General features: G+C 62.7%; 417 protein-coding genes, 11 tRNA genes and 7 pseudogenes (2 of these 435 only partly in view). 289 read left to right on the forward strand and 146 right to left on the reverse strand.

The window, feature by feature from the left end:
* From RW095_RS24995 to RW095_RS25020, 6 genes are all read left to right on the forward strand, one after another.
* Positions 1-352 carry the 3' end of a hypothetical protein gene (locus tag RW095_RS24995; RefSeq protein WP_317021584.1) on the forward strand. It extends 407 nt beyond the left edge of the window, so 352 of the gene's 759 nt are visible here — the last part of the coding sequence; the start codon falls outside the window, past its left edge; it ends in the stop codon at positions 350-352.
* 295 nt (positions 353-647) lie between these two features.
* Positions 648-2,159 (forward strand): sugar ABC transporter ATP-binding protein, encoded by a 1,512-nt coding sequence (locus tag RW095_RS25000; RefSeq protein WP_128595435.1) that lies wholly within the window; start codon positions 648-650, stop codon positions 2,157-2,159.
* Between the two features lie 16 nt (positions 2,160-2,175).
* The gene (locus tag RW095_RS25005; RefSeq protein ID WP_317021585.1) at positions 2,176-3,201 is read left to right on the forward strand and encodes an ABC transporter permease; all 1,026 of its coding nucleotides are present in this window, start codon (positions 2,176-2,178) and stop codon (positions 3,199-3,201) included.
* An 89-nt stretch (positions 3,202-3,290) separates the two neighbouring features.
* The gene (locus tag RW095_RS25010; RefSeq protein ID WP_201701394.1) at positions 3,291-4,232 is read left to right on the forward strand and encodes an ABC transporter substrate-binding protein; all 942 of its coding nucleotides are present in this window, start codon (positions 3,291-3,293) and stop codon (positions 4,230-4,232) included.
* Positions 4,233-4,274: 42 nt separating this feature from the next.
* Positions 4,275-5,573, forward strand: coding sequence for an L-fuconate dehydratase (locus RW095_RS25015; RefSeq protein WP_317021586.1), 1,299 nt, complete (start codon positions 4,275-4,277; stop codon positions 5,571-5,573).
* Positions 5,574-5,652: 79 nt separating this feature from the next.
* On the forward strand, positions 5,653-6,156 hold the full coding sequence (locus tag RW095_RS25020; RefSeq protein WP_317021587.1) for a M48 metallopeptidase family protein: 504 nt from the start codon (positions 5,653-5,655) through the stop codon (positions 6,154-6,156).
* A gap of 50 nt (positions 6,157-6,206) precedes the next feature.
* Here RW095_RS25020 and RW095_RS25025 read toward each other — a convergent pair whose 3' ends face one another.
* Positions 6,207-8,555 (reverse strand): FdhF/YdeP family oxidoreductase, encoded by a 2,349-nt coding sequence (locus tag RW095_RS25025; RefSeq protein WP_317021588.1) that lies wholly within the window; start codon positions 8,553-8,555, stop codon positions 6,207-6,209.
* Positions 8,556-8,721: 166 nt separating this feature from the next.
* Here RW095_RS25025 and RW095_RS25030 point away from each other — a divergent pair, with 166 nt between their 5' ends.
* From RW095_RS25030 to RW095_RS25045, 4 genes are all read left to right on the forward strand, one after another.
* Complete coding sequence (locus tag RW095_RS25030; protein ID WP_317021589.1) at positions 8,722-10,155, forward strand: aminotransferase-like domain-containing protein; 1,434 nt, start codon at positions 8,722-8,724, stop codon at positions 10,153-10,155.
* Positions 10,156-10,216: 61 nt separating this feature from the next.
* On the forward strand, positions 10,217-10,570 hold the full coding sequence (locus RW095_RS25035) for an ArsR family transcriptional regulator (protein ID WP_317021590.1): 354 nt from the start codon (positions 10,217-10,219) through the stop codon (positions 10,568-10,570).
* A gap of 159 nt (positions 10,571-10,729) precedes the next feature.
* Entirely contained in the window at positions 10,730-11,872 is a 1,143-nt protein-coding gene (locus RW095_RS25040; RefSeq protein ID WP_317021591.1) for a BMP family ABC transporter substrate-binding protein, read from the forward strand.
* 87 nt (positions 11,873-11,959) lie between these two features.
* On the forward strand, positions 11,960-12,502 hold the full coding sequence (locus tag RW095_RS25045) for a nucleoside deaminase (protein ID WP_317022670.1): 543 nt from the start codon (positions 11,960-11,962) through the stop codon (positions 12,500-12,502).
* On the opposite strand, the gene RW095_RS25050 is transcribed toward RW095_RS25045, so the two are convergent.
* Positions 12,499-13,080, reverse strand: coding sequence for a lysozyme inhibitor LprI family protein (locus RW095_RS25050; protein ID WP_317021592.1), 582 nt, complete (start codon positions 13,078-13,080; stop codon positions 12,499-12,501). The two genes, RW095_RS25045 and RW095_RS25050, sit on opposite strands and share 4 nt — an antisense overlap.
* A gap of 252 nt (positions 13,081-13,332) precedes the next feature.
* On the opposite strand from RW095_RS25050, the gene RW095_RS25055 reads away from it, so the two are divergent.
* The 4 genes from RW095_RS25055 (at position 13,333) to RW095_RS25070 (ending at position 18,556) form a co-directional block, all read left to right on the forward strand.
* The gene (locus tag RW095_RS25055; RefSeq protein WP_317021593.1) at positions 13,333-15,630 is read left to right on the forward strand and encodes an EAL domain-containing protein; all 2,298 of its coding nucleotides are present in this window, start codon (positions 13,333-13,335) and stop codon (positions 15,628-15,630) included.
* 126 nt (positions 15,631-15,756) lie between these two features.
* Complete coding sequence (locus RW095_RS25060) at positions 15,757-17,157, forward strand: FAD-containing oxidoreductase (RefSeq protein WP_317021594.1); 1,401 nt, start codon at positions 15,757-15,759, stop codon at positions 17,155-17,157.
* 151 nt (positions 17,158-17,308) lie between these two features.
* Positions 17,309-17,884 (forward strand): TMEM175 family protein, encoded by a 576-nt coding sequence (locus RW095_RS25065; protein WP_317021595.1) that lies wholly within the window; start codon positions 17,309-17,311, stop codon positions 17,882-17,884.
* Between the two features lie 177 nt (positions 17,885-18,061).
* Positions 18,062-18,556 carry a metallophosphoesterase family protein gene (locus tag RW095_RS25070; RefSeq protein WP_317021596.1) on the forward strand — a complete coding sequence of 165 codons (495 nt, stop codon included), beginning with the start codon at positions 18,062-18,064 and terminating at the stop codon, positions 18,554-18,556.
* Between the two features lie 178 nt (positions 18,557-18,734).
* On the opposite strand, the gene proP is transcribed toward RW095_RS25070, so the two are convergent.
* The 3 genes from proP to argA form a co-directional block, all read right to left on the reverse strand.
* A complete protein-coding gene (gene proP, locus RW095_RS25075; RefSeq protein WP_317021597.1) occupies positions 18,735-20,204 on the reverse strand; it encodes a glycine betaine/L-proline transporter ProP in 1,470 nt (489 codons plus the stop codon).
* A gap of 741 nt (positions 20,205-20,945) precedes the next feature.
* Positions 20,946-21,221 carry an oxidative damage protection protein gene (locus tag RW095_RS25080; RefSeq protein ID WP_027799933.1) on the reverse strand — a complete coding sequence of 92 codons (276 nt, stop codon included), beginning with the start codon at positions 21,219-21,221 and terminating at the stop codon, positions 20,946-20,948.
* A 113-nt stretch (positions 21,222-21,334) separates the two neighbouring features.
* Positions 21,335-22,723: an amino-acid N-acetyltransferase gene (argA, locus tag RW095_RS25085; RefSeq protein WP_317021598.1), complete on the reverse strand. Its 1,389-nt coding sequence runs from the start codon at positions 22,721-22,723 to the stop codon at positions 21,335-21,337.
* Positions 22,724-22,746: 23 nt separating this feature from the next.
* Between argA and hrpA the strand changes: the two genes are divergently transcribed.
* A complete protein-coding gene (hrpA, locus tag RW095_RS25090; RefSeq protein WP_317021599.1) occupies positions 22,747-27,135 on the forward strand; it encodes an ATP-dependent RNA helicase HrpA in 4,389 nt (1,462 codons plus the stop codon).
* 324 nt (positions 27,136-27,459) lie between these two features.
* Here hrpA and RW095_RS25095 read toward each other — a convergent pair whose 3' ends face one another.
* Both RW095_RS25095 and RW095_RS25100 read right to left on the reverse strand, forming a co-directional pair.
* Complete coding sequence (locus RW095_RS25095; protein WP_317021600.1) at positions 27,460-31,212, reverse strand: YadA-like family protein; 3,753 nt, start codon at positions 31,210-31,212, stop codon at positions 27,460-27,462.
* 352 nt (positions 31,213-31,564) lie between these two features.
* On the reverse strand, positions 31,565-31,732 hold the full coding sequence (locus RW095_RS25100; RefSeq protein WP_317021601.1) for a hypothetical protein: 168 nt from the start codon (positions 31,730-31,732) through the stop codon (positions 31,565-31,567).
* A 55-nt stretch (positions 31,733-31,787) separates the two neighbouring features.
* On the opposite strand from RW095_RS25100, the gene RW095_RS25105 reads away from it, so the two are divergent.
* The 4 genes from RW095_RS25105 (at position 31,788) to RW095_RS25120 (ending at position 35,711) form a co-directional block, all read left to right on the forward strand.
* The gene (locus tag RW095_RS25105; protein WP_317021602.1) at positions 31,788-32,807 is read left to right on the forward strand and encodes a YVTN family beta-propeller repeat protein; all 1,020 of its coding nucleotides are present in this window, start codon (positions 31,788-31,790) and stop codon (positions 32,805-32,807) included.
* A 63-nt stretch (positions 32,808-32,870) separates the two neighbouring features.
* Positions 32,871-33,866, forward strand: coding sequence for a sterol desaturase family protein (locus RW095_RS25110; RefSeq protein ID WP_317021603.1), 996 nt, complete (start codon positions 32,871-32,873; stop codon positions 33,864-33,866).
* 150 nt (positions 33,867-34,016) lie between these two features.
* Positions 34,017-34,850 (forward strand): EI24 domain-containing protein, encoded by an 834-nt coding sequence (locus RW095_RS25115; protein ID WP_128595419.1) that lies wholly within the window; start codon positions 34,017-34,019, stop codon positions 34,848-34,850.
* A gap of 30 nt (positions 34,851-34,880) precedes the next feature.
* Positions 34,881-35,711: a competence/damage-inducible protein A gene (locus RW095_RS25120; protein WP_317021604.1), complete on the forward strand. Its 831-nt coding sequence runs from the start codon at positions 34,881-34,883 to the stop codon at positions 35,709-35,711.
* A 75-nt stretch (positions 35,712-35,786) separates the two neighbouring features.
* On the opposite strand, the gene RW095_RS25125 is transcribed toward RW095_RS25120, so the two are convergent.
* Positions 35,787-36,251: a rhodanese-like domain-containing protein gene (locus RW095_RS25125; RefSeq protein WP_020065476.1), complete on the reverse strand. Its 465-nt coding sequence runs from the start codon at positions 36,249-36,251 to the stop codon at positions 35,787-35,789.
* 438 nt (positions 36,252-36,689) lie between these two features.
* On the opposite strand from RW095_RS25125, the gene glnA reads away from it, so the two are divergent.
* The 4 genes and pseudogenes from glnA (at position 36,690) to RW095_RS25145 (ending at position 43,301) form a co-directional block, all read left to right on the forward strand.
* Positions 36,690-38,105, forward strand: coding sequence for a type I glutamate--ammonia ligase (glnA, locus tag RW095_RS25130; protein WP_027775450.1), 1,416 nt, complete (start codon positions 36,690-36,692; stop codon positions 38,103-38,105).
* A gap of 143 nt (positions 38,106-38,248) precedes the next feature.
* Entirely contained in the window at positions 38,249-39,391 is a 1,143-nt protein-coding gene (gene glnL / locus RW095_RS25135; RefSeq protein ID WP_128595417.1) for a nitrogen regulation protein NR(II), read from the forward strand.
* Positions 39,392-39,439: 48 nt separating this feature from the next.
* Entirely contained in the window at positions 39,440-40,957 is a 1,518-nt protein-coding gene (gene ntrC, locus RW095_RS25140) for a nitrogen regulation protein NR(I) (protein ID WP_317021605.1), read from the forward strand.
* 182 nt (positions 40,958-41,139) lie between these two features.
* A pseudogene (locus RW095_RS25145) lies at positions 41,140-43,301 on the forward strand (prolyl oligopeptidase family serine peptidase).
* Positions 43,302-43,370: 69 nt separating this feature from the next.
* Here RW095_RS25145 and xth read toward each other — a convergent pair.
* Positions 43,371-44,147 carry an exodeoxyribonuclease III gene (xth, locus tag RW095_RS25150; RefSeq protein ID WP_317021606.1) on the reverse strand — a complete coding sequence of 259 codons (777 nt, stop codon included), beginning with the start codon at positions 44,145-44,147 and terminating at the stop codon, positions 43,371-43,373.
* Between the two features lie 190 nt (positions 44,148-44,337).
* Here xth and RW095_RS25155 point away from each other — a divergent pair, with 190 nt between their 5' ends.
* Entirely contained in the window at positions 44,338-44,625 is a 288-nt protein-coding gene (locus RW095_RS25155) for a hypothetical protein (protein ID WP_020065482.1), read from the forward strand.
* Between the two features lie 114 nt (positions 44,626-44,739).
* Positions 44,740-44,816: transfer RNA gene (locus RW095_RS25160), tRNA-Met, on the forward strand.
* Positions 44,817-44,921: 105 nt separating this feature from the next.
* Here the strand turns inward: RW095_RS25160 and RW095_RS25165 are convergent.
* The gene (locus RW095_RS25165; protein WP_317021607.1) at positions 44,922-45,620 is read right to left on the reverse strand and encodes an aspartate/glutamate racemase family protein; all 699 of its coding nucleotides are present in this window, start codon (positions 45,618-45,620) and stop codon (positions 44,922-44,924) included.
* 212 nt (positions 45,621-45,832) lie between these two features.
* Between RW095_RS25165 and RW095_RS25170 the strand changes: the two genes are divergently transcribed.
* Positions 45,833-47,125: an amidohydrolase family protein gene (locus tag RW095_RS25170; protein WP_317021608.1), complete on the forward strand. Its 1,293-nt coding sequence runs from the start codon at positions 45,833-45,835 to the stop codon at positions 47,123-47,125.
* A gap of 150 nt (positions 47,126-47,275) precedes the next feature.
* Here RW095_RS25170 and RW095_RS25175 read toward each other — a convergent pair whose 3' ends face one another.
* A complete protein-coding gene (locus RW095_RS25175; RefSeq protein WP_317021609.1) occupies positions 47,276-49,384 on the reverse strand; it encodes a M3 family metallopeptidase in 2,109 nt (702 codons plus the stop codon).
* A 267-nt stretch (positions 49,385-49,651) separates the two neighbouring features.
* Here RW095_RS25175 and RW095_RS25180 point away from each other — a divergent pair, with 267 nt between their 5' ends.
* The gene (locus tag RW095_RS25180; RefSeq protein WP_317021610.1) at positions 49,652-50,794 is read left to right on the forward strand and encodes an acyltransferase family protein; all 1,143 of its coding nucleotides are present in this window, start codon (positions 49,652-49,654) and stop codon (positions 50,792-50,794) included.
* A gap of 310 nt (positions 50,795-51,104) precedes the next feature.
* On the opposite strand, the gene folD is transcribed toward RW095_RS25180, so the two are convergent.
* The 3 genes from folD to fixL form a co-directional block, all read right to left on the reverse strand.
* The gene (gene folD / locus RW095_RS25185; protein ID WP_201701405.1) at positions 51,105-51,965 is read right to left on the reverse strand and encodes a bifunctional methylenetetrahydrofolate dehydrogenase/methenyltetrahydrofolate cyclohydrolase FolD; all 861 of its coding nucleotides are present in this window, start codon (positions 51,963-51,965) and stop codon (positions 51,105-51,107) included.
* Between the two features lie 338 nt (positions 51,966-52,303).
* Positions 52,304-52,951 (reverse strand): oxygen response regulator transcription factor FixJ, encoded by a 648-nt coding sequence (fixJ, locus tag RW095_RS25190; RefSeq protein ID WP_128590393.1) that lies wholly within the window; start codon positions 52,949-52,951, stop codon positions 52,304-52,306.
* Positions 52,948-55,464: an oxygen sensor histidine kinase FixL gene (gene fixL, locus RW095_RS25195; protein WP_317021611.1), complete on the reverse strand. Its 2,517-nt coding sequence runs from the start codon at positions 55,462-55,464 to the stop codon at positions 52,948-52,950. The genes fixJ and fixL overlap by 4 nt, the downstream gene beginning before the upstream one ends.
* Positions 55,465-55,739: 275 nt before the next feature.
* On the opposite strand from fixL, the gene aceE reads away from it, so the two are divergent.
* The 4 genes from aceE (at position 55,740) to RW095_RS25215 (ending at position 62,458) form a co-directional block, all read left to right on the forward strand.
* Positions 55,740-58,448, forward strand: coding sequence for a pyruvate dehydrogenase (acetyl-transferring), homodimeric type (gene aceE / locus RW095_RS25200; RefSeq protein WP_317021612.1), 2,709 nt, complete (start codon positions 55,740-55,742; stop codon positions 58,446-58,448).
* A gap of 85 nt (positions 58,449-58,533) precedes the next feature.
* Positions 58,534-60,180: a dihydrolipoyllysine-residue acetyltransferase gene (gene aceF / locus RW095_RS25205; protein ID WP_317021613.1), complete on the forward strand. Its 1,647-nt coding sequence runs from the start codon at positions 58,534-58,536 to the stop codon at positions 60,178-60,180.
* A gap of 261 nt (positions 60,181-60,441) precedes the next feature.
* Positions 60,442-62,235, forward strand: coding sequence for a dihydrolipoyl dehydrogenase (gene lpdA, locus RW095_RS25210; protein ID WP_317021614.1), 1,794 nt, complete (start codon positions 60,442-60,444; stop codon positions 62,233-62,235).
* 28 nt (positions 62,236-62,263) lie between these two features.
* A complete protein-coding gene (locus tag RW095_RS25215) occupies positions 62,264-62,458 on the forward strand; it encodes a hypothetical protein (RefSeq protein WP_317021615.1) in 195 nt (64 codons plus the stop codon).
* A gap of 118 nt (positions 62,459-62,576) precedes the next feature.
* On the opposite strand, the gene RW095_RS25220 is transcribed toward RW095_RS25215, so the two are convergent.
* Complete coding sequence (locus tag RW095_RS25220; protein ID WP_006051259.1) at positions 62,577-63,149, reverse strand: phasin family protein; 573 nt, start codon at positions 63,147-63,149, stop codon at positions 62,577-62,579.
* Between the two features lie 773 nt (positions 63,150-63,922).
* On the opposite strand from RW095_RS25220, the gene pbpG reads away from it, so the two are divergent.
* A complete protein-coding gene (gene pbpG, locus RW095_RS25225) occupies positions 63,923-65,092 on the forward strand; it encodes a D-alanyl-D-alanine endopeptidase (RefSeq protein WP_317021616.1) in 1,170 nt (389 codons plus the stop codon).
* Positions 65,093-65,188: 96 nt separating this feature from the next.
* Here pbpG and RW095_RS25230 read toward each other — a convergent pair whose 3' ends face one another.
* Positions 65,189-66,001 carry an IclR family transcriptional regulator gene (locus tag RW095_RS25230; RefSeq protein ID WP_128589481.1) on the reverse strand — a complete coding sequence of 271 codons (813 nt, stop codon included), beginning with the start codon at positions 65,999-66,001 and terminating at the stop codon, positions 65,189-65,191.
* 179 nt (positions 66,002-66,180) lie between these two features.
* Between RW095_RS25230 and RW095_RS25235 the strand changes: the two genes are divergently transcribed.
* Both RW095_RS25235 and RW095_RS25240 read left to right on the forward strand, forming a co-directional pair.
* The gene (locus tag RW095_RS25235; protein WP_317021617.1) at positions 66,181-66,903 is read left to right on the forward strand and encodes a (Fe-S)-binding protein; all 723 of its coding nucleotides are present in this window, start codon (positions 66,181-66,183) and stop codon (positions 66,901-66,903) included.
* A gap of 10 nt (positions 66,904-66,913) precedes the next feature.
* The gene (locus RW095_RS25240) at positions 66,914-68,329 is read left to right on the forward strand and encodes a LutB/LldF family L-lactate oxidation iron-sulfur protein (protein ID WP_317021618.1); all 1,416 of its coding nucleotides are present in this window, start codon (positions 66,914-66,916) and stop codon (positions 68,327-68,329) included.
* 210 nt (positions 68,330-68,539) lie between these two features.
* Here the strand turns inward: RW095_RS25240 and RW095_RS25245 are convergent, their stop codons facing one another.
* Positions 68,540-69,055 (reverse strand): hypothetical protein, encoded by a 516-nt coding sequence (locus tag RW095_RS25245; protein ID WP_317021619.1) that lies wholly within the window; start codon positions 69,053-69,055, stop codon positions 68,540-68,542.
* A 267-nt stretch (positions 69,056-69,322) separates the two neighbouring features.
* Here RW095_RS25245 and RW095_RS25250 point away from each other — a divergent pair, with 267 nt between their 5' ends.
* From RW095_RS25250 to iscX, 10 genes are all read left to right on the forward strand, one after another.
* Entirely contained in the window at positions 69,323-69,562 is a 240-nt protein-coding gene (locus RW095_RS25250) for a hypothetical protein (protein WP_317021620.1), read from the forward strand.
* 192 nt (positions 69,563-69,754) lie between these two features.
* Positions 69,755-70,252 carry a low molecular weight protein-tyrosine-phosphatase gene (locus tag RW095_RS25255; RefSeq protein ID WP_317022672.1) on the forward strand — a complete coding sequence of 166 codons (498 nt, stop codon included), beginning with the start codon at positions 69,755-69,757 and terminating at the stop codon, positions 70,250-70,252.
* Positions 70,253-70,385: 133 nt separating this feature from the next.
* Entirely contained in the window at positions 70,386-70,916 is a 531-nt protein-coding gene (iscR, locus tag RW095_RS25260) for a Fe-S cluster assembly transcriptional regulator IscR (protein ID WP_006051269.1), read from the forward strand.
* Positions 70,917-70,988: 72 nt separating this feature from the next.
* The gene (locus RW095_RS25265; RefSeq protein WP_128591887.1) at positions 70,989-72,212 is read left to right on the forward strand and encodes an IscS subfamily cysteine desulfurase; all 1,224 of its coding nucleotides are present in this window, start codon (positions 70,989-70,991) and stop codon (positions 72,210-72,212) included.
* 71 nt (positions 72,213-72,283) lie between these two features.
* Entirely contained in the window at positions 72,284-72,697 is a 414-nt protein-coding gene (iscU, locus tag RW095_RS25270; RefSeq protein ID WP_020065505.1) for a Fe-S cluster assembly scaffold IscU, read from the forward strand.
* Between the two features lie 130 nt (positions 72,698-72,827).
* A complete protein-coding gene (gene iscA / locus RW095_RS25275) occupies positions 72,828-73,151 on the forward strand; it encodes an iron-sulfur cluster assembly protein IscA (protein ID WP_102630760.1) in 324 nt (107 codons plus the stop codon).
* 150 nt (positions 73,152-73,301) lie between these two features.
* Positions 73,302-73,829: a Fe-S protein assembly co-chaperone HscB gene (hscB, locus tag RW095_RS25280; protein ID WP_317021621.1), complete on the forward strand. Its 528-nt coding sequence runs from the start codon at positions 73,302-73,304 to the stop codon at positions 73,827-73,829.
* Positions 73,830-73,933: 104 nt separating this feature from the next.
* Entirely contained in the window at positions 73,934-75,805 is a 1,872-nt protein-coding gene (gene hscA / locus RW095_RS25285) for a Fe-S protein assembly chaperone HscA (RefSeq protein WP_317021622.1), read from the forward strand.
* A gap of 159 nt (positions 75,806-75,964) precedes the next feature.
* Positions 75,965-76,306 carry an ISC system 2Fe-2S type ferredoxin gene (gene fdx / locus RW095_RS25290; RefSeq protein WP_128592140.1) on the forward strand — a complete coding sequence of 114 codons (342 nt, stop codon included), beginning with the start codon at positions 75,965-75,967 and terminating at the stop codon, positions 76,304-76,306.
* A 15-nt stretch (positions 76,307-76,321) separates the two neighbouring features.
* A complete protein-coding gene (gene iscX / locus RW095_RS25295; RefSeq protein WP_013588918.1) occupies positions 76,322-76,519 on the forward strand; it encodes a Fe-S cluster assembly protein IscX in 198 nt (65 codons plus the stop codon).
* A 97-nt stretch (positions 76,520-76,616) separates the two neighbouring features.
* On the opposite strand, the gene RW095_RS25300 is transcribed toward iscX, so the two are convergent.
* From RW095_RS25300 to RW095_RS25320, 5 genes are all read right to left on the reverse strand, one after another.
* Positions 76,617-77,381 carry a glycine zipper 2TM domain-containing protein gene (locus RW095_RS25300; RefSeq protein WP_317021623.1) on the reverse strand — a complete coding sequence of 255 codons (765 nt, stop codon included), beginning with the start codon at positions 77,379-77,381 and terminating at the stop codon, positions 76,617-76,619.
* A 245-nt stretch (positions 77,382-77,626) separates the two neighbouring features.
* Complete coding sequence (gene lysS / locus RW095_RS25305) at positions 77,627-79,183, reverse strand: lysine--tRNA ligase (RefSeq protein WP_317021624.1); 1,557 nt, start codon at positions 79,181-79,183, stop codon at positions 77,627-77,629.
* Between the two features lie 139 nt (positions 79,184-79,322).
* Positions 79,323-80,427 (reverse strand): peptide chain release factor 2 gene (gene prfB / locus RW095_RS25310; protein ID WP_317021625.1). Its coding sequence is split into 2 segments (ribosomal slippage): positions 79,323-80,345 and positions 80,347-80,427, totalling 1,104 coding nucleotides; the frame shifts between segments, so codons are not numbered across the junction.
* Between the two features lie 163 nt (positions 80,428-80,590).
* On the reverse strand, positions 80,591-82,297 hold the full coding sequence (gene recJ, locus RW095_RS25315) for a single-stranded-DNA-specific exonuclease RecJ (RefSeq protein WP_317021626.1): 1,707 nt from the start codon (positions 82,295-82,297) through the stop codon (positions 80,591-80,593).
* A gap of 37 nt (positions 82,298-82,334) precedes the next feature.
* Positions 82,335-83,582 (reverse strand): regulator, encoded by a 1,248-nt coding sequence (locus tag RW095_RS25320; RefSeq protein WP_317021627.1) that lies wholly within the window; start codon positions 83,580-83,582, stop codon positions 82,335-82,337.
* Between the two features lie 423 nt (positions 83,583-84,005).
* Between RW095_RS25320 and RW095_RS25325 the strand changes: the two genes are divergently transcribed.
* From RW095_RS25325 to ftsB, 9 genes are all read left to right on the forward strand, one after another.
* Positions 84,006-85,259, forward strand: coding sequence for a lipoprotein-releasing ABC transporter permease subunit (locus RW095_RS25325; protein ID WP_317021628.1), 1,254 nt, complete (start codon positions 84,006-84,008; stop codon positions 85,257-85,259).
* Complete coding sequence (gene lolD / locus RW095_RS25330; protein WP_317021629.1) at positions 85,252-85,995, forward strand: lipoprotein-releasing ABC transporter ATP-binding protein LolD; 744 nt, start codon at positions 85,252-85,254, stop codon at positions 85,993-85,995. The genes RW095_RS25325 and lolD overlap by 8 nt, the downstream gene beginning before the upstream one ends.
* A gap of 127 nt (positions 85,996-86,122) precedes the next feature.
* Positions 86,123-86,911 carry a TatD family hydrolase gene (locus RW095_RS25335; RefSeq protein WP_128595403.1) on the forward strand — a complete coding sequence of 263 codons (789 nt, stop codon included), beginning with the start codon at positions 86,123-86,125 and terminating at the stop codon, positions 86,909-86,911.
* A 124-nt stretch (positions 86,912-87,035) separates the two neighbouring features.
* On the forward strand, positions 87,036-89,798 hold the full coding sequence (locus RW095_RS25340; RefSeq protein WP_317021630.1) for a DNA internalization-related competence protein ComEC/Rec2: 2,763 nt from the start codon (positions 87,036-87,038) through the stop codon (positions 89,796-89,798).
* A gap of 252 nt (positions 89,799-90,050) precedes the next feature.
* Positions 90,051-90,854 carry an alpha/beta fold hydrolase gene (locus RW095_RS25345; RefSeq protein ID WP_317021631.1) on the forward strand — a complete coding sequence of 268 codons (804 nt, stop codon included), beginning with the start codon at positions 90,051-90,053 and terminating at the stop codon, positions 90,852-90,854.
* Between the two features lie 121 nt (positions 90,855-90,975).
* Positions 90,976-92,649, forward strand: coding sequence for a CTP synthase (locus RW095_RS25350; RefSeq protein WP_128595401.1), 1,674 nt, complete (start codon positions 90,976-90,978; stop codon positions 92,647-92,649).
* A complete protein-coding gene (gene kdsA / locus RW095_RS25355) occupies positions 92,646-93,500 on the forward strand; it encodes a 3-deoxy-8-phosphooctulonate synthase (protein ID WP_317021632.1) in 855 nt (284 codons plus the stop codon). The genes RW095_RS25350 and kdsA overlap by 4 nt, the downstream gene beginning before the upstream one ends.
* A 197-nt stretch (positions 93,501-93,697) precedes the next feature.
* Positions 93,698-94,981, forward strand: a complete 1,284-nt coding sequence (eno, locus tag RW095_RS25360; protein ID WP_020065521.1) for a phosphopyruvate hydratase — start codon at positions 93,698-93,700, stop codon at positions 94,979-94,981.
* Positions 94,982-95,098: 117 nt separating this feature from the next.
* Complete coding sequence (ftsB, locus tag RW095_RS25365) at positions 95,099-95,530, forward strand: cell division protein FtsB (RefSeq protein ID WP_128595400.1); 432 nt, start codon at positions 95,099-95,101, stop codon at positions 95,528-95,530.
* 151 nt (positions 95,531-95,681) lie between these two features.
* Here the strand turns inward: ftsB and RW095_RS25370 are convergent, their stop codons facing one another.
* From RW095_RS25370 to RW095_RS25380, 3 genes are all read right to left on the reverse strand, one after another.
* On the reverse strand, positions 95,682-96,065 hold the full coding sequence (locus RW095_RS25370) for a hypothetical protein (protein ID WP_317021633.1): 384 nt from the start codon (positions 96,063-96,065) through the stop codon (positions 95,682-95,684).
* 225 nt (positions 96,066-96,290) lie between these two features.
* On the reverse strand, positions 96,291-97,238 hold the full coding sequence (gene hslO, locus RW095_RS25375; RefSeq protein ID WP_317021634.1) for an Hsp33 family molecular chaperone HslO: 948 nt from the start codon (positions 97,236-97,238) through the stop codon (positions 96,291-96,293).
* Between the two features lie 74 nt (positions 97,239-97,312).
* Entirely contained in the window at positions 97,313-97,837 is a 525-nt protein-coding gene (locus RW095_RS25380; protein ID WP_317021635.1) for a gamma carbonic anhydrase family protein, read from the reverse strand.
* Positions 97,838-98,049: 212 nt separating this feature from the next.
* Here RW095_RS25380 and RW095_RS25385 point away from each other — a divergent pair, with 212 nt between their 5' ends.
* The 10 genes from RW095_RS25385 (at position 98,050) to RW095_RS25430 (ending at position 107,278) form a co-directional block, all read left to right on the forward strand.
* Entirely contained in the window at positions 98,050-98,949 is a 900-nt protein-coding gene (locus tag RW095_RS25385) for a ferritin-like domain-containing protein (RefSeq protein ID WP_317022674.1), read from the forward strand.
* 104 nt (positions 98,950-99,053) lie between these two features.
* A complete protein-coding gene (locus tag RW095_RS25390) occupies positions 99,054-99,938 on the forward strand; it encodes an alpha/beta fold hydrolase (protein ID WP_317021636.1) in 885 nt (294 codons plus the stop codon).
* Positions 99,939-100,086: 148 nt separating this feature from the next.
* Entirely contained in the window at positions 100,087-100,917 is an 831-nt protein-coding gene (locus RW095_RS25395; protein WP_317022676.1) for a 3',5'-nucleoside bisphosphate phosphatase, read from the forward strand.
* A gap of 178 nt (positions 100,918-101,095) precedes the next feature.
* On the forward strand, positions 101,096-101,731 hold the full coding sequence (locus RW095_RS25400; RefSeq protein WP_317021637.1) for an L-threonylcarbamoyladenylate synthase: 636 nt from the start codon (positions 101,096-101,098) through the stop codon (positions 101,729-101,731).
* Between the two features lie 47 nt (positions 101,732-101,778).
* On the forward strand, positions 101,779-102,441 hold the full coding sequence (locus tag RW095_RS25405) for a site-2 protease family protein (RefSeq protein ID WP_128585994.1): 663 nt from the start codon (positions 101,779-101,781) through the stop codon (positions 102,439-102,441).
* A gap of 6 nt (positions 102,442-102,447) precedes the next feature.
* Complete coding sequence (locus RW095_RS25410; protein ID WP_128595395.1) at positions 102,448-103,650, forward strand: tryptophan--tRNA ligase; 1,203 nt, start codon at positions 102,448-102,450, stop codon at positions 103,648-103,650.
* A 17-nt stretch (positions 103,651-103,667) separates the two neighbouring features.
* Positions 103,668-104,264 (forward strand): class I SAM-dependent methyltransferase, encoded by a 597-nt coding sequence (locus tag RW095_RS25415; protein WP_317021638.1) that lies wholly within the window; start codon positions 103,668-103,670, stop codon positions 104,262-104,264.
* A 43-nt stretch (positions 104,265-104,307) separates the two neighbouring features.
* Positions 104,308-105,234, forward strand: coding sequence for a 4-hydroxy-tetrahydrodipicolinate synthase (gene dapA, locus RW095_RS25420; RefSeq protein ID WP_020065533.1), 927 nt, complete (start codon positions 104,308-104,310; stop codon positions 105,232-105,234).
* Between the two features lie 124 nt (positions 105,235-105,358).
* Entirely contained in the window at positions 105,359-106,498 is a 1,140-nt protein-coding gene (gene bamC, locus RW095_RS25425) for an outer membrane protein assembly factor BamC (protein ID WP_128595393.1), read from the forward strand.
* Between the two features lie 6 nt (positions 106,499-106,504).
* Positions 106,505-107,278: an MBL fold metallo-hydrolase gene (locus RW095_RS25430; protein ID WP_317021639.1), complete on the forward strand. Its 774-nt coding sequence runs from the start codon at positions 106,505-106,507 to the stop codon at positions 107,276-107,278.
* Positions 107,279-107,394: 116 nt separating this feature from the next.
* Here the strand turns inward: RW095_RS25430 and RW095_RS25435 are convergent, their stop codons facing one another.
* Complete coding sequence (locus RW095_RS25435; RefSeq protein WP_020065536.1) at positions 107,395-108,093, reverse strand: Bax inhibitor-1/YccA family protein; 699 nt, start codon at positions 108,091-108,093, stop codon at positions 107,395-107,397.
* Positions 108,094-108,412: 319 nt separating this feature from the next.
* On the opposite strand from RW095_RS25435, the gene ndk reads away from it, so the two are divergent.
* From ndk to RW095_RS25520, 17 genes are all read left to right on the forward strand, one after another.
* Positions 108,413-108,838, forward strand: coding sequence for a nucleoside-diphosphate kinase (gene ndk / locus RW095_RS25440; RefSeq protein ID WP_006051306.1), 426 nt, complete (start codon positions 108,413-108,415; stop codon positions 108,836-108,838).
* 160 nt (positions 108,839-108,998) lie between these two features.
* Positions 108,999-110,150 carry a 23S rRNA (adenine(2503)-C(2))-methyltransferase RlmN gene (gene rlmN, locus RW095_RS25445; RefSeq protein WP_317021640.1) on the forward strand — a complete coding sequence of 384 codons (1,152 nt, stop codon included), beginning with the start codon at positions 108,999-109,001 and terminating at the stop codon, positions 110,148-110,150.
* 217 nt (positions 110,151-110,367) lie between these two features.
* Positions 110,368-111,456 carry a helix-turn-helix domain-containing protein gene (locus tag RW095_RS25450; protein WP_317021641.1) on the forward strand — a complete coding sequence of 363 codons (1,089 nt, stop codon included), beginning with the start codon at positions 110,368-110,370 and terminating at the stop codon, positions 111,454-111,456.
* 86 nt (positions 111,457-111,542) lie between these two features.
* The gene (gene ispG / locus RW095_RS25455; RefSeq protein WP_317021642.1) at positions 111,543-112,859 is read left to right on the forward strand and encodes a flavodoxin-dependent (E)-4-hydroxy-3-methylbut-2-enyl-diphosphate synthase; all 1,317 of its coding nucleotides are present in this window, start codon (positions 111,543-111,545) and stop codon (positions 112,857-112,859) included.
* A gap of 20 nt (positions 112,860-112,879) precedes the next feature.
* Positions 112,880-114,220: a histidine--tRNA ligase gene (hisS, locus tag RW095_RS25460; RefSeq protein ID WP_317021643.1), complete on the forward strand. Its 1,341-nt coding sequence runs from the start codon at positions 112,880-112,882 to the stop codon at positions 114,218-114,220.
* A gap of 78 nt (positions 114,221-114,298) precedes the next feature.
* Entirely contained in the window at positions 114,299-114,928 is a 630-nt protein-coding gene (locus RW095_RS25465) for a YfgM family protein (RefSeq protein ID WP_317021644.1), read from the forward strand.
* A 76-nt stretch (positions 114,929-115,004) separates the two neighbouring features.
* On the forward strand, positions 115,005-116,150 hold the full coding sequence (gene bamB / locus RW095_RS25470; RefSeq protein ID WP_128589054.1) for an outer membrane protein assembly factor BamB: 1,146 nt from the start codon (positions 115,005-115,007) through the stop codon (positions 116,148-116,150).
* A gap of 619 nt (positions 116,151-116,769) precedes the next feature.
* Entirely contained in the window at positions 116,770-118,107 is a 1,338-nt protein-coding gene (gene der / locus RW095_RS25475) for a ribosome biogenesis GTPase Der (protein WP_128589052.1), read from the forward strand.
* A 143-nt stretch (positions 118,108-118,250) separates the two neighbouring features.
* Entirely contained in the window at positions 118,251-118,487 is a 237-nt protein-coding gene (gene hfq / locus RW095_RS25480; RefSeq protein ID WP_006051315.1) for an RNA chaperone Hfq, read from the forward strand.
* Positions 118,488-118,560: 73 nt separating this feature from the next.
* Positions 118,561-119,733 carry a GTPase HflX gene (gene hflX, locus RW095_RS25485; protein WP_317021645.1) on the forward strand — a complete coding sequence of 391 codons (1,173 nt, stop codon included), beginning with the start codon at positions 118,561-118,563 and terminating at the stop codon, positions 119,731-119,733.
* Between the two features lie 47 nt (positions 119,734-119,780).
* The gene (gene hflK / locus RW095_RS25490) at positions 119,781-121,175 is read left to right on the forward strand and encodes an FtsH protease activity modulator HflK (protein WP_317021646.1); all 1,395 of its coding nucleotides are present in this window, start codon (positions 119,781-119,783) and stop codon (positions 121,173-121,175) included.
* 12 nt (positions 121,176-121,187) lie between these two features.
* Positions 121,188-122,093 carry a protease modulator HflC gene (hflC, locus tag RW095_RS25495; protein ID WP_128589217.1) on the forward strand — a complete coding sequence of 302 codons (906 nt, stop codon included), beginning with the start codon at positions 121,188-121,190 and terminating at the stop codon, positions 122,091-122,093.
* 42 nt (positions 122,094-122,135) lie between these two features.
* Positions 122,136-122,327, forward strand: a complete 192-nt coding sequence (locus tag RW095_RS25500) for a DUF2065 domain-containing protein (protein WP_020065549.1) — start codon at positions 122,136-122,138, stop codon at positions 122,325-122,327.
* 228 nt (positions 122,328-122,555) lie between these two features.
* A complete protein-coding gene (locus RW095_RS25505; protein WP_317021647.1) occupies positions 122,556-123,707 on the forward strand; it encodes an ATP phosphoribosyltransferase regulatory subunit in 1,152 nt (383 codons plus the stop codon).
* Positions 123,708-123,946: 239 nt separating this feature from the next.
* The gene (locus RW095_RS25510; protein WP_317021648.1) at positions 123,947-125,293 is read left to right on the forward strand and encodes an adenylosuccinate synthase; all 1,347 of its coding nucleotides are present in this window, start codon (positions 123,947-123,949) and stop codon (positions 125,291-125,293) included.
* A 3-nt stretch (positions 125,294-125,296) separates the two neighbouring features.
* Complete coding sequence (locus tag RW095_RS25515; RefSeq protein ID WP_020065552.1) at positions 125,297-125,887, forward strand: phosphoribosyltransferase; 591 nt, start codon at positions 125,297-125,299, stop codon at positions 125,885-125,887.
* A gap of 318 nt (positions 125,888-126,205) precedes the next feature.
* Positions 126,206-128,092, forward strand: a complete 1,887-nt coding sequence (locus RW095_RS25520) for a potassium transporter Kup (RefSeq protein WP_317021649.1) — start codon at positions 126,206-126,208, stop codon at positions 128,090-128,092.
* Between the two features lie 154 nt (positions 128,093-128,246).
* On the opposite strand, the gene RW095_RS25525 is transcribed toward RW095_RS25520, so the two are convergent.
* Positions 128,247-130,595, reverse strand: a complete 2,349-nt coding sequence (locus RW095_RS25525) for a Tex family protein (RefSeq protein ID WP_317021650.1) — start codon at positions 130,593-130,595, stop codon at positions 128,247-128,249.
* A gap of 162 nt (positions 130,596-130,757) precedes the next feature.
* On the opposite strand from RW095_RS25525, the gene RW095_RS25530 reads away from it, so the two are divergent.
* The 3 genes from RW095_RS25530 (at position 130,758) to RW095_RS25540 (ending at position 134,601) form a co-directional block, all read left to right on the forward strand.
* Entirely contained in the window at positions 130,758-131,882 is a 1,125-nt protein-coding gene (locus tag RW095_RS25530) for a hypothetical protein (protein ID WP_317021651.1), read from the forward strand.
* A 171-nt stretch (positions 131,883-132,053) separates the two neighbouring features.
* Positions 132,054-132,272: a DUF465 domain-containing protein gene (locus RW095_RS25535; RefSeq protein ID WP_020065556.1), complete on the forward strand. Its 219-nt coding sequence runs from the start codon at positions 132,054-132,056 to the stop codon at positions 132,270-132,272.
* Positions 132,273-132,336: 64 nt separating this feature from the next.
* Entirely contained in the window at positions 132,337-134,601 is a 2,265-nt protein-coding gene (locus RW095_RS25540; RefSeq protein WP_317021652.1) for an ATP-dependent DNA helicase, read from the forward strand.
* Positions 134,602-134,786: 185 nt separating this feature from the next.
* Here the strand turns inward: RW095_RS25540 and RW095_RS25545 are convergent, their stop codons facing one another.
* Positions 134,787-135,050, reverse strand: a complete 264-nt coding sequence (locus tag RW095_RS25545) for a hypothetical protein (RefSeq protein ID WP_084166713.1) — start codon at positions 135,048-135,050, stop codon at positions 134,787-134,789.
* A gap of 233 nt (positions 135,051-135,283) precedes the next feature.
* A complete protein-coding gene (locus RW095_RS25550) occupies positions 135,284-136,390 on the reverse strand; it encodes a cupin domain-containing protein (protein WP_317022677.1) in 1,107 nt (368 codons plus the stop codon).
* Here RW095_RS25550 and RW095_RS25555 point away from each other — a divergent pair.
* Both RW095_RS25555 and RW095_RS25560 read left to right on the forward strand, forming a co-directional pair.
* A complete protein-coding gene (locus RW095_RS25555) occupies positions 136,320-136,541 on the forward strand; it encodes a hypothetical protein (RefSeq protein WP_317022864.1) in 222 nt (73 codons plus the stop codon). The genes RW095_RS25550 and RW095_RS25555 overlap by 71 nt on opposite strands.
* Before the next feature lie 25 nt (positions 136,542-136,566).
* On the forward strand, positions 136,567-137,112 hold the full coding sequence (locus tag RW095_RS25560; RefSeq protein ID WP_317021653.1) for an FKBP-type peptidyl-prolyl cis-trans isomerase: 546 nt from the start codon (positions 136,567-136,569) through the stop codon (positions 137,110-137,112).
* Here RW095_RS25560 and RW095_RS25565 read toward each other — a convergent pair.
* From RW095_RS25565 to RW095_RS25580, 4 genes are all read right to left on the reverse strand, one after another.
* Entirely contained in the window at positions 137,092-138,516 is a 1,425-nt protein-coding gene (locus RW095_RS25565) for a hypothetical protein (protein ID WP_317022679.1), read from the reverse strand. The genes RW095_RS25560 and RW095_RS25565 overlap by 21 nt on opposite strands.
* The gene (gene mutS, locus RW095_RS25570) at positions 138,503-141,190 is read right to left on the reverse strand and encodes a DNA mismatch repair protein MutS (protein WP_317021654.1); all 2,688 of its coding nucleotides are present in this window, start codon (positions 141,188-141,190) and stop codon (positions 138,503-138,505) included. The genes RW095_RS25565 and mutS overlap by 14 nt, the downstream gene beginning before the upstream one ends.
* Before the next feature lie 224 nt (positions 141,191-141,414).
* Positions 141,415-142,713: a lysophospholipid transporter LplT gene (gene lplT, locus RW095_RS25575; protein WP_317021655.1), complete on the reverse strand. Its 1,299-nt coding sequence runs from the start codon at positions 142,711-142,713 to the stop codon at positions 141,415-141,417.
* Positions 142,714-142,940: 227 nt separating this feature from the next.
* Positions 142,941-143,744 (reverse strand): inositol monophosphatase family protein, encoded by an 804-nt coding sequence (locus tag RW095_RS25580; protein WP_128587174.1) that lies wholly within the window; start codon positions 143,742-143,744, stop codon positions 142,941-142,943.
* 417 nt (positions 143,745-144,161) lie between these two features.
* Between RW095_RS25580 and RW095_RS25585 the strand changes: the two genes are divergently transcribed.
* Both RW095_RS25585 and cysE read left to right on the forward strand, forming a co-directional pair.
* Positions 144,162-145,001, forward strand: coding sequence for an RNA methyltransferase (locus tag RW095_RS25585; RefSeq protein WP_317021656.1), 840 nt, complete (start codon positions 144,162-144,164; stop codon positions 144,999-145,001).
* A gap of 212 nt (positions 145,002-145,213) precedes the next feature.
* Positions 145,214-146,191, forward strand: a complete 978-nt coding sequence (cysE, locus tag RW095_RS25590; protein ID WP_317021657.1) for a serine O-acetyltransferase — start codon at positions 145,214-145,216, stop codon at positions 146,189-146,191.
* 75 nt (positions 146,192-146,266) lie between these two features.
* Here cysE and RW095_RS25595 read toward each other — a convergent pair whose 3' ends face one another.
* From RW095_RS25595 to RW095_RS25610, 4 genes are all read right to left on the reverse strand, one after another.
* Positions 146,267-147,064, reverse strand: a complete 798-nt coding sequence (locus RW095_RS25595; protein ID WP_317021658.1) for a UDP-2,3-diacylglucosamine diphosphatase — start codon at positions 147,062-147,064, stop codon at positions 146,267-146,269.
* A 52-nt stretch (positions 147,065-147,116) separates the two neighbouring features.
* Positions 147,117-147,611, reverse strand: a complete 495-nt coding sequence (locus tag RW095_RS25600) for a peptidylprolyl isomerase (protein WP_128589675.1) — start codon at positions 147,609-147,611, stop codon at positions 147,117-147,119.
* Positions 147,612-147,775: 164 nt separating this feature from the next.
* Positions 147,776-148,360, reverse strand: coding sequence for a peptidylprolyl isomerase (locus tag RW095_RS25605; protein WP_317021659.1), 585 nt, complete (start codon positions 148,358-148,360; stop codon positions 147,776-147,778).
* A 48-nt stretch (positions 148,361-148,408) separates the two neighbouring features.
* The gene (locus tag RW095_RS25610; RefSeq protein ID WP_317021660.1) at positions 148,409-149,221 is read right to left on the reverse strand and encodes a tetratricopeptide repeat protein; all 813 of its coding nucleotides are present in this window, start codon (positions 149,219-149,221) and stop codon (positions 148,409-148,411) included.
* Positions 149,222-149,552: 331 nt separating this feature from the next.
* Here RW095_RS25610 and cysS point away from each other — a divergent pair, with 331 nt between their 5' ends.
* The 7 genes from cysS (at position 149,553) to RW095_RS25645 (ending at position 157,641) form a co-directional block, all read left to right on the forward strand.
* Entirely contained in the window at positions 149,553-150,950 is a 1,398-nt protein-coding gene (gene cysS / locus RW095_RS25615) for a cysteine--tRNA ligase (RefSeq protein WP_317021661.1), read from the forward strand.
* Positions 150,951-150,997: 47 nt separating this feature from the next.
* Complete coding sequence (locus RW095_RS25620) at positions 150,998-152,077, forward strand: endonuclease III domain-containing protein (RefSeq protein WP_317021662.1); 1,080 nt, start codon at positions 150,998-151,000, stop codon at positions 152,075-152,077.
* A gap of 125 nt (positions 152,078-152,202) precedes the next feature.
* Positions 152,203-153,174 carry an acetyl-CoA carboxylase carboxyltransferase subunit alpha gene (locus tag RW095_RS25625; protein WP_317021663.1) on the forward strand — a complete coding sequence of 324 codons (972 nt, stop codon included), beginning with the start codon at positions 152,203-152,205 and terminating at the stop codon, positions 153,172-153,174.
* 59 nt (positions 153,175-153,233) lie between these two features.
* Positions 153,234-154,682, forward strand: coding sequence for a tRNA lysidine(34) synthetase TilS (gene tilS, locus RW095_RS25630; protein ID WP_317021664.1), 1,449 nt, complete (start codon positions 153,234-153,236; stop codon positions 154,680-154,682).
* A 410-nt stretch (positions 154,683-155,092) separates the two neighbouring features.
* Complete coding sequence (locus RW095_RS25635; RefSeq protein WP_317021665.1) at positions 155,093-156,343, forward strand: aspartate kinase; 1,251 nt, start codon at positions 155,093-155,095, stop codon at positions 156,341-156,343.
* Between the two features lie 189 nt (positions 156,344-156,532).
* Positions 156,533-156,626: transfer RNA gene (locus tag RW095_RS25640), tRNA-Ser, on the forward strand.
* A gap of 385 nt (positions 156,627-157,011) precedes the next feature.
* Positions 157,012-157,641 (forward strand): class I SAM-dependent methyltransferase, encoded by a 630-nt coding sequence (locus tag RW095_RS25645; protein ID WP_317021666.1) that lies wholly within the window; start codon positions 157,012-157,014, stop codon positions 157,639-157,641.
* Between the two features lie 253 nt (positions 157,642-157,894).
* Here the strand turns inward: RW095_RS25645 and RW095_RS25650 are convergent, their stop codons facing one another.
* The 6 genes and pseudogenes from RW095_RS25650 to RW095_RS25675 all read right to left on the reverse strand — a co-directional run bounded on the left by RW095_RS25650 (position 157,895) and on the right by RW095_RS25675 (position 162,765).
* A complete protein-coding gene (locus tag RW095_RS25650) occupies positions 157,895-158,437 on the reverse strand; it encodes a hypothetical protein (protein ID WP_317021667.1) in 543 nt (180 codons plus the stop codon).
* A 145-nt stretch (positions 158,438-158,582) separates the two neighbouring features.
* Positions 158,583-158,903 carry a gamma-butyrobetaine hydroxylase-like domain-containing protein gene (locus RW095_RS25655; RefSeq protein ID WP_317021668.1) on the reverse strand — a complete coding sequence of 107 codons (321 nt, stop codon included), beginning with the start codon at positions 158,901-158,903 and terminating at the stop codon, positions 158,583-158,585.
* Positions 158,900-159,922: pseudogene (locus RW095_RS25660) on the reverse strand (HEAT repeat domain-containing protein). The gene RW095_RS25655 and the pseudogene RW095_RS25660 overlap by 4 nt, the downstream one beginning before the upstream one ends.
* Positions 159,923-159,961: 39 nt before the next feature.
* The gene (locus RW095_RS25665) at positions 159,962-160,207 is read right to left on the reverse strand and encodes a 4Fe-4S dicluster domain-containing protein (protein WP_020065580.1); all 246 of its coding nucleotides are present in this window, start codon (positions 160,205-160,207) and stop codon (positions 159,962-159,964) included.
* 12 nt (positions 160,208-160,219) lie between these two features.
* Positions 160,220-161,959, reverse strand: coding sequence for a fumarate reductase/succinate dehydrogenase flavoprotein subunit (locus RW095_RS25670; protein ID WP_317021669.1), 1,740 nt, complete (start codon positions 161,957-161,959; stop codon positions 160,220-160,222).
* Positions 161,956-162,765 (reverse strand): GntR family transcriptional regulator, encoded by an 810-nt coding sequence (locus tag RW095_RS25675; RefSeq protein WP_317021670.1) that lies wholly within the window; start codon positions 162,763-162,765, stop codon positions 161,956-161,958. The genes RW095_RS25670 and RW095_RS25675 overlap by 4 nt, the downstream gene beginning before the upstream one ends.
* A 271-nt stretch (positions 162,766-163,036) precedes the next feature.
* Here RW095_RS25675 and RW095_RS25680 point away from each other — a divergent pair, with 271 nt between their 5' ends.
* The 6 genes from RW095_RS25680 to RW095_RS25705 all read left to right on the forward strand — a co-directional run bounded on the left by RW095_RS25680 (position 163,037) and on the right by RW095_RS25705 (position 170,315).
* Entirely contained in the window at positions 163,037-163,384 is a 348-nt protein-coding gene (locus RW095_RS25680; RefSeq protein WP_317021671.1) for a hypothetical protein, read from the forward strand.
* Positions 163,385-163,761: 377 nt separating this feature from the next.
* Positions 163,762-165,633, forward strand: coding sequence for an extracellular solute-binding protein (locus RW095_RS25685; protein ID WP_394365190.1), 1,872 nt, complete (start codon positions 163,762-163,764; stop codon positions 165,631-165,633).
* 75 nt (positions 165,634-165,708) lie between these two features.
* Positions 165,709-166,746: a microcin C ABC transporter permease YejB gene (locus RW095_RS25690; RefSeq protein ID WP_020065585.1), complete on the forward strand. Its 1,038-nt coding sequence runs from the start codon at positions 165,709-165,711 to the stop codon at positions 166,744-166,746.
* Positions 166,746-167,852, forward strand: coding sequence for an ABC transporter permease (locus RW095_RS25695; RefSeq protein WP_317021673.1), 1,107 nt, complete (start codon positions 166,746-166,748; stop codon positions 167,850-167,852). Before RW095_RS25690 ends, RW095_RS25695 begins: the two co-directional genes overlap by 1 nt.
* A 77-nt stretch (positions 167,853-167,929) precedes the next feature.
* Positions 167,930-169,513: an ABC transporter ATP-binding protein gene (locus RW095_RS25700; RefSeq protein ID WP_317022680.1), complete on the forward strand. Its 1,584-nt coding sequence runs from the start codon at positions 167,930-167,932 to the stop codon at positions 169,511-169,513.
* A 136-nt stretch (positions 169,514-169,649) separates the two neighbouring features.
* Positions 169,650-170,315 (forward strand): C40 family peptidase, encoded by a 666-nt coding sequence (locus RW095_RS25705; RefSeq protein WP_317021674.1) that lies wholly within the window; start codon positions 169,650-169,652, stop codon positions 170,313-170,315.
* A gap of 107 nt (positions 170,316-170,422) precedes the next feature.
* Here RW095_RS25705 and RW095_RS25710 read toward each other — a convergent pair whose 3' ends face one another.
* Positions 170,423-171,382: a patatin-like phospholipase family protein gene (locus RW095_RS25710; RefSeq protein ID WP_317022682.1), complete on the reverse strand. Its 960-nt coding sequence runs from the start codon at positions 171,380-171,382 to the stop codon at positions 170,423-170,425.
* Between the two features lie 391 nt (positions 171,383-171,773).
* Here RW095_RS25710 and gltX point away from each other — a divergent pair, with 391 nt between their 5' ends.
* The 7 genes from gltX to RW095_RS25745 all read left to right on the forward strand — a co-directional run bounded on the left by gltX (position 171,774) and on the right by RW095_RS25745 (position 174,746).
* On the forward strand, positions 171,774-173,183 hold the full coding sequence (gene gltX, locus RW095_RS25715) for a glutamate--tRNA ligase (protein ID WP_317021675.1): 1,410 nt from the start codon (positions 171,774-171,776) through the stop codon (positions 173,181-173,183).
* A 150-nt stretch (positions 173,184-173,333) separates the two neighbouring features.
* Positions 173,334-173,409, forward strand: a tRNA-Ala gene (locus RW095_RS25720).
* A gap of 178 nt (positions 173,410-173,587) precedes the next feature.
* Positions 173,588-173,663 (forward strand) — tRNA-Glu (locus RW095_RS25725).
* A gap of 103 nt (positions 173,664-173,766) precedes the next feature.
* Positions 173,767-173,843, forward strand: a tRNA-Asp gene (locus RW095_RS25730).
* A 61-nt stretch (positions 173,844-173,904) separates the two neighbouring features.
* Positions 173,905-173,980, forward strand: a tRNA-Glu gene (locus tag RW095_RS25735).
* A gap of 80 nt (positions 173,981-174,060) precedes the next feature.
* Positions 174,061-174,137, forward strand: a tRNA-Asp gene (locus RW095_RS25740).
* Positions 174,138-174,281: 144 nt separating this feature from the next.
* Positions 174,282-174,746 carry a GNAT family N-acetyltransferase gene (locus RW095_RS25745; protein WP_128592648.1) on the forward strand — a complete coding sequence of 155 codons (465 nt, stop codon included), beginning with the start codon at positions 174,282-174,284 and terminating at the stop codon, positions 174,744-174,746.
* Positions 174,747-174,762: 16 nt separating this feature from the next.
* On the opposite strand, the gene RW095_RS25750 is transcribed toward RW095_RS25745, so the two are convergent.
* On the reverse strand, positions 174,763-175,677 hold the full coding sequence (locus RW095_RS25750) for an AraC family transcriptional regulator (RefSeq protein ID WP_317021676.1): 915 nt from the start codon (positions 175,675-175,677) through the stop codon (positions 174,763-174,765).
* A gap of 140 nt (positions 175,678-175,817) precedes the next feature.
* Here RW095_RS25750 and RW095_RS25755 point away from each other — a divergent pair, with 140 nt between their 5' ends.
* Positions 175,818-176,219, forward strand: coding sequence for a gamma-glutamylcyclotransferase family protein (locus RW095_RS25755; RefSeq protein ID WP_088174719.1), 402 nt, complete (start codon positions 175,818-175,820; stop codon positions 176,217-176,219).
* A gap of 142 nt (positions 176,220-176,361) precedes the next feature.
* Here the strand turns inward: RW095_RS25755 and aceB are convergent, their stop codons facing one another.
* Positions 176,362-177,963, reverse strand: coding sequence for a malate synthase A (gene aceB, locus RW095_RS25760; protein ID WP_317021677.1), 1,602 nt, complete (start codon positions 177,961-177,963; stop codon positions 176,362-176,364).
* 91 nt (positions 177,964-178,054) lie between these two features.
* Entirely contained in the window at positions 178,055-178,924 is an 870-nt protein-coding gene (locus tag RW095_RS25765) for a (S)-2-haloacid dehalogenase (protein WP_317021678.1), read from the reverse strand.
* 147 nt (positions 178,925-179,071) lie between these two features.
* On the opposite strand from RW095_RS25765, the gene RW095_RS25770 reads away from it, so the two are divergent.
* The gene (locus RW095_RS25770; RefSeq protein ID WP_317021679.1) at positions 179,072-179,974 is read left to right on the forward strand and encodes a LysR family transcriptional regulator; all 903 of its coding nucleotides are present in this window, start codon (positions 179,072-179,074) and stop codon (positions 179,972-179,974) included.
* A 203-nt stretch (positions 179,975-180,177) separates the two neighbouring features.
* Entirely contained in the window at positions 180,178-180,612 is a 435-nt protein-coding gene (locus tag RW095_RS25775; protein ID WP_020065598.1) for a universal stress protein, read from the forward strand.
* Between the two features lie 272 nt (positions 180,613-180,884).
* On the opposite strand, the gene aceA is transcribed toward RW095_RS25775, so the two are convergent.
* The 3 genes from aceA to RW095_RS25790 all read right to left on the reverse strand — a co-directional run bounded on the left by aceA (position 180,885) and on the right by RW095_RS25790 (position 184,981).
* Complete coding sequence (gene aceA / locus RW095_RS25780; RefSeq protein ID WP_027775357.1) at positions 180,885-182,192, reverse strand: isocitrate lyase; 1,308 nt, start codon at positions 182,190-182,192, stop codon at positions 180,885-180,887.
* A 469-nt stretch (positions 182,193-182,661) separates the two neighbouring features.
* Positions 182,662-184,284 (reverse strand): DEAD/DEAH box helicase, encoded by a 1,623-nt coding sequence (locus tag RW095_RS25785; RefSeq protein WP_317021680.1) that lies wholly within the window; start codon positions 184,282-184,284, stop codon positions 182,662-182,664.
* A 427-nt stretch (positions 184,285-184,711) separates the two neighbouring features.
* Complete coding sequence (locus RW095_RS25790; protein WP_317022683.1) at positions 184,712-184,981, reverse strand: acyl-CoA-binding protein; 270 nt, start codon at positions 184,979-184,981, stop codon at positions 184,712-184,714.
* A 222-nt stretch (positions 184,982-185,203) separates the two neighbouring features.
* Between RW095_RS25790 and tsaB the strand changes: the two genes are divergently transcribed.
* From tsaB to RW095_RS25810, 4 genes are all read left to right on the forward strand, one after another.
* Positions 185,204-186,010, forward strand: a complete 807-nt coding sequence (tsaB, locus tag RW095_RS25795) for a tRNA (adenosine(37)-N6)-threonylcarbamoyltransferase complex dimerization subunit type 1 TsaB (protein WP_317021681.1) — start codon at positions 185,204-185,206, stop codon at positions 186,008-186,010.
* Positions 186,007-186,501 (forward strand): ribosomal protein S18-alanine N-acetyltransferase, encoded by a 495-nt coding sequence (rimI, locus tag RW095_RS25800; RefSeq protein WP_317021682.1) that lies wholly within the window; start codon positions 186,007-186,009, stop codon positions 186,499-186,501. The genes tsaB and rimI overlap by 4 nt, the downstream gene beginning before the upstream one ends.
* Positions 186,488-187,696: a uracil-DNA glycosylase family protein gene (locus RW095_RS25805; protein ID WP_317021683.1), complete on the forward strand. Its 1,209-nt coding sequence runs from the start codon at positions 186,488-186,490 to the stop codon at positions 187,694-187,696. Before rimI ends, RW095_RS25805 begins: the two co-directional genes overlap by 14 nt.
* An 80-nt stretch (positions 187,697-187,776) precedes the next feature.
* Complete coding sequence (locus RW095_RS25810) at positions 187,777-188,850, forward strand: DUF1853 family protein (protein ID WP_394365191.1); 1,074 nt, start codon at positions 187,777-187,779, stop codon at positions 188,848-188,850.
* 10 nt (positions 188,851-188,860) lie between these two features.
* Here RW095_RS25810 and thiD read toward each other — a convergent pair whose 3' ends face one another.
* Both thiD and lplT (RW095_RS25820) read right to left on the reverse strand, forming a co-directional pair.
* On the reverse strand, positions 188,861-189,670 hold the full coding sequence (thiD, locus tag RW095_RS25815; protein WP_317021684.1) for a bifunctional hydroxymethylpyrimidine kinase/phosphomethylpyrimidine kinase: 810 nt from the start codon (positions 189,668-189,670) through the stop codon (positions 188,861-188,863).
* Positions 189,671-189,731: 61 nt separating this feature from the next.
* Positions 189,732-191,039: a lysophospholipid transporter LplT gene (lplT, locus tag RW095_RS25820; protein ID WP_317021685.1), complete on the reverse strand. Its 1,308-nt coding sequence runs from the start codon at positions 191,037-191,039 to the stop codon at positions 189,732-189,734.
* 218 nt (positions 191,040-191,257) lie between these two features.
* Here lplT (RW095_RS25820) and alr point away from each other — a divergent pair, with 218 nt between their 5' ends.
* From alr to RW095_RS25835, 3 genes are all read left to right on the forward strand, one after another.
* Entirely contained in the window at positions 191,258-192,328 is a 1,071-nt protein-coding gene (gene alr / locus RW095_RS25825; protein ID WP_317021686.1) for an alanine racemase, read from the forward strand.
* Between the two features lie 105 nt (positions 192,329-192,433).
* Positions 192,434-193,810, forward strand: a complete 1,377-nt coding sequence (gene radA, locus RW095_RS25830) for a DNA repair protein RadA (RefSeq protein WP_088174711.1) — start codon at positions 192,434-192,436, stop codon at positions 193,808-193,810.
* A 145-nt stretch (positions 193,811-193,955) separates the two neighbouring features.
* The gene (locus tag RW095_RS25835; protein ID WP_317021687.1) at positions 193,956-194,234 is read left to right on the forward strand and encodes a DUF2866 domain-containing protein; all 279 of its coding nucleotides are present in this window, start codon (positions 193,956-193,958) and stop codon (positions 194,232-194,234) included.
* Between the two features lie 120 nt (positions 194,235-194,354).
* Here the strand turns inward: RW095_RS25835 and RW095_RS25840 are convergent, their stop codons facing one another.
* The gene (locus tag RW095_RS25840) at positions 194,355-195,485 is read right to left on the reverse strand and encodes a CaiB/BaiF CoA transferase family protein (protein ID WP_394365192.1); all 1,131 of its coding nucleotides are present in this window, start codon (positions 195,483-195,485) and stop codon (positions 194,355-194,357) included.
* A gap of 142 nt (positions 195,486-195,627) precedes the next feature.
* Positions 195,628-197,580 carry an ATP-binding cassette domain-containing protein gene (locus RW095_RS25845; protein WP_317021689.1) on the reverse strand — a complete coding sequence of 651 codons (1,953 nt, stop codon included), beginning with the start codon at positions 197,578-197,580 and terminating at the stop codon, positions 195,628-195,630.
* A 135-nt stretch (positions 197,581-197,715) separates the two neighbouring features.
* Between RW095_RS25845 and RW095_RS25850 the strand changes: the two genes are divergently transcribed.
* The gene (locus RW095_RS25850) at positions 197,716-198,195 is read left to right on the forward strand and encodes a glutathione peroxidase (protein ID WP_317021690.1); all 480 of its coding nucleotides are present in this window, start codon (positions 197,716-197,718) and stop codon (positions 198,193-198,195) included.
* A 24-nt stretch (positions 198,196-198,219) separates the two neighbouring features.
* Here the strand turns inward: RW095_RS25850 and cls are convergent, their stop codons facing one another.
* From cls to dapC, 6 genes and pseudogenes are all read right to left on the reverse strand, one after another.
* Positions 198,220-199,707, reverse strand: a complete 1,488-nt coding sequence (gene cls / locus RW095_RS25855; RefSeq protein WP_317021691.1) for a cardiolipin synthase — start codon at positions 199,705-199,707, stop codon at positions 198,220-198,222.
* Positions 199,708-200,042: 335 nt separating this feature from the next.
* Positions 200,043-200,927: a 50S ribosomal protein L3 N(5)-glutamine methyltransferase gene (gene prmB, locus RW095_RS25860; RefSeq protein ID WP_317021692.1), complete on the reverse strand. Its 885-nt coding sequence runs from the start codon at positions 200,925-200,927 to the stop codon at positions 200,043-200,045.
* Between the two features lie 26 nt (positions 200,928-200,953).
* The gene (dapE, locus tag RW095_RS25865; RefSeq protein WP_317021693.1) at positions 200,954-202,093 is read right to left on the reverse strand and encodes a succinyl-diaminopimelate desuccinylase; all 1,140 of its coding nucleotides are present in this window, start codon (positions 202,091-202,093) and stop codon (positions 200,954-200,956) included.
* A 201-nt stretch (positions 202,094-202,294) separates the two neighbouring features.
* Positions 202,295-202,654, reverse strand: a pseudogene (locus RW095_RS25870) (ArsC family reductase); the annotation flags it as partial.
* Positions 202,654-203,481 carry a 2,3,4,5-tetrahydropyridine-2,6-dicarboxylate N-succinyltransferase gene (gene dapD, locus RW095_RS25875; protein ID WP_317021694.1) on the reverse strand — a complete coding sequence of 276 codons (828 nt, stop codon included), beginning with the start codon at positions 203,479-203,481 and terminating at the stop codon, positions 202,654-202,656. The pseudogene RW095_RS25870 and the gene dapD, both read right to left, overlap by 1 nt.
* Before the next feature lie 163 nt (positions 203,482-203,644).
* Positions 203,645-204,862, reverse strand: coding sequence for a succinyldiaminopimelate transaminase (gene dapC, locus RW095_RS25880; protein ID WP_317021695.1), 1,218 nt, complete (start codon positions 204,860-204,862; stop codon positions 203,645-203,647).
* 506 nt (positions 204,863-205,368) lie between these two features.
* On the opposite strand from dapC, the gene RW095_RS25885 reads away from it, so the two are divergent.
* The 5 genes from RW095_RS25885 (at position 205,369) to def (ending at position 214,301) form a co-directional block, all read left to right on the forward strand.
* Complete coding sequence (locus RW095_RS25885; protein ID WP_317021696.1) at positions 205,369-206,385, forward strand: DMT family transporter; 1,017 nt, start codon at positions 205,369-205,371, stop codon at positions 206,383-206,385.
* Positions 206,386-206,544: 159 nt separating this feature from the next.
* The gene (smc, locus tag RW095_RS25890; protein ID WP_317021697.1) at positions 206,545-210,063 is read left to right on the forward strand and encodes a chromosome segregation protein SMC; all 3,519 of its coding nucleotides are present in this window, start codon (positions 206,545-206,547) and stop codon (positions 210,061-210,063) included.
* Positions 210,064-210,180: 117 nt separating this feature from the next.
* Positions 210,181-211,512 (forward strand): cell division protein ZipA C-terminal FtsZ-binding domain-containing protein, encoded by a 1,332-nt coding sequence (locus tag RW095_RS25895; RefSeq protein WP_317021698.1) that lies wholly within the window; start codon positions 210,181-210,183, stop codon positions 211,510-211,512.
* 192 nt (positions 211,513-211,704) lie between these two features.
* Complete coding sequence (ligA, locus tag RW095_RS25900; protein ID WP_317021699.1) at positions 211,705-213,771, forward strand: NAD-dependent DNA ligase LigA; 2,067 nt, start codon at positions 211,705-211,707, stop codon at positions 213,769-213,771.
* Positions 213,768-214,301 (forward strand): peptide deformylase, encoded by a 534-nt coding sequence (def, locus tag RW095_RS25905; protein ID WP_128590576.1) that lies wholly within the window; start codon positions 213,768-213,770, stop codon positions 214,299-214,301. The genes ligA and def overlap by 4 nt, the downstream gene beginning before the upstream one ends.
* A 144-nt stretch (positions 214,302-214,445) precedes the next feature.
* On the opposite strand, the gene RW095_RS25910 is transcribed toward def, so the two are convergent.
* From RW095_RS25910 to map, 3 genes are all read right to left on the reverse strand, one after another.
* Positions 214,446-216,710, reverse strand: a complete 2,265-nt coding sequence (locus RW095_RS25910; protein ID WP_317021700.1) for a pseudouridine synthase — start codon at positions 216,708-216,710, stop codon at positions 214,446-214,448.
* A 123-nt stretch (positions 216,711-216,833) separates the two neighbouring features.
* A complete protein-coding gene (locus tag RW095_RS25915; protein WP_317021701.1) occupies positions 216,834-219,413 on the reverse strand; it encodes a [protein-PII] uridylyltransferase in 2,580 nt (859 codons plus the stop codon).
* Positions 219,414-219,443: 30 nt separating this feature from the next.
* Entirely contained in the window at positions 219,444-220,253 is an 810-nt protein-coding gene (map, locus tag RW095_RS25920; protein WP_317021702.1) for a type I methionyl aminopeptidase, read from the reverse strand.
* Positions 220,254-220,725: 472 nt separating this feature from the next.
* Here map and rpsB point away from each other — a divergent pair, with 472 nt between their 5' ends.
* The 16 genes from rpsB to RW095_RS26000 all read left to right on the forward strand — a co-directional run bounded on the left by rpsB (position 220,726) and on the right by RW095_RS26000 (position 237,303).
* Positions 220,726-221,478, forward strand: a complete 753-nt coding sequence (gene rpsB / locus RW095_RS25925; protein WP_006048672.1) for a 30S ribosomal protein S2 — start codon at positions 220,726-220,728, stop codon at positions 221,476-221,478.
* A gap of 213 nt (positions 221,479-221,691) precedes the next feature.
* Positions 221,692-222,573, forward strand: a complete 882-nt coding sequence (gene tsf, locus RW095_RS25930) for a translation elongation factor Ts (RefSeq protein ID WP_317021703.1) — start codon at positions 221,692-221,694, stop codon at positions 222,571-222,573.
* A gap of 224 nt (positions 222,574-222,797) precedes the next feature.
* Entirely contained in the window at positions 222,798-223,511 is a 714-nt protein-coding gene (pyrH, locus tag RW095_RS25935; protein WP_006048674.1) for a UMP kinase, read from the forward strand.
* Between the two features lie 100 nt (positions 223,512-223,611).
* Positions 223,612-224,172 (forward strand): ribosome recycling factor, encoded by a 561-nt coding sequence (gene frr, locus RW095_RS25940; protein ID WP_027775328.1) that lies wholly within the window; start codon positions 223,612-223,614, stop codon positions 224,170-224,172.
* Between the two features lie 154 nt (positions 224,173-224,326).
* Positions 224,327-225,109: a polyprenyl diphosphate synthase gene (gene uppS, locus RW095_RS25945; protein WP_128586267.1), complete on the forward strand. Its 783-nt coding sequence runs from the start codon at positions 224,327-224,329 to the stop codon at positions 225,107-225,109.
* On the forward strand, positions 225,103-225,924 hold the full coding sequence (locus RW095_RS25950; protein WP_317021704.1) for a phosphatidate cytidylyltransferase: 822 nt from the start codon (positions 225,103-225,105) through the stop codon (positions 225,922-225,924). Before uppS ends, RW095_RS25950 begins: the two co-directional genes overlap by 7 nt.
* A gap of 10 nt (positions 225,925-225,934) precedes the next feature.
* A complete protein-coding gene (locus tag RW095_RS25955; protein ID WP_317021705.1) occupies positions 225,935-227,140 on the forward strand; it encodes a 1-deoxy-D-xylulose-5-phosphate reductoisomerase in 1,206 nt (401 codons plus the stop codon).
* Positions 227,141-227,147: 7 nt separating this feature from the next.
* Positions 227,148-228,563 (forward strand): RIP metalloprotease RseP, encoded by a 1,416-nt coding sequence (gene rseP, locus RW095_RS25960; protein WP_317021706.1) that lies wholly within the window; start codon positions 227,148-227,150, stop codon positions 228,561-228,563.
* 67 nt (positions 228,564-228,630) lie between these two features.
* Complete coding sequence (bamA, locus tag RW095_RS25965; RefSeq protein WP_128586270.1) at positions 228,631-230,943, forward strand: outer membrane protein assembly factor BamA; 2,313 nt, start codon at positions 228,631-228,633, stop codon at positions 230,941-230,943.
* A gap of 47 nt (positions 230,944-230,990) precedes the next feature.
* Entirely contained in the window at positions 230,991-231,512 is a 522-nt protein-coding gene (locus RW095_RS25970; RefSeq protein WP_317021707.1) for an OmpH family outer membrane protein, read from the forward strand.
* A 224-nt stretch (positions 231,513-231,736) separates the two neighbouring features.
* The gene (gene lpxD, locus RW095_RS25975; RefSeq protein WP_128586272.1) at positions 231,737-232,873 is read left to right on the forward strand and encodes a UDP-3-O-(3-hydroxymyristoyl)glucosamine N-acyltransferase; all 1,137 of its coding nucleotides are present in this window, start codon (positions 231,737-231,739) and stop codon (positions 232,871-232,873) included.
* Positions 232,874-233,055: 182 nt separating this feature from the next.
* Positions 233,056-233,520, forward strand: coding sequence for a 3-hydroxyacyl-ACP dehydratase FabZ (gene fabZ, locus RW095_RS25980; RefSeq protein WP_020065638.1), 465 nt, complete (start codon positions 233,056-233,058; stop codon positions 233,518-233,520).
* Positions 233,521-233,589: 69 nt separating this feature from the next.
* Positions 233,590-234,378 (forward strand): acyl-ACP--UDP-N-acetylglucosamine O-acyltransferase, encoded by a 789-nt coding sequence (gene lpxA, locus RW095_RS25985; protein WP_317021708.1) that lies wholly within the window; start codon positions 233,590-233,592, stop codon positions 234,376-234,378.
* Between the two features lie 3 nt (positions 234,379-234,381).
* Positions 234,382-235,551 carry a lipid-A-disaccharide synthase gene (lpxB, locus tag RW095_RS25990; RefSeq protein ID WP_317021709.1) on the forward strand — a complete coding sequence of 390 codons (1,170 nt, stop codon included), beginning with the start codon at positions 234,382-234,384 and terminating at the stop codon, positions 235,549-235,551.
* Complete coding sequence (gene rnhB, locus RW095_RS25995) at positions 235,548-236,345, forward strand: ribonuclease HII (RefSeq protein WP_317021710.1); 798 nt, start codon at positions 235,548-235,550, stop codon at positions 236,343-236,345. The genes lpxB and rnhB overlap by 4 nt, the downstream gene beginning before the upstream one ends.
* A 139-nt stretch (positions 236,346-236,484) precedes the next feature.
* The gene (locus tag RW095_RS26000) at positions 236,485-237,303 is read left to right on the forward strand and encodes a TrmH family RNA methyltransferase (RefSeq protein ID WP_317021711.1); all 819 of its coding nucleotides are present in this window, start codon (positions 236,485-236,487) and stop codon (positions 237,301-237,303) included.
* Here RW095_RS26000 and ppsR read toward each other — a convergent pair.
* The gene (gene ppsR, locus RW095_RS26005) at positions 237,297-238,112 is read right to left on the reverse strand and encodes a posphoenolpyruvate synthetase regulatory kinase/phosphorylase PpsR (protein ID WP_013338896.1); all 816 of its coding nucleotides are present in this window, start codon (positions 238,110-238,112) and stop codon (positions 237,297-237,299) included. The two genes, RW095_RS26000 and ppsR, sit on opposite strands and share 7 nt — an antisense overlap.
* A 552-nt stretch (positions 238,113-238,664) precedes the next feature.
* Between ppsR and ppsA the strand changes: the two genes are divergently transcribed.
* The 3 genes from ppsA to RW095_RS26020 all read left to right on the forward strand — a co-directional run bounded on the left by ppsA (position 238,665) and on the right by RW095_RS26020 (position 242,685).
* On the forward strand, positions 238,665-241,070 hold the full coding sequence (gene ppsA / locus RW095_RS26010; RefSeq protein WP_317021712.1) for a phosphoenolpyruvate synthase: 2,406 nt from the start codon (positions 238,665-238,667) through the stop codon (positions 241,068-241,070).
* A 166-nt stretch (positions 241,071-241,236) separates the two neighbouring features.
* Positions 241,237-241,692 (forward strand): NfeD family protein, encoded by a 456-nt coding sequence (locus RW095_RS26015; protein ID WP_317021713.1) that lies wholly within the window; start codon positions 241,237-241,239, stop codon positions 241,690-241,692.
* Positions 241,693-241,752: 60 nt separating this feature from the next.
* Positions 241,753-242,685: an SPFH domain-containing protein gene (locus RW095_RS26020; RefSeq protein WP_317021714.1), complete on the forward strand. Its 933-nt coding sequence runs from the start codon at positions 241,753-241,755 to the stop codon at positions 242,683-242,685.
* 240 nt (positions 242,686-242,925) lie between these two features.
* On the opposite strand, the gene smpB is transcribed toward RW095_RS26020, so the two are convergent.
* Positions 242,926-243,372 carry an SsrA-binding protein SmpB gene (smpB, locus tag RW095_RS26025; protein WP_020065648.1) on the reverse strand — a complete coding sequence of 149 codons (447 nt, stop codon included), beginning with the start codon at positions 243,370-243,372 and terminating at the stop codon, positions 242,926-242,928.
* 112 nt (positions 243,373-243,484) lie between these two features.
* Between smpB and RW095_RS26030 the strand changes: the two genes are divergently transcribed.
* Entirely contained in the window at positions 243,485-243,922 is a 438-nt protein-coding gene (locus RW095_RS26030; protein WP_317021715.1) for a type II toxin-antitoxin system RatA family toxin, read from the forward strand.
* Complete coding sequence (locus RW095_RS26035; protein WP_317021716.1) at positions 243,919-244,251, forward strand: RnfH family protein; 333 nt, start codon at positions 243,919-243,921, stop codon at positions 244,249-244,251. Before RW095_RS26030 ends, RW095_RS26035 begins: the two co-directional genes overlap by 4 nt.
* A gap of 30 nt (positions 244,252-244,281) precedes the next feature.
* Here RW095_RS26035 and RW095_RS26040 read toward each other — a convergent pair whose 3' ends face one another.
* Positions 244,282-245,259, reverse strand: coding sequence for a DMT family transporter (locus tag RW095_RS26040; protein ID WP_317021717.1), 978 nt, complete (start codon positions 245,257-245,259; stop codon positions 244,282-244,284).
* Between the two features lie 245 nt (positions 245,260-245,504).
* On the opposite strand from RW095_RS26040, the gene guaB reads away from it, so the two are divergent.
* The 4 genes and pseudogenes from guaB to RW095_RS26060 form a co-directional block, all read left to right on the forward strand.
* Positions 245,505-246,965: an IMP dehydrogenase gene (gene guaB, locus RW095_RS26045; RefSeq protein ID WP_317021718.1), complete on the forward strand. Its 1,461-nt coding sequence runs from the start codon at positions 245,505-245,507 to the stop codon at positions 246,963-246,965.
* 6 nt (positions 246,966-246,971) lie between these two features.
* Positions 246,972-247,775, forward strand: coding sequence for a hypothetical protein (locus tag RW095_RS26050; RefSeq protein ID WP_317021719.1), 804 nt, complete (start codon positions 246,972-246,974; stop codon positions 247,773-247,775).
* Between the two features lie 221 nt (positions 247,776-247,996).
* Positions 247,997-249,580, forward strand: coding sequence for a glutamine-hydrolyzing GMP synthase (guaA, locus tag RW095_RS26055; protein ID WP_027775308.1), 1,584 nt, complete (start codon positions 247,997-247,999; stop codon positions 249,578-249,580).
* A gap of 222 nt (positions 249,581-249,802) precedes the next feature.
* Positions 249,803-250,285 (forward strand): annotated as a pseudogene (locus RW095_RS26060) (Arm DNA-binding domain-containing protein); the annotation flags it as partial.
* Between the two features lie 61 nt (positions 250,286-250,346).
* Here the strand turns inward: RW095_RS26060 and bamA (RW095_RS26065) are convergent.
* A pseudogene (bamA, locus tag RW095_RS26065) lies at positions 250,347-251,307 on the reverse strand (outer membrane protein assembly factor BamA); the annotation flags it as partial.
* A gap of 562 nt (positions 251,308-251,869) precedes the next feature.
* On the opposite strand from bamA (RW095_RS26065), the gene RW095_RS26070 reads away from it, so the two are divergent.
* Positions 251,870-252,334 carry a sensor histidine kinase gene (locus RW095_RS26070; protein ID WP_317021720.1) on the forward strand — a complete coding sequence of 155 codons (465 nt, stop codon included), beginning with the start codon at positions 251,870-251,872 and terminating at the stop codon, positions 252,332-252,334.
* Between the two features lie 833 nt (positions 252,335-253,167).
* Positions 253,168-254,223, forward strand: a complete 1,056-nt coding sequence (locus RW095_RS26075; RefSeq protein ID WP_317021721.1) for an AI-2E family transporter — start codon at positions 253,168-253,170, stop codon at positions 254,221-254,223.
* Positions 254,224-254,441: 218 nt separating this feature from the next.
* Here the strand turns inward: RW095_RS26075 and RW095_RS26080 are convergent, their stop codons facing one another.
* The 5 genes from RW095_RS26080 to RW095_RS26100 form a co-directional block, all read right to left on the reverse strand.
* Positions 254,442-254,744: a hypothetical protein gene (locus tag RW095_RS26080; protein ID WP_317021722.1), complete on the reverse strand. Its 303-nt coding sequence runs from the start codon at positions 254,742-254,744 to the stop codon at positions 254,442-254,444.
* Between the two features lie 175 nt (positions 254,745-254,919).
* Positions 254,920-256,656, reverse strand: coding sequence for a methyl-accepting chemotaxis protein (locus tag RW095_RS26085; RefSeq protein ID WP_317021723.1), 1,737 nt, complete (start codon positions 256,654-256,656; stop codon positions 254,920-254,922).
* A 138-nt stretch (positions 256,657-256,794) separates the two neighbouring features.
* Entirely contained in the window at positions 256,795-258,330 is a 1,536-nt protein-coding gene (locus RW095_RS26090) for a methyl-accepting chemotaxis protein (protein WP_317021724.1), read from the reverse strand.
* Positions 258,267-260,750 (reverse strand): DUF3772 domain-containing protein, encoded by a 2,484-nt coding sequence (locus RW095_RS26095; RefSeq protein ID WP_317021725.1) that lies wholly within the window; start codon positions 260,748-260,750, stop codon positions 258,267-258,269. The genes RW095_RS26090 and RW095_RS26095 overlap by 64 nt, the downstream gene beginning before the upstream one ends.
* A 122-nt stretch (positions 260,751-260,872) precedes the next feature.
* Complete coding sequence (locus tag RW095_RS26100; RefSeq protein WP_317021726.1) at positions 260,873-261,628, reverse strand: TetR/AcrR family transcriptional regulator; 756 nt, start codon at positions 261,626-261,628, stop codon at positions 260,873-260,875.
* A 444-nt stretch (positions 261,629-262,072) separates the two neighbouring features.
* On the opposite strand from RW095_RS26100, the gene RW095_RS26105 reads away from it, so the two are divergent.
* The 6 genes from RW095_RS26105 to RW095_RS26130 all read left to right on the forward strand — a co-directional run bounded on the left by RW095_RS26105 (position 262,073) and on the right by RW095_RS26130 (position 271,814).
* Positions 262,073-263,251 (forward strand): efflux RND transporter periplasmic adaptor subunit, encoded by a 1,179-nt coding sequence (locus RW095_RS26105; protein ID WP_394365193.1) that lies wholly within the window; start codon positions 262,073-262,075, stop codon positions 263,249-263,251.
* Positions 263,248-266,421 carry an efflux RND transporter permease subunit gene (locus tag RW095_RS26110; protein WP_317021727.1) on the forward strand — a complete coding sequence of 1,058 codons (3,174 nt, stop codon included), beginning with the start codon at positions 263,248-263,250 and terminating at the stop codon, positions 266,419-266,421. The genes RW095_RS26105 and RW095_RS26110 overlap by 4 nt, the downstream gene beginning before the upstream one ends.
* 2 nt (positions 266,422-266,423) lie before the next feature.
* Positions 266,424-267,887 carry an efflux transporter outer membrane subunit gene (locus RW095_RS26115; RefSeq protein WP_317021728.1) on the forward strand — a complete coding sequence of 488 codons (1,464 nt, stop codon included), beginning with the start codon at positions 266,424-266,426 and terminating at the stop codon, positions 267,885-267,887.
* Between the two features lie 193 nt (positions 267,888-268,080).
* Complete coding sequence (locus RW095_RS26120; RefSeq protein WP_317021729.1) at positions 268,081-269,469, forward strand: paraquat-inducible protein A; 1,389 nt, start codon at positions 268,081-268,083, stop codon at positions 269,467-269,469.
* A 15-nt stretch (positions 269,470-269,484) separates the two neighbouring features.
* On the forward strand, positions 269,485-271,080 hold the full coding sequence (locus tag RW095_RS26125) for a PqiB family protein (RefSeq protein ID WP_317021730.1): 1,596 nt from the start codon (positions 269,485-269,487) through the stop codon (positions 271,078-271,080).
* Positions 271,077-271,814, forward strand: a complete 738-nt coding sequence (locus RW095_RS26130) for a PqiC family protein (RefSeq protein WP_317021731.1) — start codon at positions 271,077-271,079, stop codon at positions 271,812-271,814. Before RW095_RS26125 ends, RW095_RS26130 begins: the two co-directional genes overlap by 4 nt.
* Positions 271,815-271,940: 126 nt before the next feature.
* Here the strand turns inward: RW095_RS26130 and RW095_RS26135 are convergent, their stop codons facing one another.
* Positions 271,941-272,696 (reverse strand): TetR/AcrR family transcriptional regulator, encoded by a 756-nt coding sequence (locus tag RW095_RS26135; RefSeq protein WP_317021732.1) that lies wholly within the window; start codon positions 272,694-272,696, stop codon positions 271,941-271,943.
* Positions 272,697-273,134: 438 nt separating this feature from the next.
* Here RW095_RS26135 and RW095_RS26140 point away from each other — a divergent pair, with 438 nt between their 5' ends.
* The 9 genes from RW095_RS26140 to RW095_RS26180 all read left to right on the forward strand — a co-directional run bounded on the left by RW095_RS26140 (position 273,135) and on the right by RW095_RS26180 (position 285,883).
* Positions 273,135-274,205 (forward strand): VOC family protein, encoded by a 1,071-nt coding sequence (locus RW095_RS26140; RefSeq protein WP_317021733.1) that lies wholly within the window; start codon positions 273,135-273,137, stop codon positions 274,203-274,205.
* Between the two features lie 36 nt (positions 274,206-274,241).
* Complete coding sequence (locus RW095_RS26145; protein WP_317021734.1) at positions 274,242-275,198, forward strand: fumarylacetoacetate hydrolase family protein; 957 nt, start codon at positions 274,242-274,244, stop codon at positions 275,196-275,198.
* Entirely contained in the window at positions 275,195-277,162 is a 1,968-nt protein-coding gene (locus RW095_RS26150) for an acyl-CoA synthetase (protein WP_317021735.1), read from the forward strand. The genes RW095_RS26145 and RW095_RS26150 overlap by 4 nt, the downstream gene beginning before the upstream one ends.
* 193 nt (positions 277,163-277,355) lie before the next feature.
* Positions 277,356-278,093 carry an OmpW/AlkL family protein gene (locus RW095_RS26155; RefSeq protein ID WP_317021736.1) on the forward strand — a complete coding sequence of 246 codons (738 nt, stop codon included), beginning with the start codon at positions 277,356-277,358 and terminating at the stop codon, positions 278,091-278,093.
* Between the two features lie 51 nt (positions 278,094-278,144).
* On the forward strand, positions 278,145-281,123 hold the full coding sequence (locus tag RW095_RS26160; RefSeq protein ID WP_317021737.1) for a molybdopterin-dependent oxidoreductase: 2,979 nt from the start codon (positions 278,145-278,147) through the stop codon (positions 281,121-281,123).
* 10 nt (positions 281,124-281,133) lie between these two features.
* Positions 281,134-281,997 carry a 4Fe-4S dicluster domain-containing protein gene (locus RW095_RS26165; protein WP_317021738.1) on the forward strand — a complete coding sequence of 288 codons (864 nt, stop codon included), beginning with the start codon at positions 281,134-281,136 and terminating at the stop codon, positions 281,995-281,997.
* A gap of 206 nt (positions 281,998-282,203) precedes the next feature.
* Positions 282,204-282,350 carry a TetR/AcrR family transcriptional regulator gene (locus RW095_RS26170; protein WP_317022690.1) on the forward strand — a complete coding sequence of 49 codons (147 nt, stop codon included), beginning with the start codon at positions 282,204-282,206 and terminating at the stop codon, positions 282,348-282,350.
* 230 nt (positions 282,351-282,580) lie between these two features.
* Entirely contained in the window at positions 282,581-283,351 is a 771-nt protein-coding gene (locus tag RW095_RS26175; RefSeq protein WP_317021739.1) for a DUF72 domain-containing protein, read from the forward strand.
* Positions 283,352-284,014: 663 nt separating this feature from the next.
* Complete coding sequence (locus RW095_RS26180) at positions 284,015-285,883, forward strand: serine hydrolase domain-containing protein (RefSeq protein WP_317021740.1); 1,869 nt, start codon at positions 284,015-284,017, stop codon at positions 285,881-285,883.
* A gap of 145 nt (positions 285,884-286,028) precedes the next feature.
* Here the strand turns inward: RW095_RS26180 and RW095_RS26185 are convergent, their stop codons facing one another.
* The gene (locus tag RW095_RS26185) at positions 286,029-287,054 is read right to left on the reverse strand and encodes an AraC family transcriptional regulator (protein ID WP_317021741.1); all 1,026 of its coding nucleotides are present in this window, start codon (positions 287,052-287,054) and stop codon (positions 286,029-286,031) included.
* 209 nt (positions 287,055-287,263) lie between these two features.
* Between RW095_RS26185 and RW095_RS26190 the strand changes: the two genes are divergently transcribed.
* The 4 genes and pseudogenes from RW095_RS26190 (at position 287,264) to RW095_RS26205 (ending at position 291,288) form a co-directional block, all read left to right on the forward strand.
* Positions 287,264-288,202, forward strand: a complete 939-nt coding sequence (locus RW095_RS26190) for a BKACE family enzyme (RefSeq protein ID WP_317021742.1) — start codon at positions 287,264-287,266, stop codon at positions 288,200-288,202.
* Between the two features lie 98 nt (positions 288,203-288,300).
* Positions 288,301-289,646, forward strand: a pseudogene (locus RW095_RS26195) (MFS transporter).
* A gap of 42 nt (positions 289,647-289,688) precedes the next feature.
* The gene (gene fabG, locus RW095_RS26200; protein ID WP_317021743.1) at positions 289,689-290,429 is read left to right on the forward strand and encodes a 3-oxoacyl-ACP reductase FabG; all 741 of its coding nucleotides are present in this window, start codon (positions 289,689-289,691) and stop codon (positions 290,427-290,429) included.
* Between the two features lie 67 nt (positions 290,430-290,496).
* Complete coding sequence (locus RW095_RS26205; RefSeq protein ID WP_317021744.1) at positions 290,497-291,288, forward strand: SDR family oxidoreductase; 792 nt, start codon at positions 290,497-290,499, stop codon at positions 291,286-291,288.
* Positions 291,289-291,425: 137 nt separating this feature from the next.
* On the opposite strand, the gene RW095_RS26210 is transcribed toward RW095_RS26205, so the two are convergent.
* Together RW095_RS26210 and RW095_RS26215 are read right to left on the reverse strand one after the other, a co-directional pair.
* On the reverse strand, positions 291,426-291,833 hold the full coding sequence (locus RW095_RS26210; protein ID WP_317021745.1) for a DUF2000 domain-containing protein: 408 nt from the start codon (positions 291,831-291,833) through the stop codon (positions 291,426-291,428).
* 44 nt (positions 291,834-291,877) lie between these two features.
* Positions 291,878-292,735 carry an AraC family transcriptional regulator gene (locus RW095_RS26215; protein WP_317021746.1) on the reverse strand — a complete coding sequence of 286 codons (858 nt, stop codon included), beginning with the start codon at positions 292,733-292,735 and terminating at the stop codon, positions 291,878-291,880.
* A 271-nt stretch (positions 292,736-293,006) separates the two neighbouring features.
* Between RW095_RS26215 and RW095_RS26220 the strand changes: the two genes are divergently transcribed.
* The 5 genes from RW095_RS26220 to RW095_RS26240 all read left to right on the forward strand — a co-directional run bounded on the left by RW095_RS26220 (position 293,007) and on the right by RW095_RS26240 (position 297,609).
* Positions 293,007-293,987, forward strand: a complete 981-nt coding sequence (locus RW095_RS26220; protein WP_317021747.1) for a 2-keto-3-deoxygluconate permease — start codon at positions 293,007-293,009, stop codon at positions 293,985-293,987.
* Positions 293,984-295,309: a four-carbon acid sugar kinase family protein gene (locus tag RW095_RS26225; RefSeq protein WP_317021748.1), complete on the forward strand. Its 1,326-nt coding sequence runs from the start codon at positions 293,984-293,986 to the stop codon at positions 295,307-295,309. The genes RW095_RS26220 and RW095_RS26225 overlap by 4 nt, the downstream gene beginning before the upstream one ends.
* 62 nt (positions 295,310-295,371) lie before the next feature.
* Positions 295,372-296,373: a 4-hydroxythreonine-4-phosphate dehydrogenase PdxA gene (gene pdxA / locus RW095_RS26230; protein WP_317021749.1), complete on the forward strand. Its 1,002-nt coding sequence runs from the start codon at positions 295,372-295,374 to the stop codon at positions 296,371-296,373.
* A gap of 65 nt (positions 296,374-296,438) precedes the next feature.
* The gene (locus RW095_RS26235) at positions 296,439-297,275 is read left to right on the forward strand and encodes a DeoR/GlpR family DNA-binding transcription regulator (protein ID WP_317021750.1); all 837 of its coding nucleotides are present in this window, start codon (positions 296,439-296,441) and stop codon (positions 297,273-297,275) included.
* Positions 297,276-297,477: 202 nt separating this feature from the next.
* The gene (locus RW095_RS26240) at positions 297,478-297,609 is read left to right on the forward strand and encodes a hypothetical protein (protein WP_394365194.1); all 132 of its coding nucleotides are present in this window, start codon (positions 297,478-297,480) and stop codon (positions 297,607-297,609) included.
* 119 nt (positions 297,610-297,728) lie between these two features.
* On the opposite strand, the pseudogene RW095_RS26245 reads toward RW095_RS26240, so the two are convergent.
* The 3 genes and pseudogenes from RW095_RS26245 to RW095_RS26255 all read right to left on the reverse strand — a co-directional run bounded on the left by RW095_RS26245 (position 297,729) and on the right by RW095_RS26255 (position 299,722).
* A pseudogene (locus RW095_RS26245) lies at positions 297,729-298,351 on the reverse strand (dihydrofolate reductase family protein).
* Between the two features lie 92 nt (positions 298,352-298,443).
* Positions 298,444-298,851, reverse strand: a complete 408-nt coding sequence (locus RW095_RS26250) for a hypothetical protein (RefSeq protein WP_317021751.1) — start codon at positions 298,849-298,851, stop codon at positions 298,444-298,446.
* A 103-nt stretch (positions 298,852-298,954) separates the two neighbouring features.
* Complete coding sequence (locus RW095_RS26255) at positions 298,955-299,722, reverse strand: glycosyltransferase family 2 protein (RefSeq protein WP_317021752.1); 768 nt, start codon at positions 299,720-299,722, stop codon at positions 298,955-298,957.
* Positions 299,723-300,639: 917 nt separating this feature from the next.
* Between RW095_RS26255 and RW095_RS26260 the strand changes: the two genes are divergently transcribed.
* The 8 genes from RW095_RS26260 to RW095_RS26295 all read left to right on the forward strand — a co-directional run bounded on the left by RW095_RS26260 (position 300,640) and on the right by RW095_RS26295 (position 309,221).
* Positions 300,640-301,401, forward strand: a complete 762-nt coding sequence (locus RW095_RS26260) for an enoyl-CoA hydratase/isomerase family protein (protein ID WP_317021753.1) — start codon at positions 300,640-300,642, stop codon at positions 301,399-301,401.
* A gap of 97 nt (positions 301,402-301,498) precedes the next feature.
* The gene (locus tag RW095_RS26265; RefSeq protein WP_317021754.1) at positions 301,499-302,560 is read left to right on the forward strand and encodes an ABC transporter substrate-binding protein; all 1,062 of its coding nucleotides are present in this window, start codon (positions 301,499-301,501) and stop codon (positions 302,558-302,560) included.
* Positions 302,561-302,570: 10 nt separating this feature from the next.
* Entirely contained in the window at positions 302,571-303,632 is a 1,062-nt protein-coding gene (locus RW095_RS26270; RefSeq protein WP_317021755.1) for an ABC transporter ATP-binding protein, read from the forward strand.
* 10 nt (positions 303,633-303,642) lie between these two features.
* Positions 303,643-305,424, forward strand: coding sequence for an ABC transporter permease subunit (locus RW095_RS26275; protein ID WP_317021756.1), 1,782 nt, complete (start codon positions 303,643-303,645; stop codon positions 305,422-305,424).
* 26 nt (positions 305,425-305,450) lie between these two features.
* The gene (locus RW095_RS26280) at positions 305,451-306,992 is read left to right on the forward strand and encodes an AMP-binding protein (protein WP_317021757.1); all 1,542 of its coding nucleotides are present in this window, start codon (positions 305,451-305,453) and stop codon (positions 306,990-306,992) included.
* Positions 306,993-307,062: 70 nt separating this feature from the next.
* Positions 307,063-307,905: an IclR family transcriptional regulator gene (locus RW095_RS26285; RefSeq protein WP_317021758.1), complete on the forward strand. Its 843-nt coding sequence runs from the start codon at positions 307,063-307,065 to the stop codon at positions 307,903-307,905.
* Positions 307,906-308,023: 118 nt separating this feature from the next.
* Entirely contained in the window at positions 308,024-308,290 is a 267-nt protein-coding gene (locus RW095_RS26290) for a hypothetical protein (RefSeq protein WP_317021759.1), read from the forward strand.
* Between the two features lie 457 nt (positions 308,291-308,747).
* Positions 308,748-309,221, forward strand: coding sequence for a VOC family protein (locus RW095_RS26295; RefSeq protein ID WP_317021760.1), 474 nt, complete (start codon positions 308,748-308,750; stop codon positions 309,219-309,221).
* Positions 309,222-309,313: 92 nt separating this feature from the next.
* Here the strand turns inward: RW095_RS26295 and RW095_RS26300 are convergent, their stop codons facing one another.
* Positions 309,314-310,321, reverse strand: a complete 1,008-nt coding sequence (locus tag RW095_RS26300) for a sulfonate ABC transporter substrate-binding protein (RefSeq protein WP_317021761.1) — start codon at positions 310,319-310,321, stop codon at positions 309,314-309,316.
* A 295-nt stretch (positions 310,322-310,616) separates the two neighbouring features.
* A complete protein-coding gene (locus RW095_RS26305) occupies positions 310,617-311,528 on the reverse strand; it encodes an AraC family transcriptional regulator (protein ID WP_394365195.1) in 912 nt (303 codons plus the stop codon).
* 163 nt (positions 311,529-311,691) lie between these two features.
* Here RW095_RS26305 and RW095_RS26310 point away from each other — a divergent pair, with 163 nt between their 5' ends.
* A complete protein-coding gene (locus RW095_RS26310) occupies positions 311,692-312,525 on the forward strand; it encodes an oxidoreductase (protein WP_317021763.1) in 834 nt (277 codons plus the stop codon).
* 84 nt (positions 312,526-312,609) lie between these two features.
* On the opposite strand, the gene RW095_RS26315 is transcribed toward RW095_RS26310, so the two are convergent.
* The 4 genes from RW095_RS26315 to RW095_RS26330 form a co-directional block, all read right to left on the reverse strand.
* The gene (locus RW095_RS26315) at positions 312,610-314,157 is read right to left on the reverse strand and encodes a UxaA family hydrolase (RefSeq protein ID WP_317021764.1); all 1,548 of its coding nucleotides are present in this window, start codon (positions 314,155-314,157) and stop codon (positions 312,610-312,612) included.
* Positions 314,158-314,162: 5 nt separating this feature from the next.
* The gene (locus RW095_RS26320; protein ID WP_317021765.1) at positions 314,163-315,449 is read right to left on the reverse strand and encodes an MFS transporter; all 1,287 of its coding nucleotides are present in this window, start codon (positions 315,447-315,449) and stop codon (positions 314,163-314,165) included.
* Positions 315,450-315,539: 90 nt separating this feature from the next.
* On the reverse strand, positions 315,540-316,673 hold the full coding sequence (locus RW095_RS26325) for a mannitol dehydrogenase family protein (RefSeq protein WP_317021766.1): 1,134 nt from the start codon (positions 316,671-316,673) through the stop codon (positions 315,540-315,542).
* 16 nt (positions 316,674-316,689) lie between these two features.
* Entirely contained in the window at positions 316,690-317,700 is a 1,011-nt protein-coding gene (locus tag RW095_RS26330) for a zinc-binding alcohol dehydrogenase family protein (RefSeq protein WP_317021767.1), read from the reverse strand.
* A 320-nt stretch (positions 317,701-318,020) separates the two neighbouring features.
* On the opposite strand from RW095_RS26330, the gene RW095_RS26335 reads away from it, so the two are divergent.
* From RW095_RS26335 to RW095_RS26350, 4 genes are all read left to right on the forward strand, one after another.
* On the forward strand, positions 318,021-318,722 hold the full coding sequence (locus RW095_RS26335; protein ID WP_317021768.1) for a FadR/GntR family transcriptional regulator: 702 nt from the start codon (positions 318,021-318,023) through the stop codon (positions 318,720-318,722).
* A gap of 527 nt (positions 318,723-319,249) precedes the next feature.
* Positions 319,250-319,447 (forward strand): hypothetical protein, encoded by a 198-nt coding sequence (locus RW095_RS26340; RefSeq protein WP_027775273.1) that lies wholly within the window; start codon positions 319,250-319,252, stop codon positions 319,445-319,447.
* A gap of 49 nt (positions 319,448-319,496) precedes the next feature.
* The gene (locus tag RW095_RS26345) at positions 319,497-319,661 is read left to right on the forward strand and encodes a hypothetical protein (protein WP_317021769.1); all 165 of its coding nucleotides are present in this window, start codon (positions 319,497-319,499) and stop codon (positions 319,659-319,661) included.
* Between the two features lie 130 nt (positions 319,662-319,791).
* Entirely contained in the window at positions 319,792-320,706 is a 915-nt protein-coding gene (locus RW095_RS26350; RefSeq protein WP_317021770.1) for a LysR family transcriptional regulator, read from the forward strand.
* A 182-nt stretch (positions 320,707-320,888) separates the two neighbouring features.
* Here the strand turns inward: RW095_RS26350 and madM are convergent, their stop codons facing one another.
* From madM to RW095_RS26365, 3 genes are all read right to left on the reverse strand, one after another.
* Positions 320,889-321,656, reverse strand: coding sequence for a malonate transporter subunit MadM (gene madM, locus RW095_RS26355; RefSeq protein ID WP_317021771.1), 768 nt, complete (start codon positions 321,654-321,656; stop codon positions 320,889-320,891).
* Between the two features lie 14 nt (positions 321,657-321,670).
* Complete coding sequence (madL, locus tag RW095_RS26360) at positions 321,671-322,066, reverse strand: malonate transporter subunit MadL (RefSeq protein ID WP_317021772.1); 396 nt, start codon at positions 322,064-322,066, stop codon at positions 321,671-321,673.
* A 472-nt stretch (positions 322,067-322,538) separates the two neighbouring features.
* A complete protein-coding gene (locus RW095_RS26365) occupies positions 322,539-323,462 on the reverse strand; it encodes a LysR family transcriptional regulator (protein WP_317021773.1) in 924 nt (307 codons plus the stop codon).
* A gap of 106 nt (positions 323,463-323,568) precedes the next feature.
* On the opposite strand from RW095_RS26365, the gene RW095_RS26370 reads away from it, so the two are divergent.
* The 3 genes from RW095_RS26370 (at position 323,569) to RW095_RS26380 (ending at position 325,758) form a co-directional block, all read left to right on the forward strand.
* A complete protein-coding gene (locus RW095_RS26370) occupies positions 323,569-324,312 on the forward strand; it encodes an SDR family oxidoreductase (RefSeq protein WP_317021774.1) in 744 nt (247 codons plus the stop codon).
* Positions 324,313-324,644: 332 nt separating this feature from the next.
* Positions 324,645-325,007: a cupin domain-containing protein gene (locus RW095_RS26375; protein ID WP_317021775.1), complete on the forward strand. Its 363-nt coding sequence runs from the start codon at positions 324,645-324,647 to the stop codon at positions 325,005-325,007.
* Positions 325,008-325,011: 4 nt separating this feature from the next.
* Positions 325,012-325,758, forward strand: a complete 747-nt coding sequence (locus RW095_RS26380; RefSeq protein ID WP_317021776.1) for an SDR family NAD(P)-dependent oxidoreductase — start codon at positions 325,012-325,014, stop codon at positions 325,756-325,758.
* Positions 325,759-325,870: 112 nt separating this feature from the next.
* Here RW095_RS26380 and RW095_RS26385 read toward each other — a convergent pair.
* Positions 325,871-325,957: transfer RNA gene (locus RW095_RS26385), tRNA-Leu, on the reverse strand.
* A gap of 209 nt (positions 325,958-326,166) precedes the next feature.
* Positions 326,167-326,253, reverse strand: a tRNA-Leu gene (locus RW095_RS26390).
* A 304-nt stretch (positions 326,254-326,557) separates the two neighbouring features.
* Here RW095_RS26390 and rnr point away from each other — a divergent pair.
* The 3 genes from rnr (at position 326,558) to rpiA (ending at position 330,754) form a co-directional block, all read left to right on the forward strand.
* Positions 326,558-329,056 (forward strand): ribonuclease R, encoded by a 2,499-nt coding sequence (gene rnr, locus RW095_RS26395; RefSeq protein ID WP_317021777.1) that lies wholly within the window; start codon positions 326,558-326,560, stop codon positions 329,054-329,056.
* A 194-nt stretch (positions 329,057-329,250) separates the two neighbouring features.
* Entirely contained in the window at positions 329,251-329,994 is a 744-nt protein-coding gene (gene rlmB, locus RW095_RS26400; RefSeq protein WP_020065733.1) for a 23S rRNA (guanosine(2251)-2'-O)-methyltransferase RlmB, read from the forward strand.
* 64 nt (positions 329,995-330,058) lie between these two features.
* Complete coding sequence (rpiA, locus tag RW095_RS26405; RefSeq protein WP_317021778.1) at positions 330,059-330,754, forward strand: ribose-5-phosphate isomerase RpiA; 696 nt, start codon at positions 330,059-330,061, stop codon at positions 330,752-330,754.
* A 63-nt stretch (positions 330,755-330,817) separates the two neighbouring features.
* On the opposite strand, the gene RW095_RS26410 is transcribed toward rpiA, so the two are convergent.
* Complete coding sequence (locus tag RW095_RS26410) at positions 330,818-332,146, reverse strand: glycosyltransferase (protein WP_317021779.1); 1,329 nt, start codon at positions 332,144-332,146, stop codon at positions 330,818-330,820.
* Positions 332,147-332,313: 167 nt separating this feature from the next.
* Here RW095_RS26410 and RW095_RS26415 point away from each other — a divergent pair, with 167 nt between their 5' ends.
* Positions 332,314-333,531 carry a glycosyltransferase family 4 protein gene (locus RW095_RS26415; RefSeq protein ID WP_317021780.1) on the forward strand — a complete coding sequence of 406 codons (1,218 nt, stop codon included), beginning with the start codon at positions 332,314-332,316 and terminating at the stop codon, positions 333,529-333,531.
* A gap of 269 nt (positions 333,532-333,800) precedes the next feature.
* Positions 333,801-334,223 (forward strand): helix-turn-helix domain-containing protein, encoded by a 423-nt coding sequence (locus tag RW095_RS26420; protein WP_128589937.1) that lies wholly within the window; start codon positions 333,801-333,803, stop codon positions 334,221-334,223.
* Between the two features lie 242 nt (positions 334,224-334,465).
* Here the strand turns inward: RW095_RS26420 and RW095_RS26425 are convergent, their stop codons facing one another.
* The 10 genes from RW095_RS26425 to RW095_RS26470 form a co-directional block, all read right to left on the reverse strand.
* Positions 334,466-336,877: a polysaccharide biosynthesis tyrosine autokinase gene (locus RW095_RS26425; protein ID WP_317021781.1), complete on the reverse strand. Its 2,412-nt coding sequence runs from the start codon at positions 336,875-336,877 to the stop codon at positions 334,466-334,468.
* A 23-nt stretch (positions 336,878-336,900) separates the two neighbouring features.
* Positions 336,901-338,094 carry a polysaccharide biosynthesis/export family protein gene (locus RW095_RS26430; RefSeq protein WP_317021782.1) on the reverse strand — a complete coding sequence of 398 codons (1,194 nt, stop codon included), beginning with the start codon at positions 338,092-338,094 and terminating at the stop codon, positions 336,901-336,903.
* Between the two features lie 37 nt (positions 338,095-338,131).
* The gene (locus RW095_RS26435) at positions 338,132-339,085 is read right to left on the reverse strand and encodes a glycosyltransferase family 2 protein (RefSeq protein ID WP_317021783.1); all 954 of its coding nucleotides are present in this window, start codon (positions 339,083-339,085) and stop codon (positions 338,132-338,134) included.
* Between the two features lie 2 nt (positions 339,086-339,087).
* A complete protein-coding gene (locus RW095_RS26440) occupies positions 339,088-340,497 on the reverse strand; it encodes an undecaprenyl-phosphate glucose phosphotransferase (protein WP_317021784.1) in 1,410 nt (469 codons plus the stop codon).
* A 36-nt stretch (positions 340,498-340,533) separates the two neighbouring features.
* Positions 340,534-341,268, reverse strand: coding sequence for a Crp/Fnr family transcriptional regulator (locus RW095_RS26445; RefSeq protein ID WP_317021785.1), 735 nt, complete (start codon positions 341,266-341,268; stop codon positions 340,534-340,536).
* Positions 341,269-341,894: 626 nt separating this feature from the next.
* On the reverse strand, positions 341,895-344,552 hold the full coding sequence (locus tag RW095_RS26450) for a glycosyl hydrolase 2 galactose-binding domain-containing protein (RefSeq protein WP_317021786.1): 2,658 nt from the start codon (positions 344,550-344,552) through the stop codon (positions 341,895-341,897).
* Between the two features lie 41 nt (positions 344,553-344,593).
* Entirely contained in the window at positions 344,594-345,679 is a 1,086-nt protein-coding gene (locus tag RW095_RS26455; RefSeq protein ID WP_317021787.1) for a DUF1839 family protein, read from the reverse strand.
* The gene (locus RW095_RS26460) at positions 345,676-346,740 is read right to left on the reverse strand and encodes an amino acid--[acyl-carrier-protein] ligase (RefSeq protein WP_317021788.1); all 1,065 of its coding nucleotides are present in this window, start codon (positions 346,738-346,740) and stop codon (positions 345,676-345,678) included. The genes RW095_RS26455 and RW095_RS26460 overlap by 4 nt, the downstream gene beginning before the upstream one ends.
* Complete coding sequence (locus RW095_RS26465) at positions 346,737-347,996, reverse strand: acyl-CoA dehydrogenase family protein (protein WP_317021789.1); 1,260 nt, start codon at positions 347,994-347,996, stop codon at positions 346,737-346,739. Before RW095_RS26465 ends, RW095_RS26460 begins: the two co-directional genes overlap by 4 nt.
* On the reverse strand, positions 347,993-348,241 hold the full coding sequence (locus RW095_RS26470; RefSeq protein WP_128594893.1) for an acyl carrier protein: 249 nt from the start codon (positions 348,239-348,241) through the stop codon (positions 347,993-347,995). The genes RW095_RS26465 and RW095_RS26470 overlap by 4 nt, the downstream gene beginning before the upstream one ends.
* A gap of 273 nt (positions 348,242-348,514) precedes the next feature.
* Between RW095_RS26470 and RW095_RS26475 the strand changes: the two genes are divergently transcribed.
* Genes RW095_RS26475 through RW095_RS26500 form a run of 6 tightly spaced genes read left to right on the forward strand, consistent with a single transcriptional unit; the run spans position 348,515 to position 356,600 of the window.
* Complete coding sequence (locus RW095_RS26475; RefSeq protein ID WP_317021790.1) at positions 348,515-349,048, forward strand: GNAT family N-acetyltransferase; 534 nt, start codon at positions 348,515-348,517, stop codon at positions 349,046-349,048.
* Entirely contained in the window at positions 349,048-350,586 is a 1,539-nt protein-coding gene (locus RW095_RS26480; protein ID WP_317021791.1) for an O-antigen ligase family protein, read from the forward strand. The genes RW095_RS26475 and RW095_RS26480 overlap by 1 nt, the downstream gene beginning before the upstream one ends.
* A 24-nt stretch (positions 350,587-350,610) precedes the next feature.
* Entirely contained in the window at positions 350,611-351,789 is a 1,179-nt protein-coding gene (locus tag RW095_RS26485; RefSeq protein WP_317021792.1) for a glycosyltransferase family 4 protein, read from the forward strand.
* Entirely contained in the window at positions 351,786-352,943 is a 1,158-nt protein-coding gene (locus RW095_RS26490; RefSeq protein WP_317021793.1) for a glycosyltransferase family 4 protein, read from the forward strand. Before RW095_RS26485 ends, RW095_RS26490 begins: the two co-directional genes overlap by 4 nt.
* 13 nt (positions 352,944-352,956) lie before the next feature.
* A complete protein-coding gene (locus tag RW095_RS26495; protein WP_317021794.1) occupies positions 352,957-355,449 on the forward strand; it encodes an NHL repeat-containing protein in 2,493 nt (830 codons plus the stop codon).
* Entirely contained in the window at positions 355,446-356,600 is a 1,155-nt protein-coding gene (locus RW095_RS26500; protein WP_317021795.1) for a glycosyltransferase family 4 protein, read from the forward strand. Before RW095_RS26495 ends, RW095_RS26500 begins: the two co-directional genes overlap by 4 nt.
* A 116-nt stretch (positions 356,601-356,716) precedes the next feature.
* Here the strand turns inward: RW095_RS26500 and RW095_RS26505 are convergent, their stop codons facing one another.
* On the reverse strand, positions 356,717-358,174 hold the full coding sequence (locus tag RW095_RS26505) for an oligosaccharide flippase family protein (RefSeq protein WP_317021796.1): 1,458 nt from the start codon (positions 358,172-358,174) through the stop codon (positions 356,717-356,719).
* A 232-nt stretch (positions 358,175-358,406) separates the two neighbouring features.
* Between RW095_RS26505 and RW095_RS26510 the strand changes: the two genes are divergently transcribed.
* From RW095_RS26510 to RW095_RS26535, 6 genes are all read left to right on the forward strand, one after another.
* Positions 358,407-359,372 (forward strand): glycosyltransferase family 2 protein, encoded by a 966-nt coding sequence (locus RW095_RS26510; protein WP_317021797.1) that lies wholly within the window; start codon positions 358,407-358,409, stop codon positions 359,370-359,372.
* Positions 359,373-359,537: 165 nt separating this feature from the next.
* Positions 359,538-361,487: an alpha/beta fold hydrolase gene (locus RW095_RS26515; RefSeq protein ID WP_317021798.1), complete on the forward strand. Its 1,950-nt coding sequence runs from the start codon at positions 359,538-359,540 to the stop codon at positions 361,485-361,487.
* 134 nt (positions 361,488-361,621) lie between these two features.
* The gene (locus RW095_RS26520; protein WP_317021799.1) at positions 361,622-362,491 is read left to right on the forward strand and encodes a class I SAM-dependent methyltransferase; all 870 of its coding nucleotides are present in this window, start codon (positions 361,622-361,624) and stop codon (positions 362,489-362,491) included.
* On the forward strand, positions 362,466-363,077 hold the full coding sequence (locus RW095_RS26525; RefSeq protein WP_317021800.1) for a flavin reductase family protein: 612 nt from the start codon (positions 362,466-362,468) through the stop codon (positions 363,075-363,077). Before RW095_RS26520 ends, RW095_RS26525 begins: the two co-directional genes overlap by 26 nt.
* 296 nt (positions 363,078-363,373) lie before the next feature.
* On the forward strand, positions 363,374-364,114 hold the full coding sequence (locus RW095_RS26530; RefSeq protein ID WP_317021801.1) for a FadR/GntR family transcriptional regulator: 741 nt from the start codon (positions 363,374-363,376) through the stop codon (positions 364,112-364,114).
* A gap of 249 nt (positions 364,115-364,363) precedes the next feature.
* Positions 364,364-365,341 carry a Gfo/Idh/MocA family protein gene (locus tag RW095_RS26535; RefSeq protein WP_317022692.1) on the forward strand — a complete coding sequence of 326 codons (978 nt, stop codon included), beginning with the start codon at positions 364,364-364,366 and terminating at the stop codon, positions 365,339-365,341.
* A 188-nt stretch (positions 365,342-365,529) separates the two neighbouring features.
* On the opposite strand, the gene RW095_RS26540 is transcribed toward RW095_RS26535, so the two are convergent.
* The 7 genes from RW095_RS26540 to RW095_RS26570 form a co-directional block, all read right to left on the reverse strand.
* Positions 365,530-366,189, reverse strand: coding sequence for an amino acid ABC transporter permease (locus RW095_RS26540; RefSeq protein WP_317021802.1), 660 nt, complete (start codon positions 366,187-366,189; stop codon positions 365,530-365,532).
* A gap of 113 nt (positions 366,190-366,302) precedes the next feature.
* Positions 366,303-367,097: a cystine ABC transporter substrate-binding protein gene (locus RW095_RS26545; RefSeq protein WP_317021803.1), complete on the reverse strand. Its 795-nt coding sequence runs from the start codon at positions 367,095-367,097 to the stop codon at positions 366,303-366,305.
* Between the two features lie 163 nt (positions 367,098-367,260).
* Positions 367,261-368,283 (reverse strand): quinone-dependent dihydroorotate dehydrogenase, encoded by a 1,023-nt coding sequence (locus RW095_RS26550; protein WP_317021804.1) that lies wholly within the window; start codon positions 368,281-368,283, stop codon positions 367,261-367,263.
* A 95-nt stretch (positions 368,284-368,378) separates the two neighbouring features.
* Entirely contained in the window at positions 368,379-369,200 is an 822-nt protein-coding gene (locus RW095_RS26555; protein ID WP_317021805.1) for an arginyltransferase, read from the reverse strand.
* A 139-nt stretch (positions 369,201-369,339) separates the two neighbouring features.
* Entirely contained in the window at positions 369,340-370,077 is a 738-nt protein-coding gene (gene aat / locus RW095_RS26560) for a leucyl/phenylalanyl-tRNA--protein transferase (RefSeq protein ID WP_317021806.1), read from the reverse strand.
* Positions 370,078-370,086: 9 nt separating this feature from the next.
* Entirely contained in the window at positions 370,087-370,632 is a 546-nt protein-coding gene (locus RW095_RS26565; RefSeq protein WP_128594904.1) for an NUDIX hydrolase, read from the reverse strand.
* Between the two features lie 273 nt (positions 370,633-370,905).
* A tRNA-Met gene (locus RW095_RS26570) sits at positions 370,906-370,982 on the reverse strand.
* Between the two features lie 320 nt (positions 370,983-371,302).
* Between RW095_RS26570 and RW095_RS26575 the strand changes: the two genes are divergently transcribed.
* Positions 371,303-371,800: a heme-degrading domain-containing protein gene (locus RW095_RS26575; RefSeq protein WP_128588426.1), complete on the forward strand. Its 498-nt coding sequence runs from the start codon at positions 371,303-371,305 to the stop codon at positions 371,798-371,800.
* A gap of 10 nt (positions 371,801-371,810) precedes the next feature.
* Positions 371,811-372,143, forward strand: coding sequence for a DMT family transporter (locus RW095_RS26580; protein ID WP_394365218.1), 333 nt, complete (start codon positions 371,811-371,813; stop codon positions 372,141-372,143).
* 88 nt (positions 372,144-372,231) lie between these two features.
* Here the strand turns inward: RW095_RS26580 and RW095_RS26585 are convergent, their stop codons facing one another.
* Positions 372,232-372,612 carry a hypothetical protein gene (locus tag RW095_RS26585; RefSeq protein ID WP_128588424.1) on the reverse strand — a complete coding sequence of 127 codons (381 nt, stop codon included), beginning with the start codon at positions 372,610-372,612 and terminating at the stop codon, positions 372,232-372,234.
* A 44-nt stretch (positions 372,613-372,656) separates the two neighbouring features.
* Positions 372,657-372,848: a hypothetical protein gene (locus RW095_RS26590; protein ID WP_317021808.1), complete on the reverse strand. Its 192-nt coding sequence runs from the start codon at positions 372,846-372,848 to the stop codon at positions 372,657-372,659.
* 162 nt (positions 372,849-373,010) lie between these two features.
* On the opposite strand from RW095_RS26590, the gene RW095_RS26595 reads away from it, so the two are divergent.
* Together RW095_RS26595 and RW095_RS26600 are read left to right on the forward strand one after the other, a co-directional pair.
* On the forward strand, positions 373,011-373,295 hold the full coding sequence (locus RW095_RS26595; protein ID WP_317021809.1) for a hypothetical protein: 285 nt from the start codon (positions 373,011-373,013) through the stop codon (positions 373,293-373,295).
* A gap of 205 nt (positions 373,296-373,500) precedes the next feature.
* Positions 373,501-373,785, forward strand: a complete 285-nt coding sequence (locus tag RW095_RS26600; protein WP_128594908.1) for a DUF1488 family protein — start codon at positions 373,501-373,503, stop codon at positions 373,783-373,785.
* On the opposite strand, the gene RW095_RS26605 is transcribed toward RW095_RS26600, so the two are convergent.
* Complete coding sequence (locus RW095_RS26605; protein ID WP_317021810.1) at positions 373,745-374,743, reverse strand: NAD-dependent epimerase/dehydratase family protein; 999 nt, start codon at positions 374,741-374,743, stop codon at positions 373,745-373,747. The genes RW095_RS26600 and RW095_RS26605 overlap by 41 nt on opposite strands.
* A 136-nt stretch (positions 374,744-374,879) precedes the next feature.
* Here RW095_RS26605 and RW095_RS26610 point away from each other — a divergent pair, with 136 nt between their 5' ends.
* Both RW095_RS26610 and RW095_RS26615 read left to right on the forward strand, forming a co-directional pair.
* On the forward strand, positions 374,880-375,818 hold the full coding sequence (locus RW095_RS26610) for a TetR/AcrR family transcriptional regulator (RefSeq protein WP_317021811.1): 939 nt from the start codon (positions 374,880-374,882) through the stop codon (positions 375,816-375,818).
* A 160-nt stretch (positions 375,819-375,978) separates the two neighbouring features.
* Positions 375,979-377,109 (forward strand): enoyl-CoA hydratase/isomerase family protein, encoded by a 1,131-nt coding sequence (locus tag RW095_RS26615; RefSeq protein ID WP_317021812.1) that lies wholly within the window; start codon positions 375,979-375,981, stop codon positions 377,107-377,109.
* Between the two features lie 86 nt (positions 377,110-377,195).
* Here the strand turns inward: RW095_RS26615 and RW095_RS26620 are convergent, their stop codons facing one another.
* Positions 377,196-377,621 carry a hypothetical protein gene (locus RW095_RS26620; protein WP_128588413.1) on the reverse strand — a complete coding sequence of 142 codons (426 nt, stop codon included), beginning with the start codon at positions 377,619-377,621 and terminating at the stop codon, positions 377,196-377,198.
* Between the two features lie 416 nt (positions 377,622-378,037).
* On the opposite strand from RW095_RS26620, the gene ssuD reads away from it, so the two are divergent.
* From ssuD to RW095_RS26640, 4 genes are read left to right on the forward strand one after another with little or no spacing between them, the layout of a single operon-like run.
* A complete protein-coding gene (ssuD, locus tag RW095_RS26625; protein ID WP_317021813.1) occupies positions 378,038-379,198 on the forward strand; it encodes an FMNH2-dependent alkanesulfonate monooxygenase in 1,161 nt (386 codons plus the stop codon).
* 51 nt (positions 379,199-379,249) lie between these two features.
* Complete coding sequence (ssuC, locus tag RW095_RS26630) at positions 379,250-380,116, forward strand: aliphatic sulfonate ABC transporter permease SsuC (protein WP_317021814.1); 867 nt, start codon at positions 379,250-379,252, stop codon at positions 380,114-380,116.
* Positions 380,113-381,117 carry an ATP-binding cassette domain-containing protein gene (locus RW095_RS26635; protein WP_317021815.1) on the forward strand — a complete coding sequence of 335 codons (1,005 nt, stop codon included), beginning with the start codon at positions 380,113-380,115 and terminating at the stop codon, positions 381,115-381,117. Before ssuC ends, RW095_RS26635 begins: the two co-directional genes overlap by 4 nt.
* 47 nt (positions 381,118-381,164) lie before the next feature.
* Complete coding sequence (locus RW095_RS26640; RefSeq protein ID WP_128588406.1) at positions 381,165-381,380, forward strand: TOBE domain-containing protein; 216 nt, start codon at positions 381,165-381,167, stop codon at positions 381,378-381,380.
* Between the two features lie 8 nt (positions 381,381-381,388).
* Here RW095_RS26640 and RW095_RS26645 read toward each other — a convergent pair whose 3' ends face one another.
* On the reverse strand, positions 381,389-381,730 hold the full coding sequence (locus tag RW095_RS26645) for a hypothetical protein (protein WP_317021816.1): 342 nt from the start codon (positions 381,728-381,730) through the stop codon (positions 381,389-381,391).
* A gap of 176 nt (positions 381,731-381,906) precedes the next feature.
* Here RW095_RS26645 and RW095_RS26650 point away from each other — a divergent pair, with 176 nt between their 5' ends.
* The gene (locus RW095_RS26650; RefSeq protein WP_128588666.1) at positions 381,907-382,104 is read left to right on the forward strand and encodes a hypothetical protein; all 198 of its coding nucleotides are present in this window, start codon (positions 381,907-381,909) and stop codon (positions 382,102-382,104) included.
* A gap of 151 nt (positions 382,105-382,255) precedes the next feature.
* Positions 382,256-382,498: a DUF6566 family protein gene (locus RW095_RS26655; protein WP_317021817.1), complete on the forward strand. Its 243-nt coding sequence runs from the start codon at positions 382,256-382,258 to the stop codon at positions 382,496-382,498.
* Positions 382,499-382,601: 103 nt separating this feature from the next.
* On the opposite strand, the gene RW095_RS26660 is transcribed toward RW095_RS26655, so the two are convergent.
* A complete protein-coding gene (locus tag RW095_RS26660) occupies positions 382,602-382,874 on the reverse strand; it encodes a hypothetical protein (RefSeq protein WP_317021818.1) in 273 nt (90 codons plus the stop codon).
* A gap of 324 nt (positions 382,875-383,198) precedes the next feature.
* Here RW095_RS26660 and dusA point away from each other — a divergent pair, with 324 nt between their 5' ends.
* Together dusA and RW095_RS26670 are read left to right on the forward strand one after the other, a co-directional pair.
* Positions 383,199-384,200 (forward strand): tRNA dihydrouridine(20/20a) synthase DusA, encoded by a 1,002-nt coding sequence (gene dusA / locus RW095_RS26665; RefSeq protein ID WP_317021819.1) that lies wholly within the window; start codon positions 383,199-383,201, stop codon positions 384,198-384,200.
* Between the two features lie 88 nt (positions 384,201-384,288).
* A tRNA-His gene (locus RW095_RS26670) sits at positions 384,289-384,364 on the forward strand.
* 155 nt (positions 384,365-384,519) lie between these two features.
* Here the strand turns inward: RW095_RS26670 and RW095_RS26675 are convergent.
* The 4 genes from RW095_RS26675 to RW095_RS26690 are packed head-to-tail and all read right to left on the reverse strand — an operon-like array spanning position 384,520 to position 386,397.
* Positions 384,520-385,542: a tyrosine-type recombinase/integrase gene (locus RW095_RS26675; protein WP_317021820.1), complete on the reverse strand. Its 1,023-nt coding sequence runs from the start codon at positions 385,540-385,542 to the stop codon at positions 384,520-384,522.
* Positions 385,539-385,745, reverse strand: a complete 207-nt coding sequence (locus tag RW095_RS26680) for a DUF4224 domain-containing protein (RefSeq protein ID WP_317021821.1) — start codon at positions 385,743-385,745, stop codon at positions 385,539-385,541. The genes RW095_RS26675 and RW095_RS26680 overlap by 4 nt, the downstream gene beginning before the upstream one ends.
* On the reverse strand, positions 385,729-386,109 hold the full coding sequence (locus tag RW095_RS26685) for a hypothetical protein (RefSeq protein WP_317021822.1): 381 nt from the start codon (positions 386,107-386,109) through the stop codon (positions 385,729-385,731). Before RW095_RS26685 ends, RW095_RS26680 begins: the two co-directional genes overlap by 17 nt.
* A 27-nt stretch (positions 386,110-386,136) precedes the next feature.
* The gene (locus RW095_RS26690) at positions 386,137-386,397 is read right to left on the reverse strand and encodes a hypothetical protein (RefSeq protein ID WP_317021823.1); all 261 of its coding nucleotides are present in this window, start codon (positions 386,395-386,397) and stop codon (positions 386,137-386,139) included.
* Between the two features lie 641 nt (positions 386,398-387,038).
* Between RW095_RS26690 and RW095_RS26695 the strand changes: the two genes are divergently transcribed.
* Entirely contained in the window at positions 387,039-387,347 is a 309-nt protein-coding gene (locus RW095_RS26695; protein ID WP_317021824.1) for a hypothetical protein, read from the forward strand.
* 55 nt (positions 387,348-387,402) lie between these two features.
* On the opposite strand, the gene RW095_RS26700 is transcribed toward RW095_RS26695, so the two are convergent.
* Entirely contained in the window at positions 387,403-387,657 is a 255-nt protein-coding gene (locus tag RW095_RS26700; RefSeq protein WP_317021825.1) for a hypothetical protein, read from the reverse strand.
* A gap of 154 nt (positions 387,658-387,811) precedes the next feature.
* Here RW095_RS26700 and RW095_RS26705 point away from each other — a divergent pair, with 154 nt between their 5' ends.
* The gene (locus RW095_RS26705; RefSeq protein WP_317021826.1) at positions 387,812-388,090 is read left to right on the forward strand and encodes a hypothetical protein; all 279 of its coding nucleotides are present in this window, start codon (positions 387,812-387,814) and stop codon (positions 388,088-388,090) included.
* A 32-nt stretch (positions 388,091-388,122) separates the two neighbouring features.
* On the opposite strand, the gene RW095_RS26710 is transcribed toward RW095_RS26705, so the two are convergent.
* Together RW095_RS26710 and RW095_RS26715 are read right to left on the reverse strand one after the other, a co-directional pair.
* On the reverse strand, positions 388,123-388,296 hold the full coding sequence (locus RW095_RS26710; RefSeq protein WP_317021827.1) for a hypothetical protein: 174 nt from the start codon (positions 388,294-388,296) through the stop codon (positions 388,123-388,125).
* A complete protein-coding gene (locus RW095_RS26715; RefSeq protein ID WP_317021828.1) occupies positions 388,297-389,013 on the reverse strand; it encodes a hypothetical protein in 717 nt (238 codons plus the stop codon).
* Between RW095_RS26715 and RW095_RS26720 the strand changes: the two genes are divergently transcribed.
* A complete protein-coding gene (locus RW095_RS26720; RefSeq protein WP_317021829.1) occupies positions 389,012-389,467 on the forward strand; it encodes a hypothetical protein in 456 nt (151 codons plus the stop codon). The two genes, RW095_RS26715 and RW095_RS26720, sit on opposite strands and share 2 nt — an antisense overlap.
* A 20-nt stretch (positions 389,468-389,487) precedes the next feature.
* On the opposite strand, the gene RW095_RS26725 is transcribed toward RW095_RS26720, so the two are convergent.
* From RW095_RS26725 to RW095_RS26765, 8 genes are all read right to left on the reverse strand, one after another.
* On the reverse strand, positions 389,488-390,549 hold the full coding sequence (locus RW095_RS26725; RefSeq protein WP_317021830.1) for a phage Gp37/Gp68 family protein: 1,062 nt from the start codon (positions 390,547-390,549) through the stop codon (positions 389,488-389,490).
* Between the two features lie 134 nt (positions 390,550-390,683).
* Positions 390,684-391,526: a YfdQ family protein gene (locus RW095_RS26730; RefSeq protein WP_317021831.1), complete on the reverse strand. Its 843-nt coding sequence runs from the start codon at positions 391,524-391,526 to the stop codon at positions 390,684-390,686.
* A 45-nt stretch (positions 391,527-391,571) separates the two neighbouring features.
* On the reverse strand, positions 391,572-391,901 hold the full coding sequence (locus RW095_RS26735; RefSeq protein WP_087754153.1) for a hypothetical protein: 330 nt from the start codon (positions 391,899-391,901) through the stop codon (positions 391,572-391,574).
* Positions 391,902-391,932: 31 nt separating this feature from the next.
* A complete protein-coding gene (locus RW095_RS26740) occupies positions 391,933-392,106 on the reverse strand; it encodes a hypothetical protein (protein ID WP_317021832.1) in 174 nt (57 codons plus the stop codon).
* A gap of 17 nt (positions 392,107-392,123) precedes the next feature.
* Entirely contained in the window at positions 392,124-392,252 is a 129-nt protein-coding gene (locus tag RW095_RS26745) for a hypothetical protein (protein ID WP_317021833.1), read from the reverse strand.
* Positions 392,252-392,461, reverse strand: a complete 210-nt coding sequence (locus tag RW095_RS26750) for a hypothetical protein (protein ID WP_317021834.1) — start codon at positions 392,459-392,461, stop codon at positions 392,252-392,254. The genes RW095_RS26745 and RW095_RS26750 overlap by 1 nt, the downstream gene beginning before the upstream one ends.
* 167 nt (positions 392,462-392,628) lie before the next feature.
* Positions 392,629-393,651: a S24 family peptidase gene (locus RW095_RS26755; protein WP_317021835.1), complete on the reverse strand. Its 1,023-nt coding sequence runs from the start codon at positions 393,649-393,651 to the stop codon at positions 392,629-392,631.
* A 729-nt stretch (positions 393,652-394,380) separates the two neighbouring features.
* Positions 394,381-394,629 carry a hypothetical protein gene (locus tag RW095_RS26765; protein WP_317021836.1) on the reverse strand — a complete coding sequence of 83 codons (249 nt, stop codon included), beginning with the start codon at positions 394,627-394,629 and terminating at the stop codon, positions 394,381-394,383.
* A gap of 46 nt (positions 394,630-394,675) precedes the next feature.
* Here RW095_RS26765 and RW095_RS26770 point away from each other — a divergent pair, with 46 nt between their 5' ends.
* From RW095_RS26770 to RW095_RS26970, 41 genes are all read left to right on the forward strand, one after another.
* Positions 394,676-395,116: a phage regulatory CII family protein gene (locus RW095_RS26770; protein ID WP_317021837.1), complete on the forward strand. Its 441-nt coding sequence runs from the start codon at positions 394,676-394,678 to the stop codon at positions 395,114-395,116.
* A gap of 2 nt (positions 395,117-395,118) precedes the next feature.
* Positions 395,119-395,397 carry a hypothetical protein gene (locus RW095_RS26775; protein WP_317021838.1) on the forward strand — a complete coding sequence of 93 codons (279 nt, stop codon included), beginning with the start codon at positions 395,119-395,121 and terminating at the stop codon, positions 395,395-395,397.
* Positions 395,394-396,491: a hypothetical protein gene (locus tag RW095_RS26780; protein WP_317021839.1), complete on the forward strand. Its 1,098-nt coding sequence runs from the start codon at positions 395,394-395,396 to the stop codon at positions 396,489-396,491. Before RW095_RS26775 ends, RW095_RS26780 begins: the two co-directional genes overlap by 4 nt.
* Complete coding sequence (locus RW095_RS26785; protein WP_317021840.1) at positions 396,488-396,991, forward strand: PDDEXK family nuclease; 504 nt, start codon at positions 396,488-396,490, stop codon at positions 396,989-396,991. Before RW095_RS26780 ends, RW095_RS26785 begins: the two co-directional genes overlap by 4 nt.
* A 40-nt stretch (positions 396,992-397,031) precedes the next feature.
* Positions 397,032-397,691, forward strand: a complete 660-nt coding sequence (locus RW095_RS26790; RefSeq protein ID WP_317021841.1) for a hypothetical protein — start codon at positions 397,032-397,034, stop codon at positions 397,689-397,691.
* Positions 397,688-398,020: a DUF3310 domain-containing protein gene (locus RW095_RS26795; RefSeq protein ID WP_317021842.1), complete on the forward strand. Its 333-nt coding sequence runs from the start codon at positions 397,688-397,690 to the stop codon at positions 398,018-398,020. Before RW095_RS26790 ends, RW095_RS26795 begins: the two co-directional genes overlap by 4 nt.
* Positions 398,020-398,460, forward strand: a complete 441-nt coding sequence (locus RW095_RS26800) for a hypothetical protein (protein ID WP_317021843.1) — start codon at positions 398,020-398,022, stop codon at positions 398,458-398,460. The genes RW095_RS26795 and RW095_RS26800 overlap by 1 nt, the downstream gene beginning before the upstream one ends.
* Positions 398,457-398,792, forward strand: a complete 336-nt coding sequence (locus tag RW095_RS26805) for a hypothetical protein (protein WP_317021844.1) — start codon at positions 398,457-398,459, stop codon at positions 398,790-398,792. Before RW095_RS26800 ends, RW095_RS26805 begins: the two co-directional genes overlap by 4 nt.
* Entirely contained in the window at positions 398,789-399,037 is a 249-nt protein-coding gene (locus RW095_RS26810; RefSeq protein WP_317021845.1) for a hypothetical protein, read from the forward strand. The genes RW095_RS26805 and RW095_RS26810 overlap by 4 nt, the downstream gene beginning before the upstream one ends.
* Positions 399,034-399,285 (forward strand): phage portal protein, encoded by a 252-nt coding sequence (locus RW095_RS26815; protein ID WP_317021846.1) that lies wholly within the window; start codon positions 399,034-399,036, stop codon positions 399,283-399,285. Before RW095_RS26810 ends, RW095_RS26815 begins: the two co-directional genes overlap by 4 nt.
* 26 nt (positions 399,286-399,311) lie before the next feature.
* Positions 399,312-399,887: a hypothetical protein gene (locus tag RW095_RS26820; RefSeq protein ID WP_317021847.1), complete on the forward strand. Its 576-nt coding sequence runs from the start codon at positions 399,312-399,314 to the stop codon at positions 399,885-399,887.
* Between the two features lie 142 nt (positions 399,888-400,029).
* Positions 400,030-400,227 (forward strand): YodC family protein, encoded by a 198-nt coding sequence (locus RW095_RS26825; protein ID WP_317021848.1) that lies wholly within the window; start codon positions 400,030-400,032, stop codon positions 400,225-400,227.
* 605 nt (positions 400,228-400,832) lie between these two features.
* A complete protein-coding gene (locus RW095_RS26830; RefSeq protein WP_317021849.1) occupies positions 400,833-400,991 on the forward strand; it encodes a hypothetical protein in 159 nt (52 codons plus the stop codon).
* Positions 400,988-401,317, forward strand: a complete 330-nt coding sequence (locus RW095_RS26835) for an HNH endonuclease (RefSeq protein WP_317021850.1) — start codon at positions 400,988-400,990, stop codon at positions 401,315-401,317. Before RW095_RS26830 ends, RW095_RS26835 begins: the two co-directional genes overlap by 4 nt.
* 181 nt (positions 401,318-401,498) lie before the next feature.
* Complete coding sequence (locus tag RW095_RS26840; protein ID WP_317021851.1) at positions 401,499-401,984, forward strand: terminase small subunit; 486 nt, start codon at positions 401,499-401,501, stop codon at positions 401,982-401,984.
* Between the two features lie 3 nt (positions 401,985-401,987).
* The gene (locus RW095_RS26845; protein WP_317021852.1) at positions 401,988-403,646 is read left to right on the forward strand and encodes a terminase large subunit; all 1,659 of its coding nucleotides are present in this window, start codon (positions 401,988-401,990) and stop codon (positions 403,644-403,646) included.
* Positions 403,643-404,998, forward strand: coding sequence for a phage portal protein (locus RW095_RS26850; RefSeq protein ID WP_317021853.1), 1,356 nt, complete (start codon positions 403,643-403,645; stop codon positions 404,996-404,998). Before RW095_RS26845 ends, RW095_RS26850 begins: the two co-directional genes overlap by 4 nt.
* Complete coding sequence (locus RW095_RS26855) at positions 404,995-405,738, forward strand: head maturation protease, ClpP-related (RefSeq protein WP_317021854.1); 744 nt, start codon at positions 404,995-404,997, stop codon at positions 405,736-405,738. Before RW095_RS26850 ends, RW095_RS26855 begins: the two co-directional genes overlap by 4 nt.
* A gap of 93 nt (positions 405,739-405,831) precedes the next feature.
* The gene (locus tag RW095_RS26860; protein WP_317021855.1) at positions 405,832-407,088 is read left to right on the forward strand and encodes a phage major capsid protein; all 1,257 of its coding nucleotides are present in this window, start codon (positions 405,832-405,834) and stop codon (positions 407,086-407,088) included.
* A 72-nt stretch (positions 407,089-407,160) separates the two neighbouring features.
* A complete protein-coding gene (locus RW095_RS26865) occupies positions 407,161-407,439 on the forward strand; it encodes a hypothetical protein (RefSeq protein WP_317021856.1) in 279 nt (92 codons plus the stop codon).
* Positions 407,440-407,442: 3 nt separating this feature from the next.
* Positions 407,443-408,117: a head-tail connector protein gene (locus RW095_RS26870; RefSeq protein WP_317021857.1), complete on the forward strand. Its 675-nt coding sequence runs from the start codon at positions 407,443-407,445 to the stop codon at positions 408,115-408,117.
* Positions 408,117-408,458: a phage head closure protein gene (locus RW095_RS26875; protein WP_317021858.1), complete on the forward strand. Its 342-nt coding sequence runs from the start codon at positions 408,117-408,119 to the stop codon at positions 408,456-408,458. The genes RW095_RS26870 and RW095_RS26875 overlap by 1 nt, the downstream gene beginning before the upstream one ends.
* A complete protein-coding gene (locus RW095_RS26880; protein WP_317021859.1) occupies positions 408,451-408,822 on the forward strand; it encodes a DUF3168 domain-containing protein in 372 nt (123 codons plus the stop codon). Before RW095_RS26875 ends, RW095_RS26880 begins: the two co-directional genes overlap by 8 nt.
* A gap of 68 nt (positions 408,823-408,890) precedes the next feature.
* The gene (locus tag RW095_RS26885) at positions 408,891-409,532 is read left to right on the forward strand and encodes a phage tail tube protein (RefSeq protein WP_317021860.1); all 642 of its coding nucleotides are present in this window, start codon (positions 408,891-408,893) and stop codon (positions 409,530-409,532) included.
* 44 nt (positions 409,533-409,576) lie between these two features.
* On the forward strand, positions 409,577-409,996 hold the full coding sequence (locus tag RW095_RS26890) for a hypothetical protein (RefSeq protein WP_317021861.1): 420 nt from the start codon (positions 409,577-409,579) through the stop codon (positions 409,994-409,996).
* 5 nt (positions 409,997-410,001) lie between these two features.
* Complete coding sequence (locus RW095_RS26895; protein ID WP_317021862.1) at positions 410,002-410,292, forward strand: phage tail assembly protein T; 291 nt, start codon at positions 410,002-410,004, stop codon at positions 410,290-410,292.
* A complete protein-coding gene (locus tag RW095_RS26900; RefSeq protein WP_317021863.1) occupies positions 410,292-410,726 on the forward strand; it encodes an HK97-gp10 family putative phage morphogenesis protein in 435 nt (144 codons plus the stop codon). Before RW095_RS26895 ends, RW095_RS26900 begins: the two co-directional genes overlap by 1 nt.
* The gene (locus RW095_RS26905) at positions 410,719-413,856 is read left to right on the forward strand and encodes a phage tail tape measure protein (protein ID WP_317021864.1); all 3,138 of its coding nucleotides are present in this window, start codon (positions 410,719-410,721) and stop codon (positions 413,854-413,856) included. The genes RW095_RS26900 and RW095_RS26905 overlap by 8 nt, the downstream gene beginning before the upstream one ends.
* Positions 413,856-414,197, forward strand: coding sequence for a phage tail protein (locus RW095_RS26910; protein WP_317021865.1), 342 nt, complete (start codon positions 413,856-413,858; stop codon positions 414,195-414,197). The genes RW095_RS26905 and RW095_RS26910 overlap by 1 nt, the downstream gene beginning before the upstream one ends.
* Positions 414,198-414,202: 5 nt before the next feature.
* Positions 414,203-415,657, forward strand: coding sequence for a tail fiber domain-containing protein (locus RW095_RS26915; RefSeq protein WP_317021866.1), 1,455 nt, complete (start codon positions 414,203-414,205; stop codon positions 415,655-415,657).
* The gene (locus tag RW095_RS26920; protein WP_317021867.1) at positions 415,654-416,334 is read left to right on the forward strand and encodes a phage minor tail protein L; all 681 of its coding nucleotides are present in this window, start codon (positions 415,654-415,656) and stop codon (positions 416,332-416,334) included. Before RW095_RS26915 ends, RW095_RS26920 begins: the two co-directional genes overlap by 4 nt.
* The gene (locus RW095_RS26925; RefSeq protein ID WP_317021868.1) at positions 416,334-417,077 is read left to right on the forward strand and encodes a C40 family peptidase; all 744 of its coding nucleotides are present in this window, start codon (positions 416,334-416,336) and stop codon (positions 417,075-417,077) included. The genes RW095_RS26920 and RW095_RS26925 overlap by 1 nt, the downstream gene beginning before the upstream one ends.
* Positions 417,078-417,081: 4 nt before the next feature.
* Positions 417,082-417,657 (forward strand): tail assembly protein, encoded by a 576-nt coding sequence (locus tag RW095_RS26930; protein WP_317021869.1) that lies wholly within the window; start codon positions 417,082-417,084, stop codon positions 417,655-417,657.
* A gap of 1 nt (position 417,658) precedes the next feature.
* Positions 417,659-421,054 (forward strand): host specificity protein J, encoded by a 3,396-nt coding sequence (locus RW095_RS26935; protein ID WP_317021870.1) that lies wholly within the window; start codon positions 417,659-417,661, stop codon positions 421,052-421,054.
* Positions 421,054-421,359 (forward strand): hypothetical protein, encoded by a 306-nt coding sequence (locus RW095_RS26940; RefSeq protein ID WP_317021871.1) that lies wholly within the window; start codon positions 421,054-421,056, stop codon positions 421,357-421,359. Before RW095_RS26935 ends, RW095_RS26940 begins: the two co-directional genes overlap by 1 nt.
* Positions 421,359-422,072, forward strand: a complete 714-nt coding sequence (locus RW095_RS26945; RefSeq protein ID WP_317021872.1) for a hypothetical protein — start codon at positions 421,359-421,361, stop codon at positions 422,070-422,072. The genes RW095_RS26940 and RW095_RS26945 overlap by 1 nt, the downstream gene beginning before the upstream one ends.
* A gap of 97 nt (positions 422,073-422,169) precedes the next feature.
* A complete protein-coding gene (locus RW095_RS26950) occupies positions 422,170-422,397 on the forward strand; it encodes a hypothetical protein (protein WP_317021873.1) in 228 nt (75 codons plus the stop codon).
* 25 nt (positions 422,398-422,422) lie between these two features.
* A complete protein-coding gene (locus tag RW095_RS26955; RefSeq protein WP_317021874.1) occupies positions 422,423-423,277 on the forward strand; it encodes a hypothetical protein in 855 nt (284 codons plus the stop codon).
* Between the two features lie 105 nt (positions 423,278-423,382).
* On the forward strand, positions 423,383-423,559 hold the full coding sequence (locus RW095_RS26960; RefSeq protein ID WP_317021875.1) for a hypothetical protein: 177 nt from the start codon (positions 423,383-423,385) through the stop codon (positions 423,557-423,559).
* A complete protein-coding gene (locus tag RW095_RS26965) occupies positions 423,556-424,038 on the forward strand; it encodes a glycoside hydrolase family 108 protein (RefSeq protein ID WP_317021876.1) in 483 nt (160 codons plus the stop codon). The genes RW095_RS26960 and RW095_RS26965 overlap by 4 nt, the downstream gene beginning before the upstream one ends.
* Positions 424,035-424,739, forward strand: coding sequence for a 3TM-type holin (locus RW095_RS26970; RefSeq protein ID WP_317021877.1), 705 nt, complete (start codon positions 424,035-424,037; stop codon positions 424,737-424,739). Before RW095_RS26965 ends, RW095_RS26970 begins: the two co-directional genes overlap by 4 nt.
* A 225-nt stretch (positions 424,740-424,964) precedes the next feature.
* On the opposite strand, the gene RW095_RS26975 is transcribed toward RW095_RS26970, so the two are convergent.
* Positions 424,965-425,117 carry a hypothetical protein gene (locus RW095_RS26975; protein WP_317021878.1) on the reverse strand — a complete coding sequence of 51 codons (153 nt, stop codon included), beginning with the start codon at positions 425,115-425,117 and terminating at the stop codon, positions 424,965-424,967.
* A gap of 398 nt (positions 425,118-425,515) precedes the next feature.
* Between RW095_RS26975 and RW095_RS26980 the strand changes: the two genes are divergently transcribed.
* Complete coding sequence (locus RW095_RS26980) at positions 425,516-425,740, forward strand: hypothetical protein (RefSeq protein ID WP_317021879.1); 225 nt, start codon at positions 425,516-425,518, stop codon at positions 425,738-425,740.
* Here RW095_RS26980 and ligD read toward each other — a convergent pair.
* The 4 genes from ligD to RW095_RS27000 form a co-directional block, all read right to left on the reverse strand.
* Positions 425,737-427,695, reverse strand: coding sequence for a DNA ligase D (ligD, locus tag RW095_RS26985; protein WP_317021880.1), 1,959 nt, complete (start codon positions 427,693-427,695; stop codon positions 425,737-425,739). The two genes, RW095_RS26980 and ligD, sit on opposite strands and share 4 nt — an antisense overlap.
* A gap of 6 nt (positions 427,696-427,701) precedes the next feature.
* Entirely contained in the window at positions 427,702-427,962 is a 261-nt protein-coding gene (locus tag RW095_RS26990) for a hypothetical protein (protein ID WP_317021881.1), read from the reverse strand.
* Positions 427,963-428,507: 545 nt separating this feature from the next.
* Positions 428,508-428,870 carry a hypothetical protein gene (locus tag RW095_RS26995; RefSeq protein ID WP_317021882.1) on the reverse strand — a complete coding sequence of 121 codons (363 nt, stop codon included), beginning with the start codon at positions 428,868-428,870 and terminating at the stop codon, positions 428,508-428,510.
* Positions 428,871-429,142: 272 nt separating this feature from the next.
* Positions 429,143-429,355 carry a DUF3820 family protein gene (locus RW095_RS27000; RefSeq protein ID WP_006048800.1) on the reverse strand — a complete coding sequence of 71 codons (213 nt, stop codon included), beginning with the start codon at positions 429,353-429,355 and terminating at the stop codon, positions 429,143-429,145.
* Between the two features lie 141 nt (positions 429,356-429,496).
* Between RW095_RS27000 and RW095_RS27005 the strand changes: the two genes are divergently transcribed.
* A complete protein-coding gene (locus tag RW095_RS27005) occupies positions 429,497-430,549 on the forward strand; it encodes an NADP(H)-dependent aldo-keto reductase (protein WP_317021883.1) in 1,053 nt (350 codons plus the stop codon).
* Positions 430,550-430,761: 212 nt separating this feature from the next.
* Positions 430,762-431,184 carry a hypothetical protein gene (locus RW095_RS27010; RefSeq protein ID WP_020065791.1) on the forward strand — a complete coding sequence of 141 codons (423 nt, stop codon included), beginning with the start codon at positions 430,762-430,764 and terminating at the stop codon, positions 431,182-431,184.
* 93 nt (positions 431,185-431,277) lie between these two features.
* On the opposite strand, the gene RW095_RS27015 is transcribed toward RW095_RS27010, so the two are convergent.
* Entirely contained in the window at positions 431,278-432,105 is an 828-nt protein-coding gene (locus RW095_RS27015) for an ABC transporter permease (protein ID WP_317021884.1), read from the reverse strand.
* A 39-nt stretch (positions 432,106-432,144) separates the two neighbouring features.
* Entirely contained in the window at positions 432,145-433,059 is a 915-nt protein-coding gene (gene nodI / locus RW095_RS27020) for a nodulation factor ABC transporter ATP-binding protein NodI (protein ID WP_317021885.1), read from the reverse strand.
* Between the two features lie 275 nt (positions 433,060-433,334).
* Here nodI and RW095_RS27025 point away from each other — a divergent pair, with 275 nt between their 5' ends.
* The gene (locus RW095_RS27025; protein WP_020065794.1) at positions 433,335-433,799 is read left to right on the forward strand and encodes a universal stress protein; all 465 of its coding nucleotides are present in this window, start codon (positions 433,335-433,337) and stop codon (positions 433,797-433,799) included.
* 167 nt (positions 433,800-433,966) lie between these two features.
* Here RW095_RS27025 and RW095_RS27030 read toward each other — a convergent pair whose 3' ends face one another.
* The 3 genes from RW095_RS27030 to lexA all read right to left on the reverse strand — a co-directional run bounded on the left by RW095_RS27030 (position 433,967) and on the right by lexA (position 435,888).
* Positions 433,967-434,638: a DUF2939 domain-containing protein gene (locus tag RW095_RS27030; protein ID WP_317021886.1), complete on the reverse strand. Its 672-nt coding sequence runs from the start codon at positions 434,636-434,638 to the stop codon at positions 433,967-433,969.
* A gap of 113 nt (positions 434,639-434,751) precedes the next feature.
* Positions 434,752-435,108, reverse strand: a complete 357-nt coding sequence (locus RW095_RS27035) for a hypothetical protein (protein ID WP_128588647.1) — start codon at positions 435,106-435,108, stop codon at positions 434,752-434,754.
* 129 nt (positions 435,109-435,237) lie between these two features.
* The gene (gene lexA / locus RW095_RS27040; protein WP_317021887.1) at positions 435,238-435,888 is read right to left on the reverse strand and encodes a transcriptional repressor LexA; all 651 of its coding nucleotides are present in this window, start codon (positions 435,886-435,888) and stop codon (positions 435,238-435,240) included.
* 312 nt (positions 435,889-436,200) lie between these two features.
* Between lexA and RW095_RS27045 the strand changes: the two genes are divergently transcribed.
* From RW095_RS27045 to RW095_RS27070, 6 genes are all read left to right on the forward strand, one after another.
* Positions 436,201-437,250: a sulfate ABC transporter substrate-binding protein gene (locus tag RW095_RS27045; protein WP_317021888.1), complete on the forward strand. Its 1,050-nt coding sequence runs from the start codon at positions 436,201-436,203 to the stop codon at positions 437,248-437,250.
* Between the two features lie 150 nt (positions 437,251-437,400).
* Positions 437,401-438,297, forward strand: a complete 897-nt coding sequence (gene cysT / locus RW095_RS27050; RefSeq protein WP_128594922.1) for a sulfate ABC transporter permease subunit CysT — start codon at positions 437,401-437,403, stop codon at positions 438,295-438,297.
* A complete protein-coding gene (gene cysW, locus RW095_RS27055) occupies positions 438,294-439,328 on the forward strand; it encodes a sulfate ABC transporter permease subunit CysW (RefSeq protein ID WP_317021889.1) in 1,035 nt (344 codons plus the stop codon). Before cysT ends, cysW begins: the two co-directional genes overlap by 4 nt.
* Complete coding sequence (locus RW095_RS27060; RefSeq protein WP_201701484.1) at positions 439,328-440,386, forward strand: sulfate/molybdate ABC transporter ATP-binding protein; 1,059 nt, start codon at positions 439,328-439,330, stop codon at positions 440,384-440,386. Before cysW ends, RW095_RS27060 begins: the two co-directional genes overlap by 1 nt.
* A gap of 81 nt (positions 440,387-440,467) precedes the next feature.
* On the forward strand, positions 440,468-441,394 hold the full coding sequence (locus RW095_RS27065; RefSeq protein ID WP_317021890.1) for a CysB family HTH-type transcriptional regulator: 927 nt from the start codon (positions 440,468-440,470) through the stop codon (positions 441,392-441,394).
* A 75-nt stretch (positions 441,395-441,469) separates the two neighbouring features.
* Positions 441,470-442,501: an asparaginase gene (locus RW095_RS27070; RefSeq protein ID WP_317021891.1), complete on the forward strand. Its 1,032-nt coding sequence runs from the start codon at positions 441,470-441,472 to the stop codon at positions 442,499-442,501.
* Positions 442,502-442,625: 124 nt separating this feature from the next.
* Here the strand turns inward: RW095_RS27070 and lysM are convergent, their stop codons facing one another.
* The 4 genes from lysM to gcl form a co-directional block, all read right to left on the reverse strand.
* Positions 442,626-443,123 (reverse strand): peptidoglycan-binding protein LysM, encoded by a 498-nt coding sequence (lysM, locus tag RW095_RS27075; protein ID WP_317021892.1) that lies wholly within the window; start codon positions 443,121-443,123, stop codon positions 442,626-442,628.
* A 588-nt stretch (positions 443,124-443,711) separates the two neighbouring features.
* Positions 443,712-444,620 (reverse strand): 2-hydroxy-3-oxopropionate reductase, encoded by a 909-nt coding sequence (locus RW095_RS27080; protein ID WP_317021893.1) that lies wholly within the window; start codon positions 444,618-444,620, stop codon positions 443,712-443,714.
* A gap of 105 nt (positions 444,621-444,725) precedes the next feature.
* Entirely contained in the window at positions 444,726-445,535 is an 810-nt protein-coding gene (gene hyi / locus RW095_RS27085) for a hydroxypyruvate isomerase (RefSeq protein ID WP_317022695.1), read from the reverse strand.
* Positions 445,536-445,630: 95 nt separating this feature from the next.
* Entirely contained in the window at positions 445,631-447,406 is a 1,776-nt protein-coding gene (gene gcl / locus RW095_RS27090; protein ID WP_317021894.1) for a glyoxylate carboligase, read from the reverse strand.
* A 156-nt stretch (positions 447,407-447,562) separates the two neighbouring features.
* Between gcl and RW095_RS27095 the strand changes: the two genes are divergently transcribed.
* The 8 genes from RW095_RS27095 to RW095_RS27130 all read left to right on the forward strand — a co-directional run bounded on the left by RW095_RS27095 (position 447,563) and on the right by RW095_RS27130 (position 453,664).
* On the forward strand, positions 447,563-448,477 hold the full coding sequence (locus tag RW095_RS27095) for a LysR family transcriptional regulator (protein ID WP_317021895.1): 915 nt from the start codon (positions 447,563-447,565) through the stop codon (positions 448,475-448,477).
* A 368-nt stretch (positions 448,478-448,845) separates the two neighbouring features.
* A complete protein-coding gene (rpsF, locus tag RW095_RS27100) occupies positions 448,846-449,220 on the forward strand; it encodes a 30S ribosomal protein S6 (RefSeq protein ID WP_006048823.1) in 375 nt (124 codons plus the stop codon).
* Between the two features lie 50 nt (positions 449,221-449,270).
* Complete coding sequence (gene priB / locus RW095_RS27105; RefSeq protein WP_317021896.1) at positions 449,271-449,570, forward strand: primosomal replication protein N; 300 nt, start codon at positions 449,271-449,273, stop codon at positions 449,568-449,570.
* A 2-nt stretch (positions 449,571-449,572) separates the two neighbouring features.
* On the forward strand, positions 449,573-449,848 hold the full coding sequence (gene rpsR / locus RW095_RS27110) for a 30S ribosomal protein S18 (RefSeq protein ID WP_006048825.1): 276 nt from the start codon (positions 449,573-449,575) through the stop codon (positions 449,846-449,848).
* 27 nt (positions 449,849-449,875) lie between these two features.
* Complete coding sequence (gene rplI / locus RW095_RS27115; RefSeq protein WP_128594933.1) at positions 449,876-450,328, forward strand: 50S ribosomal protein L9; 453 nt, start codon at positions 449,876-449,878, stop codon at positions 450,326-450,328.
* A gap of 165 nt (positions 450,329-450,493) precedes the next feature.
* Positions 450,494-451,879 carry a replicative DNA helicase gene (locus tag RW095_RS27120; protein ID WP_020065810.1) on the forward strand — a complete coding sequence of 462 codons (1,386 nt, stop codon included), beginning with the start codon at positions 450,494-450,496 and terminating at the stop codon, positions 451,877-451,879.
* Between the two features lie 148 nt (positions 451,880-452,027).
* Positions 452,028-452,654, forward strand: a complete 627-nt coding sequence (locus RW095_RS27125; RefSeq protein WP_027798850.1) for a DUF47 domain-containing protein — start codon at positions 452,028-452,030, stop codon at positions 452,652-452,654.
* On the forward strand, positions 452,654-453,664 hold the full coding sequence (locus tag RW095_RS27130) for an inorganic phosphate transporter (RefSeq protein WP_128586509.1): 1,011 nt from the start codon (positions 452,654-452,656) through the stop codon (positions 453,662-453,664). Before RW095_RS27125 ends, RW095_RS27130 begins: the two co-directional genes overlap by 1 nt.
* An 86-nt stretch (positions 453,665-453,750) precedes the next feature.
* Here RW095_RS27130 and RW095_RS27135 read toward each other — a convergent pair whose 3' ends face one another.
* On the reverse strand, positions 453,751-454,557 hold the full coding sequence (locus RW095_RS27135; RefSeq protein ID WP_317021897.1) for an SDR family NAD(P)-dependent oxidoreductase: 807 nt from the start codon (positions 454,555-454,557) through the stop codon (positions 453,751-453,753).
* Positions 454,558-454,876: 319 nt separating this feature from the next.
* On the opposite strand from RW095_RS27135, the gene RW095_RS27140 reads away from it, so the two are divergent.
* Genes RW095_RS27140 through rfaD form a run of 6 tightly spaced genes read left to right on the forward strand, consistent with a single transcriptional unit; the run spans position 454,877 to position 461,009 of the window.
* A complete protein-coding gene (locus RW095_RS27140) occupies positions 454,877-455,659 on the forward strand; it encodes an ABC transporter permease (RefSeq protein ID WP_317021898.1) in 783 nt (260 codons plus the stop codon).
* A 4-nt stretch (positions 455,660-455,663) separates the two neighbouring features.
* On the forward strand, positions 455,664-456,428 hold the full coding sequence (locus RW095_RS27145; RefSeq protein WP_317021899.1) for an ABC transporter ATP-binding protein: 765 nt from the start codon (positions 455,664-455,666) through the stop codon (positions 456,426-456,428).
* A complete protein-coding gene (locus tag RW095_RS27150; RefSeq protein ID WP_317021900.1) occupies positions 456,425-457,801 on the forward strand; it encodes a glycosyltransferase family 9 protein in 1,377 nt (458 codons plus the stop codon). The genes RW095_RS27145 and RW095_RS27150 overlap by 4 nt, the downstream gene beginning before the upstream one ends.
* On the forward strand, positions 457,791-459,014 hold the full coding sequence (locus tag RW095_RS27155; RefSeq protein ID WP_317021901.1) for an acyltransferase family protein: 1,224 nt from the start codon (positions 457,791-457,793) through the stop codon (positions 459,012-459,014). The genes RW095_RS27150 and RW095_RS27155 overlap by 11 nt, the downstream gene beginning before the upstream one ends.
* A gap of 59 nt (positions 459,015-459,073) precedes the next feature.
* On the forward strand, positions 459,074-460,000 hold the full coding sequence (gene rfaE1, locus RW095_RS27160; protein WP_317021902.1) for a D-glycero-beta-D-manno-heptose-7-phosphate kinase: 927 nt from the start codon (positions 459,074-459,076) through the stop codon (positions 459,998-460,000).
* Entirely contained in the window at positions 459,993-461,009 is a 1,017-nt protein-coding gene (gene rfaD / locus RW095_RS27165) for an ADP-glyceromanno-heptose 6-epimerase (RefSeq protein WP_317021903.1), read from the forward strand. Before rfaE1 ends, rfaD begins: the two co-directional genes overlap by 8 nt.
* 79 nt (positions 461,010-461,088) lie before the next feature.
* Here rfaD and RW095_RS27170 read toward each other — a convergent pair whose 3' ends face one another.
* Positions 461,089-461,373, reverse strand: the end of a protein-coding gene (locus RW095_RS27170) for a C40 family peptidase (RefSeq protein WP_317021904.1). Its footprint extends 945 nt past the window's final position; the window shows 285 of its 1,230 coding nt (coding positions 946-1,230); its start codon lies off the right edge, out of view; the stop codon is at positions 461,089-461,091.

Consider the following 461,373-nt stretch of genomic DNA (forward strand, 5'->3'; position numbering starts at 1 on the left):
TTTCAAGGAGCGTCTCACCCGAGCCGTCTTCGACGTGGCTACACAGCTCGGTCTGGATCATCATGAGAATGTGCAGCTTCCGATTTCGGGCGGGTTGCTTGCGGATCACGTGATCAGCACACCTACGCCGCTCATTGTCATCGCGGCTACCGGAGCGACTCGTCTGCTGGAGGCTGAGGTCATTCACATGCAATACCGCATGCAAAAGACTCCCGGCTTCGTCCTGGCTGTGGTCGAAAGTCAGAAGGCTGTCGGCAAAAAGCAGTTCGAGCGCGCGAACTATTACACCGGGAAGACGGTGATCTTCGATGCCGACAACTTCAAGGGTCTGGTCAAAACGTCGTTGAGCTAACGTGCTGGGTCGTCCGGACCGCAGCCGGCATAAGCAATCGTCCGCCCCCACCCCCAATCCCAAACTGTGCACAAATCCCACCCACGTAAGCACTGCACACACTGGGGAATGCCTGAGCTTGAGCCACTCCCGCCGCGCGTCGTAGAATCGTCGCACATCGGTTTGGGGGTCCAGCAATGTGCCTGGCTTCTAGTTGCGATTTCAATCGAACAAAACCGGGCCGCCCGGCGCTTTCGCGACCCGTCTTCCGGGTTGAGGCGGCCGTTCGCCGCTCGCTCGCCATCGGCTTCGCGCCATGACCCCGCTGATTTCCGTCAAAAAGCTCAGCAAGAGCTTCCCCGGCGTGCGGGCGCTTCACGACGTCCAGTTCGACCTGATCGCGGGCGAAGTCCACGCGCTGATGGGCGAGAACGGCGCTGGCAAATCGACGCTCATGAAAATCCTGGCCGGCGTGTACACCCGCGATTCCGGCGAGATTCTGCTCGGCGGCCAGCCGGTGGAGTTGCAGAGCCCGCGCGACGCGCAAGCCGCGGGCATCGGCATCATTCATCAGGAGCTCCAACTGATGAATCACCTGACGGTCGCACAGAACATGTTCATCGGCCGTGAGCCTCGCGGGCGGCTTGGCCTCTTTCTCGACGAAGACAAGCTCAACGCACAGGCGCGTGAAATCCTCTCGCGCATGCATGTGAACCTCGACCCGCGCGCCATGGTCGGCAACCTGACGGTTGCTAGCCAGCAGATGGTCGAAATCGCCAAGGCTTTGTCGTTCGACTCGCGCGTGCTCATCATGGACGAGCCTACCTCAGCGCTCAACGACGCCGAAATCGCCGAGCTTTTTCGCATCATCCGTGAACTGAAGCAGCGCGGCGTCGGCATCGTCTATATCTCGCACAAGATGGACGAGCTCAAGCAGATCGCCGATCGCGTCACCGTACTGCGCGACGGCGAGTACGTGGCCACCGTCGCCGCCGCCGACACGAGCGTCGAGGCGATCATCGGCATGATGGTCGGGCGGACCTTGAGCGACGTTGCGCCCGCCGGGAGCGCCGCGTCGCAAGGCGAAATCGCGCTCGAAGTCAAAAACCTGCACGCCGGCCCGCTCGTGCGGGACGTGAGTTTCACGCTGCGCAAGGGCGAGATATTAGGCTTTGCCGGCCTGATGGGCGCGGGCCGCACCGAGGTCGCGCGGGCCGTGTTCGGCGCCGATCCGGTCGAGTCCGGCGAGATCTTCGTGAAAGGCGCGAAGGCTTCGATCAGAACGCCGAGCGACGCTGTGGCGCATGGCATCGGCTATCTGTCGGAGGACCGCAAGCGCTTCGGGCTCGCCACCGGCATGGACGTCGAATCGAACATCGTCATGTCGAACCTGCGCAATTTCCTGTCGCTCAACTTTTTTCTGCGCCGCGCGCGGATGCGCCGCCGCGCGTCCCACTTCATCAATCTGCTCGCGATCCGTACGCCGTCCGCCGCGCAGGAAGTGCGGCTGCTGTCGGGCGGCAACCAGCAGAAGATCGTGATCGCGAAGTGGCTGGAGCGCGACTGCGACGTGCTGTTCTTCGACGAACCGACGCGCGGCATCGACGTCGGCGCGAAGAGCGAAATCTATAAGCTGCTGCGCTCGCTCGCGGACGAGGGTAAGGCGATCGTGATGATTTCGTCGGAACTGCCGGAGATATTGCGCATGAGCGACCGCGTCGTCGTGATGTGCGAGGGCCGTATTACCGGTGAACTCCCAGCGGAGCAGGCGACCCAGGAGCGCATCATGCATCTGGCCACGCAGCGCCAAACACTGAAAGCGGCGTGAGCCGCGAGAGGACGCTATGACAATGCAACCCGATTCTTCCGCGCTGACCGGCCAGCGGCGCCTGACCGGCCTCAGAGCCCGCATCTTCTCGCCGACTGCTTTGCAGAAGCTGCTTGCCTTCGCGAGCCTGATCCTGCTGCTGGTGTTTTTCAGCTTCGCGTCGCCCGCTTTCATGCAGATGGACAACATCCTCGGCATTCTGCAGGCGACGGCGGTCAACGGAGTGCTGGCGATTGCCTCCACGTTCGTCATCATTACCGGCGGCATCGACCTGTCCGTCGGCACGTTGATGACTTTCACCGCGGTCATTTGCGGCGTGTTTCTCACCTACTGGCATTTGCCGATGTGGCTCGGCGTACTTGCCGCGATCGGCACGGGCGCGATCTGCGGCACCATTTCGGGCACGCTCACCGCGAAGATGAAAATACCGCCGTTCATCGCCACGCTTGGCATGATGTTGCTGCTCAAGGGGCTATCGCTTGTCGTGTCGGCCGACAAGCCGATCTATTTCACCGACACCGAAAACTTCTACATGATCTCGCAGGACTCGTTGATCGGTTATCTGGTGCCGAGCCTGCCGATTCCTAACGCAGTGCTGATTCTGTTCTTTCTCGCCATCATGAGTTCGATTACGCTCAATCGCACGGCGCTTGGCCGCTACACGTTCGCGCTCGGCAGCAACGAAGAAGCGGTGCGGCTCTCGGGCGTGAACGTCGACAGGTGGAAGATCGCCATTTACGGCTTGGGCGGCGCGATTTGCGGCGTTGCGGGCTTGCTGATCGCGTCGCGCCTGAATTCGGCGCAGCCGGCGCTCGGCCAGGGTTACGAACTCGAAGCGATTGCGGCCGTGGTGATCGGCGGGACCTCGCTTTCCGGCGGCTCGGGCACGATACTCGGCACCATCATCGGCGCATTCATCATGAGTGTGCTGACCAACGGCTTGCGCATCATGTCCGTTGCTCAGGAATGGCAGATCGTGGTGACCGGCCTCATCATCATTCTTGCGGTCTACGCGGACATCTTGCGACGCAGGAAGAGCTGACGCTCGCGACAACATCAACAACGGGAGGCGCCACAAGGCTTCCCTGACGGCTGAAGAAGAAGGGTCCACACCTCAGGAGGAGATATTTCATGTTGAATCGAAAACTATTCGGCGTCGTGGTCGGCGTCGGCGCGCTCGTCGGCGGGGCGAATCTGGCACACGCGGACGAGGTCTACATCCCGCTGATTTCCAAGGGCTTCCAGCATCAGTTCTGGCAGGCGGTCAAGGCGGGCGCCGAACAGGGCGCGAAGGAACATAAGGTCAGGATCACCTTCGAAGGACCGGAGACGGAGGCAATGGTCGACAAGCAGATCGACATGCTGTCGGCCGCGCTCGCGAAAAAACCGCAGGCGCTCGGCATCGCCGCGCTCGACAGCAAGGCGGCCATTCCGCTTTTGCGAAGAGCGCAGGCCGCGAAGATTCCGGTCATTGCGTTCGACTCCGGCGTGGACAGCGACATTCCGCTCACGACCTGCTCGACCGACAATCTCGCCGCAGCCGCGCTCGCCGCCGACAAGATGGCCGAGGCGATCGGAAATGCCGGGGAAGTCGGCGTCATCGTGCACGATCAGACGAGCCGCACGGGCATCGACCGCCGCGACGGTTTCCTCAACCAGATGAAGAGCAAGCATCCGAACGTCAAGATCGTCTCGGTGCAGTACGGCGGCGGGGACCATCTGAAGTCGGCGGAAATCGCCAAGGCGATGATCCAGGCGAATCCGAACCTGAAGGGCATTTTCGGCGCCAATGAGGGTTCGGCGGAAGGCGCCGCGATCGGCGTCAAGGAGTCCGGCAAGAAGCTCGTGCTAATTGGCTACGACTCGGGCAAGGAGCAGAAAGACGACATCAACTCCGGGTTGATGGCCGGCGCGATCACGCAGAACCCGATCGGGATCGGCAAATGTGTCGTCGATTCCGCGGTGAAGGCGCTCAAGGGCGAGAAGCTGCCGAAGAAAGTCGACACCGGCTTTTACTGGTACGACAAGAGCAACATGAACGATCCGAAGATCGCGGCCGTGCTCTACGATTGATTGATCGCCGCTTTACCAACCGCCGTCGAGGAGCGTGCTCACATGACCACGATTACCACGCTGTCCGTCAGGGATATCCGGTTTCCGACTTCGCGTTCGCTCGACGGCTCAGATGCGATGAACGCCGCGCCCGATTATTCGGCCACCTACGTCACGCTTGAAACGGACGCGCCGCACGCGCTTACCGGCCACGGGCTGACATTTACGATCGGGCGCGGCAACGAAATCTGCGTGAGGGCGGTGGAGGCGCTGGCTCCGCTCGTCGTCGGTAGAACGCTTGAAGAGATTGCCGCGGACATGGGCGCTTTCTGGCGCATGCTGACCTCGGACAGCCAGTTGCGCTGGATCGGTCCGGACAAGGGCGCGATCCATCTGGCGACGGCTGCGGTCGTCAACGCGGCGTGGGACCTGTGGGCAAAAGCAGAAGGCAAGCCGGTGTGGAAACTGCTTGTCGACATGAGCCCGGAAGAACTCGTGCGGTGTCTGGACTTCCGCTATGTGACGGACGCGATCACGCCGCAGGAAGCCATCGCGATGCTGCATCGTCACGCGGCCACGAGGAGCGAGCGCGAGAACGAAATGCTCGCGCGTGGCTATCCTGCGTACACGACGTCGGCGGGTTGGCTCGGCTATGACGACGACAAGATTCGGCGGCTCGCGCGCGAAGGCGTCGCTCAAGGCTGGACGCATTTCAAGCAGAAAGTCGGCGGCAATCTCGACGAGGACATGCGCCGCGCTCGCATCCTGCGCGAAGAGATCGGCCAGGACCGCAAGCTGATGATGGACGCGAATCAGGTATGGGATGTGGATGAAGCCATCGCGAACATGCGGCATCTCGCGCAATTCGACCCGTGGTGGATCGAAGAGCCCACGAGCCCCGACGACATTCTCGGTCACGCGGCGATCCGCCGGCGGCTTGCGCCAATCGGTGTGGCGACGGGCGAGCATTGCCATAATCGCGTGATGTTCAAGCAGTTGCTACAGGCGCACGCAATCGATTTTTGTCAGGTGGACAGTTGCCGTTTGGGCGGTCTGAACGAGGTGATCGTCGTGCTGCTGATGGCGGCGAAGTTCGGCGTGCCCGTGTGTCCGCACGCGGGCGGCGTCGGCTTATGCGAGTACGTGCAGCATATTTCGCTGTTCGACTATATCTGCGTGTCGGCGTCGCTCGAAAACCGGGTGCTCGAATATGTGGACCACTTGCATGAGCATTTTGTCGATCCCGTCGTGATCCGCAATGGCCGTTATATGCCGCCGCAGCGGCCGGGCTACAGCATCGAAATGCACGCGGCCTCGCTCGACCAGCATGACTTTCCTCACGGTCCCGTTTGGCGCCCTTGAGCGCTTCTCTGGTGTGGCCATGTAAACTCGGCGTTTAGCGTTCCGCATTTTCAAGCGGCGCCAACGCAAAGCCACGACCATGCACCATCTGAAATACCTGAGCGGCTATCCGCCCGCATTGCTGGAGAAAGTCAAAAATCTGATCGCCGACGATCAACTCGGCGCCTACCTCGCCGCGCGCTATCCGCACACGCACGAAGTGCAGACGGATCGCGCGCTTTACACGTACTGCGCGGAATTGAAGCGCGAGCATCTGCGCAGCGCGGAACAGCTCGACAAAGTCACCTACGACAGCAAGCTCGACGTAGTGCGTCACGCGTTGGGCCTGCACACGAGCATCTCGCGCGTGCAGGGCGGCAAGTTGAAGGCGAAGAAGGAAATCCGCATTGCGTCGTTATTCAAAGCGGCGGCGCCGGAGTTTCTGAAAATGATCGTCGTGCACGAACTCGCGCATCTGAAAGAGAGCGATCACAACAAGGCGTTTTACCGCCTGTGCGAGTTCATGCAGCCGGGTTACCACCAGATCGAGTTCGACCTGCGGCTTTACCTGACCCATCGCGAGTCGGCGAAGAGTCAGGCTTGATACGTGCCGAGGTGTTTCCAGGCGGAAGCACCCGGCACGTCATCGTCTTTTCAAGCGGCGACCGCTTCAGCCATTTCGACTGCCGACGCCTTGAGCAGCACCGGAATCGACTTTGAAGTGGGTGTACCCGCACCGTCCGCGACCGACGACAGCGGCACGAGCGGATTCGTCTCCGGGTAGTAAGCGCCGAGGCAACCGCGTGGAATGTCGTATTCGACCAGCAGAAAGCCATCTGCGTGACGTTCGATGCCATCGGCCCACACGCTGGTAATATCCACGCGCTGTCCGGCGGCAAACCCCAGCATCCCGATGTCGTCCTTGTTGGCGAACAGCACGCGCCGCTGTCCATACACGCCGCGATAACGGTCGTCGAGACCGTAGATGGTCGTGTTGTACTGATCGTGCGAACGCGTCGTCATCAACGTCATCAGGCGCTCGCCGTGCTGTTCCCGCGCGCGATGAATCGGCGTGTCGAGCGCGATTGCATGCACGAGAAACTGCGCCTTGCCGGTGGGCGTTTTCCAGATCCGCTCGCGCGAGGCGACGCCCAGATGGAAGCCGCCCGGGCGCTTGAGCCGCTCGTTGTAATCGTGAAAGCCGTCGATTACCTTTTCGATGCCGTCGCGAATCAGCGAGTAATCCGCGGCGTGCGCGAGCCAATCGACCTTGTCGCTGCCGAGCGTCGCATGCGCCATGCGCGCGACGATCGCAATTTCCGACAGCAGATTCTCCGACGCCGGTTTATTCATCCCGTACGAGATGTGCACCATGCTCATCGAATCCTCGACGCTCACGCCTTGCGCAACGCCGTTCTGCAAGTCGATCTCGGTGCGGCCGAGCGTCGGCAGAATCAGCGCGTCGCGGCCATGCACGAGGTGGCTGCGGTTGAGCTTCGTCGTGATATGCACGGTCAGATCGCACGACCGCATCGCTTCCCACGTGCGCGGCGTGTCGGGCGTCGCAATCGAAAAGTTGCCGCCGAGACCGATGAACACCTTGACCTTGCCATCGAGCATCGCCTGAATCGTATTGACGACGTCGAGCCCATGCTCGCGCGGCGGCTCGAAACGATAGGCCTCGCCGAGCCGGTCGAGAAACGCCTGCGTCGGCTTCTCTTCGATGCCGACGGTGCGGTCGCCCTGCACATTCGAGTGTCCGCGCACCGGGCACAGGCCCGCGCCGCGCCGGCCGATATTGCCGCGCATCATCATGAGGTTGGACAGCAGCTGTACCGTCGGCACGGAGTTCTTGTGCTGCGTGAGGCCCATGCCCCACGTCGAGATCACCGCGCGGCCCTTCACGTAGATGTCGGTGAGCTTCAGAACATCCTCGAACAGCACGCCCGCTTCGGCGACGATGGTCTCCCAGCTTTCCGCGCGCAGATCTTCGGCGAAGGCCTCGAAGCCGATCGTATGTTCGGCGATGAACGCGACGTCGAGCACGCGTTCCAGGCCGGAAACCTGAGCTTCGTCGTCCAGTTCGATCACGCGCTTGGCGACGCCCTTGATAAGCGCGAAGTCGCCGCCGACTTTCGGGCGGATGAACACGGAACTGATCTTCGTGCTGCCCATCGTCAGCATTTCCACTGGATGCTGCGGGCTCGCGAAACGTTCCAGCCCGCGTTCTTTCAGCGGATTGATCGACACGATCGTCGCGCCGCGCTTTGCGCACTCGCGCAGTTCGCCGAGCATTCGCGGATGGTTGGTCGCCGGATTCTGGCCGAAGATCAGCAGCGTGTCGGCATGTTCGAAGTCGTCGAGCGTCACCGTGCCCTTGCCGATGCCGACGGTGTGAGGCAAGCCGCGGCTCGTCGCTTCGTGGCACATGTTCGAGCAATCGGGGAAATTGTTGGTGCCGTACATCCGGACGAACAACTGGTAGAGGAACGCTGCTTCGTTGCTCGCGCGGCCCGACGTATAGAACGCGGCCTCGTTCGGATCGTCGAGACGCTTCAGATGGCTCGCGATCAGATCGAACGCTTCGTCCCAGCCGATCGGCACGTAGCGGTCGCGCATCGCGTCATAGACGAGCGGATCGGTCAGGCGGCCGTGCTGCTCCAGCTCGAAGTCGGACTGCGTCATCAGTTCGGCGACGGTATGCTCCGCGAAGAACGCGGGCGTGACGCGCTTGCTGGTTGCCTCGGCGGCCACCGCTTTTACGCCGTTCTCGCAGAACTCGAACGTGGATGCGTGCTCGCGGTCGGGCCATGCACAGCCGGGGCAGTCGAAGCCGTTCGGCTGATTCTGTTTGAGCAGCGTGCGGTAGTTGCCGCCCGTCACCTTTTCCTTGATCAGGTTGATGGCGACGTATTTGAGCGCCCCCCAGCCCGCTGCCGGATGCTTGTACGGCTCGATGCGAGCTTCGCTGCCGGATTCGCTGCGTGTTTCGGATTTTTTCATGATGTTGCCGCGCGTGGTCTTGTCATGGCTTTTCGAGCCGATGTTCCAGACTACTGTGTTCCAATCGCAGTGCAGCATACAGAAAATCAAAAAGGGAAGGGATACAGTTGCTTGCGTTTTGTCATAGACTTGCGTCTCAAACGATCCATTTCCTTGAGCTACGTCTTTGAAACTGTACGAAAAGCTCGCCGACGAAATCACCGAAGCCGTGCGCCGGGGCGTGTTCGCCGCCGGCGAGCGGATTCCGTCGGTGCGGTATGCGAGCCAGCAGCATGGCGTGAGCATCAAGACGGTGCTGCATGCGTACGCGTTGCTGGAGAGCCGCGGCATTGTCGAAACACGGCCGCAATCAGGGTATTTCGTGCGCGAAGCCGCGCTGCAAGCGTTCAGGCCCGAGACGCGGCTGCCGGGCGGTAAGCCTGCGCCGTTAGTGGCGCCGGTCGCAGCCGAAGTCGACGTTAGCCGCCTCGTTCTATCGACGCTTCGCAGCATTCGCGCGCACGACGCCGTGCCGTTCGGCTCGCCGTATCCCGATCCATCGCTCTTTCCATGGCGCCGCATCAACCAGTACGCGAACGCGATTGCCCGCCGTCAGGCGAGCTGGAACCTGATCGACGATCTGCCGCCCGGCAACCCGGAGCTGATCCGGCAGATCGCCCGGCGCTACGCCGAGAACGGCATGCCGGTCGATCCGGGCGAGATCGTCATCACGCTCGGCGCCACCGAGGCCATCAACTTGAGCCTGCAGGCGGTCGCCAAGCCTGGCGACACAGTGGCCGTCGAATCGCCGACCTACTACGCGATGCTGCACGCGATCGAGCGACTCGGAATGCGCGCGATCGAGGTGACGACGCATCCCGTCGACGGAATCGACATCGACGCGCTCGCGCAGGTGATCGCGCGACAGAAGATCGCCGCCTGCATGGTGATGCCGAACTTCCAGAATCCGCTCGGGTTCCAGATGCCGGACGCGCGCAAGCGGCAGCTCGTCGAATTGCTCGCCGCGCATCAGATCCCCGTGATCGAGAACGACGTTTATCAGGAGTTGTATTTCGGCGAGACGCGGCCGTCGACATTGAAAAGCTTCGACACGCAAGGGCTCGTGCTGCATTGCGCGTCGTTTTCGAAAAGCCTCACCGCGTCGTACCGGATAGGCTGGGCGTTGCCGGGACGTTATCGTGCTCAGGTCGAGAAGCTGAAGTTTCTGAATACGCTCACTACGCCTTCCGCGCCGCAGGTCGCGGTCGCCGATTATCTGCGACAGGACGGTTACGACCGGCATCTGCGGCATGTTCGCAAGGTCTACCGGCAGCAGGCGAGCATCATGACCGCGCTGGTGCGGCGTTTTTTTCCGGCCGGCACCCGTATCTCGACGCCGCAAGGCGGCTACGTTTTGTGGGTGGAGTTGCCCGAGCGTGTCGATTCGATGCGGCTTTATCAGGCGGCGCTCGCGCGCAGCATCACGGTCGGGCCGGGCATGATGTTTTCGACGCGCAACGATTTTCGCCATTTCATCCGGCTCAATTACAGCTACCCGTGGACTGCGCAAAGCGAGGCGGCGTTGAAGACACTCGGCGAACTGGTGGCGCAGATGGCGTGACGCGCTTGCACGAGTCGGTGCAGCACAGGTCGGCAGATAAAACATCAAGAAGGAGACACGAATGGATGACGATGAAATCGATCCGGTGCTGATAGCCGTGCTGGGGCAGCTTTGGCGGGCGCATCGCGAAAGCTTCGGAGAGGCGAGGCCCGGCCGGGATAGGGCCAGCGGCGCGTGGTCGCTAGCGAGGCTCTCCAAGCAGGCCAACGTGCCGATGAGCGCGCTTCTGCGGCAGTTGACGGCGCTCGTCGACGGCGGTCTCGTGGAGACGACGTTCAACGAGGAAGGCGCCGGCACCGCGCGTCTGAGCGAGACCGGCCGGGATGTGTGCGCGGAGCTGTTCGGCGAGGGCGGGGCGGCGGGCGATGATGAGGCGACCGATCCTAACGACACGCAGCCGCCGAGCCTTCACTAGTTGATCGCGGCGGCCGCAGCAATATCGATTCCGTTATACACGGGATAACAGCGAATAATTTTTCCTCTGAAATTGACCTCGGAATATGGCCCCCTATGCTGGAGCCTTGCCCGGAACAACGGGCGCCAGGCGAACCCCTCAATCGATTTCGGAGAATTCATGAAAACAACGCTGGCGCGAGCGCTGCATCGATCATTGCGTATCAAGACCGTCCGAACCGCGCTCGTTGCGGCATGCGCCGCAACCGTCGGCCTCAGCCTCGGCTCTGTTGCAACGGCAGCGTCGGCGGCCACCGCGCAGCCCGTCGGCATTGCGTTTGTCTACCTCGGCAATCCCGGCGACGCCGGCTGGACCTATGCGCACGAACAGGGCGTGAAAGAGGTCGAGGCGAAGTTCGGCGACAAGATCAAGGTGACGCGGATCGAGAACGTGCCGGAGTCCGCGGATTCTGAGCGCGTGTTCCGCGATCTCGCGTCGAAGGGCAACAAGATCGTGGTGGGTTCGAGCTTCGGCTTCCAGGACTTCGAACTGAAGGTCGCCAAGGACTTCCCGGACACGGTGTTCGAACACGCGACCGGCTACAAGAAAGCGGCCAACTTCGCGACGTACGACGTCCGCACCTACCAGAGCGCCTATCTCGCCGGGCTCGTCGCCGGTTATACGACGAAGTCGAACACGCTCGGCTTCGTGGGCTCGGTGCCGGTGCCGGAAGTGGTGCGCAACATCAACGCGTTCACGATGGGCGCTCGCTCCGTGAACCCGAAGGTGCGCGTCAAAGTGGTGTGGATCAATAGCTGGTTCGATCCAGGCCGCGAGAAGCAGGCTGCCGAAACGCTGATCGGCCAAGGCGCGGACGTCCTCATCCAGAACACGGATTCGACAGCCACCATGCAGACCGCCGAGCAGAAGAAGGTACACGCGTTCGGCTGGGACTCGAACATGAAGAAGTTCGGGCCGAATGCGCAACTGGGCGCGTGCGTGAGCAACTGGGGCGTGTATTACACGTATCTGGTGCAGCAGGTAATGGCGGGCACATGGAACAACGCGCCGGTGTGGTGGGGCCTCAAAGAGAAGGCGATCGATCTCGCCGATATCAACACCGAAGCGGTGTCGCCCACTGCGCAGAAGGCGTTGAGCCAGAAGCGGGACGATATCGTATCCGGCAAGTTCAATCCGTTCGCCGGGCCGATCGCGGATCAGTCGGGTGCAGTGAAAGTTGCGGCGGGCAAGTCGCTGAGCGACGCGGAGCTGCTGCGTTTGAACTGGTTCGTGCAGGGCGTCGACGGTTCGCTGCCGAAGTAAAGTAGCGCGAGCCGCATTGAACGTCCCGGCTTGCCGACAACAACGACCAGGAGATCGCCCGTGAGTCTGACTGTTCCGAGCGCGGCGGTGAGCCCGACCGCCAGCGCAACCGCCAGTGCTAATGCGGCTTGCTTTCCGCCGCAGGGCTTGACGCCCACACACGAGCAGATCGTGCGGCATCTGCGGCATTCGAGCCGGATCGCCGAGCGGGCGACGTTGCTCGGGCATCATCCGTTCGGCGCGGTCCTGGTCGGCCCGGACCAGGAGACCGTGTTGATGGAGCAGGGCAACGTCGACACGGTGAATCATGCGGAGTCGGTGCTCGCTCGCGTGGCGGCGCTCAACTTCACACCAGAGTACTTGGGGAGTTGCACGCTGTACACGTCGGTCGAACCGTGTTGCATGTGCGCGGGCACGATGTATTGGGCGAACATCGGCCGGGTGGTGTTCGGTATGACCGAGAAGCGCCTGCTCGAGGCGACTGGCGATCACGCCGAGAATCCGACCATGAGCGTCGAGTGCCGGTATGTCTTCGATCACTGTCAGAAGCGCGTGGAGGTGATCGGCCCGGTCGCCGAAGTCGAGGCCGAGGTGATGGACGTGCAACGCAGGTTCTGGAATAGCCGCTAGCTCGGTTCCAACATCGCGACGCCGCAGAACCAGTCGCCGCCATGCGGCCGGTATTTCCACCGGCTGTCGTTCTGCTTGATGACGCTCGGGCACTGCTCGCCGATCGCGATCCCCGGATGCGCGGCCGTGCATTGGAGCATGGCTGTATCGACGGTGGAAGGCGCGGGCACGGACGGCTTGCGCGGGCGGTCCGGCGGCGCGGGCTTGAGCGCATCGCCAGGTTCCGACGGTTGGGCCAACGCAGGCGGCGCGCCCGTCGGCTGGCTCGCAAGCCATTGCTGAAGCTCGTCGATACGCGTTGCGTACCACGTCCCGAGACACGCAGCGTCCCGGCAATTGGCCTCGCGCCACAGCCATTTGCTGTCGCTGTCGGCGATGAAGCCGCGCCGGTCGGGCGCTCTTCGGCGCGCTTTCCAGTAGAGCTGTCCCAGTGTGTCGTCGAGACGCGACAGCGCCGTGTCGTTGCAGATCATCTTCTCGGTGAACGAATGGCCCTTGCTGCAGTTGAAACTCGCGGCATGAACGGACGAATGCGCGATCAGCAGCGCGGCGATCAGAATGGGGCGGACAATTTTCATGACGATTCACGCAATGCATGGTTTTTCATGCAACGGATGATCGTCCGATCGCGCGCCGTGCGGACGCCGGAAAAACGCAGCACTTCCCTGAAGTGATTACCAGATATTGCCTCGCGCGAGGCCGCCCGCCGCCCCCGATAGCGCAATGCACGGCCAATGGAAGCACTGCCGCGGGACATCTTCGCGTTTGGCGGGTATACCCTGATGCGCTGCTTACGCATTCTTGCCGATGTTGGGTTGGGGGGCGCATATATGAACCGCGAAGCGACATCACGCATGGAGGTAGGAGCAACGCCCGAGGCTAGCCGTTATCGGCCGGATCTGGCCGAAGAGGTGTTGGCGTCGGAGCGCAGCGTGTTGCGGCTGATCACGCGCAATACGCCGTTGCCGGAATTGCTGGAAGAAGTCTGTCACCGCGCGGAAGTGCTGCTGGGCGGGGGCGCGTCGTGCTCAATCCTGCTGCTGGACGACGACGGCGTCCACGTGAAGATGGGCGCCGCGCCGTCGCTGCCGGCGGAGTTCAGCACGGCGATCGACGGTGCGCCGATCGGTCCGAGCGCGGGCTCCTGCGGCACCGCGATGCACGAGCGGCGGCTGGTGGTGGTCGAGGACATCGAGACGGATCCGCTGTGGGCGGATTTCCGTGCGCTAGCGTTGCCGCACGGCTTGCGCGCGTGCTGGTCGGTGCCGTTCCTGAACGACGCCGGCGCGGTGCTGGGCGCGTTCGCCGTCTATCATCGCGCGCCGCGCCGGCCTACCGCGCAGGAAGAGACGATGCTGCGCGATATCAGCCGCAGCGTCGGGCTCGCCGTGCATCAGGACGCGATGGCGCAGCGGCTTGCGAACAGCGAGGAGCATCATCGGCTCGTCGTCGATCATCTGATCGAGGGCATTGTCGTGCAGTCGCGCGCGGGCATCGTGCTGGCCTGCAATCCGAGCGCGCAGCGCATGTTGCGCACCGGGCCGCAGATCGTCGGACGCAGTATCCGCACGGTGATGGTGCGCGGCTTTCATGAAGACGGCTCGCCCGTGGCCGAGCATGAACGGCCTGTCGCCCAGGTGCTCGGGAGCGGCAAGCCGATGCTGGGCGTCACACTGGCGCTCGAACTGGTGAACGGCGAAGTGATCTGGGTCACCGAGAACGTCGTGCCGATTCTGAAGCCGGGCGAGAGCAAGCCCGACTCCGTACTGATCTCGTTTACCGACATCGGCCCGGTGCGCGAGGCGCAGCGCCAGTTGAAATTTCTCGCGACGCGCGATTCCCTCACGGGGCTCTACAACCGGGCCTATCTGACGGAGCGCATGAACAGCCTGTTCGCGCCCGGCAACCCGAATTGCAGCGGCGAGCTCACGAGCGTCGCCGTGCTGTTCGTCGATCTCGACGGCTTCAAGAAAGTCAACGACACGGCTGGTCACGAGGCCGGCGACGCATTGCTGAAAAGCGTCGCCGAGCGGCTTGCCGGCTGCGTCGGCCCGGACGATACGCTCGCGCGGGTGGGCGGCGACGAGTTCGTGATCGTTGTGAGCGCCTTCGAATGCAACGAGGAGATAGTCGGGCTGGCGCGTCAGATCCTCAGCGAAATCGCGGTGCCTTTCGCGGTGGCGGACAACGAGTACTACCTGGGCGCGTCGATCGGCATCAGCCGCTTTCCCGAAGACGGCCAGGACGCCCCGACGCTGATGCGCAACGCCGACTCGGCGATGTATCACGCGAAGCAGCGCGGGCGCAACAACTTCCAGTTCTTCACTGCGGAACTGAATCAGCAACTGCAGCGCCGCTTCCTGATCGAGCAGTCGCTGCGCCGCGCGCTCGCCGCCCACGAGCTAAGTCTCGTGTATCAGCCGATCGTCGATAGTCACGCCGGCCGGACCATCGGCGCGGAGGCACTGCTGCGCTGGTATAACAGCGAGCTCGGCAATGTCTCGCCGGCGGAATTCATTCCGGTTGCGGAAGACGCGGGACTCATCGTCGAGATCGGCGACTGGGTGCTCGCCCGTGCCTGCGAGCAGGCGGCGCAATGGCGGCGCACGCTCGCGCCGGATCTGATCGTCGCGGTGAATCTGTCGCCGCGCCAGTTCAACGACGGTCTGGTCGAGCGGATCAGGCGCTGTCTGGACCATTCCGGGCTCGAGCCGGCGGCGCTCGAACTGGAAATCACCGAGCGGCTTCTGATGAGCGACAGCGATACCGTGCTGCCCATGCTGCTCGCATTGAGCGCAACGGGCGTGCGTATTTCCGTCGACGACTTCGGCACCGGTTATTCGTCGCTGTCGTATCTGAAGCGCTTTCCGCTGCATAACCTGAAGATCGACCGGTCGTTCGTGGCGGGCTTGCCGGATCATCGCGATTCCATTGCGATCACGCAGGCCGTGGTGGCGATGGCGCATTCGCTCGGCATGAACGTCACCGCGGAAGGCGTGGAGACGCCCGAACAGGCCGCATTCCTCCGTTCGATCGATTGCGACAAACAGCAGGGCTATCTGTACAGCCGGCCAGTGGGAGCGAGCGCATATGCGCGCGCGTTGGCGGATGTGTATGCGGCGACGTGATCCGCGCGCCGCGTTGTCGTATGTCGCGAAGGTTCTCAGTCCGCGAGGATCGGCTACGTGACATAACCGCGCCGGAGACTGGGCGTAAGATGCAACGACCTGCATCTGAGCCCCAGGAGACTTGCGATGGCACAGCACTTCGACGCGGTTGTTATCGGCACGGGACAGGGCGGCGCGCCGCTCGCCGTGCGACTTGGCAAAAGCGGCCGCCGCACGGCGGTCATTGAGCGCGCGGCGTTCGGCGGCACCTGCGTGAACGTGGGCTGCACGCCGACCAAGGCGTATGTGGCGAGCGCCCGCGCGGCGCATGTGGCGCGCCATGCGGCGAGGCTCGGCGTGCATATTGGCGGGGCTGTCGGTGTGGATCTGGCGGCGGTGAAGGCGCGCAAGGACAAGATCGTCGGCCGGTCGCACGACGGTGTGGAGGCCTGGCTGCGGGGCACCGAGAACGTCACGGTGTTCAACGGCCATGCGCGCTTCACCGGGCCGCACACGCTTGCTGTCAGCGGTCCGGACGGGGGCGTGCTGCACGAACTGAGCGCGGACGAGATTTTCCTCAATACGGGCACGCGCGCCGTGGTGCCGCCGCTGGAAGGCATCGAGCGAACCCGCTATTACACCAACTCGACTCTGCTGGAGATCACGGAGTTGCCGAGCCGGCTCGTGATCGTGGGCGGCAGTTATATCGCGCTCGAATTCGCGCAGGTGTTTCGCCGCTTCGGCAGCGAAGTGACCGTGCTGGTACGCGGCGATCGCGTGCTCACGCGCGAGGACGCCGACTTCGCGGAGTCAGTGCAGAGCGTGCTCGCCCGCGAGGGCGTGGAGTTCCGTTTCGGGGTGCAGCCTTCGCGCGTCGAGCCGCATCCCCATCGCGAGAACGAAGTGTGTATCGGCTTCGAGCAGAATGTTCCGGCGCTCGAGGCGTCGCATCTGCTGTTTGCAACCGGCCGCAAACCGAATACCGACGATCTCGGCCTTGCCGCGGCCGGCATCGAAACCGACCGGCATGGCACGATTCCCGTGGACGGCCAGTTGCGCACCAACGTGCCGGGCGTGTGGGCGATCGGCGACATCAACGGACGAGGCGCGTTCACGCATACGTCCTACGACGATTACCACATCGTCGCGGCCAATCTGCTCGATGGCGGCACGCGCACCGTCGACAAGCGGATCATGGCGTACGCCGTATTCGTGGACCCGCCGCTCGCGCGCGTCGGCCTCTCCGAAGACGACGTGCGCAAGAGCGGCCGCGAAGCGTTGATCGCGACCATGCCGATGTCGCGCGTGGGCCGCGCGAGCGAACGCGGGGAGACCGACGGTTTCATGAAGGTGCTTGCCGACCCCCACACCAGGCAGATTCTCGGAGCGACGATCCACGGTATAGAAGGCGACGAGGCGATCCATACCTTCATCGACATCATGACGGCGGGCGCGCCGTATCCCACCTTGCAATACGCGATGCACATTCACCCGACCATCAGCGAACTGGTGCCGACCTTGCTCGACGGTCTGAAGCCGATGAAGTAAGCCGATGAACTGAGCCGAGCGCGGCGCGCATCGACAAAGCGTCGCACCATCGCGGATAATCGCCAGCGGCGCGGGCCGCCTGCGGGGTTAAGGCGTGCCGCATTGGCCACCATCGACCCACATTCAATCGCATTCATTCGAGGAACAGCCGATGGGCAAGGGACGCGTCGAAGCCTTCAGCGATGGCGTGATCGCCATCATCATCACGATCATGGTGCTCGAAATCAAGGTACCGGAAGGCTTCGATCTCGCCGCACTGACTCCGCTCGTGCCGGTGTTCGGCGCCTATGTGCTGAGCTTCATCTACGTGGGCATTTACTGGAACAATCATCATCACATGTTCCATACGGTGCAAAGAGTCAACGGCGGCGTGCTGTGGGCCAATCTGCATCTGCTCTTCTGGCTGTCGCTGCTTCCCGCCGTCACGCATTGGGTCGGCGAGAATCATCTGGCCTCGTGGCCGACCGCCATGTACGGCGTCGTGCTGTTCATGTCGGCGATCGCTTATTTCATCCTGACGCGCACGCTGATCCGTGAGCACGGCCGCGACTCGACGCTCGCAAAAGCGGTGGGCAACGACATCAAAGGCAAAGTGTCGGTTGTGATTTATCTCGCGGGCATTGCGCTCGCTTTCGTCGCGCCGTGGATTTCGGCGGCGCTCTACGCGCTTGCTGCCGCATGGTGGCTGGTGCCGGACCGGCGCATCGAGCACGTGCTGGAAGCCTGAGCGTGCTTGCGCTGAAGCTCGCGCTCGTGCCGGCGGCAGCCGGTGGACTGATTTTGCGGATGCTTGCGAGCGAGCGCCCGCGCGCAACGAGCTTGAACGAAGCGGACCTGAGCGCAGCAGGCCCGCGCGCAGCGAGGCTGATTGCGAGCAGACCCGAGCTTCACGGATACTGCCGTCATGACTTCATCTTCATCTACCCGCCGCGCGCCGTCGAGCCGCATCGGCCTCATCTCCGATACGCACAACCTCGTGCGTCCAGAAGCGCTCGAATATCTCGCGGGCTGCGACGCCATCATCCACGCGGGCGACATCTGTAACGAGGCCGTGCTCGGCGCGCTCCCGCAGATCGCACCGCTCACCGTCGTGCGCGGCAATAACGACACGGGCGAGTGGGCCGCGTCGCTGCCGACGCATGCGACGCTCAACGTGCAGCAGGTAGCGATTCTCGTCGTGCATGACAACGCCGACGTGCCAGCCGATCCGCGCAACGAGGGTATCGGCGTGGTGGTGACCGGCCATTCGCATAAGCCGTCGATCAGCGAGCGCGACGGCGTGCTGTTCATCAACCCCGGCAGTGCGGGGCCTCGGCGCTTCAAGCTGCCGGTGTCGGCAGGCATTCTGACGGTCGAAGGCTCGCGCGCGCATGCGAGATTCGATCTGCTGCTCAAATGAAAACGGGCCGGCAAATCTGCCGGCCCGTCGGGTGACTACTGTCGATGTAACTGGAATGCCGCGCGGTTACTCGGCTGCGCTAGTGCGACTACCGCAGTCAAGCCTGGTACCGCGGTCAGCGGCGACTTCCGAAGTCATCGCCCTTGTCGCGTCACCGCGGCTACCGCGCCGCAGGCAATCAGGCACGCGCCGTAGCGGTGGCTGCGTAGCGTTCGTCCATCTCTTCGGCTTCACGTTCGCCGCGCAGTACTTCGTGCGCTTCGGCGCGCGTCGCCACGCAAGGGCCCGAGCCAAGGAGCGGCTTGCGGGCGGTTTCGCGAAGCGCCACCACGGAGACGATACCGATCAGCGACGCGCCCATCAGGTAGTACGCAGGCATCATCAGATTGCCGGTGCGGTCGACGAGCCATGCGGTCACCAAGGGCGTCGTACCGCCGAACAGCGACACCGAGATATTGAAGCCGATGGCCAGCGCGCCGTACCGGATCTTCGTCGGGAACAGCGCCGGCAGCGCCGACGGCATCACGCCCGTGAAGCACGACAGCAGCACGCCGAGAATCATCAGGCCGGCGAACACCGGCACCAGCGTGCCCATGCGGATCAGCAGCAGGGCGGGGATCGACAGCGCGAACAGACCCACGCAGCCGAACAGCATCACCGGCTTACGGCCGATCGTGTCCGACAGACGGCCGGCTGCGAGCGTCATCGGCATCATCAGTACCATCACGAGCAGCACGATGAAAAGGCCGTGCGATTCGTTGAAGTGCAGCGTGGCGGACAGGTAGCTCGGCAGGTACGAGAGCGCCATGTAGTCGGTCACGTTGAAGATCAGCACGAGGCCGACGCACAGCAGCAGCGGCTTCCATTGCTGCACGAGCAGATTGCTCAACGACTGCTTAGGCAGCGCCTTGTCTTCGGCTTCGCGTTGCTCGGCCTGCTTCTTGAACGCAGGCGTTTCTTCGAGCTTCATCCGGATATAAAGACCCACCAGGCCCAGCGGACCGGCGATCAGGAACGGCACGCGCCAGCCCCACGAGAGCAGCGCGTCGTTCGACAGCGTCGCCGTCAGCACCGCCACCGTGCCCGCGCCGAGCACGTAGCCGATCAGCGTACCGAACTCAAGGAAGCTGCCCATGAAGCCGCGCCGTTTGTCCGTCGAAAATTCGGCGATGAAGGTGGCTGCCCCGCCGTATTCGCCGCCGGTCGAAAAGCCTTGCACGAGACGCGCCACGAGCAGCAGAGCCGGTGCGAGGATGCCGATCGACCCATAGCTCGGGATCAGCCCGATCGCGAACGTGCCGATCGCCATCATGATCATGGTCATTGCGAGTACGCGCTGACGGCCGATGCGGTCGCCGAGCGGCCCGAACACCATGCCGCCGACCGGGCGCACGAGAAACGCCGCGGCAAACGTGCCGAACGTGGCGATCAACTGGGCGGACGGGCTCGACGACGGGAAGAACACTTTGCCGAGCGTGACAGCGATGTAGCTGTACACGCCGAAATCGAACCATTCCATTGCGTTGCCGAGCGCCATGGCGCCGACGGCACGCTTGAGGAGAGAGTTGTCGACGACGGTGATGTCGTCGAGAGAAAGGCGTTGTTCTTGTTTGTGATGTCGCCAGAAGCCGTTGCTGGAAGCGGTCAAGGTAAAACTCCGATGACTGCGACGAAACTCATGATGCGTTCCGCCACGGTTGCTGGAAGTGCAGTTTCGCAAACGGGGCGATGGCGTTCTTGCGCCGCTAGGGCGAAAGAATGGGCGCGCGTTGAAAGTTGAACGCGGAAAGCGCGGCAGACGCCGCAATCGCCCGTGCCTCGCGAGCCAGGTCGCGAAAAAACACTCGTCTAAATTGTGTTGACTGTTGCACCTGCGTGGCCGTGGAAGGGGGGCAGATGCATGAGGACGCGGGCGGCTTTAAGCCGGACCTACGCCACTGGAAGGCTTGAAACGAAAAAGGCCGGTGCTTTATTCGCCGCCTGAATGACCCTTGGATGACCGAAGGGCAACTTCAAACCGCGATACGACCGACAAGCCTTCTTGTATAAAAACTGTTCCATCGCGATGGACTCACGCAGTGCAGGCACATGGCGGGTCGCAAGGTCAGTGAACGCGAATGTAGGTGAATTGCTGTTGGAACGACGCACATGTTAGCACGATGACAGAGGATCGTGCAAACCCGGTTTTGCGTCCGCGGTTGGGCGACGGCGCTCAATCCCTTGCCGGGCGGGAGATCCGGCGATCGAATCGGTCTCGAAATGGCGCTTTCAAAGGCGCGAAAATGTACCGTTTGGAGAGTTCCAGCGGCAAGCGAGGGGCGAAAAAAATCCGCGCACGAGGCGCGGATTTCGTCGCTACTGCTGCGAGTGGGGAGCACTCGATTCGCGCTTACTCAGCCGGCGGCGGCACGTAACCCTGCGCCGTATCCGCGCCTTCGCCGAAGAAGAACTTTTCGGTCTGCTTCATCAGGTACTGGCGGGCACGCGGATCGGCCATGTTCAGACGGTTTTCGTTGATCAGCATGGTTTGCTGCTTCAACCAGGCCTGCCACGCTTCCTTGGAAATGCCTTCGTAGATCCGCTTGCCGAGTTCGCCCGGCAGCGGCGGGAAATCGAGGCCTTCGGCTTCCTTGCCGAGCTTCGCGCATTGAACCATACGAGTCATGCTGTGCTTCTCCTGTGTCGACCGGAGTGAGTGCTTCGGCACTTACTCCGGTCCCATAAAAAAATAATTACCGTATCGATACGAGGACGGGCGCTCGCTCTATATGGGGCCGCTCAGAGCTGTTTCATCAGCACGAGCGATTTGCGCTGCCAGTTGTACAGTCGGCGACGGTCTTCGGGCAGGTCGTCGACCGTGACCTTGACGAAGCCGCGCTTCAGGAACCAATGCTCGGTGCGCGTGGTGAGCACGAAAATGCGTGTTAGCCCGCGGGCCCGCGCGCGTTGCTCGATGCGCTTGAGCAGGCGCTCGCCGTCGCCGGTGCCCTGAGCTTCGGGCGCGACCGTCAGGCAAGCCATTTCGCCGATGCGCTCCTGCGTGTACGGATACAACGCCGCGCAGCCGAACAGCACGCCATCGTGCTCGATCACCGAGAAATGGTCGATGTCGCGCTCGATCTGATGGCGGCCGCGCCGCACGAGCGTGCCGTCCGATTCGAGCGGCTCGATCAGCGCGAGAATGCCGCCGACGTCGTCCGGCGTGGCTTCGCGCAGACTTTCGAGGTTCTCGTACGAGATCATCGTGCCCACGCCGTCGTGCAGGAACAGTTCGAGCAGCAGACTGCCGTCGAGCGCATAAGGGATGATGTGCGCCCGCGCCACGCCGCCGCGGCACGCGCGGATCGAATGCTTCAGATAGAAGCCCGCGTCGCCGGTGACTTCGCCGCTTTCGTGCAGCTTGTAGGCGTCGTCGAGCGAGAGTTCGCGGATCAGTTCGGGGCCGTCTTCGCCGGCTTGCATGAGGCCGGGCGTTTCGGTCAGGAACACGATCTTGTCGGCACGCAACGCGATGGCGGCAGCCGAGGCGACGTCTTCCATTGCCAGGTTGAAGGCCTCGCCGGTGGGCGAAAAACCGAGCGGCGACAAGAGCACCAGCTTGCGGCTTGCGAGCGAGTGGCGGATCGAATCCGCGTCGATCTTGCGCACCACGCCTGTGTGCGCGAAGTCGACGCCGTCCAGAATGCCGACCGGGCGCGCCGTCACGAAGTTGCCCGATACGACGCTGATGTGCGCGTGCGCCATCGGCGTGTTCGGCAAGCCCTGGCTGATGGCGGCCTCGATATCCAGACGCACTTCGCCGGCGGCTTCTTTCGCGGATTCGAGCGCGCGTGCGTCGGTAATGCGCATGCCGTGCGAAAACTCCGACTCGACGCCGTGCAGACTCATCTGCTCTTCGACCTGCGGTCGGGAGCCGTGCACGAGAACGATCTGGATGCCCATGGCCTGCAGCAGCGCGATGTCGGACACGAGCGCATTCAGGAGCCCCTGATGCACCACTTCGCCGCCGAAACCGACAACAAACGTCTTGTTCCGGAACGCGTGGATGTAAGGGGCGACTGAGCGCATCCAGTCGACGAATTGCGCGTGCTGTGCGAGGTTTTCCGTTGCTCCGGCGGGGGCCGGAACGCTCGCGGGCGCGGGGACGAGGTCGGTTTGGGAATTCATGCCGGGGATTATAATGCGCCCCCATGTCGAATGTACCCAAAAGTCCCGCCGCGGCGAACGAGAATGCGGCGCCGGCCGCCGATCAGGCGAACTCCGGCGACGCGAAGCGCCGCCCCGAAAAGGACGCGAACCGCGGCAACCCGGACGCGCCTCGCAAGGCGCGCGTGCCGCATCGTGCCGGCGAAGGCGCGCAGGCGTCTTCGAACGAGAAGAATCCGTCGCGCACGGTGAAGGATGTCGAGCGCGGTGAGCAGCGGGGCAAGACGCGTGACGGAGCTGAATCGCGCGAACCGGGCGAACAACGCAGACAACGCGACCAACGCGACCAACGCGGGCAGCGCGAGCGGCCGGAGGCTGACAAGCCACCGCGCCAGCAACCGCCTCGCGAACCGCGCGCCGCACGTGAACCGCGCGTCGTCCAGCCGAATCCCGTTCCGCCGATCACCTTCCCCGAAGCGCTGCCGGTCTCCGGCCGTCGCGACGAAATCGCCAAGGCGATCGCCGAAAACCAGGTAGTGATCGTGTCCGGTGAAACCGGCTCGGGCAAGACCACGCAGTTGCCGAAAATCTGCCTCGCGCTAGGGCGCGGCCTCGGCGCGGGCGGCTCGGGGTTGATCGGCCACACGCAGCCGCGCCGCATTGCCGCTTCGGCGACGGGCCGGCGCATCGCTGAGGAGCTTGGCACGCCTTTCGGCGAAGTGGTCGGCTACAAGGTGCGTTTCACCGACAATCTGTCGCCGGGCGCATCCGTCAAGCTGATGACGGACGGTATTCTCCTCGCCGAAACGCAGACCGATCCGCTGCTCAAAGCGTATGACACGCTGATCATCGACGAGGCGCATGAGCGCAGTCTGAACATCGACTTCTTGCTCGGCTACCTGAAGGAAATTCTGGTCAAGCGTCCCGATCTGAAGCTGATCGTGACGTCGGCGACGATCGATGCCGATCGTTTCGCGCGCCACTTCGGCAGCGAGGAAAAGCCCGCGCCGGTAATCGAAGTGAGCGGGCGGCTGTATCCAGTCGAGGTGCGCTACCGTCCGATCGACGAGGACAGCCCCGCTGTGAAAGCGGCGCAGGGTACGTCAGGCACATCGGGCGGTTCGGCGTCGCGTGAACGTGCGAAGACTCAGCGCGAGACCGGCAAGGAGCGCGACCGCGATCTGATGGAAGCGATCGTCGACGCCGTCGATGAGCTGTGCCGCGAAGGTCCCGGCGACGTGCTGGTGTTTCTGCCCGGCGAGCGTGAAATCCGCGATGCCGCCGAGGCGCTGCGCAAGCATCATCCGCCGCATACCGAAATCCTGCCGCTGTTCGCGCGCCTCTCGGCGGCCGACCAGGAACGCGTGTTCCGCACTTCCAACGCGCGGCGCATCGTCCTCGCGACGAACGTGGCGGAAACGTCGCTCACGGTGCCGGGCATTCGCTATGTGGTCGATACGGGCCTCGCGCGCGTGAAGCGCTATTCGTATCGCAACAAGGTCGAGCAGTTGCAGGTCGAGTCGATCTCGCAGGCCGCCGCGAATCAGCGGGCAGGGCGCTGCGGACGGGTGGCCGACGGCATCTGCATTCGCCTGTATGACGAGAGCGATTACCAGAGCCGCGTGCGCTTTACCGATCCGGAGATTCTGCGCTCGTCGCTCGCGTCGGTCATTCTGCGCATGAAGTCGCTGCATCTGACGGCGATCGAGACGTTTCCGTTTATCGAACCGCCGCCGGGCCGCGCGATCGCCGACGGTTATCAACTGCTGAACGAGCTCGGCGCCGTCGACGACGACAATCAGCTCACGCCGCTCGGCCGCGAACTCGCGCGTCTGCCGCTCGACCCGCGCGTCGGCCGGATGATTCTCGCCGCGCGCGATCAGCAATCGCTGAAGGAGGTGCTGATCATCGCGAGCGCGTTGTCGGTGCAGGATCCCCGCGACCGGCCGATCGAGGCGCAGGAACAGGCCGACCAGGCGCATCGCCGCTTTGCCGACGAACGCTCGGAATTCCTCCAGTGGCTGAAAATCTGGAACTGGTTCGAAGAAGCGATCGCGCACAAGAAGTCGAACAAGCAATTGCACGAGGAATGCCGGAAGAATTTCCTGTCGCAATTGCGTCTGCGCGAATGGCGCGACGTTCATTCGCAGCTGCTGACGGTGGTGCGTGAACACGGCTGGCGTCTGAACGAAGCTGAAGCGACCTTCGAGCAGGTCCATCTCGCGCTTCTCACGGGCCTCTTGGGCAACATCGGACTGAAAGCCGACGACGAGCCGTACTACCTCGGCGCACGCGGCATCAAGTTCTATTTATGGCCGGGCTCCGCGCTCGTCAAGAAAGCGGGCAAGTGGGTAATGGCCGCGGAACTCGTCGAGACGAGCCGTTTGTACGCGCGCTGCATTGCGAAGATCGAGCCTGAATGGATCGAAAAAATCGGCGCGCATTTGCTGAAGAAATCGCTGTCAGAACCGCATTGGGAGAAGCGCGCGGCGCAGGTGTCGGCCTTCGAGCGCGCGGTTTTGTACGGGCTGCCGATCTATAACCGGCGGCGCGTGAGCTTCGGCAAACAGGACCCTGCGCGGGCGCGCGAGCTTTTCATTCGCGGCGCGCTCGTCGAAGGCGAGTTCGACACCAAGCTCGGATTTTTCGCGCACAACCGCAAGCTGCTTGCCGACATCGAGCAACTGGAACACAAGTCGCGCCGTCAGGATGTGCTCGTCGACGACGAACTGATTTTCGCGTTCTACGACCAGGCGCTGCCGAAGGGGATTTACACCGGCGCGTCGTTCGAGCGCTGGTATCGCGATGAACTGAAGAAAAGCGGTCAGCCTGAGGACAAGCTGCGCCTGCTGTATCTGTCGCGCGACGACCTGATGCGGCATGAAGCTGCGGGTGTGACGACCGATCTGTTCCCGAAACGGATGACGATGGCGGGCGTCGAAATGGCGCTCACCTATCACTTCGAGCCGGGTTCTCCGCGCGACGGCGTCACGCTCGCCGTGCCGCTTTATGCGCTCAATCAGGTCGACGCGCGACGCTGCGAATGGCTCGTGCCCGGCATGCTGAAGGAGAAGACGCAACTGCTGCTCAAGTCGCTGCCGCAGAAGCTGCGGCGTCACTGCGTGCCGCTGCCGGAATATGCGGCCGGTTTCGTCGACCGGCATGGGGCGCCGCGTTTTGGTGCTGGCGGGTTGCTCGAAGCGCTGATCGCCGATATTCGCGAGCAGAAGCAACTCATGCTGAAACAGTCGGACTTCAAGCTTGAGACGTTGCCGCCGCATCTGTTCATGAACTTTAAGGTCGTGGACGAACACGGGCGGCAACTCGCGATGGGGCGCAATCTGTCGCAGCTACGGGCGGAACTGGGCGGCCAGGCCCAGCAGCACTTCCAGAAGATCGCATCGAGCGCGGCGGGCGCGGCGTTGGCGGACGCGGCCGGCTCGCGGGCGGACGGGGCAGCAGTTGCTGGAGCGCCCCGGACGGCGCCTGCGTCCAGCGGTCCGGCACAGCGAGGGAAGGGCGCGGCTGCGCCGGTGCCGCAGACACCGTTGCAAGGCAGCGCGGGCGGCGGCAGCACTGCGCTGTACGAAAACCTCACCACCTGGAATTTCGGCAAGCTGCCCGAGTTGCTCGAAATCCGTCGCGGCGGGCAGACATTATTCGGCTACCCGGCTCTCGTGGATCGCGGCACGCATTGCGACGTCGAGGTGTTCGATTCGCCGGACGAGGCCGCGCGTATTCATCGTGCGGGTCTGCGTCGGCTATTCGCTTTGCAACTGAAGGAGCCGATCAAGTATCTGGAGAAAAATCTGCCGGGCTTGCGCGAAATGGCGATGCAGTTCATGACGCGGGGTACGCAGGAAGAGTTGCGCGATCAACTGATCGACACCGCGCTCGATCGCGCCTGTCTGCAGGATCCGCTGCCCGACGACGACGTCAGTTTCCATACGCGCCGCGATGAAGGGCGTAGCCGGCTGACGTTGCTGGCGCAGGAGATTGCGCGACTGGTTGGGCAGATTCTCGGCGAATACGCGTCGGTACTGAAGAAGCTGGCGCAGGCGAAGTCGTTCACGGCTGCGCACGCCGACATGCAGAACCAGCTCGACGCGCTAATCGGCAAGCGATTCGTGGTGGACACCCCGTACTCGCAGCTCACGCATTTTCCGCGTTATCTGAAGGGTATCGCTTTGCGGATCGACAAACTGAAGGCTGATCCTGCGCGCGACGCACGGCAGTTCGCCGAATTCCAGCCGCTGCTGCAGAATTATCAGCGCGCGGTTGCGCAGCGCGGTGGAGTGCCCGATGCACGTCTGTCCGAGTTCCGCTGGCTGCTCGAGGAGCTGCGCGTTTCGCTGTTCGCCCAGGAGTTGCGCACGCCGATGCCCGTGTCGGTCAAGCGGCTTCACAAGGTGTGGGATTCGATGCAGCGGTAAGTCTCGGGCAAGCCGGGGCGCGCGGATGCCTGGGCTGGGTCTCGCGCGCGTTTGGCTCGTCCACGCATGCCGGTCCACCCGATTGTCGCAAGACGCTCTTTGCTACGCGCCCCACGCTTCCAACGCTCGACGCTTTCCCCGCTTTTCGCCGCACTGAATCAAAAAGGCGCGTGACACCCGTTCCTTGTGGGGGACGGGTGTCACGCGCGAACATGCGCAGGCCGGCGTCGGACCTGCGCCTACCTGCTGACTTTAGTATTTGACAGCGTGATGCACGGCGCAGCGCCGGACTGGACGGCAGTGCGCCAGTCCGGCAGTACCCGCTTACCAGTGCATACCCGCGCCGACCGATGCGCCGAACTGGCCGCGCGAGTCCGTGCTTCCTTGCAGCTTGTAGACCCACTTGCCCGTTTCCGACAACTGCGACACGCCGATGGCAAGCGCGGACTGACCGCCATAGGTGCCGCCGGCCACCGCGACCATGCCGTGACCGGGCAGCACGGCCTGAGGCAGCCCGACCATGGCCAGCGCAGACGCGGTGCCGCCATACGAATCGCGTCGTGCAGAGCGGATCTGGTCGTCGGTGTAGTTGCGCGCCTCGCCGACCGCGCCGCGCGCGCTCTGCTGCAACTGATTGACGTTGACTGCGTCCGTGCCTTGCACGCCGGCTGCAACATTGGCGATCTGGCGCTCCTGACCCGCGGCGCCGACGGATACCGTATTCGCGCGATCCGCGACCGAGCCTTGGCCCAAGGCGACGGAATTCGTGCCGCTAGCGATGGCGGCCGCGCCGAGCGCAGTCGCGTTGTTGCCGCTTGCGACGGAATTCGCGCCGATTGCGCTGGCGTTCGCGCCGGTGGCCTGGGCGTTCGCGCCGCCAGCGACCGAGTGCACGCCCGACGACACGGCACCTTCGGTGTCGCGATTGCCTTCGCCGCTGAAGAAAGGATTCGCTGCGTTGACCACGGCGTTGTTGACGGCGCCGGTGATCGCCGCGTTCAGTTGACCGACGTTGACGGCATCTGAAGCGTCGACGCCTGCGGCGACGTTGTGGATGGTGGTGCCGCCGCTAGCTGCATCGCCACCCAGCGTGACGCTGTTTTTGTCGACGTTGCCATTGGCGTCCTGGTCGTACATCACCGCACCGTCGAGCTTTGCGGCGTTCGCGGCGCCCTGGTCGCTTACGGCCTTCAACTGTGCGACGTTGACAGCGTCGGTGTCGGCTGTGCCGGCTGCGACGTTCGTGATCTGCCGTTGGTTGCCGGCCGAGCCGACGGAGACCGTTCCGGCGCGATCGGCGATGGAGCCTTGACCGAGCGCAACGGAATTGGCGGCGACGGCGCTTGCCTGATAACCGAGGGCCACGGAGTTGAGCGCTACCGCGCTTGCCTGATAGCCGAGCGCGACGGAATTGAGCCCCGCTGCGCTCGCCTGATAGCCGAGAGCGGTGGAGCCGTCGCCTGACGCAGTGGCAAAGCCCCCAACCGCGGTGCTGAAACCGCCCTGTGCCTGGGAACTCGTGCCGGCGGCAAAGCTGGCCTGGCCCGCGGCAAGTGCCGAGCTGCCGATGGCGACCGCATTCGCGCCGGTCGCCGATGCGTCGTCGGTACCGTTGTTCAGGCCATTGCCGTTTGCCTTGAAGTAGCGCGAGGCGTTCGCGCTGACGGTTTGCAACTGGCTAAGGTTGACGGCGTCCGTTGCCTCGGTGCCGGCCGCGACGTTCGTGATCTGCCGTTCGTTGCTCGCTGAGCCGACGGAGACCGTTCCGGCGCGATCGGCGATGGAGCCTTGGCCGAGCGCAACGGAATTGGTGGCGACGGCGCTTGCCTGATAACCGAGTGCGACCGAGTTGAGCGCTACCGCGCTTGCCTTGTACCCGAGAGCAGTGGAGCCGTCGCCTGACGCACTGGCCAAGCCCCCAACCGCGGTGCTGAAACCGCCCTGTGCCTGGGAACTCGTGCCGGCGGCAAAGCTGGCCTGGCCCGCGGCAAGTGCCGAGCTGCCGATGGCGACCGCATTCGCGCCGGTCGCCGATGCGTCGTCGGTACCGTTGTTCAGGCCATTGCCGTTTGCCTTGAAGTAGCGCGAGGCGTTCGCGCTGACGGTTTGCAACTGGCTAAGGTTGACGGCGTCGGTTGCCTCGGTGCCGGCCGCGACGTTCGTGATCTGCCGTTCGTTGCTCGCCGAGCCGACCGAGACCGTTCCGGCGCGATCGGCGATGGAGCCTTGACCGAGCGCAACGGAATTGGTGGCGACGGCGCTTGCCTGATAACCGAGTGCGACCGAGTTGAGCGCTACCGCGCTTGCCTTGTACCCGAGAGCAGTGGAGCCGTCGCCTGACGCACTGGCCAAGCCCCCAACCGCGGTGCTGAAACCGCCCTGTGCCTGGGAACTCGTGCCGGCGGCAAAGCTGGCCTGGCCCGCGGCAAGTGCCGAGCTGCCGATGGCGACCGCATTGGAGCCGGTCGCCGATGCGTCGTCGGTACCGTTGTTCAGGCCATTGCCGTTTGCCTTGAAGTAGCGCGAGGCGTTCGCGCTGACGGTTTGCAACTGGCTAAGGTTGACGGCGTCGGTTGCCTCGGTGCCGGCCGCGACGTTCGTGATCTGCCGTTCGTTGCTCGCCGAGCCAACCGAGACCGTTCCGGCGCGATCGGCGATGGAGCCTTGACCGAGCGCGACCGAGTTGGCGGCGACGGCGCTTGCCTGATAACCGAGTGCGACGGAGTTGGCGGCGGTGGCGCTTGCCTGATAACCGAGCGCGACGGAGTTGAGCGCTACCGCGCTTGCCTTGTACCCGAGAGCAGTGGAGCCGTCGCCTGACGCAGTGGCAAAGCCCCCAACCGCGGTGCTGAAACCGCCCTGTGCCTGGGAACTCGTGCCGGCGGCAAAGCTGGCCTGGCCCGCGGCAAGTGCCGAGCTGCCGATGGCGACCGCATTGGCGCCGGTCGCCGATGCGTCGTCGGTACCGTCGTTCAGGCCGTTGCCGTTTGCCTTGAAGTAGCGCGAGGCGCTTGCCGTAGCGGCTTGCAACTGGCTGACGTTGACGGCGTCGGTTGCGTCCGCTCCGGCCGCGACATTCGTCAGGCGGCGCTCGTTGTCTTGAGAGCCGATTGATACTTCGCCCTTTGCGACCATAGCCGCAATTGTCCTGGGATCGGCGCCAGCCGGTACATATCCGGGTTTGCTCGGGTCCGCTCCCGTGGTGGAGTGAGCGCCGAGTGCGACGCTGTTGTCAGTGGAGGCCGCGGCGCTGTAACCGATCGCGACCGAGTTCAAGCCCGTAGCGGAAGCGACATAGCCAAGCGCCGTGGAGTTTCTGCCTGCGGCCGTAGCCGAGGGTCCACCGGCAAATGCGTTATTGCCTGACGCCGTGGCCGCATAGCCAAGTGCGACAGTGCGGAACGCGCTGGACGTCGCGCCGTAGCCAACGGCCGTCGACTGCGTTCCGGTAGCGGTCGCAACGCTGCCTAAGGCGGCGCTGCCGTCCTTGTCTGCGAGCGCTCCTGACCCGGCCGCGATCGAGTCGGTACCGTTTGCAGTTGCCAGCAGTCCTGTAGCAACCGCGCGAGCACCAACTGCAACGGATGCCGTCCCTGTTGCAACCGAATCGGAGCCCGACGCCACGGTGCCCGCTCCGGTTGCAATCGACCGGAAGCCGTTTGCAACCGCACCCGTGCCCAAGGCTGTTGAACTCTCGGCCAAAGCAGCGGAACCCGCACCTTGTGCGATCGAGTTCGCGCCAGAGGCTCTTGCCGTCAAGCCGACTGCTATGGAGTTGTCTCCCGCCGCGGCCGCGCCCGCACCTTCCGCAATGGAACTCATACCCGATGCGGTCGCGGTCACTCCTAGCGCAACCGAGTTGTCTCCGGCGGCGTTGGCGCCAGGGCCCGCCTGCGTGGAATTGACGCCGGCTGCCATCACGTTCGCCCCACCCAATACCGCAGCCGCCGCAGCTACCGCCAGTGCAACAAGCTTCCTGCGCGTAGAACCGCGCTTTGTCTTCGCCGTCGAGGTTTCGGGCGTCGCTACCCACGTTGCCGTCGCTTCGCACCAGATTGATTGATGGATGTTATTCACTTGTCTTGAAACTCCGCGCTGTTGTTTCGTGGCCGGAGTGGACGAGATAATCAGAGAAGGCGTCATCGCCCATTAATCGGATCGCGCGCAAAAATGTCGGCATATAAATGCAAAGCCTGTTGCTGCCATTATTTGACTATTGCTTGTCGTGTGGTTGCCCACGCCCGGATTATCTGCGTCACACTCGAAACGTCCACAGATTGAGGGTTGGACGATGAGCACGCGAGATTGTCAGAGCACGCTATGAACGGCGGAAATAAGCGAAATCCGAAAATATGCAAAACAAATTCGGCCGTCTTAAATGCATGAATTAATCCCGTTCTAAACCAGAGCGGAACAAGATTAATCGCGGTCATTCCTTATTTTGGTAATTCTTGATGCGGATTTTCTTATTGTTATCCCGCTTAAATGAGACTGACTTTATGGCGCCGCTGCCGCCATTACGAAGCAGATTCCAGAGTTCAACAAGCGCCCCATCCGGCCCTTCATTTTCCGTGCGCGGCAACCCGATCTGCGTCAACCGCACGCCGGGGCAAACGTTCTACAATGATGGTTGTTCTCCGAAGTGAGTTTTCATGCGTAAATTTTTTCTTCCTGGCGTGACAGCCACGTTCGCCGCGGGCTTGGCTCTCGTAGCCGCCACAGGCTTTGTTTCTCCGGCGGCCCATGCCAACAACGTGATCGTGCTGAATTCCGCCGAAGCCACGCTGAGCCTTATCGACGAGACGACCCGCCAGGTTATCGGCACAGTACCGACCGGCAAGGAACCGCATCACCTGATGGTGACGCCGGACAACTCGTCGTTGATCGTGGCGAACTCGGTGTCGAACAACCTGATGTTCGTGGACCCCAAGTCGGGGCAGGTGCAGCGCTGGGTCGAAAACATAGAAGACCCGTACCAGATCGGCTTTTCGCCTGATCGCAAGTGGCTCGTCACCACCGGTCTGCGCCTCGACCGCCTCGATATCTATCACTACGACGGCCAGAAGAACCAGATGACGCTCGCGTCGCGTCTGCCGCTTGCGGTCATGCCCAGCCACATGGCGTTCACGAACGACAGCAAAACGGTGTTCGTTACGCTGCAGGTCTCCGGCGAACTCGCCGCGATCGATCTGGCCACGCAAACCGTCAAGTGGAAGATGAAGGTCGGCAAGGTCCCCGCAGGGCTCTGGATGACGCCGGGCGAGAAGTATCTGCTCGTCGGCATGACCGGCGCCGACTACGTGGCCGTGGTCGACTGGCACACGCAGAAGGTCGTCAGGACCATTCACACGGGCAACGGCGCGCACAACTTCCGCTCGCTCGCCGACGGCAAGCACGTCGCGGTGTCCAACCGGGTGGCAAGCACGATCAGCATCATCGACGAAGATTCGCTCACCAATGTCGGCGACATCACCGGTTTGTTGCCTGGGCCAGACGACATGGAACTTTCCGCCGACAAACGGTATCTGTGGGTAACGTTCCGCTTCGCGAAGCACGTCGGCATCATCGACCTGAACACGCGCAAGCTGATTCAGACCATTGCGGTGGGCCGTTCGCCGCATGGCATCTATTTCTTTAATCGTGCGCCGGTTACGGCGCCGAACGGCGCGTGATAATGCAGCTATCCTTGCCGCTTCTGAGCGAGCCGTAACGATCGAAGTAACCCGACCAGCGCCATGTTCCATCTGATTTCGTCCTCTCTCGACAGCTTCGTCTCCGCGTTGCAGACGTTGCTGTACGTCGACGTGGTGCAGCCACTGCTGTTCCACTTCAATCTGATGGACTACGACGAAGACACGTACGACAGCCTCTACTGGGTGATCGTGGGCGTCCTCGAAGTGCTGGCCATGTACGCGATTTTGCGGCCGCTGGAGGCGCTGCGTCCGGTCGAGCAGTGGGAGAACCGCAAGGCGGTGCGCGTCGACGTGATCTACACGTGGATCGCCAAGCTCGGCATTCTCAACCTGTTTTTCTTTTTTGCGCTGCAGCCGTTTTTCGACCATGTCCAGGCGTGGCTGCGCCTGCATGACATCTCGAACATCGAGTTCGACAATCTGTGGCCGGGCGTGACTACGCAGCCGCTCGTCACTTTTGTAATGTACCTTCTGGTGCTCGATTTCGCCGGTTACTGGTATCACCGCTGGCAGCACCGCATTGGCGTCTGGTGGGAGTTGCATGCGGTGCATCACAGCCAGCAGCAAATGTCGCTGTGGGCCGACGACCGCAACCATCTGCTCGACGATCTGTTGCAGGCGTCGTTCTTCGCGGTAATCGCGCTCGTGATCGGTGTGCCGCCGTCGCAATTCGTCGTGCTGGTCGCTATCACGAACCTCGCGCAAAGCGTGCAGCACGCCAACATTCGCCTGTACTTCGGCTGGCTCGGAGAGCGTCTGCTGGTCAGCCCGACATTTCATCGGCGCCATCATGCGATCGGCTACGGTCACCAAGGTCTGAAATACGGCTGCAACTTCGGCGTGCTGTTTCCGTGGTGGGACATGCTGTTTCGGAGCGTCTCGTGGAGCCGCGAGATGGAGCCGACCGGAATCAGCGATCAACTCCAGGGCCGCGGCTACGGCGAAGGCTTCTGGGCGCAGCACTGGCTCGCCTTCGCACGCATCGGCCGGCGTCTGTCGGCACGGCGGCGCAATCAGGGCGGCGCGACTGCGGCCTGAGCCTGCCGCTTGGTTTCTTCGCACGCCGCCGGTTTCCCCGGCGGCGCGTCACGTGGTTTATGCTGTCCACGTTTGCGCTCACGGTCCGCATTCAGTAACCGGCGCGGCGCTTCCTCAATTCTATCGTTGCATTCACCGGCACTGGCTCGCATGAATGATCTGTTGCGCTCGTTCGGGCGCGCGCTCGCAAGCGCGCTCCACCCGCGCATGCTCTGGCTGACCTTCCTGCCGTTCCTCGCGGCAACAGTCGGGTGGGGCGTGATCCTGTGGTTCTCGTGGCAAACGCTGATCGGCGCGACACGCGGCTGGCTGGAAAGCTGGTCGTTTACCGTCACGCTCTACCATTTGTTCGACTCGCTTGGCTTTTCCGGACTGCACGCGGCCATCGCGCCATTCCTCGTGATTGCGATGACGATCCCGCTGATCGTCGTCACGGTTTTGCTGTTGATCGCCACACTGTCGATGCCGGCCGTGATCCGCTTCCTCTCGACGCGCCAGTTCCCGAGCCTCGAAATGCGCCGCGGCGGAACGTGGTACGGCAGCCTCGGCCAAGCGCTCTGGACGACGCTGGTATGTCTCGTGCTGCTGATCGTCACGCTGCCGCTGTGGCTCGTGCCGCCGTTTTTCGCGTTGATTCCGCCGCTGCTGTGGGGCTGGCTGACCTATCGTGTGATGACCTACGACGCGCTCGCGCTGCACGCCAGCCGCGACGAACGGCGTGCGCTGGTGCGGCGTTTCCGCTTGCCGCTGCTGCTGATCGGCGTCGCAAGCGGTTTGCTGGGTTCGTTGCCGACGCTGTTGTGGGCGTCGTCGGTGTGGCTGATCGTGTTGTTCCCGGTCATCACCGCGGTGACGATCTGGATCTATGCATTCATCCTCGTATTTTCGGCGCTGTGGTTCGGCTACTACTGTTTGCGGGCGCTGCAACGCATGCGCGCGGACGAGGCAGGGGGCGTGCGGCAAACTGCACCGGTTCCTTATTGATCAACAAGCGAGATAACCAAAGAGGCGGCAATGGCATTTGGCGTCATCATCATCGGCGATGAAATTCTGTCGGGCAGGCGCGTCGACAAGCATTTGCCGAAAGTCATAGAACTGCTGGGCGCGCGTGGCTTGTCGCTTGGCTGGGCGGAGTATATCGGCGACGACCCGCAACGTATCACGGCAACGCTGCGGCGCACTTTCAGCTCCGGCGATATCGTGTTCTCGACGGGCGGCATCGGCGCGACGCCGGACGACCATACGCGTCAATGCGCGGCGGCGGCGCTCGGCGTGCCGCTGGAATTGCATCCGCAAGCGCAGAAGCTGATTCAGGAGCGCATCCGCGACATGTATCCGGCCACTGCGGCGACGCCGCTCGACCTGAACTCGCCCGAGAACCTGCATCGTCTGAATATGGGCACGTATCCGCAAGGCGCAGAGATTATTCCGAACGGCTACAACAAGATTCCGGGCTTCTCGATCCGCGAGCATTATTTCGTGCCGGGCTTTCCGGTCATGGCCTGGCCGATGATCGAATGGGTGCTGGACACACACTACGCGCACCTGCATCACGCAATGCCGCACGCGGAAAAGTCGTTGCTGGTGTTCGAGTTGCCCGAGTCGCGCGTAACGCCGCTAATGGAAAAGATCGAACACGATTTTCCTGGCGTGCGCGTGTTCAGTCTGCCGAGCGTCGGCGACGCCGAGCGCGGCGGCGTGTATGCGCGCCATCACATCGACCTGGGCGTGAAGGGCGAGCCGGAGGCGGTTGCAGCGGCGTTCGTGAAGCTGCGTGAAGGCGTGCACCTGCTAGGCGGCGACATCGTCGAGCACGAGGCGGCAGCGGCGAAGCCCCGCGCCTGAGCTTCGCCTATGCGCTAATGCGGGTTTGCGACCGCGCATGGCGCGCGGCTTCGCCAGGGCGGTATGCAACGGCCCTCACGCGCCGATCCACGGCAAGCCGCGAAAACACCAGCCCGAGACGGTCTTGCGGTGGCCCTGGCCGTCCTTGTCGCCTTCAAAGCCTTCCAGCAGGTCGTAGGCCTTCGTGAAGCCGGCCTGGGCTGCGGCGATGGCCGCGAGCTTCGAACGCGCGGCGCTGCGGCACAGGAAAAGCACCGGTGTATCGGGCGACGCAACGTCGCTCAACTGGTGCAGGAATTCCTGATTCGGCACGGCGCCCGGATAGCGTGTCCATTCGACATGCGCATACTGGCCGTCGCCGATCACCGGCCGGCCAACCCAGTCGAGTTCCGCACGGGTGCGCACATCCACGAGACGCGTGCGCGGATCGAGTTGCAGCAGTTCGAACGCCTCGGCCGGCGAAAGCGCGCCAGCGTAAGGCAACTGGTTTTCGGTGCGGCGTTTGTCCGCCTGCGAGTACAGCTGTTCTAGTGTGCTCATGAGCCAGTCTCCTTGACCAAAAGACCATTCTAGCGCGGCGTCCGGGGCTGGCGCGGGGTCCAGATGCTGCCTATCTCGCCGTACTGCGCGATCGACTTGAATGCTCAAAGGTGGTGCAAAATACCTCAAATGCACCAAAACAAACCGACGCGGCTAATGTCTGCGGATAAATGCCCCGATTCGGTGCTTCGAGCCTATCCCCGATTTCAGGGCCGCATGTGATGCGGTGCGCGAATTCCCCCGCAACGCGCGTGCCGCATGGCTTCGCGCCTCGTTGGAGCATACATGGCACAGTTGCTGCTTTAATGGGCCGGATCGATCTGCCGCGGCGCATTTTGACATTCACTCTTCATCATTGAGGGGTGGACGCGCCGGGACGGGTCAGCTAGATTGGGCGGCGGCTGAAATCCGCCGAATTCGTTAATCAGGAGATAGGTTATGAGTAAATCCGTGGCCGACGTCGTTCAACTCGTCAAAGACGAAGACGTCAAGTTTGTCGACTTCCGTTTCACCGACACGCGCGGCAAAGAGCAACATGTTTCGGTGCCGGTGTCGGCATTCGATGAAGACAAGTTCGAAAGCGGCCATGCGTTTGACGGTTCGTCGATTGCCGGTTGGAAGGGCATCGAAGCATCGGATATGTTGCTGATTCCGGACGCGAACACCGCCTTCATCGACCCGTTCTACGAAGAGTCCACGCTCGTGCTGACCTGCGACGTCGTCGAACCGGCGGACGGCAAGGGCTACGAGCGCGACCCGCGCTCGCTCGCCAAGCGCGCTGAAGCCTATCTGAAGAGCTCGGGTCTGGGCGACACGGCCTTCTTCGGTCCGGAACCGGAATTCTTCATTTTCGACTCGGTCCAGTGGAATACGGATCAGTCGGGCTGCTTCGTCAAGATCGGCTCGGAAGAAGCACCGTGGTCGTCGTCGAAGGAATTCGAAGGCGGCAACACCGGTCACCGTCCGGGCACGAAGGGTGGCTACTTCCCGGTCGCTCCGGTCGACACGTTCCAGGACATCCGTTCGGAAATGTGTCTGCTGCTCGAACAGATCGGCATTCCGGTCGAAGTGCATCACCACGAAGTCGCGGGCCAGGGCCAGAACGAAATCGGCACGAAGTTCTCGACGCTGGTGCAACGCGCCGACTGGCTGCAGCAGATGAAGTACATCATCCAGAACGTCGCGCACACGTATGGCAAGACGGCAACGTTCATGCCGAAGCCGATCGTCGGCGATAACGGTTCGGGCATGCACGTTCACCAGTCGATCTGGAAGGACGGTCAGAACCTGTTTGCGGGCAACGGCTACGCAGGCCTGTCGGAATTCGCGCTGTTCTACATCGGCGGCATCATCAAGCATGCTCGCGCGCTGAACGCGATCACGAACCCGTCGACGAACTCGTACAAGCGTCTCGTGCCGCACTTCGAAGCACCTGTGAAGCTGGCTTACTCGGCTCGCAACCGTTCGGCGTCGATCCGTATTCCGCACGTGTCGAACCCGAAGGGCCGCCGTATCGAAACGCGCTTCCCGGATCCGATGGCGAATCCGTACCTGTGCTTCTCCGCGCTGATGATGGCGGGTCTGGACGGCGTGCAGAACAAGATTCACCCGGGCGAAGCCGCCGACAAGAACCTGTACGACCTGCCGCCGGAAGAGGATGCAAAGATCCCGACCGTGTGCGCCGGCCTCGATCAGGCTCTGGACGCGCTGGACGGCGACCGCGAATTCCTGACGCGCGGTGGCGTGTTCACGGATTCGATGCTCGACGCGTACATCGAACTGAAGACGAACGAGCTGCAGCGTTATCGTCAGTCGGTGCACCCGATCGAGTTCGAAATGTACTACTCGCTGTAAGCGGCAATGGCGCTTCGCCCTTTGAACGGCGAAGCGCTTTGTCCGACGCTCGCGATCGGTCACGAAGGGACGGCGGCGCCGTCCCTTTTTCGTTGGACCGGGCGCAATGATTTGCCACCATCTCCTATCGGCCAGACTGCAAGATGGTTCTAAAAAATCTGATCAAGGCGCGCAAAGGTCACGAGCAGACGCTGTCGGATGACGCGCAGCTCGTCGCTTCCGGTTTGCTGCCGGGCTTCGAGGCATTGCCCACCGTCGTGCTGATACTCGAGAAGCGCACGCTGCGCGTTGCGTTCGCGAATCCGTCGGCCGAGTCGATGCTCGAGCTTTCGCGCAAGCAGTTGACGCAGATGGCGTGGCCGGACATCTTCTCCAATGCCGACGAACTGGTCGCGACCATCACCTCGATCGCCGCGCACCGTTTTCACGCGACGCATCTGGACGCCGTGCTCGAGCGGCCCGGTCACGAGCCGCTGCATGTGCATGCGATCGTCGGTTTCCTGGAAAGCGCGCAAGACTACGTGTTGCTCGAACTGTTCGAGAACGAGCGGCATTTGCGCACCGACCGCGAGGAGCGAATCAACGACCTCACGGCCGTCAATAAACAGCTGATCCGCAATCTCGCGCACGAAATCAAGAATCCGCTCGGCGGCATTCGCGGCGCGGCGCAGTTACTCGAATTCGAACTGGGCGAGCGTCAGCGCGACGAATTGCGCGAGTACACGCAGGTCATCATCAAGGAATCCGACCGCTTGCAGACGCTCGTGGACCGGTTGCTCGAGCCGCACCGCCATCCGCATATCGTCGGCGACGTGAATATTCACGAAGTGTGCGAGCGCGTGCGCCAGGTGATTCTCGCGGAGTTTCCGCGCGGCCTCACCATCGAGCGGGATTACGACGTGAGCGTGCCCGACCTGCGCGGCGACAAGGAGCAACTGATCCAGGCGCTCCTCAACATTGTGCGTAACGCGGCCGAAGCATTGCGCGAACGCATTTCGCAAGGCGACGCGCGCATCGAACTGCGCACGCGTATTGCACGCAAGATTACGGTGTCGAAACGCTTGTGTAAGCTGGCACTGGACTTGCATATCATCGACAACGGCCCCGGCATTCCCGAGGAAATCCGTGACCGCATCTTTTATCCGCTCGTATCGGGGCGCGAGGATGGCAGCGGTCTCGGTCTGACGCTCGCGCAGACGTTCGTGCAACAACACGACGGTCTGATTGAAGTGGAAAGCCGGCCTGGCCACACCGAGTTTCAGATTCTGCTGCCGCTCGACTGCTAACACCGCATCTGCACACTGCAGGCATCTCAAGACTTCTGACAGACCTATATGAAGCCGATCTGGATAGTAGACGACGATCAATCGATTCGCTGGGTGCTTGAAAAAGCCCTTGCTCGCGAGAACTTCGCGACTCGCAGCTTCGCGAATGTGCGCGAGGCGTCGGCGGCGCTCGATCACGACAGCCCGCAGGTGCTGGTGTCGGACATCAGAATGCCCGGAGGTTCCGGCCTCGAACTGCTGCAAACCGTGCGCGACAAGGTGCCGGGCTTGCCCGTCATCATCATGACGGCGTTTTCGGATCTGGACAGCGCGGTGGCCGCATTTCAGGGCGGCGCCTTCGAATATCTCGCGAAGCCTTTCGACGTCGACAAGGCCGTCGAACTGATCCGCCGCGCGGTGGACGAGAGCATGCGCGGCGAGCAGACGTGGGACGAGCGCGTTGCCGATGCACCGGAAATGCTCGGCCAGGCACCGGCGATGCAAGACATGTTCCGGGCGATCGGACGTTTGTCCCATTCCGCGGCAACCGTGCTCATTACCGGCGAATCGGGCACCGGAAAGGAACTCGTCGCGCGTGCGCTGCACCGACATAGCCCACGCGCGAACGGTCCGTTCATTGCGCTGAACACCGCGGCGATCCCGAAGGATCTGTTGGAATCCGAACTATTCGGCCATGAGCGCGGCGCGTTCACCGGCGCGCAGGCAATGCGCCAGGGTCGCTTCGAACAGGCCGAGAACGGCACGCTCTTCCTGGACGAAATCGGCGATATGCCGTTCGACTTGCAGACGCGTCTGTTGCGCGTGCTGTCGGATGGTCAGTTCTACCGTGTCGGCGGGCACAATCCGCTGCGCGCGAATGTGCGCGTGATCGCGGCGACGCACCAGAATCTCGAATCGCGCGTACGTCAGGGTTTGTTCCGCGAGGATCTGTATCACCGTCTCAACGTGATCCGCTTGCGTTTGCCGGCATTGCGCGAGCGCAGCGAAGACATTCCTTTGCTGACGCGGCACTTCCTGCAAAAAAGCGCACGCGATCTTGGCGTCGAGTCCAAGCGCGTGTCGGAAGAGGCGCTCGCGTATCTGGCGTCGCTGCCGTTTCCGGGCAACGTACGGCAGTTGGAGAATCTCGCCAACTGGTTGACGGTGATGGCGCCCGCGCAGACCATCGAAATCAAGGATTTGCCGCCCGATCTGGGCCCCGCGCAGGCCGGCGCAACCGACCTTGCTGGCGGTGGCGGCGCCGCGCTCGGCACGGCGGACGCGAGCCTTGCGGGTACTGCGGCGCTGAACGGCATGAATGCGGCCGCGCATCCGGCAGCGGCTGGCGGGATGCCGGTGGCCACGCCCGTCAGCGCGTGGGAAGGTGGCTTGCGCACGGAAGTCGCACGCCTCTTGCGCGAGAACTCCGCCGATGTGATGGACGAACTCGCGCGCCGTTTCGAAGCCGCGGTGATCCGCGAGGCACTCGACTTCACGCGGGGACGCAAGGTCGAGGCGGCGGAGCGTCTGGGCATCGGGCGCAATACGATTACGCGCAAGATTCAGGAACTCAATCTCGAGCCTTGACGCTCATTGGTCACCGGTCACTGAGCGGGGCGCGGCGGCTCAGGGTGGCGCGCAGGGCGCCCGCCCTGGTCGATCGCGCTGTTGCGCCCGGCAGCCCTTCGTCGCGAGTCGCGCGAGCCCGTTGAAGCAGGTTCGCGCGGTCGCAAGGCATAATCAACGCTGTTTTCCTTCGACAGCCGACGATGCCTTCTGCTTCTTCCGTTTCTCCCAATTGTTTTTCCTGGCCGCTTTCTCCCGATCCGTTCCTCTGGCTCGAAGCGCTCGACGACCCTGAAGCGCTCGCGTGGGTCGACAGGCAGAATGCTCGCACGCGCGCCGCATGGTGCAGCGGCGCGCCATTCGAAACGCTCAGGCAACGTCTCGCCGATGCCTATTTGCCGCGCGAACGTCCGGTGATTCCAGACCGTTGGAAAGAATGGGCGTACGACCTGTGGCAGGACGAGCGCAATCCCAAAGGCATCTGGCGGCGCACGACCTGGGCCGCATGGCGCGGCGGCAAGCCCGAATGGCAGAACCTGATCGACTTCGATGCACTCGGCGAAGCAGAAGGAACGCCGTGGGTTTGCTCGGAGTTCGACATTCTCTATCCCGACGGCGATCGCGCGCTGATCACGATGTCGCCGGGCGGCTCGGACGCGCTGGTGGTCCGCGAGTTCGACATCGACACACAGCGTTTTGTCGACGATGGATTCGCGATCGCGAAGGCCGGCAAGCACACCGCATCGTGGATCGACCGTAATACGCTTTACGTGGGCTGGGACAATGGTCGCAAAAGCCTGACGCGCTCCGGCTATCCGCGCGAAGTGCGGCGCTGGACGCGCGGCACGGCGCTCGCCGCTGCACCCGTCGTGTTCAAGGGTGCGTTTAGCGATATCGGCGTGGAAGGGCATTACGATCCGGTGGAAAAGCGGCACACGGTGGTGAGCAGCGTCGATTTCTTCGATTCGCACACGTACTACCTGGACGACGCGAGCGGCGTGGATGGCGCTCACGCTCCCGCCGACGCCTGGCGCCGTTATGACGTGCCCTCGCATGTTGGAGTGAGCGGCTGGCAGGGCTGGCTGTTGCTCGAGCCGCGCCTCGACTGGCACTGCAATGGCGTCGTGTACCCGGGCGGCGCGTTGCTGGCGATCGCGAAGCCGCGTTCCTGCGCGGCGAGCGCGACATGACGCCGCTCTTCATGCCCACTGCGCAGACCTCCGCGTGCGAATGGACGCACACGCGCAACCAGCTCATCGTGTCCTATCTCGAAGACGTGCAGAACAAGACCTTGTTGTTCACCACGTCGCAGATTGCCGATCAGACATGGCAGTGGCAGCGGCGCGTCTTCCCATCGCACCCGGACGGGCAAGCCGACGTCTCGCCGGTGGGGGCGACGCTGAACGACGAGGTGTTCGTCGATACCGATGACTATCTGCAGCCCCCCGCGTACTGGCTCACCGATCTTGCCCGCGACGATCTCAACGAATGGGAGTTGCTCGAACGCTGGCCGACGCAGTTCAACGCGACGCGCTTCATGGTGACGCGCGGGCATGCAGTCTCCGCGGACGGTACACGTGTGCCGTACACGGTGATCGGACCGCGGTCCGCGCGGGATGAGCAACGCATCGACTCGGCAGAAGAGGTGTCGGCGTCGCAATCCTCGCTGCCCTGTCTGCTGACCGGCTACGGCGGCTTCGCGATTCCGCTGCTGCCGAGTTATCTGACGGGGCAGGGCATCGGCTGGCTGGAGCGTGGCGGCGTGTACGTGGTTGCTCACATTCGCGGCGGCGGCGAGTTCGGTACCCGCTGGCACACGGCGGCGCAAGGCGAGGAACGGCAACGCGCATTCGACGACTTCATCGCGGTGGCGCAAGCGCTCGCCGCGAGCGGCGTGACGAGCGCCGCGCAACTGGGCATTCAGGGCGGCAGCAATGGAGGCCTGCTGGTGGCGGCGTGCATGGTCCAGCGCCCCGATCTGTTCGGCGCGGTGATCTGCGAAGTGCCGCTGCTCGATATGAGCCGCTATCACCTGCTGCATGCAGGCGCGTCATGGATCGACGAATACGGCGATCCCGACGATCCGGACGACGCGCGCGCGCTCGCCGCTTATTCGCCTTATCACAACGTGTCGGCGGGCGTGAAGTATCCGCCCGTGCTGTTCACGACATCCACCGCCGACGATCGCGTGCATCCCGGCCATGCGCGAAAGATGGCCGCGCACATGCAGGCGCTCGGCGTGGACAACGTGTGGTATCGCGAGAATACGGACGGCGGGCACGGCAGCTCCGATGAACTGGAGCAGGCCGAGCACGACGCGATGGTTTTCGAGTTTCTATGGCGAACGCTGAGCGCTTGCGCTTGAGGCTTCGTGAAAGCCTATTCAGCAAGCGCGCTTGACGTTGCTGAACCTGACCGGTCGTGCCAGTGTTCGTCAGCCGATCTGCGCGACGACCGGTGCATGGTCCGACGGCTGGTCCCACTTGCGCGGCACCTTATCGACTTCGCATGACGTGCACGCTTCAGAGAGCGGCTTCGAAAGCAGGATATGGTCGATGCGCAGCCCCGCGTTGCGGCGAAACGCCATCATCCGGTAGTCCCACCACGAATAGATTTTTTCGGGCTGCTCGAACTGACGGAACGCGTCGACGAGACCCAGTTCGATCAGCCGCACGAACTCGGCGCGTTCTTCCGGCGACACGAGGTTCTGACCTTCCCACGCCTTCGGATCGTGCACGTCCCGGTCGTCCGGTGCGATGTTGTAGTCGCCGAGCAGCGCGAGCTTCGGATATAACGCCATTTCGCTTTTGATCCAGTCGTGCAGCGCGGCGAGCCAGCGGAGCTTGTACGCGAATTTGTCGGTGCCGGGCGCCTGGCCGTTGGGAAAGTACGCGGAGATGATACGCACGCCTTCGACGGTCGCCGCGACGACGCGCTGCTGCAAGTCCTCAAAGCCGGGAATATTTCGCACGATGCTGCTTTCGTCAACATTCAGACCCTGGCGCACGAGGATGCCGACCCCGTTGTACGTCTTCTGGCCCGCGAACCAGCTGCGGTAGCCTTTTTCTTCGAGTTCGGCGCGTGGGAACTTCTCGTCGGGCAGCTTCAGTTCCTGAAGGCACAGCACGTCGGTGCCGGTGGTTTCGAGCCAGTCGATCACATGCTGTTGGCGGACTTTGAGGGAGTTGACGTTCCAGGTGGCGATTTTCACGGGAAATTCTCAAGCTGAATGGCGCAGGAGCCGTAGCTTACCAGCGCACACGGGGCGAGACGATTTTCGCGCGGCTCGAACCATGCGGAACGAACAAAATAAAAAGCCGATGCGCGACGCGCGCGGCGTATAGTGGGGATCACACTCACAGTTTGACTTACTCAGGCACCGGCGTGCAGCGGAGGGCATCATGGCTCAACTTTATCCCGATCTTTATAAGGACTTCGAAGTGCATCCGCTGGTTTTCTCCCGGGCGTTCGATAAGTTCGACGGGCACAAGCGGCACGCGGAAGGCTATGACGTCGCGGTGCGCGTGTGTCGTCCCGGCGCAATCAGCGGTTCGAAGGCGAGCCGCGTGTTTCGTCTCGTGCTGCCTGCGACCTTCTCCGATTTCGGCGTGGCCAAACGCAGCGCGAGCCAGTACGGCGCGGATATCATCGACGGCAAGATCGAAGGCGCGACAGTGCTCGATCTTTGAGCCACAGATGCTTGCGTGTACGCTTGTGTTTGTGCTTCGCACGAATGAATCATGCGATTGTTGTGGGATCGTTTGACGTATCGCGAACATCTCTATACAATCCTTTTTCTCTGACGCGGGGTGGAGCAGTCTGGCAGCTCGTCGGGCTCATAACCCGAAGGTCACAGGTTCAAATCCTGTCCCCGCAACCAAGCATTGTTGAAAGCCCGCTGGCGCAAACCAGCGGGCTTTTTAACTTGTGGCGCCGAATCCTCGCGCTGCCATTGCGATGAATCGCAATCGCGGGTCATCCGTATCTACTGCGCTTCAATTGCCCACTCAACCGCCGCTTGCGCATGCAACGCTGTGGTATCGAAAACGGGCAGAACAGGATCTTCCGGCTTGATCAGCAATGTGATTTCGGTGCATCCAAGAATCACCGCTTGCGCACCGCGCGCGGCCAGCGATTCGATCACACTCTGATACACCGCGCGCGATTCGCTGTTCACGTTGCCGTGACACAGCTCGTCGTAAATGATGCGGTGTATGTCCGCGCGTTCAGCTTCTTCGGGCACCAGAGTCTCGAGTCCATAGCGCTCGTGCAGGCGGCCCGTGTAGAACGTCTGCTCCATCGTATAGCGCGTGCCGAGCAAGCCGACCCGCTCGACGCCTGCCGCGCGCAGCGCAGCACCGGTCGGATCGGCGATATGCAGAAACGGTACGTTGATCGCCTGCTCGATCGATTCATACACCCGATGCATCGTGTTGGTGGCGAGCATCACGATCTCCGCGCCCCCGCGTTCCAGTTGACGCGCCGCGTCGGCCATCTGGTCGCCGAGCGCGCTCCAGTCGCCCGCACGCTGACTTGCTTCGATCGGCGCAAAGTCCACGGTCAGCATCAGGCTACGCGCGTTGTGATGACCGCCCAGGCGCGCCTTTGCGTGACGGTTGAGCAGCCTGTAATACTCGGCGGACGACTCCCAGCTCATTCCGCCGATCACACCTATCGTCTTCATCTGTATGCTCCCGAATCAATGCGTCCTGATGACTGAGCCCAGTATAGGTGCGCCACGGTGCATGCAGCCGGTACGGATTTCGCGGCGCTCGCCGGTACGGCAAGCTGATAAAACGCCAGGTAAAACGCCGGACAAAACCTGCGCTTACTTTCTGACGCCGATAGAATCGTCATCAGCCACAAAGCGGACGGACACACATAAGGGAGCGAGATATGGATCTGATCATCCGCCGCGCGATGCTGCCGCAAAGCGTCGCGCCGCAACCCGGGCAGCCGCTCGACATTGGCATTGAAGCGGGGCGCATCGTTGCCGTGGAGCCGCATCTCGCCGCCGCAGCGCGCGAGGAAATCGACGCTGCCGGCTCGCTCGTCACGCCACCGTTCGTCGATCCGCATTTCCATATGGACGCAACGCTCTCTTACGGTTTGCCGCGCGTGAACGCGTCGGGCACGCTTCTCGAAGGCATTGCATTGTGGGGCGAACTGAAGCCGCATCTTACGCAAGAGGCGTTGATCGAACGCGCGATGCAGTACTGCGACTGGGCGGTCGCGCGCGGGCTGCTCGCAATCCGCAGTCACGTCGATGTATGCGATCCGCGCCTTCCCGCCGTCGAGGCGCTCGTCGAAGTGAAGCGCCGCGTCGCACCGTATCTCGATCTGCAACTGGTGGCGTTTCCGCAAGACGGCGTGCTGCGCAGCCCCGGCGCTTTCGAGAATCTGAAGCGGTCGATCGCAATGGGCGTCGACGTGGTCGGCGGCATTCCGCATTTCGAGCGCACCATGGCCGACGGCGCGCAGTCGGTGCGCATGCTGTGCGAGTACGCGGCGGAGCAGGGCTTGCGCGTCGACATGCATTGCGATGAATCCGACGACCCCATGTCGCGCCACATCGAAACGCTCGCAGCCGAGACGCAGCGTCTCGGCTTGCATGGGCGCGTCACCGGTTCGCATCTGACCTCGATGCATTCGATGGACAACTACTACGTGAGCAAGCTCTTGCCGCTCATGCGCGAATCGGGCGTTGCAGCCATCGCGAATCCGCTCATCAACATCACGTTGCAGGGGCGCAGCGACACGTATCCCAAGCGGCGCGGCATGACCCGCGTGCCGGAGATGATGGCCGCAGGAATCAACGTCGCCTTCGGCCACGATTGCGCGATGGATCCGTGGTACAGCCTGGGCTCGGGCGACATGCTCGAAGTCGCGCACATGGGCTTGCACGTCGCGCAGATGACGGGCGTCGAAGGCATGCACGCGTGTTTCGACGCGGTCACGGTGAACGGCGCGCGCATTCTCGGTCTTGAAGGCTACGGCGTCGCGCCCGGCTGCGCGGCCAATCTCGTGCTACTCGACGCGCGCGATCCCGTTGAAGCGATCCGTTTGCGTGCGGCGCGACTGGCGGTGATAAGCCGCGGCAAGGTGGTGAGCCGTGCTCCTGCTGCGCGTGCGGCGCTGTCGCTCGAAGGGCGTCCCGCAGAGGTGGATTTCAAGCTGCATCGCGGCTGAGGGCGGCAGGTTTCGAGGAAACAAAAGCCGGTGTCCGCTCACGCGGAAAACCGGCTTCTTTACATCGGCGCTGATCGAGGCGCTGCTCGGGGCGCTTAATGATGCGCTAGATGACGCGCCGAGGGTTTCCTCAGCGCATCATGCAGCGTTTCAATGCGCCGCGGCGGGCGTCATGCCGTTGTGACGCAGCAAGGCGTCGATGTTGGGCTCACGCCCGCGGAACGCTTTGAACGATTCCATCGCCGGACGGCTGCCGCCCACTTCGAGAATCTCCTTTCGATAACGCATGCCGGTTGTCTGGTCGAGCACGCTGCCGCTCGCGGCCTGCGCCGCTTCCTCGAATGCCGCGTAGGCGTCGGCGGACAGCACTTCGGCCCACTTGTAGCTGTAGTAGCCCGCCGCATAACCGCCGGCAAAAATATGGCTGAACGTGTTCGGCCAACGGGAGAACGGCGCCTGCGGCACGACATGGAAACGCTCGTTGATCTCGCTTGCGAGTTCGGTCGCGTTCTTCGTGCCGGCTGCGTCGAAGCCGGTATGCAACTGCATGTCGAACATGGAAAACACGATCTGGCGCAGCGTGCCGAGACCGCTCTGGAAGTTCTTCGCGGCAAGCATCTTGTCGAACAGTTCGCGCGGCAGCGGCTGCGCGGTTTCGACGTGCGAAGTCATGTCCGAGAGCACGTCCCACTCCCAGCAGAAGTTTTCCATGAATTGCGACGGCAGTTCGACCGCGTCCCACTCCACGCCGTTGATGCCCGAAACGCCGAGCTCGTCCACACGCGTGAGCATGTGATGCAGGCCATGCCCAAACTCGTGGAAAAGCGTGATGACTTCGTCGTGCGTGAAGCAGGCCGGCTTGCCGCCAACCGGCGCGGAGAAGTTGCAGGTCAAATAAGCAACCGGCGTTTGCACGCCGCCATGCGTATGCTTGTGACGGCCGCGCGCGTCGTCCATCCACGCGCCGCCGCGTTTACCTTCGCGTGCGTACAGGTCGAGATAGAACTGCGCGACGAGGCCGCCGTCCTGGTTCTCGACGCGGAAAAAGCGCACGTCCGGATGCCAGACGGCTGCTTCATCGCGGCGGATGCGCACGCCGAAGAGCGTTTCCGTGACCTTGAACAGGCCTTTGAACACGGCGTCTTCCGGGAAATACTGTTTAACTTCGTTCTCCGAGAACGAATAGCGCTTCTGACGCAGACGTTCGGCGGCGAACGTCATGTCCCACGGTTGCAGATCGCTCAAGCCGAGCTCGCTTGCGGCGAATTCGCGCAACTCCTTCCAGTCCTGCTCCGCATGCGGGCGGGCGCGCGTGGCGAGGTCTTGGAGGAAAGCCATGACCTGTTCTGGCGATTCGGCCATTTTGGGCGCGAGCGATACCTCGGCGAAATTCTGATAGCCGAGCATATGCGCTTCTTCGGCACGCAGCTTCAACTGGTCGGCGAGCACCGACGTGTTGTCCCACTCGGGCTTGCCCTTGCCGTATTGCGGGCCCAGTTCGGATGCGCGCGTCACATATGCGCGATACATCGCTTCGCGCATCGGACGGTTTTCCGAGTACTGCATGACCGGAAAGTACGACGGGAAATGCAGCGTGAACTTATAGCCGGTCTTGCCTTCGCGCTCCGCTGCTTCCTTCGCGGCCTCGATCACGTCTTCCGGCAGGCCGGCCAGTTCCGACTCGTTGCCGGCTTCGACGAAGTACGCGTAGGCGTTGGTCGCATCGAGCACGTGGTCCGAAAACGCTTTCGACAACGCTGCCTGACGTTCCTGCAACTCGGCGAAATGGGGCTTCTGGTCTTCAGGCAATTCCGCGCCGGACAAACGGAAGTCGCGCAGCGCGTTGCCAAGAATCTTCTTGCGTTCGCTCGTCAGCGAGGCGAATTCATCGCTCGCGTTCAGCGTCTTGTACTTTTCGTAGAGCGCGAGATTCTGCCCGACGCTCGACCAGAACTCGGTGACGCGCGGCAGATTTTCGCCATACACGGCGCGCAGCTCGGGCGTGTCGGCGACGGCGTTCAGATGGCCGACGACGCTCCAGGCGCGCGACAGCGGTTCGGTCGCGCGCTCGACCGGCTCGACGACATCGGCCCATGAAGCGGGCGTGATCGGCTGGGCGGCGCGCTCGACGGCGGCGGCCGCATCGGCGAGCAGCACGTCGAGTGCGGGCGTGACGTGTTCGGGGCGAATGTCGCCAAAGCGCGGCAGGTCGGAGAAATCGAGGAGCGGATTGTCGTGATTCGAGACGGTAGTGGACATGAGGCTTCCTGTCTGACGCGGGTGAACGGGTAATCGGTACTTTAATCGGTGCTTGGGCCGCGTGCGCGCTGCGACGGCTCATGGCGGCTCATTACACCGCACATCAGCATTATTGGGGCAGGGCGCGCCGATTCCAATCGCCGGCACACAAATTAGCAGATGTCGCGGCCCGTAGCGCGTTTGTGCGAAACCGAACGGTGCGAAATGGTGCCGCGCCGCATTCTGACGTGTCTATCGCGTTGCGACGCTTTTCAGCAAGAGGCACCAATGACCCCGCTTTCGCACGCCCTATCGCGCAACGGCAACAATTTCGACCTGGTGCGGTTGCTGGCCGCCGTGGCCGTGGTGTATGGCCATTCGTATCTGCTGCAGTCGCAGGACGGCACGACCGACTGGGTCCAGAACGCGCTGGGTTTCGACGGTTTCGGCGCGCTCGGTGTGTACGCGTTTTTTCTGCTGAGCGGCATGCTCGTGACCGCTAGCTTCGACCGTCAACGCTCGGTGCCGCGCTTCGCCGTGTTGCGGATTGCCCGACTGTGGCCGGCTGTCGCGCTTGGATCGCTCGTCACCGTGTTTATCGTCGGACCGCTTTTTACGACGCTGCCGCTGCGCGAGTATTTCAGTTCGGGCATGACGTGGGCGAACCTCGACAACTTCTCGACCATCGTGATGAAAACCGGCTGGGCGCTGCCGGGCGTGTTCGAACACAACCGCTTTCCCGTCGATGTCTGCGGCCCGTTGTGGACGCTGCCGCTCGAAGTACGCTGCTACCTGATCGTGCTCGCGACTGGCCTGCTCGGGCTGCTGTCGAGCGCACGCGGTGCCGCGCTCGCGGCGGCGCTCGGCATTGCCGCCTTCGTGCTGCGCGTGCATTTGCCGCCGCATCTGACGCCGCATTCGCTGCCGCTCGTACAGATCGGCCTGCGCGACTTCAGCGAGACGCCCGGCGGCTATTCGTTCTGGCCGGAGCCGTTCTTCATGCTCGGCATGCTGCTGTATGGCTTGCGCGAGCGTATCGGAATCGACGGTCTAACAGCGCTCGCATTCACCATGGTGTTCCTGGTGTTCCGCGACACGGCCGGCGCGCAGCCGCTGTTCTATCTGGCCTTCGTGTACGGCGTACTGTGGATCGGGACGACGCCGCTGTTGCGGCGGTTCGTGCCGCGCCATGACTACTCGTACGGGATCTATCTGTATGGCTTCATGGTGCAGCAATGCGTCGCGAATATCGCTCCGCATTTGAGCCATGTGACGGCAGTGCTGGTCGCCGCGCCGTTTATCCTGCTATGCGCGGCTTTGTCGTGGCACTGCGTCGAGCGGCCGGTGCTCAAGTGGTGCCGTGGGCGCCTCGCGCGCCGGCGGACGCAGCGCCCCGACGGCGTGTCGGTGGGCGAGCACGCCGTGCGCTAGAGCACGCGGTGAACGCGTGGGGCGGTCAATCCAGGTTGGAGTAGTGCGTTGCGTCTGCTGGGTCGGCAACGCCGTGGGATGCGATGCGTGTGAGATAGACGTGCGAGATGAGCGGGCGGGGAGTGGGGCGAGGAGATGACGAGACGTCGGCTGGAAGCGACGCGAGGGCGGTCTCGAAGTGAGGCACGAAGCGAGGCAGGAAGCGAGGCGAGAGGTCGGCTCGAAGTGATGCGAGAGCCGGCCTCCGGGTGGGGTACGAAGCGAGTTGAAAGCGCGGGGCAGGGCAACGCTCAGCGCTTTCTTTTTTACGTCAAGCGTTCAGCGCGGCCTCACGTTCCGCGGCTTCGATCGTGTTGACGAGCAACATGGTAATTGTCATCGGGCCGACGCCGCCCGGCACCGGCGTGATGTAGCCGGCCACTTCCTTGACGCCCGCGAAATCCACGTCGCCGCACAGCTTGCCGGCTTCGTCGCGATTCATGCCGACGTCGATCACGGCCGCGCCCGGCTTCACCATGTCGGCGGTGAGAATGTTGCGCAGGCCGGTGGCGGCCACCACGATGTCGGCGTTGCGCGTATGCGCGGCCAGATCGCGCGTTTTGCTGTGACAGATCGTGACCGTGGCGCCCGCGTCGAGCAGCAACAGCGCCATGGGCTTGCCGACGATGTTCGAGCGTCCGATCACCACCGCGTTCGCGCCTTGAAGCGGAATGTCGTAAGCGGCAAACATCTTCATCACGCCGTACGGCGTGCACGGGCGAAACAGCGGCTGGCCGGTCAGCAACGCGCCGGCATTGGCGACGTGAAAACCGTCCACGTCTTTCTCGGGCGCGATCGCCTCGATCACCTTGTGGCTGTCGATATGCGGCGGCAGCGGAAGCTGCACGAGAATGCCGTGAATTTGCGGATCGCGATTCAGTTCGTCGATACGCTCGAGCAGTTCGGCTTCCGGCAGATCGGCCGGATAGCGGTCGAGCGATGAGCCGAGACCGTTGTCGTGGCACGCCTTGACCTTGTTGCGCACATAGACTTCGCTTGCGGGATTGTCGCCGACCAGCACGACGGCAAGCCCCGGCTGATGGCCGCGGGCGGTGAGGGCGGCGGCGCGCGCGGCCACGTCGGCGCGCAGGGTCTTGGAAAGGGCGAGGCCGTCGATCAGTTTGGCAGTCATGGTCGGTCGAGAGGGGCAGTATGGAAAGCGGAGCAGCGCGCGTGCCGCGCACCGTGGCGTCATTCAGCGGGAACGGGTCGGCACATGAAAAGCGCGCGACGCAAATTGGAGCTAGGCGCCGCTGCAAAGTCCGTCATTATACCGGCGTGCGCGGCCATGCCGATGACGTCCCATCGACGCAAGCGCTTGCCTTGACGAAGAAATAGCGAGGGAGAGCCGAGGAAAGGCCGGACTGGGTAGTCCGGCCGTTGCGGCCGACACGGGCGACGGCCTCTGAATTTGCGCGAAGCGTGCCAGGAAGCGCGCCCGAATGCGTGCCTGAAGCACGCCGCCGGAGCTTACTGTGCCGTTTGCTGCGGCTTGTTGGACAGCGCGAGTCGCAACAGGTCGGCAACCGTGTTGACGTTGAGCTTTTCCATGATGTTCGCGCGGTGCGCTTCGACCGTCTTGATGCTGATGCCGAGGTCGTCGGCGATCTGCTTGTTCAGGCGGCCGGCGATGATCCGCTCGAGTACCTGATGTTCGCGGGCGGTGAGCTTGCCGAGACGCTCGGCGGCCGCGCGCTGCTGCTGCACGCTCGTGCTTTCGCTGCGCGCCTTGTCGAGCATGCGCTCGACGAGCTTGCGCAACTCGGCTTCGTCGAACGGTTTTTCGATGAAGTCCATCGCGCCTTTTTTCATCGTGGACACTGCCATCGGCACATCGCCATGACCCGTCACGAAGATGATCGGCAGCGACGCATTGTCGGCGATCAGACGCTCCTGCAATTCCAGTCCGCTCATGCCGGACATCCGCACATCGAGAATCAGGCAGGCTATCTGGCCCGGATGCTGATGCGGCTGCCATGCGTCGATGAACTGCTCGGCGCTGGAGAAGCACTGCACGCGGTAGCCGTTCGCCTCCAGCAGCCAGCGCAGCGAATCTCGCACGGCCTCGTCGTCGTCGACGACAAAGACAGTTTCCTGTGTGGTGACTGGGCTGTTCATAGCTCTCCCGTAACGGTTTGTGGTGTCGGCGCCTCTGACCCGCCGTTGCTCGGGCCGTCCGGCTCTCCAATAGGCAGACTGCAATGGAACGTGGCGCCCGTGATGTGGCCGTCTGATTCGACGTTGTTGACCACCCACAGACGGCCGCGGTGCGATTCGATAATCGAACGGCAAATGTTCAGCCCCATGCCCATACCGTCGGACTTGGTGCTGTAAAACGGTTCGAACAGCCGCTCGGCTGTCGCTTCGTCGACGCCCGGGCCCTGGTCGACGACGCTGATGCAGACAAAGCCGCTTTCCAGCCGCACGACCACGCGGATCACCGGGTCGACGGCATTGGGCCGCGCTTCGGCCATCGCCTCGGCGCCGTTCTTCAGCAGGTTGACCAGCACCTGCTCGATCAGCACCGGGTCGACGTAAATGACGGGCAACCGCGAGCGCATGTCGGTGACGATGCGAATGCGCCGCTTGCGCACCTCGATCTCCGCGAGGCCCACCGCGTCCGCGACGATGTCCGCGACGCGCGTAGCCTGGCGCTTGGGCTCGCTGCGTTTCACGAACTCGCGAATCCGCTTGATGATCATGCCGGCGCGCACCGCTTGCTGGGCGGTCTTTTCGAGCACGGGCAGCAGGTTGTCCGGCGTTGTCCGACCGGATTTAACCAGTGCAACGGTTCCCGAGCAATAGTTATTGATCGCGGCGAGCGGCTGATTCAGTTCATGCGCGAGCGACGAGGCCATTTCGCCCATGGTCATCAACCGGCTCGTGAACTGCAGTTTTTCATCCTGCTGGCGCGACAGTTCCTGCGCCTGCTTGCGCGTGGTGATGTCGGTTGCGATCTGCATCTGCGCGAGGTGGCCGTCCACCCATTGAATGTACTGGCGGCGCACTTCGAACCATTTCTGGATGCTTTGCACGTAGATTTCCTGCGCGTCGGCCGTGCTCTCCGTCAACGCGGCGGCGGGCAGTCCGGCGTAGGTATCCACCATATCGATCGAATCCGACGACGCCTGTGCGCTATCGAACCCGCCGCCCGCCAATTCCAGGTGGCCGTCCGGGCGAATTCCGAACAGGTGCCGGTAGTAGCGGTTGGCGAACAGCAGTTCGGCTTCGTCGGCGGCGAGCACCGAGACGGCGGCATCGAGGCTCTCCAGCACGGTCGTGAAGCGCTCATGCGCGGCGGCAAGTTCCTCACGCGCGCGCTTGGGCTCGGTGATGTCGGTCATCGACGACATCCAGCCGGTCTGGCGACCCGAACTGTCGATGAGCGGCGATACGTAGAGGCGCGCGTGGAACGTGGAGCCGTCTTTGCGGCGCACGCGCAATTCGAAGCCCGACGAGGGCGCCTTGCCGCGCAGCGTCATGTCGAGCTGGCGCTGCATCTCCGGATAAGCGTCGCGCGGCCAGTAAGCGAACGGCGCGGTCTTGCCCACAAGGTCGCTTTCGTCCCAGCCGGTCATGCGGCAAAACGCCGGGTTCACGTGGGTGATGCGGCCGTGCATGTCGAGCACACGCATGCCGATCAGCACGGAATTTTCCATCGCACGGCGGAAAAACGCTTCGGCGTAAAGCGCCTGTTGCGCCTCGAAACGCTGCCGCGTGTGTTTCCACAAACTCCACAGACTCCACAGCACGAAACACGACAGACCTGCCACCAGCCACACGAGTGTGTTGTTGGTGAAGTTGGTCATTTGCGGGAACGCATAGACGCGCACCGAGACACCCTGGCCCGGCGGGTCGAGCGGCAGGTCGTAGAACATGTCGCGCGGCAGGCGCGGGCGCGTGGACGTGGTGGTCAGCTCGCGGTTGTTCGCGTCGACGATCGAAATCTTGTACTTGGCCGACAGTTCGGGCGGAATGTCGTGCTTCAGAATGCCTTCCACCGAAAACACGGCGGCGATCGACCCGAGAAATTCGCGGTCGCGATAGACCGGCGTTTGCAACGTGATATAGCCGTTGCCGAGGTCGTCGTAAATGAGCGGCGAGTACACCTGGCGGCGCGTGCTGCGCGCTTCGGTGAAGGCGGCTTTCACTGCCTCGTCCATCTGGGTGTCGTTCGGCTTCGCGAGCCGCTGGCCGAATACCGGCAGCGCGGTACTGGGCCAGCGCGGCTGCTGCTGGCTCGTGTACCAGTTCATGTAGAGGATCTCGGGATGCCCCTGCATGATGTCCGTGGTGGACACCTGGAACGACTGCGGATCGGCATGGCCGACCACCAGGTCGCGCGCGAGCGCCTGAATCTGTTCTTGCGCGCCCGTCATGGACAGGCGGATCTGCTGCTGGGCCCACGCGACGTTACGGTAAAGCGTGTCTTCCTGTTGCTGCTGCTCGCGCCGGTTCAGGCTCCACAGAATCAGGCTCATGACGACCAGGAAAACCAGGATCGACAGGAGCGGCGTCAGCAAATAGGAATTGGACCACCATGGTCCATGGTGCCAGCGGGAGGACGGCGTCGAATCCGCCGGCGAACCGGCGGTGCGCGCCGAGCGAGCGAAAAGCCGTTCGGTCAACATGCGTGGCATTGTAGCGCAGCGCGTACCTCCGAAATGGCGCAAAAAATCACGGAAAGTGCCGTTAATCGGCGCACACTAGCTCGCGTATCCGTCAAAAGGCAGTCAAATCAGGTTGCGCCGCAACAATTTTCCGCATTATGAGAATCGATCTCGTAATTCGAAAATTTTGTTGCGTGGACGTCGGGACCCTTATTACAATCGGCCGAAGCTGCCGCGGCCGTGCTTCGTCCGCGTCGTCTGTCCAAAGAGCGTTCCTCTATATCCAGGAGACGAGCATGTCCGCTGTACCCGACGAAGTCATGAAATATGTCGCCGCTGAGAAAGACGACGATCCCCAGGAAACCGGCGAATGGCTCGAAGCGCTGGATGGCGTGATTTCTGCTGTTGGCCCCGACCGTGCCCACTACCTGATCGAGAAGCAGATCGAGTTTGCCCGCGTGCATGGCGAACATCTGCCGTTCTCCGCCAACACCCCGTACATCAACACGATTCCGGTCACGCGTCAGGCGAAGATTCCCGGCGACCAGGACATCGAACACCGCATCCGCTCGTACACGCGCTGGAACGCCATTGCCATGGTGCTGCGCGCCGGCAAGGACACCAATGTGGGCGGCCACATCGCGTCGTTTGCTTCGGCGGCCACGCTGTATGACGTCGGCTTCAACCATTTCTGGCATGCGCCGTCTTCCGAACACGGCGGCGATCTCGTGTTCGTGCAGGGCCATTCGTCGCCGGGTGTGTACTCGCGCGCGTTCCTGCTCGGCCGTCTGACTGAAAAGCAGCTCGACAACTTCCGCCAGGAAGTGGGCGGCGAGGGCATCTCGTCGTATCCGCACCCGTGGCTGATGCCCGACTTCTGGCAATTCCCGACCGTTTCGATGGGTCTCGGCCCGATCATGGCGATCTACCAGGCGCGCTTCATGAAGTACATGCAGGCGCGCGGCATCGCAAAGACCGAGGGCCGCAAGGTCTGGGCTTTCCTCGGCGACGGCGAAACGGACGAACCGGAATCGCTCGGCGCGATCGGTATGGCCGGCCGCGAACGGCTCGATAACCTCGTGTTCGTGATCAACTGCAACCTGCAGCGCCTCGACGGTCCGGTGCGCGGCAACGGCAAGATCATCCAGGAACTCGAAAGCGAATTCCGCGGCGCGGGCTGGAACGTCATCAAGGTCGTGTGGGGCAGCCGTTGGGACGCGCTGTTCCAGCGCGACAAGTCGGGCGCGCTGATGCGCCGCATGATGGAAGTCGTCGACGGCGAATATCAGACGTATAAGTCGGAGTCGGGCGCGTTTGTCCGCGAGCACTTCTTCAATTCGCCGGAACTGAAGGCGCTGGTCGCCGACTGGTCGGACGAAGACGTGTGGAATCTGAACCGCGGCGGCCACGATCCGCACAAGATCTACGCGGCGTTCTCCGAAGCCACGCAGGCGAAGGGCCAGCCGACCGTCATTCTCGCGAAGACGATCAAGGGCTACGGCATGGGCGAAGCCGGCCAGGCCATGAACATCACCCACCAGCAGAAGAAGATGCAGGTGGAGCAGCTGAAAAAATTCCGCGACCAGTTCCGTCTGCCGATCGCCGACGAAGACCTCGTGAACGTGCCGTACCTCAAGTTCGAAGAAGGTTCGAAGGAACTCGAGTACATGCGCGCACGCCGCCAGGACCTCGGCGGTTATCTGCCCGCGCGCCGTCAGAAGGCCGAGTCGCTGCCGGTCCCGGACCTGTCGGCATTCGAGCCGCTCCTGAAGGGCACCGGCGAAGGCCGCGAGATTTCCACGACGATGGCGTTCGTGCGCATTCTCAACATCCTGCTGAAGGACAAGGCGCTAGGCAAACGCATCGTGCCGATCGTGCCGGACGAGTCGCGTACCTTCGGTATGGAAGGGCTGTTCCGTCAGATCGGTATCTGGAATCAGGACGGCCAGAAGTACATTCCGGAAGACTCCGACCAGCTGATGTTCTACCGCGAGTCGGAAACCGGTCAGATTTTGCAGGAAGGCATCAACGAAGCCGGCGGCATGTCGGACTGGATCGCAGCCGCGACGTCGTACTCGACGCACGGCGAAATCATGATCCCGTTCTACATCTTCTATTCGATGTTCGGCTTCCAGCGCATCGGCGACCTCGCATGGGCCGCGGGCGACATGCGGTCGCGCGGCTTCCTGCTGGGCGGAACCGCGGGCCGCACGACGCTGAACGGCGAAGGTCTGCAACACGAAGACGGCCATTCGCTGCTGTGGGCCGCTTCAGTGCCGAACTGCATCAGCTACGACCCGACGTTCGGTTACGAGCTCGCGGTCATCATGCAAGACGGCTTGCGCCGCATGGTCGCTGAACAGGAAGACGTGTACTACTACGTCACGGTGATGAACGAGAACTACGAGCACCCGGCGATTCCGCAGGGCGACAGCGTAGCGGCCGACATCATCAAGGGCATGTACGCGTTCCGCAAGGCCGAAGCCGACAGCGGGTTCGACAAGAGCGCGCCGCGCGTGCAGCTGATGGGCGCGGGCACGATCTTCAACGAAGTGATCGCCGCCGCCGACCTGCTGAAGAACGACTGGGGCGTCGCCGCCGACCTGTGGAGCGTGCCGAGCTTCACCGAACTCGCGCGCGAAGGCCACGAAGTGCAGCGCTGGAACCTGCTGCATCCGAGCGAAGAGAAGAAGGTCTCGCACGTCGAGAAGCTCCTGAAGGACGCGCCTGGCCCGGTGATTGCCTCCACCGACTACGTGCGCGCGCTGACCGAGCAGATTCGCGCATTCGTGCCGCAACGTTTCGTCGTGCTGGGCACGGACGGCTACGGCCGTTCGGACACGCGCGAAAAGCTGCGCCACTTCTTCGAAGTCGACCGCTACTGGGTCACGGTGGCCGCGTTGAACGCACTGGCAGACGAGGGCACGATCGAACGCAAGGTCGTCGCCGAGGCGCTCAAGAAGTACAACCTTGATCCCGCCAAACCCAACCCGATGACCGTCTAAGGCATCATTCCCCGTGTGCCACGGCGCGCGCGCCCGTTCCTGATCGACAGGGGCAGGCGCGTGCGCGGCCCAGGAGACACTAACAATGAGTCAAGCGATCGAAGTCAAGGTGCCGGACATCGGCGATTACAAGGACATTCCTGTGATCGAGGTGCTGGTCAAGGCGGGTGATACCGTCGAGAAAGAGCAATCGCTCGTAACGCTGGAGTCCGACAAGGCGACCATGGACGTGCCGAGTTCGGCCGCCGGCGTCGTCAAGGAAGTGAAGGTCAAGGTCGGCGACAACGTGTCGGAAGGTTCGCTGATCGTCATGCTGGATAGCGCCGAAGGCGGCGCGGCTGCTCCTGCGCCCGCTCCGTCACCGGCGCCTGCTGCTGCTCCTGCCCCCGCTCCTGCTCCCGCTGCAACCGGCGGTGGCCTGCAGGATGTCAAGGTGCCGGATATCGGCGACTACAAAGACGTTCCCGTGATCGAAGTCGCGGTGAAGGTCGGCGATCGCGTCGAGAAAGAGCAGTCGCTCGTCACGCTCGAATCCGACAAGGCGACGATGGACGTACCTAGCTCGGCCGCCGGCGTCGTCAAGGAGGTGAAGGTCAAGGTCGGCGATACCGTTTCCGAAGGCTCGGTCATCGTCGTGGTGGAAGCCGAAGGCGCCGCCGCGGCTCCGGCCCCGGCGCCCGCAGCCGCACCGAAGCAGCAAACCGAAAAGCCGTCGGACGCGCCCGTCACGCCTTCGCCCGCTCCGGCTTCGCCGTCCGCACTCGCACAAGCGCCGGTGATTCCGGCCGGCGAGGGCGGTGCGCGGCATCCGAGCCACGCTTCGCCGTCGGTGCGCAAGTTCGCGCGCGAACTCGGTGTCGATGTGACGCAGGTGCAGGGCACGGGTCCGAAAGGCCGCATCACGCAAGCTGACGTGACCGCCTTCATCAAGGGCGTCATGACGGGCCAGCGTGCAGCGCCGGCCGGTGCAGCCGCGCCCGCTGCGACCGGCGGCGGCGAGTTGAATCTGCTGCCGTGGCCGAAGATCGACTTCACGAAGTTCGGTCCGGTCGACCCGAAGCCGCTGTCGCGCATCAAGAAGATTTCCGGTGCGAACCTGCATCGCAACTGGGTCATGATTCCGCACGTCACGAACAACGACGAAGCGGACATCACCGAACTCGAAGCGCTGCGCGTGCAGTTGAACAAGGAAAACGAAAAGGCCGGCGTGAAGATCACGATGCTGGCGTTCGTGATCAAGGCCGTCGTGTCGGCCCTGAAGAAATTCCCGACGTTCAACGCGAGCCTCGACGGCGACAACCTCGTGTTCAAGCAGTACTACCACGTGGGTTTTGCCGCCGATACGCCGAACGGTCTCGTGGTTCCGGTGATTCGCGACGCGGACAAGAAGGGCCTCGTCGAAATCGCGAAGGAAATGACCGATCTGTCGAAGGCCGCGCGCGAAGGCAAGCTGAAGCCGGACCAGATGCAAGGCGGCTGCTTCTCGATTTCGTCGCTGGGCGGTATTGGCGGCACGAATTTCACGCCGATCATCAATGCGCCCGAAGTCGCGATTCTCGGCTTGTCGCGTGGCGCGATGAAGCCGGTGTGGGACGGCAAGCAGTTTGTACCTAAGCTGATGCTGCCGCTGTCGTTGTCTTACGACCACCGCGTGATCGATGGAGCTGAAGCTGCGCGCTTCAATGCGTATCTTGGAGCGCTTCTTGCCGATTTCCGGCGTGTGATTCTTTGATAGTGGTGAGGTTGCGCGGGGCGCTGGTTTTTGCGGTGCTCCGCGTCTCTCTGTAGAACCTGCTTTCATGTCGGTCCGTTGGCGCTGCCCCTGTGCGGGGCGGCCCCTACTTTTCTTTGCCTCGCCAAAGAAAGGTAGGCAAAACAAAGGCGCGTCCTTGGGCGGACGGCAAAGAATGATTCCGTCTGCCGCGCTGCCAGCTTTTGGGGCTCGACGTTGCGCGTTCTTTGCTCATCACTATCAACAAGAGAAGGGGACACCATGAGTCTCGTCGAAGTAAAAGTGCCGGATATCGGTGACTTCAAGGACGTCGATGTCATCGAAGTCAACATCAAACCGGGCGACGTCATCGAGAACGAACAGGCGCTGATGACGCTCGAGTCCGACAAGGCTTCCATTGAAGTGCCGAGCGATACCGCCGGCACCGTCAAGGAAGTTCGCGTGAAGGCCGGCGACAAAGTTTCGCAAGGCACGATCATCGCGCTCGTCGAAACGTCGGCGGACGCGGCGCCCGCCAAAGATGCGCCTAAGGCTGCGGCCAAGGAGCCCGAGAAAGCGCCGGCTGAAGCGAAACCTCAGGCCGACGCGGCGAAGCCTCAAGCCGCCGCACCCGCGCCGCAAGCCGGCAGTTTCTCCGGCAGCGCGGACATCGAATGCGACATGCTCGTGCTCGGCTCGGGCCCTGGCGGCTATTCCGCCGCGTTCCGTTCGGCCGATCTCGGCATGAAGACGGTGCTGGTCGAACGCTACGCAACGCTGGGCGGCGTCTGTCTGAACGTCGGCTGTATTCCGTCAAAAGCGCTGCTGCACACCGCGCTCGTGATCGACGAAGCCGAAGCGCTCGGCGCTCATGGCATCACGTTCGCAAAGCCGCAGATCGATCTGGACAAGCTGCGCGACTTCAAGTCGGGCGTCGTCAAAAAGCTGACGGGTGGCCTCGCTGGCATGGCCAAGATGCGCAAGGTCGAAGTAGTGACGGGGACCGGCTCTTTCGTTGATCCGAATCACATGGAAGTGCAGACCGAAGGCGGCAAGAAGGTCGTGAAGTTCAAGCAGGCGATCATCGCCGCGGGCTCGGAAGCGGTGAAGCTGCCGTTTATTCCGGAAGATTCGCGCGTGGTGGATTCGACCGGCGCGCTCGAACTTCGTCAGATTCCGCAGCGGATGCTGGTGATCGGCGGCGGCATCATCGGCCTGGAAATGGCGACGGTGTACGCCACGCTCGGCGCGCAGATCGACGTCGTCGAAATGCTCGACGGCCTGATGGCAGGCGCTGACCGCGATCTCGTCAAGGTTTGGGAGAAGTACAACAGCAAGCGTTTCGCGAACGTTATGCTGAAGACCAAAACTGTCGCGGCCGAGGCGAAGGACGACGGCATCTACGTGTCGTTCGAAGGCGAAAAGGCCCCGGCCGAAGCCCAACGCTACGACCTGGTACTGGTGGCAGTCGGCCGCTCGCCGAATGGCAAGAAGATCGGCGCCGACAAAGCTGGCGTGGCGGTGACGGATCGCGGTTTTATCGACGTCGACAAGCAGATGCGCACGAACGTGCCGCACATCTTTGCGATCGGCGATATCGTCGGTCAGCCGATGCTCGCGCATAAAGCCGTGCACGAAGGTCACGTTGCCGCCGAAGCGGCTCACGGCGAGAAGGCGTACTTCGACGCGCTGCAGATTCCGTCGGTGGCGTACACCGATCCCGAAGTCGCGTGGGCCGGCAAGACGGAAGACCAGTTGAAGGCCGAGGGCATCAAGTACGGCAAGGCGGTGTTCCCGTGGGCCGCTTCGGGCCGCGCGATTGCCAACGGACGCGACGAGGGCTTCACGAAGCTGCTGTTCGACGAAGAAACGCATCGCGTGATCGGCGGCGGGATTGTCGGCCTGAATGCAGGCGACCTGATCAGCGAGGTGTGCCTCGCGATCGAAATGGGCGCGGATGCAACCGACATCGGCAAGACCATTCACCCGCATCCCACGCTCGGCGAATCGATCGGCATGGCTGCCGAACTCTACGAAGGCGTGTGTACGGACTTGCCGCCGCAGAAAAAGAAGTAATGCGCTCAGCACATCCGCATTCGTGCGGATGGCGCTGATGAAAAACGGCGCGCCCTTTGCGGGGCGCGCCATTTTCATTTGCGATAGCGAGCGGGAAATGTTTGTCGCCGGATCGCACCCCAGCCGGGACGCAAAATCCGCGCAAAAAAAATCCCGGCGCTTCGCCGGGCAAACGATACGTCGTTCAACGTATCGGAGCGTTCGGCCAATTGAAACCGTGTGAGCGGCGACGGCACGACGCTGTTGCTTACAGCAGCGCCGGCGCAGCGATGAGCTGGGCCGGCGCAAATACCGCCTTCAAGTCGCGCTCCTGGGCAAGCCCGAAGAGCGAGGCCCGAACGTTAGACCGGCTTCTTGGCCGAGCGCGATGCTTGCGCTGCGGCTTGCGAAGCTGCCTTCGAGGCGGCCGTAGCGGCTGCGTTGAAGTTGCTTTCCGCGATTTCGACAGCCTGCTTGGTAGCCTTGTGAACCGTTTCGTACGTGGTGTTGGCGGCGGTAATGGCCGACTTGATCACGGCGACAGCGGTTTCAGAACCGGCCGGCGCATTCTTCGCGACGTTTTCGACGAGCGACTGAACCTTGCGGTTCTGTTCTTCGAACTGCGCTTCCGCTACGCGGGCGAATTCGCCTTGCGTTGCCGAGACGATTTCGTACACGTGACGGCCATACGACAGCGCCTTTTCAGCGACGGGCTGTGCGAGGCTTGCTTGCAATGCCAGCAACTCTTGCGCGTCTTTGACGGACAGCGCGCGTTGGGCATTTTCCTGGCTTTCCGCGAGCGTCGACTTCACGACTTGCAGGTTCAGTTCGACCAGCTTTTCGACGCCTTCAAACGCCTTGGTCGTCAGGCCGAACAGCGTTTCGAAATTGGCTTTCTGGGCTGCAGCGAATTGCTCGGGGGTCAGCAAAGTCATGTTTACGCTCCTGGAATCGCGGCCCATCTTTGCAGACCGCATTGGGTGGCGGCGAGACGCATAGATTCGTCTGCCCGGACCGCGATGAATTGTGCATCGCAGCAATGGGTTCTATTTTAAGATGTCGCTAACGAATGTCAAGCGGTTTTTGTGCATCGCACAATTTTAAGAAACCACTTAGGAAACAATAGCTTATGCGTGAGGCATGACAGGCGGATGACGCGGTCGATTTGACCGTTGCGCTGCGGGGGTGCGCCGGTTGCCGGTAATTCGTTCCGGAAAGAGGGCGTCGAATTCCATAGGCCGGCGGTGCGGGGCAAAAGGGCGTCGCCGGGTGGTCATTTAACAAAAGATCGCCGTGGAAGCGAATCGATGTAAACCATAAAGTGTCACGGAACGTTAATCGTTGATGCTGGTCGAATGCGCGTCATTCGATTTGCAGCAGACATTTAAGAGCGCGCGGGGCGCCATACGGACAAAGCGTTGCCTGAGGCGTTGCGCCTCTATCTATGCGGCGCTCGTGTTTCCCCTCATCAAGGTTGTCTCGAAATTGCCGTTATGCTTGAAGGATCACGCCCTTATTGAGCGGGACGGCGACGGCGAAGCTCGATGTCCTGATCGTTTTTTTCGATCGATGCGCGGCACTTATTTGTGTTTTTGCGATCGGAGCTTACAAGCCGGTTTAAGGAGCGCCCATAAGTGCTTCAAATTGCTAAATTTTCGTTGTTTTACTACACTTGCGGAAATCTCTCGCCGCTCCCTACAGAACACCCATGAAAACCGACATGTTTTCGTCGCTGAAAGTGATCCACGGCGCGGCGCGCAGCACCGCGTTGTCGGTGGCCGCCTCCATGGTCCTCGCGGCCGCGCTTGGCGCCCCGGTGAGCACTTTCGCCGCTACGCCCGCTGCATCTGCAAAAACCTCGAAACACGCGAAAGCCGCGACAAAGCCGGCCGCCACCGCCAAGGCCGCTAAAGCGGGCAAAGGCGCGGCGGCGAAGACCGCAGCCGTTGACGACGACGCGCCCCGCGCGAGCGTCAAGCGCAAGCGTGTGACTTACACGTCGAACGGACGTCATCGCTCGGTGGTGCGGCGCGTCGCGTATGAGCCGCGGCAGCCGACCGTTGGCCAGGCGTTCGGCCTGCACGAAACGCCGGACGCGCTGATGCTGCGCTCGAGCGTCGCGTACGTAGTCGATCAGAACACGGGCGAGCCGCTCTTCGACAAGAATTCGCGCGCAGTGGTGCCGATCGCGTCCATCACCAAGCTGATGACGGCAATGGTCGTGCTCGATTCGAAAGAACCGATGACCGATCAACTCGAAGTCACGGACGAAGACCGCGATTACGAGAAGAACACTGGCTCGCGTCTGTCGGTCGGCTCGGTGCTCTCGCGTGAAGACATGCTGCACATTGCGCTGATGGCATCGGAAAACCGCGCGGCTGCAGCGCTTTCGCGCTACTTCCCCGGTGGCCGCCCGGCGTTTCTCGCCTCCATGAACGCGAAGGCGCGGCAACTCGGCATGACCGACACGCACTTCGAGAACCCAACGGGTTTGACGAGCCAGAACGTGTCGAGCGCGCGCGATCTCGTGAAGATGGTCAACGCGGCATATCAATATCCGCTGATCCGCAGGTTCTCAACGGATCATAGTTATGAGGTCTACACCGGCAAGCGCACGCTCGCCTACAACAGCACCAACGCACTCGTGCGTAACCCGACGTGGGACATCGGTCTGCAGAAGACGGGCTTCATCAACGAAGCAGGCGAATGCCTCGTGATGCAAGCCAACATTCACGGACGCCCGATGGTGTTGGTGCTGCTCGATTCGTCGGGCAAATATTCGCGTTTCGCAGATGCCACGCGGCTGCGCACGTGGCTCGACAACGGCGGCGATCAGGCGCGCATCACGAGCGCCGACGCCAGCGGTCCCGGCACCTGAGCTTGTTCGCGCACGGCCGGTTGGCCGGCGAGCCGCCTCAAACTAAAAAGCCCCGCACTGCTGCGGGGCTTTTTCCATTCGGCGGGCGGTTTCGCATTACGCGTGCGAACTCTGATGATGGCCATGCCCTTGGGAGGCTTGCGGCCGATACCCAAGCGCCTCGGAAATCACGAGCGCGGTCTGGCTGAGTTGGCCGAGCCACGAATCCTGCAGGCGATCGGCCGGTGCGGATAACGACAAGCCAGCGACCAGCTTGCCTGTATCGTCATAGATACCCGCGGCGATGCAGCGCACGCCGAGTTCGAGTTCTTCGTTATCGCGCGCGCAGGCCTGCTGGCGGACGTGCGACAGTTCGCGCTCCAGCTTGGCGAGATCGGTGATGCTGTTCTGCGTGTGACCGGACAAGCCCGTGCGCGTCGCGTAGGCACGCACGCGCGTGGATTCGTCGGCGGCGAGAAAAAGTTTGCCCACCGAGGTGAGATGCAGCGGCGCGCGTCCGCCGATGGCCCGCACCACCTGCATGCCGGAACGCTCCGAATACGCGCGTTCGATGTAGACGATCTCGTCGCCCTGACGCACCGACAGGTTCACGGTCTGGCCCGTCTCCCGATGCAGTTCCCGCATCGGCGTGAGCGCCGCGTCGCGCACCGACAGGCGCGCTTTCACCAGGTTGCCCAGTTCCAGCAGGCGCATGCCGAGCCGGTACGTGCCCGGGTCAGACCGGTCGACCAGCCGGCACATCACCATGTCGTTCAGGATGCGATGCGCGGTGGACGGATGCAGTTGCGTGCGGATGGCGAGTTCTTTCAGGCTGACCGGGTCGCTATGCGCGGCCAGTGCGTCGAGCAGGCGCATCATGCGTTCGATCACCTGGATCGAAGTTTTGGGATCCGGGTTCGTGTCGCTCATAAGAAGAATCAGTTGACGCGTCAAACAGCGGAAATTGATTGTATCTCGTATCGTGAAAAAAGCGAACGCACTTGGAAGAGCTCTTCGAATTCGGCGAGGCATTCGTCCTGCACCTTCCAAGCGTTGGTATTGTGCGCCAAACAGCGGATAATCAGGGACGTTTTCCCGGAGGAGGGCTCATGCGAGTCGGATTGTTCGTCACCTGTCTCATCGACCTGATGCGGCCCGAAATCGGTTTCTCGGTAATCAAGCTGATCGAGGGCGCGGGTTTTGAAGTGGTGGTCCCACCGGCGCAAACATGCTGCGGGCAACCCGCGTACAACTCGGGCGAGCGGCGCATCGCCCGGGATCTCGCCGAGAAGACCTTGCGGGAGTTCGAGCAGTTCGATTACGTGGTGGTGCCCTCGGGTTCGTGCGGCGGGATGATCCGCACGCACTACGGCGACCTCTTTGCCGACGATCCCGAGCTGATGAACCGCTTTGGCCGGCTGCGCGCCAAGGTCTTCGAGCTGACCGATTTCCTCGTCAATGTCGCGCATGTGCAATTGCAGCCGGGCGAGTTCGTGGGGCAAGTCACTTATCACGACTCGTGCTCGGGTCTGCGCGAGCTTGGCGTCAAGGCTCAGCCGCGAGAGCTCCTGGCACAAGTGGGCGTGGCGGTGACGGAAATGAAGGGCTGTGAGCACTGCTGTGGCTTCGGCGGCACGTTCGCGATCAAGTACGGCGACATTTCCACAGCGATCGTCGACGAAAAATGCGCGAATATCCGCGACAGCGGTGCGGGCACGGTCGTTCTAGGCGACCTCGGCTGCATGCTCAATATTGAAGGGCGTTTGAGGCGTACCGGCGATACCGCGATGCGCGTGCTGCACATCGCGCAAGTGCTGGCCGGGGACGTTTGAGGGGATCGCCATGCAAATCCAGTCCATGCAATTCAAGGCGCGCGCCGGTCAGAAACTCGCAGACCAGCGGTTGCAGCAGAACCTGATCAAGCTGTCCACCAAGTTCGTTTCCGCCCGTGCCATCGCGCTGACGGCAATCGACTTCGCCGCCACCCGCGCGGCGCTCAAGGAGCGCCGCAACCGCGCCCTCGAAAACCTCGACGTGTGGCTGGAGACCTTCGAGCGCGAGGCGGCCCGGCGCGGCGTCACCGTGCTATTCGCGGAGACCACTCAGGAGGCCGCGCGGCTCGTCGGCGACATTGCACGCCGGCACGACGTGAAGAAGGTGATCAAGACCAAGTCGATGGTCACCGAAGAAATGCGCCTGAACGAAGTGCTCGGGCAAATGGGCGTGCAATCCATCGAAACCGATCTGGGCGAATACATTCTGCAGATCAACGGCAACGAGCCGCCGAGCCACATCATCGCGCCGGTCGTGCATAAGGATAAGGACGAGATCGCCGACCTCTTCGCCAAAACACATGGCCGGCCGCGCCTCACCGAAATTCCCGACATGACGCTCGAAGCACGGCAGGTGCTGCGTCCGCACTTCATGAGCGCGGACATGGGCGTGACGGGCGGCAACTTCGTGATCGCGGAGACCGGCTCGGTCGTGCTCGTCACGAACGAGGGCAATGAAGGCATGTGCACCGTCATGCCGCGCGTGCATGTGGCCGTAACCGGCATCGAGAAGGTATTGCCGACACTCGAAGACCTCGCCACGGCCATGCGTCTGCTGCCGCGCTCCGCGACCGGCCAGACCACGTCGAATTACTTCTCCCTGCTGACCGGACCGCGAGGCGAGGGCGATCAGGACGGGCCGGAGCACATGTATGTGGTGCTCGTCGACGGCGGGCGCACGGGCCTGATCGGCGGCGATTTCCAGGAGATGCTTCGCTGCATTCGGTGCGGCGCGTGCATGAACCATTGTCCGGTGTATCAGAAAGTGGGCGGACACGCGTATGGCTGGGTCTATCCGGGACCCATGGGCTCGGTGCTGACGCCGAGTTATGTCGGCCTCGACAAGGCGCTGGATCTGCCGCAGGCGGCCACGCTGTGCGGCGAGTGCAATAGCGTTTGCCCCGTCGGGATTCCTTTGTCCGACCTGTTGCGCAAGCTGCGGGAGAAGCAGGTGGAGCGACGCCTGCGTCCATGGAGGGAGCGTGCGGGCATGGCTGTGTGGGGCTTTATGGCGCTGCATCCACAGATGTATGCCGTTGTCACGAAGCTCGCCGTGCGTGTGCTGGAGCGCATGGGCGGGAGCAATCGGTCGATTGCCAAGTTGCCGCTAGCTGGCGCCGGCTGGACCGACACCCGTGACATGCCCGCGCCTGTGGGGCGCACGTTCAGGGAGTTGTACGCCGCGCAGCGCAGTCATATCGGCTGATTGTGGGTGAGCGCGCTGCGCGTCCTGCTGCAAGGCGGATGACGGAGCAAAAGCGCCGCTCTCGTGGCGGTGGCCCGCGAACCAACTGCGCTCGCGCCATTGCCTGCAGGCCTGTGCGATTACGCGGCAAGCAGATCACCGAGAATGCAGGCCCATGACAAGTGCGCGGTAGGCGATTCTTGCGTATCGCCTCGGCCGCTCAAGCGCCATTTAGTGATCCGTTGGGCCGCCCGACGGGCGATTCGGATTGCCTCTCACGACCGGCCCGCCGCCATTGCCGTGGCCACCTCCGCCTCCCCCTCCTGCCTGTTGCGTCGGTGCTGGCGGCGGAGGCGCGGCGGCAGGCCGCGGCGCATTCGACCCGCTCGGTCCGCGCGGACCGGCGGCCGCGCCTTGCGGCGGCGGGCCGCCACCAGACTGGCCGTGCCATCCACCGTTGCCGCCGTGATTGCCGTTATCACCGTCGTGGTACGGACGTCCCGGATAACCGCGATATCCCGGTCCCGGCCCGTAGTAGCGCCCGGGGCCGTTGTAATAACCAGGGCCGTAGTAATTGTTGTAACCCATGTAAACGTTGGTCTGCGGCGGGACAGGGGCGCCGTAGCCGTCGTAACCGTCGTAGGTGCTGTAGCCGTTGCTGTACATCGGAGTGCCGTCCGGATAAACGGCACAGCCGCCTAGAAGAGCGGCGACGGCGACAGCGCCGAGGGGTGCAAAGCGTTTCATTTCAAGCCCGAGCCAAGAGGTTTCATGACTATGAGACCGCAATTATGCTCATCTGTCGCGCTAGCTTTGTATGCTTTTGTAAGGAGTTAAGTTCTGTGCCAGGCCTGATCGTATATGGCCCTGCCGGCAGCACATCGTTTCACTGTTCCAATACACGCAACGCTGTATCACGCGCGGCCGGGTTTTTCCCGATTAGCTCTTTCTATAGGATTCGTGATGGGCATAGTGAGCGTTGAACTCGCGAGCCATCTTCGGAAGAACGACATCATGAAAAAGACAATAGCGGTGTACTGGCCTCTCGCACTCGTCCTCGCGCTGGCGGGGCTAGCGTATATGCAGATCTGCGCCGACGGCGCTTCGCGTGCTTCGCAGGCGCCCCTTGCCGCCGAGCAGCTGACCGCGGAGCTCGCGCGCGCCGTCTCCTACGGCATGATCGACGACGCAGCGTCACCGCCGGCCAAGCCGTTGCGCGCCGTCACGGTGTTGCCGCTGCCGCCGGCATCCTGAGCTTGCGAACGACCGGCCGCAACAGGCGTTCGGCTGCGGGCGAGATTCGGCGCGGCTTTGTATAATCGCGGCACCGTGCGGCAGGCGTCGCCTTTCATTTCGTCAGGCCGTGTGGGCGGCGTGCGGCTGGTCGTGCCGCTTGCCGCGGACTTGTACTACCAGTGCGCTGTGAAGCGTCAGAAGAAGCCCCTGATGAAAACCGTGTCCATCTGCTTTGTCTGCCTCGGGAACATCTGCCGTTCGCCTACCGCGGAGGGCGTGATGCGCCGTCTCGTCGAAGAGGCGAAGCTCGGTGAACGCATCCTGATCGACTCAGCAGGCACAGGCGATTGGCACATCGGCCAGCCGCCGGACGAGCGCGCTCTACACGCGGCGCGCGGCCGGGGCTACGACCTCGCAGCGTTGCGCGGCCGGCAGATCGCCGGGATCGACTTCGACCGCTTCGATCTTCTGATCGCGATGGACGACAAGAACGTGGCCGCGCTGCGCCAGGTATGCCCGCCGGACCAGCGGGACAAGATTCGCCTGCTAATGGAATTCGTGCCCGAGACCGATGCTCGCTGGGGCGGATCACGGGAAGTTGTCGATCCCTATTTCGGCGGTGCCGAAGGCTTCGAGCAGGTTCTCGACCAATGCGAAGCAGCGTGCCGAGGCCTTATCGCGGCGCTGCGTCCCCAATTGATCGGTTAGGTCCGCTGGTCGCGGCCACAAAGGCGCGCTAGCAATTAAGCGAATGACCCAAATCGCGATAGGGATACTTGACTAAATCGCTCATGTATTTATACTTGACAAAACTTGTCGAGAATAGCGGTTCCCCATACATATGAGACTCACCACGAAAGGCCGTTTCGCCGTCACGGCGATGATTGACCTGGCGCTGCGCCAGGAGCAGGGCCCGGTGACGCTTGCGGGTATCAGCCAGCGCCAGCATATCTCCCTGTCGTACCTTGAGCAGCTCTTTGGCAAGCTGCGTCGCCATGAAATCGTCGAGTCCGTGCGCGGACCGGGCGGCGGCTATAACCTTGCCCGCCGTGCCGAAGACGTGACCGTGGCCGACATCATCATCGCGGTGGACGAGCCGCTCGACGCAACTCAATGCGGCGGCAAGGGCTCGTGCGAGGGCACGAAGCAGCACGACGGTCACTGCATGACCCACGAGCTGTGGTCCACGCTGAACCAGAAAATGGTCGAGTACCTGGATTCGGTCTCCCTGAAAGATCTGGTCGATCAGCAGCGTTCGCGCGAAGGCGCGCCGGCCGTCCTGCGCGACAGGCGCAGCGAGGCGCCGGCGGTAGAGCCGGTCCGCGTGGCGCCTAAAGGACCCAATTCCGTTTTCAACATGGCCGGTTCCTGAGGCGCGGCACGACATCACCGCGGCCCATAGCGAATTCAGAAGCCAGAGCACACGACGTCCCCGGAGCGATAGATGAACAACGACATTCCCCACCTGCCCATTTACATGGACTACAGCGCGACGACCCCAGTCGACCCGCGCGTGGTGGACAAGATGATTCCGTATCTGCGCGAGCAGTTCGGCAACCCCGCATCGCGCAGCCACTCGTATGGCTGGACGGCGGAGCGCGCAGTCGAAGAAGCGCGCGAGAACGTCGCGGCGCTGGTCAACGCCGACCCGCGCGAAATCATCTGGACCTCGGGCGCAACCGAGTCGGACAACCTCGCGATCAAGGGCGCCGCGCACTTCTACAAGAGCAAAGGCAAGCACGTCATCACGGTGAAGACCGAGCACAAGGCCGTGCTCGACACCTGCCGCGAACTCGAGCGTGAAGGCTTCGAAGTCACGTATCTGGATGTGAAGGATGACGGTCTGATCGACCTCGAGAAGTTCAAGGCGGCGATTCGCCCGGACACGATCCTCGTGTCGATCATGTCGGTGAACAACGAGATCGGCGTGATTCAGGACATCGAGGCGATCGGCGAGATCACCCGTGAAAAAGGCATTATTTTTCACGTGGACGCGGCGCAGGCCACGGGCAAGATCGAGATCGATTTGCAAAAGCTGAAGGTCGACCTCATGTCGTTCTCGGCGCACAAGACTTATGGCCCGAAGGGCATCGGCGCGTTGTACGTGCGCCGCAAGCCGCGTGTGCGTATCGAGGCGCAAATGCACGGCGGCGGTCACGAGCGCGGCATGCGTTCGGGCACGCTGGCGACGCACCAGATCGTCGGTATGGGCGAAGCATTCCGGCTCGCGCGCGAAGAAATGGCAACGGAAAACGAGCGCATTCGCATGCTGCGCGACCGCTTGCTGCGCGGGCTGTCGGAGATCGAAGAAGTGTATGTGAACGGCGACATGGAAAAGCGTGTGCCGCACAACCTGAACATCAGCTTTAATTTCGTCGAAGGCGAATCGCTGATCATGGCGGTGAAGGACGTGGCGGTGTCGTCGGGTTCGGCGTGTACGTCGGCTTCGCTGGAACCGTCGTATGTGCTGCGCGCGCTCGGCCGTAACGACGAACTGGCGCACAGCTCGATCCGCTTCACGGTGGGCCGCTTCACGACCGAGCAGGACGTCGACTACGTGATCAATCTGTTGAAGACGAAAATTTCGAAGCTGCGCGATCTGTCGCCGCTGTGGGAAATGCATCAGGACGGCATCGACATTTCGACCATTCAGTGGGCAGCGCACTGACGCGCCGGCTGGTCGAATTTGATCGCGCTTTTATCCGATTGGCAGATTGAAACGAATCAAGGAGTGTAATCATGGCTTATAGCGACAAGGTTCTGGATCACTACGAAAACCCGCGCAACGTCGGCTCGTTTGCGAAAGACGACGACACGGTCGGCACCGGCATGGTCGGCGCGCCCGCTTGCGGCGACGTGATGAAGCTGCAGATCCGCGTGGGCGCGGACGGCATCATCGAAGACGCGAAGTTCAAGACGTACGGCTGCGGTTCGGCGATCGCATCTAGCTCGCTCGTCACCGAATGGGTGAAGGGCAAGACGCTCGATCAGGCTATGTCGATCAAGAACACGCAGATCGCCGAAGAACTCGCGTTGCCGCCGGTGAAGATCCACTGCTCGATTCTCGCGGAAGACGCGATCAAGGCTGCGGTCGCCGACTACAAGCAACGTCACGGCGCAGCGGTCGAAGAAAGCGACAAGCAACACGCTTGAAGCTTTGGGTTCGGGAGCGATCGGGTGAAGGGAAGCGGGCGGCGCGGGTACACGCGCCATCAGGCATGAGCGACATTTGATGCAGGCAGGGCAGCGGTGCGTAGGAACGCACCGCGCAATGAGAAACGCTATGGCAATTACGTTGACCCAGAAGGCAGCACAGCACGTCCAGAAGTATCTGACCCGTCGCGGTAAAGGCGTGGGCCTGCGCGTCGGCGTGCGCACCACCGGCTGCTCCGGCTTGGCTTACAAGCTCGAGTACGTGGACGAACTCGCGCCCGAAGACGAGGTGTTCGAATGCAACGGCGTGAAGATCATTGTCGACCCGAAGAGCCTTGCATATATCGACGGAACCGAACTCGATTTCGCGCGCGAAGGGCTGAACGAAGGCTTCAAGTTCAATAACCCGAATGTGAAAGACGAGTGCGGCTGCGGCGAGTCGTTCCGCGTCTAACTCGAACACTTCCGCGTGCAGCGGACCAAAGGCGGCGTGGGCCGCCTTTTTAGTTTGCTCCGCGATTTCGCGTGAGGTGCAGCCCTGTTGACCGGCTACGCTCTCGACCTCCGCTCAAATGCGCTTTTCTCGACGGAATTTTTTGATCCGATGGTCTCGCTGAAAGATAGCCACTTCGACCTGTTTGGTCTCCCTGCGCGATTCGCGCTCGATTCGGCTGCGCTCGATCACGCATATCGCACGGTCCAGGCGCAAGTGCATCCAGACCGCTTCGCGGCAGCCGGCGACGCACAAAAGCGCATCGCGATGCAATGGGCGACGCGCACGAACGAGGCGTATCAAACGCTGCGCGATCCGTTAAAGCGCGCGACGTACCTGCTGCATCTGCGTGGCATCGACGTCGGCGCGCACGACAACACCGCAATGGAGCCGGCGTTTCTGATGCAGCAGATGGAGTGGCGTGAAGGCATTGAAGACGCCGCCGCGGCAAAGAACGTCGACGCGCTCGACGCCTTGCTCATCGAATTGCGCGACGAAGAACGCGTGCGTATCGAGAAGCTCGGCGCGTTGCTCGACAGCGGCGTAAATCAGGCGGCGGGCGAGGCGGTGCGGCAGTTGATGTTTATCGAACGGGTGGCGGCGGAAATCGGCACGCAGATCGAGCGGCTCGAGAACTAGGCGGCTCGTTTGCAGCGTCGCATCGCAGCGGTGCAAAGCGGCATTGGCATTACATCCAGCAACGCAATTTCAGGACGGAGTCTGACGGCTCCGAGAAGATCCAGATGGCCTTACTGCAAATCTCCGAACCCGGCATGGCGCCGGCGCCTCATCAGCGGCGTCTGGCGGTCGGTATCGACCTCGGCACGACCAACTCCCTCGTCGCCGCCGTGCGCAGCGGTGTGCCCGATGTGCTGCCCGACGAAGACGGCCATGTGCTGCTGCCCTCCGTGGTGCGTTATCTGGAGAAGGGCGGCCGCCGTATCGGCCGCGCGGCCAAGGCCGAGGCGGCGACCGATCCGCGCAACACGATCGTCTCCGTCAAGCGTTTCATGGGACGCGGCAAGGCGGAAGTGGAGGGTGCCGAAAACGCGCCCTACGATTTCATCGACGCGCCCGGCATGGTGCAGATCCGTACCGTCGACGGTGTGAAGAGTCCGGTCGAAGTATCGGCGGAGATTCTCGCGACGCTGCGCCAGCGCGCCGAAGACACGCTTGGCGACGAACTGGTTGGCGCGGTGATCACGGTGCCCGCTTACTTCGACGAAGCCCAGCGCCAGGCGACCAAGGACGCCGCGCGTCTGGCCGGCCTGAACGTGCTGCGCCTGTTGAACGAGCCGACCGCGGCCGCGATTGCCTACGGCCTCGACAACGGCTCGGAAGGCTTGTACGCCGTCTACGATCTCGGCGGCGGCACCTTCGACCTGTCGATTCTCAAGCTCACGAAAGGCGTGTTCGAAGTGCTCGCGGCGGGCGGCGACTCGGCGCTCGGCGGCGACGATTTCGACCACGCGCTGTATCGCCATGTGCTGGAGCAGGCCGGCATCGCGCCGAAAACGCTCGCGCCCGAAGACGTGCGGCTGCTGCTCGACAGCGTTCGCACGACCAAGGAGGCGTTGTCGGACGCGCCCGAGGCAACCCTCGCCGTGACGCTTTCCAGCGGCACCAGGATCGATCTGACGATCGAGGAGGCCACTTTCGAGGCCATCACTCAGGCGCTCGTGCAACGCACGCTCGGCCCGACGAAAAAGGCGTTGCGCGACGCCAAGGTTACAACCAAAGAGATCAAGGGCGTCGTGCTGGTGGGTGGCGCGACGCGCATGCCGGTGATTCGCCGCGCGGTCGAATCGTTCTTCGGCCAGCCGCCGCTCATCAATCTCGATCCCGACCAGGTCGTCGCGCTGGGCGCCGCAATCCAGGCCGACCTGCTCGCTGGCAACCGCGGCGCGGACGGCGACGACTGGCTGTTGCTCGACGTGATTCCGCTGTCGCTCGGCGTCGAGACAATGGGCGGTCTGACCGAGAAAATCATCCTGCGCAATTCGACGATTCCGGTCGCGCGCGCGCAGGATTTCACCACGTTCAAGGACGGCCAGACGGCGATGGCGATCCACGTCGTGCAAGGCGAGCGCGAACTCGTCAGCGACTGCCGCTCGCTCGCGCGTTTCGAGCTGCGCGGCATTCCGCCGATGGCGGCCGGCGCGGCGCGCATCCGCGTGACCTATCAGGTGGACGCGGACGGCCTGTTGTCCGTGTTTGCACGCGAGCTCGGCTCGGGCGTGGAGGCGTCGGTGGTCGTGAAGCCGTCGTACGGTCTCGCCGACGACGACATCGCCAGAATGCTCGAAGACAGCTTCTCCACCGCTGAAGTCGACATGCGCGCCCGAGCGCTGCGCGAGGCGCAGGTCGAAGCGCGGCGTCTCGTCGAAGCGACCGACGCGGCGCTCGCCGCCGACGCCGAACTGCTCGACGACAGCGAGCGCGCGGAACTCGACGCGCTGCTCACCGCCTTGCGCAATGTCGCGCAGAGCGACGACGTGGACGCGATCGAAGCAGCAACCAGAAAACTCGCCGAAGGCACCGACGAATTCGCCGCCCGCCGCATGAACAAGGGCATTCGCCGCGCGCTGGCCGGCCGCAAGCTCGACGAGATCTGAAGCTCGCGCCGCATGCGTTGACAGCATCGGCAAGCGGCAGCAAGCGGCAGCTCGCCGCAGAAACAGAAGCGCGCCGCGCGGACTTAAAAACTCCGCGTGGCGCCAGTAAAATGGCGCGAACCTGGTAGAGGCCGCGCCTCGGACCCAAACGGAAAATGTATGCCTCAAATCGTTGTGCTGCCTCACGTCGAACTGTGCCCGGAAGGCGCGGTGATCGAAGCCGTGCCCGGCAAGAGCATTTGCGACAACCTGCTCGATAACGGCATCGAAATCGAGCATGCCTGCGAGAAGTCGTGCGCCTGCACGACCTGTCACGTGATCGTGCGTGAGGGTTTCGCCGCCTTGACGCCGTCCGAGGAAGACGAGGACGATCTGCTGGACAAGGCGTGGGGGCTCGAGCCGGCTTCGCGTCTGTCGTGCCAGGCGGTTGTGCCGGCCGAGCAGGACCTGGTCGTCGAAATCCCGCGTTACTCGATCAATCACGCGAAGGAAAACCACTAACAGGAGGACGCAGCCATGAAGTGGACCGATACGCAAGACATCGCGATGGCCCTGACCGACAAGCATCAGGACGTCGATCCGCAGCAAGTGCGCTTCACCGACTTGCACCGCTGGGTCACCGAACTGGAAGGATTCGACGACGATCCGAACCGGTCGAACGAAAAGATCCTCGAGGCGATCCAGGCTGCATGGATCGAAGACGCGGATTACTGAGTTTGCGAGGCGGCTTGCGCTGATGCGGCTGCGGTAAAGAAAAAGGCGGTTCCATTGGAATCGCCTTTTTTATGCACGTCAGATCAGATGCGCAGGGTCAGTCCGCCACGAGCGTGCCGTTCTGCACACGAACGCGCTGTCCCTGCTGGAACGGCGGCGCTTCGTGATACGTGAAGTAGCGCGTCTTGCCGTTTTCCATTCGCACCCGCACCGAATACGACGTCGTGCTGCGGATATGCTTTTCGACTGAATTGCCGGCAAGGCCGCCGCCGAGCGCGCCGAGCAGTGTCATTGCAGTACGCCCATTGCCGCTGCCGAACTGATTGCCGACCACGCCGCCCGCCACCGCGCCGCCGACCGCGCCAATGCCGGTCCCATGACCTTCCTGACGCGCTTCGGAAATTGCGACGACCGTGCCGCAACTCGCGCAGTAGGCCGGTTGCGTCGGCTGCTGCTGAACATATCGCGGCGCGGGCTGTGCCTGTTGCTGTTGCGCGTACTGTTGCTGCGCGGGAGACGGTGCCGGCGCGCGCTGGGGCTGCGCTTCGGCTTGCTGCGGCGCGGGCTGCTGGACGATCTGACCGGAACTCTGCTGCGCCGACGGGTTGGCCGGGGCCGCCGAATCGACCACCGCTGGCTGGCCGCTTTGTGGCAGGACCTGCGCCGCCTGCGTCTGGCCGGTGGGCTCGCCGGTGCTGGACGCCTTGGGGAACATGCCTGTGATTGCCGCCGTCGCGACGAGGCTCGCGATAATGACAGCGCCCGCGGCAGTCGCGACGAGCGGATGGAGCCGCCGCTGGGATGTCGGCGGCGTTGGGTTCTGCGCCACTGGCGTGGCGGGTTGCGTGTTGGGTCTATCCATCTTCGCCTCCGTCTTTGGCAGAGTGACTTGTAATGAGACCAAGTCTCCGCGAAATCGATCCACGGGACGTTTCGAATTGTAACGATTTGCCGGAAACGGCGCTTTCCGGTACGTACCGCGGCGGCGCTTTTACCAATGGTTACAACGTCTAGCCAACGCAGTGCCTACCCCCGCACAACGCAAAACGCACAACGCACAACGCCCGGCATCAGAGCCGGGCGTTTCCAAAGGAAACCGCGTAATGCTCAGTCTTCGCGACGCAGATGCGGGAACAGAATCACGTCGCGGATGCTGGGGCTGTCAGTGAGCATCATAACCAGACGGTCAATGCCAATACCGCAGCCGCCCGCCGGCGGCATGCCGTATTCGAGCGCGCGGATATAGTCGGCGTCGTAGAACATGGCTTCTTCGTCGCCGGCGTCTTTCTGGTCGACCTGCTTCTTGAAGCGCGCCGCCTGGTCTTCCGGATCGTTCAGCTCCGAGAAGCCGTTGGCGATTTCGCGGCCGGTAATGAACAGCTCGAATCGCTCGGTGATGCCTTCCACCTTGTCCGATGCGCGCGCGAGCGGCGACACCTCGACCGGATAGTCGATGATGTATGTCGGCTCCCACAGTTGCGACTCGGCGGTCTCTTCGAACAGCGCCAGTTGCAGCGAGCCCACGCCCGCATTCAGGAACTGCGGCTGCGACGCGTCCACGCCGAACTTCTTCAGTTCCGTGCGAAGGAACGCGCTGTCGGCTAGCTGCTCGTTCGTGTATTGCGGTGCGTACTTCTGGATAGCCTGGTTGATCGTCAAACGGTGGAACGGCTTCGCCAGATCGAGTTCGCGCCCTTGGTACGTGATCGTCGCGGTACCCAATGCGTCGATCGCGGCCTGGCGGATCAACTGCTCGGTGAAATCCATCACCCACTTGTAATCGGTGTACGCCGCGTAGAACTCGATCATCGTGAATTCCGGGTTGTGGCGCACGGAGACGCCCTCATTGCGGAAGTTACGGTTGATCTCGAACACGCGCTCGAAGCCGCCCACCACCAGCCGCTTCAGATACAGCTCAGGCGCGATGCGCAGAAACATCTGCATGTCGAGCGCATTGTGGTGCGTGGTGAACGGCTTGGCCGCCGCGCCACCGGGAATGGGGTGGAGCATTGGCGTTTCGACTTCCATGAAGTCGGCGTCGGCCATGAATTTGCGGATCGACGAAATCGCCTTGGTACGCGCGACGAACGTCTTGCGCGTTTCCGGCGTGACGATCAGATCCACGTAGCGCTGGCGATACTTCATCTCCTGGTCCGACAGACCGTGGAACTTGTCCGGCAGCGGACGCAGCGACTTCGACAGCAGGCGCAGTTCGGTACAGCGCACGGAGAGCTCGCCCTTGTTGGTGCGAAACAGCACGCCGCGCGCCGCGACGATGTCGCCCATGTCCCACTTCTTGAAGGCGTCGTAGGTTTGCTGACCGACGTCGGCCGCTGTGATGAAGAACTGGATCTGCCCCGAGCCGTCGCGCACGGTCGCAAAGCTTGCCTTGCCCATCACGCGCTTGAGCATCATGCGGCCGGCAATCGCTACTTCGAGCGGGTTTGCCTCGAGCGCTTCCTTGTCGGTTTGCTCGAACTGCGATTGCAGATCTTGCGCATGATGCGTGGGACGGAAATCGTTCGGATAGGCGACGCCTTGCTCACGCACCTCGCGCAGCTTTTCGCGGCGCTCGGCGATGATCTTGTTGTCGTCCACCTCGGGCACGACGCTCGGCTGGGCCGCATCTGGCTGGACCGTATTGGGCTGGATCGGTTCGTTCATGATGGTTTGGTATTCGTGGTCCGCAATAGGTGGTCCGCATTCGGTGGCCGGCTTGCGGACAGCCAGTTGGTGACAGACCTCAGGCGGTAAAAAGATACGGCGCGGCGCGGCGTTGCGTGCCGTACCGCGCCGGTCGTACTCAGACGCCTTGTTTCAGGCTCGCGCTGATAAACGGATCGAGATCGCCGTCGAGCACGCTCTTCGTATTGCTGATTTCGACGTTGGTGCGCAGGTCCTTGATACGGCTGTTGTCCAGCACGTACGAGCGGATCTGGTGACCCCAACCCACGTCGGTCTTGCCCGCTTCGAGCTTGTCCTGCTCGGCCTGACGCTTGCGGATCTCCGCTTCGTACAGACGCGATTTCAGCATGGCCATTGCTTCGGCGCGGTTGCGGTGCTGCGAGCGGTCGTTCTGGCACTGCACGACGATGCCCGACGGAATGTGCGTGATACGCACCGCTGAGTCAGTCTTGTTGATGTGCTGACCGCCCGCGCCGGACGCGCGGTACGTGTCGATCCGCAGATCGGCCGGGTTGATATCCACCTCGATCGAATCGTCGACTTCCGGATACACGAACACCGACGAAAACGACGTATGACGCCCGCCCGACGAGTCGAACGGCGACTTGCGCACGAGGCGGTGCACGCCGGTTTCGGTGCGCAGGAAGCCGTAAGCGTATTCGCCTTCGATCTTGATCGTGGCGTTCTTGATGCCCGCGACGTCGCCGTCGGTCTGCTCCAGCACTTCCGTCTTGAAGCCCTTGCGTTCGCAGTAGCGCAGGTACTGGCGCAGCAGCATGGACGCCCAGTCGCACGCCTCGGTGCCGCCCGCGCCGGCCTGGATGTCCAGAAACGCGTTGTTCGGGTCGGCCGGATTCGCGAACATGCGGCGAAACTCCATGTCGGCGACGCGCTGTTCGAGCGCTTGTGCGTCCGTTTCGCAGGCGATCAGCGTTTCGTCGTCGCCTTCTTCACGCGCCATGTCGAACAGGTCTTGCGCGTCGCGCAAGTCGTTGTCGAGCGACGTGAGTTTGCCGACGGTGTCGTCGAGCAGTTTCTTCTCCCGGCCTAGCGCCTGGGCGTGTTTCGAGTCGTTCCAGACGTCCGGGTCTTCGAGTTCCCGGTTGACTTCGATTAGACGCAGTGCTTTGTCGTCGTAGTCAAAGATACCCCCGTAGGTCGGCCGCGCGCGTGCGCAGGTCCGCCAGAGAGGCTTCGATCGCGTTGAGACGTTCCGCTTCCATGTCGATCTTTTATAGCTTCGTAAAAAGGTGAAATTATAGCCGATCGGCGTGCCGCGCCGCAGGCGCATCGGCGATCCGGCGTGTGTTTGGGATTGATTTTGCAGCGATTTTCGACGCCGCGGCGGGTTCGCGCAGCGGCGTCGGCGAAGCCGTTAAAGGCGCTCTAGCTCGCCGCGTGCTCGACGATCAGCTGCACGCGCGAGACGCCGTTCCACGTGTCGCTCGCAAGCCGGTACGCCACCGTGGTGCGCGCGGGCAGCGTGTCGGTGTGATTGAACCAGATTGCGTTGAAGCGCTGGCGGCCGCGCATCAGCTGCAGCTTCAGGTGCTTGTCCTTCACGAGAGCCTGCGACGCGACGTCGAATTCGCCCGAAAACACCGGCGCCGGAAAGCCTTGGCCCCAGACGGCCGCGTCGAGCATTTCGACGAACTGCGGCGTGAAATACGCGTCTTCCAGTTCGCCGTCGGTTTCGACGGTGCGCGAGAGCGCGTCGTCGGTGAGCCACTCGCGGCCGACCGCTTCGAACGCGGCCGTGAAGCGCGGCACGTCGGCGGCGGCGAGCGTCAGGCCCGCCGCCATCGCGTGGCCGCCGAATTTGACGATCATGCCGGGCTCGCGCTTCGAAATCAGATCGAGCGCGTCGCGCAGATGGAAGCCCGCGATCGAGCGCCCCGAGCCTTTGACGAGTTGGCCGCTGTCGTCGGCGAGTGCGAACGTGAACGAAGGCCGGTGAAATTTCTCTTTCAGCCGTCCCGCCACGATGCCGATCACGCCCTGGTGCCAGGCCGGATTGAACAGCGTGATGGTGGCCGCGCCGTCGGGGTCGATCGACGAGAGGTCGTCGAGCGCCTGTTGCTGCATGCCCGCTTCGATTTCGCGGCGCTCGCGGTTCATCGTATCGAGCTGTTGCGCGAGTTCCCACGCGCGGCCGACGTCGTCGGTCGTCAGGCATTCGATACCGAGCGACATATCCGACAGGCGTCCCGCCGCATTCAGCCGCGGGCCGAGCGCGAAGCCGAGGTCGAAGCCGGACGCGTTGCGGGCGTCGCGCGCGGCGGCGCGAAAAAGGGCGGCGACGCCAGGCTGCATCTTGCCTTTGCGGATGCGTTGCAAACCTTGCGCGACCAGCACGCGGTTGTTGCCGTCGAGTTTCACGACGTCCGCGACGGTGCCGAGCGCGACCAGATCCAGCAGGCCGTCAAGGCGCGGCTCCGGGAAATCGTCGCCGAACGCGCCGCGGCGGCGCAATTCGGCGCGCAGCGCGAGCAGCACGTAAAACATCACGCCGACACCCGCGATGCACTTGCTCGGAAACTCGCAGCCCGGCTGGTTCGGATTGACGATCGCGCGGGCAGCGGGCAACTGGTCGCCGGGCAGGTGGTGATCGGTGACGAGCACGTCGATCCCAAGAGCGTTGGCTGCCTCGACGCCGTCCACGCTCGCAATGCCGTTGTCGACCGTAAGCAGCAGGTCGGGCTTGCCCGATGCGTTGCGCGCGGCCAGCGCGACGATCTCGGGCGTGAGGCCGTAGCCGTATTCGAAGCGGTTCGGGACCAGATAGTCGATCTGACCGCCGAACATGCGCAGCCCGCGCACCGCGACGGCGCAGGCGGTGGCGCCGTCGCAATCGTAGTCGGCCACGACCAGCATGCGACGCTTTTGCTGGATCGCGTCGGCGAGCAGCGCGGCGGCGTCTTCGCAGCCTTTCAGCGCGGCGGGCGGCACGAGGCGCGCGAGTCCGGTTTCGATTTCATCGGGCAGGCACACGCCGCGCGCCGCATACAGGCGCGCGAGTACCGGATGCAGGCCGTGGCGCACGAGAATTTCGGCGTCGACAGGAGAACAGGCGCGCGTAACGATTCGGGTCATTCTGAAAGGCCGTCTGTATGGTCGGTCATGCAATCGATCATTCGATGAAAAGCGAGGCGAGCAGGCGCCGTCGCCAGAATTTGCGCAAATCGCCGCGCGTGATGCTGAGCGTGACGGAGCCGGTGTCGCCGCACAAGGTCAGGCCGAGCTCGGCAAGTGCACCGGATTGCAGTGCTGCGAGCGCCGGTTCGAACCAGTCGCCTTGCAGCGCCGCGAAGGCCGCGTTCCAGCGCGCCCAGTCCTGTTCGATGTACGGCGCGGAGAACGGGTCGAGCTCCACGAGTGTGGTGTTTCGCGCGTGCGCTGCGGTGTGCCGCTCATCGTTCGCGGCGCCGCTCGAACGGGTTGTGGTTTCGCCGCCTACGTTGGCGCCGCGGCGCTCTGCCAGCGACGACAGCGACGACAGCGCCGCGAAGGAAGCGGGCGGTGCGCCGACTGGAACGCCAGCTGTGATTGCGAGGCCGCGCGTCGCGGCGGCGTCTGAAAAAACGCGCGAGAACGGGCTGCGCACAGGCCGCGCCGCGCCTTGTGCGTGAAACCAGATAGAGTTGACGGCGGGCAGGCCGCGCGCCTCGCGCGCTTCGTTCACGGGGTGCTCGAACCAGGCCATCTGCACTTCGTTCTGCAGCTTCATCCATGCACGCGAACGCTCACCGGAATGCGCTTCGTGCGGCAACCAGATTTCGATGTTGCGGCCGCTCGCGCGCAACGGCGATGCACCGGCCAGCGTGCCGAAGCCGTCGCCCGACAGGTACCAGCGCGCGGGCTTCGGCGCCTCGATGCGCACGCCGAGCTCTTCGATCAGGGGACGGGCCACCGCGAGCAGCGCGCTCGCTTCTTCATCGGACAGATCGAGCGACGTCGGATCGATCAGCACCAGATGGTCATGCGCGATGCGCACGTGCACCGGCTGCACGCATGCCCACGTGGCGTCGCCGGGATCGCCGCCGTCGGCGCGCAGCATGTAGGGCGCAAGTGGGGCCTCGTCGGCGGCTGCGGAGCCGCTTGCGCCACTGCCGCTCGGCGTGCGTGTCGCGCCCGCCACGCCCGTCGAGGTGGCCGAGGTGGCCGGTAGCGCGCCGAACTGACGCGCGATCCAGCGTTCGTGCGGCAGCGTGCGCTGGAAATCCTCGCCGATCACGCGCTCAACGAGCGTCGCACGCGCGACCAGCCGGTCGAGGGCGGGGCTGCGGATGTCGTGCAGGGCGGTGGAGGCCTCGGCTGCGGCGGGCAGCGCGAAAGGAAGCAGAAGATGGAGGCGGTCGGCGTGCATGATGCTGCGCATTGTAGGGCAAAGCGCGCGGCGGTTTCGATAGACGCGCCCGGTTGGCGCGGGTCGGCAATGGGTCACCGGCGCGGCGGCAGTTCCGCCGGGCAGTCCGCGCAGCGGTCCCGCAGCAGTCTCTCCAGCGGTCCCGCTAGCCGTCCCACCGGCAGTCCGTTTATGCGGCGGCGCGGCATTGTATGGCAAACTTCGCGCTTGGTTGACGGTGGCGGCATCGGCAATGCGGGGCGGGTTTGCGCCGCAACGTCGGACCGGAACCATCCGGATTGCCGCGACACCAATGATCAGGACACCCGGGCCGCATTCGCGACGCGACGGCAGGCGCAACGGCAGGCATAGGGCCGGACGCGTCGCCGGACACATCGCCAGACGCAAGACACCGCTCGCGGGCCGGGTAGCCGAAGAACGCAGAAAAGGACTCGCTTGAAATTTCCCTACGAATGGCAGATCGGCTGGCGCTACACCCGCGCCGGCAAACGCACGACCGGCAACGGCTTCATCTCCTTCATCGCACTGGTTTCAATGTCGGGCATCGCGCTCGGCGTGGCGGCGCTGATCGTGGTGCTGTCGGTCATGAACGGCTTCCAGAAAGAAGTGCGCGACCGCATGCTGTCGGTGCTCGCGCACGTCGAAATCTTTTCGCCGACCGGGTCGATGCCTAACTGGCAACTCACGGCCCAGGAAGCGCGCCAGAACAAGGAAGTGATCGGCGCCGCGCCTTATGTGGAAGCGCAGGCGCTGCTCACGCGCCAGGACGCAGTCAGCGGCGTCGCGTTGCGCGGCGTGGAGCCGACGCTCGAGCCGCAGGTGTCCGACATCGGCAAGGAGATGAAAGGCGGCAAGCTCACTGATCTCGTGCCCGGCGACTTCGGCATCGTGCTGGGCGCGGACCTCGCGACCAATCTCGGCGTGGCCGTCAACGACAAGATCACGCTGGTCGCGCCCGAAGGCACCATTACGCCGGCCGGCATGCTGCCGCGCCTGAAGCAGTTCACGGTGGTAGGCATCTTCGAGTCGGGGCATTACGAGTACGACAGCACGCTCGCGCTGATCAATATCGAGGACGCACAGGCGCTGTTCCGGCTGCCCGCGCCGACCGGCGTGCGGCTGCGCCTGACCGACATGCAGCGTGCGCCGGAAGTCGCGCATCAGCTTGCGCGCAGCCTGTCTGGCGACCTGTATATCCGCGACTGGACGCAGCAGAACAAGACCTGGTTCTCGGCGGTGCAGATTGAAAAACGCATGATGTTCATCATCCTCACGCTGATCATCGCGGTTGCGGCGTTCAATCTCGTGTCGTCGCTCGTAATGACGGTGACCAACAAGCAGGCCGACATCGCGATTCTGCGCACGCTCGGCGCGCAGCCCGGCTCGATCATGAAGATTTTCGTCGTGCAGGGCGTGACGATCGGCTTTATCGGCACAGCAACCGGCGTCGCGCTGGGCTGCCTGATCGCGTGGAGCATTCCATGGCTCGTGCCGATGATCGAGCATATGATCGGCGTGCAGTTCTTGCCGCCGTCGGTGTATTTCATCAGCGAGCTGCCGTCCGAACTGATTCCCGCCGACGTCGCGCGAATCGGCATCATCGCGTTCCTGATGTCGGCGGTGGCGACGCTTTACCCGAGCTGGCGCGGTGCCAAAGTTCGTCCCGCGGAGGCGCTGCGCTATGAATGACCGTTCCGCAACTCTACCCATGGCCGCTCAGGAACTGACGCAGCATCCCTACGTGCTGGAAGCTACCGGCATTTCGAAGTCGTTCGTGCAAGGCGGTCTGAATGTGCAGGTGCTCAACAACGCCGAACTGAGCGTGCGGCGCGGCGAGAAACTCGCGATTGTCGGTGCGTCCGGTTCCGGCAAGAGCACGCTGTTGCATGTGCTCGGCGGCTTGGACGATCCAAGCGCCGGTCACGTCTCAGTGATGGGCAAGCCGTTCACGAAGCTCTCCGAACGCGAACGCAACGACTTGCGCAATCGCGCGCTCGGTTTCGTGTACCAGTTCCATCATCTGCTGCCGGAGTTTTCCGCACTCGATAACGTCGCAATGCCGTTGCGGATCCGCCGCATGACGACCGAAGCGTCGCGCCGCGAAGCGCTCGCGGTGCTGGAGCGCGTCGGCATGGCGCATCGCGCGAAACATCGGCCGGGCGAACTGTCGGGTGGCGAGCGTCAGCGTGTGGCGATAGCCCGGGCGCTGGTCACGAAGCCGGCATGCGTGCTCGCCGACGAACCCACCGGCAATCTGGACGGCGGCACTGCGGACACGGTCTTCAATCTGATGCTCGAACTGTCCCGAACGCTCGAAACGAGTTTCGTGATCGTCACTCACGACCCCGAACTGGCCGGGCGGTGCGACCGCATCATGCGACTGCGCGAAGGGATTTTGCATGAGGAGCCGCCGGTTCCGGTGTGACGGCGGCGAAGCGGCATCGACCTTGAAATGGCTTGAAGTGGCCGCGTGGTCAGCCGCGCTGCAAATGTCGACGCCGGCCGCTTGATCCACCTAATCCGCTCAATCCGCTTTGTCAGCGAGGCAACTCATGTGGATCGATACGCACTGCCATCTCGACGCTTCCGAATTCGACGCCGACCGCGAGCACGTCGCGGCCGCGGCGAAGAGCGCGGGCGTGGGGCGTATCGTCATTCCCGCCATCGGCCGGCAGAACTTCGCGGCCGTGCGCGAGCTGGCGCACCGCTTCGACGGCGGCGCATATGCGCTCGGCATTCATCCGCTCTTCACGCCATCCGCGCAGGAACACGACCTTGAACTGCTGCGCGCGGAAATCGAGGCGAGCCTCGACGACCCGCGTTTCGTCGGCATCGGCGAGATCGGTCTGGATTATTTCGTCGACGGCCTCGACGACGCCCGGCAGCAATTCTTCTACAACGGTCAACTTCAGATCGCGCGCGAATTCGATCTGCCGGTGATTTGCCATGTGCGCAAATCGCAGGACCAGGTCATCAAAGGCTTGCGCCGGCATCAGATTCACCGCGGCATCGCGCATGCATTCAATGGCAGCTTCCAGCAGGCGCAGGCGTATATCGACCAGGGCATGCATCTCGGCTTCGGCGGCAATCTGACGTTCGAGCGCGCGCGGCAGATTCGCCGGCTTGCCGAGCAGTTGCCGTTCGACGCGCTCGTGGTCGAGACAGACGCGCCGGACATTGCGCCTTCGTGGATTTACAAGCAGCGCAACTCGCCCGAGCAGATTCCAGCGATCGGCGCGGGCCTTGCGCAATTGCGCGGCATGGCGGTGGACGAAGCCGCCCTAGGCACAACGGCTAACGCGCTCGCCGCGCTGCCGCGGCTCGCGCTTTCCTCTGCATAATCGGTTTCGTTGACTTTCGAGTGGTTCGCGCCGGGCGAGACCCACGTCCGGCGGCATGCTTGCGCGTTGCGCCGTGCATTGCTTCGTCTCGTCCCGCGTACAACCGGTGGCGGGCGGAGGGCGAATGCGTGCATGGTGGTGTGGATTTGCGTTGGGCGTCGTCTGGCTCCAGCGGCAGGCGGCGTTGCCCGGTTGGTGCGGCTGGTGCGCGGTGGTGTCGTTGGGCTGCGCGGCGTCGACTGCCGCAGTGTGGGCCTTGCGTGGGCGTGCTCACATTGCAGATCACGAGCAGAGGGCGTCTTCCAGCCGGCCGCTTCGACGGTTGCGCTCATTCGCCGGCTGGGGTGCGCTCTCATGCGCGGCATGCTGCGTCGGCTTCGGCTATGCGGCGTGGCGTGCCGAAGCACGGCTTGCGGCGAGCCTGCCGGTTGCGTGGGAAGGCCGCGACATCGAGGTGACCGGCAGCATCAAAGGTTTGCCCACGCGCGACGATAAAGGCGCCCGCTTTCTTTTCGATGTGGAGTCGGCCGACTCGGTCGTCGTTGAGTCGGCAGCGGGCGAGCCGGTGAGGTTTCCGCGCGTCGTCCAGCTGTCATGGATCGCCGACGAAGCACCGCCGCCGCCGCTCGAGCCCGGCGAACGGTGGCGTCTGCGCGTGCGTCTGAAACGGCCGCATGATAATGCGAACTTTGGCGTGCGTGACGCGGAAGCCACGTTGCTTGCGCGGAACGTGCGGGCCACCGGATATGTGAGCGCGGCGGCGCAGGCGGTGCGTTTGCGCCCGGAAGCGCGCGGCGTCGGCGTGACGGTGGACCGCTGGCGCGCGGCGCTGCGTGCGCGGATCGACGCGGTGCTTGGGGACGCGCCGCATCGCGGCATCGTCGTCGCGCTGGCGATCGGCGCACAGGACGAAGTGAGCGCCGCCGACTGGCAATTGATGCGCGCCACGGGCACGAGTCACCTGGTGGCGATCTCGGGATTGCATATCGGCTTTGCCGCGGGCCTCGCGGCCTGGCTTTGCGGTGCGTGGTGGCGACGCTCCGGATTGATCGGCCGCAACTGGCCGCTGCACGTTCCCGCGCAATTCGTCTCGGTAACTGGCGGCGCGATCTTCGCCGCGTTGCATGCTGCGTTGGCCGGCTTCAACGTACCTGCGCAGCGCGCGCTGTGGATGGCCGGCGTCGTTGCGCTCGCCTACCTCAGCGGGCGCAATGTGCCGCGCTCGGCCGTGCTCGCGTCGGCGCTCGGGCTCGTGTTGCTGATCGATCCGTGGGCGGTTGTTTCGGCGGGATTCTGGTTGTCGTTCTGCGCGGTGGCCGCGATTCTTTTCGCCACGTCGGGGCGGCCTCGGGTGCAGAACCACGAACAGCGCACGCACGAGACGGACGAACAAGGCGTCACGCCCGGCCAATTGTCACGCCTGCGTGCCGCGGCCGTGCGCCGCATTCGCGCTTTCGGTGAACGGCTGCACGGCGCCGCGCATGTTCAGTTTGCTGTCACCGTCGCGCTCGCGCCGTTGACCGTCTACTGGTTCGCGCAGATACCATTGATCGGGCCGCTCGCGAACTCGTTTGCGATTCCGTGGGTAAGCCTGCTCGTCACGCCGTCGGTGCTGGCAGGCGTCGTGTTGCCCGCGCCGCTCGATGCCTACGCGTTTCGTACGGCGCACGCGCTGCTCGACGTCATGGTTGGCGGATTGAAGTGGCTGTCCGGGCCCAGATGGGCGCTGTGGTGGCTGCCGCAGCCGGACGGATGGACGCTCGCCGCCGCCGCAGCCGGCGTGCTTTGGTGTCTCGCGCCGCGCGGCTGGCCGCTGCGCTGGGCGGCGCCGCTCGCGTGGTTGCCGCTGCTCGCGCCAGCGCCGTCCGGGCCGCCCCACGGCAGCTTCCGGCTGACCGCGCTGGACGTTGGGCAGGGCACGTCGGTGCTGATCGAGACGGCGCATCATGTGCTCCTGTTCGATACGGGGCCGGGCCCGGAGTCGACATACGCGGGCGAGAGGGTCGTCGTGCCGTATCTTCAGGCGCACGGAGTCAACGTCCTGGATACGCTGATTGTCAGCCACGCGGATTCGGACCACTCAGGCGGCGCGCCGGCCGTGCTGGATGCAATCGAAGTCCGTCAGATGGTCGCCGCTCTCGCGCCGGCCAATGCGCTATGGGCGAACGCGCGGCAACGGGGCGCGCAGACGCTGCCCTGTGCGGCGGGACAGCGCTGGCAGTGGGACGGTGTCGAATTCTCGATGCTCTGGCCTGACGCCGGGCCGCTACAAGGCAAGCCGAACGCGCATTGCTGCGTGCTGCGCGTGAGCACGTTGCCGGGTGTAGTTGCGAAGTCGGGTGAGGGGAGTGGGGAGGGCGTGGGATTGGAGGGTATGGCGGGTGGCGTAGCGGATGGTGGCGCGATCAGCGCAGTGCGCCTTGCGCTGGAGAGCAGATTGCAAAGCACAGCGGATCGCCCGTCGGCCAGCGCGCCGGACAAGCAGGCGCAAGCCACAATCCTTGCAGCGCTGCTGACCGCCGACATCGAGGCGCCAACTGAACGCGTGCTGTTGTCGCGCGATCGCGAGATGCTGCGTGCTCAGGTGCTGGTTGTTCCACACCATGGCAGCAAGACGTCGTCGACTGAGCCGTTCCTCGATTCTATCGACCCGCTCGTCGCGCTATTTCAGGTAGGCTATCGCAACCGGTTTCATCATCCCAGTGCGGGCGTGCTGGCGCGTTACTCGGCGCGGCATATCGAACTTGGACGCAGCGATGCGGATGGCGCAGTGCGCGTTCTCATCGACCCGGATTTCGCCGGGCGACGAGGCGCTTATGCGAGCGATACCGCGGTGACGGTCGAGCGTTATCGCGACACCCATCGGCGTTACTGGATGGATCGTTGAACCGATCCCCGGCTGCGGCTACGCAAATGGAGGAGCCACAAAACGCAACGCAAAAGCAACGTAGAAAACACCACAAAAAACCAGCCAAAGCAGGTGGCAAAGCGGAGCCGCTCAATGGGAACCGCATTGCAAACGTCACGACGGAGCACCGGGACAGCACCACACAGCACCGCACCACACCGCAACATTCAGCACCGCGAGACACCGCCAGGCTTCACCCGCCGCGAAAAAACAGAACGGAGATAGCCGCAGTTGAAAAACATCATTCACTTCTCGCACGCGAACGGTTTTCCCGCGTCGACTTACCGGACGATTTTTGCGGAACTCTCCGACGACTATGAAGTGCGCCACATCGAACGTATCGGGCACGATCCGCGCTATCCGGTGACCCAGGACTGGCCGCATCTCGTCGAGCAGTTGCTCGACGACATCGGGCGAACCTACGAGCAGCCGGTGTGGCTCGTCGGACATTCGCTCGGAGGCTATCTGTCGCTGATGGCCGCGCTGAAAAAGCCGCAGTGGGTGAGGGGCGTCGTGATGCTCGACTCTCCGGTGGTGGCCGGCTGGCGCAGCAGCATTTTGCGCGTGTCGCAATGGACCGGGCTCGACGAGCGGCTTTCGCCCGCAGCCGCCACGCGCACACGCCGCACTCACTGGGCGAGTCGCGACGAGACATGGCGGCATTTCCATTCGAAGCCCGCGTTCGCACGCTGGGACGAGCGCATGCTGTCCGATTACATCGAGTTCGGCATTCCGCAGGTTTCGCACGACGGCTCGCGCAGCCTCGCGTTCGATCGCCGCATCGAATATCAGATCTACCGGACCTTGCCGCATACGCTCGGGGCGCGGCTCGCGCGCGGCGCGCCGGTGCCGGTCGGATTCATCGCCGGCACGCGGTCCAGGGAAATCCGTCAGGTCGGCTTGCGCGCCACGCGCCGTGCTACCGGCGGCCATGTGGAATGGATCGAGGGCAGCCACCTCTTTCCCATGGAAAAGCCGATCGAAACCGCGCGTGCCGTCCAGCGGATGTTGCGCGAACTGGAGCAGCGCGGCTGACGCTGTGCGCGCCGGTCACTGGTGGTTTCCACGGCGCGCATGCGTGCCGGGGCCGCTCGCATTTTGCTGGGTTGAGACCCTGCTTTACGGTATAATCCGTTTTTCCCGCGAGCATCCAGCGATGACCAAATATGTTTTCGTCACCGGCGGCGTAGTATCTTCCCTCGGCAAGGGTATTGCCGCCGCTTCCCTCGCCGCGATCCTCGAATCGCGCGGTCTCAAAGTCACCCTTCTCAAGCTCGATCCCTACATCAACGTCGACCCCGGCACGATGAGTCCGTTTCAACACGGCGAAGTGTTCGTAACGGAAGACGGAGCGGAGACAGACCTCGACCTCGGCCATTACGAGCGCTTCATCAGCACGAAGATGCGCAAGGCCAATAACTTCACCACGGGCCAGATCTACGAATCGGTGATCCGCAAGGAACGCCGCGGCGATTATCTCGGCAAGACGGTGCAGGTCATTCCGCACATCACGAATGAAATTCAGGCGTTCATCGAGCGTGGCGCGGCGTCGGCCACCTGCGGCGAGCCGGACGTGGCTATCGTCGAAGTGGGCGGCACGGTGGGCGACATCGAATCGCTGCCGTTCCTCGAAGCCGCGCGTCAAATGAGCCTGCGCATGGGCCGCAACAGCGCGTGCTTCGTGCACCTCACGCTGGTGCCCTGGGTCGCCACTGCCGGCGAACTGAAAACCAAGCCCACGCAACACAGCGTGCAGAAGCTGCGCGAAATCGGTATTTCGCCGCACGTGCTGCTGTGCCGCGCCGACCGCCGCATTCCGGACGACGAACGCGCGAAAATTTCGATGTTCTCCAACGTGCCGGAAGACGCCGTGATCTCGGTGTGGGACGCGGACAGCATCTACAAGATTCCGCAGATGCTGCACGATCAGGGTCTCGACGCGATCATCTGCGAAGAGCTGAAGCTCACGCCGAAGCCCGCCGATCTGTCCATGTGGGCGGACCTCGTCGAGAAGCTGCAAAACCCGACACACGAAGTCACGATCGGCATGGTCGGCAAGTATGTCGACCTGACCGAGTCGTACAAGTCGCTGATCGAAGCACTGCGCCACGCGTCCATGCATACGTCGACGCGCGTGAACATCGAGTACATCGATTCCGAAGAGATCGAGACGCAGGGCGTCGAAAGTCTCAAGCATCTCGACGCCGTGCTCGTGCCTGGCGGCTTCGGCCGTCGCGGCACCGAAGGCAAGATCGCGGCGATCCGTTATGCACGCGAAGCGAAGGTGCCGTATCTCGGCATCTGCTTGGGCATGCAACTGGCCGTAATCGAATTCGCGCGCGACGTGGTCGGGCTGAAAAACGCGAACAGCACCGAGTTCGATCAGGAAACCGAAAACCGTGTGGTCGCGCTGATCACCGAGTGGTACGACCGCGAAGGCCGTGTCGAAAAGCGTACCGAAGAATCCGATCTCGGCGGCACCATGCGCCTCGGTTCGCAACGTTGCCCGATCAAGCCCGGCACCATGGCCGAAGAGATCTACGGCAAAGATGTGAACGAGCGTCATCGTCACCGTTATGAAGTCAATAACCGCTTCGTGCCCCAGCTCGAAGCCGGCGGTCTTATCATCAGCGCCCGTACTCCGAGCGAAGATCTGCCGGAAATGATGGAACTGCCGCGCAGCATGCACCCGTGGTTCGTCGGCGTGCAGTTCCACCCGGAATTCACGTCCACGCCGCGTGACGGCCATCCGCTGTTCAAGTCGTTCGTCGAGGCAGCGCTCGCGCGTCAGCAGTCGCGCGTCACGAACGAAGTCGGGGAGAAAGCATGAAACTGGGCGATTTCGAAATCGGGCTCGACAAGCCGTTTTTCCTGATCGCGGGCACCTGTGTCGTCGAATCGGAGCAAATGACGATCGACACGGCGGGCCGGCTGAAGGAAATCTGCGCGAAGCTGAACATCCCGTTCATCTACAAATCGTCGTACGACAAAGCCAATCGCAGTAGTGGCAAATCGTTTCGCGGTCTCGGCATGGACGAAGGGTTGCGCATCCTGTCGGAAGTGAAGCGTCAGCTCGGCCTGCCGGTGCTGACCGACGTTCACGCGGAGCACGAGATCGAACAGGTCGCTTCAGTGGTCGATGTGCTGCAAACGCCGGCTTTCCTGTGCCGTCAAACTGACTTTATCCACGCGTGCGCGCGTTCGGGCAAACCGGTCAATATCAAGAAAGGCCAGTTTCTCGCGCCGCACGACATGAAAAACGTCATCGACAAGGCGCGCGACGCGGCACGCGAGGCCGGTCTGTCGGAAGACCGCTTCATGGCGTGCGAGCGCGGCGTCTCGTTCGGCTATAACAACCTCGTGTCCGACATGCGTTCGCTCGCGATCATGCGTGAAACGAATGCGCCGGTTGTGTTCGACGCCACGCATTCTGTGCAGTTACCAGGCGGGCAGGGTACGAGCTCGGGTGGGCAGCGCGAATTCGTGCCGGTGCTTGCACGTGCCGCGGTGGCAGTCGGCGTCGCGGGTCTCTTCATGGAAACGCACCCGAATCCGGCGCAGGCCAAATCGGACGGTCCGAACGCCGTGCCGCTAAACCGCATGGGCGATCTGCTAGAGACGCTCGTCACGCTCGATCAGGCTGTCAAGCGCGCGCCGTTCCTCGAAAGCGATTTCAGCTGATTCAGGTATTCGCCGCATGTCGGCTCGCGTCTTGAGCCGCCCATTCAGGCGGGCACGCGGCGAATGCGCACAATGGTCGTCGAACGTATCGGCGCGTAGGCTGTCTGTCGGGAGACCGTGCTCTGCATGGATCGGAACGAGCGCGTGCGAGATACAGTGTCACAGTAAAGAATTCATCGTCATTTCTTGAGGAAACCATGAGTGCTATCGTAGATATCATCGGTCGAGAGATTCTCGATTCGCGAGGCAACCCCACCGTCGAATGCGACGTGCTGCTCGAGTCGGGCACCATGGGCCGCGCCGCGGTGCCGTCGGGCGCGTCCACCGGTTCGCGCGAAGCGATCGAGCTGCGCGACGGCGAAACCGGCCGCTACGGCGGCAAGGGCGTGCTGAAGGCAGTCGAACACATCAACACCGAAATCTCCGAAGCGATTATGGGCCTCGACGCTTCCGAGCAGGCTTTCCTCGACAAGACCCTTCTCGAACTCGACGGCACGGACAACAAGTCGCGCCTCGGCGCCAACGCGATGCTGGCCGTGTCCATGGCCGTCGCGAAGGCCGCCGCTGAAGAAGCCGGCCTGCCGCTCTACCGTTACTTCGGCGGCTCGGGCGCGATGCAACTGCCGGTGCCGATGATGAACATCGTCAACGGCGGCGCGCACGCAAACAATAGCCTGGACATCCAGGAATTCATGATCGTGCCGGTCAGCCAGCCGACCTTCCGCGAAGCATTGCGTTGCGGCGCTGAAGTGTTCCATGCGCTGAAGAAGATCCTGTCGGACCGCGGCATGAGCACGGCGGTGGGTGACGAAGGCGGCTTCGCGCCGAACTTCGGCAGCAACGACGAATGCCTGTCCACCATCCTGCAAGCGATCGAAAAAGCCGGCTACCGCGCCGGTGAAGACGTGCTGCTCGCGCTCGACTGCGCGGCGAGCGAGTTCTACCACGACGGCAAGTACCAATTGGCAGGCGAAGGCCTGCAACTGTCGTCGGCGGAATTCACCGACTACCTCGCCACGCTCGCCGACAAGTTCCCGATCGTGTCGATCGAAGACGGCATGCATGAAAGCGACTGGGAAGGCTGGAAGCTCCTGACCGACAAGCTCGGCAAGAAAATCCAGCTGGTTGGCGACGACCTGTTCGTGACCAACACACGCATCCTGAAAGAAGGCATCGAGAAAGGCATCGCGAACTCGATCCTCATCAAGATCAACCAGATCGGCACGCTGACGGAAACCTTCGCCGCGATCGAGATGGCCAAGCGGGCCGGCTACACGGCTGTGATTTCGCATCGTTCGGGCGAAACGGAAGATTCGACGATTGCGGACATCGCCGTCGGCCTGAACGCCGGACAGATCAAGACGGGTTCACTGTCGCGCTCGGACCGCATCTCGAAATACAATCAGTTGCTGCGCATCGAGGAAGACCTCGGTGATATCGCCAGCTATCCGGGCAAGTCGGCGTTCTACAATCTGCGCTAATTCGTCGTGATTGGACTGTTTCTAGCGCTGACCGATGAGCCGGTTTTTCTTCGTGTCTGATTGACCTCGCCGCCCTGCGTATAGCGCAGGGCGGCGCGTATTTATTGTGCTTACTTCATGCGGCTCGTCACTGCTGTACTGATCGTTCTGCTGGCGTTGATCCAGTACCCGCTTTGGTGGGGCCATGGCGGCTGGTTGCGCGTGCACGAACTGCAGCAGCAGCTCGCGCAGCAGATGCAAAAGAACGCCGACGCGAAACTGCGCAACGAGCGGATTCAGGGCGAGGTGCAGGATTTGCAGAACGGCACCGCTGCCGTCGAAGAGCGCGCCCGCTACGAAATGGGCATGGTCAAGGACAGCGAAGTGTTCGTGCAATTCGTTTCGCCGAACGCACCTTTGCCGACGGCAAACGCGCCTTCGGCTTCCACCTCGACTCGCGGCGAAGTGTCGTCGGCACCGCTGCATGTCGTGCCGAATCCGGAATCGCGCGCGAAGCCCGAGCGCAAGCACGGTGGCAAGGCAGCGAAAGACAAGAAGCCCGCGCACTGAGCGCTGACGGCGACTCAATGCGAACGCGAAAAAAAGGCGCGGTGTCAATTGACCCGCGCCTTTTTTACATCCACGAGCATTCAACAGGCGAAACCGCGGCCGGAACGCTCTGATCGCGAGCGTTACAGCACTACCAGGCGCGCTCAGTTCGTCACCAGCCCCAAGGCCCGTAGCCGATGCCCACACCGGTGCCCCAGCCATGCCCCCATCCACCGCCGTAATAGCTGCCGTACACACTCACCGGCACCGGTGGACTGTAATAGCGCGACCACGCCTGTGCGGCGTTTTCCGCGGCGATTGCCTGGTTTTGCTCGGCCATGACCTGCTGGTCGATTGCGTCGTAACGCTCGCGCTCAGCGGGCGTGAGCGGCTGCGCGGTGCTGGCCATGCCCGACTGGTCGGCGGGCAGTCGGCTGTAAATGGGCGAGGGCCCCGGCGGGTCCATCATGCAACCGGCCAACGCAGTGACGCCGACCAGCGCCGCCAACGTGGCGAGGGCGCGCGCGGGGCGTAGCAGCGAGATAGAAATGCTCATGTTCGGTCTCGATCAGTCGGATACCTAAGTAAAACATATACAGCAGCATCGGGTGGCGCAGCCTCACAACGTCAAACATACCGTGCCGCCTATGTGTGCAAAAGCCCGGAGCGGGGCGCGCGATTAGTGACAATGGAAGCACGGCAATGGAAGCGATGACAGGCGTGCTCAGTTCAACCGAGGACGCCGCCGCGAGCGCGGAAAGCGCCCGCTTGGCCACCCGTTTCAGTGCCGTTGCCCAGCGGCCGGCGACACACCTTGTGAGAGTGCGTTAGTGAGAAAAAGTTGCGCCACATCGACCGGGTCGAACTCGTACCGCTGGTTGCAGAACTCACAATGAATCTCGACGTGGCCACGCTCCTCGATCACGCCGTCCACCTCTTCCCGACCGAGCATCTTCAGCATCGAGCCGACTTTTTCGCGCGAGCAGGTGCACTCGAAACGCGCGGCGGCGGGCTCGAAATGCTGAACGTTTTCCTGCCAGAAGAGCCGCCGGAACACCGTTTCCGGTTCTTCCTTCAGCAGTTCGTCTTGTGACAGCGTGCCGCCCAACGTGCAGACGCGCTCCCACGTGTCCGCATCCAGCTCGCCCGGATGCGGGACGATGCCGCCGTCGCCCGGCAGCTTTTGCAGCAGCATGCCGACCGCGCGGTCGGAATTCGCCGCGAGCCACAGGCGCGTGTCGAGCTGCTCCGAGTGATGCATGTAGTGCTCGAGCACTTCCGCCATGGAGTTGAGCGGACCGTCCACGCCCGACAGCGGCACGATGCTCTGGTACGGCTGCTGACCCGGCTTCTTGTCGCGCGGGTCGAGCGTGATCACGCAGCGGCCGTGGCCGCTTGCATTGAGCAACTCGACTAGCGAGGCGCTCTCGCCGATCGTGCCTTCGTCGCCGGAAAGCTTGGCCGTGGCGCGCATCGACAGATCGGAGCTGCATTGAACCACCAGCATCTTGGCCGGGCCGTCGCCGAAAATCTGCATGATCAGCGTCCCGTCGAACTTCAGATTCGCCGACAGCAGCGCGCATGCGGCCATCATCTCGCCGAGAATCGTCCGCACCGGCGCCGGATACTCGCGCCGCGTCAGCACTTCCTGCCAGGTATTGCGCAGCGAGACGATTTCGCCGCGCACCGGCGCCGCGCTGAACATGAATTTTTGCAACTGGTCGCTCACAACTTTTCCTCAGTCGAATGACGCGCCACGGCGATATGCCGTGTCCGCGCCCTGCGCGCTGCGCGCCCGGCCGGTCAGCCGATGCGCACGAGCTGCGCCTTGAAATACTCGCGGCGCTCGGCATAGCTTGCCGCGCCGCGCTGCATGTTGGCGATATCCGTCTCGGTCAACTCGCGCACCACCTTGGCGGGCGCGCCGAGAATCAGCGAATTATCGGGAAATAGCTTGCCTTCGGTCACGATGGCGCCCGCTCCGACCAGACAGTTGCGGCCGATTACCGCTCCATTCAAGACCACCGCCTGAATTCCGATGAGCGAACCTTCCTTGATCGTGCAGCCGTGCAACATCACCTGGTGACCGATCGTGACGTTCGGCTCGATCGTCAACGGAAAGCCGGGGTCGGCATGCAGGACCGCGTTCTCCTGAACGTTGCTGCCCGCGCCCAACGTGATCGGCTCGTTGTCGCCGCGTAGCGTTGCGCCGAACCAGACGCTCGAATTTTCCGCGAGCGTCACATTGCCGATGATGGTCGCGGAGTCCGCGACGAACACGCTTTCGTGGATGGTCGGTGCGGCGTCGCCAAGCTTGTAAATGGTCACGTTGTCTCCTGTGGATCGGTCGCCGGGCGCGGGACGGCCCGCGCCGGTGCGTGGCCGGCGGCTCTTCGTCGCTGCGGCCGGCGCTCGCGATTGTCGAATCGAGTATTGTAAACGGTTGTGTGGTTGTCACGCTTAGGCCTCGCAAGACGGTTCCGCGCCTGCCCGATCACGTCTTCCTCATCATTCCCATTGCATTCACCGATTCATATCTGATGATGTTCGCCGTTCTACCACATTCCTGCGCGCCGTCCGGTTCGGCAGATCAACCCGCGCCCGGCACCAGCGGTCGGCCGCTGTGTGCGCGCACCGCCGCGCTCGCCGCCTTGCGCGAAGCCGATCCGGTGACCAAGGCGGCCGCGGCGCGCGCGTTATATGCCGCCGTACTCGACGGCAGCGCGCCATGCCCTGCGGAACTCGAACTCGACGAACCTCCAGAACTCCCGGGCCGCCCCGCACGGCCTGACCTCGTCGAGCCGCGCAAGCTCGGGCGGCGCAGCATGCAATCGCCGCAAGGGCGCGCGGTGCTGCTGCACGCGCTCGCGCACATCGAATTCAACGCGATCAACCTGGCGCTCGACGCCGTCTGGCGCTTCGCCCGCATGCCCGCCGCTTTCTACACAGACTGGCTCAAGGTCGCAGCCGAAGAGGCGTATCACTTTTCGCTGCTTACGGCGCGGCTCGCCGATTACGGCCATGCATATGGCGATTTTCCCGCGCACGACGGCCTATGGGACATGTGCGAACGCACCCGTGGCGACGTGCTCGCGCGCATGGCGCTGGTTCCACGCACGCTGGAAGCCCGTGGGCTCGACGCCTCGCCGCCTATCCGCGCGCGTTTGCAGCAGGCGGGAGATCATGCGTCGGCGTCGATTCTGGACGTGATCCTGCGCGACGAAATCGGTCATGTGCTGATCGGCAACCGGTGGTTCCGGTATCTGTGCGACGAGGGCGGTCTGGATCCGCACGTCACGTACACGCGCCTTGCCGACCAATATCACGCGCCGAAATTGCGTGGTCCGTTCAATTTCGAGGCGCGCCGCGACGCTGGTTTCGACGATACGGAACTCGCCGAACTGGCCGCGCTGGCGGGCATCGACGTAGATAGCGCATAGACCGACCCGGCAACCCGTGGCTGAGGTTTGCCACGGCTTGCGTCAGCCCTTCGTACGGTTATCTCGTTATAATCGAACGACCATTCTTTTTTGCGTAATCGATCATGAACACTTCCCGCTCCGAGTTCGTCGCCGTGCGAGGCGTCCGTCTGCATGTACGGCGTTGGGGCAACCCCGATGCGCCGGCGCTGTTCATGCTCCACGGCTGGATGGACGTGGCGGCGTCATTCCAGTTCGTCGTCGATGCGCTGGGTGGCGACTGGCAGGTCATTGCGCCGGACATGCGCGGCTTCGGCCTGTCGGACTGGCCGGTGGCGCAAAGCGGCGGCGGCCACTACTGGTTCCACGATTACCTTGCCGATCTCGACGCGTTGCTCGATCACTATGCGCCGACCGGCCAGGTCAATCTGGTCGGGCATAGCCTCGGCGCGAACATCGTCTGCCTGTACGCGGGCGTGCGGCCCGGGCAGGTGCGCCGCGTGGTCGACCTGGAGGGCTTTGGACTTGCGCCTTCCCATGCGGCGCAGTCGCCGAAACGTCTGCAAAACTGGCTCGACGAGTTGCGCGATCCGCCGCAGCTAAAGCGCTATGCGTCGCTCGACGAAGTGGCCGGCCGCCTCGTCAAGACGAATCCGCGTCTGGCCGCAGCGCGCGCGCAGTTTCTTGCAGAGCATTGGTCGAAACCGGACGGCGACGGGCGTTTCATGCTGCTTGCCGACCCGGCACACAAGCTGCGTGGCCCGACGCTGTACCGGCTGGACGAGGTCATGGCCGTCTGGCGCAAGGTGAGCGCGAAAGTGTTGCACGTCGAAGCCGCCCATTCACCGACGCTCGCCGCGATTGCGGGCGAGATTCCGCTCGACGAATTCAAGGCGCGCTTCCAGGCTTTTCCGGATTGGCGCGAAAAGATCATCGACGAGGCGGGGCACATGGTGCACCACGACCAGCCGGAGCAGGTGGCGGCGCTAATCGAGGGATTCTGCGCGTAGCGCGATTGCAAACGCGAACGCAAACGCAAACGCTAGGGTGCCCGCGCAGCCGGCGCAGCAAGCTATCGGAGAAACGACGGCGAGAGATTGCCCTGCGGTCACTTACTGCGTTGCAGTAAAATGATTGCAGAACCTTCTCCAGACGATGATGAACGCCGACCTCCACTGTCACTCCACCGTTTCCGACGGCCAGTTTGCGCCGGCCGATGTCGCGCGCCGTGCGCATGCGGGGGGCGTGACCTTGTGGGCGCTGACCGATCACGACGAACTGGCCGGCCAGCGCGAAGCGCGTGAAGCAGCCGCGGAACTCGGCATGAGCTATGTCAGCGGCGTGGAAATTTCGGTGACCTGGGCGGCGCGTACGGTGCACATCGTCGGGCTCGGCATCGATCCCACGAGTTCCGTGCTGATCGACGGCCTTGCGCGCACGCGCAACGGGCGGGCCGCGCGAGCGGAAGCGATCGGCGAGCAACTGGCCACGCTCGGTATTCCCGACGCCTACCAAGGCGCGCTCAAATACGTGTCGAACCCGGACATGATCTCGCGCACCCATTTCGCGCGCTTCATGGTCGAGAGCGGCTACGCCAGTTCCACGCAAGACGTGTTCAACCGCTATCTCGGCGACGGCAAGCCCGGCTATGTATCGCACCGCTGGGCGAAGCTGGCAGACGCGGTCGGCTGGATCAAGGCCGCGGGCGGCGAGGCCATCATCGCGCATCCGGGCCGTTACGCGTACTCGCCGGTCGAATTCGACGCGTTTTTCGCCGAATTCATCGACCTAGGGGGCAAGGCGATCGAAGTCGTGACGGGCAGCCACACGCCCGATCAATACCGCGAATACGCCGACGTGGCCCGCCGCTTAGGCTTCGAGGCTTCGCGTGGCTCTGACTTCCACGCGCCCGGCGAGGGCCGCGTCGAGCTCGGCACGTTGCCGCCGCTTCCTTCCGATCTCAAGCCCGTCTGGGAACGCTGGCTGTGAACGCGCGCCGTGCCAGTGCGGCACGTCGTGTGCGGGAGCCGGCCGTTTGCGCGCTCGCTTGCTCCCCGCGTAAGGATCTGCGTCGTTCGCTGCAGATCCAGGCGGTCACCCCGGGCGTCGCGCGCATCCCGCTCATTCGCCATAATTTGCCGTCGATCCTCAGCCATCGTTAGCCGCCATGTCCCAATACTTTCGGCTTCATCCAGATAACCCGCAGCCGCGCCTCGTCAAACAGGCGGTGCAGATCATCAACGACGGCGGTGTGGTCGCGTTGCCGACCGATTCCAGCTACGCGCTCGCCTGTCATCTCGACGACAAGAACGCGGTCGAACGCCTGCGCCGGATACGCGGGCTGGACGAAAAGCAGCTGCTGTCGCTCCTCGTGCGCGATCTGTCGGAACTGTCGAACTTCGCGATGGTGGACAACCGCCAGTACCGGCTTATCAAATCCGTGACGCCGGGGCCCTACGTCTTCGTGCTGCAGGCGACCAAGGAGGTGCCGCGGCGCCTGTCGCATCCGTCGCGCAAGACGATCGGCCTGCGCGTGCCGGATCATGTGATCACGCTCGCGATTCTCGGCGAACTCGGCCAGCCGCTGCTCGGCTCAACGCTGATAATGCCGGGGGAATCCGCGCCGCTGAACGATCCCGAGGAAATCCGCGGGAGGCTTGAAAAGCAACTGGATCTCGTGATCGACGGCGGCGCCTGCGTGTGCGAACCGTCCACGGTGATCGATCTGACCGGCGACGAGCCGGTGCTGGTGCGGGCAGGGCGCGGTTCTCTCGCGCCATTCGGTCTCGAAGAGACGGCATGAGCGAAAGCGGACAGACGCACGCAATCGCATTGTTACAATAGCGAGTTATGGATTCTTCCCTGATACAAACCATCGCGGTCTACGCGTTGCCGGTGATTTTCGCGATCACGCTGCACGAGGCCGCGCATGGTTACGTCGCGCGCTGGCTCGGCGACAACACGGCCTACGTGCTCGGCCGCGTTTCCATCAATCCGATGCGGCACATCGATCCGCTCGGCACGATTGCGATTCCGTTGCTGCTCTACTTCGCGACGAGCGGCGCGTTCATGTTCGGCTATGCGAAGCCGGTGCCCGTCGCCTTCGGGAACCTGCGCAATCCACGCTGGGGGAGCCTCTGGGTCGCCGCCGCCGGCCCCGCGTGCAACTTCGTGCAGGCGCTCATCTGGGGCCTCTTCGGTGTAGCGCTGGCGGTGACGGCCGTCGACGAACCGTTTTTCACGCGCATGGCGGGCGCGGGCGTCGGCGTGAATCTGGTGCTCGGCGTGCTCAATCTGTTTCCGCTGCCGCCACTCGACGGCGGCCGCGTTCTGATGGCGCTACTGCCGCCGCGGCAGGCCATCACGTTGTCGCGACTTGAACCGTATGGCTTTTTCATCGTCATGGCGCTGGTCATGACGGGCACGCTGACGCGTTACTGGCTCGGCCCGCTCGTTACTCTCGGTTATAGCGCGATCACCGCAATCCTGACTCCACTTGTTTCGCTTTTCTAAATAACCATGTTCCCAGACCGTATCTTCTCCGGCATGCGGCCCACCGGGTCGCTGCACCTCGGCCACTATCACGGCGTGCTGAAAAACTGGGTGCGGCTGCAGTCCGAATACCCGTGCTTCTTCTGTGTGGTCGACTGGCACGCGCTGACGACCCACTACGAAACGCCCGAGGTGATCGAAAAGAACGTGTGGGACGTGCTGATCGACTGGCTCGCTTCAGGCATCGATCCGGCGCAGGCCACGCTGTTCATTCAGAGCAAGGTGCCGGAGCATGCCGAGCTCGCGCTGCTGCTCGGCATGAGCACGCCGCTCGGCTGGCTCGAACGCGTGCCGACCTACAAGGAGCAGCAGGAAAAGCTGAAGGACAAGGATCTGTCCACGTACGGCTTTCTCGGCTATCCGGTGCTGATGGCGGCGGACATTCTGCTGTATCGCGGCTCGCTCGTGCCGGTGGGTGAAGACCAGGTGCCGCACGTGGAAATGACGCGCGAAATCGCGCGCCGTTTCAATTACCTGTACGGCCGCGAACCCGGCTTCGAAGAGAAGGCCAACGAAGCCGCGAAAAAGCTCGGCGGCAAGCGCGCGAAGCTCTATCACGAACTGCGCAACGCCTACCAGCAGGACGGCGACGACGAAGCGCTCGAGCAGGCGCGCGCCATGTTGCAGGAATCGCAGAGCCTGTCGATGAACGACCGTGAGCGTTTGTTCGGCTACCTCGAAGGTTCGCGCAAGATCATTCTGGTCGAGCCGCAAGCGCTGCTGACCGAAGCGTCGCGCATGCCTGGCCTCGACGGTCAGAAAATGTCGAAGTCGTACGGCAACACGATCGGTCTGCGCGAAGACGCCGAGACCATCACGAAAAAAGTGCGCACCATGCCGACCGATCCGGCACGCGTGCGCCGCACCGACCCGGGCGATCCGGACAAGTGCCCGGTGTGGCAACTGCATCAGGTCTATACCGACGAAACCACGCACGAGTGGGTTCAGAAGGGTTGCCGTTCGGCGGGCATCGGTTGTCTCGAATGCAAGCAGCCGGTGATCGAGGGTATTCTGCGCGAACAGCAGCCGATGCTCGAGCGCGCGCAGAAGTACATGGACGATCCGTCGCTGCTGCGCGCGATCGTCGCCGACGGCTGTGACAAGGCCCGCCGCTTCGCCACGGAAACGATGCGCGACGTGCGCGAGGCCATGGGCCTGTCGTACAACTGAACGACTGCGTTGAAGCGATGAGCACGACCGCTGTCATGCATGGATTGGGCGAGCCTTCGCGCTGGGTGCGTCAGTGGGCGCATCTGGTCGCGGCGGGCGGTGCGGTGCTCGACGTGGCCTCTGGCGCGGGGCGGCACGCGCGCTTTTTCGCGTCGCTGGGCCATCCGGTGACGGCGATCGACCGCGACGCGGCCGCGCTGAACGCGCTGGCCGACGAGCCGCTCGTCACGCCGGTCGCGGCCGACATCGAAAACGCTCCTTGGCCTTTGGCGTCGGGCGCGCGGTTCGCCGCGGTGGTCGTCACGAACTATCTGCACCGGCCGCTTTTTCCCCAACTGATGCGCTCGCTCGCGCCCGGCGGCGTACTGGTTTACGAGACGTTCGCGCAAGGAAACGAAAGGGTGGGCAAGCCATCTAATCCCGCGTTCCTGCTCGCGCCCGGCGAGCTGCTCGAGGTGGTCCGCGCCCGGTTGCGAGTGGTGGCGTTTCAGGACGGTTTTCTCGCGCAGCCACGCCCGGCTTACGTCCAGCGCATCTGCGCAATTCTGGAGGCGGACCGCTCAGACAACTCCGCACAGGTGGCGCCCCCGCCTTGTTACGAGTTGCCTGGCTAATCCGCTACAATCGCGGTTTACCTGATCAAATTCATGGCGTTTCATGACTAACGGCAATCAATCCGGCAACCCGCGCGGCAACGACGGCGTTCAGATTCGCGGCAGCATTCCTGCCATCATCACCCCGATGCTCGAAGACGGCAGCCTCGATCTGCCGGCATTTCGCAAACTGATCGACTGGCACGTCGCGGAGGGCACCAATGCGCTCGTCGTCGTCGGCACGAGCGGCGAGTCGGCTACGTTGTCGGTCGAAGAACACGTGCTGATGGTCAAGACCGCGGTCGAGCACACGGCGGGCCGGATTCCGGTGATCGCGGGCTCGGGCGGCAACTCGACTGCAGAGGCCATCGAACTCACGCGCCAGGCGAAGGAAGTGGGGGCGGACGCCACGCTGCAGGTCGTGCCGTACTACAACAAGCCGACACAGGAAGGCATCTATCGCCATTTCGCGAAAATCGCCGAAACGGTGGACCTTCCGGTGATCCTGTATAACGTGCCTGGCCGAACGGTCGCGGACATGAGCAACGAGACGATTCTGCGTTGTGCGCAGGTGCCCGGCATCATCGGTGTCAAAGAAGCGACGGGCAATATCGATCGGGCCGCGCATCTTATCAAGTCGGCGCCGGCTCACTTCGGCATCTATAGCGGCGACGACCCCACGGCGATCGCGTTGATGCTGCTCGGCGGCCACGGCAATATCTCGGTTACAGCGAACGTCGCGCCGCGCGCCATGAGCGAACTGTGCAAGGCCGCGCTTGCTGCGGACGCAAAGACCGCTCGCGAGATTCATCTGAAGCTCCTGTCGCTGCACAAGAACCTGTTCATAGAATCGAATCCGATTCCGGCGAAATGGGCACTGCAGCAATTGGGTCGTGTGCAGGGCGGAATCCGCCTGCCGCTTACGCCGCTCGACGCGCAATACCACGAAGTGGTGCGCGGCGCGCTGCGCGAAGCGGGCCTGCTAGGCTAGGCGGCCCGTCCGCGTACGCTCGGCGCTCACCCAGTCCACTGGCATTCCCTTAACCGACGTCGATCCAGCCCACGTTCCCGGCACACAGAACCAGGCACCGCGTTCCAGCATCACGAAGGACCTCATGAAACGTTCCGCACTTTCCCTCCACGCAACCCGCATGGCGGCGCTGACGCTTGCCCTGGTGACGCTCGCCGGCTGTGACACTCTGAACGACTGGTTTGCTTCCGATCGCGTGAATTACAAAGGCGCTGGCAGTGCGCCCCCGCTCGCCGTGCCCGGCGATCTGACCACCACGCCGACCGATCAGCGCTACGTCGCTCCTCCGGCTAATCTGGCGCTGGGCGGCGCCACGAAGCGCGCGGTTACGGCTGCCGGCAATTCCACGGAAGGCCAGCCGACCGCGCAGGACCCGTATGGCATGCACATCGAGCGCGACGGCGACCGCCGCTGGCTGGTGGTCGACGGCCGCTCGCCGGAACAACTGTGGCCGCAATTGCAGGAGTTCTGGCAGGAGAACGGCTTCGCGTTGAAAACCGACGCGCCGGCCACCGGCATCATGGTGACCGACTGGGCTGAAAACCGCGCCAATATTCCGGACGACTGGTTCCGCCGTACGGTGGGCAAGGTGATCGACTTCGCTTATTCGTCGGGTACCCGCGACAGTTTCCGCACGCTCGTGTCGCGTGGTCCGTCCGAGACTACCGATATTTCCGTCACCCACAGCGCAATGGAAGAAGTGCTGACGGGGCAGGACAAGACGTCGTCGCGTTGGGAAGAGCGTCCGCGCGATCCGGCGCTCGAAGCGCTGTTCCTGACGAAACTGATGCAGAAATTCGGCCTGACCGAAACGCAGTCGAAGCAGCTGCTGACAGAGGCGCGCCCTGCTACTGCACCGGCTACGCTCGACAAGAGCGCGGGCACGTCCACGCTGGATCTTCAGGAATCGTTCGACCGTGCATGGCTGCGCGTCGGCCTCGCGCTCGACCGCACGAATTTCACCGTCGACAACCGCGATCGCGCGAAGGGCATCTACTACGTGCGCTACGCCGATTCAATGCAGGAACTGAAGAAAGAAGGGCTTCTCGGCAAGCTGTTCTACAGCGGCAATTCGTCGAAAAAGCCGGGGCAGGAGTTTCTCGTCAACGTGCGCCCGAAGGGTGACACGGTGACGCAAGTGGCGGTGCTCGACGCGAACGGGCAGATCGACAATTCATCCGACGCGCAGCGCATCGTGACGCTCCTGCACGCGCAACTGAACTAACGGGCTGTGCGATTCGCAAGTCTTGGCAGCGGCAGTGAAGGCAACGCATTGCTGGTGGAAGCGCAAAGCGGCGCGACCACCACGCGCGTGTTGCTCGACTGCGGCTTTTCCGCCAAGGAAGTCGAGCGGCGATTGACGCGGCTCGGCTCTAGCGCCGAAGATCTCGACGCTATCCTGATCACTCACGAACACAGCGACCACATCGGCAGCGCGCTGACGCTGGCGCGCAAGTGGTCGATTCCGCTGTACATGAGTTGGGGCACCGCCCGCGCGGTAGGTGCCGACGAGGCCAATGTCGACCTGCAAGTGCTGTGGGGCGATGAGGCTGTGGCGATCGGCGACCTGAGCGTTCTTCCGTACACGGTTCCTCACGACGCCCGGGAGCCATTGCAATACGTGTTCTCAAATGGCTCGAGCCGCCTTGGCGTGCTGACGGATGTGGGCACGTCCACCCCGCATATCAGTTCCGTGTTGAGTGGTTGCGACGCGCTGGTGCTCGAATGCAATCACGACGTGCGAATGCTAGCGGGCAGCCGCTACCCGCAGTCGCTGAAGGCGCGCATCGGCGGCAATCATGGGCATTTGAACAACGACGCCGCGGCCGAAATTCTGGCCTCGCTCGATCGCTCCCGTCTGCGCCACCTGGTGGCCGCACACCTGAGTCAGCAGAATAATCTGCCGGAACTGGCGCAGGCTGCCATGGCAAGCGTGTTGGGCGCGGCGCCGACTGATGTCGTAGTGGCTTCGCAGGCCGAAGGGTTTGAGTGGCTGGCTCTGTGAGCGTTGCCGTATTGCCCAACGAGAAAAGCCCATAACGAGCGATCGTTATGGGCTTTTTTACGACGTGGCGGCGGGTGGGACTGAGCGCCGCCACGCTTGGGCTCGACGCATAGAACTTAGTTGCGGTTGCCGCCGAAGATGCCGAGCAGCGCAAGCAGGTTCACGAACACGTTGTAAAGGTCGAGATAGATCGCGAGCGCTGCCGTGATGTAGTTCGTCTCGCCGCCGTTCACGACGCGTTGGACGTCGAACAGCATATACGCCGAGAAAATCACGATGGCCATGACGGAAACCGTGAGCATCAGCGCCGGCAGGTGCAGGAACACGTTTGCGACAGACGCCAGCAGCAGCACGATCACGCCCATGAAGAGCCACTTGCCGAGACCGGAGAAGTCGCGCTTGCTGACGGTGGCAATGGTTGCCATGGAGGCGAAAATCACGCCGGTGCCACCAAAGGCGAGCATGATCAGCGACGGGCCGTTGGAGAATCCCAGCACGAAGCCAAGAATGCGCGACAGCATCAAGCCCATGAAGAACGTGAAGCCGAGCAGCACGAACACGCCGGCGGCGCTCTCTTTCGTTTTTTCGATCGCGAACATGAAGCCGAAGGCGATCGCGAAGAACGCCAGCATGCTCATGGCGGGACTTGTAGCGGCGAACAGCGAGAACCCGGTGGCGAGGCCCACCCACGCGCCGAGCACTGTCGGAATCATGGACAGCGCGAGCAGCCAGTAGGTGTTTCGTAGCACGCGGTTACGCGTTTCCACCGTGCTGACCGCGCCAGTGCGGCCAAAGCTATACGGATGATCGTTCATAGTCTCTCCTTACGTCAGACGCGTGTTGCGTAGTGGTATCAGCGGTTTATCCAGCGCTCTTGCAGCGGCCGTGCCGGAGGCTTTTCGCCCCCGTCACGAGGTACTCGTTCCTAAGATCGGTGCGGTGGCGAGGAGTTTCAATGCCATCACCAACTTCAAGTGCATTAAAAAGTGCCCACGAGGACTACGCTACCAGTATTCAGAAACTCCTGCCTGGAGTCTTTCAATGCTGTAAGGGTTCAATCGCAATCATACACGGGAACATGCTACAATAGCGGATTCATTTGAATCTGTAACCTCTTAATTTTTTGGAGTTTTTATGGCGATCGAACGCACCCTGTCGATTATCAAGCCGGACGCAGTGGCCAAGAACGTGATCGGCCAGATCTACAGCCGTTTCGAAAACGCTGGCCTGAAGATCGTGGCTTCGCGCATGGTTCACCTGTCGCGCGCCGACGCTGAGAAGTTCTACGCGGTGCACGCGGCACGTCCGTTCTTCAAGGACCTGGTCGAGTTCATGATTTCGGGCCCGGTGGTCGTCCAGGTGCTGGAAGGCGAAAACGCCGTCCTGAAGCACCGTGACCTGATGGGTGCAACGGACCCGAAGAAGGCAGAAAAGGGCACGATCCGCGCCGACTTCGCCGACAGCATTGACGCAAACGCGGTGCACGGTTCGGACGCCGCTGAAACGGCTGCGGTTGAAATCGCATTTTTCTTCCCGCAAGTGAACGTCTACTCGCGCTAATGCTGGATTGCCCCGGCGGTTGTGCAGCCGGTTTCGTTTAGTCACACGAATCGCCGGGCAAAGTAGTAAGGTAAAGGCAGCAGGGATGGGCGCGAACGGCTTTGCGTTCATGCAGCTTGTTGCATGAACGCAGTCTCGCACTGAAATGGCAGGATTCGATATGACGAGCAGTTCCACCGTCAACCTTCTCGACCTCGACGCCCAAGGGCTCGTCGCCTATTGCGACAGTCTGGCCGAGAAGCCGTTTCGCGCCAAGCAATTGCAGCGCTGGATCCACCAGTACAACGCTGCAGACTTCGACGGCATGACCGATCTCGCGAAGTCCTTGCGCGAAAAGCTGAAAGGCCGCGCTACGATTTCGATGCCGGGCATCGTCAGCGACCATATTTCGACCGACGGCACACGTAAGTGGCTGATCGACGTCGGCAACAGCAACGCAGTCGAAACCGTTTTCATCCCGGAAGAAACGCGCGGCACGCTATGCGTGTCGTCGCAAGCGGGGTGCGCGGTGAACTGCCGCTTCTGTTCGACCGGCAAGCAGGGTTTCTCCCGCAATCTCACGACCGGCGAGATCATCGGCCAGCTGCGCATGGCCGAGTTCGCGCTGCGGGCGTCGCGTGGTGTGGACGGCGGTCGCGCCTCGGGCGGCGACGGCAAAGGCGAGCGCGTCGTTACGAACGTCGTGATGATGGGTATGGGTGAGCCGCTCCTGAACTACGACGCGGTCGTGCCCGCCATGCGCCTGATGCTCGACGACAACGCGTACGGCTTGTCGCGCCGGCGCGTCACGCTGTCGACCTCGGGCGTCGTGCCCATGATGGACCGGCTTGGCGCCGATCTGCCCGTTGCGCTGGCTGTTTCGTTGCATGCGCCGAGCGATCCGCTGCGCGACATGCTGGTCCCGCTGAACAAGAAATACCCGCTGCGCGAATTGATGGCGGCTTGCCAGCGCTATCTGAAAGTGGCGCCGCGCGATTTCATCACCTTCGAATATTGCATGCTCGACGGCGTGAACGACAGCGAAGCGCAAGCGCGCGAACTGCTGGCGCTCACACGTGACGTCCCATGCAAGTTCAATCTGATTCCGTTCAATCCGTTCCCCGAGTCGGGCCTCGTGCGCTCGAAGCAGGAACAGATCAAGCGGTTTGCACAAGTGTTGATGGACGCGGGCGTCGTCACCACGGTGCGTAAAACACGCGGCGATGATATCGACGCTGCCTGCGGTCAGTTGGCCGGTGCGGTGAAAGACCGCACGCGCCTCGCTGAACGCACCGGGAAGGCAGCGAAGATCATTGAAGTTCGCGCCGTGTAGGCCGGAAGGGCGGCGCCTGCGGGTATTAGGGCGCGAGGCGCCCGTCAATGCTCAAAAGCGCCTGGTACGCCGGCAATTGAAAAGAAAGTTTGCAGAATCGATCGGAAGCGGCACATGAGGCCGCGCATTTTGTTATAAACGGTCTGCGATTCGGACATGAAGTTTGGACCGGTCCGGTCGCACGAGTGAAAAAAGAATCGACGCGAAAGGATTTGGGATGAGTGAGCCGCAGCACCCGCAGCCGCAGGACACAGACACGAACGAAGGCCGCCCGGCATCTGCCACGCGGGCGGCGGTGCAGCCTGTCGTACAGCCTGTTGCGCAGCCGGGCCTGGACTCGCTTGCGGCGGTTGGCGCGCGCTTGACGCAACTGCGCGAATCGAAGGGCTGGTCGATCGAAGACGTGTCGGCCCGGCTGAAAGTGGCGCCCGCCAAGCTGCGCGCGCTCGAATCGGGCGACATCAGCCACCTGCCGGACACCACTTTCGCCCTCGGCGTGGTGCGCAGCTACGCGAAGATGCTCGGCGCCGATCCTACTCCGTTCACGCAGGCGTTGCGCCGCGAGAAGGGTGTGGCTGCGCCGGATCTGTCGATGCCCGCATCCTCGGGCAAGGACTTGCCGCGCGGCCGCGTGTCTCTGTCGCTCGGCGGCGGCGCGCAGAAAAGCCGCTCGTGGATGTGGGGCGTGGCGGCGGTGATCGTCGCGGTGATTTCGCTCGCAATGTGGCACACCAACGGGGGCGATTCGACGGCATGGCTCGCGCGCCTGAAGGCGAGCGCGAATGGCGGGGCTGGCGGCGCCACAGGTGCGTCGGGCGCTGTCGCGCAGGGTCCGGCAACCGGTTCGGAGGCAACTGCGCAAGAGGCTGCGTCCGAGCCCGAGGCGCAAGCTGGCGTGCAGAGCGCAGCGTCGGCTACGCCGATGCCCGTGCCGCTCGCGGCCGGCACTACGCCGGCCTCCGCGCCGCCCGTCACGGCGGCGCCTGCCGCTAACGCTCCGGCGGTTGTTGCCGGTGAATCGACGAAGGCAGCGGCGACAGCATCGGCGCCGGTCGCGGGGTCGGCAATCATTGCGCTGCGCGTGACCAAGGATAGCTGGTTCAGTGTGCGCGGCAAGGACGGCAAGGAAGTGTTCTCCGGCCTCGTGCATGCGGGCGATACGAAGGAAGTGACGGGCGAGGCGCCTTTCAAGGTCACGGTTGGCAACAAGGCCGGTCTTGAGTCGTTGACGCTAGACGGTCAGCCGGTCGATCCGTCGAAATATGCGGCGGTGAAAGGCAATGTGGCACGCTTTGCGCTGCCTTGATACAGACGGTGTGCGCCGCGGCCAACCGGACCGCGGCGCTTTTTCAATTGAGGCGTCACATTTTTTGTGTGGCGCGTGTGGCGTAAATGGGTTTTTCGATGCAATCCGAAGCTCAGTCCCAATCCAGTAGCAAGATCGTGTCTAACGAGCCGGTGTTCGGCGGCCAGGCTGCGCGGCGCAAGTCGCATGCGGTCGACGTCCGCTGGGGCGGCCAGCTCGTCACCATCGGGGGCGATGCGCCCGTGCGCGTCCAGTCGATGACCAACACGGACACCGCCGACGCGATTGGCACGGCCATCCAGATCAAGGAACTGGCGCAAGCCGGCTCGGAACTGGTGCGTATCACGGTCAACACGCCGGAGGCGGCAGCGGCCGTGCCGGCGGTGCGCGAGCAGCTCGACCGCATGGGCGTGTCGGTGCCGCTCGTCGGCGATTTTCACTACAACGGCCACTTGCTGCTGCGCGATTACCCCGCATGCGCGGAGGCGTTGTCGAAGTACCGGATCAATCCCGGCAACGTTGGGCACGGCGCGAAACGCGACACCCAGTTCGCGCAGATGATCGAAGCGGCGGTGAAGTACGACAAGCCGGTGCGCATCGGCGTCAACTGGGGCAGTCTGGACCAGGACCTGCTCGCGAAAATGATGGACGAAAACGCTGCGCGCTCGACGCCGTGGGAAGCGCAAAGCGTCATGTACGAAGCGCTGATCCAGTCGGCGATCGGCTCTGCCGAGCGCGCGGTTGAACTCGGCCTTGCGCGCAATAAGATCATTCTGTCGTGCAAGGTGAGCGGCGTGCAGGACCTGATCGCCGTGTACCGCGAACTCGCGCGCCGTTGCGATTTCGCGTTGCACCTCGGCTTGACGGAAGCGGGCATGGGCTCGAAGGGCATCGTCGCGTCCACGGCGGCGCTGTCGGTGCTGCTGCAGCAGGGTATCGGCGACACGATCCGTATTTCGCTCACGCCGGAGCCGGGTGCGTCGCGTACCGGCGAGGTCATCGTCGGGCAGGAAATTCTGCAGACCATGGGCCTGCGCTCGTTCACGCCGATGGTGATCGCATGCCCCGGCTGCGGGCGCACCACGAGTACGCTGTTCCAGGAACTCGCCTCGCAAATCCAGACATATCTGCGCACGCAGATGCCGGTGTGGCGTGATCAGTATCCTGGCGTCGAGAAGATGCACGTCGCGGTGATGGGCTGCATCGTCAATGGTCCGGGCGAGTCGAAGCAGGCGAACATCGGTATCAGCCTGCCTGGTTCGGGCGAGAATCCGGCGGCGCCGGTATTCATCGACGGCGAAAAGGTGAAGACGCTACGCGGCGAGAACATCGCGCAAGAATTCCAGCAAATCGTGAGTGACTACGTCGAGCGCCGCTACGGCCGCGCCGAGGCGCTCAACTAAACATCGGCTATCGAATACAGATGACTGAACAGAAGAAAAAGCTCGAAAAACTGTCCGGCGTGAAGGGCATGAACGACATCCTTCCGCAGGACGCCGGGCTGTGGGAATTTTTTGAAACCACCGTCAAGTCGATGCTGCGTTCGTACGGATACCAGAATATTCGTACGCCGATCGTCGAACACACGCAGCTGTTCACGCGCGGTATCGGTGAAGTGACCGACATCGTCGAGAAAGAGATGTACAGCTTTACCGACGCGTTGAACGGTGAAAATCTGACCATGCGCCCGGAAAATACGGCCGCGGTGGTGCGCGCGGCGATCGAGCACAACATGTTGTACGACGGCCCGAAGCGCCTGTGGTACATCGGCCCGATGTTCCGTCACGAGCGTCCGCAGCGCGGTCGTTATCGCCAGTTCCATCAGGTCGGCGTGGAAGCGTTGGGCTTTGCAGGTCCGGACGCGGACGCTGAAATCATCATGATGTGCCAGCGCTTGTGGGACGACCTGGGCTTGACCGGCATCAAACTCGAGATCAATTCGCTCGGCCTTGCGGAAGAACGCGCGGCGCATCGCGTCGAACTGATTGCATACCTCGAAAAGCACATGGACGTGCTCGACGAAGACGCAAAGCGCCGTCTCTACACGAACCCGCTGCGCGTGCTCGACACGAAGAATCCGGCGCTGCAGGAAGTCGCGCAGAACGCGCCAAAGCTGATCGATTTCCTCGGCGAGGAATCGCGCGCGCACTTCGAAGGTTTGCAGCGCATTCTCAAAGCGAACAACATTCCGTTCAAGATCAATCCGCGTCTCGTGCGCGGTCTCGATTATTACAATCTGACCGTGTTCGAATGGGTGACGGACAAGCTGGGCGCGCAAGGCACGATCGCGGCGGGTGGCCGTTACGATCCGCTGATCGAGCAGCTGGGCGGCAAGCCCACCGCGGCTTGCGGTTGGGCAATGGGCATCGAGCGAATCCTCGAGTTGCTGAAGGAAGATCAGCTCGTGCCTGAAGACGAAGGTTGCGACGTCTACGTTGTTCATCAGGGCGACGCCGCGCGCGAGCAGGCCTTCATCATCGCCGAGCGGCTGCGCGACACCGGCCTCGACGTGATCCTGCATTGCAGCGCCGACGGCCAGTCGGCGAGCTTCAAATCGCAGATGAAGCGCGCCGACGCAAGCGGCGCTGCATTCGCGGTAGTGCTGGGCGAAGATGAGATCGCGAACGGTACTGTAGGGGTCAAACCGCTGCGAGATACAAATGCCAACGGCGGTAAAAACGAGCAACACAACGTGCCCGCCGAAGACTTGACCGAATTTCTAATCAATGCGATGGTTGCAACCGCCGAAGATGGCGACGACTGATCGCGATGTCGTCGAGCCGGTTGGTGACCGATCAGGCTCGACACGCACACGTAGCAAGAAAGAGGAAATCGCCGGGCAATGAGTTACCACGACGAACAAGAATCGATTGAAGGTCTGAAGACTTGGTGGGCGCAATGGGGTAACGCAACCACATGGATCGTGCTGGTGGCGCTGGTCGCCTCGGCAGGCTGGAACGGCTGGAATTTCTGGCAGCGGCGTCAGGCGGCGGAAGCCGCCGTGTTGTATGACCAGGTGCAGCAGGCCGTGGCATCGGGCGACAAGGCGAAGATCACGCGCGTCGCCGCAGACATGGAAGACAAGTTCAGCCGCACGGCCTATGCGCAAATGACCGCGCTTGGCGCCGCCAAGGCGCTCTATGCCGCAGGCGACGAAGCCGCGGCAAAAGCCCAGCTGCAATGGACCATCGATCACGCGAAGGACGACGAGTTCAAGCAGATCGCCAAGCTGCGGCTTGCTTCGCTGCTGCTCGACGAAAGGGCTTACGACCAGGGTCTCGCACTGCTCGCCGAGCCGCAGTCCGATGCGTTCAAAGGCATCGTCGCGGACGGCCGCGGCGATCTGCTCGCCGCTCAGGGCAAGCGTGACGACGCGCGCGCGGCCTATAAGCTCGCGCTGGAATCGCTGTCGAAGAATGACAGCTCCGCACGCCAGTTGATCCAGTTCAAGCTGGACGCGCTGGGCGGCTAAGCGCCGGATGCGGTGCACCGCGTGCAACGACCAACCGGTCTTTCTTTAACCTATTTCCTGAATGCTTCGTCCACCGATGAATCTGCTGAAACGTTACGCTGTGCCCGTTGTCTGTGCGATGACCGTCCTCGCTCTCGCGGCATGCTCATCCACGAAAGACGAGCGCCGCGTGCCGACGCCGCTCACCGAGTTCAAACCCGTGCTCGACGTGCAGCAAGCCTGGAAGACAAGCGTCGGTAAGGCAGGCCGTTATCTGTTCTCGCCCGTTGCGGTCGGCGACGCCGTATATGCGGCCGGCGAAAACGGCTCTGTTGCGAAGATCGACGCACAAACCGGCAAGGACATCTGGCGAGTCAAGCTGCACGACGACATCTCCGCGGGTGTCGGCAGCGACGGCACGCTGGCGGCGGTCGGCGGCCTGAAGGGCGACGTCTATGTGCTCGGCGCGGACGGCAAGCAATTGTGGACGGCCAAGGCACCGGGCGAAATCATTTCGCCGCCGCTCGTCGGCAACGGTCTCGTGGTTGTGCGTACTGTGGACGGACAGATCGTCGCATTCAATGCGCAAACCGGCGAGCAGAAGTGGAACTACCGCAACCGGGCGGTGCCGCTGAACCTGCGCGTGTCCTCCGGTATGACTTTCGCGGGCGACGCGGCTGTGCTGGCCGGGTTCCCCGGTGGCGCATTTGCCGCGATCAATCTGCAGACGGGCGAGAACTACTGGCAAACGCCGGTCTCCTATCCGAAGGGCGTGACCGAAGTGGAGCGCATCAACGACGTGACCGGGCCGCCCACGCTGGTCGGTTCGGAAACCTGCGCGGTGACGTTCCAAGGGCAGATCGGCTGTTTCGATGCGAACTCTGGCCGTGCGCTGTGGGAAAAGGCGTTTTCGAGCGCGAGCGGTCTTGCGCAGGACGACCGCGCGGTTGTCGCGGCGGACGACTGGTCGGTCGTATCCGCGTTCGACGTCACCAATGGCACGCAGTTGTGGAAGAACGACAAGCTCAAGAATCGCGAACTGGGCGTGCCGTTCATCCTCGGTCGTGCGGCTGTGCTCGGCGACTATCAGGGGTATGTGCACTTCCTGTCGCGCGACGACGGCACGCTGGTCGCGCGCATGAAGACCGACGGCAGCGCGATTTCGGCAGCGCCGGTGCTGGCCGGCGAGACGCTCGTCGTGCAAACGCGCGACGGCGACCTGTACGGTTATCGTCCGCGCTGATTTGAGGGAACGCCGTCGAGCGTGCAGGCCGGCTTTGTCGGCCGCGCGCTTTTTCGCGGCGGATGAAGTTGCCGTGTTCTTTGCGTTCTGCGGAGCACGTGTCGTCCCGCAGGCGGCATCGCAAAGTAAGTATGGAAATGGAATTCCGTCGCACTGGCTGGGTCGGCGGCCCGATCAGAACGGCTAAGTAAAACGGCCGACGAAAACGGCCGGCGAAAGCAGCCAACGAAAACGGCCGACCAACGCAGCTGAGAAAGCCAGCTAGCGAGGGCCGTAGACAAGAGCGGCGGCCAACGGCAGCGCATAGAGGCGACGCACACAAGGGCCAACAGAAACGACCAGTGTGGCTTGTTCGCCGCTTGCGGCACCGCCTTTCGGACATTGCCAGACGCGCAGCGCAACTCACGAGCGAACCGCCCCGCAGCAAAATGAAGCCTCGTAGCCTCGCCGCGCTGCGCATACAGTCAAACCCCCGTCCGCCTCGGCGCGCATATGGACAGCGCATCCGGGGCTGGCCGAATTCGTGATAATTTTCGTCAAACGCTGCCGTCTAGCGGCGCAATGGCGTCGCAACGCGGACGGTCGATTCCGATCCGCGTTTCACCGTGAACAACATCTGATGAAACCCGTTATTGCCCTCGTAGGGCGCCCCAATGTGGGGAAATCCACGCTCTTCAATCGTCTCACGCGTTCGCGTGATGCGCTCGTCGCCGATTTGCCCGGCCTCACACGCGATCGCCACTACGGCGAGGGGCGTACCGGGGAGCGGCCGTATCTGGTCGTCGACACCGGCGGTTTCGAGCCCGTCGCGAAAGACGGCATCCTCCATGAGATGGCGCGCCAGACGCGCCAGGCGGTGGAGGAGTCGGACATCGTCGTGTTCATCGTCGACGGTCGCAATGGCCTCGCGCCGCAAGACAAGTCGATTGCCGACTACTTGCGCAAGACCGGCCGGCCGATCTTCCTCGTTGTCAACAAGGCCGAGGGGATGAAGTACAGCACGGTCGCCGCCGACTTCTACGAGCTCGGTCTCGGCGATCCGCGCGCGATTTCGGCCGCGCACGGCGACGGCGTCACGGAGATGATCAATGAGGCGCTCGGCGTCGCTTACGCGGGTCAGCCCGAGGAAAGCGACGACGAGAAAGAAGCGCGCGGCGTGAAGATCGCGATCGTCGGCCGCCCGAACGTCGGCAAGTCGACATTGATCAACGCACTCGTCGGCGAAGAGCGCGTGATCGCGTTCGATATGCCGGGCACCACGCGCGATTCGATCTACGTCGACTTCGAACGCCAGGGCAAGCCGTACACGCTGATCGATACGGCCGGCTTGCGCCGCCGCGGCAAGGTGTTCGAAGCGATCGAGAAGTTCTCGGTGGTGAAAACGCTGCAGTCGATTTCGGACGCGAATGTCGTGATTCTGCTGCTCGACGCGCGTCAGGACATTTCGGAGCAGGACGCGCATATCGCCGGCTTCGTGGTGGAGCAAGGCCGTGCGCTGGTGGTGGGCGTGAACAAGTGGGACGGGCTCGACTCGCATGTGCGCGAGCGCACCAAGGCGGATCTCGAACGCAAACTAAAATTCCTCGACTTCGCCAAGTTTCATTTCATTTCTGCGGCGGAAAAGACGGGTATTGGTCCGCTGATGCGATCGGTGGACGACGCGTATTCAGCGGCAATGGCCAAGCTGCCGACGCCGAAGCTCACGCGCGCGCTGATCGATGCAGTGGAATTCCAGCAGCCGCGCCGCCGTGGTCCGGTGCGGCCGAAATTGCGCTACGCGCACCAGGGCGGACAGAATCCGCCGATCATTGTGATTCATGGCAACGCACTCGACGCGATCACCGAAACGTACAAACGCTACCTTGAAAACCGCTTCCGTGAAACTTTCAAGCTGACCGGGACTCCATTGCGAATAGAGTTCAGATCGTCGACGAACCCTTACGCGGACAAAGGCTGAAACCCGCATGTGCGTTGGGTTTGGCCGCTTAGGCAGGGTGCCCGCGCGAAAACGAAAATCGGCTATAGTGTAGCGGTTGACGGCGGATACCTTTTTCTTCTGTCGTCAATTTAGTCAACCTGCAAAAAAATACGGAGTTTGCTATGAGCAACAAAGGGCAATTGTTACAAGACCCGTTTTTGAACGCACTGCGTAAAGAGCATGTGCCGGTGTCGATCTACCTGGTCAACGGCATCAAGCTTCAAGGGAACATTGAATCGTTCGACCAGTACGTCGTGTTGCTCCGGAATACGGTCACCCAGATGGTCTACAAGCACGCAATCTCGACTGTCGTGCCAGCCCGTCCGGTGAATTTTCACCCGGATTCTGAACAGTCCTAAACCCCCGTCGCGGCCGGCGTAGCGTCGCCCGTTGGCGATCACCTCCGGCCGCCTCATTTTGATACCCTCCAATTTGATCAATGCAGCGCTTGTCGGCATCGACTTCGGTAAGATCGATTTCGAAGCCAGTCTCGAAGAACTCAGCCTGCTCGCGCAAAGCGCGGGCGCGAATCCTATAGTCACCCTCACCGGGCGCCGGGCCAGTCCCGACGCGAAGATGTTCGTCGGCAGCGGCAAGGCCGAAGAACTGCGTCTCGCGTGTGAGGCGAACGACATCGAACTCGTCATCTTCAACCACGCTCTTGCGCCTGCCCAGCAGCGCAATCTGGAGCAAGCGCTTAATCGGCGCGTGGTCGACCGCACGAGTCTCATCCTCGATATTTTTGCGCAACGCGCCCGCAGCCATGAAGGCAAGCTGCAGGTGGAACTCGCGCAATTGCAGTATTTGTCGACGCGGCTAATCCGCGCATGGACCCACCTCGAGCGGCAAAAAGGCGGTATCGGGTTGCGCGGTCCAGGCGAAACGCAGCTCGAAACCGACCGCCGGCTGATCGGCGAGCGCATCAAGGCGCTCAAGACGCGGCTCGAAAAGCTGCGCCGTCAACATGGCACGCAGCGCCGCCAGCGCTCGCGCAATCAGACCATGTCGGTGTCGCTGGTCGGCTATACGAACGCGGGCAAGTCCACGCTCTTCAATGCGCTCACGAAGGCTCAAGCGTATGCGGCCGACCAGCTGTTCGCTACGCTCGACACGACCTCCCGTCGCGTTTATCTCGGCGACGAAGCGGGGCAGGTGGTGGTGTCGGACACGGTCGGCTTCATTCGCGAACTGCCCCACCAACTGGTTGCGGCGTTTCGCGCCACGCTCGAGGAAACGATTCACGCCGATCTGCTGCTGCATGTCGTCGACGCGTCGAGCGCGGTGCGTCTCGATCAGATCGACCAGGTGAACGAGGTGTTGCATGCGATCGGTGCGGACACGATCCGGCAGGTGCTCGTGTTCAACAAGATCGACGCGGTGCCGGAGCTGGCGGCCCGTGGGGACGCGGTCGAGCGGGACGAGTATGGTAATATTTCGCGCGTCTTTTTGAGCGCGCGCACGGGGCAGGGGCTGGACACATTGCGCGCGGCCATCGCTGAGATCGCTACTGCCGAAGCTCTGTCCGACACGCCGCACGACTCCTCGGAAGAAGACCGGTCGGCGGCACCGCGCGACGACCGCAAGGTCTCAGAACTCGGGCACTGACCCGTTCCAATTGCATACCCGCTGTCTACTCTGGTGAACGAACACAGGTGAACGATTACAACGAGCGGAGTATCTGGCTGCGCATGCGCGCCATGCTTTCACTGAACGATCCGCGCTGGGGCCGTGGCGACGGCAATGGCGAGCGCCAGCGGCCGGGTGAGCCCAAGCGCCCACAGACCAAGGAAGGTGAAGGTCCGCCCGATCTCGACGAGATGTGGCGGGATTTCAACCGCCGTCTGAGCCGGATATTCGGCCGCAAGGGCGGCGGTGTGGGCGGTGGGCGTCCCGACAACGGTCGTGGCGCACGCATCGGCGTGGGCATCGTAATTGGCGTGCTGATCGCGATCTATCTCGGCAGCGGCGTGTTCGTGGTGCAAGACGGCCAGGCCGGCGTTGTGATGCAGTTCGGCAAGTATCGCTATACGGCAGGGCAAGGTGTGCACTGGCGCCTGCCATATCCGTTCGAAGCTCATGAGCTCGTCAATATCGGCCAGGTTCGCCAAGTGGAAATCGGCCGCAATAACGTGGTGCGTCTTGCGAACGTAAAAGACGCGTCCATGCTCACGCACGACGCGGATATCGTCGACGTGCGCTTTGCGGTGCAGTATCAGATCCGCAGGCCGACCGATTACCTCTTTCGCAGCGTCGATCCCGATCAGGGCGTGATGCAGGCCGCGCAGGCGGCGGTGCGCGGCATCGTCGGCGCGCGCAGCACAGATGAAATTCTTGGTCAGGATCGCGAAGTAATCCGTCAGCAGTTAATGGCGGCTATCCAGCAATCGCTCGATGAATATCAATCCGGCCTCGCCGTGACCGGTGTGACGATCCAGGGCGTGCAGGTTCCAGACAAGGTGCAGGCCGCGTTCGACGACGCAGCCAAGGTCCGTCAGGAGAACGAGCGTGCGAAGCGCGACGCGCAGGCATACGCCGCGGAACTGCTGCCGCGCGCGCAAGCCGATGTGGCGCGCCAGGTCGACGACGCAAAAACCTACAGCGACAAAACGGTGGCTGAGGCGCAAGGCGACGCCGAGCGCTTCAAGCAGGTTTATGCGCAGTACTTGAAAGCGCCCGCCGTGATTCGCGAGCGCATATATCTGGAAACCATGCAGCAGATCTATTCGAATACGACGAAGGTATTTGTGGACAGCAAGAGCGGCAACAATGTGCTGTATCTGCCGCTCGACAAGCTGGTCGAGCAGACTCGTCAGCGCGTGGCCGATGCTGGCGCAGCCGCCACGGTGGCATCGGGCGGCGCTGCCGCCAGCGCGCCGCAGGCAGCGAATTCCAGTGCGCCGGCCGCAGGCGGATCGCCGGCGGCAGCGCCTGCAATGTCTGCGTCTGCCGCAGCCGCCACACCCGCCAGCCGCGCGGCGGCCAGTAGCGACGCGCTACGTTCACGCGACTCCTTCCGCAGCCGTACGCGCGAAGACGACGTTCAATAAGGGGCGCACATCATGAACAAGATCATTGCGCTCGTCATTGCAGTTGTGATCGTGCTGTTTGCCGCTTCGTCGATGATATTCGTTGTCGACCAGCGGCATATGGCAGTGTTGTCCCCGCGTGGCGACGCCGCTCCTACCTTGCTCGGTCCTGGCTTGCACGTGAAGTTGCCTCCGCCGTTGCAAACCGTGACGTTGGTCGATAACCGCATCCAGTCGCTCGACGCGCCGGACGAAGACCGCTACGTCACTTCCGACAAGAACGATCTGCTGGCGAACCCTGTCGTCAAATATCGCGTGACCGATCCGCTGAAACTGCTAGCCGAAACGAAGGGTGACGTGCAGAGCCTGCCGGACCGCATCGCGCTCGTTGCGCGCAGTGCGCTCGGCGACGCGTTCGGCAAGTACACGTTGTCCGATGCATTGGCCAAACAGCAGGCACTCGCCGACGAAGCCCGCGCCGCGATGGCAAAGACCGCGGCGTCGCTGGGCGTGTCGGTCGTGGACGTCCAGTTGACGCGGGTCGATGTTCCGGCCGCCATGGCCGACTCGGTCTACAAGCGGATGATCGCCGAACGCGAGCAAATCGCGGCCGACGAGCGCGCGAAGGGCGCCGCCGAAGCCGAGAAGATCCGGGCGGACGCCGTTGCCCAGCAGCAGGCGATTCTCGCGGACGGCTACCGCCAGGCGCAAACCATCAAGGGCGAGGGCGACGCAAACGCAGCCGAGATTGCCGCGCAAGCGTACGGCAGCGACCCGGAGTTCTATCAGTTCTACCAAAGCATGCAGGCGTACCGGAAGACCTTCAAGCCAGGCGACGTGATCGTGGTAGATCCGAGCAACGAGTTCTTCCGCTTCATGCGTAGTTCGACCGGCGGCGCCGCCCCGGACGCTTCCGCGGCCCCGCGCAAACACCAATAATTCGGAACGCCGCGGCATTCGCATCGCGGCCCCTTCTTTCGCATGGATATAGTCGGCTCGTTACTGCTCGCGATCGCGTTGATGCTGATTATCGAGGGGATGTTCCCGTTCGTTTTCCCGAGCGCCTGGCGCGACACATTCCGTAGAATAGCGGAACGACCCGCGCATCAGATTCGTGTCGGCGGGCTGATCGTGATGCTGCTCGGGCTGATTCTGCTGTTTTTCGTGACGTGAGGCAGCGGGCCGGCTGGCGCGCGATGCCGCGCCCGGCGCGACTTCAGATGTGAGCAAGGTCGCTCACCTGCGTGGCGGAGGCCCGCGCTGGCATGCGCGCTGTCGGTCTCATGCAAGCCGGACATGTCGCGAAGCCGCCGAAGTCGCCAGAATCGAGCCCTGGCCCGCCAACCACATTCATTTACCGGCGCACTCAGCCGCCGTGTTCAACGTCGTAGGACTGTATCGATGTCGACCTGGTTACTTCCCGAGAATATTGCCGACGTGCTGCCGTCGGAAGCCCGCAAGATCGAAGAATTGCGGCGCCATTTGCTGGACCGTTTCCGCTCGTACGGCTACGAGATGGTGATGCCGCCGATGCTCGAATACATCGAGTCGCTTCTGACGGGGGGCGGCCACGATCTGAATCTGCGCACCTTCAAGCTGGTCGATCAGTTGTCCGGACGCACGCTCGGTCTGCGCGCCGACATCACGCCGCAAGTTGCGCGTATCGACGCGCACTTGCTGAATCGCCAGGGCGTGACGCGTCTTTGCTACGCCGGAAATGTCGCGCACACGCGGCCACGCGGCCTGCACGCAACGCGCGAGCAGATTCAGATCGGCGCCGAGATCTACGGTCATGCTGGCCTTGAAGCCGATCTGGAAATCCAGCAGCTAATGCTCGATGCGCTGCGTCTCGCGGGCCTTGCCAAAGTGCGTCTGGACCTGTGCCACGCGGGCGTGCTCGCGGCATTGATCGAAGCGGAACCGGCGGCCGCCGAGCTGGGGCAATCGCTCTACGACGCGCTAGCGGGCAAGGACGTACCGCGGCTCGTCGAATTGACCGCCAACCTTACGGCCGTGACACGCGATGCGTTGCGCGCGCTGCCCTCGCTTTACGGCGACGCTTCGGTGCTCGAAGAGGCGCGCGCCCGCTTGCCGAATGCGCCGGCTATCGCGCGCGCGCTGGACGACCTCGCATTCCTCGCGAGCCAGGTGGAGGGCGCCGAAGTCATGATCGATCTGGCCGATCTACGCGGCTACGCGTATCACAGCGGCGTCATGTTCTCGGCATACGTGGACGGCGTGCCGAATGCGGTTGCGCGCGGCGGCCGTTACGACCATGTCGGGCAGGCTTATGGCAGGGCACGGGCGGCAACGGGCTTTTCGCTCGATCTGCGCGAAGTGGCGCGCATCTCGCCGGTCGAGGCACGCAGCAGCGCGATCCTCGCGCCGTGGCAGCACGACGACGCGCTGCGCGTGAGCGTCGCCGCGTTGCGCGATGCCGGCGAAGTGGTGATTCAGGCGCTGCCTGGCCACGAGCACGACCTGGACGAATTTGCGTTCGACCGCGTGTTGGTCGAGCGCAACGGCGCGTGGACGGTTGAACCGCGTGCATGAGCGTGTTCCTGAGCGGATCTCTGAGGCCGCTCGGATACCGGCCGCTCGAGAGCTATTTCTGCCGGCCTATCAGAGCGCCTCGCACGCAACGTGCATGAGTCGCCGAACGCGGCGCGGTTGAAACCGCGCTTCTTCGCAATACCCACCATAACGTGCATACCGTTGAGCGGAAACGGAAAAATTCCGGATGCTTCCGCGAACCTAGGTAGAATACGTTTTTAACCAGCTTATGAAACAACATGTCTGCCAGCGCAGTGAATGTGAACCCCGGGCGTAACGTCGTCGTCGTGGGGACCCAGTGGGGTGATGAAGGCAAGGGCAAGATCGTCGACTGGCTGACGGACCACGCCCACGGCGTCGTTCGCTTCCAGGGCGGTCACAATGCCGGTCACACGCTTATCATCGGCGGCAAGAAAACCATCTTGCGTCTGATTCCGTCGGGCATCATGCATCCCGGCGTCGCGTGCTACATCGGCAATGGCGTCGTGTTGTCGCCGGAAGCGCTGTTCAAGGAAATTGGCGAGCTCGAAGCCGCCGGCGTCGACGTTCAGCAGCGCCTGTTCATTTCCGAAGCCACGACCCTGATCCTGCCGTACCACATTGCTATCGACCAGGGCCGCGAAGCGCGCCGTGGCGCGAGCAAAATCGGCACCACCGGCCGCGGCATCGGCCCCGCATACGAAGACAAGGTGGCGCGCCGCGGCTTGCGCGTGCAAGACCTCTTCGAGCCGGAGACTTTCGCTGAACGCCTGCGCGAAAATCTGGACTATCACAACTTCGTGCTGACGCAGTACCTGGGCGTCGCCGCTGTCGACTTCCAGCAAACGCTCGACACGATGCTGAGCTATGCCGACCGTCTGAAGCCGATGGTCACCGACGTATCGCGCCGCCTGTACGACGCGAACGCCGCCGGCAGCAACCTGCTGTTCGAAGGCGCGCAAGGCACGCTGCTCGACATCGACCACGGCACCTATCCGTTCGTCACGTCGAGCAATTGCGTCGCGGGCGCGGCGACTTCGGGCGCGGGCGTCGGTCCTCAAAAGCTGAACTACATTCTCGGCATCACGAAGGCGTACTGCACGCGCGTCGGTTCGGGTCCGTTCCCGAGCGAACTGTACGACGCGGACAACGCCGCGCGTCAGGAAGCAATCGGCCTGGAACTCGCCACCGTCGGCAAGGAATTCGGCTCGGTCACCGGCCGTCCGCGCCGCACCGGCTGGCTCGACGTTGCAGCACTGCGCCGCTCGATCCAGATCAATGGCGTGTCGGGCCTGTGCATGACCAAGCTCGACGTGCTCGACGGTCTCGAAGAAGTGAAGCTCTGCGTCGGCTACACGGTGGACGGCAAGAACGTCGATCTGCTGCCGCGCGGCGCGTCGGAAGTCGCGCGCTGCGAGCCGGTGTACGAAACCTTCGCGGGCTGGAAGGAAAGCACCGTCGGCATCAAGCAATGGGACAAGCTGCCGGCGAACGCACGTGCGTATCTGTCGCGCGTTCAGGAAGTGGCGGGCATTCCTATCGACATGGTGTCGACGGGTCCGGACCGCGACGAGACCATTCTGCTTCGTCATCCGTTCAAGGCTTAAGCGATGGTGCAAGGTCTCCCCATGATTGCGATGAAAGATCCGCGCAACGACGACAAGAACCTTTGGGTCGGCTGGGACGAATATCACCGGCTGATCGAATTGCTCGCCATGGCGGTGCATGAGTCAGGCTGGAAGTTCGACAAGATCCTGTGCCTCGCGCGCGGCGGTTTGCGCGTGGGCGACCAGCTCTCGCGTATTTACGATCTGCCGCTGGCTATTCTCGCCACGAGTTCGTATCGCGAAGCGGCCGGCACGGAGCAGGGCGAACTGGACATCGCGCAATACATCACGATGACGCGCGGCGAACTGCACGGCAACGTGCTGCTCGTCGACGACCTCGTCGATTCGGGCGTGACGCTCGCACGTGTTCAGCAGCATTTGAAAGAGCGCTATCCGGCGATCACGGCGGTGCGTTCGGCAGTGCTCTGGTACAAAGGCTGTTCGAAAGTGAAGCCCGATTATCACGTGCAGTATCTGCCTACGAATCCGTGGATTCATCAGCCGTTCGAGGAGTGGGACACCGTTCGTCCGCACAACCTCGGCGCGTGGATCAAGCGCGGCGTCGCGCAAGCGCAGGAGTCCTCGGGAAACTGATGAGATGTGCCGTACATGCGCCGCGGGCATCGCAACGTTAAGCGGCGCTCAGTGCTGCACCGTCTCCATGCAACGCATCCGAAGCGGAGCCCGATTGGGCTCCGTTTTTTTATGCGCGTGCAGTCACCGGCGTCTACGCTTCGCAGCGTGCGATGACATTCGCAGCGCAGCGATTCGCACAGCAGACGCGCACATATCGCAGTGCTACACTGCGCGGACCATCCACGTGGTGTATCCACAACAAGCCGGGCGGCTTCAGGCAGGCGGTTTAGAATAGCGGTCGTTTTTTCCGCCCTGGGAACGGATTTCCTCGCGTTTATGACAGATAACAATCACGTGCACAAACAGCCACTGCCTTCCCTCGCGGTCGCCGCGATCGGGGTGGTGTTCGGCGATATCGGCACGAGCCCGTTGTACGCGCTGAAAGAAGCCTTCAGCCCGTCGCATGGCATCCCACTCACCGATCAATCCATTCTGGGCGTGATTTCGCTGCTGTTCTGGGCCATCGTGATTGTGGTGGGCATCAAGTACGTGTTGTTCGTGATGCGCGCGGACAACAACGGCGAGGGCGGCGTGCTTGCGCTCATGGCGCTGGCGCTGCGTTCGCTCGACGAGAAATCGAGAATGGCCGGCTTGCTGATGATGCTCGGCATCTTCGGCGCCTGCATGTTTTATGGCGACGCCGTAATCACGCCAGCCATCTCGGTGATTTCCGCAGTCGAGGGCCTGGAGATTGCGGCGCCTCATCTGTCGCATCTCGTATTGCCGCTGACCATGGTGATCCTCGTGCTGCTGTTCTGGATCCAGCGGCACGGCACGGCCACGGTCGGCCGGCTGTTCGGCCCGATCATGCTGCTGTGGTTCGTGGTGCTTGCCGCTCTCGGGCTCTGGCATATCGTGCAATCGCCGAATGTGATCCGTGCGCTGAACCCGTACTACGCCTACACCTTCATGGCCGCGCATGTGCTGCAAGCGTACGTCGTGCTCGGTTCGGTAGTGCTGGTGTTGACGGGCGCTGAGGCGCTCTACGCGGACATGGGCCACTTCGGGGCCAAGCCGATCCGCATGGGCTGGTACGTGCTGGTCATGCCGTCGCTGGTGCTGAACTATTTCGGCCAGGGCGCGTTGCTCATGCACGACGCGAAAGCGATCGAGAATCCGTTCTTCCTGCTCGCGCCGCAATGGGCGTTGCTGCCGCTCGTCGTACTGTCGACGGTCGCGACCGTGATCGCTTCGCAGGCCGTGATTTCAGGCGCCTATTCGCTGACGAGCCAGGCGATCCAGCTCGGCTACGTGCCGCGTATGAAGATCCTGCACACATCCGAACTCGCAATCGGCCAGATCTATGTGCCAGTGGTGAACTGGATGCTGCTGTTCATCATTCTGTGCATCGTGATTGCGTTCAAGAGCTCGGACAATCTCGCGGCCGCATACGGCATCGCGGTGACCGCGACCATGGTCATCACCACCATCCTCGCTTGTGTCGTGATGGTGAAGGTGTGGAACTGGAACAAGTTCCTCGTCGGGCTGATCATCGCCGTGTTCATTACGATTGACTTAGGCTTTTTCGGTGCGAATCTGCTGAAGGTGGAAGAGGGAGGCTGGCTGCCGCTCGGCATCGGCGCGCTGCTGTTCTTCCTGCTGATGACATGGTTCAAGGGCAGGATGATCGTGAAAGAGCGCACGGCCGCCGACGGTATTCCGCTGATGCCGTTCCTGCAGGGCCTCCTCGCGCATCCGCCGCATCGTGTATCCGGTACCGCGATCTATCTGACGGGCAGCGATTCGCTTGTTCCGGTCAGCCTGCTGCACAATCTGAAGCACAACAAGGTGCTGCATGAGCGCACGATCTTCCTGACCTTCGTCACACGCGACATTCCGTATGTGAACGACGCGGAGCGGGTGACGGTGAAGAACATCGACGGTGGTCTGTATCTCGTCAAGGCCGCATACGGTTTCAACGAAACGCCGGACGTGAAGGCGGTGCTCACCGAAATCGGCCGCACGAACGACATGACCTTCGAATTGATGGACACTTCGTTTTTCCTCGCGCGCGAAACGGTCGTGCCGACACAATTGCCAGGCATGTCGGTGTGGCGGGAGCGTGTCTTCGCATGGATGCACCAGAACGCCGCCAAGCCGACGGACTTCTTTAGTATTCCGGCTAATCGCGTTGTGGAGTTGGGTACGAAGATCGAGATCTGACGGCGCACGGTGCGCGTTGTCCGTGTGCATCGCGAAATGCCCCATTGGAAACAAAAAACCCACGCAAATGCGTGGGTTTTTTGTTGGCTGACGCGTGGTGGAAGGCGCGCGTTCAGAGGCGCATAAGCGCCTCTGCACCGAACGCACGGGCTTCTTACTTCTGCTTCAACTTCGCGAATGCCGCAGCCATTGCGCCGCCTGCTTCCGGCTCGCGCGAGCGCTGTTGCGGCGCGCCGCGTCCATTGCCGCCCGAGCGGCCGGAGTTGCCGCGATCCTGCTGTGCACCGCCGCCACTGCGCGCAGCCGCCGCGCCGAACTCGTCGTCGAGGCGCATGGTGAGCGCGATACGCTGGCGCTTCACATCGACTTCGAGCACCTTGACCTTGACGATCTGTCCGGCCTTGACGACCTCGTGCGGGTCCTTGATGAACTTCGTCGACATTGCCGATACGTGCACGAGCCCATCCTGATGCACGCCGATGTCGACGAACGCACCGAAAGCCGCGACGTTCGTGACGACGCCCTCGAGCACCATGCCCGGCGTCAGATCGCTGACTTTCTCGACGCCTTCGCGGAACGTCGCCGTCTTGAACTCCGGCCGCGGATCGCGGCCCGGCTTTTCGAGTTCGAGCAGAATGTCGCGCACGGTCGGCAGGCCGAAACGTTCGTCGACGAATTCGCCCGGCGACAAGCCGCGCAGCGCATCCCGATTGCCGAGCACTTCACCAACGTGCTTGTTGATCTTCGCGAGGATCCGTTCAACGACCGGGTACGCTTCCGGGTGCACCGACGAGCGGTCGAGCGGGTTTTCGCCGTTGTTGATGCGCAGAAAGCCCGCAGCCTGTTCGAACGTCTTGTCACCGAGACGCGGCACCTTGCGCAGATGGTCGCGCGACGGGAACGGGCCGTTCGCATCGCGATAATCGACGATGTTGCGAGCCAGCGTGGCGTTCAGCCCCGACACGCGCGCGAGCAGGGCGACCGACGCCGTGTTCGCGTCCACGCCCACGGCGTTCACGCAGTCTTCGACAACCGCGTCGAGCGAGCGCGCGAGTTCGCGCTGATTCACGTCGTGCTGATACTGCCCGACGCCGATTGCCTTCGGCTCGATCTTCACGAGTTCGGCGAGCGGGTCTTGCAGACGCCGCGCGATCGACACCGCACCGCGCAGCGATACGTCCATGTCGGGGAACTCCTTCGCGGCCAGTTCGGAAGCCGAGTAGACCGATGCGCCGGCTTCGGACACGACGATTTTCTGCAGCTTGAATTCCGGATGACGCGCGATCAGTTCGCTCGCGAGCTTGTCCGTTTCACGCGACGCCGTGCCGTTGCCGATGCTGATCAACTCGGCCTGCGTGTGCGCGCAGATGCGCGCGAGTTTAGCGATGGAGCCGTCCCAGTCGCGGCGCGGTTCGTGCGGGTAGATCACGTCGGTGGCGAGTACCTTGCCGGTCCGATCGACCACCGCGACCTTCACGCCGGTGCGCATGCCCGGATCGAGGCCGATCACGGCCTTCGGCCCCGCGGGTGCGGCCAGAAGCAGGTCCTTCAGATTGCGCGCGAACACGCGAATCGCTTCGTGTTCGGCTTCGTCGCGCAGGTTGGTCAGCAGTTCGTTTTCGATGTGCGGCTGAACCTTGACGCGCCAGCACCAGCGGCACACGTCGGAAAGCCACTTGTCGGCCGGACGGTTCTGATTGGCAATGCCGAAGTGACGTGCGATCAGCGCTTCGCCCGGATGGGGCACCTGCGCGTCGAGTTCTTCGCCGAGGCCCAGCTTGACCATCAGCACGCCCGCATTGCGGCCGCGGAAAAGCGCGAGCGCACGATGCGACGGCACCGTGCGGATCGTTTCCGCGTAGTCGTAGTAGTCGCGGAATTTCTCTTCCTCAGCGGTTTCCTTGCCTTCGACCACTTTCGACGACACCACGCCCTGATTGAACAGGTAATCGCGCAGTTTGCCGAGCAGATCAGCGGTTTCGCCGAACTGCTCGGAGAGGATGTCGCGGGCGCCGTCGAGTGCGGCCTTCACGTCGACGACGCCTTTCTCCGCGTCCACGTACGCGGCGGCTTCCGTTTGCGGGTCGAGCAGCGGATTGCCGAGCAGCGCGTCGGCGAGCGGCTGCAGGCCGGCTTCGCGGGCAATCTGCGCGCGAGTGCGGCGCTTCGGCTTATACGGGAGATACAGGTCTTCGAGCACCTGCTTGCTGTCGGCGCCCTCGATCGCGTTGCGCAGCTCGTCGGTGAGCTTGCCCTGTTCGTCGATGCTCGCGATGATCGCCGCGCGCCGGTCTTCCAGTTCGCGCAGATACAGCAGGCGTTCCTCGAGGTTACGCAATTGCGTGTCGTCGAGATTGTCGGTCACTTCCTTACGGTAGCGGGCGATGAACGGAACAGTCGCTCCTTCGTCGAGGAGTTGCACCGCGGCCGCGACCTGGCGCGGCTGTACGGACAGTTCGGCGGCGATGCGCTGTACGATCTTGAGTGCTACGGTTTCCGTCATAAGCTCTTGGGTTTCCTGCGGACTCGGTCAAGGGCCGTGCGCCGGCGGCGCCTTGCGGCGCCGGGCACGCAGTGCGTGCGCGCTGCGACCAGGTTGCTAGAGCGGGGCATTTTGCCACAAATGCCAAAGGGCTCAACCGCCGGGGGTGATAGAATTTCGGGCATGTTCCGTTGCCCCTCTACGACGTTGCCAATCTCCTTTTCTTTCAACCGCCTGGGCTCGCACCCGGTCTCCCGCTCGCCACATTTGCCGCCGTTCGCAGTGCGCTGGCCGTTCACGTCGCGTGGGCGAGTGACGCGTGGCGTCGAAGTGAGCACGCCGGTTTCCGGCAGGGCGTTCGTGGTGTCGTGCGCGGCGTGCCTGATGGCTGCCGCGCTCGCGTTATCGGCGCCTGCTTCGGCGCAATCCGTGGCGCCGGAAAGCGGCGCTATTGCGCCTACCGTAAAGCCCGCGAGCTCGGCAACCGGAGGCGCGGCATCGGCGGAGCGGGGCAGTGGCGTCGGTGGCGAAACGAATGGCTCAGTGAATGCCGGAGCTGACAGCACAGCGAGCGGCGACAGCGCGACGCCGGGAGAGAGCGAGTTCGACGCGCGGCAGAAAGTGCTCAACCAACGCAGCGACGAAAACAACTACCGCTACGGCGTCGCCGAGCACAATTGCTACAGCACGTTCTTCGTCAATCACTGCTTGAACAAGGCGCGCGATCAGATGCGCACGGTGCAGGCGCAGATCCGCAAAGAGCAGCTCGCGCTCGACGGCGAGGAGCGCGCACAACGTGCCCGCAAACGTGACGAGCAGGCGGAACTCAAGCGCGCGCAGGACGAGGCGAGCGCGCCGCAGCGCGCCGCCGAAGACGCGCGCCACGCCCAGGCTTATGAAGAGAAGCAGCGTCAACATCAGTTGAACGAGGCGCAGCGCAATGCAGAGGCGCCGCAGCGCGCCGCCAACGCGCAGGCCTACGAGGAAAAGCAGCGTCAGCACGCAATCGACGAGGCGAAGCGCGGCATCAGCCCGTCTAAGGCCGCGGCCAATCAGCAGGCTTACGATCAGAAGCAGGCCGACTTTCAACGCAAGCTCGACGAGGCTCGTCAGCAGGGCGCGCAAAAGGCTCAGGAACGCGTAGAGAAGCAGCAGAGCTTCGAGAAAAAGCAGGCCGATGCGGCCCAGCACAAAGCCGACGTCGAAGCGCGCCAGAAGCAGGCCGCCGAGAAAGCGGAGCAGAAGCGTCAGGACCAGTTGAAGCAGCAGAAGCAACTCGAAGAGCAGCAGAAGCAGCAGCAACAGTGAGCCGCGCGCGGCGTCGCGCTCGTGTGGCGGGCGCCTGCGCGGTTGTAGTATCGCAGTGGTGCGCGCATGCGTGCAGGCAGTCGTAGCGCGTTTTGAGCCGGACAGCAACCTCAGGCAACGGGCTGAACATGGCGAACATGCAGCCCACGCAACAGTCGAGCGGAGGCGAGCATGCGCGATCAACATCACGTCATCAACGCGGACACACTTCGCGACCGGATTCTGCAACTGGAATCGGAGCACAGTGGGCTCGACCGTTTGATCGGCCGAATGTCGGATGAGCCCGGCATCGACGACTTCGAGTTGCAGCGCCTGAAAAAGCGCAAACTCAAGGTCAAGGACACCATCATCTTGCTGCAATTGCAGCTCGAACCGGACGTACGCGCCTGAGTTCGCGGCCTGGCAGGCGCCGGGCGCGCGCCGCGCGAGCCGGATTTTGCAGGAAACGCTTGCCTTGAATTCACCGCTTGAAACTTCCGGCCGCGCGACGGCCGCCGACGACGCGTCACAAACCGGCACATCCGCGCCGCGTCCCGCCGCGTCCGCGCTGAGTGCGTCGCTCAATCCACGCCGCGCCGCGGAGATCAACGAGATCTTCGCCGACAACGGTTTATTGGCCAGGCAGATTGACGGTTATCGCTCTCGCGCGTCGCAGATCGAAATGTCGCGCGCCGTCGCGGCCGCGATGGAAGCATCGGGCCGCGCGATGCCCGAGCCCGCAATGTTCGAGGCGCAAAAGCGTCCGGCGCGGCGCCTGCAAACGGGCGCCGCCGAGACCGTAGCCGACACGGTAGAAGCCGACGAAGCGCAGGCCCTGGACGGCGGCGAAAACACGCTGATCGTCGAGGCAGGCACTGGTACCGGCAAGACCTATGCGTATCTTGTGCCGGCCATGTTGTGGGGCGGCAAGGTGATCGTGTCGACGGGCACCAAGCATCTGCAGGACCAGCTCTTTCAGCGCGATATTCCGACCGTGCGCGACGCGCTTGCGGTGCCGGTGTCGGTCGCCATGCTCAAGGGCCGCGCGAACTATCTGTGTCACTACTATCTGCAGCGCACGGCGGACAACGGCCGCTTGCCGTCGCGCCAGGAAACGTCGTATCTGCAGGACATCGTCCGGTTTGCAAAGATCACGCGCACGGGCGACAAGGCCGAACTCGCGAGCGTGCCGGAAACCGCGGCGGTGTGGTCTATGGTCACTTCCACGCGCGATAACTGTCTCGGTCAGGAATGTCCGCATTACAAGGACTGCTTCGTAATGCAGGCGCGCCGCGAAGCGCAGCAGGCAGATATCGTGGTGGTCAATCACCACCTCTTTTTCGCAGACATCATGTTGCGCGATACCGGCATGGCGGAGCTGCTGCCCACGGCCAACACGGTCATCTTCGACGAAGCGCACCAGCTTCCCGAAACCGCCACGCTGTTTTTCGGCGAGACGCTTTCCACGGCACAGTTTCTCGAACTCGCACGCGATTGCGTCGCCGAGGGTTTGGGTCATGCACGTGACGCGGTCGACTGGGTCAAGCTCGGCTCCACACTGGAACGCGCCGCGCGTGACGTGAGGCTCGCGTTCAAGGAAGACTCGGTGCGTTTGTCGATCGGTCAGTTGCCGGACGGTCATCCGTTGTTTGCTGCACTCGAAGCGCTCGAAACCGAGCTCGACGCGCTGACCTCCGCGCTCGCAACGCAAGCCGAACGCGCCGAGTCGATCGGCGCCTGTCTGCGTCGCGCTCGCGAGTTGCAGGGCGTGCTTGCCGGCTGGACGACGCCGCCTACCGAACTCGAGCGTCAGGCGGGCGACACGGCTCAGAGCGGCTCCGGTGAAGCCAGGAGCGAGCGTGCCGATCCCAACGAGAAGGTGCGCTGGATCGAAGTGTTCGCGCATACCGTGCAGTTGCACGAGACGCCGCTCTCGGTCGCGCCGATCTTCGCCAAGCAGCGCGCAGGCGTGCCGCGTGCGTGGATCTTCACATCGGCCACGTTGTCGGTGCGCGGCGATTTCGCGCACTATGCCGCGCAAATGGGACTCAACGCCAAACGTTCCATGACGTTGCCGAGCCCGTTCGACTATCCGTCGCAAGGGCTTCTGTATGTGCCGCGCAATTTGCCGCAGCCGTCGTCGCCGACGTTCACCGACGCTGTGTTCGACGCGGCCTTGCCGGCGATCGAAGCGTCTGGTGGAGGCGTATTCATGTTGTGTACGACGCTGCGCGCAGTGGACCGAATCTCCGCCAAGCTGCGAGATGTGATCGAAGCGCGCGGCTGGAACTATCCGCTGCTAGTGCAGGGAGACGCAAGCCGCACTGAATTGCTCGACCGCTTCCGCGCGTATGGCAACGCGATTCTGGTGGGCAGTCAGAGCTTCTGGGAAGGCGTCGACGTGCGTGGCGACGCGCTGTCGCTTGTCGTCATCGATAAGCTGCCGTTCGCGCCGCCTGACGATCCGGTTCTGTCAGCGCGTCTCGATGCGCTGACGAAGAAAGGTCTGAGCCCGTTTGCGGTCCATCAACTGCCGCAGGCTGTCATTACGCTGAAGCAGGGCGCCGGCCGACTGATCCGCGCGGAAACCGACCGTGGCGTCTTGATGATCTGCGACACGCGTCTCGTCGACAAACCTTATGGACGCCGAATCTGGCAGAGCTTGCCGCCGTTCAAGCGCACACGTGAAATCGAGGTGGTGCGCGAGTTTTTCGAAGAGAGCGGCGAGGCCGCTCAATAGCCGCGCTCCAATAGCCGCGTTCCGTTTCGATAACCGGCTTCGATCGCGTTAATGCCGTAGCGAAAACGGCGCTTGAATGACAAAACGCCACGAACGTGAGTTCGTGGCGTTTTGTTTTACCGCTCGGGAAATCGAGACGATTTCCCGATGCAGTTTTCGCCCTAAGGCGAACCCTACGCGACAGCTTACTGGCTTGCGCCCGAAGCCGGAGCAGCAGCCGAAGCAGCAGCGCCTGCGTCCGAAGCAGCGGTCGTAGCCGAAGCAGCAGCGTCGCTCGCAGCAGCAGCCGCACCCGAAGCAGCAGCAGCCGAATCCGAAGCTGCAGCAGCAGCCGGTGCCGAAGCGGCAGCTGCGTCGCTAGCCGGGGCAGCGGCTTGGTCGTTGCTCTTGTTGCATGCAGCCAGTGCCACAGCTGCCAACAGGGATGCTACGAGGAGGGATTTCTTCATGATCACGTCCTTTTATGGTTAAAGGTAAGCAACAGCGCAAAATAATACCGGTAATGTGCTCCAACACCGACCTGGGCCGCTGGTGGAGACGCTCTTTTGACGAGCAGGAATCTTCCCTACGGCTTGGGCGGAAATTATATGCACTTTCGTACTGACAATCCATAAATCCGGGGTCAATACGTTGTCTTTCCCATACAAAATTTCTATGTACTGTGTATAACAGACACGCGAGGCTAGGCAAGCTCGCCCATCCGTATCCAGCCCGCACAATACCACTCGTGCAGCCGTGCTGTCACCGACGAATCGTGTGAGAGTGTTACAAAGCGTTTCGCACTCAGACACCGGTAATCGGCGAGATCAAACAACCATTTTTTCGCGCCGTCGAACGACGTTTTCTCTCCATTTACGAAGAAAAAACGGCGGTTGTACAACAAATTCGTCTTGCGGTCCAGTCGCACACCTAAGCTCGATGCCTGACTGATGAAACGTGCCTCGCTGAGCGGCCTTTGCGGCGGATCGAAGACGACACTCGGCTTGGGTTCGCTGAGGTACGTGCCAAGGAACGACGCAATGTCCTGCTCATTCCATTTGATGCCAGCAAGGATTGCGCCAACACGTTCGACCAGCGCGACAGGCAGTTCCGCCGGCCGGTCTACGGCAGGCTGCTGCGGGTCTCGATATAGCGCCCCGGGCTGACCGTTTGCTTCGCCGCGTTCGGCCAGATGGTAGAGAAACTGGGCCGTCAGCTCGCCGGCCGACGGTGCGCGAAAGCCGATCGAGCACGTCATGCACTCGCCTTCGGCGACGCCATCATGTGCGATGTGCGGCGGCAAATACAGCATGTCGCCCGGCTCCAGCAGCCACTCTTGTTCCGCCTCGAAGTTCTGTAAAACTTTCAACGGCAGTCCCGCTTGCAGCGTCAGATCTTTCTGCGAACTGATGCGCCAGCGCCGCTTGCCTTTTACTTGCAAAAGAAACACATCGTAGGAATCGAAGTGCGGGCCGACGCCGCCGCCGTCGGTCGCATAAGAGATCATCAGATCGTCCAGACGCGCATCGGGCACGAAGCGGAAGCGGTCCAGCAGAGCCCGCGCACAGTCGTCGTAGAGGTCGACGCCCTGCACGAGCAGGGTCCACGCGCGTTGCTTGAGCGACGGCAGCTCGTCCGGCGCAAAGGGGCCGTGTTCAAGTTGCCACTTATCGCGAAAGTGTGTGATGAGGCGCGCTTCGACATCTTCCTGGTCCGCCAGTTCAAAGAACTCGTCGCGCGTGAGCGGCGACTCGACATTGGGAATCGCCTGGCGGATCAATAAGGGCTTTTTCTGCCAGTACCGGCGCATGAATTGCGACGGCGTGAGGTTGCCGAGCAATGGCGTTGGTGTGTCGCGCGAAGGCGGAAGAAACGCGGTAGCCGGCTTTTTAGCCGATGACGAATTGCGTGCCGAAGCTGCTTCGGCCGGGTGGTCAGTGGGCCGCTTGGGCATCGTATAATGTGAGTTGTATTCTGGAGAATCGAATGAAAATCGCAAAGAACACCGTCGTGTCGGTCGCCTACAAGCTGTCGGATGCGCAGGGCAATCTGATTGAAGAAAGCGACGAGCCGATGGTCTATCTGCACGGCGGCTATGATGGCACGTTCCCCAAGATCGAGGAAGAGCTCGACGGCCACGAGGCCGGCTTCGAGACCCAGATCCAGCTCGAGCCGCAAGATGCATTCGGTGAGTACGATCCGGACCTCGTGAAGATCGAGCCGCGCAATCGCTTTCCGGAACCGCTCGAGGTCGGCATGCAGTTCGAAGGTACGCCGGAAGAAGGCGACGAAGACCTCGATTCGCTCGTCTACGTGGTGACCGACGTCGCGGAAGACAAAGTCGTGCTCGACGGCAACCATCCGCTAGCCGGCATGGCGCTGCGTTTTGCGTTGACGGTCAAAGACGTGCGTCCGGCGACCGAAGACGAAATTCAGCATGAACACGCGCATGGCGCCGACGGCCTCGAAGTGCTCGACGACGACGACGAGGCTGACGACGGGAGCGGCAAGTCAGGGCCTACGCTGCACTGAGCTTGCAGGCAGGCCGGGCGTGCCGGAAGCCCCCGCGGCGCCCGGCATGCGCGGCTGCGCAGACGGGACTGTTTGCGCAGGCGGAACCGACGTAGCGGGTCCGTATCCGCCGCCGCCCTGGTCGGCTGGAATGCGCGGCAACTGGTCGAGTTGCTGAGAGTCCGGTTGCGGCTGGCCGGGCGTCTGAAATAGCGGCGGCAAGTCCGAGGCCGGCGCAAGCGACGGCCCAAGCGACGGCCCAAGCGACGGCACGGCCGGCATCGAGGCGGCGGGCTCCTCTCGCAGCAACGGAGGCTGCGCCGTGGGCATCGGCATTTGCGGCGGTACGTCGCGCACGGTCACGCGAAACGGCGGCTTTCTGCCGAAGTCCGCTTCTATCTGAATCCACTGGTTAAGACGGTCATGCGGCGCAAGCGCGACACGCGTGAGGTTCGTCACCAGGTTCCCCTTGTCATTGCGTAGCGGCTGATCGATCACAAAGCCCGCGCTTGCGCGTTCGTCGTCGGAGTGGATGACGAGCACCGGGCCGGGGAAGATCTGCGCGAGCTTCACGAGGCTGCGCTTGAACTCCAGGAATCCGTCGCGGCGCGGATTGCGCCCGAAGCGCAACCAGGCGAAACGCTCGGGCCGCTCATAGCGCTCGGGATCGGGATCGCCTTGAATGAACACGACTACCGCGCGGGCGTCGCGACGCTTCGCAAATTCGCCGGCATGCTCGAGCCAGAATGCATTGGCGATCACCCGGTCTTCGAACTCGCCGTTGCGTCCGCCGGCAGTCAGATAATGATTGTTCGGACTCGGCACATTCAGCCCGACGAATACAGTGCCTCCCGCTTGCCAGCGCACATTTTCCCGATACGGACGAAAGCGCGACACCTCGCTCTCGCGCGTCAACGCAATCGCGTTCTGGCCCATCGAGTTGGCGTCGCCGAAGAGCGTCTGGCGGAGCTGATCGAGCCGTTCGACCGGATCGAAGCCTCCGGCCTGCGAGCTCGCGCAATCGATCCAGTCGTGCTGACCCGGAATGAAAAATAACGCGGGCCGCGACGTTTCCAGCACTGCATGCCGGCGTTCATACAGCGCATCGCGGCAGGCTTCTTTCGGGCCTTTGAGATTGCCGTCGTACACGATGAACGACACGCCGCGCTCCCGGCCGATTGCATCGATCAGCCGCTGTGTCGGAGCTTCGTCGGCGGGACTTTGCATGGTGTTCGCGATGACCGCGAAGCTATAGCCCGGCGCTGCCGCGTACGTCGCCGTCGCGGGCAACAGGAAAGCGAAGACAGACGCGAAAACGGCGGCGAACCGCCCCCGGCCGTACGCTTGCGCAAAGGCAATGGTCAATGCCGCGCCGAGTCGGCACGGAGGTTGCGCGAGACAGCGGCGTGCGTCAGTGATCGGCATCCGGCGCAGCGGCCAGCTCGTGCAGTTCATACAGCAGATCGAGCGCTTCCCGTGGCCGCAGATCGTTCGGATCGATGCCACGCAGACGCTCGACGAGCGCTTTCATTGCGGGCGATTGCGAAGCCGCTTCACTGCCGGTGGCGCGTTCGTCGTCCGCGTCTTCGAGCAACGTTGGCAGCGGCGCGGCGAACAGGTCGAGCTGCGGAGTAGGCTGGGCCGCCGACTGCTGTTCAAGATGCGCGAGATGCTTGCGCGCCGCGCGAATCACCGCGTTCGGCACGCCGGCGAGCTGCGCGACCTGCAAGCCGTAGCTCTGGTTCGCCGGGCCTTCGTTGACTGCGTGCAGGAACACGATGCCGTGTCCATGCTCGACCGCGGACAGATGCACGTTGGCCGCTTGCGGAAATTCGGCGGGCAACTGCGTCAGCTCGAAATAGTGTGTCGCGAAAAGCGTATGGCAGCCGTTGTGCGAGAGCAGATGCCGCGCGATGGCCCATGCGAGCGCGAGACCGTCGAAGGTAGATGTGCCGCGGCCGATTTCATCCATCAGCACGAGGCTTTGCGGCGTCGCGTCGTTCAGGATCGCAGCGGCTTCGGTCATCTCCACCATGAACGTCGAACGGCCGCCGGCGAGATCGTCCGCTGCGCCGATGCGCGTGAAAATGCGGTCGATCGGGCCGAACGCCGCGCGCCGCGCGGGCACATAGCTGCCCACATATGCAAGCAGCGCGATGAGCGCCGTCTGGCGCATGAAGGTCGATTTACCGCCCATGTTGGGGCCGGTGATCAGCAGCAGCTTGCGCTCGGGCGTAAGCGTGCAGTCGTTCGCGATGAATTGCTCGACCTGCGCCTCGACAACCGGATGACGGCCCTGTTCGATTTCGATGCCCGCGTTCGGCGAGAAGCTCGGCGCAACCCAGTCGAGTGCGCGAGCACGTTCGGCGAAGGCGGTCAGGAGATCGAGCTCCGCGAGTGCCGACGCGACGCGCTGGCAATCGGGAATGAACGGCAGCAGCGTCTGCAACAGCGCGTCGTAGAGCGAACGCTCGCGGGCGAGCGCACGTTCCTGCGCGGACAGCGCCTTGTCTTCGAACGTCTTCAGTTCCGGCGTGATGTAGCGCTCGGCGTTCTTCAACGTCTGACGGCGGCGATAGTCGTCCGGCACCTTGTCGGTCTGGCCGCGCGTGACCTCAATATAGAAGCCGTGCACCTTGTTGTATTCGACTCGCAGATTGCCGATGCCGGTGCGCGCGCGCTCACGCGTTTCAAGATCGATCAGGAACTGCCCGCAGTTCTCCGAAATATCCCTGAGCTCGTCGAGCTCCGCATCGTAGCCGCGTGCGATGACGCCGCCGTCTCGCACCATGGCGGCCGGCTCCTGCGCAATGGCGCGCGTGAGCAACTCGACGCAAGCCTGTGGCGGTTCGAGCGACGCGTCGATGCGGGCGAGCGAATCCGCATTCGATGAAACAGCCGCCACCTTCGCGCGAAGCTCGGGGAGGGCGACGAAGGTATCGCGCAAGCTCGACAGATCGCGGGGCCGCGCGGAAAGCAGTGCAAGACGGCCGGTGATCCGCTCGATGTCCGAGATGTGCCGCAGCGCGCTGCGCAGCGAGTCGACGTCCGCACCCGCGGGCGCCTCGAGCAATGCGCCGATAGCCTGCTGACGCGACTGCGCGACCAGCGGGTCGCGCGGCGGATGATGCAGCCAGTGCCGCAGCAAACGGCTGCCCATGGTCGTGCAGCACGTGTCGAGCAAGGAGCACAGCGTGGGCGACTCGGTGCCGCGCAGCGTTTGCGTGATTTCCAGGTTGCGCCGCGTGGCGGGGTCGAGGCCGATATATTCGGACTCGTACTCGACCTTCAGGCTGCGCACGTGCCGCAGTTGCTGACCTTGCGTGGCCGCCGCGTACAGGAGCAACGCGCCGGCCGCGCCGCATGCGCAGGTGAGCGAATGCGCGCCAAAGCCGTCGAGGCCCGCCACTTCGAGTTGATCGCACAGACGTTGCGTACCCGAGGCGACATCGAAATGCCATGCGGGCACGCGAGTCAGCGCGCGCGCGCCGGTGGGCGGCGTCCAGCTCGCGGAATCGGCAGCGGTGTCGGCAACCAGAATTTCCGCGGGGCCGATCCGTTCGAGCGCCGCGGCCACCTGATCGGGTGCGACTTCCGCGAGCCGCAGCGCGCCGCTCGCGAGATTCAGCCACGCGAGGCCGACGCCCGTCGCGACGCCGCGACGGTTGTGCGCAACGCACATGGCGAGCAGAAAGACGTCGTTTTTGTCCGACAGCAGCGCGGCGTCCGTGAGCGTGCCCGGCGTGACGACGCGCACCACCTTGCGCTCGACGGGACCTTTCGACGTGGCCGGGTCGCCGATCTGCTCGCAGATCGCGACGGATTCGCCGAGCTTCACGAGCTTCGCGAGATACTGTTCGACCGCATGATGCGGCACGCCCGCCATCTTGATCGGATTGCCCGCCGACGCGCCGCGCTGCGTGAGCGTGAGATCGAGCAGACGTGCGGCTTTTTCCGCGTCTTCGAAAAACAGTTCGTAGAAGTCGCCCATCCGGTAGAACACCAGCGTGCCGGGATGCTCCGCCTTGATGCGCAGGTACTGCTGCATCATTGGCGTGTGTTGTGCGACGTCGCTGGCCGCTGCGGTTTGAGTGCCCATCCTCGATATCTTTTTGCGTTAGCTGTTCAGGGCGTGAGTTTAACCCGCCGGCGCGGCGAGCGGACCCTGGCCGGATGGCCAACCCACGCTGTCACGCAAATTGCTCGGGGTGCAAACTCAGGCAGGCATATTCCACGCAGGCGCGAGCAAACCAAGCACAGCAAGCTCGCGCAGACACGTGCCATATGCACGAATTGCACGCATACTTCGCGCTCGTGCCGACGTCATTCTTCGAGCAGCGCGCGCATATCGGCGGTGCGTTCGTTCGCCGCGCTGCGCCGTTTCGCGAGCCACATCATGAACGTGATGAACGCGCCGAACACAACGATGATCCATTGCGCGGGCATTCTGGCGGTGAGCAGCAGGGCGTACGCGCCTAGCATCAGCAGCACGGCGAGATTCTGATTGAAGTTCTGCACCGCGATCGAATGGCCAGCGGACAGCAGCGTCGCGCCGCGATGCTGAAGAATTGCGTTCATCGGCACGATGAAAAAGCCGGACAGCGCGCCGAGCAGGATCATCAGCGGATAGGCGAGAAGGATATAAGCCGGCGCGACGTAGGAGCCGATGTGGATGCCGGCATCCGCGGGAAAAAGATTCTTGTTGTAGAAGGCCATTGCAATCGCCACCGCGCCGGTCACGATGCCGACCGGCAGCACTGTGAGCGAACGGCGCAGCGGAATCAGCGCGGCCGCCGCTGCCGCGCCGACGGCAATGCCGAGTCCGGTGACGCCTTGCATGACGGCCGCCTTCGAGAGCGACAAGCCGAGGTTCACATTGGCCCATTTCAGCACGAGCAGCTGCAGCGTCACGGCGCCGCCCCACATCAGCGTCGTCACCCATAACGCTATCTGTGCGAGCTTGTCGGCCCACAGCACGTTGAAGCAATGATAAAAGTCGCCGACGAGCTTGGTCGGTTCGGACAGGCGGTTCGGATAACGTGCGCCGGTGTCGGGAATGAACATGTTGATGCCTGCTGCGATCGCATAGGTGAGCATCACGGCGAACATCGCGAGATCGGCCGATGAGCGGATCAGCGGCAGATGAGCGTGTGCAACGAATTTATCGGCGAATGTGCTGATGAGCGCTCCGCCCACCATCGTGCCGACGATAGTCGACAGCACGGTCGCCGATTCCAGCCATGCGTTTGCCTTGACGAGTTTTTCGGCCGGCAGCAGCTCGGTGAGAATGCCGTACTTCGCGGGCGAATACGCGGCCGCGCCGAAGCCGACCACGCCATAGGCGATCATCGGATGCACGCCCACGATCATCATCAGACAGCCGCTCGCCTTCAGCGCATTCGAGATGAACATCACGTGACGCTTTTGCATGGAGTCCGCAAACGCGCCGACGAAGGGCGCGAGCAGCACGTACGAGACGGTGAAAAAAATCTGGAGCAACGGCGTGACCCACGCGGCGGAACGGATCACGGACAACAATGCGATGGCGGCGATCAGCAGGGCATTGTCCGCCAGCGACGAAATGAACTGCGCCGCGATGATTGTGTAGAAGCCTTTTTTCATGAAGCGGATGGGAAGCTGCGCGCAAGCCTTAGGCGCAGATAGAGGCGCAGACGAGGCGCACATGCGGGCGCAGCGTAGAACGCGAAATGCAGCCGGCGAGGGAGACGCGCCGGCGCGGCTTCCCGCTTTGTAGCATGAACGCTCGCACGATGCAGGCGCGCCAACGAAAAAGCGGCCGAAGCCGCTTGTCGTGATTCTGCGCATTGCGATTCTTTGATTCGCTGCCCTTAAGCCGCTTGCTGGCGGGTACGGCTGTAGCGCGACAGGATCGGCACCATCTGCGCGTAGATCTTCGGATTGCCGGCGACAACTTCGCCAACGTGCAGGAAGTCGGAGTCGCCGGTGTAGTTGCCCACCAGACCGCCGGCTTCGGTAATCAGCAGGCTGCCCGCGGCGACGTCCCACGGGTTCAGGCCTTGCTCGAAGAAGCCGTCCATGCGGCCCGCAGCGACGTTTGCCAGATCGAGCGCGGCGGCGCCCGGACGGCGCAGGCCCGCGCACGCTTGCGTCATTTCCGCGAACTGGCGGCCATACGCTTCGAGGCCGTCGGTTTCGCGGAACGGAAAGCCGGTGCCGATCAGGCCGTCGGCCAGCCGGTCACGCTTGGCGACGCGAATGCGGCGGTCGTTCAGGAACGCGCCGCGGCCACGCGAAGCTGTGAAGAGGTCGTTGCGGGTCGGATCGTAGACCACGGCCTGGGTCACGATGCCTTTATGAGCCAGCGCGATCGACACGCAGTAGTACGGAAAGCCGTGAATGAAGTTGGTCGTGCCGTCGAGCGGATCGATGATCCACTGGTACTCGGACTCGTTGTCCGACTTGCCGGATTCTTCGGCGAGGATCGCGTGATCGGGATAGGCGGTCTTCAGCGTGTCGATGATCGCAGCTTCAGACGCCTTGTCGATCTCCGTGACGAAATCGTTGTGCTGTTTCTTGCTGACCTGGATCAGATCGAGGTCGAGCGACGCGCGGTTGATGATCTGAGCTGCGCGGCGCGCGGCCTTGACAGCGATATTGAGCATGGGATGCATGGATTGATCCTTGTGCCGGGGCAGCACGGCTGCTTGCCGGTGAATGGGCGCTACGCGCACACTAATTGGCGCCCTCGATGAGGCGCAGAAACAGCACGGAATGCTCGCCCGGTACACGACCGGTGCGTATTCCGCCAACGGAGACGAATTGAATAAGAACGAAGCGCCCGGTTTTGCTAGTTGCATGCACTGACTGTGCCGGACGCGAATCGCGATATTTTACCTCAGTCCGCAGGTCGCGGCAGGGTTCGAAGCGGGCAGGGCCTTCATGCTCATTTCAATGGGCGCACGGTGCGGGACATGACATGCGATGCACGTGCCATATGACGTGCAACGTGGTGTGTGCCATCGCGCGTATTTCGGGGTCTGCCCGCGTTGGCGCTACCATACGCGTTCTTTCGCTTGCATAACATCATCGTGGACCACACCCACCATTCTTCCGATCCCGCCGTGGCCGACTTGCGCGGCGGCTTCACCTCCACGCGCTTCGTGCTCGTCGAGCCGAGCCATCCGGGCAACGTCGGCGCCGCCGCGCGTGCGCTCAAAACCATGGGTTTCTCGCGGCTCGTGCTCGTCTCGCCCCGCGTGCCGCATGTGCAGAGCGATCCGGAAGCCATCGCAATGGCAAGCGGCGCCGACGACGTGCTCGCTTCGGCCCACGTCGTGCCGACGCTTGCTGATGCACTCTCCGGCGTGCATTGGTCGATCGCGCTGACCGCGCGGCAGCGCGAATACGGTCCTCCGCAATGGACGCCGCGCGCAGCCGCAAGTCTCGCGCGCGACGAGGCGTTGCACGGCGAGATCGCGCTCGTGTTCGGCAACGAGCGCACTGGCTTATCGAATGAAGACGTCGAGCGATGCAGCGCGCTCGCACACATTCCCGCCAATCCCGCCTACAGTTCGCTCAATCTTGCACAAGCGGTCCAGGTGTTGGCGTACGAGCTGCGCATGATCTACCTGACGAGCGGCGCCGACACAGCCGCGCCCGCAATGAGTGCGCCGCAAACGTCAGCCGCATCTGCCGAGCCGGCAGCCGCGCGTGCCGCGAGCAATGAAATTGAAAGCATGTTCGCGCACCTCGAAAGCGCGCTCGTCGCGCTCGAGTTTCTCGACCCCGCGAATCCGAAGAAACTGATGTCGCGCTTGCGGCGGCTTTTCGCGCGCTCGGGCCTGGAGCGCGAGGAAGTCAACATCGTGCGCGGCATCGCCAAACACATCCTTCTGAAGACGGGCCACAAGGACGACGGCGTGCAGTAGGGCGGCGCGCCCGGTGTAACGAGTGGCCAGTTGGGGGAGCCCGGCTAACACGACGACCTTTTGCGCTACATGGACTTCCGGCAGGTTTTCGGGAACCGCCCTACAATCCTCGAAACGTTCTAAGCAAAGCTGCCGTGCTGCTATGCGGCGCTGCTGCACGCGCATTGCGGTTCGCGCATGCGGTCTCCTTCCCACACAACACAGTCCCTGCCATGTTCACGAGACTTCGCGAAGACATTGCCACGATCCGCGAGCGCGATCCCGCTGCCCGCAGTGCCTGGGAAGTGCTCACGTGTTATCCGGGCTTGCACGCATTGGTGCTTCACAGGCTCGCGCATGCATGCTGGCAGGCGCGGCGCCGCTGGCTCGGGCGTTTCGTCTCGCAGATGGCGCGCTTTATGACGGGCATTGAAATTCATCCGGGGGCGACGGTCGGGCGGCGTGTGTTCATCGATCACGGCATGGGCGTGGTGATCGGCGAGACCGCGCAGATCGGCGACGATTGCACGATCTATCAGGGCGTGACGCTCGGCGGCACGTCGCTCACGCGCGGCGCGAAACGGCATCCGACGCTCGAGCGCGGCGTGATCGTGGGTGCGGGCGCGAAGGTGTTAGGCGGTTTCACGATAGGCGCGGACGCGAAGATCGGATCGAATGCGGTGGTGACCAAACCCGTGCCGGCTGGCGGCACCGCTGTGGGCAATCCGGCGCGAGTCATCGTGCCGGCGGCGGCTTCAACTGCTTCCGCGACTGCTGCGGCTGCCGTGGCTGCTGTCGTTACGAGGGCCGCTGCCAATGCTGGGAACAACGGGGTTGCCAATGCGGCTGCCAATTCGGCTCCAAATGCGGCTGCCAACGGCGGCGTGAGCGCGGCTCGCGATGCTGCAACGAATGAACCCGCTTCCGCTAACGGCACGAGTCCGGAGAGCGGCAAGCTCGCCGTCGAGCGCAGCGGCTTCTGCGCATACGGCATCACGCCGAATGCCGACGATCCCGTGTCGCTCGCCATTCACGGGCTCATCGATCATGCGGCCACGCAAGCCAAACGCATCGACGAAATCGTTATGGCGCTCGAGCATCTCGGCACGAGTCTCGAAGGACTGCAAGGCGCTGACGCAGCGCTGCTGGATTTGCGGCGCCTGTCGGCGGCGATTGCGGGCAAGCTGGACGGGGCGGTGGTGGGGCGTTGATCTGAGTCGGCGGTGTATCAGCGGCGACGCCGCTGCGCGCGGCGCGCGGCGGCTAAGAGCACGCACGCATCGCGCTCAGTCGAGCGGCAACGCCCGGATCCCATCGGCGTCGATACGCAGATAACCCCCGCGCCGTTCGCCATGATCGAGATCCCAGTCCGGCAGTACCCAGCGTATTCCGCCGGGCTCACGGTGACGCGCAGGGCGGTGCGTGTGCCCGTGAATCATGGTTGCAGCTTTGGACCATTTGAATAACGACGCGACGCCTTTCGGGGTCACGTCGTATTTCAGCGAGACCGGCCGCGACCGGCCATGTTCGCTTTTCGACCGCATATTTTCCGCGAGCGCCTGACGCCACGAAAACGGCGACGCGAGAAACAGCATCTGCGCGAGACGGTTGCGCGCCAAGCCACGGAAGATCTGATAACCGCGATCGGCGGTGCACAGGCGATCGCCGTGCGCGAGCGCGATGCGCGTGCCGAATGCCGTGATCACGAACGGATCGGGTAGCCAGATTGCGCCAGCTGCTTTCATGAAGCGCTTGCCGAGCAGAAAATCGCGATTGCCATGCATGATGTAGAGCGCGATACCGCGCTCTGTCAGCGTGTGCAACAGCGCGGCCATGCGCGCGACGAACGGCTCGGCGAGCATGTCGTCGCCGATCCAGTATTCGAACAGATCGCCGAGAATGAAAACGGAATCCGCCTGGTCGGCTGTGACGCGAATGAAGTGTTCGAACGCGGCGACCGTGCGCGGAATCGCCCCGCTCAAATGAATGTCGGAGACAAACAAAAACGGGCGTGCGGCGTGCGGGCGTTTGCCCTCGCCAGGCACGCCCGCGGCGACGCTTCGCAGCGGCGTTTCTTGCAGCATTGAAGGTGCCTGAGTCTGGTTTTTATAGTGTGAGCGCGCGTGCGACCGGCAATCAGTCGACGATCACGGCCTTTTCGATCACGACGTCGTCAACCGGCACGTCCTGATGAAAACCCTTCGAACCCGTCTTGACCTTCTTGATCTTCTCGACGATGTCCAGGCCTTCGACCACCTTGCCGAACACTGCATAGCCCCAGCCTTGCGGTGTGGGCGACGAGTGGTTCAGGAAGTCGTTGTCGTTCACGTTGATGAAGAATTGCGCGGTTGCCGAATGCGGGTCGTTGGTGCGAGCCATTGCGACGGAGCCGTTCACGTTCTTCAGGCCGTTGTTCGCTTCGTTGTTGATCGGCTCGGCCGTCGGCTTCTGCTTCATGCCGGGTTCGAAGCCGCCGCCCTGAATCATGAAGCCGTCGATCACACGGTGGAATACCGTGTTGTCATAGTGGCCGGCCTTCACGTAGTTGAGGAAGTTCTCAACCGACTTCGGCGCTTTCTCGGCGTCCAGTTCGAGTTTGATGACGCCGTGGTTCGTATGCAGTTCAACCATGATGGAATCCTTTGATGAACAGGGTGGGTGGAAGAGGCGCGGTGAGCCGTCGTGTGCTTTCGTGCGCTTGCCTGGCGCTTCATGCATTCGACGGCGGGCCGCGCCGGGGCGTGATCTGACGCTTGGATGCGAGCGTTCCGTGTTCCGTTAGTGCTCTTCTACTGTTACTTGCTGCTGACGACGCTAGCCGATTCAATCACCACCGGCTTCTGGGGAACGTCGCCCATCGGGCCGCGCGTGGTGGTGGGCGTGCCTTCGATCTTCTTCACGACCTCCATGCCGCTCGTGACCTTGCCGAACACTGCATAGCCGTTGCCGTCCGGATTCGGATAGTCGAGGCCGGCGTTGTCCACCGTGTTGATGAAGAACTGCGCAGTGGCCGAATTCGGATCGCTGGTGCGCGCCATCGCCAGTGTGCCTGCCATGTTCTTCAGACCGTTACGGCTTTCGAGCGGAATCGGCGCGCGCGTGGGCTTTTCAGCGAAGCTCTGCGTATAACCGCCGCCCTGAATCATGAAGCCGCGAATGACCCGATGAAAGATCGTACCGCTGTACTGACCGGACTTCACATAGTCGAGAAAGTTGGCGACTGTCTTAGGCGCTTTCTCAGGATACAACTCGACGCGAATATCGCCTTCCGACGTCTTGAGGAGGACGGACGGATGCGCGGCTTGCGAACCGGACTGCGCGTACGCGGGTGCGTTTGCGATCAGGGCGGCGCTGCCGAGCGCCAACATCAACCATTTCATGAAGATCCTCAGGGTTGGAAAAAACGTATGACCGCGAGCGTGGCGGCGTTATTGCGAGGGCGCCATGTAAGGCGGCATGGCGAGCGAGCCGTTTGCGCCGCCGTACTGGAAGCTCGGCGTTTGCGTCATGTTCGCCGTGGCGCGGTCCGTATAGTTCTCTTGCACTGCAGCGGCTCGTTTGGTCGACTTGCCCGTTTTGGGCGGCGACACGATCTTCTGAATGTCGGCGATGCGCTGCGTGGTCGTGGCGCTTGCCTTTCCGAGGCTCTGCGCGCGCCGGTACGCTTCGTTGGCCATGCGCAGGTAGAGGTCGCCCAGGTTCTCATAAGCGAGGCCGTAGCCCGGGTTCACCTTGGTCGCGGTTTCAAGCGCCGCGCGTGCTTCCACATAACGGCCGTGCTTTGCGTACAGCGCGGCGAGATTGTTATACGGCTCGGGCAACTCGGGGTACAACTGCGTGAGTTCGGTGAACGCGGTGATCGCTTCGTCGTCGCGGTTCAGATGCGAGAGCACCGTGGCGCGCTTGAACTTAGCCTGCGCGTCGCGCGGGTTCGAGGCGATGCGCGCGTCGAGCTGCGTCAACGAGGCCTGCCAGTCTTTCTGCGCGATGGACGCGTCGATTTCAGGCGTGTTGTCGCGCACTGCGGGACCTTGCGAGACGGTCGGCGTCTTCTGCGCGAACGCGGCGGCGCCCGGCACAATGCCAAGGGCGACAGCCACGGTAAAGCGCAACGTGACGGCGCGTGCGAGGCTGCGTGCAACGTCGCGCGCAATGCCGCGGCGGGCGCTGCGCACGGGGCTCTCGAAGGCCGTCGCGGCAAGGGTCGCAGCGCTGCGCGCGCGGCCGCTGGAAGGTTTCATAGGCTCGGGTCTGGATGTTATACTCCGAGCCATTCTAACAAAAGGTCTGCGCGTTCCGTCGAACCGCCGGCTGTCTTTTCGCCACTCGTGGTCGTCTCCGCCTTGATAGCAGTCTGACCGCCGCACCAGGTGCACCGGTTTGCTGCTGTGCGTGTTTCAACAGTCGGGCAAGAGCCGGACATAGCCAGACACAGTTGGGTAATAGTCAAGCAACAGCCCGGCTTGGAGTCAGGTAACAGTCAGGCAAATGTTCGTCCCGGCCGTCTTGTGTTTGCGGGACGGCACGCACGAAACACATTGCGGATTTCTTTCGGCCCACGCACCGTTCTCTATGGAATCACTGCGCATCTACAACACGCTCGCGCGTGACAAGCAAACTTTCGTGCCCCTGCAAACAGGCGTCGTGCGGATGTACGTCTGCGGGATGACCGTGTACGACTATTGTCACGTCGGTCATGCGCGCGTGATGGTCGTATTCGACATCGTGCAGCGGTGGTTGCGCACGCTCGGCTACGAGGTCACGTACGTGCGCAATATCACGGACATCGACGACAAGATCATTCGCCGCGCCGTCGAAAACGGCGAGACGATCAAGTCGCTGACCGATCGCTTCATCGATGCATTGCATGAAGACGCGGACGCGCTCGGCATCGCGCGGCCCGATATCGAGCCGCGCGCCACCGACTTCATTCCTCAGATGCTCGGCATGATCGAGAAGCTCGAAGCGAACGGCTACGCGTATCAGGCGAGCGACGGCGACGTGAACTACGCGGTGCGCAAGTTCGCTGGCTACGGCAAGCTTTCCGGCAAGTCTCTGGAAGATTTACGCGCGGGCGAGCGCGTTGCCGCAAACGACGCCAAAGAAGATCCGCTCGACTTCGTGTTGTGGAAGCAGTCGAAGGCCGGCGAACCGGCCGACACCGGGTGGGATTCGAAGTACGGACGCGGCCGTCCCGGTTGGCATATCGAATGCTCGGCTATGGGTTGCACGTTGCTCGGCGAACGCTTCGACATTCATGGCGGCGGGCAGGACTTGCAGTTCCCGCACCACGAAAACGAAATCGCGCAGAGCGAAGCTGCTACCGGTCAAACCTTCGTGAATTACTGGATGCACAACGGCTACGTGCAGATCGACAATGAGAAGATGTCGAAGTCGTTGAATAATTTCTTTACGATTCGCGAAGTATTGGCGCAGTACGATGCCGAGGTCGTGCGTTTTTTCATCGCACGCGCGCATTACCGTTCGCCGTTGAATTACAGCGACGTGCATATCGACGACGCCCGCAACGCCCTCGGCCGTTTATACACCGCGCTGAAGGACGTCACGCCGGACGGCGCCGCGCTCGACTGGAACGAAGCGCATGCGCAACGTTTCCGGGCAGCAATGAACGACGACTTCAACACGCCGGTTGCGGTGTCGGTGTTGTTCGAGTTGGCAACTGAAGTAAACCGCACGCGCGACCCCGCGCTGGCCCGTCAATTGCGCTCGCTCAGCGCGGTGCTCGGGTTGCTCGGGCGCGAGCCGCGTGCGTACCTGCAGCAGGCAGCGGGCGCCGCGGTACAAGACGCGCTCGAACCCGCCGCGATCGAAGCGAAGATCGCCGAGCGTGTGGCCGCCAAGCAGGCGAAAGACTATGCGGCAGCAGACCGGATCCGGGCCGAATTGCTCGAGGCCGGCGTTGCACTTGAAGACAAACCCGGCGGGTTGACCGAGTGGCGGCGCGTGTGAGCGCACCTCGTACTTCCCTCTGAACGACTCGCCAGGCAGGAGGCAGGATGGCAACGGCCACGAAGACGCCGGCTAAACGAGCCACGTCTCAAACAAACGCAGCAGCCGCGGCAAAGTCGACTCGAACGTCGGCTCGCACGGCAAGCGGCGCGGTGAAAGCAGCATCGTCGAAAGGCGCGGGCGCGGCGGACAAGACCGCGGCCGGCGCGTCGAAAAAGACTGCGGTAAAACGTGCGCTCAACGGCACGTCCGTGCACGCGCCGGTTGCGAAACGCGGGAAAGCATCGTCCGGCAAAACGTCGCGCTTGAATAGCGGCAGCAGCAACGGCGCGTTGCCCGCCGAACTTGCAGGCGACGTTCAGGAACTCGCGCGTGTCGCCAAGGCGCAAGAGGGTGACGGAGGCGAGATTGTGCGCAAGACGCGTGCGTCGTCCCCGGCGGTCGGCGAAGCGGCGAGCGCAAGCGAAGTCGCGGTGCCGGTGCAGATCGGCGGCCTCGTACCCGAAGTGACGCGTCCCGACTACTGGGACAAGGCGTGTGCCGATCTCGTCAAGCGCGATCGCATTCTGAAGAAGCTGATTCCGAAGTTCGGTCCGGTGCATCTGCTAAGTCGCGGCGACCCGTTTGTCACGCTCGCGCGCTCGGTCGTCGGTCAGCAGATTTCGGTGGCGTCCGCACAGGCCGTTTGGGCGAAAGTCGCGGCCGCATGTCCGAAGCTCGTGCCGCAGCAGTTCATCAAGCTGGGTCAGGAAAAGCTGACTGCCTGCGGCTTGTCGAGACGCAAGGCGGAGTACGTGCTCGATCTCGCGCAGCACTTCGTCTCGGGTGCGCTGCACGTCGGCAAGTGGAGGTCGATGGAAGACGAGGCCGTGATCGCCGAGCTCACGCAGATTCGCGGCATCGGCCGCTGGACCGCGGAGATGTTCCTGATCTTCAACCTGTCGCGTCCGGATGTGCTGCCGCTCGACGACCTCGGTCTGATTCGCGCAATCAGCGTCAATTATTTTAGCGGCGAGCCCGTCACGCGCAGTGAAGCGCGCGAGGTCGCAGCGAACTGGGAGCCGTGGCGCACCGTCGCCACCTGGTATATGTGGCGTAGTCTGGATCCATTGCCGGTCGACTACTGAAGCAAACAAGAAGCGATGCCGCTTCGCGACTATCAATTGTTAAGTATTGATAGTTGCGAAGTGGTTTAGACATCGGCGAGCGCGGTTAGAATACGCGCTGCCGGTAAGTCCAAGGATTAAAACCAATGAAGACCACCTTTCTGGATTTCGAACAGCCGATCGCTGAACTCGAAGCAAAGATCGAAGAATTGCGCTTCGTGCAGGACGATTCGGCCGTCGATATTTCGGAAGAGATCGAGCGGCTGTCCAAGAAAAGCCAGCAGCTCACGAAAGATCTGTATGCGAACCTCACGCCGTGGCAGGTTTCGCAAATCGCCCGACATCCGCAGCGCCCGTACACATTCGACTATGTGAACGAACTCTTCACCGATTTCCACGAACTGCATGGCGACCGCAACTATGCGGACGACCTGTCGATCGTCGGCGGCCTCGCGCGTTTCAACGGCCAGGCCTGCATGGTGATCGGTCATCAGAAGGGTCGCGACACGAAAGAGCGCGCGCTGCGCAACTTCGGCATGCCGCGTCCGGAAGGCTATCGCAAGGCCGAGCGTCTCATGCGTCTTGCCGAGAAATTCAGCCTGCCGATCTTCACGTTCATCGACACGCCGGGCGCGTATCCTGGCATCGGTGCTGAGGAGCGCGGGCAGTCGGAAGCCATCGGCCGCAATCTGTATGTGATGGCAGAACTGAAAACGCCGCTGATCGCGACGATCATCGGCGAAGGCGGTTCGGGCGGCGCGCTTGCCATCGCGGTCGGCGACAACGTGCTGATGCTGCAATTCTCGACCTATTCGGTGATCTCGCCGGAGGGCTGCGCGTCGATTCTGTGGAAGAGCGCGGCGAAAGCGCCGGAAGCAGCGGAAGCGCTCGGCCTCACCGCGCATCGTCTGAAAGCGCTCGGCCTGATCGACAAGATCGTCAACGAGCCGCTCGGCGGCGCGCATCGCGACCCGAAGGGCATGGCTGCCATGCTGCGCCGTGCGCTCGCCGATTCGCTGCGCCAGTTCCAGGGCATGAGTATCAACGACCTGCGTCAACGCCGTTTCGAACGCCTGATGTCATACGGCAAGTTCAAGGAGACAACGCCGGGCGCCTAAGCCCGTGCGTTCTCTCTTCGTCCATCGGCGCATGACGCTTTAATACTGCGCTGAACGACGTGACTCCTACCTCTGAATCGCCCACCGACCGCCTCGTTCTCGAGGCGGTCGGCGTTGCGCTTGCCGCTTTGCCTTCTAGTGCGCGGATCGCGGTCGCATTCAGCGGCGGCGTCGATTCGAGCGTGCTGCTCGATGCGGCCGTGCGTGTCGCGGGCGCGTCGCGTTGCTTGGCGCTCCATGTGCATCACGGCTTGAGCGCTAACGCCGATGCGTGGCTCGCCCACTGTGATGCGTTCGCACTGGAACGCGGCGTCGAATTCGCGGCGCGTCGCGTCGAGGTGTCGCGTGATGCGGGTGTAAGCGTGGAGGCCGCCGCGCGCGAGGCCCGCTATCGCGCGTTGAACGCGCTTTGTGAGGAGCACGGCGTTCATTCGCTATGGCTCGCGCAGCACGCGGACGATCAGGCGGAAACCGTGCTGCTGCAACTGCTGCGCGGCGCCGGCCTCGCAGGTCTGGCGGCAATGGCGCCGGAGTTTTCGCCAGCGGGTGCAGCGGCGGTGCGCGTGCGGCCCTTGCTTCATCTGCTGCGCGCGCAACTCGAACAGTATGCGAGCGCACGCCATCTGCGCTGGGTCGACGACGAATCGAACGCGGACACGCGATATGCCCGCAACGCGCTGCGCCACCAGGTCACGCCCGCGTTGGCCGTGCACTTTCCCGGTTTTCGCGATGCCCTGGCCCGCACCGCGTCGCACGCCGCGGCAGCGCAACGCTTGCTGGACCAACTCGCGCGTATCGACCTCGACGTTGTCTCGCGCGACGATGGGCGTGCGCTCTCGCACGACGCACTCATCGCCCTCGACGACGACCGCGCGCTCAACCTGATGCGTTACTGGATGCGCTCGCAGGGCTTCGTCGCCGCATCGAGCGCGCGTCTTGGCGACGCGCTTCGTCAACTGCGTGAAGTGGGCGAGGGCGGCGACGGGCACCGCTTGCGTATCGACCACGCAGGGCATGCGTTGCGCAGCTATCGAGGACTCGTGTATTGGGAAGCAGGCGATAGCAGCGATTCCGCCGACGAGTCCGCGTTCGTCGAACGCGAGATCAGCGAATTTGCCTGGCACGGCGAAGCGACGTGGCGTTTGCCGCAATGGCGCGGCACGTATGTGTTTGAAGCGGTCGAGGTGACTTCGTCGACTAATGCTGCGCATGCCGATGCGATTCCGGTTAGCGTCTTCCAGCGTGGGTTGCTGAGCGCGCGTTCGCGCAGCGGCGGCGAGCGCATGCGCACGAGCGATGCGCCCGGCGCGCCCAGTCGGACCCTCAAGAACCTGTTCCAGGAACGCGGCATTCCTGCGTGGAAGCGCGAGGTGCCGCTGCTTTATATCGGCGATGAACTGCTGTTCGTGCCGTTGCTCGGCGTGAATCGCGCGGCGTTGCAGCTACAGATGTCGCCCGGCGAGGCCAGCGTAACGATCGTGTGGCGCGAGGATCTGCTGATCGCCTGACCGGCCGGTCGGTCGCGCGGTTATCACACTGTGAGTCTTCAATTGGGGCGCGAGTTCCGGTTCGAATGAGGCCACGAAGAAAGGTGCCGACGCACGCCCTGCAAGCCTTTGCTGGCGGTATTGCAAGCCTCGCCGCGGGCTTTGCGGCTTGTCTTTTTGCGTACGATCGGGTACGTTAACTTGTTTGCCCGACCCGCTTTTGCCGTCGCTTTTGTCGGTTTTCCGATCGTGATCCGAGTTTTCCGGTAAGCCATTAGCGATCAATCACGGGCAAATCCGCGCGTGCTGCACGCGCGCTGCATTTACGCCGCCACACACTTTGCCGCCGTTCACGAGACGTTGCGCCCCTGTGCTTTTGTGCGGTCGTCGCGAGCGCGCCAGCGCGGTTTCTCCTCCAGTTCAGAACGACAATGGCACTCATCGTACATAAATACGGCGGCACTTCGATGGGCTCCGTCGAGCGCATCAAGAACGTCGCCAAGCGCGTCGCGAAATGGCATAAGGCCGGTCACAAGATGGTGGTCGTGCCGTCGGCAATGTCCGGCGAAACGAACCGCCTGCTCGGCCTCGCGAAAGAGATCACGACTCAGCCCAGCCCCCGCGAACTCGACATGATCGCCGCCACGGGCGAGCAGGTCAGCTCGGGTCTGCTCGCCATCGCGTTGCAGGAAGCCGGTGTTGAAGCGGTCAGCTACGCCGGCTGGCAAGTGCCGGTCAGGACAGACAGCGCGTTCACCAAAGCGCGCATCAGCGAGATCGACGGCGAACGCGTTGTGCGCGATCTCGACGCGGGCAAGGTGGTGGTAATCACGGGCTTCCAGGGTATCGACCCTGACGGCAACATCACCACGCTCGGCCGCGGCGGTTCCGATACCTCGGCGGTTGCGGTCGCGGCTGCGTTGAAGGCGGACGAGTGCCTGATCTATACAGACGTCGACGGCGTGTACACCACCGACCCGCGCGTGGTGGAAGAGGCGCGCCGGCTCGACCGCGTGACGTTCGAAGAAATGCTGGAAATGGCAAGCCTGGGTTCCAAGGTGCTGCAGATCCGCTCGGTGGAATTCGCCGGCAAATATCAGGTGAAGACGCGCGTGCTGTCTAGCCTGACCGATCCGCTCATCCCGCTCGACACTGAAATGAAGTCGGGCACCCTGATTACTTTTGAAGAAGACGAGACCATGGAAAAAGCAGTCATCTCGGGTATCGCGTTTCAGCGCGATGAAGCTCGCATCGCCGTGATGGGTGTGCCCGACAAGCCGGGCATTGCGTATCAGATTCTCGGCCCGGTGGCGGACGCGAATATCGACGTCGACATGATTATCCAGAATCAGAGCGTCGAAGGCAAAACGGCTTTCACGTTCACGGTGGGTCGCGGCGATTATCAGCGCGCCATGGACATTCTCACGAACCAGGTGAAGGGTCACGTTCAGGCCGAACAGGTGCTGGGCGATCCGAAGGTGTCGAAGGTTTCGGTGGTGGGCGTGGGCATGCGTTCGCACGTGGGCATCGCGAGCACGATGTTCCGCACGCTGTCGGAAGAGGGCATCAATATCCAGATGATCTCGACCTCCGAAATCAAGATTTCGGTGCTGATCGACGAGAAGTATATGGAGCTCGCGGTGCGCGCGCTGCATAAGGCGTTCGAACTGGATCAGGCTTAATTCGACGCAAACGGCGGGGCGTACAGGAGCGCCCCGGTCGTTTATATCTGTTTGCGCGGGCGCGCGAAAAAAATCCCAATTCAATGACGATATTGGCACAAAAAGCGTTCGTCAGACATTGACCTTGGCGGTTCGGCCCGCTATTATCTTGGCTTCGTCGCGCTGACTCCCTGCGCGACCGAAAGTTTGGGAGACGTGGCCGAGAGGTCGAAGGCACTCCCCTGCTAAGGGAGCATCTGGGCCAAAACCTGGATCGAGGGTTCGAATCCCTCCGTCTCCGCCAGTGATGGTGGCGAAACCCCGTAAGTCGGAAGACTTACGGGGTTTTTGTTTTGTCGGTCGCATAATAAGCGGCTATCCATGCTCAGTTTGCGAGCCTTTACGTGGACGAACAGCGCACAATAAACAAACCCACGGGCGCCTGCTTTGCGGGTGTGAAGGTGCGCATCACTCGCCAGCGTATGGTCGGAGAAATCGCCCGACACAGTGGCGCGGACATAGCAGCCGGAGTAACGCCCGGCCGCCCGTGGCACGTTTCCGGCCACGCGTCACCACAACCGCGCGGCGGAACGCGCCTGGAAGTCGATTTTCGATAGATACGCCTGATTCGAGTCAGCTTAAGGCAAGGCAGTCGATCCGACGAACCCGTCGAACCCGAGGCACCGTCAATGCTCGTCAAGGTCAGCGGCACTGAAGGCTATGCGCAAGAAGCCGGGAGTCTTATCCGGCGATGGCGGAGCATTTCGTTCGCCGACCAGCACTCTCAGGTTCTACACCTGCTGCCGGACGCCCCGTCGCGCGTTCTCGACATCGGTGCGGGCATAGGAACGGATGCGGCTGCGTTAGCAGCGATGGGGCACGCGGTGGTAGCCGTCGAACCGGTCGACGAACTGCGCACTGCAGCCATCAACTTGCATCAGTCGTCGCGCGTCCAATGGATTGACGACAGTCTCCCCGATCTGCGCATCATCAATTCGATGAACGAAACGTTCGACGTGGTCATGCTGACTGCGGTGTGGATGCATCTCGATCACGAACAGCGGCGCCGCGCGATGCCTCGCGTGAGTTCTCTTCTACGAGACGATGGCGTGTTGATCATGTCGTTGCGCCATGGGCCCGTTCCGCGCGGGCGTCGCATGTTCGACGTCGCGCCAGAAGAAACAATCGAGCTTGCACGCGTCGCGGGTTTGCAAGCCGTATTCCGTGTCGTTACCCCGTCGGTCCAACAGGCGAATCGAAATAGCGGAGTGACATGGACGCGCCTCGGCTTCGAGAAACGCTCCACTTTTCAGGCATAGACGATCTCGGGACCAATCGAGGTGAACCACGTCGTGCACACACTGTCAGTCCGTCAACAGGCGGGCGGTCCGAGCCGCGCGGATCGTCCCGCGCTTGACATACAGGTCGACGAAGTCTCAATCCGAGATTCCGGACTGCATGGATACGCCGCCTGGGGCAAGGAGCGGCGTGTCGACAAACGTGCGCCGAAGGAACGCAGACGCCTTTTCTCCGGAGACCACGAGCGCGCTCCGAGTCGACGCATTAGCCAGTTCAGACGCTGTAGTCCTTGCCATCGGCGCATGCACTCTCGCCTGCATTGGCACGGTCACTGAGATCAGCCAACTCAGCGAGGTCCGCCACGTGGCACACCAATCGGCAAAGCGCCGGGTGGCAAGTCAGCGCCTGCGCAGCCGCGTCGTCACAGGAAGCGACGCCTTGCACCAGCGTGCGACCGTTCAATGCCGCACATAAAGCACCGCAGGAACCCTTTTCGCGGCAGGCTGCAAGCGTTGCGGACAGCGCTTGCTCGCCCAAAGGATGCGCGTAGTTGGCTGTCAGAAGATCGTCGAACAGACGCGGTGATTGCGAGTAGTCTGCCGGAACGGCTTGGTTATCGGAGAGTCGGGTTGCAATCTCCAGAACCTCACGTTCGATCTCCTGCAAGAACGCCTCAGAAAACTTGAGTTCTGGTGCATGACGCGAGACCCAAAGCTGCGCCGACTCTGTGAAATGCGCAAATGAGAGCCACTTCCCGTCAATCTGCATGCACGCCAGTTCATGAGCGACGAGGTCGCTCAACAAAAACACTTTCATTGCCTATCTCATCGTTATGCGCGGCGGTGTGCCTGTCTGGTCGACGAGTATCCGTGCGTGAGCTCGTCGCAAAAATGGGAGGATTCTCATTTGAGCGGGCCATGTTCGTGATTAGGTAGCGAGTAAGCAGCCTGGCGTGCGGTCGTTATAGCGTTCTGGATCCCTGACGTTCCGCCTTCTGCAGATCCTTCGCCAGCCGCTCAAGATAAACCCAAGGGAAGATTCCGCGCTCATGCCCGTCGTCGAACACGAGTTGCAGGCCGTAGCCCGACGGCCGCGCGTCGAGCAGCTTCACGTCGGATGACGTCGATGGCGTATCTCCGTCGAGCTTGCGCTTGCGACACTGTGCGCACATGCATGACGAGCGCAGCACGGCAAACGGCAACCGGGCGACCGCACCGTCTGGCCAGCGCATGGACAGGCTTGCGCTAGCCGCGTCGATCGCCACCAGCTCGGGCGCGTTCATCGTGGGCGCCCGGCGATCTGCGCCAGCGCGATGCGCACCGCCTTGCGTACCTCCGGGTCCGCGTCGGTTCGTGCAGCTTCGAGTGCGGTGAGCATCTGCGCATCGCTCATTTCGCCGATTTCGCCGAGCGCAAGCGCGGCTTCCTTGCGCACGTTGCTAATCGGATGCGAGAGCAGGGCGGCGACGTGCGTCGCGCTGGCGGCGTCGCCGATCTGGCCCAACGCGCGCAGTGCCCGCAAACGTACTTGCCAGTAGGCGTCGCCGAGTGCTTCGATAAGCGCATCGCGCGATTCAGCGACGCGCAGTTTGCCGAGCGTCGTGGCAGCTTCCTCGCGCACCTGCCACGCGTCGTCGTGCAGGGCGGTGAGGAGCGCCGCCGTTGTCTCGGCGTGGGCCGGCGGCGCGAAGCCGAGCGCCGCTGTCGCGGCGCGCCGGATCGATGCATCGGCGTCGCCGGTCGCAAGAGATGCCAACGGGCTTAGCGCAATGGAATTCTTCAACCATCCCAGGACGCCGACGGCTTCGGCGCGCACGTTGGCGTCCGCATCGGCGAGTGCCTGCAGCGCGGGTGCAAGCGCGTCCGCGACCCGCAGCTCGCGCAGCGCGCGCAACAACGCGGAGCGCACGAACGGGTCGGGTTTCTAAAGCCACTCAAGCAGTATCGCGCCAGACGACGCCTGCTTGAGTTCCGACAGGCTCTGCGCGGCACTCGCGCGAACCTCGGCGTCGCGATCGAGCAATGCGTTGCATAGAGCGTCCACCACGTCGCCGCGCTCCCATGAAGCAAGCAAACGGGCCGCTTCGCCGCGCACCTCGGGCGATGTGTCGCGCCGTAGCGCTGCGACGATGGGCGCTACGACGCAGACGTCCTCGAGATCGGCGAGTTCGATCAGCGCAATGCGGCGCACGACGGCATCGTTGTCGGCGAGCCGTGACAGAAGGGCGGCTGCTTCCCCGGGCATGATATCGAGCGGATCGCCCGGATTGGTCGGCTCGGTCGGATCGGTCGCGTGGGACATGGATGGACTTGAATGGGAAGAAGGAACGTCGCGGATCGCTTAACGCAGAAGATACGGAATGGACACTTTCACCGCGCCCGTCGGACAATCCTGTTCGCAAGGCATGCAGTACCAGCACTCGTCGAACTGCATATACGCCTTGCCTTTTTTCATGTCGATTGCGAGCAGATCGAGCGGGCAAACATCGACGCATACAGTGCAGCCTTTTTCAGCAATGCACTTGCTTTCGTCGATCGTGACGGGGGCTGAACTGCGCTGGAAAATATCGTGTGGCGTAAAAGACATTTGGTTACTCCGTCAGGCGGTTGCGGGGTCGAGGGCGGGCTCGCCGATCCGCAGGCTCCGATAGGCATCGCGTTCGTTTTCGTTGAGCGCGACGATATAGGGTTCGACCGCACGCTTTTCGCTCGTCATGCGGCCATTGGCGTCCTTGCGCAGATGCGTATGGCAGAACCATTGCTCATCGTCGCGCTGCGGGTAATCCACGCGATGGTGGTAAAGACCCCAGCGGCTCTCGGTTCGAAAAAGCGACGCACGTGCGGCCATTTCCGCACAATCGCGGATCGCACGCACCTCGGCCGCGCGCATCAGTTCGTGTGGGTGCGTGGCCGATATCGATTCGATATCCTCAGTGATTTCTGCAAAGCGTTGCAGGCCGATTTCCATCTTGCGTGTGACCTTCGGCGGTTGCAGGTAATCGTTGACCATGCGGCGCAGCTTGTATTCGACCTGCGCGGGCGCGATGCCGTTCTCGCGCTCGAACGGCGCATAAATGCGCGCGCGTTCCGCGTCGATCTGTTCTTCGTCGACGGCGACGTGTTCGCGGCCCGCTACGTACTCTGCCGCGTTGTGACCCGCGAACCATCCGTAGGTAAACGCACCGAGCATGTAGTTGTGCGGCACTGCCGCCATGTCGCCAGCGGCATAGAGGCCCGGCACGGTCGTCTCCGCACGCGCATTGACGTACACGCCCGACGCACTGTGCCCGCTGCAAAAACCGATTTCCGAAATGTGCATCTCGATCATCTGTGTGCGGTAATCGGTGCCTCGTCCTTCATGAAAGCGGCCGCGGCTCGGACGCTCGTTGGTGTGCAGAATCTGTTCGATCGTCTGGATCGTTTCTTCCGCGAGATGGTCGAGCTTCAGGAATACAGGCCCATTGCCGCTTTGCAGTTCCTGATAGAACTCCCACATCATCTGGCCGCTCCAGTAATCGCATTCGATGAAGCGTTCGCCCTTGCCATTCGCAGTGAAGCCGCCGAGCGGCCCTGTCACATACGCGCAAGCGGGGCCGTTATAGTCCTTGATGAGCGGGTTGATCTGGAAACACTCGAGATTCGCGAGCGCGGCGCCTGCGTGGTAGGCCATGGCGTAGCCGTCGCCGGCATTAGTCGGGTTTTCGTATGTGCCCATCAGATAGCCCGATGCCGGCAGCCCGAGCCTTCCCGCGGCACCGCAACTCAGTATGACGGCTTTAGCGCGCACCACGTAAAAGTCGGCCGTGCGGCAGTCGAAGCCCAGCACGCCGCAAACGCGCCCTTGCGAATCGGTCAATAGCCGTGTGGCGACGATCCGGTTGGTGATTGCGACACGTGCGCGTTTAAGCTGCCTGTACAGGACTTTCTTGATGTCGTGGCCCTCGGGCATCGGCAGCACGTACGAGCCCATGTGATGCACTTTCTTCACCGCATAGTCGCCGTTGCCGTCCTTTTCGAACTTGACGCCCCAGCGGTCCAGTTCCTCGATCGTCGTGAAACTATGGCGCGCGTACGCATACACGGCCTCCTGATCCACGATGCCGTCGTTCGCGATCGTGATCTCGCGTGTGTACTGTTCGGGCGTCGCGTGACCGGGAATCACGGCGTTGTTCAGACCGTCCATGCCCATCGAGATCGCGCCGCTGCGCTTCACGTTGGCCTTCTCGAGCAGCAATACCTTTAGCGACGGATCGCGCTCCTTCGCCTTGATGGCGGCCATCGGGCCCGCCGTTCCACCGCCGACCACCACGACGTCGTAGTCGAGTACATGCGTGTTCATCGTGCCTCCATTGCGTTTTTGCTGCTCTTTCGCAGGTCTTTTTCACGGTCGATACGCAGCCGGTACTGAAAGGCGTCGCCGCGGAAGTACAGGTATTCGAAATCGACCGGCTGACCCGACGCGTCATGCGTGAGTCGCTCGATACGCAACACGGGGCTGCCTTCTTCGACGCGCAATGCGTCGACGATGTCGTCGTGGGCGAGAATCGCGTCGATGGATACATCGGCATGACCTAGCGACACACCGCAGTCGTTTTCGAGGATCAGAAATATGTCGCGTGTCGTGAGGTCCGCGTTCGCGAGGCGCTTGCCGAGCGCCTGCGGCACCCACGTCAATTCGAGCGACACCGGCTCGCGATTGAGCAGCCGGACACGATGAATCTCGGTGACAGGCGCGCCCTCGGCAAGATTCAGACGCGCGGCAATGTGGTGTCCGGCTTCGACAGTTCTGCAACTGCGCAGCTGGTTGACGATTTCATGGCCCATCGACGACATGGCCTCCGCAAAGCCCTGCAGCGACGCGACGTTCTGAAACGCCTTGGGCTTCGAGACGAACGTGCCTTTGCCATGCAGCTTGAACAGCAGACCTTCCTTGTGCAGATCGCCGAGTGCCTGCCGCACAGTGATGCGGCTTACGTCGAACATGCGGCACAATTCGTGTTCCGACGGCATCTGCGAGTGCGGCGCGTAGCTGCCGTCGAGTATGCGCTCACGCAGGACGTCCTTGATCTGCGCGTAGAGCGGAAGAGGCGCGGCCGATACGGTTGGCGAATCGGCGGGCACCGGCACGAGAGTCGTTTTCGACATTGCTCGAACTTGTTATGACAAGATGACGTGCAGTCTAGTAGGACGTCGTCTCGGTTCAAACCAAGTTTTTCTGCTATGTATTTCTCGTCGCGCAGCCAGGTTGTCGCGTTGGCGATATCGACGCTTTGGCTCCGAACAGGGTCGAATGTAACGACACGTAACGTCCCGCGCCGCCTGCGATCTTATGCATCAGTTATTACAAAGTTGAAATACGCCGTTCGCGACCTTGCGCTATATTTCCGCCAACAACACATTCTTCCAAGGGTAATCCATGAAGTCCGCTCGTTTTGTTCCGCTTGTGATCGGGGTTATCGCGTGGGGCGCGTCGAGTGCCGCAATGGCCGGCGGGGTCAACATCGGGGTCAATATCGGCATTCCCGCGCCCGTTTATGTCGCGCCGGCGCCCGTCTATGCGCCGCCTCCGCCGCCTCCGCCGCCCGTCGTGTATCAGCCCGCGCCCGTCTATTACGGCGCACCGGCCATCGTGATCGGCTGGCACGGCGACCGCTACTGGGACGGCCGTCGCTACTGGGCGCGCGACGACTGGTATCGTCATCATCCCCCCGGCCGTTACGACTACGGTCGCGATCACTACGATCATCATCGCGGCTGGCATTGAACGCTGGACGAACGGTAGTGATGACAGGAACCGCCCCGATGGGCGGTTTTTTCATGCTCTCGCGCATCGCCTGATCGGATCTGCGCAATTGTCGTTCGCGCACAAACACTGCGCGTCAGACGACGCCGTGAGAAAGCGCACGTTTGTATTGGGCGAGGCCTTCGCGAGCCGATCGCGGCATATTCGCGAATCGCGCGTCCGCCCCATGAATGCCAGTCGCAGCTACGGTTTGCGCGGGTTTATTGGGTAGAATTCCGTGACAACGCAATTGCCCACTGATCACCAAGGCGCTTATGACAACTGGCTCGCGACGGGTTCCATCGCCTCGTGCATATGAATGCACGATTTCCAGGCCCTCGTGTGTCGGTCCCGCGCTCGTGTCCCGTTCATCGCGCAAGGCCCGTGTCGCGATCTTGTGTGGCGCGCTGGCCGCCGCCGGCTGGTTCGCAGCGCCGCAAGCGCACGCGGTGTATGCGATCGCGCAGTACGGCGAGCCGAAATATCCAGCCGACTTCAAGCACTTCGACTATGTCAATCCGAATGCGCCGAAGGGCGGCACACTCGTGCTGGCCAATCCGAGCCGCCTCACCAGCTTCGACAAGTTCAATCCATTCACCTTGCGCGGCAACACCGCGCCCGGTGTCGACCTGCTGTTCGAGAGCCTGACGACCGGCAGCAGCGACGAAGTGGCTTCCGCATATGGACTGCTCGCTGACGATATCAAGGTCGCGCCCGACGGCTTGTCGACCACGTTCCGTATCAATCCGCGCGCACGGTTTGCGAACGGCGACCCGGTCACCGCGGAGGACGTCAAGTATTCGCTCGACACATTGAAGAGTCCGCAGGCCGCGCCGCAATTCATGTCGATCTTCGGCCAGATCGTCCGCGCGGTGGTGGTCGATCCGCACACCGTGCGGTTCGAGTTTCAGCACCGTAATCGCGAGTTGCCATTGCTCGCCGGCGGCATGCCGGTGTTCTCGCGCAAGTGGGGAATGAAGCCGGACGGCAGCCATATCCCGTTCGATCAGTTGGCGTTCGAAAAGCCGGTCACGAGCGGCCCGTATCTGATCGAGCGCTACGACAACGGACGCACGATCACATACCGGCGCAATCCGGACTATTGGGGCGCGGCATTGCCGGTGCGTGCGGGCACATACAACTTCGATCGCATCGTCTACAAGCTGTATTCCGATAACGTCGCGCGGCTGGAGGCGTTCAAGGCCGGCGAATACGATGCGCTCGTCGAGTACGTCGCGCGAAACTGGGTGCGGCGCGACGTCGGCAAGAAGTTCGACAGCGGTGAGCTGATCAAGAAGGTGTTCGCGCAACATAACGGCACGGGCATGCAGGGCTTCATGTTGAACACGCGGCGGCCGTTGTTCAAGGACGTGCGCGTGCGCAAGGCGCTCGATCTCGCGCTCGACTTTCAATGGCTGAACCGGCAGTTGTTCTTCAATCAGTACGCACGTATCGACAGTTTCTTTGCCAACACCGATCTGCAGGCCAAGGGCCTGCCGTCGCCAGGCGAACTGGCGCTGCTCGAACCGTGGCGCGCGAAGCTCGATCCTGCGGTTTTCGGTCCGCCGCCGAAGCAGCCCGACACCGACCCGCCTGGCTCCTTGCGCGCAAATCTGCTGCAAGCACGCGCGTTGTTGCAGCAGGCCGGATGGACGTATCGCGACGGCGCGCTGCGCAACGCAAAGGGCGAGCCGTTCGAGTTCGAGATACTCGACGATTCGGGGTCGGCCGCGCAAATGGAGCCGATCGTCGCAACGTTCATTCGAAACCTCAAAAAGCTCGGCATCCCCGCAACATTTCGCGTCGCCGATTTTGCCGTTTATCAGAAGCGGCTCGATGCATTCGACTTCGACACGACGACGATCCGCATGCCCGACGTACAGGTGCCCGGCTCCGAGCAGATCGAGCGCTTCGGCAGCAAGGCGGCGGACACGAACGGCTCGGACAACATGATCGGACTGAAGTCGCCCGCGGTCGATGCGATCCTGCGCGCACTCGTGCAGGCGCAGACGCGCGAGCAACTGCTCGACGCGACGCATGCGCTCGATCGCGTTCTGATGCATGGCTACTACGTCGTGCCGCACTGGTACAGTGCGACGCATCGCGTGGCGTTCAAGCGCGGGCTCGCGTGGCCGTCGACGCTGCCCCTGTACTATGGAGCCGAAGGCTGGATTACGTCGACGTGGTGGTTCGCGCAGCCGCAAGCAGCCACGCAGGCGCAGCCGCAGTAACGCAGCGGCCAATTTGCTCACTCGGTCCCCAGCCACCGCTATTCATACTTCGCCCTCGCATCGGAAACGCCCGCCATGTGGAGCTACATTCTTAAACGCCTGCTGCTGATGATCCCGACGCTGCTCGGGGTGCTGACACTCACGTTCGTCGTGATCCAGTTCGTGCCCGGCGGCCCCGTCGAACAGATGCAGCACGAACTGCGCAAGGGCGCGGAGGGCGCTGTGCCGTTCGGCCTGCGCGCGCATAACGGTGTCGACGCGCAGCAGGTCGCGCAACTGAAAGCGCTTTATGGTTTCGACAAGCCGCCGCTCGAGCGCTACGTGTTGATGCTCAAGCGTTTTTCGACGTTCGATCTCGGGCAGAGCTATTTCCGCCATCAGAGCGTGTGGTCGCTGATCGTATCGAAGCTGCCGGTGTCGATCAGCATCGGCTTATGGACGTTCTTTCTCACGTATCTGATTTCGGTGCCGCTCGGCATCGCGAAAGCGGTGCGCAACGGCTCGCGCTTCGACATCGCGACGAGCCTCGTGGTGTTGATCGGTTACGCGATTCCGGGTTTTGTGCTCGGCGTGCTGCTGCTCGTGCTGTTCGGCGGCGGCACATTCCTGCAGCTCTTTCCGTTGCGCAATCTCACGTCGGATAACTGGGCGCAACTAAGCGTCGTGGGCAAGATCCTCGACTATTTATGGCATATCGCGTTGCCGATCACGGCCTCGGTGGTCGGCAGTTTTGCGGTAATCACGATGCTCACGAAGAATGCGTTTCTGGACGAGATTCGCAAGCAGTACGTGCTGACCGCACGCGCGAAGGGTCTCTCCGAAAAACGCGTGCTGTGGAAGCATGTGTTTCGCAACGCGATGCTGCCGCTAATCGTCGGCTTTCCTGCTGCGTTTATCGGCGCTTTTTTCACAGGCAGCCTGCTGATAGAGACGCTTTTTTCGCTCGACGGTCTCGGCTTGCTGTCGTATGAATCGGTCGTGCGGCGCGATTATCCGGTCGTGCTCGGCACGCTGTACCTGTTCACGTTGATCGGTCTCGCGACGAAGCTGGTTTCCGATCTTTGCTATGTGTGGGTCGATCCCCGCATCCAATTCGAACAACTGGAACGCTGATGAATCGAGCCCGCCTTTCAGCCGATGCAGCGGCGCGCGTCGAACCCGCGCGTGCATTCGTCTCGCCTTCGCCCGCGCGCCGTGTATGGCGGCGGTTCCGCCAGCAGCGTCTCGGTTACTGGAGCCTCATCGTATTCGTGGTGGCCTTCGCGGCGAGCCTTGCGGGTCCACTCTGGTCGAACGACAAGCCGCTCGTGGTGCGCTACGACGGCCACCTCTATTTCCCGCTGTTCAGGACCTACGCGGAGACCACGTTCGGCGGCGATTTCCCAACGCCTGCCGACTATCTGGATCCCTACATCAAGCAGCGTTTCGACGCGCCGGGCAACTTCGCTGTGTATCCGCCGAACCATTACTACTACGACACGCTGAACTATTTCTCAAAGGCGCCGAACCCGGCGCCGCCTTCGCGTGAAAACTGGCTCGGTACCGACGACCGCGGCCGCGATGTTTTCGCTCGACTGCTGTATGGCTTTCGCGTTTCCGTCGAGTTCGGGCTCGTGCTGACTTTCATTGGAACGATACTCGGCATTGCCGCCGGCGCCGTGCAAGGATATTTCGGAGGACGTACCGATATTGTCGGGCAACGTCTGATCGAAATCTGGAGCGCGTTGCCGGAGCTCTATCTGCTGATCATTTTTTCGTCGATCTTCGAGCCGGGCTTCATTCTGCTGATCGTGCTGCTTTCCCTGTTCGGGTGGATCGGCTTGTCCGACTACGTGCGGGCGGAGTTCCTCCGCAATCGGCAACAGGATTACGTGCGCGCGGCGAGGGCGATGGGCCTGTCGAACTGGCAGATCATGTGGCGGCACCTTTTGCCCAACAGCCTCACGCCCGTGATCACGTTCCTTCCGTTTCGCATGAGCGGCGCGATTCTCGCGCTAACCAGTCTCGACTTTCTCGGCCTCGGCGTGCCTTCGCCGACGCCGAGCCTCGGCGAACTGCTCGCGCAGGGCAAGGCGAATCTCGACGCGTGGTGGATCTCGTTGTCAACTTTCGGCGTGCTGGTCGCGATGCTGTTGCTGCTCACCTTCATGGGCGACGCGCTGCGTAATGCGCTCGATACCCGCATCTCCGATGCAATGCGCGCTGGAGGCAATCAGTGACCGCTAAACGGCAAGCGCCAGCACAGCGCAAGGGGCGAGGGCATGACGGCGCCGAAGCGGCGAATGCCGCGCCGCTTCTGGAACTCGATCATCTGCATGTGAGTTTCGGCGACACAGTGGCTGTGAACGACGTCACGCTGGCGATCCATCGCGGCGAGCGCGTTGCGCTCGTCGGCGAATCGGGCTCGGGAAAAAGCGTGACCGCGCTGTCGGTCTTGCGTCTGCTGAGCGACGCGCAGGTAAGCGGCTCGATCCGGTTCGACGGCGAGGATCTGCTTGCCAAAAGCGAGCGTGAGATGCGCGGCATGCGCGGCTCGGACATCGCGATGATCTTTCAGGAGCCGATGACCGCGCTCAATCCGCTCTACACGGTCGGTGACCAGATCGCGGAAACGATCGTCGTGCACGACGGCGTGCCGCCGGCGGAAGCCCGCAAGCGCGCGGTCGCGCTGCTGGGCCGCACGGGCATTCCCGAGCCGGGCAAGCGCGTGAACAGCTACCCGCACCAACTTTCGGGCGGGCAGCGGCAGCGGGCGATGATCGCGATGGCGCTGGCGTGCCGTCCGCGTCTGCTGCTCGCCGACGAACCGACTACCGCGCTGGACGTGACGATTCGCGCGCAGATCGTCGAGCTGCTCCTCGAACTGCAACGCGACGAAGCGCAAAAGCGCGGCATGGCGGTGCTGCTCATCACGCACGACCTGAACCTCGTGCGCCATTTCGCACAGCGCATTGCGGTGATGGAAAAGGGCGTTCTGGTCGAAAGCGGGCCGGTCGAGCAGGTGTTCGAGTCGCCGCAACATCCTTACACGCAACGGCTGCTAGAAAGCCGGCCGCAGCGCACGGTCGTGCCGGTGCTGCCTATTTCGCCGGTGCTGCTGCAAGCCCGCGACGTTTCCGTCGATTTCAAAACGAAGTTGCCGGGATTCGCGGGCTGGTTCCGGGCCGGGCGGTTCCGCGCGGTCGCTAACGCGAGCGTGTCGGTGCGTCAGGGCGAGACGCTCGGCATCGTTGGAGAATCCGGTTCGGGGAAATCGACGCTTGCCATGGCCTTGCTCGGGCTGCAGCGGACCGCGCACGGCGAGATCGAGTTTCAGGGCAGGGCGCTCGCCGCCTACCGCGGCGCCGAGCAGACAGCGTTGCGCTCGAACATGCAGGTGGTGTTTCAGGACCCGTTCAGCTCGCTTTCGCCTCGTCAGACGATCGAGCGGATCGTCGGCGAAGGGCTGGCGCTGCACCGGCCGCAAATGACGCCGCAAGCGCGGCGCGACAGGGTGGTTGCCGTGCTGCGCGAGGTTGGGATGGACCGGACTGCGCTGCTCCGTTATCCGCATGAGTTTTCCGGCGGCCAGCGCCAGCGCATAGCCATTGCGCGGGCGCTCGTGGTCGAGCCGCGGATTCTGATCCTGGATGAACCGACCAGCGCACTCGACGTTTCTATCCAGCAGCAAGTACTTAAACTGCTCGCCGGGCTGCAACAAAAATACAACTTGGGCTTTGTTTTCATCAGCCACGATCTGGCCGTGATCGGGGCGATGGCGCACCGCGTGGCTGTGATGCAAAACGGTTCTATCGTGGAAAGCGGAGAGGTTGAGAAAATCTTTGCGACGCCCGCGCACCCCTACACTCGAAAGCTCCTGAAAGCGGCATTGGACCGCTGATTTTTCACCCTTTCACCAATTGGGTGCGGGTCTCGATTGTATTTTTCTATTTGTTTTGACATGTGAATACTTACTGGCTAGTATCGACCAAACTTTTTCCGTATCCCACTGATTCTTTAGCAAAAAATACCGACCAATGCAGCACAGAAATTTGACCCAGGCTTGCACGCGCGCCGTCGCCGGGATGTTCATTGGCGTCTTGATCGCAGCAGCTCCCGGCGCTTTCGCCGAAGAAGTCAGCAGTTTCAATCAGAATGCCTCATTTTCGCCGAGCAACGCGGCGAATTCCTCGTCCTCCTCCAATTCGCAAACGCTCACCGGCAATACTGACGGGGGCGCCAGATCGTTCCTCTCCGGCATGGCCGGCAAGGCCGGCGACGTGGTTGTCGGCGCGCTGAACATGATCGGCGTTCGCTACCGCTGGGGCGGCAATACGCCGGACTCAGGGCTGGATTGCAGCGGTTTCGTGCGCTACGTATTCCAGGACACGCTGGGCATGGCGCTGCCGCGCCGCGCCGAGGAAATGAGCCGTGTCGGCGAAAAGGTCCGCGTGAGCGACCTGAAGCCGGGCGATCTGGTGTTCTTCAACACCATGCGCCGCACGTTCTCCCACGTGGGCATCTATATCGGCGACAACAAGTTCGTGCATTCGCCCTCCACGGGCAGCACGATCCGTGTGGACGACATGGATAGCGGCTACTGGGAAAAGCGTTTCACCGGTGCACGCCGGATCGAGACGTCGTACCAGGAGGGCGAAGATCTGCGCAAACGTGTGAATGCGACCATCGGCGGCAATAACTGATTTTTGCCGCGCCGGTGCTTCGGCTACAACAAAAAGCCTGCTTCGTTTGAAGCAGGCTTTTGCGTTTCGGGCGGGTCTATCTCCCGAGCGACGGCGCTGGAGCAACCCTAAGCCGCTGCGCGGCTCGAGGCCAGCTTGCGTTGCAACTCCGGCATGATCTTCGAGACGGCTTCCTCGCCGGCCAGAATTGCGGCATTGCGCTGCGAGAAGTCGCTGCCGCTCATGGCCGCGAGATTCGGCCGGATGACGATGTCGGCGTATTTGTCGAGCTCATATGCCTTGATGGTCTGGCCCATGATCGTGAAGGTTTGCATGAGCACGTCGAACGAACTGGCCGTCAGGCCGCTTTCGGGGCGCTGCGAGATATCCACGGCGATCACGAAGTCCGCGCCCATCTTGCGTGCGAACGACGCCGGCACTGGGCTCACCAACCCGCCGTCCACATACTCATGCCCGCCGATTTTGACCGGCTCGAAAATCGACGGCACGCTGCACGACGCTCGCACTGCGATGCCGGTATTGCCGCGCTGAAAGAGTATCGGCTGGCCGGTTTTCAGATCGGTGGCGACTACGCCGAGCGGCTTCGCCATCTTCTCGATCGGGCGATTGTTGAGCGTCGTGTTCAGATAATTCTGCAGCGCGATGCCTTGCAGAAAGCCGCGTGTGCGAAACGGCATGGCCCAGTCGCTAATGGATGCTTCGTCCATGTTCAACGCCAGTTTGTTCAGCGCGAAGCCGTTCATGCCCGACGCGTAAAGCGCGCCGACCACCGACCCGGCGCTCGTGCCGGCCACCAGATCGACCTGGACGTTGCGCGCCTCCAGCGCCTTGATAACGCCGATATGCGCGAAGCCGCGCGCAGCGCCGCCGCCTAGCGCAAGGGCGACCCGAATGGGCCGCTGCGGCTTGTCGAGCGGTGGCGTGTTCGTGGTGGGCGCGGCTGTGGCCGCATTCGACGACGACCCACCGTCGATCTTGCTGCCCGCGGTGGTACAGGCGGCGAGTACCGCGGAGGCGGCCGCGAGCGAAAAATTGCGACGGCCGTAACGAGGCGACGAAGGTTTCAACGAGTTCTCCAGCAACGGCGTGTGGGGCGTGTCGGGCGTGTGCGGCGCGAGCGGCCACTTTTCGCCGCGCTCAGGCAAGGGTCGGGGCAAGTGCAAATAGCGGTTCAATGCGCGAATGGCGGCGTCTCCGCTTTAGCGCGCGCACATCATAAAACAAAGCGGGACGTGCGCGGCGGCCGGTAATGAAACGTTGCACAGCCACCGCCCGTGGCCGTCAATAGCCCGTTCGGACGAGGGCAGGCCGCGCGCTCACGAAAGGTATAATTCGACTTTCGCCTCAATTCCTTCGTGTCCATGCGCGGCAGCCGTCGTGCCGTTTGGGCGCGGTTCGCTGCCGCGCTTTACGGGCGATGCTTGCCCTGCGCCGGCGCCAGTCTTCGAGTAACCGCTAATGACCACCTCCGTTCGTACCCGTTTCGCACCGAGTCCCACCGGCTTCATTCACCTCGGCAACATTCGCTCCGCGCTGTACCCGTGGGCGTTCGCGCGCAAGATGAAAGGGACCTTCGTGCTGCGGATCGAGGACACCGACGTGGAGCGTTCCACGACCGAATCTGTGGACGCGATCCTCGAAGGCATGGAATGGCTCGGCCTCGATTTCGACGAGGGCCCGTTCTACCAGATGCAGCGCATGGACCGTTATCGCGAAGTGCTGAAACAGATGCAGGACGCGGGGCTCGTCTACCCGTGCTACATGTCGACGGAGGAACTCGACGCGTTGCGTGAGCGTCAGCGCGAAGCCGGTGAAAAGCCGCGCTACGACGGCACATGGCGCCCGGAGCCGGGCAAGGTGCTGCCCGAGCCGCCGGCGGGCGTGCAGCCGGTGCTGCGCTTCCGGAATCCGCTCACTGGCGTCGTGGCCTGGGACGATGCGGTGAAAGGGCGCATCGAGATCTCGAACGAGGAGCTGGACGACCTCGTAATCGCACGGCCCGACGGCACGCCGACCTACAACTTCTGCGTGGTGGTAGACGATCTGGATATGCGCATCACGCATGTGATTCGCGGCGACGACCACGTCAATAACACGCCGCGGCAGATCAATATTCTGCGGGCGCTCGGCGGTGAAACGCCGGTGTACGCGCACTTGCCGACCGTGCTCAACGAGCAGGGCGAGAAGATGAGCAAGCGCCACGGCGCGATGAGCGTGATGGGTTACCGTGACGCTGGCTATCTGCCGGAGGCGGTGGTCAATTATCTGGCGCGCCTTGGCTGGTCGCATGGCGACGCGGAGATTTTCTCGCGCGAGCAGTTCGTCGAATGGTTCGATCTCGAGCATTTGGGCAAGTCTCCGGCACAGTACGACCACGACAAACTGAACTGGCTGAACGCGCATTACATCAAGGAAGCGGATAACGCCCGCCTCGCCGGACTCGCGCGGCCGTTCCTCGCGGAGCTGGGTATCGACGAGGCCACCATCGCTCAGGGCGCGGATCTGACGGCGGTCGTGGGCTTGTTGAAGGACCGTGCGTCGACGGTCAAGGAGATCGCGGAGAACGCCGCGATGTTCTATCGCACGCCCGCTCCCGACGCCGAGGCATTAGCGCAGCATGTGACTGAAGCGGTGCGCCCGGCGCTCGGCGATCTTGCCGCTGCGCTGAAGACGGTGGAATGGACCAAGGAGGCGATCGCTGCTGCGCTCAAGGCAACGCTCGGCACGCACAAGCTGAAAATGCCGCAGCTGGCGATGCCGGTCCGACTGCTAGTGGCCGGTACGACGCATACGCCTTCCATTGATATGGTGCTCATGCTGTTTGGTCGCGACGTGGTCGTCGGTCGCATCGAGAAGGCGTTGGCATGAGGCGTGGAATGGCCGGCAAGTAAGCCCGAGCGCGTTCGCGGACGCAGTGAGATTGTTTGCATGCGACTTTGGAAAAAAGTCGCATGCAATTGCTCAAAGGGTATTTACAAAGCGCAAATTGGCCTCTAGAATCTCGTTTCTGTTCTGCAAGGGGGTATAGCTCAGCTGGGAGAGCGCTTGCATGGCATGCAAGAGGTCAGCGGTTCGATCCCGCTTACCTCCACCATCAGAGCAGAGTGAAGTCGTTCCTAACCATGGAACTTGTAGCAAAAAAGACTTCACAAGCAGCAGTATCGTAGTTAAAATAGCGGTCTTCGCAGTTGACGGAATAAATAACTAGCAGTTGGCGTTGCGCTAGTTAATTCGACTCAGCGGCGAGTAGAAGACATGTCTGAAAAGATTATGTCCCCTTCGTCTAGAGGCCTAGGACATCACCCTTTCACGGTGAGTACAGGGGTTCGAATCCCCTAGGGGACGCCAAACATCAGCGTCGCTTTAGTGTTTGGGTTAATCCCCGAATTGCAGTAAAGCAGCGCAGCTTGCAGAGAAATAACCGACGCTCGCAAGCCAGGGTGTGAAGACTGGAGTGGTAGTTCAGTCGGTTAGAATACCGGCCTGTCACGCCGGGGGTCGCGGGTTCGAGTCCCGTCCACTCCGCCAGACAAAGCCCGTTCATATACACTTGAACGGGCTTTTTCATTAAAGGTGTAAGCAGTACGTTGTCCCCTTCGTCTAGAGGCCTAGGACATCACCCTTTCACGGTGAGTACAGGGGTTCGAATCCCCTAGGGGACGCCAGAACATCGGCGTCGTTCGGTTGGAAGTTGAACGGTGCAGCCGGTGAGCGAGCGCAGCTTGCTTGCCTGGTGTCAAAATCTGGAGCGGTAGTTCAGTTGGTTAGAATACCGGCCTGTCACGCCGGGGGTCGCGGGTTCGAGTCCCGTCCGCTCCGCCAGATTTGGAAAAAGCCCACTTCGAAAGAAGTGGGCTTTTTTTATTTCCGCTGACGGTCCCGCCTGGATATGCTCGGGACAAACAGCCATTGCCAGCGCGCGCGGCCTGTTTTACCGTTGATCCGACTTCTCTTCGCCGTGCCGCCATGTTCGATCCAACCGAAGCTCCGTTGCCGTTCCATCTGCGCAAAGCCGGCATGGACGATTTCGAGTTCGCCGAGGCGCTAACTCATAGCAACATGGGCGGCTATTATCAGCGGCATCATCTCGTCTGGCGCGGCGATCTGTTTCTCGGCAGTTGGCGCGAGTCGGAGAATTTCATCCTCGAAATGGACGGCAAGCCGATTGGCGTGCTGCGCATCACGCAGGAAGGCGATTCGCTTCATATCCGCGACGTGCAGATTGCCGAGGGATACAGGCGGCTCGGCGCGGGCACCTATCTACTGGATATGTCCCACCAATGGGCACGCGAGCGCGGACTGCGCGAACTGCAATTGCGTGTGTTCGTCGACAATCCCGCGGCGCGGCTCTATCAGCGTAAAGGCTATAAGCTGGCCGGCCCGCGGCTTGCCCAGCTTGGCGCGATCCGTCATCTCGCGCGGCGCGTTTGAGCCGCCAGTCGGCGGTTTAGCGCTCCGCGCCGCTCGGCGCGGCCGCGCGGTTCGGGGCGGCCGGCTGATCGGCATGGTCGTTCAGCTGCGCGTCGTCGCGATTCTCTCCATTTTCCAGTCGATGCTCCGAGCCCCGCTCGATAAACGCACGTGGGCTTTCACCGAACGCGCGCCGGAACATCGCGGAAAAAGCGCTCTGGCTTTGATAGCCCAACTCCTGCGCGACATGCGACAGCGGCCGTCCCTGACTCAGCAGGGGAATCGCCCGCGCCAGAATCGCCTGTTGCCGCCATTGAGAAAAGCTCACGCCAAGCTCCTGGCGAAAGAGACGCGCGATCGTGCGCGTACTCGCTCCCACGCTCGCCGCCCACTGCTCGAGCGATTCACCGGGCGTCGGATCCGCGATTACCGCCTCGCATAACGCCCGCAGCCGCTTTTCGTTCGGCATTGGCACCGACAGCGGCAGGGGCTCCGAACGGGTCAGTTCATCTAACGCAAGTGCGCCGAGCAACTGCTCGCGTGCGGGCGAGATACCGGGCGTGTCCAGCGCGGCGATCACTTCGCGCAGCAGGTTCGAGACTTCGACCACGCGTGGGGCGTCGAGCCCGGCAGGCACCGTGCTTTCGGTGATGTACAGCGTGCGCAGGAACGCGTCTTCGACGGCCACTACTTCATGGGTGACGTGCGGCGGTAGCCATATCGCGCGAGAGGGCGGCACCATCCAGGTCGTGCCGGTTGTCGCCACCCGCAGCACGCCGCGCGATGCATACGCGACCTGCGCCCAGGCGTGCGTATGACGCGCGAAGTGAGAGCCCATCGGCATGGGACGCGAACGCACGCGAATAGGATGCGTGTCGTTCGGCTGAAACTCTGGCGGAGTGTCGGTCAAGCTGACGAAGCTGGACCGGTCCGAGCCGGCGTACGGAGTCATGGCAAAGTCGATTTACGGACCAAAACGCTACGGGTTCAACGCCCGAACATGAGCGGATTCTCATTGTAGAGCGTGCATGGTTTCGGACGTTGCATAATGTCCCGATTGACCGACCACCTATTCGAGGAGCACGAACGACGATGCAAACCGTCTTTGTATACGGCACGCTGCGGGCGGGCGAAGTGAACGACATCCGCGAAGCCGCGGCTCGCAACGAAATAGCCGAGCCGAATCTGCTCGGCACGGCCACGGTTCGGGGCCATCTGTTCGACTTCGGTTCGTATCCAGGACTCGTTGTCGACGAACAGGGCGTGGACGTAACCGGCGATGTTTACGAAATCGACGATGAACTCGTCGCCGTGCTCGACGAGATCGAAGCGGTGTATCCCGGCGTCGAAGATCGCTTTCTGGCCCGTGAAGTGATGGTCAAAGTGGACGGCAACGTCGTGAACTGTCGCTTCTATCCGGTCACGCCTCACGCGGTGAAGGGGCTGCCGGAGATCAAGTCCGGCGATTGGGTCGAGTATCGCGCCACGCGCTGACACGCCCACCGCGCGCTCGTATGCGCTCGCTTGTATGCGCTTAAGCGCATAAGAAACGGCCCGCCAGGCATGCGCCTGTCGGGCCGTTCAGTTGGTCAATCGTTGCACGCGGTCGTCGTTACAACCCGACGAGCCTTTGCGTTCAGATTTCTTCGTAAAGCGGCAGCGTCAGAAAGTCGGTGAACTGCTCCGACGTCGACATTTCTTCGAAGATTTGAGCCGCGCGTTCGTACGGTTTCGTATCGCCGCCGACGGCCTGCTTCACCTTGTCGAGTTCCTGCACGGCCAGTTCGCGCACCAGCTCGGCAGTCACCTTGCGGCCATCGTCGAGCGTGCCCTTCGGCGAGCGAATCCACTGCCACACCTGCGAGCGCGAAATTTCGGCAGTAGCGGCATCTTCCATCAGGTTGTGGATCGGCACGCAACCGTTGCCCGCGAGCCACGAGCCCAGGTAGTGAATGCCGACGTTAATGTTGTTGCGCAGACCGGCTTCGGTGATTGGCGCTTCCGGACGGAAGTCCATCAGGTCCGTGGCAGTAACGAGCACGTCGTCGCGTTGTTTGCCGATCTGATTCGGCTTGTCGCCCAGCACCTTGACGAATTCTTCCATCGCTATCGGCACGAGGCCCGGGTGCGCAACCCAGCCGCCGTCATAGCCGTCGCCGGCATCGCGCGCCTTGTCGGAGCGCACGCCGGCCATTGCCTTGTCGTTCGCGGCGGCATCGTTCTTGATCGGAATCAGCGCGCTCATTCCGCCGATCGCCGGCGCGTTGCGGCGATGGCACGTCTTCAGCAGCAACAGCGCATACGCGCGCATGAACGGCGCGGTCATTGTGATCTTCGAGCGGTCGGCGAGACAGAAGTCGCGGTCGGACTTGAACTTCTTGATCGCCGAGAAGATGTAGTCCCAACGGCCGGCGTTCAGCCCCGAGCTATGTTCACGCAGCTCGTACAGAATTTCGTCCATCTCGAACGCGGCAAGAATGGTTTCGATCAACACCGTCGCGCGAATCGTGCCGCGCGGCACGCCGACCGCTTCCTGCGCCGCGACGAAGATATCGTTCCACAGGCGCGCTTCGAGATGGCTTTCCATCTTCGGCAGATAGAAGTAGGGGCCCGAGCCGCGCGCGACCAGTTCCTTTGCGTTGTGCACCATGAAGAGCGCGAAGTCGAAGATGCCGCCCGACACGCGCTTGCCGTCCACTTTCACGTGCTTCTCGTCGAGATGCCAGCCGCGCGGACGCACGATCAGCGTGGCGACCTTGTCGTTCAATCTATAGCTCTTGCCGTTCTGCTCGAGCGAGATCGTGCGGCGCACTGCGTCCTTCAGATTGATATGGCCGGTGATCTGGTTGTCCCAGCTGGGCGCATTCGAATCCTCGAAATCGGTCATGTACGAATCCGCGCCCGAGTTCAGCGCGTTGATGATCATCTTGCGCTCGACCGGGCCGGTGATCTCCACGCGGCGGCATTGCAGGTCTTTCGGCAGCGGCGCGATGGTCCAGTCGCCGTCGCGCACGCTCTTCGTCGCGGCGAGAAAGTCGGGACGCTCGCCGGCGTCGAGCCGCTTCGTGCGCTCCGCCCGCGCCTGCAACAACTGCTGACGGCGCGGCTCGAACGTGCGATGCAGCGCGGCGACGAGTTCGAGCGCCTCGCGCGTGAGGATCGCTTCATAGCCCGGCTTGATTTCAGCGGTGATTTCCATGCCCTGCGGCAGCGACAACGATGACAGCGGATTCGCCATGTTTTCTCCTTGGTCGGTCAGATTGCAAAATGCAAAGTTGAAATGCGGTGGTGGATTCAGTTGATTCGATGAGTTTTGCCGGAGGTGAGCGTCATGCGCCGGGACTGTGGCGTATGCGGCTCGTTGTGACGTGGGCGCGTCCGGCAGATGTGACGGTCTTCAGGAAAGCCAACAGATCGCTCATGCCCGCGCCCGTGCCGTGCGGCGTCACGCCCAGTTCCTCGAGCGGGGCGTTCTGTCGGTTGAGCCAGAACGTCGTGAAGCCGAACCAGGTTGCGCCGGCGACGTCCCAGCCATTCGACGACACGAAGACAATCTCGCGCGGATGCACGTCGAAGGCTTGCGGGCCGAGCGCATAGGCGGCGGGCGCGGGTTTGTATGCGCGCACGGCGTCGACGGAAAGTACATGATCGAACAGGCCGCTCATGCCCGCGCTCTTCACCGCGACGTCGAGCATTTGAGGGTTACCGTTCGACAGGATCGCGAGGCCGGGGCGCGAACCGCGTGACGTGCCCGCCGCGGAGGATACGGCGCGTGAGGGTCCGGATGCGGATGCCGACACGGGCCTGGAGGCAATCCGAGCCCCAGACCCGGACGCCGCATCCCGCAGCAAACGCAGCGCAGGCACAGCATCGGGAAACGCGGACAGGCACGCGTACTCATCCATCAGACGCTTTTCAGCGGTACGGCCGAGCGGGAGCTGAAGCTTTTTCGCGGAGAAGCGCAGAGCGTCGAGCGTGACGTCCCAGAACGGACGGTAATGCGCGACGTCGCCGCCGGCATCGGCCAGCGTGCGCAGCTGCGTGTATTCGATCTGTTTCTGACGCCACAACTGCGAGAGGGCGTCGCCGTGTCCGGGGAAGATCTGCTCCGCGGCAGCGATTACCGAATGCACGTCGAAAAGCGTGCCATAGGCGTCGAAAATCACTGCTTGAGGGGAGAGTGTCGTTGTGGCCGACATTGCCGTGCGCTCCTGCCAGAGGTCAGGACGGATTGTATTAGCGCTGCTCCGCGCTAAAAAAGAGGGCAAAGATCACTTGATCTTTTACTTTCGTGCACCTAATCTGACGCGCACCGGCCAACTTCGCCGCGTTAGCGGCGCCCTTCCATGGACCGATTCAAGCAGATCGAGACCTTCGTCACTGTCGCCGCGAAAGGCAGCCTGTCCGCCGCGGCGCTTGCCGAAGGCGTGGCGCCCGCGATCATCGGCCGCCGTATCGATGCGCTCGAAGAGCGCCTCGGCGTCAAATTGCTGGTGCGCACGACACGCAAGATCACGCTGACCTTCGAAGGGTCGGCGTTTCTCGAAGATTGTCAGCGCATCATTCACGACATGCAGAACGCAGAGGCGAGCGTGTCGGCGGGCGGCGTCAAGGCGAGCGGCCACTTGCGGCTCTCGGCGCCGGCCGGTTTCGGGCGCCGCCACGTCGCACCGCTGGTGCCGGCGTTCACGGTCGCGCATCCGGATGTTTCGATCACGCTCGATCTGTCGGACCGGCTCGTCGATCTGGTCAACGAAGGTTTCGATTGCGCGGTGCGGCTCGGCGAATTGCCCGATTCTTCGCTCGTGTCGCTCAAGCTCGGCGAAAACCGGCGCGTGTGCGTGGCGTCGCCGTCGTATCTGAGCCGGCGCGGCGCGCCGCACAGCCTTGCGGATCTTGCGCAGCACAATTGTCTCGCGCTCGGTGCAAGCGCCAACCAGCAGCGCGGCTGGATGTTCCAGCAGGGCGATAAGGTCGTGTCGATCAAGGTGTCCGGCACGATGGAATGCTCCGACGGCGCCGTGCTGCACGAGTGGTGTCTGGAAGGCCACGGCCTCGCGTGGCGTTCGTGGTGGGAAGTCGGCGCGGATATCGCGGCGGGGCGCCTCGTGAGCGTGCTCGACGAGTTCGCCGCGCTTCCCATCGGAATTCATGCGGTGTTTCCGCAGCGCCGCCATCTGCCGCTGCGCGTGCGGCTTTTTCTCGATTTTCTCAAGCATACGTATGGCCTTCCGGAATACTGGGGCTGACGCGGCGCAACGGGTTTTCCATATTCGGACAGACCCTCGATGACGGTTTGCGGGAGATATCCACGACCTACAATCCTTTTGAGGGCAGCACGCAAAGCCTCGGCCGACGCTGACGCATGTGCTGTTCACGGGCGTGAAAAAAGCGCGGCAATGCCGCGCCGAACGCAGCCGGCAGGGCGGCTGGACACGGATACGGAGGGCACATGTTCAAGCACATTCTCGTTCCGACCGATGGTTCAGATCTCTCGCGCAAGGCGATGGCCGGCGCAATCGACCTCGCGCAGGCTGTCGGCGCGCGCATCACCGCCTATGCATGCCTGCCGCAATATCCGTATGCGCCGTTCTCCGACATCGTTGTCGAACCGCCGTCCGAGTTTCTCGAACGCAGCGAACGCGAAGCGCAGCAACATTTGCGCGAAGTGGAACTCGCCGCGAGCCGTGTCGGGGTGGTCGTCGACAGGCGCACCAGCGTGCATCCGGCACCGTATCTCGGCATCATCGAAGCGGCGGAGCGGGGCGCATGTGACGTGATCTTCATGGCCTCACACGGGCGCCGCGGTCTGGGCAGCCTGCTGATCGGCAGTGAAACGCAGCGGGTGCTCACGCATACTAAAATCCCGGTGCTCGTGTACCGCTGAACTGCGCGCGCGCTCGGTTCCACAACGTTGCATCAGACGGCGGAAAAACGCGCCGGCGATCAGCCGGCGCGTCGTCCGTTCGCCGCACAATGCATTGTGCTGGCTTTCTGTCTAGCCCCCGCCTTGCGAGAACCCGCCATCGGCGCAGCGCATCAATATGTCGATGCGTCGATGGCGAGGCTCCTCCCTGTCGATGGCGAATCCCCGGCAAAACCGCTTCGCCGTTGTTCCGCCGTCCTCTGCCTTACGTTCGCGATCGGGCCGCGAGGCCGTTACGCGACTTTCTTGTCGAAGAACTGTTCGTCTTCCGTCGAGCCGTGCAACGCGGTCGTCGATGCTTCGCGTTCGACCGTTTGCGTGACCGCGTCGAAGTAGCCGGTGCCGACTTCACGCTGATGCTTGACGGCGGTGAAGCCCTTCTCCGCGGCGGCGAATTCGGCCTGCTGCATCTCGACGAACGCCGTCATCTGATTGCGGGCATAGCCGTGCGCGAGGTTGAACATCGAGTAGTTCAGCGCGTGGAAGCCGGCCAGCGTGATGAACTGGAACTTGTAGCCCATCGCGCCCAGTTCGCGCTGGAACTTGGCGATGGTCGCATCGTCGAGGTTCTTCTTCCAGTTGAACGACGGCGAGCAGTTGTACGACAGCAGTTGATCCGGGTACTCCTTGTGGATCGCGTCGGCGAATTTCTTCGCGAATTCGAGATCCGGCTTGCCCGTTTCGCACCAGATCATGTCGGCGTAGGGCGCGTAGGCGAGGCCACGCGAAATCGCCTGTTCGAGACCCGGCTTGGTGCGGTAGAAACCTTCGACGGTGCGCTCGCCGGTCAGGAACGGCTTGTCGTTTTCGTCGACGTCCGACGTGATCAGGTCGGCTGCTTCCGCGTCAGTGCGAGCGAGCAGCACGGTCGGCACGCCCGATACGTCCGCGGCGAGACGCGCGGCCGTGAGCTTGGCGACGTTTTCGCGCGTCGGCACCAACACCTTGCCGCCCATGTGGCCGCACTTCTTGACCGACGCAAGCTGATCTTCGAAGTGCACGCCTGCAGCGCCGGCTTCGATCATCGCCTTCATCAGTTCAAAAGCGTTCAGCACGCCGCCGAAGCCGGCTTCGGCGTCCGCGACGATTGGTGCAAAGTAGTCGATATAGCCTTCGTCGCCGGGATTCTTGCCTTCCGACCACTGGATCTGGTCGGCGCGCGTCAGCGTGTTGTTGATGCGCTTGACGACGAGCGGCACGGAGTTCGCCGGGTAAAGCGACTGGTCCGGGTACATTTCGCCGGCCACGTTCGCATCGCCCGCGACCTGCCAGCCCGACAGATAGATGGCTTTCAGACCCGCTTTGACCTGCTGCATCGCCTGGTTGCCGGTCAGCGCGCCGAGGGAATTGACGAACGGCTCGGTATTCACGCTATGCCAGAGCTTTTCGGCGCCGCGCTTGGCGAGCGTGTGCTCGACCTGCACGGAGCCGCGCAGACGGATTACGTCCTCCGCGGTGTAGCTGCGCTTGACGCCTTTCCAGCGCGGATCGGTTTCCCATTGCTGTTGAAGTTGGCGGGCTTGTTCTTCGCGCGTCGTCATGATTTGCTCCTTGGTTGCCTGAAGATGGATGGTGAGCTCTGTCTTCGTGGAAGCGGTCAGCCGCTGAGGCCTTCCGTTTCGTGAAGTCTTATATAAGAGTCTAGGCAAATCAATGGACACGCAATAGCCGCCCGCATGCGATTTTCTGATATTTATTCTTGCGTAGGATCAAGAGCTTACGAATTTCGTTTCGCATTAAGAAACGATTTTTCCCATCTTGCAATCGTCATGTTGTGCCGTGCAGCACGGTTTTTTACGACGCAAAAAATTTTTTCACATCGTGAAATTTGGGAGGGGATGGAGCATGGGCGAAAAAAAACCGGTGCCTAGGCACCGGTTTTCAGTCCGACCCGACGACAGCACGAGGCTGCGGGGTCTGCACAACTAGTTACGTCTAGCTTCCACCAGCCAGACGCGGCTGCCGCATTGAAGCAGGCGAACCGCTGCTGGCCGTGAGCGCTTGCGCGCTTTAGCTGCCGCGACGCGCGGTACGCGGGCCGTCGCTGCGGCGTGCACCGTAGCCGCCGTCGCGCGAGCCGCCGAAGCCTTCACGCGAACCGCCGCCGAAGCCGCCATCACGCGAACCGCCGCCAGCCGACTTGCCGGCCCAGCCGCCGCCAGTGCCGCTGCGCGAGCTGCTGCCATTACCGGCCGGCTTGCCCGAGCCGCTGCCGAAGCGGCGTCCGCCGCCATTGCCGCCGCCCGGACGGCCACGGCCGCCAAAGCCAGGACGGCCGTTACCCGACGGAGCCGACTTGCGCGGCTCGAAGCCTACGACGACGTTGACCGGCAGCGGAGTGCGCACGAAGCGCTCGATGCGCTTGAGCGCGCCCTGTTCGGCGTGATGCACGAGGCTCACCGCGATACCCGAGCGGCCGGCACGGCCAGTACGGCCGATACGGTGCACGTAGTCTTCGGCGAACTTCGGCAGATCGTAGTTGAACACGTGCGTGATGCCCGGAATGTCGATACCGCGAGCGGCGACGTCCGTTGCCACGAGCACGCGAACGCGACGCTCGCGCAATGCCTTGATGGTACGGTTACGCGCGCCTTGCGGCAGATCGCCGTGCAGTGCGGCCGATTCGAAACCGGCGTCGGCAAGACGCCCGGCCAGTTGGTCCGCGTCCATCTTGGTTGCCGTGAAGACGATAGCCTGGTCGAGGCCCTCGTCGCGCAGCAGATGGTCGAGCAGACGGTCCTTGTGATCGCGGTCGTCGACGTAATGGACGGTTTGCGCGATGTTGGTGCGCTGTTCCAGGCGTTGAACGATCTCGATACGTTCCGGATCCTTCAACAGGCGGCCGGTCAGCGAACCGATCTTGCCGTCGAGCGTGGCCGAGAAGAGCATGGTTTGACGCGTGGCCGGCGTGGCCGCGACGATCGTTTCGATGTCTTCGATGAAGCCCATGTCGAGCATGCGGTCAGCTTCGTCGAGCACGAGAATCTGCAGTTGCGACAGGTCGATACGGCCGCGTTCGAGGTGGTCGATCAGACGGCCCGGCGTGGCGACCAGGATTTCCGGGTTCTTTGCAAGCAGCATCAATTGCTGGCCATAAGCGACGCCGCCCAGAATGCTGACGGTGCGCAGGCGCTTCAGATGCTTGCCGTACGTGGCGGCGGCGGTGGTGACCTGCATCGCGAGTTCGCGGGTCGGCGTCAGAACCAGCATGGTCGGACGGGCAACCGGTTGCGGGCGGCGCGTGCGTGCGCCGTCGGCCGGACGCGGCTCGCGCGGCTGGCTGGCTTGCGACTTTTGCAACTGCGAGAAACGTTCGATGGCGGGCAGCATGAAGGCAGCGGTCTTGCCCGAACCAGTCGGGCTCGAAACCAGCAGGTCGCGGCCGGCGATGCCAGCCGGAACAGCACGTTGCTGAACCGGCGTCGGGTTCTGGTAGCCAGCGGCGGTCAGCGCGGAGACGACATCCGCGGACAGGCCGAGCGACGCGAACGTCGGGCCAGCGGGCGCGGCGGCTTCAGCGGCGACGGCCGGCGCGGCAGCAACGGCTGCGGCTTGCACGGGTGCGTCGGCGAGACCGAGGGCCTGATCGGCGATGGCGTTCAACGGGCTGCTGGGGGTATTGCTCGAGGTCATGAGAATCCTTGAAACACAGGGAATTAAAACGTCGGCGCCAATCGGCATACCCAAGTCGTCGGATTCAGCGAGCAAAGAAGCAGCGAGCAAATCGAAAAACGGGGGCAACTCGCAACAATAAAGGCGAGCTTTTCGTTAGAAGCTGTATCGGATGCGACAGGCCAACATGGCTTGCCGCCAGCCTGGGACATGATCGCCCGTAGGGGGCTAGGCAGGAGGGGACAGGTTCTAAACTGGATTGGAGCTAAACGCTACGAGGCGCTGCGCCGCAAACGCCGATTATTAAAACCGGGCAAAGCAGTGAAGCGCAGGCAACATTGTATAGGTATTTGTTGCACTGCGCCACTGTTAAGACATTTCTGAGCGCGACTCTCGCGCCTTAGGTCGCGTTACGCCCCGCTGCGAGGGGCTCGGCGTCACCTGGACTTCATGCGGACGCGCCGCTCTTCAGCGATTCGACCAGTTCCACGTACTGCTGCCTGGCGGCGTCCTGCGCGGTGCCCTTGAGCGCGGCCCACGCGTCGTACTTGTATTTGCCGACGATGTCCGTGAAGCCCGGCTTGTCGCCCTGAACGTCGCCTTCGCTGGCTTGCTTGTAGAGGGCGTAGAGGCGCAGCAGTGTGAGGTTGCCCGGACGCTCCGGCAGTTGCTTGACGTCTTCCTGGGCGTGGATGAATTGCGTGTCGAGGTCCGTCATCGTGGTGCTCTCCGGCGAGATGGTTAGGTGGCCGACGATCATAGCAATTGCATGCCGCGGCGTGCTGAGGGCTTATTCGAAACGCAAGGCGCCTGCGAGCACGGAATTCACGCCCGCTTCTGAATCAGCGGCCATGCGACCGTCGACCTCGCGGCAACGACAGCGCGTTGCGTCCGAGACCAAACCGCATCCGCGCGCGCGGCGCCGATTACAATACGGTCCATGACTCAAACAGTGCTTCTTGCCCTCGATACTTCCACCGAATTCTGCTCGGTAGCGCTTCTGTCCGCCGCCGTCGGCGTCGGCGCAGCGGGCCACGGGCGCGCCGAGCCGCGTGCGTGGGTCCGTCACGAACAGACTGGCGCCGTGTCCAGCACCCGTCTGCTACCCGCAATCCGCGAACTTTTCGACGAAGCCGGTCTGACACTGGCCGACTGCAACGCGATCGCGTTCGGTTCCGGTCCCGGCTCATTCACCGGTCTTCGCACCGCGACTGGCGCCGTGCAGGGCCTGGCGTTCGGCCTCGGTCTGCCGGTCGTGCCGGTCAGCACGCTGCTGGTCTGCGCGGAGAGTGCCCGGCGCCGCGATCCGTCCGCCACGCGCGTGCTGGCCGCGCTCGACGCCCGCATGGACGAAATCTATTGGGCCGACTACGCGTGGGACGGCGTCGGAGGCGAATGGCGCACCGTTCAAAGCGCATCGCTCGATACGCCCGAGCGGCTCGTATTACCCGACGAACCGTTCACGCTCGCGGGCAACGCCGCCGCGGCTTTCGGCGCACGGCTGCCGGCGCTCGCAGCCGCCCGAACCGTCGATCAGGAAGCATTGCCGCATGCGCTGCCGCTCGCGTACGCCGCGTTGCGCGCATTCCACGCGGGCCGCACGGTCCCGGCCGATCAGGCCGCGCCCGAATACATACGCAACAAGGTCGCGCAAACCACGGCCGAGCGCATCGCGGAAAAGGCCGCCAAGGCGGGGCAGGCTGCGGCGCTCGCTCATCACGCCGAGTCTCGCGAGGGACGGCAATGAGCGGCGTGCTGCTGGCGGACCGCTACATGTCGCCGATGACCGAAGGCGACCTCGACGAAGTGGCCGCGATTGAAAAGCTCGCCTATGAATTTCCCTGGAGCCGCATCAATTTCGGCGACTCCTTGCGCAACGGCTATTTCGGCGTTTGTCTGCGGCATGTTACGGGCACGCTGATCGGCTATTGCGTGCTGATGCCGGTCGTCGACGAAATGCATTTGCTGAATCTGTGCGTGACGCCTGCCGCTCAAGGGGCGGGCGCAGGACTCGCGCTGCTGCGGGAGGCCGTGCGGATTACCCGCGCCGAAAAACTGGACGGTCTGCTGCTGGAGGTGAGGCCGTCGAATCATCGCGCGATCCGGCTCTATGAGCGTTTCGGCTTCGCGTCGATCGGCCGGCGCAAAAACTATTATCCGGCGCGGCATCGCAGCCGGGAGGACGCCATCGTGATGCGTTTATCGTTTGTCAGGGAGGGCGCGGATGGCGCTGCATGAATCGGTACTGGAAGAGTTCGGGCTCGCGCCGCGCTGGGTGCGTCGCGGGATGGCCGCGGCGCAGGAAGCAGCTCACGGGCCCGGCGCGGAGCAGGGCGCCAACGCGCCGCGCCCGCACGGTGCGAGCGACCTCACACGGCTCGATGCGCGCGAGTCTTCTTCGATCGGGTTGGCGCCGCAGACGTCGCCCACGCCCGCTATGCGCGCGGGAGAGCCGTCGCGACGAGCCGACGGCGTCGCGCAGGCCCAAACGCGTATTGAAAACGATACGCCAGGTCGCGAGACTCAGCGGTCCCAGCCGATAGCGCCGCGCGATGATTTGCAGCAGGCAGAGCCGGTTGAGCGTGCTGAAGACTCCGCGCGCTTCGCTGGTCAATCGGAAAAACGCGAACCACGGCCTGCGCCGGAGGCGACCCAACAGCGCGCGCCACTTGCCGCTCAAAGCCGCGATCCGGCAACCGCCGAGCCGCGCATGCAAGAGCCGTCCTCGTTCGACGCTCCGCCCGCCGACGACTTCGCCTGGTTCGACGATCTCCCGCTTCAACCGCCGGGCGACGCTAGCGCGCCCATGCACGCGCGCCGCGACACGCCCGAACCTCCCGCGATCCACACGCTCGACTGGGACGCACTGAGCGAGCGGGTCTCGACCTGCGAGCGCTGCCGGCTGTGCGAGACGCGCACCAGGACTGTTTTCGGCGTGGGAGATCGGAACGCCGACTGGATGCTGATCGGCGAAGCGCCCGGCGAGAACGAGGACCGCGTGGGCGAGCCGTTTGTCGGCCAGGCCGGCAAGCTGCTCGACAACATGCTGCGTTCACTCACGCTGGCGCGCGACACCAACGTGTATATCGCGAACGTCATCAAGTGCCGGCCGCCCGGCAACCGCAATCCGGAGCCCGACGAAGTCGCGCGTTGCGAACCATATCTGCAACGCCAGGTGGGGCTCGTGAAACCGAAGCTGATCGTCGCGCTCGGTCGCTTCGCCGCGCAAAGCCTGCTCAAGACCGACGCGAGCATTTCGTCGCTGCGCGGCCGCGTCCACGAGTACGAGGGTGTGCCGGTGATCGTCACCTATCACCCGGCCTATCTGCTGCGTAGCCTGCCGGACAAGGCCAAGGCATGGGCCGATTTGTGTCTCGCTCGCGATACGTGGCGTGCGGCCGGTGGCGCAGCGTCGAACGCGGCGAACGAGTGAGCGCGGATGAGCCGGCGGCGCGTCGTCTTGCGACGGCGCGCGGAAACACCACCGGAGCGGACTCAGTCAGGGCGGCTGTTGTGAGCGACGATGCCGCCGGCGCAGATTCCGCCGCCGCGGGTGCCGCCAGCGCGGAGCCCGCTCTTTCCACATTGCTCGACAGTCTGGGCGACAGCGCGGTTCGCGATCTGGCATGGCTGCTGTTGAGCGCCGATTTGTTGCGTCCGCAACCGCCGATGGGCGAACTCGCCACTCCATTCGCGACCTCGCGGCAACTGCACGAGATCGTCGACTGGCTGCGCGCGCTCGATGCAGTGCCCGCCCCGTTGCATGACGATCTCGCCGCAACGCGCATCACTCGCCTCGGGCGCTACGCCGAACGCCTGCTTGGCTGGTTCCTGCAACATGGCCCGACTGCGCGGCTGATCGCGGCGGGCGTGCCGCTTCGGCGCGCAGGGGTCACGCTCGGCGAGTGCGATTTCCTCCTACACACGCAAGAGGGTGCGCAGCTTCACTGGGAGCTAGCGGTGAAATGCTATCTGCATGCCGGTGGTGTCGACTCGCGAACCGTGTCACGGTCAAATGCCGGCTTGTCAGCACCATTATCAGTGCCGCTATCACCATCCGCATCACCGCAGTTATCGAACTATGTCGGTCCGAACCTCAAAGACCGCCTCGACCTCAAGCTCGCGCATCTACTAAATCATCAATTGCCCTTGAGCGCGCGCGAAGACTTTGCGTCGACGGGTTATCCGGGACCGTGGACACCGCAAATGTTCATCAAAGGATGGTTGTTCTACAGGCATGGCGAAACGCCGGCAGATCCGGTCGAACTCGACCCCGCGCATGGCCGCGGCTGGTGGGTGACACGTAGTGAGTGGCCGGACTTCGCGGCGGCGCATGCGCCGCATTGGCGCATCTTGCCGCGGCTCGAATGGCTCGCGCCGCGGCGCTATCGTCAGGACGCGGAGCAGACCGCCAGTAGTACGTTGATCGATCCGCTAACGCTCACCGCTCGAAGCGCTCAGCAACCGGGACCGACCATGATCGCCGCATTGGCAGAGGACGCCGCGGGCAACCTCGTTGAACGCTCGCGTGGCTTCGTCGTGCCGGACGAGTGGCCTGAGCAAGCCCAAGCCTACGCAAGGCAGTAGGGCGGCCGCGTTACCACCATCGATAGAAATGATGCACGGGTCCGACGCCGTTGCCGACGTCGAGCCGATCGCTCGCCTGCAATGCACCGGTCAGGTACTCCTTGGCATCCGCGACCGCGCTCGCCAGATCGTCGCGTTGCGGCATCAGTGCTGCAATCGCCGACGACAGCGTGCAGCCCGTTCCATGTGTGTTCTTCGCCGGCACGCGCGGACCGCCCAGTCGCAGCGTGCCGCTTTCCTGGACCAGCCAGTCCGGACTATCGGTGGCGCTTAGATGGCCGCCTTTCATCAGCACCGCGCGAGCGCCGAGCGCGCGCAGCGCTTCGCCTTGCTCGACCATGCCGGCTTCGTCGGCAGCCGGTTGCACGCCGCCGAGCAGTGCGGCGGCTTCGGGAAGATTGGGCGTCAGCAGATCGGCGAGCGGCAGTAATTCTTCACGCAATGCGGCGACCGCATCCGGCAGCAGCAGCGCGTGATTGCTCTTCGAAATCATCGCCGTATCGAGGATGACGTGCTTGGGCTTGTGTCGGCGCAACGCGTCGGCAACCGCACGGACAATCGACGCGTTGGCGAGCATGCCGATCTTCACCGCGTCGATGCGGATGTCGTCGAACACGGCGTCGAGTTGCGCGGTGATGAAGCCCGCGTCCGGCGCGTGGATCGCGGTGACACCGCGCGTGTTCTGCGCGGTGAGCGCGGTGATCACACTCGCGCCATAAACGCCGAGCGCCGAAAAAGCCTTCAGATCGGCCTGAATGCCGGCGCCGCCGCCGGAATCGGAACCGGCGATCGTCAGCACATTGGGAATCGGTTGGGTCATCGCAAAGCGGGAAAGGGTAAAGGCGCGAGGGCGGCAGAAGAAGCGGACACGCCCCGACGCGTTAGTGCTTGACTTCGCCGATCAGCGCGACTGAGTCGAACGCGCGCTGATTCGCCTGGTGACGCCGCATCACGAGCCACATCATCAGGCAGACGAAGGTGCCGAACAGCACGATGACCGCCGTGACCGGCACGTCGAGCCAGACGAGCACCGCGTACAGGCACAGCATGACGAGCACGGAGAGGTTCTCGTTGAAGTTCTGCACGGCGATCGAGTGACCCGCCGACAGCAACACGTGGCCGCGATGCTGGAGCAGCGCATTCATCGGTACGACGAAGAAGCCCGACAGGCCGCCGACGATCATGAGGAAGATATAAGCGACGATCAGATAACCCGGCACGTGCATCCGGCCGAAGTACAGCCCCCAGTGAGCAGGGAAGAGGCTGCGCGTGTAGAACGCCATGAGCATCACGGCAAGCCCCATCATGATGCCCACCGGCAGCACCGACAGCGACTTTTTCAACGGCACGCGCGAGGCCGCGTAGATCGCGCCGCCCGCGACGCCGACGGCCACCACCGCCTGCAGGATTGCGGCTTCGGAGAGCGACATATTGAGCGACACTTCCGCCCACTTCAGCACGATGAATTGCAGCGTCGCGCCCGCGCCCCAGAACAGCGTCGTGACCGCGAGCGAGATCTGCCCGAGCTTGTCACGCCACAGCACGAGGAAGCAGTCGGCGAAATCGGTGACGAGTTTGATCGGGCCGCGTTCCTGCTTCGGGTAGCGCGCGCCCGTGTCGGGAATACGCAGATTGAAGAGCGCGGCGATGACGTAGATCACCATGATGACCAGCATCGCCGCTTCAGCGGGCGTGTTGACCGTGGGGATATGGTGCCGCAGGATCGGCGCCGCAATATGCGGACTGATCAGCGCTCCGCCGAGCACCGTGCCCAGAATGATCGAGCCGACCGTGGTACCTTCGATCCAGCCGTTCGCGGCAACGAGCCGGTCAGGCGGCAGCAGTTCGGTGAGAATCCCGTATTTGGCGGGCGAATACGCGGCCGCGCCAAAACCCACGATTCCATACGCAAGAAGCGGATGCGCGCCGACCAGCATCGTGATGCAGCCGAGCACCTTGATAGTGTTCGTGATGAACATCACGCGTCCTTTGGGACGCGAATCGGCGAAGGCTCCCACGAAGGCGGCGAGAACGACGTACGACAGCACAAAGAACAACTTGAGCAGCGGCGTCATCCAGTTGGGGGCGTGTAGATCTTTCAGCAGTGCGATAGCAGCGATCAGAAGCGCATTGTCGGCCAGCGACGAAAAAAACTGCGCGGCCATGATGGTGTAAAAACCTTTTTTCATCTGATGCGATGCTGTCCTCGCTGCGGTCTGTCCGCCCCGGCCGTTTGTTATGCGTCCGGGCTTATGCCGTTCGAAATGGGTTGTGCGCACGGCTTTATATCATGAAAATAGCTGCATTCAGACTAGCAGAATCCTTGATCGCACCGCCCAGCGGGCTGCCGCGCGTTGAAAACGCCCTGTAAGCCGCTGATTCGCAAGCGTCTTTACGAAAATACTCCATGCCGCGCCCCCTCTCAGCCACGATTCACACCTCCGCCCTTGCCAATAACCTCGCCGTCGCGCGCCGCTATGCGCCTAAATCGAAGATCTGGGCGGTCGTGAAGGCCAACGCGTACGGCCATGGCCTCGCGCGCGCTTTCCCAGGTCTGCGTGCAACAGACGGCTTTGGGTTGCTGGACCTCGAAGAAGCCGTGAAGTTGCGTGAATTGGGTTGGGCCGGCCCGATTCTTTTGCTCGAGGGCTTTTTTCGTCCGACGGATATCGACGTCATCGACCGCTATAGCCTGACCACGGCGCTCCATTCGGACGAGCAGTTGCGCATGCTTGAAATGGCGCGGCTTTCGAAGCCTGTCAACATACAGTTGAAGATGAATAGCGGCATGAACCGGCTCGGCTACACGCCGGAGAAATTCCGCGCGGCGTGGGAGCGCGCGCGCGCCTGCCAGGGCGTCGGTCAGATCACCTTGATGACCCATTTTTCCGACGCCGACAGCGAGCGTGGCGTGGCTCACCAGATGGAAGCGTTCGAGCGCGGCGCACAGGGCATTGCCGGCACGCGCAGCCTCGCCAATTCGGCAGCCACGCTGTGGCATCCGCAATCGCACTTCGACTGGGTGCGCCCGGGCATCATTCTGTACGGCGCGTCGCCGTCGGGCATGTCCGCGGCGATCGAGGGCACCGGCTTGCAACCTGCCATGACGCTCACGTCGGAACTGATCGCCGTGCAAACCATCGCGGAAGGCCAGACGGTCGGCTACGGTTCGCTCTTCAAGGCGCGTGGGCCGATGCGCATCGGCGTGGTGGCATGCGGTTACGCGGACGGTTATCCGCGAGTCGCGCCGGAAGGCACGCCGGTGATCGTCGAGGGCGTGCGCACGCGAGTCGTGGGACGCGTGTCCATGGACATGCTCACCGTCGACCTCACGCCGGTTCCCACTGCGAACGTGGGCTCGCGCGTCGAATTGTGGGGCGCGTCGCTGCCCATCGACGACGTCGCGCGCGCCTGCGGCACGATCGGCTACGAGTTGATGTGCGCGGTCGCGCCGCGCGTGCCGGTGCGTGCCGAGTAATGTGCGGCAACGCGTAATATCGCCGGGCAATAGCGGGGCGCGCTACATCATCGAACGGCGCGGCCGAGACAAGAACAGCAAACAACAGTAACCAGGCAAGAACGCGTGGCAAAAGCAAAAACGTTGTACGTATGCAGTGAATGCGGCGGTCAAACGCCAAAGTGGGCGGGCCAGTGCCCGTCCTGTCAGGCCTGGAACACACTCGTCGAATCGGTCGCCGAAACGCCTTCCACGCATCGTTTCCAGTCGCTCGCGAAGAGTGCGCCGGTGCGGCGTCTCGCCGATATCGAAGCGTCCGACGTGCCGCGCTTTTCCACCGGCGTCGGCGAGTTCGACCGTGTGCTCGGCGGCGGCCTCGTGCCGGGCGGCGTGGTGCTGATCGGCGGCGATCCGGGCATCGGCAAATCGACGCTGCTGCTGCAATCGCTCGCCGAAATCGCCGCCGACAAGCGCGCGCTCTATATCAGCGGTGAAGAGTCGGCCGCGCAGATTGCGTTGCGCGCGCAACGATTGTCGCTGCTGGAGCCGGGCTCGAAAGCGAGCGAGCTGCAATTGCTCGCCGAAATCCAGCTCGAGAAAATTCAGGCGACGATTGCGGAACAGCAGCCCGACGTCGCAGTCATCGACTCGATCCAGACCGTCTATTCCGACGCGCTCACGTCGGCGCCGGGCTCGGTCGCGCAGGTGCGCGAGTGCGCGGCGCAATTGACGCGCATCGCGAAGCAGTCGGGCACCACGATCATCATGGTCGGCCACGTGACCAAGGAAGGCGCGCTCGCGGGGCCGCGCGTGCTGGAGCACATCGTCGATACGGTGTTGTACTTCGAGGGCGACACGCACTCGTCGTTTCGTCTCGTGCGAGCGATCAAGAACCGCTTCGGCGCGGTCAACGAACTCGGCGTGTTCGCAATGACCGAGCGCGGCTTGCGCGGCGTCGCGAATCCGTCGGCGCTCTTTCTGTCCCAGCATGAGCAGTCGGTGCCGGGCTCGTGCGTGCTGGTCACGCAGGAGGGCACGCGGCCGCTGCTCGTCGAAGTGCAGGCGCTGGTCGATTCCGCCAACGCGCCGAATCCACGGCGGCTTGCCGTCGGCCTTGAGCAGAACCGGCTGGCTATGTTGCTCGCCGTGCTCCATCGGCACGCGGGCATCGCGTGTTTCGATCAGGATGTGTTCCTGAATGCGGTGGGCGGCGTGAAGATCACTGAGCCGGCCGCGGATCTCGCGGTGCTGCTCGCCATTCATTCGTCGATGCGCAACAAGCCGCTGCCGAAGGGGCTCGTGGTGTTCGGCGAAGTGGGGCTCGCCGGCGAGATCCGGCCGTCGCCGCGCGGCCAGGAGCGCTTGAAGGAAGCCGCCAAGCTCGGCTTTTCGGTCGCCGTCATTCCGAAGGCCAACGCGCCCAAGCAGCCGATAGAAGGCTTACAGGTCGTTGCGGTCGAGCGTATCGAACAGGCTATCGACCGGGTCCGCACGCTCGAGTAGACGCCCACAGCGCGCGTGGTGCTCGACGCGCGCGCCGTAATGCGCCGTAAATATCTCCAGGTTGGTTGTAACCAACAAGCCCTTCCTTTTTCCTTAAGCTGCAAAGCTATTGCATCCCTTCCGATGCCTGAAAAAGGATCGCGCCTTGAAACAGTCACATGAAACCATAGCCGAGGGGCCGATACAGGTGCGCGGCTGCCGGGTCTCAGCGCCCATTCATCAGCCGTGGGGCGGCACTTGCCGGATTGTCGAGTGGATCGACAGAACGGGGCAGATTTCGCGCCGCGTGGTAGCCGGCGACGCGACCGCCGCCGAGGTGCGCGCCACCATCAATCGCCACGTGGAAGGCCGCAAGCATCTGCTGTACGACGACGAAAATACGCCGCGTCAGACGTTGCCGCGGCAGACGGTTGTGCGCCGGTGAGGTTGCAGGCCGGCGCGAGGAGTTGAAGCACGTTGCGCTTGGGTCAGGCTTCGATTGCGCTTTGCTGGCGCTCGAGTTGCGCTTCGGTTGCTCTTGAGTTGCGGTTCAATCGTGCTCCCGTCACGCTTTAGGGCGCGCGTCGCTCCGGTCTCTTGATTCTCCCGTGAGTTCATCCGGCTCGTCATGATCTTGGTGCGCTTCTAGATTAAACAGCGGATGCTGGGCCGCTTCGCCCGCCGTCAAGACTGGCGAGACGCAGCAATCGAGCGGCTCCAGCAACGCGACCCATTCATCGAGCGCACGCGTGCCGATGACGTCGGCAAGTTCCTGCGTGAGCGCAACGGCGTCCGGCCCGCCGATCGCCTGGCCGAGACTCCAGTGGCGCGTGGCCCACTCGGGGCGGTCGAGCGCCATGCACAAGCTTTCCCAGAACTTCAGCTCCAGCGCGCCCACTGCGAGCCAGCGGCCGTCCAGCGTACGGTACAGGTTGTAGCAGGGCACGCCGCCGTTCAGCAGGCCCGCGCCTGCCGCTGTTTCTTCGGTTGTGCTTCGCGCCGTGTTCCCTGCGGTGCTGACCGTGGCATTTCTCGCGGCATTTCTCGCGGCGTCTTCATTAGCTAGGGCGACCTGCGCGATCACGTTGTGCGCATGAGTGGCGTGTGTCATCGAAACGTCGACGAAACGGCCTTCGCCGCCGCGCGACACATGCCATAACGCGGCGAGGATTTGCGTGACCGCGCTGAGCGCGCCGCCGAGCAGATCGGCTATCTGGAAATTGGGCACGATTGGCGCGCCGTCGCGGCTCGTCAGTTGATCGAGAACGCCCGCGTAGCCGATGTAATTCAGATCGTGCCCGGCATGATTGGCGAACGGGCCGCGTGCGCCGTAACCGCTGATCGCGCAGTACACAAGCCGCGGATTAACCGCGCGCAGCGTCGCGTAGCCCACGCCGAGCCGATCCATCACCCCCGGCCGGAAGCTTTCGATCAACACGTCCGCTTCCGCCGCGAGCGCTCGCAGCACATTGCGTCCCGCTTCGGATTTCAGGTCGAGCCGCGTCTCGCGCTTACCGCGATTCACTAGCCGGTAAAACGCGCCAGGCCGTCCGGCCACGCGGTCGCTCGACGACTGCATCATTGTGCGCGTCGGGTCGCCGGCGCCGGGCGCTTCGATTTTCAGCACTTCGGCGCCGAGTTCGGCAAGCCGCAGTGCGGCGACCGGGCCGGGCAACAGCCGCGTGAGGTCGAGCACGCGCAGGCCTCTTAACGGAGGCGGCGCGGACGCCGCCCCTGAAGCCGATTTGGCGGCTGAAACGGAAGATGCAGCGGAGGACATCGCAGATGACAAAGCCAACCTCTCGTCGATGCCGGCGCGGATCGCGGATAGCGTCCCGCTAGCCGATTTGTTCGAGTTCCTCGTGTGTCTCGAGCCATTCGGCTTCGAGTGCTTCAAGGCGCGCGTTCACATCTGCCTGACGGCGAATTGCGTCCGTCAGTTTGCTCTTTTGAGCCGGCTCGTAGCTGGCAGGATCGGCGACGAACGCATCGAGCGTCGCCTTCTCCGCGTTGAGCGCGTCCATTTCCTTCTCGATCTTCGTGATACGGCTTTGCAGCGGCTTTTTCAAGTGCGCGAGCTTCTGACGCGTTTCCGCTTCGAGCCGGCGCTGCTCCTTGCGATTCACGCCGCCGTCCGCGCCGTTGTCGGTGCCATTCGACGCGCCGTTCGCCGCATTGCCCGCCTTCAACGCCGCGCGCTGCTCGGCCGCATGTTGCAGCAGCCAGTCGCGATAATCGTCGAGATCGCCGTCGAATTCCTGCAAGCGGTGCTTCGCGACCAGCATGAACTGATCTGTCGTGGCCCGCAGCAGATGGCGGTCGTGCGACACGAGGATCAGCGTGCCTTCGAACTGCGCGAGCGCCATGGTCAACGCGTGCCGGGTTTCGAGATCCAGGTGGTTGGTCGGCTCGTCGAGCAGGAGCAGGTTCGGCTTCTGCCAGATGATCAGCGCGAGTGCGAGCCGTGCCTTTTCGCCGCCGGAGAAGGGCGCGATCTTCGACGTCGCCATTTCGCCCGAAAAGTTGAAGCTGCCGAGGAAGTCGCGCAATTCCTGCTCGCGCGTATCCGGTGCAAGGCGCGCGAGGTGCTGCAAGGGCGTGTCGTCCGCGCGCAGCGTTTCGAGCTGATGCTGCGCGAAGTAGCCGATGCGCAGACCCTTGCCTTCGCGCACGTGGCCGCCGAGCGGCGCGAGCGTGCCGGCCAGCGTCTTGATCAGCGTGGACTTGCCCTGGCCGTTCGCGCCGAGCAGCCCGATGCGCTGGCCGTTCTGGATAGACAGCATCACGCGCTCGACAATCGGAATTTCGACGCCTTCTTCGCTGTGATAACCGCAGCGCACGTCTTCCATCACCATCATCGGGTTCGGCGCGGAATCGGGCGTGCGGAATTCGAAGGTGAACGGCGACGCGGCGTGCGCCGGCGCGATCAGTTCCATCTTCTCGAGCGCCTTCACGCGGCTTTGCGCCTGGCGAGCCTTGGTGGCCTGCGCCTTGAAGCGGTTGATGTAGCTCTGCAGATGCTCGACCGTGCGCTGCTGCTTTTCGTATGCGCTCTGTTGCAACGCGATCTGCTGCGCGCGCAGCACTTCGAACTGCGAGTAATTGCCGCCGTAACGCTTGATCTGCTGCTGTTCGAGATGCAGGGTGACGTTGCACACCGAATCGAGAAATTCGCGGTCGTGCGAGATCACGATCAATGTGCCCGGATAGCGGTGCAGCCAGTCTTCGAGCCAGACGATCGCGTCGAGATCCAGGTGGTTGGTCGGTTCGTCGAGCAGCAGCAGGTCGGAACGACACATCAGCGCCTGCGCAAGGTTCAGCCGCATGCGCCAGCCGCCCGAGAAGCTGCTGACCGGTTCGCGGGTCTGGTCGAGCGTGAAACCGAGGCCAAGCAGCAGCGCTTCGGCGCGCGCGGGCGCGGTGTAGCCGTCGGCGTCCGCAAAGGCTGCATGCGCTTCTGCTTCGGCCGCGCCGTCGTGAGCGGCGGAGGCGGCCGCGATCTGCGCTTCGATTGCACGCAACGCTGCGTCGCCGTCGAGTGTATAGGCGAGGGCGGTCTTGTCCGCAGCGGGTGTTTCCTGCGCGACGTGCGCGATCCGCCACGTTGGCGGGATCGAAAATTCGCCGCCGTCCGCGTGCAGTTCACCGAGCAGCACGGCAAACAGTGTCGACTTGCCAGCGCCGTTTGCTCCCACGAGGCCCGCCTTTTCGCCGGGATTCAGGGTGAACGTGGTGTTGTCGAAGAGCGGCTTGGTACCGCGCGCGAGGCTGAACTGGTTAAAGCGGATCACGAAGAGGCCGGCTTGAGAAAAACGCTATTTTAGACTGCCGGGGGTGACACAGGGCGCTTAGCCGGCATCAGCCATTCGGCCGACTGTATCCGCCGCGCTTTTGGCATAGACTGACGGCTTTCCTGGGGAGAGCACATGACATCGATTTATTCTTTTTCGGCCCGCACGCTAGGCGGCGAGGAAGTGAGCCTCGGGCAGTACGAAGGCAAGGTCTTGCTGATCGTCAATACGGCGAGCGAATGCGGATTCACGCCGCAATATGCGGGCTTGCAGAAGCTGTATGAGGGCTACGCGGCGCGCGGGCTCGCGGTGCTGGGCTTTCCATGCAATCAGTTCGGCAAGCAGGAGCCGGGCGACGCGGTGCAAATCGGCAGCTTCTGCGAAAAGAACTACGGCGTGACTTTCCCGATGTTCGACAAGGTGGACGTGAACGGCGCCAACGCGCATCCCCTGTTCCGCTATCTGACCGGCGAGGCGCCCGGCCTCCTGGGTCTCGAAGCGATCAAGTGGAACTTCACGAAGTTTCTAATCGGCCGTGACGGCAATGTGGTCAAGCGCTACGCGCCTCTGACCAAGCCCGAGGCGATTGTCGAGGACATCGAAAAACTGCTGTGAATCCGCGGTGCGCACTGCGATGCTTCAAAGAATTGGCGAGAACAGTCGAGCCACATGCATCAGCACGCGCCGCAATGCGCTCGCGTGGCGGTACTCGTTGCGATCTATCTCGCGAGATTCGGCGAAATCGGCGAGCAGCATCGCCTCGACCTCTTTCGCAAAATCGCGGTCGACCGTCATCACCATGATCTCGAAGTTCAGGCGAAACGAACGGTTGTCGAGATTGGCGCTGCCGACCGCCGCCGCCACGCTGTCTATCAGCACGACCTTCTGGTGCAAAAAGCCCGGCTGGTAGCGAAAAATGCGGATGCCCGCGCGCAGCGAATCGTACGCATACAGTTTCGACGCTTCGAACACCACCACATGATCGCGCCGGCTGGGAATCAGAATGCGGACGTCCACGCCGCGCAGCGCTGCAAGCCGCAGCGCCGAGAACACGGCTTCGTCGGGCACCAGGTAGGGCGTCGTAATCCAGATGCGCTCGCGCGCAGCATTGATCGCTTCGACGAAAAAGAGCGAGCAGGTTTCCTGCTTGTCGGCCGGACCGCTCGGCACGACGAGGCAGTGCATGTCGTGGCCCGTTGCCGGGTGCGCGGAGTATGCCGGGTCCGACGGCGCCGCGAGGTCGGGCGGCGGCCCCGGCGGTAGATCGAGTTGCGGCAACTGCTGCGTTGCCCAGTACCAGTCTTCGGTGAACACGAACTGGATGCTGGCGACCGCCGGTCCGCGCACTTCGATATGAGTGTCGCGCCACGGCGAGAGCGGCGGCTTGCCGCCCAGATATTCCACGCCGACATTGTGCCCGCCGACAAACGCGCGTTCGCCGTCGACGGAAACGATCTTGCGATGATTGCGGAAGTTCAGTTGCAGCCGGTTGACGAACCGGCGATTGGTGGCGAACGGACGCGTGTCCACGCCGCCCGCGCGCAGCGACGCGACATAGCGGTGCGGCAGGTCGAAGCTGCCAATGCTGTCGTAGAGGAAATACACGCGCACGCCTTGCTGCGCTTTCGCTATCAGTGCGTCTTTGAACATTTCGCCGAGCGCATCGTCGCGCACGATGAAAAACTGCACGATCACGTAATGGCGCGCGTTCTCGATGGCCTGGAAAATCGCCTCGAATGTCGCGGTGCCGTTCACCAGCGTGCGCACGGAATTGCCCGGCAGAAACGGCATGCCGCCCAGCCGTGTGAGCGAGTGGACGAGTCTGCCGCCAAGCGCATGCGCGGGCAGTTGCGCCGACGAAGCAAGCCTGTCCCACTCCGGAGGATGCGCGTGCGCGCGCAGCAATTCGTTTTCGACGCGGCGCGCGTCGGCGTAGCCCGCAAACTTGCTGCGCCCGAGAAAGAGGTATGGGACGAGCGTGAGATATGGCATCGCGACCAGCGACACGGCCCACGCAATCGCGCCTTGTGACGTGCGCGTATTGAGAATCGCGTGACATGCCGCGACCACGCCGAGTATGTGGGCGAGAGCCACCAGCGTGCCGACGTGAAGCAGGTCGAATTGCATAGGCGAGCGAAGGGATGATGAAGCGCTGCGCGGGCTCGCTGGACGAACACGGGCGGCTAACGAGCTAACGAGCTAACGGCGCTCATCTTACCGAAGGCGCGCGGATTGGGGGCGAGTTGGGTTATTGCATGAAACCACGGCCACCGTTTGCACGGCGTCGCAATGACTGTTGAGGCGCTAACTGTGACCGATGACCGGCAGCTAAAGCATCAGCTCTGGTCGAGCGCTCTTGACAGAAGCGAAGCAAGCACTTTGCATGAAGTCGCAGTGAGCAGCCGAAGCACTCACTGCGAGCCCACAGCTAAGCCTCAACTCCGGTCTAGTGTCTGGCGGGTTCAGACCGGCAGGTCCGCAGCCTGAATCAGGAACACGTTATCGTCGCCGGCGCTCGTCGACAGCCATACGAGGTTCAATCCGCCGAAGGCCGCTTCCACATGCTGGCGCTCGTTGCCGATTTCGATCACGAGCACGCCGTCTTCGGTCAGCCAGTCGCGTGCGTCGGCGATGATCCGCCGAACGATGTCCATGCCGTCGCTGCCGCCCGCGAGTGCCATGTCCGGCTCGTGCTTATATTCGGCGGGCAACTCCTGCATCGACGCGGCGTTCACATATGGCGGGTTGCTGATGATCACGTCGTAGCGGCGCTCAGCGAGCGGCGCATACAGGTCGCCCTCGAAAAGGGCGATGCGCTCTTCGAGCTTGTAGTCGGCCACGTTGCGTGCGGCGACTTCGAGCGCCGGCGCGGACAGATCGACCGCGTCGATGTCGGCATTCGGAAACGCGTGCGCCGCAAGAATCGCGAGGCAGCCCGAGCCCGTGCAAAGTTCGAGCACGGCGCCGACCTGTTCGGGATCTTCAACGTAAGGTTGCAGCCCGTCTTGCAGCAACTCGCCGATGAACGAACGCGGCACGATCACGCGTTCGTCGACGTAAAAGCGAAAGCCGTGCATCCACGCTTCCTGCGTGATGTACGCAGCTGGCACCCGCTCGGTGGCGCGGCGCTCGATCACGTTGAGAACCGCGTCGATCTCGGCCGGGCTCAAGCGCGCGTCCATGAACGGATCGAGCAGGTCGAGCGGCAGATGCAGCGTGTGCAGCACCAGATAGGCGGCTTCGTCGTACGCATTGGCCGAGCCGTGGCCGAACGAGAGGCCGGACTGGTTAAAGCGCGACACCGCGAAACGCAGCAGGTCGCGGACAGTGGAAAAGGGCAGCGTCATCGCAATAGTCCTTGGATATTTCCCGGTTAAGCGATCAGTTGTTCGAGCACGCGGCGGTACACGTTTTTGAGCGGCTCGATGTGGGCGACGTCGATATGTTCGTCGATCTTGTGGATGCTGGCGTTCAGCGGGCCGAACTCGACCACCTGTTGGCAGATCCGCGCGATGAAGCGGCCGTCGGACGTGCCGCCGGTGGTCGACAGTTCGGTGTTCACGCCGGTTTCGTCCTTGATCGCTTTGGCCAGCGCGTTCGACAGATCGCCGTGCGGCGTGAGGAACGGGAGCCCGCTCACAGTCCACTGCAGATCGTATTCGAGGCCATGCCGGTCGAGGATTGCATGCACGCGTTGCTGCAAACCTTCTACCGTGCTGGCTGTCGAGAAGCGGAAGTTGAACATCACGTCAGCGTGGCCGGGAATCACGTTGGTGGCGCCCGTGCCGCTATGGATATTCGACACCTGCCACGTGGTGGGCGGGAAGTATTCGTTGCCGTCGTCCCAGCGCTCGGCGACAAGTTCGGCCAGCGCGGGCGCGAGCAGATGCACCGGATTTTTCGCCAGATGCGGATAAGCGATATGGCCTTGCACGCCCTTGACGACGAGCTTGCCCGACATCGAGCCGCGCCGGCCATTTTTCACCGTGTCGCCGAACTGCGTGCTCGAAGTCGGTTCGCCGACGATGCAGTAGTCCATGCGCTCGCCGCGCGCTTGCAGCGCTTCGACGACTTTGATGGTGCCGTCGGTGGCGGGGCCCTCTTCGTCGCTCGTGATCAGAAACGCGATCGAGCCGCGATGCCGCGGGTGCGCCGCGACGAACTCCTCGCTGGCCACCACAAAGCCGGCGATCGAGGTTTTCATGTCGGCTGCGCCGCGACCGTACAGCTTGCCGTCGCGATGCGTGGGTTCGAAGGGCGCCGACCGCCATTGCTCCAGCGGGCCGGTGGGCACCACGTCCGTGTGGCCGGCAAACGCGAGCAGCTTGCCCGCGCGGCCGTCTACGCCGCGTTTGACGGCCCACAGGTTCGTTACGCCGTTCGATTCGATGGTTTCGTGCTGGAAGCCGAGCGCGGACAGGCGTTCGATCAGGAGGCGCTGGCAATGCTGGTCGTCGGGCGTGACGGAGGCGCGCGCGATCAGTTGTTCGGTAAGGGCGAGGGTGCCGGACATGGATTCGATACAAGCCACTTTGGGATGAAAAAATGCCGGCTGGCGGTGACGCACCGCAGCCGGCAACAGCTTTGACGCAACGCGGCGAGGCCGCGCTCAAGCAACACAATGCAGCGGCAGGGCAAGCGGCGCAGCGCCTGAGCGCAGTGCGGCGCGCTTTGGCAAGCGCGCGGCGCTCACGCAAACAGCGCCATGCTCACCAAACAGCGCCGTATATTCTTCGGGCGAAAAACCAAGCGACTTCACCCGCCCGTTGATCACCAGCACGGGCCGCTTGATGACCGACGGCTTGTGGATCATCAACGCGATCGCGCCCGGCTGGGTGTCCGCAGCCGCCTTCATGTCGTCGGCCAAGCCGCGCCATGTGGTGCCGCGGCGGTTCAGCAACGCGTCGAGCTTGACGTCCTTCAGCCAGTCCTGCACGAGCGGCTCGGTCACGCCGGCTTTCTTGAAGTCGTGAAACTCAAACTCGACGCCGTGCTCTTCGAGCCACACGCGCGCTTTCTTCACGGTGTCGCAGTTCGGAATTCCGTAGACGACAGTCTTGGTGCCGCGCGCCATCAGTCGCCTCGCAGAAGCTCGTTCAGGCCGACCTTCGCACGTGTCTTTGCGTCGACCTTCTTGACGATCACGGCGCAGTAGAGGCTGTGCGAGCCGTCCTTCGACGGCAGGTTGCCCGCCACCACGACCGAGCCCGCCGGGATGCAACCGTACGTGACTTCGCCGGTTTCGCGGTCGTAAATCTTGGTGCTCTGGCCCAGGTACACGCCCATCGAAATCACCGAATTCTCTTCGACGATCACGCCTTCCACCACTTCCGAACGGGCGCCGATAAAGCAGTTGTCTTCGATGATGACCGGGTTTGCCTGCAGCGGCTCCAGCACGCCGCCGATGCCCACGCCGCCCGACAGGTGCACGTTCTTGCCGATCTGCGCGCAGGAACCGACGGTTGCCCACGTATCGACCATCGAGCCTTCGTCGACATAAGCGCCGATGTTGGTGTACGACGGCATCAGCACCACGTTCTTCGCGATGAACGAGCCGCGGCGCGCGATGGCGGGCGGCACGACGCGAAAGCCGCCGGCGGCGAAGTCTTCAGCGGTGTAGTTGGCGAACTTCGAGGGCACCTTGTCGTAGAACTGGCTGTAGCCGCCCGCCGGCATCGGCGCGTTGTCTTCCAGGCGGAAAGACAGCAGCACGGCTTTCTTCAGCCATTGATTGACGACCCAGTCGCCGTCCTTCTTCTCGGCGACGCGCAGCGCGCCCTTGTCGAGTTGCTCGATTGCGTGCGCGACGGCTTCACGCACGTCGGCCGGCGCGGCCTTAGGCGACAGCTCGGCGCGGTTTTCCCAGGCGGTGTCGATGATTTGCTGAAGTTGTTGCGACATATGCGTGCTTTCTGAAGAGTTGAAGTCTGAAGAAGGGAGGCGGTGCGCAAGGCGTTCGCCGGGAAAACGGAACAGGAACAATCAGCGGCAGGCCACGCGACGAATCGAACGACGAGCCTGGCTACGAACCCCACAACCAGCCGACAGCCCGCCGGCGAAAAACTCAGCCCGCGAGCCCGCGGCAAAAATCGACGATTCGTTGCGCGCCCTGCGTGCATTCGTCGACGTCGGCGACGAGCGCGAGGCGCACGAAATTGCGGCCGGGGTTCACGCCGTGCGCGGTACGCGCGAGGAACGAGCCCGGCAGAACCGTCACATTATAGTCGGCGTAAAGACGCTGGGCGAACTCCGTGTCGGTAAGGCCGGTGCGCGAGACGTCGGCCCACAGATAGAACGCGGCGTCGGGCAGGCGCACGTCGAGCACCGCGGCAAGCATCGGCGTGACCGTGGAAAACTTCCGCACGTATTTCGCGCGGTTCTCGCGCACGTGCGCCTCGTCGTTCCAGGCGGCGATGCTCGCGCTTTGATACACCGTCGACAACGCCGCGCCGTGGTACGTCCGGTACAACAGGAAGTCCTTGAGAATCGCGGCGTCGCCCGCGACGAAGCCCGAGCGCATGCCGGGCACGTTCGAGCGCTTCGACAGGCTCGACAGCATGACGAGCCCGTCATAACCGCGGCCGAGCTTGTGCGCGGCTTCGAGGCCGCCGAGCGGCGGGTTGGCTTCGTCGAAATAGATCTCGGAATAGCACTCGTCGGAGGCGATCACGAAGCCGTGGCGGTCCGACAGCGCGAAGAGCTCGCGCCAGTCTTCGAGCGTCAGCACCGCGCCGGTCGGATTGCCCGGCGAGCAGACATAAAGCAGTTGCGCGCGGGCCCAGACGTCGGCCGGCACCGCCGAGTAATCGCACGCGAAGTTGCGCGCCGGGTCGCTATTGACGAAGTAGGGCTCCGCCCCCGCGAGAATCGCCGCGCCTTCGTAGATTTGGTAGAACGGGTTCGGACAGAGTACGATCGCAGGCTCGCCTGTCGCATTGCGCTTCGGGTCGATCACCGTTTGCGCGAGAGCAAACAGCGCCTCGCGCGAGCCCGAGACCGGCAGCACCTGGGTGGCGGGATCCACCGGCGGCAAGCTGTAGCGCTGCGTAACCCACTTCGCGATCGACTCGCGCAACGGCAGTGAGCCTACCGTGGCCGGATACGCGGAGAGGCCGCCGAGCGAGGCGATCACGGCGTCGGTTATCAACGTGGGTGTCGGATGTTTCGGCTCGCCAATGCCGAAGCTGATATGCGCGAGGCCGGTAGCCGGCGTGACGTCTTTGAAAAGCGCGCGCAGCTTTTCGAACGGATAGGGCTGGAGGGAGTCGAGTAGCGGATTCACTGGGCGGATCGAGCCTGATCGAAAAGGGCGCGGAAAGATGCACGACGGCGCATGCGCTGGGCCGCGCCGCGTGAAAATAGCAGCGGCGGCGAGCAGGGGATTATAACGTGCGCGCCGGGGGCTGGCGTCAGGTCGCTGGCGGGCGTGGTCCACCGGTCAAGCGGGCGGCAAGCGGGCATCGGCCGAGCGCACCAGCACCACCGATCAGGCACCAGCCGGTCATTAATCGGCGTCGACCAGGCACCAACCAGGCATTAACCACGTGTTAACCAAGGCATCAACCAAGGCATCACCGCCCGCCAGGCGGCGCACGCAATGCGCTGCAGCGGGAACGACGCGGAACGTAATAGTCCGCGCAGAGACAAGGCAGGAGCAGCAATGTACGAAGCAATCGAGGAGACGTCCGGACGAGGAACGTGCGAAAACGCCGCAGTCCGTGGCACGAACAGCACCGTCACCCGCATCACCCGCATCACCCGCAGCACTGTCTCGAGGAGCCCGTCGCCATGACGAACTGGCTTCGCACAGGCTGGCCGACGCTCGCAATCATGCTGGGCGCGTCGGTGTGGGGAATGATCTGGTATCCGCTGCGTATGCTCGCAGCGCTTGGCTTGACCGGCACGGCCGCGAGCGCGCTCACGAGCGGCGCCGGTTGCCTGTTCGTGCTGCTGGTGCGCCATCGGGCGCTGAAAACCGTGCGCTGGCACTGGCTGCTGCCGGCTCTCGCGCTCGCCGCGGGCATCACGAATCTAGGGTTCGTATGGGGATCGATCCACGGGCAGGTGATGCGCGTGCTTTTGCTCTTCTATCTGACGCCTGCATGGACCGCGCTCTTCGCGCACTTCATTCTGCATGAACGCCTGACGTGGGCCGGCGCGGGTCTCGCCGCGCTGTCGCTGGCCGGCGCGATGACGATGCTGTGGTCGCCGCAGCTCGGCATTCCGCTGCCGGGCAACCTCGCGGAATGGGCAGGCCTCGCGGGCGGCATGGGCTTCGCGATGAGCAACGTCCTGATCCTCAAGACAAGCCGTGTATTGCCGCAGATGAAGCCGGAAATGCGCACCGCGACCATCTTCGGCGGCGCGGCGATTTTCGGCGCTTGCGCGTCGCTATTCGAAGCGATGCCCGCGCCGCCCACCGGCGCACATCTCGGTACCGCCGCCTGGCTGGTGCTCGGCCTCGGTTTCCTGCTCGCGTCGAACAACATGCTCGTGCAATACGGCCTGTCGCGCGTGCCGGCCAACCGGGCGTCGATCATCATGCTGTTCGAACTCGTGGTCACGGCCATGTCCGCGTGGCTCTTCGCCGGCGAGACGCCCGGCCCGCGCGAATGGGCGGGCGGCGCGTGCATCGTGCTTGCTTCGGCGCTGTCGAGCTGGATGCATCGCACGAAGACAATGCCCCCGGATCCCGCCAGTCAGGACCCGAGCGAGGACCCGGGCGCCGCGAGCGAGCGCGAGGCCGACATCGACAAGCGCGACGACCATAAGGACGGCAAGAACCGTCCACGCGCGATGGTATGATTGCCCCTCATTAGCCGGCGCATGCGCGGTGCGCGTGCAGCCGGCACCCATGTCTCGAGGGCTGGCAAGGAGCGCGGGCCGCATCGCTGTAGCGGCGGACGGCTCATGCGGCCTTCGTGAGCCACCTATTTTTTCTCCCTTTCAAACAGCGAAATCGCCGTGCGTCTGACCTCGATCAAACTCGCTGGATTCAAGTCATTCGTCGATCCCACGCATTTCCAGGTTCCGGGCCAGCTAGTCGGCGTGGTCGGACCCAATGGATGCGGCAAGTCCAACATCATCGACGCCGTGCGCTGGGTGCTCGGCGAATCGCGCGCCTCGGAGCTGCGCGGCGAGTCGATGCAGGACGTGATCTTCAACGGCTCGACTGCGCGCAAGCCGGGCAGCCGCGCCAGCGTCGAACTCGTGTTCGACAACGCCGACGGGCGCGCCGCCGGGCAGTGGGGCCAGTATGCCGAGATCGCCGTGAAGCGCGTGCTCACGCGCGACGGCACGTCTAGCTACTACATCAACAATCTGCCGGCGCGTCGCCGCGACATTCAGGACATCTTCCTCGGCACGGGTCTCGGCCCGCGCGCCTACGCGATCATCGGTCAAGGCATGATCGCGCGCCTGATCGAAGCGAAGCCCGAAGAACTGCGCGTCTTTCTCGAAGAAGCCGCGGGCGTCTCCAAATACAAGGAGCGCCGCCGCGAGACGGAGAACCGTCTGCACGACACGCGTGAGAATCTGACGCGGGTCGAGGACATCGTCCGCGAACTGGGCACGAACCTCGAGAAGCTCGAAGCGCAGGCGGTGGTCGCCACGCGCTACAAGGAACTGCAAACCGACGGCGAAGAGAAGCAACGCCTGTTATGGCTGCTGCGCAAGAACGAGGCCGGCAGCGAGCAGGAACGTCAGCAGCGCGCCATCGAACAGGCGCAGATCGACCTCGAAGCGCAAACCGCGAAGCTGCGCGAAGTCGAAGCGCAACTCGAAACGCTGCGCATCGCGCATTACTCGGCGAGCGACGCCATGCAGGGCGCGCAGGGCGCACTCTACGAAGCGAATGCCGAAGTGAGCCGGCTCGAAGCCGAAATCAAGTTCATCGTCGAATCGCGCAACCGCGTGCAGGCGCAAATCGCTGCGCTGACCGCGCAGCGTGAACAGTGGCAATCACAGGCTGAAAAAGCGCAGGGCGATCTCGAAGACGCCGAGGAGCAACTCGCCGTCGCCGAAGAAAAGGCCGCGCTCGCCGAAGAAGAAGCCGCCGCGAAGCACGACGCACTGCCCGCGCTCGAAGCACGCTGGCGCGATGCCCAAGCCGAACTGAACGCGGAGCGCGGCGGCATCGCGCAGACCGAACAGGCACTCAAGCTGGAAGCGGCGCACCAGCGCAATGCCGATCAGCAGTTGCAGCAGTTGCAGCAGCGTCACGAGCGGCTGAAGGCGGAAGCAGGCGGCCTCGACGCACCCGACGAAGCACAGCTCGAAGAGTTGCGCATGCAACTCGCGGAGCACGAAGAGATTTTGCACGACGCGCAGACGCGCCTTGCCGATGCGCAGGAAACGCTGCCGCGTCTGGACGCCGAACGGCGTGCCGCCCAGGAGCGCGTGCAGGCGGAAAGCGCGCAGATCCATCAGCTCGACGCACGCCTTGCCGCGCTCAAGCAGTTGCAGGAAAACGTCCAGACCGAAGGCAAGATTCAGCCGTGGCTCGAAAAGCACGAGCTGGGCGGCCTGCCGCGACTCTGGAAGAAGCTGCACGTCGAGCCCGGTTGGGAAGCCGCGCTCGAAGCCGTGCTGCGCGAGCGGCTCGCCGCGCTCGAAGTATCGAATCTCGACTGGGTCAAGGCGTTCGCTACCGACGCGCCGCCGGCCAAGCTCGCCTTCTACGCACCGCCTGTCGCCGGCCAACCGGTCGCCGCGGCGCCCGCTCTGCGGCCGCTGCTGTCGCTCGTTCGTATCGACGACGCGGGCATCCGCGCGGTGTTGAACGACTGGCTCGGCCTTGCGTTCGTCGCCGACGATCTGCAGCAGGCGCTCAGCATGCGCTCGCAATTGCCGGAAGGCGGCTCGTTCGTCGTGAAGGCGGGGCACGTGGTGACGCGCGTCGGCGTGCAACTGTATGCCGCCGATTCGGAACAGGCCGGCATGCTGGCCCGTCAGCAGGAAATCGAAAATCTCGCGCGTCAGGTGCGTGCACAAGCCCTGCTCGCCGACGAAGCGAAGGCTGCCGCGATTCGCGCCGAAGCCGCGCACACGCAAGCGGCGCAGGCGCTGACCGACGTGCGTCAGCAGGCCGAGCGGGCGACGCAGCGCGTGCACGCGTTGCAACTCGACGTGCTCAAACTCACGCAGGCGCACGAACGTTACACGCAGCGCAGCACGCAGATTCGCGAAGAGCTCGAAGAGATCAACGCACAGATCGAAGAGCAGCGCGCGATGCGTGCGGAATCCGAAGCGAATTTCGAGCGTTACGACGGCGAACTCGCGGAATTGCAGGCGCGTTTCGAAGACCATCAACTGGCTTTCGAGGCGCTCGACGAAGCGCTTACCGCGGCACGCGGCGAGGCACGCGATCTCGACCGGGCCGCGACCGACGCGCGCTTCGCCGCGCGCAACATGGCGAACCGCATCGACGAATTGAAGCGCAGCATTCAGGTCGCGCACGAACAGAGCGAGCGCGTGGCGGCGTCGCTCGAAGATGCACGCGCCGAACTCGAAACCATCAACGAACAGACCGCTCACACGGGCTTGCAGGACGCGCTCGACATTCGGGCGGTCAAGGAAGAGGCGTTGCACGCCGCGCGTCTCGAACTGGACGACCTGACTGCCAAGCTGCGCGCCGCCGACGAAACGCGCCTCACCGCCGAGCGCGCGCTGCAACCGCTGCGCGACCGCATCAACGAATTGCAACTGAAGGAACAGGCCGCGCGGCTGAACGGTGAGCAGTTCATCGAGCAACTGGCGGCAGCGGGCGTCGACGAGGCGGAGCTGCAGGCGAAGCTCACGCCGGACATGAAGCCGTCGTATCTGCAGGGCGAAGTCACGCGCATCAACAACGCGATCACCGCGCTCGGTCCAGTCAACATGGCCGCGCTCGACGAACTCAAGGCGGCCACCGAGCGCAAGTCGTTCCTCGACGCACAATCGGCCGATTTGACGAGTGCGATCGAGACGCTCGAAGACGCAATCCGCAAGATCGACGCGGAAACGCGCACGCTATTGCAAGGCACGTTCGACGAAGTGAACCGTCATTTCGGCGAACTGTTCCCGCGTCTCTTTGGCGGCGGCCAGGCGAAGCTGATCATGACCGGCGACGAGATTCTCGACGCCGGCGTACAGGTGATGGCGCAGCCTCCGGGCAAGAAAAATTCGACGATCCACCTGCTGTCGGGCGGCGAAAAAGCGCTGACCGCAACCGCGCTCGTGTTCGCGATGTTCCAGTTGAATCCCGCGCCGTTCTGTCTGCTCGACGAAGTGGACGCGCCGCTAGACGACGCCAACACCGAACGTTTCGCAAACCTGGTACGCGCGATGTCGGACAAAACCCAGTTCCTTTTCATCTCGCACAACAAGATCGCGATGGAAATGGCGCAGCAACTGATCGGCGTGACCATGCAGGAGCAGGGCGTGTCGCGCATCGTTGCCGTCGACATGGAAACGGCTGCGGGTTTCGCCCAGAATATCGTTTAAGTTTTCGTTTGAATCAAGGAAGCGCGGGCGCCCGAGTTCAGCGCTGCGGCCAGTGGCCGCGCGATACGTGGGGCGGGCGAGAGGCCGCGCAGATAAAGAATTGCTGATGGAGCATGCATGGACGAGTTGACACTCGGTTTGATCGGCGCGGGTGCCGTGGTGGTCGGGGGCGTGGTCGTGTACAACGCGTGGCAGGGTGCAAAGGTGCGCCGCAAGATGCCGCGGCCCATGCCCGCGGACGCCGCGGAGAATTTTGCGCGTGACGACCATCAGGAGCAGAGCCCGTTCATCGAACCGGCTCGGCCCACTACGCGCCGCGAGCCGGTAGTGGGCGCGGAGTCGTCTGCCGATACGGCGTCGTCCCGCGTCGAGCCGACTTTTGGCGTGCCGGTAGGCGCCGCGCCGCTTGATACGCCGGCCGACATTCAGGCCGAGACGACCACACCGAACGGCTATCTGTCAGACGGCGACGATGCCGAGGTTGAAGGCGGCACTAAGGGCGGAGCAGGTGCCGACGCCGACAAGGACGCAGTGGCGGCAGCAGGTCAACAACCCGCGAGCAACACCTCACGCGAAGCCGACGAACAGATCGAGCCGATTCTGCCGGCTGCCACGACGATTTCGTCCGCGCCGCCGGCCATCGTCGATCGCCGCATCGACTGCATCGTGCCGATTCGTCTGAACGGACCGGTTGCGGGCGACAAGGTGATTCCGCTTGCGCAGCGGCTGCGCCGCGCCGGCAGCAAGCCGGTGCATATCGAAGGCAAGCTGGAGGGCGGCGCGTGGGAGTTGCTGCAAAACGGCGCGCGTTATGAAGAGTTGCGCGCGGCCGCCCAGCTGGCCAATCGCAGCGGTGCGCTGAACGAACTCGAGTTCTCCGAGTTCGTGACGGGCGTGCAGCAGTTCGCCGACGCAATCGACGCATCGCCGGAATTTCCCGACATGCTCGAAACAGTCGCGATGGCGCGTGAACTCGACGGTTTCGCCGCGCAGTGCGACGCGCAGTTGTCGATCAACGTGCTCTCCGACGGCGCGCCCTGGTCGGCCAATTACGTGCAAGCCGTGGCATCGCAAGACGGCTTGCTGCTCTCGCGCGACGGCACGCGCTTCGTCAAGCTGGACGCGCGCCAGAGTCCGGTGTTCATGCTGCAATTCGGCGACACGAACTTCTTGCGCGACGACCTCACGTACAAGGGCGGCCAGATGATCACGCTGGTGCTCGACGTGCCGGTGGCCGACGAAGACATCTTGCCGTTCCGTCTGATGTGCGACTACGCGAAGTCGCTGGCGGAGCGCATCGGCGGGCGGGTGGTGGACGACGGCCGTCGTCCGTTGCCCGAGACCGCATTGCTCGCCATCGAAAAGCAGTTGATGACGCTTTACGCGAAGCTCGAACAGGCCGGCATTCCTGCAGGCTCGCCGGCCACGCGGCGTTTGTTCAGTCAGTAACCGCTGCGTTTCCAGACGCCTTCAGAACGACAACGGCCGCGCGATGCGCGGCCGTTGTCGTTCTGAAGCGTCGCGGCGCCGACTTTCGCATGCTCGCGCTCAGGTCTGCAAGCTGGCCATTCGGCCGATGTAAAGGGGCACGCTTCCTGCGATAATCCAGTGTCCAATTTCACTGAAGAAGCGCCCCACAGCATGGCTCGAACTCCCGCCTCAGATCCAGCAACCAGCGCTCCGGCCGAGCGGGCCGCGTGGCTGCGCGCGGAACTCGAACGCGCCAATTACGCGTACTACGTGCTCGACCAGCCTGACTTGCCGGACGCGGAGTACGACAGGCTGTTCAAGGAACTGGAGAGCATCGAGGCGGAGCATCCCGATCTGATCGTCCCCGATTCGCCCACTCAGCGCGTGGGTGGCGAGGCGGCGAGCGGATTCGAGCCGGTCGTCCACGACCAGCCCATGCTGTCACTGAACAACGGTTTCGCGGACGAAGACATTCTCGCGTTCGACAAGCGCGTGGGCGACGCACTCGGCAACAATGCGAAGGAGCCGCCGGTGCCGGTCGACTACGCAACCGAGTTGAAGTTCGACGGCCTCGCGATCTCGCTGCGCTATGTCGACGGCGTGTTCGTGCAGGCCGCCACGCGCGGCGACGGCACGACTGGCGAGAACGTCACTGAAAACGTCCGCACGATCCGCTCGATTCCGCTGAAACTCAAGGGCAAGCGCGTGCCGCACATACTCGACGTGCGCGGCGAAGTGCTGATGTTCAAGCGTGACTTCGAGCGTCTGAACGAACGCCAGCGCGCCGCGGGTCACAAGGAGTTTGCCAATCCGCGTAATGCCGCGGCGGGCAGCCTGCGTCAGCTCGATTCGAAAATCACCGCGCAAAGGCCGCTGTCGTTTTTTGCGTATGGCATCGGCGTGCTCGAAGGCGTCGAGATGCCGGCCACACATAGCGAACTGCTCGACTGGTACAAGGAACTCGGCTTGCCGGTCAATGCGGAGCGCGCGGTCGTGAAGGGCGCCGAAGGTCTGCTCGCGTTTTTCCATGCGGTCGGTGAGAAGCGCGACAAGCTGCCGTACGACATCGACGGCGTGGTGTACAAGGTCAACCGGCGCGACGAGCAGGACGCGCTCGGCTTCGTGTCGCGTGCGCCCCGTTTCGCGCTCGCGCACAAATTCCCGGCGCAGGAAGCGTTGACGAAACTGGTCGCGATCGACGTGCAGGTCGGGCGCACCGGCGCGATCACGCCGGTGGCGCGCCTCGAGCCCGTGTTCGTCGGCGGCGCGACGGTCACGAACGCCACGCTGCATAACGAAGACGAGGTGCGTCGCAAGGACATCCGTATCGGCGACACCGTGATCGTCCGGCGCGCGGGCGACGTCATTCCGGAAGTGGTGAGCGCGCTCATCGACCGTCGCCCAAATGACGCGCACGAATTTGTGATGCCCACGCATTGTCCGGTGTGCGGCTCGAACATCGAGCGGCTGCCCGATGAGGCGATTGCGCGTTGCACCGGCGGCCTGTTCTGTCCGGCGCAGCGCAAGCAGGCGCTGTGGCACTTCGCGCAGCGGCGCGCGTTGGACATCGACGGGCTGGGCGAGAAGATCATCGACCAACTGGTAGAACAGAACCTGGTTCGCACGCCCGCCGATCTGTTCAACCTGGGCTTCTCGACGCTCGCAGAGCTCGACCGTTTCGCCGACAAGTCCGCGCAGAACCTGCTCGACTCGCTCGAGAAGGCCAAGCACACTACGCTTGCCCGTTTTATCTACGCGCTCGGCATCCGCCATGTCGGCGAATCCACGGCGAAAGATCTGGCGAAGCACTTCGGCTCGCTCGACCCGATCATGGAAGCTTCGGTGGAAGAATTGCTGGAGGTGAACGACGTTGGGCCGGTCGTCGCCGAATCCATTCACCAGTTTTTCGCCGAAGAGCATAACCGTACGGTGATCGAGCAGCTGCGCGCGCCGGGCAAGGTCACGTGGCCCGAAGGGCCGCCCGCGCCGAAGGCGCCGCAGGGCATGCTGGCAGGCAAGACCGTCGTGTTGACGGGCACCTTGCCGAGTCTCGCCCGCGAAGAGGCCAAGGAAATGCTCGAAGCGGCCGGTGCGAAAGTGGCCGGCTCGGTGTCCAGGAAAACAGACTATGTGGTGGCGGGGGCCGAAGCAGGCAGCAAGTTAGCGAAGGCCGAGGAACTCGGCATTCCCGTACTCGACGAAGATGGTATGCGTAAGCTCCTGGAGGGGCAGTTATGATCCGCGAAATTCTCAAGATGGGCGATCCGCGCCTGCTGCGCATTGCCGATCCGGTCGATCACTTCGACACGCCGCAATTGCATGAGCTCGTGAAGGACATGTTCGAGACCATGCACCACGCGAACGGGGCGGGGCTCGCCGCGCCGCAGATTGGCGTCAATCTGCAGGTGGTGATCTTCGGGTTCGGCAGCAACGAACGCTATCCGGATGCGCCGCCGGTGCCGGAAACGGTGCTGATCAATCCGACCGTCACGCCGGTTTCGCTCGATATGGAAGAGGGTTGGGAGGGCTGCCTGTCTGTTCCGGGCCTGCGCGGCGCGGTCAGCCGCTTTTCGATGATCAAGTATCACGGCTTCGACCAGTACGGCACGCCGATCGACCGCGTCGCCGAAGGTTTTCATGCGCGCGTCGTACAGCACGAATGCGATCACCTGATCGGCAAGCTGTATCCGATGCGGATCACCGACTTCGCCAAGTTTGGCTATACAGAAGTGCTGTTTCCGGACATGGATCCGAATATCGACGATTGATGCGGCCGTTCGTCGATGCCGCGCGGCGGTAATAAAAAACCCACGCAATTGCGTGGGTTTTTTGTTGGGCCGCTACGGCGCTCGATGCGCTTCAAGATCGCGCGAAGCGGTCGATCGTGAAGCCTCTGAGCTTGCTGGCGGGCGTCAGAACGACTCGTCCGCTGCGAGGTAGCGCCACTGCCCGGGCGGTAGCGCGCCAAGCATCACACGGCCCATACGTACACGTTTAAGGCCAATCACTTCAAGGCCGACCAGTTCGCACATCCGGCGAATCTGGCGCTTTTTTCCTTCGCGCAACACGAAGCGCAACTGCTCGCCGTTTTGCCAGTTGACCTGCGCGGGCTTGAGCGGCACGTCGTCGAGCGAAAGACCGTGGCACAAGAGCGCGAGGCTTTCTGGCGGAAAGTGATTTTCGACGTCGACTGTGTGCTCGCCGTAGGCGACGCGCACCAGGTATTCCTTGTCGATCTCGGAATGGCCGCCGATTAGCTGCTTGGCGATGCGGCCGTCCTGCGTCAACACCAGCAAGCCTGTCGAATCGATGTCCAGACGCCCGGCCGGCGCGAGCTGACGCAGATGCGCGACTGAGAAGCGAATGTCCGAGTGGTCGCCTTCCCAGCGATTCTCCGGCGTGACGAGCGTGATGGCCGGCTGATAGCCGTCTTCTGCCTGGCCCGACACGTAGCCGACAGTCTTATGGATCAGCACCGTGACCTGGCTTGCTTGCACGGCCTCGGCAGCGGGATCGATCTCGATCCGCTGATCGGGGCGAACCTTCGTGCCTAGCGTGTCGATCCGTTCGCCGTCGACGAGCACCCAGCCTTTCTCGATCCATTCGTCGGCTTCGCGGCGCGAGCACAGGCCCAATTCGGACATGAGCTTGGACAGGCGCAAGGTGCCGGGCGCATCCTCGATATCGCGACGCGGCGTGCGCGGGGCAGCTTCTGCGTGCGGGCGGTGTTCGGCCGGAGCGGCGCCGCGCGGCTTGCTGGCTCGCGCGGGGCGGTCGCCGGTGAAACGGCGTTCGGCGGCCGGTGCCTTGTCGAAGTTGCGCGCCGGCCGTTCCGCACGGTCCGTGCGCGTCGCGGCGCGGTCGCCGAATTCGCGGCGAACCGGTGCGCGTTCGCCTCGTTCGCCTCGTTCGTCGCGAGGCGCGCGGGCTGGACGATCGGCCTGGTCGCCGTAGCCGCTCTTGACGGGCTTTGCAAAGCTTCGCTCGCCGCGCTCGCCCTCTACGCGTCGAGGCGCGCTGTCGCTGCGCGGTCCGCGCTCGCCGCCGCGGCGCTCTTGCGAGGCGCCACGGTCTGCGCCGAAGCGGGGGCGGTCGGAAGCCTCGCGTTCACCGCGCATCGGACGCTCGCCGCGCTGGCCGCCTTCCGAGGGACGGCCTGCTCCCGCTCGCGGGCCGCTGAACGGACGGCGTTCGCCGTCGTCCCGGCGCGGTGTCCGATTGCCGTCGAAGCTGCGCGGGGCGCCGCGATCCGCGTTTCCTTCGAAGCGGCGGGGCGCGCGGTCGGTGCTGCCCGAGCGATCCTCGAAACGGCGTGGGGCGCGTTCAGCGCGTTCGCCGCCCGGGCCACGGGGCGACCGTTCGCTGTTACCCGCACGGTCTTCAAAGCGGCGAGGCGGGCGGTCGGTGCCGCCCGTGCGACCTTCGAAACGGCGTGGGGCGCGTTCAGCGCGTTCGCCGCCCGGGCCACGGGGCGACCGTTCGCTGTTACCCGCACGGTCTTCGAAGCGGCGAGGCGGGCGGTCGGTGCCGCCCGTGCGATCTTCGAAACGGCGTGGGGCGCGTTCAGCGCGTTCGCCGCCCGCGCCACGGGGCGACCGTTCGCTGTTACCCGCACGGTCTTCAAAGCGGCGGGGCGCGCGGTCGGTGCTGCCCGCGCGATCTTCGAAACGGCGTGGGGTGCGTTCAGCGCGTTCACCGCCAGCGCCACGGGGCGCACGCTCGGCACCACCGGTCCGATCCTCAAACCGGCGCGGGGCGCGTTCGGCACGCTCGCCACCACCAGTCCGATCCTCAAAACGACGCGGCGCGCGTTCACCGCGCTCGCTGCCAGCGCCACGAGGCGCCCGCTCGTCGCCAGCCGCGCGATTGTCAAACCGGCGCGGCGCGCGCTCTCCACCATCTTCAAATCTGCGCGGCGCGCGCTCACCACCTTCACGCCGCGGACCACGCTCGCCGCTTCCTTCAAAGCGCCGCGCAGGCGCGCCCGCGCCCTCGCGGCGCGGCGGCCGGTCAGACGTCGCGCGCCGTGCGCCGCCGGCTCCGCCCGCTTCGCGCTCGCGGGAAAACGAGCCTTCCTCGCGGGGTGCACGCGGCGCACGCCCGCCCGCGCCAGCCGGACGCTTGGCGCCGGACGACGTGCTCGCGCCTTCGCCCCGCGGGCCGCTCGGGCCAGCCATCGACGATTTCGGTCCTGCCGGCCGTGTCGGCTTACGCGCCGACGTGCTGCCGCTACGGACAGGGGCGCGTTCGGACGAAACCGGCCGCGGGTGCTTGGCTGTTAATTTGACTCGCATGAAATCTCACACTGCAATCGCGCGCAGCAGTTCCGTCTCGACCTGAATTTGCAGGCGGTTGTCCGACAGACCGTGTCCATCCAGCAGAAACACGTCTTCGACGCGTTCGCCGAGCGTGTTGATCCGCGCCGACGCGACGCCGACCCGGTGTTCGGCCAGCACGCGCGCGATCGAATAAAGAAGGCCTGGCCGGTCGTTCGCCGACACGGACAGGATGTAGTACTGGCCGCGCTCGTCGGCCCGAAGATCGACGCGCGGTGTAACAGGGAAGGTCCGCGACAGCCGCGACAAACGGCCCTTCGACGGCCCCGGGAGCCAGGTGCCGTCGCCGGTGAGGCGCGCGGTCAGTTCCTGCTCGACGAGATTGGCAATGTCGCGATAATGCACGTCTTCTTCGGTATGCGCGACGAGGAAATTATCCAGCGCATACCCGTGACGCGTGGTGCTGACCCGCGCATCGAGCACCGACAGGCCGTTGCGGTCGAAATACGCGCAAATGCCGGCGAACAGATCCGGCTGGTCCTTCACATACACGAGCACCTGAAGCGCTTCGCCGATCGGCGAAGGACGGGCGCGAACGATCGGCGTGGGCGTCTCGACGTAACGGTAGAGCACGCGCGTTTGCCATGCGATGTCCGCAGCGTCGTGGCGCAGAAAGTAGCCGACGTCGAGCTTGTCCCACAGCGCTTTCTGCGCGCCTTCCGGCACCGTCTCGAGGCGCAGCAGCGCGAGCGCCTCTTCCTGACGCGACTCCAGTTCCGAATGCGCGTCCGGCCGCGCGCCGCCGAGCACTGCGAGCGTCGCGCGGTACAGGTCTTCCAGCAGCTTGCCCTTCCACGTGTTCCAGACTTTCGGACTGGTCCCGCGGATGTCGGCCACCGTCAGCAGATACAGCGCGGTCAGACGGCGTTCGTTGCCGACCAGTTCAGCGAAACGCTTGATGACCTCCGGGTCGCTCGTGTCCTGCTTCTGCGCGACCTGGCTCATGGTCAAATGCTGCTGCACCAGCCAGACCACCAGGTCGCCATCTTCGCCCTCGATGCCGTGATTGCGGCAGAAACGCCGCGCGTCGGCCATGCCGAGCGTGGAGTGGTCGCCGCCGCGACCCTTGGCGATATCGTGAAACAGCGCCGCGACGTACAGCACCCATGGCCGGTCGAAGCCCACGATCAACTGGCTGCAGAACGGATACTCATGCGCGTGTTCGGCGACCGCGAAGCGCCGCAGATTGCGCAGCACCATCAGAATGTGCTGGTCGACGGTGTAGACGTGATACAGGTCGTGCTGCATCTGTCCAACGATGCGCCGGAAGTTGAGCAGGTAGCGCCCCAGCACGCTCGTCTGGTTCATCAGCCGCAACGCGTGCGTGATGCCGGCCGGCTGCTTCAGGATGTCCATGAAAAGGCGCCGGTTTTCCGGATCGCGCCGCCAGTGCTGGTCCATCACCTCGCGCGCGTTGTAGATGGCGCGCAGCGTGCGCGCCGACAGACCCTTGACGCCCGGCGTCTGCTCGTACAGCAGGAACGCTTCGAGAATCGCGTTCGGTTCGCGCTGGAACAGATCGTCGCTCGCGATTTCGAGCATGCCCTGCTTTTCGACGAAGCGGTCCGACAGCACCCGCGTAATACCGCTCGTGCTCGGGAAAAGCTGCGCCTCGATGTTCTGGATCAGAATGGTGGCAAGCTGCGTGACCGCCTTGGCCGCCCAGTAATAACGGCGCATCAGCTGTTCGCTCGCGCGCTTGGTGGCGGTGGGCTTGTAGCCGAAACTTTCCGCCACCGGCGTTTGCAGGTCGAACACCAGAATATCCTGACGACGCCCGGCGGTGACGTGCAACCTGGCGCGCAGCGACTTCAGGAAGCCTTCGTTGCGCCGCAGTTCCTGCGCTTCGCGCTCCGTGATCAGGCCGCGCGCTTCGAGTTCGCGCCAACTGCTGCCGAAACCGGCCGCCTGGGTGATCCACAGAATCAGCTGAAGATCCCGTAGCCCGCCCGGGCTTTCCTTGATGTTGGGCTCCAGCGCGTAAGGCGTGTCCTGAAACTTGGCGTGGCGCTGGCGCATTTCCAGCACTTTGGCCTGGAAGAATGCTTTGGGGTCGAGCGCCTCGCGATAACGCTTTGCGAAGTCGTCGAACAGCGCCGCGCTGCCCGTAATGCGCCGCGCTTCAAGCAGCGACGTGCGCACGGTCACGTCGTTGGCGGCTTCTTCGAGACACTGCGAAACGCTGCGCACGCTGCTGCCGAGTTCCAGCCCGAGATCCCACGCGAGGCTGATGAAGCGCTCGATGCGCGCTTCCAGGTGCTCGAGCGGCGCATCGGGGAGCAGCACGAGGATGTCGATGTCCGAATGCGGCGCCAGTTCGCCGCGGCCATAACCGCCCACTGCGACCAGCGCAAGATCGGCGGGCAGTTCGCAGGTGTTCCAGGCGGCGCGCAGGGAGTCGTCGGTAGTGCGCGAAAGCGCCGCCATCAACGCTTCCACGTTGGTGGCGGTCTTGAAGCGTTCCAGCAACTGGGCTTTGGCCACTTTGTAGTCCGCCTTGAGCGACCTGGCATGGGACGGGGCGACGGCTGGAACACTACTCATGGGCGGCTGGCGGTCAGGGGGCGAAATCGGTCAGGCCGTGGCGGCGACCACCGGCGGGCGCGCGGGCGTGCCGGCGGAGACGGTCAGGACGTCGTAGCCGGTTTCCGTCACGAGCACCGTGTGCTCCCATTGGGCCGAGAGACTGCGGTCCTTGGTCTTGACCGTCCACTGGTCGGGCATGGTGCGGATGTCGCGGCGGCCGGCGTTGATCATCGGCTCGATCGTGAAAATCATGCCGGCTTGCAGTTCGAGCCCCGTGCCGGGACGGCCATAGTGCAGAATCTGCGGGTCTTCATGGAACACCGTGCCGATCCCGTGGCCGCAATATTCGCGCACCACGCTGTAGCCTTGCGCCTCGGCGTGCTTCTGGATCGCATAGCCGATGTCACCGAGATGAGCACCCGGGCGCACCTGGTCGATGCCGAGCCACATGCACTCGAAAGTGGTCTGAACGAGCCGTTTGGCAAGAATCGAACCCTCGCCCACGATGAACATCCGGCTCGTATCGCCAAAATAGCCGTTCTTGATCACCGTGATGTCGATGTTCAGCGCGTCGCCATTTTTCAGCGTCTTGTCGCCGGGAATGCCGTGGCAGATCACGTCGTTGACAGAAATGCAGGTGGCCTTGGGGTAGGGCGGATAGCCGGGCGGCTGATAGTTCAGCGGCGCGGGGACCGTGCCCTGTTCCTTCAGCATGTACTCGTGGCATAGGCGGTCGAGTTCGCCGGTCGAGACGCCGGCGGCGACGAACGGCGTGATGTAATCGAGCACTTCGCTCGCAAGTTTGCAGGCGACGCGCATTTGCGCGATATCGTGTTCGTTTTTGAGCGTGATAGCCATGAGTCGGGCCTGAAATGCGATTTATTCCGGGATTATCGCACCATATTCCCGGTACCGCAGCGTTTTGGCGGTCGTCAGACGGCTTTTGCGCCAGGAGCGGTGCCGCGCCGTTCATGGCTTTGAAGTGGCGCGCGATGTGGCGGGAAGCGTCCGGGTGCAACCCGCGGCAGGGAGCGGGAGCCACCAGGCAGGTTGAGTCGGCCGATAGTCGCATGCTATAATCTTTGGCTAAGTCGATCCCCCTCTTGCCACTGCCTGACGATAGTAAGGCAGCGTTCAAGCAGATCAGGTTGACGCTTCCCATGGCGCTTGCTGCCCGGGCCACGGGAAGAAGCAGTACCAGCAGTATCGGGCAGCAGACTCGCAAGCCGGCGCACCCAGGGTGTTCGCGGCGCGTAGCCAGGCAAGACTTGACCTGGCGGCGCGGCGGATACGGCAGCCGGCTTAAGACCCAACCCTCGCGGAGATTTTCATGGCAGTTACCATGCGTCAAATGCTGGAAGCCGGTGTCCACTTCGGTCACCAAACGCGCTTCTGGAACCCGAAGATGGCCCCCTTCATTTTCGGTCATCGCAACAAGATTCACATCATCAACCTCGAAAAGACGCTGCCGATGTACAACGACGCGCTGAAATACGCGCGTCAACTGGCGGCGAACCGCGGCACGATCCTGTTCGTCGGCACGAAGCGTCAATCGCGCGACACGATCGCTCAGGAAGCGCAGCGCGCCGGCATGCCGTACGTCAACGCACGCTGGCTCGGCGGCATGCTGACCAACTTCAAGACGCTGAAGGTTTCGATCAAGCGCCTGAAGGACATGGAAGCAGCGCTGGAAGCAGGTGAAACGGAACGCATGAGCAAGAAGGAAGCGCTTCTGTTCGAACGCGAAATGGCCAAGCTGCAAAAGTCGATTGGCGGCGTGAAGGACATGGGCGGCATTCCGGACGCGATTTTCGTGGTCGACGTCGGCTACCACAAGATCGCCGTCACCGAAGCTAACAAGCTCGGCGTGCCGGTCATTGCAGTGGTCGATACGAACCACTCGCCGGAAGGCATCGACTACGTGATCCCGGGGAACGACGACGCCAGCAAGGCCGTCGCTCTGTACGCGGCTGGCGTGGCTGATGCGATCCTCGAAGGCCGCGCCAATGCGGTCAACGAAGTGGTGCAGGCTGCACGCGGCGACGACGGCGACGAGTTCGTCGAGGTCAACGCGGAAGCGTAAAGCTGCCCCGTGTCCGGCAAAAAAGGGGGCTTTCTACAGGCCCCCTTTTTTTAAGTCGCGACGTCGCAGCGGGGCGCTGTCTCTGGTTGGGGCGGTGCCCGACGCGTTATCCGCAAAAAATGCGCATAACGCTGAAACGAATTCTTGCCGCCGGTATCGAAGTCCGGGCGGCGTGCTACAGAAGCAACACAGACCGAACTCAAGGAGCAAATGATGGCGGCAATTACCGCAAGCATGGTTGCAGAACTGCGCGCAAAGACCGACGCGCCGATGATGGAATGCAAGAAGGCGCTGACGGAAGCCGACGGCGACATGGCGCGCGCTGAAGAGCTGCTGCGCGTGAAGCTGGGCAACAAGGCGAGCAAGGCTGCATCGCGCGTCACGGCTGAAGGCGTGGTCGCCTCGTTCATCGGCGGCAATGCGGGTTCGCTCGTCGAATTGAACTGCGAAACCGACTTCGTCTCGAAGAACGACGACTTCCTCGCTTTCTCGAAGAAGGTCGCCGAGCTGGTCGCAACGCAAAATCCGGCTGACGTCGCAGCGCTGTCGGCTCTGCCGCTCGACGGCCAGACCGTCGACGCAGTGCGTCTCGCGCTCGTCGGCAAGATCGGTGAAAACCTGTCGATCCGTCGTTTCGTGCGTTTCGAGACGTCGAACAAGCTGGCTGCGTATCTGCACGGCACGCGCATCGGCGTGCTGGTCGAGTACACGGGCGCAGAAGAGCAGGTCGGCAAGGACGTGGCTATGCACATCGCAGCCATGAAGCCGGTCTCGCTGTCGTCGGACGACGTGCCGGCGGATCTGATTGCCAAGGAACGCAGCATCGCTGAGCAGAAGGCCGCCGAATCGGGCAAGCCGGCTGAAATCGTCGCGAAGATGGTCGACGGCAGCGTGCAGAAGTACCTGAAGGAAGTGTCGCTGCTCAACCAGACGTTCGTTAAGAACGACAAGCAGACGATCGAGCAGATGCTGAAGGCTGGCAACGCGAGCGTCCAGAAGTTCGCGCTGTTCGTGGTCGGCGAAGGCATTGAGAAGAAGCAGGACGACTTCGCTGCTGAAGTCGCCGCTCAAGTGGCTGCTGCAAAGCAACAATAAGCTTCACCTAAGCTTCAGCTAGTACCGTTGTACCCGCGGCAGAGCAAGACTGTGCCGCGGTCGGCAGCGCCGCAAGGCTGCTGCGCGCGGGTCGACCCCCGCTGTGCAGCCGCCATTGACGAGCCTCATGTGTCGATCAATTTGGCGGCGCTTGCCCGAATCAGCATTTCACCCCTACATTAGTCCCTTGTTGTTGCCCTGTTCTGCGCGATCTGGATACCCCTATGCCCACTGCCTACAAACGCGTTCTGCTCAAACTCTCCGGTGAAGCTCTGATGGGCGATGATGCCTTCGGCATTAATCGCGCGACCATCGAACGAATGGTGGCGGACGTGGCCGAAGTGGTCCGTCTCGGAACGCAGTTGGCCGTGGTGATCGGCGGCGGCAATATTTTTCGCGGCGTAGCGGGCGGCGCGGCCGGTATGGACCGCGCCACCGCCGACTACATGGGCATGCTGGCCACCATGATGAACGCGCTGGCACTGCAGGACGCCATGCGCCATGCGGGCATCGAGGCGCGTGTGCAATCCGCGCTGCGTATGGACCAGGTGGTCGAGCCGTATATCCGCCCGCGCGCGATTCGCCAGCTCGAAGAAGGCAAAGTCGTGATTTTCGCGGCCGGCACCGGCAACCCGTTCTTCACGACCGACACGGCCGCCGCGCTGCGCGGCTCGGAAATCGGCGCCGAAGTCGTGCTGAAAGCCACCAAGGTTGACGGCGTCTACTCCGCCGACCCGAAGAAAGATCCGAGCGCGACGCGCTACACCACGATCAGCTTCGACGAGGCAATCGGCCGCAATCTGCAGGTCATGGACGCCACCGCGTTCGCGCTGTGCCGCGACCAGAAGCTACCGATCCGCGTGTTTTCGATCGTCAAGCCGGGCGCGCTCAAGCGTATCGTGCTCGGCGAGGACGAGGGCACCCTCGTCCACGTGTAAACTCTCGTTCACATAACGTGGGCTTTGACGCGAGCCCGGGCCGCCGCATATCGCGCGTGCTGGCCGGCTCGCACCGTTTTGAAGGTTCGGAGGTTTAAAAATGTCTGTGGCTGATATCAGGAAGGGCGCTGAGCAAAAGATGCAGCGTTCCATCGACGCGTTCAAGAACGATCTGTCGAAAATCCGTACGGGCCGTGCGCACACGGGCCTGCTCGATCACATCCAGTGCGATTACTACGGCTCGCCGGTGCCTATTTCGCAGGTCGCGAATCTGACGCTGATCGACGCACGTACGATCGGCGTGCAACCGTGGGAAAAGAAGATGGTCCAGGTCGTCGAAAAGGCGATCCGCGAGTCGGACCTCGGTCTGAACCCAGCTACCCAGGGCGATGTGATCCGCGTGCCGATGCCGGCGCTGACCGAAGAACGCCGCCGCGAGCTGACGAAAGTGGTCAAGAGCGAAGCCGAAACGGCCAAGATCGCTGTCCGCAATTTGCGCCGCGACGCGAACGAGCAACTGAAGAAGCTCGTCAAAGACAAAGAAATTTCGGAAGATGACGAGCGTCGTGCAGGCGACGATATTCAGAAGCTGACGGACAAATTCGTCGCTGAAATCGACAAGCTCGTCGTGACCAAAGAAGCAGAGATCATGACGGTGTAAGGCGGCTCGGCTCTGTCGGAAACGCGGAGCCGGTGCAGCTTTTTCTGCCCCTTCAGGGGCTGGCGCGAAGTGCGAACCGTACAGCGCCAGGTCCGGGAGCACTCACCAATTCAGGGTTTTCACTTCTTCATTTGCAGTTATTGTCCCGACGGCCATGACCTACACCAGTTCAACCGTGCGCGTGCCTGATGTCGCCGCGGTGCCGCGACACATCGCGATCATCATGGACGGCAACGGCCGTTGGGCCACCCAACGCCGCTTGCCGCGCGTGGCCGGTCATACGCGCGGCGTCGACGCTGTGCGCGCAGCCGTCGAGGCGTGCGCCCGCCAGGGCGTCGAATATCTGACGTTGTTTGCCTTCAGTTCCGAAAACTGGCGTCGGCCGAACGAGGAAGTGTCGTTCCTCATGCGCCTGTTCGTCACCGCGCTCGAGCGCGAGATCGGCAAGCTGCATGCGAACGGCATCCGTTTGCGGGTGGTCGGCGATCTCGAACGTTTCGATACGCGCATCCGCGATCTGATCAAGCGCGCGGAGACCAAGACCGCGCGCAATACGCGGCTCACGCTCACCATTGCAGCCAATTACGGCGGTCGCTGGGACATCATGCAGGCCACCCGCAAGCTCGCCGAGCAGTCGGCGCTGGCGGGCAAGGCGGTCGAGGTGAACGAGGAATCGTTTGCCGAACATCTGTCCATGGCGTATGCGCCGGAGCCCGATCTGTTCATCCGCACGGGCGGCGAGCGGCGCGTCAGCAATTTCCTGCTGTGGCAGCTCGCCTACACCGAGTTCTACTTCACCGACACCTTCTGGCCGGATTTCGACGCCGACGCGCTCGGCCACGCGATCGCTTCATATGCGGAGCGCGAGCGCCGTTTCGGCCGCACCAGTGCTCAGCTCGAGCCGCAATCGCAAAACGTCGATTCGCTTCCATGCTAAAAACCCGTGTCATCACGGCGGTCGTCCTCCTGGCGGTGTTCCTGCCCGTCACGTTGTTCGCGCCGGTCGGCGCGTTCGGCGCGCTGATTGCGTTCGTCGTCGTGTTCGCTGCGTGGGAGTGGGCGCGCCTGCTCAAGCTTGGCGGCGCGGGCCCGGTCATTTACGCGCTGGTGGCGGCAGTGGCGCTAGTGGCCAGCACGCGCCTTGGGATCGGCGTCGACGATGCACGGCCGTTTTACAAAGCGGCCGCCATTTTCTGGGTGATCGCCGGCCCGTTCGTGCTGCTGCGCAAGCCGACGCTCGCGCAGGGCGCGTGGCGTAACTTTCTGTTTCTTGCCGGCATTGTGATATTCGTCGCGTGCTGGCATGCTCTCGTCGCCGCGCGCATCCTGGGTGTGCCGTTCGTGCTGTCGCTGCTCCTATTGGTATGGCTCGCCGATATCGGCGCATACTTCTCGGGGAAGGCGTTCGGCAAGCACAAGCTCGCGCCCGCCATCAGCCCGGGCAAGACGTGGGAGGGCGCGATCGGCGGCTGGCTCGTCGTCATGATCGTCGCTCTGGCGGCGGTTGTTTTGCATGCGTTCGAGCCGACCCTGTATTCCGGCTTGTGGGCGCACTGGGGCGCCCTGCGTGCGCTGCTCGCGCTGACCCTGCTGGTGGTGTTCAGCGTCGTAGGCGACCTTTATGAATCCATGATGAAGCGCCAGGCCGGCGTGAAAGATTCGAGCGGCCTGTTGCCGGGGCACGGTGGCGTGCTCGACCGCATCGACGCATTGTTGCCGGTGCTGCCGCTTGCCATGCTGCTGCTCGGCTAGAGAAAGAGATATGCAAAAACGTCTGACATTGCTCGGTTCCACGGGCTCGATTGGAGACAGCACGCTCGACGTCGTCGCGCGTCATCCGGAGCGTTTTTCGGTTTATGCGCTCACCGCACACCGCAACGGCGACAAGCTCGTCGAGCAATGCCTGCGTTTTCGCCCGGAAGTCGCGGTGGTCGGCGACGCCGACACGGCCGCACGCGTCGCGGGCAAATTGCGCGAGGCCGGCTGCAAGACCGAAGTGACGTATGGCGCCCAGGCGCTCGTCGACGTGTCGAAGGCCAGTGGCTGCGACACGGTCGTGGCGGCAATCGTGGGCGCGGCCGGTCTCGCGCCGAGCCTCGCCGCCGCGCGCGCCGGCAAGCGGATTCTGCTTGCCAACAAGGAAGCGCTGGTCATGTCGGGCGCCATCTTCATGGACGCGGTCCACGACAACGGCGCGGTTCTGCTGCCGGTCGACAGCGAACACAACGCTATTTTCCAGTGCTTGCCGCGCGAAGCCGCGCTGCATGGCGGCGTGTCCAAGATCATTCTGACCGCGTCGGGCGGCCCGTTCCGAACGCGCGAACCGGCCACGCTTGCCGGCGTCACGCCGGAAGAAGCCTGCAAGCACCCGAACTGGGTCATGGGCCGCAAGATTTCGGTCGACTCCGCCACGATGATGAACAAAGGCCTCGAAGTGATCGAGGCTCATTGGCTGTTCGGCTTGCCGGGCGAGCGCATCGACGTGCTGATCCATCCGCAAAGCGTGATCCATTCGCTGGTTTCGTACGCCGACGGCTCGGTGCTCGCGCAACTCGGCAACCCGGACATGCGTACGCCCATCGCTCATGCGCTCGCATTTCCGGACCGTGTCGATTCGGGCGTCGCGCCACTGGACCTCGCGGAAATCGCGTCGCTGTCCTTCGAAAAACCGGACTATGCGCGGTTCCCGTGTCTGGCTTTGGCGATGAAGGCACTGGCCGAAGGCGGCCTCGCCAGTGCGGCGCTCAACGCCGCTAATGAAATTGCTGTTGAAGCGTTCCTGTCGCGCCAGATCGGTTTCATGGCGATCGCGCAAGTGGTCGACTCGGTGCTCAACGGGTTGCCGAATGGCAGCGCGCATGCGCTCGAAGACGTAATCGAAGCAGACGCCGCAGCGCGTCGCGCCGCTGCCGAATTCATCGCGCGTCTGCCTGACGCCGCCCGCCGCACGGAACGCGCCGTCCAGTGAGGCGCTTATGAATCTGCTGATCGAAGTGCTCGCCTTCGCGGTTGCGATTGGCGTGCTTGTGGTCGTCCACGAATATGGGCATTACAGCGTGGCGCGGCTGTGCGGCGTCAAGGTGCTGCGCTTTTCGATCGGCTTCGGCAAGCCGCTTTTTCAGTGGGTCAGTCCCAGGAGCGGCACCGAATGGACCGTGGCCGCGCTGCCGCTCGGCGGCTATGTGAAGATGCTCGATGAGCGTGAGACAGGCAACGCGCCGATTCCCGCCGAAGCGTTGCCGCATGCGTTCAACCGGCAGTCGGTGTGGCGGCGTATCGCGATCGTCGCGGCCGGCCCGGTTGCAAATTTTCTGCTGGCCATCGTGCTGTTCGGCCTCGTGTTCGCCACCGGCGTCACAGAGCCCGCCGCCATTCTGGCCGTGCCCGCGCCGAACACGGCGGCTGCCGTCGCCGGATTCGAAGGCGGGGAGACGGTGGTCGCCGTGCGCCCGGAGAACGCTGCCGACTCCGAGCCGGTGCGATCCTGGTCGGACTTGCGCTGGAAGCTGCTCGGCGCGGCCTTCGATCACAAGCGTGTTGTGCTGAGCGCGAAAGGCCCGGGCGGCACGTCGGACTTCCAACTCGACCTGCGCGGTGTCGGCGAAAAGGACGTAGACGACGACTTCATGTCGCGCCTCGGCTTTGAACCCGGCGGCGGCAAGCTGACCGTTGCGGGTGTGCAGCCGGGCAGCGCGGCGCAGAAAGCCGGGCTTGTTCCGGGCGACCGCTTGCGCGCGATCAACGGCGTCGCAACCGACAACGCCACGGCCTTCATCGCGTATGTAAAATCGCACGCCGGCAAGCCTTTGACGCTGCAAGTGGAGCGCGCGGCCGGCGGCCAGATGCAGGGTCAAGCGCAGGGTGAAGCGCAGGGCAAACTCGAAGACATCAGCATCGTTCCGCAGGCACAGCGCGACCCGGCAACGGGGCAGCAGGTCGGCCGCATCGGCGCCGAACTGGCGACCCAGGTGCCGTCGATCAACGTGCGTTATGGACCTTTCGAAAGCCTTCAACTGGGCGCGCGCCGTACGTGGGATCTGGCGGTTTATTCGGTGCGTATGTTCGGCCGCATGATCGTCGGCGACGCTTCGCTGAAAAATCTGTCGGGTCCAGTGACGATCGCCGATTACGCGGGAAAGAGCGCACGTCTCGGTCCTTCTGCATTTCTGTCGTTCCTGGCCCTCGTCAGTATTAGCCTCGGTGTACTGAACCTGCTACCAATTCCGGTATTGGACGGGGGTCATCTGTTATATTATTTGGTTGAAGCTGTGACCGGTAAAGTTGTCTCCGATCGCTGGCAACTCGTTTTTCAGAGGGCGGGTCTCGCCTGCATCGTCGCTTTGTCGGCGATTGCACTGTTCAACGATCTCGCTCGTTTAATCCACTTTTAAAGTGTCCGGCGGCGCTAACAATGGCGACCGTCCGACCTGATGCAGCTATACACACTGGGGAAGCACGTTGTTTAAACCTCATCGCTTTGTTCCGAAGACGGTTATAACCGCGGCATTCGCCGCGCATGGGCTGGTTGCTCACGCAACCACGCCCTTCGTGGTGCAAGACATCCGGATCGAGGGATTGCAACGCGTCGAACCTGGCACCGTGTTCGCCTATCTGCCTATCAAGCAGGGCGACACGTTCAGCGACGACAAGGCATCGGAAGCCATTCGCGCACTGTACGCAACGGGCTTCTTCAACGACGTCAAGATCGCGACCGAAGGCAATGTGGTCGTCGTGCAGGTCTTGGAGCGTCCGGCCATTGGCACGATCGACTTTGCGGGCATTCACGAGTTCGACAAGGAAAACCTGACCAAGGCGCTGCGCGCCGTGGGTTTGTCGCAAGGTCGTTACTACGACAAGGCACTCGTCGACAAGGCCGAACAGGAACTGAAGCGTCAGTACCTGACGCGCGGCTACTACGCAGCCGAAGTCACGACCACGATCACGCCGATCGACCGCAATCGCGTCTCGGTGCTGTTCTCGGTGGCCGAAGGGCCGAGCGCCAAGATCCGTCAGATCAACTTCATCGGCAACAAGGCGTTCAGCACAGGCACGCTGCGCGACGAAATGCAGTTGTCCACGCCGAACTGGTTCTCGTGGTACACGAAGAACGACCTGTACGCGAAAGACAAGCTCACCGGCGACCTCGAAAATGTCCGCTCGTATTACCTGAACCGCGGCTACCTCGAGTTCAATATCGAGTCGACCCAGGTGTCGATCACGCCGGACAAGAAGGACATGTATCTGACGGTCACGCTGCATGAAGGCGAGCCGTACACGATTTCGAGCATCAAGCTCGCCGGCAATCTGCTCGACCGCGAGCCGGAGTTGGCCAAGCTCATCAAGATAAAACCGGGCGACCGCTTCTCGGCTGAAAAGCTGCAGGCCACCACCAAGGCCATCGTCGACAAACTGGGCGAATACGGCTATGCATTCGCTACCGTCAACGCGCAGCCGCAAATCGATCAGTCAAACCACAAGGTCGACCTGACGCTCCAGGTGGACCCGAGCCGCCGCGTCTACGTGCGCCGCATCAACGTGGTCGGCAATACACGCACGCGCGACGAAGTGGTGCGCCGCGAAATGCGTCAGCTCGAAAGCTCGTGGTTCGACTCGAACCGCCTTGCACTGTCGAAAGACCGTATCAACCGTCTCGGCTATTTCACCGACGTCGACGTGACCACGATTCCCGTCGAAGGCACGCCTGACCAGGTCGATGTTGACGTCAAGGTCGCTGAAAAGCCGACAGGCGCGATTACGCTGGGCGCGGGCTTTTCGTCGACCGACAAGGTGGTGCTGTCGGCCGGCGTCTCGCAAGACAACGTGTTCGGCTCGGGCACGAGCCTCGCGGTGAACATCAATACCGCGAAAACCTACCGCACATTGACGGTTACGCAGGTCGATCCGTACTTCACGGTCGACGGCATCAAGCGTATTACCGACGTCTATTACCGTACCTATCAGCCGCTGTACTACTCGACCGATTCGAGCTTCAAGATCGTTACGATTGGTGGCGACCTGAAGTTCGGTATTCCGTTCTCCGAAGTGGATACGGTGTACTTCGGCGCGGGTCTCGAGCAGAACCAGCTGGACGTGGACAGCAATACGCCCGCGTCGTATAAGCAATACGTTCAGGACTTTGGCCGCGTGTCGAACAACGTGCCGCTCACGGTAGGCTGGTCGCGTGATGCGCGCGATAGCGCGCTCGTGCCGAGCCGTGGCTACTTCACGCAGGCAAACGCCGAATACGGCACGCCGATCGGCGGCACCCAGTATTACAAGGCCGACATCAACGCGCAGTACTATTACTCGTTCTCGCGCGGCTTCGTGCTGGGCTTCAACTTCCAGGGCGGCTACGGCAAGGGCATGGGCGGCAAGCCATACCCGATTTTCAAGAACTACTATGCGGGCGGTATCGGTTCGGTCCGCGGCTACGAGCCGAGTTCGCTCGGCCCGCGCGACGCGACCACCGGCGACCCGATCGGCGGCTCGAAGCTGCTTGTCGGCAATATCGAGTTGACATTCCCGCTGCCGGGCACCGGCTATGATCGAACCCTGCGCGTGTTCACGTTCCTGGACGCGGGTAACGTGTGGGCGGACGCGAGCACCGCCGCCACGTCGAATGGCGCTAACGGTCTGCGTTACGGCTACGGTGTCGGCCTCGCGTGGATCTCGCCGATCGGACCGCTCAAGCTGAGCTTGGGCTTCCCGCTCACCAAGCATACGGGCGACCAGTACCAGAAGTTCCAGTTCCAGATCGGAACGGCGTTCTGATCCGCTTTGCGGACAGCTCGCCAAACAACAGTATCGAGAGGATCACTTTGCTAACCGGTATGTTTTCGAAACGTGTGGCTTGCGCGCTGGCGCTGGCAATGACGCTGGGCGTCGGAGTAGCGCACGCGCAGGAAGCCAGGATTGCCGCGGTGAATTCGGACCGGATTCTGCGGGAATCGGCTGCGGCAAAGGCGGCACAGGTCAAGCTCGAGGGCGAGTTCGCCAAGCGCGACAAGGATCTCGCGGACATGGCGCAGAAGCTGAAGTCGATGTCCGATTCGCTCGACAAGAGCGGTGTGTCGATGTCGTCGGCGGATCGCGCGCAAAAGCAGCGCGATCTGTCGCAACTCGACACGGACTTTCAGCGCAAGCAGCGCGAGTTTCGCGAGGACCTGAATCAGCGTCGCAATGAAGAACTGGCGGCGGTGCTGGACCGCGCGAACAAGGTGATCAAGCAGATCGCCGAGGCGCAACATTACGACCTGATCGTTCAGGAAGCAGTGTATGTGAGCCCGCGCATCGACATCACGGATCAGGTGCTCAAGGCTCTCGCGGCTTCGGGCAACTGAGAGCACAGGCAGCAGCGTTGCAAGCAGCGGTTGAAAGGCGGCCTCGGCAAGGGCGTTGAATGCAAACGCCGCGCACGGCGCACGCCGTCTGGTGGCCTCCAAATCAGCGTTACGCGAACCCGAAGCACGCCAGACCCGCGCTCGGACTATGCAGGGCGCGCCGGGGCGAGGCTCCAACCGGTGACTCTGACAAGACGCACTGAACAGCAGGAGACAGGACAGGCATGGCATTTACGCTCGAGGACATCGTCCAACGGTTCGGCGGTGAAGTAGTAGGAGACGGTTCGCAGCGCGTCGGCAGCCTCGCGCCGCTCGACCAGGCAGGCCCGGACCAGCTGGCGTTCCTCGCCAACCCGAAGTACCTGTCGCAAGTGGAGACGACCCAGGCCGGCGCCGTGCTGATCAATGCCGACGACCTGGCGAAGCTCACGTCCCGCAGCGCCCGTAACTTCATCGTCACGCCGAATCCGTACGCTTACTTCGCGCGCGTCGCGCAAACCTTCATCGACCTGGCTACGCCAAAGCTCGCGCCCGGCATTCATCCGAGTGCGACGATCGACCCGTCCGCGCAGATCGCCGCGAGCGCGGTGATTGGACCGCACGTTACGGTCGAAGCCGGCGCGGTCATCGGCGAAAACGTGCGGCTCGACGCGAATGTCGTCATTGGCCGCGGCACACGCATCGGCGCGGGTTCGCATCTCTATCCGAATGTGGCCGTGTATCACGGCTGCAAGCTCGCCGAGCGCGTGATCGTGCACGCGGGCGCGGTGATCGGCTCCGACGGGTTCGGCTTCGCGCCGGATTTCGTCGGCGAAGGCGAAGCGCGTACCGGTAGCTGGGTGAAGATTCCGCAAGTTGGCGGCGTATCGATTGCAGCGGATGTCGAAATCGGCGCGAATACCACGATCGACCGTGGCGCAATGGCCGATACCATCATCGAAGAGTGCGTGAAGATCGACAACCTGGTGCAGATCGGCCACAACTGCAAGGTCGGCGCCTACACGGTAATCGCCGGTTGCGCGGGTATCGCGGGCAGCACGACCATCGGCCGTCATTGCATGATCGGCGGCGCGGTCGGGATTGCCGGGCACGTGACGCTCGCCGATTATGTCATCGTCACCGCGAAGTCCGGCGTGTCGAAGTCGCTGCTCAAGCCCGGTATGTACACGAGCGCATTCCCGGCCGTGAACCACGCTGACTGGAACAAAAGCGCGGCTCTGCTGCGCAATATAGACAAGCTGCGCGACCGTATCAAGGCGCTGGAAACTGCCGCGGCTGACCGGCCGGACGCAAAGCCGGCCAGCAAGTCAGCGCCTGCGGCATCCGGCGCGACGGGCAATTCACAGAGCGACAAAAGCTAGATTTCTGGGCGGCCCGCCAGTACCGCGTAAAATGGCGGGCGAATATCAGGAAGCGAAGACGGTTGCCGTGACCCGGTGGCACGGCCCCGGGTCACGGCGAGCGCCGGCAGCACGCGTTACCAACCCACCTGCACCAGCATCCGCAGTCATCATCGCGCAGTCAATGCGTGAGCAGAAACACCATGAGCACCGAAAAAATCAATCTCGACATTCATAAGATTCTCACGCTGCTGCCACATCGTTACCCGATCCTGCTGGTCGACCGGGTGCTCGAACTCGAGCCGCACAAGAGCATCAAAGCGTTGAAGAACGTGTCGATCAATGAGCCGTATTTCCAGGGACACTTTCCGACGCGTCCCGTCATGCCTGGCGTGCTGATTCTCGAGGCGCTCGCACAAACGGCAGCGCTCCTCACGTTCTCGGAAGAGCCGAGCGACCCGTCGAACACGCTGTACCTGTTCGTCGGTATCGACAACGCGCGCTTCAAGCGCGTCGTGGAGCCGGGCGATCAGCTCATCCTGAACTGCACGTTCGAGCGGCATATGCGCGGCATCTGGAAGTTCAAGGCGCGTGCCGAGGTGGACGGCGCGGTGGCGGCGGAAGCAGACCTGATGTGCGCGGTGCGTCATACCGACAAAGACGCCTGAGTCACTGTTCGGGCAGCCGGCGCGACCCAGCCCATCCAGACAACGCAACAGAATCAGAAGCGAGGACGCATGAGCAGGATTCATCCCACTGCGATCGTCGAACCGGGCGCACAACTCGACGAATCCGTCGAAATCGGACCGTATGCGGTGATCGGCGCCCATGTGACGATCGGCGCCCGGACCACCGTCGGTTCGCATAGCGTGGTCGAAGGCCACACCACGATCGGCGAAGACAACCGGATCGGCCACTATGCATCGGTCGGCGGCCGTCCGCAGGACATGAAGTACAAAGACGAGCCCACCCGGCTCGAAATCGGCAACCGCAACACGATCCGCGAGTTCACCACGATCCACACCGGCACGGTCCAGGACGCGGGCGTGACCACGCTCGGCGACGACAACTGGATCATGGCGTACGTGCACATCGGGCACGACTGCCACGTCGGCAACAACGTGATTCTGTCGAGCAACGCACAGATGGCCGGCCACGTGACCATTGGCGACCATGCGATCGTCGGCGGCATGTCGGGCGTGCATCAGTTCGTGCGCATCGGCGCTCATTCCATGTTGGGCGGCGCTTCGGCGCTCGTGCAGGACATTCCGCCGTTCGTGATCGCGGCCGGCAACAAGGCCGAGCCGCACGGCATCAACGTCGAAGGTCTGCGCCGCCGCGGCTTCTCGCCCGACGCGATTTCGGCGCTGCGCTCCGCGTACCGCCTGTTGTACAAGAACAGCCTGTCGCTCGAAGAAGCGAAAGTGCAGTTGCGTGAGCTGGCGTCGGCCGGCGGCGACGGCGATGAGCCGGTGCGAACGCTGCTGGCATTCGTCGAAGCGTCGCAGCGCGGCATCATCCGCTAAGCGATGGCATTGCAACCCAGTCCGCTACGCATCGCGATGGTGGCCGGCGAGCCGTCCGGCGACCTGCTGGCGTCGTCGCTGCTGAACGGCCTCGCGAGCCGCCTGCCTGCCGCCACGCACTACTACGGGATCGGCGGCCCGCGCATGATTGCCACGGGTTTCGACGCGCACTGGCCGATGGAAAAGCTGTCCGTGCGCGGCTATGTCGAAGCGCTGCGGCACATTCCCGAAATCCTGCGTGTTCGCAACGACCTGAAGCGCCAATTGCTGGCCGAGCCGCCCGCGGTGTTCGTCGGCGTGGACGCGCCTGACTTCAACTTCGGGCTCGAACATCCGTTGCGCGAGGCGGGCATTCCGACGATTCACTTCGTTTGCCCGTCGATCTGGGCGTGGCGCGGCGGGCGCATCAAAAAGATCGCGAAGGCCGTCGACCATATGCTGTGCGTGTTCCCGTTCGAAACGGCGCTGCTCGAAAAAGCGGGCGTCGCGGCTTCGTACGTGGGTCATCCGCTTGCCGACGAAATTCCGCTAGAACCCGACACGCTCGGCGCGCGCCGGACGCTCGGTATCGCGGAAAGCGGCCCTGTCATCGCGGTGCTGCCGGGCAGCCGCCGCTCGGAGATCGATCTGATCGGGCCAACGTTCTTCGCGGCGATGGAAATGATGCAGCATCAGGAGCCCGGTCTCCGCTTCGTGATGCCGGCGGCGACGCCCGCGTTGCGAGAGATGCTGCGCCCGCTGGTCGACTCGCACCCCGGCCTCGCGCTGACAATTACCGACGGCCAGGCGCAACTCGCCATGACGGCCGCGGACGCGATCCTCGTGAAAAGCGGCACCGTCACGCTCGAGGCGGCGCTGCTGAAAAAGCCGATGGTCATCTCGTACAAGGTGCCCTGGCTGACCGGCCAGATCATGCGCCGGCAGGGCTATCTGCCGTATGTCGGTTTGCCGAACATTCTGGCGGGGCGTTTCGTGGTGCCGGAAATTCTCCAGCATTTCGCAACGCCGCAAGCGCTGGCCGAAGCCACGCTGAAACAGTTGCGCGATGAAGCCAACCGGCGCACGCTGACGGAAATCTTCACGGAGATGCATCACGTGCTGAAGCAAAACACCGCGCAGCGTGCGGCGGAAGTCGTCGCGAGCGTCGTCGAAAAGCGCAAGGCGCGGCCGTGAGCAACGAACGCACCAACGCGCGCGCGCCACGTCGCAAGACCGCGGCCGTCGCAGGCGCGGCCGGATCGGCCGGCCGGCAGGTCGGCCTGAACTTCGAGACGCCCGACGACATTATTTGCGGCGTGGACGAAGCAGGGCGCGGACCGCTGGCCGGTCCGGTCGTGGCTGCGGCCGTCATTTTCGATCCGTCTAAGCCGATGATTCGCGGCCTCGACGATTCGAAAGCGCTGAGCGCCAAAAAGCGTGACGAGCTGTACGACAAGATCGTCGACCGCGCGCTTGCGTATTGCATTGCATCGGCAACCGTCGAAGAAATCGATTCGCTGAACATCCTCCACGCAACCATGCTGGCAATGAAGCGCGCGGTGGAAGGGCTGTCCGTCACGCCCACGCTGGTGAAGATCGACGGTAATCGCTGCCCTACATTGAGCGTTCGTAGCGAAGCAGTGATTGGTGGCGACGCGCTCGTGAAATGCATTTCGGCGGCGTCGATTCTTGCCAAGGTCACGCGCGACCGGATGCTTCTGGAATTGCATCAGACTTATCCCCTGTACGGCTTCAATGCGCATGCGGGCTACGGCACGCCGCAGCACCTCGCGGCGTTGCGGGAGCACGGTCCCTGCGAGCATCACCGGCGCTCGTTCGCGCCCGTGCGCGAGGCGCATTTGCGATTCGGCACTGGGGTGCCGCTGCCCGCAGGCGAAGTTATCGTCGTGCCGGATATGTTGGCGCATGGCATGCTGGACGAAGCAATGCTCGATCGTGACGCGTTCGGCGAACACAGCGGCGCGTGAGTATCGCGCGAACGTGGCAGGCGGCTCCATTCACACCCGATGCCGCGATTTGCAGCAAGCGTAACGCTTTACCCCCGCCAACTCCGCTCACTCGCCAACCCGCTAACCTTTTTCCTGACCCTCACCGTCTTCGCTGCCTGTGAAAGCTATCACCTCGCGGGACAATCCGCTCTATAAACGCCTGAAGGCGCTCGCCGGTTCGACGCATCAACAGCGTCGAAGCGGCCATGCGCTGCTGGAAGGTTTCCATCTCGCGAGCGCTTATCTCGATGTCGCCGGGCAGCCGGAAATGTGCGTGGTCACCGACGGCGCGCTTCGTCACGACGAAGCTCAGGCCATCGTTTCGCGCATCGACGAACAGCGCATCGTAACGTTGCCGGATGCGCTGTTCGGACAGTTGTCGAATGTCGTGCACGGCGTCGGGATTCTGCTGCTCGTGGAAAAGCTCGACACGCCGCTGCCGGAGACGGTCGCGCGAACATGCGTCGTGCTCGACGGCGTGCAGGACGCAGGCAACGTGGGTTCGATCTTGCGCAGCGCAGCCGCCGCGGGTATTCAACACGTGTTCTGCGCGCCGGGCACGGCGTACGCGTGGTCGTCCAAGGTGCTGCGCTCGGGCATGGGCGCACACTTCCTGCTGCAGATCCACGAAGATGTCGAAGTGCAGACGTTGATCGAACGCCTGGCGGTGCCTGTCGTGATCACGGACTCGCACGGCGCAGAGGCGATCTACGACTGCGACCTGAGCGGACAACTTGCGTGGGTGTTCGGCAACGAAGGGGCCGGCGTATCGCAAATCTGGCGTGACGCCGTCTCATTGCGGGTGACGATTCCCCAGCCGGGCGGCATGGAGTCGCTCAATGTCGCGGCCGCGGCCGCTGTGTGCGTATTCGAGCAATGCAGACAACAGCGCGCCGCGAACATGCACTGCGACGCGCGTTTTCCCGCTGCTCAATAAGACGGCCGGTCCAGCTTGATCTCCTGCAGGATCGTGGTCGCAATCTCTTCGATCGACTTGTGCGTCGACGACAGCCACTTGATCCCTTCGCGACGCATCATCGCTTCGGCTTCGTTGATCTCGTAACGGCAATTCTCCGGCGCGGCGTATTTGCTGCCCGGCCGGCGCTCGTTACGGATCTCCGACAGGCGCTGCGGATCGATCGACAATCCAAACATTTTCTGCCGATGCGCCAATAGCGGCGTAGGCAGTTTGCCTCGCTCGAAATCTTCCGGAATCAGCGGATAGTTGGCCGCTTTCACGCCGTACTGCATGGCCAGGTACAGGCTCGTCGGCGTCTTGCCGCTGCGCGACACGCCAACGAGTATCACGTCGGCATCGGCGAGATTGCGGTTCGACTGGCCGTCGTCGTGCGCGAGCGAGAAGTTGATCGCCTCGATCCGGTTCTTGTATTCCTCGGTGTCCGCGTTCTGGTGGCCGCGCCCCATCGCGTGACTCGACTTCAGTTCCAGTTCCTGTTCGAGCGGCTCGACGAACGTCTGGAACATGTCCAGCACGAGCGCATTCGAGCCCTTGACGATCTGATTCGAGGCGCTGTCCACGAGCGTCGTGAACACGATCGGGCGACGGCCGTCCTGCTGGATCGCTTCGTTTATCTTTTCGAGCGTGGCGTAGGCCTTTTCCGTCGAGTCGACGAAAGGCACGCGAACCAGGCGGAATTTCTGGTCGAACTGGGAGAGGATCGAATGCGCGAAGGTTTCGGCAGTGATCCCGGTACCGTCGGAGACGATGAATACGGTGGGCGGCATCAGTGGGGCAGGGAACGTGAGCGGCAAAAAGCGCTCGAATGGAACATCGCTGGTTGATTTCGCTGCGCGGTGGCTGACCGCAAAGCAGCGGCGTCAAACAACGCGCCGTGGGCATCGCTACTGCGCCGGGACGCACTCGTGGACTCTTTGAAAAACATCGAAAGAGCCGCGCAGGCGGTCCGGGCGCGGTTCGAGGCGCAATTCTCGTCCGACTGTCACATTTCGAGAGTCGGCACGGTAGAATAGCGGCAACCTGTTGGATAAGCAATTGCAGGCGATTGGCGGCTAACTCGCCGCGAACGGTGGTTCAACGCTACGCTATCGGGCGTAAAACGGCACGGATTGCGGCGCATCGATCGCTAAATCCCACCATTCGCGCGCTTCGTCGCCTTCTTTGCCGAGGTGATGCATTGCGCAAGCGCGTTGCATCAGCGCCGCAAGCGATTGCTTCTCCAACAGGTTGTGCAAGACGCGAGGTCACGCTTCCAATAAGCGTCTCGCGTTCGAGCCCACTTGCACAGCCGTGAATTTCTTTCACACTTAGGGGCTTGTATGACTAACGCAGTTACCGTCGCAAAGGATAAGGCGTATGTAGTTCCGTTCGAGCAGTTGCGGATGACCGATGTGGAGATTGTCGGCGGCAAGAACGCGTCGCTAGGCGAGATGATCAGTCAACTCGCCGAAGCGGGCGTGCGCGTGCCGACCGGTTTCGCCACGACGGCACTGGCTTTCCGCGACTTCCTGCATCACAACAATCTGACCGAACGCATCGCCAAACGTCTCGAGACGCTCGACGTCGACGACGTGAAGGCGCTGGCCGAAGCGGGCAAGGAGATCCGCCAATGGATCATCGAAGCGCCGCTGCAGCCGCAACTCGAGGCTGACATCCGCGCAGGTTTCGACACCTTGCAAAACAGCTCGCCCGAAGAGCTTTCGTTTGCCGTGCGTTCGTCGGCAACGGCGGAAGACTTGCCGGACGCATCGTTCGCGGGTCAGCAGGAAAGCTACCTCAACGTGGTCGGCATTGAAGACGTGCTCGATCGCATGAAGCACGTGTTCGCGTCGCTGTACAACGACCGCGCTATTTCCTATCGCGTCCACAAGGGCTTCACGCATGCTGAAGTCGCGTTGTCGGCGGGCGTGCAGCGCATGGTGCGCTCGGACGTCGGCGCGGCCGGCGTGATGTTTACGCTCGACACCGAATCCGGCTTCAAAGACGCGGTTTTCATCACGTCGAGCTATGGTCTGGGCGAAACCGTCGTGCAAGGCGCGGTAAATCCGGACGAGTTCTACGTCTACAAGACCACGCTTGCGCAAGGCAAATATCCGATCATCCGCCGTTCGATCGGCTCGAAGCTGATCAAGATGGAATTCACGAAGGCCGGTGAAGAAGGCCGTGTGAAAACTGTCGACGTGCCGCACGAACAGCGCAACCGCTTCTCGATCACCGACGAAGACGTGATCGAGCTCGCCAAATACGCGGTCATCATCGAAAAACACTACGAGCGTCCAATGGACATCGAGTGGGGCAAAGACGGCCGTGACGGCAAGATCTTCATCTTGCAGGCACGTCCCGAAACGGTGAAGAGCCAGGCCACCGGCAAGGCGGAGCAGCGCTTCAAGCTGAAGGGACAATCGAACGTGCTGGCCACCGGCCGCGCGATCGGCCAGAAGATCGGCGCGGGTCCGGTGCGCGTGATTCACGATCCGTCGGAAATGGACCGTGTGCAGCCGGGTGACGTGCTGGTCGCCGACATGACCGACCCGAACTGGGAGCCGGTGATGAAGCGCGCATCGGCGATCGTTACGAACCGTGGCGGGCGCACCTGCCACGCGGCGATTATCGCGCGCGAACTGGGCGTGCCGGCCGTGGTGGGCTGCGGCGACGCGACCGACGTGCTGAAAGAGGGCTCGCTCGTCACCGTCTCGTGTGCTGAAGGCGACGAAGGCAAGATCTACGACGGTCTGCTCGAAACCGAAATCACCGAAGTGCAGCGCGGCGACCTGCCGCCGATTCCGGTGAAGATCATGATGAACGTCGGCAACCCGCAACTGGCTTTCGACTTCTCGCAACTGCCGAATGCAGGCGTGGGTCTCGCGCGGCTCGAGTTCATCATCAACAACAACATCGGCGTTCATCCGAAGGCGATTCTCGAATATCCGAACATCGATCAGGACCTGAAGAAGGCCGTGGAAAGCGTCGCTCGCGGTCACGCATCGCCGCGCGCTTTCTACGTCGACAAGCTGACAGAAGGTATCGCGACGATCGCTGCGGCGTTCTATCCGAAGCCCGTGATCGTGCGTCTGTCGGACTTCAAGTCGAACGAGTACAAGAAGCTGATCGGCGGCTCGCGTTACGAGCCGGACGAAGAGAACCCGATGCTGGGCTTCCGCGGCGCGTCGCGCTACATCGCCGAAGACTTCGCCGAAGCGTTCCAGATGGAATGCATCGCGCTGAAGAAGGTGCGTGAAGAGATGGGCCTCGACAACGTCGAGATCATGGTGCCGTTCGTGCGTACGCTGAAGCAGGCGGAGCGCGTGGTCGGGCTGCTCGAGAAGTTCGGCCTGAAGCGCGGCGAGAATGGCCTGCGTCTCATCATGATGTGCGAAGTGCCGTCGAACGCGATTCTGGCCGAAGAATTCCTGCAATTCTTCGACGGTTTCTCGATTGGCTCGAACGACCTGACGCAACTCACGCTCGGCCTCGACCGCGACTCCGGCATGGAACTGCTGGCCGTCGATTTCGACGAACGCGACCCGGCGGTCAAGTTCATGCTCAAGCGCGCGATCGAAACGTGCCTGCGGCTGGACAAGTACGTCGGTATCTGCGGTCAGGGTCCTTCGGATCACCCCGACTTCGCTCAATGGCTGACGGATGAAGGCATCAAGTCGATCTCGCTGAACCCGGACACGATCATCGAGACATGGCAGCAGCTGGCGAAATCGTCGACGAAGTAAGCGTTGCGCGTGCCGCGTCCTAAGCGGCACGGATGACGAAAGGTGCGGCATATCAACGGCGCATCAAAGGTAGGTCCAACCGCACGTTCAATGCCGGTGATCCGCATCCGCTTCGTGCTATAAACACCCCGGTAGATCCGGGGTGTTTTGCTTTGTGGAGGTCGACGTGGCGCCAGGTGGACTGTTCTGGTGGGTCGGGGCCGGTGTGCTGGTCGTGCTGGAGTTGCTCAGCGGCACTTTCTATTTGCTGACGATCGCGCTCGGCTGCGTCGCTGCGGCCATCGCGCATATCGCGGGCGCTGCAGCAGACATGCAGTTCGCCGTCGCGGCAATCGTCGCGCTCGCAGCGGTGCTCGTGCTGCGGCGTTCGCGTTTCGGCCGTAGAAGGCGCACGGAGGCGTCAAGAAACCCGGACGTCAATCTCGACATCGGACAGACGGTGAACGTGCCGGCCTGGCACGAGCGTCGTGCGCGAGTCAGCTATCGCGGCGCGGATTGGGACGTCGAACTCGCGCCCGGAGAGCCGGAAGATGCGCACACTTACGAGATCAGGGAGTTGCGCGGTAGTTGCCTCGTTGTCGCCGCGAGACAGCACGCGCGGCCCAATGCGGCGCATCTTTGACATTGACCGGCGGGCCTCGCAGAAATTAATTAAACCAACTAACGGTTTTGGAGGGCAGATATGGATTCGACCATCGTCGGGGCGGTGTTCCTGGTCATCGTGATCGTGCTGGCGGCGCAGACCATCAAGATCGTGCCGCAGCAGCACGCGTGGGTGCTCGAGCGCCTCGGCCGCTATCACAGTACGCTGACGCCGGGTTTGAGCTTCGTATTCCCTTTCGTCGACCGGATTGCGTACAAGCACATTCTCAAGGAAATTCCGCTCGAAGTGCCGAGCCAGGTCTGTATCACGCGCGACAATACGCAACTGCAGGTGGATGGCGTGCTGTACTTCCAGGTTACGGATCCGATGAAGGCGTCGTATGGGTCGAGCAACTTCGTGTTCGCGATCACACAGTTATCGCAGACCACGCTGCGCTCGGTGATCGGCAAGCTCGAACTCGACAAGACGTTCGAGGAGCGAGATTTCATCAATCACGCCATTGTTTCCGCGCTCGACGAAGCTGCGGCGAACTGGGGCGTGAAGGTCTTACGCTACGAGATCAAAGATCTGACGCCGCCAAAGGAAATCCTTCACGCAATGCAGGCGCAGATCACCGCCGAGCGTGAGAAGCGCGCGCTGATCGCGGCGTCCGAAGGGCGCAAGCAGGAGCAGATCAATATCGCGTCGGGCGGGCGCGAAGCGGCGATCCAGAAATCGGAAGGCGAGCGGCAGGCGGCGATCAACCAGGCGCAAGGTCAGGCCGCGGCGATTCTTGCCGTTGCGGACGCAAATTCGCAGGCCATCCAGAAAATTGCCGCTGCGATTCAGTCGAACGGCGGCATGGAGGCGGTGAACCTCAAGGTCGCCGAACAATACGTGAACGCGTTCGGCAATCTGGCGAAGCAGGGCACCACACTGATCGTGCCTGGCAACCTGTCCGACATGAGTTCGATGATCGCGTCGGCGCTCGCCATCGTGAATAAAGGCAAGGGCGTCGCGGACGCGCGCTGAGCACATGGATAGCCGATGTGCTGTCCGGCCGGCGCTGACCGAGCCGAACGAGACGCGGGCGAGCCGGCCCCTGAGTGCCTTCGGAAATGTCGCGCGAAAAAAGAATGGCCCGCATCAGTGCGGGCCATTTTCGTTAGATCTGGTGAAAAAAGACGCGGCGCCCTCGGGCGAAGTGCGGCCATATCCGCGCGACACTTCTCCCGCGTCGCGTAAAGCGAACGACGCAGATCGTGTAAGACCTTAGCCCGGCGAGCGCATCAGACGCGCCTTTTCGCGTTCCCAATCGCGCTTTTTCTCGGTTTCGCGCTTGTCGTGCTGCTTCTTGCCCTTGGCGAGACCGATTTCGCATTTGACGCGGCCGCCCTTGTAGTGGAAGTTCAGCGGCACGAGCGTGTAGCCGCGCTGCTCGACCTTGCCGATCAGTTTGCTGATTTCCTCGCTATGCAAGAGGAGTTTGCGTGTGCGGACCGGATCGGGCGTGATGTGGGTCGAGGCCTCGGGCAGCGGGCTGATATGCGTGCCGATCAGGAACAGTTCGTTGTTACGGATCACGACGTAACCTTCCTTGATCTGGCCACGGCCGGCGCGCAAGGCCTTGACCTCCCATCCTTCGAGCACGAGCCCTGCTTCATAGCGTTCTTCGACCGAGTAGTCGTAGAAGGCTTTTCTGTTGTCGATAATGCTCATGAATGGAAAGTGCCCAACTCGTTTAAAATCACGATTTTAGCAAAGCGGGGCAAGGAAAGCCCGCCGCGCTTTTCAACCCGCTTGCCCACCCTCGCCGCGCGCTGTTCAATCTATGGCAGATGTCCAGAAAACCGTGTTGATCCGCCATTCGGCGGAACAGATGTTCGACCTCGTCACCGACGTTGCCGATTACCCCAACTTCCTGCCCTGGTGCGGAGGAGTGGAGATCCGCCATCGGGACGAATCCAGCATGGAGGCGAAGATCGACATCAACTTCAAGGGTATCAAGCAGCACTTTGCCACGCACAACAGCATGGAGCGGCCCACGCGTATCGACATGGAGTTCGCTGACGGCCCGTTTCGCAAATTCACCGGCTTCTGGCGCTTTACGCCGCTGCGCGCGGACGCCTGCAAGATCGAATTCGCGCTGCACTACGAGTTCACCAACATCATCCTCGAGAAGATCATTGGGCCGGTGTTCAATCACATCGCCAATACATTCGTCGAATCGTTCGTGAAGCGCGCCGATCAGCGCTACGGCAAGGCATGAGCGAACGTCTGTCCGTTCAGGTCTGTTATGCGCTCGCCACCGAGCAGGTGCTGATCGCCGTCGAACTGCCCGCGGGCGCCACACTCATGCAGGCGATCGAGGCCAGCGGCATTTTGCAGCGTTATCCTCAGATCGATCTCGGCACGCAGAAGGTCGGCGTGTTCGGCAAGCTCAAGCCACTCGATACGGCGCTGGCCGATCACGACCGCGTCGAGATCTACCGGCCGCTGCTGGTGGACCCGAAGGTGTCGCGCCAACGCCGCGTCGAGAAAACCCGCAAGGCGGGCTCGATCGAAGGGCGCCGCTGGCAGAACAAGGATTCGCGGTAGGCGCGCCGGTTCGTGGGCGCACCGCTCGCTTCAAGGCGCCGAACCGTGCGCCTTCTTCCCAATTGGCGCGGCGCCTCCGGAGTCGTCATCCGCATGTTGACGCACCGACCAGCACACGCCCGCCACCAATAACAGGATCGCGGCGATCTCCAGCGGCCGCGGCAGCCGTTCGTCGTAAATGAACGCGTAGAGCAGCGCGAACAGCGTTTCGAACACGATCAGCTGGCCGGAAAGCGTGAGCGGCAGCCGCTTCGACGCCGCGTTCCACAGCCCGTTGCCGAGCCACGACGCGCCAATCGCGAGACCGAGATTGAGCATCCAGAAGCTGTGCCAGCGGCCCGGCGCAAGTTCGCCTTGCGGGCCGCCCGGCGGCAGCGCGGCGGCCGCGAGCCAGAGCGCGGCGCCGAGCATGCCCGTCACCACGCCCCATAACACGGACCACTCGTTGCCGCTGAAATGCGTCTGCCGCTGCAGGTAGCGAGCGTTTTCGACCGCGAACCAGGTCCAGCAGCCGAGCGCGCCGACCGCGCAGGCGAGGCCGAGCACTTTGGTGAGAACGCTGACCGGCGTGGCGTCGGCGACCGTGAAGACGTCGATATTGATGCAGGCGATGCCAGCCATCACCATCGCGAGCGGCCAGCCGAGGCGGGAGAGCGGCACCGCGCCGTGGTCGCCGCGGCCCATGAGCGTCACCGTGACGGGCAGCACGCCGACGATCAGCGACGCCGGCGCAACACCGACCAGGTGCACAGCGGCGGTCAGCAGCAGGTAATACAGCAGATTGCCGGCCAGCGCGAGCTTGACGAGCGCGACCAGGTCCTCGCGAGTCAGGCGTTTGACGAGCGAGCGCGCCATTGGCAGCGCTGCCGCCAGCGAGACGACGCCGTACATCGTGTAGCGGCCTGCGGACAGCAGAAGCGGCGAAAAATCCGGCAGCACGCGCGGGACCAGAAAAACCATGCCCCACAACGCTCCAGCTATCACTCCATATGCGACACCGCGCTGCATCGACTGCTCCTGCAAGAAAACCGGGATGGTCCGCAGATTAGCCGTTGGGCGCCCGGCGCGTCTTGTTTGATTCTGCATTCGAGGCGAGCAAACGAAACGCGATCGAACCCGAGGCGAAAGACGAAGCGAAATCGCGGGCGCGAAGCCACGAAAAAAAGCCCCCGAAATTCGCTAAGCTGCTGTTCGCGCAGTGAAAAGCGGGGAGGTATCGCGTATAATTCGCTTTTGCGCCTATAGGATTTGCCATGCGTCTGATCCAAACAGCACTCACGTTCGATGACGTGCTCCTCGTCCCGGCCTTCTCCGATGTTCTGCCGCGCGACACCAGCCTCAAGACCCGGCTGACCCGCAATATTTCCCTGAATATGCCGCTCGTGTCCGCCGCTATGGACACCGTCACCGAAGCCCGCCTCGCTATCGCCATGGCGCAAATGGGTGGAGTCGGCATCATCCACAAGAACCTCACGGCGGCCGAGCAGGCGCGTGAAGTGGCCAAGGTGAAGCGTTTCGAGTCGGGCGTCGTGCGCGATCCGATCACGGTACCGCCGCAAATGAAGGTGCGCGACGTCATTGCGCTGTCGCAACAGCATGGCATTTCCGGCTTCCCGGTGGTGGAGGGCGCGCAGCTGATCGGTATCGTCACCAATCGCGACCTGCGCTTCGAAGAGCGTCTGGACGAGCCGGTGCGCAACATCATGACGCCGCGTGAGCGGCTCGTGACCGTCAAGGAAGGCACCCCGCTCGCCGAAGCCAAGGCGCTGATGCACAGCCACCGCCTGGAGCGCGTGCTCGTCATCAACGACGCATTCGAACTGCGCGGCCTTATGACGGTGAAAGACATCACCAAGCAGACCGAGCACCCGGACGCTTGTAAAGACGAACACGGCAAGCTGCGCGCGGGCGCGGCGGTCGGCGTCGGCGAGGACAACGAAGAGCGCGTCGAACTGCTGGTTCAGGCGGGCGTAGACGTGATCGTCGTCGACACCGCGCACGGTCACAGCAAGGGCGTGCTCGAGCGCGTGCGCTGGGTCAAACAGAACTTCCCGCACGTCGAGGTGATCGGCGGCAACATCGCCACCGCGGCGGCAGCCAAGGCGCTCGTCGAATACGGCGCGGACGGTGTGAAGGTCGGTATCGGCCCGGGCTCGATTTGCACGACGCGAATCGTCGCCGGCGTCGGGGTGCCGCAAGTCACTGCGATCTCGAACGTGTCCGAAGCGCTGAAAGGCACAGGCGTGCCGGTCATCGCAGACGGCGGCGTGCGTTTTTCGGGCGACGTCAGCAAGGCGCTCGCAGCGGGCGCAAATGCCGTGATGATGGGCAGCATGTTCGCCGGCACCGAAGAAGCACCCGGCGACGTGTTCCTGTATCAGGGCCGTCAGTACAAGTCGTACCGCGGCATGGGTTCGGTCGGCGCGATGAAGGACGGAGCGGCGGACCGCTACTTCCAGGACAACTCCGCGAACATCGACAAGCTGGTGCCGGAAGGTATCGAAGGCCGCGTCGCCTACAAGGGCTCGGTCAACGCGATCCTGTTCCAGCTGATCGGCGGCGTGCGTGCCAGCATGGGCTACTGCGGCTGCCGCACGATTGCCGAGATGAACGACAAGGCCGAGTTCGTGCAGATCACGGGCGCGGGCTTGCGCGAGTCGCATGTGCACGACGTGCAAATCACCAAGGAAGCGCCCAACTACCACGTGGACTAAACGCCAATGAAGCCATTGCTGCGCGCTGTACTCATCGTCGACGCGTTGTTGCTGCTCGCGTTCGGCCTGCTGTTCCTGCTGACGCCGTGGACTTCGTTGTACAACGCGCTGCTGCTGGTGCAAACGCAGCCGGCGCTGGTCGGCCAGGCGTTTGGCGTTGCGTTGATCGGGCTCGCGTGGCTCGCGTTGCATGCGTCGATCGACGGTGGGCTGACGTCGTCGGTTGCAAGGGTTGTGGGCCACGTGAACTGGTTGACCGGCGTGCTGATGCTGGTCTGGCTGCTCGGTTTGCATACGCCGGCGCTGACCGGCTTCGGGCAGATCGTCGCGGTGCTCACGGGTGTGGTGCTGCTGGTGCTGGGTCTGGGCGGCGTGCGGTTGTCGGGCGCGGTGCGGCGGCGCGAGAAGTTGCTCGTCGCTGAAGCCACTGCCGCCGAGCGTGCCGAAAAGCAGGCTGCGAAAGACGCCGCAAAGAATGCGGCCAACAGGGCGGCGAACGAAGCGGCCGGCAACACAGCAACCAGCATGGATAGCCGGCGGGAGCCCGTGGTTCCTGCCACGGCGGGCTTCCCGGTGTATCGCGCGGAGCCACTCGTCGAGCCGGCTATGCCCGCTGCGACGGCCGTGCCTGCTGCTCCGGCCACGCGGCCGCTCGGTTCGGCATCTTCCGCGCCGTTGCATCCGGCCGACGAGCCCGGCCTCAGCGCATCGGAACGCGCTGCACGCGCGGAAGCTGCTGCCGCGCGCGACGAAGCCCGCAATGCCGCTGCCGATGCGCCCAATGCGCCCCGGCCCCCGTTTCATGGCTGACGCGCCGCGCGCCACTGCATTCGCCCAAGCAACCGCAATCCGTACGCGCGTGCCCCAGGCAGGCCTCTGCAGCTGTGGCGGGTCAGGCGCACACTGGCTTCATCATCGCGTTTCGCCATCGCATCCGCTGGCCCGCGTGTCCGCGTGGACCGCTTTGAATTCAACGCCGCGCTTCGTGCGCGGCATTCCGTATCCGCTCACTTTTGACTCCGTCCGCTGCCATGCATGACAAGATCCTGATCCTCGACTTCGGTTCGCAAGTCACCCAACTGATTGCACGTCGCGTTCGCGAAGCCAACGTGTATTCGGAAATTCATCCTTACGACGTCGATGCTTCGTTCATCCGCGACTTCGCCCCGAAGGGCGTGATCCTGTCCGGCGGCCCCAGTTCGGTCACCGAAACGGACACGCCGCGCGTGCCGCAAGCGGTGTTCGAACTCGGCGTGCCGGTGCTCGGCATCTGCTACGGCATGCAGGCCATGGCCGAACAACTGGGCGGCAAGGTCGACATCGGCCATTTGCGCGAGTTCGGTTATGCCGAAGTGCGCGCGCGCAATCACACCAGCCTGCTCGAAGGCATCAGCGACTTCACCACGCCGGAAGGTCACGGCATGCTGAAGGTGTGGATGAGCCACGGCGACAAGGTGCTCGAAATGCCGCCGGGCTTCGCGCTGATGGCGTCGACGGAATCATGCCCCATCGCGGCAATGGCCGACGAGACGCGCCGCTTCTACGGCCTGCAATGGCATCCGGAAGTCACGCACACCGTGCAAGGCCGTGCGATGCTCGAGCGCTTCGTGCTGCAGATTTGCGGCGCGCGGCCCGACTGGGAAATGGGCCACTATATCGACGAAGCAGTCGCGAAGATTCGCGAGCAGGTCGGCAACGAGCATGTGATCCTGGGCTTGTCGGGCGGCGTGGATTCGTCGGTGGCGGCGGCGCTGCTGCATCGCGCGATCGGCGATCAACTCACTTGCGTGTTCGTCGATCATGGCCTCTTGCGCCTGAACGAAGCCGAGCAGGTCATGGCTACGTTCGCGGATCACCTGGGCGTGAAGGTGATTCATGTCGACGCAAGCGACGTGTTCCTGCGCAAGCTGGAAGGCGTGACCGACCCGGAAGCGAAGCGCAAGATCATCGGCGCGGAGTTCGTCGAGGTGTTCCAGACGGAAGCCGGCAAGCTCACCGACGCCAAGTGGCTCGCGCAAGGCACGATCTATCCGGACGTGATCGAATCGGCGGGCAAGGGCAAGAAGGCGACGCAGACTATCAAGAGCCACCACAACGTGGGCGGCCTGCCTGAGACGTTGAATCTGAAGCTGCTCGAACCGCTGCGCGAACTGTTCAAGGACGAAGTGCGCGAACTCGGCGTGAAGCTCGGTTTGCCGCCGGCTATGGTGTATCGCCATCCGTTCCCCGGCCCGGGTTTGGGCGTGCGGATTCTCGGCGAAGTGAAGCGCGATTTCGCGGACCTGCTGCGCCGTGCAGACGCCATTTTCATCGAGACGCTGCGCACGTTCATCGACAAGGAAACCGGCAAGTCCTGGTACGACCTGACGAGCCAGGCGTTCGCGGTGTTTCTGCCGGTGAAGAGCGTCGGCGTGATGGGGGACGGCCGCACTTACGAGTACGTGGTCGCGTTGCGCGCCGTGCAGACGCTGGACTTCATGACCGCGCATTGGGCGCATCTGCCGCATGAGTTGTTGGGGCACGTGTCGAACCGCATCATCAATGAAGTGCGCGGGATCAACCGGGTCGTGTACGACATCTCGGGGAAGCCGCCGGCAACGATCGAGTGGGAGTAAATTAGATTTCTCTGCAGTGGTCTGCAGAGGTCTATAAGTCTTTCGATTTCCCCTACGGAATCAAAGGTGTATTGTCTTTTTTCATCCGCCAGCATCCGACGACAGCAGCGCGTGATCAACGGTACCGGCGACGGTATAGCATCTTTCTCTGCAGACGATCCAACCTGATACCGTCACCAGGCGTGACGGTATCGAGCGACGGTATCAGTTCACGGAGTATGCATGCTTACGGACCGCGAGTTGCGGGCGCTCAAGCCGACCGGCAGTATCTGCAAGGTGACCGACCAACGTGGCCTGTATGTGGCGGTTAGGTCGTCCGGGGTAGTTAGTTTCCGTTTTGACTATCGCCTCAATGGACGTCGCGAGACGTTAGTCATAGGTCGCTACGATCCCCGGCTGCCTGCCCGCGGGACCCGTGATGTCGAGGAACTGAGCTTCGGTATGTCACTGAGTCTTGCGGAGGCGAGGCTTTTGCTCGAACGGGCCCGTCGGGAAGTTGAGCAGGGCATCGGCCCGTCGAGAGCAAAGGTCGACAAGCGGGTGGAAGCGGCCGAGGCGCTGACGTTCGGGAATTGGGCCGAGAAGTACTTCGCGGAAGCGCCACTGGCGGAGTCGACCCGTGCAATGAGGAAGTCCGTCTACGACCGAAATCTCGCGGCGGAATTCGGGCGGCTCAAGCTCGAAGAAATCACCCCCTCCCAAGTTGCGTCTTCTATACGGATTTGTATGCGCAAAACGATTGTTCAACGAATTGGCTGCGTGCCGCTCAGAAAGACGTACCGATCTGGAACTGGAACTTCTGAGTTTTGTCGGTCGCATGTTTGACGATCGGGAAACCGACCGACAGCTTGAGTGGGCCGATGGGCGAGATCCATTCGAGACCGGCGCAGTAGCTGTAACGTAACCCGTTTGCGCCGGTGCTATTGCCTTCGTCTCCCCAAACATTGCCGGCGTCGACGAAGGTGAATACGCGTAGAGTTCGGTCCCAGCCGCTGCCGGGCAGCGGGAACGTCATCTCGACGTTAGCCACCACCATCCGCGATCCACCGATCGGATCGCCAGTTGTCTTGTCGGTCGGACCGAGAGAGCCGGACTCATAGCCCCGCACCGAGCCGATGCCGCCTGCGTAGTCGTTTTTTGAAGATCGGATAGGCCTTGCCGGCAAAACCGTTGCCGTAACCGCCCTGGAGATTCAGGCCAAGAATAAAGCCGCGCGCAAACGAGTAGTAGTACTGCGCCTGAACATCTGCCTTGTAGTACTCGGTGCCGCCCGCCGGGGTCCCGACTTCACCGTTGGTCTGGATGAAGTAGCCGCGGCTCGGCACGAGCGTGCTGTCACGATTGTCGCGAGCCCAACCCGTAGTAAGCGGGACGTTGTTCACCACGCGGCCGAATTCGGAAACGTAGTCGAGATAGCTTTGCGGCGTCGAGGAGTCTGTAGACAAGCGGTTCTGCTCGAGTCCGACGCCGAAATAAACCGTGTCCGCTTCGGAAAATGGAATGCCGAATTTCAGGTCCGCGCCCATGGTGATGATGCGGAAACTCGTGTCTGTATAGTTGTAGAGCGGATAGCTGGTCCGGTAATACACGTCGGTTATCCGCTTGATACCGTCCACCGTGAAATACGGATCAGTTTGCGTCACTGTCAGCGTGCGGTAGGTCTTCGCGGTGTTGACGTTGACGGCGAGGCTCGTGCCAGAACCAAACACGTTGTCCTGCGAGATGCCGCGAAATCGACGACCTTGCCCTCGTTGTCGAAGCGAATCATGTCGATACCCATGAGTTCCTTGCCATTGACATTGGCCGAGAACTCCGGCACCACACAGGCCCGTCGGCGTCGGCAAACTGGCACCGGTAGGTGAAGTCCATAAACACCTTGAACACCATGCCCCGGACGAGCTGCACAGCCTGCGCGCTGGGGTATGGCGTGTGCGCCATGGGCGAGCGGAAAACGGCCTTGGGGTGCAGGATGGCGGGCAATTCGGCCAGGTCGCCTGTGCGGCCATGTCGTGCTATTCCTCCACGCTTTCTGCCACCGTGGGCGCCACGCGTTGCGCAAAGCCGGCGGCTGCGGGAGACTTTTGCGTTGTGGCCGTGGTATCCAGGCCTAGGTCGCCAAACACGCCGCATCGCGACGTGGCGACCTAAGCTCGGGCGTGGGCCGCACTTCTCTTCGGCATGGTTTTCTCCGAATAGGGACCTGCGAGCGGTTGTGAATGACAACCGGTGACGTGACCAAACAGACCGGGTCACTCGTTTCCGGCGCGGACGTCCTTTTACACTGATTCTTTGAGCGCGACGACGGCGGCGCATCGGCTTTTACTGAGCAACAAGGACAATGGGCGAGGGATTCCGCCTGCGATGCTTGGGAGTCTGTTCGAGATGTTCGTTCCGGGGCCGGCATCCGGCGGCCAGCACAACAATGGACTGGGCGTGTGGCTATCAGTGGTCAAGCATCTGGTTGAGCTGCATGGCGGCTCGGTGAGAGCGATCAGCGACGGCATGACGGGCAGCGAGTTCATCGTCGACCTGCCTCTGGACGCCGGCCGTCCACAGCAGACCACCCGCGGGTGCCGTCATCACGTGGACGGATATCGCTCACCAACCAGTTGCACGGGTTTAGTCTGGACGCACGGACCCGTCCAAAACAGGGGAGGGCGTGGCGGGGACAAACGCAGACGGCGCGCACATGCTGTCTGCGAAGGGCGAAGGCCATACCCTTTGCAAACGTGCATTCGCCCAGCGAGAGGATAAAAAGCCCTAGTGCGTCCGCTGGCTGCTGTTTCCAACCAGGCGCTCAAGCTCCAGTAGCGCCTCGCCGAGTGCGTCGATAGCACCATTGGCTGTTGAGGCTGTCGCAGCACTGCGCAGGGCGTGTTGTACGATTTCATGGACGGCATGAGGTTTCAATTGCCGGCCGAGGGCTCTGGGTTGCTGCGCCATAGGAAATCCTGCGTAAAAATTCTACCTGCGTCCCACAGTCAAGGGGGGAACAAAAACACGATAAGGCTGACGGACAATCCCGGAAGCATTCAGCGAGCGGGAACGCTCCTTCCCATGACATCCGCTGAATGACGTACTGGCCGCATGCAGTCAGTCTGGGTTCATTGCGGAAACCTGTCACGAAAAACCCGGTTCTATCCTCCTCCGTCGGTCATCTGTCCACCGGAGTTGGGTCGCCATGCTGTAATTGACATTAAACACACAACTGATAATAATGTCAACTATGTGGCCGAGAGCATGGGAGGCCCTGTTTGATCACGGCTGCCCACGAGGCTGAAAGCGCCTCGCTACTGCGTCGACCTCAATGGTTCCGATCATGGATGGAAGATGGCGTCAGGTCGGGTGACTAGCACGAAGTGTCCCGGTCCTCCGTCAATTCCGGGCGTGGAGGGCGAAACCTTGTCGGAAAGGCGTTGCGGCTTCGGCAAGTTTTTTCCCGCGGAAGAGAGAGGGGCGACGATGCAGTGCGAGTCATTTGATGGTTTGCGTTCCCTCTGACGGACGCACCGAAATACACCGGTCAGTTCGGAATCTCCCACTTCCCGATGCGAGAGCACCCGATTTTTTCACCACACCTTGCGCTTATGACTTTGTACAATCGCCAAACCATCTCATGGGGCGCTGTAGTCTTGACGGTCGCTGTCTTGCTATGGATCTTGCGCCCCGTCCTCGCGCCCTTCCTTCTTGGTGGGCTCATCGCATATGTTCTGCAGCCGGGGGTCGAGTGGCTGGTTCGTCATCGCACGCCACGCGGGCTCGCGGCGTTCGCGATGATGTTGTTGTTCGGATTGATGGCTGCGCTGCTCGCTCTGCTCGTGTTCGCCGTGATCCAGAAGGAAGGACCTGAGCTGATCGGGCAGATTCCCTCCCTGGTGGGGAAGCTCAACACGTGGTTGCAACCCAAACTGGCTTTCCTGGGCCTGAGCTACTCGCTCGATTTGGGCAATCTTCGCGACATGGTGGCGGTGGATCTCAAAGCGAGCGAACAGACAGTCGCGTTGGCTGTGTGGCAGTCCATGCGCGCGAGCGGCAACGTGATGATCACTGTCGTCGGCAACGTCGTGCTGGTGCCGCTTGTGCTGTTCTATCTGCTCTATGACAGACACGAGGCATTCGCTCGCCTGGAAAGCTTCGTGCCGCGACGCTGGCTGGGCAGAACGCGGGAGTTCATGACAGACATAGACCTGATGCTGTCGCAGTACCTGCGTGGCCAGGTGCTCGTGATGGGAGTGCTCGCCGCGTTCTATCCGATAGCACTGACGATCGCGGGCTTCGAAATCGCGCTACCCGTCGGTCTTTTTACCGGGCTTGCGGTGTTCATTCCGTATATCGGATTTGCGACCGGGCTTGCCCTTGCGCTGCTAGCCGCGCTGCTGCAGTTCGGTAGCTGGTATGGCGTTGGCGCGGTGGTCGTCGTGTACACCGTCGGCCAGATTCTCGAAAGCTTCATTCTCACGCCACGCCTCGTTGGTGAACGCATCGGCCTGCATCCGCTCGCGGTGATTTTCGCCTTGCTGGCGTTCGGTCAGCTCTTCGGTTTCTTTGGCGTGCTACTCGCGCTGCCGGCCAGCGCGATCCTGGCGACGGGTCTGCGCGAACTGCGCCGCCGCTATCTCGCGAGTGCGCTTTACGGTAGCTGACTGACGTTCACAGCGCCGTTGTATTGGGCGTAGGAGCCAGGGCGCCGGGCAACGCGACCGGCAGCCGTCTCCCAACTCCTTCGTTGTCAGCGCCGTTTCTCCGGCCACACTCCGTCGTACGGCAACCCGCAGGAGCGCCCGTGATTTTCGTGCCATTTGCCGATCAGCGCCATCCAGGCATGGCAATTTCGAATGCAAGCCGCAACGGTTAGCCCCAGCTAATCCGATCGATGCCGGGACGATTCGTGACCGAGTGTGGCGAGGATGGTATTTGTGAGTTCAAGCAGCGCCAAGTGATATTCGGCGGGCAGGCGCACATCGTCCGTCAGGGACATGGCTTCTTCAATGCCCTGCCGGAACGACCTGGCGATCCCGGCGCGCTGCGACCTCCTCAGGTGTGGCAAGGCTGCCTCAAGAAACTTGCTCAGAACCACCGCCCGCGCGCCAAGCACGCTCACTTTCTTTGTGTTGGCGCTCGTAAGCCTGTCGATTCCTTCAAGCGCTTCTTCGAGGTTGTCCAATTTTCATATCCCGTCAGAATGCATGGGTCGCGTCAAGCGATGCCGTCAGATGTTTTGACCGTCTGCGCGAGTCGCACCGGCACAGCCAGGTTGCCTCGGGCGAACTGGCTGGCCGGAACGCTGCGGCGTCGGTGGGCTCGCCGGCAAGGACACGCACGATCGCGTTCGGCCGAACTCAAAATGTATCCCATTCATCGGTGTCGGCAGCTGCTGCGATGCTCGCCCGGGCGGCCGGCCTTGCGGGTTGTGTGCCGGAGACTACCGCTTTTCTGACTACCGGCACGGCTGCCCGTCCGGGAGACGCCACGCGGTTCCCAGCGAAGGCGGGTCGACTCGCGGCTGCCGGCTCAACCCGAAAGATGGAAATGGTCCGGTGCAGTTGTCGACCCTGATCTTCCAGCGACTTCGAGGCGGCTGCCGCTTCCTCTACCAGCGCGGCATTCTGCTGCGTGACCTCGTCCATCTGGGTGATCGCCTGGTTGACCTGCTCGATACCGCGACTCTGTTCCATCGACGCCGTCGCGATTTCGCCCATGATGTCGGTCACCCGTCCAACGGCCAGCGTGACCTCGAACATCGTCTTTCCCGCCTCACTCGCCAGCGACGAACCATCCTGAACCTTTTGTAGCGACGCGTTGATCAGATCCTTGATTTCTTTGGCCGCACTGGATGAACGCTGGGCGAGGCTGCGCACTTCGCTTGCGACCACCGCAAACCCGCGGCCCTGTTCGCCTGCCCGGGCTGCTTCCACCGCAGCGTTCAATGCCAGGATGTTGGTCTGGAACGCGATCCCTTCAATGATGCCGGTGATCTCGCCAATCTTCGTGGAACTCGCGCTGATCTCGCCCATCGTATCGACGACCTGGCTGACGACGGTATTCCCTTTCCGCGCCACTTCAGAAGCGTTGGCAGACAGCGCGCTCGCCTGCTGGGCGTTCTCGGCATTCTGCTTCACGGTTGACGTCAGTTCTTCCATGCTCGATGCCGTCTCCTCCAGCGAGGCCGCCTGCTGTTCGGTCCGGGAAGACAGGTCCGTGTTACCTGATGCGATCTCGCTGGAACCGGTGGCAATACTGTCTGCAGCGGTGCGGACCTGGCCGATCAGGTTGACAAGACTGACCTGCATGTCGCCCATCGACATGAGCACACTCCCGGCAGGTGCATTCTCCGCACCCGGGACCGGGCTCAGATTGCCGGCCGCGATGCGTTGCGTCACTTCAGCCAGCGCGCCCGGCTCGGCACCGAGAGCACGCAACAGGTCGCGAGTAATCACAACCCCGGCCAACACCGCTATTGCGATGGCAGCCAGACAGACGGCGATCAGCAGATTGCGCTGGTTCGCATACTGGTCTGCAGACTCCTGAATCATTCGTGCTGCGCGTTGGTGGGTTAGATCCTGGTAGTCGTTGGACGCTTTGATCAAGGCAGAAAGTAGTGGCCTGCACTTATTGTCGATGTCTGCAATGGCGGCATCACGCTGGTTGTTCAGGGCGAGCCTTGCAATTTCCAACGCCACCGGACGATAAAGGCCTTCGATTCGTGCAATTTCTGCAGCGCGACTACGCGCCTCATCGCTCATGTCGTGAGCGGCTGCCACCATTGCATTGAATTTTTCGAGGCGAGTCTCGACTTTCGCTTCTGCATCGACAACGGCGGCTTTTTCGATCTCGACGTCGGCGGGCGTGGTGACGAGCACCAGATTGCGTACCGCTATGGCGCGATTCGCAACGGCGTTCCGGACGGACGCCGCCATTTCAGCCCGTGCGTTGATGCCAGTTACGTAGCCGGAAAAGCGCTCGTTGGCGTCGCCCAGTGCTGCCAGCGACATGCCCGCCACGATCAGCACGAGGACGGCCAGCACGCCAAAGGCGGCAGAGAGTTTCACCTTCATCGGCAGACGTTTGAAATTCATGGTAGAGGTCCAGTCGAGAAATCGTTTCCGGTCGTTGGTCAACGCGGAAGACGCCATATCGGAATTGAGGTGCCATCCCCGTGATGTGCAACAGGCATGAGCCAGGCATCGCTGCAGCGCGCGGCCTCAGCTTCAGCGTCAAGCGGGACCGGCCCCGCGATCCCCTCCCGCACGGACGCGAAATACCGACACCGTGGTTTCCAGTTGCCCCGCCTGCTCCTTGAGCGACAGTGCCGCCGCGGACGCCTGTTCGACCAGCGCCGCGTTCTGCTGCGTCACCTGGTCCATCTGTGCCACCGCGACATTGACCTGTTCGATACCCTTCGACTGGTCGTCGGACGCGGCGGCGATCTCGCCCATCAGGTCGCTGACCTTTTGCACCGAAGCGCGGATTTCCGCCATCGCCTGGCTGGCGCGCTCGACCTGCCGCGCGCCGGTCTCGACGCGGCCAAGTGAGTCCGTGATCAGTTCCTTGATCTCCCGGGACGCGGTGGCGCTGCGCTGGGCCAGCGAGCGCACCTCACTGGCGACCACCGCGAAACCGCGCCCCTGCTCGCCGGCGCGCGCCGCTTCGACGGCGGCGTTCAGGGACAGGATATTGGTCTGGAAGGCGATCCCTTCGATGACGCTGGTAATTTCGGCAATCTTGCCGGACGCGTCGGAAAGGCCTCGCATTGTCTGGACGACTTCCTGCGTCGCCTGATTGCCCTGCTCGGTCAGCAGCGCCGTACTCGTCACCACCTGACTGGCCTGTTTCGCGTTGTCGGCATTCTGGCGAACCGTCGACGTCAGTTGCTCCATGGACGAGGCAGTTTCCTCCAGCGAGGCGGCCTGCTCTTCGGTGCGTTGCGACAGGTCCAGGTTGCCGGCCGAAATTTCCTGCGCGGCGGTGTCGATCGACCGGGAGCCGTCCCGCACGATACTGATCGTCTGGACCAGTTTGCGTTGCATCGCCTGCAGGCCGCTCATCAGCTGCCCCATCTCGTCGCGCGTGCGAACCTCGACCTGCGTCGTCAGGTCGCCGTCGGCGATCGCCCTGAAATGACGCAGAGCCTCACCCAATGGCGCACCGATCGCGCGCTGCAGCGACCACCAGGCGAGCACCGCCGCACCGAGCGCGATCAGCATACCGGCGATGGCTACAACGACGAACTCATGGAAGCGGGCCCGCGCGGCATCAAACGTCGCCCGCGCAGTGGTGACCTGGATCTGGTCCAGTGCATTCAGGCCGCCGGTCACATCACTGGCCAGCGACGGCGGGATGTGCAGCCAGACCTCGGGGATCTTCGCCGCATCATGGGTGGCAATCGCGCGGAACATCGGCTCCAGGCCATTGGCGACGAGTGCATCGAGCTTCGCATTCACGTCGGCCGCGCGGCGCGCCTCGTCGGGTCCGGAGAAGGGCAGCGTGCGATACACGTCCCACGCCCGCTTTGACGCCGTGAGCAGATCACGGGCGGTCTGCGTTTCCTGGGGCACGTCTGGACTGGCCGGATCAAGCGCGATGCGATACAGCCAGAGACGGGACGTCGACAGTGCAACGCTGGCCTGACCGAGCGCCGCTGAAGAGGCGAGATCGTTGGAATAGAGTTCCTGCATATCGGCGTTGCTCATTGACACGCCGACGATCCCGATGACGCCGCCGAGGACCAGCAGCACGCCGAGAAAACCCATCGCCAGAGCCAGGCGGAAACGGATACTGAGGTTCTTGAGCATGGTGAGAGAAGGGGGGATAGGGATGATAAGGGTGATAGGGTGCGCAAGGCGCAGGAAGAGGGCCGCGCCAGCGTCTGCGTTTGATTGACAAACGTCATCGTAATGCCGTCGGGCGTCAGTTGACTGAACATGACGGATGGCAGGGGGTGTTCGAGAACCGCCGGATGATCCAGGTAAGCATCGACAAGGATATCGCGGACCCGCTCGGGGTCGACATCCAGCGCGAATGTGAGAACAAGAGTGGCGACGCCTTGCGTGGTGTTTCCCATCGTCACGTTGCGCACGTTCTGCGATATGAGCTGCGAATTCGGAACGATCACCGTTGACCTGTCTGACAGGTGGATCTCGGTGGCACGTACGCTGATGCGCCGTATGTCGCCCTCGATGCCTGCGATACTGATCATGTCGCCTACCTTGACGGGCCGCTCGGCGAGCAATATGAGCCCCGAGATGAAGTTCTTCACGATCTCCTGAAGGCCAAAACCGATTCCCACGGATAACGCGCTGACAATCCAGGCCAGGTTGTGCCATCTCACTCCAAGCACGGACAAAGTCTGCAACGCAACCAATGCATAGCCGACGTTTGCGAACAGCGTCAGCAGTGAAGCGCGCATGCCCGGACTCATCTCTGTCTTGGGCAGCAAGTCCTTGTCGAACCATTTGCGCACCGAACGGACCAGGTATAGCCCGATGCCGCACGTCGGTATGGCGCTCAGGATCTGAGCGGGGACGATATTGAGCGCGCGCAGGCGATCGCCGCCCAGCATGTCGAGAATGCTGTCGAAGAGTTCGGCTGGGGTCGTTCCCAAGCCACCGGTGAGCAATGCGACCACCGCAGCGACGATCAGTGCGCTGCGGCAAATGCCGGAAAGGACCGTGCCGATCTGTTCGAGATGAAAGTCTTTGAGAGCAAACAGATGTCTGATCGTTTTGCCGCTTGCATGCGCGGGAGACAGCGCGCTTTCACATACGTCGTGCGTGAGCTTGACAAGAAAATAGAGACTGCACAGGACGATGTCGAACCATACGAGTTCGTACGTGAGGAAGCGCGCGACGGAAACGTATCCGCAGAGCAGTGCAACCAGGGCGCCCACGACGCTCACGCAGACGGCAGCGTGAATCAAGCCGGCAAGCGTCGACCGCGCTTCGGGGAAATGGCCCGCAGCGGCAAGCGCGGTGCGTACCCGGTTGACCCGCAGCAGCGACGCACCGATGGTCAACACGACGATCAACGCCACCAGACCACGAGTGAAAATCGTAAGCTGGAGGCTCGTATCGACAGCCCGGTTGATCTGCTCGATCGTCCCTGAAAATAGCAGCAGCGCCGCCAATATTCGCGGGAAAGGGCTGAGCGCGCGCGCAACCGGATCGGCGATGGCCGGCAGCCGCCAGGAGGGATGTCGTGTACAAAGGAACGCCCTGCCCGGAGCGGCGACCAGCACACAATTGGCGATATGTTTGACGAGACCGTCGACGAAGGTCTGAAGGGCAGGCGAAAGGGGCTGCTGACTGGCGACCGCCAGGCTGACGAGGTGAACGGCGCAAATCGCGGTTGCCAACGTCGCAAGCACGGTCGATACCGCGAAAGCACTGCGCCGCAGCCGTCCTTCCGGAAGACGCCTCAGACAGAGGGAGCCCAACGTTCTTTCAAGGATGCGCGTCCCGATTGTCGTGCAGGCCAGCGCCATCAGCAGAAGAATCGTCGTGGTGATCCTCCGTTCCGGTTGCCACATCGACTGCATCTGTTTTTCGATCTGCTCACCGAATGCCCGCAGATGTTGATAGTCCGCCGCTTCAGGGAGCAGGACCGGCGTCCAGAATGGAATGCTCAGAATGCTTCCCGTACGAAGCGCCAATTGGTCTTTCAAATGTTCGTGCAGCAGTCGCCCAATCTGCGCATTCACGTTGAGAAGGTTGTCTTTGATAGCTTGCGCCTGTTTGACTTCTGCATCGAGTCGCGCTTGCTGCGCCGTCAGGGCGTCGCGTTGCCTCGCCACGGCGGGGGTTTCCGAACCGGTGTCCGCGGCGGGCATCGCACCCAGCACGTCGAGCTGCGCATGTGTTCTCGCGAGATCGGGCTGCAGAGAGCCGACTATCAAGCTGTCGACATCTTCGGCTACACGGCGGCTCAGTGCGTCCAGTTCAAGTAGCTGGGCGTCGCTGGTTGCCGCAGATGCACGCTGCCTGATCAGATCTTCCCTATTTTGAAGGGCATTGAGTGCGTGGGAGGCGTCCGGTGCGGGAGCGATCGGGGGCAGAACGTGGGCGGATTCTGCGGTCCCGGGAGGCGGCGCGTTGGCCGGGCAGGCAGTGCCAGGAAGAATGCCGAACAGCGCAAGAACGCTCAGGCGGAGGACGACCACAAAGAAATATCGCATGACGCACATGCGCGGAGCGCGTAGAGAGTTAGACACGGCCTGGCGAGCCGAAGCCGGCATCCGTCGATGTGCCTTTGTCTCGCGGTTCGACAAAGAGGCTCGCATGGTTGAATCAGGATTCCTCAAAAATACTGCTGGCTTTGGAGCGGCGTCGGCAGTGGCCGCCGGGCAATCTTCTCCGCCTCCGCGCGTTTCAGGCCGAACGCCTGCAGGACGATGGCTGCCGTGCCCTCTGCGAGCTTCTCCTCTTTCGATCGAAGCGTTTTGCGCATACGGACCATGCGTTTCGACGACGCGGAGGAATTGAGTTCGACGGCTACCCCTGCGAGCACCGTGCCGATGACGGAAATCACGCACGTCAGTTCGTCGGCCACCACGAAGCGTTGCTCGGAAATGCCCCTCGCCGTATCGCGCAGGAGTCGCTGGCCGAGCCCTCTGCTGAGGGCGCGCATCGACAGGCCTTCGCGTATCAGCAGTTGTCCCCAGACCGGCTCGCGGCAAGCGCGCAAAAGCGTATGGCGAATCGACACCGCGATCACTTCGGCGGGGTCCGACAAACCGCTTGCGAGTCGATCCAGCGTATTGGCAAATTCCTCGAACAGCCATTCGACCAGCGCGGTGAAGATGCCCTCCTTTGAGTCGAAGTGATTGTAGAAGGAGCCAAATCCCACATCGGCTGCGTCCGTGATCTCGCTGATCGTCACACCGTCCATTCCTTTTTTCGCGATCTGTGCGAAGGCGGCGTCGAGCAGGCGGACGCGGGTTTCGCTCTTGCGCCGGGCGAGACGCGGCGAATCTCCGGCGGGCGGCTCGCGCGCCGGAATCAAGGCCGTGACTGCTTGTCGGCGGCTCGCGCGCGGGTTGGAGCCATCAGGCATTGTTGCCTCCTCGGTCATTGTCTGTTCGGATTTTAGATTCAAACGTCATGGTTGACAAGATCATCAGGTATGGGTCTAATCTCATCCGTGCGGCTGACATGCGGAAACGTGGGCTAGCAGGACTGAACGAGCAGGGTGGGTGCAGCGACAACGTCTCAGGCGTTGACGGCCACCAGGCCGGAATCCGCAGATACCGTGCAGAGCAACGCGTGCGCTTACGCAATCGCGCTACTCCGTCAATGCTGATCTGCAACACGCACGTGTTGCGTGCCAGGTTCGATGGCCGGCCAGAAGCCGGTGCCATCGTTTGCCGCGGCGCTCGAGAGGATCAGTAGCGCATCAGAGGGCTTTCCTGTTTTCGCGCCAATGGCAACGCGTGCTTCCGGGCACGGCGGCCTTTCATCAGCGCGGACGACTTTTCTACCTGGACTCACCACCTGTCTTGTGAACATCGTGAAACATTCCGTTCCTGTCGCGCTGAAGCGGGCGCGTTCGTTGTTACCTTCCATCATCCGGTCGACGTATCGGGCGCCCGTCATCGTCATGGCGTGCAGCGCAATCCTTCTTTCCGCATGTCACCAACGCGAGGCCGTGGCGCCCGAGGCCAAGCCGGTCGTTGCACGTGTGGTTCGCCCCGACGGACGCATCCCGGGCGACTCACTGCCCGCGCAGGTAGAGGCGCGCTATTCCACGACGCTTTCGTTTCGCGTCGGCGGCAAGATCACTGAGCGGCGAGTGCGTATCGGCGATACCGTCAAGGCGGGACAGACGGTGGCGCTGCTCGACCCAACCGATCTGCAGAACAACCTTGTCAACGCGCGAGCGCAGCTCGACGCGGCAGAACATCGCCTGGTGTTTGCCAAACAGCAGCTCGACCGCGACGAGGCGCAGGCGCACGCGAACCTGATTGCGCCCGCACAGCTCGAACAGACCCAGGATGCCTACGCGACCGCGCTGGCGCAGCGCAATTCCGCGCTGGCGCAGATGGCGCTCGCCTCCGATCACCTGCGCTATGCAACGCTTGCCGCGGATCACGACGGCGTGGTGACTTCCGAAGATGCCAACACCGGGCAGAACGTTCAGGCGACGCAGGCCGTGTATCACATCGACTGGACGGGCGATGTGGATATCGTCTGCGATGCCCCGGAGCGCGTGGTGAACTCGCTGAAGGCCGGCAGCAAGGCGCGTGTGACGCTGCCCGCGTTGCCGGGCAAGTCGTTCGAAGCGAGCGTGCGCGAAGTGTCGGCCGCCGCCGATCAGGAAAGCCGCACCTGGCGGGTCAAGCTGACGCTCGCGGCAGCGAGCCCGGAAGTGCGCCTTGGCATGACGGCCAACGTCGCGTTCGATTCGGTTCAAGGCAACGCAGCTGGACAGACCTTCACGCTGCCGGTGACTGCGCTTTTCCATCGTGGCGAGAATCCCGCGGTGTGGGTCGTGCGTAGCGGAAGCGACACGCTCGAGCTTCGCCCGGTCACGATCCAGCGATACGAAGAACGTATGGTGTCGATCGGTTCGGGCCTGCACGACGGCGACCGCGTGATCCTGCAAGGCGTGCACGCCGTGAGTTCGGGACAGCATGTGCAAGTCGTGCCGCCGCTGCATCCGGAGGACTTCCCGGCATGAACGCACGCGACCATGAGAACGGGTCGGACAAGCCGCCCGTGAATGCTTCCGACAAAGAGACCGCTGACGCAGGCGGTTTCAATCTCTCCTCCTGGGCACTGCGTCATCAGCAGCTCGTGATCTTCCTGATCGGGCTGGCGACGCTCTTCGGCGTCATCGGCTATATGCGCCTCGCGCAGTCGGAAGATCCGCCATTCACGTTCCGCACGATGGTCATTCAGACCTACTGGCCGGGCGCGACCGCCCGCGAAGTGCAGGAACAGATCACGGATCGTATCGGCCGCCAGTTGCAGGCGGCGCCGTATGTGGACAACATCAAGAGCTACTCGCGCCCCGGCGAGTCGATGATTTTCTTCGCGATGAAGGACTCGGCGCCCGTCAAGGAAGTGCCCGAGACCTGGTACCAGGTTCGCAAGAAGGTGGGCGATATCCGGGCAACGCTGCCGAAGGGAACGGTCGGGCCATTCTTTAACGACGAGTTCGGAGACGTCTACACCAACATCTATGCGCTCGAGGGCGACGGCTTCACGCCCGCGCAGCTGCACGACTATGCCGACAAGCTGCGCACGGTGCTGCTACGCGTGCCCGGCGTGGCGAAGGTCGACTACTTCGGCGATCCCGACCAGCACATTTTCGTCGAGATCTCGAATGCGCAGCTCACGCGGCTTTCGATCACGCCGCAGCAGCTGGCTCAGGCCATCGACGCGCAGAATACCGTCGCGCCCGTCGGCACTGTCACCACGGCTGACGACCGGGTGTTCGTCCGGCCAAGCGGCGCGATCAAGGACGAGCAGGCGTTGGCGGACGTGCTGATCACCATCAACAAGCGCACGTTCCGGCTCGGCGACATCGCCACCATCAGGCGCGGCTATGACGATCCGCCCGTGACGCAGATGCGCGTCGGTGGTCAGGCGGTGCTCGGCATTGGCGTGACGATGCAAAAGGGCGGCGACGTCATCGACCTCGGCAAGGCGCTCGACGCAAAGGCGTCCGAACTGCAGGCCACGCTGCCCGCGGGTTTGAAGCTCGCACCCGTTTCGAGCATGCCGCATGCGGTCAAGCACTCGGTCGACGAGTTCGTGCGCTCGGTGGGCGAGGCAGTGGCGATCGTGCTCGTCGTGAGCCTCGTTTCGCTGGGCTTGCGAACGGGCATGGTGGTCGTGATCACGATTCCGATCGTGCTCGCAGTGACGGCGCTGTGCATGCATCTGTTCGGTATCGGGCTCGACAAGGTGTCGCTCGGCACGCTCGTGCTCGCGCTCGGCCTGCTCGTCGACGACGCGATCATCGCGGTCGAAATGATGGCGGTGAAACTGGAGCAGGGCTGGAGCCGCACGCGCGCTGCGGCGTTTGCCTACACCAGCACCGCATTTCCGATGCTGACAGGCACGCTCGTGACGGTCTGCGGTTTCCTGCCGATCGCGCTCGCAAAATCGAGCACGGGCGAGTACACGCGCTCGATCTTCGAAGTGTCGGCAATCGCACTCGTCGTTTCGTGGTTCGCGGCCGTCGTGCTGGTGCCGCTGCTGGGCTTTCACATGCTGCCGGAGCGCAAGGGTCATGCCGGCAGCGGCCATGGGCACGAGCACGATGTCTACAACACGGGCTTCTATAAGCGTCTGGCAGGCTGGGTGACGTGGTGCATCGAGCGGCGTTGGGTCGTGCTCGGCGTGACCGCCGTGCTGTTTGCGATCGCAATGGGCGCATTCACGCGCGTGCCGCAGCAGTTTTTCCCGAACTCCGAGCGGCCTGAACTGCTCGTGGACCTGAGGTTGCCCGAAGGCGCTTCGTTCGAAGCAACGCTGCGTGAGGCGAAGCGCCTCGAGAAAGTGCTCGACGGCAAGGCGGAGATCCAGCATTTCGTCGACTTTGTCGGCACGGGCGCACCGCGCTTCTATCTGCCGCTCGACCAGCAGCTTCAGCAGCCGAACTTCGCGCAATTCGTGATTACGGCCAGGGACGTCGAGACCCGTGAGGAGCTGATGCACTGGCTTGACGCGAAACTCGAGAAAGACTTCTCCGGCGTACGTACCCGCGTTGCACGACTCGAGAACGGGCCGCCCGTGGGCTTCCCGATCAAGTTCCGCGTGAGCGGCGACGACATCGCGATGGTGCGCTCGCTTGCCGAGACGGTCGCGGAGAAGGCCCGTGGCGACTCGCGCACGCGCAATGTCCAGTTCGACTGGGACGAACCGGCCGAGCGCTCCATCTCGTTCGAGATCGACCAGAACAGGGCGCGCCAGTTGGGTGTGAGTTCGGAAGACGTATCGAGCTTTCTCGCCATGACGCTGTCGGGATATACGGTCACGAAGTATCGCGAGCGCGACAAGCTGATCAACGTGGACTTGCGCGCGCCGAAGAGCGAGCGCGTCGATCCGGCAAAGCTCACGAGCCTCGCGATTCCGACACCGAATGGCCCAGTGCCGCTCGGCTCGCTGGGACATGTGCGCGATACGCTCGAGTACGGCGTGATCTGGGAACGCGACCGGCAGCCGACCATCACGGTGCAGGCCGATGTGCGCGGCGACGCACAGGGCATCGACGTCACGCGCGACATCGACCACGCACTCACCTCTGTGCGCGCCACGCTGCCTGTGGGCTATCGGATCGATGTGGGCGGTGCTGTCGAAGAAAGCGTGAAGGGGCAGACGTCGATCAATGCGGAAATGCCGCTGATGATCATTGCGGTGCTGACGCTGCTGATGATTCAGCTCAGGAACTTTGCGCGGACGTTCATCGTGGTGCTGACGGCGCCGCTGGGTCTGATCGGTGTGGTGACTGCGCTGCTGCTGTTCGGCAAGCCATTCGGGTTCGTCGCGCTGCTCGGTGTAATCGCGATGTTCGGCATCATCATGCGCAACTCGGTGATCCTGGTCGATCAGATCGATCAGGACATCGCGGCGGGGCATGCGCGCTTCGACGCCATCATCGGCGCAACGGTGCGGCGCTTCAGGCCGATCATGCTGACGGCGGCCGCCGCCGTGCTCGCGCTGATTCCGCTGCTTCGCTCGGGTTTCTTTGGGCCCATGGCGACCGCGCTGATGGGCGGCATCACGATCGCCACGGTGCTGACCGTGTTCTTCCTGCCGGCGCTGTACGCAACGTGCTTCAGGGTCCGCCATGACGAGCGGGGCACGCAACCGGTCGTCGCCGAGCATACGGAGGTTTGATCATGAGCTTCAACTACAGGACGTCCGTGCTGGCGGTGGCTGCGGCACTCGCTGTGAGCGCGTGCTCGTTCGGACCAGGCGGCGAGCCGCCGGCCATGCCTTCGCCCGAGCATTACGGCGAGCAGGCGCAGCCTTCGAAGACAGTGGCGGCGGGCGGCGTTACACAGACTTTCGATGTAGGAGCGACCTCGGCGCCTCAATGGTGGCGCCTCTATCGCTCCGATGCGCTCGACGCCCTCGTCGACGAGGGCTTGCGCAACAGTCCCACGCTCGCGGCGGCACAGCGCACGCTCGCGTCGGCGCAACAGCAACTGCGGGCGCAGATCGGCGAGACGACGCTTCCGTCGATCGACGGTGTCGCACAGATCCAACGCGCCCGGTCACCGGTCGTGCCCGGACTTGGTCCCGAGCAGGTGCAATACAACTTCTTCGCGGGTCAGCTTGCGGCGCACTACACGTTCGACCTGTTCGGCCAGACCCGTTACATGAACTCGGCAAGTGCGGCCCGAGTGAACGTGCAGGCGTATGAGCTGGAAGCGTCGCGGCGTGCGCTGGCCGCGAACATCGTGGGTGCTTCGATCAATGTCGCGGCGCTTGACCGGCAGATCGCGCTCACCGAACGGCTCGTTGCAGTATCCAGCGACACGGCGAACGACGACCAGCAGCGCTATGCGCTGGGCTCGGTCTCGCGTGCGCAGGCGCTTGGGTCGAAACAGGATGCTGCGTCGGTCGCGGCGACTTTGCCGGCGCTGCGTCAGCAGCGCGCGTCTGCGATTCATGCACTCGCTGTGCTGCTCGGCCGTACACCCGACAACGCGCCGAGCGTGCCGGCACTCGACAGCCTGTCGCTGCCCGAGCATGTGCCCGTCGCCGTCCCTTCGGACCTGCTGCGTGCGCGCCCTGACATCCAGGCCGCCGACGCCGCCGTCAAGGCCGCGGCCGCCGATGTCGGCTCTGCAACGGCGCAGATGTTCCCGAGCCTGTCGCTGACCGCCTCGATGGGCCGCGGCGGCTTCAGCTGGCCGGCGCTGCTCTCGGGCGCGGGCGGGCTATGGGCTATCGGCGCCGGCCTGTCGCAGCCGATCTTCCACGGCGGTGCGCTCGTTGCACAGCGCCGCGCGTCGATCGACGCCTACGACGCCTCAGTGCTGCACTACAAGTCGACGGTGCTTTCCGCGTTCCAGGACGTCGCGAACTCGCTTGCCGCACTCGATAACGATGCACAGACGCTCGCGTCGAACGAAGTAGCCGCTCAGGCCGCGCGCGCAGCATTCGACGACACCGCGTCGCGCCATCGCATGGGCGCGCTGCCTGCCACGGCGCAGTACGCGAGCGAAGCGCGCTATCTGAACGCGCAGATGGGCGCGGTGCGGGCGGCCAGCCAGCGCATGAGCGACACCGCGGCGCTTTTCCAGGCGATGGGCGAGCTGCCAGTGAACCAGCAGACGGCAGCGTCGGGGCAATGACGGGGCGATGACGGAACGTTCCCGCCAGTCGACCCGGGCGGTGCCGCAAGTTCGGCACTGCCATGAAGCCGCGGCTTCCGCGTCGGTCGAACGATAGCTGTTGCACAACGCCTGCATCCGAGTCCTGCGGCGCGGAACACGCGCTGCGGGCCTTTCCGCCTGTCCATCTCCCCGGATTTCCGCTTCATCCCATATGGAATACCAGAGACTCATCGCCTGCCACGAATGCGACATGCTGTTTCGCCAGCCTTTACACGTCCGGGGGCGTGTTGCGACCTGTTCCCGCTGCGGTGCGAGTCTGACGGCGCTGCAAGGCGCCGGTGCGGCGCTTGACAGGGTTTGCGCGTTGACCCTCGCGGCGTTGATTACGTTTTGCATCGCGCAGGCGTTCCCCGTGATCGGACTGCGCGCGAACGGCATGACATCCGAGGCAACACTGTGGGGCGCCGTGCGCTCGCTCTGGACGGGCAACATGGGCGTCGTCGCGATCATGGTGTTCTGTTCATCCATCCTTTTTCCTCTGATCGAACTGCTTGCTTTGCTGTATCTGCTGGTGCCGCTTCGCTTCGACAGGCGGCCACCGCATTTCGATACGACGTTACGCGTAGTTCAGCTCGTGCGGCCCTGGGGCATGGTCGAAGTGTTCATGCTCGGCGTGCTGGTGACGATCGTGAAGATGGTCAGCATAGCCGAGGTGATCGCGGGGCCCGGACTATTCGCACTGGCTGCGCTGACGGTCATGCTGGGCATTCTTGCCGCCTTCGATCCCCGCGCACTCTGGGCAATTGGCGATGAATCGAAGTCTGCTCGCGTAACCAGGCTTCGCTGGTCGTCGGTGAGCGGCAAACGTGTTTGCTTCGCGAGGCCCGAGCGGGCAGTCAAACGCCGTTCTTGGGCTGCCGTCAGCGCGCGGCGCGCGGGGCTCGTGGGCTGTCACGCCTGCGGTCTCGTTCAGACGGGTCAGCAAGCCGAGGTGGCTGCGCGTTGCTCGCGATGCGCGAGCGTACTGCATCAGCGCCGCCCGGACAGTCTCACGCGAACCGTGAGTCTGCTGCTGGCCGCTGCAATTGCCTACATTCCGGCGAACCTGCTGCCGATCATGCACGCGTCTTCGCTGGGTCGCTCCGAGGACGACACGATCCTCGGTGGCGTCGCGTATTTCTGGACATCCGGAGACTGGCCGCTCGCAGTCGTGGTCTTTGTTGCGAGCGTTCTCGTGCCCGTGCTCAAGCTTCTGGTTCTGACACTTCTGGCGCTCGCCGCTCGCCGGGGTTCGCGCTGGCGCGCTCGCGAAAGAGCCAGTCTGTACCGGATAGTCGAACGCATTGGCCGATGGTCGATGCTCGACGTGTTCGTTGTCGCACTGACGGTCGCACTGGTGCATTTCGGCTCCTTCGCCGTCGTCACTGCGGGTCCCGCCGCGCTCGCTTTCGCGGCGGTCGTGGTGCTCACCATGCTCGCGTCGCATCAGTTCGATCCGCGGCTCATCTGGGACCACGAGGATGCGACGCAGTGCTTCAACCGCCCAACCCATGGTGTAGCCGCCGCCGCGCTGCGGATCACCAAAAACCGCAATTCCTGAAAGAGTTCTGAAACGATGCATCTTTCCAACCTGTCAAGCCCTGAACTCAAGCCGCGCAAACGTTGGCTTCCCTCGCTCATCTGGCTAGTGCCGCTCATTTCAGCATTGATCGGCGTTGCGCTGGTAGCGCGATCCATCGTGGACAAGGGGCCCGTGGTGAGCGTGACCTTCAGTAGCGCCGACGGCATGGAAGCGGGCAAAACAAAGGTCAAGTACAAGGACGTCGAGATCGGCTCGGTACAAACGATCACGCTGTCGAAGGATCTGCGCCGCGTCATCGTGAATATCCAGTTGAGCAAGGACGCGGAGAAATTCGCGACCGAGGGCACGCGCTTCTGGGTCGTGCGCCCGCGCGTCGGCGCAAGCGGCATCTCCGGGTTGGGCACGTTGCTTTCGGGTGCGTATATCGGTGTGGATATCGGCCGCTCCGCCCAGAAGCAAAGCGCGTTTTCCGGCCTCGAAAATCCGCCCATCGTCACGACAGGGCAGCTTGGCCACCAGTACACGCTGCGCGGCGAGTCGCTGGGCTCGATCGATATCGGAGCGCCGATTTTTTACCACCGTATCCAGGTCGGCCAGGTAGTTGGCTTCTCGCTCGATCCGCACGGAGCGGGCGTGGTGGTCAACGTATTCGTCAATGCGCCGTTCGACCGGTATGTCGCTACCAATACGCGTTGGTGGCATGCAAGCGGCGTCGATCTACGGCTCGATTCGAACGGGCTCAAGCTGAACACGCAATCGCTCGCGACGGTCGTCGTGGGAGGGCTCGCGTTCCAGTCTCCGCCGGGACAGGAGGCCGGACAACCGGCGGCCGACAAGGCGGTGTTCCGGCTGGCCGCGGACGAATCGGACGCGATGCGCGAGGCCGACGGCCCGCCGCTGAATGTCGTGATGCGATTCAACCAGTCTCTGCGCGGGTTGTCCGTCGGCGCGCCAGTCGATCTTCGCGGCATAGCGCTCGGGCATGTGACGGACATCGGCATCGAGTACAACGAAGGCCAGAAGAGCTTCAGTATGAAGGTGTCCATGGCGCTCTATCCTGACCGGCTCAGCCGCCGCTCTAGCGAGGCACTGCCGGCGCCGGACACGCCCGGCGGCCACGAGTTGCTGCAGCATCTTGTGATGGAAGGGCTACGCGGACAGCTAAGAACCGGAAACCTTCTGACCGGACAGCTTTATGTCGCACTCGACATGTTCCCGAAAGCGCCGCGCGCGAGCGTGGATGTGCACCGCAATCCAATTGAATTGCCCACCGTGCCCAATACGCTCGACGAACTACAGGTGCAAGTCGCGGACATCGCAAGAAAACTGAACCAGGTACCGTTCGACCAGATCGGCGCCAATCTGAACGGCGCGCTCGCGAACGCCAACAGGCTGTTCGGGCATATGGACACGGAGATCGTTCCGCAAGCCCGCGACACGCTCGCGGCCGCGCAAAAAACCTTCAGTACCGCAGAATCGACGCTCCGGCAGACTGCGCCCATGCAGTCGGACATTCAGGACGCGATGCAGGAGCTCACGCGTACGCTGCAATCGCTCAACGCGCTCGCGGACTACCTTGAGCGCCATCCGCAGGCGCTGCTGATCGGCAAAAAAGGAGACAAGCCATGACACTGGACTACCCCCGTCCGTTGAGCACCGCGGCGCGTATCGCTGCCGCCGTTGGACTCGCCGCTCTAGCGGGGTGCGCGTCTCCGCCTACGCACTTCTATACGCTGGGTGCCGACGCGCAGCCGACGATTGCGAACAGCACGTCGAGTCCGGCCTTCGGGGTAGATATGCGCCCGGTCAAGGTGCCGCCCGCCGTCGCCAGAAGTCAGCTTGTCGTGCAGATCGACGCGGCCCGGGTGAAGGTGCTGGAGGACGACCGGTGGGCGTCCCCGCTTCCCGACGAGATCCGCTACGCGCTTCTGGCCGGCGTGAGTCAGCAGGCCGGCGGCGCCTCGAGTGGGGACAGCGCCGCGCAAGACGCGGATGTTCCGACCTATCAGATCGCTGCAGACGTTCAGCGCTTCGAATCATGGCCTGGATCGCGTGTACTGATCGACGTCGTATGGAACGTTCACAGGCTCGCCGGTAGCCAGACATTGACCTGTCGCAGCGTGGTGAGCGAGCCCGTGCAAGATGGCTATCAGGCCATGGTGAATGGTCATCGGCGCGCGATACGGACCATCGCTACACAGATCGCGCAGGCTGTGCGCGCGTTCTCCAGCACATCGACGGAGGCTGGTCTTCGACCTGCGGCGGCATCTGTCAAAACGGGGAAGGCGGCGCTGGCATGTCCCCGTTTGTCCGATAGCGCTGCAACAATCGCCGACCGATTAGTCCCGCGCGGCGAGAATTAAAGCAGCCGCGCGAGCCGCGTATCACGCTCTATGAGCGTTGTGCGAGCGGCACCGCTGGTGACATTCCGGGTGACATTCCGGGTGCGATGGCAAACGCACCCGGACCGCTCGCGTCAGTCATCCCTCTCACTGCTCCTCGGCGGCCTCGTCCACCACGGGCAGCGGACGCGCCGCAATCTTTTCCGCCTCCGCGCGCTTCAGACCCAGCGTTTGCAGTAGCACGGCCGCCGTGCGCTCGGGAAAATGCTCGCCGCTGAAGCCGAGTTCTGCGAGCACTGCCGGTGCGGTTGCGCCAGGTGCGGCAAAGTTCAGATCGGCCGCAATAACTGAGAGGACCGTGCCTCCCACTGCCAGGAATGCGACAAACGGATCTGCGACGATGAAACGCTTCGCAGCGATGCCGTTTCCAATGTCGCGCAGCAGTCGCTGGCCCAGGCCGCGGCTCACAACGCGAGCAGAGAACCCTTCGCGAATCAGGAAACGTCCCCAAACCGGGTCGCGCCGTGCGCGCAGCACCGTATGGCGGACCGAGACAGAGACCACTTCGGCCGGATCGGAAACGCCGGCCGCCAGACGATCGAGCATGTCCGCAAACTCCTCGAACACGTTGTCGATCAGCGTCGCGTAGATCGCCTCTTTCGACTCGAAGTGGTTGTAAAACGAGCCGAAGCCGACGTCTGCCGCCTCGGTGATCTCATTGATCGCCACGCCCTCCATGCCTTTTTCAGCCATCAATCTGAGCGCCGCGTCCAGCAGCCGCGCACGTGTCTCTCGTTTGCGGCGCGCGCCGCGCGGCTCGCGTTCTTCGACGGCGGGAGCCGGCGGGACGGGCGCGTTACGCCCCGGGCGCTGGGCTGTACGGCGATTTGTCGTGTTCGTCATGTTAGATCCTGATCTGGTTATGTCCACAGTATAGATTCGAACGTCTATGTTGACAAAACGATCATCGATGAGTTTAATGTCATCAACGGCGCAACGGCCGGTCTAACGAAAACAGATGGAGTGACTGTGGAGACAGCAACCCGAAACGGTGTCGCGCCGGCCGGCCGGCACTACCTCATTCTTCCGCGCATGGCGGCGTCGTCATGCGTCATTCATGCCGTGCCGGCGAAGTGCCCGTCAGCGGCGATAGCGATTGCCCGGCGACCTGAGAGCCGTCGCGTGACAGGCCTATCCTGCGTCTGTCCAGGCACTCCTCAGGTTCACGGTACCGTCGGCAACCGCGGTGGGCACCGACATCTTCCACCGTCTGCGAGCGCTGCCGGTTCGCCGGCTTTCGAAGCCGCATCGGTCACTACGATCGCCTGATCACATCCCGCCATGAAAATCACTACGGCACAGCCGGCTCGTCACGCCAACCCGACGGCGAAAGCAACGGCATTGAGTTATCTGATGTTCGACCGGCCGGACCTCGAGCAGGCCGAACGATTTCTCAACGACTTCGGGCTCCTAACCGTATCGCTGGACGACGCGCTCCTGCTTCTTCGCGGTACCGGCGCTTCGCATTTCTGCTATGCCGTGCGCAAGTCGCAGAAAGCTCGCTTTGCCGGTTTCGGTTTGCAGGTCGGCAGCCTGGCCGAACTCGATGCACTCGCAAACCTGCCGGGCGCGTCCCAGGTGCAAGCGTCTGCGCTCGTGGGCGGCGGCTACGTCGTTCAGCTAACCGATCCGTCGGGTTTCCGAGTCGATGCGATATGGGGCCAGTCGCCGGCGGAGGCTTTGCCCCATCGGCAGCCGTTGCCTTTCAATTCCGTCGATGCGGCAGTCCGCATCAACGATACACAGCGGCCACCGGAGCAGCCGCCGGAGGTTATCCGGCTCGGGCATGTCGTGCTCGAACTCGCCGACTATCAGGAGACCTGTGCGTGGTACACGCGCCACTTCGGCTTCATACCGAGCGACGTGCAGGTGCTTCCCGACGGTTCGCCGGCAGTTGCATTCCTGCGGCTGGATCTCGGTGACGAGCCCGCCGATCATCACACGCTCGCACTCGCACAGGGCTTCGTGGCGACCTACAGCCATAGTGCCTACGAAGTCGTGGACGCCGACGCGGTCGGTATGGGCCAACGGGTTCTGCGCGACAAAGGCTGGACGCACGCTTGGGGCATCGGCCGGCACATTCTCGGCAGCCAGATATTCGACTATTGGCAGGACCCGTGGGGCGACAAGCATGAGCACTACTGCGATGGCGATCTGTTCACGTCCGCCGCGCCAACGGGCATTCATGGCGTGAGCCGCGAGGCGATGGCTCAGTGGGGTCCCACGATGCCACGCAGTTTCACGAGGCCCAGATTCACTCCCGCGAGCATTGCCGCATTGATTTCAAATTTGCGACGCTGCCCAGATCTCACGCTGAGCAAGCTGAGGACGCTGGCCAGAATTTTCGCGTGACACCACACCTTTCCCTTGAAATCCGGAGATCGATCTATGCCAGTTCACGTTCTGCATTACCTGCATGAAGGCCGCGCACAATGGGGCGTCGTGGCTGATGGCGCTATCACGCCCATCCCCGGCGAGTTCAAGTCGACCGCGGAGTTCATCGAGGCCAATTCTGCCGAGCAGTTGCTGTACCTCGACGGTCAAAAGATCGCCGAGTCCGACGTGCAGTGGCTCTCGCCCGTCACGGCCGATCAGCAGTTCATCTGCCAGGGTGCCAATTACCGCCAGCATATGATCGAGTCCGGCTTGGACCCCGATGTGAAGAAATTCAACATGATCTTCACGAAGGCGTCTAGCTGTATCGTTGCCGCCGATTCCCGGTTGGTAAAGCCCAAAGAGGTGCAGTTTCTTGACTACGAGATCGAACTGGGCCTTGTTCTCAAGCGCAACGTCACATCCCGCCAAACGGTTACCGACGACAATCTCCACGACTTCGTCGCGGGCATCGTCATCGTCAACGACTATTCGGCGCGCGACATCCAGATTCCGCAAATGCAGTTTTACAAAGGCAAGAGCTACCGCACGTTTGGTCCTGTCGGTCCTTACCTCTGTCTGCTTCAACAGCAGGACATTACCAAGCTGAAGGAGCTCAAGCTGACGCTGACTGTCAACGGCGCGGTTCGCCAGAGCGATTCGACGGCGGGTCTCGTCTACGGTCCGGCGGAGACTTTGACTGAACTCTCCGGAGTGCATGACCTGTACGCAGGCGACCTGCTCGCGACAGGGACACCGTCCGGCTGCGCGCTCATCGTTCCGTCGCCCGAGAAGCAGCGCGCCGCGGCGCAACTTCCGGAAGCGGAAAAGTGGCGCATGTTCCTCAAGATGCAGTCCGAGCGGCCGCAGTATTTGAGCATGGGAGACGTGGTGGAAGCGCGTATCGCCAGCCCCGACGGCTCGATCGACCTTGGGGTGCAGCGTAACCTGGTCGTCGCAGAGGCAGCATGAAAGGCGTCGCGAACCTACAGGATGTTCTTGCCATGGAAGCGCAAGGACAACCGGTCGATCTGCCGTCAAACACCTACGAGATGATTTGCCGGGGCTCCGCGATCGATCCGTCGGCACCGGCGCTTTCGTATTTCGCAACTGCCGACGATTATGCGAACGCGACGCACTGGACGTACAGCGAACTGCTGCGCGATATCACGCGGACGGCGAACATGTTGTCGCGCCTCGGAGTACAGCGCGGCACCGTTGTCGCCTACGTGCTGCCCAATTTGCCCGAGACGCATTGTGTGATCTGGGGCGGCGAGGCAGTCGGGATAGTCTGTGCGATCAACCCGATGCTCGAAGGCGAGGCGATCGGTCAATTGCTGAAGGCGTCGGGCGCTGCCGTGCTTGTCACGCTGGCACCGCTCCCAGGCACTGACGTCTGGCAGAAGGTGCAGCCGGTTCTGCATAAGGTGCCTTCGCTCAAGCATGTCGTGCTGGTGGATCTCGCAGGCGAAGCGCGCAGCGACCGGGCGGGTCCGGCCCAAACGGTTCGAGCCGGCGAATGCTCGCCGCAGTGCGAACCTGTCGGCGAGAGTCGCGCCGTGGCCTCGCAGATTGCCTTCCACGATTTCGCCACGTCAGTGGCGCGCGAGTCGGGCGAGGCGCTGTGCACCCCGCAGCGAATGAACCCGGACGACGTGTCTTCCTACTTCTGCACGGGCGGCACGACCGGGCTGCCCAAGATCGCGATGCGCCGACACGGCAACGAAGTGGCCAACGCGTGGAGCGCCGGCCGGTTCCTTGGAGAGAGCGTCGGGCCCGGGAAGACGATTTTCTGCGGACTACCGCTCTTTCACGTCAACGCCGTGACGGTGACCGGGTTGCTGCCGTTTTCGCGCGGCGCGCATGTCGTGCTCGGTACTGCACAGGGCTATCGGGGCGAGGGCGTCGTCAAGCGTTTCTGGGAAATCGTCGAGCATTACCGGATCAACTTTTTCAGCGGAGTGCCGACCCTCTATGGTTCATTGATGGAGGTTCCGGTCGAAGGCCGGGATATCGGTTCACTCGAATACGCACTATGCGGCGCCGCACCCATGCCGGTTGAGTTGCTTCGCGCATTTCAGGCTCGCACGGGAATAAGAATTCTCGAAGGTTACGGTCTTACGGAAGGCGGTTGCGTTAGCAGCGTCAACCCGCCGCTCGGCGAACGCCGGACCGGCTCGATCGGTCTGCGTCTGCCCGGTCAGGCGATGAAAGCAGTGGTGGTCGACGAAGCCGGAAGCTACGTCCGCGACTGCGCTGCAAATGAAGTCGGACAGTTGCTGATCTCCGGCCCGAATGTATTCGTCGGCTACGCGAGACAAGAGCAGAACAGCGGCATCTGGATGGATACGGGCGACGGCGGCCGCTGGCTTAACACGGGCGACCTCGGCCGTTGTGACGTCGACGGTTACTTCTGGCTCACCGGCCGCAAAAAAGAGCTGATTATCCGGGGTGGACATAACATCGATCCCGCGGCAATCGAAGAACCGCTGCATCGTCATCCGGCGGTACGCCTCGCCGCGGCAGTGGGCCGCCCGGATACACACGCAGGCGAGCTGCCCGTCGCCTATGTCGAAACGAAGCGGGGCATGAGCGCGACAGAGGCGGAATTGTTCGATTTCTTGCGTGGCGAGATCCACGAGCGCGCCGCGCTGCCGAAGGCGATCCGCATTGTCGAATCCATGCCGCTGACGGCTGTCGGCAAGATTTTCAAGCCCGCGCTCAAACGGCGCGAGACGGTAGACGCAGTTGATTGCGCTCTCGCAGCGGCTGGCGTCGACGGCGCCAGCGTTAGCGTCGTTGAAGACGCGACAAAAGGACTTGCGCTGCGCGTTGAACTTCCCGATCTCGCGCTGGAGGCTTTGGCCGCTTCGGCACTCGCACGCTTTCCGTTCGCCATTTCGTTTTCTTGTGTGCGCCAGCAGCAGGAGCGGTGAAGTCACCATAGAAGGGACACGACGATAAGGCGTCACCGCACGCAAAGCCGTTTGCGCGCATTGCCTCTTCATCGCACGTATAACGACAAAATTAAATTAGTACGACTATTAAAAAGCAAAAAAAATGCCTCACTAATGGCATGTGATAAGCCCAATTCATAACAGTTGCGGCAAATGGAGACAGGAGAAAACAATGACGAAGCAGAGGAGAACCGGCATTGCCGGAGCGGTGGCGTGCGTCTGCGGGTTCGCGCTGACTGATGCGGCCCAAGCGCAGAGCGCAGGCAGCTTGACGCTGTCGGTCGGGTGGTTGCATGTGGCGCCACAGGGCCACGCAACGCCGCTCACGGTCGAGAGCGTTGGCGGGCAGCCAGTGAATCAGACGCTCACAGGCACGGGGGCGCATGCATCGACGTCGGATACGGTGGGAATCACGACCGAATACTACGTGACGGACAACATCGGCGTTGCCGCGCTTCTGGGTTTTCCTGTGAAAGTCGACCTGATTGGGGAAGGGACGCTCGCGAAGTACGGCAATCTCGGCACGACGAAGCCCATGCCGCCGGCGATCGAACTTCGCTATCACCTGTTTTCGGCCGGCTCGGCGTTCCGGCCATTCGTAGGGCTCGGTGTGAATTATACGTGGTTCACACAGGTACAGGCTACTAACAAAGCGTTCGTCGAAGGAAGCTTTGGGCCCGGCGGATCGGCGCACGCGACGCTCAGTTCGTCGTGGAACCCGGTCTTCGAGCTGGGCGCAAGTTACGCGATCACAAAGCACTGGTCCGTTGGAAGCAACGTCAACTACATGCCGGTCAAGACCAACCTGACCTTGCACGGGCAGACCGCCACGGGAACCCAGGTCGTGTCGAAATCCACGCTCAGGCTGGATCCCGTCAGCGTTTTCGTGAACGTGGCGTACACGTTCTAGCGCGAGTCTGCCCGCTACGCTTCCAACACAAAGCTCACATAGGATCGAATGATGAAACGACAGGTCCTCAAGACCATTCTTTTTGCGCTGCCCAAAGTTCTCGAACTGACGGCACGCCGCTTTCCGGCTTATCGACATCGTCTGAAAGAACACGATCTGGTCGCCTCGATCGGGCTGATGGATGAAAGTATGGGGCGCGCAATCCAGATAAAGAACGGGCGAGTCCGCTCTCTTGCTGACACGCGCCGAAAGCCAGACGTACGGATCGCATTCAAGGATGTCGCCACCGCGCTCAAATTTCTCTCTCCACGTCCCGATCAGGCCGAGATCGTACATGCGGCGAAGAATTTCAAGGTCGTGACGGAAGGCGACGACGAACTGCTGGTCTGGCTCATGCAAACACTGAGCATGATGCAAACCGTCGGCCTGCCGATGGGTACGCCGATGCGCGATGACACGCGGCGCTATGCGACCTGCACGAACGGCGGGCCGTTGTTCGTCTATGTAAAGGATGGCCGCATCGTCCGGGTCACGCCGATAGACCTGGATCGCTCCGATGCGGCAAGCTGGGAGATAGAGGCGCGCGGACGCCGTTTTAGCCCGCCGCGGCGAGGCATGGTCGCGCCGCATGCGTTGGCGATCAAGTCACTCGTCTATTCGGACAAGCGCATTCTTCACCCGATGAAGCGGGTCGACTTCGACCCTGATGGCGAACGCAATCCGCAAAACCGCGGCACGTCCGGCTATGTGCCGATCAGTTGGGACGAGGCTCTCGACATGGTCGCGCGGGAGATCAACCGGCAAAAGCGCGTTCACGGTCCCGGTTCGATCACGTTTCCGATGTCTTCCCATCACCAATGGGGCAATGTCGGTTACTACCTGAGCGCGCTGACCCGCTTTGCGAACCTGATCGGGTTCACCCGCGTGGCCGCGAATCCGGACAGTTGGGAAGGATGGTACTGGGGGGCGATGCATCATTTCGGCAACTCGATGCGGGTCGGCGTACCGTCCGGCTACGGCGGCGTCGAAGATTGCCTGAAGGAAGCGGAAATGATCGTGTTCTGGTCTTGCGATCCGGAGAGCACCAATGGGGCATACGCCGGGTTCGAAGGAACGGCGAGGCGTCTGTGGGCGAAGGAGCTCGGCATCGAGTTCGTGCATATCGATCCGCATTGCAATCCGACTGCCCAACTGTTCGGCGGACGGTGGATTCCCGTGCGGCCGCAAACCGATGCAGCGCTGGCCACTGCCATCATGCACGTATGGGCCGTTGAAGGCTTGTACGACGAGGACTACGTTGCCACGCGTACGACCGGCTTCGACGAATGGCGTGCCTATCTGCTGGGCGAATCCGATGGTGTGCCAAAGACGCCGGAATGGCAGGAGCCGGAAACCGGCGTACCTGCAAAAGACGTCCGCGCGCTCGCGCGGAGATGGGGGAACAGGAAGGTCTATCTCGCCGTCGGCATGACAGGGGCGGGATTTGGCGGTGCCGCACGCGGCGCCACGGGCGCGCAATGGGCCCGCTGCATGGTCATGATGATGGCGATGCAAGGCTGGGGTAAGCCGGGCGTCAATTTCGGCTGCCTGGAGATCGGGGTCCCCCACGATCTGCAGTTCTACTTCCCGGGCTATGCGGACGGCGGCATGTCCGGCGACCTGGCATGGACCGCGAACGCGGTGAACAACTACCAGCGCATGCCGCACATTCTCACCATGAATCCGGTCAAGCAGATGGTGCCGCGCCAGCAACTGCCCGACGCGATTATCAACGGCCATGCGACCGGATATCTGTGGGACGGCATTTCTCAGGAAGCGCAGTTTGCGCCGTTCAACTACCCGATGCCCGGTTACTCGCCCATCCACATGATCTACCGGTATGGCGGCTCAGCCTTCAGCACGGTGACCCGATCCGGTCGCTGGGCCGAGGCTTACCGGCACCCGAGCATCGAGTTCGTCGTGAATCAGTCGATCTGGATGGAAGGCGAGGCGCAGTTCGCCGACATCATCCTGCCCGCGTGCACATCGCTCGAGCGATGGGACATCGGCGAATGGTCGAATTCGGGCGGCTACGCACATCATGGTTTCAGCACGGTCAATCATCGCATCATGACCATGCAGCATAAATGCATCGAGCCACTGGGCGAGTCGCGCTCCGACTACGACATCTTCACTGCCATCTTGACCCGGCTCGGCCTCGGCGGTGTGTTCACCGAGGGATGCAGCGAACTCGACTGGGTCAAGCGTGTGTTCGAATCGTCGGATTTACCCGATCACGTCTCGTGGCGGGATTTCTGCCGCAAAGGCTATTTCGTCGTGCCACCCGAGAAAGCGGAATTACGCCAGCCGCCGGATATGCGCTGGTTCGCGCAGGGCCGTCGCAAGGACTTGCAGGAACCGCATCCGCTGCCGTCGCAGCATGCCGAAAAATTCGGCATGGGACTGCAAACGCCGAGCGGGAAGTTCGAGTTCATACCCGAACTGCTCAGGCGCCATACCGCGGACAACCCTGAGCGGCCGCCGCTGAACCGCTATATCCCATCTTGGGAAGGGCTGCGCTCGGACCTGGCTCACCGGTATCCATTGCAACTGATCGCCACGCACAGCCGTTACAGCTTTCATACTCATTGTGACGGGAAGAATTCGTCCATCAACAGTGTCGAGGATCATCGCGCGCTCGTTGGCGGGCACCGTTTCTGGCTCCTGAGGTTGAGCGCGGCCGACGCGGTAATGCGATGCATCGGTCATCGCGATCTCGTCAAGGTCTACAACGACCGCGGTGCCGTTATCTGCGCGGCCGACGTTTCGCCGCTGGTCACCGCAGGGGTCGTCAAGTCATATGAGGCGAGCGCCGAGTTTCAATTGATCGAGGTCGACGGCGAGCGCGTCGAAATTGGTGGCTGCATGAATATGCTGACACCCGACCGGCCCCAAACGGCAGGAACGAGCAGCATGAGCCCGAATTCTTGCCTCGTACAGGTCGAAAAATGGCGAGGTGCCGAAGCGTTTCTGCTCGCCCGCGCAGCGTAAGGAGCACAGCGTGAAAAAATGGAATCTGATTATCAAGGTCGGACGTTGCGAGAACTGCCAGAACTGCGTCATCGCCGCGCGCGACGAGCACGTCGGCAACGACTTCCCCGGTTACGCCGCGCCCGCTGCCGCCGGCGCCGGAAGCCCCATCCGGATCTTGCGCCGTGTGCAGGGCCGCTCGCACATGGTCGACACGACCTACCTGCCCGTGATGTGCAATCACTGCGACGATGCGCCATGCGTGCGAGCGGGTGACGGCGCCGTTCGCAAACGTGCCGACGGCATCGTCATCATCGATCCTGACAAGGCGCGCGGGCGGAAGGATATCGTGAAGTCCTGCCCCTATAAGGCGATTGTGTGGAACGAGGAACTGCAACTGCCGCAGACGTGGATCTTCGACGCCCACCTGCTCGACGAGGGTTGGCAGCGCCCCAGATGTGAACAGTCATGCCCGACCGGCGTGTTTGAAACGGTCAAGCTGGACGACGCAAAGATGGCGGAAAAGGCCAGGCAGGAGGGACTGAAGGTCTTGCAACCGCGTCTCGGCACAAAACCTCGAGTGTGGTACAGCGGCCTTGAACGCTGGGAAAGCTGCTTTATCGGTGGAAGCGTCAATGCCGAGGTGAAAGGCATCGTCGAGTGTGTTGCCGATGCCGTGGTTGTACTGTATGCGCGTGGCGAGAAGATTGCCGAAACGGTGTCGGACGCGTTCGGCGATTTCCGGTTCCCGGGCCTTGCAAATGGCAGCGGCCTCTACCGAGTGGAGATAGTTCACGCGCTCGGCAACGCGTCACGCGAATGTGAATTGGGCGAAAGCGTCTACCTCGGCGACGTGAACGTCGTGCAGCCGGCGACTGAAGCCGAGCCCGCGTAACGTCAGGACGAACGTACTAGCCGGGACGGTTCTCCATTTCCATGCCGGTTTCACCAGTTGACTATATAATCAATGATGATTTTATATATACAGAAAGGACCAGTGCGCCGCTCGGTGCACCGGTAGAGCGGTCGAGCAACCCGCCATCTGACACGTTCGCTGAGGCTCGGCGAGCCCAGACGGCAATGTCACTGGTGAGCTACGCGATGAAGCGCGAACGCCCGACCCACGCACGGAGGAAACAGCAGACGCGAGAGCGTCTGTTCGAGGCTGCGCGGAGCGTTTTCCTTGAAAAGGGTTTGGCCGCGACGAGCGTAGAGGACATCGTCAAGGCGGCGGGGAATAAGCGGTAAGAACCGGAGTGCAGGTCGAGCACATCCGGTCCATTAACCGACGCAAAAGACCAAAGCCGTCGTCGACGCCAGAGGTCTTCCCGGCAACGCTGCTCCTATGCAGCGTTCCCGCCGTCAGCATCTAGCCAGGCCCGCTTCCTCGCGGGCCCTTTTTGTAGGTATCGCATCTTGCCGATAGCCCAGCGGCATGAAAACGCCGCATGGGCCCAGACCTTGCTCCGCCTACACGCATGACCCATTCGACGCCCCGCGAGAATCCTCAAACCGCATCGCCGATACGTATCGGCTGTGCTGGATGGGCGCTGTCGTCCAACGTCGCGGCGCGATTTCCCACGCAGGGGAGCCATCTCGAGCGCTACGCGCGGGTCTTCTCTGCTGCGGAAATCAACTCGTCGTTCTATCGCTCGCATCAGCCGAAAACGTACGCCCGTTGGGCTGAAACCGTGCCCGAAGGATTCCGGTTTTCCGTGAAGATCCCGAAGACGGTCTCGCACGAACTCAGGTTGAGCGACGCAGATGCCGCCATGAGCGCATTTCTCGCGGAACTCGCGCCCTTGGGCGAGAAATTGGCCTGCCTGCTGCTGCAGTTGCCTCCGAGCCTTGCGTTTGAAAAATCCATCGCACGCGACTTCTTTGCGCTACTGCGTGACCTCACAAGCGTGCGCGTCGTCTGCGAACCGCGCCATGCGACGTGGTTCACCGACGAAGCCGCGCAGACGCTAATAGATGGCAAGGTCGCCTGCGTGCGCGCGCATCCACCGCCCGTCGCCGGAGTGGAACCGGTCGGCGATCCGCGCGCCTTATACATCCGCTTGCACGGCTCGCCTCGAATCTACTATTCGGCCTACGACGAGCCGTTCATCGAAGCGGTCGCGGCGCGGATTGTCGAGGCCCGAGATTCCGGGGCGGACGTCTGGTGTGTTTTCGACAACACCGCGCACGGCGAGGCGGTTCCGAACGCCTTGATGCTGATGGAAAAACTGGAGGAAGCGGCTGGCTAGGCGGGCCGTTGGAACGAGTCTGACAAGCATGCCGCCGCCTGCATCTCAAGCAGTCGCAGCGAGCGATTCAGGCACGCGGTAGTTTGCTACCAGCGCTCTCTCCCGGTCGCCACGGCAGCCATGCTCCGCGCCTTCACATGGCCGAAGCCGCGAATCCGATCAGGCAGCGCGGCCAGCTTCAACGCGACGGGCAGGCGTTCGTGATCCAGCGTCGCGCAGAATTCGTCGACGAGCGCCGAACTTTCGCTGCGAACGTCATGGTGAAGGTCTGCAGTGGTTGGCCCATGCGAGGCGTGAATGTGTGGCGAATGAACCCGCTGCGACCGAAGTATTCGGCCGGTTTTCCGAACCTCGATCACGCCAGCCTGGGGATCCGCGAACCGGCTCGAACAATACGTAGATCTCGTTCGCGAGCTGAGCCGGCTGCGCCGCGCAGGTGTCTGGCATTCTTTGGGCGCACTCTTGAGCCAAAGGTTCGCAGCATCTCGACACTTCGCTATTCGCGCTTGCACCGCGCCGCTATGATTTGGCGCAGGTAGCGCACTCAAAAACGCCGTCCTGCTGCGTCAAACTTGCGGAAAATGGCTTCGCCGCGTCGGCGGCGTCGCGGTTGAAGAAAACGCTGCTTGCAGGTCCTGCAAAACTTGAACAAAGGGGAATGCCGTGGCCAGGTGCAACCGCAATCACGAGGGTCTTGTCAGCGAAGGGCGGCGGCAGTTTCTCGGCTACACTGGCGCCGGGGTGCTCGCGGCGGTGCTGCCTGGCTGCGGCAACGACGAGCTCCACTCAACGCCTTATCAGCAGACCATTGCGCTTGGTCAACAGATGATCCAGCAGGCCGTCAGTGATCCGTCGAGTCCCGTCGCGGCGATTTCAGTCGCGATGATCAAAGGCAACGCGGTGGTCTGGCAGCAGGCGTTCGGGCTAGCGTCGGTGCCGGGGCAGATCAAGGCGACGCCGCAGACGCGCTTCAACATCGGCTCGGTCAGTAAGTTGTTCCCGGCGCTGGCGGCGACGATCCTCGTTGATCGTGGACTGATCACGCTCGACACACCGATCGTCAAATATCTACCGACCTTCACGATGCTGTCGCCGCAATACGCGCAGATCACCATGCGTCATCTGCTGTCGCATGCGTCCGGTCTGCCCGGCACAAATGGGCGCAATCTCTTCACGTTTGAGCCGGTCACTGGCTATGCCGCCGACACGCAAGCCGAACTCGCCAACTCGCACCTGAAGCATCTGCCCGGCGAACTGGCCGTCTATTGCAACGACGGCTTCACGATGGTCGAGCAGGTCGTGCTCGCCGTGACGGGCCAGAACTTCGTGGACTTCGTCCAGTCGGAGATCCTCGCGCCGCTGAAGATGACGAACTCCAGCTACCTGACGAGCGTGCCTTCCAGCGGATCGTTCTCGCTGCCGTACGTGAACGGCACGCAGCACCAGGAGTTCGTCAATGCGTACGCGACAGGAGGACTGAGTTCCACGCCCGCCGACATGATGAATCTTGCGCAGATGGTCTACGGCGGTGGCATGTTCGAAGGACAGCGCATCGTCTCCGCGGCGGGCATCGCGGAGATGGGCGCGGACCAGACGAAAAGCCTGACGATCAACCCATCGCCCGAATGGCGCTGGGGTCTCGGCTGGGACACCGTGGTACAGCCGGCGCTCAACGCTGCAGGCGTGCTCGGCTGGGAAAAAGACGGCGGCACTGCGTTCTACTCGACCGAATTTTTCGTCGTGCCCGGTTCGCAGTTCGCGCTGCTGGTGACCGGCAATGCGGGATACAACGCTCGCGCGATTGCTGAAACGCTGGTGCTGTCGGCGTTGAAAGAAGACGGCACGATTTCGTCGCTGCCGGCGAAGATCAGTACCACGGCGCCGCCGGTCGCTTCGGGGCCGGGCGTTGCGAGCGGCGCGGGCATCTACGGCAATTCTGACTCGCCGTATCAGGTGCTCGCCAACGCGGACGGTAGTCTGCAGATCAACCAGTGGGACGCCCATACTCGAGGCTGGGCGCAGATCGGCGCATACCGGTATCGCAGCGACGGCTGGTGGTGGAGCGATACCGATACGGTCTCGTATCGCTTCGCAGTCGTGTCCGGCAACGACAGCGAGGGAAGTGCGTTCAACTATCGCTATCTGATGAAGCGGGTCGTGCCGGGCGCGGGCTACGCCTATCTGACGTTGCCCGTCGGTCAGCAACTGGCACCGCTCGCGGCGCTCGATAGCGCGTGGCAGCAACGCGTCGGCACGCAATGGACATTGACCAACGATTCGCCAAGCGCCGTGCCGATCGTCGTTCTTGGCAATCCGCCGGGTTTTTTCGCGACACTGAGCGAACTTCCGGGTTACGTGCTGTACGGCAACGAAGATCTTCGCTACCAACTGTTCGTGCCGGTGAGCGACACGCTCGGCGGCATGTCCGTCAAAGTGCCGGGCAATTTCGGGCGCGACCTCTACGAGATCCGTTTCGCGTCGACCAGTGCCACGACGCTGACGATCGGCAGTTCTATCTACGCGCGGATCTGACGGTCAAGCTTTCCATGCCGCCGCGCCATGCAAAATTCCGTCAACGGCATCGCGCTTGCGCACCAAGACGGTATCGACGTCCGGAGGGTGCTTTGGCGTTCGCGATACAGGCATTCAATCGCTGACAGAGCGCTTCGAGAGCCGCTCACCGACGCAATTCACCAGGTCCTTTCCCTGTCCACCGCTTCAATGCGCGGCGAAAGTTTGCAGCGTCGCTGAACCCTAGAAGCATCGCGACATCTTCGGTGCTCATTCGTGTCGACTGCAGGTATTCGATAGCGAGCGAGCAGCGCACATCGTCGACGATTGCAACGAAAGAGGTTCCTTCTGCTTCGAGGTGACGCCGCAAGGTCCGGCTCGTCAAATTCAGCCTCGTCGCCACCTCCTCCATGCCCGGAAAAACACCCGGCATGCTCATCAGAATCTGGTACACCTCGCCGGACGTGCCGACTGAAGTCTTCGCCTGCCCGATCAGGCGATCGCACGTTTCCTGTAGCAGCGTTGCCGTGAGCTTGTGCGCGAGTTGCGGCTTCTGGTTCAGAATCGCGCTGTCGTAGACGAGCTCGCATTGCGGCGCGTCGAAAAAATACGGGCAGCCGAGGTACTGCGAATAGATACCGGCATGTCCCGGAGCAGGGTACGAGAAACATGCCTTGAGCGGCGGGCAGCTATGACCGGCTACGTCCTGCAGATGAGTGACATGCTGCGTGAACTGCTGCTCGATGATGAACTCGCGGAGTTCGCGCGCCGGGCTCGAAACGAACGCGTCCGGAAACGACCAGACAGCCTTGTCCGGATACTCGGTCCACTCGATCGTAACCGTGGGTGTTGCGAGGCGATGGTACTTGACGCCGAGACGGAAGTAATCGCGCAACGAAAGGCACGACATCAACGCATAGCCGTACATGCCGTATGCCGACAGGTGCAGACGCGAGCCGACCTCGAACGGCGTCGCCGGGTCGCGCGAGAGCAGCACCGCGTTGCGAGCCACGACTGCATATTGACGCACCGATGTCATCACAGACGCGTCGTTGAGTTGATCCACCGTCAGGCCGCTTCCCTTCAGGCTACTTTCGGGCGCAATGCCTTGCTCCGCGAGGACTTCGACCAGCGCGGCTATCTTGTACGGTGCGTAGATACGTTCATTGAGCAATGGGCGGGTCGATGCCAAAAAGAGCTCCGCAAATTGTCCTCGGGGGACATCTCCATGTCCGGAAATGACCTTACCCCGGCGATCGTATCGAAATAAGATTGACTGCACAGGACGATGCGCCCGCACAGCGGCCGTGGCGTCTGCAGACAATCTGGAGACAACGTGGACGCGTGATCCGGTTGCGCACGACAGTGCGCAGGGTCATGTCCACATTCGAGGATATTTCAATGAGCGACACGAGCCGAAAGGTCATCATTTCATGCGCGATCACGGGGGCAACGCATGTCCCGTCGATGTCCGAATTTCTGCCGATCACGCCCGAGCAGATCAAGGATCAGGCGATCGAAGCGGCTCAGGCGGGCGCCGCCATCATCCACTTGCACGCTCGCGATCCAGTTGACGGCCACCCGACACCGAGCCCGGAAATCTTCAAGGCCTTCGTGCCCGCGATCGCCGAAGCGACCGACGCCGTCGTCAACATTACGACAGGCGGCAGCACGCGCATGACGCTCGAAGAACGTGTTGCGTATCCGCGGCTGGCCAGGCCCGAGATGTGTTCGCTCAACATGGGCTCGATGAACTTCTCGATTCATCCCGTCGCCGCAAAAATTTCGTCGTGGCGCTACGGCTGGGAGAAGGAATACATCGAAGGAATGGAAGACATGATTTTCCGCAACACGTTCAGGGACATTCGCAACATTCTTCTGGAACTGGGCGGAAGCGGCACGCGCTTCGAATTCGAATGCTACGACGTGGGCCACCTCTATAACCTCGCGCATTTCGTCGATCAGGGCCTCGTCAAACCGCCGTTTTTCATTCAATCGGTGTTCGGGATTCTGGGCGGTCTGGGCGCCGACCCTGAAAATATGCTGCTGATGCGTTCGACGGCAGACCGGCTGTTCGGTCGCGAGAATTATCATTTCTCCGTGCTCGGCACAGGTCGGCATCAGATGCCGCTCGTGACCATGAGCGCGATCATGGGCGGCAACGTGCGCGTGGGTCTGGAGGACAGTGTGTATCTCGCGAAGGGCGTGAAGGCAGAGACCAACGCGCAACAGGTCCGCAAAATCCGGCGCATTCTCGAAGAGCTGTCGCTGGAGATCGCCACGCCCGCCGACGCGCGAAAAATGCTGGGCCTCAAGGGCGCCGACCAGGTCAACCTGTAGCCGCGATCTGTACTTGCTACGAGACCATCATTCGATGAGTCTCGATCTGCCTCGCAACAACAAAAAATAGAGCTGTTTCAAATATTGGAGACGACGTTATGGATGCCGCTTCCGCCGATCAGCGGGTCGGACAGTTGCATCGCATTGCCACGCACAAGGCGATGGTCAGACTCATCCCGTTGATGTGCGCCATCTACTTCATGTCCTTCCTCGATCGCACCAACGTGGCGCTCGCGAAGCTTCAGCTCGCGGCGGATGTGGGCATCAGCGCCGCTGCATACGGTTTCGGCTCGGGCATTTTCTTTCTCGGCTAGCATTGCTTGAAGTCCCGAGCAATCTGGCTGCCCACAAGGTTGGTCCGCGCCGCTGGATCGCACGCATCGCGGTGACGTGGGGCATTCTGTCGACGGCGATGATGTTCGCGCAGGGAACGTCCTCGTTCTACGTGTTGCGCGTTCTGCTGGGCATAGCGGAAGCGGGCCTTTTCCCCGCGCTGATGTATATGGTGACGCTCTGGTTCGCGCCTCACGACCGGCCCGTCGTAGTCGGCTGGATTTATATTGCGCCGGCGCTCGCGCTCATGCTGGGAAATCCGTTGGGCGGGGCGTTGATGCAACTCGACGGCGTTGGCGGCCTGCATGGCTGGCAATGGATGTTCATGCTCGAGGGCATTCCGAGCGTGATCGTCGGCATCGTATTGTTCTTCAAGATGCCCGAACGGCCGCGCGACGCACGATGGCTCCCGGCGGCCGAGCGCGATGTGCTGGAGACGCATGCGGTGATTGACGGGCACGGCCGCGCCGACTATTCGTCCGCAAACTGGATTGCCGCTCTGAAACGGCCCACTACGGTGCTGATCGGTATCATCTATTTTCTGAATCAGGTCGCGTTCGTCGGACTGTATTTCTTTACGCCCGCCATCATCCACCAGATGCATGTCGATTCGTCGCTCGTGGTCGGTTTTCTGTCGGCGAGCGTGGGTCTCGGCTTTCTGCTTGGCGTGCTGGTTCTCCCGCGTATCCACCGCCGAACGAATAGGGACTGTGTGTTTCTCGGCGTTCTGACCGCAGGGCTTATCGTCGGTGCTTGCGCATATCTTGCCGTGACGAATCCCGCCGCGCGAATCGCGCTGCTCACTGTCACTGCATTCTTTGCTGGCGGCGTGCTGCCGTCTTACTGGGCGATCGCGATGAAACGTCTGCAAGGCATTCAGGCAGCCGCCGGCCTTGCGTTCGTCAACACGATCGGGTTGATTGGCGGCTTCGTGGGACCATATCTGTTCGGTATTGCAGAAACAGCCTCCGGTCGAAGCGATGCCGGTTTCACGGTGATACTGATTGCCGCGGTGCTCGGTCTCGCACTGGTTCCTGTGCTGGCACGAGCAATGCGCAGCGAGGCCGGTGTGCTTGTGTCGTCCGAGCCGGCTGCACAGATGAAACCATAGCGGGCGTGTGCAGCCTGGCTTTTACAGGAAGGATATTGAACGATGAAACTGAACGGTAAAGTCGCCATCATTACAGGCGCGGGGCAGGGGATCGGCGCGGCTACTGCATTGAAGTTCGCACGCGAAGGGGCGGTTGTGATCGCTTGCGACATGAATCTGGATGCGGTGGCGACGGTCGCGCATTTGTGTCGCGAAGCGGGCGGCAACGCAGACGCATTCGCCGTCGATGTCACGAATCGCATGCAAGTCGATGAAATGGTCGCCAAAGTGCGCGGCACGTATGGGCGCATCGATGTGGTGGTCAACAACGCGGGCATCACGCGCGACGCCCGTTTGCAGAAGATGACGTTGCAGCAATTCGACGACGTTATCGACGTGAATCTTCGCGGCGTTTTCCATACCGCACAGGCAGTCGTCGATACCATGATCGAACAGGGCTCGGGCGTCATCCTGAACGCGAGCTCTGTGGTGGGCATCTACGGTAACTACGGGCAGACGAACTATGCGGCTGCCAAGTTCGGCGTGATCGGCTTCACGAAGACATGGAGTCGCGAGCTCGGTCCGAAAGGCATTCGCGTCAATGCGGTTGCGCCGGGTTTCATCGACACGCCTATCCTCAAGACGATCCCCGAAGATGTGTTGTCGAAGATGCGCGACGAGGTGCCGCTGCGCAGGCTCGGCAAGCCCGAGGAAATCGCCAGCATCTACGCGTTCCTCGCGAGCGACGAAGCAAGCTATGTCAACGGCGCGGTCATCGAGGCCACCGGAGGACTCACGCTGTGAGCGGCTTTATTAGCCACGCTACGAGCTGCATAACAAGCCATATCAAGAACATCGGAGAGACACGAGCATGAGCATCATTGATCTTTTGAAGCCGAGGCCCGGGCTGCGGGTATTCGTATCGGCAGGTGCTGCGGGAGTCGGCCTGGCGATCGCCGAAGCGTTCATCGAGGCGCAAGCAGAGGTTTATATCTGTGATGTAAACCAGGCCGCCATCGATGAGGCCAGATTGCGGTTCCCCAAACTGCACGCGGGTATCGCCGACGTGTCGAAGCAGGCACAGGTCGATCAGATCATCGACGACGCGCGGCGCAAGCTCGGCGGACTCGATGTTCTCGTCAATAACGCCGGCATAGCGGGACCTACGGGTGCCGTGGAGGAACTCGACCCCGCGCAATGGGAAAGTACTGTTTCCACCAATCTCAACAGTCAGTTCTATTTCCTGCGCAAGGCGGTGCCGGTACTCAAGGAGACATCGGACTGCGCGAGCATCATCGCGATGTCTTCTGTCGCGGGGCGTCTTGGGTATCCGTTCCGAACCCCATACGCGTCGACCAAATGGGCGATCGTGGGGCTCGTCAAATCGCTCGCTGCGGAGCTCGGGCCGAGCAATGTCCGCGTCAACGCGATCCTGCCCGGCGTGGTGGAAGGCGAACGGATGGACCGCGTGATCTCCGCTCGCGCAGAGGCCCTTGGTATTGCGTTTGACGCGGTGCGCGAGGAGTATCTGAAGAAGATCTCGCTGCGCCGCATGGTGACTGTCGACGACATCGCGGCAATGGCACTGTTTCTCGCGTCGCCGGCGGGCAGCAATGTGACGGGGCAGGCAATCAGCGTGGATGGCAACGTCGAGTATTTATGAAGCGATGCCGGCTTGCATGCGGGAGACGGCGATGCGGCGCTGGAACAACGCACACCTTCGGCACGGTTATGAGCGGCAGCCCTTCGAGCGTGCGCCATTGCACGCCGTCGCGCGTCTCGCCCGGCGCTCGTGCCGACTCACGAGTGCAACTTCAGCCCCTTCACCGTTTTGTCGATGGCTTTTTTCGGCCCGTGCAGCGCGAGACCCACGAGGTCCAGGTTCGCCAGATCCTGCGCACGAAAAGCCTCGCGATTTGCCGCGTCGTGGCCGGTTGAAAACATCGCGTGCACGTAGGGCACTATTGTGAGTTCGCGCGTGAGGGCTTGCCGATGCGCGGCTTGCAGCCCGGAAAGATCGGTGGCGAACACCAGCATCGGTTGACCCAGCATGCGGCCATATCGGCGCCCCGCGGCATCTTCGTAGGGCTCGCCCAACGCTTCAGGTATCGCGGCGGCGACACCCGTCGCGAGAAACGCGGCCACATTGAGTTTCTGCCAGATTGCCAGATCGTCGCGCACGATCAGGGCTACCTTCGTATCGAACATGTTTGCTCCTCGGTGAGGCGCTCATGATCGGCGAGCCGGAGCAATCAGTCTGGAACGTTCGTGCACATGCGCCGATAGGCGGCCGGGGTCATCCGGTACGCACGGCGAAACCAGCGGCCCAGATGGCTTTGATCCGCGAATCCGACTTCTGCGGCAACCTCCGCGGGCGTGCGGCCGTTTGCCAGCAGTCTGCGCGCCGCGCGCAGGCGCAAGCGGACCAGATACGCGTGCGGCGACGTGCCGAACGCTTGCTGGAACAGGCGCGTCAGCCGGAACCGGTCTATCCCCGCAATACTCGCTAATTCATCGAGCCCGACGTTGCCGTCCATGTGGTCGTGCAGGAAATCGCGGACTCGGGCGATCATGGCCGACATAGCCACGCCGCCCGTCATCGGCATATCGCATAAGTGACCCGCGAGCCGCGTGAGAAGGCGATCTAACGTCTGGTCGCGCGCTAGTCGTCCCTCATTGCCGTAGATCGCGACAAACGCCTGCTGAATCGCGTCGACGAGGCCGCTGTCGTCGACGAGCGTATGCGCAAAAGCCGCGTCGACCCGCTGGAGACCGGGAACGTTCAGGCGGCGGGTCGCGCGTTCGACCCACGCTTGCGGCAGATACAACATCGCGTAAGTGAAGCCGCTCGCCTCCGGCGCATGGCCGTCGTGCAACGCGCCCGGCTCGATCAGGATCGCACGGCCCGGTACGCTCGTGTGCAGCGACCGGCGGCACCGGAAGCGCTGCACACCCTGTTCGGTGTAGCCGATCAGCATGTCGTCGTGATCGTGCGGATCGTACGCGTGGCCACTGAAATGCGCGCGCAGGCTCTCGATGCCCGTTTCCGGATCGCGCCGCGCCTCTAGCCAGTTGTCAGAACCTGCAGGGGAGAACGCCGCGCTCGTCATTGCTTACTTCGCTCCTCTTGGTTGCTCGTTATTCCTGGCCGCAGTGTACGTGGCCAGTATGCGTTTCGCACCGTCGGCGAAGGCCTGCCGCAGGCGGTTCACGGAAAAGCAGAACGGCGTGCCGCGCGCACGGTGCGGCTCGCCGTCTGCTCACATCGATCACACAAATGATTGATTTGCGCAAGGTTCGCTGAAGAAGTACACTGCAATCTGATCGTTTCAATCAAACTAGTGACCAAATCAATCAGGTCGGATCAGACTGGAGACTCGTATGGCCCAAATACACATAAAGCGCGGCATTGAACGCGTACCCGGCGGCATGATGATCGTCCCGTTGCTGCTAGGCGCGCTCGTCGCGACCTTCCTGCCGGGCATGCCGAAATTCTTCGGCTCGTTCACCAACGCGTTGTTCACCGGCGCGCTGCCGATTCTCGCGGTGTTCTACGTCTGCATGGGCGCGAGCATCGACGTCAAAGCCACGCCTTATCTGCTGAAAAAGGGCGGCGCGTTGTTCGTCACCAAGGTTGGCGCCGCGATCATAATGGGCGTCGTGATGGGGCATTTCCTCGGCGAACAGCCGATTTCGTCGGGACTTTTCGCCGGCCTGTCGACTCTTGCGGTCGTCGCGGCAATGAACGACACCAACGGCGGGCTCTACATGGCGTTGATGGGCCAGTATGGCCGCTCGGAAGACGTGGGCGCCTACACGATCATGTCGCTCGAATCGGGTCCCTTCCTGACCATGGTCACGCTGGGCGTCGCCGGTCTGTCGGCGTTCCCGTGGCCCACGCTCGTCGGCAGCGTCCTGCCGCTGGTTTTCGGCATGCTGCTGGGTAACCTGGACCGCGAAATGCGCGCGTTCCTCGGCAAAGCCGTACCGGTGATGATTCCGTTCTTCGCGCTGGCGCTCGGCGCGAGCCTCGATCTGCACAAGGTGTGGCAGGCTGGCGTACTCGGCATCGGGCTCGGCATCGCGGTTGTGATCGTCACGGGCATTCCGCTTTATCTGGCCGATCGTCTGACGGGCGGCACCGGTGTCGCGGGCGTGGCGGCAGCGAATACGGCGGGTAATGCGGCCGCCGTGCCGGCGCTGATCGCGGCGGCGAACCCGGTCTACTCAGAGGCTGCTAAAAGCGCGACACTGCTCGTGGCCGCGTGCGTGGTGGTGACCGCGATCCTTTCTCCGATCCTCACAGCCGCCGTCGCGAAACGCGTGCAGGTTCGGCGCGAAGCAAGGGAACTGGCGCGATGAGCATACTGATCATCGCCGACGACCTGTCCGGCGCCGCGGATTGCGCGATCGGCTTTGCGAGCGCCGGGCACCGCACCATCGTGACGCTCGACGTGCCGGCGCATGGGCTCGACGCACAGGCGGCCGACGTGATCGCCGCCGACACCGACACCCGCCGTCTCACGCCCGCCGAGGCCGCGCAACGTAGCGCGGCGGCCTGGCAGACATTGCGCGCGCCCGGCCGGCGTCTGTACAAGAAAATCGACTCGACGCTGCGCGGCAATTGGGCGGCCGAGGTCGCCGCGTTGCAGCCGCTAGCCGGCCTCGCGATCGTCGCGCCTGCGTTCCCCGCGACGGGCCGCACCTTGCGGGGCGGCCGCGTGTTCGTGCACGGCGAACCGCTCGAATCCACCGACACGTGGAAGCTCGACAATCCCGGCCGCGCCGCCGACCTGCACGCGATGCTCGCGGAAGCCGGCCTCTCGACGGCGCAACTCGAGGTCGACGCGTTGCGCGAAGGTACTGACACGCTCGCCGCGCGGATCGCTGCCGTGGCAGCGAGCGGCAAGCAGGCACTGGTGGTGGACGCCGAGACGAGGCAGGATTTATTGACGCTCGCTCAGGTAACGACGCAAATGAGCGAGGCGCTGTTCTGGGTCGGCTCAGGCGGCCTCGCGCGCGAGATCGCGGGCCTCGCAGGTCTGTTCGACGCCCGAGCGGCGGCACAGACCCAGTGCACGTCGCAACCGCGCGATGAGAACGCGCCGGTGCTGATTCTCGTGGGCAGTCTTTCGACGGTGTCGGACCGGCAGTGCGCGATGTTGCGCGAACGTGCCGGCATGGCGGAACTGACCGTACCGCCCGCGATGCTGCGCGACGCAGAGCGTCACCCCGACTGGCCCGCATGGCGGGCGCGCATCGGCGAGGTGATCGCTACGCGCGCGGATCTGTTGCTGCGCATCGGCCGCGACGACGCGTTCGATCCAGCCGAAGGCGCGCTTCTGTCCACGGCACTTGCCGCGCTCGTCGAGCCGCACTTCGGTGCGCTCGGCGGATTGATCGCGACGGGCGGTGAAACCGCCCGCGCGATGCTGAGTGCCGTCAACGTCGGCAGTGTCGAACTGATTGCGGAGATAGAAGCGGGCGTGGCCGTCGGCAAGCCGGTCGACGCGCGCGCTTCCCAGCCGCATCTGCGTATCGTCACGAAGGCGGGCGCTTTCGGCACCGATCACGCGCTGTTTGCGGCGTGGCGCTATCTGCATGAAACGCCGGCAACGTCGGCGGTCGCGGGAAACGGCTCGAACGGCTCGAGCGGCGCACACGGCTCACACCATCCAGCCTGAGCGCCGCATCGGCGCGATCAGGCGGGCAGGACAGGCAGACATCAAGGACCAGGCAAAACATCATGAGCAACTACCTCCCAGTCATCGGCATCACGATGGGCGACGCAGCGGGCGTCGGCCCGGAAATCATCGTCAAGAGCCTTGCGCACGACATCGTCTACAAGCAGTGCCGTCCGCTCGTGATCGGCGACGCGCGCCGGCTCGAACGCGCGAACGAGATTGTCGGCGGCACCGCAAAAATCCGCCGCATCAAGGAAGCGGCCGAAGCGCGCTACGAGCCGGGCATGATCGACTGCATCGACCTCGACCTGATTCCCGCCGACATGCCGTTTGGCCAGTTGTCGGCAGTCGCCGGCGACGCCGCCTATCAGTTCATCGCGCGCGCGGTTCAACTCGCCGAGGCGAAGCAGATCGACGCGATCTGCACTGCGCCGCTGAACAAGGAAGCGTTGCATGCGGGCGGCCACAAGTTTCCCGGCCACACGGAAATGCTCGCCTACCTGACGGGCGTCGACGAGGTGTCGATGATGCTGGTCGCGCCGCAACTGCGCGTGATTCACGTGACCACGCATATCGGCATCATCGACGCGATCCGCAAGATCGAGCCGGGCCTCGTGCAACGCACCATCGAGCGGGGCAACGCGACGCTCGTGAAGGCCGGCATTGCGAAGCCGCGCATCGGCGTGTGCGGCATCAATCCGCACGCCGGCGAAAACGGCCTGTTCGGTTACGGCGAGGAAGAAGAGAAGATCGTGCCGGCCATGAAAGTGCTGCAGGAACGCGGGCTCGACGTGACGGGGCCGCTGCCCGCCGACACGCTGTTTTTCCGCGCGGGCCGCGGCGATTTCGATCTGGTGGTCGCGATGTATCACGATCAGGGCCACGGCCCGGTGAAGGTGCTCGGCCTCGAAGCCGGCGTGAATGTGACCGTGGGCCTCGAAGTGATCCGCACGTCGGTCGATCACGGCACCGCGTTCGATATTGCGGGCAAGGGCATCGCCGACGAGCGCAGCTTGCTCGAGGCACTTCGCCAGGGCGCCGAACTCGCCACGCGGCGAGGCTGAAGCAGGGCAAGTGGCGCGGCGGCCGTGGTGTAAGATCGGCAGCCTCTTTACTGCAGATGACAGCCATGAAAGCGTCCGAGCGCCATCGCGCGATTCTCGATCTCGTTGTGACCGGCGACGCCAACGTCGAACAACTGAGCGCCGCGCTCGGCGTGTCCGAGGCAACGGTCCGGCGCGATCTCACGACGCTCGCGAACCAGCGCCGCCTCGTGCGCACCTATGGCGGCGCGACCGCGCTGATCGGCTCGCATGAGCCGGAGGCGTCGCTGGAGGAACGCAAGGCGACGCAGCGCGAACAGAAAGAAGTTATCGCACGGGCGGCTGCCGCGCATGTGCACGACGGCGACACGGTACTGCTCGACGGCGGCACGACTTGCGCCGCGCTCGCGCGGCATCTCGGCTCGCGCGTCGATCTTCACGTGGTCACCAATAATCTGCTTGCCGTGATGACGCTCGCGAACGCACCGGGCGTGCATCTGACGCTGCTCGGCGGCGATTTGCGCAATTCGAGCATGAGCACGCTCGGGCCGCTCGCCGAACTTTCGCTGAGCCGTTTGAGCGTCGACAAGGCGTTTCTCGGCGCCGATGGCGTGGTCGCCGAATTCGGGCTTTGCGAAGCCAGCGCGCAGCAGGCGTATCTGAAAGACTGCATCGTCCGGCGCGCGGCGCAGGTCATCGTGCTCGCCGACGCCGACAAACTCGGCCGCTCGCGGCAGCAACACTGGACTCCGCTCGAACGTGACTGGCGGCTCATTACATCGAGCGTCGCGGACGAGGCGCGTCTTGCGCCGTTCAGAGCGCTAGGACGCGTCGTCGTCGAGACAGCGGATGTCGATAGCTCGCCGCTTGCGGCGGCGCCTGGCGAAGCTGCGCCTCGACGTACGGTCGCTCCGTCGGGCTGAAGTACGACCGCGGTGACCGCGCGCGTTGCGCGGCAAAGTTGCAAGCCGATTCGCCTGCGTTCCGGCCATATGCACGTTCACAGTCGGTGTGGGCGACGGCGAGCCGGCCACGGGCTGCCGAGGCTGTAGCGGCCATTCACGCGCACGGCGGCTCGACCCAGGCCGAACCGCCGCCTCCTGGCTCAGTCAGCAAAGTCAGTCGATGACGTACAGGCATCGAACCGAACAGTCGCTGCGGGTGAAGACGTTTATCGACTTCGTGGTCGAGCGCGTGGCCGGCAATCGGAGCTTCTTCCTCAATCCATCGGAGCTTCGCGCGAGGCAGCCGCAGTAGGACCGCGCGGCGAAGAAACGTGGCTAGCCGTGCTGTTTCGACAGAGAACGCGACGAGCACAATCTTCGGACAGCCTTCCGATCGAACACGCATTGCAGTGACACATATCGCACATATCGTCAGGTGTCTTCGTCGAACGATCCTGTGCGCACTTCACCATTGCGGACGTAGCGGGTAATCAGCACACCGCCTGGCGTCGCGGTCGAGTGCGTCAGAGTGAAGGCACGCGCGCGTGCGTTGTCTCCGAACAGGCGCTTGCCGGGCCCGAGCATGACGGGGTAGATCAGAAGGCGCAGTTCGTCCACCAGATCTTCTGCGAGCAGTTGGCGCACCATGTCACCGCTGCCGAACGTCAATAGATCGGCGCCGTCCCGACGTTTGAGCGCGCGTATCCCGTCGCCCAGGCCGCCCTCCAGCGCATGGCTGTGCTCCCAATCAAGGGTGTCCGGCCGATGTGTGGCCACGTGCCAGGCTACGCTGTTGAACAGATCGGCGATGCCGCGGCTGTGCGAATCGGCGGCACGTGCGGCCAGTACGCGGCGAATATTCGTAAGTGCAGCGGCCCCAGCAATTCGAAGGGCTGCGAGAGCAGATCCTGCAGATGTTGCCCGATGGCTTCGTCAGCATAGGGCACCATCCAGCCGCCAGAACGGAATTGACCGCTGGGATCTTCGTCCGGCCCGCCGGCTGATTGAATGACGCCGTCCAGGCTGATGAAAGCCGAAACAGTGAGCTTGCGCATGACGTTCGCCAGATCGACGGACCCGATCGGTCCCGCAGATACGACGAACGAGCAGCGTGTGGATCGACAGGCAGCCCCGGCCGCCTATGGCTTCATTGATCTAGTCGCGCGCATTGGCTTTTATCGCCGCTTTGTTCGCCCGGCTTATCGGCACCCGTCTTGGGCGGCGTCGGGCCTGCGCAGGCTTCGAGCGCGACGACCGCACGTTTCGCAAGCTCGACCGTTTCGTCACATGCGGCCACGTTTCGGAGCATGCTGCAACGGGCTCCCCAACCGAGCTTCGACAACACCGAGCGCAGCTTCGCGAGCGCCGCTAGCGGCGAGCCGCTGTCTGAAATGAGCGAGGCCATGTCGAACGCGCTGCCGGCCGGCGTCGTGATCACTGTTGGACAGTTCGACGCGGCGCCGGCGCTGGAGACGAAGAGCGCCAGTGTCAGCCCGACGGTGCCCGTGCGCAAACCGCCGGGAACATCGAAATACGTATTCATCGATACGATCATAGGAAACTCCCGGTCGGTGGGATGCGATGCTGGCTGGATCGCACGGCTCAGTTTGGGCGGCGGGTTTTCATTCTGCTCTCACGCGCCGGGAGAAAAAAGCACCTCAACGATTTCCCTGGAGTTGCACGAGCGCTTTGCGGTACTTTCGGCGCGTATAGGAGGAAGCGTAAAGCGCGAGGGTTAGACCGATGCGGCCGTCGCGGACATTGCCTTTGCGGATGTACCACTTCAGAAAGGCCCCCAATGGGCTAATCCAGCTTTTGAGCCACAGCACGCGAGCCGGCTCTCTTTTATCCAGCAGGTCGGTGGCGGCGAGGTCCGTGTACAGATCGAGCTTGGTTTTCATCTCCGTCGCGGTCTCGAACGTACGATGCACGACCGGCGACTCGATTCGCCCACAGTTGTCGTAACCGGTCAGGGTCTCGTGAACGCTATGGTCGGTGAAACGCAGCGTGGCGCGCCGATAGATGCGGATCGGGTAGTCCGGCGAGGAGATCGGCAGCAGCGCGTGAATGACCTTACCCATGACCACCCAGTCCCGCCTGACGGCATACGCGTCGTGATCAAAGCCGCGGGCTTTCAGTGCGAGTACTTCGTCGATTAGCGCGTCGCTCGCAATTTCGTCGCTATCGAAGAACATCACGGTTTCGTGCAAACAGAGTCCGTTGGCGAACTGCCGTTGCGCGCGAAAATTATCGAATGGCCGATGCACGATTCGCGCGCCGTGTTTGGCCGCAATCGACAGCGTCGCGTCGGTGCTGCCGCTGTCCACGATCAGTAGATCATCCGCGGCACGCTTCGCGGCCGTCAGAACCTTGTCCAGATAGCGCTCGCTGTTGTAGGTGAGAACGTAGACGGATAGTGGAGTCAAATCGAAACCTGAAGTAATGGGTTGGACCGGCTGGCGTTTCACCATCCGGGCGCGAGCACCTTGGTCATCGCGACAATCAATATTGTGCCGGGCGCGCAATCGTGCGCGGTCCTGCTATCGAACTGGAAGCCGAAGACGCCATGCGGGGAACCGTCCTGCACCTTCCGCGGCGGCTGCTCGTTGACAAAGCGATGCACGTGCACCTGGGTTACTGCACGAGTACGGGTTTAGCGTTCGGCCGGCGGGTGATTTTACATTGTTGCGCAGATGTCTACGCCGATCGCGCCCGTCACCTCTCGTGCACGTGGCAATCCTGTCGTGCGTTTCGCGTTGTTTTTTCGCGACTTGACGAAGGGCCGGTTGCGCCGACACGCACGTGCCAGAAGCTTCTGACGCGATCAGGGCATGCTTTCATACAAAACACCCGATGTTCATGCCCCGCAAACGTGGCTACGATTCGAGAAGCGTCAGCGTTCCCAAACGTTCGGCGTGTGTGTTTGTTCGCCGCAGCTTGTCTGCGGCTTTTTTCTGCGCGTCGATTCTGTCTTTCCTCGCTCCGCGCGCCAGCCCAGCAGTTCAACTCCTCCTTCACAGAACGAAGCTTGATAGGGCACGTCGACGCGATCGTGTCAGATTGGCTAACTAACTAATAAGCACGCTCGAAACCCACAAAGGTTGCTCACCGAGCATCACCGCAAGGTCCCTTGCCGACCGTCCCACGCGCCACAAGACACTCCTTGAGTGCCCGCTGGCCGGACCCCGACGCTCACTGCACGGCAAAGGTTGAACGAGAGCCGCGCCGCACCTGTCCGGAACGGCTGGAACGCGCCTGTCATCTCTCTGGTAAACCCGCTTGCACCATAATTTTGATGAGCCTATATTGCATTACACCATCAACTATTGCGATGCGATAACCCATGAACAATGACGTGCTGTTCTCGAATCACGGCCGCGTCGCGGTCATTACCCTCAATCGTCCTGAGCGTTTGAACGCGTGGACCACGCCGATGCGCGAAATGATCATCGAGGCGTTGGAGCGCTTCAACAACGACCCCGACGTCGCCGCGATCATCATGACGGGCGCGGGCAACCGGGCGTTCTCGGCAGGCCAGGACCTGTCGGAGGCACATGATTTCGACGGCGAACGCGCGGTGGCGTGGGTCAAGGAATGGCAGCGCTACTACTCGGCGCTGCGCAGCCTCGCCAAGCCGCTCGTCATGGCGTTGAACGGCACGGCCGCGGGCTCGGCATTCCAGGTGGCGTTGCTCGGCGATATCCGCGTCGGGCATGCAGGCGTGCGCATGGGTCAGCCGGAGATCAACGCGGGCATTGCCAGCACGACCGGTCCCTGGATCATGAACTCGATGCTCGGCATGTCGCGCACCATCGAGCTCACGCTGACGGGTCGTCTGATGGACGCGGACGAGTGTCATCGCATCGGCCTCATCCATCATCTGGTCGACGAGGACAAGGTGTTCGGGAAGGCGCTGGAAATTGCCACCGAACTCGCCGCCAAGCCGCCCGTCGCGATGCGTCTGGACAAGCAGCGCTTTCGTGAGATGACAGAGCCGGGTTTCGTCGACTGCATCGAAGCGGGCGAGCGCATTCAGCGCGAAGCGTACGACTCGGGCGAACCCGCTCGCATGATGGAAGAGTTCTTCCGTAAGCGCGGAAAGTAGCCGGCAGCGAGCGAGGCCGAATGAGAGGCCAGAAGCCGCCAGAACCGGGGCAAAGCGAGCCGTTCCAATCTCAACCCATGTGCGGGAGACCTGAACAATGACGCAAGACTTCAATGCAACGCGCCGTCGCATTCTTCACGGCGCGGGCGCGCTTGCCGTGGCGAGCGCGATGCCGCTAGCCGCGCGAGCCCAATCGAAGCAGATCGTGGTGTCGGACCCGGGCGGTCCCTATACGACCGCGTATCGCGAAGCGTTCTACGATCCGTTCGAGAAAGCGACCGGTATCAAGGTCGTGAGCGTCGCGCGTGAATCGCAGCCCGTCGCGCAATTCGCGGCGATGGTGCAGACGAAGAACTATGTGTGGGACGTCACCACGCTCACGCTGTCGGCGGATATTCCGTACCTCGAATCGAAAGGCCTGCTTGAACCTATCGGCCTGAAGGCGAGCGACTATCCGGACATCATGCCGGAAGCGATCACGCCGAACTGGCTCGGCGTAGACGTATATTCGACCGTGCTCGCGTATCGCGCGGACAAGTTCAAGGACAACGCCCCGAAATCGTGGGCGGACTTCTGGGACGTGAAGAAATTCCCCTGCCGCCGCTGCCTGCGGCGCAGTCCGCTCGACACGCTCGAACAGGCGCTGCTCGCCGACGGCGTGCCGCTCGACAAGCTCTATCCGCTCGACGTGGACCGCGCGTTCAAAAGCCTCGACAAGATCAAGCCGCACGTCAACATCTGGTGGACCTCGGGCGCGCAGGCCATGCAGGCGATCCAGAGCGGCGACGTCGACATGATCTCGGCGTGGAACGGCCGCGCGCAGGCCGCGAAGGACGGCGGCGCGCCGGTCACGATCGTATGGAACCAGGGCCTTTATTCGATCGAAGGCTGGGGCATTCCGAAGGGCACGCCGCGCGCGGACGCGGCAAAGCAGTTCGTGCGCTTTTGCGCCGACGCGAAGCGTCAGGCGCTGCTCACGCGCACGCTCGCCTACGGTCCCACCAACAGGAAAGCGTTCGAGACGATTTCCAAAGACCGCTCGACGTTGTTGCCCACGGCTCCTGACAACATTCGCGATATGCGGCTGCCCAGTCCGCAATGGTGGGAAGCGAACCGCCAGAAAGTCACTGAGCGGTTCAATTCGTGGATCATTTCGTAAGGACGGCACCATGAGTTCGAAGCTCGAGGCGATCGGCATTGCAAAGCGCTACGGCGATGCGGTCGCGCTGGAACCGACGGACCTCGCCGTACAAGCCGGCGAATTCCTGACGCTGCTCGGTCCCTCGGGCTCGGGCAAGACCACGCTGTTGCAGATGATCTCGGGCCTCGTCGCGCCGAGCGCGGGCCGTATCGAGATCGACGGGCGCGACGTCACGCATGTCGAGCCCGGAAAGCGCGGCATCGGCATGGTGTTCCAGAGCTACGCACTCTTTCCGCACATGAGCGTGTGGGACAACGTCGCATACGGTTTGCGCATGCGACGCAAGTCGCGCGACGAAGTGCGCGGGGCCGTCGACGACGCGCTCGCGATGGTGCGCATGACCGAATACGCCAAGCGTTTTCCAAAGGAGTTGTCGGGCGGGCAACAACAGCGCATTGCGCTTGCTCGCTGCTTTGCGTACCGGCCGTCGGTGATTCTGCTCGACGAGCCACTCGGCGCGCTCGACAAGAAACTGCGCGAGCATATGCAGTCGGAGATTCGCCGCTTGCATAAGGAACTCGGCGCGACCTTCGTGTATGTCACGCACGATCAGGACGAAGCCCTCACGCTGTCCGACCGCATCTGCCTGATGAATCAGGCGCGCATCGAGCAGGTGGGCTCGCCCACCGATCTGTACGACCGTCCCGCGACGCGCTTTGCGGCCGGCTTCATCGGCCATTCGAATCTGCTCGAAGGAGCGCTCGACGACGCACGTGGTGTGAGCGGCGAGGCGATTCTGCTCGCGGCGGGCGGCCGCATTCCTCTGCCGATGAACGCAGCCGTTGCATCCGGCGCCCGCCATACGCTGCTGGTCCGCCCGGAGGCGCCGCGCCTTGTCGAACCGGAACGCGGCTTTGTCGACGGCACGATTGCGGACATCGTGTTCTTCGGCAGCGATACGCGCGTGCAACTCGCGATGAACGACGGCAGCGAACTCACCGTGCGCTGCGAGCGCAGTCTCTCGCCGCGCATCGGCGACAAAGTCGGCCTCGTGTGGGACCCGTATCGCACGACGCTTCTGCAGGCCTGAGAGGACCACGATGACCATCGCTCTTCACGCGCACCGCGAGAACGAAGCCTCGCGCCGCGGCCGGTCCATCTGGATCGCGCGCTGCATGCGCTTTTTGCCGATCGTGCCGACGCTTTTGTTCCTGCTGGTGTTCTTCATCGTGCCGGTTGGCGAAATTCTGCAAGGCGGACTTGTCAGCGCCGAAGGGCAGGTCGGCTTCGCGCAGTTCGAGCGCATTGCACGCACGCCGGTCTACGCAAAGGTGCTGTGGATCACCTTCGCCATTTCGTTCATGACGGCGGCGCTCTCCATTCTGCTCGGCTATCCGGTCGCCTATATGCTGAGCCGTCTGTCCGAGCGAGCACGCGAACGCTGGCTGTTGTGGATCATGCTGCCGTTCTGGACCAGTTATCTGGTGAAGACCTACGCATGGATGCTGCTGCTCTCGAAGACGGGTGTGCTGTCGACCATCGCGTTGTCGCTCGGCCTCGTGCGCGAGACGAGCGGCACCATTCCGTCGCTCACCGGCGTGCTGATCGGCATGGTGCATTCGATGCTGCCGCTCGCCGTGATGACCATGTTGCCGGTCATGCGCGGCATCGACGATCGGCTCGCGCAAGCCGCCGAAACGCTCGGCGCCGAACGCAGCACGAGCTTTTTCACGGTGTTTCTGCCGCTGTCGTCGCCGGGTGTCGCGGCGGCCGGCCTGCTCGTGTTTATTTCGAGCCTCGGCTTCTTCATCGTGCCGGCGCTGCTGGGCTCGCCCAAGGAGACGATGGTCGCGCAACTCGTTATCTCGTCGGTGCTGGAGCTTTTCGACATGCGCTTTGCAGGCGCGCTGTCGACCGTGTTGCTCGTCTGCTCGATCGTGATCTTCTTCGTGTACGACCGCATGGTGGGCCTTACGTCGCTCACCGGCGAAGTCGCGGAGCGCCAGCGCGGCTCGCGTGCGCAAGGCGTCAAGCTCGCGCTTCTGATCGCGGCGGGGCGCGTGTTCGCGCCGTTCATGATGCGCCGTAAGACGCACGCCGAAGAGGGCGCGCGCGCGGTGAGCCCGCTCGGTCTCTATACGTGCGTGATCATGGTCGTGCTCGTCGTGCCGGTGCTTTCCGTGATTCCCTATGCGTTCACGAAGAGCGACTACATTTCTTTCCCGCCGAAAGTTTTCAGCGTGCGCTGGTTCGGCACGTTCATGGATTCGCCGGTGTGGCAAAGCGCGATCGTCCGCTCGTTCGAAGTGGGTCTCGGCACCGCGCTGTTGTCGCTGCTGCTCGGCTTTGGCGCCACACTCGCGATGACGCGCATGCCGCGCCGCGCGAGCAAGCCGATCTTCGCGCTGCTGGTCGCACCGCTCATCGTGCCGCGTATCGTGGTGGCAGTCGGCCTGCTATATCTGTTCGGGCGCTTTGGGCTCACGGGCACCAACCTCGGCCTCGTGATCGGCCATACGGTGCTCGCAATTCCGTATGTGGTCGTGACGCTCGCTGCCGGCTTCCAGCGCTTCGACTGGCGTCTTGACGACGCCGCGCGCGTGATGGGCGCGTCGCCATTGCGGCGCATCACATCGATCGTGTTGCCGCTTCTCATGGCAAGCGTGACGGCCGCGTTTCTGTTCGCATTCCTCGTTTCGTTCGACGACCTGACGATCGCGATCTTCGTTTCCGGCGGCATCAACTCGACGCTGCCCAAGCAGATGTGGGACGACATTCAGCTCGCGATTACGCCGACGCTTGCAGCCGTGTCGACCACGCTCGTCATTCTGATCGCGCTTGTCGTCGCGATTTCCTCCTGGCTCAAGCGCAAGACGCGCTGAGTCTTCGTATTTCGACCGGTTCACACATGCATCGTTATCCAGAATATTTCGCTCATCGGCACGCCAACGACGAGCTCGACTTTGTGCCGCTGCTCGCAGCGGGATTGCGCCGCGACCCCGCGCGCGCCATCGTGCATTTCGAGGATCGCGCAATCATGTGCGAAGACGCCGCGCGGCACGTCGTGCAATTGCAGCGCTGGTTTGCCGCGCAAGGTCTCGAGCAGGGCGACCGCGTCGCCGTGATGCTCGGCAACAGTCCCGAGCATATTCATCTGATCTACGCACTGCATTTGAGCGGTCTGGTGTGGGTGCCCGTCAACACGAAGCTGCGCGCGGCGGGCCTCGAATATCTGCTGCAGCACGCGGAGCCGAAGCTCTTCGTCGTCGACGATGAATTCGACGCGGTGACGGCGCAGCTCGATTGCGGCGCGGCGCGGCGCACGCATCTGCCGGCATTCGATGCGCACGACACGAGCGCGGAATTCGCGACGCCGGCTATCGGCGTGCACGACCCGCTGTGCATTATCTACACGTCGGGTACGACAGGCGCGCCGAAGGGCGTCGTCTTCACGCACAGGATGATGCGCATCGCGAGCGAGGCGGCACTTCGCGTGGCGGACGTGCGCGACGGCGACCGGCTCTTTCTGTGGGAGCCGTTGTGCCACATCGGCGGCGCGCAGATGCTGTTGCTGCCGTTTCTTGCCGACGTGACGCTGCACGCTGTGCCGCGCTTCTCGGCATCGCAGTTCTGGCAGCAGATCGAGCGCGCGGGCGCAACGCAACTGCATTATCTCGGCGGCGTGCTCGATATCCTGATGCAGTTGCCCGGGAGTGAACAACCTGCGGAGCACACGCTGCGCGTCGCTTGGGGCGCGGGCGTGAGCGCTTCGTCGTGGGAGCCGATCCAGACGCGGCTGAACGTGTCGTTGCGCGAGTGTTACGGCATGACCGAATGTTCGAGCATCGCGACGGCGAACGTGACGGGCAAGGCCGGTTCGATCGGCCGCACGCTGCCCTGGATCGACATCGCATTGCTCGATGAAAACGGCCGTCCCGTGAAAGAGGGCGAGGCGGGCGAGATCGTGCTGACAAGCAAGGTAGAGGGCACTTTTTTGCCGGCGTATCTGAAGAATCCCGACGCAACGAAAGCCGCTTTGCGCAACGGCCGGCTTCATACCGGCGACCGCGCGCGCCGCGATGCGGACGGCGATCTGTTCTTTATCGGCCGGCAAACAGACAGCATGCGCGTGCGCGGCGAGAACGTGTCCGCTTGGGAAATCGAACGCATTTTCGCGGCGCATCCGGCGATCCGCGCGAGCGCGGCAATCGGCGTTGCCTCGGCGATCGGCGAGCAGGACATCTTGCTCGACGTGCAGTTCAAGGACGAACCGGTGGAGTGGCACGCATTGCACGCGTGGGCGTGCGAGCGTCTCGCGAGTTTCCAGTTGCCGCGCTATTACCGCGCGGTGCCCGGCTTCGAGATGACGGCGAGCGAGCGCGTGAAGAAACACCTGCTGTCCCGCGACACCGGCGACGCGTGGGACCGGCTCGCGACCGCAAAGCAGTAGCTATCGTAGATAGATAACGCTTTAGGGCTATGCGATAATTCTTCGTTCGAACCGGATAGAAACTGACCTGATGAGCGACGAGCCCAAAGCCCCGCGCAAGCGCAAGACTTCTGCGGCAAAGCCGCCGGCCGAAGCGGCCGACCCGACCGCGTCTTCGCTTTATGTGCAGTCGGTGGAAAAGGCGATGAAGGTGCTCACCGCGTTCGACGGCAGCAAGCGTCAGTTGTCGCTCTCGGAAATCTCGTCGTTCACGGGTTTCGACATGAGCGCGACGCAGCGCTTCACTTATACGCTCGCCGCGCTCGGTTATCTCCTCAAGGACCCGGACAGCCGCAAATATGAACTGTCGCCTCGGCTTCTCGACTTCACGTATCACTATCTCACGTCGAACGATCTGGTGAGCCGGGCGACGCCTTATCTGCAGCAACTCGGCTCCGAGACGGAAGAGGCGACCAACCTCACCGTGCTGGACGATACGGACATTGTGTTCGTGCTGCGGATCGTGAGCCGCAACGTGTTCAATGCGCATGTCATCACCGGCTCGCGGCTGCCCGCGTATTGCACCGCGCCCGGCCTCGCCATTCTGGCGACGCTCACCGACGCCGAGATCGACGACATTCTGTCGCGCACGAATCTCGTGCCGTACACCGCGTCCACCGTCTACCAGCCGCGCAAGATCAGGGAGCGGATCGCACAGATCCGCAAGCAGGGCTACGCGCATACCGAAGACGAATACTTCGTGAGCGATATTTCGACGGCGGCCGCGATTACGAACGCACACGGGCGCGGCATCGGCGCGGTCAATATTGCGGTGGCGCGCTCGCGCTGGCAGGCCGATCGCGACGAAAAGCGCTTCGCCGATCTGGTCATTTCCACCGCCTCTGCAATTTCCACGCGGCGGCGCGTCGAATAGCGCCGCTCGTGTACTCCCTTGGTTGTGCCGAGCGTCGCGCGTCGTGATTCCGTCCGCGGCACGCTCCATGCTGGATTCTCCGAAAACGGCAAGAGCGCCGTGAAATCGGGAGACAGTCATGAATATGGTGAAAGTGGCAGGCATCGCGTTGGTGCTGTGCGTCGGCAGCACGGCCTATGCGCAGCAAAGCGGTAACGCGCCGGCGAACAGCGGCACGCAAAGCGGCAAGCAGGCGCAGCCTGGACAGGCCGGGCGCACCGTCGACGAGCCCGCGGCGCTGGGCGCGCCCGGCAACAAGCCGGGAACGCTGATGGACAAGCGCGCAAACGCAATGTCGCCGGAGGGAGCGTCCGGGCCGGGCCGAACGGGTGAGGTCAAGCAGTAACGGCAACGAGAACGGTCGTCGCCTATACATGCAAACGCGGGCGACGACCCCAATCAGCGTCGTGCGGTAGCGGCGCGTCCGACCGTTGTTCTTTCGGAGCGCGGAGAACCTCGGTGCATGCAGCGCCGCGAGGGCGAGGAGGGTGCTGCGTCAGCCGGACGGTGTATCTGCTCTCGTCTGCCTCTTTCCGATTGCCACGTGCGCCGCGATTTCGATGGCGGTGTGCGCGGCGTCGTGCTTGGCAGCGCCGGGCCGGGACGCATCGGAAGGATAGCGAAGCGCTTCGTTGCCTATAATCGGCTCCGGTGGAGCGACGGAGTCGATGCGGGATCCGGGGGGCGGCTCAAGAGCGCAATTTTTCTTCCCGGCGTGTCGATTTTGATGGTCTTCCTTCGTCGTCCCCATAGCGGCATGCGGCCTCGCCGCCCATCTGGCCGATACTGACAGGAGACGCTCAATGACGATTCAGAAGATCACCCCCTTTCTCTGGTATTCCACCGAAGCCGAGGAGGCTGCGGCCTTCTACACAAGCATCTTTCCGGACTCGCGCGTAGTCCGCGTCACGCCGGTGCCGAGCGCCGGCGCCACGAAGGTCGTCGAGTTCGTTCTGTTCGGACAGCCGTTCATCGCAATGAGCTCCGCCGGCAACGACCCGTTCAACCACGCCGTTTCGCTCCTTGTGAACTGCGCCGATCAGGCGGAAGTGGACCGCTATTGGGACGCGCTTCTCGAAGGCGGTGGCACGCCCGACGCCTGCGGCTGGCTGAAAGACCGCTTCGGCGTGTCGTGGCAGATTGCTCCGGCCGACGTCATCGCCATGATGGCCGACCCGGATCGGGAAAAAGCGCGGCGCGCCGCCGAGGCCATGATGAAGATGGTGAAGTTCGACGTCGCCGCACTGAAGGCGGCGTATGCAGGCACGGCGGGCTAGCACCTGGCACCTGGCACGGCGCGTTGCACGAATTGAGCCGATGAAGCCGGGGTCCGCGACATATGCGGACGCCGGGCGCTTGCATAGGCTCGTCAGCTCGCTTTCCAGCGCGCGTCTACGACGCTCAGCTTGCCTGGAATGAGCTTGAGGGCGCTAAAGGTGTCGGCGATCTGCTGCTGATAGGCAAGGGTGGCGTCGGTGATCGGCTGCACGCCGTAGCCGGTGCGCTTGAGCGCGACTTCGAGCGTGGCCGCATCGAGTCCCACGAGCGGCGACAGCAACGTGGCCACCTCGGTCACGTTGTCGCGTCCCCAACTGTCTACCGCGTTGATCTCTTCGAGCAGCGCATTCAGCAGTTGCGGCTGCGCCGCGGCGAACTTGCGCGCCGCGACGTAGTACTGCGTATTGCGCACGAGCCCGTCACCATTCGCGATGGTGCGCGCATTAGCCTGTTTTTCGATGGCGGCCAGATAGGGGTCCCAGATCACCCATGCGTCCACGCTGCCCTGAACGAACGCGGCGCGCGCGTCGGCGGGCGTCAGGTAGACGGGTTCTATGTCCGAATACGACAGTTGCGCCTGCTGCAGCGCCTTGACGAGCAGGAAGTGGACATTCGAGCCCTTGTTGAACGCGACCTTCTTGCCGCGCAACTGCGCCACGCTGCGAATCGGCGAATCGTTCGGCACGACGATCGCTTCGCCACGCGGCGCCGGCGGCTCGTTGCCGATATAAACGAAGTCGACGCGACCCGCCTGCGCGAAAATCGGTGGCGTCTCGCCGACGGTACCCACATCCACTGCGCCCGCATTCAGCCCTTCCAGCAACTGCGGTCCGGCAGGGAACTCGAGCCACTGAACCGCGATTCCCTCGCTCGCCAGCCGCTTTTCCAACGTGCCGCGCGCCTTGAGCACGACGAAGTTGCCGTACTTCTGAAAGCCGATGCGAATGCGTTTGTTGTTGCCTTGCGCATGGGCGGCGCTGCTCGTGAAGGGCGCGACAGGCGAAAGGACGCCGCCGAGCGCGGCGCCTGTGAAGCCGGCTGCCGCGCCTCGCAGGAGGCGGCGCCTGAGTGTGTCGATCGAATCGTTGCGTGTGCTCATCGGTGCCTGGCTCTGTGCGTGAAGGGTGGCCGCGCGGACTGTCGCAGTCGCGCGAGATTCGCGTTGAACTGGCGACGTTAAATCGAGGCGCGCGCAAATCCAACCAATGTTTGCGCATATGAAAAGCAGCGAATCGACGATAGCGTCGACGCGAACTCTGCAAAGGCTGGGCACGCGGTGACTCAACGAAGCACGGGCTCTGGTCATGTGCAATCGTCCCCGGTCTTCGCGGGCGCGTGTGGCAAGCGGACCAGCTCAAGTGGCGACATGGTGAACAATGGCGCGACCATCGGCGTCAATGCGAAGAGACATACTCCGAACCGGCATGCGCGGGCGGAATTGCGAAACTCGCCCGCATGCGCCGCGCTTCCGCGGCAGGCGTGAGCCCGAAAAGCCGCTTGAACTCGCGATTGAACTGCGACGTGCTCGCATAACCGACCGCATTGCTTGCTGCCTCGGCCGTCATGTCCTGTCGCAACATGAGCAAGCGGGCCTGGTGCAAGCGCGTCGATTTCACGTACTGCATCGGCGATGTATGCGTGATGGCCTTGAAATGCGTATGAAACGTGGGAACGCTCATGCCGGCTTCGCTCGCGAGTTCAGCGAGGTCGAGCGCGCCGGCATAGTCGGAATGAATCCGGCGCAGCGCTTTGCCGATCTTGCCGAACTGCCCGTGCATGGCCAGCGCGGCGCGCATCACGATGCCCTGCGCGCCTGTGAGGACCCGAAAGTACAGCTCGCGCAAGAGGCCAGGACCGAGAACCGCTGCATCGAGCGGGCGGTTCATCGCTTCCAGGAAGCGCAGCACGGAGTTTTGCAGCGCCTCGTCCATGGGGCTCGACATCATGCTCTGCGGCGCTTGCGCGTGGCCGGCCATTTCATGACGCTCGATCTGGGCCATCAGTTCCGCGGCCAGCTTGAAGTCGAGGTGCAAGTAGATAGCGAGGAGCGGGTGCTCCGGCGTCGCGTCGGTCTCCATTGTGAAGGGCACCGGCACCGACACCGCGAGATAGTGCTGCTCGTCGTACACATAAAGCTGATCGCCGAAATAGCCACGCTTGCGTCCCTGGCAGACGATCACGATGCCCGGGTCGTACAGCACGGGCGTGGACGACAAGGGCCGGTCCGAGCGCAAGATGCGCACGCCAGGCAGCGTCGTCAGGTTGTAGCCCTCTTCGGGCGCCAGTGCGCGCAGTAGCGCGGCCATCTTCCGCTGGTCTTTGCGAAGAGGTTGACGGGCAGCGCCCCTCTCGCGGGGTAGTCTCCGAGCGGTCATAAGAATAGGCAAGAAAAACCCACGATTGGGCCTCAAATTGGCAAGGTGAAGAGAATAGTATGCACTTTCTGTTCAACTTGCGAAAAGAGGCATCATGGCATCGATCAAGACTTTGCTTATCACCGGCGTGAGTAGCGGTTTCGGCCGCGCGCTCGCTCAGGAAGCGCTTGCTGCGGGTCACCGTGTGGTCGGCACGGTGCGCAGCCACGCGTCAAAAAATGAGTTCGAGGCGCTTGCGCCCGACAGGGCATTCGGCCGCGTGCTCGACGTGACCGATTTCGACGCTATCGACGGCGTCGTGGCCGAAGTGGAGGCAAGCGTGGGCCCGGTGGATGTCCTCGTGAACAATGCCGGTTACGGCCACGAGGGCGTCATGGAAGAGTCGCCGCTCGCCGAGATGCGGCGGCAGTTCGACGTCAACGTATTCGGCGCGGTGGCAGTGATCAAAGCGGTACTGCCGTACATGCGCAAACGCCGCCGCGGCCACATTCTCAACATCACGTCGATGGGCGGCTACATCACGATGCCCGGCATCGCCTATTACTGCGGCAGCAAATTCGCGCTAGAGGGCATTTCAGAAGCGCTCGGAAAGGAAGTGCAGCCGTTCGGCATCGCGGTGACCGCCGTCGCGCCGGGCTCGTTTCGCACCGACTGGGCGGGCCGCTCGATGGCCCGCACGCCGCGCTCCATCCCGGACTATGACGCCTTGTTCGATCCCGTGCGAAAGGCTCGCGAAGAGAAGAGCGGCAAGCAGACCGGTGACCCTGTCAAGGCTGCCCGCGCGATGCTGGCCGCGATCTCTGCGGAGCGACCGGCCGCGCATCTTCTGCTTGGCAGCGATGCGCTTGGCCTCGTGCGCGCGAAACTGTCGGCACTGTCCGGTGAAATCGCCGCGTGGGAATCCGTCACGCTGTCTACCGACGCCTGAACCTGCTGCTGCATGAAGAGCGTGATCGCATTGTGCTTAAGCAAAGGAGGACGGCGCGAGTGGCAACGCGTGCCGCGGCTGTCTTCAGGTGATCACGCCCAACTGCCAGGGCACGAACTCGCTTTGTCCGTAGCCGTTCACTTCGCTTTTCGAAGGCACACCCGACGCGCATTCGAGCATGCGCGTGAAGATAGCGTCTCCGAGTTCTTCAATCGAAGCCGATCCATCTATCACGCCGCCGCAATTAATGTCCATGTCGTCTTCCTGGCGTTCCCACAGCGCGGTATTCGTCGCGAGTTTCAACGAAGGCGAGGGCGCGCAGCCGTAGGCCGAACCTCGCCCTGTCGTGAAGCAGATCAGGTTGGCACCCGCCGCGACCTGGCCCGTCGCGGACACCGGGTCGTAACCGGGCGAATCCATGAAGACGAATCCCTTCGCGTCGATGCGCTCGGCGTACTGATACACGTCGACGAGATTTGTCGTTCCACCTTTGGCAACGGCGCCGAGAGACTTCTCGAGTATCGTCGTCAAGCCGCCGACCTTGTTTCCCGCAGAGGGATTGTTGTCGAGCGCCGCGCCGTTTCTTGCGCAATACTCTTCCCACCACGCAACGCGTGCCAGCAGTTTTTCGCCTACCGCGCGACTGACGGCGCGTCGCGTGAGCAGATGTTCCGCGCCGTACACTTCCGGCGTCTCCGAGAGAATCGCCGTGCCGCCGTGCTGCACCAGACGATCGACCGCTGCACCGAGCGCGGGATTGGCCGAAATGCCGGAGTATCCGTCGGATCCGCCGCACTGCAAACCGACGATCAGGTGCGATGCGGGCAACGGCTCGCGCGTCATACGGTTAGCATCGGCGAGCATCTCGTTCACCATCGCGATGCCACGCTCTATCGTCTTCTTCGATCCGCCGGAATCCTGAATCGTAAAGCTGCGCAACTGCTCCGTGTCCTTCAATCCGGCAGACTCGAGCACGCCTGCGATCTGGTTCGTCTCGCAGCCAAGTCCGACGAACAGCACCGAGTGGAAGTTCGGATGAACCGCATATCCGGCAAGCGTGCGCCTCAAAACCGCAAGTCCTTCGCCGAGCGTATCGATGCCGCAGCCTAGCCCGTGCGTCAATGCGACGACGCCGTCGACATTCGGATAGTCGGCGAGCGCGTGCGGATTCACGTCGCGCCGGAAGTGATCGGCAATGGCACGCGCGACCGTGGCCGAACAGTTCACACTCGTCAATACGCCGATGAAGTTACGCGTCGCAACTCGCCCGTTGGCGCGACGAATACCCATGAAGGTCGCGGGCATGGCGGCGTATTCCGTTGCATGCACAGCGACGCCGAATTCGTGAGCGCGCGCAAACTCGGCCATGCCGAGATTCTGAACGTGGACGTGCTGGCCACGCTGGATCGGCTGCGTCGCTATTCCGATGATCTGGTTGTAGCGTTTGACCGGCTCGCCGGCAGCGATAGCGCGTGTCGCGATCTTGTGGCCCGGCGGAATCAATCCGGCGACCACGAGATCTTCCGACGCGATGCGCGCGCCCGACATCAACTGCCGGGTTGCGATGACGACGTCGTCGTTTGCATGCAGGCGAATGACTGCAGGATCGAATTGCGTCGATTGACTGGACATGGTGTTCATACCGTTGAATGAGCGGGGCTGCGCGCGTCGTCGTTGGCATCGCTGTCGACGGGCAACGGCTCGATTTTCTTCACAATGACGAGGTAGCTGAACGCGCCAAGCACGCAGAAGCCTCCCGCCACGCACAGCGGAATCGTGAACGAACCGTGCGTCAACGAAACCATCAGGCCGGTGAACGTGGTGATCACAATGCCGGCGCAATTGGACGCGAAATTCTGGATGCCGCCGATAGAGGCGACGTGATCGGGCGTTGGGGCGACGTCAGCGGGCAGCGACCAGATGCTCGCGGCGGCGAATGCGAGGCTTCCATAAGCAATGCCGAAAAAGGCGAGCATCAGGTAGATGTTCGTCGTAAATGCGCACAGCGTGATGACCGACGACAGCAGCATACCGCTGACCATGCAGGTCTTGCGAGCCTTCGTGAGGCTCCAGCCGCGGCGATACAGCGCGTCGGAAACGAAGCCGCCGAGCCAGCCGCTAGGAATCGCCATCAGCGCCGGAATCATGCCGAGTGTGCCGAGCGACTTCAGCGAAAAACCGCGCGTCTGAACGAGATAGCTGGGAAACCAGGTAATGAAGAAATAGATGACGAAGTTCAGGCAGAAGAAGCCGAGCATCATGCCCCACAGCGTGCGATGCCTGAAGAGCGAAAGCCACGGCACCTTTCGCCCAGGGACGGCGTCTCGCGGGGCCGCCGCATCGGACTCGCCGGTCAGATCGCCGCGCGAGGGATTGCGGTACACCAGAAACCATCCGAGAACCCAAACGAAGCCGACCACGCCCGTGATGATGAACGACGCTTCCCAGCCGAGCCCACTGATGATGAGCGCCACCACCGGAATGGACAATGCCGAGCCGACGCGCGATCCGCTGTCGAAGATACTTGTAGCAAGCGCGCGTTGTGCGGGCTTGAACCATTGACTCACGAGCTTGGCACACGAAGGATAGGCGCCGGCTTCGCCAATGCCTAGCAGCAGACGGCAACCGAACATGGCGCCGACGCTACTCGCTGCCGCTGTCAGTGCCGTAAAAAGAGACCACCAGCCAACCGCGAGCGGCAACGCGATGCGCGCACCGACGCGATCGACGAACCAGCCGAACGGCATTTGCATCAACGCGTAAGTCCAGAAGAAGCCGCTCAGGATAAGACCCATTTGCGCGGGACCGATATCCAGAGCTTTCTGAATGGCGGGGGCCGCGACGGCCATGTTCGCGCGGTCGATATAGTTGATCGCGATCGCAAGAAAGCACAGCAGTATCACTATCCAACGCATGTTGCGCATATTTGTCTCCTTAGTTTTTAGTGACGGCCTCTCGCTTCGAGCTGGGCCGCCTGTTTCGGTCAAGACCGGTAACGAACCGATTATGAACGACTAGGTACCGGCTAGCGCAGCCTTGAGGCGCTTTTGCTCGACCCGCACGCCCAGTTCGCTGGCGAGTTCAACGACAGGTTTGAGCCGGCGCTGTTTCTTTTTCTGGTGATTGCCGGCGATATCGGCAAGCCGGTGCGCGAGAAACGGATTGCTGAAGCGGTCTCGCACATCGTCGAGATACTTCGTGGCAATTTCCAATTGGCCCAACGCTTCGAACACGGGAAGCACTTCGTCCTTCCATGTCGATTCGAGCGTTGCACGCCACGATTCGTTTCGCATGCCGTCGAGAACGGTGGCGGCCGGCTCGCCTCGCGAATCGAGCCAGCGTTGCGCAAGCATCGTATGACCGAGGTTCAGCAGGAAGAGCTTCAATCGTTCGTAGTGCGCCAGATCGTCGGTAATGACGATGCTTTCGTGGCGGCAGGGCAATGCCATGCCTTCCTGCCGTTCGATCGCCCATAACGCATACGGCTCGGCTACGGCGCCGACCGGCTCGATGGCTTCGGAGACGATCCGGTCGACCAGCGAATTCACCCAGATGCAATCGTTCGTCAGATAGCGCAGAAAGTCAGCCTCCATCCGCCAGCCGCGCGCGACCGAAAGCACCAGATCTCGCAACACGTCGCCGTTTCGGGAAACCAGTTCGCACGGCAGCAGCGTGATTGCCTTGCCTCCCGCGCGATAGCGTTCATGCAACAGAACGGCCAGTTTCGCCGCAAAGCCGCGCGGCGCTGTGCGGCCGTCGAGCACCGAAGCGGTATCTTCGGCAAAGAGCGCATAGCCGTTGTCCGCGGTATTCGAAACGATCACTTCCACCTCGTCGCGGATGCGTTCGAGCAACAGCGCCCAGTCGTCGTCGGCATGCAGCGCTTGTGCAACGCTGTCACATTCGATGGTCAGGTCGACGGTTTCCTTGCGATGCAAGCCGCGAATGCGAACGGGGTAACACGCGTTTGCCCGGATCGCGTCGATGCGCGTACGACTTTGTGTGCTCGCGGTGGTCTGCACCATCGCGATTTTTCCGAGCGCGTCATCCGGATTGCGACGCGCGGCTTCGCAGACAAACAGGTCGACATGCGCCTGCAAGAATCGGCTGGTCCCGAACTGAAGGATCGGACAGGGCGTGTTTGTCATGCTCGGATTCCGTTCGTTAGCATTCGACGATGGCTTTCACGACGCCGGCTGACGGATCGAGCAGCTTCGCGAAATCGGTGGGAAGAGACGACAACTGCAAGCGGTGCGTGTTCAAAGCCGCGTCGGGGATTTTGCCCGCACGCATCGCGTCCAGAACCGTATCGAAGTCTTCGAGCGTCGCGTTGCGGCTTCCGAGCAGCGTTGCTTCGCGCTTATGGAACTCCGGGTCCGAGAACGATATGACGTCCTTCACGACGGAGATCAGCACATATTTTCCACCGTGTGCGATGAATTCGAAGCCACGGCGCATGGCGTCGGCATTGCCGGTTGCGTCGAACACCACATCGAAGAATTCGCCGCCGGTCAGCTCGCTCAGCGCTTCGACATCGCCGTTGCCGACGGCGACTGACGCTGCCACGCCTAGCTTCCCGGAACAGAAGTTCAAGCGATCGGCTCTGGAGTCGAGCGCGGTGACCGTTGCGCCCCGAAGGCTCGCGAAGATCATCGCAGCCATGCCGATGGGGCCCGCGCCGACGACCAGCACACGCTGGCCGGCGCTGACGTCGGCGCGTCGGACTGCGTGCGCGCCAATGGCGAGGAATTCGACCATCGCGGCCTGATCGAGCGTAACGCCGTCCGCTTTGCGAACGAATTGAGCGGGTACGCTCAGATATTCGGTCATCGCGCCGTCGCGATGCACCCCGAGTACTTTGATGTTCACACAACAATTGGTCTTGCCGTTGCGGCAGGCAATACATTTGCCGCACGACAGATAAGGCATGACGTAGACCGCGTCGCCGGCAGCGAGGCCGGACTCCGCATCGGCTGCCTCGACCGTGGCCGACAGCTCGTGGCCCATCACGCGTGGGTATTCGAGGTACGGTTGATTGCCCGTGAAGATGTGCATGTCGGTTCCGCATACACCGACGCGCCTGACCCTCAGCAACACTTCGCCAGGTCCACGTTCGGGAATCGAGCGCGTTTCGGATCGAAGAGTGCCGGGCTTCTCGCAGACAACTGTAAGCATGACTAAATGACCTATGTGGGCTTTTCTATCGAAAAGTCGGACAAGACGAAACATTGTCTATGTGGGGGTGGTTTGGCTGCCCTGATAGCGGCGCCGTTGCCGCCTGATGTGGTCCAAAGCAGACCGAACTGAATAGCCTTGCATTCGCTGAACGTAGAATAGCTTTCCCTTTCGGAAGTGGTCAAGCCACTTTCGCAATTTGCGGGTAAATACGGAGTTTGGCGGACCGCTGGTGCGCATATTCTCAGCATAACCGCGCGCTTTTCCTGCATTTTCGACATGCATGGTCAGGCCAGTTGGATACGTCAGGGATTTGGACCATGGAACTCAAATCGGTACAGCCGCGTCGGCTCTATCACCTGATCGGAGATCAGATCCGGGCCTATATCGCGACAAACCGTCTGTCGACGGGCGACCGGCTTCCGCCCGAGCGCGATCTCGCGCAGCAGCTGAATGTGTCGCGACCTTCGGTGCGCGAGGCGTTGATCGCGCTCGAGATACAAGGCGTCATCGAGATCCGGATGGGCGCGGGAGTCTTCGTTCGCTCCGTCGCACCGGTCCCGGACGCGCTTCGCGACAAAATAGGCGATAGCCCCAGCGACATCATGCAGGCGAGAGCGGCAATCGAAGGTTGTGTCGCATCGTTGGCATGCGCGCGTCTCACCGACCAGGGGCTGGCCCGTCTGCGAGCACTCGTCGCGGACATGCGCCGCTCGATTGCGCAAGGCGGCTCGCCAGTGGAAGCAGACCGGCAGTTTCATATCTGCATTGCGGAGATCGCGCAGAACGCGGTGTTTACGCGGCTGGTTGGCGAACTGTTCGACGAGCGACACGCGCCCATTGCTGAAAAGCTGCGAATGCAAACTGAGAATGCCTCGACATGGAGCGCGGCACTCGTGGAGCACGAAAGGATCGTCGGGGCGCTGTGTGCGCGCGATCCACTGGAGGCGCAAGCCGCCATGCGCTCGCATTTGCGAGCCTCCGAGGCTCGCTGGGTCGGCTCGCTCCGTACAGGCAGCTGAAAGCCATGGTGCGGTAACTGCGCCGCAAGCGGAACGTTGTTCGTGTCTTTTTTCACGGCGAATGAACGACTTGTGAATATTCGCGCCGCGCGGATTAATACTTTGTTTGAACCGGTTCGAACAGCGTTCACCTTTTTGGCGAAGTAATTACTGTCGATTTATTGTCCGCCCGGTTTTAATGTGCGAGCCAGTACCGTTTAACCGATAAACAAAACATTTGCCTGTAAATAGCCGTCGGGCTCGCCGCGGCGCCCGTCCAGATCGCCATGCGCGGAGATCAAGGCCGACCGGCCATTTTCCGGGACGCTGTATATCATATGTTTAAATAACGACTATCATCGTCAAACGGCGATGTTTATTTCGTTTGATAAACACCGTACCTTTCAGTTTAGAATGTTCACCCGACGCCTCCCCCGACTCGCATCCAGTCCATACATGGGATAAATGTCGGAAATTACCGGAATGAAACGACCCAGAGGTAATTCGTTCTTCCGTCTTCATTAATACAAAATTGTGAGAGACAACTCATGCTGAGTCCGAAAGAGTTCGCCACGCTGATGCTGGTCAAGGCCGCGCCAGACCAGATCGATATGTGCAGGCAAGAACTCGACACGCTGCTTGAACGCCAACTGGTTGCACTGGAGGAACTCGCTTGCGGTCACCAGCGCCTGCATGTGACCGGCGCGGGACATTCAATGCTCAACGCCGTGGCGCGAAAGCGCTGAGCCGCGCAGCAGCCACGTCCAGAATCCCTGTACTGAACGAAGGGCGGTAATGAACGAAGAATTAGTTAGCATCGTGATGGGCGTAGCGGTCCTCGTGATCGCGGTCGTCTTTGCAGTAGGTCACTATCGGCGAGAACATCGCCGCAGCAAGCTGCTACGGGAACTGGATCAGATACCCGGGTGGTACTGGCAGCGCCATCAGCCGCGCAACTGAGTCAACTGATTCAACTGACGCAACGCGCGCCCGCGCTGGCTGTTTCGCTCAGCCCGTGAGGGATTAACGCTATTTGCCGCAGGCGCTCGCGAGCCGATAATCGACGGTTTCGACCGTTCCATAGCTCGACATGCGCGACCGAATCGACGACGAGATCACCTTCCGCAAGCTGGAAGTGCTGCTCGCATTCATGCAGACCGGCAGTCTCGCGAAGGCGGCCGAGGCGCTGAACGTGAGCACGGTCAGCGTGCATCGCGCGCTGCACTCGCTCGAACAGGGTGTGCGCTGCGCATTGTTTCGCCATGAAGGCCGCAACCTCAAATCCACCGATGCGGCGCAAATGCTCGCCGACGTCGCGCAAGAAGTCATCACGCTGATGTCCGACGGCATCCGCGCGACGCGCGAGGCCGCGGGCTATTCGTCGGATCGCCTGAAGATAGGCTCGCTTTATTCGCTGACTATCAGGACCGTGCCGGGCATCGTCGTCGACATCAAGGTACGGCGGCCCACGCTTCAGGTCGAACTGGTGCTCGGCCCGAACGCGGAACTGATCGAAAAGCTCAAGCAGGGCGCGATAGATGCGGCGCTGATGGCCTTGCCCGATGCCGAGCCCGAGGTCGAATTCATTCCGCTTTTCGAAGACGATATTTTCTTCGCCGCACCCTCGAATTCGCCGTATGCAAACCTCGAGGCCGTCGATCTGCGCGACTGCCGCGACGAAACCTTCGTTTCGCTCGGCGAAGGGTTTGCTACATATCACGGCTTTCAGGAAGCGTTTCGCGTCGCGGAGTTCACGCCCAACGTGACGATGCGAGTGGGCGACATCTATTCGTTGATGAACCTGGTAAGCGGAGGCGTCGGCTATACGCTGTTGCCTGGCCGCGTGCGAGGCGTATTCGGCGACAAGGTGCAGTTCATCCCGCTCAAACCGCAATACATGATGCGCCAGACGATCGGCGTCAGTTTCCTGCGGGCACGCGAGCGCGATCCGAACCTGCTCGCGCTCATGGCCGTGTGCCGTCTTCGAACGAGAAACGCCGGTTGATGCTTCGGAGCCGCGGCTTCGTCGAGCGTTGCGCAATGCAAAGCGACGGCCGGCTCCAGGCGCGCGAAGCATAAGAGTTAGCACCCGTGTTCGTGGCCGCTTGCGCGCGCGTCGCGAGGCGGTGCATGACGGCGCACGAAGGTCGCCACGCGCCACCCGCGAAAACCCGGCTGCGGTAAAGCTCAACCGCCGACCAGTGCGCGCGTCGTGAAGAACAGCAGCGAAGGTCCGAGCAGGCAGCCCACGCCCGTATGAAAAGTGGCGATGAGTGCGCCATAAGGAACGAGCCGCCGATCGGTGGCCGCCAGTCCCGCGCTCACGCCGCTGACGGTGCCCGCAAGGCCGCCGAAGATCATTGCGGAGCGGGGCGTTTTGAGTCCCATGAAGCCGGCCGCGAGCGGCGTGCCGATCATGACGATGATCGCCTTGATGAGGCCGGTCGCGATGCTGAGCGCGATCACGTCCGAGCTTGCACCGATCGCCGCGCCCGTCACCGGTCCGACGATGTAGGTGACCGCACCCGCGCCGATGGTCGTCATGCTGACCGCATCGGTATAACCGAACGCATGAGCGACGCTTGCGCCCACGATGAACGGCAGCACCGTGCCGAGCAGCAGCGAGACGACGCCGATGAGCCCGGCCTTGCGCGCTTCGGTGGCCTGCACCTCGAAGGCCGTCGCGACGATCGCGAAGTCCCGCAGCATCGCGCCGCCCATCAGGCCGACGCCGGCGAAGAGCGGCAGGTCTGCAAGACCTTTCTGGCCGGCGGTGAAGACTCCGCCGAAGTACGCGAGCACGAGTCCGATCACGATAGCGATCGCCGAGCCGTGCACGCGCCCGAACGTGAGCTTGCGCGAAATCAGCGACGACACCCACATGATGAGCCCGACCAGCGCAAACGCCGTGACGAGGCCGTTGTGTATCAGTACTTTGTCGAGCATCTGGATCATGGCTGGCTCCTGCTTCAGATTTCTTCGGGTTGCGGGCTGCCGATGAACGACGTGCTGTCGCGACCGGTGCGTGACAGCACGGCGATACAGGCGGCGCACAAGGCTGCGGCGCCCAATGCCGAAAGGAGCGCGACGGGGCCGCCTTTGAGCGCGGCGACGACGTTCTGGTTGGCCGCCATCGCGACCACGACGGGGATATACATCGCGCCCCAGAACCCCACGCCCGCTTCGGTTTCCTTGGGCAGCAGACCCTTGCCGTGCAGATAGAGCCGCAGGAAGATCAGCAGCAGCATCGCAATGCCGACTCCGCCAACGTTGGTCTTTACGCCGATGGCGAGCCCGAGCAGGTCACCGAGAAACAGACCGGCCAGGTGGCAGAAAGCAAGCAGCGCAGTTCCATAAATAATCATTCGTGTCTCCTGTCCCGTGTCTCATGCAAAAGCTGTCGGCCAGAGCTCGCAATGTGCTTACTCTCACCTCATGCAGGGCGGTTGCTAATTGTTTTTTCAGCCTCTCGCGAGGCAGTGTTATGTGCGTGAAAACGCTCGCACCAGTGCCGGTTCTCTGCCACCGCTGAGGTGGTTTTCATCGGACTGTCGATAGCATGGCGCGAGTCTATGGGAGCGCGAGTTACCCGTTCAATGACGTTTGCCAGGCGTTCGTTATCGTGAGGCTAACGATTCCAGGTATGCGATGCCGAGATCCATGCCTGGCGGGGCATACGAGCCCGTCTCACGGTTTAGGGGTTTTCCCTCGCGCGGCGTGCAACGGGCAAATTTGCGGCTGTCGAGTCGCGGTCGGAGGCACGTGATCCTTTGTTGAGCGCGAGCGATGGACACCTCACGCAAGCGTCGCGATGACAGATTGGCCGTGAATCTAGTGTCATCGAGCGTCGAACTTGGACGCGAGCCTTTGCTCCCGGAAAGTAGCGACCACAAAGTCGATGAACACCCGTGTTTTTTCCGGAAGGAGTTTTTTGTTCGAGTAATAGATCGAAATCGGCCCATGGTCCGCATACCAGCCGGGTAGCAGGCGCACCAGCGCTCCGCTCGAAAGCCAGCGCGCCGCGTGCGGCATTGGAAGGAATGCAACACCGTGGCCTAGCATGGCGGCGTGGGCCATCGCCTCGGGGTCGTCGAAAATCAGCCTCGGACGGCACTCGGCCTCGGCCTGCTCGCCGACCTGGTTACGCAGCGTCCATGTACGCAGTCGACCCGATGTAGCCGAGCGCCGCACGATGCCGTCGAAGTCAGCCAGATCGCTGGGATGACGGGGCATTGCACGTGTCGCCATATACGAAGGCGAAGCCGCCACGATCACGTGGGTCCGGGCGAGTTCGCGTGCCACGAGTCCCGGCGTGAGTTCGATGCCGCCGCCGATCGCGGCGTCGAATGCGCCCGCGATCAGGTCGACCGGACGGTTGTCGAAGTGCCAGTCGGGAACGATCGCGGGGTAGCGTTGAAGAAACTCGCCGAGCAACGGCACCAGGTACTCGCGACCGAATGCGAGCGCCATGCTGACCTTCAGCGAGCCGGACGGTTTGCCTTCATGCGTGGCTGCATTTGCAATGGCATCGCGAACTGCGGAAAACGGATCGGCCACGTCCCGCAGGAAACGTTCGCCGGCCGCCGTGAGCGTCAGGTTTCGCGTGCTGCGTTGAAAAAGACGCAGACCGAGCGACGCCTCGAGTCGAGCCACATTCTTGCTGACTGCCGCGGGCGTGAGGCCGAGGCGCCGGGCCGCCGCCGAAAAGCTGCCCGACTCGGCGCTAAGGACAAACGACTCGATCGAGTTCAACGCTTCCATCGTGACTTGATACAAATGGTTGAAAGACCAACTCTACATTAGACGCTACCGGTAATTAGGTGTCGAGCCCATACTTCATGCACTCAATTCAACCAGGAACGACATCATGGATTCAACCCTCAATGGCAAAGTGGCGTTTGTAACCGGCGGCGGCCGCGGAATCGGAGCCGCCATCGTGCGGCGGCTAGCTCGCGACGGTGCGGCTGTCGCGTTCACCTACAAAGGCTCGGCGGCGGTTGCGAACGATCTCGCGGAAAGCATTACACGTGCGGGCGGGCGCGCCATCGCGCTGCAGGCCGACGCTGGCGACGCGGCCGCACTGACGCGTGCCGTCGATGACGCAGCGGCGGCGCTCGGCAAGATCGACATCCTGGTCAATAACGCCGGCGTGCTGTTGATGGGCACGGTCGACACCTTCTCGCTGGAAGACTTCGACAAGACGCTGGAAGTCAATGTGCGCGGGGTGTTCGTGGCCATAAAAGCGGTGCTCCCGCACATGGGAAATGGCGGGCGCATCGTCAACATCGGCAGTTGCAATGCGGAGCGTATGCCTTTTGCGGGCGGCGCTGCTTATGCGATGAGCAAGTCCGCGCTGCAAGGACTGGTTCAAGGCCTGGCGCGCGATCTTGGCCCGCGCGGGATCACGGTCAACAACGTGCAGCCTGGCCCGACCGACACCGACATGAATCCGGAGAGCGGCGACTTTGCATCGGCATTGCACGGCTTGATGGCGCTGCCACGTCATGCACATCCTGACGAGATCGCCGGCATGGTGGCTTATGTTGTCGGACCGGACGCCGGGTTCGTCACGGGTGCGAGCCTGACCATCGACGGTGGCTTCAACGCATAGTGCTCGCCCGTATGTCGAGTTCCGGCGTGACTCGTTCGAGCGGTGCGCCTTGCCGCGCGCCGGTCGGTCGGCTATGTGGCACGTATGCCGAGCCGTCTTTACCCGGCGGTGACTGACTGACGCTCCGGCATGTGTCGATGTCACATGTCGTGCGCCACCGCCATGTTCTTGCGGATGCAGTTCAAAGCGCCGATTCAAACAAAGTCGGCGTGATCTTTTCCGTTTCACCTCCTAGACTCGATTGTTGTCCGCAAGCGGTTGATGGCCGCGTGGAATCGTCTGCGCTTTGCCGAACCGCTTGCGCCTCTCCGTTGACGACAAAAGGAGAACCGATGGAATGCATCGAGATATACACGAGCGCCGACGGACACTCGAACTTCAGAACCATTCAGGCCTTTGAACCGAGTCCGGTGCTGTTCAAGGGTGTTGCCGTGTCGTTGTCTTCGCCGCTGCCATGCGAAAGCGTGCTCATGCATGAATTCGATGGTGACTACTTTCTCGGCTGGCATAACCCGCCATCACGGCAATACGTCGTGGTGCTCGACGGCGAACTGGAAATCAGCGTGCAAGGTCCGGACACAGCGCAGCGTTTTCCAGCGGGCGCGGTTTTCGTTGCAGGCGATCTGCAAGGCACTGGCCATACGACGCGCGCAATCCGCTCGGGCCGCGCATTAGTCGTCAACCTGCGGGGATAACGCGATGCAGCTCGAGCATGCTCTGGCAGTGGTGACAGGTGGCAGCAGCGGCATAGGCTTCGCAACCGCTGAACGATTCGTAGCCGAAGGCGCGCGCGTGGTGATCAGCGGGCGCAACGCGGAAAAACTCCAACAGGCCGCGGACAAGCTCGGCGAGAATGCGTTGCCGGTTATAGCCAATGCCGCGAACCCGGAAGACATGCAACGGCTATATCAAACAGCGGTCGGCCATTTTCAATGCGATGTCGATGTGGTGGTCGCGAACGCGGGTATCTCCCGGCAAACTCCGCTGCGCGAGACGACGTTGCAACAGTTTTCCGATGTTCTCGACATCAATGTCGGCGGCGTGTACTCGACCGTACGAGAGGCGCTGCCGTTCCTGGCCCGACCAGCGTCGATCGTTCTCGTGGCGTCGCTCGCGGCCAGTCAGGGCACGAAGAATTTTTCCGCGTATTGTGCGTCGAAGGCGGCGGTGGTCTCGCTGGCAAAGTGCTTTGCAGCCGATCTGGTCGAACTCGGCGTGCGCGTGAACAGCATTTCACCGGGAGTTGCCCATACGCCGATCTTCGATACGCTGGGCATATCCGAGGCGCAACTGTTGCAATGGTCGAATGCGATTCCCATGAAGCGCCCGGCCGAACCCGCCGAGGTTGCTGCGGCGATCCTTTTCCTTGCGTCGAATGCATCGGGGTATGTGACCGGCGCCGATCTCGCAGTCGACGGTGGCATGTCGGGCATCAGTCCGTTCTGAACGGGACAGATGGCGCACGTTGAACTCATCGGATCGCAGGCAACAAAAAACCCCGTAAGACGTTGATCTTACGGGGTTCCTCGAACTACTGCGGCTTACGCCGGAACAACTGTGGTGCCCAGGAGAGGACTCGAACCTCCACGGTGTTGCCACCGCTAGGACCTGAACCTAGTGCGTCTACCAATTCCGCCACCTGGGCACGTTTTCAAGCTAGACCGCTATTTTAGCGAGCTGATGCAGCGTGTCAATCCCCGCTTTTAAACAAACTTAGCAAACTTCGCTTTTACCGCCACGAGTAATGCATCCAATGCCGACGAACGGCAATGAGACTACATGACCTCAAATCAAAACTCGTTGCACAAAAACTAAAGCCGCCCAATGCAACATGGCGGCTTTAGTTTTGAATCTTGGTGCCCAAGAGAGGACTCGAACCTCCACAGTGTTGCCACCGCTAGGACCTGAACCTAGTGCGTCTACCAATTTCGCCACCTGGGCAGGTGATGAACAGCAAAGACCGCCATTATAGCGACAGAATGGAACCTGTCAAGCGTTTCTCAAAACTTGCTTAAACAACCCGCCCACGAGGCTGCGCGGGCTTCCCGGCGACTATTGACGGCCCGCGTGGCGCGCCGGACGGGTGTTAGAATGCCTCGCAGTAGTTCGTTGGCACGGTGCACAAGCCCGTCGGACTCAGCCTTGAACGAGCCGGACCCGAGAGAGTCTTTTCAGTGCAACGGCAGGCGCGACTCATGCGCGCTGCAACGCTTCTTAAGCCGAGCCACATCGCAGACCGACGTCCATGCAACGAGAAAAAATCATCGACAAGCCCTTGAGCAAATTTCCGTATCCGATTCCGAGCCGCGAGGAAATCCTCGGCGTTCTGCGTACGAGCGAAGCGCCGCTCGCCGCCAACGACATCGCCGAAGCCTTGTCGATCAAGCGCCAGGAGCGCGAGGGGTTCTTCAAGCGCCTGGGCGCGATGGAGCGCGACGGCCAGATCCGGCTCGATCAGCGCAATTTGTATCAACTGACTCATCCGTCGAACTTCGTCGCGGGGCGCGTTCAGGGCCATCGCGACGGCTACGGCTTCCTGATCCGCGACGACGGCCAGGACGATCTGTTCCTGCCCACCGCCGAAATGCAGAAGGTCATGCACAACGACCGCGTGCTCGCGCGCATCGTCGGCTATGACCGGCGCGGCCGGCCGGAAGGGCATATCGTCGAGGTCACCGACCGCGCCAACAAGCGTGTGATCGGCCGCCTGCTCAACGAGAACGGCGCGCTGATCGTCGCGCCCGAAGACAAGCGCATTGGCCATGACATCCTGATCACGCAGAACACCAAGAAGGCCAAGGTCGGTCAGGTGGTGGTAGTCGAATTGACCGATTTTCCGAGTCGTCATTCGCAGCCGCTCGGCCGCGTGGCCGAAGTGCTCGGCGATATCGACGACCCCGGCATGGAAATCGAAATCGCAGTGCGCAAATACGGCGTGCCGCACGAGTTCAGCGCCGACGCGCTTGCCGAAGCCTCGAAACTTCCCGACGAAGTCCGCCCGGCCGACGTGCGTCACCGCATCGACCTGCGCGACGTGCCGCTCGTCACGATCGACGGCGAAGACGCGCGCGACTTCGACGACGCAGTGTATTGCGAGCCCGTCAAGGTAGGTCGCGGCGAAGGCTTCCGCCTGATCGTCGCAATCGCGGACGTCTCGCATTACGTGCATCCGAAAAGCGGCCTCGACGCAGACGCGATCGAACGCAGCACGTCCGTTTATTTCCCGCGCCGCGTGATTCCCATGCTGCCGGAAAAACTGTCGAACGGTTTGTGCTCGCTGAATCCGAACGTCGACCGTTGCGTGCTGGTGTGCGACATGATCGTGACCGCGCGGGGCGAAGTGAAGGCGTATCAGTTCTATCCCGGCGTGATGCATTCGGCCGCGCGTCTGACTTATACCGAAGTCGCCGCGGTGCTGAAGAACACCAAGGGTCCGGAAGCCGCGCGTCGCGCCGCGCTGCTGCCGCAACTGCAGAACCTGTACGGCGTCTACAAGTCGCTATTCGCCGCGCGTCAGAAGCGCGGCGCGATCGACTTCGACACGACCGAGACGTACATCGTCTGCAATGCGCAGGGCAAGATCGAACAGATCGTGCCGCGTACCCGCAACGAAGCGCACAAGCTGATCGAGGAATGCATGCTGGCCGCGAACGTCTGCGCCGCCGACTTCCTCAAGCGCAACAAGCATCCGGGTCTGTTCCGCGTGCATGCCGGGCCGACTGCGGAGAAGCTCGAGAATCTGCGCACGTTCCTGCGCGGCATGGGTCTCACGCTCGGCGGCGGCGACAAGCCGCACGCAAGCGACTACGCCGCGCTGATGGCGCAAATCCGCGAACGGCCCGACGCGCAGATGCTGCAAACCATGCTGCTGCGCTCGATGCAACAAGCCGTATATAGCCCCGACAACATCGGCCACTTCGGTCTCGCGTATGAGGCGTATGCCCACTTCACGAGCCCGATCCGCCGTTATCCCGACCTGCTCACGCACCGCGCGATCTACGCGATCCTGCAGGGCCGCAAGTATCAGCCGGAGCCGCCACAAGGCGTCACGCTGAATACGGCCCTGTCGCCGCGCGCTCGCGCGATGCAGCAGGCCGACGACGAAAAAAGCGGCCGCTCGCGCTCGAACAACGTGGCGATCTGGGAAGAACTGGGCTTGCATTGCTCGGCCAACGAGCGTCGCGCCGACGAAGCGTCGCGCGACGTCGAAGCGTGGCTCAAGTGCTATTTCATGCGCGACAAGCTCGGCGAAGAATACGGCGGCATGGTGAACGGTGTCACGTCGTTCGGCATTTTCGTGCAGCTCGATTCGCTTTTCATCGAAGGTCTCGTGCACGTCACCGAACTGGGCTCCGACTACTTCCAGTACGACGAGATCAAGAACGAACTGCGCGGCGAGCGCACCGGCATTCGCTACCGCCTGTCGGATCGCGTGCGCGTGCAGGTGAGCCGCGTGGACCTCGACGCGCGCAAGATCGACTTCCGCCTCGTGCGGGATACGCCGATCAAGCCGCATCCGGTCCGCGGCGTGGCGGCCGACAAGTCGTCCGGCGAAAACGGCGGCGCGCGCGTGCGCGCATTGCCGCCGGTCGATGGCGGCGCGGCGCCGGGCGCGCACCGCAAGAAAGCGGCTCCCGCACAAAGCGCTGCCGTCAAGGAAGCACGCGCCGCGCGCGGTGCCGCGAAGAAACACGGCGCGGCGCCCAAACCGGCGTCCAAGCCGACGGTGCGCAAGAAGCGCTAAAGCCGCCTCGTGGCTTGAACCGCGCGCAGCGGGTACGTCAACACGTACCGGTTGCGCGCGGTGTTCGTTTCATCTGCCTGGTTCGATCTACGGTCAATGCCGGCTGCACGCGCTAGCTGGATAGCGAACAGGCACATATATTCATCACAGCAGCGCGGCTATCCTGCCGCGCTCAATCAAAGGTTGTATCAGTCATGGCACGTCACAAGGTTCTATACGGTTTCCACGCAGTCACCGCGCGTATCAGGCACGATGCGTCGACAGTCGAAGATGTTTATTACGACGCCACGCGCAAGGACCGTCGCATGACCGAGTTTCTGCACGTGGCGAAGGAAGCGGGCGTGCGTCTCATCGCCGCCGACGAAACGCGCCTGTGGGGCCTCGCGCACACCGAGCGTCACCAGGGCGTGGTGGCGCGCGCGGGCGACATGCCGCTGGCGCAGAACCTGGCTGAATTGCTCGACGGCATCAATGGTTCGCCGCTCATTCTGGTGCTCGACGGCGTAACGGACCCGCACAATCTGGGCGCCTGCCTGCGCGTCGCCGATGCTGCCGGCGCGCACGCGGTGATCGCGCCGCGTGACCGCGCGGTCGGCCTGAACGCGACGGCCGCGAAGGTCGCGAGCGGCGCTGCCGACACCGTGCCGTACATCACCGTGACGAACCTCGCACGGGCGTTGCGCGAACTGAAGGACGCCGGCGTGTGGGTCGTGGGCACCGCTGGCGAGGCCAGCAAGAGCCTCTATGAGACGGAGCTGGACGGTCCCGTTGCACTCGTGATGGGCGCCGAAGGCGAGGGCATGCGCCGCCTCACGCGCGATACCTGCGACGTCGTCATGCAGATTCCGATGGCTGGCACCGTGGAGAGTCTGAACGTGTCCGTGGCGAGCGGCGTGTGTCTGTTCGAGGCGGTCAGGCAGCGGGCGGTGAAGAAGTAATTCCGGCCGGCCCGCGGCGTCTACTCCGGTAAACTAGCGTTTTTTACTGCTAGCCGGCATTCCCATGACTCAAGACGAACTCAAGCAACTGGTCGGCCAGGCCGCCGCCGACTACGTCCACGCCAACGTGCCGGAAGGCTCGTTGATCGGCGTGGGCACAGGCTCCACCGCGAACTGTTTCATCGACGCGCTGGCCGCCAACAAGGCGCGCTATCGCGGCGCGGTGTCGAGTTCGCTCGCCACCACCGCGCGCCTGCAATCGCACGGCTTCAAGGTGCTCGATCTGAACGAAATCGATTCGCTGCCGGTCTATGTGGACGGCGCGGACGAGATCGACCACGGCGGCGCGATGATCAAAGGCGGCGGCGGCGCGCTGACGCGCGAGAAAATCGTCGCGTCGGTATCGGACGTGTTCGTCTGTATCGCGGATGCGAGCAAACTCGTCGACACGCTCGGCAATTTTCCTCTGCCAATCGAAGTGGTGCCGATGGCGCGCACCGCAATCGGCCGCCGCGTGACCGCGCTCGGCGGTGTGCCGGTGGTGCGCGTCACGCAAGAGGGCGCCCCGTTCATCACCGACAACGGCAACGAAATCATCGACGTCAAAGGTCTGCGCATTAGCGACCCGCGCACGCTCGAAATGCATATCAACGCGTGGCCAGGCGTCGTGACGGTTGGACTTTTCGCGGCGCGCGGCGCAAATCTGTGCCTGCTCGGCACGGACACCGGCGTGCAAACCATCGAATACCGCAAGGACTGAGTCGCGCGCGAGCCTTCTCACGCGGGCTCGCACGCATCCATCGTTTGAGCGGCGGCACGCGTTCTAGCGGCTCGCCTGAGTATTCGTTCTGTCACCGGGGCGCTGCATTGCGGCCGTCAACTCGTCGATCATTCGCTCCAAGTACCGCTCCACCGAAAACTCCGCTCGTGCATCTATCAGCGCCTGTTGCGCGAGGCGCTGTGCAAGCGCGGGATCTGTGCGCAAGACAGCGATTGCCTCGGCGAGCGCCGCTGCATCGCCGGGCTTGACGAGCCAGCCGTTGCGGCCATGCCGCACGATCTCCGTTACGCCGCCCGCGGCTGCCGCGATCACCGGGCGGCCCGCCGCCATGCCCTCGACGATCACACGTCCGAAGGGCTCGGGTTCCGTCGACGTGTGCAGGATCACATTCATCGCTTTCATCCACGTGGGCACGTCGTCCTGAAAGCCCGCGAAGTGCACACGCTCCGCAATGCCGAGCGCGGCGGCCTGATCGCGCAAACGCTGCGCATAGGCATCCTCACCAAATAGCGGTGCGCCGACCAGAACGAGGTGTGCATCGGGCAATCGCGCCAACGCATCGAGCGCGATGTGCTGACCTTTCCACGGCGCGAGGCGGCCGAACAGACCGGCGAGCCAAGCGTGCTCTGGCAAGCCGAGGCGCTGCCTGAGCGAGCCGATGTCGGTGCCATCCACACGATCGAAGGCGCTCGCGTCGATGCCGTTGTAGACGACCGGCACCGAGTCTGCCGCAAGACCCGTGAGCGCTGCAAGCGATCTCGCCGACGCCTGCGAATTGACGACCACGTGGTCGACCGCAAGCCGCACCGCCCACTTGATAACGCTCAATTGCACTCGCCCGAAATGCTCGCGCGTGAGAATGTCGTGCTGATACCAGATCACAGGCTTGCGATACAGCGCCTTGCCCAACGCACCCAGCACAAGTGCTTTTTGTGTGTTGACGAACAGTACGTCGAACGCACGCGCGCGTGCCGCAAGAGCACGGACCTGCCGCACGATGCCCGGCAGCACGCGCAAACAGTTCAAGGCCGACGCTTGGCGCGCGATGCCCGAAACACTCGCGTCGTTGATCACCTGCACGCGTGCGCCGAGCGCTTCGAGACGCGTTCGAAACGGACCGTCGGAAAGCAATACGACCTCGCTGTGCGATCTGCAATGTTCTGCCAATTGCAGCAGCGCGAACTCGGCCCCGCCGAGTTGGCCGCTTTGATCGACGAACAGGACGCGTGGCAACGCGCCCGTGTGCCTGACTGTGGATGCCGGCGTGCCGGAGCTAACCGGCGCGGCAGGCGCGGCAACTGGGTCGATGAATACCGGCGAGACGAGCGGCAGCGGGGTAGCGAGCGGAGAGGCGTCGAGCGTAGGGCGCATAGGAAGGCGAATTAATTGGTTTTTGTGCGTTCGCAAGAGGCGAATGGCGATGATTAATTATTCGCGTCCCGTCGCGCGTCGAATGTGTGCACGCGCACACGCAGCAAACGAAGCGCCACATACACTCGTTGTTAAGCCCAGAGGCGTTGACTGAGGATAAGGAGATCATGAGAGTTGCGATCGTGCACGACTGGCTCGTCGCACCCGGCGGTGCGGAGAAAGTACTCGAGCAGATCATCGAATGCTTTCCCGACGCGGATCTTTTCAGTCTCGTCGATTTTCTCGAAGACCGCCGGCCGTTGCGCGGCAAACCGGTCACCACCTCATTCATTCAATGCCTGCCGTTCGCGCGGCGCCGCTACCGCGCCTACTTGCCGTTGATGCCGCTCGCGGTCGAGCAGTTCGACCTCTCGGGCTACGATCTTATTATCACGAGTTCCTATGCGGTTGCGAAGGGCGTGCTCGTCGGACCCGATCAAACGCATGTGAGTTATGTGCATTCGCCGATGCGTTACGCGTGGGACATGCAGCATCAGTATCTGCGTGAAGCGGGATTGACGCGCGGGCCCAGGTCCTGGATCGTGCGCGTGTTGCTGCATTATCTGCGTGGCTGGGATTCGCATTCGGCGAATAGCGTGGACCGTCTTATCGCCAATTCGCAATTCGTCGCGCGCCGTATGATGAAAACCTACCGGCGCGACGCGGCCGTCATTCCGCCTCCCGTCGACGTGCACCAGTTCGAACTATGCACGAGCAAGGACGACTTTTATCTGACGGCCTCGCGAATGGTGCCGTACAAGCGCATTGATCTGATTGTCGAGACGTTCAGCGCAACGCCGCACCGCCAGTTGATCGTGATCGGCGACGGACCCGAAATGGCCGCGATTCGCGCCAAGGCTGGGCCGAATGTGACGATACTCGGCTATCAACCGGCCGGAGTTCTCAAGGAGTATTTGCAGCGCGCGAAGGCTTTTGTCTTTGCTGCCGAAGAGGACTTCGGCATCGTCCCGCTCGAAGCTCAGGCGTGCGGCACGCCGGTGATTGCCTTCGGCAAGGGCGGGGCCCTTGAAACAGTCGTGCCTGTCGGTGAAGCGCATCCTACAGGCGTTTATTTCGGACGACAAACTGTTGTGTCGATGCTCGACGCCATCGACCGTTTCGAGCGGCAGCGCGAGCAGATCACGCCGGCCGCATGCCGTGCGAACGCGGAGCGGTTCTCGTCGGCCGTGTTTCGTCGCGCGTTCATGGCCGAGGTCACACGCACGATCGCCGCGGCGGGCTTGCGCAGCGAGGCGGTGGTAGCGGAGAGGGCTGGCGCCGATCTCGTCACCGACGAGGTCGGCTGGCCAGCACAGCCGGCGCCGCGGAGCAGTTGGGGACGATGAGCCGAGGCTTTCGCGAGCTTTCTTGCTCGGCGATTCAATCCTGTTTCAGCAGGGCAGCATCATCGAACAAGCCGCCGGGCGATGCCACCCGAGCGGCTATCCGGGGGGAGGCGCCAGCGTGGGTCATGGCCGCCTCGATACACGGTCGTCGACGCGGCGGCAGCCGGCACGGATTGTCGCGGCGATTCATTACAACAGGCAGTCGTTATTCGTTCGTCACGTGGTGACGCATGCGAGCACGACCTTTGGACGAGGAAGAACCTACACTCATGAATGCCGATCGCCTTCCGGGATCTTTTCCCGACATTGCTCAAAGCTGGGCCGCGCTGCAGGCTAACGTGCCCATTACTCCCATTCGCAACGAGCATGATTACCAGACGATGGTCGAGCTCGCCAGCGCGCTTGCCGCCCATCTGAACGGCAAGGAGGACGATCCGCTTGCCGATCTTCATGCGATCGTGTCGGAGCTCGTGCGCAACTGGAAAGCGCAGAATACGACTCTTCCGAAAGGGGAGCCGCGCGAGGTGTTGCGGCATCTGCTGGAGACGCACGGCCTGAAGCAGAAGGACCTGATGGGCATCGCATCCCCGACGGTGGTGAGCGATATCCTGGCGGGCCGCCGTTCGATCAGCAAGAAGGTCGCCAAGGCTCTTGCCCAGCGTTTCCAGACGGACGTCAGCGCGTTTCTATAAGGCCGTAGCCAGGCGGCGGTGATCTTCCGCGATCGGCCTACGCCGCTGCTTTCACTCAAGACGTCTCACTCGTTCTGCGCCGGCGGTTTTTCCGCCGCCGGCGTCCTGTCTGCTCTAGCTTCAGCGCCGCTCTCATCATTGCATCATTTCATCGTTGCACGTCGACGCGGCAATAGAAAAAGGGCCACGCCTTCATGCAGCGCAGCCCTCGATCGCTTACCGTTTACCGCTTACAGCGTGAATCAGCCCTTCGTGCTGCTGTCGTCAGGATGGGCAGTCGCATACGTGTATGCATAAGCGTAGTCATACGTACCGTTTTTATTGTGACTCTTCAGCGGTACAGCGTTCATCACGCCACCGACCACGCGCGCGCGCGCACGGCGCAGCTTCTTCAACGCTTCTGCGAGATGGCCTTCGGTGTGCGCGCCGGCGCGCATCACGAGCACCGTCGAGCCCGCGAGATTCGCGACCACCGCGGCGTCGGCGACCGCGAGCAGCGGGGGCGTATCGACGATGATCAGATCGAACTGCTGTTCGAAACGCGCAAGGATTTCACTGAACCGGGACGAGGTGAGAATCTCCGACGGGTTCGGCGGATATGTGCCCGCGGCGATGAAGTGCAGACCCGCGACGCCCGTCGCGCGTGCCGCCGTTTCAAGGTCCACCTCGCCTGTCAGCAACTCGGTGAGCCCGCCTTCAGGCGAGCGGCCGAGATATTGTGCGAGGCGACCGCGCCGCAAATCCGCGTCGATAAGCAGCACCCGCTTGCCGGATTCGGCGATCAGGGCCGCGAGGTTCGCGCTCAGGAAGCTCTTGCCGTCAGACGGCGCGGGACTCGTAATCGCGATGATGCGGTTCGGCGCGTCGAGCAGGCCGAACTGCAACGTCGCGCGCAGGCCGCGCAAGCCTTCGACAGTCGTGTCATACGGATGCGTCTTGACGAGGAGCGGGCGCACCGGCGTCCGGCCCGACGCAATCACGGTCTGTGTGCCGACCGGCTCGCTTCGCGCTTCGTCTGCTGCTGCATTCGCGCGCGAGCGGGACGACAACAGTCCCGCGATGCCGCTTGACGACGCAGTGGCATCTTCCACCTCGGTCGGCCGCGAACGAGGTGCGGCAAGGGCAGCCCCGCGCGTCGCGCTCAACTGCCGGTCGCTGCGCGCCTGTTCCGGACTGAATGTGATCGCGCCGAAAATCGGCAACTGGAAGCGGCGTTCGACGAATTCCGGATCGGCCACGCCGGTAAAGAACTTGCGCCTGCAGTACGCAAACAGAATGCCGCCGATCACGCCGAGCAGCGTGCCCGCCGAAATGATCAGCGCCGACTTCGGACGCACGGGCTTCGACGGCAGCAGCGCTTCGTCGACGATGTGAACGTTGCCGATGGTGCCGGCCCGCGAGATCGACAGCTCCTGGATCTTGTTGAGAAGCGCGACGTAAATTTCCTCGGCGACTTTCGCATCGCGTTGCAATGCGAGCGCGTCACGCTCGGAACTCGGCAGCGTGGTGAAGTGATCTTCGAAGCGCGCTTTCTCGCGGGCCATTGCGGCCAGTTGCGAGTCGACCTGCAGCACTTCCGGGCTTTCGGGAGTGAAACGCTGCAGCAATTGCGCGCGCTGAATGCGCAGCGCCGCGATCTGCTTCTCATAGTCGAGGCCACCGGCGAGATATACGCCCGCTTCCTGAGTCGGCTGGAACGAGCCCACTTTCGACTGATACTCCGATAGCGCGGTTTCCGTCTTCTTTACCTCGGCGCGCAGGCGTGGCAGTTCGCTGTTGAGGAAGTCGAGCATGTGGCTCGCTTCTTCCTGTGCGCGTTCGGTGCGCTGCTTCAGATAAGAGGCGGCCACCGCGTTCGTGATCGCGGTGATTGCGTGGGCGTCGGTGCCCGAATACGACAATTGCACGACGCCCGTGTCACGGCCTTTCTCGGTCACCTGCAACGAAGTGGACAGCGCGGACACTGCGTCAAGCTGATTGAAGCGCGTGATGTAGAACTCCGTGCCGGGACGGGCCACCAGTTTTTTCACCAACAGCGTGACGTCGTGGCCTTGCGCCTGCGCTCCGGCCACGCCAGTCAAAAGCGTTGCGCCGCGCGCATCGGTCAGTACGTAGCGGCCTTTGTCGAGCGCATGCAGCGTCAGTTGCGCGCCTTCGAGCGCCTTCGGCACGACGATCGAGCCAACCTCGAACTGCTCGCCGCCCCACGCATATTCGGTCAGGCCGAACGGTGCAGCGAACGGATGCCCAGGGCTCGCGAACAACGACGCAATCTTGCCCAGCACCGGCACGGTGTTGGCCGACGTGCTGAAATTCAGCTTGAACTGCTCGACTACCGGCTCGACCACCGCGCGGCTCTTGATGATTTCTATCTCGGCCTCGGTGCGCATCGGGCCCACGCTCGGCATCAACGAAAGCAGCTTCTGACCTTGCGCGTTGTTGCCGTTGCTTTGCGCGTCGACCTGAAGCAGCGCATCGGCGGAATAGACCGGCGTGGCGATCTTCGTATAGACGACCGCGGCGAGGATCACGCTGCCCGCAATGCCGATTACCCACCAGATCTGTTCCGTGACCGTGCGCAACAGATCGCGCATCACGGCGTCTTCGTCGCCGCCCGGCGCCGGCCCGTGGTCCAGCATGTCATACGTACTCATGTCGATACTCCGTTGCAAGCAATTTATCTGGACAACTGGACGGTGTAGAACAACGACTGCAGAGTCGGCGTGATCTGTTCGAGTGCGCGATTAAAGCGCGCGGCATTCGACACTTGCACGTACACCACATCCTTCGGTTGCAGATCGAACTTGGTCATCAGCATCAACGCGTCCACCTGCGTCATGTCGAGTTGATAGACGTCCGGCGTCAGCGTTTTGTCGGCGCCACGCACCACATATACGTATCGGGGATCGCCCGTCTTCACATCGAGACTGCCTGCGCCGGTGAGTGCGTCGGCGAGCGTGAGACGGCCGCGGTTCATCGGCAGCGAAGTCGGCTTGTTGACTTCGCCGAGCACGAATACGCGGCTGTTCGAGCGGTCCGGCACGTCGATGATGTCGCCGTCCTTGAGCAACACGTTCTGCTGCGGATCGCCGGTTTCGAGAAGCGCGGCCACGTCGACCGTATGACGTTTGCCGTCGCGCGTGACGCCGACGTTCTGCAGATCCGCGTCGGGCAGCGCGCCTCCCGCGCGGTTGATCGCGTCGAGCACGGTGAGCGGCGCATCGGTGATCGCTTCGGACGCGGGCGTGCGCAGGTTGCCGGTCACCTGCACCGACTGACTGTTGAAGCCCGACACGCGCACGTCGAGTTGCGGGTCGCGAATCGTGCGCGCGAGCCCCTTCGTCAACGCTTCCTGAACCTGTTGCGCGGTCATGCCTTGCACTTTCATGCGGCCCACGCGCGGAAAGAAGATCGTGCCGTTATTCGCGACACGCACCGTGAGACCGCCTTCGCCGCTGCTCATCGTAGTGGGCGCGATGGGCGACGCGCCTTGCGTCTGCGTGGGGCCGGGCGAGGGCGCAGCGCTGCCGCCCGGCAACGGCGGCGTGCCGGTAGCGAGGCCCATGCCGCCCGTCAGTTCGGGGTGATCCCAGACGATGATGGTCAACTGGTCGCCGATCCCGAGCCGATACTCGTAAAGGCCGCGCGTTTGCGGCGTAAGGCACGTCAACGGACAAACGGCGGGAACGGTGGCCGCGCGTTGCTCGCGGAAATAACCCACGTCGATTGCATGCACCGGAAACTTCTCGGCGGTCTGTTCCGGCGGTGCCGGCGGTTCGAGCCGTTTGGTGTCGAGGTACGGTCCGGGCGCCAGTGAACAGGCGCATAGAGATGCAGCCGCGAGCGCCGCGGCAATTGTTTTGATAGTCATTTTATGGTCCCTTCGCGTGTAGCCGGTGCGTCGATAGTTAGCGCACCGCTTCCTGCCATGCCCCGCGCATTGCGCGTAAACCCACTCGCCATTTGCGAAGCGCAAGCGCCAGTCCGCCGCGCTCGAATGCCAGCGACAATGCGCGCAGGAACCCCGGGTCCGCGCGATCGCCGATCAGCGTCGAGTAAGCGACGAACGCCCATCGGCCAGGCGGCGTCAGGTGTTCGCACATGATGAGTCGGAGATTGAAAGACGCGTTATAAAAAGCCGTGTCGTTGAATGTGAAGCGCTGATCTTCGTCGCCGCGCTGAGCCGGAAAGTGTTCGACGAGCAGCGCCGGGTCGTAGACGAGCGTCCAGCCGCGCCGCCGCACGTCGAGGCTGAAGCCCATTTCGCAATGAACCTGCGCGCCGCTGCCCCGCAAACGCGCGTCGAAGCGCAGCGTGCCGATCGCCTCGCGGCGAAACGCCATGTTCACGCCTTTGAGCACGTGGACTTCGCGCGCCTGGCCGTGGCCGATGTGATGATTGCCGATCGTGCGGCCATACCATCGCACGATGCCCACGCACGGCTTCTGCCCCTGCAGGATGCCGTTGCGTTCATGCACGATGTCGCGCCCGCCGAGACCGCCCAGGCACGGATCGCTCTGGAATGCGCGAGCGATTCGCGCGACCCAGTCGGAATGCGGAGCGGCGTCGTCGTCGGTAAAGCACAGCACGTCGCCACACGCGCTTTCGATGCCGAGGTTATATGCGGCCACTACACCCGGCTTATGCACGAGCACGACGCAGCGGCGCGGATCGGGCCGGTTGGCCTCACGCGTGCGCAGCCAGTCGAGCGTCGCATGGTCGTCGTGACGGGCGATCACGATCACTTCGTCTGGGCGGCGCTCCTGTGCGTCGAGCGCCGCGAGGCACCGCGCCAGATCGGCGGTGCGTCGATACGTCGGCACGATCACGGAGACTTTCACGAGCGGTTCACGTAGCGGCATGATCAGAATGCGTTGCGGCCGACAAAGCCCTTGAAGATCGTGATGAAGACGATTTTCATGTCGAACCAGAACGACCAGTTGTGGATATAGAAGAGGTCGAACTTCACGCGCGCTTCCATCTTTTCTACCTTGCGTGTTGCGCCGCGATAGCCGTTCACCTGCGCCCAACCCGTAATGCCGGGTTTGATCCGGTAGCGGTGCATGTAGCCGTACACCTGGTCCTTGTAGAGATCGTCGTGCTCGATTGCGTGCGGACGCGGCCCGACCACCGACATCTGGCCGAGCAGCACGTTCAGAAACTGCGGCAGTTCGTCGAGGCTCGTGCGGCGCATGAAGCCGCCGAGCTTCGTCACGCGCGCGTCATTGCGCGAGGCCTGGGTGAGCTCGCCATGCGCCTCCTGATGCACGGTCATCGAACGGAACTTGTAGATCGAGAACGTCTCGCCGTCGGCGCCCTTGCGGGTCTGCCGGAAGAACACCGGTCCCGGCGAAGTGAGCTTGATGCCGACGGCAAGCACCAGGAAAACCGGCGCAAGCGCGATCAGCGCGGCGGCCGCGAAGAGGCGGTCGAAAATCAGCTTCGGCCACATCTGCGGCGGCGAGAACGGCGGTGCACCGAGGCTCAGCGTGGGCAAACCCACCACGTCGACGAGCGAGTGGTTGAAAAGCGAGAGGCTGCGTACATCGGGAATAAAGCGCAGATTCACGAAGTCGTTCCTGAACATGCGCTGGAAACGATAGATCATGCGTTCTTCTGATAAGGGTAATGCGAGCCATACTTCGTTCACGTGCTCGTCCCGCACTTTTGCGGCAAATGCGTTCAGGTCGCTCAGCACCGGCAGGCGGTTCAGACGCGCGCCGTAAGCGCCGGACGCTTCGGTGCTCGCATGAATGCTCGTGTGGATGCCGCTATCGAATACGCAGACCGGTTTGAAGCCCGCTTGCGGCGCGTGTTCCAGATGGGCGAGCAGCGTGCGCGCAAACCCGGGGGCGCCGACGATTGCAACCGTGCGGAAATTCATGCCGCGCCGGCGTACGCTGCGCAACGCCGCGTGCACCGCGCATTTGGTCACGATGATCAGCACGCCGGAGATCAGCGTCGAATAAGCGAGCCACAAGCGCGACACCGCATCCATGCGATGCAGCGTAAATGCGAGCAGCAACGCACCCGCGACGACGGCGAGCCATGCTGCCGCGACTCTTGCCAGCATCGAGGTCAAGGGCTTGCCGCGCCACGTCTCGTACACGCCGAAGCCGGGAAACATCAGCAGCACCAGCACGCAGTTGAACGCGATCATCAGGCGTTCCGTGTCAGGCAATGCGACGAGCGGCGAAAAGCGCATCCATTGGGCGAGCAGGCCTCCCGCAATCACGAAGAGTGCGTCGAGGCATCGCGCAGTATTCCTGAACATTATTGACTCTGCGAGGTAGTCGAATGGTGCGGTGTGTTATTCGACAGTCTCAGCCTGGCGCAGGCGCGGCAGAAGGCGGTCGAACTCGCGCTTGACGAGTCCGTAGCATTCGCACGCACGCGCTTCGAGTCCCTTGCGGTCGAGTACCTTGATGTGACCGCGGCTATGATGGATCAGGCCTTCGTCATGCAGCTTGCCGGCCGCTTCGGTGATGCCCTCGCGGCGCACGCCGAGCATGTCGGCGATCAATTGCTGCGTCACCGTCAGATCGTTCGACGCGACACGGTCCACCTCGATCAGAAGCCACCTGCACAGTTGTTTGTTCAATGCGTGATGGCGGTTGCAGGCTGCCGTTTGCGCGACTTGCGTGAGAAGGGCGTGCATGTAGAGCAGCATCAGTCGGCGCAGGAAATCGGAGCGTGCGAATTGCTGCTTCAGAGCTTGAGCGCTCATCCGGTACGCGAAGCCGGCGCATTGAACCTGCACGCGGTTCGGCATGGTCTCGCCGCCCGTCAGCACCGGCACGCCCGTCATGCCTTCGCGGCCGACCGCGGCGATTTCGACCGAGCTGCCGTCTTCCATCGTCGACAGCATCGAAATGATTGCGGTAGTGGGGAAGTACACATGATGAATGCGTTGGCCCGAATCGCAGAGCAGTTGTTCAGTGCGCAGATGAACCAGTTCGAGGTGCGGAGCAAGTGCTTGCCATTCGTAGGACGGCAATGCGCCGAGCAAATGGTTTCCATGCAGATCTGATTGAAGTGTCAACATGATCGGTCCTCGCGTGAAGGCGCGCGTATGCGCGTCTTCCTGTTTTTGATCCGATTCCCGCATCCTTTTATAAGTCCTGCTGCATTGCGAGCAGCGGGAGGATGCATAGAACCGGCCCCGTATTTTCCTGATGCGCCGCGCCGTTTTCGTCGCTCCCCTACGGCGCCGCGGTGTCGCGTTCTTCTATTAGCGAGGACTGTGCCAACCATGGGGAAAAGCCTGACTGGTGCGACGCAGCGAGAATGCCCTGGTTGATCGGTGTGCTCGTATGCGGCTTTTTGTTTCAATTCTGTACATCGGCCATCGTGGCGGCGGGCGTCGTGGACGCTGTTTTAATATGAGCCAAGTGCTTGATCCGATTGGGTTCGCGTCGGTTGGCAGGGGTAGCGCGCAGCAAGCACTGAGGGGAACCGGGCCTTTCCAGGCACCGCTTCACGCGATGTCCGCGATGTGCCGGAATTGATTCAGATGTGTTCAACGCTCTGCGTTCGCTGCCGTACGGTTCATCGTTTGTGGTTTCAGAAGTCGCGAGAAAACCGACAGTGGTGGGCCGCCGCAGACAGAATGCATTCGCGCAGCGCGAGGTTTTACGCGCCCTGCGAAGGAATCAGCGGTAGAAGATACGTTTACCGGTAGAACGTGCGGCACGCGGCATTGAGCGCACGCACTTCACCGGCGGGTGCCGCATTTGTTGCATCAGCTTTAAAGCCGGCGTTCGATGCGCGCGCAACCATCGTGCTTTGCGATGCATACGGCGCGAGCGGAATGAGCGGCACGATGCAAGGACGGTTCGGCGCAAGGTGGAACCAGTCGTGCGCGGCGCGGTAGTGTGCATCAATGATATGAACGAAGCGCGCGAAGCGCTGCGCTTCTATCACCAACTGCCAGCCGTCGCCGGCGCGCTCCAGTGTGACGGTCAAACCGAGTTCGTGACGCTCGCCAATGCGCCGCTCCGGTAAATGAAACGCTTCAGAAACGATCTGCCCGCTCGCCGCATCGCGCAACGTCGCGATCGTCACGTCGTGGGCGCGCGGGCCGAAGCGGTAGGCATGCGTCAGATCGAAGAACTGACCCAGACAGTCGGCGGCGGATATGCGAGCAGTGGCACGCGGCGCGAGTTGCACCGCGCGGCTCGCCTGCGCAACTTTCACGCGGCCGTCGCGCAGACAGACAAGCTCGAGTTGCGCCGACAACGTTTGCGCGCGCTCATTGATCAGGTGGATATCGAGGCCGTTGAGGCCTTCGTCGGTGAGGAGCACCTGTACGGGTTGCAGCGTGTGCGCGAGGCCGTACAAAGCGCTTTTAGGCCGTCCAGTGGCGTCGATCAACCCCCAGCCGGCGCCCGGTCGCAAATCCTGAAGCTGCCAGACGAGTCCGCCGCCGCAGTCCGACCCGGTCCTGCGCCATTCGGCGAATACCTCGCCCATCAATTCAGCCACCACTGCCCGCGACACGTCCAGATAGCGCTGCGGGTCTTCGTAGCGTAGGCGCGCCGGCTCCACGCCATAAAGCGTCTGAAGATAGTAGTCGCGGACGTCGTCGAAATCCCACCCTGCGCCGGGATCGCGCGGCACTGCGGCTTTCCAGCGCGGATCGTGCGGATGGATCGTACCGAGCGCTTCATTCAACGTGGCGTCGTCGGGGACATTGGCAAAGGCGAGACATTCGGCGGCAAACCGCACCTGCGAGCGACGTGCATCGTCGAGGGGCCGTTGATACGCGCCCACGCCATAGTAGTGAGTGATGCCCTCATTAGTGCAAAACGGCCACACGCCTGTTGAGGGGGAGTTGCTCACATATGGCACGTCCGGCCGTTCGCGAGCGACGATCGAGGGCAACAGCTCGTCGAATACTGATTGCACGCGCATCGAAGGCGGCAACCCGAACATCGCGGCCTGCTGATCGGCCTCGCTGCCGCCGCAGAGCACCGCGAGCGAAGCGAAGCGGCGCGTGCGGGTGAGAAACTGCGCCGCCTCGCATTCGATCGACGCACTGAAGGCCGCATCCTTCGGGTAGTCGAAATTCGCCAATGCGAAGTCCTGCCACACGAGCACACCGTATTCGTCGGCGAGTGTATAGAAGAGGTCGGACTCGTAGACCATCGTGCCGCCCACGCGCAGCATATTCATGCCTGCGCCGCGGGCTAGTTCGAAGGCGTGCCGCAGTTGCGCTTCGCTGCCGGCCAGCGTGACGAGATCGACGCTCGTCCAGCACGCGCCGCGGCAAAACACCGGCACGCCGTTGATATGCAGCGAGAAGCCCGTACCATGCGCGCCGCGTTCCACTGCGATCTCACGAAAGCCGATCGAGCCCAGCGGTTGAGGGAATACCCCGCTGTCATCGAGGTGCAATAGAAGCGGATATAAAGTGGGCGCCCCGTGCGTGTGAGGCCACCAGCGCTCGACGCACGGCACCCGCACGCTGCCGGTCAGCGTGCGGGCATCGCGCCATTGCAACGACGAAACGTGGCCGCCGCAACTGAGTGAAGCGCGGCACGCCGCGGCATCGTGCGGATGAACGAAATGTAGCGTTAGCGAAACAATACCGTCGTCGCCGTCGATCCTGCTCGCGACTTCAAAGTGGTCAACGGCGTTTCGTGCATCGCTCAGCATCTCGACTGGCCGCCACGGCCCAACCGCGTGTACAGAAGGGCACCAGCCCGGCATATGGCCGAGCAGCGTCGTGCGGACGTTGCGCAAAGTGGGCGGCGAGACGAGCCGCGGCCGCCATCTCGCGCGCGAGCGTTTTGCCGCCAACGCTGGCGTTAAAGAGCGAAAGCATATGTCGAGCGTCGCGCTGCCGTTCAGTTCGACGTCGAGGTCGTGTGCGACGAACATCGAATCGGATTCGAGGCGTTTGACGCCGTCGAGCCAGACTTCCGCGATGGTCGCCAGTCCGTGCATACGCAAGCGCCGTTTGCCCGTGCCGTTCAGCGTAATGCGATACCAGTGATCGTCGAAGGCGAGGGGTTCGGGATGCGCCACGTCGAAGAGACCCGCGGCTCGGCGCGCGCTCGCCACCGTGCCGGGCACTTGCGCCGCGAGCCAGCCGTGGGCGGGCAGCTCGTTCGGTGACGCACATGCGCCGGCCGGCGTACTGACACATTGCCAGCCGGTGTCGAGTCGCAGCGGCCAGATGTCGTCGGGCGCGAGTTGCACGGCTTGCGCGGCATGCGAAAGCGAGCCTGGTGCTTGCGCATGCGCAGGTGCAACGTCGAGCGCGGCAGCCGGCAAGCCGCCTATGTCATCGTGTTCGGGCACCGGGTCGGTCGTCAGTGCATCCACGGCGGGTTCCTGATGAGTCCCCGGGGCTCGGGGCGCATGCGTCACAACACGAGAGCGGCGAGCGGCGGCAGTGTCTGTTCGTAAGCGCTTTCCAGCACGTCGAAGCAGTCGTCGCACGTGTCGCGGCGTCCGCGTGCGATCGCGCGCACGAGCCGGAACTGCATGACCATCGACTCCGACGCGATACGCTGCGCGGCGGCGGGAATCGTCGCGGGAATCTCGAAGCCTTGCGCGGAGAGCCACAGCAAATACTTGGAGAGAAACTCGAAGTTCGCGCCGAGCTGCCGCATCAGATTGAATGAGTACGGGTGAAAGAACGCCTCACCGCGCGCGAGCAGCGTATCGAGGTGGCCCGGGAATGCGGCACGCCATTCGGAGATCGGATTCGTCAAAGGCCGCCGGCCCAGATGCGCGCACAACAGTTCCGCCGACGCTTCCGCGAGTGCCGTGCCTTCCAGCGCGGGCCGCGCCTGCTTCGCGAATTCGACGTAGGGAAACAGCAGGTCGGGCTGCTGTGCGAATTGCGGCAGCTTGCGGAATACGCCGTCGTAGTCCTCGCCATCCAGCATGTGATAGCCGGTGTTGTGGAAATAGCCGAGGCGGCGCGCGTCCGGGTCGATGAAGTCGATGCCCACCGTGGTCTTCGGATGCTCGCGACGATACGACGTGGCGCGCGTGTTCGGCAGATAAAAGCCGTCTACTTCGACGAGCACGGTGTGGCCGCGCAGAGTCTGCGCGAGCACGCGTGCTTCGAGAGAGTCGTAGATCGCGAGCTCCTGGACCTGCGTGCCGTAGAGCCGCTCCAGGTCTTCAAGAGGGAACTTGAAGAACGTGAACTGATCGCCTTCGAAGTCCTGCGTGACCGTGAAGCCAAACGCGGCGCGCGGATCGAGACCGAAGCCGTGCAGCAATTCGATCCACAGGTCCACATAGCAATTGGTTTCCTGCCAGACGCGCTCGCCCTGATGCAATGCATGCGGCTCGTGCTGACGCGGGCGCGCTTCTCGCGCGCGAGATGCCGCGGCTTGCGATGAAACGTGCTCAGCGTTAGCAGACAATGCGCGTCGCCGAGGCAACTGGAATGTGGAGAACGTGTTTCCCGGCAAGCGCCTCTGCGATGGATTCATGCGCCGTCTCCGGTGCCCGGTGCAGCAGCCAACGCCTGCATCTGTGCCATGCCCTGCGCGACGCGCGTTGCAGTATCGCCCCATAGCAATGCGCGAACGTCGTCGGGCCACGCTTTCACGTCCAGTCCGTGATGACGGAACAGCGCGAGCGTGATGCGCTCCATGCCGAAGCCGACGCAGCCGGTATGCGCGAGCGTGCCGTCTTCGCAGGCGATCTTCCAGATCTTGCCGAAGTGGTCCATGTGATAGTTGAACGACAGGCACGCGGTTTTGCTGTCGGGGTTCGCAACGGGAATCAGCAGTTCGAACTTGAGCGCCTGGGCGCGCTGACTATCGGCGACGATTTTCCCGCCGCGCCCGAAAAACGGGTCGTTGGCGAGGTCCACTTCAACAGACAATTGCAGCAGCGAGACGAGCAGCGAGCCGCGTTCGATCCACATCTGGCGGAACGCCATTACCTCGTGCGCGTTCCCGAGCCGCACATATTCGCGCTGACGAAACATCTGCATGCGCCCGGGATCGAGAGACGGCTCGTGGCGGAAGCAATACGAGAGCACGTCGATGGTGCGCCCGCCGGCAGGCAGCGGGCCGCGCCGCGCCAGTACCGGATAGACCGGATAACAGGCGGCCGGTGTCAGCACGACGCGCGTGGGCTTTTGCTGAGCCATCCATTCGTCGCTGCGATCGTCGTCGCTTGCGATCATCGCTTGGTCCAGCGCTTGCAACAGGCGCCGGTGGCCCATGTCGTTGCCGCAAAACGAGTGAATGGTGCCGGCGAGGTCGGGGAAATTCTTCAGATATTCGCTGTCCTCGAAGTCTGTCCGGCGCATGGCCGGCGGAAAGCGCAATACTTCGGCATCCTGATCGGCTCCGAGGTGCGTGATAGCGGCGTTCAGCCGATCGACGACGTCCTCGAAAACCTGGCTGCGGCCATACAGTCCATTTTCGCCGGTGTCTATCAACAGGCCCGCGGCCAGCAACTCGTCGCGAAAGCTCGGCGCAATGTGTTCGTCGCCATTCGCGGCGGTGGCGAGAGCAGCGGTATCGGTCATCGTATTCATAAGACTCTCCCCGACGCGGCAGGACGCTGCGCGAGCAGCAGGCTCGCGGTGTTCTGCGCGATGCGGTCGTTATTGATCATGAGCGGCGCCGAGTAGAGGTCGCGCAAATGGCGTCCCACGCTGTACGGCGTGCCGTTCTTGTATCCGGCCATGCCGCAGATCATCAGCACTTCGTGCACGACATCCAGTGCGGTCGTGGAGATGCTGGTCTTCAGCGTGTTCATGTCGGACGCGAAGCCGAGCATCGCGGCGAGCGGCGCATCGGCCCGCGATTCATGAAGACGTGCGGCGTGCGCTGCACGCGCCGCGTCGAGCGCCACCGAAAGACGCGCCTGCATCATCTGCAGCAGACCGACAGCATGCGCGAGGCGCATGCCGGCCGGCGAAATCGCGCCGGGCTTCGAACGCGCCTGTGCTCTGTAGAAGGCCTTCGCGCGATTCACTGCATCGGCGGCCACACCCGTCCATACCGATGCCCACAGCGTGTGCGAAACCGGCAGCATGGTCTGGTCGGCGATCTCGGCGAAGGGCGTCGGCAGGATCTGCTCGGCAAGACCGCTGGCGACCAGCCTGAAGCCTTCGCTGCAGGTGCCGCGCATGCCCATCGAATCCCAGGCGCCGCGCTTTTCGAGCAGCGTTTCATCGCGTAACGCGACGATCAGCACCTGGTCCGCGGCAGCCGACTCGGCGGTGCGGCGCGCAGTGACCAGAATGGCGTCCGCATGCGCGCCATATGAAATCGTCGGGGCAAGCTTTTCGATCGAAAAGCGCTCGCCGTCGGCCTCGACCGCGCACGCGCTCGTGCGCATATTGCCGCCGATCGTTTCCTCAGACGTTGCCGATGCGAAAAGCCATTGTTGCTCGCAAAGTTGCGCGAGCAACTGCCGGTGCCATGGCGACTCGCTGCCGTGTTCGTTGATACACGCGACCTGGATCTGATGCATCGCATAGATCATCGCGGTGGAGGCGCAGCCTTGAGCAAGCGTTTCGCAGATCGCGCCGACGTCCGCGAGCGAGAGGCCCGCGCCGCCGTATGCCGCCGGCACCATCGCCGAGAGCAGGCGCTCGCGCTTGAGCGCCGCGAACGCTTCGGCGGGAAACCGCGCGTCGCTGTCGACGGCGTCGGCGAACTGCGCGGCTACCGCTGCACAGCGTTGCGCCGCCGCGCGCCAGGCGGGTTCGGGCTCGATCGCCGCCAGTGCCGCGGGCGCGGTCGCAGCCGCCGAAGCAGCCGGATCCAGCAGCGGGGCGTTCATGCTGCTTTCGCCTGTTGCAACTCGGTGATCGCGGCCGCCATCGAATCGATGCTCGAGAACAGCCGGCGCGTGAGCATACGGTCGGGAATCTCAATGTCGAATTCATCCTCGATTGCGAGCATCAGATGCACGGTCGCGAGGGAGGAGAGGCCGGCGGCATAGAGATCGGCATCGTCCGCGAGGCTCTCCGGCGATACGTCGAGGCGAGCGGATTCGGAAAGGATGCGTCGCAATGCGGTTTTCATGGTGGTGTACCCCTCAGTTGTGCAGCGGTCTCTTCGCGTTCGCCGACGTGGACGAATGCATGTGGACGATTTTTATTCGCGACGTGATGCGCGATCCGGTGCCTCGTATTTAAGAATCGCCAACGCACAGCGTCAGTGCGATGCCGCACGGAAACGCGTGTATCTGGGCCTTAACGTGTAGCCATCAGACGGGCCGGCGTGTCGAACGAGGCCCACGCGGGCGGCGTGCGGCGCCGGTCCCGTTGAACATAAAAGATTCCGCTGGGGAACGTGATGAACTGGAAAACGCTGGAATTCGAGCAGCTTTCGGCACGCGAGCTGTACCTGATCCTGCGGGCGCGCAGCGCGGTGTTCGTCGTCGAACAATCGCATGTCTACCTCGACGCCGATGGCCGCGACGAGGGCTCGCTGCATGTGTTCGCCGTGGAGGACATGGGGCGGCCCATGCCGATTCTCGCCTACGCTCGCGTGCGGCCCGGCGATGCTGAAGACCCCGAGATCACGATCGACAAGGTATTGACGAGCCCGCTGCGGCGCGGCGACGGTACCGCCGAAATGCTGGTGGAGCGCGTGTTGCAGGCCATTGCGGAGCGTTGGCCGGGGCACGCCGCGCGTGTGTGCGCGCCCCTCGGTTTGCGCGAGTTCTACGAGCAGTTCGGCTTTCGCAAGACGGAAGGCCCATATCTCGAACATGGCGTGCCTTTCATCGGTCTCACGCGGCAGATGCGCGGCTCGCAGCCGCTCGCTGCCTTCCGGCGGCGCGAGCGCGACCGTGCGGCGCTCGTCAACACGTTCGAGATGCTGTGATGGAGCCGGTGCTGATCACGCCGTCGAGCGCGCGGCTCGCGCTGCGCACGTCGGCTGACGGCAGGCACGGCGCAACGACAAGGAGCGAAGCAGGAGCGGCCAGAGCCGCTCGCGTTCGCCGTGCGTCGAGAACGCTGCGTCACCCGCTGCGTTGGCCGTTGCTGCTGTTCGGCGCGACGCTGGGCCTCATCCTGCTGCATCAGGGCAGAGTGGTCGAGCTGTTCTTTCCAGCCGGCGCCTTTGGCGTCGCGCTGTTGCTGTACCGGCGCTCGCCCGCGCATTACCTCGGCTTCGTCTGCTGGCTTTTCTTTCTCACGCCGGAGGTGAGGCGTCTCGCGGACTTCGTGAACGGAGCGTTCAATCAACAAAGCCCGATCATGGTCGCACCGTTGCTGGCGGTCGCACTCATGGGGTTCACGCTCGTCAAGCACGTCTCCGCGTTCGGCCAGCGCCGGGCCGCACCGCTTCTGCTGATCGTGATCGCACTTCTCTACGCGTATGTAGTGGGGTTTGCGCAAGCCGGTCCTGCTGCCGCAACCTTTACGCTGATCAACTGGCTCTATCCAGTGATGGTCGCGTTTTATATGACCGTGACGTGGCGCCATTATCCGCACTACCACCGGGTCCTGCTGAAGACGTTCATTTACGGCGGACTCCTGATGAGTCTCTACGGCCTGCTCGAATTCGTTTCGCCCATGCCGTGGGATGCCTTCTGGCTGATCGCCTCGAAGATGGAATCCGAGGGGCAGCCGGTGCCGTTCGGCATGCGCATCAGCAGCACGATGAATTCTTGCGGCCCATTCGCGGTCACGCTAATGACGATCTTGCTGATGTCGCTCGCGGCGCGAGGCAAAGCGCGCATTGTGCTCGGCTGTGTCGGCATTCCCGCGCTGCTGCTCACCAGCGCGCGCAGTACGTGGGGCGGCTTTGCAATCGCGCTCGTCTATTCATTTGCCATGCTCGACGGCAGGAGCCGGATGCGTTTGCTCGCCGGCGTATTCGGCCTTGCCGTGATGGCCGCGCCGCTGATGATGATCGACCAGGTGGCCGAGCCCGTGATGCGGCGCTTCAGCACCATACAGGACATCGGCGAGGACAACAGCTACCAGGCGCGTGCGGAGTTCTACAAGACGTTCCTCTCGTCGGCGCTCACCGATATCGCGGGCCAGGGCCTCGGCACGACGGGTCAGGGCACCAAGCTGTCCGACGACAAATCCGCGTCCGCGATAGCCGACTTCGACAGCGGCCTGATGGAAGTGCCCTTCGTGATGGGCTGGCCAGGCACGCTGCTCTACGCGACAGGCGTGCTCATGTTGCTGTGGCGCGCGTACCGCGCGAGCCGATCGCATCCAACCGATCTTCTCGCTATCTCCGGCGTGGGTGTGGCCGTCGCCATTTTCTCGATGATGGTTTTCATCAATACGCTCACCTCCGTATCCGGGATGTTTTTCTTTCTCGGCGTGACCTTGCCGGTGATTTCCTCGCGCTATGCGCGAGCGCGGCACGCCACGAGTGGCGCGGCGCTTTCGCGGACCTGATGCATACAGATGAAGGACAACAGGATGCGAATTCTCATCGTTACCCATGTCGTGCGCAAGAACGATGGGCAAGGACGGGTGAACTACGAGATCGTACAGGCGGCGCTCGCCGCCGGGCATACGGTGACGCTGCTTGCCGCGGAAGCGGCCGCGGAACTGGTCGCGCATCCGCGCGTGCGTTTCGCGCGCGTTGCGACGAGCCGCCTGCCGACCCGGCTGGTTCAGTATCAGATGTTCGCTTTGCGCTGCGGTGCGTGGGTTCGCGCTCACCGCAATGAGTTCGACGTGGTTCATGTCAACGGCTTCATTGCATGGGCTCGATCCGACGTCAACGCGGCGCACTTCGTGCACGACGGCTGGTATCGCTGCGGCTTCTATCCGTTTCGTCTGCAGCACAGCTTCTATCACGCGTATCAGGTTATCTACACGTGGCTGAACATTGCGTGCGAGAAATGGGCGTTTCGCCATACCGAGGTCATCGTGCCGGTTTCGCAGAAAGTGGCGGCCGAGGTGCGGGCGTTGGGTGCCGGCGCGGCACGCATGCAGGTGATCCATAACGGCGTGGATGTCGACGAGTTCAGGCCCGGCGCGTGCGAACGCGCGCGTTTCGGCTTGCCGCAAGTGCCGTTCATGCTGCTGTTCGCGGGCGATCTGCGCATGTCGCGCAAGAACCTCGACACTGTGCTGCACGCGCTCGTCCATACGTCCGCCGACGTGCATCTCGCGGTCGCGGGCATTCTGCACAACAGCCCGTATCCGGCGCTGGTCGAATCGCTCGGACTAAGCGCGCGCGTGCACTTCACCGACATGGTGATGGACATGCCCGCGTTGATGCGTTCGGTCGATGCGTTCGTGTTTCCTTCGCGCTACGAACCAATGGGGCTGGTATTGCTGGAGGCGCTGTCCGCGGGATTGCCGGTAATCACGGTGCGCACCGCCGGAGGCGCCGAAGTGATCGCGCCGGGCAGCGGCGTGGTGCTCGACGATCCTAACGACGCTGCGGCGCTCGGCGCCGCGATCATGCGTGTCGCGAGCGATACGGACTACGCGCGAAGCCTCGGCACGCGAGCGAGAGAGGTGGCGCAAAACCTGAGCTGGCAGGCCATGGCAGAGCGCTATCTGACCGTCTACGAGCAGGTGCATGCACGCCGCGCGGCACAATCGTTGCCGCCCGCATGCGCAAGCGAGCCGGTGAAACTATGAGCGCGGCTCCAATCGATTCGCTGCAAATCGGCATGCACTGGTTCAACGAACGGCCAGGCGGCCTTGATCGCATGTTTCAGGCGCTGGTGGATACGCTTCCCGCGCAAGGCGTGAACGTGCGCGGCATGGTGGCGGGCAGTGCAGATGTGGTCAAGGCTTCCGGTGGCCGTGTGCAATCGTTCGCGGGCGCGCAGGCGCAACTGGGCGCGCGGTTGCTGGCCTCGCGCAGGCATTCGCGTGTGTTGCGGGCCGCGCGCATGCCCGACATCGTCGCGACGCATTTCGCGCTTTATGCGGCGCCGACGGCAGGCGTGTTTCGCAGCGTGCCGAAGGTCGTGCATTTTCATGGGCCGTGGGCGGCGGAATCGTATCCGGGCGGCGGAGGTGGGTTATCGCGCGCGTTGCGTGTCGCGCTCGAACGCTTCGTGTATCGCGGCGCGACACGTCATATCGTGCTGTCGCGGGCATTCGGCCGTCTGCTTCATGAGACCTATGGCGTGAGTGAGGACAGCATCCGCATCGTGCCAGGATGCGTCGACGTCGCGCACTTCGACACTGGCTTGACGAGGTTCGAAGCACGCCGGCAACTCGGCCTGGCAGCGGACCGGCCGCTGATTTTCTGCATGCGCCGTCTCGTGTCGCGCATGGGGCTCGAAGATCTGATCGACGCGATGGCGATCGTGAAGGCGCTGCTGCCCGACGTGTTGCTGACGATTGCGGGCAAGGGCCCGCTCGCTGCGCAGTTGCAGGCTCGCATCGCCGCGCGCGGCCTCGAGGGCAACGTGACGCTTGCCGGCTTCGTGCCCGACGAGACCGTGCCGCTGTGGTATCGTGCGGCCGACCTCTCGGTCGTGCCGACCGTATCGCTAGAAGGCTTCGGCCTTACGACGATCGAATCGCTTGCTGCCGGCACGCCGGTTCTGGTCACGCCGGTAGGCGGCTTGCCTGAAGCCGTGGCGCCGTTGTCGCAGGGTCTGGTGCTGCCGTCTGGCGGTTTCAGGGCAATCGGCGAAGGCATGGCCGATGCGTTGCTCGGCCGCCTCAAGTTGCCGGACGAACACGCGTGCCGCACGTATGCGCGTGAGAACTTCGACAGGCCGGTGGTGGCCGCACAGGTCGCGCGAATCTATCGCGAAGCGATCGACGTGTTCTGACGCGCCGGTAATCATGCGACGCATCACACGCAAAACATTCGAGCGGCTAGTGTGCGCGGGCGCTCTCGCGCTGCCGCTCGTCGTGCTCCTCGCGGCGGGCGAATCGGAGCACAGCGCGGGCGTTCGTCGTCTGCCGGGCGGTGGGGTCTCTACGGGCCAGCTGGAAGCTCCGGCCGCGGCTGCAAAGATGTTGCAGGTGGCCGAAGCGACCGAAGCGACCGAAGCGACCCACGCGGCGGCCAGCAATTCCGCAGCCGACGCACAAGCGGCCAGTGCATATGCTTCGTCATCCTATAGAACGTCATGGATCGGCAATACATGGGGCTACGGGGACGAGCGCTGGATGCAGATCGACATACAGGCGATCGCCGTCACGCCGCAAGGCGACGTGTTCACTAATGCACCTTGGGACGAGGGCGGTGGCGAACTCGGTCAGTACCGCAATGGCGAACTGCTCCGTCACGGCGGCGAAACGCATGGCTGGGGAATGATGGGGGGCGACGCGATTGCCGCGAACGACGAGTACGTGTTCGTCGCGCAAACCATGGTCAGCCTCGGCAACGAAACCGCAAAGCACAGACCGTCGCCACGCGAGGGGGAAGTGTGGACCGGTATCTCGCGCCGCAGCCGCGCGGACATTCGCGACGGCGTGCCGTTCGCCGGGCAGGTGAAGTTCCCGGTTGGCAGCCGGCTCGCGTTCCTGCTGATCGCCACTTATTCCGCAAAGGCCGACTATGCGATTCGTGGTTTGGCCGCGGACGACACGCGGCTCTTTGTGTCGAACGCGCTTGAAAATCGCGTGCAGGTGTTCGACGCGCAGACCATGCAGGCAGTCGGCGCATTCCCGGTGCGCGAGCCGGGCCGCCTCGCGCTCGCGCCCGATGGTTCGTTATGGATCTTGGAGAACAGCCGCACAGACGGCGCGCAACGCGTGGTGCACCATTCGCGCAATGGGGCAATCATCGGCGAATTGCCGTTGCCTGAAGGCGTCGTGCCGGTGGATCTGACCGTCGATGCAAGCGGGCGCCTGTTGGTCGCGGACAACGGCGTGCGCCAACAGATCCTGATCTATACCGGTGACGCCGGCGCGCTCGCGGGTGCGGCAGCGAGCGCGCGGACGAGCACGTCGGCGGGCAATATGCAACAAGGAACGGCCATGAAATTGACGGCCAGCTTCGGAGAGAAGGGCGGCATCTACGCTGGGCGCGCGGGCGCGCCGGGGCCCCGGCGCTTCAACGGTTTGACTGGCGTGGGCGTCGATCGCGCGGGCAACATTTATGTGTCGATGAACGGTGCGGGTCCGCGCCGCTTCGGCACCGGGCCGAGCACTTACGACGGCGCGCTGCTCGAAAGCTATACGCCCGATGGGCGACAGCGCTTCAGCTTGCAAGGGCTGCTGTTCGTCGACGGCGCGCAGTTCGTCGACGGCGATCCGCCGTCCGTGTATAGCGGCAGCAAACGCTTCACGCTCGATCTCACGCGCGCGCCGGGCCACGAGTGGTCGTATGCGGGCTATACCGCCGACCGTTTCCGCTACCCGTACGATCCATACTTTCATCCGTACCTCGGCGGCCAGCGAGGCATGCCGATGGTGCGCGACGTCGACGGACACCGGCTGCTGTACACCACCGACATGTATTCGTCGTATCTGCGCATCTATCGTTTCGCCGAAGATCGCGAGACGGCGATTCCTTCGGGACTGTTCGCGCAATCGCACATCGACGGACCCTGGCCGCGCAATCAGCCGGCGCACGGCGAGTGGATCTGGCGCGACGTGACGGGCGCGGGCGACTTCTCCCGTACCGCATTCGATCAGAGCAGCAACGGCGCCGATGCGCCCGCAATGCGAGGCTGGTGGGTGGATAGCCGCGGCGACGTCTGGCAGGGCACCGAGGCTGCCGGCATTCGCTGCTTTCCTCTGCAAGGATTCGACCGCGTCGGCAATCCCGTCTACCGTTACGCGGCGATGCGGCAATATCCGGCCCCTGCGCCGTTCTATCGCGTCGCACGGCTCAACTACTTTCCCGACGACGACACAATGTTCGTCTCCGGTTCGACGCGCGCGCGTCCATTTGTTCAGGACAACTGGAATAGTGCCGGTTCACAGCTTGCCCGCTACGACCACTGGAAGACGGGCAAGCCCGTGCTGCGCTACCTGATCGACCTGCCGGACCGCGGTCCGCCGGAATGGCTCTCGATCAACGGCTTTGCGGTGGCGGGCGACCACATCTTCGCCGTCGAAACCCGCAGCGCGGCCGTGCGGGTGTATGACCGCGCGAGCGGGCGCGAAGCCGGCCGTCTCACACCGGGTAAGGAGGTCGGCTCGGCGAGCGGTTGGGCCGACGTGCCGATGCCTGTCACCGCGCATCGTCTCGCGTCGGGCGAGTACCTCGTATTCGTCGAAGAAGACGCGCATGGCAAGGCATTGATGTACCGGTTCACGCCGTCAACCGCCGCGCTTGCGGCTGCTCATCGCAACTCCATCGACGTTGCAGGAAAACCATGAAAATCATCCATCTCGCCAATCATGCGCTGAATGTGGGCAACGGCATCGTCAATGTGATGGTCGATCTCGCGTGCATGCAGGCACGCGCCGGACACGACGTAACGGTGGCCTCGGGTGGCGGCGGATTCGAGGAACTGCTCGGGCGGCACGGTGTGCGTCATGTGCTATTGCCGCAATCGCCGCGGCCTTTGCGCGTGCCGGCGATGGTGGCGCGCTTCAACAGGGTGGTTTCGCAAATCGACCCCGACGTCGTGCATGCGCACATGATGACGGGCGCGCTGATCGCGCGCTTCGGTGTGCCTCGGCGACGCTTCGTGCTGGTCACAACGGTGCACAACGAATTTCAGAAGAGCGCGACGATGATGCGTGTGGGCGACCGCGTTGTCGCGGTCAGTGAAGCAGTGTCCGCCGCGATGGAGCGGCGTGGGATTCCGAAGTCGCGCTTGAGCGTCGTGCGCAACGGCGCGCTCGGCACGCCGCGGCTCGCCGACGCAATCGCGCCGCGCTTACCTGTACTCGCTCATCCGTGCATCGTGACGCTGGCCGGCATGTACGAACGCAAGGGCATACGCGACCTGTTGCACGCGTTTGCCGCGCTGCGCGAGCGCGTGCCCGGCGCAGTGCTGTATCTCGTGGGCGAAGGTCCCGACCGCAACGCGATGGAGCAACTGGCCTCGCAACTTGGCCTCGCGCGACATGCGCGTTTCGAAGGTTTTGTCGCCGATCCGCGGGCTTATCTCGCGCAAGCCGATGTGTTCGTGCTGGCCTCGCACAACGAACCGGCGGGCCTCGTGCTATGCGAGGCGCGCGAGCAGGGATGCGCGATCGTCGCGACGCGCGTGGGCGGCATTCCGGAGATGCTCGACGGGGGCGAGGCGGGTGTGCTCGTGCCGCCGCATGATCCGGTGACGCTGGCAACGGCGCTTGAGCGGCTTCTGACCGATCCGGCCGGGCGCGCCGGATTGGCCGCACGCGCGGTGCGGGATCTCGAGAAGTTCAGCGTGCAGCGCGTGAGCGACGGCTATCTGGCGATCTACGAACGCACGCTTGCGAGTTGCCAGCCGCGCCGCTTCGCCACCATTGCCACGCGAGGTATCGACGCAGCTCGTGCCGGCATGGTAGAAAGTGTGAGCCATTCGACGCCGCTGTAAGCGCGGCCTTGCGTTCACTGCGAGCGGTTTTCACTGTGTCCGCGTGACTTCAGCGGCACAATAGCCACGAATGATTCGTAGACCTCCACAATACGTCGTGAAGGTGTGACGAGACGTCAGCTTGCCGATAAAGTCAGTCTGGTCCAGAGCTTGTACACGAGGCCGCGCAATTCACTGGAGCCATGCAGCGACAGAGCCAGGTTCGCGCACACCAGTACGAGTGCGGCGGCAATCAGTGAGGGCGGCGCGCTGATCGACTCGGCGAGCGCGAGTGCCACCAGCAAGAAGGCGAGATGCACGAGCATATTGCGCACGATGGAGCCGACGTGCAGCCGGGCGAAGTGAAGCAGCATGGCGTAGTCGAACAGCGCCTTCGACACCACCACGACCGCCGCGCCCATGATGCCGAACCAGTGGATGCCGCACCACAGCGCGCCGGCGAACACGGGCAGTTGCGCCCAGCTGACGCCCGCGATAGCGGCGGGACTGGTCTGCGCCTGGATGAGTATGCCGAGAATGCCCGCCTGGCCGCCGAGCCATACGGCGAGTATCAGCACGCACGCGACGGGCGCCGCAGCGGCCACCGTCGGCCCTAGCCACACGACAAGGAAAGGCTTGAGCGCGAACATCGCAACGATCAGGCAAGGCGTGAACGCGCCGTTCAGCAATGCAAGCGCGCTATGCGCGATCGCGTCGGCATCCGCGCGCGACACGGCGGATAAACGCGGAAAAAGCGTGCGCACCATCGCAACAGGCAGCAGATTCAGACGCGTGATCAGGTTCTGCGGCGTCGCATAGTAAGTCACGAAGCTCGCGCCGAGCAGCGCGCCGACCAGCACGCGGTCGAGCGTCGACGCGATCATGCCCGCGCCGGAAAAGAGCAGCATCCAGCGGCCATAACGGAACAGTTCGGCCATCACGCGCCATTGCGGCATGCGCACGCGGCGAATGCCGATCGCACGAAACGCCGCGGCACCGAGCATCAAACCGGCGAAAAGCCGTGCGAGAACCGCGGCCGGAATGACCACGGCAAGCGAAGGCGAGAAGCAGAAGATCGCCGCGAGCGGCAACAACTGGAAGAGCGCGGTGCCGAGCGTCTGATTGACGTTGAAGCTCGCGAAGCGTTCCACTCCGTTGATCGCGCCCGCGAATACCCATGACACATTGGCAATGGGGACGGCCACCGCAATCCACGGCAAACTCGCCATCACCTCGCGCTGGAACTCCGGCTCGATCTTGACACCATGCGTGATGTAGATGACCGTGCCCGCATAGATGATGAGCCCACCCACGATGCCGGTGCCGAGGTTCATGAACCACGCGCTCCAGAAAATGCGTTCGAGGGAGTCGTCGTTGGCGGCGCGCGCTTTGGAGATCTGATTTTCGGTGGCGAGGCTCGTGCCGAGATCCAGCACGCTGAAATAGCCGATCAGCGTCCACACCAGATTGATGACGCCATAGCGTTCCACGCCCATCAGATGGATATAGGCGGGCACCGTGACGAGGGAGATGAACGTCGGAGCGATCGCTCCTGCAAAGTTGATGACGATGTTTCTGACGATACTTCTTTCCATGGTGCGCTGTCCGCGGGAATGTCGTGCAATGGTGCGGTCGGTGCGGGGCGTTGTCGGTGCGCGGCCGCACCCACGAGCGCGTTCCGCACGAGGGCGTCGGCTTGTCGCAGGCTTGGATACTGCGCTCGTGCGCCGCTTGCGTGTGTGGCTGGGCGTACAGATGGGCGCTCTGCATCGCGGTTAAATCAGCATCGACCGCATACGGCCGGTGAACGGGCATCGCGAGGACAGCGTGAAGGAATCGAAAGAATTAAACCCGCGGCTCATCTCGATCTGCATACCGACCTGCAATCGACCGGGTCTGCTCGAAGAAGCCATCGAAAGTTGCGAAGCGCAGACGTACGGCGAGTTCGAAATCGTCATCGGCGACGATTCGAGCGACGAGCGCACGGCGCAGATGGTCAAGCGTTGCCGTGCGCGCGCGACGCACCCGATCCGCTACGAACGCAACCGGCCCAGGCTTGGCCAGGCATCCAATGTGAACCGCCTCTTCGCTCGCGCGCGCGGCGCGCGGCTCGTGCTGCTGCATGACGACGATCTGCTCGAACCGCATGCGCTCAGTACGCTCGATGCCTGCTGGCGCGCACATCCGCAATTGACCGCCGCATTCGGCAAACAGCGCGTGATCGCCGACGACGGCACGCCACGGCCGGAGGCCACCGCGCGGCTCAATCGCGACTACCGGCGGGTGCCTGAGCGCGCGGGACGGCTCGCCGTGCCCGCGCTCGCCGGCATCGACCAGATGTTCCCGAACAACGGTTATCTGGTGGATACGCTGGCCGCTCGACGCATCGGTTATCGGCTCGCGGCGCAAGTCGGCGAAGCCTGCGATTTCGATTTCGGTTTGCGCCTGTGCGTGCAGGCGGCAGCCGTTTGCTTCGTCGACGAGTTTGTTTCCATCTCGCGCGAGACGGCCTTGTCCATCTCGACGCATGCGTTGCCCGCGATGCACGCGTTCGCGCAGTTGTGCTCGAGCGATGTGCCCGCTGCCGCACATGCCGCGCGCGACGATGCGCTGCGGCGCGTCGCACCGCGCGCCGCTTCCGCGTATGCGCGCGCCGGTGACGCGCGCGCCGCGTGGCGCGTGCTGCTGTCGAAGCATTACGCGTTGCGCGACCGGCTGCGCGCGCGTTTTCTGTACCACCTGCTGCTTGCCACGCGCTCGACGCTCGGCGGCCGCATGCCGCCGGGCAGTTGAGCCGGCGCCTGGCTCTACGACGCGTGTGCGGATGCGTGTTGCCCGGGGCATGTGGCAGAAGCGGTGTGACAGAAGCAATGCGGCAGCGGCAATGTGGCAGGGCGTACAGAGGCGAAGGGCGGGCTTTGCTGTAATGCCCGAAAGAAGACTTGTGAGGAGCGTAGCGTGAGGCCAGTAGTCTTCGATGGCCAGTTCGGCTGGTTGCATCCTGCAGCCGGGCCGCATGGCGTGGTGCTCTGCTACCCATTCGGCTACGACGCGCTTTGCACCTATCGCGGCATGCGCCGGCTCGCCGAGCGGCTCGCCATGCGCGGCGTCTCGGTGCTGCGCTTCGACTATCCAGGCACGGGCGACTCGGCGGGCGACGCAAGCGAGCCGGACCTCTGGCGGGCGTGGATCGACGGCATCAGGAAGGCCGTGGCGTTGCTGCGACAATCGGCGGGCATCGAACGCGTGAGCTTGTGCGGCCTGCGGCTTGGCGGCACGCTCGCCGCGCTCGCAGCTCAGGAACTGGGCGACGTCGACGGTCTCGTGCTGCTCTCGCCCGTGCTGTCCGGCAAAAACTATCAGCGTGAGTTGCGCGCCGGATATCGTCAATGGCTGTCGATGCCCGCGGCAATGGATTGCACGCCTGAGCCCGACACCGACGAGTTCGTCGAGGCGTACGGCTTTCGCCTCTATCGCGATACCATCGAAAGCCTGCGTGCGGTCGATCTGCGGCGCGATGCGCCGGCACCCGCGAGGCGCGTGCTGGTGCTCGATTCGCTGGACGCGACACGCGTCGATGCGCTGGTCAAGCACTATCGGGAACAGGGCGTCGAAGTCGAGCGCCAGGGCTTCGGCGAATACAGCAAGTTCATGATGGAGGCGCTCGACAGCGAGATCCCGCGCGCGGCGTTCGAGTCGATTGAAAACTGGCTGGCGGGAGACTCGACAGCCAGCACTGCAGAGGTGCCGAGCGGGAGTGCATACGCGGGCGATGTCGAAGGCCACATCGTCGAAGCGGATGTCACCGAAACGCCCGTATCGATCGAGGGCGGCAGACTGTTCGGCATCTATTGCGCGCCTCTTGCTCATCCAGCGACGGGCGGCGGCGCAAGCGCGCCCGCGGTGCTGATAGTCAACACCGGCGCAGTGTCGAGAATCGGCAACGCGCGGCTCGGCGTGCGTTTTGCGCGGCGTCTCGCGCGGCAAGGTATTGCCTCGCTTCGCGTCGATCTCGGCGGACTCGGCGACAGTCAGCCTTCGCTCGATGCAGTAACGCTCGATGCGCTCTACGCGCAGGACGGCGCCGACGACGCCGCCTGCGCCGCACGCTGGCTCACGGCGCGTGGCCACGGCGGTGCGGTGCTGCTTGGCATCTGCGCGGGCGCCTACGTCGGTCTCCATGCCGCGTCGCGCGAGCCGGCGGTGACGGGCGCGATGCTCGTCAATCTGCAGAAATTCACATGGCGCAACATCTGCGATGAAAACGGTAAGCCGACCGTGCGGGTCGCGGCGATCGGTTCGACGCGCAGCTATCTGCGCTCGATGTGCGAGCCGCGCAAATGGCTTCGCGTCGTCAAAGGGCAGACGGGCGGCTGGCCCGTTGCGCGCGAACTGGCTACCCGTTTTGCGTCGCTTCTACGAGCGACGCTTGCTGATCGGATCGAGCGAATCACCGGACTGGAGCTTGGCGCGAGCGAGGAGCGTCGGCCATTTGCGGCGCTCGAAGCGCGTGGCGTCGAGACGCGCCTTCTTTATGGCGTGCTCGACGAAGGTGTCGAAGAGCTTAAAAAATACTTCGGAGTGCGTGGCATCAGATTGCAGCGTCTGAACCGCGTTCGCGTGGTTTTTTGCGAGCACACCGACCACGCGATTCTGTCCGCGAGCGCGCAGGAAAACGTGATGTCGCATTTCGAGGACTTCTATCGCAGCCGGTTCGGCGAAAAGCTCAGCGCCGCCGAAGTCAAAGCCAAAACGAAAGCCGAAGCCGAAGCCGAAGCCGAAGCCGAAGCCGAAGCGGAAGCCGAAGCCGGCGACTCTGTTGCGGCGCATTGCAACGGGTCCCGTACGCGCGCGGCGCAATGGCTTGTCAAGCATGCGCGTGCATTTCGCCTAAGCGGAGAAGCGTGATGAAACTCGTGGGACAGCGTGCCACGCGTCGCGGCGTTGACGTCGCGCTGTCCCGATCGGCTCGCCAGTGCGCCGTCTGGCTAGCCGACATTGATTACTTTTTGCGGCGCACTCCGATACGCTGGAGGAGTGCCGTGAATACACAATCCGACCTGGACCGCATCAATCGCGTGGCGTGGAATTCGCGCGACGCAGCGCGCGTTTTCGCCGCCGGCAAGACCTTCTCCGACGCCGGCGAGGAGACCGCGTTCCAGTGGCTCGCGCCGCGCTGCGCGGCGACGCCATTGCTCGACATCGGCATCGGCACGGGGCGCACCATTGCGCTGATGCTCGCCATCTCGAACGACTATACCGGCGTCGACTACACGCCAAAGCTGCTCGACATGGCGAGGTCGCGCTATCCCGGCCGCGACTTGCGGCATATGGATGCGCGCGACATGTCGGAGCTGCCGTCCAATCATTACGGGCTAGCTGCGTTTAGCTGGAACGGTATCGACTGCGTGGACTACGACGGTCGCGTGAAGATCCTCGAAGAAATGTATCGCGTAGTGCGGCCGGGGGGCTATGTGCTGTTCTCGTCGCACAATCGCGGCGGCCCCGGTTATCGCGAGAACATCTGGCAACTGCTGCCGCAGTTCACCTTCAATCCGCTCAGGCTCGGCTGGCGCTCGCTGCGCGCAATGCGCCGCTTCCAGCTCGGCACGCTGAACTATGTACGTAACGTCAAGCTGAATCGCGACTACGGCGGTTACTCGGTCAAGACAGCGGCGGCTCACAACTTTGGCATCGTGATCGTCTACACGACGCTTCCCGAACAGCGCCGGCAACTCGCGCAGGTCGGCTTGCAATGCGATGCGGTGTTCGGCAGTTGCGATGGCAGGCGGATTGCCGACGACGTAGAGGACAGCGACGCCTGGTGGTTTCACTTCATCGCGCACAAGCCGCTTGCGGCGTATCGCTTCGGTCAGGAGAGCGGCCATGCAAGCCCACGCACTTCGACTTGATGAGCCGCGCGCAGCAGACGCGGACTTCGACGAGCGGCGCTTTCGGCATGCGCTCGGGCGCTTCGCGACCGGCGTCGTCGTGATCTCGACCGGCAGCGGCGAACGCCTGCACGCGATGACTGCGAACGCCTTCATGTCAGGTTCGCTCAGGCCGCCGCTGATCGTCGTGTCGGTCGGACAGCACGCGCGCATGCACGAGCGCCTGATGGCCTGCGCGGTGTTCGGCGTGAGCGTGTTGTCGGACGCCCAGGAGGCGCACAGCCGCCACTTCGCGGGCGAGCCGCAGAGCCGGCTTGCGCCGCGCTTCGCCGGCGTCGACGGGCTTGCTGACGTGGTGCTGCTCGAACATGCGGCGGCCCGCTTTGCTGCGCGTGTAGTGGACCGGCATCCGTGCGGCGACCACACGTTGTTCGTCGGCGAGGTGTTGGTGTTTTCGCTCGACGAGCACGCACCGCTCATTTTCTTCGGCGGACGCTATGGGTCGGTGGCCGGTTCGCAGATCGCGACACCGGCACACGCATTGCCCCCATCCGCGCACTGCGAACAGGGCGAACCGGGTCCATCGTTTGCGAGGAGCCATGAGTGATTTCAGGCCGTTTGGGTTCAGACAATTTGTCTCACAACGTGCGTCGTCGCACCATGCAAAGTCAAGGCCGCAGGCATGCTTGAAACGCAAGCTTGTGGCCCTTTGGCACGTAGCGCGTTACATGGAAGAAACAATTCTTCAGAGGGATAACCCTGTCAGGAAGTGTCCCAACTGGCGTAACCGTTGTGAAGCTAGCAACGTAGCGTGGATGAACACCACGTGACGATAAAACACACAAAGAACGGCGGTTTATCAACAGGCTACGCGGGGGCAAACACCGCTTCGGGGAGAGGGTCATGGAACAGGGAAACAAAGATCGATCATTGGTCAGCAAGGTGATGGACGGGCTCGTCACGGGCATCGTCGAGGAGAAGTACGGCGCGATACTGCCGCCTCAGGACGTGCTGTCGAAAGAGTTCGACGTGAGCCGCACCGTCATGCGCGAGGCGCTGTCGATGCTGCTCGCGCGCGACATGCTCGATGTGCGTCCGAAGATCGGCACGCGCATCCGGCCGATGAGCGACTGGCGCATGATCGACGAAGACGTCGTGAACTGGCGTTTTCGCGCGAAGCCCGATCCGCTATTCCTGCGCGACGTGATCGAGTTTCGCATTCTGATCGAGCCGCGCGCCTCGGCGCAGGCGGCGGCGCGCGGCAGCGCGGCCGACATCGCCGCGGTGCGCGATGCGTTCGAGGCGTTTCGCGTGATCCGTCCCGCCGAACCGGGCTATCAGGAAGCCGACGAACTGTTCCATACGCGCATCGTCGTCGCGAGCGGCAATCAGTTTTTCAAGCAGATGGCGGCGATCATTCGCGGGGCGCTGTCGTCCGGCAATCGGATCGTCAACGAGAAGGAAGGGATGTGGGAGACGGCGATTAACTCACACCGGCGCGTGGTCGAAGCGATAGAGCGGCGTGACCCGAAAGAAGCCGAGCTCGCGTCGATGGCGATGATCGACTTCACGACCAAAGAGATCGCCGGCACCTTTGCCGTAGCGCCGCCGGTTCCGCCCGCGCATGGCGGAAACGCCGGATAACGCCGAGCCAACGTATGGCTTCTGGCGCTGCTGCGCGCGTTGCCGCAGCGGCGCGCCAATTTGCTGATCGTTGTTGGCCTGCAGTCCCACCGACGTGATGCGTTCCCCATGACGACACACCTGCCGGCGGCATGCGCGACAATAGCGCCTTGCTCTTAACCGCAGGGACGCCAGGTGATCGTGACAAACGCTGTGATCAACGCGGGCACAGATGCCCCGACAAACGCCGCCACAAACTCAACGCAAGCAATCCCATCGGACGGCACGATCCATTGGGGAATCGTCGGTACGGGCCGCATTGCGCGCCGGTTCGCTCAAGGCCTCGCCCATGTGCCCAACGCGCGCCTCGCGGCGTTGTGGTCGCGACGCGCAGAGCCGGCGCAGGCTTTCGCCGACGAATTCGGCGGCCGGCTTTGCGCGAGCTTCGATGCGCTGCTCGCCAGCGGGATCGACGCGCTCTATATCGCCACCGTTCAGGACAGCCACGCCGATTACGCGATCGCGGCACTGCGAGCCGGCCTGCACGTGCTATGCGAAAAGCCCGCCGCGATCAACAGGTCGCAACTCGAGCGCGTGCAGGACGCCGCGCGCCGCGCCCAGCGCCTCTTCATGGAAGCGATGAAGCCGCCGTTTTATCCGTTGTACAGAAAGTTGCAGGCGCATCTAAAGGACGATCCGATTGGCGAAATCGGACTCGTGCGGGCCGGCTGTTCGGTGCCAGGCGTGCCCGACGATCACCCGTCGCTGTCGTTCGAGCATGCGGGCGGCGCGCTGCTCGATATCGGCATCTACGAGATGTTTCTCGCCGTCGACTGGCTCGGCGCGCCGCTCGACGTGCAAACGCTCGGGCGCCTCGGTGCGACCGGCGTCGATACGTTCGCGAGCCTGAACAGCCAGCATGAGCGCGGCATCGCGCAGCTCTTCTGCGGACTCGATCTGCACGGCAAGGGCGACGCGCTGCTGATGGCGAAAAGCGGGCACGTGACGATTCACGAGCCGTGGTGGAACCCGTCGCGTGCGACGATCCGCTACGCCGACGGTCGCGTGATCGAACTCGACGAACCATTCGAAGGCGGTGGCCTGAACTACGAGACCGCGCATTTCTGCGAGCTGATCCGCGCGGGACGGCTCGAGAGTCCGCTAATGCCGCACAGCAAGTCTTTGCAGATGATCGCGATGGCTGATGCCGCGCGCGCGGCGTTAGGGCTTAGGTTTGCGGGCGAGTGACGCGAATCGCCCCATGCGGCCAGTACGATTTGCGGCATTACGCGCTGCGATTCGGGCGTTTCGGCGCGCCGCAGGACCAGGCCGCGCCACTTGCGAGCCGCTAGCCGACGTGGATTCGGCTAGCGGCGGCTCAGTCTCTAGCACAGGCTCCGGCCGCGCGCTCGGTGTTGAATGCCCGCCGCCAGCGCTCAGTGCCTGGAGGGCAGCGCGAGCCGCCGTTCATACCAGCGCTGCAGCAGTTCGAGTATCTGGCACAGCACCCAGTAGACGGCCGCTGCCGCCAGATAGAGCGGCAATGGCTGGTACGTCGACGCGATGATTTCCTGCGCACTACGCAGCAGTTCGGTCACCGTAATCACGGAGACCAACGAAGTATCCTTGATCAGGCTGATCAAGCTGTTCGACAGACTCGGCACCGCAATACGCAAGGCTTGCGGCGCGATCACGTAGCGCAGCGTCTGGCGCCGCGAGAGTCCGAGGCTGTAGGCGGCGAGCCATTGTCCCCGGTGAATGCCGAGGATCGCGCCGCGCATGCTTTCCGACAGATACGCGGCCACGTTTGCCGACAGCGCGATCACGCCGGCCGGCGTCGGGTCGAGCGAAATGCCGAAGCTCGGCAAGCCGTAGTAGATCACGAAGATCTGCACGAGCAACGGCGTGCCGCGCATCACGCTCACGTAAATGCGCGCGATCCAGTTCAATGTGCGGCTGTGGCTCACGCCCATTAGCGCGAGCACGGCGCCTGCAATCAGGCCGAAGAACATCGACAGAACTGCAAACTTGACCGTCAGGACAGCGCCCTGCGCGAGCACAGGAAGCGATTGAACGAGCAGGGAAGTGGTGGACATGAGCGGTGCTCGGGTTGGCGCGCGAGACGCACATCGCCCAGGCTGGGCGCGTGCTGCAAAAGTGCGAAGGGCGGCATTCCGGGGATGCCGCCCTTCGTTTCATCCGAAGCCGGTTACTTGATCGGCTTGCTCACGTCGATGCCGAACCACTTGTCCGAGATCTTCGCGAAGGTGCCGTCTGCTTCGAGCTGCGTCATCGCGTCGTCGATTGCCTTGGCGAACTTCGGGTTGTTCTTTTTGAACGGAATGCCCGACGGGTTGCCCGCGCCGACATTCGCGCCGGTGCGCAGCGGCAACTGCGAGTTCTTCAACAGATAGGCGAGCATCAGACGGTCGTTGAGCGCCGCGTCGAGACGGCCAGCCGCCAGATCGCGCAGATATTCGGGCGCGCCCGGGTACGTCTTCACGTCGATGCCGGGCACCGACTTCGCCATGTCCATGTAGTTGGTGCCAAGGCCGACGCCGAGCTTCTTGCCCTTCAGATCGTCGAGCGACTTGAACTGGCGCGTGTCGTCCTTACGCTGGATCAATTGGGCCGCCGAGTACGTATAAGCGGGCGAGAAATCTAGCGCCTGCTTGCGCGCATCCGTAATGCCGACCTGGTTGACGATCACGTCGAACTTGCCGGCCTGGAGACCCGCAATGATGCCGCTCCATTCGGTCGTGACGAATTCGGGCTTGACGCCGAGCTTCGCCGCCACTGCTTTGGCGATGTCGACGTCATAGCCGACGAGTTCGCCCGACGGCGCTTTCGAATCGAACGGAGGGAATGTGCCTTCCAGACCGATGCGCAGCGCGCCGCGCTGCTTGACCTGGTCCAGCAGGTCGTCGGCATGGGCCGTGACCGCGGTGAACGAAGCGCCGATCAGAGCGGCGACGAAAACTTTCTTCAACAACCCGAGTTGCATTGTGTTCCTTTTTGTTCGTATGTCGTTTTAGCGGACGAAAGCTTAACAAAGCAGAATGCCGAACGCTAAATACCGTTTGTTCATGTCTGTATTACCCGGTCGCCGCGAGCCTGAGTCCGCGTGCCGCTTGGGACCGCGACTGCCACTGCGACTGCCCGTGCAGTCAGCGAAGCGCCTGCACGCATTCGGCGACGAGCGCCGGTCCCCGATAGATGAAGCCCGTATAAAGCTGAACGAGCGAGGCGCCGGCAGCGAGCTTCGCGCGGGCATCGTCGCCGGAAAAGATCCCGCCCACGCCGATGATCGGTACTGCCTCACCGACTTCGGCGCGCAGCTTGCGGATCACTTCGTTCGACGCGTCGAACACCGGCTTGCCCGACAGGCCGCCCGCTTCGTCGCCGTATTGCATGCCCGCGACGGCGGTGCGCGACAGCGTGGTATTGGTCGCGATCACGCCTTCGAAGCGGTGGCGCAACAGCGTGTCGGCGATCGACTTGATCTGCTCGTCGTCGAGATCAGGCGCGATCTTCAACGCGAGCGGCACCAGCTTGCCGTGCATGTCGGCAAGACGTTGCTGCTTGTCCTTGAGCGCCGCGAGCAGCGCGTCGAGTTCGCCCGCGCCTTGCAACTGGCGCAGATTCTTCGTATTCGGCGACGAGATGTTGACCGTCACGTAGCTCGCGAACGGATAGACGCGTTCGAGGCAATACAGGTAGTCTTCAGCGGCGCGCTCGATCGGCGTGTCGGCGTTCTTGCCGATGTTCAGGCCGAGAATGCCGCGATAGCGCGCGGCCTGCACGTTTTTCACGAACTGGTCGACGCCCGCATTGTTGAAGCCCATGCGGTTGATCACGGCATTCGCCTGGGGCAGACGGAACATGCGCGGCCGCGGATTGCCGGGCTGCGCGCGCGGCGTGACCGTGCCCACTTCGATGAAGCCGAAGCCGAGCGCGGCGAGCCCGTCGATAGACGCGCCGTCCTTGTCGAGCCCTGCTGCAAGCCCCACGGGATTGCGGAACGTCAGCCCCATCACCGTGCGCGGCGCGTCAGGCACGCGCGCGGCGAGCGCGCCGGCGAGGCCGGTGCGGCCGGCGGCGCCGAGCACACGCAAGGTCAGGTGATGAGCGTCTTCCGCGTCCATGCGAAAGAGTTGGGCGCGTATGAGCGGATAGAGGGAACTGAACACAGGACGAAGCCGGGCGGCCAAAAAATGGGAACCCGCTATTTTACCGGCTTTGCGCTATCAATGAGATAGGGCGGGGCAGGAGTGGCGCTCGCTACTTAAGGCCGCAGCGGCCCGCGTTTGCCCTGCGACGCCGCGCCGACCGTCGCGAGATCCACGCCTGCGGGATCGAGCACGCGCCATACGCCGTCGATCAGACCTTCGAGCGGCCTGAAATTGGCCTTGTAGGCCATCTTCGGACTCTCGCGGATCCAGTACCCGAGGTACACATACGGCAACTTCAGGCTGCGCGCCTGCTCGATCTGCCAGTAGATGTTGTACGTGCCGAAACTCGTATGCGGCAGTCCCGGCTCGAAGAACGTGTACACGGACGAGAGCCCGTCGCCGAGAATGTCGATCATGCTGATCATGCGCAGAAGGCCGGGCGATTCGGGTTTGTCCGGCAGCGCTTCACGGAATTCGACGAGCCGCGAGTTGATCCGGCTTTGCAGCAGAAACTGTTCGTACTGGTCGCGGCTGTCGCGGTCCATGCCGCCGCCCGCATGTCGCGCCGACTGATAGCGCATATAGAGCGCGTAGTGTTCCTCGTCGTAGTGAAGCGGCGCGACCGTGGCGATCATGTCGCCATGCTTTTTCCAGACGCGCCGTTGCGTGCGGTTCGGCTCGAACCGGTCGACGGGCACGCGCACCGGCACGCATGCGCGGCAACCGTCGCAATAGGGCCGATATGTGAACACACCCGAGCGCCGGAAGCCCGCCTTGACGAGGTCCGTATAGACGTCCGAGTTGATGAGGTGACTGGGCGTCGCGACTTGCGAGCGCGCGATACGCCCGTCGAGATAACTGCAGGGATAAGGCGCCGTTGCATAAAATTGCAGCGCCGAAAGCGGAGAAAGAGGCAGCTCGTTAGGATGAGTCACGTTGGCAGCTCTCGAAGCATCTCTGGTAATGCAAACCCGGCGCGCGTTGCAACTTGTCTTGCAGATCGTGTTGCAGCTCATTTTGCAGCACTTGATCCGCGCGTTTCATTGAACGGATCCGGATTCGGCCTGATTCTTCCTACGCCGCTCGCGCGAGCACATCGAGCAACACGGTCTTGTCGAAGCGCCAGGGAATGCGCGGTGCGTCGACAGACGCGCGAACATGCGCGATGAACGCTTTGCGCGCTATCTCGCGACCGCCGAGCGACGCCAGATGCGACGTGTTCTGCTGGCAGTCTATCATTTCTACTTCGTGACGGCGCAAGTGCCCGACAAGCGCGGCCAGCGCCATTTTCGAGGCATCCGTGACGTTGGCGAACATGGATTCGCCGAAGAACATCTTGCCGAACGAGACACCGTACAAGCCGCCCACGCGCTCGCCTTCGAACCATGTTTCGATGCTGTGCGCGTCCCCCACGCGATGCAGCGACGAATAGGCGTCGACTACGTCCGCGGTGATCCACGTGCCGCGCTGGCCGCGCCGCGGCGCCTCTGCGCAGGCGCGCATCACGGCTGCGAAGTCGTGGTCGACGCGGATTTCCCATGCGTCGTCGCGCAACACGCGCTTGAGCGTTTTACGCAGCGACGGCGACACCTTGAACTCGGCGGGGCGCAGGATCATGCGCGGGTCGGGGCTCCACCACAACACGGGCTGGCCGTCCGAATACCACGGGAAGATACCGTGACGATACGCGTCGATAAGGCGTGACGGCAGCAGATCGCCGCTCGCGGCGAGCAGGCCCGGAGCGCCGCTTGCCGCGCCGAGCGCGCGCTCGACGGGCGGAAACGGTTCGTCGGGTCCGAGCCAGGGAACCATGCGCGCCGCTCAGCCTTCGCGCAGCGAGCGGAAGATGTCGCCCGTATGCAGGCCGAAGCTGCCGGCCGCGCGGTCGGCGAAAAAGAAGCGCAGCGTTTGTCCGACGGTGGGAAACGCAATCTCGTCCCACGGAATGTCGCTTTCTTCGAAGAGCTTCACTTCGAGACTCTCCTCGCCCGCGGCAATGTCCAGATCGAGGAGGCGCGCCATGTAGAAAAGATGCACCTGATGCACATGCGGCACGTTCAGCAGCGAGAAGAGATTCTGCACCTCGACGCGCGCGCCGGCTTCTTCGAGCGTTTCGCGGGAAGCGGCTTCGGCCGTGGTCTCGCCCATTTCCATGAAGCCTGCGGGCAGCGTCCAGTAGCCGTAGCGCGGTTCGATTGCGCGGCGGCATAGCAGCACCTTGTCGTCCCAGACCGGAACGGTGCCCACGACGTTGCGCGGATTCTGATAGTGCACCGTGCCGCAATTGCCGCATACGAAGCGCTCGCGGTTGTCGCCCGGCGGAATGCTCAGGCTGACGCCGTGGCCGCAGACAGAACAGAATTTCATAGGAAAGGCACGAGAAAGGGTGCTAGGAGTTTATCACTGGGGCGGCGTTTTACCGTGCGCGGTGATGGTGACGCGTGATGGAGGCGGTGCCGGCAAGCGGGCGGTGTGAAGGGGCGCGGGTGCGCTTATGGGTGTGCTTATGCGTGCGCTTGACGACGCGGCTCATATGCATCGACTCATGCCAGGACTATCGACGCGAAAAGACTGCTGCGCAAACAAAAAAGGCCTGCCGGTTTGGCAAGCCTTCAATGTTGTTTTCGACGTTCCAGCTTTTGGTTGCGGGGGTAGGATTTGAACCTACGACCTTCGGGTTATGAGCCCGACGAGCTGCCAGACTGCTCCACCCCGCGTCCGTCGAAGAAAAGAGTATAGACCAAACCGGGAGGCGATGCAATAGTCGATGCGGTAGTCGTTTAACAAGCGGACTCCCGCTCGCAGTTCCCGGCAATTACTCGCGCTCGCCGAACGGCTTCCTGCAAAACGTCGCGCGATGCGTGGGCGGCGTCGCATCGCGCAAGGCCGCTGCAAGACGCTGCGCTAGAATCGGAGTCTCCCGGCGCGCGTCACGCGATTTGCGTGGAAATCACTACAACTCCACGCCGACTCCACGCCGAGTCGGTCGCGAATGCACGACGACGAGCCCGCACTCACACCTTGCCCCCGGAACTTCATGGACATCGCTCACGACCTGCAGATCATTGCCGCTCAGGAACACGCGCTCGTGTTCCCCCAATTCGATGCTGACCGCGCATGGCAAATCGGTGCCTATCTGCACGAGGTCGCGAAGGCACGCGGCATCGCTGCCGCCATCGACGTGCGCACGTTTGGTCAGCCTCTGTTCTTCAGCCTGCTCGACGGCGCGACGCCGGACAACGTCGATTGGGCACGCCGCAAGGGCAACACGGTCGCGCATTTCCGGCGCAGCTCGTATGCGATCGGCCTGAAAATGCAGCAGGCCGGCAGCACGCTCGCGGACAAGCACGGCCTGCCCGCTACCGAATATGCATCGCACGGCGGCGCGTTCCCGTTGACGGTCTCGGGTGCGGGCGTGATCGGTTCGATCACGGTGTCCGGCTTGCCGCAGCGTGCCGATCATGAGTTCGTGGTGGAAGCCCTCTGCGCGCACCTCGGTCACGACTACAGCAAGCTCGCGCTTGCAAAGGCCTGAACCGATGCGGGTGCCGCCTTATGCATGGCTCGGCATCGCGATCGTGGCCGAGGTGATTGCCACGTCCGCCATGCGGGCGTCGGACGGTTTCTCGCGGCTCGTGCCGTCGGCGGTGGTGGTCCTCGGATATGGCGTCGCCTTTTACTGCCTGTCGCTGACGCTCAGGAGCATTCCGGTCGGCATCGTCTACGCCGTGTGGTCGGGCGCGGGCATCGTGCTGATTACGCTCGTCGCGCTTCTGCTCTATGGGCAGGTGCCCGATGTGCCGGCCGTCATCGGGCTCGGGCTGATCGTTTCCGGAGTCGCTGTGCTGAACATGTTCTCGAAGATGCAGGCGCATTGAAGCGCGAGCCCGACGCACCGCCTGGGCTCTGGCTGCATCCGTTGTGCATGCGTTCGGGCTTTGCTGCGCTTGCCGGCGATGTCGGCTCTTACTTGCAGCGTACGATCATCGAGCGGCTCTTGACGTTGGCCGACACGACGTTCGTCACGCTGCCGCCCGCGGTCCCGCCTTCGTCGTTGTCTTTCGACACGATGTCATAGCCTGTCGCGCCGCACGCCTTGCCCGCCTGCACATAGCATGAGGCCCAGCTCGAACCGGCGTCGGCGCCGCTGCAATTGACCGCGAAGCCGGTCTGGCCGTTCGGCAGATTGATGAGCGATGTCGTGTTGGACGACGCGCAGCCTGCCAGGCCCGCGCCCAGCGCAACTGTTACTGGCAATGCGAGAAGAAGGGACGTGTGGCGCAGCAGAGCCCGCGCGTTGCCACGCGGCGAATGACTTCGGCCCGGCCATTGCGTCATGAAATGCATCGTGATTCTTTCCTTTGATGTGTTGGCTTGCCACGCGCGCAAGCTCAGGGCGTTTCGACAGTAATGCCCGCCGCGCTGACGAGGCGGCGGCTTTCGACACCGCTTTCAGTGGCCGCGTCTTCCCAGATGCTGATGGCTTTCGCGATGTCGATGTCATGGCTTTCGGCATACGCAAACCATCGATTCGCCGCATCCGGCTCGGGCAGTTCGTGATCGTGCAGAAAATATTTTCCCATATTGCGCTCGCTGAACTCGAAATGGAGGCACTGCAGCAGCACGGAGCGTGCCGTCGAACCGGTTCGACCTGTACGGATCCGACAAGTGCAACTCTCAAAACGTGCAGAACTTATTCGATCGCCGCGCGCCTTACCTCATCTATCGCAACGAGGAGAACGAACATGGCTGAACGGGTCAGCGGCCCTTACCGCGGCTATTACATCAGTGCCGCCGCGCGCCTCGTGCCGGCGGCCGGCGCCCAAGGCAACAACGGCACCGGTGGCACGGGCGGCACCTACGTCGGCTCGGTCAGCCTGGCCGAGCTTGGTCCGGACGATGCACACCGGATGGAGACGCTGCTCGATCTCGGCGATCAGCAACGGTTTGGCAGCGAAGAAGAGGCGCTCGCCTATGTTGAACAGGCCGCGCGCGATTACGTCGACCGTCTGTTGGGAGGCAAGTCATGAACGTCGAACGTCTGCTCCGAGGCAAGTCATGAGGGCGCCTGGCAAGCAAGCCCGCACTGCAACCCCTGCCGACGCTCCTCGCGATTCCGGCGCCGCGGCGGGGTGGACCGCGGTCCGGCCGCGCGAGTACCATATTCGGGTCGTCCGGGGCCGGCCGGTTCTCGCGGGCTCCGGTTGTGTGCCGGATACTTCTGATGAGGCGACCATGGAAATCAGGTTTCCCGCGGGCGCGCCAGCCTACCGCGATTCCAATCTGACCGTTGTCTTTCCCGCGCTGGTGGACGGTGAACCCGTGCCGTGCGCAATCTCCGTCGAGGCGCTAGAAGATCACTTCGGCGCACACTCCGAAGACCTGGAAGGCTGGATGCGCGCATTCGACGCCGGACGTCCGCGCATAGAAGCCGTGGCGCGCGAGCATTTGCAGATCAGCAACGGCACACCTGTGCTGCTCAAGAGCGGGCACTTTCCGCCGGGGGATGCGGCTCGCTAGAGAAAGAAGAACCGCGCGCGACGGCCATGCACTGGCGGATACCTTCTTCGTAAGACGTCTTCGCGATCGGACCGATCAGCTTCGTCAATGCGGAGTCGTCGAGCACGACCGGTTCGGTCATCAGGTAGTTCATCTCGACCAGCTCACGCATCAGCGGATTGAAGAGGCCGAGCACGCGCAGCATCGTCTTTCCGGCCATCATCAGCCTGGGTTGGCCGCCCGCGAGTGCATAAGCCTGTCGTGCCACTTCGCGCTGCGTGATGGTGCCCGCGCCGGCAAGGTGCCACCAACGCCCGTACGCTTCTGGCGTGCGCGTAAGCTTCTCGACCACGGCTCCGATATCCGGCAGATAAATGAATTCATGCGGCACATCCAAGGGGCCGACCATCTGCGCGCGCTTTCCATTTGCGGCAGCTTCGAATACGCCGTTGAGCAGACTGCGCTCGATGCCCGGGCCGTAGAAATCGGGTAGCCGCAGAACCAGCGTCGACAGTCCGTTTTTTCCATGCGCCTGCAGCACCAGATTTTCCTGGGCGAGCCGCATTTTCCCTTTGAACGTGTGCGGCTCGCGAGGATGGTCCTCACCGATCGGATTGCCGCGCGCACGACCGTATGGATACACGGTGCCGATCAGAACGAAGCGTTCCACGGCCGCTGCCGTGATGCCTGCGAGCGTTTTCTGCATCAGCGGCGGATGTTCGGCGAAGCGGTCGTAGGGCACGCCGACCAGATAGACGACGCTCTGCAGCCCCTGCGCTGCAGCGCTGATCGAAGCCGGATCGTCCGGATTCCACGTGACGATCTCCGCGTGCGGATCGTGGCCGAAAGCGGCAACCAACGCTTCCCGCGAGCGGCCCACGACACGGTAGTCGCGACCCGCCGCGCCAAGCGATGCCGCGATGATCCGGCCGGCGGCGCCGGCGGCTCCGAACAGGCCGACCTTTCCTTCGTTGTGCATGACGGTACCTTTCTTGTGACGCGGCGAGCCCGGATGCACGCCATGTGTTGAGCTGTCAAAACTTTGTGAACAGTGTTCAGTGAACGGTGTTCAGTTTAATTTGACTTTTCAGTTTGTCAACCGGAAAATGCCCTGCATGGGAATCGCTGAAAGAAAGAATCGGGAGAAGCAGGCGTTGCGGGAACGCATCCTCGGGGCCGCACGACATATCGTGATGCGTGAAGGCTTTGCGGCTCTATCAATGCGCAAGATCGCGGAAGCGATCGAGTATTCGCCCGCCGCGCTGTATTTGCATTTCGCGAGCCGCGACGAAATTGCTCGGGCGCTGTGCGCCGAAGGCTATGCGCAGTTGCTGAAGACCTTCGAGCCGCTCGCGGGGATTGCCGACCCAGGTGAACGGCTCAAGGCTATGGGGCGCGCTTATGTCGCCTTTGGCGTCGCTCATCGGGAAACGTACCGGCTGATCTTCATGGAAGATCCGAGCTATACGGGCGCGGCGCTCGGCGCCAAGGCAGCCGCAGCGGCGCCCGGTCCGTCAGTCGTGGGCAAGGCGCAAACGCGCGTTCAGGCGGTGCAGTCCGGCACGGAAGACGACCCGGGCGCCGCGGCCTTGCAATTCATGATTTCCGCGCTAAACGAGCTGAAAGCGGCGGGGCGCCTTGCTGCATCGGTGGATGCGAGGGCGTGGGCCGACGCTTTCTGGGCGACGCTGCATGGCATCGTCGCGCTCCATCTGGCGTGTCCGGTCTTTCCGTCGGCGCCGCTCGACACCGTCGTGGGAATCGCATTGGACACCTGGCTTGGGGCGGGCGGTGTTGCTGCGGATGCAGATCCGGATGGCATCGCAGGCTCCAATGCTAACGCGGCGGTCTCGCGCAGGAAGAGGGCCGGTGCCACGGGCGCGGAAGGCTCGTCGCAAGTCGATGCGCAAGTCAAGGCGCAATCCAAGGCGCAATCCGAGACGCAATCCGAGACGCAGTCCGAGACGCAATCCGAGACGCAGTCCGAGACGCAGGGCGGTTCGGACGCAGAACCTACGCCTACCCGGCGTCGCTCAGCCAGGAAGACGCGGTAGACAGCGGGTCAGCGCCTACCTTTGGGACGTCCCCACCCGAACTCGCGCGAGGCCGCAAGCGCTCGCCTCGTCCCCCACCTTGCACCTCAAAGGGGCCCCGAGTCGCGGGCCGTGATAACGTTGCGTTTCCATGTCTTTGCGCCGCCGTGCGTTGTCTCCCATGTCTCTTTTCGCCTCGCCCGCAGCTAGCGACGAAGTCGCGACTTACGTAGCCAACCGCATCGGTTTCATCGAGCTTGAAAGGCCGAAGGCGCTCAACGCGCTGTCGATCGACATGATCCGCACGATGCATGCCGCGCTCGACGACTGGCGCGAAAATCCCGATGTGCTTGCGGTCGTCGTGCGCAGCCAGCATCCTCGCGCGTTCTGCGCGGGCGGCGATATCCGTTTCCTGTACGAGTCGGCGAAACGCGGCGAGCACGAAGCGCGCGACGCGTTTTTCATCGAGGAATACCGCCTCAATCACGCAATCTTCACTTACCCGAAGCCCTACATCGCGTTGACGAACGGCGTGGTGATGGGCGGCGGCATGGGCATCTCGCAGGGCGCGCATCGTACCGGCGGCCTGCGCGTCGTGACCCAGTCGACAAAGATGGCGATGCCGGAAACGCGCATTGGCCTCTTCCCGGATGTCGGCGCGAGCTGGTTTCTCGCGCGTACGCCCGGCGCGATTGGCCGCTATCTCGCGGTGACGGGCGAAGCGATAGGTGCCGCCGACGCGTTGTACGCCGGCCTCGCCGATCTCTATATGGACGACGCCGCGCTGCCCGCGCTCATCGACACCTTGCGCAGCGAACTGTTCGAGCGCGGCGCGGACGTGGTTGCGTGCGTCGAGCGAGAGAGCCGCGCCTATCAGGTCGCGCCGCAGCCGAAGGAGTCGTCGCTTGCTCGCGCGCGGCGGTTGATCGACCGGCATTTTGCGCTGCCCGACGTGCCCCGCATTCTCGCCTCGCTTCAGCAGAAGTGCGATCGCGACACCGCCGATTGGGCCGAGCAGACCATCGCCGTGCTGCGGGAGCGTTCACCGCTATCTATGGCCGTTTCGCTGGAGGTAGTGACGCGCGCGGAAGGCTCGATGTCGGAAGTGCTGCGCGGCGATCTCGATCTCACGCGTTCGAGTTTCCTGCAAGGCGACGCGGTGGAAGGGATTCGCGCGCGCATTATCGACAAGGACAACGCGCCGCACTGGCGCTTCGCACGCATTGAAGACGTGAGCGCCGCCGATGTCGCGAAAATGTTCGAAAGCCCATGGCCGGCCAGCGAACATCCGCTGCGGGATCTGCACGGTTAAGGCGCATGCGGCCCACACGATCGAAACGCCGCTTGTCGAGTCGGGCCATCTGAACCGCCGGCGAGGCCGCCGGGCGGTGGTGCCGCTCAATCCACCTCTTCGCTCGCCATGAAGGCGCGCATGAAGACGAGCGCGCCCCAGCCCCACATCGCGTTCGCGGCGAAGCCCATGGCGAGGCGCGGCAGCATGTTGCCGCTCGGCCAGATGCCGCGCAGCGGATCCACGACGAACACGCTTGCCGCCGTCAACACGATGCCGCCGAACACGAACGCGGGCAGCCACGGCGCGCGTCGCTCGGGAGCCACGCGCAAGAGCCACGCCATGAGTACGGCCCAGAACGCGCTCCAGATTGCGTTCGCAATGAACTCGGGCAGGCCGAGCGGTAGAAACGGGGCAGTCGAAAAACCGCTTTGATCGGTAACACCCGCTGCGTTCAGCAGCGCCAGCGTCGATTCATGAAAGAACAGAGAAGCCAGAAAACCGGCGACGAACGGCAGGATGAGTTTTTGCATGCATTGCACCGCCAGGGTACAGGCGCGTGGTTCGCGTTGCCCGCACCGGATTATTGGAAACGTGCGCCATTATAGCCAGCGGTGACGGCTTTTCCGGTTGTGCGAAGCGTCGCGTTCGTATGCTTTAGCGTCGGGCTAATCACGGAAGTGGAAAACCTAAGCTCAAAAAAATCGTTCAAAAGCCGCGCTCCGGTCCATAGACTCTTTCTCCATGCAGACGGCGCTTGCCGCCGTCGCCCTTAGCGTCGATAGCGCATCTTCCGTTCTTTCGCGATGCATCGCCCGGCTCATGCCCGATGACCGGGTGGATGCGCGCGGCCCGCGTCTGCGCCGGCGTTTGCTTTTGCCTTCGCGTTTGCCTGCGCGGCATGCACCGTCTTCATTCAATCCAGTTTTGAATTCGCAGGGAGCAGTAAATGAATGTGTTCTGGTTCATTCCGACTCATGGCGACAGCCGCTATCTCGGTACGTCGCAAGGCGCGCGTGCAGCGGATTACGACTACTTCCAGCAGATCGCCGTCGCCGCCGATACGCTCGGCTACGAGGGCGTGCTGCTGCCGACCGGCCGCTCATGCGAGGACGCATGGGTCGTCGCATCGAGCCTCATCGCCGCGACGAAGCGCCTGAAGTTTCTCGTCGCGATCCGGCCGGGCATTTCGTCGCCGGGCCTTGCGGCACGCATGGCGGCCACGTTCGACCGTCTGTCGAACGGGCGCCTGCTGATCAACGTGGTGACGGGGGGTGACGCGGCCGAGCTGGAGGGCGATGGTGTGTTCGTCGACCATGACACGCGCTACGAGATCACCGATGAGTTCCTGCACATCTGGCGCAAGCTGCTCACGGCCGCGCATACGAACGACGCGATCGACTTCGACGGCAAGCATCTGAAGTCGAAGGGCGGCAAGGCCTTGTATCCGCCGGTGCAGAAGCCGCATCCGCCGCTGTGGTTCGGCGGCTCGTCGCCGGCCGCGCATGACATGGCGGGCGAGCATATCGACACCTATCTGACCTGGGGCGAGCCGCCCGCCGCGGTTGCGAAGAAGATCGCCGATATTCGCGCCCGCGCCGCCGCGCACGGCCGCACGATCCGCTTCGGTATTCGCCTGCACGTGATCGTGCGCGAGACTGAAGAAGAAGCGTGGGCCGCCGCCGACAAGCTGATCAGCAAGCTGGACGACGAAACCATCTCGCGTGCGCAAGCGTCCTTTTCGAAGATGGATTCCGAAGGCCAGCGCCGCATGGCCGCGCTGCACGGCGGCAAACGAGGTGGGCGCGCCGAGCTCGAGGTCTATCCGAATCTGTGGGCCGGCGTGGGCCTCGTGCGAGGCGGCGCGGGCACTGCGCTCGTCGGCAACCCGGAGCAGGTGGCGGCGCGCATGAAGGAATACGCGGACCTCGGTATCGAGACGTTCATCCTGTCCGGCTATCCGCATCTCGAAGAGTCGTACCGCTTTGCCGAACTCGTGTTCCCGCTGCTGCCGAACCGGCAGAGCAAGACTTCGAACGGGCCGCTGTCGGGACCGTTCGGCGAGATCGTCGGCAACAACTATTTGCCGAAGGCGGCGAGCGCGAGCTGAGCGTCGCCCGCCTCGGTACGGCATCTTCGACATGCAATGAGGGAAATAACCATGGCTCAATCCACTGTGAGTGCGGATCGGGATGAGGGCGCGCGCGGCGGCGCGGGCTTCGGTTCCGTGCTGGCCTCCGCTTCCGGGTCGTTACGGCAAGTCGGTGCGTCGCTCGCGCCGTGGGTCGCACCGCTTCTTATTCTCCTCGCGTGGGAAACCGCCGCGCGCAGCGGCGTGCTGTCGACGCGCGTTCTGCCTGAACCGCTCGCCGTCGTGAAGGCCGCGTGGTCGCTGATCCAGTCGGGCGAGATGTGGGCGGACGTCAAGGTCAGCACGTGGCGCGCGGTGTCCGGGTTTGCGATTGGCGGCGGGATCGGTCTCGTGCTCGGTCTCGCGACGGGCCTCTTCAAGCCGGTCGAAATCGCACTCGATTCGACCGTGCAGATGATCCGCAATATCCCGGCGCTCGCGATGATCCCGCTCGTGATCCTGTGGTTCGGCATCGAGGAGCAGGCGAAGGTTTTTCTCGTCGCGCTGGGCGTGTTTTTCCCGGTCTACGTGAACACGTTCCACGGCATCCGTTCGGTCGATTCCAATCTCATCGAGATGGCGCGCAGCTACGGCGTGAAGGGTTTCGCACTTTACCGTCATGTGATTCTGCCCGGCGCCTTGCCGTCGATTCTTGTCGGCGTGCGCTTTGCGTTCGGGCTGATGTGGGTGACGCTGATCGTCGCGGAGACGATTTCGGCCCAGTCGGGCATCGGCTACATGACGATGAATGCGCGCGAATTTTTGCAGACCGATGTCGTCGTGGTCGGCATTCTGCTGTACGCGGCGCTCGGCAAAGTCGCCGACGTGCTGGCAAAAAGCCTGGAGCGCGTGTCGCTGCGATGGCATCCGGCCTATCAACGGGGAGGCAAGGCATGAGCGCAACGACATTTTCGGCGTCGTTCGGCGGCATCGCGGGCAGCGATCTGGAAGCGGAACTGGCGCAGGCGCGCATCGCCGATCGCGACGCCGACGTAGCCGCTGACTCCGAGTGTGGTGACACAGCGCATGGCTATGTGCGCGACGCAAATGCTGCTGGCGGAGCAAACGGTACACAGCGGGCAAACGGCGCGGCCGACTATTCGGTCCAGTTGCGCGGCGTCGGCAAGCAGTATGGCGAGCGCAAAGTGCTGACGGACTTCGACCTGTCGATCGAGCGCGGCAGTTTCGTCGCGATCGTCGGCCGTAGCGGTTGCGGGAAATCGACGTTGCTGCGCCTCGTCGCCGGTCTGGAGAAGAGCACGGCCGGCGTGCTCGAAAAGCGTGCCGAAGACGGCCGGCCGCTCGACACTCGCATCATGTTCCAGGACGCACGCCTGTTGCCGTGGAAAAGCGTGTTGCAGAACGTGATGCTGGGACTGCCCCGCAGCGCGCGGGAAGACGCCCGTGCGGTGCTGGCCGAAGTCGGCTTGCTGGAGCGCGCCAACGACTGGCCAGCGCAGCTTTCCGGCGGTCAGCGACAGCGTGTCGCGTTGGCGCGGGCGCTCGTGCATCGTCCGCAATTGCTGCTCCTCGACGAGCCCCTCGGCGCGCTCGATGCATTGACGCGCATCGAGATGCACTCGCTGATCGAGCGCCTGTGGCGCGAGCACAAGTTCACCGCCTTGCTCGTCACGCATGACGTACACGAGGCCGTCGCGTTAGGCGACCGCATCCTTTTGATCGAAGAAGGGCGCATCGCGCTGGATCAGCCGGTGCCGCTCGCGCGTCCGCGAGCGCGTGCGTCGGCGGGCTTCGCGGCGCTCGAAGAACATGTGCTGCAGCGCGTGCTGAAGAATGCGCCGAACGACGACGCGTTGTCCGGGCAGCCCGAAGACGCACGCGGCACACGTAGCCAGGGCCGCTTCCGGCGGCCTACAGACGTCCGCTGGGCTGTCTGACATTCCTTGACTGACTGTTTTCAATCGCTTCCCTGGAGCCACTCGCAATGAGCATTTCCGCAATCAACGTACGCAATCAGTTCAGAGGCAAGGTCAAGGAAATCATCCGTGGGCCGGTCGTGTCCGAAGTCGATGTCGACACGCCGTTCGGCATCGTGACCTCGGTGATCACCACGCGCTCGATCGACGAACTCGAACTGCAGGTCGGCTCGGAAGTCGTCGCGCTCGTCAAGTCGACGGAGGTCTCGATCGCGCGCCTGTAAGCGCCGCGCTATTTCGCGTTCGCGCCGCTCGCGGGCGGCTCGTGCATCATTTTGTCGTTGGTCGGCTTGCGCGGACGCTTGATCGGCATGTTGTCCGGATTGCTCGACCCTGTCGAGCCGGAGGCCGCCTCGGGCGGCTTCACCATCGACGACGAGGCGTCGCCCGGCGCCGCCGGCTGCTTTGCTTGCGCAGGCGAGTTCCTGGAAGCTGTTGATCCGGCTTGGGGCGCTTTGGCCGCTTGGGCTGATTGTGGCGCTTTGGCCGTTTCCGCCCAGGCCGCCGTTTCGCCCACGCACATCGCTGCCAGTGCGGCGACTGCGGTCAGAGCTGTCAGAGTGCTTCGCTTCATCTCCTTCTCCTTTGCGTGCTTCGCGGCCCGTCTGATTGCGTGAGGCTCCGGGGTAGACCCGGGTTCGCGGCGAAAATTCTCGCGCAAAGCCATTCGGTCATGACGATGCACCAACGCGACTGCATTCGCCCTCGAAACTTGCTAGGATGAATCTAGCCATTTCGGCGGAGGCAGCCATGTCGAAGTCATTGAGTCCCGAAGCAATCGAAGCGTTGCGCCGCTTGAATGAGGTCGGCGTGGGTCAGCCGCCGCCAAAATTCCCGCAGACCGTTACCGCCGAACTGCTCGCCTGCGGGCTCGTCACCGAGGCAAGCGGGGACGAAGTCGAAATCACTTGTAACGGCAGGCAGTACCTTTCAGGCGATTGCGATTGAGCACGAACGGCGGCGACTGCGCGGTGCCGCATCAGGGGATCAGGGCATGTAACGGCGTTTTCACGGCGCAGGATGCCGTGCGAACGCCAGCGCCGGCACGCTGGGGCGCTATGAATGTCCTCAGGAGCCCACGCGAGACGTGGAGGTGAACATGGAGCCTACGGGGCTCGACATGGGAGATTACCAGGAGCGCTATCAGGACTATGACATCGAAGTCGCGGTCGAACAGGTGCTCATTGGTGTCAAGGCGCATTTCCGGGTGCTGCGCGAGAACGCAGTCGTGGTCGACTGGCGGCTCGTGCACATCGAGAGCCTTTGGCCCACCGAGCACGCCGCGGCCGAAGCAGGCTTTCGCGCCGCGCGCGAAGTGATCGACGCAGGTCTCGCAGCTTAGGCACGTCTTAGGCACGTAAACGAAAGAGGGCGCCGGCATCGGAACCCGATGCTCGGCGCCCACCGTGCTTGCCGCCAGGGGCAGCAGGCTTGACGGCGAATGCTTAGTGGCCGAAGAAAACCGACTGTGGACCCGAAGCCGATTCACGCGTGCCCGAGCCCGATTGCGACGACACGTTGTTCACGCCGCCGTAAGCGTTCGATTCAGCGTTAGCCCGTTCAGCCGCGACAGTCTGCGCATTCTGACCTTGCTGCGAAGCCGGTGCGCCGACCGACGGACGATAGAAAGGTGCCGGGCCGTAGCCGCTCGCAAAAGCGGGTGCGGCGATCGAGGCGGAAACGGCAACGAGAAGGGCGGCGATAAATTTGGTCTTCATGGTGTACCTCCAATAATGTTCGACTTTCGAGATGGCGTTGCAGGAGCCGGGGCTGTGTTTGCAACGTCGATGCAGGCAGTGTATACCCCTACTATCGAAAATTTGTGCCGATAATTTGAAAGCACTATTCTCGCTGATGAAATAATCCGTCAGTCGCAGAGTGGGCGCGGGTGAGCGCCGGTCCGGCCCCGATCGCCAAGCGGTCGATACGGGTTAAAGACCTGATCGGGAAGGGGTTTTATGAGGCGATCGGCCGCGCGGCGGCCGGGCAATCGCCTGCATTGCGTTAAAATTGCGGTTTCGATTCAAGCCGTTTGGCCGCCCATGTCTTCAGCTAGCATTCCCAGTCCGCGCCGTGTCAGCGTCGCACCCATGATGGACTGGACCGATCGTCATTGCCGGTCGCTTCATCGCATCATCTCGCGTCATACGTGGCTCTACACGGAAATGGTGACGACCGGCGCACTGCTGCACGGGGATGTGCCGCGCCATCTCGCCTTCACGCCCGACGAAGCGCCCGTTGCGTTGCAACTCGGCGGCAGCGAGCCTGACGATCTCGCGCGCTCGGCGAAGCTTGGCGAGCAGTGGGGCTACGACGAAATCAATCTGAATTGCGGCTGCCCATCGGAGCGGGTGCAGCGCGGCGCGTTCGGCGCGTGTCTGATGAACGAGCCGCAACTGGTCGCCGACTGCGTGAAAGCGATGCGCGACGTCGTCTCCGTGCCGGTCACGGTCAAACATCGAGTCGGCGTGGATGCCATCGAGAACTACGGCTTCGTGCGCGACTTCGTCGGCACGATCGCGGACGCCGGCTGCAACGTCTTCATCGTTCATGCGCGCAACGCGATCCTCAAAGGCCTGAGCCCGAAAGAGAACCGCGAGATTCCGCCGCTCAAATACGACTACGCGTATCAACTGAAGCGCGACTTTCCGCAACTGGAGATCGTCATCAACGGTGGGATCAAGACGCTCGACGAAGTGCAGACACATCTCGCACACGTCGACGGCGTGATGCTCGGGCGGGAGGCGTACCACAATCCGTATCTGCTGGCCGACGTGGACGCGCTCTTCTACGGGTCGACGCAGGCGCCGCTCACGCGCGAGCAGGTGGAGGCGAAGCTGATCGAATATTGCGCAGCCGAGATGGCCCGCGGCACCTACCTCGGCGCGATCACTCGTCACGCACTCGGCCTCTATCGAGGCGAAGCGGGTGCGCGCGGCTGGCGCCGAGTGCTCTCAGATAGCAAGCGCCTCGCTGCGCGCGACCTCACTATCTTCAACGAGGCGAGACAACATCTGCGTGAGCCCGCCGAAATTTTTGAATAAAGGACTAGGCAAACGCCGAACGTGTTCGTATAATCTCGTTTCTTCGTTGACGAGCCAAGTTTCCGGCAAGTCAAAGCAGATATCAGTGGTGGCTGTAGCTCAGTTGGTAGAGTCCAGGATTGTGATTCCTGTTGTCGTGGGTTCGAGCCCCATCAGCCACCCCAAAGAATACTGAAGCGGTTCAAGCGTTTAGAAGACGGCACTGTGCAAAAACACAGTGCCGTTTTTGTTTGTGATTCCCGCGGAAATTCCCATTTTGGGAATCGACCGGCACCCCTCAGCCATACGCCAACGCACATAGTCCTGTGCATCCATCCAGTCACAGCGCGCGGCGCTTCACAATCTTCGAGCGGTCGTACACCCGTGCCGTCGTCGCCGGATTCGCATGCAAATCGGGCAGGGCACCGCGCGTCGCTTTGTGCTGCGTCACGTAATACGCGCGAAGATCGTGGAACGTGAACCGATGCGCGATGACCTTTTCATCGAGCGCCTGAAGCATCAGCTTTTGCCACATGGCCTTGAAGCCGGCCTGCGTGTACGTGTTGCCCGATCGGTTCGAAAACACGTAGAGGCAGTCGTCCTTTCGCGCTGCCGCAAGCCGGTCGATTAGCGCGGAAATGTGCGGCGTGATCTCGATCTGCTCGATTACCTCGCCACGCTTCTTGCCGCGCTGCTTCGCGCGCTTGACGCGGATGTGGCCGGCCGCGCGATCGATCTGCGGCCAGGCAAGGTCCAAGAATTCCACCTTCCGATTGCCGGCGGCGGCCGCGTATTCTGCCGCCATGCCGATCACCGCCCGCTGCTTTCCCTGTTCCTTGAGCCATTGCGCGAACGCGGCGAAATCCGCAGGTTCCGGCGCCTCCGTCCGCGGCTGTTCCTCATTGCGCTTTACCTCGCGGCAGGGGTTGTGCTTAGCCTCGCCGCGCTCGATCGCTAGGCCGATCAGGTTTGAGAGTAGGGCGGCCTCGCGGTTTGCGCGGACCGGCGCGTCTGCGCGCTCCTTGCGCAGGTATCGCGCGACGTCCGTTGCGTCGATGTCCGCGGCGCGCACGTCACCGAAAATCTCGAGCAACTTCAGCGAACACTGCGTGTAGTCGGCGCGCGTGTATTGCGAATAGCGTTTCCAGCCAGGCGTTTCCTGAAACTGCTCCCAAAGTCGGCGAATGGTGCCGAGGTCGTCGCCGGCGCCGGTCATGTCCAGCACCTTACGAATCGCCTCCACCCTATCGCCGCCCAGGTTGACTGGCTTGCCGCCGACGGGGTGATAGCGATAGGTGAATCCTGACTTCGTCGGCCGGGCCTCCATACGGGGCAGGAGGCCGTCGCGCACGGGCTTTCTCATGCTGCGTTCTTCCACTTGGGCGCTGTGCGGCGCGTCGCGGCGCCGGGCTCTCTGTTGACCTGCTCCCATGTGAGCAGCGGATGGCCGTCGACCTTGCGCGGCGCGTCGATGCCCAATGCCTTTTTGATCCAGCGCGTTTGCGCTGCGCCTTGCGTCAGGCCGCCAGTCAGTTCTACCAGTTCTGCGTTAGTTACGATGGCCATACACACCCCAGTGTTTGCGCGTGGTTTCAATCATTCGTTTTGCTGCTGCTTCGATCAAAGCTTCTTCCGCTAAAGTTTCTGGCGGGGCGGCCGTTATTGAAGTTCTCATCGCTTCTTGTTCCCATGCGGTGAGATCTCTCAGGATTGCTCTTGCCCCGCCCTCACTGAGGTTCGGGGCTTTTTTCGCCTTGGCATTGACCACATGGACCAAAACATCACCATCGCCCAAGCCAAAGCAATCTTCGAATCGGCGAGCGCTGCAGCCGAAGCGAGCGTTGTCGCGCAGTTCGGAGAGTTCGACATCTTCAAACCGAGGCACTGCTCCGCGTACGATGCAGCGCTGTTTGTCGTGCTCGAAGAGCATTTCGGCGACATGACCCTGCCTGAGCTTCTACGCATCGTCGGGTGATCCCGGTTTCCGTTCGATTTTCGAAGCGTCCCTGACGGCCTCGAAAGCTTCACGCTTCATGCTGACCACAAAGACAATGTTGTCCCATTGGCCGACGGCAATATCACGCATGGAAACGCAGTCGGTTCCGAACGAAACCTCGACATAGCCGCGGCGTTGCTTTGCGCCAGTGATCGATTCGTGCAAAAACTGCACACCGACGTTATCCACGCCGACTAGCTGAATGAGTTCATCGAGCTTCATTGTGGCTCTCCCGCTTCTACGGAATAGCCTATGCTAATTGCATAGGCCTGTTGCGTCCGAGAGGGAGGGCGACATGAAGCGGTGCCCTGCGTGCGAGACGTTGATCGGAAGGGCTTCGACCGCCCTCCCACACGAAAAACTCCATTGCTCTGGATCGGGTGTTTTTGGCTCGCCAAAAGCGCCGATAACGCGCTACGTGCTTTACCGATGCACCTCTTGCGGTTGCTGGATGAAGCAAAACACATCCCATGGATTGCCAGCCGGACTTTGGTGCGCATGCGAGTCGAGCGTTCCCGTACGGGAAGTCCCTGAGCCCAAGCCTCCCGACCAGGACTGGACGAAGGAGGTATTTGCCTCAGTGCTGGGGCGACCCCGGTAGTCCCGCACAGAAAGCGCTTGTTGCCATTCATGACCGATCTCCATTCTCTGTGGATACCCGCTTCATCAGTCGGCGGAGCGGCGGGTTGCTGGGCATCGATCAGGCGTTTAGCGCTTGGCGTTTCCGGTTGTGTGTTGCTCATAGCTTTCGACTCCTAATTTGTACGATGTTTGCTGGCGGGTAGCTCCCTGATGCTGTTCAGGGCACATGGGATGCGGCCGATTCATTGACTTGCGCGCTGTGTTCTTCAGGGAGAAAAGTCATGTCCACCCAGACGTATGCGCAGTACCGAGATTGCTACATCAAAGTTCATGTCACGCCGTCGAACTCCCACGCGTTCGGCGGTATTTGCCGGCGCTACCGCGTATCGTGGCAGGTCTCTTCGAAAGGTCATCCGGAGTGCGACTTGGTAAGTTTTCCACAGCAAATGGATTTTCTTGCGGAGGAGCAGGCCTTCCGGTACGGGGAGAAGCGGGCGCACACGTTCATCGATTCGATGCTCTCGACTCCATCGAACCGGCGGATGGCGGGCGATATTTCCACGAGTCCGGATAAGGCGCCCGCCGGCTGACCGCAGTGCGGGTCGATCTCGTTGTAGTAAGCGGGCATGCCGGCAACGTAGTGGGTCAGGACGGCTTGCGAATCATCACGTGGGGTGAGCCGCTCTCGACGTCTGCGAGCGCCGATTCGAGCCAACCCTTCACCCACTCATCGCCGACAATGCCGCGCAACAACTGATAGCTGACGAGCAAACCTGCCGCGAGGTAATCAATCTTTTCCGCCCCGGTCTTTGTGGCAATACCGTCGCGCTGAAAGCTCGCCAGAATCATGTCCACTTGCTCACGCTCTTGGGCGCGCTCTTTGTCCTGTGCTGTGCTCATACTCGCCTCAATAGAAGGGTTTCAGGTTTAACTGTGTCGCAAACAACTGGTGAATAGCCGCAGTGCGGGTATTCGAAGAAACCACCGACGCTGGTTCGAGACAGCGCGTATAGTGGTTTGGCATGCCGCTCCTGGTGTGTAATAGGGAGCTACCATGGAAGTAGATAATCAGTCTTGCCTGCCTTATCGCGGGTACACCATCGACGTCCGCGTCGCCGCTAACAAGGCGCCGTCGCTTGACGGCTCACAGGTTCGGTACGCTGTCTCTTGGTCAATCCTTTCGGCCGATCCACTCGCTACACCCGTGCTGAGCCTGCCCGAGCAGCTCAATTTCCTCACGCCCGACGCTGCATTCGCATACGGAGAGCGGCAGGCAAAGAGGTTCATCGACGGGTGCGTTGAACATCCAACTGAGGTTTCGGCACCTGCTTGAAGTAAACGGCTTTTGGTCGTTGCACTCATGCATCACTCCCTGACGTTGCGGCGCGCATCCGCGTCGCGCTGTCGCCGCTCGAGCGGCCGGTGGAAATCGTGGGTGCCGGTATCGACCGGCCAGATACGCGAATAGATCAGCGCTGCGGCAATGCCGAGTACTACGGCGGCCACGAGAGCAGCGATGAACCATTCGAGGCCGTTCATTTAGGCCACCCGCTTGAACTCGACGACCCAAACCCACGGGTTGGCATCCCACGATTCCGGCCTGTTGATGCTTCTCCATAGACTGTTGAAGCTGTCGAGCGCGGTATCTCGATAGGCGCGCTCGTGGTTCATGTAGCCGCGCCAGCACTGCTTTTCTTCGAAGGTCGGCCATATTGGACCGTGCTTGACTGGCTCGACACCTTCAGCTTTCGCGCTCGCTTCGTCGATCTGTTGAAGACGCTCAACGCGGACCGAGACAATTTCCAGCGCTATACGGGACGCCCAACGAGGCATATGGATTGCCGGAACAACAGCGCCTTTCTGGCCGCGATATGCGTTGAGTACAATCCAGCGCTCTGCGGCGTCTTGAGTGTCCGCGATGGGCATGAAACCCTTGTCCGCGAGGTAGCGCACACCGTCGAGCCCGTCGCGAAGCTCCTCTGCGGCGCAGGTTTCGCGCACCCACAGACGATCCCCCGGCTGCCCGTGTGGGCAGAGCAGGGCATCCCCGGTGCGGGTGTGCCAAATTCCACCCTGCAGCGGTACCGTCGCGCCGGCCGCGGTCTTGCCACCGTTCTCGCCACCCACAGTAGTGGGTTCCCATTGGCCGAGCGGGTTGTTGTGCGGCAGCTTTACTATTCGCCGCGTCTGCGTCTTGCGACCGTCGAGCAGCGCACGTACCATCGCGCCAGAAAACAACATCGGGAGTTCACGCATGTCTTGGCACCATGGGGATTGGTTGTCGCTCGCGCAAGCTGCCGTTTCGGCTGTCGCGATTCTTGGAGCTTTCGGTGTCGTCTTGTTCCAAAATTGGGCGCAAACAAGACAGGCGCATCGGCTCGCGATAACTTTCGCGAAGAGGGCGTATCAAACAGCCAATGAGTTCGTGTTCGCCCTCGAGATCCATTACGATTCCCCGAGCCTGTTGAACGCTATAGACGTCCTTATCGACAGACGGACCTCCTTCGATCGGCTGCTCCTGCTGCCGTTGGACGTCCACACAATCAGCCAAATTGAATTGGTGCGGTCGTCCATCACGAAATTGATTTCTGTTTGCCGGCGAGCAGAATCGGAGCTCGGGTCGGAACACGAGGACCCGGCACGACCTGCCAAGTCTGCGAAGATGGTCTGTCTGGAGATGAAACAGGCGATCGATGCGATGCAAACGTAACAGGTCATAGGCAACCAGGCTCATCGCGCCTCCGGGAATTCGTCGTGCGTACGGCCGTCGAGATGACGTCCTGCCAGCTTCTTGCCAATCCGATATAGCGTCGGCTCGTCGTCGGTATGCAACCCCTCGTGAGCGCGCGGCGTTATCGTGCTGAAGGTCCACTTGCCTGCGAACCAGTCAGCGGTGCGCTCGGTGCGGGTCGGCGTGCCGCCACAGTTCTCGCCGGGTGCCCATTCGCCCCGCTGCTTGAACAGGAAGGGCACTCCGGCCGCTTCGCACTGGTCGCGGATGTCGCGGGCCCAGACCGGATGCATCGGCCGGGCGCCGGGTCCGCTCTCGCCACCGACGATCACCCAGTCAATTCGTCCGGGCATGTCACTGTGATTGGTGAATCCGCCGCGCGCTTCGCCGAGGCCAGCGGACTGCCCGCACGCCAACACACCCGCCTTGTTCCAGTAGCCTCCGCGTAATACGTCGACGCGATGCCCAGGTATCGACGGCCATGCGACGCTTTCCAGATCGACTGGCCCCAGCAGAGGCTCCATCGAGAGAAACCGCACGCGCGCCGGTATCGCGAGCAGCTTCGGAACGTCGCGGTCTGCCTCTTCCTGATTGACGATCGTCGCGCCGAGCCAGACGTTTTCCCACGGCCACACCGGACCAAGGGCATCCGCGTCGCGTGCATCCTCAATCATTTGACGTGCATTGCCGATTCGCTTCGTCAGCAATAGCCAGTCGAGATTCGGTGTGCTGCGAATCAGGCGGAAAAGATCCGCGCGCCACGAAGGATCAACAGCGTTGTCGAACACGTCCGCGAGCGATGCGCAGAACACGCGCTGACGGCGGCCGTGCGCGGCGAAGAACTCAGCATGCGCGGCATTCCACGCAAGCGGCTTACGCCAGTTCGCGGCCGACGTGCGGCGCCGCGGTGCCCCCGGACCCCAGTTGACCGCCACGCCACCGCCGAAGCGGGCGTTGCGCGTCTCGGCGTAGCAGTGATCGCAGCCGGGTCCGACCTTCTGGCAGCCTTCCCACGGATTGAACGTGTGGTCGGTCCATTCGATCTTGCTGTTTTCGCTCATTGCCTGAATCTCAAAAAGAGTGGGCCGCTACAGCACCCACGAAGCCGCAGCTGGGGGCCGCAGGACCGTTGCTCAAATATCCGCCGGACGAATATTTGACGTTTATTCGTCCGGCAGATAAGTTTTTCGGGGCGTTACTCGGGCGAGCCGAGCAGGATCTTCGTAGCGGTCTGATCTTCGATCTGCGACCAGATCGCGCGGAACGCCGCCTCGAGCACCTTGTGTGGACGCACGAGCTCGTACCAAATCTTCAGCGTGCCGTTCTGCACTCGGTACTTGATGCGCGCGTCGACCGAGTAGGGCGCGCCGTTCTCGAACACCGGGATCGACAGCGTGATCTGCGACGGCATGGCGATCTTGTTGCCGGTGGCGTTGACGTCTTCCTTCCACACGAAGTTGGTGCTGCCGTCCTGCAGGCGAGTCGCCGAGACGAAGTTGCCTTCCTTGCTGGCTTCAAAGTTGAGCGCGACGCTGAGCATGGTCGAGCCGTCCGGCGACACGATGTCGGGGAGGTTGTCTTCGATCAGTTCGGCCAGTTCAAGCTGCGTCATCGGCTGGCGATCTTTGCCGGTCCACGTCTTCCACTCGCGCGAGGCCGGCACGGCGAATTCCACTCGGTACGCGCGCCAGTTGGCGCCCTTGGCCGAATGGTCGCCCGACAGCGCATCGTCGTAGGCGAGGTGGTCATCGATCACGCCGAGGATCTTCGCGGGGTCGAGAGATGCATAGATCAGGCTTTCGGTGCGTTTCTGACGATTGAAGTACGTGATGAAGCTGTTCGCGTCGCGAAGCTTCACGACGCCGGTGGCGCGGGCCGGGCTCTCGTCGCGTTCAAAGAGGTGCTCGACCTTATAGCCTTCCGGCACGACGACGAACGGCACGCCGTCGTTGAGGGGGCTCTTTTGAGGACCAGCCAGCGAAGTGCCGGCGGCGAGGATAGCGGCTGCGTTGTGCACGTTTTCGTTATCGAAGGGCATTTTTGTTCCGTGTGAAGTGAGAGGGTGAAAGAGCTGCGCGGCGGGTTAGCCGTGCGAGACGGAGCGTGAATCCGCGAGCGAGATGCCCGGCAACTCGGTCTGCCGCTCGCTGTGGCGCGACAGGTTGTTCTCGACGGTCGGGAAGAACACTTCGGCCGACTCTTTTTCCTTCGGCAGCGTGGCGACCACTTTGCCGGTCACCTCAAGCGCGTCCTGCACCTTGGCGAACGGCTTCACCTCGACGGTGATCGTGATCTTTCCGGCCTTGCCGGTGTCACGAACCATCGCGACGAGCGTGTTCAGTTCGTTGGTGGCTTCCTCGACGACGGCGCCACCGCGCAGTTCCATCAAGGTCTGTGTGAATGCCTTCTTCATTGGTTGACTCCGTTTTGTGAAGGACTGCGGGTTATTCCCAGCTACGCGGGTAGTGCGCGTCGCATTCGTGCTCGTCGTTGCCCGGCAAGCCGCGATCAAACTGAGCGTCGTATTTCGCGCCGCGCCAGTTAATGCGGAACGTCACAAACGCGACCATCGCCAGAACAACTAGTACTGCTAACCACATTTGGAGGATCGTTTCCACGGTGAGCCTTTACGGGATTAGACGCTACGCATTGAGACGCGCACATTCATGCTTTCGGCGTCGTCCCACTTTTGAGCGATGCCGAGCACCAGCACGATCGCGGCGAATGCGAACACCATGCGGGCGAGGAATTTGAGGTCGCGCATTACCAGGCACCCAGCAAGCGGCAGATGCCTTCGACGATGAACGGCGAGGCGGCGAGGATCGCGAAGCAGAGCAGGGGACGTTTCGTCGTGCGGCGAGCGTACTGCTCGAGCTCGGCATCGGTCATGCCGCCGTCGGCGAAGTATTCGATTTCGTTTTTGGCGCGCGTCTGCTCGGTAAAACGCGGCGCCGGTGCGTGCAGTGTTGCCATCTCAAGGTCTCCCGTTAGGTCGGTGAGTGCATGAGACGTAGATTACCGGACGGTAATATAGGATGTCAATACCGTTTGGTAATGTTTTTTTTGCGCGGCGCGAATCGAGCGTTGTTTGGATACAAAAAAACCCGCAAGTGCGGGTTATCGGCAGCCATGGAGAACGGCTATATCGATTCTGGGACGTCTGGGACCCACGAGTCCGCGTCGACGATAGCGCGGATGAAGTGCATTTTCTCTATCTCTTCTTCACCGAACGAGATAGGGGGATGCGCCTTGTTTATGGAGATCAGATAGGTGCGCCCAGCAGCTTGGTAAAGGAATTTCTTGACCATGACCCGGCCGTCCTTCGACCTTAACATCACGTTCTTTCCCGGCTTCACCGGAGTGTTCGGCTCGACGATGACGAACTCGCCGGCTTCGATGCGCGGGCTCATGGAGTCGCCTTCGCACTGGAGCGCGTAGGCGTTCTTGTCTCGGGACGGGAAATCCACGTATCCGTGCCCGTGCCCGACAGGATATTCCAGATCTGACCAGTGCCCGTTGTCACCGAGTTGAGCCATGCCTACCACCGGGATTAACTTGTTGCCGACAACGTCTTTTGGCCGGAACTCATCGTTGTAGCGGACGGCGACGCCCGGATCTCCCTTGCCCTTAAGCAGCCACACCGAATTGACGCCGTACGTGTTCTGGAGCGAAACAGCCTGCATTAAGGAGAGTTCCGGCCCTTCTCCAGCCAGCCATTGCGAGGCGATGTCGGCTCCAACTTTTGCCACGCCAGCCAAAGTTTCAGCTGAGACCCCGATAGGTGCCAGTGCTGCTTTGAGCCGCTGATTCGGCGTCAATGAAGACGCGTCAATCGTACCTGTTGCGTCAGCGCTCGAAGGCTGGATGACAGGCGCTTTCTCGTCGCTTTTCGCCGAATCGATTTCGTGCTGATAGAAGGGGCTGCCTACGTCCGCTTCGAGCGAATTAGCGAGCAAGCCGGCCTGCTGCTCGATTTTGCGAGCCTTGACCGCGCCGAATGATTTTTTCGGAGGGATGCTTGAGAGGGCTGACACTTCGCCCTGGTTGCCGTCGATCAGACTAATGAAGTCGGCTTGCCGCTCGAACCGCGTACGGATGAGTTCGTCCAGGCGCGCCGCGCGACGCGTCGCTGCCTCTTTCCGCAGTTGGTCAGTTTCCGTCATGCAGCAATTTTCCATGCCTATTACCAAAAGGTAAATCACCAAAAGGTGTTGACTTGCTATTACCGTTCGGTAATATAACGGTATGGACAAGCTACGCACCTTCCTCAACTCGATGACTCCCGACCAGCAGGAGGAGTTTGCCCGTCTGTGCGGTACGACGATCGGCTACCTACGCAAGGCAATTAGCGCCGGTCAGCAGCTCGGCGAATCGCTTTGCATCAACATCGATCGGGAGTCGGCAGGTCGCGTCCGATGCGAGGACTTGGCGCCTAGCGTGGACTGGGCGTACCTGCGTAGCACTCCGATTAGAGAGGCTGCTTGATATGTCTAATCGACGCGGAACCCAATGGCTTGCGGGTCATCTTGAGTCCCTAGCTCGAAGATTGCGAGAACGCTGTGATGAGGGACCAGTAGTACTCGACGCGAGCGATCTTCCTTTCTTAGGACCGTGGCCCGTAGATAAGGATGCCCGGTGGTATCGAGATCGATGCATCGAAGCACGGGATGCAACCCGTCTCCGGACCTGAATTGAGTGTCGGAGAGCCCCGCCAAAAGTTGCCCAGTACTGGATGTGGAATCCAGCACGACGATGAAATTGAAAACTTGTTCTTGAGATGTCGTCATGGGTATCCCCGTAGAACTTGGTTGTGTGAGAACTCCAAATTCTACAGGCGAGAGCCGGGGTACCCGCCCCATTGCGCAGCACGCTGGAGATAGAAGGCATGGCGCTTACGGCAGCCGAACAGAAGCAGATTCGAGATGCGCAGGCGCAAGCAGCGGCAAACGGCGCATCGCCGGCTCGCCTGACTGAAATTCGAGTTTCGTTGACGGCCGAATATCTGGCGCTGAAAGAGGTTGTAAAGCAGCAATCAGCAGTAGCGAAGTAACTGCCGCGCGTCCATCGGGCGCGGCGGCAGCAAAAGATTCCCGTAGCGTTTTCATTTTTCTTTTCCTGATTTTCTTCTTGTTGAGTTGCACTTTAGCTGTCCTAAGCGCAACAAAACACGTTTGTGTGGAGCAGCAATTGAACATCCTCGACACCCTTCATGCCGTAGCGCATGCCTACAAAGGCGGATGCGAGTCGCTCGCGCCCCGGGTGGGCATGTCGGCGGCCGTGCTCCGCAGCAAGGTCAACCCGAACACCGAGACGCACAAGGCAACGCTGATGGATGCCGTTCACATCACGGCGATGGCTGACGACGACCGCGTACTGGAAGCGTGGGCCACTGAGCGCGGCTACGCCTTGGTGAAGATCCCTAATGTCGACGCTTGCACCGACGCCGCGATCGTCGAACTGATGGGCGAGGCGTGGGCCACGCACGGCGAAGTCGGAAAGGAAATCTGCAAAACGCTGGAAGACGGCCGGGTGGAAGAAAAAGAGGTTGACCGCGTTGAGGCTCGCATCTTTAAGCACGCGCAAGTCCTGTTCAACATCGCTGCGCGCCTGCGCGGTATGGCGGAGTAACCATGCGCACCACGCACACCCAACTGGCCGGCTACGACTCTGTCACCGGCGCCAAGCGCTGCACGCAGAAGCAGATGATTCTCGACTTGTTCTACAGCCAGCACCTGACCCTGACGCGGCAGGAGATCGCTGACCGCACGAACTTGCGGCTGTCGAGCGTCTGTGGGCGCGTGCGTGATCTGCTCGACGACGAAGCGCTGAAGGTGCGCGGCACGCAAAAGTGCGTGGCGACCGGCGTGCTGAACGAGACCGTGGGCCTGCCGGTCAAGGACGCCGCGTGAAGCTGACAGACTTGCTCCGCGAGATCGGGCGTCCGATCGCGTATCACCCTGGCCTGGCGCCTAAGCTCGGCGGCGTGAACGCGGCCGTTCTGTTCGGTCAGCTGTTCTATTGGCAGGCGCGCACACAGAACCCTCTTGGCGTCTTCAAGACGGCCGATGAGTTGGAGGAAGAGACTGGGCTTTCATACGAAGAGCAGCGCACCGCGCGCAAGGCATTGCGCACGCGCGGTGTTCTGGTCGAAACCAACAAGCGACTCGAACACAAACTGTTTTTTCGCATCGATGAAGATGCTCTCGAAGCGTTGCTGTGTGGCGATGCGCCGAAACAGGTTAAGTCCACTTCCCGGAATGGGGAAAGTCCATTTCGGGAAACAGGAAAACCCAAGTCCGCCGATGAGCAAAAACCCTGTCCGCCGACAGTTGAAAACCTCGACCGCGGGGATGGAAAAGACCAAGTCGTTATTCAGACAAAGACTACTGCAGAGACTACTTCAGAGATTACAGCAGCAGCAACGCACGCGAAGCCGCCTGTGGATAACTTTGCCGCTGCTGCTGCCAGTGATTCGAAAAGCGAAAACAACCCCGAACGCGTACTCACTGATCTCCTGATCGCAATGGAAGCCGAACGCGGCAAGAGCCTGACCATTGATCGAACCAAGGATCGCGTCCACGTCCTCACGTGGGTCGGGAAGGGTGTGAATGCAGACCAGCTTCGTGAAGCGCACCGCCGCGCTGTTGCGCGCCGCAACGATGACAGCGACGAGCGCCCGACGTATGCAGGCTTCGTTGCTCCTTTCGTTGCCGAGGTCATGACGCCGACGGCCGCGCCCGCGACGGTAACCGCTCCGGTAGGGGAATGGTTCAAGTCGCCTGAAGGCGTCGATGCGAAGGGCAAAGAACTCGGTCGGCGTGACCGCAAAGCAGACGAAGACTGGCGGTACTACCGGGTAATCGTTGCTCGCGCCGCAAAAGACACGAAGGCCATAGAACACGTACTCACCGATGCGCAGCGGTTCAATTCCGTCGATCTGTACCAATTCGCTCGCCGCACATTTGGCGACGCGCTAATGCCTGTGGACGACTACGCGTCATGAACAAGAACGCACTCCGCTACCCGGAAAGCGCGATCGCTGGCGGTCGCTTCGGCACAGCCCGTATTCACGGCGAGGTAGCTAGTGCCGCGGCACGCCTCGAGTCGACGGCGCCGACCGCGCTAGACGCGCCCATTGCGCAACTACTTGGCCGCGCGCAGACATCGGTGCAACGCATGCAGGCGCTAGGCCGCAAGCCGCGCGGAGAGATGAACAAGACTGAACGTGCGTACAGCCAGCTGCTGGCCGCGCGCAAGCACATCGGCGAGATTGATGACTTTGCGTTCGAGTCTGTGAAGTTGCGGCTTGCTGGCGCGACGCTGTGTTTCTACACGCCGGACTTTTGCGTGTGGGCGGGCGGTCGCGTCCAGTTTCATGAGGTCAAGGGTTTTTGGACCGACGACGCGCGCGTGAAGATCAAGGTCGCGGCCGCGTCTGTTCCGTGGGCACGCTTTATCGCAGTGCGTCTCGTGAAAGGTGAGTGGATAAGGGAGGATTTCTGATGAGGGCGCCGCGTCGCATCAAGATGGAGGGGATCAAGTAATGGCCGGCAAGTGGACCGCCGCAGAGAATGCGCTGCTGGCAGAAATAGCAAACAGCGACATGTCGTTGTGCTCCCAAATGCACCGTTTCCCTGGGCGCACTTGGGATGCCGCCAGGACGCACGCCAGTCGCATCGGTATTTCCCTGCGCGCTGCTGAGGCATGGACGCCTGAAGAAGTGCGGATCCTGAAGAAGATCTGGCGCGGTAACGAGTCGATCAAAGCCGCTGTTGCGCGCCTGCTTCCACACCGCGGCTACTTAGCCGCTCGGGGCGAGGCGCAGCGTCTAGGTATTTCTGGGTGCAAGGCACGGACCGGGCGCACTGGGTATTCGTGGGTAGCGCGGGCGTGCGAAGAGATCCTGCAGGACGGCCAACGCCTTTCGATCATTCAGCTTGCGGAGCGCACCGGGGCATCGCGCAATGCCGTACATAAGGCGCTCGTTAAGTTGCACGGCGGCAAGTTCCGGGTCGGTGAGTGGGCCCGATTCTCAACGTTCGGGTGCAATGCGGGATTGTGGGAGCTAGGGAGTGGGCCGGATGCGCCGCGGCCTCCGCGGAAGTCGGCATCGCGCGCCAATCGGGAAGCGAAAGAGCGGCGAATGATCCGAGCCGGTCAAGGCAATCCATTCTTTTCAATTATGAATCAGGTGGCCGCATGAGTCTCAAGGGAAAAGTAGTCGTTTGTGGTTCTGGCCACGTCTGCGCACGCGCCGAACTATGCATAGCCGGTAACACGTGCGCAGAAGACGGCAAGTCGCCGACGATTCGGGACCATGCGCCGCCGGACAGCGTCAATCACCCGAAGCATTACACCCAACACCCTAGCGGCGTCGAGTGCATTCAAATTACGGAGCATATGGGCTTCAATCTCGGGAACGCGGTCAAGTACGTGTGGCGCGCTGACCTGAAGAGCGACGCGGTCGAGGATCTGAAGAAGGCGCGCTGGTACATCGACCGCGAAATCCAAAAGCGCGAGAAGGCCGAGTGATGTGGAACTCGACATTCAAGAAGCCGGGCAAACGAATCGAGCGCAAGCCAGCCAAGAATCAGCTCGACCGCAACACACAGACGCTGGCGCGCAAAGCCGCGATGAAAACGCAACGCAAGCGCGTCACGATCGCCGACGGCGCGAAGTATCTCGCGGCGTGCCGCGGCGAACCGTGCTACCTGAATGTGAAGTGCCAATGGACGGATTGGGCGGATCCGACAGTTGTCGATTGCCATTCGAATCAGTCGAAACACGGAAAAGGCATGGGTGTGAAGTCCAAGCATTGGTTCACTGTGCCGGGTTGCGCAATCTGCCATGACTGGCTGGATCGCAGCGGCGCGCCATTCGAAGAGAAGTGTGAGGTGTTCGACGATGCTCTCGCGCGATGGGAGCCGGTCCGCGCTCGAAAGATGGGACTGGAAATGCAGGAGGCCGCTTGATTCTGCAGGTGTTGATTCCAGACGGCATTGGTTACCACAAGCGGCGTCAAGGCATGGGCGTTGTGACGACGTATCAGCGGTACCGCCCAATCACGACGACCGTTTACAAGGTTTTCGGACCCGCGCGGCGACTGGATCGTGATCTGCCGTCGATCTACGTGCACGCATGGATTCCTGAACATCACCGGGCCGCAATCACAGAAAATGATCCGGGCTGGGTGGAAGAGGGCGTGTTCGTATGCCGCGCGATAGTGAAGGACAACCAGCGCACCTTGGCGTCGTTTCTCGCCAGTGGCGATCTTGAATGGGACGTGAGGGAGCAAACAGCATGAGCGAGATCAAGTTCAACACTGCGCGCACCAATACGCAGACGCATCGCGCCGTGCTTGGCGTCGACGAAATCAAGCAGATCCTCGCGCGCGAAGTCTGCGCAGCCGCTGATGTGCCGATGGACGCCGATAGCACCCGCGTGAATGTTCAACTGAGCAGCCGCATGGGCAATTACGGTTCTGAGTATGAAGCGATCGTTACCGTGACCGTCGATTACCAAAAGATGCCGACGGCGAGTGAAGCATGAGCGCACACGCATACATCCAATACGCCGACGTGCCTGATCCACTGATCGCGTCCAGCCGGCAACGCGTCGACGACAACGGCAGCGCGAAGCTGATTTCGTTCGACGGCTGTCCGCTCGTGGGGCAGATCGACCAACTCAGCAACGGGCGCTTGCAAGTCGAATTCCCGTGGCCGCGTGCAGTCGAGTTGCGAAGCTCACTCAGCGACTGGCTGACCTATCACGGCATTAATTTCACGGTGGTCATGTGACCGATTACCAAAAACACAAGGTGACTATGCAAGCCATCCAACACGAAGGCATTTTCAAGAGCGCGCACGAGGCGATCGTGTTTGCATGCAACTACACGTCACAGCAGTACGCGATGTCGCCGATGGCTAAGCTGCTGCAGCGCGGCGCGCATGGTAGCGGGCGCGGGCTGGTCGGTCTGGATGGCGCAGCGCAGTCGGGCATGGTGTTCGCCGAACTAGACGCCCTCGACTACCTGCAGATGCTCATCTTGGTGGCGAAGAACTCGCCGCGAAAAGAGCGCTGTGAGTGCAAGCACGCGTGCTGCAGCGGCTGGAAGGCAAATCCGATCTATCGCGACGCCGTGAGCCAGATCACCGAGCTGGTGATGCCTGCATTGGGCAGCGCATTTTCATTCCGTCGGCATCGGCATGCCGTCGTCGATAAGTACTTCGGCGAAAAGCACGACATCAAGTCAATCGCCGAAGATCTCGGCATCCCCCCGCGCACGGCTGATCGGCACGCTTCGTTGATCCGAAACTTCCTGAAGGATGCAGAGAAAGACGCGTGGACAAAATGGTACGAGCGGCTCGACGAGGCGGGCATGCTGTTACAAACCGCTTGACTGGCGGAAAACGCCGTCATATCATCCATTTTCATATACCGTACCATTGGTGCGAACAGAGCCTGCAAAGCGAAAGCTGAGCGGGCTTTTTCGTTTCGTTGACTTCGATTATTCTTGCATCTCCACAAAAACGGAGGTGTGTGTGAGTGAGATCAAAGCAGGCGACGTCGTCGTCCTGAAAAGCGGCAGTCCTTTGTTGACAGTTGCATTTGTGAACGGACACGATGTCCGCTGCCAATGGTTCGATCAGAAGGATCTGAAGCAGGGCGATTTCATGGCACAGTCGCTCAAGCATCCGGAGAAGGAATCGGCCGGCAGCCTTGCGAGTCGGCTGGCATAAGGCTGGGAAAATCGTTGTCGAAGCCCGCCAGGTGAAAGCCAGCGGGCTTTTTGCTATTCTGAGTGTGAGCGGCGCGCGAATGCGCACGTATGCAGAAACGAGGGAGCGACGGACGAGCCGGGCGCATCAAGTGCGTTCGCCCGATCTCCCTGCCAAAGAAAAGCTGCAACGTTGCTCGACCCGCTCACTAGGCCCGCACGGTTCGCGCCGCGCGGGCTTTTCTCGTTTACTTGTCTCTCGCTGCAATCATCGCATCTGCTTGTGCGTAGGCAGCGTCCGCCACTTCGTCTTGAATGGTTCTGCCCGGGCCAGTTGGGCGCGTGCCGCCCGGAACTCGCCCGATGATGGCAGGAAGTGCGGCCGCAGCGAAGTAGTCCCGCAAGGTCATACCCGCAGCGCCTGTAGGCCGGACCTGTCCGTTCTGCAATAGAACTTCAGGCACCGGGAAAGCTGGTCCGCCGTTTGACATTCGTTTTCTCCTTTTGTGTGCCGGCCCTTCCGGCGCAACGATTCTACAGCCGCTTTTGTCGTCGCTGTCTCCGCGTGTGGCTTTGCGCCAAACCCTTAACCGGCTTGGCGCTTTTTCTATTCAATGGGTGCATCACATGGCGCAAACGCAGGTAAAGCTCAGCCTTACGTTCGCGTGGTGGCTCAAGCCATACATATATGTGCTCGCGATCTGCGCTGTGCTCGCTCGCGCACGGCCCGACGCAGACAAACTGGCAGCGATCGTCAAGCGCGCGATGCGCGTCACGGTGCGATGAGCCGCAAGCTCACCACGCTGAAGCCACGTGTGCCAGCAGCGAACACAAACCGCTTGCCGGTGCTCGAAGCCAAGGCAGGCACGACGCCTCGCGTGCGTGGGCGCAAATGGGTGCAGATGCGCCAGCGCGTTGCAGTCGATCAGCAGTTCAAGTGTCAGGGTTGCGGATGCGTGTGGTTGCCGTGGCGCGATCAGGTCGACCACCACGTGCCGCTCGAGCAGGGCGGCAGCAACGACGACAGCAACCTCAACCTGCTGTGCGATGACTGCCACAAGGTCAAGACGGCGAGCGAAGCGAAGGGCCGATCAGCAGAAGGCGCGCTGTAGCGGGCTGGCTTGCGATGGGTTCGAGCTGCACCAAGAGCAGCACGGCAGGCCGTCACAGCCCCGCCCGGCGCGCCGCAGCGGCGTCGAGGGGGTGGGGGCATCGAAACTCTAGCGTTCCGCATGACGGGAAACCGACCGTTCTCTCACGCGCAGAATTTTTCCCCTTTTGGAGCTTTTGTTAATGGCTTTTAACAGCAAGAAACGGCTCTTCGCCGATGCTGTTTTAGCCGGGAAGTCCAATAAGGACGCGGCTATCGCGGCTGGTTACAGCGCCGCGACCGCGTCGGCGGCCGGATCGCGACTTGTTAAAGACAAGGACGTGGTCGCGTACCTGGCCGAGCGCCGAAAGAAGGGGGCGCCGCGCGCAGAAGCGCAGCCGACAGAAACCGACAAAGCGATGACGGCGGCAGCGGTCTCGGCAGGCTTCGACCTGAATACGATCCTGACTTTTTCGGATCCCAAGGCGTTCCTGCTCGCTGCCATGAACGACCAGAACACCGAGCCGAAGCTGCGGATCGACGCCGCCAAGACACTCATGCCGTTTGTCCATGCCAAGGTCGGCGAGGCCGGTAAGAAGGACGCGAAAGCGGATGCAGCAAAGAAGGTCGGCGCCGGCAAGTTCGCGGCGACGGCTCCCCCGAAGCTGGTGGTGAACAACCGGAAGTGATCGATGGAATGGAAGACAAGCTGCCTCGACTGGGCCGACCGGCTCAAGCGTGGCGAGTCCATCATTCCGCCGCCCATCTTCCCTGAGCAGGCCGATCAGGCGCTGGCGATCTTCAAGCAGTTGAAGATTGTCGATGCGCCAGGCAGCCCAACGTTCGGCGAGTCGTGCGCGCAGTGGGTCTTCGACCTGGTGGCGTCCATCTTCGGCGCGTATGACCCGGAGAGCGGGCGCCGGTTGATCACCGAGTGGTTCATTTGCCTGCCCAAGAAGAACTCGAAGTCGACGATTGCGGCCGGGATCATGATGACCGCCGTCATCCTCAACTGGCGGCAGTCTGCAGAGTTCGCGATTCTGGCGCCGACGATCGAGGTCGCGCAGAACAGCTTCAGCCCCAGCCGGGATATGGTGAAGCACGACGAAGAGCTCGACGAGCTGCTTCAGGTGCAAACGCATATCAAGACGATCACGCACCGCAACAGCGGCGCGACGCTGAAGGTGGTTGCAGCCGATTCGAATACCGTCGGCGGGAAGAAGAGCGTCGGAACGTTGGTCGACGAGCTGTGGCTGTTCGGGAAGCAGGCGAACGCCGAGAACATGCTGCGCGAAGCGATCGGCGGGCTGGCTTCGCGGCCCGAAGGCTTCGTCATCTATCTGACGACCCAGTCCGACGATCCGCCGGCGGGCGTGTTTCGCCAGAAGCTGCAGTATGCGCGCGACGTGCGCGACGGCAAGATTGAAGACAAGCGCTTCGTGCCGGTGATCTTCGAGCACCCGCCTGAGATGGTGGCGAGCAAGCAGCATCTGAAGGTCGAAAACCTCGGCATGGTCAACCCGAACCTCGGCTATTCGGTTGATCAGGAGTTCCTCGAGCGCGAGTTCAAGAAGGCGCAGACCGAGGGCGAGGAATCGTTCCGCGGCTTCCTCGCAAAGCATGCAAACGTCGAAATCGGCCTTGCGCTGCGCTCTGATCGCTGGGCCGGTGCGGAGTTCTGGGAGCGTTCCGCTCTGGCACCGCAGCTGTCGCTGGAAGACCTGATCGAGCGCTCCGAAGTGATCGATGTTGGGATCGACGGTGGCGGCCTGGACGACTTGTTGGGGCTGGCGGTAGTCGGTCGCGAGCGTTCTACGCGGCGTTGGTTGCTCTGGACGCATGCCTGGGCGCACCCGTCGGTGTTCGAACGACGCAAAGAAGTCGCACCGACGCTGCGCGACTTCGAGAGAGAAGGCGATCTGACTGTTGTTGAGCAGATCGGCGATGACGTGCGCGACGTCGCTGAAATCGTCGCGACAATCTATGCGTCGGGTCGGCTCGATAAGGTCGGCGCAGATCCGGCCGGCATCGGTGGCGTTCTTGACGCGCTAGTCGAGGCGAATGTGCCCGAGGAACTGGTTATCGGTATTTCGCAAGGCTGGAAGATGTCCGGCGCAATCAAAACCACTGAGCGAAAACTTGCCGAAGGCGTCCTCGTGCACGGCGGTCAGCGAATGATGGCGTGGTGCGTTGGCAATGCGCGCATTGTGCCTGTTGGAAATGCCGTGAATATCACAAAACAAGTCAGCGGGACGGCAAAAATCGACCCACTTATGGCGAGTTTCAACGCCATTACCCTGATGAGTCTCAATCCGCAGTCAGCGCCAACACCGGGAATCGTGATCCTATGAGCGAAGCATTCAAGGCTGCACAAGCGAAGGCCCGGTTGCCTGGCTCCGCTGTGCTCAACGCCTGGCGCGCTCAGCATGGCCCCGAGACGACGGGCCGCGTGAACAACCTGAACGAGACGCGCCAGAGCCTGACGGTGCAGGAGTTGGCGAACATCATCGGCGGCGGCGCAATCAGCAATGCCGGCCCGGTCGTCAACGAGACGACCGCGATGAAGGTGTCGGCGGTGTACGCTTGCGTCGCGCTGATCGGCGGCGCTATTTCCACGCTGCCGCTGCCGATCTATGAGCGCACGCCGGACGGCCGGAAGCGAGTCGAGCACCCTTATTGGTGGCTGCTGAACGAGCAGCCGGAGCCAGACATCTCGTCGGCGGTCTTCTGGGAATACATGGTCGCGGCGCGGCTGTTCTACGGTGACTGCTTCGCTGAAATCATTCGACCGTCGTTCCGGAGCAACGCAGTAAGCGGGTTCAAGGCTCACCATCCCTTGCGCGTGTTTCCGTTCCGCGACAGCAAAGGCAGCCTGTTTTACCGTGTTCAGCCGCTGGTGGGTGCCGAGTACGTACTGCATCCTGCCGACATCATCCACATTCCAAGCCTCGGCTATGACGGCATCCGCAGTCCGAGCCCGATCACCTATGCTGCGCGCCAGTCGATCGGCACGTCGCTTGCCGCGAGCGAGTACAGCGCGCGCTTCTTTTCGAACGGCGCCAGACCCGACTTTGCTCTGAAGACCACCGGCAACCTGACCGAAGAGCAGGCGAAGCTGCTGCGCGCGACATGGGGCGAGCGGCACAGCGGCGTCGCGAATGCGCACCTTCCGGCAATCCTCACGGGCGGGCTGGAGGTGCAGCAATTGACGCTGTCGGCTGTCGATTCACAGATCCTCGCGACGTCGAGCTGGAACCTCGAGGAGATCTGCCGTGTGTTGGGTGTACCGCCGTTCATGGTGGGCAGCACTGAGAAATCGACGTCATGGGGCACCGGTCAGGAAAACATGGGCCGCGGCTTCGTCAAATACACCCTCCTGCGCGACCTGCGCAAGTTTGAGCAGGAATTCAATCGCAAGCTGTGGCCGGTCCGCCAGAAGCTCTTCGTCGAGTTCGACGTCTCCGGCATCGAGCGCGGCGACCTGAAGACGGAAAACGAGGCGCTACGCGTTGCGCTCGGCCGTGCAGGCGAACCGGGATGGATGACGACCAACGAAGTCCGCCATATCAAGCTGCTGCCTCCGATCGCGGGCGGCGACACGGTGAATAGCGGCGTGTCGACTACGGCAACCGCAGTCGCGACGCCGGCGGCACCAGAAACGGCTCCGGCACCGAGCCAGCAACCCGACGAAGGAGCAACATGAGCAAGCTCATCAAGCTGCTGGCGAAAAACCGCCGGCCAGCGCAGCCACGAGCGTTTGACGTGCAGGGCGAAGACGTCACCATTTACATTTACGACGCGATTGTCGCCGACGATGACACGGCGGAATGGTGGGGCGGCGTCTCCGCTCAAACACTCGTGCCGCAAATTCGGGGCATCAAGGGCGGCACGGTTCATTTGCGCATTAATTCCCCCGGCGGCGACGTGTTCGCGGCGCAGGCGATCGTCGCGGCGATCCGTGATACCGGCGTGAAGGTGGTTGCTCACATCGACGGCGTCGCGGCGAGCGCGGCGACCGTGATCGCGTCGGCGGCCGATGAAGTCGAAATGTCGGACGGCGCCATGTACATGATCCATTGCGCCTGGACTGTCGCCATCGGAAATTCTGCTGACCTCGCGGCCACGTCGGCGCTGCTCGACAAGACCGACGGCGTGATTGCTGGCCAGTACGCGAAGCGCAGCGGCAAGAGCGCGGACGACATGAAGGCACTCATGACCGCCGAGACATGGTTCACGGCCGAAGAGGCTGTCGAAATCGGCCTCGCCGACCGCGTCGCTGAGAACGCGCCGAGAGCGCAGGCATCGTGGGACTTGAGCGCCTACGCCAATGCTCCGAAGCCTCAGGCCAACGCCGAGCCGGAGCACGTCGAAGCCATTACGGCAGAACACCGTGAGCGTCAGCAGCAGCGTATGCGCATGCTGAATCGCATCAACCATCAGTGACGCGCCTCGCGCACCTGAGAACTGCCGCCTGAGGGCGGTTTTTTTTTCGTCCTAACGACCTGCGCGAGCGGTCATCCCTGTCAGGAGATTCACATGAAGCTGCAACAACTGCGTGAACTGCGCAATTCGAAGGCGAAAGAAGCCAACGAGATCAACAACAAGTTTCCCGCCGACCAGCGCATGCCGTCCGCCGAAGCGGAGCGCATGGATTCGATTCTGGCCGAAATCGAGGCCATCGACGGCGAGATCGCCCGCGAGAACCGCCGCGCGCAACTAGCCGCAGAAGATCCGGCTGCTCAGCATGCCGCAGCCATGAACGCAGCGACGCGCACGCCCGGTGCGCACGGCGATGAAACGCGCGCTCTTCGCGCATTCATGGCTGGCGGCATTTCGAACATGGCTGACGAAGACCGCGCGCGCATGCTGGCACGCCAGACGCCTGACATCCGCAATGCGATGTCGACGACGACGACCACCGAGGGCGGCTTCACGGTGGCGACCGAGTATCAGCGCTCGCTCGAAATCGCCATGAGGGCATACGGCGGCATGCGCGCAGTAGCGCACGCGATTCGCACCGCGACGGGCGCGTCGATGAATTTCCCGACGACCGATCCGACCGCCGAAGTCGGCGAAATCGTCGGCCAGAATGCGCCGGTTACGGGTCTCGATACGACGTTCTCCAACATCTCGATGGACGTCTACAAATACAGTTCGAAGAAAATCGCTCTGCCCTTCGAACTGGTACAGGACTCTTTCATCGACATCGAGGCATACATCCAGAGCTTGCTGGCGATGCGTCTGGGCCGTATCCAGAACACGCATTTCACCACCGGCACCGGCACGAACCAGCCGCGCGGCCTGATTACGGCCGCCAACACGGGCAAGGTCGGCGCCACCGGCCAGACGCTCACCGTGGTCTATGACGATCTTGTCGACCTCGAGCATTCCGTAGACCCAGCATACCGTAGCCAGCCGGGCGTCGGCTACATGATGCACGACTCGTCGGTGAAGGTTATCCGCAAGATCAAGGACAGCCAAGGCCGTCCGATCTTCGTGCCGGGCTACGAGGCCGACGCCATGGTCAACGGCGGCGCACCTGATCGCCTGATGGGCCGTCCGATCTACATCAACCAGGACATGCCGGTGATGGCGGCGAACGCTGAATCGATCGCATTCGGCCAACTGTCCAAGTACGTCATTCGCGACGTGATGGACCTGACGCTGTTCCGCATGACCGACTCGGCATTCACGCTGAATGGTCAGATCGGCTTCGTCGGTTTCCTTCGCACCGGTGGCAACCTGATCGACGCCGGCGGCGCCGTCAAGACCTACGCGAACTCGGCGACGTAATCGGTAAGCCGTCTTTCGGTTCGGTTAGCGGCGGGTCTCGGCTCGCCGCGTCACCTCTCTCAGGAATCCATCATGGCAAAAATTCAAAGCGCGCGAGCCCGCGTGTTGGCCGATCATGTCGGCTTGGGCATCAAGTGCGGCCAGCTCGCCGAAGGCCCGGAAACCGTCATCAAGGCGCTGGCGGCCGCTGGCGTGGTCGACAACCACGAGGATGCTGTCGCGTACGCGTCCAGCAAGGGCGCCCCCGTTGTCGTGCTTGAAGACCCCGCCGCGGCCGCCGAGGTCGCCGCTGCGATCTCGGAAGAGAAGCAGGCCGACGCGGCTGACGGTTCGCAGGCAGCGGCAAGCTAAAGCATGGGCATCAGACTGACGCAGGCGCCGGCAGAAGAGCCGGTCACGGTTGACGAGGCGAAGCTGCATCTTCGCGTGACCGGCTCCAGTGAAGACACGCTGATCGCGATGCTGATCAGTGCCGCGCGGATCCACGCCGAAAACGTGTGCCGGCGCGTCTTCGTCACGCAGAAGTGGGACCTGTTCCTCGACGCGTTCCCGTACTACACGTACTACGGCGTGATCCCAGGGTATGTTCCGGTCGATCAGCTGCCGTCCGCATGGATGACCATGCGCAATTACGCCGTGCGCTTCCGCGGCAGCAAGATCGACATTCCGTTTCCGCGCCTGCAGTCAGTCGACGCTGTGAAATACATCGATCCGAACGGCGTGTTGCAGACGATGGGCCCGTCCGCATACGTGGTCGACGCGATCAGCGAGCCGGGCGTCTTGACGCCGAAGACCGGCACCTATTGGCCCGACACTGAAAACACGACTAACGCTGTCCAGATCAGCTTTACCGCGGGTTATGGCGATGCTGTCGATGTGCCGGCCGGCATCAAGTCGTGGATCTTGCTGCGCGTCGGCGCGCTGTATGAAAACCGCGAAGAGGTGTCTGTCGCGACGCGCGTCACGGTTCAGGAATTGCCTTACGTCGACACTCTGCTCGATCCGTACCGGATCATGGGTTACGCCTGATGCGCGCCGGCGAACTTCGTCACCTGTTGACATTCCAGGCGAAATCTACGGCGCAGGACGAGTTGGGCGAGCCTGTCAACGTGTGGACCGATGTCTTCACGTGTTGGGGAAAGGTTTCTCCGACCACCGGCCGGGAGCGGCTCGCCGCACAGGCTGTTCAGTCATCCGTGACGCACTCGGTGACTGTGCGCTATGCGCCGCAACTCGCGAATCCCAAAGACGTAGCCGCGATGCGCATCGTCTTCGGAACCCGCATTTTCGACATTCACGATTCAATCAACGAAGACGAGCGCAACCGCATGGTCACGTTGATGGCGGAAGAAGGCTTGAACAATGGCTAACTCAGCAGAGGCCATTGTCTTCGCTGCGTTGAAGGCACTCGTGCCGAACGGGGATGGCACGTTTCGCGTGTATCCGGACGTGGCGCTAACGGGCGCGCCTCGACCGTACATCACCTATCAGGCTGTCGGCGGCCAGTCGCCGAACTACCTTAGCAACAACGTTGATCTGCAGAACGCCCGGATGCAACTCAACGTGTGGGCGGACACGCGCACGGCGGCGACGACGCTCATGCAAAGCGTGATCGCCGCGCTGACCGCGCCCGCCGTCAAGGCAGTGACGATCGGCGCGCCGGTTAGCAACTACGAGCCAGATACAAAATTGTATGGCTCGCGCGAAGACTTCTCGATCTGGTTTTATCCGTAACGCCGACCACCGCTTCTTTTTCCACCACGACCCGCCCTGAGCGGGTTTTTTCATTTGTGAGGTCTTAAATGACAAGCACCGCGATTTCCGCTCAGGGATCGACCCTCGCTGTGTCCGGCTCGGCCGGCGTGGCAAAGAACATCACCGCGATTGCTCTCGGCTTCCCGACTATCGTGACCTCGACGGCGCACGGTTTCGCGAACGGTGACATCGTGACGCTGGCGGGCCTGACGGGCGCAGATGCCGCGTTGCTGAATGGCCAAACCGTCGTCATCAAGAACGTCACGGCGAATACCTTCGCGGCGGACATCGACACGACCGGCAAGACCGTCACTGCGGCGGGCACAGCAACGCCGGTGTCGTGGACGCCGATCAGCAACCTGAATAACTTCAAAGGCTTCGACGGCCAGGCCAACGAAATCGACAAGACGAACCTGTCGAGCACGGCAAAGGAATTCATGCTGGGCCTCCAGGACTTCGGCCACTTCACATTTGACGTGGACAAGGATTTCACCGATCCGGGTCAACTCGCATGCGACGCGGCGAAGCGCGCGGGCACGCTGAAGAATTTCAAGCTGACGCTGCCGAACACGAAGACCGCAACGTTTAGCGGCTACGTCAAGAACAGCCCGCTCGATGGCGGCGTCGATCAGATCCTGAAGACGACCGGCGTCTCCATCCGCATCACCGGCGACGTGGTCTACGCGTAAAGCGCGGCCGCAGTCCTTTCACACTGAACCACACTGGATTTAACGTGCCCATTCTCAGCAAAGAAACGAAAACCGCAGTCCTCAGCGCCGCTCACCTCAAGACGGAAACCGTCGACGTTCCCGAGTGGGGCGATGGCGTCACTGTCATTGTGTCGGAAATGTCGGGCCTCGCCCGCGACGCGTTTTACGCGAAGCGCGAGGCAGGCAAGGTTCCCATCAGCGAGTCGCAAGCCAGTCTGCTGCTTGCAACCGTCGTCGATGAATCGGGCGCGCTCGTGCTCGACGAATCTGACGTCGCGAACCTGCGCGCTCAGGGAACTGCCGCCATTGATCGAATCGCCAACGTTGCGATTCGCCTCAACGGCATGCAACCGGCTGCTGTGGAGGATGCGGTAAAAAACTCCGCAGCCGCCCCGAGCGGCGATTCTGGCTCCAACTCAGCGTCGACTTCGGCATCCCAGTAACCGAGTTGCAGCAGCGCATCACAAGCGCGGAGTTCGTCGAATACATGGCCTCGTACCAGCTTGACCGGCGCGGTAGCCATTACGACGATCTCCGCGCGGGCACGATTGCGTCGATGCTCGCGAACATCAACCGCGATGTGAAGGTCCGCAAAGATCCTTTCGGGCCTCTCGACTTCATGACGTGGAATGAGCATGCACAGCAGGCCGCGGTAGACGTAGAGCCGGTCTTGCTCGACGACCCCGAAGCGCAATCAACCCTGCTGTTATCCATGATGTTCCCGAGCAAGGCGAACTGATGGGAAAGAGCTTCAGCATCGAGAACCCTGAGGCCTTGACAGAGGCGCTCCGGGGACTGGACGGAATAGCGAGCGAGCCGGTTTTGCGGCAGGCCGCAGTTGCCGGCGCGCGAGTCTATTTCGAAGAAATGAAGGTCCGCGTTCCAGTGGGCATTCGCTCCTATGAGCGCAAAGGCACCAAGATTTACCCCGGCTTCCTTCGCGACCATCTGCTCATCGCATACGACAAAGAGCAATCCGTCGAGGGGCGGATTGCTTCATACATTGTGACTTGGAGCAAAGACGCGTTTTATGGGCGCTTCGTCGAGGCGGGCACGTCAAAGATGGCCGCACAGCCATTCTTGCGGCCGTCTTTCGACGCGAAAAGAACGGCCGCGGCAGAGGCGGTGGATGCGGTTCTGCTGAAGAAAATATCGGAGCTAACTGGTGGCTGACAAAGAGACGTTGATTCGAGTTTCGCTCGATGCTACTGGCGTTGAATCCGGAGTGGAGCGCGCGCGGCGCAGCATGGATGCGTTCATCGCGTCGCAGGAAGCGGCGGCACAGCGCACGCAGATCGCGCAGGCGGCGATAGCTGAGGCGAACTCGAACGGCAGCAAGGCAAGTGAGCGCGCGATCAACTCGCTTGTGCAGCAAGCGGCGAAGATGGCCGACACGTACGGCATGAACTCGCGCCAGTTGCTCGCCTATAAGGCGTCTCTGCTTGGCGTCTCCGATGCGATTGCGCCGTACATCGAAAAGATGAATGCGATCGACGCCGCGAATGGCCAGGTCGTCGGATCGACGGCGGCTGTCGGAGAAACGGCCGAGGCCGCTGCCGCGCGCATTTCCGCCATGGTTGCGGCCTCGCTCGAGGCTACAGCCGCGCTGAATAGCCAGAACGACGCGGCCGAGCGCTACGCGGCCAGCGTCGACGCCATGGCCGCCGCGGCGACGGCGGCGGAGCGCGCGAATACCGGTATCGCGACCTCGGCCCGGACCGCTGCGACTGCGCAGGCGGCAGTGACGGCAGAATTCAAGGCTGCCTCCACGACCATCGGCGCAGAGGCGGAAAAGGTCGCCGAGGCACTCGGCCGGCAACTGACCGCGCTCACCGCGACTCAGGCGCAAATGGTCGAGTATGACGCGCAGATGGCCGGATTCACCGAAGCCGAGACGGCGCAGGTCGCGGCGATCGCCAAGGAAATCGAATTGCGCAAGCAGCAGATTGCGCTCGGCGAGGAAATGGCAGCAATGTACGCGGTGGAGGCCACTGCCGCGCACGGCGCAGCGGGCGCTACGGCTGGTGTTACTGCGGAACTAGGGGTGCTGGGCCGCGAGGCGGCGAGCGGCAACTTCACGCGCCTCGCCAGTTCGTTCACGCGCTTCCTGTCGCTTGCCGGCGCACTCGATCTGCTGCTCAATCCGCTTTCGCTGACCATCGCGGGCGTCGGCGCTGCCATGTATATGGTGGCGAGCCAGAACGAGAAGATGAACGAAGCGCTGCTGCTGACCGGCGGCTACGCAGGCGTGACGACCGACCAGCTTCGCAACATGGCGACGGCGGCGACGGCGGGCGGCGCGACGTTCAACACCGCGGCTGAAGCCGTCACAGAATTGGCGATGACCGGCCGGCTCACCGGCGAAGAAATCGCAAATCTTGGCCGGTCGGCGGCCGACGCCGCGACCTACACGAGCGTGTCGGTGAAGCAGATGGTGGACGATTTCACCAAGCTCGCCGATGAGCCAGTGAAAGCCTCGGTGAAGTTGAACGACCAGTATCACTACCTGACCGCGGCGACTTATGACCAGATCGCCGCGCTCGAGCGTCAGGGCGATGCAACCGGCGCAGCGAAAGTCGCGGTCGAGGCCTTCTCTCAAGCGATGGACGATCGCACGAAGGAAATCGCGGCCAACGAGGGAATCATTCTCGCGGGTTGGCGCGACATCAAGGCGATGATCAACGGCGCCATCGAGGCAGTTGGCTCGTTCGGCGCAGCGGCGACGCCCGGGCAGGTCGTAGCTCGCCTGCAGGACAACAAAACTGCCCGGCTGCCGATCGGACAATGGTCGTCGGAAGACGAGGCGGAACTTCAGAAAGCTATCGCCGCGCGCGACGCAGCGATCAAGGCTGCCCAGGACAAGGCACGGGTCGAGCGTCAGAATCAGCAGACCATCGACGCAAAGCACGCGTACGATACGTTCAACCAGCAGTTCGCGACGCCCGCCGAAAAGCGCGCCAAAGAAATCCAGAAATACCTCGATACGATCGCCGGTCCGCTAGGGTTGAGCGCTGAGCAGCAGCTTGCCGATGAGGCAAACATCGATGCCAAGTACAAGGACCCTAAGACGCCCAAACCAAAGGCATATAAGGATGATGCTGGCGAGCGGATGCTGCAGCAACTTCACGACCAGCAGGCCGCGCTCGAGGCGCAGTTATCTGTCACTGGAAAGCTGACGACTGCAGAAGGTGAACTCGCGAAGTTGAACCAGCAGATCAGCGACTGGAAAAACAAGACGCTCACGCCGCAGCAAGCAAGCCTCGTCAAGGACCAGGATGCCATCCGCGCGCAATTGCAGCGCAACGTCGAGCTCGAAAAAGAGATCGCGCATCGCGAGCAAGTCGCAAAGTTGCAGGAGCGGTCGGCACAGATTGACGCTTCCATTGCTAGCTACCAGCGGGGGCAGAACGATCAGTACGGACGACAGCTTGACGCATTTGGCATGGGATCCGACGCACTGAAAAATGTGCAGGCTGTGAAGTCGATCTATGCGGAGTATCAACGCCTGCAGGAGCAGCTGGACAAGGCGACGCCTAAGGATCTCATTGGCGGCGCCGATTACATGAAGGCGTCAGCAGACATCAAGGCCGGGCTGGATCAGTCGCTGCAGGATTACGACGCGTACTACGCTTCGTTGAAGGCGAAGCAGGCCGACTGGACGAATGGCGCGACGGCGGGAATCGCGAACTATATGGATTCGGCTCACAACATGGCGGCGCAGACCGAGTCAGCCGTGACGAACGTCGCCAAGAGCATGGAAGACGCATTTGTGTCGTTCGCCACGACCGGGAAGCTCAATTTCAAGAGCCTGGCCGACAGCATCATCGCTGACATTGTCCGGATGCAGGCGAAGGCCGCGATCTCCGGGTTGTTCAACATGGCGATCAGCGCGGCTGGCAGCTACTTCGGCAATGGCCTTGCGACCTTCGGCGCAAACGTGCAGAGCGGCAATTCACTCGACAACCTCGTCAACAACACCGGCGGCTGGGGGACGGTCCCGGCGCGCGCGAGCGGCGGTTCAGTAGACGCTGGCACGACGTACCTCGTCGGCGAGAAAGGACCGGAGCTCTTTAATCCCGGCACATCGGGAACGATCATCCCGAATCATGCGATCACTTCCTCGAGCGGTGGCGGTGACATCAGTGTAAGCGTGCCGGTGTCGGTCCAGGGTGGCGGGTCCGCTGATGATCAGCGCAACGCAGGCGACCTCGGCATGAAGATCAAGCAGGCGGTGCAGGCCGTGCTTCAAAGTGAGCGTAAGCAGGGCGGCGCTCTCTGGAAGATGCAAAACGGGATCGCGTAATGGCCGACACATTTACGTGGTCGCCCACGGTAGCAGGCACGTCAGGCAGCACGTCCCAGCGCGTCCGCAAGGCGCAGTTTGCCGACGGATATGTGCAACGCGTTGCCGACGGCATCAACAGCAAGTCGTCCAGTTTCAACCTTCAGTTCATCGGGGACGCCGCGACGATCAGCGCAATCATGGCGTTCCTCGATGCGCATTCTGGCGCAATCGCATTCAACTGGACGCCGCTGCTGTGGGCTGCGCCCGCGCTGTTTACGTGTGAGAAGTATTCGCAGCCGACGAGAGATGGCGACGCATACACGATCACTGCGACATTCGATCAAACCTTCGCTCCCTGAGCACCATGACATCACTTCAGAAAGTAGTTCTCGGTACGGCTCCGACCGGCACCGATGGCGATGCCGTGCGCACGGCATTCACGAAAATCAATTCGAACGTCGACGTCTTCAATTCACAGGCCGCGCTCGCCAGCGCAACGGGCATCACTAGCGCACAAGCTCTCACTGTTGCACATGTCGGCAAGCGAATTAATATCGCTCTAGCCTCTGCTGGCGTTATCAATCTTCCGGCCGCGTCAGCCTGCGGCGCCGACAACGTTCTGCTTTTGCGCAATATTGGCGCGACCGTTGTAACGCTGGCGATCACTGCGGGGTCGGGCGATACCGTAGCCCTCTCAAAATTGAATCCGGGTGAATCGGCCCTTATGGATACAGACGGTATCCACGCGTGGAACGTGATTACGCGGGGTCGTAGCAACTCGGATAACGAGGTTGTAAATGGTAACTGTACCGTAGGTGGTAGTGAGACCGTAGGCGGGAACCTGTCTGTAACGGGCACGCTCACGCAAACTGGCCTAGCAACGCTTACAGGAGGCGCGTCTTTCGGTGCGTCCAGCCAAGCCACTATATCTAGCGCGGGAGCTTACAGCGGTACCGGGCTAACACTGACGGGGGCGCAAGCTCGTATTGTCGGTGACTTTTCCAGTGGAGGCAAAAATCAAACACTGCTCCAAACGTCTGCGGCTAACGGCGGAACTACCGTAGGGGCCATTCCAAATGGGACGGGCTCCACGGCGGGCTTCTACTCATGGAACGCTGCGGACCCTACTAACGCTAAGTTTTTAGCGATGTACACTAGTGGTGCGGGTTCTTATATTTACTCCGGTGGTGCCGGTAGTAGCATAAATACGGGCAACCCGCTGTATTTCTTCGTGGCCAGTCAGTCTACTTTCGCCATGATGGTAGACCCGTCCGGGAACGTTAATATTGGACCAAGCCAAACGTCCATTACTCCCGGCCTTACTGTATCGTCCTCGGCAAACTACGCATCGTTAGCAATACGGAATAACCTCGCACCGGCTGGTAAATATTGGTTAGTGGGGCCTAACGCGGCAAACAACATTGTTGTGTTTAACCAGGGCGCGGGCGGGTGCTACATCGTAGACGGCTCGACCTCATGGGCGGGCCAGTCTGATTCGCGCCTAAAGAACGTTAGGAGTAGCCTTACCGGAGTGTTAGACGCGGTAATATCTATTTCCACGGTTCGTTATACGTGGAAGTCGGACGACGACCATGCGGAGGCGTTAGGCGAGGCTAACGATTCCCGTGTACATATCGGCGTCATAGCCCAGGACGTACAAGCGCACTTCCCGGAAATAGTGGATGTAGTTGACCCGGAAAAGGGCTACATTGGGGTGCAGTACCCGCAATTGGCTACGGTCGCCATAGCTGCCATCAAAGAACTGAAAGGACAGCTAGACGCGGCGCTAGCGCGTATTGCTGTGCTGGAGGCCAAATGATTACGGCCGACGTCCAGCAACTTGAGCCGGGCGCGCTTGTCGAGCTGTTCGAGGTCGATTGCACGGCGATCGGCGGCGACATGCTGCGCTTTCACGGCCATCTGCAATCGGCGTTGATCTTCTGGCAGGGTAACGAATACAAGCCATGGCCGATAGACGCGAGCGGATTCGAGCACACATCGGCCTCGCAGCAGCCATCGCCGACACTGTCGGTCGGCAATCTCAGCGGCACAATCTCGGCGCTGTGCGTCTATCTAGCCGACATGGTTGGCGCCAAGGTGCGGCGCCGGCGCACGCTCACTAAGTATCTTGATGCCGTCAATTTCCCGGGCGGGAATCCGACAGCCGACCCGACGCAGGAGATGGCGCCCGAGCTGTGGTACATCGAGCAGAAAAGCAGCGAGACGAACGTCCAAGTCGACTTCATGCTTTCGTCGGCGCTCGACTTCGGCGGTCAGCAGTTGCCCGCGCGGCAGATCGCGCCGACCTGTCAATGGACCTACCGGGACTCTAACTGCGGATACACCGGGACGGCTTATTTCGATGTGAACGGGAACCCTGTTTCCGATCCGGCGCTCGATCGGTGCAGCAAGCAAATCACTACCGGCTGCCAGTGCAGGTTCGGCGTCAACCAGCCGCTCAGCTTCGGCGGCTTCCTCAGCGACACCCTTTCCTGATGAACGAACAGACGAAGAACGCGATCGCGGAACACGCGCTCGCGGAATACCCGCGCGAGTGCTGCGGTCTGATTCTGCTCGTCCACGGTGTCGAGTTCTATGCGCCGTGCCGGAACATCGCCGGCACGCCGTCTGAGCACTTCGTGATGTCGCCCGAGGACTACGCGGCCGCCGAGGATCGCGGCACGATTGTCGCGGTTGTGCACTCGCACCCGGGCGCCGCGGCCCGCCCGAGCGTTGCAGACCGGGCTATGTGCGAAAAGAGCGGCGTCGACAAGTGGGTGATCGTGTCGCTGGGTGTCCAGGCCGACGGGTCCATCGCCGTCGATGACTGGTGCGAGTTTTCGCCAGATGGCTATGTGCCGCCATTGCTCGGGCGCGAGTTCGTGCACGGCTCCGTCGATTGCTACAGCCTTATTCGCGACTGGTATCGCCTCGAGCGCGGTGTTGATCTTCCGGATTTCGAGCGGCCGGACGCGTGGTGGGACGACGGCAAGTCGAACCTGTACCTCGATAACTTCGCGAAGGCAGGTTTCACGAATGTCGGACAGGAAGCTGAGCTGCTTGCTGGCGATGTCGTGCTGATGCAGATCCGCAGCAGGAACGGTGTGCCGAATCACGCTGGCGTGTATCTGGGTGACAACGTGCTCTTGCACCACATGTATGGGCAGCTTTCCCGGCGTACGGTCTGGGGCGGCATGTGGGCGCACTGCCTACGCACGGTGCTGCGTTACAAAGGATAAGCAAATGACCGACACACTCAGAACCGTACGCCTCTATGGCGTCGCTGGGACTCGCTTTGGCCGCGTGCATCGCCTTGCTGTCGCCTCGACGCGTGAGGCTGTGCGCGCCCTTTGCGTGACCGTTCCCGGCTTCGAGAAATTCATGATGAACGCCAAGGACAACGGCTTGACGTTCGCCGTATTCCACGGACGGCGCAAAGTGGCAGAGGATGAGATCGAGCATCCGGTCGGTAGCGACGAAATACGCATCGCGCCGATCCTGATCGGCAGCAAGAACGGAGGCCTGTTTCAGACCATTCTCGGTGCTGCGCTCGTTGTGGTCGGAGTCTTCACCAGCGAGTTCGGTGGCTCCACGCTGATCGGCTTGGGCGCGTCGATGATGCTCGGCGGCGTCATGCAGATGCTCAGTCCGCAAACCAGCGGGCTCGCCGGCGAGGGCCCCAACAACGGGACGTCGTACTACTTCAACGGACCGGTGAACAGTGCGGCGCAGGGCGAGCCGGTACCGCTCGTCTATGGTCGCATGCTTGTTGGTTCAAAGGTAATCAGCTCCGGCATCTACGCCGAGGACCAAAACTGATATGCGCATCCAAGGATCGAAGGGCGGATCGAGCGGCAGCACGCCGACGGAATCGCCGGATAGCCTGCATTCGATTGCGTATGCAAAGGTGCTCGACGTCATTTCCGAAGGCCCGATAGCGGGCCTCGCGAACGGTCTGCAATCCGTTTTCCTTTACGGCACGCCCATCCAGAACAGTGACGGTTCGACGAACTTCTCGAATTACTCCGTTGACACGCGGACCGGCACGCCCGATCAGACCTACATGTCCGGCTTTCCGTCCGTCGAGAACGAAACGGCGGTCAGCACGCCGCTGACGTCGGATGCTCCTTGGGTGCACCAGGTGCAGAACGCCCAGCTGACTGCGGTGCGCATCCGGTTTGGCTTGCCCGCGCTTCAGAAATCCGACGCAAGCAGCGGGAACGTGACGGGCCACCGGATCGAGTATGCGATCGACCTCGCTGTCGACGGCGGCTCATATGCGCAGGTATTGAGCGGCGCGTTTGACGGGAAAACCACATCGCTTTATGAGCGCACGGTTCGCATCGAATTGCCGGCCGCGACGACGAGCTGGCTGGTGCGGGTGCGACGCATCACGGCGAATGCACATAGCTCGCTGATCGCCGACACGGTAAATATCGAGGCCATCACCGAGATCATCGACCGCAAGCTGCGGTATCCGATGAGCGCACTCGTCGGTTTGTCATTCGACGCCCGGTCGTTCAGTTCCGTGCCGACGCGTTCGTACGACATCAACGGGTTGATGATCCGCGTGCCCACGAACTATAACCCCGTGGCGCGGACGTATTCCGGCACGTGGGATGGCACATTCAAGACGGCATGGTCGAACAATCCGGCGTGGGTCTTCTATGACCTTGTGCTGAACGCGCGGTACGGTCTCGGCAACCGCGTCGACGCATCGATGGTCGACAAGTGGGGGCTGTACGCGATTGCGCAGTATTGCGACGTCATGGTGTCGGACGGCAAGGGCGGTCTGGAGCCACGTTTCACATGCAATTGCGTGATCCAGTCGCAGGCCGACGCATACAAGGTGCTGCAGGATCTCGCCACGACGTTCCGCGGCATCGCTTACTGGGGCCCGGGGTCTGTCGTTGCCTCCGCTGACATGCCCGCCGATCCGGTCTACGTCTACACCGATGCGAACCGCTGCGTGTCTGGGCCGTTCACCTATGTCGGCTCCGCGCTCAAGACGCGATACACGACCGCGCTCGTAAGTTGGAATGACCCGGCCAATCAGTACAAGCAAGCGGTCGAGTATGTGCCCGACGAAGACGGGATCGCGCGCTATGGCGTGACCAAGGCGCAGATCACCGCGTTCGGCATGACGTCGCAGGGACAGGCGCACCGCCTCGGCTTGTGGACGCTGCTGACGAGCCGGTACGAGACAAACACCGTTTCGTTTTCGGTCGGCCTCGACGCAACGTTGTGTGCGCCGGGGCAGATCATCGCCGTTGCGGATCCCGCGAAAGCAGGCAAGCGCATCGGCGGACGAATCCGGGCGGCCGCCGGTCGGGCGATCACGCTGGACAAGGCGCCGACTGCAGCGCCCGGCGACACCCTCACCGTGATCCTGCCGACGGGCACTGCACAGGCGCGCTGCGTAGAGTCGGTCAGCGGCGACACGATCACGGTTACAGCGCTCTTCGACGCGACGCCCGTCGCGGGCGCGGTCTGGATGCTTGAGAGCACAGAGCTCGCGTCGCAGTTGTTCAGAGTCGTGAGCGTGCAGGAGGCGTCGGACAACGACAAAACCACGTACGTGATCAACGCGGCACAGCACGAGCCCGGCAAGTACGCGGCGATCGATAGCGGCGCGCAGATTCAGGTGCGGCCGATCACCATCGTGCCGCCGTCGGTGCAGCCGCCGCCCACGAACGTCCGCGTTTCGACGTATTCGGTGATTGACCAGGGCATCTCGAAGACTGTCATGGTCATTGCGTGGGACGCCGCGGCGAGCTCGGTGAACTACCTGCCTGAGTGGCGCAAAGATAACGGCGAATGGGTGACCGCGAACCAGACCGGCGGCTTGCAGGTTGAGGTCGTCGGGATCTATCAGGGTACCTATCTGGCGCGCGTGCGCGCGCAGAATGCGATGGGCGTAACCTCGATTCCTGCGTACGGCACCGACACCGCGCTCACTGGCAAGACAAGCCCGCCTCCCGCCTTGGCGTCGCTCACGACGACGACTCAGGTCTTCGCGATCGAACTCGACTGGACCTATCCGTCGGACGGCTCTGCTGGCGATACGCAGCGCACCGAAATCTGGTACAGCCAGACCAATGACCGCAGCACGGCCGTGAAGCTGGCCGACTATGCCTACCCGCAGGCGCGCGCGAACCTGATGGGCCTTGCCGCCGGCCGCTCGTTCTTCTTCTGGGGCCGGCTTGTTGACACTTCGGGCAACATCGGCCCGTGGTATCCGACCACCAACGGAGTGAACGGCCAGAGCAGCAGCGACGCAACAGAGATCCTCTCGTATCTGACTAACCAGATTACGCAGGGGCAGCTTGCACAAGACGTCCTCGCGCCGATTGAGGCCATTCCCGGTATTCAGCAGTCCGTCACGGACAATGCCGCAGCGATTTCGACCGAGCAGACTGCGCGTGCGGCCGGCGACACGGCGTTGTCTAACCGCATCGACCAGGTAACGGCGCAGGTTGTCATTCCCGAGATGGCGGGTAGCACGGGTGATTACGCCGGTTCAACGCAGGTCTACGCGGGCGTATGGTCAGAACAGTCGGCGCGCGCGGAAGCCGACCTTGCGCTGGCGCGCGACGTCGAGACCACCACTGCGCAGATTTCTTCGACGAAGACAACACTGCTCGCGGCGGTGCAAACCGAAACACAGGCGCGCGTCGATGCCGACAGTTCGATGGCCTCGCAGATCACGACCGTACAGGCTCAGGCGAATACGAACACGGCGGCGGTGCAGACCGTCGCCACGTCCTATGCCGATCTTAACGGGCGCGTCTCAGCCTCTTACCAGATCAAGACGCAGATTACGACCAACGGTCGCACCTACATCGCCGGGATCGGCGTCGGCGTGGATAACACGAGCGGCGTCGTCGAGTCGACGGTGCTTTTGTCGGCGAGCCGGGTTGCGATCCTGGACCCGAACGGAAGCGCGGTGAGCTCGCCGTTCGTCGTGCAGGGCGGCCAGGTCTTCATCAGCCAAGCCTTCATCGGCACGGGCTGGATCCAGAACGCAATGATCGGAGACGTTATCCAGTCGACTTCAGTCGGCGCCAACGGCCAGCCGCGCTGGAAGCTGGACAAGAATGGCACGCTGACGATGAACGGCGCCAACGGCGGCAGCGGCTATCTCACGTTGAGCGACTCGACGCTGCTCGTCTATGACGGCAATGGGACGCTGCGCGTCCGCCTGGGGCTCTGGTAATGACGGCGGGACTGCAGATATGGAATGCGTCCGGGCAGCTCATGCTCGACGCGACGCAGCGGATCGGGCGCATCAAAGGTAGCCAGCACCTTGACGGCAACGGTGGGCACATCGATATGGATCTGTCCGATGGCACGCCGTTCTGGTCTTTTCAGCCTGACTTCCTGTTCAAGCACATCAACGGCAATTCTCCTGTTCCTGTGGTGTCGATTTCCTCGACTGGAGTCGTCTGGACATACAGTACGCCACCGAATGGCGACTACCTATACCCGATAACTGGGTATCTCTTTTGGGGATGTTACTGATGACCGCTGGCTTTCAGGCTTTCACCGACACCGGCGTTGTCCAGATCGATGGCGCAACGCCAAATTATCAAGTGATCGCATCGCTGGCTCAGGTCACACAACAAGAAAGTATTCCGACTGTATTCAACAACGTGAATACTCAGTTTTACGCCACGTTGTGGCATACGACATTCACGTTCAACGCAACGCAGCCGTTCTATGCCTTCAGGGCCGATGGCGGCGTCATGGTCACGCCATGGAAGTTCTCGAAAACCGGCAACACCTTCACGGCGGAATTCATCTCGGTAGGCCAGGCAACCATCCGTCTGTACGTTTTTGATCAGGTTCCCGTGACGTCAAATCGTTTCGGGTTGCAGGTATTTGATGCTTCAGGCGCGTTGATCGCTGATGCCGCGAACCCTTTTGCGCGGGTGCTTGATGTGGTCGAGGGGCAGTATCAGCCCGGCTTGGGATGGCAGGCAGTAGGCAACTCGGTGCCTGGCCCAAATACTCAGTCCAAGTCATATGGCGTGCCGGTCGCATTCGGCGGTGCGCTGGCTGCTCATTACTTCGTCAACACTAGCCCGTTCATCCTGTCGGCGTTCGGCGCAGATGGTGGCTCAATTAGCTGGGAGTTTCACCAGTACATAGGAAACAACAGTGGCACCTTCGTTGGATTTGCCGAAGCGACTCGGTATCGATTCATGGTGCTTGATATGACCGGCATCACCTAAAAGGAACGCTATGCCTCTTCAAATTAATTATGTGACCCCGGCGACGGGCGCGCACGCTAGCTTTCACGTGGTCACAAACGTTGCACTCGACTACGAGATGAAGATTGCGACTGCAACTGTCTCTTCGTATCTGTCAAAAGATGCGAAAGACGCCGGGAAATTCGCGATGTATGCGCAACAGATACAAATATCGGGTCTGCCGGATAAGGGCGTCGATGCTCGGGATTTCGCAGAATCATCGTTGGCCAGCGCAGCACCCACGGACGGAGGCGGCTTCGCTTCGGCAAGTCGTTATGCATTCGCAGGCGCCGAGATAATCGAGTAGCGGATTCGGGAATTACGTGTAAACTTTGACGCAGAAATATTCTGAAAGGCGACAACGGGGGATAACGATGTTCAAAAAAATTGCGGTGTTTGCATTCGCAGCATTAGGTCTTGTGGCATGTGGCGGTGGTGGAGGCGGGGGAAGTTCGGCGCCGGCGGCGAAGACAATGAAGTTGTCGCTTTACGGCCAGCCATTCACCAAAAGCCAAGCCGTTTCTCATGCGCGAGTCGTCGCCAGCGCGTCGACGCCGTCAAGCGACGCGGCTGCAACCGTTCAAACGTTGCAGGATGCGCTCGCAGCGCGCGGCGTGCCGGCAACGGTCACGGCGCAGGTGATGGACGGAACGACGCTTCATCAGATCGTAATGGGCGAAAACAACGGCCTTCCACCTACGCCTGACCAGTTCAAGACTGATCCGAGCGAATATCTTATCGTCAACTTCCAACTCGACGACATGGTGACGCCATCGACCGACGCCGCGCAGGCCGCCTCGATCTCACAGTTTGCGCAGGATCTGACGGTGTTCACGCAGCGCGCAGCGGTTAGCGGCAAGTTGGTGTACGCAGTTCTGCCTATCCAGACATGCGATGCACCGAACGGCACCGGCGCCGCGTTTGGTCTTATGGAAGCCATTCGTGCCGCGCAGAACCATTCAAATCTCAACACAATGGGAGCAATTCCGTTCGGGGTTGCTTTTGGCGGCTCCCAAGGAAATGCCATCCCCACTCCAGAACTAGTGCATTTGGGCGCCGACTGCCGTACGCCCGATGCGTATCTGCTGAACATGCGCACCAACGCAATCGCTGATTACATCGCGACGCTCTACAAGCAGGCAACTGCGCCGGCCCCAGCGAGCGGCGCTTCAGCTACCGGCACATGACGCGGTAGCCAGCAATAGAGAGAAGCCAGCTTTCGAGCTGGCTTTTTTATTAGCCGCCTTCGGGCGGTTTTTTATTGGGCTTTTGCCCGTGACCGGGGACTCACCATGCCAGTAGAAGGCCTGACGCAAGACGAAGTAAAAAACGCCCTCAAGGAAGGCCTGACCGAGTGGCTCGACAAGCAGTTCGCTACGCTCGGCAAGTGGACGCTCGGCGGGATTGCTTCGCTGGGAATCGCCGCGCTGGCGTATGCATTTCTGCAAACGAGGGGGTTCAGCAAATGACCAGCTTTGACGACGCGTTCAATGCGCTGATCGGCAACGAGGGCGGCTACTCAAACAATGCCGCCGACCCGGGCGGCGAGACGATGTGGGGCGTCACGGCGCGCGTCGCGCGCGCGAGTGGGTACGCCGGCGCAATGCGCGAGCTGCCGCGTGACACCGCGAAGGCGATCGCCAAGAAGCTGTATTGGGATCCGCTACGGCTCGACGAGCTCGACCAGCGCGTCGCGTTCCAGATCTTTGACGCCAACTATAACGGCGGCCACCCGGTGATCTGGATGCAGGGCGCCGCCGGCGCGAAGGTCGACGGGCTGATAGGCCCTGCGACGATCGCTGCGGTGCAAGCCACCGACCCGTTGCGCTTCATCCTCCGCTGGAACGCCCTGCGCCTGACCTATTTCACGTCGCTCAACACGTGGCAAACGTTCGGCAAGGGCTGGGCCCGCCGGATCGCAAACAACCTCAGCAAAGGAGCCGCATGATGCCGCTTATCCCTATCGCAATGGCGCTCGCGCAGTTCGCGCCGATGATCGCCGGCTGGCTCGGTGGCTCCAAGGCCGAGGATGTCGCCGGCAAGGTGGTCGGCATCGCGCAGGCTGTGACTGGTCAGTCGGCGCCCGATGCTGCGCTTGCCGCGATTCAGGCAGACCCGGCACTCTCGCTACAGTTTCAGAAAGCGGTCCTCGACAATCAGGTGCAGCTCGCGCAGATCGCGGCCGACGTCGAGAAAGCCCAGCTCGCCGCAGACGAGGCAAACACCGCAACGGTTAATCAGACGATGCAGATCGAGGCGAAGGCCGACCACTGGCCTACCTACGCATGGCGGCCGTTCGTCGGGTTCTGTTTCGGGTTCGCGTGGATCGGCGCGTACTTCGTCATTCCGGTGCTGCGCGGCTGGTGGCCGAACATCGCACAGCCGACCATTCCTGCAGAGGCGTGGGTCGCCATCGGTGGCGTCTTGGGCGTGGCCAGCTTCTTCCGGGGAAAGATGCAAGCGGACCCGGGCGTTAAGGCGGATCCGGCGGGGCTGATGCGCTCCCGGGCCAAGGCGTCTGCAACGGACGTCCGCCGCAGCGAAAAAAGACGGCTTTACCAGCTGCTGAAGTCCCTGCTGGGCGCCGCTAGTTCATCAGACCGAGATGCCGGACCAGTGCTGAGAATGCTTCCGCATTTATCGCACTGAGCTTTGATGTCCCTGTATTGGGGCCTGTCGCCGGGCCTCCCGCCAAAAAAGAGCGGGTTCATGGAGCCGTTGCCGCAAATTTTGCACGTCAGGAACATGTCTCGAAGAACTGCTGAGGTAGTCAAGGACCGACAGTATGCGCCGGTTGTCGGTTGCATGTACCGCAGGCCAGATTGGGGCCGCCCCTTCAGCATGGCCTATGTCAACCGCTCGTCCAAGGCCGCTTTATTGCTGATCCAGATCGTCCGGGTCTCCGCCCATCGCGAGGTAGATGTCCTGCACGAATTCCTCGGTCGCTTCTTTCCACGCAGGCGAGCCCCATGGCAAGTCCTCGGGATTCTTCTTGCCTCGCGCGCGGCGGGTTAAGCGGACGGTCATTTGAAGCGCCATCGCTTCTGTGTAAAGTGGTGGATCAATGGGGCCCAGGCAGTCGTCGTTTTCCATTCTCGTGATTTCGGCCGGATAAGAAGAATCTTTAGCTGGCGGTGCAACGGGAGGTGGCGCATCGCGACTAGATTGCCATTGCTGATGGATGACCTAGGCAAACGAGCGATCACCGAGTGAGAAAGCCGCCGCCCGTATCCCCGCGGCAACATCGACCAAGCCCGCCGCGGCCGCTGCCGTCACGCAACCGGTGCCAGCATGCCGTGATTCCCCCGCCCGCCAGCGGACGAGGCCGGCGCTGACCGATGGCGGAGAGCCGACTATTTCATCGTAAGGCGTTCGGGTATAACGGTTGCTGCCCCGTTTCGTGTATCCAAACGAAAGGAGACACCATGGCAGGCGACAACTCTTTTAAGCCCGGCGAAATCGTTAAGACGTCTGGCATTTATTCCGTCGTTCACGATGACGGGAAGGGCACCTTCGAAGTGACCTGCGTCGAGGGCGAGCATTTTCCTCCGACACGTAGCGGCAAGGGTGCTCATTTCGAGCTGAAATATGCGGCGACGCACTCCCATCGTCACGACCAGCTTAAGGGAACCGAGCAACGCAGCAGCTAACGGTTCATACCAACGGCACGGCGCATCGCGGCGGTAATTCCCTGTCGCGTGCGCCAGATGCCTTCCCACGGATCTGCCTGCAGTGAACGCTGCCGGGCTACCGCCTTCTTCATTGTCCATTCGTCACCGCGCCGGACGTCCTTCAGCTCGTCCCATGAGATCGGCATCGACACGGCCATGCCGCCGCGTGCGCGCACTGAAAAGGGCGCGACGGTACTCGCGCCGCGGCTGTTGCGTAGATAATCGATGAAGATCTTGCCCACGCGGTTGCGCGGCCCCGAGACGGCAGAGAACTTTTCCGGCACCACGCGCGACATGTGGCGAGCGACCGCGTGTGAGAAGTCTTTCACCTCATCCCAGCCCTGTTTGCGCGTCAGAGGAACGACGATGTGGAAGCCTTTTCCGCCGCTCGTCTTCGCGAAGGATCGCAGGCCTAGCTCGTCGAGCACGGTCTTCACCAGTTCGGCCGCCTCGAGCATGGCAGCCCAGTGCAGAGCGGGGTCGGGGTCAAGGTCGAAGATCACGCGGTCGGGGTGTTCAAGGTCAGGAGCCACTGCGTTCCATGAGTGCAGCTCGACGACGCTCATCTGCGCGAGCCCTACCAGAGCATCGATATTGTTCGCTACCAGCAGTGGTGGGTGATTGGGGTGCAGTTCGACGGGCAATTCCTCAACGCCCGGAATGCGCATACGTTCGGCATGCTTCTGGAAGAACAGCTCGCCGCTGATTGTGTCCGGCGCCCGCACGAGAGTGAGCGGCCTATTGTGAAGGTAAGGCAGCGCCCACTCTGCAATCGCATCGTAGTACCGGACGAGATCCAGCTTGGTATGGCCGGTAATCTCATCCATCACGCGCTGCGGATTGCTGATCTTGATGTCGCCCACGAGTACAGTTCCGCGCGGGCCGGGACGCTCGCGCGTGGATCCGAAATGTCCCTCGTCGGGCGCGTCGACGACCGTTTCTTCCGTCACTGCGCCGGCTGGCTTGTCTTCCCGTATAGCGTGGAAAAGCGGGTGCCTTATCTCTCCGCCGGGAGTCCACTCAAGAAACGACACCTCAGCCACCACGTCCGGCTTCAGCCAGTGGAAGTCTCGGTCGCGTTCCGCTTCAGGCGGGTTGTAGAACGGAGGCTGCTCGACCGTCAACGCGGCGATCCTTTTCATGAATGCCGCGCTTTGCCGCGGCGAGAAGTTTGGCCCGACGTGACCCGCATACCGTAGTGACCCGTCTTTTTCGTGCACTCCCAGCAGCAGCGATCGAACGCCGGACTTCGCGCCTTTGACCCGCGATATGCCGCCGACCACGAATTCTTGCCGCAAGTTGCACTTCAGCTTGATCCAGTCCGTGGAGCGCCCAGACCGGTAGGGCGCGTCGCCTCTTTTTCCGATGATGCCCTCGAGCTTCATGCGGCATGCGGACGAGACCAGCGAGGCAGGGTCCTCGGCGAAATCTTCGGAGTAGCGCAATAGTGGGCTCTCGACGTCTTCCATCAGTTCGCGCAAAAGCTGTCTGCGTGCGCGGAGCGGCTGCTCACGAATATCGGTGCCATTGATCCATAGCAGGTCAAAAATGAAAAGGACGATTTGGGCTGTGCTGCGCCGGTCAAACGCATTCTGCAGGGCATTGAAATCGGGTGCGCCTGCTTGGTTGAGCACGACGGCCTCTGCATCAATCCATGCGTCGTCGACGGGCAGTGATGTGAGCGCGTCGCGCAAGCGGGGCATGCGATCGGTCCAGTCGTGGCCGTTGCGGGTGAACAATTGAGCCTGGCCGTCCTGGATGCGCCCAAGCATTCGATAGCCGTCGAACTTGATTTCATACGACCAGTCGCCATCGGCCGGGATATGCGCGGCGAGAGTCGCGAGTTGCGGCTCGATCAACGACGGTATGCCGTCGGCGGGGGATTCTTTGGCGGGGTGCTTACGGCTCGCCCGGGATGAACTCCATCGCGACATCGCCGGTTACTTGAGTTCGTCGGCCGGCGGTGGCGCGTCGTCGTCCGCCCAGTGGACCGGCGCGAGCATAGGCTTTGTGGCGTCAATACCGGCGGTCTTCAGTGCCGCTTCAATCTGCCGGATCTGAGGGACGAAATCGAGCGTCCATGTCTGGCCTTCGCTGGTCACCTCCATGCTGTCGTGAACGACGAGAGTGTGCAGCGCGACGAGTAGCGCATGAACTAGGGGCGGCTGCTGAAACGGGTCAAAGGTGGGTTCTTCTAGCATGACGGGCCTCCTGCTGGCCCTTCAGCATGACCTATGCCCGTCGCTTCAACTTCTGTTCGTCGTCGGCTCCGATCGCGCGGACCCAGTGAACGCAGCCCTGTTCCGGCTGCGCATTGATCTGCTCACGACCGTCGTACATGCATGAAACGATAGAGCCGCCGGCGCGGAACTCGGCAAAGTGCTCGCACTCGACGCAAGGGCGCGGGTTTCCGTATGGGTCGAAGTGAGGCATGGCGCAGATCCTGTATGGATGTACAGTATATCCACGCACCTTGGGTGCGTCGAATTTCGGGAACGAAGTCCGGAAAACCCTTATTAATCAAGGGGCGATTTCCGGCTTGCGTTCCCATTAATCGACCGGAAACCCTTGTCGTATATGTATGGATGTACAGGATTGTGATTCCTGTTGTCGTGGGTTCGAGCCCCATCAGCCACCCCAAAGAATTTCGGCAGTAAAGATTGAAAATGGATTGGCAGGCGGCGTTGTGAGAAATCACAACGCCGTTTTTGTTTTGGGGCTCGCTCGCTTGTTCGCTCTTTGCTCGTCAGTGGCTGCGTCCTCCATGCCCGCCACCGCCGCCGCTCCACGAGCTGCCGCCGTGCGATCCGCCATATCCCCCATATCCGCCGCCATGGCCGCCGTGCCAGCCACCGCTACCTCCGCCGTGACCGCCATGCCAACCGCCGCCCCAGTGGCCGCCACCGCCGTGGTAATAACAGCATGGTCCGCCCCAGCCGCCCCAGATGCCGACCGTGCCGTAAACCGGCGCATAGGGCGCTCCGTATCCGTAGCCATAACCGGGGTAATAGGGTTGGGCGTAGCCGTAGTCATAGGCGGGCGCGACTGCGCATCCGCTGACGCCCGCCACCACGGCCAGCAATGGCATCGCTGCAAAGAGTCTGCTCACAGTTTTCTCCCGTCCTGACCCGTCCTGACATAAAGGATCAGAAAGATCGCCGGCCCGGGAGTTCAGCCGCATTTGTGTCCGCACATTACGATCGCACCGCGTGCCTGAACAGCGCGCATCCTTGCGCCGCACGGATATTCCACGGCGAGCGCAGCATGCTGCGACCGGAACTGCGTCGGAGCATCCGTCGCGCGGTAACACGCGGTTAATCTTCTGCAACAGAACAGCGGCGGCCGCCCTTATCATGCGATGCGGTTGGTCGTAGGAACGCTTTAACGCTTGCGCAAAGGTTCGATCAACGACGACAAACCGTTGTGATCGATTTCGTGCATCAGTGCGAGCAGCCGTCCAATCTCGCCCGGCGGAAAGCCCTGGCTCGCGAACCAGTTCAGGTAATGGCCGGGCAGGTCGGCGATCAAACGACCTTTGTACTTGCCGTAGGGCATCACACGTGTGACCAGCAGTTCGAGGTGTTCGGGATTCATCGTGATGGACCGGCGCAAAGGAATGTTGGGCGCGGCGCGCTTGCACTGCACGCCGGCACGGCATTCTAGCCGTGCTGCAGGCATCGCGCGGGCATGGTAACGTCAGCGGTTTATGTTCATACAACGAATAGGAAAGCTTCCATGGAATACCGCAGACTCGGCGATTCGGATGTGCAGGTCAGCCTGATCGGACTCGGCACCATGACGTGGGGCGAGCAGAACACAGAGCAGGATGCGCGCGCTCAGATCGACTACGCGCTCGATCACGGCGTCAACCTGATCGATACCGCAGAGATGTATCCGGTGCCGCCGCGCGCCGAGACGCAAGGCTCGACCGAGCGATTTATCGGCACGTGGCTCGCGAAGCATCGCAGCGAGCGCGAAAAAATCGTGCTCGCCACGAAGATCGCGGGGCCCGCGCGCCAGCCGCATAACCCGCGACATATCCGCGGCGAGACCAACCAGTTCGACCGTAAGAACCTCACTGAGGCGCTGAACGACAGCTTGAAGCGTCTGCAAACGGACTACGTCGATCTGTACCAGTTGCACTGGCCGGACCGCAACACGATGACGTTCGGCCGTCCGGCCTATCCGTGGGTCGACGACGAATATACGGTGCCCATCGACGAAACGCTCTCGGTGCTGGCCGACTTCGTCAAGGCGGGCAAGGTGCGCCATGTGGGCGTATCGAACGAAACGCCGTGGGGCGTCGCGCAGTTCCTGCGCGCGTCGGAAAAGCTCGGCTTGCCGCGTATTGTCAGCATCCAGAACCCGTATAGTCTCCTGAACCGCACTTACGAGGCGGGGCTCTCCGAGTACGCGCACCGCGACGATATCGGCTTGCTCGCGTATTCGCCGCTCGCCTTCGGCTGGCTGTCCGGCAAATATGAGGGCGGCGCGCGGCCGGCTGGCGCACGCATATCGCTGTTCGAGCGCTTCCAGCGCTACAGCAAACCGCAAGCGATCCAGGCCACCACGCGTTACGTCGAACTGGCAAAGCGCCATCGCATGTCGCCCGCCCAGTTGGCGCTTGCCTTCGTCAATAGCCGGCCGTTCGTCACGAGCAATCTGATTGGCGCGACCTCGCTCGATCAGTTGAAGGAGAACATTGCGAGCGTCAACGTGAAGTTGCCGCAGGACGTGCTCGACGAAATCGACGCACTGCATCAGATGCAGCCGAACCCGGCGCCTTGAGTTCGCTGGACATGCAACGAAAGGCAAATGTCTCTCCCTGTCGGCAAATCACGACCTAAACTGTGGTGAGCAGGACGGGCTTCTCCGTTCGTGTCGTGCTTCCGCGCGAGGCGCGGCGCGTACGAATGGTAGGATGCAGCCCGGAAAATCGGCAGCGGCGGCGGGTTTTCAGCCGCGCTGTTCACACTCGGCGATAGCACTCAGGACATCGAATGGCGCAACAAAAAACAAACCCAAAACTTGAGCAGGCGCTGACGCGCGGGGACCTCGCAATCCGTCAGGCAAATTCGGCGCGCGCCACCGCGCTGCTGCGCGCGCTAGCCAAAATGATCGTGGATGCCTCGGCGACGATCGGCGTCGAAGCGTTCACGCTGATTCCGGACGGCGACAAGATTTACGATCCGGCCGACGGTCTGTGGCCGCAAGAACTGCAGATTTCGCTCGACGGTCCGGTCGAGGACGCCGATCCGGACGAGATCCGCACCGTGCGGCTGATTGCCGACGATCCGGGCACAATGTTCCGGGTGGAATGGCAGCGTGCCGATGGCAAGATCGGGCGACACGAAGGCGGCCCGTTTGCGACAGTCGCGTTCATCTCGGACGTCGACATTCCCTGGACCGACGAAGAGGACTGAACTCGCGTCCGTGCCGCAAGTTTATTCGTGGGCGCCGACTTCTCGGGTCAGCCGCCCTCGAATTTTCCGCGCACATCTGCGGCCCGGCACGAGTTACTTCATCATCCGGCGCCGAAACAGCACGCCGGCGACGATAAACCCGCCCACCGCATAAGCCGCCAGCCCGGCCGCGTGCCACAGCGCGTTGTCGAGCGGGCGCCCAAGCATGGCCGGACGGATCAGATCGACTGCGTGCGCCAGAGGCAGGACCTCGGCCGCAGCGCGTGCGGCGGCAGGCAACTGCGAGATCGGGAAGAACACGCCGGAGAGCAACAGCATCGGCGTCAATACCAGCGTTTGATAAAACATGAAGAAGTCGTACGACGGCGCGAGCGCGGTCACGACCATCGCGACGCTTGCGAAAGCGAGGCCCGTCAGCACGATGACGGGCAACGCGAGCAGCACTGACGGAAAACTGGCGTAGCCGAGCGCGCCCGCCACCAGCATGATCGCGGCGCCCGACAGCACCGACTTGCTGGCCGCCCAGATCACTTCGCCAAGCACGATATCGCCGAGCGTCAACGGCGTGTGCATGATTGCTTCCCAGGTGCGCTGCACGTGCATGCGCGAGAAGCCCGAATACATCGACTCGAAGCTCGCGGACATCATGACGCTCGACGCAACCGTGCCCGCTGCGAGGAACGCGATATACGGCACGCCGTCGACGCGGCCGACCATCAGCCCGAGGCCGAAGCCAAGGCCGAACAGATAGATCATCGGATCGGCGAGATTGCCGAACATGGAGGCGAGCGCAAGCTTCTTCCACACAAGGTAGTTGCGGCGCCACACCGCAATCCAGTTGACCGCGTTCGCGGGCATCGCGGCGAAAGGGGCCTGCATGGGCGGGGTGGCTTCGTTGCTTCGGTACGTGCGTGCATCCATTGCGTGTCTCTTGCGTGTCTCTTGCAGTGTCGATGGAAGTCAGTCCTGCATCTCGCGGCCAGTGAGGCGCAGGAAGACGTCCTCGAGATTCGCCGGGCGGTGCAGATAGCGCAGATCCGCTCGCTGCTTCAGTCGCGCATGCACTGGCCCGGCGTCGTTCACATAACAGAAGAGCGTCTCACCGCTGATCTCGGTTCGCTGTGCGAGCGGCGCAAGCTCATCGCGCAATGCGAGCGGATCGGGGCCGAAAATCTCAATGACGTCGCAGCCGATTTCCGACTCGATCAGCTCCCTTGGCGCGCCTTCCGCAATCTTGCGTCCTTCTTCGATCACGCACAGCCGGTCGCATAGCCGCTCGGCTTCCTCCATGAAGTGGGTGGTCAGCAAGATCGTCTTGCCGCGCGCGAGCAGGGAGCGCAGTCGCTCCCAGATAAGATGCCGCGCCTGCGGATCGAGGCCGGTAGTCGGCTCGTCCATGATCAGCACGTCGGGATCGTTGACGAGCGCCCGCGCGAGCGTGAGGCGCCGCTTCATGCCGCCCGACAGTTCGCTCACACGCGCGTCGGCCTTGCTTTCCAGACGCGCGAATTCCAGCAGCGACGGCACCATCGCGCGGCATTGCGCGGCGCTCAAGCCGAAGTAGCGGCCGAACACCAGCAGGTTTTCGCGGACGGTAAAGTCGGGATCGAGGTTATCGAACTGCGGCACCACGCCGACGCGCGCCCGCGCGATACGCGCCCGGCCGGGAATCGGCTCGCCGCACAGGCGGATCGAGCCGGCGTCCGGCGCGGCGATGCCGAGCAGCATGCGCAAAGTGGTGGTCTTGCCCGCGCCGTTCGGTCCAAGCAGGCCGAAGCACTCTCCGGCGTCGACATGAAACGCCAGTCCGTCGACAACCTTCTTTTCGCCGTAGCTTTTTTCAACCTGCTGGAATTCGATGGCGGTGTCGGGCATGGATTGGTTCGAGGCTCAGGCAAAAGAGGCGAATCGACGGGAAGGCTGCTCATTCTAGGTCATTGGCTGCGAAGTGGCCGTTCGAGGAGCGCGCCGCACAGCGCGTTCTTGCACCGCCGCATAAGCGCCGCGGGCACTGTCTCCACGGAGCGCGCCTCGTATGCACAAGGCCGGGGCACGCAGCAATCGCACTTAGCGTTTTCCATCCCTTGCAAGCTGAATTGCGGCGCACCATGATTGATTCAGACCGCGCTTTCGCGGAAAGGGGAAAAACGATGGCGAGCTACCAGAAAATTCTGCTGTGCTATGACGGCTCGCGCGAAGGCCGCAAGGCTCTGCGTTGCGGCGCCGACCTTGCGCTGGATCTGAAGGCGCAAACGCATCTGCTTTCGGTGGTGGACATGCGCTCGAGCATTGCGCAAAGCGCGGGCCTGCTGACGGACGTCGCGTGCGGCAGCTTCGAAAAGACTGCACGCGACATCCTGCAAGAGGGTGTGGACTGGCTGACCGAGCGCGGCGTAAACGCTCAGGGACACTTTGCGTTCGGCCATCCGATCGACGAGATCGCCAATCTTGCGAATGAGTTGCACGTCGACCTCGTGGTGGTGGGCCACCGTTGCCGCACGGGCTTGTCCCGATGGTGGATGGGCGCAGGCAATACACCGCTGCTCGACCGAGTGTCATGCAGCATTCTGGTCGCGTGTTCTTCCGCGCATGAGCAGCAGCAAGAAGCGGCCTGAGAGTGCGGTTCGGGCGTGCGGCCACACGCGCCAGGCATGCAGCCTTGGTGCGGGACGCGAGCGTTCGGCCGGATGAGCGGGTTGGGCGGAGTGTGGGGCGTGAGCGGCGTGGGCGTTCAGTCTGATCGGCGGCGTGAGTGTTCGGTCTGACACGCCGCGCCTGACGCTCACTCGTTCAGATTGACCGCTGCCAGCTTCCACGTGAAGAGACCTTCGCGGATGAAGATGGCGGAGTAACGCGCGTCCCCGGCGCCGTGCTGGTAGGTGACTGCGAACTCGTTGAGGCTGCGATAGCCGGCTGTGGTTTGCGGCGGTTGCGGCGGGGCGCCCCTGGTGGTCGCGTTGCCGCTCGCATTCCCGGTAGCGCCGCCAGGCGCGTCGATGTCCGCACCGGGCGATGCGGGCGCAGGCGCGCTGGCAACGGGCGGATTGCCGGTGACCGGCGCAGCGTTCGGCCGCTCACCGGGCTCACCGCGCGGCGGCATGCCGTTCAGCAGCGCAGCCACGCCGTCGGGAGTTGCATACGCGTCGACGAGCGGGCCGATCAATGCGACGCCAATCATCGCGCCGATCGCAGCCAACGGATTGCCGTTTCCATGTGAGTCCAGCCGGCGCGTCAGCAAGCCTGTGACTTGCTGCTTCAGGCTCTCGCGCAAGGCCGGAAAATCGACGTACCGATTCACCGTCTGCGCGTCACGTGCGTTGGCCGCGCGTTTGAGGTTATTGAGCGCGATATATGGCGAGGCATAAGCAAAGCCCAACGCCGCGATCACCGCGATAACTATCAGCGTGACGATCAGCGGACGGGCGCTGCGCTTCCTGTTTGTTCGAACTGCCATCGAGCGGAAATCTCCGTCAGGTGTGATCTAACGTGGACCGCGGCCACGCTGAAACGATCCGTGCGCTGCCACAAAGCATGTGGCCACGGCGCGCCCGCACACCTCACAGATCATCAGGACTCGAACACCGCGCCGTGGACATTGGTTTCCTCGGCGATGCAACGGTCGATCATGCGGCACACCGCATCCACAGTGCCGACCATGATGAGCCGGGACGGCCCATGGTAGACGCGCACCGGCGCGCGGCGCTCCGGCTCCGCAGTATTGAGCCCTGAATTCAGCGAAACGCGGGCGAATGCCGGTAGTGAAGACGGCAACGCGGCCTGCAGGTCGGAGCCGCGAGCGGGCGAGTCGAACAGCGACGCGGTAGCGGCCGTGGACGCTTCGATCAGTGAGCAAGGCACCAGCTTACGCAGATGGCGCAGACGGCCGAACTGGCGAAACGGCAACAGACGGGCAAGGCGTTCCATGAGTCTCTCCGGGCGATTCAACATGAGTACTGCTTTAGTCGGTGAGCAGGCGGGCGGTTGGCTAATGACGCACTGAGGACGCACTAATGACGCACTGAGCTTGTTGCTCATTGAGCCGACCCGGCGCTGTCAGAACTCGCCCGGGCGGATCAGCCCGACAGCGATGCCTTCGAGCGCGAAGTCCGCGCTGCCTGTCTCAACGAAGATGTTCTCGTAATCGGGGTTCTCGGCAATCAGCTCGATACCGTTCGCGCGGCGCTTCAGGCGCTTGACCGTGACGTCGTCGCCAAGCCGCGCAATGATGATCTGGCCGTCTTTGGCCTCGCTTCTTTTCTGCACCGCGAGCAGATCGCCGTCGAAGATACCCGCGTCGCGCATGGACAGTCCGCGCACCTTGAGCAGGTAATCGGGCTTGCTCGAGAAGAGCGCCGGGTCGCACGCATAGTGTTGCGCGATATGTTCCTGCGCGAGGATCGGACTGCCGGCGGCAACCCGGCCAATGAGCGGCAGCGACAGCTGCATGATGCTGGCGTGCGGCAACGTGAACTGATGCGGCGCGTCGTCCGGGCCGGCAAGCAGGCGAATGCCGCGCGACGCGCCGGCCGCGAGTTCGATCACGCCCTTGCGGGCAAGCGCCCGCAGATGCTCTTCAGCCGAGTTTGCCGAGCTGAAACCGAGTTCGGCGGCGATCTCCGCACGCGTGGGCGGAAAACCGGTGCGGTCTATGGCCCGGCGGATCAGATCGAAAACCTGCTGCTGTCGTGCGGTGAGTTTGGTCATGGCGTCACTGTATGGATGAACAGGTGCCTGTATTTTTATACAGTATCCGGCGCAATTCAAGCTTTACTTTAAGTTCGGGAGTGGACGCCTCGCTGCAACGTCGTAAATCGGCGTCAAAACATCCGTTTTCGTGCCGCAACGCCTTATCTGGCTGTCATTACCACTTTTGCGTATTAAAAAATGAATAAACATTATTTTTAATGATGAAAGCGCTTCGATAGACTGGCCTTCCAGTCGCGCTCATGTGCACGTGATCCGACGCAAAACAACACCACACGCTGTTTCAGCGCACCAACACGCGGAGAACTTGACATGAATCATCAGGACACGGGTCGGGCAGGCAGGAGCCGAAAACTCATCGCAGCGCTCGCGTTCGGCGCGGCAGCCGCGCTCGGCGCCCTCGGCGCGGCCGGCCACGCGCAAGCCGCCGACACGACGCTGCTGAATGTTTCCTACGACCCGACTCGCGAGCTCTACCAGGACGTGAACCAGGCTTTCGCCAAGGAATGGAAGGCGAAGACCGGCGAGACCGTCACGTTCAAGCAGTCGCACGGCGGTTCGGGCGCGCAGGCGCGCTCGGTGCTCGACGGCTTGCAGGCCGACGTCGTGACGCTCGCGCTCGCTTACGACATCGACGCGATCGCGAACAAAGGTTTGATCGACAAAGGCTGGCAGAAGCGCTTGCCCGACAACGCGTCGCCGTACACGTCGACGATCGTGTTTCTGGTGCGCAAGGGCAATCCGAAGCACATCAAGGATTGGGACGATCTGACCAAACCGGGCGTGTCGATCGTGACGCCGAATCCGAAGACCTCGGGCGGCGCGCGCTGGAACTATCTCGCGGCGTGGGCGTATGCCGCGCATCAGCCGGGCGGCAATGACCAGAAGGCCAAGGAATTCGTGGGCAAGCTGTACAAGAATGCCGGCGTGCTCGATTCCGGGGCGCGCGGCGCGACCACCAGCTTCGTGCAACGCGGCATTGGCGACGTGCTGATCGCGTGGGAAAACGAGGCGTTCCTGTCGCTGAAGGAATTCGGTCCGGACAAGTTCGAAATCGTCGTGCCGTCCGTGAGCATTCTGGCCGAGCCGCCGGTGGCGGTGGTGGATAAGGTCGTCGACAAGCACGGCACGCGCAAGCTGGCCGAAGCGTATCTGAATTTCCTCTACAGCGAGCAGGGCCAGGAAATCGCCGCGAAGAACTTCTACCGTCCGCGTTCGAACAAGGTTCCGGCCGAACTGACCTCGAAGTTTCCGAAGCTGAAGCTTTACACGGTCGACGATTCGTTCGGCGGCTGGGCCAACGCGCAGAAGACGCACTTTGCCGACGGCGGCGTGTTCGATTCGATCTACCAGCCGCAGTAACACAGCCGAGGTCCGCGCCGCAGCAGGCGTGGACCGAGGCAACGCGACGCGCCACGGCGCGTCACTTTCCGGAGCGCGCCATTGGCGCGCTTTTGGCCGATCAGGACCAGGCGGCCGGCAACACGAGCATCAACTGAAAGAGTAACGAGCATGACCACGTTGACCTTCCGCAAACCAAGCGCCTTGCCCGGTTTCGGCCTGACACTCGGCATCACGGTGGCTTATCTGAGCCTCGTGGTGCTGATTCCGCTCGCGGCGACCTTTCTGAAGACGGCGTCCCTCGACTGGAGTCAGTTCGTGCGCGCCGTCAGTTCGCCGCGTGTGCTGGCCTCGTACCGGCTGACATTCTTCTCCGCGCTCGGCGGCGCACTGATCAACGCGGTGTTCGGCTTTCTGGTCGCATGGGTGCTCGTGCGGTACAGGTTTCCGTTCAAACGCATCGTCGACGCCGTGGTCGATCTGCCGTTTGCACTGCCCACGTCGGTGGCCGGCATTTCGCTCGCGGCCGTGTACGCGGGCAACGGGTGGATCGGACAGTTTCTGGAGCCGCTCGGTCTGAAGGTGGCTTTTACGCCGGTGGGCGTGCTGGTCGCGTTGACCTTCATCGGTTTGCCGTTCGTCGTGCGCACGGTGCAGCCGGTGCTCGAAGAGTTCGAGCGCGAGCAGGAAGAGGCCGCCGCGTGCCTCGGCGCATCGCGCTGGCTGACGTTTCGCCGCGTGGTGTTGCCGGCGGTGTTGCCGGCGTTGCTGACGGGCTTCGCGCTCGCGTTCGCCCGCGCGCTGGGCGAATACGGCTCGGTCATTTTCATTGCAGGCAATGTGCCGATGAAGTCGGAAATCACGTCGCTCCTCATCATCACCAAGCTCGAGCAGTATGACTACGCCGGCGCTACGGCGCTTGCCGTCGTGATGCTCGTTGTCTCGTTCCTGATGCTGCTCTTCATCAATACGCTGCAGTGGTATCTGCAGCGCCGCACGAGCCGCGGCAGCGCGGGTCCGGCGCCGGGCGCAGCGAGCGTTGCAAGCATTGGCGGAGGTGTGCAATGAGCCGCCATTCAGCAGGTCACGTCGATAACGCCGGCAGCGTCAAGGCGCACGCCGTGGCTCCGCGCGCGCCACTGAACATTGCACGCCGGCCCGATCCGGTCACTGAACCGCCGCTCGTCCGCTGGATTCTGACCGGCATTGCGCTGCTGTTCCTCGCGCTCTTTCTCGTCGTGCCGCTCGTCGCCGTGTTTTATCAGGCGTTGAACAAGGGACTCGGCTTTTATCTGGAGTCGCTCGCCGACCCGGACGCGCTGGCGGCCATCAAGCTGACGGCGATTACAGCGGGAATCGCTGTGCCGCTCAATCTGGTGTTCGGCCTCGCGGCTTCGTGGTGCATCGCGAAGTTCGAGTTTCGCGGCAAGGCGCTCCTCACCACGTTGATCGATCTGCCGTTCTCGGTGTCGCCGGTGATCTCGGGTCTCATCTACGTGTTGATGTTCGGCGCCCAAGGATGGTTCGGTCCGTGGCTGCAAGCGCATAACGTGCAGATCATCTTCGCCGTGCCCGGCATCGTGCTCGCGACGATCTTCGTGACGTTCCCGTTCGTCGCGCGCGAACTGATCCCGCTGATGCAGGCGCAAGGCAACGACGAAGAGGAAGCCGCGCATGTGCTCGGCGCGTCCGGCTGGCAGATCTTTCGCCGCGTCACGCTGCCCAATGTGAAATGGGGCCTGCTGTACGGCGTGATTCTGTGCAACGCTCGCGCGATGGGCGAGTTCGGCGCGGTGTCGGTCGTGTCGGGCCATATTCGCGGCCAGACGGACACGATGCCGCTGCACGTCGAAATTCTCTACAACGAATACAACTTCTCGGCGGCGTTCGCCGTGGCGTCGGTGCTGGCCTTGCTCGCACTCGTGACGCTCGCGCTGAAACTGCTCGCCGAGCGTCATATGTCGGCGGAACTGTCGGACGCCCGCGACGTGCCTGCGCACGCCGGACCCGTCACGCTGCCGTCCGCTTTGCCGTCGACCGCGCAACCGCTGAACATGCAATCTTCGCAGCAACACCCGCTCAAGCAAGGAGAGCTGTAATGGGTATCACCGTACGTAACCTGCAAAAGCGCTTCGGCGATTTCGTCGCGCTCGACAACGTCTCGCTCGATTTTCCGCCGGGCGAACTGGTTGCGCTGCTCGGGCCCTCGGGGTGTGGCAAGACCACGTTGCTGCGTGTGATCGCAGGCCTCGAATACGCAGACGGCGGCCAGGTCGTGTTGCAAGGCCAGGACGTCGCGACCGTCGGCGCGCGTGAGCGCGAAGTGGGCTTCGTGTTCCAGCATTACGCGCTGTTCCGTCATATGACGGTGTTCGAGAACGTGGCGTTCGGGCTGCGGGTGAAGCCGAGGAAGGAGCGTCCGTCCGAAGCGGTGATCCGCGAGAAGGTGCATGAGCTGCTCAAGCTCGTGCAACTCGACTGGCTCGCGCAACGCTATCCGTCGGAACTGTCGGGCGGACAGCGGCAGCGTATCGCGCTCGCTCGCGCGCTTGCCGTCGAGCCGAAAGTGCTGCTGCTCGACGAACCGTTCGGCGCGCTCGATGCCAAGGTCCGCAAGGAATTGCGCAGCTGGCTGCGGCGTCTACATGACGATCTGCATATCTCGACGATCTTCGTCACGCACGATCAGGAAGAGGCGCTCGAAGTGGCGGACCGTATCGTCGTGCTCAATCGCGGACACGTGGAGCAGGTCGGCAGTCCGCAGGACGTGTACGACCATCCGCAAACGTCGTTTGTGTATGAGTTTCTCGGCGCGGCGAACCGCCTGCACGGCAACGTCGACGCGAGCGGATTCGTGGTGGACGGCGCGGCGTTGCCGGTCGCGATCAGCACCGACTTCAGCGGTCCGGCTTTCGCGTATGTGCGTCCGCACGACCTGCAGTTGTATCCACAGTCGGCGGGGCACCGCGAGGGTATCGTCGTCGATGTGCGGCGCGTCGTGACACTGGGCGGCTCCGTGCGGGTCGAGCTCGCGGGTCGCGAGGGCAATCTGCTCGAAGCCGAACTCGATCGCGAAGCCTGGCGCGAGCTGCGGCTCGCGGTCGGCGACGGCGTGACGGCGGTGCCGCGCGCGCTGCGGGTGTTCCCGGCGCAATGAGCGCATGACCCGATGCGACCCAACACGAACGAACTCAAATAACTCGAATAACTCAACTCTCGCTGAACCGGACACTTCAAGATGAACTTCCAGCAATTGCGCTTCGTGCGCGAGGCCGTGCGTCAGAACATGAACCTGACCGAAGTGGCGAACGTGCTGTACACGTCGCAGTCGGGCGTATCGAAACAGATCAAGGATCTCGAGGACGAACTCGGCGTCGACATTTTCATTCGACGCGGAAAGCGGCTCACAGGTCTCACGGAGCCGGGCAAGGCGGTGCATCAACTGATCGAGCGGATGCTGCTGGACGCGGAGAATTTGCGGCGTGTCGCGCGCCAGTACGCGGATCAGGACAACGGCCATCTGGTGGTGGCGACCACGCACACGCAGGCGCGCTACGCGCTGCCGAAGGTGATCCGTCAATTCACCGAGGTTTTTCCGAAGGTGCATCTGGCGCTGCGCCAGGGGAGCCCGCAACAGATCGCGCAGATGATCATCAACGGCGAGGCGGATATCGGCATTTCGACGGAAGCGCTCGACCGTTTCCCCGACATCGTCACGTTTCCGTGCTATTCGTGGCATCACGTCGTGGTCGTGCCGAAGGATCATCCGCTCGTCGGCCGCCCCAATCTGACTCTGGATGAAATCGCCGAATTTCCGATCGTCACGTATGACCAGGACTTCACGGGCCGCTCGCATATCGACCAGGCGTTCGCGAAAGCAGGGGCGCTGCCCGACGTGGTGCTGACCGCGATCGACGCCGACGTGATCAAGACCTATGTCGAGCTCGGCATGGGTATCGGCGTGGTCGCGGCAATGGCCTACGATCCGAAGCGCGACACCGAACTGGTCGCGCTCGACACGCAACACCTGTTCGAGGCGAGCACGACCCGGGTCGGCTTGCGCAAGGGCGCGTTTTTGCGCGCGTATGCGTACCGGTTGATCGAGATGTTCGCGCCGCAATTGACCGAGGCGGAAATCGCCGCGCAGTTGCGCGAGGCAGTGTGAAGCGCTAACTGCGAAGCTTCTGTGGCCGGTTCAAAGGCGCGCGACGGCGGCGCATCATCGCTTACAATCGCCGCCATGAACCCACAGACCTCTTCTTCCTCTTCCAGCGCCGCGGCGCCGCTGCCGCGCGTCGCCGTGCTCGCCACCGGCGGCACGATTGCCGGCGCGGCCGCGGACGCCACCAATACGTCGGGGTACCAGGCCGGCGTGGTCGGCGTCGAGCAATTGCTGGCCGTGGTGCCGGCGTTGTCGACGGTGGCCCGCATCGCGCCGGAGCAGATTGCGAGCGTCGACAGCAAGGACATGGCGATGCCGCTGTGGACCACGCTCGCGCAACGCATCAACGCGCTGCTTGCCGCCGACGACATCGACGGCGTGGTGGTCACGCACGGCACCGATACGCTCGAAGAAACGGCGTATCTGCTGCATCTGACTATCAAGTCCGACAAACCGGTGGTGCTGACAGCCGCAATGCGGCCCGCGTCCGCGTTGTCCGCCGATGGACCGCTCAATCTGCTGAACGCCGTGACCGTCGCGGCGAATGCGGGCGCGCGCGGACAGGGCGTTCTGGTTGCATTCAACAACAAGATTCATAGTGCGCGTGACGTGGTCAAGACGAGCACCTATGCGGTCGATGCATTCCAGTCGCCCGAAGTCGGGGCGCTTGGCTGGGTGCAGGACGGGCGCGTCGAGTTTCAGCGCAGCGTGGTACGTCCGCACACGCTTTCGACTGAATTCGTGATCGGCGCGAATTGGCCACATGTGGAAATCGTCGCGAGCTATGCCGGCGTGTCGCGCATTGCCGTCGATGCGCTCGTGACAGCCGGCGTGCGCGGCATCGTCGTTGCGGGCACGGGTAATGGTTCGATTCACGCGTCGCTTGCGCAGGCTCTGGCCGATGCCGCTTCGCAGGGCGTCGCGGTAGTGCGTTCGTCGCGTGTGGGCTCAGGGCATGTGATGCGCAATGGCGCAGCCGCCGACGATGCACTCGGCTTTGTCAGCGCCGGCTCGCTCAATCCGTACAAGGCGCGTGTGCTGCTGATGCTGGCATTGGCCGCAGGCGGCGCGGGACCGGTCGCTTTGCAAAAAGCGTTCGATACCTACTGACGCCTCGCGGCGTTCAACAAAAGTTGTCGAATGAAAAACGCGGCGCTCGATTGACGACTTCGAGCGCCGCGTTGTCTTTTACCGCAGTTTTTTTTGCCCGCGCAATGCGGGCATTTGCAACCGGTTATTGCGCAGCCGGAATCACCAGCACCTGGCCGGGATAGATCTTGTCCGGGCTTTTAAGCATCGGCGTATTGGCCTGGAAGATCACGTCGTTTTTAGCGCCGCTGCCGTAGTACTTCTCGGCGATCTTCCACAGGTTGTCGCCCGGCACGACCGTGTGGAACTGCGTGGGTGCCGCGGCGGGCGCGGTCACGCTCAGTTGGTCGTCGACCTTGTCGACGTTCTGCACATTGCCGGCTGCCACGAGGATCTTGTCCTTGGTTGGCTGGTCGGCGGCTTCGCCCGATACGGTGACCGTGTGGCTCGTGCCGTCGTAGGTCACCTGCAGACTGATTGCGTCCAGTCCCTGGCTGCGGATGTAAGTGGCGATCGCGTCGCCCGCGGTCTTGTTCAGCGCGGCGAGGTCCGGTGCGGCGGGGGCGGATTCGGCCTTGGCCGGCGTGGACGCGGCGCTGAACAATTTTTCGCCGGCTTCCTTGATGAAACTGAGAATACCCATCGATCACACTCCTCATGTTGGTACGCAAGCATGCATTGCGTACAGGTTAAGCACTCGTTGCGATGCATGGGGCCATGGAGCGCTCCAGAACGGAGCAAGCCGCCCAACGCGCATGCCGTGATAAAGCGGGACGAGCGACCGCATGCATGCAATGACTCACGAGTGTAGGAGAAAGCGGGTGACGAAGTGTCAAGAAAGGTAGGAAAGAGGGCACCAAGTTGCAAGCAAATGCAAACGTGCGTGCATCCTGGCGGCGCATGAGCGAGCGCGCTGCGCGAGTGAGTGGCGGAAAAAGCCTGAAGATGAATCCGACAGCCGGACACCCGACGACGACGTCTGACCGACCAAGGCTTCCCCGGCGCCGCCGGGTGCCGCTGCGGACCCCACTTTGCCGCTCTCAGCCCAGAGCGGCACGATTTGCCCGTTCCGCCGCGATGCCGCGCGACGAACCGGGCGCCCCACTTGCGATTGCCGTGGCGTTGACGAGGCAACATCCGCGGCAATCGGTATTACTGAGCTATCCGCGCTTCTCCATGCATGCGGCCGTTGTTGTTGCTGATCCGCAAGCCGCGAAGAAACGCCGCAGGATCAAGCTGCCTTCGCTTCGCTGTCCGGCGCTTGCGCGACTTCGTAATTCGCCATGATTTCGAGTGCGCGAACCATCGCCGAGTGATCCCATGCCTTGCCGCCGTTCGCCGCGCACACGCTGAACAATTGCTGCGCGCTCGCGGTGTGCGGCAGCGCGATGCCGAGCTTGCGCGCGCCGTCGAGTGCGAGGTTCAGATCCTTCTGATGCAGTTCGATCCGAAAGCCCGGATTGAACGTGCGCTTCGTCATGCGCTCGCCGTGCACTTCCAGGATGCGCGATGAAGCGAAGCCGCCCATCAACGCCTTGCGCACACGTTCCGGATCGGCGCCCGAGCGCGATGCGAACAGCAGCGCTTCGGCCACCGCCTCGATGTTCAGCGCCACGATGATCTGGTTCGCGACCTTGCACGTCTGACCCGCGCCGTTGTCGCCGATCAGGGAGATGTTCTTGCCCATCAGTTCGAACAGCGGCTTTGCCTGCGCAAAGGCTTTTTCCGGGCCGCCCACCATGATCGTGAGCGTTGCCTCGCGTGCACCGACTTCGCCGCCGGACACGGGCGCGTCGAGATAGTCGACGCCGAGCGCATTGATCTTCTTTGCGAACGCCTGAGTATCGAGCGGCGAGATCGAGCTCATGTCGATCACGAGCTTGCCTGCCGTGAGGCCGGAGGCAACGCCGTCGTCGGCGAATAGAACGTTGGCTACGTCAGGCGTGTCGGGCACCATGATGATGACGATGTCGGCGGCTTGCGCGACAGCGGTCGAGTTGGACACCACGTTCGTGCTCTTGCCCAGATCTTCGGGCACCGGATACGCGCCGTTCACGAACAGTGTGTGACCGCCCTTGATGAGGTTGCGCGCCATATGCGCGCCCATGATGCCGAGCCCGATGAAACCGATCTTTGCCATGTGTCTGAATCTCCAGTGTTTCCAGTGTTGTTTGCGGTCCCTTGACGGGAGCTCTTGCGAGGCGTCACGCGCCTGATCTGTCCGATGCGGAGTTCAGTGCATCGTTCAAGCTGCGGCGTGCGCGGCGCCGCGCCTTTGCCCGGCCACGCTCTGCACCCAGCACAAGCCGGCAGTGGTGTTCGTGCGTGGCTTGTATTCGCAGCCGACGTAGCCGTCGTAGCCGATCGAGTCGAGCAGCTCGAACAGGAACGGGTAGTTGATTTCGCCGGTACCGGGTTCGTTGCGCCCCGGGTTGTCGGCTAGCTGGATATGCGCGATTTGCGGCAGATTCTTTTTGATCGTTGCCGCGAGTTCGCCTTCCATCCGTTGCATGTGATAGATGTCGTATTGCAGGAACAGATTGTCCGAGCCCACCGCGCGAATCACGTCGAGGCCTTCGCTCGAACGGTTCAATGCGAAGCCCGGAATGTCGTAGGAATTGCACGGCTCGACTAGCAGCCTGATACCGGCCTTCTTCAATTCACCCGCTGCAAAACGCAGGTTATCGACAATGGTCGCGCGCGCCTTGTCGGCATCGACGCCCGCAGTCGGAATGCCGACGAGGCAATTCAATTGCGGCACCTTCAGCGCGCTCGCGTATTCGATCGCGCGGCCCACGCCTTCCTGGAACTCGCTCACGCGATCGGGCAGGCAGGCAATGCCACGCTCGCCGGCTTCCCAGTTACCCGCGGGCAGGTTGTGCAGCACGAGCTTCAGCCGGTTCTGCTGAAGACGCTCGCTCAATTCGGCGATTCGATAGGGATACGGAAACAGGAATTCGACGGCGTTAAAGCCCGCGTCAGCTGCGGCCGCGAAGCGGTCGAGGAACGGAACTTCGTTGAAAAGCATCGTGAGATTCGCTGCGAATTTGGGCATGGTGCTCAGGTCTCTTTGGTCGGTCATTGAAAAACTTCATAGCGCGATTGCAATGCAGTCGGTGCAATCGCGCCCCCGCGATCGGGTGGTAAAGCTCAGTCGAGAATGCTGAGCGCAGTCGGCGCGTCTTCACGCGTCACGGCGAGTTCCTCGAACTCGTTGATCGCGTCGATCTCCGCGCCCATCGAGATGTTGGTCACGCGTTCGAGAATCACTTCGACGACCACAGGCACGTTGAACTCGGAGAGCATCGACTGCGCTCTTTGCAGCGCCGGTTTGAGTTCTTCCGGCTTGAACACGCGAATCGCCTTGCAGCCGAGACCTTCGGCCACCGCGACGTGATCCACGCCATAGCCGTTGGTCTCCGGCGAGTTGATGTTCTCGAAGCCGAGCTGCACGCAGAAGTCCATGTCGAATGCGCGCTGCGCCTGGCGGATCAAGCCGAGGTACGAGTTGTTCACGACCACATGCACGTACGGCAGCTTGAATTGCGCGCCGGCCGCGAGTTCTTCGATCATGAACTGGAAGTCGTAGTCGCCTGAGAGCGCGACGATCGGCCGTTGTGGATCTGCTGCACGCACACCGAGCGCAGCCGGAATCGTCCAGCCGAGCGGGCCGGCCTGGCCGCAGTTGATCCAGTTGCGTGCCTTGTAGACATGCAGAAACTGTGCGCCGGCGATCTGCGAAAGGCCGATCGTGCTCACGTAGCACGTGTCGCGGCCGAACACCTGGTTCATTTCTTCGTAGACGCGCTGCGGCTTCATCGGCACGTTGTCGAAGTGTGTCTTGCGATGCATGGTCTGCTTGCGTTGCTGGCAATCGGCGACCCATGCGCTGCGGTCCTTCAGCTTGCCTGCGGCTTTCCATTCGCTGGCGACTTCGACGAACAGTTCGAGCGCGGCCTTCGCGTCCGACACGATGCCGAGGTCCGGACCGAACACGCGGCCGATTTGCGTCGGCTCGATGTCCACGTGCACGAACTTGCGGCCCTTCGTATAAACGTCGATGCTGCCCGTGTGACGGTTCGCCCAGCGGTTGCCGATGCCGAGCACGAAGTCGGATGCAAGCATCGTCGCGTTGCCGTAACGGTGCGAGGTTTGCAGGCCGACCATGCCGGCCATCAGCGGATGGTCGTCGGGAATCGCGCCCCACGACATCAGCGTCGGAATCACCGGCACACCGACGGTTTCGGCGAAGGTTACGAGCAGATCCTCGGCGGCTGCGTTCAGCACGCCGCCACCGGAGACGATCAGCGGCTTCTCGGAATCGTTGAGCAGCGTGAGCGCGGCTTCGATCTGCTTGCGAGTTGCCTTCGGTTTGTAGACCGGCAGCGGTTCGTACGTATCGATGTCGAATTCGATTTCAGCGACCTGCACGTCGATCGGCAAGTCGACCAGCACCGGTCCCGGGCGGCCCGAGCGCATCAGATGGAAAGCCTGCTGGAACACGCGCGGCACGAGCGCCGGCTCGCGCACGGTCACGGCCCACTTGGTGACGGGCTTCGCAATCGATTCGATGTCGACGGCCTGGAAGTCTTCCTTGTACAGGCGCGCGCGGGGCGCTTGTCCCGTGATAGCCAGAATAGGGATCGAGTCGGCCTGAGCGGAGTACAAACCGGTGATCATGTCGGTGCCGGCGGGACCCGACGTGCCGATGCACACGCCGATATTGCCGGGCTGCGCGCGGGTATAGCCTTCGGCCATGTGCGAAGCGCCCTCGACATGGCGCGCGAGCACGTGGCTGATGTTGCCCGCGCGGCGCATGGCCGAGTAGAACGGGTTGATCGCTGCTCCCGGCACGCCGAACGCGGTGTCGATACCTTCTTTTTCGAGCACCAGCACGGCGGCGTCGACGGCTCTCATCTTGGCCATGAATGTCTCCTCAATGTTTGGAAATTGGCGAATAAGGCTCTTGAACGCACTTTAGGCTCGACCTAAAGGTTTGATAAGATCAGTCCGCGTCGCTTATTCCGAAACAAAAAGTATGGAATGCGGGCACAAGCAGTGTTCGCCCGCAAGGAGACCGCCATGGATCGCTTCAAGCAGATTGAAACCTTCGTGCGCGTCGCGGACGCGGGTAGCCTTGCGGCCGCGGCTCTGGAGGAGGGCGTGTCGCCGGTGATCCTCGGGCGGCGCATCGACGCTCTCGAAAAGCGCCTCGGTGTGAAGCTGATGTATCGCTCGACGCGGCGGCTCGTGGTCAGCGAGGACGGCGCAGCCTTTCTGGAGCGCTGCCGCGGACTATTGACCGAATGGGACCAAGCCGAGAACGAATTGAGCGCCGGACGCCGCGCGGTGAACGGCCATCTGATCGTGTCGGCGCCGGCTGCGTTCGGCCGCAAGCATGTCGCGCCGCTCGCGCCGGCGTTTGTCGCCGACAAGCCGGAATTGCAGGTGTCGTTCAACCTGACCGACCGCGTCGTGGATCTGGTGCGCGAGGGCTATGACCTGTCGATACGCATCGGCGGCGCGGTCGATCCGAACTTCGTCGCGGTGAAGCTCGCGTCGAACCGGCGCGTGGTGTGCGGCACGCCCGATTACTTCCGCCGGCACGGCAAGCCCAAAACGCTCGAAGACCTGCCGCGGCACAACTGTCTTGCGTTCAATCTGCAAGGCGGCCAGAACCGCGGCTGGTATTTTCGCCGCAACGGCAAGCTCGTCACGGTGCGGGTGGGGGGCACGCTCGATTGCAACGACGGCGAACTTTTGCACCGCTGGGTATCCGAAGGGCTCGGACTCGGCTGGCGGTCCACTTGGGAAATCCAGCAGCAACTCGTACGCGGCGAACTGGAAACGGTGCTCGACGAATTCGCGCTGCCCGACTACGACATTCTCGCGGTCTACCCGCAGCAGCGCTACGTGCCGGCCAAGGTGCGCTATTTCATCGATTATCTGAAAGAGATTTACGCAAGCGAGGATTACTGGAACCGGCCGGCGTATTAGTGGGCTGACACACAGTGGGCTGACACACAGTGGGCTGACACACGCGAGCATGGCCGAGTACAGCGCTCGGATGCTACCGCGCCTTGGCCGGACGGGGCTTGAGGCTTGGAGCGGGCCCGCGGAGCGGGGGTGGGGGCGCGTTTGCGAGCGGCCCAGCGCGCATGGCGGGTAAATTCGAGCGGTCTTGGCTCATGCGGCGCGTGCAACGAGGACGCTAAATCGTTCAAAAACAAGCCCGAATCACGCCTTCGGACGATGCAATGCCTTGCAGCCCGTCCCCAATCAGGCTACAATCTTTGGCTTCTCACTTGCCACACCGGTTCGACGCCCGGGTGGCTTCTATCCAAAAGTCAGCACAAGGAGTGTGTATGCGTCATTATGAAATCGTCTTTATCGTGCATCCCGATCAGAGCGAGCAGGTGCCCGCCATGATCGAGCGTTACAAGAGCACGATCACGTCGCACGGTGGCCAGATCCACCGTATCGAAGACTGGGGCCGTCGCCAACTGGCCTACATGATCGAGAAACTCGCGAAGGCTCACTACGTCTGCATGAACATCGAATGCGACCAGACCACGCTCGACGAGCTGGAACACGCGTTCAAGTTCAACGACGCCGTTCTGCGTCACCTCATCGTCAAGATGAAGAAAGCCGAAACCGGCCCTTCGCCGATGATGAAGGAAGTGCAGCGCGAAGAAGCCAAGAAGTCGGCTGCTACGCAACCGTCCGAAGCGCAGGCTTAAGACACACTATTTAAGCTACCAGACCAGGCGTCGCCCTTGCCAAAGGCTTCATGAACCGGCTGCAGCTCACAGCCAGCGTCGTCGAACGCGAACCGGTGCGGTACACCCCCGCCGGCGTTCCGATTGCCAGCTGCACGTTGCAGCACCGCACGGAAGTCGTCGAAGCCGGTATTGCCCGGCAAGTCGAACTGACCATGCAGGCGGTAGCCGCAGGCGAGGCGAGCGGTAGGCTGGAAAGCTGTCCGATGGGCGTGGAAACGCTCTTCACAGGCTTCCTGGCAAAAAAGCACCGCAACGCAAGAACTCTGGTATTTCACATCACAGCATTGCAGGACATTGGAAAGGACTGAACATGCCCCGCCCGACTGGTAAGAAATTCGACAAGCGTCGTCAGCAACAAAATCCGCTCTTCAAGCGTAAGAAGTTCTGCCGTTTCACGGCTGCTGGCGTCGAATACATCGACTACAAAGACATCGAAACGCTGAAAGACTTCATCGGCGAAAACGGCAAGATCACGCCGGCGCGTCTCACGGGTACGAAGTCGCACTATCAACGCCAGCTGGACACGGCTATCAAGCGCGCCCGTTTCCTCGCGCTCGTGCCGTACACCGACCAGCACAAGGCCTAACCCGACGACGCGATAAGGAGCATCCGAATGCAAATCATTCTTCTGGAAAAAGTCGTCAATCTGGGCAACCTGGGCGATATCGTGAAGGTCAAGGACGGTTACGCACGTAACTTCCTGATCCCGAACAAGCAGGCTCGCCGTGCAACGAAGGAAGCGCTGGCCGAATTCGAAGTCCGCCGCGCTGAACTCGAAAAGACCGCAGCTGAAAAGCTGGCTGCTGCTCAAGCTCAAGGCGAAAAGCTGGCCGGTTCGACGGTTCAGATCGGCCAGAAGGCCGGTGTGGACGGCCGTCTGTTCGGCTCGGTGACGAACGCCGACATCGCCGAAGCACTGGGCAAGCAAGGCTTCGCGGTTGAAAAGGCGCAAGTTCGCCTGCCGGAAGGCCCGCTGAAGACGGTGGGCGACCACCCGGTTCAGGTTTCGCTGCACACCGACGTGGTTGTCGACGTGACGGTGTCGGTACTCGGCGAGCACGTTTAAGCCGAGCGCGTCTGAATCGACCGCATCAAGCATCAGATAGTATTGGCCAGGTTGTTGCTGGCTGAGGGCAGGGGCCGGGCAACCGGCCCTTGCCTTTTTTGTGCCCGTTATTTTTTGCTCGTTCCGCTGGCCGCGGTCGCCTGATTTCCACGATAATTCCTCTCCATGAACGCACCGTCCAAAGATCCCCAACTCGAGTCGCTGAAAGTCCCGCCGCATTCGATCGAGGCCGAGCAATCGGTGCTGGGCGGGTTGTTGTTGGACAACGCGGCATGGGACCGGATTGCCGATTTCCTGTCGCAAAGCGATTTCTATCGCTACGACCACCGCATCATCTACGAGCACATCGGCAAGCTCATCGCAGCGACGCGCCCGGCCGACGTCATTACCGTTTACGAAGCGCTCGGAACGTCGGGCAAGGCCGAAGAGGTCGGTGGCCTTGCGTATCTGAACGCACTCGCGCAGAACACGCCGAGCGCGGCGAATATCCGGCGCTACGCGGAAATCGTGCGCGACCGCGCGGTGCTGCGCCGGCTGGTTTCCGTTGCCGACGAAATCTCGGCCGACGCCTTCAATCCCCAAGGCAAGGAAGTCCGGCAATTGCTGGACGAGGCGGAATCGAAGGTGTTTTCGATTGCGGAAGACGGCGCGCGTGGCACGCAAGGCTTTCTGGAAATCGGGCCGCTGCTGACTCAGGTCGTCGAGCGGATCGACACGCTGTATCACACCGCGAATCCGAGCGACGTGACCGGCACGCCGACCGGTTTTGTCGACCTTGACCGCATGACATCGGGCATGCACGGCGGCGAGTTGATCATTGTTGCGGGACGTCCGTCGATGGGTAAGACGGCGTTTTCGATGAACATCGGCGAGTACGTTGCGGTCGAATACGGCTTGCCGGTCGCTGTGTTCTCAATGGAAATGCCGGGCTCGCAGCTCACCATGCGTATGCTCGGCTCGGTCGGCCGCCTCGATCAACACCGCATGCGAACCGGACGTCTGACCGACGAGGATTGGCCGAAGCTCACGCACGCCGTGCAAAAAATGAGCGAGGCGCAGATTTTCATCGACGAAACCGGTGGTCTGAACCCGATGGAACTGCGCTCGCGCGCGCGGCGGCTCTCGCGGCAGTGCGGCAAGCTCGGGCTCATCATCATCGACTACCTGCAGCTGATGAGCGGATCGTCGTCGGGTGAAAACCGCGCCACCGAAATCTCGGAAATCTCGCGATCGCTCAAGAGCCTCGCGAAGGAACTGGACGTGCCGGTCATCGCTTTGTCGCAGCTCAACCGCGGTCTGGAACAACGTCCGAACAAGCGGCCGATCATGTCGGATCTGCGGGAATCGGGCGCTATCGAGCAGGACGCCGACGTGATCCTGTTTATTTACCGCGACGAAGTGTATAACCCCGACAGCCAGGACAAAGGCACGGCGGAAATCATTATCGGCAAGCAGCGGAATGGCCCGATCGGGCCGGTTCGGCTCACGTTCCACGGCCAATACACGAAGTTCGACAACTTTGCGGGCGCGCAGAATTTTTACGGCGATTAATCGCGAATAGCGGCGGCGCGACCGGAAAATCGCGCAAACGCAATAGCCGCTGTTGTAACCGCGCTTTGCAAAGTGCTACATCGGGCCCGCAACGGTACAATATGGCGGTTTTATGTCAGCCATTATGTGACCAATTTTCGGGATCCCAATGTTCGGTCGATTCATGCCCACCGAGGGCAAGTTCTTTGATATTTTCAATGCGCACGCACAGTGCATCGTCTCGGCGAGCCGCGAACTCGAGCTGCTGATCGACAATCTGCAAGACGCCGAAACTCATAAGCAAAACGTGCAAAAAGCCGAGAAGGCTGCAGACAAACTCACGCACGAAACCATCGACCTGCTGCACAAGACCTTCATCACGCCGCTCGACCGCGATGAGATCCACAAGCTGATCACCACGATGGACGACATCCTCGACCTGATGGAGGACGTCGCCACCGCTATTTCCCTTTACGACGTCCAGTCGGTCACTTCCGAGGCGAGCCAGCTTGCGCACATCTGCACGGCGACGTCCGAGCGGGTGCAATTCGCCGTCAGCCTGTTGTCGGACATGAAGCAGGCGAGCCAGATTCTGAAGGCGTGCGAGGAAATCGATCGCCTCGAGTCCGAGGCCGACCGGGTGCTGCGCTCGGCCATGTCCAAGCTTTTCCGCGAAGAAGACAACGTCAAAACCCTGATCAAGCTCAAAGCCATTTACGAATTGCTCGAAACGATCACGGACAAGTGTGAAGACGTAGCAAACATCATCGAAGGCATCGTGCTGGAAAACGCATAATGCAATCGATACAACTTGCTATCTGGGTCGTCGCCGGCCTGGTCGCCGTCGCGCTCGTTTTCGACTTCATGAACGGTTTTCACGACGCGGCCAACTCGATTGCCACCGTCGTCTCGACGGGTGTGCTCAAGCCGCAACAGGCGGTCGCGTTCGCCGCGGCGTTCAACGTCGTCGCATATTTCGTGTTTCACCTGAAAGTGGCCGCGACTGTCGGCAAGGGCACGATAGACCCCGGCATCGTCGATCATTACGTGATTTTCGGCGCCCTGGTGGGCGCGATCGGCTGGAATGTGATCACGTGGCACTACGGCATTCCGTCGAGTTCCTCGCACGCACTGATCGGCGGGCTCGTCGGCTCGGCGCTTGCCAAGTCGGGCTGGGGTTCGCTCAACCTCGACGGGTTGCTGAAGACGGTGGCGTTTATTTTCATTTCGCCGCTGCTCGGGTTCGTGCTCGGTTCGTTTTTCATGCTGGCTGTGTCGTGGATCTATTTCCGTACGCCGCCGAGCAAGGTCGACCGGCGCTTCCGGCGTCTGCAACTCGTGTCGGCCGGTCTGTACAGCCTCGGCCACGGCGGTAACGACGCGCAGAAAACCATCGGCATCATCTGGATGCTGCTGATCGCGACCGGCTATGCATCGTCGATCGCGGAGGCGCCGCCGCTGTGGGTGATCGGCGGCTGCTATCTGTCGATGGGGGTTGGCACGTTGTTCGGCGGCTGGCGAATCGTCCGTACCATGGGTCAGAAAATTACCAAGCTCAAGCCCGTTGGCGGTTTTTGTGCCGAATCTGGCGGGGCGATCACGTTGTTCACCGCTTCCTGGCTCGGTATTCCAGTGTCCACCACGCATACGATCACCGGCGCGATCGTCGGCGTGGGCGCGACGCAGAAACTGAGCGCGGTCCGTTGGGGCGTGGCCGGCAACATCGTCTGGGCGTGGATTCTGACGATTCCGGCGTCAGCGGCGCTCGCCGCCGCCGCCTGGTGGCTCGGTCACCGCTTGCTGTAACACTACAGGCTGTGGGGCGGGCGGCAAGACCGTTCGCTCCGCAACCGCAATGCTGCGCTACAGCCTCGACAAACAGCGCGCATCGCTCAGATCAGCGGCGCGCTGCCTCCATCCATCGGGACGATCGCGCCCGTCACATAGCTTGCGCGGCGGCTTGCCAGAAACAGCGCGACATCTGCAATTTCCTCCGGTTTTGCGTAACGCCCAAGCGGTACCTTGGCCTGTCCACGCGCGAGCGCTTCGGCGCTCTGAATGCCTTGTTGCGTTGCTTCGAGCATGACGGCTTCTTCGACGCGCTCGGTAAGCGTCGCACCCGGATTGATCGCGTTGATCCGGATGCCGTAGCGCGCGTAATAGTGGGCGAGGCCGACCGTGGCCAGCATCAGTGCAGCGTTGGCGGCACCGCCGGCGATATGGATATCGCTCGCGATCTTCCCGCCCATGCCGATGATGTTGACGATCGTGCCGGGCTCGCCAGGATTGCCGCTTTTCGCGCGCTCGGCCATGCGGCGCAGCACTTCCTGCTGCGGGTAGATGTAAGGGAAATATTTGGCTTCCATCGTGGCGCGGAACGCATCCGCATCGAGCGTTTCGGGGTCGTAGCGGCGCGCCGCGCCGGCGCTGTTGACCAGCACGTCGATCGGGCCGACGGCCGTGCTGACTTCCTCCACGATGTCGGCGGCGCTATGCGGCTCATGGAGATCGGCGCGTGTGCGGTGCACATGCAAGCCTTCCTGCTTCAACTGTTCGTAGGCGCGCGCAAGATTCGCGGGATCACGCGAAACGATTGCCACCTTCGCGCCTTCCAGCGCGAAAGCCCGGGCGCACGCGAAGCCGATTCCCTTGCTGCCGCCCGTGATCAGCACCACTTTGTCTTTCAGCCCGAGATCCATTGTCGCCACCCGTTCGGAAGAATATCGATGACGATAGCAGATCGGCGGCCAACGTGTGCTGACGGAGCCGCGATTGCGGACCGCGCTTGAGAGCGCGTCAATCGGATGAATCCGATTGATGTGGTGTGTTGTGTGGAAACGTCAGGCCGCGTCGGCTGACCATCTCATTTATGAGAATGTCCGCGCGTTTGGCCCGTACCGCTTGTTCGTCGATCGCGACTATTAATTAAGGATAGCGAATTATAAGAAGCGGGTTGGTGCATCATTTGACTTGCCCGCAGCGTTTTTGTCCTGACACACCATCTACTTGAAGCAACGCATGCCGCTCGTCTTACTTCGTGATTTTTTCCCGGCTCTCGGGCGTTGGCGTTTGTGGTCCTTGCTAGCCTGGCTCGACATCCGCCAACGCTACGCGCGTTCAGCCCTAGGCCCCTTCTGGATCACACTCAGCATGGGTGTGATGGTGGGCTCGCTCGGCGTAGTCTACGGCACGCTTTTCGGACAACCTATGACGGGTTATTTGCCGCTCGTCGGCACCGGTTTCGTGGTGTGGGGGCTGATCGCCGGAGTATTGAACGATTCTTGCGGCGCTTACATTAACAACGCCAACTACATCCGGCAGAGCGATGCAAGCCTTTGGACCTATATCTTCCAGGTGTTGTGCCGGCAACTCATCATGTTTGGGCACAACTTCGTGATCGTACTGGTCCTCGTTGCCGTCTTCGGCGTCGATCACGCCCAGGCATTGATATGGTTTCCGCCCGGTCTCGTGCTGCTCATGCTCAACCTGACCTGGATGGCGCAAATCTTCGCGCTCTCGTCGGCTCGCTATCGCGATGTGCCGCAACTGGTGGCGGCCGTGGTGCAAATTCTTTTCTACATCACGCCGCTCATGTGGCGTCCCGGCATGCTGTCAAAGCACGCCTGGTTGATCACGTTCAATCCGTTTGCTGCGCTTGTCGACCTTGTGCGCTCGCCTCTGCTTGGACAAACGCCGGCAACGAATAGCTGGATGGGCGGCGTCTGTTGCGCGATCGTCGGCTGGCTGGCCGCGCTATGGATGTACTCGCGCGCGGCCGATCGCGTCGCCTATTGGGTTTGATCGCATGTCCGAGCTTCGAGCCTCAAAAATCACCGTCGAACTTCCTGTGTTCGAAGTGCAGGGCAGGTCGTTGCGCAAGCGCGTCGCAGCGCTTGGCAGGCGGAACGCGATGGCCGAGAGTGCCGAAGGCGCAGTCGTCGTGCGGGCGCTCAGCGATGTGAGCTTCCATCTCACGCGGGGGGACCGTCTTGGCTTGATCGGGCAGAACGGCGCGGGAAAAAGCACGTTGCTTCGGGTGCTGTCGGGCATCTACAAGCCGACCGCGGGCGTATTGGCCCGAACCGGGAAAACCGTTCCGCTGCTGGACATTACGCTGGGCCTCGACGAACACTCCACGGGCCGCCAGAACATTCGCTTGCGCGGCCTATTCCTTGGAATGCACCCCGAGTTGATCAGGGATCGGGAGGACGACATCGCAGCGTTCTCCGAACTTGGCGACTATCTCGACATGCCGGTTCGCACGTACTCCACCGGCATGCGTATGCGGCTGGCATTCTCCATTTCCATGGCGGTCCAGGCCGACATTCTCTTGCTCGACGAGGTGCTAGGCGTCGGCGACAGCGCTTTTCAGGAGAAGGCGAAGGCGAGGCTGCACGAGGTTGCCTCGGGATCGGGCATCGTCGTGCTGGCCCTGCATTCCAGTCCGGCCATTATGGAAATGTGCAACAAGGCGCTTTGGCTGGACCGAGGCAGCGTTCGCATGCTGGGAGATTCACATGAAGTGGTGCGCGCCTACGACGACTTCATGCACCCGAGACCTGCAGCATGAGCGCTGACTTACAGGCGATAAAGATTCGCCGTCTTCGCCACATCGACCTCAACAGTCAGCGCACTCCGTTGCTGGATCGTAGCGTTCGCCGTTACCGCGAACTTTCCGCGATCTACCCGCAGCCGCTTGTGGTCGGCTACTTCATGAATCGCGCTTTTGCCAAAGGCTGGTCGCTGGTCAAATCAAGACTGATTAAACCTATGAAATTGAGATTCTGGAAACGATCCGACCGTGCCCCCGAAGCCATCGGCGATCTCACGGGGCAGACGGTCTACGCCATTCGTATCACAGGAGGTCTGGGTGACGCGATCATCGTTGCGCGCCTCGCGCGCGACCTTCAGGCCATCCTCGGCAGCACAGCCAGCTTTGACGTGTATTTTCTCTCGCCCAAGACAATCGAGCCGTTCTTCAAGGGCATTGCTGGCTTCCGCGAAAGCATCCATATCGACGCATTTCCGACAGCCGGCCCGCACTACACTTTCTCGCTGATCGCTAATCAGTTCGTCACGTTCCTGAACGAGCACCTGAAGTATCGTGCACTGCTGAGCAGCAATCCTAAGGTTATTAGCCTGTTCGGCCACGTGCAGGCAGCTCGTAAGGAGATCGAGCGGTACATCGCCGCGCATCCGTCTCTCGACGGCTCGTTCGCCGACCTGGCTGTGCGCCAGGGCCACACGCGCAACACCTATCTGCACGAGATGCTCGGTATCAGCTACGGGGGCGACGCCTTGGACATCGGCGCGAACCCGAAAGCTTGCGAGGAGTTTGGCCTGACGCCGGGCAATTACATCACCGTGCACGACGGATGGGACACCAAGTTCAAGCTGGTCGCGCATCGCCCGACCAAGGCGTTGCCAGTGCAGAGCTGGATCGACATCGTGCGACAACTCAAGGCAGCCCGCCCGGATCTGTCCATCGTGCAGTTGGGCGGCAAGACGGGCGACGACATCCCCGGCGTGGACATCAATCTCAAGAACAAGCTGAGCTTCGCACAGTCGGCCTCCATTCTCGCGGGGGCCGCTTTGCACGTGGACACCGAATCAGGTCTCGTGCACATAGGTGCAACGCTCGGAGTCAGAAGCGTGGTGATGTTCGGGCCAACCAATGTGAAGTGGTTTGGTTACCCGCAAAACGCCAACATAGCGCCAACGCAATGCGGTAACTGCTGGTGGTCAACAGACTCATGGATGGATTTTTGTCCCGCTGGACATGAACGTCCTACCTGCATGGGCAGCATCGATCCGCTGAAGGTCGTATCGCAGGCATTGCGATTGTTGGACGAGCAGCCAGTGAGTAAGCTCGACAATCCGGCCTTGGGCGCGGCTCGTCCTGTAAGTGCGGCAGTGATGCAAGGGCAAGCTTATGCGGGGTGAAAACCTGGCAACGGTATTCGGCGGCAAGCGCAACGACGACATCGAGATTCTTCGCGGCGTGGCTATCGTGTTCGTGGTTGCGGACCATCTACTTGGGTTCTGGAATATCGAAGGGCTGCAGTCGGCATTGAGTGATTATGTGTCGTTATGGGGCGGCGTCGATCTCTTTTTCGCAATCTCCGGATTTGTCATCACGCAATCCCTCCTTCGTTCCCTGACCGGTCTTCAATCGGTTCAGGACAGAGTCAGGACATTGGTTTCGTTCTGGATCAAGCGCGTCTGGCGCTTGTGGCCAGCGGCGTGGCTCTGGCTTGTCCTGCCGTTCGTGATTGCATTGATGGCAATGCCGGAGATGCGTCATGACGCCAACCTGCGAGCGAACGTGTCGTTCCTGTTCGGCGGAATTCTTAACGTGGTCAACATCCAGCAGTGGGCTTATTGGCACCACCACGGCATGCAATCGCTTTCTGCCAGCCCATATTGGAGTCTTTCTCTCGAAGAGCAGTTTTATCTGCTATGCGCGCCGCTTCTTCTGTTCGTGCCGCGCAAATGGGTTATCGCGCTTCTCGTGTTCGCGATTGCGGTTCAGTTTCCAATTGCCCGTATTGCCAATAGCGACGATCTGGCGTGGTTCATTCGTAGCGACGCATTCGCGTGGGGCGTGTTGCTGTCGCTGTTCGCTTCGAACCGTGTACTCATGTCGCTGGTCGAGCCGACATTGTTGCGGTCTGGCTGGTTCGCGTTGCCGTTTGTGGTTTTCTTACTTGCAAGCGTCGCAGTGATGCCGCAACTCATGTACGCGTTGCCTTTCGGCGTTGGACTCATGGCTGCACTGTCCGGGTTGCTGGTCTTTATCGCAAGCTACGACAAAGGCTACCTCGGCTTGCACGGATGCATTGCGAGGTTGCTTTCGTGGGTCGGCGACAGGTCGTATGCAATCTATCTTGTCAATGGGCCAGTCATTGCGTTGGGGCTTCGCCTCTCGCCATTCAGTGGTATGGACCGCGCGAACACAACAGACCTGCTGCTCCTCACCGGCGTTTTTTTGAGTTGCACACTGGTCCTGGCCGAACTGACCTATCGACTGATCGAAGTGCCGGCCCGTCTGCATGGCCGCAAGCTTGCCAGGGCGTATGGCCAGGCCGCATCAGCGCGTGGCCGCTATGAACCGGCCGCTGCGGGCAACACGGCCCGTGAAGCCGAGAGCGGTTGACCGCATTCTGCTCGCCACGTTTTCAAACGTCGTAAAACACTATCTCAAGGAATTCTGAAGTGAGTCTAGATTGCTCATCGGCTTCCGTCATCGTCGCCGGTGACGTAATGCTGGATCGCTACTGGTTTGGAGACAGCACGCGTATTTCGCCGGAGGCACCCGTGCCCGTGGTTCACGTTCAGCGCACGCGAGACGTGGCTGGCGGCGCGGCCAATGTCGCCGTCAACACGGTGAACCTGGGTGTTCAGACCACGCTGTTGTCGGTCGTGGGCGACGATCAGGATGGGCGTGCTTTGCAGTCCTTGCTGGAATCCCGCAACGTTCACTGCGCGTTCCTCCGCGATCCGGCACTGCAAACCACCGTGAAGCTTCGCGTCATTTCACGCAACCAGCAAATCGTGCGCGCTGACTTCGAACAGCGTCCGGACCACGAGTTATTGTTTCCGCTAGTGGCCCAGTTCCGGGAGAAGCTGAAAACGTGCAAGACCGTCGTGTTCTCGGATTACGGCAAAGGCGGCCTCGCGCACTTACGCATGATGATGGGCGACGCGCGGGCCGCGAACGCAACCATTCTGATCGATCCGAAGGGGCCGGACTACTCGATATACCGCGGCGCAAGCGTCGTCACGCCGAACCGCGATGAATTCGCGCAGGCTGCGGGCAAGTGGAATGGCGAGTCGGACTTCGAGCGGCGCGCCTTCAAACTGCGCGACGAACTGGAGCTTGGAGCGTTGCTCGTTACCCGATCTGAGGAGGGCATGAGCCTCATTGTCGAGAACCGGCATGTTCGCATTCCCGCGCAGGCGCGCGAGGTCTACGACGTCTCCGGCGCGGGCGACACAGTGATTGCCACCATGGCCGCCGCGCTGGGTGCAGGCCATGACATGGAAAGTGCAGCACGGCTCGCTAATGCGGCCGCCGGTGTCGTAGTTGGGAAGATCGGCACCGCGCCCATCACACTCGAGGAGCTCAATCGGCATGTCTGAGCGCATTATCGTGACCGGTGCTGCCGGGTTTGTCGGCAGCAATATCGTGCGTGGGCTGAACGCGCGCGGCATAACGAACGTGATTGCCGTAGACAATCTAACGTCCGCTGACAAGTTCCACAACCTGGTCGATTTGCAGATCAGCGACTACAGCGACAAGTCCACGTTCTACGAGGCCTTCGCAAGCGGGCGCTTCGGCCATGTCGACGCGGTGTTTCACGAAGGCGCGTGCTCCGACACCATGCAGCACGACGGTCGCTACATGCTCGACAACAACTACGCGTCGAGCAAGACCTTGCTCGACGCCTGTATGGCGACAGGCACGCGGCTGTTCTACGCATCGAGTGCTGCCACTTATGGCGGCTCCAGCGGCTTCATCGAGCATCCTGCATTTGAACGGCCGTTGAACGTCTACGGTTACTCCAAGCTCCTGTTCGACCAGGTGGTGCGCCGCGCTTTGCCAGCGTCGCGCAGCCAGATTGCGGGGTTTCGCTACTTCAATGTCTATGGTCCCGGCGAGCAACATAAGGGGCGCATGGCATCGGTGGCCTATCACCACTTCAATCAGTTCCGGGCGGCCGGCAAGGTGCAACTGTTTGGCAGCTATGGCGGCTATGGCCCTGGTGAGCAGATGCGCGATTTCGTGTTCATCGACGACGTTGTCGCTGTCAATTTGTGGTTCTTCGATCATCCAGATCGAAGCGGCGTGTTCAACTTGGGATCCGGCCGCGCGCAGCCCTTCAACGACGTCGCGCTGAGCACGGTCAACGCGATCCGTGCGTCACAAAAGCTGGGCGCGTTGGGGCTGGATCGCATGGTCGCCGAGCGGCTGATCGAATACGTCGAGTTCCCGCGCGCGTTGCACGGCAAGTATCAGTGCTTTACTGAGGCGAATCTGAGCAACCTGCGGGCCGTGGGCTGCGATCATGTATTCGCCGACGTCGGAAAAGGGGTAAGCGCGTATGTCGAGCGACTGCTCGGTCTTGAAAAGGACGCGGCCACTTTGTGACCTGCCGGCAATGCCAATGATCCGTAGACGTCTGTCCGTGCGCGTGCGTCGCGGCGCACGCGCCAGGCACACCGGCTAGTTAGAAATTCCCGTTGGCGAACCGGGCGATCGGGTCGTCGTTGGTTTGCGAGGGGGCAGCGAGGCCTCGTGAGGCCGTCGAGGCTCGCATGATCCACACGCTGCCATTGTCGGCCGGTGCGGGCTCTGCCGCGTCTGCCTGCCGCGCCTGGCGTGCTTGACGTGCCGCGACCGAAGCGGGCGGTGGCGGCTCGAACGCATCGGCGGCGGCGTCGATTGCATCGGCTTCGCGCGCGGTTGCCGTTTGGGAAAGGGGCGGGGCACCTGCAGCGGCTTGCCGTTGAGC

It is taken from the genome of Paraburkholderia kirstenboschensis (genome assembly GCF_032806925.1).
Lineage (GTDB): Bacteria > Pseudomonadota > Gammaproteobacteria > Burkholderiales > Burkholderiaceae > Paraburkholderia > Paraburkholderia kirstenboschensis.

Excerpts from the sequence above, each read along its gene's own strand:
- RW095_RS26650 (WP_128588666.1), top strand. The coding sequence starts at position 381,907 with ATGTCGAAGTCATTGAGTCCCGAAGCAATCGAAGCGTTGCGCCGCTTG.
- RW095_RS26980 (WP_317021879.1), top strand. The coding sequence starts at position 425,516 with ATGGCAGGCGACAACTCTTTTAAGCCCGGCGAAATCGTTAAGACGTCT.
- RW095_RS26265 (WP_317021754.1), top strand. The coding sequence starts at position 301,499 with ATGACGCAAGACTTCAATGCAACGCGCCGTCGCATTCTTCACGGCGCG.
- lysM (WP_317021892.1), bottom strand. The coding sequence starts at position 443,123 with ATGGGTATTCTCAGTTTCATCAAGGAAGCCGGCGAAAAATTGTTCAGC.
- RW095_RS25745 (WP_128592648.1), top strand. The coding sequence starts at position 174,282 with ATGTTCGATCCAACCGAAGCTCCGTTGCCGTTCCATCTGCGCAAAGCC.
- folD (WP_201701405.1), bottom strand. The coding sequence starts at position 51,965 with ATGACTGCCAAACTGATCGACGGCCTCGCCCTTTCCAAGACCCTGCGC.
- RW095_RS26785 (WP_317021840.1), top strand. The coding sequence starts at position 396,488 with ATGAACAAGAACGCACTCCGCTACCCGGAAAGCGCGATCGCTGGCGGT.
- RW095_RS26925 (WP_317021868.1), top strand. The coding sequence starts at position 416,334 with ATGAACGAACAGACGAAGAACGCGATCGCGGAACACGCGCTCGCGGAA.
- RW095_RS26115 (WP_317021728.1), top strand. The coding sequence starts at position 266,424 with ATGAGCTTCAACTACAGGACGTCCGTGCTGGCGGTGGCTGCGGCACTC.
- smpB (WP_020065648.1), bottom strand. The coding sequence starts at position 243,372 with ATGAGCATTATCGACAACAGAAAAGCCTTCTACGACTACTCGGTCGAA.
- RW095_RS26645 (WP_317021816.1), bottom strand. The coding sequence starts at position 381,730 with ATGAAGCGAAGCACTCTGACAGCTCTGACCGCAGTCGCCGCACTGGCA.
- RW095_RS27065 (WP_317021890.1), top strand. The coding sequence starts at position 440,468 with ATGAACTTCCAGCAATTGCGCTTCGTGCGCGAGGCCGTGCGTCAGAAC.
- RW095_RS25395 (WP_317022676.1), top strand. The coding sequence starts at position 100,087 with ATGAACGCCGACCTCCACTGTCACTCCACCGTTTCCGACGGCCAGTTT.
- RW095_RS26470 (WP_128594893.1), bottom strand. The coding sequence starts at position 348,241 with ATGAAAACCGCATTGCGACGCATCCTTTCCGAATCCGCTCGCCTCGAC.
- RW095_RS25060 (WP_317021594.1), top strand. The coding sequence starts at position 15,757 with ATGGCACAGCACTTCGACGCGGTTGTTATCGGCACGGGACAGGGCGGC.
- RW095_RS26575 (WP_128588426.1), top strand. The coding sequence starts at position 371,303 with ATGGACATCGCTCACGACCTGCAGATCATTGCCGCTCAGGAACACGCG.
- RW095_RS26475 (WP_317021790.1), top strand. The coding sequence starts at position 348,515 with ATGAACTGGAAAACGCTGGAATTCGAGCAGCTTTCGGCACGCGAGCTG.
- RW095_RS26745 (WP_317021833.1), bottom strand. The coding sequence starts at position 392,252 with ATGCGCGACCTCAAATTCCTCGCCCGCATGGTGTTCGCATTCGCCGCG.
- RW095_RS26930 (WP_317021869.1), top strand. The coding sequence starts at position 417,082 with ATGACCGACACACTCAGAACCGTACGCCTCTATGGCGTCGCTGGGACT.
- bamC (WP_128595393.1), top strand. The coding sequence starts at position 105,359 with ATGAAACGTTCCGCACTTTCCCTCCACGCAACCCGCATGGCGGCGCTG.
- RW095_RS26590 (WP_317021808.1), bottom strand. The coding sequence starts at position 372,848 with ATGGGAAAATATTTTCTGCACGATCACGAACTGCCCGAGCCGGATGCG.
- RW095_RS25785 (WP_317021680.1), bottom strand. The coding sequence starts at position 184,284 with ATGACCTCGAGCAATACCCCCAGCAGCCCGTTGAACGCCATCGCCGAT.
- RW095_RS25680 (WP_317021671.1), top strand. The coding sequence starts at position 163,037 with ATGAAGTCCGCTCGTTTTGTTCCGCTTGTGATCGGGGTTATCGCGTGG.
- RW095_RS27080 (WP_317021893.1), bottom strand. The coding sequence starts at position 444,620 with ATGGCAAAGATCGGTTTCATCGGGCTCGGCATCATGGGCGCGCATATG.
- RW095_RS25565 (WP_317022679.1), bottom strand. The coding sequence starts at position 138,516 with ATGCCGATCACTGACGCACGCCGCTGTCTCGCGCAACCTCCGTGCCGA.
- RW095_RS26830 (WP_317021849.1), top strand. The coding sequence starts at position 400,833 with ATGGCGCAAACGCAGGTAAAGCTCAGCCTTACGTTCGCGTGGTGGCTC.
- RW095_RS26205 (WP_317021744.1), top strand. The coding sequence starts at position 290,497 with ATGAGCATCATTGATCTTTTGAAGCCGAGGCCCGGGCTGCGGGTATTC.
- RW095_RS26495 (WP_317021794.1), top strand. The coding sequence starts at position 352,957 with ATGCGACGCATCACACGCAAAACATTCGAGCGGCTAGTGTGCGCGGGC.
- RW095_RS25165 (WP_317021607.1), bottom strand. The coding sequence starts at position 45,620 with ATGAAGACGATAGGTGTGATCGGCGGAATGAGCTGGGAGTCGTCCGCC.
- RW095_RS25635 (WP_317021665.1), top strand. The coding sequence starts at position 155,093 with ATGGCACTCATCGTACATAAATACGGCGGCACTTCGATGGGCTCCGTC.
- RW095_RS25110 (WP_317021603.1), top strand. The coding sequence starts at position 32,871 with ATGTTCCATCTGATTTCGTCCTCTCTCGACAGCTTCGTCTCCGCGTTG.
- RW095_RS26860 (WP_317021855.1), top strand. The coding sequence starts at position 405,832 with ATGAAGCTGCAACAACTGCGTGAACTGCGCAATTCGAAGGCGAAAGAA.
- RW095_RS26730 (WP_317021831.1), bottom strand. The coding sequence starts at position 391,526 with ATGCCCTTCGATAACGAAAACGTGCACAACGCAGCCGCTATCCTCGCC.
- RW095_RS25025 (WP_317021588.1), bottom strand. The coding sequence starts at position 8,555 with ATGAAAAAATCCGAAACACGCAGCGAATCCGGCAGCGAAGCTCGCATC.
- RW095_RS26720 (WP_317021829.1), top strand. The coding sequence starts at position 389,012 with ATGTCTTGGCACCATGGGGATTGGTTGTCGCTCGCGCAAGCTGCCGTT.
- RW095_RS26365 (WP_317021773.1), bottom strand. The coding sequence starts at position 323,462 with ATGGAAGCGTTGAACTCGATCGAGTCGTTTGTCCTTAGCGCCGAGTCG.
- guaA (WP_027775308.1), top strand. The coding sequence starts at position 247,997 with ATGCATGACAAGATCCTGATCCTCGACTTCGGTTCGCAAGTCACCCAA.
- RW095_RS26725 (WP_317021830.1), bottom strand. The coding sequence starts at position 390,549 with ATGAGCGAAAACAGCAAGATCGAATGGACCGACCACACGTTCAATCCG.
- RW095_RS26300 (WP_317021761.1), bottom strand. The coding sequence starts at position 310,321 with ATGAGCACACGCAACGATTCGATCGACACACTCAGGCGCCGCCTCCTG.
- RW095_RS25950 (WP_317021704.1), top strand. The coding sequence starts at position 225,103 with ATGCTAAAAACCCGTGTCATCACGGCGGTCGTCCTCCTGGCGGTGTTC.
- ftsB (WP_128595400.1), top strand. The coding sequence starts at position 95,099 with ATGCGGCTCGTCACTGCTGTACTGATCGTTCTGCTGGCGTTGATCCAG.
- RW095_RS25235 (WP_317021617.1), top strand. The coding sequence starts at position 66,181 with ATGCGAGTCGGATTGTTCGTCACCTGTCTCATCGACCTGATGCGGCCC.
- RW095_RS25560 (WP_317021653.1), top strand. The coding sequence starts at position 136,567 with ATGAAAATCGCAAAGAACACCGTCGTGTCGGTCGCCTACAAGCTGTCG.
- RW095_RS26235 (WP_317021750.1), top strand. The coding sequence starts at position 296,439 with ATGAAAGCGTCCGAGCGCCATCGCGCGATTCTCGATCTCGTTGTGACC.
- tsf (WP_317021703.1), top strand. The coding sequence starts at position 221,692 with ATGGCGGCAATTACCGCAAGCATGGTTGCAGAACTGCGCGCAAAGACC.
- RW095_RS26795 (WP_317021842.1), top strand. The coding sequence starts at position 397,688 with ATGAGTCTCAAGGGAAAAGTAGTCGTTTGTGGTTCTGGCCACGTCTGC.
- RW095_RS26810 (WP_317021845.1), top strand. The coding sequence starts at position 398,789 with ATGAGCGAGATCAAGTTCAACACTGCGCGCACCAATACGCAGACGCAT.
- bamB (WP_128589054.1), top strand. The coding sequence starts at position 115,005 with ATGAATCTGCTGAAACGTTACGCTGTGCCCGTTGTCTGTGCGATGACC.
- RW095_RS26900 (WP_317021863.1), top strand. The coding sequence starts at position 410,292 with ATGGGAAAGAGCTTCAGCATCGAGAACCCTGAGGCCTTGACAGAGGCG.
- RW095_RS26210 (WP_317021745.1), bottom strand. The coding sequence starts at position 291,833 with ATGTTCGATACGAAGGTAGCCCTGATCGTGCGCGACGATCTGGCAATC.
- lplT (WP_317021685.1), bottom strand. The coding sequence starts at position 191,039 with ATGAAAAAAGGTTTTTACACCATCATGGCCGCGCAGTTTTTTTCGTCG.
- RW095_RS26705 (WP_317021826.1), top strand. The coding sequence starts at position 387,812 with ATGGAAGTAGATAATCAGTCTTGCCTGCCTTATCGCGGGTACACCATC.
- RW095_RS26220 (WP_317021747.1), top strand. The coding sequence starts at position 293,007 with ATGGCCCAAATACACATAAAGCGCGGCATTGAACGCGTACCCGGCGGC.
- RW095_RS25655 (WP_317021668.1), bottom strand. The coding sequence starts at position 158,903 with ATGAACGCGCCCGAGCTGGTGGCGATCGACGCGGCTAGCGCAAGCCTG.
- RW095_RS26215 (WP_317021746.1), bottom strand. The coding sequence starts at position 292,735 with ATGACGAGCGCGGCGTTCTCCCCTGCAGGTTCTGACAACTGGCTAGAG.
- RW095_RS25015 (WP_317021586.1), top strand. The coding sequence starts at position 4,275 with ATGACCACGATTACCACGCTGTCCGTCAGGGATATCCGGTTTCCGACT.
- def (WP_128590576.1), top strand. The coding sequence starts at position 213,768 with ATGATCCGCGAAATTCTCAAGATGGGCGATCCGCGCCTGCTGCGCATT.
- RW095_RS25125 (WP_020065476.1), bottom strand. The coding sequence starts at position 36,251 with ATGAGCACACTAGAACAGCTGTACTCGCAGGCGGACAAACGCCGCACC.
- RW095_RS27120 (WP_020065810.1), top strand. The coding sequence starts at position 450,494 with ATGAACGCACCGTCCAAAGATCCCCAACTCGAGTCGCTGAAAGTCCCG.
- RW095_RS26440 (WP_317021784.1), bottom strand. The coding sequence starts at position 340,497 with ATGTTCAGGAATACTGCGCGATGCCTCGACGCACTCTTCGTGATTGCG.
- RW095_RS26075 (WP_317021721.1), top strand. The coding sequence starts at position 253,168 with ATGACTTTGTACAATCGCCAAACCATCTCATGGGGCGCTGTAGTCTTG.
- ssuC (WP_317021814.1), top strand. The coding sequence starts at position 379,250 with ATGGCTCAATCCACTGTGAGTGCGGATCGGGATGAGGGCGCGCGCGGC.
- RW095_RS26585 (WP_128588424.1), bottom strand. The coding sequence starts at position 372,612 with ATGCATTTCATGACGCAATGGCCGGGCCGAAGTCATTCGCCGCGTGGC.
- iscU (WP_020065505.1), top strand. The coding sequence starts at position 72,284 with ATGGCTTATAGCGACAAGGTTCTGGATCACTACGAAAACCCGCGCAAC.
- RW095_RS27095 (WP_317021895.1), top strand. The coding sequence starts at position 447,563 with ATGGATCGCTTCAAGCAGATTGAAACCTTCGTGCGCGTCGCGGACGCG.
- RW095_RS26635 (WP_317021815.1), top strand. The coding sequence starts at position 380,113 with ATGAGCGCAACGACATTTTCGGCGTCGTTCGGCGGCATCGCGGGCAGC.
- RW095_RS25690 (WP_020065585.1), top strand. The coding sequence starts at position 165,709 with ATGTGGAGCTACATTCTTAAACGCCTGCTGCTGATGATCCCGACGCTG.
- fixL (WP_317021611.1), bottom strand. The coding sequence starts at position 55,464 with ATGTTGACCGAACGGCTTTTCGCTCGCTCGGCGCGCACCGCCGGTTCG.
- RW095_RS27125 (WP_027798850.1), top strand. The coding sequence starts at position 452,028 with ATGTTCGGTCGATTCATGCCCACCGAGGGCAAGTTCTTTGATATTTTC.
- RW095_RS27045 (WP_317021888.1), top strand. The coding sequence starts at position 436,201 with ATGAATCATCAGGACACGGGTCGGGCAGGCAGGAGCCGAAAACTCATC.
- RW095_RS25370 (WP_317021633.1), bottom strand. The coding sequence starts at position 96,065 with ATGAGCATTTCTATCTCGCTGCTACGCCCCGCGCGCGCCCTCGCCACG.
- RW095_RS26465 (WP_317021789.1), bottom strand. The coding sequence starts at position 347,996 with ATGAACGCCCCGCTGCTGGATCCGGCTGCTTCGGCGGCTGCGACCGCG.
- rpiA (WP_317021778.1), top strand. The coding sequence starts at position 330,059 with ATGACTCAAGACGAACTCAAGCAACTGGTCGGCCAGGCCGCCGCCGAC.
- RW095_RS27000 (WP_006048800.1), bottom strand. The coding sequence starts at position 429,355 with ATGAATCCCGAACACCTCGAACTGCTGGTCACACGTGTGATGCCCTAC.
- aceB (WP_317021677.1), bottom strand. The coding sequence starts at position 177,963 with ATGGCGAATCCGCTGTCATCGTTGTCGCTGCCGCAGGGCATGGAAATC.
- RW095_RS25255 (WP_317022672.1), top strand. The coding sequence starts at position 69,755 with ATGAAAACCGTGTCCATCTGCTTTGTCTGCCTCGGGAACATCTGCCGT.
- RW095_RS27145 (WP_317021899.1), top strand. The coding sequence starts at position 455,664 with ATGTCCGAGCTTCGAGCCTCAAAAATCACCGTCGAACTTCCTGTGTTC.
- gcl (WP_317021894.1), bottom strand. The coding sequence starts at position 447,406 with ATGGCCAAGATGAGAGCCGTCGACGCCGCCGTGCTGGTGCTCGAAAAA.
- RW095_RS26640 (WP_128588406.1), top strand. The coding sequence starts at position 381,165 with ATGAGCATTTCCGCAATCAACGTACGCAATCAGTTCAGAGGCAAGGTC.
- RW095_RS25050 (WP_317021592.1), bottom strand. The coding sequence starts at position 13,080 with ATGAAAATTGTCCGCCCCATTCTGATCGCCGCGCTGCTGATCGCGCAT.
- RW095_RS25390 (WP_317021636.1), top strand. The coding sequence starts at position 99,054 with ATGAACACTTCCCGCTCCGAGTTCGTCGCCGTGCGAGGCGTCCGTCTG.
- RW095_RS26865 (WP_317021856.1), top strand. The coding sequence starts at position 407,161 with ATGGCAAAAATTCAAAGCGCGCGAGCCCGCGTGTTGGCCGATCATGTC.
- dapD (WP_317021694.1), bottom strand. The coding sequence starts at position 203,481 with ATGTCGCAACAACTTCAGCAAATCATCGACACCGCCTGGGAAAACCGC.
- RW095_RS27135 (WP_317021897.1), bottom strand. The coding sequence starts at position 454,557 with ATGGATCTCGGGCTGAAAGACAAAGTGGTGCTGATCACGGGCGGCAGC.
- ligD (WP_317021880.1), bottom strand. The coding sequence starts at position 427,695 with ATGTCGCGATGGAGTTCATCCCGGGCGAGCCGTAAGCACCCCGCCAAA.
- RW095_RS26285 (WP_317021758.1), top strand. The coding sequence starts at position 307,063 with ATGAGCGACGAGCCCAAAGCCCCGCGCAAGCGCAAGACTTCTGCGGCA.
- hflC (WP_128589217.1), top strand. The coding sequence starts at position 121,188 with ATGAACAAGATCATTGCGCTCGTCATTGCAGTTGTGATCGTGCTGTTT.
- hscA (WP_317021622.1), top strand. The coding sequence starts at position 73,934 with ATGGCCTTACTGCAAATCTCCGAACCCGGCATGGCGCCGGCGCCTCAT.
- RW095_RS26085 (WP_317021723.1), bottom strand. The coding sequence starts at position 256,656 with ATGAATTTCAAACGTCTGCCGATGAAGGTGAAACTCTCTGCCGCCTTT.
- RW095_RS27005 (WP_317021883.1), top strand. The coding sequence starts at position 429,497 with ATGGAATACCGCAGACTCGGCGATTCGGATGTGCAGGTCAGCCTGATC.
- aceF (WP_317021613.1), top strand. The coding sequence starts at position 58,534 with ATGAGTCAAGCGATCGAAGTCAAGGTGCCGGACATCGGCGATTACAAG.
- RW095_RS25215 (WP_317021615.1), top strand. The coding sequence starts at position 62,264 with ATGGCGCTGATGAAAAACGGCGCGCCCTTTGCGGGGCGCGCCATTTTC.
- ssuD (WP_317021813.1), top strand. The coding sequence starts at position 378,038 with ATGAATGTGTTCTGGTTCATTCCGACTCATGGCGACAGCCGCTATCTC.
- ispG (WP_317021642.1), top strand. The coding sequence starts at position 111,543 with ATGGGTTTTTCGATGCAATCCGAAGCTCAGTCCCAATCCAGTAGCAAG.
- fdx (WP_128592140.1), top strand. The coding sequence starts at position 75,965 with ATGCCTCAAATCGTTGTGCTGCCTCACGTCGAACTGTGCCCGGAAGGC.
- RW095_RS25065 (WP_317021595.1), top strand. The coding sequence starts at position 17,309 with ATGGGCAAGGGACGCGTCGAAGCCTTCAGCGATGGCGTGATCGCCATC.
- RW095_RS26445 (WP_317021785.1), bottom strand. The coding sequence starts at position 341,268 with ATGTTGACACTTCAATCAGATCTGCATGGAAACCATTTGCTCGGCGCA.
- RW095_RS26050 (WP_317021719.1), top strand. The coding sequence starts at position 246,972 with ATGAAGCCATTGCTGCGCGCTGTACTCATCGTCGACGCGTTGTTGCTG.
- RW095_RS25665 (WP_020065580.1), bottom strand. The coding sequence starts at position 160,207 with ATGTCTTTTACGCCACACGATATTTTCCAGCGCAGTTCAGCCCCCGTC.
- RW095_RS26250 (WP_317021751.1), bottom strand. The coding sequence starts at position 298,851 with ATGATCGTATCGATGAATACGTATTTCGATGTTCCCGGCGGTTTGCGC.
- RW095_RS26690 (WP_317021823.1), bottom strand. The coding sequence starts at position 386,397 with ATGAAGCTCGATGAACTCATTCAGCTAGTCGGCGTGGATAACGTCGGT.
- RW095_RS26920 (WP_317021867.1), top strand. The coding sequence starts at position 415,654 with ATGATTACGGCCGACGTCCAGCAACTTGAGCCGGGCGCGCTTGTCGAG.
- RW095_RS26240 (WP_394365194.1), top strand. The coding sequence starts at position 297,478 with ATGACGTACAGGCATCGAACCGAACAGTCGCTGCGGGTGAAGACGTTT.
- RW095_RS26600 (WP_128594908.1), top strand. The coding sequence starts at position 373,501 with ATGGAAATCAGGTTTCCCGCGGGCGCGCCAGCCTACCGCGATTCCAAT.
- RW095_RS26410 (WP_317021779.1), bottom strand. The coding sequence starts at position 332,146 with ATGCGCCCTACGCTCGACGCCTCTCCGCTCGCTACCCCGCTGCCGCTC.
- RW095_RS26875 (WP_317021858.1), top strand. The coding sequence starts at position 408,117 with ATGCGCGCCGGCGAACTTCGTCACCTGTTGACATTCCAGGCGAAATCT.
- argA (WP_317021598.1), bottom strand. The coding sequence starts at position 22,723 with ATGAATTCCCAAACCGACCTCGTCCCCGCGCCCGCGAGCGTTCCGGCC.
- RW095_RS25070 (WP_317021596.1), top strand. The coding sequence starts at position 18,062 with ATGACTTCATCTTCATCTACCCGCCGCGCGCCGTCGAGCCGCATCGGC.
- RW095_RS26680 (WP_317021821.1), bottom strand. The coding sequence starts at position 385,745 with ATGGCCATCGTAACTAACGCAGAACTGGTAGAACTGACTGGCGGCCTG.
- RW095_RS25895 (WP_317021698.1), top strand. The coding sequence starts at position 210,181 with ATGGACGAGTTGACACTCGGTTTGATCGGCGCGGGTGCCGTGGTGGTC.
- RW095_RS25335 (WP_128595403.1), top strand. The coding sequence starts at position 86,123 with ATGTGGATCGATACGCACTGCCATCTCGACGCTTCCGAATTCGACGCC.
- lpxB (WP_317021709.1), top strand. The coding sequence starts at position 234,382 with ATGGCATTGCAACCCAGTCCGCTACGCATCGCGATGGTGGCCGGCGAG.
- RW095_RS25020 (WP_317021587.1), top strand. The coding sequence starts at position 5,653 with ATGCACCATCTGAAATACCTGAGCGGCTATCCGCCCGCATTGCTGGAG.
- RW095_RS25350 (WP_128595401.1), top strand. The coding sequence starts at position 90,976 with ATGACCAAATATGTTTTCGTCACCGGCGGCGTAGTATCTTCCCTCGGC.
- RW095_RS25910 (WP_317021700.1), bottom strand. The coding sequence starts at position 216,710 with ATGGCTGGCCCGAGCGGCCCGCGGGGCGAAGGCGCGAGCACGTCGTCC.
- RW095_RS25605 (WP_317021659.1), bottom strand. The coding sequence starts at position 148,360 with ATGAAATGGTTGATGTTGGCGCTCGGCAGCGCCGCCCTGATCGCAAAC.
- RW095_RS26940 (WP_317021871.1), top strand. The coding sequence starts at position 421,054 with ATGACGGCGGGACTGCAGATATGGAATGCGTCCGGGCAGCTCATGCTC.
- rnr (WP_317021777.1), top strand. The coding sequence starts at position 326,558 with ATGCAACGAGAAAAAATCATCGACAAGCCCTTGAGCAAATTTCCGTAT.
- gltX (WP_317021675.1), top strand. The coding sequence starts at position 171,774 with ATGACCACCTCCGTTCGTACCCGTTTCGCACCGAGTCCCACCGGCTTC.
- RW095_RS25525 (WP_317021650.1), bottom strand. The coding sequence starts at position 130,595 with ATGACGGAAACCGTAGCACTCAAGATCGTACAGCGCATCGCCGCCGAA.
- RW095_RS25610 (WP_317021660.1), bottom strand. The coding sequence starts at position 149,221 with ATGAAACCTTCCAGCGGCCGCGCGCGCAGCGCTGCGACCCTTGCCGCG.
- RW095_RS27010 (WP_020065791.1), top strand. The coding sequence starts at position 430,762 with ATGGCGCAACAAAAAACAAACCCAAAACTTGAGCAGGCGCTGACGCGC.
- rimI (WP_317021682.1), top strand. The coding sequence starts at position 186,007 with ATGAGCGGCGTGCTGCTGGCGGACCGCTACATGTCGCCGATGACCGAA.
- cysE (WP_317021657.1), top strand. The coding sequence starts at position 145,214 with ATGTTCACGAGACTTCGCGAAGACATTGCCACGATCCGCGAGCGCGAT.
- RW095_RS25230 (WP_128589481.1), bottom strand. The coding sequence starts at position 66,001 with ATGAGCGACACGAACCCGGATCCCAAAACTTCGATCCAGGTGATCGAA.
- RW095_RS26040 (WP_317021717.1), bottom strand. The coding sequence starts at position 245,259 with ATGCAGCGCGGTGTCGCATATGGAGTGATAGCTGGAGCGTTGTGGGGC.
- priB (WP_317021896.1), top strand. The coding sequence starts at position 449,271 with ATGAACCGGCTGCAGCTCACAGCCAGCGTCGTCGAACGCGAACCGGTG.
- RW095_RS25220 (WP_006051259.1), bottom strand. The coding sequence starts at position 63,149 with ATGACTTTGCTGACCCCCGAGCAATTCGCTGCAGCCCAGAAAGCCAAT.
- RW095_RS25180 (WP_317021610.1), top strand. The coding sequence starts at position 49,652 with ATGACCCCGCTTTCGCACGCCCTATCGCGCAACGGCAACAATTTCGAC.
- RW095_RS26965 (WP_317021876.1), top strand. The coding sequence starts at position 423,556 with ATGACCAGCTTTGACGACGCGTTCAATGCGCTGATCGGCAACGAGGGC.
- RW095_RS26915 (WP_317021866.1), top strand. The coding sequence starts at position 414,203 with ATGACATCACTTCAGAAAGTAGTTCTCGGTACGGCTCCGACCGGCACC.
- uppS (WP_128586267.1), top strand. The coding sequence starts at position 224,327 with ATGACCTACACCAGTTCAACCGTGCGCGTGCCTGATGTCGCCGCGGTG.
- RW095_RS25520 (WP_317021649.1), top strand. The coding sequence starts at position 126,206 with ATGACAGATAACAATCACGTGCACAAACAGCCACTGCCTTCCCTCGCG.
- RW095_RS26800 (WP_317021843.1), top strand. The coding sequence starts at position 398,020 with ATGTGGAACTCGACATTCAAGAAGCCGGGCAAACGAATCGAGCGCAAG.
- RW095_RS26755 (WP_317021835.1), bottom strand. The coding sequence starts at position 393,651 with ATGACGGAAACTGACCAACTGCGGAAAGAGGCAGCGACGCGTCGCGCG.
- RW095_RS25790 (WP_317022683.1), bottom strand. The coding sequence starts at position 184,981 with ATGACGGACCTCGACACGCAATTCATCCACGCCCAGGAAGACGTCAAG.
- RW095_RS25115 (WP_128595419.1), top strand. The coding sequence starts at position 34,017 with ATGAATGATCTGTTGCGCTCGTTCGGGCGCGCGCTCGCAAGCGCGCTC.
- RW095_RS25645 (WP_317021666.1), top strand. The coding sequence starts at position 157,012 with ATGCTCGTCAAGGTCAGCGGCACTGAAGGCTATGCGCAAGAAGCCGGG.
- RW095_RS26090 (WP_317021724.1), bottom strand. The coding sequence starts at position 258,330 with ATGGGTTTTCTCGGCGTGCTGCTGGTCCTCGGCGGCGTCATCGGGATC.
- aat (WP_317021806.1), bottom strand. The coding sequence starts at position 370,077 with ATGGTTCCCTGGCTCGGACCCGACGAACCGTTTCCGCCCGTCGAGCGC.
- RW095_RS25915 (WP_317021701.1), bottom strand. The coding sequence starts at position 219,413 with ATGAGTAGTGTTCCAGCCGTCGCCCCGTCCCATGCCAGGTCGCTCAAG.
- hfq (WP_006051315.1), top strand. The coding sequence starts at position 118,251 with ATGAGCAACAAAGGGCAATTGTTACAAGACCCGTTTTTGAACGCACTG.
- RW095_RS26820 (WP_317021847.1), top strand. The coding sequence starts at position 399,312 with ATGCAAGCCATCCAACACGAAGGCATTTTCAAGAGCGCGCACGAGGCG.
- RW095_RS25955 (WP_317021705.1), top strand. The coding sequence starts at position 225,935 with ATGCAAAAACGTCTGACATTGCTCGGTTCCACGGGCTCGATTGGAGAC.
- RW095_RS25550 (WP_317022677.1), bottom strand. The coding sequence starts at position 136,390 with ATGCGCCGGTACTGGCAGAAAAAGCCCTTATTGATCCGCCAGGCGATT.
- RW095_RS25120 (WP_317021604.1), top strand. The coding sequence starts at position 34,881 with ATGGCATTTGGCGTCATCATCATCGGCGATGAAATTCTGTCGGGCAGG.
- RW095_RS26565 (WP_128594904.1), bottom strand. The coding sequence starts at position 370,632 with ATGAAATTCTGTTCTGTCTGCGGCCACGGCGTCAGCCTGAGCATTCCG.
- RW095_RS26505 (WP_317021796.1), bottom strand. The coding sequence starts at position 358,174 with ATGGAAAGAAGTATCGTCAGAAACATCGTCATCAACTTTGCAGGAGCG.
- RW095_RS26030 (WP_317021715.1), top strand. The coding sequence starts at position 243,485 with ATGGCAGATGTCCAGAAAACCGTGTTGATCCGCCATTCGGCGGAACAG.
- prmB (WP_317021692.1), bottom strand. The coding sequence starts at position 200,927 with ATGACGCTGCCCTTTTCCACTGTCCGCGACCTGCTGCGTTTCGCGGTG.
- RW095_RS26540 (WP_317021802.1), bottom strand. The coding sequence starts at position 366,189 with ATGTCCACCACTTCCCTGCTCGTTCAATCGCTTCCTGTGCTCGCGCAG.
- RW095_RS26175 (WP_317021739.1), top strand. The coding sequence starts at position 282,581 with ATGACCCATTCGACGCCCCGCGAGAATCCTCAAACCGCATCGCCGATA.
- cls (WP_317021691.1), bottom strand. The coding sequence starts at position 199,707 with ATGCAATTCGACCTGCTTCACGTCGGCACGCTGGTGGCTCTCGCCCAC.
- lplT (WP_317021655.1), bottom strand. The coding sequence starts at position 142,713 with ATGAAAAAAGGCTTCTACACAATCATCGCGGCGCAGTTCATTTCGTCG.
- RW095_RS26260 (WP_317021753.1), top strand. The coding sequence starts at position 300,640 with ATGAACAATGACGTGCTGTTCTCGAATCACGGCCGCGTCGCGGTCATT.
- RW095_RS26035 (WP_317021716.1), top strand. The coding sequence starts at position 243,919 with ATGAGCGAACGTCTGTCCGTTCAGGTCTGTTATGCGCTCGCCACCGAG.
- ndk (WP_006051306.1), top strand. The coding sequence starts at position 108,413 with ATGGCGATCGAACGCACCCTGTCGATTATCAAGCCGGACGCAGTGGCC.
- madM (WP_317021771.1), bottom strand. The coding sequence starts at position 321,656 with ATGATCCAGATGCTCGACAAAGTACTGATACACAACGGCCTCGTCACG.
- kdsA (WP_317021632.1), top strand. The coding sequence starts at position 92,646 with ATGAAACTGGGCGATTTCGAAATCGGGCTCGACAAGCCGTTTTTCCTG.
- RW095_RS25240 (WP_317021618.1), top strand. The coding sequence starts at position 66,914 with ATGCAAATCCAGTCCATGCAATTCAAGGCGCGCGCCGGTCAGAAACTC.
- RW095_RS26480 (WP_317021791.1), top strand. The coding sequence starts at position 349,048 with ATGGAGCCGGTGCTGATCACGCCGTCGAGCGCGCGGCTCGCGCTGCGC.
- rplI (WP_128594933.1), top strand. The coding sequence starts at position 449,876 with ATGCAAATCATTCTTCTGGAAAAAGTCGTCAATCTGGGCAACCTGGGC.
- RW095_RS26155 (WP_317021736.1), top strand. The coding sequence starts at position 277,356 with ATGACGAAGCAGAGGAGAACCGGCATTGCCGGAGCGGTGGCGTGCGTC.
- RW095_RS26375 (WP_317021775.1), top strand. The coding sequence starts at position 324,645 with ATGGAATGCATCGAGATATACACGAGCGCCGACGGACACTCGAACTTC.
- RW095_RS26950 (WP_317021873.1), top strand. The coding sequence starts at position 422,170 with ATGAAGATTGCGACTGCAACTGTCTCTTCGTATCTGTCAAAAGATGCG.
- recJ (WP_317021626.1), bottom strand. The coding sequence starts at position 82,297 with ATGACCCGAATCGTTACGCGCGCCTGTTCTCCTGTCGACGCCGAAATT.
- glnA (WP_027775450.1), top strand. The coding sequence starts at position 36,690 with ATGAGTAAATCCGTGGCCGACGTCGTTCAACTCGTCAAAGACGAAGAC.
- RW095_RS25035 (WP_317021590.1), top strand. The coding sequence starts at position 10,217 with ATGGATGACGATGAAATCGATCCGGTGCTGATAGCCGTGCTGGGGCAG.
- RW095_RS26280 (WP_317021757.1), top strand. The coding sequence starts at position 305,451 with ATGCATCGTTATCCAGAATATTTCGCTCATCGGCACGCCAACGACGAG.
- rlmN (WP_317021640.1), top strand. The coding sequence starts at position 108,999 with ATGACGAGCAGTTCCACCGTCAACCTTCTCGACCTCGACGCCCAAGGG.
- RW095_RS26615 (WP_317021812.1), top strand. The coding sequence starts at position 375,979 with ATGTCTCTTTTCGCCTCGCCCGCAGCTAGCGACGAAGTCGCGACTTAC.
- thiD (WP_317021684.1), bottom strand. The coding sequence starts at position 189,670 with ATGACCCAACCGATTCCCAATGTGCTGACGATCGCCGGTTCCGATTCC.
- lpxD (WP_128586272.1), top strand. The coding sequence starts at position 231,737 with ATGGCATTTACGCTCGAGGACATCGTCCAACGGTTCGGCGGTGAAGTA.
- RW095_RS26125 (WP_317021730.1), top strand. The coding sequence starts at position 269,485 with ATGCATCTTTCCAACCTGTCAAGCCCTGAACTCAAGCCGCGCAAACGT.
- RW095_RS25705 (WP_317021674.1), top strand. The coding sequence starts at position 169,650 with ATGCAGCACAGAAATTTGACCCAGGCTTGCACGCGCGCCGTCGCCGGG.
- lpdA (WP_317021614.1), top strand. The coding sequence starts at position 60,442 with ATGAGTCTCGTCGAAGTAAAAGTGCCGGATATCGGTGACTTCAAGGAC.
- dusA (WP_317021819.1), top strand. The coding sequence starts at position 383,199 with ATGTCTTCAGCTAGCATTCCCAGTCCGCGCCGTGTCAGCGTCGCACCC.
- RW095_RS26150 (WP_317021735.1), top strand. The coding sequence starts at position 275,195 with ATGAAAGGCGTCGCGAACCTACAGGATGTTCTTGCCATGGAAGCGCAA.
- iscA (WP_102630760.1), top strand. The coding sequence starts at position 72,828 with ATGGCAATTACGTTGACCCAGAAGGCAGCACAGCACGTCCAGAAGTAT.
- RW095_RS25650 (WP_317021667.1), bottom strand. The coding sequence starts at position 158,437 with ATGAAAGTGTTTTTGTTGAGCGACCTCGTCGCTCATGAACTGGCGTGC.
- fabZ (WP_020065638.1), top strand. The coding sequence starts at position 233,056 with ATGAGCACCGAAAAAATCAATCTCGACATTCATAAGATTCTCACGCTG.
- RW095_RS26610 (WP_317021811.1), top strand. The coding sequence starts at position 374,880 with ATGGGAATCGCTGAAAGAAAGAATCGGGAGAAGCAGGCGTTGCGGGAA.
- RW095_RS26095 (WP_317021725.1), bottom strand. The coding sequence starts at position 260,750 with ATGCGATATTTCTTTGTGGTCGTCCTCCGCCTGAGCGTTCTTGCGCTG.
- fixJ (WP_128590393.1), bottom strand. The coding sequence starts at position 52,951 with ATGAACAGCCCAGTCACCACACAGGAAACTGTCTTTGTCGTCGACGAC.
- RW095_RS25465 (WP_317021644.1), top strand. The coding sequence starts at position 114,299 with ATGAGTTACCACGACGAACAAGAATCGATTGAAGGTCTGAAGACTTGG.
- RW095_RS26750 (WP_317021834.1), bottom strand. The coding sequence starts at position 392,461 with ATGGCAACACTGCACGCACCGGCGCCGCGTTTTACCGAGCAGACGCGC.
- RW095_RS26685 (WP_317021822.1), bottom strand. The coding sequence starts at position 386,109 with ATGCTCTTCGAGCACGACAAACAGCGCTGCATCGTACGCGGAGCAGTG.
- RW095_RS26620 (WP_128588413.1), bottom strand. The coding sequence starts at position 377,621 with ATGCAAAAACTCATCCTGCCGTTCGTCGCCGGTTTTCTGGCTTCTCTG.
- map (WP_317021702.1), bottom strand. The coding sequence starts at position 220,253 with ATGGCTATCACGCTCAAAAACGAACACGATATCGCGCAAATGCGCGTC.
- RW095_RS25500 (WP_020065549.1), top strand. The coding sequence starts at position 122,136 with ATGGATATAGTCGGCTCGTTACTGCTCGCGATCGCGTTGATGCTGATT.
- RW095_RS27130 (WP_128586509.1), top strand. The coding sequence starts at position 452,654 with ATGCAATCGATACAACTTGCTATCTGGGTCGTCGCCGGCCTGGTCGCC.
- iscX (WP_013588918.1), top strand. The coding sequence starts at position 76,322 with ATGAAGTGGACCGATACGCAAGACATCGCGATGGCCCTGACCGACAAG.
- pdxA (WP_317021749.1), top strand. The coding sequence starts at position 295,372 with ATGAGCAACTACCTCCCAGTCATCGGCATCACGATGGGCGACGCAGCG.
- RW095_RS26380 (WP_317021776.1), top strand. The coding sequence starts at position 325,012 with ATGCAGCTCGAGCATGCTCTGGCAGTGGTGACAGGTGGCAGCAGCGGC.
- RW095_RS27060 (WP_201701484.1), top strand. The coding sequence starts at position 439,328 with ATGGGTATCACCGTACGTAACCTGCAAAAGCGCTTCGGCGATTTCGTC.
- RW095_RS25265 (WP_128591887.1), top strand. The coding sequence starts at position 70,989 with ATGAACAACGACATTCCCCACCTGCCCATTTACATGGACTACAGCGCG.
- RW095_RS26490 (WP_317021793.1), top strand. The coding sequence starts at position 351,786 with ATGAGCGCGGCTCCAATCGATTCGCTGCAAATCGGCATGCACTGGTTC.
- RW095_RS26605 (WP_317021810.1), bottom strand. The coding sequence starts at position 374,743 with ATGCACAACGAAGGAAAGGTCGGCCTGTTCGGAGCCGCCGGCGCCGCC.
- hyi (WP_317022695.1), bottom strand. The coding sequence starts at position 445,535 with ATGCCCAAATTCGCAGCGAATCTCACGATGCTTTTCAACGAAGTTCCG.
- frr (WP_027775328.1), top strand. The coding sequence starts at position 223,612 with ATGTCTGTGGCTGATATCAGGAAGGGCGCTGAGCAAAAGATGCAGCGT.
- RW095_RS27025 (WP_020065794.1), top strand. The coding sequence starts at position 433,335 with ATGGCGAGCTACCAGAAAATTCTGCTGTGCTATGACGGCTCGCGCGAA.
- RW095_RS26420 (WP_128589937.1), top strand. The coding sequence starts at position 333,801 with ATGAATGCCGATCGCCTTCCGGGATCTTTTCCCGACATTGCTCAAAGC.
- RW095_RS26160 (WP_317021737.1), top strand. The coding sequence starts at position 278,145 with ATGAAACGACAGGTCCTCAAGACCATTCTTTTTGCGCTGCCCAAAGTT.
- RW095_RS25620 (WP_317021662.1), top strand. The coding sequence starts at position 150,998 with ATGGCAACGGCCACGAAGACGCCGGCTAAACGAGCCACGTCTCAAACA.
- RW095_RS25670 (WP_317021669.1), bottom strand. The coding sequence starts at position 161,959 with ATGAACACGCATGTACTCGACTACGACGTCGTGGTGGTCGGCGGTGGA.
- RW095_RS26120 (WP_317021729.1), top strand. The coding sequence starts at position 268,081 with ATGGAATACCAGAGACTCATCGCCTGCCACGAATGCGACATGCTGTTT.
- RW095_RS25885 (WP_317021696.1), top strand. The coding sequence starts at position 205,369 with ATGACGAACTGGCTTCGCACAGGCTGGCCGACGCTCGCAATCATGCTG.
- RW095_RS25850 (WP_317021690.1), top strand. The coding sequence starts at position 197,716 with ATGACATCGATTTATTCTTTTTCGGCCCGCACGCTAGGCGGCGAGGAA.
- ppsA (WP_317021712.1), top strand. The coding sequence starts at position 238,665 with ATGACTAACGCAGTTACCGTCGCAAAGGATAAGGCGTATGTAGTTCCG.
- hrpA (WP_317021599.1), top strand. The coding sequence starts at position 22,747 with ATGTCGAATGTACCCAAAAGTCCCGCCGCGGCGAACGAGAATGCGGCG.
- RW095_RS26020 (WP_317021714.1), top strand. The coding sequence starts at position 241,753 with ATGGATTCGACCATCGTCGGGGCGGTGTTCCTGGTCATCGTGATCGTG.
- RW095_RS26885 (WP_317021860.1), top strand. The coding sequence starts at position 408,891 with ATGACAAGCACCGCGATTTCCGCTCAGGGATCGACCCTCGCTGTGTCC.
- RW095_RS26130 (WP_317021731.1), top strand. The coding sequence starts at position 271,077 with ATGACACTGGACTACCCCCGTCCGTTGAGCACCGCGGCGCGTATCGCT.
- RW095_RS27035 (WP_128588647.1), bottom strand. The coding sequence starts at position 435,108 with ATGGAACGCCTTGCCCGTCTGTTGCCGTTTCGCCAGTTCGGCCGTCTG.
- RW095_RS25595 (WP_317021658.1), bottom strand. The coding sequence starts at position 147,064 with ATGCTGCAAGAAACGCCGCTGCGAAGCGTCGCCGCGGGCGTGCCTGGC.
- RW095_RS25435 (WP_020065536.1), bottom strand. The coding sequence starts at position 108,093 with ATGAACGATCATCCGTATAGCTTTGGCCGCACTGGCGCGGTCAGCACG.
- RW095_RS25450 (WP_317021641.1), top strand. The coding sequence starts at position 110,368 with ATGAGTGAGCCGCAGCACCCGCAGCCGCAGGACACAGACACGAACGAA.
- RW095_RS26970 (WP_317021877.1), top strand. The coding sequence starts at position 424,035 with ATGATGCCGCTTATCCCTATCGCAATGGCGCTCGCGCAGTTCGCGCCG.
- RW095_RS26325 (WP_317021766.1), bottom strand. The coding sequence starts at position 316,673 with ATGACAAACACGCCCTGTCCGATCCTTCAGTTCGGGACCAGCCGATTC.
- rlmB (WP_020065733.1), top strand. The coding sequence starts at position 329,251 with ATGGCACGTCACAAGGTTCTATACGGTTTCCACGCAGTCACCGCGCGT.
- RW095_RS25175 (WP_317021609.1), bottom strand. The coding sequence starts at position 49,384 with ATGTCCACTACCGTCTCGAATCACGACAATCCGCTCCTCGATTTCTCC.
- cysT (WP_128594922.1), top strand. The coding sequence starts at position 437,401 with ATGACCACGTTGACCTTCCGCAAACCAAGCGCCTTGCCCGGTTTCGGC.
- tsaB (WP_317021681.1), top strand. The coding sequence starts at position 185,204 with ATGACTCAAACAGTGCTTCTTGCCCTCGATACTTCCACCGAATTCTGC.
- RW095_RS26815 (WP_317021846.1), top strand. The coding sequence starts at position 399,034 with ATGAGCGCACACGCATACATCCAATACGCCGACGTGCCTGATCCACTG.
- RW095_RS26345 (WP_317021769.1), top strand. The coding sequence starts at position 319,497 with ATGAACGAAGAATTAGTTAGCATCGTGATGGGCGTAGCGGTCCTCGTG.
- RW095_RS26140 (WP_317021733.1), top strand. The coding sequence starts at position 273,135 with ATGAAAATCACTACGGCACAGCCGGCTCGTCACGCCAACCCGACGGCG.
- RW095_RS25625 (WP_317021663.1), top strand. The coding sequence starts at position 152,203 with ATGAAGACCACCTTTCTGGATTTCGAACAGCCGATCGCTGAACTCGAA.
- RW095_RS25105 (WP_317021602.1), top strand. The coding sequence starts at position 31,788 with ATGCGTAAATTTTTTCTTCCTGGCGTGACAGCCACGTTCGCCGCGGGC.
- RW095_RS27030 (WP_317021886.1), bottom strand. The coding sequence starts at position 434,638 with ATGGCAGTTCGAACAAACAGGAAGCGCAGCGCCCGTCCGCTGATCGTC.
- ligA (WP_317021699.1), top strand. The coding sequence starts at position 211,705 with ATGGCTCGAACTCCCGCCTCAGATCCAGCAACCAGCGCTCCGGCCGAG.
- RW095_RS25765 (WP_317021678.1), bottom strand. The coding sequence starts at position 178,924 with ATGTCGGCCACAACGACACTCTCCCCTCAAGCAGTGATTTTCGACGCC.
- RW095_RS25510 (WP_317021648.1), top strand. The coding sequence starts at position 123,947 with ATGTCTGCCAGCGCAGTGAATGTGAACCCCGGGCGTAACGTCGTCGTC.
- RW095_RS27155 (WP_317021901.1), top strand. The coding sequence starts at position 457,791 with ATGCGGGGTGAAAACCTGGCAACGGTATTCGGCGGCAAGCGCAACGAC.
- RW095_RS25385 (WP_317022674.1), top strand. The coding sequence starts at position 98,050 with ATGATGTTCGCCGTTCTACCACATTCCTGCGCGCCGTCCGGTTCGGCA.
- madL (WP_317021772.1), bottom strand. The coding sequence starts at position 322,066 with ATGATTATTTATGGAACTGCGCTGCTTGCTTTCTGCCACCTGGCCGGT.
- RW095_RS26350 (WP_317021770.1), top strand. The coding sequence starts at position 319,792 with ATGCGCGACCGAATCGACGACGAGATCACCTTCCGCAAGCTGGAAGTG.
- RW095_RS26110 (WP_317021727.1), top strand. The coding sequence starts at position 263,248 with ATGAACGCACGCGACCATGAGAACGGGTCGGACAAGCCGCCCGTGAAT.
- RW095_RS26415 (WP_317021780.1), top strand. The coding sequence starts at position 332,314 with ATGAGAGTTGCGATCGTGCACGACTGGCTCGTCGCACCCGGCGGTGCG.
- rpsB (WP_006048672.1), top strand. The coding sequence starts at position 220,726 with ATGGCAGTTACCATGCGTCAAATGCTGGAAGCCGGTGTCCACTTCGGT.
- RW095_RS26870 (WP_317021857.1), top strand. The coding sequence starts at position 407,443 with ATGGGCATCAGACTGACGCAGGCGCCGGCAGAAGAGCCGGTCACGGTT.
- RW095_RS26290 (WP_317021759.1), top strand. The coding sequence starts at position 308,024 with ATGAATATGGTGAAAGTGGCAGGCATCGCGTTGGTGCTGTGCGTCGGC.
- RW095_RS26775 (WP_317021838.1), top strand. The coding sequence starts at position 395,119 with ATGCGCACCACGCACACCCAACTGGCCGGCTACGACTCTGTCACCGGC.
- lolD (WP_317021629.1), top strand. The coding sequence starts at position 85,252 with ATGAATGACCGTTCCGCAACTCTACCCATGGCCGCTCAGGAACTGACG.
- RW095_RS26320 (WP_317021765.1), bottom strand. The coding sequence starts at position 315,449 with ATGCGCAACATGCGTTGGATAGTGATACTGCTGTGCTTTCTTGCGATC.
- RW095_RS25320 (WP_317021627.1), bottom strand. The coding sequence starts at position 83,582 with ATGCGCAGCATCATGCACGCCGACCGCCTCCATCTTCTGCTTCCTTTC.
- RW095_RS26100 (WP_317021726.1), bottom strand. The coding sequence starts at position 261,628 with ATGCCTGATGGCTCCAACCCGCGCGCGAGCCGCCGACAAGCAGTCACG.
- dapE (WP_317021693.1), bottom strand. The coding sequence starts at position 202,093 with ATGTCCGGCACCCTCGCCCTTACCGAACAACTGATCGCGCGCGCCTCC.
- RW095_RS25530 (WP_317021651.1), top strand. The coding sequence starts at position 130,758 with ATGTTCCGTTGCCCCTCTACGACGTTGCCAATCTCCTTTTCTTTCAAC.
- RW095_RS26225 (WP_317021748.1), top strand. The coding sequence starts at position 293,984 with ATGAGCATACTGATCATCGCCGACGACCTGTCCGGCGCCGCGGATTGC.
- RW095_RS25580 (WP_128587174.1), bottom strand. The coding sequence starts at position 143,744 with ATGCATCCCATGCTCAATATCGCTGTCAAGGCCGCGCGCCGCGCAGCT.
- aceA (WP_027775357.1), bottom strand. The coding sequence starts at position 182,192 with ATGACGACGCGCGAAGAACAAGCCCGCCAACTTCAACAGCAATGGGAA.
- RW095_RS26310 (WP_317021763.1), top strand. The coding sequence starts at position 311,692 with ATGGCATCGATCAAGACTTTGCTTATCACCGGCGTGAGTAGCGGTTTC.
- RW095_RS26700 (WP_317021825.1), bottom strand. The coding sequence starts at position 387,657 with ATGAGCACAGCACAGGACAAAGAGCGCGCCCAAGAGCGTGAGCAAGTG.
- RW095_RS26295 (WP_317021760.1), top strand. The coding sequence starts at position 308,748 with ATGACGATTCAGAAGATCACCCCCTTTCTCTGGTATTCCACCGAAGCC.
- RW095_RS26840 (WP_317021851.1), top strand. The coding sequence starts at position 401,499 with ATGGCTTTTAACAGCAAGAAACGGCTCTTCGCCGATGCTGTTTTAGCC.
- RW095_RS25040 (WP_317021591.1), top strand. The coding sequence starts at position 10,730 with ATGAAAACAACGCTGGCGCGAGCGCTGCATCGATCATTGCGTATCAAG.
- cysW (WP_317021889.1), top strand. The coding sequence starts at position 438,294 with ATGAGCCGCCATTCAGCAGGTCACGTCGATAACGCCGGCAGCGTCAAG.
- RW095_RS25245 (WP_317021619.1), bottom strand. The coding sequence starts at position 69,055 with ATGAAACGCTTTGCACCCCTCGGCGCTGTCGCCGTCGCCGCTCTTCTA.
- RW095_RS25515 (WP_020065552.1), top strand. The coding sequence starts at position 125,297 with ATGGTGCAAGGTCTCCCCATGATTGCGATGAAAGATCCGCGCAACGAC.
- RW095_RS25770 (WP_317021679.1), top strand. The coding sequence starts at position 179,072 with ATGGACCGATTCAAGCAGATCGAGACCTTCGTCACTGTCGCCGCGAAA.
- RW095_RS26275 (WP_317021756.1), top strand. The coding sequence starts at position 303,643 with ATGACCATCGCTCTTCACGCGCACCGCGAGAACGAAGCCTCGCGCCGC.
- RW095_RS26660 (WP_317021818.1), bottom strand. The coding sequence starts at position 382,874 with ATGAAGACCAAATTTATCGCCGCCCTTCTCGTTGCCGTTTCCGCCTCG.
- RW095_RS26430 (WP_317021782.1), bottom strand. The coding sequence starts at position 338,094 with ATGACTATCAAAACAATTGCCGCGGCGCTCGCGGCTGCATCTCTATGC.
- rpsR (WP_006048825.1), top strand. The coding sequence starts at position 449,573 with ATGCCCCGCCCGACTGGTAAGAAATTCGACAAGCGTCGTCAGCAACAA.
- RW095_RS25170 (WP_317021608.1), top strand. The coding sequence starts at position 45,833 with ATGGATCTGATCATCCGCCGCGCGATGCTGCCGCAAAGCGTCGCGCCG.
- lpxA (WP_317021708.1), top strand. The coding sequence starts at position 233,590 with ATGAGCAGGATTCATCCCACTGCGATCGTCGAACCGGGCGCACAACTC.
- mutS (WP_317021654.1), bottom strand. The coding sequence starts at position 141,190 with ATGGGCACTCAAACCGCAGCGGCCAGCGACGTCGCACAACACACGCCA.
- RW095_RS26850 (WP_317021853.1), top strand. The coding sequence starts at position 403,643 with ATGAGCGAAGCATTCAAGGCTGCACAAGCGAAGGCCCGGTTGCCTGGC.
- RW095_RS25400 (WP_317021637.1), top strand. The coding sequence starts at position 101,096 with ATGTCCCAATACTTTCGGCTTCATCCAGATAACCCGCAGCCGCGCCTC.
- eno (WP_020065521.1), top strand. The coding sequence starts at position 93,698 with ATGAGTGCTATCGTAGATATCATCGGTCGAGAGATTCTCGATTCGCGA.
- RW095_RS25805 (WP_317021683.1), top strand. The coding sequence starts at position 186,488 with ATGGCGCTGCATGAATCGGTACTGGAAGAGTTCGGGCTCGCGCCGCGC.
- aceE (WP_317021612.1), top strand. The coding sequence starts at position 55,740 with ATGTCCGCTGTACCCGACGAAGTCATGAAATATGTCGCCGCTGAGAAA.
- RW095_RS25545 (WP_084166713.1), bottom strand. The coding sequence starts at position 135,050 with ATGAAGAAATCCCTCCTCGTAGCATCCCTGTTGGCAGCTGTGGCACTG.
- RW095_RS27015 (WP_317021884.1), bottom strand. The coding sequence starts at position 432,105 with ATGGATGCACGCACGTACCGAAGCAACGAAGCCACCCCGCCCATGCAG.
- RW095_RS25300 (WP_317021623.1), bottom strand. The coding sequence starts at position 77,381 with ATGGATAGACCCAACACGCAACCCGCCACGCCAGTGGCGCAGAACCCA.
- RW095_RS26595 (WP_317021809.1), top strand. The coding sequence starts at position 373,011 with ATGGCTGAACGGGTCAGCGGCCCTTACCGCGGCTATTACATCAGTGCC.
- RW095_RS26835 (WP_317021850.1), top strand. The coding sequence starts at position 400,988 with ATGAGCCGCAAGCTCACCACGCTGAAGCCACGTGTGCCAGCAGCGAAC.
- RW095_RS27070 (WP_317021891.1), top strand. The coding sequence starts at position 441,470 with ATGAACCCACAGACCTCTTCTTCCTCTTCCAGCGCCGCGGCGCCGCTG.
- RW095_RS26525 (WP_317021800.1), top strand. The coding sequence starts at position 362,466 with ATGCAAGCCCACGCACTTCGACTTGATGAGCCGCGCGCAGCAGACGCG.
- RW095_RS25695 (WP_317021673.1), top strand. The coding sequence starts at position 166,746 with ATGAATCGAGCCCGCCTTTCAGCCGATGCAGCGGCGCGCGTCGAACCC.
- RW095_RS26790 (WP_317021841.1), top strand. The coding sequence starts at position 397,032 with ATGGCCGGCAAGTGGACCGCCGCAGAGAATGCGCTGCTGGCAGAAATA.
- guaB (WP_317021718.1), top strand. The coding sequence starts at position 245,505 with ATGCGTCTGATCCAAACAGCACTCACGTTCGATGACGTGCTCCTCGTC.
- RW095_RS26485 (WP_317021792.1), top strand. The coding sequence starts at position 350,611 with ATGCGAATTCTCATCGTTACCCATGTCGTGCGCAAGAACGATGGGCAA.
- RW095_RS25005 (WP_317021585.1), top strand. The coding sequence starts at position 2,176 with ATGACAATGCAACCCGATTCTTCCGCGCTGACCGGCCAGCGGCGCCTG.
- RW095_RS26500 (WP_317021795.1), top strand. The coding sequence starts at position 355,446 with ATGAAAATCATCCATCTCGCCAATCATGCGCTGAATGTGGGCAACGGC.
- alr (WP_317021686.1), top strand. The coding sequence starts at position 191,258 with ATGCCGCGCCCCCTCTCAGCCACGATTCACACCTCCGCCCTTGCCAAT.
- RW095_RS26340 (WP_027775273.1), top strand. The coding sequence starts at position 319,250 with ATGCTGAGTCCGAAAGAGTTCGCCACGCTGATGCTGGTCAAGGCCGCG.
- RW095_RS25750 (WP_317021676.1), bottom strand. The coding sequence starts at position 175,677 with ATGACTCCGTACGCCGGCTCGGACCGGTCCAGCTTCGTCAGCTTGACC.
- RW095_RS26975 (WP_317021878.1), bottom strand. The coding sequence starts at position 425,117 with ATGACCGTCCGCTTAACCCGCCGCGCGCGAGGCAAGAAGAATCCCGAG.
- RW095_RS25505 (WP_317021647.1), top strand. The coding sequence starts at position 122,556 with ATGTCGACCTGGTTACTTCCCGAGAATATTGCCGACGTGCTGCCGTCG.
- RW095_RS26545 (WP_317021803.1), bottom strand. The coding sequence starts at position 367,097 with ATGCAACTCGGGTTGTTGAAGAAAGTTTTCGTCGCCGCTCTGATCGGC.
- dapA (WP_020065533.1), top strand. The coding sequence starts at position 104,308 with ATGACTAACGGCAATCAATCCGGCAACCCGCGCGGCAACGACGGCGTT.
- RW095_RS25055 (WP_317021593.1), top strand. The coding sequence starts at position 13,333 with ATGAACCGCGAAGCGACATCACGCATGGAGGTAGGAGCAACGCCCGAG.
- RW095_RS25340 (WP_317021630.1), top strand. The coding sequence starts at position 87,036 with ATGCGTGCATGGTGGTGTGGATTTGCGTTGGGCGTCGTCTGGCTCCAG.
- lexA (WP_317021887.1), bottom strand. The coding sequence starts at position 435,888 with ATGACCAAACTCACCGCACGACAGCAGCAGGTTTTCGATCTGATCCGC.
- RW095_RS26370 (WP_317021774.1), top strand. The coding sequence starts at position 323,569 with ATGGATTCAACCCTCAATGGCAAAGTGGCGTTTGTAACCGGCGGCGGC.
- rseP (WP_317021706.1), top strand. The coding sequence starts at position 227,148 with ATGAATCTGCTGATCGAAGTGCTCGCCTTCGCGGTTGCGATTGGCGTG.
- RW095_RS25415 (WP_317021638.1), top strand. The coding sequence starts at position 103,668 with ATGAGCACGACCGCTGTCATGCATGGATTGGGCGAGCCTTCGCGCTGG.
- der (WP_128589052.1), top strand. The coding sequence starts at position 116,770 with ATGAAACCCGTTATTGCCCTCGTAGGGCGCCCCAATGTGGGGAAATCC.
- RW095_RS26170 (WP_317022690.1), top strand. The coding sequence starts at position 282,204 with ATGAAGCGCGAACGCCCGACCCACGCACGGAGGAAACAGCAGACGCGA.
- hisS (WP_317021643.1), top strand. The coding sequence starts at position 112,880 with ATGACTGAACAGAAGAAAAAGCTCGAAAAACTGTCCGGCGTGAAGGGC.
- RW095_RS26135 (WP_317021732.1), bottom strand. The coding sequence starts at position 272,696 with ATGACGAACACGACAAATCGCCGTACAGCCCAGCGCCCGGGGCGTAAC.
- RW095_RS26530 (WP_317021801.1), top strand. The coding sequence starts at position 363,374 with ATGGAACAGGGAAACAAAGATCGATCATTGGTCAGCAAGGTGATGGAC.
- RW095_RS26425 (WP_317021781.1), bottom strand. The coding sequence starts at position 336,877 with ATGAGTACGTATGACATGCTGGACCACGGGCCGGCGCCGGGCGGCGAC.
- RW095_RS27150 (WP_317021900.1), top strand. The coding sequence starts at position 456,425 with ATGAGCGCTGACTTACAGGCGATAAAGATTCGCCGTCTTCGCCACATC.
- RW095_RS26145 (WP_317021734.1), top strand. The coding sequence starts at position 274,242 with ATGCCAGTTCACGTTCTGCATTACCTGCATGAAGGCCGCGCACAATGG.
- RW095_RS25535 (WP_020065556.1), top strand. The coding sequence starts at position 132,054 with ATGCGCGATCAACATCACGTCATCAACGCGGACACACTTCGCGACCGG.
- RW095_RS26845 (WP_317021852.1), top strand. The coding sequence starts at position 401,988 with ATGGAATGGAAGACAAGCTGCCTCGACTGGGCCGACCGGCTCAAGCGT.
- RW095_RS25080 (WP_027799933.1), bottom strand. The coding sequence starts at position 21,221 with ATGACTCGTATGGTTCAATGCGCGAAGCTCGGCAAGGAAGCCGAAGGC.
- glnL (WP_128595417.1), top strand. The coding sequence starts at position 38,249 with ATGGTTCTAAAAAATCTGATCAAGGCGCGCAAAGGTCACGAGCAGACG.
- RW095_RS26190 (WP_317021742.1), top strand. The coding sequence starts at position 287,264 with ATGAGCGACACGAGCCGAAAGGTCATCATTTCATGCGCGATCACGGGG.
- RW095_RS26695 (WP_317021824.1), top strand. The coding sequence starts at position 387,039 with ATGTCCACCCAGACGTATGCGCAGTACCGAGATTGCTACATCAAAGTT.
- rpsF (WP_006048823.1), top strand. The coding sequence starts at position 448,846 with ATGCGTCATTATGAAATCGTCTTTATCGTGCATCCCGATCAGAGCGAG.
- RW095_RS26910 (WP_317021865.1), top strand. The coding sequence starts at position 413,856 with ATGGCCGACACATTTACGTGGTCGCCCACGGTAGCAGGCACGTCAGGC.
- pyrH (WP_006048674.1), top strand. The coding sequence starts at position 222,798 with ATGCCCACTGCCTACAAACGCGTTCTGCTCAAACTCTCCGGTGAAGCT.
- RW095_RS26960 (WP_317021875.1), top strand. The coding sequence starts at position 423,383 with ATGCCAGTAGAAGGCCTGACGCAAGACGAAGTAAAAAACGCCCTCAAG.
- RW095_RS26935 (WP_317021870.1), top strand. The coding sequence starts at position 417,659 with ATGCGCATCCAAGGATCGAAGGGCGGATCGAGCGGCAGCACGCCGACG.
- RW095_RS26710 (WP_317021827.1), bottom strand. The coding sequence starts at position 388,296 with ATGAACGGCCTCGAATGGTTCATCGCTGCTCTCGTGGCCGCCGTAGTA.
- RW095_RS25600 (WP_128589675.1), bottom strand. The coding sequence starts at position 147,611 with ATGGTTGAACTGCATACGAACCACGGCGTCATCAAACTCGAACTGGAC.
- RW095_RS26435 (WP_317021783.1), bottom strand. The coding sequence starts at position 339,085 with ATGCCGCTACGTGAACCGCTCGTGAAAGTCTCCGTGATCGTGCCGACG.
- RW095_RS25675 (WP_317021670.1), bottom strand. The coding sequence starts at position 162,765 with ATGTCGAAAACGACTCTCGTGCCGGTGCCCGCCGATTCGCCAACCGTA.
- nodI (WP_317021885.1), bottom strand. The coding sequence starts at position 433,059 with ATGCCCGACACCGCCATCGAATTCCAGCAGGTTGAAAAAAGCTACGGC.
- RW095_RS26460 (WP_317021788.1), bottom strand. The coding sequence starts at position 346,740 with ATGAATACGATGACCGATACCGCTGCTCTCGCCACCGCCGCGAATGGC.
- RW095_RS26735 (WP_087754153.1), bottom strand. The coding sequence starts at position 391,901 with ATGAAGAAGGCATTCACACAGACCTTGATGGAACTGCGCGGTGGCGCC.
- lysS (WP_317021624.1), bottom strand. The coding sequence starts at position 79,183 with ATGAACGAACCGATCCAGCCCAATACGGTCCAGCCAGATGCGGCCCAG.
- RW095_RS26305 (WP_394365195.1), bottom strand. The coding sequence starts at position 311,528 with ATGGCCGCGCTACTGCGCGCACTGGCGCCCGAAGAGGGCTACAACCTG.
- RW095_RS25010 (WP_201701394.1), top strand. The coding sequence starts at position 3,291 with ATGTTGAATCGAAAACTATTCGGCGTCGTGGTCGGCGTCGGCGCGCTC.
- RW095_RS25405 (WP_128585994.1), top strand. The coding sequence starts at position 101,779 with ATGGATTCTTCCCTGATACAAACCATCGCGGTCTACGCGTTGCCGGTG.
- RW095_RS25155 (WP_020065482.1), top strand. The coding sequence starts at position 44,338 with ATGGCTCAACTTTATCCCGATCTTTATAAGGACTTCGAAGTGCATCCG.
- RW095_RS26270 (WP_317021755.1), top strand. The coding sequence starts at position 302,571 with ATGAGTTCGAAGCTCGAGGCGATCGGCATTGCAAAGCGCTACGGCGAT.
- RW095_RS26675 (WP_317021820.1), bottom strand. The coding sequence starts at position 385,542 with ATGAGAAAGCCCGTGCGCGACGGCCTCCTGCCCCGTATGGAGGCCCGG.
- RW095_RS26455 (WP_317021787.1), bottom strand. The coding sequence starts at position 345,679 with ATGAATCCATCGCAGAGGCGCTTGCCGGGAAACACGTTCTCCACATTC.
- hscB (WP_317021621.1), top strand. The coding sequence starts at position 73,302 with ATGGTCTCGCTGAAAGATAGCCACTTCGACCTGTTTGGTCTCCCTGCG.
- RW095_RS26715 (WP_317021828.1), bottom strand. The coding sequence starts at position 389,013 with ATGCGTGAACTCCCGATGTTGTTTTCTGGCGCGATGGTACGTGCGCTG.
- ppsR (WP_013338896.1), bottom strand. The coding sequence starts at position 238,112 with ATGCCGCCCACCGTATTCATCGTCTCCGACGGTACCGGGATCACTGCC.
- RW095_RS26855 (WP_317021854.1), top strand. The coding sequence starts at position 404,995 with ATGAGCAAGCTCATCAAGCTGCTGGCGAAAAACCGCCGGCCAGCGCAG.
- RW095_RS25775 (WP_020065598.1), top strand. The coding sequence starts at position 180,178 with ATGTTCAAGCACATTCTCGTTCCGACCGATGGTTCAGATCTCTCGCGC.
- RW095_RS26945 (WP_317021872.1), top strand. The coding sequence starts at position 421,359 with ATGACCGCTGGCTTTCAGGCTTTCACCGACACCGGCGTTGTCCAGATC.
- RW095_RS26335 (WP_317021768.1), top strand. The coding sequence starts at position 318,021 with ATGGAACTCAAATCGGTACAGCCGCGTCGGCTCTATCACCTGATCGGA.
- RW095_RS25755 (WP_088174719.1), top strand. The coding sequence starts at position 175,818 with ATGCAAACCGTCTTTGTATACGGCACGCTGCGGGCGGGCGAAGTGAAC.
- RW095_RS26315 (WP_317021764.1), bottom strand. The coding sequence starts at position 314,157 with ATGTCCAGTCAATCGACGCAATTCGATCCTGCAGTCATTCGCCTGCAT.
- fabG (WP_317021743.1), top strand. The coding sequence starts at position 289,689 with ATGAAACTGAACGGTAAAGTCGCCATCATTACAGGCGCGGGGCAGGGG.
- RW095_RS26655 (WP_317021817.1), top strand. The coding sequence starts at position 382,256 with ATGGAGCCTACGGGGCTCGACATGGGAGATTACCAGGAGCGCTATCAG.
- RW095_RS25250 (WP_317021620.1), top strand. The coding sequence starts at position 69,323 with ATGAAAAAGACAATAGCGGTGTACTGGCCTCTCGCACTCGTCCTCGCG.
- pbpG (WP_317021616.1), top strand. The coding sequence starts at position 63,923 with ATGAAAACCGACATGTTTTCGTCGCTGAAAGTGATCCACGGCGCGGCG.
- RW095_RS26990 (WP_317021881.1), bottom strand. The coding sequence starts at position 427,962 with ATGCTAGAAGAACCCACCTTTGACCCGTTTCAGCAGCCGCCCCTAGTT.
- RW095_RS26330 (WP_317021767.1), bottom strand. The coding sequence starts at position 317,700 with ATGCTTACAGTTGTCTGCGAGAAGCCCGGCACTCTTCGATCCGAAACG.
- RW095_RS26880 (WP_317021859.1), top strand. The coding sequence starts at position 408,451 with ATGGCTAACTCAGCAGAGGCCATTGTCTTCGCTGCGTTGAAGGCACTC.
- rfaD (WP_317021903.1), top strand. The coding sequence starts at position 459,993 with ATGTCTGAGCGCATTATCGTGACCGGTGCTGCCGGGTTTGTCGGCAGC.
- RW095_RS25410 (WP_128595395.1), top strand. The coding sequence starts at position 102,448 with ATGTTCCCAGACCGTATCTTCTCCGGCATGCGGCCCACCGGGTCGCTG.
- RW095_RS25000 (WP_128595435.1), top strand. The coding sequence starts at position 648 with ATGACCCCGCTGATTTCCGTCAAAAAGCTCAGCAAGAGCTTCCCCGGC.
- ntrC (WP_317021605.1), top strand. The coding sequence starts at position 39,440 with ATGAAGCCGATCTGGATAGTAGACGACGATCAATCGATTCGCTGGGTG.
- cysS (WP_317021661.1), top strand. The coding sequence starts at position 149,553 with ATGGAATCACTGCGCATCTACAACACGCTCGCGCGTGACAAGCAAACT.
- iscR (WP_006051269.1), top strand. The coding sequence starts at position 70,386 with ATGAGACTCACCACGAAAGGCCGTTTCGCCGTCACGGCGATGATTGAC.
- RW095_RS27140 (WP_317021898.1), top strand. The coding sequence starts at position 454,877 with ATGCCGCTCGTCTTACTTCGTGATTTTTTCCCGGCTCTCGGGCGTTGG.